Genomic DNA, 412,210 nt, shown 5'->3' with positions numbered 1-412,210 from the left:
TTTACAAACTTAAAAGAATTAAAACTACAATATCAAAATACAAGTCCTGTTAGATATCAGCCAACCTATACCTTAGCAAGTTTACCAGATGAGATAGGTAATATTACAAGCTTAGAAAAATTGTATTTAAATAATAATACATTAACAGCTTTACCAAGTACAATTACAAACTTATCAAACTTAGAATATTTTAATATTCAAAATAATAAAATTTCTGGAGTCCTAAATCTAGGTAATTCTGAAGTTTTAAAAGATTTTAGAGCAGATTATAATAATATTTCAGAATTAAAAATTGCGGTAGCTCCAACAATTTTTGGAACAAATACAAACGCTTCAGGAAACAGGTTACGTTTAAAAAGAAATGCTTTAGGATGTGTAGAAGTACCTAGTGATGAATTAGTTGCATGGAAACTATCTAATTACAATCAAGAAGGTGGTATTTTAGATAATGGAGTTGTATATTCAGATAACTGTAGTGCAGTAACTACAAACTCTATTCCAGATATAGAAAGAGAAGCATTAATAGCTTTTTATAACAATACAAAAGGAGCAAATTGGAAAAACGATTTAACTACATCATATAATGGAGTAACTTGGGTAAATGATATATTGAAGAAAAGAAATGTAGGTGCTTGGTATGGTGTTACAACTGCTATAATAAATGGACAAAAGCATGTAACAAAAATTGAGTTAAATTCAAACCAATTAGCAGGTAAAATACCATCAGAAATTAAAAATTTAACACAATTAAAAGAGCTTGAAGTAAATAGTAATGGAATATCTGAAATATCAAAAGATATAGGAGAATTAAATAATTTAGAACAACTAACTATGTCTAGTCAAATAATTAATAGTGAGTATGTTTTAAAAGAGATTCCTACAGAATTAAACAATATTACTTCTTTAAAGAGATTAGTGATAAATGGAAATATTATAGAAGGTAATTTAGATTTTTCTAATTTGGTTAATTTAGAATCTTTAAATGTTTCTTATAATCAAATTACAGGGTTAAAAATTGGAGTTTCTCCTAATGTTTTTGATGGTTCTAGAAACGTAGAAAGTAATTATTATAAAAACCATTCTTTATACAATACTTATTTAAATTGTATTGGTGTTCCTCAAAATACTATTTCAGATTGGGAGGCTACAGATTTTGCAATTAGGTATCCTAATATTGTTTGGGGGCAAGATTGTACTGCTTATAATAACGTTCCTTCAACAGAATTACAAGCATTAAAAGACATGTATAATAATTTAGAAGGAACAAATTGGACAAGCAATACAAATTGGGAGTCTGGATTAGCAAAAGTTGAAAATAATATACCTTATAATGTTACAAAATGGCATGGAGTTACAACAAAAATAGTAGATGGTGGAAAACACATTACTCAAATTAATTTAGGAAATAATAATTTAAAAGGTACTGTTTCTTCAAGTTTAGGAAATTTAAGTAAATTAGAAAGTCTTTATTTATCTTCAAATGATTTAACAGGAGTTTTACCATCAGAATTAAGTAACCTTTCTAGCTTAATAAGAGGTTATTTTCAAGATAATAGTTTGTCTGGAGATGTACCAGATTTTACGGGGATTACATCACTTAAAACATTATATATAAGTAATAATAGCTTTCAGTTTGGAGATTTTGAAGACGAATTCAATAACTATCAAAACCTAGAGAGTTTTTCATACAGTCCTCAATCTAAGGTAGGTGCTGAAGAAGAAAAAACTTTTGGCGATTCAGGTTTTACTTTAGAAGTTGATGTTAATGGAGCTAATAATGAATATCAGTGGTATAGATATGGAAGCCCAATAAATGGAGCAACTAATAAAACTTTAGAAATAACAAATGCAACAGCAGCAGATAATGGGTATTATTATTGTAAAGTAACAAATAAAATAGTATCAAATTTAATAATACAGTCAGAGAAGATTACAATGACTTATGATACTTCATTATCAGTTGAAGATGAAAATTTAGTAAATTCATTTAAATTATACCCTAATCCAGTTGAAGATGTAATTTTCATTAAGAAATCTTTAGATTCAAAAATTAATAAAATAGAGATATATAATCTTCTAGGTAAAAAAGTAAAAGTTATTAGAAATGTAAATAGTTCTATAAATGTAACTCAACTATCTAAAGGAGTTTATTTATTAAAAATAGACACTGATAAAGGGTTAGCAACAAAAAGAATTATAAAAAAGTAAGAGTCTTTAAATTTATAATAGTTTAACCGAGCATTATTAATAATGTTCGGTTATTTTTTAAATTACATAAATAGGGTGAAAACCCTTAAGTTTTAATAAATATGATTTTATATTTTTGAATTGTTAAATAATTAAAATTATTTGAATTAATTGCTATGATTACTTAACACATTTTTTTGATTTTTTGTTAGATTAAAAACCGGATGCTTTTTAAGCATCCGGTTTTTAAAATTTTATAATAAAAAATGTAAATTATTTTTCTGCTTGATTTTCCTTAGGTGGAAAAATTTTCATTGCTGGTTCTTTAAATACTTTCTTGTTTGCTATTTTCTTTTCAAAAGTTAATAACAAAGAAGGTAAAAGCAATAAGTTAGAAACCATGGCTAATAATAAAGTTATAGAAACTAAACCTCCTAATGCAATTGTACCTCCAAAACTAGAAAGAGTAAAGGTTAAAAAACCAAAGAATAATACTATAGATGTATAAAACATACTCACCCCAGTTTCACGCAATGCAGCATAAACAGATTGTTTTATTCGCCATTGATTTGCAATTAGCTCTTGTCTATATTTTGCTAAAAAATGTATGGTGTCATCAACAGAAATACCAAAAGCAATACTAAATACTAATATAGTAGATGGTTTAATTGGTATGCCTAAAAAGCCCATTAAACCTGCAGTAATTAATAGCGGTAAAATGTTTGGAATTAAAGAAATAAAAATCATTTGTGGCGATCTAAACATCCAAGCCATAAAAATTGCAATTAACAAAATTGCTAAAGATAAAGAGATAACTAAGTTTTTAATTAGATAATTTGTTCCTTTTATAAAAACTAAAGCCTTACCAGTTAAAGAAACATTATATTTTTCTGATGGAAATTCTTTAGTAATTACAGCTTTTAATCTTTCTTGAATTACATTCATTTTTTCAGTACCAATGTCTTTCATAAAAGTTGTTATTCTGGCATAACGACCTGTAGAATCTACAAAGTTTTTTAACATGCCAGCATCACTATTAGAGTTTTTTGTATAAGCAAATATGTAACTTTGTTCTTGACTAGTTGGTAATTGGTAATATTTGGGATTCCCTTTATAATATGCTTGTTTTGTATATTTTACTAGATTAGTAACAGAAACTGGTTTAGAAAGTTCAGGAAAAGTTTCTATAGCTTCATTTATTTTCTCCATCTTTTTAAGAGTAGATAATTTCATGACACCTTTTTCTTTTTTAGTATCAATTAAAAACTCTAAAGGCATTATACCTCCAAATTCAGATTCGAAGAACTTTATGTCTTTATAAAACTCTAAACTTTTTGGCATATCTTCAATAATACTACCAGAAACTTTAATTTGATAAACACCAATTATACCTCCAATTATTACAATAACAGTTGCAAAATAAATTGATATTCTTCTGTTTCTAACCATTTTCTCCATCCAGTCAACTACATTTTCAATCCACTTTTTTTCAAGATGATTTAAATGCTTTTTCTTTGGAAGTGGCATAAAACTATATAATATAGGAATTATTAGTAAAGCTAAAATAAAGATACTAATAATGTTAACTGAAGCTAAAATTCCGAATTCACGAAGTAAACTACTTTTTACAAAAACAAAGGTAGCAAAACCTGAAGCAGTAGTAATATTAGTCATTAAAGTAGCATTTCCAATTTTAGAAATTACACGTTGTAATGCTTTGGCTTGCTGACCATGTTTTTTTATTTCTTGTTGATATTTATTAATTAGAAAAACGGCATTTGGAACTCCAATTACAATAATTAATGGTGGTATTAAAGCAGATAAAACTGTAATTTCATATCTAAAAAGACCAATAAATCCAAAGGCCCAAATAACACCAATCATTACTACTAAAAGCGTTATAAAGGTTGCTCTAAAAGATCTAAAAAAGAAGAAGAAAATTAATGCAGTAATACCTAAAGCCCCTAAAACAAAGAGTAATATTTCATCTTGAATGTTTTGTGCATTTAAAGTTCTTATATAAGGCATTCCAGAAATTCTGATATCTACATCATTTTCTTTTTCAAAATTTTTAATTTCAGGGATTAACGTATCAAAAATAAAATCTCTACGTTTAGGAGTGTTAATAATTTCCTTTTTAATATATATGGCAGTCTGTAGTGTACCAGTTTCTTTATTAAAAAGTAAATTGTCGTAGAAAGGTAATTTTTCAAATAATTGCTTTTTAATCTCATTAACTTCTGCAGAAGTAGTTGGTTTTTTATCATATAAAGGTTCAAGAACAAATTTTCTCTTTTTTCTATCTGCTTTTAATTTTTGTACATCAGCTATAGAAAGTGTAAAATCTATTTCGTCTAAACTATCAAACCTTTTTACTAAATTATTCCAAGCATTAAATTTTTTGGGAGTAAAAACAGTAGAATCTTTAATACCTAAAATTACGAGGTTACCTTCTTCACCAAAAATTTTTAAAAACTGATTATATTGTAAGTTAGCTTCATGATCTTCTGGTAATAAGTTAGCTTCTGTATATGAGAATTTCATATACTTCATTTGTGATGCCAATAAACCTGTAATAATAGCAATACCAATTAAAACCAAATATCGGTTTCTTAAGATAATACCAGCGACTTTTGTCCAGAAATTCATTTAAAAAAATTTATGCAAAGGTAGTTAAATTGTAGAAGTGTTTTTAAACAAAAAAAGAGTGTTTAAAACACCCTTTTTTAAATATGATTGAGTAAAAATTATACTGTCATAATTTCTTTTTCTTTAACAGAAAGTTTTTCTTCAATAGTTTTAATATAACTATTTGTTAAGTCTTGAATGTCTGCTTCAGAGTTCTTTTTCATGTCATCAGAAATGTCTGTTTTCTTAATGTCATTGTTAGCTTCTTTACGTGCATTTCTAATTCCAACTTTAGCGTTTTCTGCTTCAGCTTTTGCTTGTTTAGCTAATCCTATTCTTCTTTCTTCTGTTAAAGGTGGTACATTAATCATAATAACGTCACCATTATTCATAGGGTTAAAACCTAAATTAGCTATTTGAATTGCCTTTTCAATTGCTTGTAACATACTTTTTTCCCAAGGCTGAATGCTAATAGTTCTAGCATCTGGAGTGTTAACATTTGCAACTTGACTTAAAGGAGTTTGAGCTCCATAATAATCTACCATTACATTAGATAACATAGATGGAGTAGCTTTACCAGCTCTAATAGTTCTTAACTCTTTAATTAAATGCTCTATAGCATTGTTCATTGCTTCTTTAGCAGAGTCTATAATAAATTCAATTTCTTCGTTCATCTTTAGTAAATTTTAAAAGATTCTAATTATTGATTATCAACAATAGTACCAATTTTTTCTCCTGAAACTAGTTTCAAAAGATTTCCATTTGTATTCATGTCAAATACTATAATTGGTAATTTATTTTCTTCACTTAATGTAAAAGCAGTCATATCCATTACTTTAAGACCTTTTTTAATTACGTCTTTAAATGTAATAGTTTCAAATTTAATAGCATCTTTATCTTTTTCTGGATCTACATTATAAATACCATCTACACGAGTTCCTTTTAAAATTGCATTAGCATCAATTTCTATTGCACGTAAAACTGCAGCAGTATCTGTAGTAAAATAAGGATTACCAGTTCCAGCACCAAAAATTACAACTCTTCCTTTTTCTAAATGTCTAATTGCTTTTCTTTTAATATAAGGTTCTGCAACTTCTTTTATTTCTAATGCTGTTTGTAAGCGTGTATGAACACCTTCATCTTCTAAAGCACTTTGTAGTGCAAGTCCATTAATACAAGTTGCTAACATACCCATGTGATCTCCTTGTACACGATCCATACCATTTGCAGCTCCAGCAACTCCTCTAAAAATATTTCCACCACCAATAACAATAGCAACTTCTATACCTTTTGCTACTACTTCTTTTATTTCTTTAGCATATTCTGATAAACGGTTTGGGTCAATTCCATATTGTCTATTGCCCATTAATGCCTCTCCACTTAATTTTAAAAGAATTCTTTTGTATTGCATAGTATGTTTTGATAAGTTTTGCAAAATTAAGTATTTTTTTTTGAGTTTCCTTTTTTTGGAAATAAAAAAACCTCGCAAAAGTGCGAGGTTTTTAATTTATAAGATATTAAGTGATTAACCTAAAGTAACTCTTTTAAAAGTACTTACAGCAACATCACCAAATGTAGCTACATATTGAGCAACATTTTTCTTTTCATCTTTAATAAAAGCTTGGTCTAAAAGACATTGCTCCATATCTAAAGTAGTATTGTCAGAAATGAATCTTTCCATTTTTCCAGGTAAAATTCTATCCCAGATTTTTTCTGGTTTTCCTTCAGCAGCTAATTGTGCTTTTGCATCTTCTTCAGCTTTAGCAATAACTTCTGGAGTTAATTGAGACATAGAAATAAATTGAGGAACATTTTTTAATGTTTTTCCTAATCTTCCTAACTCAATATTATCTTTTTCAATTACTGCAATTCTAGCTTCAGTTTCAGCAGCTACATAAGCAGGGTCAAAATCTTTGTAAGATAAAGTAGTTGCACCCATAGATGCTACTTGCATTGCTACATCTTTAGATAAAGTTTCAGCATTATCTACATTTGCAGATAAACCTACTAAAGCAGCAATTTTACCAATGTGAGTATAAGCACCAACATAAGCAGCTTCAACTTTTTCAAAAGCAGTAATGTCTAACTTTTCTCCAATTACACCAGTTTGTTCAACTAATTTATCTGCAACAGTCATTCCTCCAAAATCAGCAGCTAAAAATTCTTCTTTAGTGTTTGAGTTTAAAGCGATGTCTGCAAATTCACCAGCTAATGCAACGAATTTTTCGTTTTTACCAACAAAGTCAGTTTCACAAGCTAATACAATTGCAACACCTTCAGTTTTAGCATCGTTGATTCTTGTAACTGCAACACCTTCAGTAGATTCTCTGTCAGCTCTTTTTGCAGCAATTTTTTGACCTTTTTTACGTAAAATGTCAATTGCTTTATCAAAATCACCACCAGCTTCTACTAATGCCTTTTTACAGTCCATCATTCCAGCTCCTGTTGCTTCTCTTAATTTTTTAACATCTGCAGCACTTACTTTTACTGTTCCCATGTTACTTTATATTTTAAAAGTTATAATTATTTTGTTTCTTCTGTAGCTTTAGCTTCTTCCTTTTTAGGAGCTTCTTTAGCAACTTTTACTTTTTCTTTATCTGCTTTTCTGTCAGATAAACCTTCTGCAATTGCATCAGTAACAAAAGATAAAACTTTGTCAATAGACTTAGAAGCATCATCATTTGCTGGTATAACAAAATCTACTAATCTTGGATCAGAGTTTGTATCAACCATTGCAAAAATTGGGATATTAAGTTTTTGAGCTTCTGCTACTGCAATGTGCTCTTTTTTAATATCAACTACAAATAATGCACCTGGTAAACGAGTCATGTCAGAAATAGAACCTAAATTCTTTTCTAATTTTTCTCTTTGACGATTAATTTGTAATTTTTCTCTTTTAGATAATGCATCAAAAGATCCATCAGTCTTCATTCTATCAATCTGAGCCATTTTTTTAACAGCTTTTCTAATAGTAACAAAGTTAGTTAACATACCACCTGGCCATCTTTCTGTAATGAAAGGCATGTTTACTGCTTTTGCTTTATCAGCAACTATATCTTTTGCTTGTTTTTTTGTAGCTACAAATAAAATTTTACGTCCAGAGTTAGCAATCTTTTTTAAAGCTTCTGAAGTTTCTTCTATTTTAGCTGCAGTTTTATACAAATCAATGATGTGTACACCATTTCTTTCTGTATAAATATAAGGAGCCATGTTTGGGTTCCACTTTCTAGTTAAGTGACCAAAGTGTACTCCACTTTCTAATAATTCTTGAATGTTTACGTTTGCCATTTTTAAAATGTGTTTACTTTCTGTTTTGAAATCAATATATAAGTAGTCTTTTTAAGAGTCTTATATATTTAGATACTAAACTGTTTAATATTAATTATATGTAATAGTAACAGTTCTCGAAATATATAGCAGAATAAATTCTGTAATATATTAACGTTTCGAGAATTGGAATTTCTTACGTGCTTTCTTCTGACCAAATTTCTTACGTTCAACCATTCTAGGATCACGAGTTAATAAACCTTCTGGTTTTAAGATAGCTCTGTGCTCTTCGTTAATTGAAACTAAAGCTCTTGTAATTGCCAAACGAATTGCTTCTGCTTGACCAGTTACACCACCTCCGTAAACATTAACTTTGATATCATAAGACTCTAAGTTTTCTGTTAACATTAAAGGTTGTTGAACTTTATATTGTAACGTACCTGTAGAAAAGTAGTTTTTATAATCTTTATTGTTTACTGTAATGTTACCTTTTCCTTCAGAAAGATAAATACGAGCTACAGCAGTTTTTCTTCTACCAATTTTGTGAACTGTATCCATTATTTTAAATCGTTAAGGTTAATAGCTTTAGGTTCTTGACCTGCTTGTTTGTGCTCTGTACCTGCATATACATACAAGTTTCTGTATAAAGCGCTACCTAAAGTGTTTTTTGGTAACATTCCTTTTACTGCTTTTTCGATTAATCTTGTAGGATCTTTCTCAAACATTTCTGTTGCAGTTAACGATCTTTGTCCTCCTGGGTAACCTGTATGACGAATGTAAGATTTGTCTTTCCACTTGTTTCCAGATAAAACAATTTTTTCTGCGTTGATAATAACCACGTTATCTCCACAATCTACGTGAGGAGTAAAGTTTGGTTTGTATTTACCTCTAATTAGCTTTGCTACTTTAGAAGCTAGACGACCCAACGTTTGCCCGTCTGCATCAACTAAAACCCACTCCTTGTTTACGGTAGCGCTGTTTGCTGATACTGTTTTGTAACTTAATGTGTTCATAATTACACTATTAGTTTTTGTTTGTTAATAATAATTCTTTCCCTTTTAAAAGGAGTGCAAATGTACTTCTTTTTATTTGATTGACAAATAGTGATTTACAATTATTTTATAAAGCTTTTTAAAGTTAATTTTTTAGCATAAGAATTAACAAAACCTTAAGAAAATAGAAAGCTACTTTTGTATTGCCCAAAACTAACAATATGAAGTATTATTATTTTGTTTTAGCATTGCTTTTTAGTTCATTTTGCAGTGTTTATTCTCAAGAAATAACTAAAAGAATTTATACTACAAAAAAGTTAAAAGAAGTACCCGTTATTGATGGGGTAATAAACGAAAAAGCTTGGGATGTTGTTGGTTGGTCATCAGACTTTACTCAAAAAACTCCAGATGAAGGAAAGCCACCAACTCATCAAACAAAATTTAAAGTAATGTATGATGAAAAATATTTATACATTGCTATTGTTGCTCTAGATGACAACCCAGAGTTAATTCAACAAAGGTTAACCAGAAGAGATGGTTTTGCAGGAGATAGAGTTAATGTTATTATTGATAGTTATCATGATAAAAGAACTGCATTTGTTTTTACTACTACAGCTGCTGGAGTTAAAGGTGAAGAAATTGCAACTCAAAATGGAGATAATTGGGATGATAGTTGGAATCCAATATGGTATACAGATGCAAATGTAAATGATAAAGGTTGGGAAGCAGAAATGAAAATTCCCTTTAGCCAATTACGTTTTGGTAAAGCAAAAGAACAGATTTGGGGTTTTAACATTAATAGAACTATTTTTAGAAAACAAGAAAGATCTCTTTGGCAGAGAATTCCAAATTCGCAATCTGGATTTATTAGTGAAGCAGGAGAATTACATGGGCTAATAGATTTAAAATCTCAAAAACAATTAGAAATTCAACCTTTTACAGTTCTAAAATATGATAAATATCCTGCAGAAGCAGGAAATCCATTTAAAACAGGGAAAGATTTTAAGATAAATGGAGGTTTAGATGCAAAAATTGGAATTACAAATGACTTAACATTAGATTTAACAATTAATCCAGATTTTGGTCAGGTAGAAGCAGATCCTGGGGCAATAGCTCTAGATGGGTTTCAAATATTTTTTAGAGAACAAAGACCCTTTTTTGTAGAAAACAAAAATATTTTTGATTATAAATTTGCTAACGGTAGAGACAATCTTTTTTATAGTAGAAGAATTGGTAGAAATCCTCATAGAAGTGCAAATTTACAAACTGGCGAATTTGCAGATGAACCAGCAAATTCTACAATTTTAGGAGCTGCAAAGTTTTCTGGTAAAACACAAAATGGATGGTCAATAGGTGTTTTAGAAAGTGTTACAGCTAATGAATATGCAGAAATTAGACAAACTGATGGGGATACAAGAGAAGAAATTGTAGAACCGTTAACTAATTATTTTGTTGCTAGAGCTCAAAAGGATTTTAATGATAGGAATTCTTATGTTGGGGGTATTTTTACTGCAACCAACAGAAACTTAGATGGTAATTTTGAAGAATTACACAAAGCCGCTTATACAGGAGGAATAGATTTTAGACATAATTGGAATGATAGAAATTATTTTATAGATGGTAATATAATTGCTAGTAAAGTTATAGGTAGTAAAGAAGCAATAACTGCAACACAACAAACTTTACGACATAATTTTAATAGAGTAGATGCATCACATGTTAATGTAGATCCTGATAGAACATCTCTTACTGGAACTGGAGGTAGAATTGAGGCAGGAAAATCTGGTGGTGGAAATTGGAGATATAATGGAGGTTTTATATGGAGGTCTCCAGAGTTAGAATTGAACGATGTTGGTTTTTTACGACAAACTGATGAAATGATTCAGTTTTCAGGTATTAGATATTTATGGCAAGAACCTAAAGGAATTTATAGAGATATAAGAGCAAATTTTAATCAGTTTGCAACTTATGACTTTGATGGTAATTTTAATAGAATTCAATATGAATTAAGTGGAAATGTAAATTGGAAAAATAATTGGTGGACAGAAGTTGAATTAGGGCATAAACCAAGAATTTTTTCGAACTCTTTTTTACAAGGTGGACCTAGATGGAGGTTTTCTGCAGAAAATTATTTTGTTTTATTTTTTGGATCGGATAGAAGTAAAAAAATGAGTTTTACTTTAGGTTATGTTGGTTCTGCTGCAAAACAAAATAATTTTTCATTTCAAAGACATGTATTTAGAATGAATTATCAGCCTTTTGATGCATTAAGTGTTTCTTTAAGTACAGAATTTGAGAAAAATCCAAGTAAAACCCAATATGTAAATCAAGCAGATTATAATACTAAGACAAGATATATTTTAGGAGAAATAGATAATCAATCTTGGTCAACTACATTAAGGGTAAATTATAGTATTAATCCTAATATGTCTATTCAATTTTATGGACAACCTTTTATAGCAAGAGGAAGATATTCTAATTTTAATTATGTAAATAATGCTGTTTCTAAAGATTTATACTCAAGAGTTTCTTGGTATAACAACAATCAAATTTTAGAAAATAATGGGAATTATAATGTAGATGAAAATATTGACGGTGTTACAGACTATACTTTTGGTAAACCCGATTTTTCTTATGTGCAATTTAGAACTAATTTAGTTGCTAGGTGGGAATATATTCCTGGTTCTGAGTTGTTTTTTGTTTGGGCAAGAGGAGGAGCAAGGAGTGGAGATCCTAATAATTCTTTAACTAGAAGTTTTAGAAACCAAATATTAGATAAACCATTAGAAAATACATTTTTAATTAAAGCTACTTATAGGTTTGTTAGGTAGTAGATAATTAGCTTTAAAAAAAGTATTAATTATTTTAATACAAATACTTTTAACCCTTCATGATCAAAAGTAGAAAAATTCCCAGACTCAACTTTATTTCCAATATTAAGGTTTTCATCATAAGTTTTCCATTGATCTACGTTATTAAAATCTTTTAATGCATCTTTAAAAGAAATAAAAAGATGTTTTTCGTTTTCTATACTAAAGGCTCCAGAAGATATATAAACGTTTTGGTTTAAGGAACTTTTAACTTGATGACCTAAAAAAATTCTACCATGATTGTTTATAGTATTTGGGTTTTCATGACTAGACCAAGTTTCTTGATATTGAGAAATCCATTTAAAATCATCAAAAAAAGAATGATACCCAATAGAAGAACCACTTCTCATTATAAAATTATTAAGGGTTAAAAAGTTTACAATATTATTTATAGCTTCTGTTTTATTATTTGCTTTAAAATCTATCCAAAGAACATTAATAGGTTCTAAAATAGTTTTTCCTAAATGTTCAACATTTATCCAATTAGCTATTGAGTTTTCACTTTCATTTCTTGCATTAAACATCCATATGCCCATAGAAAAGTTTAGTTGGTCTTCTTTATCATTAAAAAAAAAATGATAATCTAAATTTAAAGGTGAAGTTCTTTTCTCAAAAGAAATTTTATTTTTAGAACAAGAAACAAATAAAAGTATAAAGATAGTATATGAAATTTTTTTAAAAGTCATTTTTGTTAAAACTTATTTCTCTAAAGATAATAAATTTGAAATAAAAAAAACCTCAACAATATGTTGAGGTTTCATAAAAAATATTTTATTTAAAACTATAATTTAACTCTCCATCCATAAGGATCATCAGCTTTATTAGTTTGAATATCTGTAATTGCTTTTTTAATTGTACTTGCAAAAGAATTTTCTAGTTCAGGTAAATCAAAGTCTGTTTCTTGAAAACCAAAACCAGCAATTGGAGAAATTACTGCTGCAGTTCCTGCTCCAAACATTTCTTTTAAACTACCACTTTGAGCTGCAGAAATAACTTCAGAAACAGAAATTTTTCTAACTTCAACATCAATATCCATGTCTTTGGCTATTTGAATTACACTTTTACGTGTAATACCGTCTAAAATTCTATCACTTGTAGGACTTGTTATTAAAGTGTCATTAATTCTAATGAAAATATTCATTGCTCCAGCTTCCTCAATATATTCGTGAGAATTATCATCTGTCCAAATAACTTGATTGTAACCTTTTTCAATAGCTAATTGAGTTGGGTAAAACTGAGCTGCGTAATTACCTCCAGCTTTAGCAAAACCAACACCACCATTTGCAGCACGTGCATACTTTTCTTCTATTAAAACTTTTACTTTTCCAGCAAAATAAGCTCCAGAAGGAGCAGTGCAAATAACTAATTTATAAGCATCAGCAGGAGAAGCATGAAAACCTAATCCAGAAGCAAACATAAAAGGTCTTATGTATAAAGAACTTCCTTCATTTGTTGGTATCCAAGCATTATCTACCTCTAATAACTTTTTTAAACCTTCCATAAAAACATCTTCAGGAATCTGAGGAATGACTAATCTTTCTGCAGATTTATTTAAACGTTTACAGTTGTCTAAAGGTCTAAATAATAAAGTGTTTCCTTCTTCATCTTTGTAGGCTTTCATTCCTTCAAAAATCGATTGTCCATAATGAAAAATCTTAGCAGCAGGATCTAAAGAAATAGGAGCGTATGGTTTAATAACTGGTGTTTGCCATTCTCCGTTTACAAAATCACATTCTAACATATGGTCAGAATATACGCTACCAAAAGGTAAGTTGTTAAAATCTACAGAGTCTATCCTCGATTTTTCTATACGTTGAATTTCTATATTAGATTTCATTTTAGTTAATTGAGTTAAAGAGCAAATGTACATAAATTATTCATCTGACAATAAAACAAATCATTGCTTTTGCTTTTAAAAAGATGTACTTTTGTTGTATTCACAATAAATTAAAAAATTATGAAATATTTGATAAAAATTTCTATGATTACCTTACTTATTTTTACGGCTTGTAAAGAATCTAAAAAAGCAGAAAAAGAAGTAGAGCAAATAAAACAAGAAGTTGTATATGATTCTTTTGGAGAAAAAATAACTTTAGACAATGCAATAACATCAGAAGAATTATTAACTAAGTTTAAAACAATGAAAGCTGGTGATACTATAAATGTAAAATTTGCTTCTAGTATAAAAGAAGTTTGTTCTAAAAAAGGATGTTGGATGAAGCTTCCTTTAAATGATGAAACAGAAACAATGGTACGTTTTAAAGACTATGGATTTTTTATGCCATTAGACTCTAAAGGAAGAGAAGTTGTTTTAAACGGTAAAGCTTTTATAAAAGAAACATCTGTAAAAGAGTTGCAACATTATGCAGAAGATGCAGGGAAATCTAAAGATGAAATAGCTAAAATTACTGAGCCAAAAGTAGAATTTACTTTTGAAGCAGATGGTGTTTTAATGAAGAAATAATGAAAAAAATAGCTATTTTATTTTTATTGATTTCAGTTTTTTCTTGTAAAAAAGAACAACCTAAAGAAATTATCATTGTAGAAAGTAAAAAAGTAAAGCAGTCAGAAATGGCTGCTTTAATGCTTAAAATGTATGATAAAAACTTAGAAAACAAAAAGCTTGTTTTAGAAGGTAAACAGCCAAAAGATTTTCCAAAAGAGTTTTTAAATATTCATACAGCTCAATTAACAGATCCTTCAGATAAAAAACCATCATTCAATGCTTTTTCAGACTTTTACTTAAATAGTTTTAAAAAAGTATATGAAACCTCTAAAGACTCTCTTGTTTTTAGGCATAACAATGCAATAAATAGTTGTATAGCTTGTCATGAAACTACTTGTGTTGGACCAATTCCTAGAATTAGAAAGTTATTAATTAAATAACCTATGAAAAGAGAAATTTTGATAACTTTAGATGGTTCTACAACCATTAATTTACCAGATTTAAACGAACAATATCATTCTAAAAATGGGTCAATTAAAGAATCTTATCATGTTTTTATAGAAAGTGGTCTAAAAAAAGTTTCTACAAACAATGTTTCTATTTTAGAAATTGGTTTTGGTACAGGTTTAAATTGTTTTATAACTTATTTAGAAGCAAAAAAAACAATTAATTATGTTGGTGTAGAAGCATATCCTGTTACAGAAGAAGAAGTAGGAAAAATGAATTTTATTTCTGTTTTAAATGCAGAAAAAGAGAAAGCAACTTTTAATGAAATTCACAATGTTTCTTGGGAGAAAAAGCATCAAATTTCAGAAGGATTTACATTAACAAAGAGGAAACAGTTTTTTGAAGATATTAATGATAGAGATGCGTTTAATTTAATATATTTTGATGCATTTGGAGCTAGAGTTCAACCTCAATTATGGACTGTAGAAATTTTTCAAACGATGTTTGATTCATTAAAAGAAAACGGTATTTTAGTAACTTACTCAGCCAAAGGAAGCGTAAGAAGAGCAATGCAAGAAGTAGGTTTTACTGTAGAGCGTTTACCTGGTCCTCCAGGAAAAAGAGAAATGTTAAGAGCTACAAAAATAACTAAGCAATAATTAGTTTTCAATTTGTCAGTTCGTGTAAATTAGTAGTGTAAAATCAAATTAACAATCCAACAATCTAATAAATATGGAATTCAAAAGAAAATTCGGAAGAAAAAAACAAACAAAACCAACAAAAGGACTTTTTTTGGTAATACTTTTAGCAGTTGTATTAATACTTTGGTTTAAAGCAGAAGATATAATGAATGCGTTATTTTAAAAACGAATTGCTAATTTTTTCAACAGCCTTAAAACCTCCACATATAACCAAATCAGAGTAACCAAAAATCCCCAAGTTGCTAACCATTCTTTGTCTTTAGGTGCTTTTCCTACATATCTGTCTATATAATCAAAATCTAATAATAAACTTAAAGAAGCAACAATAGCAGCTATAATATTAAAGCCAATTGCAACCCAAGAAGTTCCATAAATAAACGGAACTCTTATGTCAAAAAAAGACAAAATCCAAGTTATAATATAAATAGTAAAAATTGTAATAGATGCAGTAATTACAACAGCTCTAAACTTTTTTGTAACTACAATTATTTTGGTTAAAAATAAAAAGAGCATTACTAAAAAAGTAAGAATTGTTACACCAATAGCTTGCAAAGGCAACCCAGGAAAACGTTTATGAGCATAAGCACTAATTCCTCCTAAAAAGAAACCTTTAGCTAAAGCATAAATAGGTAATAAATATTTGGTAAGATTTTGTTTAAAAGAAATAACTAAGCTTATTACAATTGCAACAAACATACCAATGGTTGTGTACCATTTAACGTCTGTTCCTGCAAAGAAAATTTTCCAAGTGTAAGCAGCAGTTAATCCCACCAAACAAAGCATTGTTACAGATTTCAAAATAATGCCACTTAAAGACATTTTAGAAGTAGAATCTTTGCTATTATTCCAAAAGTAATTAGAAAAAGCTGGGTTAGATGTTTTTATACCAAGTAAACTCATAAGTCATTTTTTTAGAAGCTATTTCCTGCTTTTCGTACTCGCTTTTTTTCGTAAACTCAAAAAGAGCTCAAACAAATGCTTCAATCAGGGCTAAACTTTTTTGCTAGCTACTATACTTTGCTAAAATAGAAGTTATTTTTTAAAACTTCTACCTTTCCACTTGTACCTAAAAAATACCGATTTAAAAATAACATACAAACTAAAAAAAGGATACAAAAGACTCACTAAAATATACCATTTTAAAATTTTTATTTCATGGTTAAAAAATTGAAAAGTTGGTTTAAATAAGAATAAATCTACTATCATTTTTACAACCAAAAGAGTAAATAAAAATAATTTAGAATCAAGACTAAAAGCATAAAAAAAGGAGGCATTGGTTACTAAAACTAAGAGTCCAATTAACTTTGTATTTAAAGAATTAAAATTACTAGTTTTTGCAGCCCATCTTGTTCTTTGGTTAATCAAATCTCTCCAGCTATTTACAGGAAAAGTAGTAACAATAGCATCTTTAGACTTTAAATACAGTACACTGTTTTTATCTGCTTCAATAAATTTTTCGAACAGAAAAACATCATCTCCACTAGCCATGTTATTGTTCCCATCAAAACCATTTAATTTTATAAAATCTTCTTTTTTATAAGCAAGATTTGCACCATTACATAAAAAAGGAAAATTAATACCAAAACCACCAATAGTAGTTCCTTGCATGCTCATAAAATCGAACAACTGAAATTGTTTTAAAAAATTGTTTTCAGTTTTATAATTAACAGGTGCAACTACCATTTTAGGGTTGTTTTTTTGAATAAAGCTATCCAAAGAAATTAGCCAGTTTTTAGGTAAAATACAATCAGCATCTGTAGTAACAATCCAATTGTGTTTTGCTATTGAAATAGCAGTTGTAATTGCGTCTTTTTTTGGAGAATTAGATGTTCTTTTGTTTTTAATAATTCGAATTTTAGTTCGAGTGATTTCGTTTTTTAGCGTAATTGTATCAAGAGCTTTTTTAATAATTTCTATAGAATCATCAGTAGAATCATCATCAACTAAAATAAACTCAATTAATTCATTTGGATAATCTAATTCAGAAATAGATTTTAATAAATAAGGTAAGTTTTCAGCTTCATTTCTAAACGGAATAACAACAGAAAAAGAAGTAGTTTTTGTTTTTAAAATGTCAGTAAATTCTTCAACTTTATTAAATCCAGTTGTTAAAACAATTATCAAAATTGTATATAAAATAAAAATGATACTAATTGCCCAAATCATGATCTTAAATTGGGTTTAAAAATTAGTACAAAATAGCCTCCTATTATTGCAGGTAATACAAAATTTAAAACCCACATCATTGTAGTAATCGATAAAATTGTAAGCGGTTCAATTTTAAAAATAGAAAAAACCCAAATAGCAACAGATCCTTTTAAAACAACATCAAACAAAGAAAGCATTGGTACAATTGAAGCAATAAAATAAACAGATGTTATAGCAGAAATTGCATCTAAATAACCAATATTTAAATTAAATACTAAGGTTAAAAAGTAAAATTGATGAGAAAAAACAGCATACCTTAAAAATGACAAAAAAGCTACTTTAATGTTTAATTTTTTTGGGATTAGTTTTATAAAATTTCTAGCTTTTTCAAAAGTATAACCTTTATAATTAAACTTTTTAGCTCCATAAAAGAACGCAGAAATTATAAAAACTCCTAATAGTAAAAAACGTAAAATTCTAAAAAAATCGATTTCTACATTGTATTTTATAACAAAGAAACTAAAACCAATAATTCCAAAAAATAAGGTCATTAACATTTGATAAAAATTACCAACCAAGTTTACACCTAAAATTTGTTTTCTATATTTTTTATTAAAATACATTGCCTTAGCACCATATTCTCCAATTCTATTAGGTGTTATTAAAGAAGTAGTTAAAGAAGCTAAACTTTGAATTGCAGCAGATTTTAAGTTTGTTTTTAGGCTAAATGAAGCTAATTTACTCCATTTTAAAATTTCTAAAAACCAGTTTAAAATTGTGAAAATCAATAAAATTATGATGTTTTTAGGCGAAAAAACATTGTTTTCAATCAATTTTTGATAAAAATGAGAAAAACTTAGTTGCTCGTTTTCAATTAATTTGGTGTAAATAAAATAACCACACCCAATAACAATCGATAGTTTTATAATCAACCAAAAGAATTGTTTAGTTTTGTAAGAAAGCGAGTTGTACATTATTACAAAGAACGTTAAAATTCATGACAGAAAAAATCATTTTAGGAATTGACCCAGGAACAACCATTATGGGTTTTGGAATCATTAAAGTTGTTGGAAAAAAAATGGAATTTGTTCAAATGAATGAGTTAATGTTAAAAAAATACGATGATCATTACCTAAAATTGAAAATTATTTTTGAACGTACTATAGAACTTATAGATACTTATAATCCTGATGAAATTGCTTTAGAAGCGCCTTTTTTTGGAAAAAATGTACAATCTATGTTAAAGTTAGGTAGAGCACAAGGAGTTGCTATGGCTGCAGGTTTATCAAGAGAAATTCCGGTAACAGAATATGCACCTAGAAAAATTAAAATGGCAATAACAGGAAAAGGAACAGCAAGTAAGGAGCAAGTTGCAATGATGTTAAAATCGTTATTAAATTTAAAAACATTGCCTAAAAACTTAGATGCTACAGATGGTTTAGCAGCTGCAGTTTGTCATTTTTATAATTCTGGTAAAGTTGTTGGAGGAAAAAATTATACAGGTTGGGCTTCTTTCGTAAAGCAAAATGAGAAACGGGTTAAGAAATAAAATTTAGTTTTCAGTAACAGTAACAGTAACAGTAACAGTAGCAGTAGCAGTAGCAGTTTTATGTTGATGAATGAGATAAAGATATAATATATGAGTTTTACAGATTTATTAGCTTTTAAAAAATCATTTTCTTTAGCTATGAAGATTTTTGAAGTTTCAAAATCTTTTCCTAAAGAAGAAAAATATTCACTCACAGATCAAATAAGAAGATCTTCAAGAAGTGTTTCTGCTAATATTTCTGAAGCATATAGGAAAAGACAATATCCTAAACATTTTGCCAGTAAATTAAGCGATTCTGATGCTGAAAATTCTGAAACTTATACTTGGTTATTATTTGCCTTAAAATGTAATTATTTAGATAAAAACACTTTTGATAACTTAAGTAAAGAGAATGCTGAGGTTGGAAAACTAATAAATTTTATGATTAATAACCCAAGTAAATTTGGAGTCAAATAACTGCCAACTGAAACTGTAAACTGAAAACTATATTGTCAGGCATATATATACACATACCATTTTGTAAGCAAGCATGTTTTTATTGCGATTTTCATTTTTCTACTTCTTTAAAAAAGAAAGAGGATATGATTTCTTGTTTAATTAAAGAAATTGAAATCAGAAAAGACGAATTGCAAAATAAAACAGTAGAAACTATTTATTTTGGTGGTGGAACTCCTTCTGTTTTGTCTGTTGAGGAAATTAATTTATTGATAGATGCTGTTTATAAAAATCATACTGTAATTAAGAATCCAGAAATTACCTTAGAGGCAAATCCAGATGATTTATCAGAAGAGAAAATTATAGAGTTATCAAATTCACCAATTAACAGATTAAGTATTGGAATTCAATCTTTTTTTGAGAAAGATTTAATACTAATGAATCGTGCTCATAATGCATCAGAAGCAAAAAAATGTTTAGAAATTGCTACTCAATATTTCAACAATATTTCATTAGATTTAATTTACGGAATTCCAGATTGTACAAACAATGAATGGAGAGAAAACATTCAAATAGCATTGAGTTTTGGAATTCCTCATATTTCTAGTTACGCATTAACTGTCGAAGAAAAAACTGCTTTAGACACTTTAATTAAAAAAGGAAAAATTAAAAATGTAGATGATGAAAAAGCACAAGAACAATTTAATATTTTAATTGATGAATTAAATAAAGCAGGTTTTGTGCATTACGAATTATCTAACTTTAGTAAAGAAGGTTATTTTAGTAAAAATAATTCGTCTTACTGGTTAGGAAAATGGTATTTAGGTATTGGTCCTTCTGCACATTCTTTTAATGGAGTTCAAAGAAGTTGGAATATCAATAACAATTCTAAATACATTAAAGCTATTGGTCAAAATAAACTGCCAATAGAAAGAGAAACTTTAACCAAAAAAGATGCATACAATGAGTATGTGATGACTGGTTTAAGAACCATTTGGGGAGTCTCATTAGATAAAATTGAAAATGATTTTGGACTAAAATATAGAAATTATTTAGAGAAACAATCTCAAAAATATATCAATCAAAACTTATTGATATTAGAAAAAAACACATTAAAAACCACAAATAAAGGGAAGTTTTTGTCAGATGGAATTGCATCCGATTTATTTATGGTAAATTTGATTTAAAATTTTAATATATGAAGGCAATTGTTGAATACAATTCAAGGAAAATAGAAGTAGATATTTCTAATCCTATAGATATTTCTATTCCTATTGACATGTCTAAAGACAAAATAAATGCTTGGGGTGTAGAAGATCCTAAGATTGAAGTTGTTAAGTATGATGATTATGAAGTAAGTGTTGCAAATGGTGCAGTAGTTAATTTTAATGACATCACTTTTAATCCTCACTCTCATGTTACGCATACAGAATGTGTGGGGCATATTACCAAAGAAATGCACTCTGTAAATAAAAATTTAAAGTATTTTATTTTTTTAGCAGAGGTTGTAACCATTGCTCCATTATTTCATAATGGCGATTTTATAATAGGAGTAAAACAATTAAAAAATGCCTTAAAAAATAAGAAAAGAGATGCTATTGTAATACGTACTTTACCAAATTTAGAGGAAAAAAAGAGTATGAAATATTTTAATACGAATCCAACTTATTTATCAGAAAAAGCTGCTATTTATTTAAGAGAAAAAGGAATAAAACACTTGTTAGTTGATTTACCATCTGTAGATAAAGAAAAAGATGGAGGAAGACTTTTATCTCACAATGCTTTTTGGAATACAGATGGAGAAGTAAGAATGGATGCAACTATTACAGAATTTATATACGTACCAAATGAAGTAGAAGATGGAGAGTATTTATTAAATTTAATGATTGCTCCTTTTGAAAATGACGCTACACCAAGCAAACCTGTATTGTATGAAATTTTAAAATAGGTTTATGCATGAATTTAATATCAAGTTATTAAAAGTACTTGTATTATCTATAGTTTCATGGATGCTTTATTTTTTTATAATAAATTCAAATAAAGTAAATTCTATTTTAATAAAGATACAAAATAGTAATTCTAGTAAAGGTTTTGGGTTGTATTTAACAATAGAATTATTTAAATATTTTTTATTAATTTTTGGTGTTATTTCTTTTGGATTTGTTATTTATAAATCCTTTAAAAAATAATTATTACTATTTTTCTAAATAGCAAACTAATGCACATAGAACAACTTAGAGATTTTTGTATTGCAAAAAAAGGAGTTACAGAACATTTTCCTTTTGATGATGTTACTTTGGTTTTTAAGGTAATGAACAAAATGTTTTTACTTACAGGTTTAAACAATTGGGAAAAAGGAGAGCAAAAAATGAATGTAAAATGCGATCCAGACAAAGCTATAGAACTACGTGAAACATATGAAGGAGTTAATGCTGGTTGGCATATGAACAAACGTTTATGGAACACAGTAACTTTAAACACTAGTGATGTTTCTGATGATTTAGCAAGAGAACTTATAAACCATTCTTATGATATGGTTGTAAAAGGTTTAACAAAAAAACTACAAAAAGAGTTAGAAGAATTATAAACTTCTATAAGAAAGTGGTGTTGCTTTTTTAATCTCTTTAAACTGTCTGTTAAAGTTAGAAATGTTGTTAAAACCAGATTTAAAAGCTACTTCATTGATAGATAAATCTTTGTCAGAATTCAATAATTTACAAGCATTTTCAATTCTTATTTCTGTTAAAAAACGAATGTATGTTTTGTTGGTTCGTTTTTTAAAATATTTACAAAAAGCATTTTTGGTCATATTAGCTACACTTGCAATATCTTCTAAAGTTATTTTTTGATTTGAATTTTCTATAGTAAATTCAAAAACATTACGCATTCTTTTACCCTCTATATCAGAGTATTTTTTATGGTAAACAAACGAAGAAAGTGGTAAAGATTTAGCATTAGAAAAAACTTTTAATATTTCTAAAAACAAAATGAACCTTTCTAATTTAGAAGCATCTTTTAGTTTTAGAAAGTTTTTTATAATATCTTTTTTATGCGTTTTAATAACCAAACCTTGTAAAGCTTTAGATAAGAAATGTTTTATTTCTGTAAGCTCATTTAATTCAAAAAAAGAAGCTCCAAAAGAAGATTTAGAAAAAAATATACTCAACATTTTAGAGGTTTCTTCCGTATTTTTATCACTTTTAAAAGCATGAGGTAAATTGCTTCCAATAATAAAAATATCATTTTCAGAATAGCTAGAAATTTTATCACCTACTAATAAAGTTCCATTTCCTTTTTCAATAAAACTAATCTGAATTTCATCATGTTGATGTAATTTGTCATAAAAAACAACTTCAATATCTTCCTGATAAATTAAGGCGTTATTTTCTGGTTTCGGAATTTTAAATGGTAAAACTTTCATTTTATAAAGATCTATTTTAATCTAAAATTATTCAATAATACAAAATTATATTCTATTAAGGATAATATAATATCTAAAGTGAATAATTTAATCTTATTTTAGTATTTGTTAACTCTTTAATTTTACTTTCAATAAAAACAGAATTATGAGCATACAATGGGATGGTGTAATGCCAGCAGTGTTTACATGGTTAAAAGAGTCAAAATCTGGCTTACTTGAAATTGACTTTGATACAACTCAAAAACAGGCTGCAGGTATTTTAAAAGTTCAAGGTAAAGGTGGAAGCAGAATGAGTGGACTTGTTGGTTCTGGAACTTTGGGAGAAAATAGCTATCTAAGTACCAATCAACGTCTTTCTTTACTTAAATCTCTTTCTGAAGTTGCTAAAGAATACAATGTACCGTTAATTAGTGGAGCAGCAGCAGAAACTAAAGAAGAACTTGCCAAAATAGTAGAAGGACTTGCAACAGTTGGAGTTGATACAGTCATGGTTATGCCACCAAAAACCAAGGCAATTCCTTCTGAAAAAGAAATGTATGAGTATTATGCACTTTCAGAAACCACTGCAAAAGATGTAGGCGTAACAATTATGCCTTATAACAATCCTGATGCAGCTGGTTATCATGCGCTCTCAACAGATCTTCTTAAAAGACTTGCTGTTCTTCCTCAGGTAACTGCTCTAAAAATTTCGACTATAGATGTTTCAATAATTGAAACCTTATTGTTAGAGAATAAAGATTTAAAAATTTTGGCAGGAGTAGATACAGTCACTGTATATGCAGGACTTGCTGGAGCAAGTGGTGGTATTACAGGTGTTGGAACTATCTTTCCAAAAGCAAGTGTTACTATGCAAGAGTATGTTTTAAATGGAAAATGGGCTGAAGCAAACAAAATTTCTCAAGCTTTAAATTCATTATCATATTTAGATGCACAACCTTTGCTTATGGAATATCTAAAGCTTGCTATGGGAATTCATCATAATGATGTTGCTGGGGGGCTTCGTACTTTTGGTAAGAAATTAACGCAACAGCAAATTGATGATGTTCGTGCAAGATATATTCTGGCAAAAGAAAGGCTTGAAGTTCTGGACTTAATAGGTTAAGCCTTTCAATATTCAATAAAAGTAGTTTACAAACCAGTAAATTTGAAAAAAAACATTTAAAAAATAAGTAAATATGATTTCAGGAAAAAACTCTATTGGAAAGAAATTTTCAGCAAAAGGAACCATTACCTACACTACTTTCAATCCAGAATTGAATGAAGAAAATACAACTGTTTTTACAGAAGCAACTTCAAGCGAAATTAATGAAGCTGTGGCATTATCTTCTGAAGCATTTAAAGAATTTAGAGAAGTTTCTGGAGAAAGAAAAGCTGCTTTTTTAAATACAATTGCAGATGAAATTTTAGCTTTAGATAATTTATTGATTCAAACATATTGTTCAGAAACTGGTTTGCCAGAAGGAAGAGCAAAAGGAGAAAGAGCTAGAACTGTTGGGCAATTAAGAAGTTTTGCAAATTTAGTAGCAGAAGGTTCTTGGGTAGAAGCAACTATTGATGTTGCACAGCCAAATAGAGAACCTATGCCAAAACCTGACATCAGAAAAATGTTAATTCCTTTAGGACCAGTTGTTGTTTTTGGAGCAAGTAATTTTCCATTAGCATATTCAACAGCTGGAGGAGATACAGCAGCAGCATTAGCAGCTGGTTGTCCTGTAATTGTAAAATCCCACCCTATGCATGCAGGTACAGGAGAGTTAGTAGCATCTGCAATAATTATTGCAGCTCAAAAAACTGGTATGCCAAATGGTGTTTTTTCAAATTTAAATTCTAGTGGAATAGAGGTTGGTCAACAATTAGTTTCACATCCAGATGTAAAAGCAGTAGGGTTTACAGGAAGTATAAAAGGAGGAAGAGCTTTGTTAGATTTAGCTTCTAAAAGAGAAGAACCAATTCCTGTTTTTGCAGAAATGGGTAGTATAAACCCAGTAGTAATTTTACCAAAAGCGCTAGAAAATAGAAATGAAGCAATTGCAAAAATATATGCTAGTTCTATAACTTTAGGAACTGGTCAATTTTGTACAAATCCTGGTTTGTTATTGGGTGTAAAAAGTGATGCTTTATCTAGTTTTATAAATAATCTCTCACAAGAAATTATGGAAATGAATCCTTCTTGTATGTTGCATCCAAATATCAAAAACGGATATGTAAACAATAAAGAAAAAGTAATTTCTCAAGCAAATGTTTCTGTTACAGCTAATTTTACATCAGAAGTAGAAAACAATTATGCAGAACAAACAATTGTAAGTGTTTCTGGAGAAGAATTTTTAGCAAATCCAACCTTACATTTAGAAGTGTTTGGACCCTTTTCTATGGTTGTTCAGTGTAATAACCTATCAGAATTAGAAACTGTAATTTCTAAATTAGAAGGGCAGTTAACAGGTACAGTAATTTCTGACGATAATGAAGTTTCTGATTATCCAGCAATAATTGCTGCTCTACAAAATAGAGTAGGTCGTATTATTTTTAACGGAGTTCCTACAGGTGTTGAGGTTTGTGAATCTATGGTTCATGGAGGTCCTTATCCTGCATCTACAGATAGTAGATTTACTGCAGTAGGAATTAATTCTATTAAACGTTGGGTAAGGCCATTTAGTTATCAAGATTGGCCAAATAATTTGTTGCCAAAAGAGTTACAAGATGAAAATCCATTAGGTGTTTTTAGAATTAAAGACGGAATTAGATCAAAGTAAAATGAGTAAGCATACTTTTGTTTGTATAGATGCTCATACTTGTGGAAACCCAGTAAGAGTGATAAAAAATGGAGGTCCAAAATTGATTGGAAAATCAATGAGCGAAAAACGTCAACATTTTTTAAAAGAATATGATTGGATACGTAAAGGTTTAATGTTTGAACCAAGAGGTCATGATATGATGAGTGGTTCTATATTATATCCACCACACAATTCAGAAAACGACTTTGCTATTTTATTTATAGAAACTTCTGGATGTTTACCTATGTGTGGTCATGGCACAATTGGTACTATAACTATTGCTATTGAAGAAGGGTTAATTAGACCAAAAATCCCAGGAAAAATAAAAATGGAAGCTCCTGCAGGTTTGGTAGAAATAGTATATAAACAGACTAATAAAAAAGTAGATTGGGTAAAACTTACCAATGTTAAAAGCTATTTAGCTGCAGAAAATTTAACAATAGATTGTCCAGAATTAGGAGAAATTACTTTTGATGTTTCTTATGGTGGAAATTATTATGCAATTGTAGATCCTCAGAAAAATTTTAGTGGAATTCAAGATTTTACAGCCTCTAAAATCATACAATATTCGCAAGTAGTTAGAGATCGAATTAATGAAAAATATCCAAATTTATTTGTACATCCAGAAAACGATTCTATAAAAAATGTGAGTCATTTGTTATGGACAGGCACTCCTATAGATAAAACTTCTCATGGAAGAAATGCTGTTTTTTATGGAGATAAAGCAATAGATAGAAGCCCTTGTGGAACAGGAACCTCTGCAAGATTAGCACAATTATTTGCCAAAGGAAAATTAAAAGTGGGCGAAGAATTTATTCATGAAAGTTTTATTGGAAGTAAATTTGTTGGTTGTATAGAAAATGAAACTACCTTAGATGGTAAAATAGCAATTATACCAAGTATAAAAGGTTGGGCAAAAGTTTTTGGGCAGAATACAATTACAATAGATACCGAAGATGATCCTTATGCTTTTGGTTTTCAAGTAATCTAATAAATGAACACTCAAAAAAAGAATATTTTAGAAAATCATTGTTATACAGAACTTGTATATCAAAGAATTAATAAGAAGTTAAATACTAATTTATCAAATTTAAAAATAGAAGTTTTTCTTAAAAAAGTATTGTTTGAAACTGAAGCATCTCAATTTGAGAAAATTGGAAAGAATTTTTATGTTTCTAATACAAAACACAATATAAAAGTAACTGTAAATTCTAATACATATAGAATTATAACTGTAGATAAATTAGAAAAATAGTAAAGTTGAAATGGCAAAAAGTGTAATAATAATTGGTGGAGGAATTATAGGCTTATGTTCAGCTTATTATCTTCAAAAAGAAGGTCATAAGGTAACTGTTATTGATAAATCTGATTATTCTTCTGGAGCATCTTTTGTAAATGCAGGTTATATTACTCCTAGTCATATCATTCCATTAGCAGCACCAGGAATGATTAATAAAGGAATTAAGTGGATGTTTAATTCTGAAAGCCCATTTTACGTAAAACCAAGATTGGATTTAGATTTTTTAAAGTGGACGTGGTTGTTTAAAAGAGCCTCAACTCATAAAAAAGTTGAAAGTTCCATTAATATTATTAAAGATATTAATTTATTAAGCAGAGAATTATATGAAGAAATAAAAGCATCTAAAGACTTCGATTTTTTTTATCAACATAAAGGATTGTTGATGTGCTATCAAACAGAAAAAGCGGGTGAAGAAGAATGGAAGGTTGGTTTACGTGCAATAAAAGAAGGTTTAAAAGTTGAAAATTTATCAAAAGAACAAGTACAAAAACTAGAACCAAATTCAGGTATAAATATAAAAGGTGCAGTATATTATCATTCTGATGCACACATGACTCCAAATGAGTTTATGATGCAAATGAAAACTTATTTAAAAAAGAATGGTGTTAGCATTTTAAGCAATGAAGAAGTGTTAGAAATAACTGTTTCTAATGATAAAATATCAGAAATTAAAACCAACAACCTTCAAATTAAATCCGATGAGTTTGTAATAGCCACAGGTTCTTGGTCTCAACAATTGGTTAAGAAATTAAATGCCAAAATTCCTGTGCAAGCAGGTAAAGGTTATAGAATAAATGTAACTAAAGAAACAGGAATTAAAATACCATCAATTTTAATTGAAGCAAAAGTTGCAGTTACACCAATGAACGGATTTACACGTTTTGCAGGAACAATGGAAGTTGATAAAATAAATCATAAAGTAAACCCAGTTCGTGTAAATGCAATAGCAAAAGCTGCAGAAAAATATTATAACGGATTAAAAATAGAACAATCTGAAATTGATAATGCTGCTTGTGGTTTAAGACCATGTTCTCCTGATGGTTTACCTTATATTGGGCGTTTATCTAAAGTTAAAAACGTAACTGTAGCCACAGGTCATGCAATGATGGGGTGGAGTTTAGGTCCTGCAACTGGTAAATTGGTTTCAGAAATTATTTCTGATAAAAAGTATTCATTAAATATCTATCCTTTTTCTGTAGAAAGATTTTCTTAATTTTGAATAGATGGAAAAAAAAGAACTCAGAAAAATTTACAAACAAAAACGTAAAGAATTATCTTCAAAAGAAGTTGAAAATCTTCAAGAAAACATATATAAACAAGTTTTTGAACTCGATTTGTCTACTATAAAAACTGTCCATATTTTTCTGTCTATAGAAAGATTGTTTGAGTTAAATACAAACCCGATAATAGATTTTTTATTATTAAATAACAAACAAGTTGTAGTAAGTGTCAGTAATTTTGAAACAAACACCTTGAAGCATTTTTTGTTTGATAGAAAAACAAAATTAAAAGTAAGTTCTTTCGGAATTCCAGAACCAATAAACGGAAAAGAAATTGATGCTAAAGAAATAGACCTAGTTTTTGTACCTCTTTTAATTTCTGACGAAAAAAACTACAGAGTTGGTTATGGAAAAGGTTTTTATGATCGATTTTTAGCAGAATGTAGAACAGATGTAAAAACAATTGGATTAAATTTTTTTAAACCGATTAAAGAAATAACAGATTTAAATATGCATGATGTTGCATTAGATACTGTAATATCAGCTAATCATTAAATAAAAATTATGCGTTATAATAAAATTCCAAATTCATTATTTGTAAAAAATAGAGCAAATTTTATTGCTCAAATGAAACCGAATACTATTGCAATTTTAACATCAAATGATGTGAAACATACAAATGCAGATGATGTAATGGGTTTTGCTCAAAATAACGATTTGTTTTATTTATCAGGAATTGATCAAGAAGAAACAATATTGATTTTGTATCCTGATGCATTTAAAAAAGAAAATAGAGAAATACTATTTGTAAGAGAAACCAATGAGCATATTAAAATTTGGGATGGAGAAAAACTAACTAAAGAACAAGTTTCAGAAATTTCTGGAATAGATAGAGTAGAGTGGAATCAAGATTTTGAAATGACCTTGCAATACATGGCTTTTGAAGCTGATGGTCTTTATTTAGGACATAATGAACATCTAAAGCGTGTTACAATAGATCAAGAAACGCAACAAGATAGAATGATAAAATGGTGTAAAGAAAAATATCCTTTGCACGAATTTTATAGAGTAGCTAAAATTACTAGAGATTTACGTCCTGTAAAATCAGATGAAGAAATTGTTCAAATTCAGAAAGCTGCAGATATAAGTGTAGAAAGTTTTATACGAGTATTAAAAGCTTGTAAGCCAAATATAAAAGAATATGAATTAGAAGCAGAATTAACATATAACTTAATAAAATATGGAGCAACAAGAAACTCTTTTAAACCTATAGTTGCATCAGGTAAAAACTCATGTTCTTTACATTATAATACTAATGATGATACTTGTAATGATGGAGAATTAATATTGTTAGACTTTGGTGTTTGTTATGCAAATTACAATAGTGATACTACTCGTTGTTTACCCGTAAATGGAAAGTTTTCAGAAAGGCAAAAAGAGGTCTATAATGCAGTTTTACATTGCTTAAAAGAAGGAAGTAAGTTGTTGAAACCTGGTATTTTTCCTGCTGATTACGAAAAAGAAATGGCAACATTAGTTGAGGTTGAATTGATAAAATTAGGTTTATTAGATGCAAATGAAGTGGCAAATCAAAATCCTGAAAAACCTTTGTATAAAAAGTATTTTATGCACGGAACTGCACATTATATGGGTTTAGATGTTCATGATGTTGGTTTGTATTCAAGAAAAATGGAAAAAGGAATGGTATTTACTTGCGAACCTGGAATTTATATACCAGAAGAAGAAATTGGGTGTCGTTTAGAAAATGATTATTTAATTACTGAAGATGGAAATATTAATCTAACAGAAAAGATGCCAATTGAGATTAATGAAATTGAAGCATTAATGAATAATTAGTATTATATGAAAGGTATAGGAGGTTCAACAATTAAAAAAGAATTAGAAGCGATAAAACCAATTGCTCATTTAGTAAAACCAATTCAGAAAGAAGAATTTCAACATAGAATTAATAAAGCTTGTAAGTTAATGCAGCAACAAAATATACTTGTTCTGTATTTACATGCTGGCACAAACTTATTCTATTTTACAGGAATGAAATGGAATTCTAGCGAACGAATGGTTGGCGCTATTTTGTTTCCAAATGGTAAGCTAATTTATATTGCTCCAGAATTTGAAAAAGGAACAATTTTAGACTTTATGTTGATAAAAGGTGATGTTGTTTGTTGGGAAGAACATGAATCTCCTTATGAGTTATTTATTGCAATTTTGAATGAAAACGGAGTAACATCTGGAGTAATTTCTATGGATGAAGCCACTCCTTTTTTTATTTTCAATGGAATTCAGAAATCTACAAACTTATTTAGTTTTATTGATGCAAAACCAATTACTGCTGGTTGTAGAATGATAAAATCGGAAGCAGAAATAGCGATTATGCAGCATGCAATGAATATAACCTTAGAAGTTCAAAAAGCAGCAGCAAGAATTTTGTATGAGGGAATTTCTGTAAAAGAAGTTACTAATTTTATAAACGAAGCTCATAAAAAATATGGAGCAACTGCTGGCTCTTATTTTTGTATTGTTTTATTTGGAATAGATTCATCTTTTCCTCATGGAGTTAAATCTCCAAAAAATTTAGAAAAAAACGATGTGGTTTTAATTGATACTGGTTGTGTGGTTCATGATTACATTTCAGACATTACAAGAACATATGTTTTTGGTACAGCTAATGATGAACAAACAAGAATTTGGAATATCGAAAAACAAACACAACAAGCAGCTTTTGATGCAGCACAATTAGGAAATACTTGTGCAGATATAGATAATGCTTCTAGAATTGTTTTAGAATCTCATAATTTGGGGCCAGATTATAAATTACCAGGGTTGCCACATAGAACTGGTCATGGAATAGGTTTAGGAATTCATGAATGGCCATATATTGTTAAAAATGATTACACAGTTTTAGAACCTGGTATGACATTTAGTAATGAACCAATGATTTGTGTTCCAAATAAATTTGGAATAAGACATGAAGATCATATTTATATGACAAATCAAGGTCCAAAATGGTTTACAAACCCAATGTATTCTATTGATAACCCTTTTGGAGTATAATTTACCTAACTTTAGAAAATATTATTTAGAGTTTGGCGAAATTGTAAAAGAATATTTGTAAGTTTTATTTGCAGGAATAGTATACTCTTCATGAACCAATCTTCCCCAAGAAGTATCTCCTCCAACTCCCATTTGTTGTAAATCAATATTCCATTGAATTGTTTCTCCTAGTTTAATATCTGCCCCATGTTTTTTAGTAACTGGTACTAAACCAGAGGCAGATTTTCCTGCTTCTTCAGAATTAAAATCGATTTCTTTTTGTGTAAAAGGCCACACACTCGAATTTAATAATTGATTGCTTGTTACTTTTAAATGAATGTTTTCTGATGAAACTTGCATCCATCTAACATCTGTTTTATTTCCTGTTTCTTGTGGTCTAGAGTATCTATGAAATTGTTCATTTGTTTTTCCTGAATATATTCCAATTTTTTGTCCAGATTTACGGTCCCAATAACTTTCATTAGGTCCTTTACCATACCAAGAAACATTTTTAAAATTTTTAGATAAAGAAAGATACATACCTATTCTTGGTAAATTAGGTAAATCTTTTTTATTGGGTTTATAAGAATAATTTATTTTTAATTCACCTAATGAATTTAAAATGTAATTTACAATAACATTGGCTTCATTTTTAGGTAATTTATAGGCAACTTTAAAAGAAACACCATTAATTGTTTTAGTAGGCTTTGTAACTAAAGTAGATGTATAGTTATAACTTGCTTTTTGCCAATTTTTAGCCCAATTATCCATACCATTACCTAAATCATTGTCTGTTGGAGGTCTCCAGAAATTTGGTTTAATTGGCTTAGATATAATTTCTTGATGTTTATAGTACCAGTTTAAAATTTCTCCAGTTTTTTTATCAAGATGAATTAATGATTTATCATCATAAATTTCATGAACTGTGCTTTCTGCAATTTTTAAACCTTGTTTTAGATTAGGATTATCAATCTTGTTTTTCTTTTGAAGAATGAATTGTTCCCAAGCAATTTCATGACCTTTTGATAACATTTCAGTTTCTTTTTTTTGAACCAAATTAATTTCTAAAATATATTCATTTTCAGGGATAAATTTAGTTGGAATTTCAGGAAAATACATTTTAACTTTAGTTTGAGGTTTGATATTTAGAGCAATATCTTTTTTTAAATGATGCTCTTTACCATTAACTAAAAGTTTTAATTGAAGTGATTTATCATAAAAATTTGCAAAGAAATTTTTGTTTTCTATTTCTATAATACCGTTTTTTAAATAACTGAATTTAACTGGTTCATAAACTTTTTTAACCTCAGTTAAATGTGGGTGAGGATTTCTATAAGGGTCAACTAAACCATTATTTAAAAAATTTCCATCTGTTGGTAAATCTGGATGATAATCATGACCATAAGCTAAATAAGGTTTTCCATTTTTGTCTTTATATTCTAAACTTTGATCAACCCAATCCCAAATAAAACCACCTTGTAAATTGTTGTATTTTTCAATAATTTCCCAGTAATCTTGTAGGTTGCCAACAGAATTTCCCATAGCATGCGTATACTCAATCATGATAGAAGGTTTGTTAGATTTAGATTTTCCATGATTAATTAAGTATTCTGGTTTTGGATACATAGGACAATAAAGATCTGTATAATCTTCTTTTCCTGCGGGTTCATATTGTACTATTCTATTACTATCTTTTTCTTTTAACCATCTATAAGTAGTTTTAAAAATTTTACCAAATCCAGCTTCATTTCCTAAAGACCAAGAATAAATAGAAACATGATTTCTATCTCTATAATACATACGTTTTACACGCATTAAATGTGCAGGAAGCCAACTCATTTCATTTCCAATTTGTGTATTTTTATCTATAGCTAGAGGATGACTTTCAATATTGGCTTCATCAATAACATACAATCCATATTTATCACATAAATCTAACCAATAAGGATCATTTGGGTAATGTGAAGAACGAACAGCATTAATGTTATTTTGCTTCATTAATTGAATATCTTTTTTCATTGTTTCTTTAGTAACAACATGCCCTGTGTATGGATCTGTTTCATGCCTGTTTACCCCTCTTATATAAATTGGTTTTCCATTTATTAAAACTTGTGCATTTTTTATTTCTACACGTTTAAACCCAATTTTCTTTTTTATAAATTGATTTTTTAAAGAAATTTGTAAATCATATAAATTAGGTCTTTCTGCTGACCAAGATTTTATATTCATTATATTTTTATCTATTTTAAAATCAAATGTAGAATTTGCAGAAATGTTAATTTTTTTGGTTTCACTAAAACAATTTTCAAGATTAATTGTAATCTCTTTAGAAACTGGTTTATTCGTTTTATTTGAAATAGAAATTATTCCATTAAAAATTCCATTTTTATAAGAATTATCCAATGTGGTTTTAACGTGGAAATCGGAAATGTAAATACTAGGTCTTGAGTATAAGTAAACATCACGTTCAATTCCGCTCATTCTTAACATATCTTGACTCTCTAAATAACTTGCATCAGACCATCGAAACATTTGTAAGGCAATTAAGTTTTTGCCTTCTTTTAAATATTTGGTGATATTAAATTCTGCAGGGGTTTTACTTCCTTGAGAATAACCAACATAATTACCATTAATGTATACATACATTGCAGATTTAGAGGCTGCAAAATGGAGTATAATATTTTCAGACAGAAATTCTTTGGTTAAATTTATTTTTTTACGATAAGTACCAACAGGGTTGTAATCTTTAGGTACTTTAGGCCAATTTGTTTTAAAAGGATAACGTTCATCTAAATATATTGGTTTTCCAAAACCTTCAACTTCCCAATTTGCAGGAACAGGAATTGTTTTCCATTCAGAATCATCAAAATCTAAATTATGAAAAGTTGTAGGACGTTTTTTAGGATCCTTTACCCAATGAAAATTCCATTTTCCATTTAAATTAAAAAAGCGTTTCGAGTATTCTTTTTTATCAATATTAGAATTTTCAAAAGCAAAAAATGTAGCTCTTGGTACTAATTTGTTTTCCTCAAATATTTGATGATTATAATGGTTTTTTTGTACTGGAATTTTTTTTAAAACTTTCTTTTTACAACTAAAAAGAAAACAAAAAATTACAAAGTAAAATTGATTTAATTTCATTTTAAATATTTTGTAATTGCATAAAATCTTCATTTAATATTTTATGTAAATAGAAGATTAATTCTTCTGCATTTTCTTTTGTAAAAACTATAGGAGGTTTAATTTTTAAAACGTTGTTATCTGGTCCATCTGTACTCATTAAAATTCCATGGTTTTTCATCCTATTTGCTAAATAATCTGTTTGATTTGCTAAAGGTTTTAAGTTAGAATCTACCAATTCAATTCCTAAAAACAATCCTAGACCTCTTACTTCTCCAATAATTGGGAACTTTAAAGCAAGTTGCTTCAATTCAGATTTTAAAAACTCCCCAACTCTTAAAGCATTCTCTTGAAGTTTATCTCTTTTTACAGTTCGTAAAACTTCAGTAGCAATAGCACAAGAAACTGGGTTTCCGCCAAAGGTGTTAAAGTATTCCATTCCGTTTGCGAACTTATCTGCAACTTCTTGAGTACAAGCAACTGCAGCAACAGGATGCCCATTTCCTAAAGGTTTTCCAATAGTTACTATATCTGGAATAACATTATGCAATTGAAAGCCCCAGAAGGTTTTACCCATTCTACCAACACCAGTTTGTACTTCATCTGAAATACAAATTCCGCCAGCATTTCTAACCAATTTATAAACATCTGCTAAAAAGCCTTCAGGTAATTCTATTTGCCCTCCACAAGAAATTATTGGTTCTATAATAAAACCTCCAACATTTCTACCATTTTGTTGAATGTTCTCAATACATTTTTCTACTTCTTTTGCATAATCAGATGCTGTATTTTTTCCACGATATTTTCCTCTAAAACTATCTGGTAAAGGAAATATTTGAGTGTATTCTGGTACACCATGTCCACCTTTTCCATCAAATTTATAAGAAGAAATATCAATACACATATTAGAATTACCATGATAACCAAATTCACTTGCAATAATATCTTTTTGACCTGTTGTTGCTTTAACCATTCTTAAAGCCAATTCATTTGCTTCACTACCAGAATTTACAAAATGTAATACATTTAATTCTGGAGGTAATGTTTCTATGAGTTCTTTGGCTAATTCATTAATATTTTCATGTAAATATCTAGAGTTGGTATTAATCAAGGCCATTTGTTGCTGTCCTGCTTTTACAACATTGTAATTCTCATGCCCAACATGAGCTACATTGTTTACTGTATCTAAATATTTTCTTCCAAATTGATCCATCAAAAACTGTCCTGAACCACGAACCATTTTTATTGGAGTTTTATATTGTAAGCTTAAACCTTTTCCTAAATGTTGTTTTCTATAGTTTATGATTTCATCATTAGAAATGGCTGTGTTTTTTTCTAAAACTTCAGATTTGAAAAGTAAATTAGGATTAGGACAAACACTTTTCCAAACATTAATTTGATTGTGATAAGCAACACCAGGAAAATCATTTTTGTAGTCAAATAATGAAAGTAAAATTTGAAAATGTAAATGAGGAGTCCAATTTCCATTTCCTGGATAGTTTCCTAATTCAGCAATTTTTTGTCCTTTTAAAATAATGTCACCAATGTTATGTTTTAAAACACTTTCAATGGTGTTATGTCCATATAAAGTATAAAAGCAAAAATCTTTTTGTTGATGTTTTAAAATGATTAAACCTCCATATTCTTTATCGCCAAAATCATTAACAGCAATAACAACTTCACCATCTAAAAGTGCATGAACGGGTGTTTTTTGTGGTAACCAATAATCAATTCCTAAATGAATACTTCTACTTTCTTTACCGTAATTTCCAATTTTATCATAAGTAGTTGAGGTGTAAATTGCTCTTGGTTCTAAATATCCACCAGCAATAACTTTATTAGGAATTTCTTTTTGTAGTTGCTCAATTTTAAATTGAAATAAATCGAGATTATTAAAGTCTTGTTGGTGCCCAATCCATTTACTAGAAACGCTTAAATCTATGTGATGAATTTCGTTTTTATTAATTGTTGGAAATAAATCAGAAATTAAAAACTTGTTTTTTGAAGTCCAATTTTTAAACTTTTCTTCATTTGGATGTGCTACAAAACCACATGCAGTTCTAAAAGTGTATTCCGCAAAATCTGGATGAATTGTTTTCCATTTTTTTAAAACTTCCCAAGCAGGTTTTTCGCTTATTAATAAATATTCATTATTTGGTTCTTCAATTTTATTGATAGCCGATTTTGTGACAGAAATTACCAAACGCATTGCTATTGCATTATACAAATATTTCAATTCTATTTCTTGTAAAGGAAAACTAGCATTATATCCTTTTACAATCGGAATTGTAGCGTCTAAAACATCATAATGATTCATAATTGAATAGGCGCATGTTATTGCTAAATCATTAATAATTTGCGTGTAAATTGCATCTCCATAATCAATAGCAGCTATAACTGTTGGCTTAATGAGTTCTTTAGAAACAATAACATTATTGTCATTTGCATCATTATGTACAACAGATTTTCTTAAACAATCATAATCTGATTTTTGATTTTCAAATTGCTCTTGAAAGTATGTAATGATTTCTTTTTCTTCGGATGAAAAAAGAGAAAGATATTTTTTTGTCCAAAGAGATTGAGCAACATCCCAAACAAATTCTCTGTCAGCTTTTTTATGATTAAAACCTTGTAAAGCTGCAGTTAATTTTCCTGCTTCTATACCTAAACTATAACGTAAATTATTTAATTGAGGATTTACAGAACTCCATACTCTACCAGAAATCCACGTTAATAATCGTACATTTCTTGTGTTTTCAAAAGAATCTTTTATGGTAGAAATAGAGTTTCCATCTACATCCAAAATAACTTTTGGACTCATTATTTCATTTCCGTTTTTTGCAACAAATTGTAATAATCTTTGTTGAAAATCTAGATATTTCTCATCTTCATTTGGACGAGAAATTTTTAAAATATAACTTTCAGAAGTATTTGTTTTAATTCTGAAATTAAAATCTAATTCTCCAGGTAATTCAGAAGCAGTACCTTTGATTTTATAAGTATCAAATAGAATTTTTTCTGCTTGTTCAATAGATATTTTTATTTGATTATAATTCATTTAATCTTTTTGTAAAAGCATAATAATATGAGCAGCACTCCAACTAAAGTTATGTGCATTTAAACCTTTACCAGTTAAAGGATGATAATTTTCTCTAATAGATTTTCCTTTTCCTAATACTCCTTTAGCTCCTTTTAAAATCTGCATAGTAGCTTTATCAGCATCTTCATGAAAACCATAATTATGTAAACTTTTTACTCCAAAATAAGCTTGATCTAACCAATTTGGTCCTCGCCAATAACCTTTTAAAGGGTTAAATTTTTCGTGATCTGCGCTCATTGTTTGGAAAGGAACTTTGGTGTAGAATTTTTTAGGATTCATCATTTTATTTCTAATAGCAATTGCTTGTTCCTGGGTTGCTGCATTTGCCCAAAGAGCTGTCCAACCTTCACTTCCTTCACCTTTTATAAAAGTTTTTCCATCTAAAGAAGTATCATAAAACCAACCGTCTTTTTCATCGTAAAATTGAGATTGTATTTTAGTTTTTAAAATTTCTGCTTCATCAGATAATCTTTTTAAATCATTTTCAATATTCAATACTTTTGCTAGTTGAATTAAATATTTTTTTTCAGCATATAAATATGCATTTAAGTCTACAGATTCTTGATTAATTGAAAAAGCATTTTTACCATTTTTTAAAATTTTAGATTTGTCAAAACGAATGGCATTATCCATACCACTTTCCCATTTTGCAGCTATTAAACTTCCATCTGTAGACCCATACTCGCACAAACCATCTTTATCATGATCTCTTTTATTATACCAAAATTCATGATACAATTTTAATTTAGGATACATATGTTTTACAAAGTCTACATCTTTATCTTTTTCATAAATTTTAGCAACAGCCCATGCAGATAAAGGTGGTTTTGTATCTCTATAATTATGTCTTTCAATTAAAGTATCTCTATATACGCAATCAGCAACAAAACCATCTTTGTTTTGAAATTCAAACATTAATTTCATTTGTTTTTTTGCCAACTTTGTATTGTAAAAAGATAAACCAACTGCATGTTTCCAAGAATCCCAAGACCAAAAACCATTAAACCATTTGTAATGATAACTAGGAAACAACCCTTCGTGTTTTATTTCTCCTGCTGGAATTCTCCAATTATTTTGCAATGTTAAATTTACTTTTGCCAAAACTTCAGCATATTTTTCTTCAGAAAATTGTTCTTTTCTATTTTCAATTAAAGATTTTAATTCGTTGTTTTTTTCTGTTTTTCTTTTTTCTAAAACAGCATTAAAGGATAAGTTTTTAATTGATTTTTTTTCATCATTCCAAGAATATTCTGGGAATATAAATGTTTGAGATATTATGAACTCTTTAATTTCATTAGGTTGTAATTCTATTGAGATTGTTTTAGAAGTATATGTACTGTCTGTAGAATTTAAAAATACCTCGTTTGGAAAAATGATATAACCAATTGCTTCCGTTTTTATTGAATGTATTGTAAGTTGGTTTTTGTTAGAAGTAAAAGATAAACCATCAGCTAATACTTTTTCATTCTTAAAAGAATAATTAATGTTTTGTAAAGACTTGCTATTGTTTTTTAATGTAGATTTTATAATTACTGTATGACCAGAAGAATAGACGAGTTCTTGTTTAAATTCTATTTTATCAGATATAAAAACTTGTTCTAAATTACTGTTATAACTTTTTGTAATATGAGAATTCCATTGATTATTTTCTATAACAATATTTGTTAACGATGTACTGCTCCAAATTCCGTTTTGTTGGGTCATTAAAAAAGGACCAGAAAAACCAGTAAAATTTGCTAAAGAATCTGGAAAACTATAACCAAACCAAGCACCTTGATCTGAAAACATTAAACCAGATTTGTCAAATTTTGTTTTTGGAGTTACCTTATAATTCAGGATATTTTCACTGAGTTTTAAATAATTTGTTTTGGTGTTTTTTTGACAACTAAAAAACACTACAAAAGTTAAAAAGTAAATTAAGTTTCTCATTATCTTAAAATAAATCCATTTTTCATTGGGTCATTTGGGTCAATTACAAAAGTGTTCATTCCTGTTATATGAGCAGTCCCTTCTACTTGTGGAATTACAGCAGTAAAAGAGCCATAATCTTCTTCAGAAATTATAGATCCTTTAAAAACAGAATTGGTTATACTTTCAATAGTTATTGTTTCTCCATAATCTATTTCTTTTCTTGCTTTATGAATAGCTATTCTGCCAGAAACACCAGAACCTGTTGGGCATCTATCTACTTCTCCTTCAGCAAAAACACATACGTTTTTACTGTCATTTCCAGAAGATTGTTTCTGATTATCGATAAAAATGGTTCCATATAAAAAACTCAAATCCTTTTCAAAAGGATGCAAAATTTCTTTGTCTACTTCCATAACTGCATGCTTAATATCCATTCCTTTAGATATTAATGTTCTATATGATTCTGCATTTAAATCAAAATCAAAATTATTTTTAGCCAGATCTACATATGCATAAAAAGCGCCCCCATAAGCTAAATCATAAGTTACTTTCCCTAAACCATCTACTTCTACAGTTCTATCTAAACCAACAACAAAACTTGGTACACAATGAAAACGAACTCCAATAATTTTTCCGTTTTTTACTTTTGTAAAAGAAGTAATTCTACCACAAGGAGCATCAATTTTAAGAATATTGTCACCTTCTTTTACTTCAATCCAATTCATTTCAATAGCTAAAGTAGAAATAGCAATTATTGCATGTCCACACATAGTTGAATAACCTTCATTATGTAAAAAGATAATACCAAAATCACCCTCATCATCATTTGGAGGTAACAAAATACAACCATACATATCTGCATGTCCTCGAGGTTCAAACATTAAAGTAGTTCTTAAGTAGTCAAAATTCTCTTTACAAAATCTTCTATAATCTAAAACAGACTTACCTTTTAATTCTGGGAAACCTTCAACAATAACACGTAAAGGCTCACCACCAGTATGCATGTCTATTGTTTTTATTTGCAACCAATCTTTATTTGGTATAAAGTTAGAATTAGAAAGTATATTTTTATATGTTTTACTCATTTTTAAATTTATTATAGTAGTAATTTGCAGCAGCTAAATCTTCTAAAGCATGCCCTACAGATTTAAATAGCGTTATTTCATCTTTTGATTTTCTCCCTTGTTTTTTATTGGAACATAAATCAAATAAATCTGCTTTTATGTCTTCTTCTTTTAAGGTTCCATTTTGTAGAGGAATTACAATATCTCCACTTTCTTTTAATCCACCTTGATAAGTATCAATGTAAACAGAAGCTTTAGAAATAGTTTCATCATCTGCTTCTCTCATGTCTTTTTTATAAGCACCAACCAAATCTAAATGTTGCCCCTTTTTTAAATTTTTTCCTAAAACTAAAGGAGTTTTAGATAATGTAGCACAGGAAATAATATCGACTTCAGATATTTTTTCTTCAAAATTTTTAATAGGAATTACATTAAAATCTTCATTTTTTAACGATTCGCAAATTAGTTTTGCTTTGTCAAAATTTCGTCCCCAAATAAATACTTTTTTTATAGGTCTAACAGAAGTATGAGCTTTTATTAAATTGATTGATAAAGCACCTGTTCCAATCATTAATAATGACGAAGCATTTTCTTTGGATAAATATGAAGATGCTAATGCTGAAGCAGCAGCAGTTCTTTTTACTGTTAAACTTTTTGCTTCTAATATTGCTTTTATAGATCCTTTTATGGCATCAAAATAAATATAGGTTCCTTGAATTGATGGCATTTCAAATTGCCCATTTTCTGGACTAACAGTAACAATTTTTACACCTGCACTTTTACTGGGATTCCATGCTGGCATTAATAACAAAGTAGAATCTGCTTTTACATTCGGATTTGGGAAATCATGATGATGACGCATAGGAACAATTACTTCATCATTAGAAAAATGATGTTTAATTTCTGAAATTAACTCGTTAAAATTGGTGTTTTTTTCTATAAAATCAGCACTAATTTGTTCAATTTTATCCATTTGTTAAAAATAGGAAAAAGGCTCGAATCAATAACATTTTATCCTTTATTAGCGTAATATTACACAAGACTTGGTTAATATACTATTAATTTGAATGGTTTACATCGTTTAAATTTAGAAAATAAAATTTGAAAAAATATGAAGGCATTTAAAAGATTTACATTCTTGTTAATTGTAAGTATATCAGTAATTTCTTGTTCAACAAAAAAAGTAGAATTAAGTAAATTAACTTTTAAAGAACAGTTAAAAGTTTTGTTTCCAAAAGCAAAAATAGATTCCGTAAAAATTGCTGATCATTTTTTAAATGCATTTGAATTGACTTTGCAACAACCTTTAGACCATAATAATATTGAAGCAGGAACATTTGAACATCATATTTATATATCTCATTCAGACTATAAAAAGCCAACGGTTTTAATTACTGAAGGTTATAATGCAAGACATAGAACTTATGAGTTAAGTAAGATTTTAAAAGCAAATCAAGTAATGGTAGAATACAGGTTTTACGGTAAATCTAGACCAGATTCTATTCAATGGAAATATTTAAAAAATGATGCAGCTGTAGCGGATTATCATTCCATTGTTACTAAACTTAAAAGAATTTATAAAAGAAAATGGTTGTCTACAGGAATTAGTAAAGGAGGAGAAACAGTTATGATTTACAAGTCTAAATATCCAAACGATATTGATGTTGCTGTACCTTATGTTGCACCGTTAATAAATACTCAACAAGATATAAGAACTACTAATTTAATTAATTCAGTTGGTACCCCAGAATGCAGAGATAAAATTCAAAAATTTCAAAGATCTGTTTTAGAAAACAGAACAGTAATAATGGAATTGTTTAAAGATTATGCTTACAAAAAGAAAGTATCATTTACTGTAATGTCAATAGAAGAAGCATTAGAACATGCAGTTTTAGAATTTCCATTTTCATTTTGGCAATGGGGTAGTATATGTGATGAAATACCTGATGAAAAAGCAAGTTCAGAAGAAATATTTACCTATTTAAAACAAGTTTCTGGGTTTTATTTATTTAGCGATAAAGGGATTTATAATTATCTGCCTTCATTTTATCAGCACATGACAGAGTTAGGGTATTATGGTTACGATTTTACTCCTGTTAAAGATTTGTTACAACATGTAAAAACAACTTCTTTAGCTTCTTTTGGGCCTCAAAATATATCTTTAACTTACAATTCAAATTATATAAAAGAAGTAAGGAATTATATAGAAAATAAAGGTGATAACATCTTGTGTATTTACGGAGGTAATGATCCTTGGGGAGCTTGTGCACCAAATATCATACCCGAAGTTGATGCTTTAAAAATGGTTTTAAAAGGAGGACATCATGGAACAAGAATTAAACATTTTAATAAAGAAGATCAACAAAAAATATACAATAAACTGCAAAATTGGTTAGGCAAAGATGTAATTATTTATCCTATTGAATAAGGTGAATTCTTTGTAAATTTGTTTTTGAAACAGAAAGCAAATGATTGTACAAGGAAACATCGTAGACATACAAAACAAAAGAATTTTTAAAGGAGAAGTTGTTATAGAAAACAACAATATTTTAGAAATTCGAGAAGTAAATCACAACAAAGAAAATTACATTTTACCTGGTTTTGTAGACGCTCATATTCACATAGAAAGTTCTATGTTGGTTCCTTCTGAATTTGCTAAAATTGCTGTAAAACATGGTACAGTTGCCACAGTTTCTGATCCTCATGAAATTGCCAATGTTTTAGGTGTAAAAGGTGTTGATTTTATGATTGAAAACGGAAAAAAAGTTCCGTTAAAATTTAATTTTGGAGCACCTTCTTGTGTGCCAGCAACTTCTTTTGAAAGTGCAGGAGCAATTATTAATGCTGATGATATTAAAATAATGCTAGAAAATCCAGACATTAAATACTTGGCAGAAATGATGAATTATCCTGGTGTTTTATTTGATGATGCAGAGGTTTTAGCAAAAATTCAGCACGCAAAAAATAATAGCAAACCTATTGATGGTCATGCTCCAGGTTTAAGAGGAGATGATGTTACCAAATATATTTCTGCAGGTATTTCTACAGATCATGAATGTTTTACTTATGATGAAGCTTTAGAAAAATTGCAAAAAGGAATGAAAGTCATCATTAGAGAAGGTTCTGCAGCAAAAAACTTTGAAGCTTTAATTAGTTTATTACCAGAATATTTTGATAATATGATGTTTTGTTCAGATGATAAACATCCAGATGATTTGTTATTAGGTCATATCAATCAATTATGTGAAAGAGCAGTTGCTAAAGGAATTGACGTTTTTAAAGTACTACAAGCTGCTTGTATAAACCCTGTTAAACATTATAACTTAGATGTTGGTCTGTTGCAAAAAGGAGATTTTGCAGATTTTGTTGTGATTGATAATTTAGAAAATTTTAATGTTTTAGAAACGTATATAAATGGTGAAATAGTTGCTAAAAACGGCGAATCTTTTGTAAAACATGTAGACTTTGAAGTGTTGAATAATTTTGATACTGATAAAAAGAAAGTAGATGATTTTAGATTTGAATCTTCATCAGAAAAAATTAGAGTGATAGAAGCTTTAGATGGAGAATTGGTTACCAATCAAATTGAAGCAAATTCTTTAATTATTGATGGAAATTTAGTTTCAAATACAGCAACAGATGTTTTAAAAATGACAGTTGTAAATCGTTATCAAAATGATGAACCAGCCATTGCATTTATTAAAAATTTCGGATTGAAAGAAGGTGCCATTGCAAGTTCTGTTGGGCATGATTCTCATAATATTATTGCAGTAGGAGTTTCTGATGAAGCTATTTGTAAAGCTGTAAATTTAATCATAGAAAATAGAGGAGGAGTTTGTGCTGTTACAGAATCAAAAGAAAAAATTGTATCATTACCTGTTGCAGGAATCATGTCAGACAAACCTGCTGAAGAAATAGGAAAAGCTTATGCAGAATTAGATAAAATGGCAAAACAAATGGGTAGTAAATTAAGAGCTCCTTATATGAGTTTGTCTTTTATGGCGTTATTAGTAATTCCTTCTTTAAAACTATCTGACAAAGGTTTGTTTGATGGTAATTCATTTCAATTTACATCTTTAGAAATTTAAGTAATGGAAACAAAAATTGTTATAAAATATTGCCCTAAATGTAGATGGTTATTACGTTCTTCTTGGATGGCACAAGAATTATTAACCACTTTCGAAACCGAAATTAATGAACTTACATTGCAACCTTCATCAGTAGGTATTTTTAAAATTTATGTAAATGAAACATTAATTTGGTGCAGAAAAGAAAATGGTGGATTTCCAGAAATTAAACATTTAAAACAACTAGTAAGAGATAAAATTGCTCCTAACAAAGATTTAGGACATTCAGAAAAAAAGTAACTTTTTTTTAAAAAATATACTCAAAAACAGCATCTTCTTCATCATCAAAAATATTTTGATAACCTGTAAATTTAAAATCTAATTTCTTTAATAGTTTTTGAGAATTTTTATTTTCAGGAATCGTAAAAGCCAATACTTTTTCTTGGTTAAACTTGTTGCGTACATATTCTATAATCAATTTTGTAGCTTCAAAAGCATAACCTTTACCTCTACCTTTTGGTAAAAAACCATAACCAATATCTATAAAATTTACTTTTTCTCTTTGTAAAGCTGTAGAAGTACCAATAGCTTCATTGGTTTCTTTTAAGATTACTGTAAAAAATCCTAAACCACCCATTTTAGAATTTTCGAGTTGCATTTTTTTTAGATAAACTTCAGTTTCATCAACAGATTTTAAGTTTTTATCAGAGATAAAACGAATCCAATCAGGATCATTAAATAATTCAAAATAAAAAGGAGCATCACCTATGGTAAAATCTCTAATAATAAGTCTTTCACTTTCTAATTTCATTCGATAAAAATAAAGAGTTTTACTTTAAAAATGTACTTTTGTGATACAAAAATTATAATATGAGTTTACAACAAGATTTAGAAAACAGAAGTGGTAATCAATGCGAATTATGTGCTTCTACAAATAACTTATCAATTTACGAAGTAAAACCAAAATTAACTGGTGGAGGTGGAGTAGATGGTAGTTTATTAGCTTGTGAAACTTGTATAACTCAAGTAGAAAATCCAGAGGAAACAGATGCAAATCACTGGCGTTGTTTAAACGATTCTATGTGGTCTGAGCACAGAGCTGTAAAAGTAGTTGCTTGGAGAATGTTATCACGTTTAAGAAAAGAAGGTTGGCCACAAGATTTACTAGATATGATGTATTTAGAAGATGATGAATTACGTTTTGCTAAAGAATCTGGAGATCATTTAGACGAAAGCGAAAAAATTATTCACAGAGATGCAAATGGTGCAATTTTACAAGCAGGAGACTCTGTGGTTTTAATAAAAGATTTAAAAGTAAAGGGCTCTAGTATGGTTGCAAAACAAGGAACTGCAGTTCGTAGAATTTCTTTAGATCATGAAAATGCTAAATATATTGAAGGTAAAGTTGGTCCAACACAAATTGTAATTATTACAGATTACGTTAAAAAAATGGCTGAAAAGGAGTAATTATAGTTTGTTGTCATTTCGAAATGAGCTTTTTTAAGCGATTGAGAAATCTCAAAATAAGATTTCTCCATAAAGTCGAAATGACAATACAGTTTTAAATTTATTTGGGCGTTACCTTTCAGGTCGCGCTTTACACTATATCTTTTTTCTGAAAAAGAAAAAAGGATGCCGTTTCAATCGCTAACGCACAAGTTTGCCAACAAATAGATTACAACATTTTTTGTTGTTTACTATAAAAAGAATCGGCTTGTAATTTCATTAAATCTCGAGCCATTTTTTGTTTATAAGCATACAATTCTTCCTCTTCAGTAATATCATTATATACTTTTTTGTTAATGTTTATATCTGCTTTCAACATTTCTTCTCTTTGTTGAACTTGTTGTTGTACCCAAGTTTTTACAGCAGTTTCATTATCTTCTAATTTAAAGTCATATTCACCTTTTGGCGAAATTAATTTTGCAAAAATAGGTGATGTTTCTATAGCTAAAAACAATAGAAATATAAAGAACGATGGCAACCAAGGTAATTTACCAAGCGCATTAATTCTTGCCATTAAACCATCAAAATTTGAAATAATGGGTTGTGTTTTTGTTTCAGTTAATTTCTGATTGTTTTGTAAATCAGTAATAGCAAGTTCTTTGGCTTGTATTTTTGTAGCATTGTCTTTTTTTAACTGATTCAACTCAGCTAAAGCAGTATCGTGTTTTTCTCTTTTCTCTTTATAAACGGGGCCTTTACCCAACAGTTTTGTTCCTTTTCTACCTTCAGCTTCAGCAATATAAGTTTCATATAAAGCATTAGTTTTTGCTTCTTTGGTTGTAATTTCGGTTTTTAGAGCATCAATTTCATTATTTATTTTAGCAATTTCAGGAGTAAATTGTGCAGCAATTTGTGTTTTATTATCCAAAGTCATTTGGTTTTTTTCTGTTAATAAAACCTGATTGATTTCTTTCTCAAATAATTTTAATTCTAAAGGTTTAGAAATAACGATTGCAATAATAACAGCTAACAAAATTCTAGGAGATGCTTGTAAAAATTCTTTCCATTTATTGTCAGATTTTTTAATAGTAGAAACAATAAAACGATCTAAATTAAAAATTAATAATCCCCATATCAATCCAAAGAAAATAGCAGCATATAAGTTGTCAAATACAGTAAATAAAGCATAACTACCTGCAATAGTTGCCATAACTGCAGTGAAAAATACAGTTGCACCAATGCCTACGTATTTGTTTTGTTCTCCATCAGAACAATTATTTACAATTATTTTATCTACTCCAGAACAGGTTATAAAGAATTTTTTAAGCATTGGTTGTGTATTGGTATATAATACTAACGACTTTTTTTAGAATTTGTTACAAAAAAAGCCTCACATTGTGAGGCTTTTAACAAAATATGTTTTTAAAGTTAAAGCTTTTTAGTATTTATATAAATAGCACCAGAACCATCTTTATTCTTTTTAACATTCACAGATTTAATTTTATCTGGACTAATTTCTTTCATTTCTTTTTTACTAATTTCCTTACCATCTAAATAATATTTTACATTATTTGAGTTTTCTAATGTTGATTTATTTTGTGAGTTTTTAGTAGTATAAAGAAACTTTGTGTTTAGTTTTTTATGTTTTTCTTTTAGATCAATTTTAATACTGTCTATCCCTTTTTTTCCTTTAACAATATTAACAGAAGCTATTTCTTTTGGATCTAATACATCAAGTTCACTTTTAGAAATTAATTCTCTTTTTACATTTTTATTTATATAAGCTTTACTTTTTTTAACCTCTTTTGTAGGCTTAAATTTAATTTTTCTCTTTTTGTTTTTTGGAGGAGGAGGTACAGAAATTGTGTTTCCAGTTCTCTTTTTCCATGCTTTGTATTCCATTTTAGCTTTTAAAATTACTTCTTCAGAAGCATTTGGTGGTGGAGGTGGAGGAGGAATCAATAATTTATCTTCTCTTGATAACTCTGTTCTTAATTTGTAAAAAACTTTATTATTTTTCATTAATCTTACATAAGGATCATGAGGATGAACAGGTCTTTTTACTTTCTTTTTATCAGCTTTTGATAGTTTAAAAAATAAACCTCCTAATTTTGAATATAAGTCTGTTAATTCTTTTTGACGCTTTTCTGAACTCTTTATAAAATGTGGTTTTGCATTTCTCTTAGATTCGTAAGTTTTGTTTAGCTTTTTGTAGGTATCTAAATTATACTTCTGATCAATATTTTCAATCAAATTTTTAAATACTTTTTTATTATCATTAAGTTTTAGATTGTTTTTAGTAGTAGTTTGCGTTGAAGTTTTAAAAGAATTTTTATCTTCTTTGTTTTTTGCTTCAACTCTTTCTGCAAAGAGGAAAACAAATCCTGCTAATAACGGAATAATCGTTAGTTTTTTTAACAAGATTTTTGTGTGTGAACTTTGTTTAGTCATCATTAATAATCTTTTTTTAGTAAGTGAATAATTCAAATTACTGGCCAAGTAATATTCGTTTTTCCAAGCAGCTTTATTTAGTAATAAATGCTGGTATTGAAATGTATTTTTATGTTGATTGATTACAGTAGAATCTGCTAAAAATTCATGATTTAATTGTATTGCTTTTTTTAAGAAAATAAAAAGCGGATTTATCCAAAATACAATTTGTAAAACTTCAATGAGTAATACATCTAACGTATGTTTTTGTGTTACATGAGTTAATTCATGTGTAAATAATTCTTCCTCTATTTCTCCTTTTTTATATGCAGTTTTGTTTATGAAAATTGTTTTCCAAAAAGTGTGAGGAAGTATTTCATCATCAACCAAAACCAAAGTTGCATTTTTATGGTTTATTTTATCATTAATTCTTGTTTTTTGAATGATTTTGAATAAATTCATTCCAAAACGAATTAAAAAAAGTGCAGATATTAATAGATACACACCAGTTAACAATAGTGTATAATTAAAAGATTCTTGTATAACTATTGGAGAAATGTTATCATCTAAAACAGGTAAACTGTAATCTTGAACAGCTTCTAGCATTACTGTAGAAGATGGAACTGTAATTGTTGTTAATGGCACTAGAAATGAAAACAAAACGCTTCCTAAAAGGTAAAAACGATTAAAGTTGTGCATCTTTTCTTTTTCTAATATAAAATGATAAAAGAAAAGTAACAAAGCCAAACAACCTGTAGATTTTAATAAGTATATTATCATTTTTGTTGTTTTTTAATTTGACTATCAATAACTCTTTTTAAATCTTCTAATTCTTCTGTAGTAAGGTTGGTTTCTTTAGTAAAAAAAGATGCAAACTGACTTGCAGAATCATTAAAAAAGTTTTTAATCAACCCGTTTACATGATTCGAAAAATAATCTGTCTTTTTAATTATAGGAAAATATTCTCTAGATTTTCCAAACAATTTATAATCAATAAAACCTTTGTCTGAAATTCTTTTTAGCAAAGTTGCAACTGTTGTAGTTGCCGGTTTTGGCTCAGGAAAATCTTCTAATAATTCTTTTAAAAATGCTTTTTTACGTTTCCATAAATACTGCATTAATTGTTCTTCGGTTTTAGATAATTGCATATTATTTTTATTTTTACTCTACAAACATAGAACAAAAATTTTAATTCTACAAATGTAGAGTTAAAATTTATTCTTGTTTATTATCTTCGTTTTTTAAATTTATAATAATGAAAAAGATAATTTACCTTTTAGTAATCAGTTTATTCATTTCTTGTGCAAAGAAAGTTTTTAGTGAAAAATGGACTAAAAAAATTGCTCCAGAAGAATTTAGAGCACGTTTTGAAACAACACAAGGTAATTTTGATATTTATGCCAAAAGAAGTTGGTCTCCTAAAGGAGTTGATAGATTACATTCTTTAATAAAACACAATTATTATGTAGAAATGCCAATTTTTAGGGTTGTACCTAACTTTGTAGCTCAATTTGGTATCCATAAAGATTCATTAATTAATAAAGCTTGGAATAATTTTACTTTACAAGATGAACCTGTAATTGCCAAAAACGATTCTATGTCAATTTCTTTTGCAAGAGGAGGAGCCAATACAAGAACTACACAAATATTTATAAATCTTAAAAATAACAATCGTTTAGATACTTTAAATTATGGTGGAGCAAAAGGTTTTCCTGTAGTTGCAAAAGTTACCAAAGGATTTGAAAACGTATTAAAGTTTTATGATAAATATGGAGATAAATTAGGCTATAGACAAGATTCTATACAGAAATATGGAAACAGTTTTATTAAAAGAAAATATCCAGAAATAGATTTTATCCATAAAGCATATATCTTAAAATAAATTATTTTATTTTTTTCTGATATATATAAAAGTTAGGGTCAATACTAAATATTGAATTATTGTTTTTTAGTACTATTTTTTGCCAGTTTTCTGTTGGATAAATCCATTGAATCTTATTGTTAATTGTAACTTTTAAAGGCATTTTAAAATTAGAAACTACCTTGGTCCATCTATATTTTAATACATCTTTTTTAATTGTATACTCTAAAGTAGGAATTCTAATATCTCTTAAATATTGATTAAAAAAAGCACTTAAATCAATATTTGTTTCTTTGCATAAAAAATCTTCAATTTGTACTGTAGTAACTGTTTGATGATAAAACTCTTTGTTCATTTTTCTAAGAATTAATCGCCATTTTTCATCATTATCTATTAATTGTCTTAGTGTATGTAAAAAGTTTCCACCTTTGTTATACATATCTCCAGAACCTTCATTATTTACGTCATATTTTCCAATAATTGTTGTTTTGTTTCTAATTGATTTACGTAAACCAATTACATATTCTGAAGCAGCTTTTTTACCATAATAATAATCTAAAAATAAGCTTTCAGAATAATTTGTAAAGCTTTCATGAATCCACATGTCAGCAATATCTTTATTGGTAATATTATTAGCAAACCACTCATGTCCAGCTTCATGGATAATGATAAAATCGAATTTTAAACCCCAACCAGTTTTAGATAAATCTGTTCCTAAATACCCTTTTTTATATTGATTTCCATAAGTAACAGAACTTTGGTGTTCCATCCCTAAATAAGGAACTTCTACCAATTTAAAACCATCTTCGTAAAAAGGATATGGTCCAAACCAATGCTCAAAAGCTTTCATCATTTTAGGAGCATCTTTAAAATGTTCTTTAGCTTTTTCTACATTACCTTTAAGAACATAATAATCCATATCTAAATCTCCTTTTTCACCTTTATAAATTTCAGAAAAATGAGCATAATTACCAATATTTACATTTACTCCATAATTATTGATAGGATTGTTTACAAACCAATTGTAAGTTTTAGTTTTTCCATGATCTACAATACTTTCTAATTTTCCTTTAGAAACATCTGTTAAATGCGATGGCACTGTAACACTAATTCTCATATTTTCTACTTCATCATACATATGATCTTTACAAGGCCACCAAACACTTGCTCCTAAACCTTGGCAAGAAGTTGCTACAAAATGATTTCCGTTTTTATCTTTTTTCCATGAAAAACCTCCATCCCAAGGAGCATTTTTAGCTTCTTTTGGATAACCTTGATAATGCACAATAACAGTTTCTGTATTGCCAATTTTTTGGTTTTTTATCAGTTGAACAAAGTGTGCATTTCCATCATGAATTACTTTTAAATCTTTTCCATCTTGTGTAACTTTTGTAATTTTTAATGGAGATTGTAAATCAATTTGAAGCGATTTATATGGTTTTAAAACTTTGTATTTTATAGTGTTTTTACCAGAAATAAACTTTTTATCAGGATTTACTTCTATATCTAAATGATAATAGGTTAAATCCCACCAAATTCTTTCTGGGGTAATAGAACCTCTTAAAGTATCTTGTTTGGTAAAATTGTTTTTCTCACTCATTAATCCTTGAGAAAAAGAACTTAGAGCACATAAAGTAAGAGAGATAATAAAGATAAAACGATATTTCATAAAATATAATTTAGTAGAAAAATTCAGCTTTTTCAAAAGGAAAGAAAAAGCTGAATTGATACTTTATTTTAATTGAAAACCTTTTGCAGGTTTAGCGTTTAATAAATGTGTTACAAAATAATCCCATCTTTTACGAGTCATGTATTTTGTCATATCTCCATAACCATGTCTTTTGTTTGGAAACAAAATCATGTCGAAATCTTTATTAGCTTTAATCAAAGCTTCAACAACTAACATTGTATTTGATGGAGGTACATTATTATCCATAGAACCATGAGTAATTAAAAGTTTTCCTTTTAAATTTTTTGCAATTAATTGATTTGCTTGATTGTCATAATTGGTTGTACCATCTGCTTTTCCTTCCATATTTCCATCAACCAAAAGACCTTGCCATTTTTCTCCCCAATCAGCTTCGTAATTTCTATTGTCATGATTTCCTGCACCAGAAACAGCTACATCATAAAAATCTGGATAAGCAAAAACGGCTCTAGTAGAAGCAAAACCACCACCAGAATGTCCCCAAATACCAACTCTTTCAATATCCATTCCTTTATATCTGTTTGCTAATTGTTTGATAGCAGTAATATTGTCTGGCAAACCATTATCGCCCATATTTCCATAATAAGCATCATGAAAAGATTTAGATCGCATTGGAGTACCCATGGCATCTACAGCAACAACAACAAAACCTAATTCAGCAGCTGCTTGAAAATCTCTCCAAACAGGTCTAAAGCTATAATTACCAACAGAACCAGATTGTGGACCAGGATAAATATAGTTTAAAACAGGATATTTTTTACTTTCATCATAATGACTAGGTAAAAATAGTAAACCATAAATGTCTGTTTTTTCATCTCTAGCTTTTACAGTAAATTCAACAGGTTTTTGCCAGTTTTTAGCTTTTAATTCAGATATATCTGCAGTTTCTAAATCCATAATTTTTTCTCCCTTTCCATTTCTTAAAACAGAAATTGGAGCATTAGAAGTAGTAGAATAAATATCAACTAAAGCTGAGTAATCTTTAGAAAAAGTAACTTTATGAGTTCCTTTACTTGGTGTTAAGTTGATAAGGTTTGATCCATCAAAATTTATTTTGTAGTAATAGTTGTGATATGGATTTCCTTCTTCTTTTCCTCCTGCAGTAAAATAGATTTGTCTATTTTTTTCATCAATATTTTTTACTTGTTTTACAATCCAATCTCCAGATGTAATCTGATTTTTTAACTTTTTAGTTTTTAAATCATATAAATAAATATGGCCCCAATTTGTTTTTTCTGAATACCAAATAAATTCATTTGAATCAAATAAAACTTTCCAGTTCTCTGCATTAACACCAGATTCATAGTATGTTGCAACTTCTTCTTTATGAATAGATGTTACTTTTCCAGAAAATGCATCTGCAATTTGTAAATGAGCCACTTTATGATCTCTAGATCCAGAAACAAATGCAAATTTAGTTCCTTCTTTATTCCATTGAGCATCTAATAATTCATTACCCCAACTTGCAATATGATCTGTTGTAGAACCTCTTTGAAAATCTGCGTCCATTTTTAAACGAACCGTTTTTGGCTTGTTTCCTAAATGTATTATTACACGTTCTATTGTAAAGATTTTATCATCTCCAGGTAAAGGGTGTTTCCAAGCTTCTAATTTTGGATGACCAACATTGGTAGAAGTTAAATACATCATACCAACACCTCTTGCATCTTGTTGAAAAGTAGCAATTTTATCAGAATTAGGAGACCATTTAACAACAGCACCATCACTTTTAATCCAACCTGCATTATTAGTTGCATATCCATAATCCTGAATTCCATCAAAAGTAAGTTGAGTTTTTTTGTTGGTTTCTAAATTACGAACCCATAGGTTAAAATTGTCAATATAAGCAGCCAATTTACCATTAGGAGAAACAGTTTCATTTCTAGAAGCTTTTTTAAATTTTGACGCTTTTTTAGATAAGGTGTTTGTTTCTATTTGAAATGTAAAATTTTGACGATAAGTTCTAAACTCAAAACTTTTTAAATCATCAGCAAAAACAACATTATAAAGGGGTAAAGAATTTGCTTCTAGTTCTGTGTCTAATTCTTGAGATAAACTTTCTGCTAATTTTTCATGATTGAAAGCCAAATTTTTAGTTTTAGCTTCAACGTCTACTAAATAATATTTTTTTCCTTCTTTATTGGTAGTAGAATACACAAGTTTTTTATTGCCTATAAAATTACTTCCAGAAACTTGGTTATAAACTAATTTATATAAATCTCTGTCCATGTGTTTTGCTGCGGCTTCATATTCTGCAACTGTAAATTGTTTTTGTTCTTCTTTTGATGAACAAGAAATAATGAATGTACAAACGCAGGCAAGAGCGACTATTTTAAAGAAGGTAGTTTTCATATATAGTTTGATTTATTTAGATAGTTTAGTAAAATATTTATAAAAATATGGAATTGTTTCTATTCCTTTTAAGTAATTCCAAACTCCAAAATGTTCGTTAGGAGAGTGAATTGCATCAGAATCTAAACCAAAGCCCATTAAAATAGTTTTGCTTTTTAATTCTTGTTCAAATAAGGCAACAATAGGAATACTACCACCACTTCTTTGTGGTATAGGAGTTTTACCAAAACTTGTTTCATAAGCTTTACTTGCTGCTTTGTAACCAATATTATCAATTGGTGTTACATAACCTTGTCCTCCATGATGTGGTTTTACAACTACTTTTACAGATTTAGGAGCTATACTTTCAAAGTGATTTTTAAATAATTCTGTTATTTCTTTCCAATCTTGATTAGGAACTAAACGCATAGAAATTTTTGCAAAAGCTTTACTTGCAATTACAGTTTTTGCTCCTTCACCAGTATAACCTCCCCAAATTCCGTTTACATCTAAAGTTGGTCTAATAGAATTACGTTCGTTTGTAGAATAACCTTTTTCTCCATGAACATCATTAATTTTTAAAGCATTTTTATAATTTTCTAAAGAAAATGGTGCTTTTGCCATTTCCGCTCTTTCATTTTTTGATAATTCTTCTACTTTATCGTAAAAACCAGGTATTGTAATATGATTGTTTTCATCGTGTAAAGAAGCAATCATTTTGGTTAAAATATTAATAGGATTTGCAACAGCACCACCATATAAACCAGAGTGTAAATCTCTATTAGGACCTGTAACTTCTACCTCTACATAACTTAAACCACGTAAACCTGTTGTTATTGATGGAATGTCGTTTGCAATCATTCCTGTATCAGAAATTAGTATAACATCATTGGCTAATTTTTCTTTGTTTCTTGGTACAAACCAAGCTAAACTTTCTGAACCAACTTCTTCTTCACCTTCAATCATAAATTTTACATTACATGGTAAATTACCAGTTGATGTCATGTATTCTAAGGCTTTAACATGCATGTACATTTGTCCTTTGTCATCACAAGCACCTCTTGCAAAAATTGCTCCTTCAGGGTGAATCTCTGTTTTTTTAATTACAGGTTCAAATGGAGGAGAAGTCCATAAGTCAATAGGGTCTGCAGGTTGTACATCATAATGGCCATAAACTAAAACAGTTGGTAAGTTTTTGTCTATGATTTTTTCACCATAAATAATTGGATACCCAGGAGTTTCACATAGTTCTACTTTATCACAACCTGCTTTTTTTAAGCTATCTAAAACAAAATCTGCAGTTAATAATACATCTTTTTTGTAAGCAGAGTCTGCACTTATAGATGGAATTTTTAAAAGTTCAAAAAGTTCGTTGATAAATCGTGATTTATTGTTGTTTATGTAAGATTTTATAGTTTTCATTAATTATTTTTAAATTTCAATCAAAAATAAAAAATAATAATTAACTACTTTGTAATTTGCGATGTTTGTTTATATTTGCAGTCCAAATTGCAGGCGTGGTGGAATTGGTAGACACGCTAGACTTAGGATCTAGTGCCGCGAGGTGTGAGAGTTCGAGTCTCTCCGCCTGTACAAAAAAAGCTTCTCAATTTTTTGAGAAGCTTTTTATTTTTTAATAATTGTTTAATTCTACAAACAATCTTTTATCATTTTTACAGCTTGTTCTGCAGTTATATCTCTCTGTGGAGTTCCAAACATTTCATAACCAACCATAAATTTCTTTACAGAAGCACTTCTTAATAATGGAGGGTAAAAACTCATGTGCCAATGCCAATGTTTATTTTCATTACCATCTGTAGGTGCTTGATGAATTCCTGAAGAATATGGAAAAGATGTGTTAAAAATCTTATCATATGCTTTTGTTAATACAGCAATTGCTTCACCATATTGCAATGTTTCTTTTTCAGTCATTTCTAAAATATTAGAAATATGTCTTTTAGGTACTATCATAGCTTCAAAAGGCCAAATTGCCCAAAAAGGAACTAAAACTACAAAGCCTTCATTTTCAAAAATAATTCGCTCTTGTTTTTCTAATTCTTGTGCTAAATAATCACCTAATAAACTACTGTTATTCTTGTTGTAATAATTTAATTGTTGCGTATTTTTTTTATCAACTTCATTTGGTAATGATGATTGACTCCAAATTTGTCCATGAGGATGAGGATTGCTACATCCCATTACTGAACCTTTGTTTTCAAAAATCTGAACATAATTAATATCTGGATTTGCAGCTAATTCTGTGTATTCTTTTTGCCATGCAAAAACAACTTTTTGAATTTCTGAAGCAGACATATCTGCTAAACTTTTTGAATGATCTGGACTAAAACAGATTACTTTACAAATTCCAGTTTCACTTTGTGCTTTTAATAGCCCTTCGTTAACATTAAAAGTTGGTGAATCGTTTTGAAGTGCAGCAAAGTCGTTTGTAAAAACAAAAACATCTTTATAATCTGGGTTTACATCTCCGCTAATTCTAGTATTTCTAGCACATAAATAACAAGACTCATCATGAGTTGGTCTTTTTTCGTTATTTATTTCTTCATTTTGTCCTTGCCATGGTCTTTTAGCTCTATGTGGAGATACTAAAACCCATTCTCCTGTAAGAATATTAAATCGCTTGTGCGAATAATCTTGTAAGTTTGTATTACTCATTTTAAATTTCTTAATATTTTATTTTACAATATGTGTTCCTTCAGAAAGTTCAATAAAATATACTGAACATTCATTACCAAATTTATTTTTGTATGCTTTAGAAGCTGTTTCTGCAAAAGATTTTGCTTCTGTATTTGCTATTAAGTTAATGGTACAACCACCAAAACCACCACCCATCATTCTTGCTCCTAATATGTGTTTATTTTTTTTAGCTTGAGTAACTAAAAAATCTAGCTCATCACAACTTACCTTGTATTGGTCAGATAAACCTGCATGAGATTGATAGATTAAAGATCCTAATAACTCTAAATCGTTATTTTCTATTGCTTTAGCCGCTTTTATTGTTCTTGCGTTTTCTTGTATGATGTATAAAGCTTTCTGATAGTTAGATGGTGTAACTTTGTCTATTACAGTTTCTAAATCTGCTTCTGTTGCATCTCTTAATGCTTTAATGCCTAATAATTCTGAAATACTTTCACAAGCAGAACGTCTATCATTATAAGCACTATCTGATAAACTATGTTTAACATTAGTGTTTATCAACATTAATTGATGATCTTTAAAATCTATTTTATATGGTTTAGATTCTACTGTTCTACAATCTAAATGCAATGCATTGTCTTTTATACCAAACATACTTGCATATTGATCCATAATTCCGCAATTAACACCAACATAGTTATGTTCTGCTTTTTGAGAAATAAGGATCATTTCGTGTTTAGTTAAGCCTAAATCAAATAATTCATTTAATCCAAAAACAACACTATTTTCTAGAGCTGCAGAAGAAGACATACCTGCTCCTCCTGGTATATTACCTTTAAAAATGATGTTGAAATCTCCAATAATTTTATTTCTATTCTGTATTTCTGCAACAACACCAAAAACATAGTTTTCCCAACTACCTTCTTTAGATGGTTTTAGTTTGTCAAGCTCAAATTTAATTGTGCTATCTAAATCTAAAGCGATAGCTGTACAAGAACCAGAATCACTTTTTTGAACAGCAGCAGCAATTCCCTTATTTACAGCAGCAGGAAAAACAAAACCATCATTATAATCAGTATGTTCTCCAATAATATTGATTCTTCCAGGAGAAAAAATCAATAAAGGTTCTGTATTAAACTCTTTGATGAATGTCTCTTTTACATCCTTAATTAGTGTTGCACTCATTTTAGTATAGTTAATTGTTAATAATATTTATTTTCCATGTAATGGAATAATCTTCATTTGGTTTTAAAGATTGTAATCCTATATTGTTGTTAAAGCTATCAGAAACACCAGTTGTTGGTTCTATGGCTATTGTGTTTTTTCTTGGTGGAGTATAAGCTTGTAAGAAATTTTCTTCTACAGAAGATTCGAAATTTAGTTTATAAGTTGGCGTTATAAATTGAACTTTATCTGTGTTTAATACCCAACAATCATCTAATTGTTCGTCTTCTATATCTAAAGTAATTACAGAGTTTACTTCTTCAGTACCTGTTGTAATATTTCTATCTCCAATTATTAGTTTTTGCTTGCAATCTAAATTTATAGAGCTTTTATATAAATTATCACTAATAAAATATGGATGCCATCCTAGAGTAAATGGAAATGTTTTGTTATCAGTATTTTTTATATTAATAGATAAACTTAACATGTCATTTTTAAAAGTATACACTACTTGAATAAAATAGGTATATGGAAAACCTTTAGTTTTATTTGTTTCTTCGTATTCTAAAGTAATGCTTGCAGAATTTTTTAATTCTTCTGTCTTTATAACTTTAAAAGTTTTATTATAAACAAACCCATGTAGTGCGTTATTTTCTTCTTTTTGATTTGTTTCTAATTGAAAACTTTCATTATTAAAAGAATAAATTCCATCTTTAACTCTATTAGCAAAAGGAAATAAAATAGAGGATGCATATGTGGTTTCATAACTAAGAGGGTTTAAGTTTTGAATTATAGATTTGCCGTCTAAAGTTAATTCTTGCAAACTTGCTCCTTGGTCTAAATATATTTTTCCATAAACGTTACTTTCAGAATTTTTAATTTCTAAAATATTTGTTTGTTGATTATGTTTTATAGTATACACGATATAGTTAAATTGAGTTTCTAATTATTAATTTGTTTGGGTTTTCTATTTTCTTATTTTCTTTATTTAAAATCATTTTTGCTAAATTTTTACCCATTTCATTAAAGTCTGTTGTTATGGTTGTTATACCACCTTCTACAATTTCTTTTAATAAAGTGTCATTATAAGAAATAACACCAATATCATTAGCTAATGAAAAATTTTGCATTTTCATTTTTTTAATAATTTTCAATAAACTCTTATCATCAAGAAGAATATAAAGTTCATCTTTTTCTAATGAGTTATCCTCTATTTTTTTTAAAATTTCGTAAGGAATTAATTTTTCTTCACAAAATTTTGTAAACCCTTTTAAAATACCTTTTGGTTGTTTTAGTTCTGAAAAAACTAGCTTTAGTTTTTTGTATTTAGAAATATATTCTGAAGCATTATTTAAATTATTATAAATGGCTTTTTCAAAGTTTTGGTAAACAGAAGGAAAATCTTTTAAGTCTTTATGAATTTGATCTAAAATATAAACTTTGTCTTTAGGTAAAAGCTGAATTGTATGAATTGTATTTTGAAAATTAGCTGGCATAATTACATAACTATTATAATCGCCTGCATTGTCTCTAATTAATTTTTGAAAAATAGTTTCATTAAAATGATGAAAGTAGATATCTACTTCAATATTATGATTTAAATTTTCTAAAAAAGAGTTGTACAAATCTTCTTTAAATGAATTTAATTCATCAAATAGTAAAAATACTTTTTGATGTACATTAATGTTTTCACTAGAAACATAATATCCTTTACCAACTATAGATTGAATAATTCCTCTATTTTTTAATTCGTTAAAGGCAGTTAAAACTGTATCTCTAGAAAGTTGGTTTTTATCTTTTATAGTATTTATAGACGGAAGTTTATCACCTTTTTTAAGCTCACCTTTTTCAATAGCATTTTCTATAGTGCTAATAATTTGCTTATAAATTGGAATCCCTATTTTTTTTTTAACCTCTATCATTGTACCTACAAATATAAGTTAAAATTTACAAAAAACCTACCTAACCCTACCAGTTTGAAAAATATGTACTGAGAGGGACATACTTTTGGAACCTCAGATACATTTCTATATTTTATATGCATATATTTGATTAAAATTAATAAATAACTAAACAAATTAACGATTATGACAGCAGGTTTTGAAATGTGGGACTATATAGTCTTCATAGCTTATGCCATTTTAATTTTAGGTGTAGGATTATGGGTTTCTCGAGACAAAGAGGGGCATCAAAAGAATGCAGAAGATTACTTTTTGGCAAGTAAATCTCTACCTTGGTGGGCTATTGGTACGTCTTTAATTGCAGCAAATATTTCTGCAGAGCAATTTATTGGAATGTCTGGTTCTGGTTTTGCTTTGGGTATTGCAATTGCTTCTTATGAATGGATGGCAGCTTTAACATTAATAATAGTAGGTAAATATTTTTTACCAATCTTTATTGAAAAAGGCTTATATACAATACCTGAATTTGTTGAAAAACGTTTTTCAACAAACTTAAAAACTATTTTAGCTGTTTTTTGGTTAGGTCTTTATGTGTTTGTAAATCTTGCTTCAGTTTTATATTTAGGAGGTTTAGCAATAGAAACTATTATGGGTGTAGATATGATGTATGCCATAATAGGTCTTGCTTTATTTGCAGCAGCATATTCATTATATGGAGGTTTGTCTGCAGTTGCATGGACAGATGTAATACAAGTAGTGTTTTTAGTTTTAGGAGGTTTAGTAACTACTTATTTAGCTTTAAATACAGTTTCTGGTGGAGAAGGAATGTTAGCTGGTTTTTCTAAAGTAGTAGAAGCTGCTCCAGAGAAGTTTCATATGATTTTAGAAGAAACTAATGACAATTATGTAAACTTACCTGGTATCTGGGTGTTAGTTGGTGGTTTATGGGTTGCCAATTTATATTACTGGGGATTCAACCAATATATTATTCAAAGAACTTTAGCTGCAAAATCTTTAAAAGAATCTCAAAAAGGTATTTTATTAGCAGCATTTTTAAAACTAGTAATTCCGTTAATTGTTGTAATTCCTGGAATAGCTGCTTATGTAATGGTTAATGACCCATCTATTATGGCAAATTTAGGAGAAGTAGGTATGTTAAATATGCCTTCTGCAGAACAAGCTGATAAAGCTTACCCTTGGTTGTTACAGTTTTTACCAACAGGACTTAAAGGTGTTGCTTTTGCTGCTTTAGCTGCTGCAGTTGTTTCTTCTTTAGCTTCTATGTTAAATTCTACTTCTACTATTTTTACAATGGATATTTATAAACAATACATTAATAAAAATGCAGATGATAAAACTACTGTTAATGTAGGTAGAATTTCTGCTGCAGTTTCTTTATTGATTGCTGTTATTGTAGCTCCATTATTAGGGGGTATTGATCAAGCATTTCAATTTATACAAGAATATACAGGAATTGTGAGTCCAGGTATTTTAGCAGTTTTCTTATTAGGTTTATTCTGGAAAAAAACTACAAACAACGCTGCAATTTGGGGAGCTGTATTATCAATACCAATTGCATTAGCATTAAAATTTATTCCTATTCCAGTTTTCGAGCCTTGGATGCACCAAATGGGTATAACTACTTTATTAACAATTGTTATAATTGTTATAATGAGTAACATTCAAAATAAAGGAGCTGATGATCCTAAAGGAATTGAAATTTCTAAAGATTTATTTAAAACAACTCCGTTGTTTAATATTGGATCTATGATTGTATGTATATTACTTGCAGTTCTTTATTCTTTATTCTGGTAAAAAAACAACATTTATAAACAAAAAAACCTCCAATTTGGAGGTTTTTTTGTTTAGTATTATGTCATTATAATTTCTTTATAGTCTTCACTTTTTTCAGCATTATCAAAAAGGTGTTGTGCTTCTTTTGGAGGTGTTGTTAACTTTCTTTTTGTTAAATCAATCCAAGCTCCATAAACTTTTACAATTGCAGATAATTTACCAGCTTCGTTAAAAATTTGATGGGTAATTTTCCAGCGTTCATTGTTTTTAGATAAACCAGCTATTTTAAAATCTACAGTTATATTTTCTCCTAAATGAATTTCTTTTCTAAAAGAAGTTTCTTCTGTAAAAAGTATAGGTCCAATATTGTGTTTGGTAAAATCATTGATAGAGAAATTTTGATCTCTAAAATAACGTACTCTTAATTCTGCTGCATAATCATTGTATGCTGTGTGACGCATATGTCTGTTTGGGTCAAAATCTGCCCATTTTGTTGTAAAAGTTACTTTAAAACTCATTTTTTGGATATTTAAAAACCTGATAATAAAAAATATTATCAGGTTATAGTATTTTTAAAATTGTATTAAATTTTAGTGTTTAACTATTTTATTAGCAGAAGTTAATTTTAATTCGCTTAAAACATTTAGAGCTTCAAAAACATAAACATCTTTAGATAAATTTTTATGCCATGCAATTCTTTTGTCTGCTAAAGCAGTATCGTTTTTAAAAAGTAGTTGTTCGTATTTTGGTGATGTAAATATTAAATCTGATTTGTAATCGAAAACATATTTAAATTTTTCAGCATTTTTTTCTCGAACCTCATTTTCTTTTGCAAACATTTTATAATTTAAAGAATATGAAGTATCATCTTGATTTTCTTTTAACCATTTAGCATATTCATTAATTAATTTAAATTTAGAATCCGCTGCAATTCTTTGTTTACTATTAAAAATTACATCAGAAAAGTTTTCATAAGAATTTGTTTGAATATAATCTGCTTGCTTTACTTTATCCCAAATTAAAGCACCTTCTAAATCTCTTTCACCAAATTTCATATAACTATATCTACTTGGTATTGCAATATCAGAATATACTCCTTCAATTTGAGTAGAACCTCCATTAATTCTATAGAATTTTTGAATAGTCATTTTTAAGGCACCTAAGTTTTTATTGTATTTGGTAAATTGATTTATAGGTAAAACACTTTGTACAGTTCCTTTTCCATAAGTTTGATTTCCACCAATAATAACTGCTCTTTTATAATCTTGCATAGCAGCAGCAAATATTTCTGATGCAGATGCAGAAAATTCATTTACTAAAACTACTACAGCTCCATCCCATTGTATTTTTGGATCTATATCTTTTTTAACGATAGGATTTTCTCCTCTATATTTAATTTGAACAATAGGGCCTTGATTAATAAATAAACCACTAATTTCTATAGCTGTTTTTAAAGATCCACCTCCATTATTTCTTAAATCGACAATTAAACCAGAAACACCTTCGCTTTTTAAACGTTCAATTTCTTTTTCCATGTCTTTAGCAGAATCTCTATAGTTAGCTTCATTAAAGTTAATGTAGAATTTTGGTAAATCAATAATTCCGTATTTTTTACCATCTTTTTCTACAATACTAGATTTAACAAAAGTTTCTTCTAACTCTACTACATCTCTAATTATAGAAATTATTTTAGTAGAACCATCCATTTTTTTCTTAACAGTAAGTCTTACTTCTGTTCCTTTTTTTCCTTTTATAAATTTAATGGCATCATCTAAACGCATACCAACAATATCTAAAGGTTTTTTTCTTCCTTGAGCTACTTCTAAAATAATATCGCCAGCTTCTAATTCTCCTTGTTTCCAAGCAGGACCTCCAGAAACTAATTCAAACACATGCGTATAAATTCCTTTTTTTTGTAATCTAGCTCCAATACCTTCTAATTTTCCAGACATGTCTTGGTCAAATCTTTCTTTAATATTTGGTGCCATATAAGTTGTGTGAGGGTCAAATGCACCAACTACACTATTTAAAAAAGTAGAAAACCAATCTTCATGTTCTAACTCTTCAATTCTTACGTAAAGATCATCCATGTTTTTTAGAACCTCTAATCTTGCTTCTTTTTCTAGTTCTTTAAACTTTCTTTTTTTAAATTTTTTATCTTTTAAAATTGCAGCTTCTTGTTTTTCAATTTTATTTTGAATTCTAATTAATGTGCTTAATTTTAATTGTTTACGCCAATGATCTATAAGCTTGTTTTCGTTTTTGGCAAAAGGAATTTTATCATAATCTACATCAATTGTTTCTTTTTTATTAAAATTAAAAGGTTGTGCTAACAAGTCTCCATAATAAGATTTAGCATTTTTAATTTTACTTGTAAATCTTTCATATACTAAGTTGTAAAAAGTAACATCTTCATTTAATAATTGATTATCAATATCATATTTATATTGAGAAAAATCTTTGATGTCTTTTTGAGTAAAATACCTTTTATTAGGATCTAAACCGTTAATAAATTCATTAAAAACATATTCAGAAAAATCATCATTCATATGTTTTACAACAAAATGACTTCTAGTTAAAATATTTCTTAAAATATAAACTAAGATTTTATCTTTTTCTGGATCTGAATTGTTTATTGAATTTGTTGCTTGCGTTTGCACACTGCAAACAAGTATTAGAGATGCTAATATAAATGAGGTAATTTTTAATTTCGTCTTCATAAATCTTCTGTCGTGATTTTGTTTGTTTATTACAAGTTGTGCTTTGCTAAACTACTAAAATAATGCCAAATTTTTCTAATTACTGTTAGTGTTGTATTCTTTTAAAAAGAATTAAATGGTTTGTTTAGTATAAATTTTGGTTGTTAAACACAATGTTACGTAAAAAAGAGAAAAATTATTCTTTACAAAATGTTAAAAAGAAAACAGTTAAAATCAATTACATTTGTAATTAAAATTTAAAATATGCAAGACAAACCATTAATTTTAATTACTAATGATGATGGAATTACAGCTCCAGGATTAAGAGCTCTAATTAGAATAATGAATAAAATAGGAGAAGTTGTTGTTGTTGCACCTGATAGTCCACAAAGTGGAATGGGGCATGCAATTACAGTAGATAATGTTTTAACTTGTAATCCAATAACTATAGATGAAGGCCCACAATTAGAGTATACTTGTTCTGGTACACCTGCAGATTGTGTTAAAATGGCTGTGAATGAAATTTTAAATAGAAAACCAGATTTATGTGTTTCTGGTATTAATCATGGTTCTAATGCATCAATAAGCGTAATTTATTCAGGAACTATGAGTGCTGCTTTAGAAGCAGGAATTGAAGGTATACCTGCAATAGGATTTTCTTTGTTAGACTTTAAATGGCATGCAGATTTTAAACCAGCTGAAGAGTATATTAAAAGCATAACATTAAATGCTTTGTTAAATGGAATACCAGAAGGAATTGTTTTAAATGTAAATATTCCTAAATTAAAAAAGGAAGAAATAAAAGGTGTTAAAATTTGCAGACAAGCAAATGGATATTGGCGAGAAGATTTTGATAAACGTAAAAACCCTATGGGTAAAGAATATTATTGGCTTTCTGGCGAGTTTGTTAACAAAGACAAAGGTCAGGATACAGATATTTATGCTTTAGAAAATGGATATGTTTCTGTTGTACCAGTTCAGTTTGATATGACTGCACACCATATGATTCAAAAATTAAATTCTTGGGAACTGTAAAAAAACATATTTTAATTGGTGTTTTAGTTTCATTATTTGCCACTTTTGGAGGTGTGTTTATATATTTAGAATACATATCTAAGTTTGGTTTTTACGAAACTTTAGAGTTGATAAAAGAAGGGAAATTGTATGGAAAAGTATTGTCTTTGGCTGCAATACCAAATCTATTTGTATTCTTTATCTTTTTAAAAAAGAAACAAGACAATAAAGCTAAAGGGGTTTTATTAGCTACTATTTTAATAGCATTTACAACTCTAGTTTTAAAATTTTTCTAATATAGAAAACATGAAATATTATATTATTGCTGGTGAAGCTTCTGGAGATTTACATGGAGCAAATTTAATGAAGGAGTTGTGTAAAGAAGATACAAATGCCGACATTAGATTTTGGGGAGGAGATTTAATGAAAAATGTAGGAGGAACCTTAGTAAGTCATTATAAAGAAAGAGCATTTATGGGTTTTTTCGAAGTTTTAATGAATCTTTCTAAAGTATTAGGTTTTATAAAGTTTTGTAAAAAAGATATTTCTCAATTTAACCCAGATGTAATTATTTTTATTGATAATTCAGGGTTTAATTTACGTGTAGCAAAATGGGCTAAACAACAAGGTTTTAAAACAAATTATTACATTTCTCCACAAGTTTGGGCAAGTAGAGCAAGTAGAGTAAAAGATATTAAAAGAGATGTAGATACTATGTTTGTAATTCTTCCTTTTGAGAAAGAATTTTACAAAAAACAAGGTTATGATGTAAATTTTGTAGGTCATCCTTTAATTGATGGAATTGCTGATAGAAAACAAGTAGATGAAATAGCATTTAAAAAAGAATATAACTTATCAAACAAGCCTATTATAGCTTTGTTACCAGGAAGTAGAAAGCAAGAAATTACCAAAATGCTTTCTGTAATGTTGTCTTTAATTGATGATTTTTCTGATTATCAATTCGTAATTGCTGGAGCTCCAAGTCAAGATTTAAGTTTTTACAAAAATATTATAGGAAATAAAAAAGTAAGTTTTATAAATAATAAAACTTACGATTTATTAAGTATTTCTTATGCTGCTTTGGTTGCCTCTGGTACAGCAACTTTAGAAACAGCATTGTTTAAAGTACCACAAGTTGTTTGCTATAAAGGAGGAAATATTTCTTATCAAATAGCCAAAAGAATTATCACTTTAAAATTTATTTCTTTGGTAAATTTAATAATGGATAAAGAAGTGGTTAAAGAGTTAATTCAGAATGATTTTAATACAAAAAATTTAAAAACAGAATTAACTAAAATTTTAGATGAAGATTATAGAGAACAATTGTTTTTAGAGTATTTTGAGTTAGAATCTAAATTAGGAGGTAAAGGAGCTTCAGAAAAAGTTGCCAAACAAATTGTAAGCAAATTAAAATAGTATCAGTTTGAAAAAAATAGTGTTTTTAATGGTTGTTTTTTCTTTGGTGATGAGCTCTTGTTCATCATCTAAAACAGTTGTTAAAAATAAAAAGAAACCACCATTATCTAAAGTTGATAAAATTGTAGCTGAAGCCCTAAAATATAAAGGTGTTAGATATAGATTTGGTGGTACTACTAGAAGTGGAATGGATTGTTCTGGAATTGTATTTGTTGCTTTTGGAAGTGAAAAAGTTCACTTACCTAGAGTTTCTAGAGACATGGCTAAAAAAGGACAAAAAATTTCTTTAAATAAAGTTAAAAAAGGAGATTTATTATTTTTTAGAACTTCTAATAGAAGAAGAAGGATAAACCATGTTGGTTTGGTGGTTTCTAATATAAAAGGACACATTAGGTTTGTACACGCAACTTCATCTAAAGGAGTTATTGTTTCTTCTTTGTCAGAAAAATACTGGAAAAAAGCCTTTGTAAAAGCAACAAAAATCTTGTAATAAGCAATTAAAGTTTTTTTAGTAACTTTAACTTGCTATGAAAAGGTTATTTAATTATTTACCCTTGCACTTTGTTGTGCTTGGGATTCTTGGAATATGTTCTCAATTTTTTACTAATTTTTGGACTGTTAGTTTTCTAAAAACATTTTTAGTTTTAGGACTTCTATCAATTACTTTGTTTATTTTTAAAAACAAAGTTTTAAGAACTTTAATCGCATTTACCCTCTTCTTTTTACTTGGTGTTTCTTCTGTAGTAATAAATGATGATAGAAATTATGATTCTTTTTATGAAAATAATATACAAGACAACTCTAAAATTGTATTGCAAATTCATAAAGTTTTAAAACCAGGAAATTTCTATTTAAAATATGAAGCAAAAATTATTAATGTAGATACCGTAAAAACAAATGGTGTTATTCTTTTAAATGTTAAAAAAGATAGTGTTATAAATCCTTTTAAAGTAGATGAAAGACTACTTGTAAGTTCAGCAATTAAAGAGTTGATACCACCTTTAAATCCGCATCAATTTAATTATAAATCTTATTTAGAAAAACAAGGAATTTACCATCAATTATTTATTGATAAAAACCAATTTTTTAAATTAAATACGAAATCAAATACGCTATTTGGTTTGTCATCAAAATTTAGAAATCAGATTCAAAAATCGTTAAAGAAATATAATTTTAAGGATAATGAATTGGCAGTAATTAATGCTTTATTATTGGGGCAGAGACAAGATATTTCTAAAGAATTAATTACAGATTATCAAAGAGCTGGAGCTATTCATATTTTAGCAGTTTCTGGCTTACATGTAGGAATTATATTATTGATTTTATCGTTTATTTTTACACCATTAGAAAAATTAAAATATGGTAAATTTATAAAGACTGTAGTTATAGTTTTTCTTTTATGGATGTTTGCTTTTATTGCAGGACTTTCTGCTTCTGTGGTTAGAGCTGTTACAATGTTTACTTTTTTAGCAATAGGAATGTCTTTTAATAGAAAGAATGTTGTAGCGTTTTCGTTTGTAACTTCAATGTTTTTCTTGTTACTAATAAAACCTATGTTTTTGTTTGATGTTGGTTTTCAATTAAGTTATTTGGCTGTTTTTGGTATTTTATGGACCCAACCAAAAATTTATTCTATTTGGAAACCAAAAAATAAAATTATAGATTTCTTTTGGCAGTTATTTACTGTTTCAATTGCTGCCCAAACAGGTATTTTACCTTTAAGTATTTATTATTTTCAACAATTTCCTGGTTTGTTTTTAGCTTCTAATTTAGTAATTATTCCTTTTTTAGGAGCAATTTTAATAGGAGGTGTTTTGGTAATTGCTACTTCTTTAATAAATATACTTCCTCAGTTTTTAGCAGATTTTTATGGAACCATTATTTCTTTAATGAATGCCTTTGTTAGTTGGATATCACATCAAGAAGAATTTTTATTTAAAGAAATATTTATCTCATTTTTGATGATGATTTGTTGTTATATATTTATCATTTTAGGAGTTTATTTCTTAATTAAAAAATCGCCCCAAAAATTAGTATATTTTTTAATTTCTATATTAATATTACAGGGTGTTTTTATGGTAGAATTAAATCAAAATAAAACCAAAAATGAAATTATTGTTTTTCATAAAAGTAGATTTTCTGTAATAGGAAAAAGAATAGGAGAGCGATTACTTTTACAACATAATTTAGATAGTTTAAAGCTAAAAAAAGAAAACAGTATAAGTTCTTACAAAGTTTCAGAAGGAATTAATGAGGTAGCAGAAATAAATTTTAAAAACTATATTAAGTTTTATAACAAAGATATTTTACTAATAGATAGCCTAGGTATTTATAATGTTGTTAACTTAAACAGGCCAATAATTGTATTGCAATATTCACCTAAAATAAATCTTACAAGAATGATTAAAAAAATAAAACCATCTCAAATTATTGCAGATGGTTCTAATTATAAAAGTTATATTTTAAGATGGGAAAAAACGTGCTTAATTAATAAAATTCCTTTTTATTACACAGGTCAAAAAGGTGCTTTTATTATTAAAGAATAAATTTATAATTTACTTTCAAAAGTCTTTTCAAATTCTACCCAATTTTGGTTTTTATATTTTTCTTCAGAAAAATAAACCAATACTTTTTCCATTATAGTTTTGTCTAAATAACCTGGAATTCTGTCTAATATTTTTTCATCAACAGACATAAACAAAGTTGTAGGATAAGACATTTTTCCATTCATTAAAGTAGCTGGTAATTGGTGGTAACCACGTCTTCCTTCTTTCTGAAATTTAAAAGTATAGTTTTTATAAATGATATCTTTTTTTTCTTCACCATCAAGTTTTACGGCATAAAAATTTTTATTTATATAGTTAGAAATTGTTTTGTTAGTATAGGTGTTTAAATCCATTTTTTTACAGTAACCACACCAATCTGTGTAAACATCAATTAATATAGGTTTTGGGTTTTCTTTGTTTAAAGCAATAGCTTCTTCAAAAGACAACCATTTTACATTTTCTTGAGCATTTATAGAAAATAGAGTAAAAAATAGCGTTAAAATTAAAATTGATTTTTTCATAATAATAGAGTCGCAAAATATATGCCGAATTTACACTAAAAGAAGAAGAGAGCTTTAAAAATAAAACTCTCTTCTTTTAATAATATTATATAGAGGAGTTATTATTTTACTCCATGCATTAATTTTTTTAATAACGGATTTAGTACTATAGATACTAATCCTACAGCTACTGGTACAATAGTAAAAATTAAAAAGAATGTACTTAAAGAATATTCTTCTGTAATTTTATCAATCATTCCACCCATGGTTCCTGCAGCTTTTTGCCCTACAGCAATTGCTAAATACCAAATACCAAACATAAAACCAATCATTCTACCAGGTACAAGTTTACTTAAATATGATAAACCTACAGGAGAAATACAAAGTTCTCCCATTGTATGAAACAAGTAGGCAAATATTAAAAAGAACATACTAACAGAAGCTGTTTTTGCTCCTTGTTCTATTCCCATAGTTCCCATTACTAAAACACCAAAACCTAAACCTAAAAGAATAAGACCTAAACCATATTTCATTGCTGCACTTGGGTTGTATTTACTTTCCCACCATCTAGAAAATAAAGGAGCTAACGTAATTATAAAGAAAGAATTTAAAATACCAAACCAAGAAGCACCTACTTCTGTGGCATCTTTACTAAATTCTCTATTAACTTTCCAAACTACAATTCCCCAAAGAGTTACAAATGCCAATGCAAGAATAATGTTTGAAAAAGGTATTTTAGAATATGTTTTCTTAAATAATAAATATAAAACCCAAGTAATAATTGCTAAAGGACCAACAGTTAAAATTAAATCTATAATTTTAAATACCATTGCAGAAGATCCAGATAATGTTCTACCAGTATAATCTCTAGCAAAAATTGTCATAGATCCTAAAGATTGCTCAAAAGCAGCAAAGAAAAACACTGTAAAAATTCCAAAAACAGAAACAGCAATAATCTTATCTCTAACTACTTTTGTATATCTAGAAATTCTGGTAACAATTAAATATATAAATAAAACAAGAGCAGTAAGAATAGTTACGTTAGAACCTTCCATACTACCAACTTTAAAATCTAACATATTTACATCTCCAATTTTAGACATTGGGTCATTAAATAAGTATAAAACACCCCCAATTGAAGAAAGGATAATTAAAATTTTATCTAATCCTGTAAATGGATTTAGTTTTTCTTTTGTTTGATTTTCTTCAACAGGACTTGTTTCATTAATGTTTTGAGGGATTTCTACTTCATGAACTTTAGATGGTTTTTCTCCAATGCTACCAAATAAGTCTTTAGCTAACCAAAACTGTAACATTCCTAAGAACATAAAGATACCTGCAAGACCAAATCCCCATGACCAACCAATGTTTTCAGCTAAATAACCACACAACATCATTCCAAAAAAAGCACCAGCATTTACACCCATATAAAAGATAGTATAAGCTCCATCTTTTTTAGATTCTTTTCCTTTGTACATTTCAGAAATCATAGAAGTAACATTAGGTTTAAAAAAACCTGTACCAATTACTAATAATGCCAAACCTAAGTATAAAGAAAACTGTGTTTCAAATACCATTGAAGCATGACCTAACATCATAATAAAACAACCAATAACTACTGCCCATTTATAACCAGTAATTTTATCTGCAATCCAACCACCAACAATTGGAGTTAAATACAAAAGTGAAGCATAAGTACCAATTAATGCTAATGCATGTTCCCTAGGCCATTCCCAACCAGGGTTGTCACCTATTAAAGGTGCTGTTAAAAATAATACAAGTAAAATACGCATTCCATAAAATGAAAAACGCTCCCACATTTCTGTAAAAAATAATACGAACAATCCAGCTGGATGTCCGATAACTTTGTCTTTAAAAAGATTTTCTATGTCTCTGTTCATAAAAAGGGTTTAATAATTATATATAAATAAAAACCTCATAAATATTAATTTATGAGGTTTTTGATTTGTTTAGTGAACATTGCCCATTAATTTTTTCATTAAAGGGGAAAATAAAATAACAATTGCACCTGCTCCTAAAGAATACATTGCAATTAGTTCAAATCCATCTGTATAAATGCCTAAGGTTTCTAAACCACCAACATTTGCATCTGTACTTTCTACAGCTAATTGTTTAGATATAAAACCAACTATTTGAAAAGCAAATGCAGAAGATAAGAACCAAACACCCATCATAAAAGCAACTATGTTTTTTGGTGATAAATCTGTTATTTTAGATAAACCTACTGGAGACATAAATAATTCTCCAATAGAAATAATAAGATACATTACTAGTAAATAAGTAAAAGGAACCATTCCGTTTTCATCTGCACTAGCACCACTAATAGATAAAATATAGAAACTTGCCCCAGCTAATAATAGACCTAAACCAAATTTATATGGTGTTCTTGGGTTCATTTTATTTTTAGATAAATATCCCCATAATAAAGAGATAGGTATTGCTAGTATGATAATAAACATAGAGTTTAAAGCATTTGTTTGACTTGCTGTCATAATACCATCTAAAGCTACATTTCTTGATGCAAATAATGTAATTACACTACCTGATAATTCATGAAAACCCCAAAATAAAGTCATAAAAAAAGTAATTAATACAGCCATGATTAATTTTTTACGAGCAACTGAATCTAAACTATACATGATGTATATTAAATAAGCTAAAACAGCAAACCCGATAAATTTAAAAATACCGCTAACATAATTTTGTTGCCATGAAGAAAGTAAATAAGCAATTACTGGTACAAATAAAACAGCTATAATAGGGATTAAAGTTTTTTGAGGAATTCCTATAACTTTTTTCTCATAAATTTCAGTTGAAGGTGGCATACCTTTATCTCCAAAGACGTTCTTTTTAATTCCACTCCAAAAGAAAATTAATCCAGCCATCATTCCAATTCCTGCTAAACCAAAACCATAATGCCAACCATATTCAGCAGCTAACCAGCCACATAAAAGAGGAGCAACAAAACCACCAATATTAATTCCCATATAAAAAATGGTAAAACCAGAGTCTTTTCTAACATCTCCTTCTTTATACAAAGCACCTACAAAAGTTGAAATATTTGGTTTAAAAAAACCATTACCAACTACAATTAAAGCTAATGCAGTAAAGAATGCAATATCATGTTCTATAGCTAAAACAAAATGACCAACAGCCATTAAAATACCTCCTAAAAAAATAGAAGAACGCATTCCTAAGATTTTATCAGAAATTTGACCACCAATTACTGTAGAAGCGTATACTAAAGAACCATAAGAAGCATAAACTACAGCTGTAGCTGTATCTCTTTCAGAGATGGCTTTAAATATTTCTTGTACCATGTAAAGCGTTAGTAACGCTCTCATTCCATAGAAACTAAAACGTTCCCATAATTCTGCAAAAAATAAGTAGAACAATCCTTTTGGATGTCCAAACATTTGTGGTTCTTCTGAAGTTTTAATAGCAGTATTTGACATATATTTATCCTTTAATTTCTATTGATTTATCTGAATTCTTATTTAAATTTTCGTTGATGAAATTTGTCATTTTTGTATACAAATTTAAACGAGTATTTTTTCCTTTATAAATTCCATGAGTTCTATCTGGCACAATAAACATATCAAACTGTTTGTTGGCTTCAATTAAAGAATTTATCATTCTATAACTATTTTGAACATGCACATTGTCATCACCTGTACCATGAACTAATAAGTAATTTCCTTTTAATTTATCTGCGTAATTTACAGGAGAATTTTCGTCATAACCAGCAGGGTTTTCTTGTGGGGTTCTTAAAAAACGTTCTGTATAAACAGTGTCATAAAATCTCCAAGAAGTAACAGGAGCTACAGCAATTGCAGTTGTAAAAACATCACTTCCTTTTAATAAAGCATTAGTACTCATGTGTCCACCAAAAGACCAACCCCAAATTCCAATATTGTTTTCATCAATATAAGAACGAGTTGCTAATTTTTTTGCTGCTTCAATTTGATCTTCTGTTTCATATTTTACTAAGTTTAAATATGTAGATTTTTTAAAATCAGCGCCTTTAAAACCTGTTCCACGTCCATCTACACAAACTACAATCATCCCTTTTTGAGCTAACATATTATGCCAATAATCATTGCTACCATTCCATCTATTTCCAACTTGTTGAGAACCTGGACCAGAATATTGAAACATTAACATTGGGTATTTTTTGTTTTCATCAAAATTAGCAGGTTTAATCATCCACATATTTAAGTCGTTTCCATTAATGTTAATTGTAGAAAACTCTTTAGGACTCATTTTGTATTCAGCTAATTTTTCTTTTAAAGTAACATTGTCTTTAACCACTTTTATCATTGCTCCTTCACCAGTATAAAGTGAGTAAACAGGTGGAATTTCGGTAGAAGAATACGTATTTATAAAGTAATTTAAATTCTTACTAAAAGATGCACTGTTTTGTCCTTCTTCATTACTTAATAGTTTTTTGTTATGACCATCTAAACCAATAGAATATACGCCTCTGTTAATAGAACCGTTTTCTACAGATTGATAATAAATAGTTTTTTTACTATCATTATAACCATAATATCTTGTTACTTCCCAATTTCCTTTAGTAATTTGGTTGATTAATTTTCCACTAAAGTCATAATGATATATATGGTTGTATCCATCTTTTTCGCTAGTCCATATAAAACTATTGTCGTTTAAAAAAGTTAAGTTGTCATGAATGTCTACATAAGCTTTGTCTGTTTCGTTTAATAACAAAGTAGAACTGCTTCTTAAAGCAAAAACTTTATGTAGTTTTAAATTATTTTGATGACGATTTAAGGTTGTTGCAATTAAGATGTTTTTGTCATTAGACCATTTTATTCTTGGTATGTACTCATAATCACCTAAAGAAATTTTCTTACTGTTTTTAGCTAAAACATTATACATGTGTAATGTTACATCAGCATTTTTTTCTCCAGCTTTAGGGTATTTAAATACTAATTGATCTGGATAATTTTCTTTACCAACCATATCCATAGAAAAAGTAGGAACGTTAGTTTCATCAAATCTTAAATAAGCTAAATAAGTTCCTGTTTTATTCCATTCAAAAGCCCTAACAAAACCAAATTCTTCTTCATAAACCCAATCTGTAATTCCGTTAATTATAGAATTAAATTTTCCGTCTTTTGTAACTTGAGTAATTTTATTTGAAGCTACATTTTTAATAAAAAGATTGTTGTCTTTTGCGTAAGCTACGTTTTTATTGTCTGGCGAAAAAATAGGTTCTTGAATTTTATCTCCAATTTTAGTTAATTTTTTAGAAGCAATATCATAAGCATAAAAAGTTCCTTTAAAAGAACGTCTAAAAATCTTTTCAAAATTAGTTCCTAAAATTAGTTTAGTTTCATCATTATTAAAACTGTAAGAAGAAAAACCATCTAACCCATTTAATTCTTTACTGTTTACAATTGTTTCTACTTTTTCTAAAGTTTTATAGCTGTACTTATCTACAGTTGTAGATTTTGTTTCTTTATCATAATTTAAAACAGCATAAAAATCACCATTCATAGAATTAAGAGAATTCATTCTTTTGGCAGAAAAAGTTCCATCCCAAATTTTTTCGAGTGTAATTTCTTTGGATCCTGTTGTATAATTTGATGAGGTAGAAGTGTTTTCTTTGCAACTAATAAAAAAGATAAATGTTGCTAAAATGTAGATTTGTTTCATTCAGACTTAGTATTTAATAAAACTTTGCCAAGTTTACGGAAAAATCGGCAAAAACTTGTCTAAAAATAGAGAAATCTTGAATATATCATACTATTTTAACAGTTTCACTTATCTTTGTTCTAGATAGTTTTATACCCATATAAATGAGCAAACTTATTTCAGGATTTTCTAAGTTAACTAAAGATGAAAAAATTAGTTGGTTAACAGAAAATTACTTCCATAATAAAAAAGAAACTGTAAAAATTCTTACCCAATATTGGAATGAAGATAAAAACTTACAGAAACTTCATGATGATTTTATAGAAAATACAATTACCAATTTTTATTTGCCTTTTGGTATTGCTCCAAATTTTGTAATTAATGACAGAGCATATGTAATACCAATGGTTGTTGAAGAAAGTTCTGTAGTTGCAGCAGCTTCTTTAGTTGGAAAGTTTTGGAGTACTAGAGGCGGTTTTAAAACCAAAGTTATTGGTACTACAAAAATTGGTCAGGTTCATTTTATGTATGCAGGTACAAAAACTGAAATTGAAGAGTATTTTAATAAAAATAAAACTGAATTATTTGCTGCTACAGCTTCCATTACCAAAAATATGGAAAAACGTGGAGGTGGAATTTTAGATATAAAATTAGTAGACAAAACAGATAAGTTAGATAATTATTATCAACTACATGTAACCTTTGAAACAAAAGATTCAATGGGTGCAAATTTTATAAATTCTTGTTTAGAAGCTATTGCTAAAAAGTTTGAAAAAGAAGATATAGAAATTGTAATGAGCATACTTTCTAATTATGTTCCAGAATGTTTGGTAAGAGCAGAAGTTAGTTGTAAAATTGAAGAACTTGGTGGAGTAAACCCTCAAAAATTTGCAGAGAAATTTTATCAAGCTGTAAAGATTGCAGAAATAGAACCTTATAGAGCAGTTACACATAATAAAGGTATAATGAACGGAATTGATGCTGTTGTTTTAGCAACTGGTAATGATTTTAGAGCAATTGAAGCTGGTGCACATGCTTATGCTGCAAAATCTGGTGAATATGCTAGTTTATCTCATTGTTCTATAGATGATGGAATTTTTAAATTTTGGATTGAAATTCCGTTAGCTTTAGGTACTGTTGGAGGCTTAACTGCTTTACATCCTATGGCTAAAATGTCTTTAGAAATGTTACAAAAACCATCTGCAAGAACGTTAATGCAAATAATGGCAGCAGCAGGTTTAGCACAAAATTTTGCAGCATTAAGAGCTTTAACAACTAAAGGGATTCAGCATGGACACATGAAAATGCATTTGCAAAATATTTTAAATCAATTCAATGCAAATGATAAAGAAAAAGAAATTGTTACTGCATATTTTGAAAAAAGAACCGTTTCTCATTCTGCAGTTGTTGAAAAAATAAATTCATTAAGAGAACCAAAAATTAATTGGATAGATTTTACTGACAAAAACATTGTGAGATCAAAATTATCAAAGTTAAAAAGCGATACAAAACCTTTGTTTGGTAAAATGAATGGGCAACAAATGATTGAACATTTAAGCTTTTTATTGCAAATTTCTAATGGTAAAGTAAATGCAGATTATTTTGTTTCTGATGAAAAATCTGCCAGAAGAAAACCTTTTTTAAATACTGCAGGAGAATTGCAAGTTGGTTTTAAAGCGCCTATGTTATCTGAAGAACCTAATAAAGTAAAATTTGCAAATGTAGGTGAAGCAATGAATGATTTGTTTAACCAAATTGATGATTTCTATACTCATTTTAAAACAGCTACTTCAGAAAACCATCCGTTTTTTGGAGAATTAGATTATGAGTATTGGCAAAAATTTCATGTAAAACATTTTACACATCATTTTAAACAATTTGGGCTGGTATAATGAATTATTATTCTAATGGAAAATTATTGTTAACAGGAGAATATCTTGTTTTAGATGGAGCAAAAGCTTTGGCTGTTCCTACTAAATTTGGACAAGATTTAATTGTTGAAAAAATAAAAGAACCTGAGTTAATTTGGGGTAGTTTTACACATACAGGAGAATGTTGGTTTGAAGCAGTTTTTGATGTAAAAAAACTACGTTTAATAAGTTGTACCTATAATTCTGACAAAGAAGGAAGTGGAGAAGTAATTGCAGAAACTTTATTAGAAATTTTAAAAGAAGCTAAAAATTTAAATCCACATTTTTTAGAAGTAGAACATGGTTTTGTTGTTAAAACAGAATTGACTTTTCCAAGAAATTGGGGATTAGGAAGTTCATCTACATTAATAAATTCGATTGCTAGTTGGGCAAAAGTTGATGCTTTTAAGTTGCTATGGAATTCTTTTAAAGGAAGTGGTTATGATATTGCTTGTGCACAAAATGACACTCCAATTTTTTATCAAATAGAAAAAGATTTCTCGACTGCGCTCGAAATGACACCAATAGTTGAACAAGTAGGATTCAATCCAATTTTTAAAGAAAATTTATTTTTTTTATATCTAAATGAAAAGCAAGATTCTAAAGAAGGAATAGCAAAATTTAGAGAATCGAATCTTATTTTTGAGAAAGAAATCATAAGAATTTCAGAAATTTCTGATGAACTTTTAAAAGTTGATTCTTTAGAAGATTTTGAGAAATTAATTGTAGAACATGAGCAAATTATAAGCTCAATTATAAAATTAAAACCAGTTAAAGAAAAGTTGTTTCCAGATTATTTTGGTGTAATTAAAAGTTTAGGTGCTTGGGGTGGAGATTTTGTTTTAGTAACAGGAAATAAAGAAACACCTATGTATTTTAAGAACAAAGGATTTGAAACAATTCTACCTTATTCAGAAATGATTTTATAAACAAGTCATATCGAGTGAATTTATTGAAGAATGAAATAAATTTGTATCGAGATAATTAATTAATGAGTTCTCGATACAATTTTGAAAAAAATCAAAATTAATCGAACTGAAAATATCGAAAAAATGAGTAAAATAATAATAATTGGAGGAGGAGCAGCAGGTTATTTTACGGCCATTAATGCAAAAGAAAATAATCCAGAGTTAGACATTACAATATTAGAAAAAGGGAAAGAAGTTTTACAAAAAGTAAAAATTTCTGGAGGTGGAAGATGTAATGTTACGCATGCATGTTTTATTCCTAAAGAGTTAACAGAATTTTATCCAAGAGGAAAAAAAGAATTGTTGGGTCCTTTTCATCAATTTATGACAGGTGATACTTTTGAATGGTTTGAAGAAAGAGGAGTGCCCTTAAAAATTGAAGAAGATAATAGAGTTTTTCCAGAAGCAAATACGAGTCAAGCAATTATAGATTGTTTTCAAAATGCTGTTGATAAGTTAAATATTAAGGTGTTAACAAACTGTGGTGTAAATGAGGTTTATCAACAAGAAAATAAATGGATTGTAAACACTAAAAGTGAAGTTTTTAAAGCAGATAAAGTAATTGTTGCTGCAGGAAGTTCTAAAAAAGTATGGGAGTTGTGTAAAACATTAGATCATACAATTGTAGAACCTGTTCCGTCTTTATTTACTTTTAATATAAATGATAAAAGATTGGTAGATTTATTGGGGACTTCAGTACCTAATGCTACTGTAAAAATTGTAAACACAAAATTAGAAGCTTCAGGACCATTATTAATTACACATTGGGGAATGAGTGGACCTTCAGTTTTAAAACTTTCTGCATTTGGTGCAAGAGTTTTAGCGGATAAAAATTATCAGTATAATGTAGAGGTAAATTGGTTGTCTAGACCTACAGATAAAGTTTTAAATGTATTATTAAACTTAAAAAAGAAAGAACCTAGAAAAACCGTTATTTTAAAATCGCCTTTTTCAGAAGTTTCTAAAAGATTATGGGAGCGTTTTGTAATAGCTTCTGGTATAAAGCAAAATCAAAATTGGGCAGATTTAAAAAACATCCAAAAAGAAACTTTAGCAAATCAATTAACAAAAGGTATTTTTAATGCCAATGGTAGAACTACTTTTAAAGATGAGTTTGTAACTGCTGGAGGAATTGATTTAAAAGAAATTAATTTTAAACGTTTTGAAAGTAAAAAGCATAAAAACCTCTTTTTTGTAGGTGAAGTTTTAAATATTGATGCAGTAACTGGAGGTTTTAATTTTCAGAATGCATGGACAGGAGGCTATATTTGTGCGAAAGCAATTTCAGAATAACTAGATTAAGTAAAACTGTCAATTCGAGTGAATTTAAAAACGTAAGTTTTTAAATTTGTATCGAGAATAAGTTTTACGAAATGAAAATTCTCGATACAATTTCAATCAAAAAATCGAAATCACTAGAACTGACAAACTCATAACTAATCAAATCTAATTTATAATGGCAAGAACAGAATCAAACGAATTTGCAGTAGGAAAAAAAGCACCAGATTTTACATTAATAAATACTGTAGATGATAGTTTTGTTTCATTACAAGAAGCAAGAGGAGAAAAAGGAACTGTAATTATGTTTATATGTAATCATTGTCCGTTTGTAATTCATGTTAATTCAGCCTTAGTTAAAATGGCTAATGAGTATCAACAAAAAGGAATAAATTTTATTGCAATTAGTTCTAATGATGTTGCAAATTATCCACAAGATTCTCCAGAATTAATGCAAGAATTAGCAAAAACTGAAAATTTTCCTTTTCCATATTTGTATGATGAAACTCAAGAAGTAGCAAAAGCTTATGATGCTGCTTGTACACCAGATTTTTATGTTTTTGATACTGACTTAAAAGCTGTGTATCATGGGCAATTAGATGATTCTAGACCCGGAAATGGGAAACCAGTTACAGGAAAAGATTTAAGATTGTCTTTAGATTATTTATTAGAAAATAAATCTCCTATAGAAAACCCTAAACCTAGTTTGGGTTGTGGTATTAAATGGAAATAGATTGTTGTGATTCGCTAACGGTCTTGTACAAGATTTAGTTGCGTGTTTAAGTTATAAATTTAGTAAATAATTCCTGAGCAAAGAAAGTCCGTGAGGACTTTCGTAAATGTGCTCTTGCCAAGCAATTAATTTTGTACGTTGTTGGCATTTCGTATTTTATTTTTTCCGTTTGTAATGATTCTGTGTTATTTGGTTTAAATATCTTTTTGTTTCAATTAGTTCGAATTTCAGTTCGTTCGGAAGTTCTGTAAATAAGGAAGAGCCACCACCTAATAAAACCGGAATTGTGGTAAGTACCATTTCATCAATCAAATCCTCCTTTAAAAAACTTCTGATGGTTGTTCCTCCATCAATATATAATTTATGAAATCCATTTTTATGAATTTGGTCTAAAATTTCCGTCAAAGTTCCTTTGACTAAAAAAGCCTTTTCTTTATGGCTTTCAGGAATTTCATTTAATTTGTTACTCAAAACAAAAACTGGTTTGTTATATGGCCAAGGAACATCAAATCCGATAACAGTTTCGAATGTTGTTCGTCCCATAACCAGAGCATCAATTCCGTTGGTGAATTCCACATATCCCATATCATCATTGTCGGGATTTGGAATAGACTGTAGCCAATCAAGACCTCCATTTTTGTCTGAGATATAACCGTCTAAACTTGTTGCAATAAATACTTTGTTTTTATTATCCATAATTATCTTGTATAATTTAAAGGTGCAAAACTCTTATAATCTGCAATGAAAAAATTGTACAGAATTTACCTTTGAATTTTTTTTAAATGTTCTTTAGGGCTATAACCGCAAAATCCCTTAAAAATCTTTATAAAATGTGACTGGTCATAAAAACCTGATTGTAATCCTATTTCTGTCAAATTATAGGCTTTGTTATTTTCAATTAATTGGATAGTTTCATTAACTTTTTTTAGTTTAAAGTATTGATTTGGCGTTATTTTGTAATGCTTTTTAAATTTTTTAATAAAGTTTTTTTGAGAAATTTCAATTGATTGGTTAAAACTCTGCATAACTCCATTGTTTAAATCTTTCTTAGAAATAAACTGTTCATATTTTATTAAATCTTTATCCAATTGAATTTTACAGAAAATGTTTTCTAATTCCGATTCTAATTTTTTGAAATTAGGTGTATTACTTTCAAAAAGAAATTCATAAACTATTTCAGATAGGTATTCAAAATCTTTAGTACCTAATTTATCTAAAAGAAAACCAAAACAAAATGGCTTCAAAATTAATCCAGCAGAGTTGTATATTCCAGATATTTTTGTTTGAAATGGCTCTGTTTTTAAGCCTGAAATTATTTGATGTACATATTTATTTTTAAAACTTTCTACATTCTGACCATCAACATTAAATGTGTTTCCATAATTAAAAATAAGTTCTGTAAATAAAGCAGCATAATGATTGGATTCAATGTTTAATTCAGGTGCTTGACCAATCCAAATGAAATCTACAAATTGGTTTAGAGGTGCACTTGGTCTATATGTTTTTTCAGAAATCAAATTTAATTTTGAAGTTTTTCACTATATGAATGCCAACTTAAGACGATTATGATGTCCGTTTTAATGAGTTATAATCGGCGTTAGCCGAAGTTCTATTGTTTTTCGTTTAGAAACAAACTAAATTATTAAAGAAATGTTCTTTTATTTTTTCAACTCTTTTAAATGAATAGTTTGTATAGCTTTTGGTTCTATTGTTGTTGTATAGTTGTTACCTTTTACGTCCATAGAAACTTCAATAGATTCATTTTTATTATTATAAATTACTACAGCTAAAGAACCATCAGTGTTTTTTGCAGCAGTATAAATAAGTCCTTCTAATTCTTTGCTTTTTGAGTCAATTCTAACTGCATTTGGACGAATAAATTTACTAAAATGACTCAGTAAATAATAAAGAGGTGTATAAATAACTTCATCTGTTTCTGGGTTTATTAAAACAGGAGCACTATTAAAATTATCGTAAGGATTTGGCTTTCCTTCATTACTTAAAATCATACACCATTCTACATAACCTTGAGTTCCATGATTTACATCAGAAATAATATCATAAGCATAGGTTTCAAATGGGATAAATTTTCCTGCATAATCTGTACTTTCTCTCCAATATTGTCCTATTGGGTCTTGGGCATCAATATCAATACTAGATTCTGTATGAATAATGCCTTTATCTGGCCAATTTTGTTGCAATTTATCTAGTTCTTCTGCATAATAATTATTCTCTTTTAATTCTGAATTTGCATACCAATGAAAAGCAGTTCCCCAAGCGTATTTAGAAGCTTCAGTATCTTTATAAGTTGCATCTGCATAATTATTCATTACAGATTTGTTATGATCGTAAATAAGAATTTTAACTCCTTTATTTAAGTCATCAATATTCAAATGTCCGTCTTTTACAAATTGAGGACCTAAGTGATTTTTTAAGAAATCTCTACCTTGTTCAGGTGTAAATCCATTACTATCCCATCTTGCATCATGATTGTGTAAAGGCTCGTTTTGTGGCGTTATTGCCCAAATATTAATTCCTTGTTTTTGGTAAGCACTTACGTATTTTGATAAATATTTTGCCCAAACAGGATAGTATTTTGGAAGCAAACTACCATTTGTCATTTCTTTTGTTTCTCCAGTTTTCATCCATGAAGGAGGACTCCAAGGTGAAGCTATAATTTTAAAATCTGCACCATCTATTGTTGAGGCTTCTAAAATCATAGGTATCAAATCATAAGAAGGTTCTATAAGTTCGATGTTTTTTACTTGTTCATTTTCATCACCAGAAAAACCTTTTAAATCTTCATGAATACTAAAAGAATTTAGAGATTCATCTCCATCTTTTACATATGTATAATGATTGTTAGCATAATCGCTACTATTTATATGAGTTCTTGTTAAACTAAATCCTGCTCCTTTTGTTGGGTTAAATAAGTTGGTAAGTACTTCTTTACGAAGTTTTTTAGGTATTGTAGCTAAATTCCAAGCAGAAGATTCTGTAAATGAAGCACCAAAACCATAATATTTTTGAAATTCTTTTTGTGGATTAATTTCTAACTTTACCTTTTTTAGATTATTATTTGATCTATTTATAGAATCTAAATTGAGTATTTTTAAATTATCACCAGCATAAGAAGTTTGATAAACTTTAATAGCGTAAGCTTGTTTTTCTTTCTCTTCTTTACAGCCAATAAATAAGATAAAAATTGCTAAATATAGTAGGATTTGATTGTTAAGTTTGATGTTCATAATTGCTGCAAAATTTCTTAAAATTAGTATAGTATATCTAGTTTTAATTGTTGTTCTACTTTAATTTTTCCAGAATTTAATACTTTGTTATTTGTGTGATGATTGTTTTTTTCTCCCCATAAAAAAGCAATGTATTTAACTGAATTATTTTGAAATGTATTGTTAGAAATATCAACATTAACTATGCCCCTTGTTTTTAGTAATATGTTACTTTTCTCTTTATTTCCAGAGTTTCTAAAAGTACAATTTGTAACTTTTAATCTTCCTCCAATTGTAGATTCATCATAACCACCTCTATAATAATGAATCACATTTTTTTGGATGTTTGTAATTTCACAATTATGTAACGTAACCATATAAGCATTGTAATCTCCTTTTTGTTCAGAAGCTAAAACAATTCCGTTTTCACAGTTTTGTATTTTGGTGTTTTGAAAAGTAATATTATCAGCAAAAGAACCTTTGTGAGCTTGTATAACAGTAGAAAAACTTTGTAATGTTGAATTGTTTACAGATACATTATATGCTGCAGACATGTTTTCTTTTAAGGTTTCAAAAGCAATTTGATTTGTTGTGCTACTTAAATTTACACTTTCAAGAATTAAATTTCCATAAGGATGCATTTTAAACGCAGGAATATTTTTATCACCAGTAAAAACAATTTGAGCATTATTACTTGATTGAATAGTTATTTTTTTATCGATTTTAAGAGAAGAATTAATCGTGTAAACTTTCTCTGTTAAGTTGATGATATCACCATTTTTAGCATTTGTAATTTTAGTGTTTAAATCGTCATTTTTAGAAACATTGATTGTATTTGGTTTTACAATTGTTTTTTCTGATGAAAACCAATTTGGACCATATTTTTTGATGTCAATTTTAAATTTTTCTGCAGCTTTTATGTTTGTAATGGCACCAACATTATTTTTATTAGTTCTTAAGCTTCCAAAAAGGTCTGTTTTAATTTTATCAAAATCATAACCAATAAAAACATCATTAAAAATTTCAGATTGAGAAGCTTCAGGTACAAACAACCAATCATTTATTTGCTTCATTTTAATGTCTTGATTATTTAAAACGTTAAACTTTGTAAATGCAGTTCCGTTATTATCTAACAAGTTATTTTTAAATAAAATTCCATCCATATTATCATGATTGATAAACGGATTTTGATCTTCTTTATGATTGTAAATTAAATTATTTGCAATTACAGAACGAATTGGAGGTGCAGAACGAATTTCATATTTTGGTAAAACACCAGCACTGGCAACATTTTGACCAACACCAATTTGTATGGGCGATTTACAATCTACCCAAGTATTGTAAGCAACAACAACATCTGTAACTTGTTTATATCTATTAATTGGAGTCATATTTATACCATTCATAACCGCTAAAGGGCTTCTGAATTTTGAGCCATTTATTTTATAGAAATAGTTGTTTGTTATAAAATGACCTGTACTAACCAATCTAATTCCTCCATAAAAATCAGAATCATCATCACCAATAAAAAAATTACCATCTACAGTAGAAAAACTACCATGTCTTAAAACCAAAGAACCTTCGCATTTGTAAAAAATATTGTTTTTAAAGGTGTTAAAATTCGTTTTGTCTGATATAATTTCTACTTCACCATTACAAGCTTCAAAATAGTTGTCAGAAACATTTACAAAACCAGAACTCATAGAAGTTTTACTATCTCCAATACGAATGGTTTCTGCTCTTGGGCCACCTTTTCTAGGTCTTGGACCAAAGTAATTATTAACTATTTGATGATAATTACTAACGTTTTTATTTCCATTTTGAAAAACCCTAATTGTTTCTCCATCATTAGATTTTCCTTCAATATAACAATGGTCTAATTTGTTGTATTTACCATAAAATTCAATCCAATGATCGTTGGTTAATCTACTTGGTTTGGTAAAGTTTTTAATAATTGTATTTGTAATTCTAGTATGAAAAGCTGTAGAATCCTTACCAATTCTGTATCTAAGAATACTTATTTCTGGGCTATAACCATTTCTAAAAAACAATCCATCAACTACTAAATATTCTCCTCCTAAATGCAAATAAGATTTTCCTTCAAAAAATACGTTTCCAGAATTTTCTGCTTTTAAAATAATAGGATTTTCTTTAGTACCAATTCCGTAAAATTTAATTTGAGCGTCTTTATAAACTCCGTCTTTTAAAACAATTTCTGTTCCTGCTTTTATGTTTTTAAGAGCTTTGTTTAATTCTGATGTGTTTGTTACTATTAATGAGTTAATATTTGAATTATTCTTACAAGAAGTAATAAAGAAAAAAGTAAAAAGAAGTAAGGCAGTATTTAGGGTTTTAAAATAGATATTCATCTTTAAACGAGTTAGATGTTTATAATGGATGAAGGTACTATTTATTATTTAAGAAAGGAATTGTTTTTTAGTCATTAATACAGGTTTTTTCTTTTGATAAAATTCATATTCAAAAACGAATGTTGTTATTAATTTTTTATTTTGAAATTTTTTAATTTCCTTTAAAAGCCCATTTTTATTAACCAATTTCTCCACGATGAGGTTTTAAAGCATCTCTATAAACTTTCATATCTTTTTCATCAACAGTTATAAATGCAGCAAATAACATTGGGTTCTTTTCTTGAATATCAATTTCATGAAAAGCAAGATTTTCTATGGTTGCAAATTCTTTTAAGTGAATTGTATGATGTTTTGCTGTTTCTTGTGCATCTGGACCTCTAAAATCCCACAATAGTTTTATTTTTCTAGACATTTTTAAATATTTTACGGTTTACTGTCATTTCGACCTTGTGGAGAAATCTTAATGAGTTAAAAAATAACTTTAGAATTTTTAGACTTCAATTAATTTACTCAAAATGACAATTTTGCTTTTAATGATTGATAAAAATAAACATTTCACCCGTTTTAAAACTGATTTCTACAGTATTTTCTATGGCTTTATTTCTTGTACCAATTCTGTTTCCAAAAGTTAAATTTTCATTTTTTAATGAATATTGTAATCCTTTTGTAACTATGTTTTTAGCCTCAGGAAAAGGGACTAATGAAATTGTTTTGTCATCACAATTTAAGATTTCAGTTTTCTTATCAGCTAAAAAATATTGACTATAATCATCAAAAAAAGTAAGTTTTAATTTTTCTTTCCACTGAATAGCAGTGTGTAAGTTTCCTAAAAAATGATCGTGTTCTTTACCACTTGCTCCAAAAACATCAATGTTTTTAAAACCTTTGTCAAATAAAATTTGAAGCATTTTATCAAAATCTGTAAACTCTTGGTTTGGTGTGTGAATTACTTCAATATCTTTTGGTAAATCGTTTAAAGAATCAAAATCGCCACTAATAAAATGGGGAGTTATTTTTTTTTCTTTTAAATATTTATAAGCACCATCTGTTGCACAAATAACTTTGTAATTTGAAAGTTTAGGAAGATTTTTAGGGGGCTCTCCGTTTAAAAGTAAAAACACTTTTGATGTATTCATAAAAACAAAAATACCCATTTCAGAATAAATGAAATGGGTATTTTGTAATTGTTAGTAAGGTCTTTATTTTTCTTTTAAAATAAGACCTATAATACCTAGTCTTGCTATTAAAAAAGCAACCATTCCAAATGCAGGAGAAAGTAGCGCTATTTTTAAACCAGCTGCTAAAATTTTGTGAGAAATTCCTTCAGTTATAGAAATTGCATCAAAAGCACTAATTAAACCAATCATCATTCCTAAAAAACCCCATACTAAGGCAAAAAGGCTTATAGATTTTATAAGTTTTAAAGCTTTTCCATTAGCATCTCCTTTTAAAAATGCTTTTAAAATTAAAGTAATGCAAATTAGTAATGTAATTAAAATTGTGTACATAAATAATGGACCGCCATCACTTAAAAGATTTAAAGGTAATAATTTCATAATGAGTTTATTTTTAATGTTAATATACACCAAAAGTATTTTAAAGTTACTTTTGAAAATAAAAAAAACGATATCTTAAGAAAAGTAAACTGTAAACAACCAAATAATTACTGTTTTTAACAAAAATGACTTAATTTGGTAAACTAACCTTTGTTTTAAGAATTTCGTCGCAAATTTAAGTTAGATATTATATAAAGTTAGATATTGCTCTTTAATGAAAAATGTAAGTCCATTTATTAATTTTGTTTTACAAGCTGTTTTACACGTCTTTTTTTGGGTAGGTGTGTATTTTTTTTACACCTATTTTTTAGGCTATGGTAGTAACAATATTAAATATGTAAATTCATTTTCGGCATTTTTAATGCCAAGTACCATTATAGTTTGTTACGTTTTTTTATATTATTTAATTCCAAATTTTCTTCAAAAGAAAAAGTATTTCTATTTTATTTTATACAGTATTTATTCGTTTATAATTACAACTAGTTTTCTAATTTTATCTATACTTTATGGTTTTGTATTGTTAGAAAGTCCAGATAAAAACACAGTAATTCCGTTAACTAAAAGTTTACCCTTTATTGTTTTTGGAGTTTATATGGTTATTTTGTTTGTAATTGTAATTGGTTTAGTGGTTTATAATTATTTATCACAAATAAAAACAGAAGATTTAAAAAGCAAGTTTTTAGAAACCCAATTGCAATTAAAAGAGCAAGAATTAAAGTTTTTAAAGATGCAAATTCACCCTCATTTTTTGTTTAATTCTTTAAATACTATTTATGGTTTTGCTATTGCTAAAGCAGATGAAGCTCCAGAAATGATTTTAAAATTATCTAATTTATTAGACTATATTTTATATCAAGTAGAAAAACCAAAAGTGTTATTGTCTGAAGAATTAAATCATTTAGAAGATTATATTTCTTTAGAAAAAATGCGTTTTCACGATACTTTAAAAGTGAATTTTAAAAAAGATAAGTTAAATGAAGCTATTCAAATTCCGCCAATGTTATTAATTCCATTTGTAGAAAATAGTTTTAAACATGGAGTAATTATTGATGAGATTTTAAGTGTAAATATTAATCTTACAACAAAAAATAATTCTTTGTTTTTTGAAGTTGAAAATTCATCAACTTTAAAAGAAGAAAAGAATATTGGAATAGGATTAGAAAACATTAAAAAACGATTAGAAATGCTTTATCCAAACAAACATCAATTAGAAATATTAGAAAAAGAACATTCGTTTAAAGTACTTTTAAAAATTGAATTTTAAAAAATGAGTAAAATTAATTGTGTTATTGTTGATGATGAACCAGTTGCTAGAAAGATTTTAGAATCTTTTGTGGCTAAAATACCTAATTTAAACTTGGTGCAAAGTTGTAAAAATGCCATGGAAGCCTTTGACGTTGCAAATAAAAATAACATCGATTTGTTTTTCTTAGATATAAATATGCCAGATGTTTCTGGTTTGTCTTTAGCAAAAACTATCAATAAAAAATCTAAAATAATTTTTACAACTGCTTACAGAGAATATGCTGTAGATGGATTTGATTTACAGGCTGTAGATTATTTGCTAAAACCTATTGCTTTTGATCGTTTTTTACAAGCAATAAATAAATTTATAGAAACTAAGGTCGAAATAAATTTGCCTACAAAAAAAGAGGAAAGCATAGAAAAACCAAATTACATTTTTGTAAGATCTGAACGTAAAATGGTAAAAGTGGTTTTTGATGAAATTCTATATATAGAAAGTTTATCTGATTATATAAAAATTTATACAAACGAGCATATTTTGGTAACTAGAGAAACAATTTCTAATATAGAAATGAAGTTGCCTTCTCAACAATTTTTAAGAGTACATAGATCTTTTATTGTTAATTTAAATAAAACAGATTCATATACAAACGAGTTTGTAGAAATTGAGAAAAAAGCAATTCCTATTAGCAGAACTTATAAAGAAAATGTGCTAAAAAAGTTAACCGATATTTAGACGAAATAGTTTTATCTTTGAAGCAAATATTTAGACTTTGAATACATCAGAATTTATAGCAGCATCATCTAATAAATCAATTGAAAAAGCAAGTTTTACATGGCAAACACCAAGTAATATAGCATTGGTAAAATATTGGGGTAAAAGCAATCCTCAAATTCCAAAAAATGCTTCCATTAGTTTTACTTTAAACAATTGCCACACCATAACTACTATAGAATTTGAGCAAAAAGAAAAAACAGAAGAGGTAGAATTCGATTTGTTTTTTGAAGGAAAACAAAAAGATGCCTTTAAACCTAAAATTGCAGCATTCTTTACAAGAATAAAAGAATATTGTCCTTATATTTTTGAATATAAAATGACTATAAATTCAGAAAATTCATTTCCACACTCAAGTGGAATTGCATCTTCTGCAAGTGGTTTAAGTGCAATTGCAATGTGTTTAATGAGTTTAGAATCTGAATTAAATACAAGTTTATCTAAAGAATACATTAATAAAAAAGCTTCTTTTTTAGCAAGATTAGGATCTGGAAGTGCAAGTAGAAGCATAGAAGGACCATTAGTAGTTTGGGGAAATCACCCAGAAATTGAAGGAAGCTCAGATTTGTTTGGAGTTCAGTTTCCTTACAAAGTTCATTCGGTTTTTGAAAACTATCAAGATGCTATTTTGTTGGTAGATAAAGGCGAAAAACAAGTATCTAGCACAGTAGGTCATAATTTAATGCACAATCATCCTTATGCAGAAAATAGGTTTTTGCAAGCCAATGATAACTTGTCTAAAATATCAGAAATTCTTAAAAATGGAGATGTAAAATCATTTATAAACCTGGTAGAAAGCGAAGCTTTAACCTTGCATGCAATGATGCTTACAAGTAACCCTTATTTTATATTAATGAAACCAAATACCTTAGAAATTATTAATAGTATTTGGGAGTACAGAAATGAAAACAATAGCAATATCTGTTTTACCTTAGATGCAGGTGCAAATGTGCATGTTTTATATCCTGAAGCAGAAAAAGATACAGTTAATAATTTTATAGAAAACAAGCTTTCTAAGTACTGTCAAAAAAATCAGTATATTTGTGATACTGTGGGTTTTGGAGCTAAACAATTATAAGGTTCGCAGAAAATTATTAATAAATGAAAGTTCTATTACAGTTAGTTTCTTTAAGTTTTTTTCTATTTACAATGTCTGTTTCTTCTCAAGAAACTATTTGGTTAGATGCAGAATTAAAAGAAGTAAATCAATCAAATTCTATCTATTATAAAGTGTTTTCTAAAAACAAAAAAGAAGCAACTTATTTTTATAAAAGCGGTAAAGTTTTTAGAAAGTATAAATATAGAAATAGAAAACCAATAGGAGTTTTTTCTGAATATTATGAAACAGGAGAATTAAAAATTTCTGGGAAGTATGAAGATGGATTAGAAGAAGGAATTTGGAAAACATACTACAAAAACGGAAAAATTAAAGAAAGAGGAAAGTATAAAAACGGTGAAAAAGTGGGAATTTGGAAGGCGTTTTATAAGAATTTTTAAATCTTATTTTTAAAAGTTGTATTTTTGCATAACTATTTGAAAGAAAAATGAAAGGACCATTATTTTACGCTAAAATTCTTCTCTTTGGAGAGTATGGAATTATCAAAGATTCTAAAGGTTTAGCAATTCCGTTTAACGCATACAGAGGAGCTTTAAAAACTTCATCAGAATTATCTGGTACGCCTAAAGTTTCTAATGAAAATTTACAACGTTTTTTTCAGCATTTATCTACTTTAGATACCACTTTGGTTTCTTTTAATTTAAATGAATTAGAAAGAGATGTAAATAACGGAATGTATTTTGATTCTTCAATACCTCAAGGTTATGGAGTAGGTAGTTCTGGTGCTTTGGTTGCATCAATCTATGATAAATATGCTAATGATAAAATTACAGTTCTAGAAAACTTAACCAGAGAAAAATTATTAAAGCTTAAAGAGATATTTTCTTTAATGGAATCTTTTTTTCATGGTAAAAGTTCTGGTTTAGACCCTTTAAATAGTTATTTAAGTTTACCAATTTTAATTAATTCTAAAGACAATGTAGAGCCTGCAGGAATCCCTTCTCAAAAAGAAGGAAAAGGAGCTGTGTTCTTATTAGATTCTGAACAAATTGGAGAAACAGAGCCTATGGTAAACATCTTTATGAACAAGATGAAAAACGAAGGTTTTAGAAAAATGATTAGTGAAGAGTTTGCTACAACTACAGATGCCTGTATTGACGATTTTTTACATGGAAATGTAAAATCGTTATTTGGAAATGTAAAATCGTTATCAAAGTTAGTTTTAAAGAATTTTAAACCTATGATTCCTGATGCTTTTCATAAAGTATGGGAAAATGGAATTAAAACTAATGATTATTACTTAAAACTTTGTGGATCTGGTGGTGGAGGTTATATATTAGGCTTTACCGAAGATTATGAAAAGGCTCAAAAAAGCCTTGAGAATTATAAGCTAGAATTGGTTTATAGGTTCTAAGAATATGACTAGCTTTAAATTAAAAAGAATTATTTTTAAATTTTTTAGCTTACTTTCTGTTATAAGAGGTTATAACATTCTTGTTTTAGTTTTTGCTCAATATTTAGCTGCTATTTTTATTTTTTCACCTAAAAAATCTGCAAGAAACATTGTATTAGATGTAGACTTGTTTTTAATTGTTTTAGCAAGTGTTTGTGTAGTTGCTGCTGGGTATATAATTAATAATTTTTATGATGTTAAGGTTGATAAAATTAATAGGCCTCTAAAAGCAAATATTGATAATTACGTAAAACAATCTACTAAATTAACCTTGTATTTTGTTTTAAATGCTTTAGGTTTTCTCTTTGGGCTCTTAATTTCCGTAAAAGCAGCATTGTTTTTTTCAGTATATATTTTTGGTATTTGGTTTTATTCTCATAAGCTTAAAAAATACCCTTTAATAGGTTTAATAGTGGTAACAACTTTAACTTTGCTACCTTTTTTTGCCGTTTTTGTGTATTTTAAGAATTTTTCGAAAATTATTTTTGTGCACGCTATTTTCTTATTTTTAGTTTTAATGGTAAGAGAATTGTTAAAGGATTTACAAAATTTAAAAGGTGCAATAGTTAATGATTATGATTCTTTTCCTATTGTTTATGGAGAGAAAAGAACCAAGCAGTTTTCAATATTTTTATTACTATTAACTCTTATTCCTGTTATTATTTTATTCAATTATCCAGCAATAAGTTATATGAAATATTACTTTTATTTTGCGTTGATAGTACTTGTTTTTTTAGGAACTTATTTATGGAGTTCTACCAATACAAATCAATATAGATTAATGCATAATGTTTTGAAAGTGTTGCTTTTAATTGGTGTTTTTTCTTTAATTTTTATTGATACTTCTTTAATTGTAGAAAAAGTGATAGAGAGATTGAATTAAAGTTTTTTATGCCTATTTTTGCAAAAATTTTAAGTAATGAAATCAAATAGAAACTCGTCGAGAGGACGACAAGAAGGTAAAAAAAGTAGTCCTCTAAGTAGAAAAAGCAAACCTTTAGCTAGAAAAAGTACTAAAAAAACTTTTACTAAAATTAAAGAAACTCCAAAGTCTAACGAATCTTCAGGAATTCGTTTAAACAAATACATTGCAAATTCTGGTGTTTGTTCTCGTAGAGAAGCAGATACATATATAGAACATGGAAGTGTTGAGGTGAATGGAAAATTAGTAACTGAAATGGGTTACAAAGTTCAACCAGATGATGTTGTTCGTTTTGACGGAACTTCAATTTCTCCAGAACAAAAAAGATATATTTTACTGAATAAACCTAAGAATTACATAACTACAATGGATGATGATAGAGGTAGAAAAACAGTAATGGAATTAGTTGCAAATGCATCTAAAGAAAGAATTTATCCTGTTGGTAGGTTAGATAGAAATACAACTGGATTGTTGTTGTTTACAAACGATGGTGATTTGGCTAAAAAATTAACGCATCCTAAGCACAATGTACGTAAGTTATACCATGCTTCATTAGATAGAAAGTTAGATTTAAAAGATTTAGAAAAATTAAGAGGAGAGGTAATCATTGAAGGAAGAAAAGTATTTATTGATGCTGTTTCTTATGTAGATGGTCAGCCAAAAACGGAAGTTGGAATAGAAATTCATTCTGGAAGAAATAGAATTGTTCGTAAAATATTTGAACATGTAGGTTACAAAGTAAATAAACTTGATAGAGTAATTTTTGCTGAATTAACTAAGAAAAACTTACCAAGAGGAAGATGGAGAGAGTTAACTAATTTAGAGTTGGCAAATCTTCAGAAAATGCAATAAATAATAAAAATCCAGTTTTTAAACTGGATTTTTTTATGCTTAGAATTTAATTATCTTAGACAAGAAAATTTTAGTTTATGTTAGATAAAGAACTTCAACTTATTGATAAGTACACAAATCATTATAAAACTGTAAATCTAAAAGTTTCTGAATCTAGTGTTGGTTGGCATTTAGATCATTCCTTAAAAGTTATCAATTTAGTTAATGATACAATTAAAAAATCTAAAGAATCAGAATTTAAAAAAGAGTTTAGTGGCTTAAGTTTACTAACTTTTACATTTGGCTTTTTTCCTAGAGGAAAAGCAAGATCTCCAAAAAGAGTATTGCCTCCAGAGGTTATTTTAAAAGAGGACATAGAAAATCAATTAAAAATAGCCAAAGAACATTTAAAAAGTTTTGAGGCTTTAGATGATAATCAATTTTTTACTCATCCTTTATTTAAACAATTAAATAAAAGACAAACTCAAAAATTTTTAAAATTACACACCAATCATCACTTAAAAATTATAAAAGAAATTTTAAGGTAATTTTAGAGGTTTACTACTATAAAATCTAGAATTCTAGCTGCTAAATTTGCAGTATTAGTATCAACATCAAAAGTTGGATTTAGTTCTGCTATATCACAAGAAATTACCTTTTTACTTTTAAAAATGTGACTAAGAGTTTTAAAAACAAAATTAGGACTAAAACCTAATGGAGATGGAGCACTAACTCCTGTTGCATAAGCAGAAGAAAAGCCATCTAAATCTATTGTAACATACAAATAGTCTACTTTATTTATAAATGAATTTAGTTTGTTTTCTATATCAGAATTAAAAGAATCACATTCAAAACTATTTATAATATTAACGTTTTTATCATGAGCTATTTGAAACAATTCTTTGGTATTAGACTGTTGTTGAATTCCTAATACAAGATAATCGACATTATCATTTTCTGTTAAAATCTGGTTGAAAGGAGTCCCAGAATTGGCTTGTGTTTCAAGTGGTCTTAAATCAAAATGAGCATCAAAATTTATAATGCCAATTTTGTTTTTTTGTTTGCCTTTTAAAGCTTTTTTAATTCCATTAAAATTTGCGTAAGCAATATCATGACCACCACCAATTGCAATAGGAAAATTATTGTTTGATATTAATTTTTGAACGATTGCTGAAAGTCCTTTTTGACAATCTTCTAAGTTTTCATCCACACAAATAATATCTCCAAAATCTGTTATGTTTTTATTTTTAAAGTGAATTGGGAGTTTGCCTAACTTATTTCTAACAGATTTAGGTCCGTTTTTTGCACCTATTCTACCTTTATTTCTTCTTACTCCTTCATCACAAATATATCCAATAATTCCAATATTTGTTTCGCTATTAAATTGAATATCATCAATATGAGAAACTTTAATATCTTGATGCCAGTATTGGTTTTTTAATGCAGTTTTTCTTCCAGAAAAATTGTTTGCATCCCCTTTTGTATAGTTGATGTTTAAATCTTTTAAAATACTCATAAATTAAATGTATTTAATTTCTTCACCTTTTAAAAATACTGTTTCTATAATAGGATTTCCAAAAGAATATGGAATAAAATTGTAAGAACTGATTTCTTTAGTCAATATTAAGTTTGCTAATTTTCCTTTAGTAATAGAACCTGTTTTATTTTTAAGATTCATTGCATAAGCTCCATTAATTGTTGCTGCATTTATAGCTTCTTCTGGAGTCATTTTCATTTTTATGCAAGCTGTAGAAACTACAAAATTCATGTTTCCAGAAGGAGTGCTTCCTGGGTTGTAATCTGTTGCTAAAGCTAATGGTAAACCAGCGTTAATCATTTTTCTTGCAGGTGTATAAGGAATGCTTAAAAAATAAGAACAACTAGGCAATGCAACAGGCATAGTTTTGGTGTTTTTTAAAGCTGCTATATCTTCTGTTCTCATTTCTTCTAAATGATCTACAGATAAAGCATTGTGCTTAATACCAACTTGTACTCCATTAATTGCTGTAAATTGATTAACATGGATTTTACCTTTTAAATTATATTCTTTTCCAGCTTTTAATATTTTTTCAGTGTCTTCAATTGTAAAATATCCTGTTTCACAAAAGATGTCAATAAAATCGGCTAAGTTTTCTTCTTTTATAACAGGTAAAATATCATCAATTAGCATTTGTAAATAATCACTTTTGTTATTTTTATATTGATTAGGAACTGCATGAGCACCTAAAAAAGTTGCTTTTATTTCTATAGGATAATTCTCTTTTAATTTTTTAATGACTCTTAACATTTTAAGTTCAGAATCTTTTGTCAACCCATAACCCGATTTAATTTCTACTGCACCAGTTCCTAAATGTATAATTTCCTCTAAACGTTTTTTACTTTGATTGTAAAGCTCATTTTCTGAAGTTACTTGTAGTTTTTTGGCAGAATTAAGAATTCCACCACCTTTTTCTGCAATTTCTTTATAAGAAAGACCTTTAATTCTATCTACAAACTCATTTTCTCTATTACCAGCATAAACTATATGAGTATGAGAATCGCACCAAGAAGGGAGTATCATTTTACCTGTAGCATCAACAGTTTTATAAGTCGATTTAGGGCAATCTTTCATATCACCAAAGTCTGAAATCAACCCGTTTTCAACTAATAAAAAAGCATTTTTAATGGTTGGTAAAGTGTTCATTTCTTTGCCAGAAACAAAATCGATATTTTTTTCTCTAACTTGAATTAATTCTTTTATGTTTATAAAAAGTACATTCATTAAAATAAGTTATTTAGGTGTTTTTCTTCTACTAAGTTAGGCAATGTTACTTTAAGATTTGGTGTTCTTTCCATTTCTCTTTTAATAGCAAATATTGCTTCAGAATTTCTTGCCCAACTTCTTCTTGCAATTCCATTGTTTACATCGTAAAAAAGCATGTTTTCAATTTTTTCTTCTGCATCTTTTGTGCCATCTAATAACATTCCAAAACCGCCATTTGTAACTTCTCCCCAGCCAACTCCACCACCATTGTGAATAGAAACCCAACTTGCACCTCTAAAACTATCGCCAATAACATTATGAATTGCCATGTCTGCAGTAAATTTACTTCCATCATAAATGTTTGAAGTTTCTCTATAAGGAGAATCTGTACCACTAACATCATGATGATCTCTTCCTAAAATTACAGGTCCTATTTTACCTTTTTTAATAGCATTGTTAAAAGCTTTTGCAATGTTTATTCTTCCTTGGGCATCTGCATATAAAATTCTTGCTTGAGAACCAACTACCATTTTATTTGCTTTTGCATTTTTTATCCAAGTAATGTTGTCTTGCATTTGTAGTTTAATTTCTTCAGGAGAATTATCCATCAATTCTTGTAAAACTTCTGCTGCAATTTCATCGGTTTTATCTAAATCTTCAGAAGATCCTGAAGCACAAACCCATCTAAAAGGACCAAAACCATAATCAAAACACATGGGTCCTAAAATATCTTGAACATAAGAAGGATATTTAAAATCGATGTTATTATCTGCCATTACATCAGCTCCAGCTCTTGAAGATTCAAGTAAAAAAGCATTTCCATAATCAAAAAAGTAAGTTCCTTTTTTAGTGTGATTATTAATAGATTTTGCATGTCTTCTTAAAGATTCTTGTACTTTTTCTTTAAATGAACTTGGATTTTCTTTGATAAGAATATTTGATTCTTCAAAAGTTAATCCAATTGGATAATAACCACCAGTCCAAGGAATGTGTAAAGATGTTTGATCTGAACCAATATGAATAAAGATATTTTCTTCATCAAAACGTTCCCAAACTTCAACAACATTTCCAATGTATGCTATAGAAATAACTTCGTTGTTTTTTTGTGCTTCTTTAACTCTTGTAATTAATTCATCTATAGAATCAATAAGCAAATCTACCCAACCTTGTTGGTGTCTTTTAGTTGCTGCTTTAGGGTTTACTTCTGCAGCAATTGTAATGCAACCAGCAATATTACCCGCTTTTGGTTGAGCGCCACTCATGCCTCCTAAACCAGCAGTTAAAAATATTTTTCCTTTAGGAGATTCTTCCTTTTTTAATATTTTTCTAAATGCATTCATTACTGTAATTGTAGTTCCATGTACAATTCCTTGAGGGCCAATATACATAAATGATCCAGCTGTCATTTGTCCATATTGAGTTACACCTAATGCATTAAATTTTTCCCAATCGTTTGGTTTTGAGTAGTTAGGTATCATCATTCCATTTGTAACTACAACTCTAGGTGCATTTTTAGAAGATGGAAATAATCCCATTGGATGACCAGAATATAAATGCAATGTTTGTTCTTCTGTCATAGTTGCTAAATATTGCATTGTTAAAAGATATTGAGCCCAATTTTGAAAAACAGCACCATTACCACCATATGTAATTAATTCTTCTGGATGTTGAGCAACCTCTGGATTTAAATTGTTGCTAATCATTAACATAATTGCTGCAGCTTGCTGACTTTTTGCAGGATAATCTGAAATTGATTTTGCGTAAATATTGTAAGTTGGTTTAAATCTATACATGTAGATTCTGCCATATTCTATTAATTCTTGAGCAAACTCGTTTGCCAACTCTTGATGCCATTCTTTTGGAAAATAACGAAGAGCATTTTTTATAGCTAACTGCTTTTCTTCTTTAGATAATAGATCTACTCTTTTTGGGGCTCTATTTCCATTTTTTGGATATTCTTTTTTAACTGGAAGAATATCTGGAATTCCTTGTAGAATTTGTTCTTTAAAAGTCATAATTAAATTTATTTTACAATGAATTTTTTGTTTTTAACTAATGATATCATATTGTTTATATCATCTTTTAAAAGTCTATCATCTTCTAATTTATCAACTTTTTCTCTAATGATTTCATGATTTTTTTCGATAACTTTAGAAAAAGTATTCGGTCTTCTAAATTCTAAAGATTGAGCTGCATACATTAACTCAATGGCAAGAATTTTTTCTAAATTTTCTAAAATCTGATTGAATTTTCTCCCAGAAATACTTCCCATAGATACATGATCTTCTTGACCTAAAGAGGTTGGAATGCTATCTGCAGAAGGAGGGAAGCATAAAGATTTGTTTTCTGTAACTAAAGCAGCAGTTGTGTATTGAGGAATCATAAAACCAGAATTTAATCCGCCTTTAGCAGTTAATAATCTAGGTAATCCATATTTGCCTTCTAATAATAAAAAACATCGTCTGTCTGCAATGTTTCCTAATTCTGCAGCAGCAATAGAACAATAATCTAAAGCCATTGCTAATGGTTGTCCATGAAAATTACCTCCCGAAATTGCTTCTGTTTCACTTAAAACAATAGGATTGTCTGTTACAGAATTCATTTCAATTTCTGCTAATTCTAAAAGATGGTAATAAGCATTTCTAGAAGCGCCATGAACTTGAGGAATACATCTCATAGAATATGGGTCTTGAACACGTTCGCAATTTTCATGAGAAGTTATGTTTTGAGATTCTTTAAACAAATATTCCATTCTTTCTGCAACTTTAATATTTCCTTTAAAAGGTCTAATGCTATGCAGTTCTTTTTTAAAAGGAGAAGCACTCCCTTTGTAGCCCTCTATACTCATTGCACCAGAAACATCAGCCAAATCTAAAAGATATTCCATTTTTAGAAGTCCTGTTATGGTGTGTGCTAAAATAAATTGAGTACCATTTATCAACCCTAAACCTTCTTTAGCTCTTAATTCTAGTGGTTTTAAATGATGACTTTTTAAAACATCTTTTGCAGGTAAAATTTCATTTCCAACCCAAAAATCTCCTTCACCAATTAAAGGTAAAAAAAGATGAGAAAGTGGAGCTAGATCTCCTGAAGCACCTACAGAACCTTGTTTAGGAACTGTTGGTAATAAATCATTTTCTATAAAGTAAATTATTCTTTCAATTAATTTTAAACGAACACCTGAATAACCTTGGCAAAGTGCATGTACTTTACAAATCATCATGATTTTTGAAAGTTCTTTATCAATATTTTCACCAACTCCAACAGCGTGAGTAATTAATAAGTTTTTTTGAAGAAGATTTGTTTCTTCTGGTGAAATTTGAACATCGCATAATGGACCAAACCCTGTATTTATACCATAAACAACTTTATTGTTTTGTGTAATGGTATCAACTTTTTTTCTGCAAGAAATTATTTTTTCTTTAGCAATAGGGTCAATTTGTGCTTTTAATTTGCCATTGCTTATGTTTTTTACTTTATCTAAAGTAAGTTTATCTATTCCGTATTTAAACATTCTTTTATAATTGGTATTGAATCTTTACAAAGTTATAATTACTTTTGATGCTTTATAATACTGTTTAATTTATAAATTAATAACTATGAGTTATCAAATTGAATTAAGGCATATTCGTTATTTTTTAGCGGTTGCTGAAGAATTACATTTTAGAAAAGCAGCAGAAAAGTTATTTATTTCTCAACCTGGATTAAGTAGGCAGATTAAAATGTTTGAGGAAGAGTTAGGGGTTGTTTTGTTTGAAAGGCATAATAGAAAAGTAGTTTTAACTAAAGTAGGTGAGTATCTTAAAAATGAGTTTAGAATACAGTTAAAAACACTTTCTCATACCTTAGAAAATGCAAAATTATTACATAATGGAAAAAAAGGAGAATTAAAAATAGGTTATGTAGGTTCTGCAATGCAAGATGTTATTCCTAATTTATTATTGAACTTTGAGAAAAATCATCCAGATATATTGTTTGATTTAAAAGAGAATGATAATCAAAAACAAATTGCAGATTTATTATCTTTTTCTTCTGATATAGGATTTGTAAGATTAGAACGAGTTCCTAGAACTTTAGAGAAAAAAACCATACTAAAAGAAAATTTTTGTTTGGTTTTACCAGAGAAACACAAAATTAATTCAGAAAATTTTGAATCTTTAAAGCAATTTAAAGAAGAATCTTTTATTCTTTTCAACTCAAAATACAGTGCTTCCTATTATGAAAAAGTAATGCAAATATTTGATGATTGTAATTTTGCTCCAATTATTTCTCATAATACAATACACTCAAGCTCAATATTTAAATTGGTTGAACATAATTTTGGACTTTCAATAGTGCCAAAATCTCTTGCAAAAAAAAGAGGATACAAAATTAAGTTTATAGAGTTAAATTCAATTTCTCAAAAAACTACACTTTCAGTAATCTGGAATAAAAAAAATACAAACCCAATATTAAATGATGTTTTAGCGTTGTTGTAAAAAGAGATAAGTAAATATAGAGCACAAAAAAACCCAAACTAAAAGTTTGGGTTTTAAGTGGTACCTCCAGGAATCGAACCAGGGACACAAGGATTTTCAGTCCTTTGCTCTACCAACTGAGCTAAGGTACCATTGCCTTAGCGGATGCAAATATAATATGTTTTTTGATATCTACTAATTAAATCTTAAAAAAATGTGTTGTATTTTTGAAATTCTTTAAAATAAAAAGATGAATCTAATAATAGATGTAGGTAATACAAGAGTTAAGGCTGCTGTTTTTGAGAAAGATACAATTGTTGAGGTTGTTGTTTTTGAAAAAAGAAAAATTTTATCAGAAATAAAAAAAATTTTAAAAAAACATCAAATTGCAATCGGAATTATGTCAAATGTGGCTTCTATTTCTGAATTTAAGATAGAAAAATTAAAGAAATTACTTAATCTTAGAAGAGTATCATCAGCTACAAATGTGCCATTTTCTAATCTTTATAAAACGCCAAAAACTTTAGGAGTAGACAGAATTGCTTTGGTAGCAGGAGCCGTAATTCAATTTAAAAATAAAAATGTTTTAGTAATTGATGCTGGTACTTGTATAACTTTTGATTTTGTAAACTCTAAAGGCGAATATTTAGGAGGAGCAATTTCACCAGGTATAAATATGAGATTTAAGTCTTTAAATAAGTTTACTGCAAACTTACCTATGCTAGAGAAAAATGAAATAGAAGATTTTGTAGGAGGTAATACAAATGAAAGCATGAATTCTGGAGTTGTTAATGGCGTAATTCAAGAAATTGATGGAGTAATAAATCAATATAAAGAAAAATATACAGATTTAACAGTAGTTTTAACAGGTGGAGACACAAATTTCTTGTCAAAACAATTAAAAAGTAGCATATTTGCCAATCAAAATTTTCTCCTTCAAGGATTAAATGAAATATTGATATTTAACATAGACAAATGATTAGAAACATTTTATTAGTTTTTTTACTAATAACTTCTATTGCTGTTACAGCTCAAAGAACAAATTCATCACCTTATTCTTTTTTTGGAGCTGGTGAAGAATTTAACCCACTTACTGTAGAACAAAGTGCAATGGGAGGAATTGGAGTTGCTTTTAGCCATTACAAATATTTAAACTTTACAAATCCTGCAGCTTATGCAGATTTAAAATATACAACATATTCATTTGGTATGTTAAATAATAAGTTAACCATAGATAATGGAAACTCAAAACAATCTTCTAACTCTACAAGTTTAAGTTATTTTACATTGGCTTTTCCTTTAGGCTCTAAAGCAGGTGTTTCTGTTGGTATTCAGCCAGTGTCATCTGTTGGGTATTCATTATCTGATACTAAATTAGTTAATGGAGAAGCTACAGAAGTTACTCTTTATTCTGGTGAAGGTGGTGTAAGTAGAGTTTATGGTAGTTTAGGTTTAAAAATATTTAAAGGATTTTCTGTTGGTATAGAAGCAGGATATAGCTTTGGTAATGTAGAGAATAGTATTACAAATCAAATAGCAAATGTTTCTTTAGCTACAAAATATAAAGAGTCTACTTTAGTAAAAGGAGGTTCTGTAACTTTAGGAACCCAATACAAAAAAGAATTAAAAAATAAATTAATAGTTAGTGGTGGTGCTACTGTTAAATTAGGAAATGAATTAAATGTTACTGGAGATGATTATTTATATTCTTTAACATTTGCTAGTTCAGGAGCCGAATTTGCTAGAGATACAATTTCTCAAAATACTATTGATGGTAAATATAAATTTCCTATTAAAACAACTATTGGAGCAGGTTTAGGTAAATATGATAAATGGTATGTAGGTGTTGAGTATGAAAAGCAAGATGCTATAGAAGCATCAGGGTTTTTAAATACTACAAATGCTGCATATAAATATGGAGAATCTAATAGGTTTTCTTTAGGAGGATATTACCTTCCAAAAATAAACTCAATATCTAGTTATTGGGAAAGAGTAACTTATAGAGCTGGAATACGTTTTGAAAAATCAGGATTATCAGTAAATGGTTCAGGATTAAATACAAATTTTACTCCAGTTGACGACTTTGGCATGTCTTTTGGTCTAGGTTTACCAATGAAACAATTATCAACATTAAACTTAGGGTTTGAGTTTGGTAAAAGAGGAACAACAAATAACAACTTAATTCAAGAAAATTATTTTAACTTTAGATTAGGTTTATCATTAACAGATGTGAATTGGTTTCAAAAAAGAAAAATTGATTAACAAAAAACTAACAAAATGAAGAAAATTACGTTTTTATTAGCTGCAGTTTTATTATTTGCTTCAGCAAAAACAAATGCGCAAGAAGATGCGAAAAGAGAGTGTACAATGAAGTATAATCTTTTTAAAGGAGATTTCCAATCTAAAAAGTATGATGAGGCATATGCTAATTGGATATATTTAATGGATAACTGTAAAGATTTATCTGTAAATATCTATAAGTTTGGTTCTACATTAGCTGAAGATGTTAGAAAAGATCCTGTTTTAGCAAAAAGAGTATATGAGCAAAGGTTACAATTTTTCCCAACTAAAAATCCAGCTAAAGTTCATAGTGATTATGCAACATATTTGTCAAAAAACAAATTAGCTTCTGCAGATGAGATTTTTTCAATTTTAGAAAAAGGATATAATATTGATCCTACTAAAATGGGAGTTAAAAATTTATATGTTTATTTTCAAGGTGTAACAGATAGAAATAAAGATACAAATCCTCAAAAAGTATTTGATACTTATGATGATGTTTTAGAAAACGTAAATAAGAAATTAGAAGGGTATGCTAAGAAATTAGTTCCTTTATCAGATTCTACTAAAGTTTTAGATAAAAGACAAAAAAGTTTAAAAAGAGCTTATACTGTTAACTCTAAAGCATTAGGTACTGTAGAAAGTGGATTAGATAATATTATTTCTGAAATTGCAACTTGTGAAAGATTAGTTCCTCTTTATGAAAGAGATTTTGAAGCAAATAAATCTAACTCTGTTTGGTTAAGAAGAGCAGTATCTAGAATGTTTAAAAAAGGATGTCAAGATGAGCCAATGTATGAAACTTTAGCAAAAGCATATGCAGAAGCAGCTCCATCTCCAGATTCATATTCATTCTATGCAGGTATTTTAGAAAAGAATGGAGATACAAGTGGTGCTGTTGCAATGAGACAAAAAGCATTTGATTTAGAAACAGACCCATTAAAGAAAGCTAAGTATAAATTAAAATTTGCTCAGGCAGCTAAAAGTAGAGGTCAGTTAAGTAGAGCAAGAAGTTTAGCAAGAGAAGCTATTAGCTTTAACCCTAACTTTGGTAGAGCATACTTATTCATTGCAAACTTATATGCTTCTAAAAGTAGTATTAATGGTTGTGGTAAAAGCGAATTCGAAAAAAGAATGGTTTATGTTGCAGCTTTAAATAAAGCAAGAAGAGCAGCATCTGTAGATCCAAGTATTTCTGGTGTAGCAGGAAGATATATTAGAAGTTATAAAGGAAACGTACCAAGTAAAAAAGTAATTTTTACAGCAGGTGTTAATCCAGGAAGTAGCTATACAATTAAATGTTGGATTGGAGAAACTGTTAGAGTTCCTAATTAATATTTAGTGATTAGTTTTAAAAAAATATTACAAAAAAGCATTACTGTGTTAAGTATCACAGTAATGCTTTTTTCTTGTTCTAATAATACACAGGAAGTTAGAGATTTTTTAGCCTCAAAAAACTTACCTATAGGTTCTGCAAAAGATGCATTTCATGTATATAAAGATTCTGGTAGAATAACATCAAAGTTAATAACACCTTTATTATTAGATTTTAGTAATAGAAAGCAACACCCATATAACGAATTTCCAAAAGGAATAAAAATTATAAATTTTGAAGGAAAAGATTCTGTAACTATTACAGGTAATTTTGCCTTGTCTTATTCTAAAACATTGATTTCAGAAATAAAGGGTAATGTTGTGGTGCTAAATCATGCAGAACAATCTAGATTAGAAACAGAACAATTATTTTGGGACCAAAACACAAAGTATTTCTTTTCAGAAAAAGCATTTACTTTAAGTACTTTAAAAGATACAATTTATGGTATTGGTTTTGAATCTAAAGAAGATTTAAGCAAACATTTAGCCAAAAAAACAACTGGTAAATTAGAAACAACAGAAGAATAAATAAGATGAACAAACTTTGGAAATTTTTACAATATGGTTATTTAATAATTGCAGTAATTTGTTTAGTTGAAGGAATTGTAAGGTGGAATGAAGATAGAGAAAAAGCTTATTTATTTCTTGGTGCTTCGATTTTTATTACCTTAGTTTTTTTCTTTAAAAGACATTTTAGAAAAAAAGTAGAAAAACGAAATAATCAAAATAAATAGAACCTAAACTTCTTAATGGAAATTGAAGTTATTATAATCTTTATATCAATTCTCCTTTCCGCTTTTTTTTCGGGAATGGAAATTGCATTTGTTTCAGCAAATAAACTTCATATAGAGTTAGAGAAAAAAAGAGAAGGTTTTATACCAAAAATCTTAAATAAAATCACTCAAAAATCATCAAAATTTATTACCACAATGTTAGTAGGTAATAATATTTCTTTGGTAATTTATAGTTATTATATGGGTAGTTTTTTGGTAGGTGTTCTGCCATTAAAAAATTACAACGATTTTTCGGTACTACTTATACAAACAATTATTTCTACAATAATTATTTTAATAACAGCAGAGTTTTTACCAAAAGCTATTTTTAGAATTTATGCTAATGAAGTTTTAAAAATATTTGCTGTACCTGCCTATGTGTTTTATCTTTTGTTTCATTTCTTTTCAGAATTTATAACCCATATTTCAGATTTTTTCTTGCGTGTTTTTTTTAAAACTAATGCAGATGAAGAACAAACAGAATTTAGTAAAGAAGAATTAGGAAACTATATATCAGAACAATTAGAAACTGGTAATGATGATGATGTAGTAGATTCAGAAATTCAAATTTTTCAAAATGCTTTAGAATTTCAAAATGTAAAAGCAAGAGAAGTTATGGTTCCAAGAACCGAAATTGTTGCTGTAGAAATTCATGAAAAAGTTTCCAAATTAAAAAACATATTTATAGATGCAGGTTTGTCTAAAGTTCTTGTTTATAAAACCTCTTTAGACGATGTAATAGGCTATGTAAACGCTTTTGAATTGTTTAAAAAACCAAAAACAATCAAATCAATTTTATTGCCAGTAGAAATTGTTCCAGAATCTATGATGATTAATGATGTTTTAAACAGTTTAATGAAAAAACGTAAAAGTGTAGCTGTAGTTGTTGATGAGTATGGAGGCACATCTGGAATGATAACTGTAGAAGATATTGTAGAAGAATTATTTGGAGAAATAGAAGATGAACATGATACCCAAGTATTTTTAGAAAAAAAAGTATCAGAAAAAGAGTTTAATTTTTCTGCAAGATTAGAAGTAGATTATTTAAATGAAGAGTACGAATTAGAAATACCAAAATCTGAAGCTTATGAAACTTTAGGAGGTTTTATAATAGAGCATACAGAAAATATTCCTGAAGAAAATGAAGTAGTTGATATAGAGGGTTTTGAAATTAGAATCTTAAAAATGAGTAGTGCTAAAATTGAAGAAGTACACTTAAAAATTAAAGAAGAAGAAGATTAAAAGAAACCTATTCATTTTCAGTTAGTAAAATACACTTTCACTTACAGTTAATAAGTAAAAAATCGGTTGCAATATTAAAACCCAAATCGTATATTCGCCAACTGAAATTAAATAAATGACGTATGGCAGTTTTATCAAAAATTAGAGAACGTTCAATGTTCTTAATCATTATAATTGGTTTAGCACTTTTTGCTTTTGTATTAGATCCATCTACATTAGGTGATTTTTTTAACTCAAGTAAAGTTAACGAAATAGGTGAAATAAATGGAGAATCTATCTCAAGACAAGAATTTGCAGCAGAATTAGAAGCTTACAAGCAACAAGCTGGTAATAGAGTTTCTGAAATGCAAGCAAGTAAAACTGTTTGGGAAAACATTGTAAGAAAAAAAATATATCAAAACCAATTATCAGAAGCAGGTATTACTGTAGGTGAAGCAGATGTTTGGAACGAAGTAATAAACGCACCTTCTGTTAAAGATAGTCCTCAGTTTCAAAATGAAGCTGGTTTATTTGATGAAGGTAAATTCAAACAATTTTTAGCAGATACTAAAGAAAATGATAAAGGTATGTGGGCAGCTTGGTCTAACTACATGAATCAAATTAGAGACAATGCAGAAAGAAATACTTACAACAATTTAGTTGCTGCAGGTTTAGGTTCTTCTTTAAAAGAAGGAGAATTTCAGTATTTTTCTGATAACACAAAATTAAATTCTCAGTTTGTTTATATTCCTTATACTACAATTGCAGATAGTTTAATTACTGTTTCTAAATCTGAAATAGATGCTTACATAAAATCAAATGAAAATGATTTTAAAGTAGATGAATCTAGAGATCTATCTTATGTACAATTTAATATTGCACCTACTACAGATGATGAGAATAATATTAAAAACGAAGTTAACGGTTTAGTTGAAGATTTTAAATTAGCAACAAATGATGTTGAGTTTTTAAGCGAAAATGATTCTGATACAAATATAGACGCTAATTTTAAATTTGAAAACCAAGTTAGTAAAACTGTAGCTTCAGATATTTTTAAAGGAGCTAAAGGAGATGTTTTTGGACCCTATAAAGATCAAGGATTCTTTAAAATTTCTAAAATTACAGAAGTTTCTAAAATGCCAGATTCTGCAAAAGCAAGTCATATTTTAATTCCGTTTTTAGGAGCACAAAGAGTAGCACAAGATGTTACTAGAACAGAAGAAGAAGCTAAGAAATTAGCAGATAGTATTTTATCTGTTGTAAAAAGAAGAAAAAGTAAATTTGCAGATTTAGCAAAAGAATTTTCTTCAGATAGAGGTTCTGCAGATAAAGGTGGTTTTTATGATTGGTTTAACTATTCTAGAATGACTCCAGAATTTAGAGATTTTGTTTTTGAAGGAAAAACAGGTGATATAGATGTTGTTAAAACCCCTTTTGGATTTCATGTAATTAAAATTGATGGTCAAAAAAATAACCAAACTGTTGTGAAATTAGCTACTTACGGTAGAAAAATTATTGCTTCAGAAACTACTGAAAATGAAGTTTTTCAAAAAGCAGAGCAATTTGCTTTAGATACTTCTAAAGATAAAAAGTTCTTTGCAATTGCAAAAGAAAACAAATACGTTACAAGACCAGCAATTGGTTTAAAAGTTTTAGATGAAAATGTTCCTGGTTTAGGAAACCAAAGACAAATTGTTTCATGGGCTTTTAATAATAGTACTAAACCTGGAGACTTTAAACGTTTTGATTTAGAAGGTAGTCATGTTGTAGCATTTGTAACAGCTAAAACTGAAAAAGGATTAATGTCTGCTGCAAAAGCAACAAGTAGAGTTAAACCAATTTTAATTAAGCAAAAGAAAGCAAAATTAATTGCAGAAAAACTTAATGGAAGTACTTTACAAGATCTTGCAAAAGAAAATAATACTACTGTTAGAAACTCTAACAATGTTACTTTAAAAAGCCCAACTTTATCAGGAGCAGGTTCTGAGCCTAAAATTGTAGGAGCTATGTTTAATGCAGAATTAAATAAAGTTTATAAAAACATAGAAGGTAATAGAGGTGTGTATTCTTTTGTAGTAACAAAGAAAGATTTACCAACAGCTTTACCAAACTATGAAACTGCTAGAAAATCTATAGCTGATGCTAGAAAAAGAAAAACATATGCAATATATGAAGCTATTAAAAAAGCTTCTAAAATTGAAGATTCTAGAGCTAACTTATATGTAGGAAACTAATTTAAGTTTAAATAATAAATATTAAATCCGTTCAAGAAATTGAACGGATTTTTTTTGTTTTAAACATCTAGTTAATGTTTAAATTTAACTCAAAAAAAACCTTCTTGATTTTACTCAAAAAGGTTTTTAGTATTTATTTAAATAGGTTTTAACCATTCATAGAAATTAAAAACTCTTCATTATTCTTAGAGAACTTTATTCTTTCGTTAATAAATTCCATTGCTTCAATAGGATTCATATCTGCAAGGTATTTACGTAAAACCCACATTCTTTGTACGTTTTTATCTTCTAATAATAAATCATCACGTCTTGTAGAAGATTTAATTAAATCGATTGCAGGATAAATTCTTCTGTTAGAAATGTTTCTATCTAATTGAAGTTCCATATTACCAGTACCTTTAAATTCTTCAAAGATTACTTCATCCATTTTAGAACCTGTTTCTGTTAATGCTGTTGCAATAATAGTTAAAGAACCACCATTTTCAATGTTTCTAGCAGCTCCAAAGAAACGTTTTGGTTTGTGTAGTGCATTTGCATCAATACCACCAGAAAGTATCTTACCAGAAGCAGGAGCAACAGTGTTGTAAGCTCTAGCTAAACGTGTAATAGAATCTAAAAGAATAACAACATCATGTCCACATTCTACTAATCTTTTTGCTTTTTCTAAAACAATATTAGCAACTCGTACATGTTTATCTGCAGGCTCATCAAAAGTAGAAGCTACAACCTCACCTCTAACACTTCTTTGCATATCTGTAACTTCTTCTGGACGTTCATCAATTAATAAAACAATTTGATAAACTTCTGGATGATTTGTTGCAATTGCTTTAGCAACATCCTTTAATAACATGGTTTTACCAGTTTTAGGTTGCGCTACAATCATACCACGTTGTCCTTTTCCAATAGGAGAAAATAAATCTATAATTCTAGTAGATAAAGAACTTCCTTTTTCTGCTAAATTGAATTTTTCTTGCGGAAATAAAGGTGTAAGGTGTTCAAAAGAAACTCTATCTCTAACAATGTTAGGGTTTAATCCATTAATTTTTGAAACTCTTATTAAAGGGAAATACTTTTCACCTTCTTTTGGTGGGCGCACATTTCCTCTTACAGTATCTCCAGTTTTTAAACCAAATAATTTAATTTGAGATTGAGATACATAAATATCATCTGGAGAAGATAAATAGTTATAATCAGAAGAACGTAAAAATCCATAACCATCTGGCATCATTTCTAATACTCCTTCACTTTCAATAATTCCGTCAAATTCAAAATCAGGATCTCTATATCTATTGTTAGATTTATTACCTCTACTTACTTGAGGTTTTTTATCTCGATTTTGATTCTGATTTTTGTTTTTATTTTGTTGATTTTTATGCTGAGGCTTATTAGGCTGGTTTTTGTTTTGCTGAGGTTTATTCTGCTGAGGTTTGTTTGGTACGTTAGCAGTTTTTTCTTCAGTTTCTTTTTTTACTTCAACAGTTTCTTCAGTTGTATTTTCAGCTTTTTTAGGAGCTGTTTCTTTAGCCAAAGGTTTAGGTTGAGGTGTTTTTACCTGTTTAGGTTTTTCTACAGTTTTTTCTTCAGTAGTAACTTCTTTTTTAGCTTTAGTAGCTGTAGAAGTTTTTGAGACACGTTTTCTCTTTGGTTTTTCTGTTTTTGGTTTAGAATCTTTTTCTGAAGAAGAAGTTGTAATTTTTGTAGGGTTTGCTGCTTGGGTATCTAAAATTTGATACACTAAATCTAATTTTTTAAGTTGACTCGTCTTAGTAAGACCAATAGATTTTGCAATTACTTGTAAATCAGCAAGTGTTTTTGCTTTTAGTTCTGAGATTTCGAACATTCTTTATATGTTAAGTTAAAAGTAAATCTTATTAAATTGAATAAGACTAATTATAATTTTTTTGTTAGATTTTATATATTGTATATAGTACTATACAATTTTTCTGTGCGGTTATTATAATACAAATATATACAAATTTTTTAAGTTTTTGGTTTTCTTTTTAAAAAAGAAAGTTCTACTTTTGTATTCTTATTTTTTAAGATGATTCAGAGAATACAGAGTATTTATTTATTAATAGCAACAGCCATTTCTGGAGGTTTAATATTTGTATTTGATTTATGGAGCAATCTTAAAAATGAAATTTTTGCATTGGATTTATTTTCTAGAGAATCTATTCTTTTAAAGTTTATTCCTTTGTTATTTTTGCTTTCTGCAGCTGTATCTTTTTTAGATATATTTTTATTTAAAAATAGAAAGTTACAATTTGTAGTTGGGCGTTTAGTTATTTTGATTAATCTTTTTTTATTAGGATTATTGATTTATGTATCTCTAACTTTACCTGGAGAAGTTTCGATTTCGGAGAAAGGTATTGGGATGTTCTTACCAATTTTAGTTATTTTGCTTATTGTTTTAGCAAATAAAGCTATTAAAAAGGATGAAGATCTTGTAAAATCTGTAGATAGATTACGATAAACCTTAGATATTTATTTAGTGCGCGATAAAAAACCGAGAAATTATTCTCGGTTTTTTTTATTTAGACTCATTTTTAGTTATTAAAATTTTCATATCAGATTAATTTGTACTTTTATACGCCTAAATTTAATGAAAGCATATTTTTTAAAATATTAAAAATCAAATAATTATGATTTTCTTCTCACGGAAAACAGTGATGCTTCTCACGGAAAACAGTGAGATGAAAATTTCACTGAAAATGGGGATTGTGTAATCTTAATATCTCCTATAAATTTGTAAAGTAAAAATGAAAGAAAAGATATACGTTCACGTAGCTGATGATCATAAAATATTAATTGAAGGGATCATAGCTGTAATAAATACTGATAAAGATATAGAGATTAAAGGTTATTCTTTAACAGGACAAGAAGTAATTGATTGGTTTAGTCAAAAAGAAAATTCAGCTGATGTTTTAGTATTAGATATTACAATGCCAGTTTTAGATGGTTTTCAGGTTTTAAAACATTTTAAGAAAAAACGAATAGACCAAAAAGTAATAATATTATCTAGTTACGATGATGTTAAAATTGTTCAAGAAACTTTAAATCTTGGTTGTAAAGGATACATCTCTAAAAACAATGCAGGAGAGCATATAGTTAATGCTATAAAAGCTGTTGCTAATGGAGAACAATACTTTAGTAGTGATATACAAAGTGTTCTTTTAAAATCAATATCAGGACAAATGGTACCTCAAGGTGAGATGCCAGATAAGTTTTTATTAGATAGTTTAACAGAAAGAGAGTTAGATGTTCTTAAATTAATTACAAAAGAATATAGTACTATTGAAATGGCAGATTTAATGAATTTAAGTGTCAATACAATAGAAACATATAGAAAAAGTTTATTAAAAAAATTAAATGTAAAAAATGCAGTAGGTTTAGCAATGTATGCAGTAAAAAACAAAATAGTATAGTTCCTATCCCCAAAAAAATAACTAAAAGAGCTTTGGTTTATTCAAACCCGTCCCCTAAAAGCTTTTTAGTTTAAAGAAACACTATTTGTTGCATACATTGTAATCTACTTAAAACAATAAAATAAATATAATTTAACCCCGCCCCTAAATAACCCAAACAAAGTATTAAACACATTTCCCATTATGAAAAATTTTAACTTATTTGCATTAGTAGCGTCGTTAACTTTAGTATTCTCTTCTTGTTCAACAAACGAAACAATTTTACCAGAAGAACAATCTGTAGATTTATTAAAAACATATACAGTAAAAAGAGATGCAACAGGTGTATATTCTATAGACTATAACTTAAATAGTAATGCAACTTCAGAAAGTGTTCTTGATGATAACACCAACACTAAAAATATTTACTTATATTCGTCAGATAATCAATCTAGTAGAAAAGTAACTCAAGATTTAACAATAGATGGAACACAACTTAAAGTTGGTTTTATAGATACAAATACAGATAAATCTCATAATATTACAATTTCTGATGATAACCTTACAGTTGCAAGAAAAACAGATAATAAAAAATTAAAAGATTACAGTATTTCTAGTAATTTAGATGGTACATATACATTAGATTTTGCTGTTAATAACAAAGTTAAAGTTGATTTTGTATTTAATGAGGAAGCTAATATTTATGAAATTCATTTAGAAGAAGGAAAAGGAGGAGAAACAAATTTTTCTAGAGTTTTAGAAAAAGAAGCTGGAGAACCATTAAAGTTTGATTTTGTTAATCATATTTCTAATGTTCAGGCAAAAGGAACTTCTGAGGTGTTATTAATAAGAAAACCTCAAGGTATTATAATTTAATATAACAATATAGTTTTGAGATTAAACATTGCGTTAATAGTAGTTTTACTGTTATCAAATTATAAAATATATTCTAAAAGTAAAGGAGTTGCATTCAATGCAACTTCTTCTTTTATTGTACAAATTGATTCTTTTTCTACAAAATATCTTAACGCAAAAAAATTATATGAAAAAGAAGAATATAGTAGTTCTTTAAGATTGTCTTTATCTCTAATAGAAGGAAATAATACATTAAAAACAGAAGAAATAATTTTAGCAAATCAATTAATAGCTAAAATATTTTTTGCAACAAGAAACAATAGAAATGCTATTAAATATTATAAAAAAACACTTAATTATCTAAATAATTATTCAAAAGATAAAACTGCATTTGACAGCAAAAAAAATATTGACTTTAAATATAATGACATAATTGCTGAAAGCTATTTAGACCTAGGAAGTTCATATTATAGATTAAATAATATTAATGAATTAAAAAAAGATAAAGACAGCGCTTTACACTTTTATAATGAAGTAGATAATTTAAATGTTATTAATGATAATGTTTTTCAAGTAAAATCGAGAGCTTATACCAATTTATCTGTTATATATATGAATGATAGTCTTTATGATAAGGCTAAATATTATGCAAACAAAGCAATAAGTATTCATAAAAAACTTGGTAACAAAGTAAATCAAGCAGCTGCATTAGGAAATTTATCAAGTATAAATTTATCTGAAAGTAATTTTAAAGAAGCAAAAAGAATTTATTTTGAAGCTTTAGATTTAATTAGAAATGAAAAAAGTAATGAAGCTTTAATTGTTAGGGAAAAACTTTACTTTAACCTTGCTTACAATTTATATATTTTAAAAGATTATAAAGCTTATGATTATCAAGAGCTTTCTTATAGTTTAAAAGACACTCTGAGACAAAAAGAGTTTAAAGGCATTATTGATGAAATTAATGCTGAATACAACTTTAATGTTAAAAAAAACTTGTTACTAAAAGAAGAAGAAAATAAACGTCTTAAAGATCAAAGAATCTTTTGGGTAATAGGTATCGTTTCAATTATAATTATTCTGTCTTTATTGTTTTGGTTAAACTACTATAAATTAAAACAAAAAAATTTAGGACTTAAACTTTCTCAATCTCAATTAATTCAGAATCAAAATATTGAAAAAATAAGATCAGAATCTCAAGCAAGAATTTTAAATGCAACTATTGATGGTAAAGAATCTGAAAGAAAACAAATTGCAGAAACTTTACACGATAGTGTAAGTGCATTATTATCTTCTGCAAATCTTCACTTACAAGCTACAAGGAGTCAATTTAATGGTAAAACACCTATAGAAATAGATAAAACACAAGAAATTATTACAGAAGCTTCTCAAAAAATTAGAGATTTATCTCATACTTTGGTGTCATCAGTTTTACTAAAATTTGGTTTAGAATATGCAGTAAAAGATATAGCAGATAAATATTCTAACTCGCAAATAACTATAAATACAGAAATTGGAGAAACCAGAAGATATCATCAAAATTTTGAAATTAAAGTATATAATATTATTCAAGAGTTTGTAAATAATATTTTAAAACATAGTAATGCTAAAAGTGCTATGATAGAAATTGCAGAAATTGAAGGTAAATTATCTATTAAAATTGCTGATGATGGAATAGGTTTTGATAAAACTTTAATTACCAATAAAGATGGTTTAGGGTTAAATCAAATTGAAGCTAGAATTCAAATGATGCAGGGAGATTTCTTAATTGATTCTGTTAAAAATAACGGAACTGTAATCCATGTTTTACTACCTATTTTAGAAAAAGAAGAAATTAACCTCGTTTAGAAAGTTCTATAATTTCCATATTTTTAATCTCGCCATTATCTAATTCAAATCGTAACATAGTTCTTATTTTATGAAAACCATGATTGCCAGCAGCTCCTGGGTTTAAATGTAATAAATTAAGCTTTTTGTCATATTGAACTTTTAAAATATGAGAATGACCAGAAATAAATATTTTAGGCGGATTTAACTTTATTTCCTCTCTAATTCTCTGGTAATATTTATTAGGATAGCCACCAATATGTGTTATCCAAACCGATACTTTTTCTACTTCAAACTTGTTGTCTAAAGGAAACTCTGCTCTTGCATCAGCACCATCAATATTACCAAATACTGCACGTAAAGGTTTTAATTTTTTTAAAGTATCTGTAACTTCTAAATTACCAATATCACCAGCATGCCAAATTTCATCAGCTTGTTTTACAAACTTTAAAATTTGATTGTCAATAAAACCATGAGTGTCAGATAATAGTAAGATTTTCTTCATGTAAAGAAATAGTAAGAAAAGTTTAACGTCTCAATTATCTTCAAATGTAATCATAACAAAATAAATTCCGTAATTTTGAAGGCTACTAAAAACAAAATTTCTTGAGGTATTTTATAGAACTTTCTTATAATGGTAAAAACTATCATGGTTGGCAAATTCAACCAGATGTAATTTCTGTACAAGAAAAATTAAACAAAGCTGTAAGTACAATTTTTCAAGAAAAAATAGAAGTAGTTGGTGCAGGAAGAACAGATACAGGAGTTCATGCTTCACAAATGTTTGCTCATTTTGATATAGAAAAAGAACCCAAAGGAGATATACCACATAAGTTAAATTCTCTTTTACCACATGACATTGTTGTGTATGATTTTTTTTCTGTTGATAATGAAAAACATGCACGTTTTGATGCAAAAAGTAGAAGTTATGAATATAAAATATGGTTGGGTAGAAATCCTTTTTTATTAGATTTTTCTTGGCAAATTCATTCTCAGAATTTAGATTTAAATTTAATGAATGAAGCCGCAAAATTATTATTAGAATATACAGATTTTCAAACTTTTTCTAAAGTAAAAACAGATGTGTATACTTATAATTGTAATGTAACAGAAGCAGTTTGGAAACAAGTTGATAATGAATTGATTTTTTACATAACTGCAAATCGATTTTTAAGAAATATGGTTAGGGCCATTGTTGGTACTTTGGTAGATGTCGGTTTAGGAAAAATTTCTAAAGAAGATTTTAGAAAAATAATAGAAAGTAAAAACAGAAGTAATGCAGGTTTGTCTGTTCCAGCAAAAGGGTTATTTTTAACAAAAATAAAATATTAAATTTTGGCAGATAAAACAGGAAAAGCGTTCGATTTACAAATCTTTTTAAGATTGATGTCTTTTGCTAAACGTTATAAATTAAACTTTTTTATAGCTACTGCGTCTACGATATTATTAGCTATAGTAGCTCTTATAAACCCAATATTAATAAAAGAAACAGTAGATAAATATATTACAGAAAAAGATTCTCAAGGTCTTATAAATAATATTTTATTAATGTTTGGTATTGTACTTTTAGAAGTACTTCTTCGTTTTTCATTTATATATTTTGCAAACTGGGTTGGACAACACATTATTAGAGATATAAGAGCAAAAATATTTAGACATATATTACAGTTTAAAATGTCTTATTTTGATACTAATTCTGTAGGTAAATTAGTTACAAGGGTTGTTTCTGATATAGAAACCATTGCAGCTTTTTTTAGTAGTGGAGTATTTACAATTGTTAGTGATGTACTTCAAATGTTTGCAGTAGCAGCTCTTATGTTTTTTCTTAATTGGAAACTTGCTATTATAGCTTTAGCAGTGTTACCAATTTTAATCTATGCTACCAGAATTTTTCAACAAGCAATTAAAGCTACTTTTCAAGAAGTTAGAAATCAAGTAGCTAATTTAAATGGATTTGTACAAGAGAGAGTTACAGGAATGAAAATTGTGCAACTTTTTAATAGAGAAAGAATAGAGTATAAAAACTTTAAAGATATTAATGATAAACATAAAGAAGCATATATAAAAACCATTTGGTACTTTTCTATTTTCTTTCCAATTGCAGAAATATTATCGTCAATAGGTATTGGTTTAATAGTTTGGTTTGGAAGCAAACAAATTATAGGAGGTATTGTTGAAGGTCCAGGAACTGTAATGGCTTTTGTACAATTGGCACAAATGTTATTTAGACCTTTACGTCAAATTGCAGATAAGTTTAATCAATTACAAATGGGTATTGTTTCTGGAGAACGTGTTTTTAAAGTAATTGATACACAAAGTAGTATTGTAAAAAACGGAACTATTAAAGCAGAAAAACTAAAAGGAAATATTTCATTTAAAGATGTTAGATTTAGTTATGTAGAAAACGAAGAAGTTTTAAAAGGGATTTCTTTAGATGTAAAAAGCGGACAAACAATTGCTATTGTAGGTGCTACAGGAGCTGGAAAATCTACAATTATCAATTTAATAAATCGTTTTTATGAAATTGATAGTGGTACTATTTGTGTAGATGATATTTCTATAAATGAATATGATTTAGAAACTTTACGAAATCAGGTTGCAGTTGTTTTACAAGATGTTTTTTTATTTTCAGACTCAATTTTAAATAATATCACTTTAAAGAATCATAATATTTCTCTTGAAGAAGTTAAAGATGCTGCTAAACAAATTGGTATTCACAATTTTATAATGACACTTCCTGGAGATTATAATTATAATGTAAAAGAACGTGGAGCAATGCTTTCTTCTGGTCAAAGACAATTAATTGCTTTTCTTAGAGCTTATGTAAGTAAACCTAGCATTTTAATTTTAGACGAAGCAACTTCTTCTGTAGATTCTCATGCAGAACAAATGATTCAGTATGCAACAGAAACAATTACAAAAGGTAGAACTTCAATTGTAATTGCTCATAGATTAGCTACAATTAAACAAGCTGATAAAATTATTGTAATGGACAAAGGTTTAATTGTTGAGGAAGGAACTCATACCCAACTTCTAGAAAAAGAAAATGGTTATTACAAAAATTTATATGACAAACAATTTAGTGTAGATATAGCATCTTAAGCTAGTCTATTATTTATGTTGCTTTACCCTGTTATTGTGTTGGTTCATCTATTTTTAGCAAACGTGTAGCTATAAATTATAGTAAATTTACTACTCAATTTAAAAATCAAATCAACAAAATGAAAAAAATCGTATTAACAGTATTAGCAATTGGAACATTGGTTTTTACTTCTTGTAAATCAGAAAAAAAAGAAGTTAAAGACATTACTAAAGATGTAGAAAAAGTAGTTGTAGAAACTAAAAAAGAAGTTGTAGAAGAAACTAAAGAGGTAGTAGAAGAAGTAAAGAAAGGTTTAACTTCTGCACTAGAAGGAATTACTATTCCTAGTTTTTCTAACGAAGCAGTTTCTAAAAACTTATTAGAATACTCTCAATACGCAAAAAATTACATTGATGCTAAAGGAAACTTAGCTAAAATTACTGGTATGGCCTCAAAAGGTGCATCATTATTAAAGCAAGGAAAAGAATTAGCTTCTAAATTAGATGCAAGTGAGTTAACAAAATACAAAAGTGTTTTATCTCAAATTCAAGCAAAAATGGCACCTTCTAAATAAGTTGGTTCTATTGTATAAAAAAAGGTTCTCTATATAGAGAACCTTTTTTTATATCAAATCTTTTTTAAGTTTTTCATTAAGCTCATTATAATCTGAGTAAAGTTCAAAGCTTCCGTCTTTTATATAAGATATTTCTCCTGTTTCTTCAGAAACTAATAAACAAACAGCATCTGTTTTTTCTGATACTCCAATAGCTGCTCTGTGTCTTAATCCAAATCTTGCAGGAATTTTAGTGCTGTCAGAAATTGGTAAAACTACTCTAGTAGCTACAATAAAATTATCTCTTATAATTAATGCTCCATCATGTAAAGGACTGTTTTTATAAAAGATACTTTCTAAAATAGCTTCATTTACCAAAGCATTCATACTATCTCCAGTACTTATTAAAAAATCTAAGGCGTTTGTACGTTCAATAACTATTAAAGCTCCTGTTTTTGTTTTAGATAATTTTTTACAGGCTTCAAGAATTACTTCAGAATCTATTTCAGAACCTATTTCTGTTTGTAAAAATTTTAATTGTTTTAGAAAACTTCGTTTATTGGTAAAATTTGTAGTACCAATCATTAATAAGAATTTTCTTATTTCTTGCTGAAAAACAATGATTAAAGCCACAACACCACCACCTAAAAGGGTTCCTAAAATACCACTAAGCATTTCCATTTTTAAGGCTTCTGTAATTTTCCAAATAACAAAAACAATGGCAATACCAATAACAATATTTATGGCAACTGTACCTTTTAGTAATTTGTAAATGTAAAAGAGTAGTGTTGCCACTAATAGTATGTCTAAAACATCTAACAAAGAAAATTCAATAAAATCTAACATGTAAATTACCTGATTTTAGGCTAAAGTACTAATAAATTTGTTCATTTCAATATCAGTTATTTATTTCTGCATCAGATATTAATAATGGATATTTTTCTCGAATCAATTTTATTTTTTCTTGAATGTTTTTATCTTTTTTATTAGACTTTTTATATTCTTCTAATAGCGTTTCATAATTTTTGTTATATAGTTTTACTGATAATTTATTTCTTAAAAATGTATAAGAAGAATTTAAAATATCTAAGGTATTAATATAGGTTTCGTAATTTGTTAATCTATCTGTTTTTATAGAAATAATTGCTTTTGATGGATGATCTGAAGATGTTTTTAATTGCAATCCATTACACCAATCGCATTTTTTTTTGTTGATGTCTAAACCACCACCATTATCTATAAAATTAATGGCAATCTGTTTTAAATTTTTAAAAGGAATTGTATTTCCATCTACAAATAGAGCATTGTTTTTATTAATGTTTACTTCTAAAATATTACGTTCATTAATGTCTATTATTGGTGGAGTTTCTTGTTTTGGAGGTATTTTGCTTGATATTCCTGCATCTACACTCATAGTTGTAGTTACCAAGAAAAAGATTAATAATAAAAATGCAATGTCTGCCATAGAACCTGCATTAATTTCTGGTGATTCTTTTCTACTCATAATTTCTAGTTTTTAAAAGTTAATAAATGGTTGTAATGTTTCTTCGAGCATAATCGAGAAATCATTATTTTATTAAAGTTTAACTAGTTGAGTTTTTGGTGTTAACATAATTTTAACAAAAAGAGTGCCAAGAAAAATTAAGTACGTTATTATGAGGAAGAATGACGAAGTTATCTGAATGTTTAGAATTCTTAATTAAGAGATTGCTTCATTCTTCGCAATGACAGAAAGTTTGCAAACAAGTTTAGCCCTGATTGAAGTGGCATCCTTTTTAATTGTCAGTTCGAGTGAATTTGTGAAGAATGAACAAATTTGTATCGAGAACAAGATTAAAAAGATAAAATGGAAAGCAGGAAATAGCTTCTAAAAAGAAATTTGATTTACAATTTTTACAGCCTCAACTGCTTCTTTAACATCATGAACACGTAAAATATTTGCACCGTTTAATAAGGCAATTGTGTTTGCAGAAGTTGTTGCATTTAAGGCTTCTTGTGCAGAAATATCTAATGTTTTATATAACATAGATTTACGAGAAATTCCTGCTAATATTGGTGCATCTAAAGATTTAAAAAGACTTAGGTTTTTTAGAATCTCGAAATTATGATCGATAGTTTTTCCAAATCCAAAACCAACATCAATAATAATATCGTTTAATTTTAATTGATGTAATTTGTATATCTGTTCTGCAAAAAAAGATATAATTTCTTTAGTTACATTATTATATTCCGGGTTTTTTTGCATGTTTTGAGGCGTACCTAACATGTGCATTAAAATATAAGGTACTTGCAAGTTAGCAACAGTTTCAAACATTTTTTCGTCCATTTTTCCTCCAGAAATATCGTTTACAATTGCAGCTCCATTATTTATAGTTTCTTTAGCAATTTTACTTCTAAAAGTATCTACAGAAATTACAATTTTGGGAAAATTTTTAACTAATAAATTAATAACAGGAACTATTCTTTGCAATTCTTCTTCTTCAGAAATATGAGTTGCTCCAGGTCTAGAAGAATAAGCGCCAACATCTATAAAAGTTGCACCATCTTGCAACATTTTTTCTGTTTGAGAAAGTATGTCAGATTCGTTCTTGTATTTACCTCCGTCAAAAAAAGAATCTGGAGTAATATTTAAAATCCCCATTACTTTTGGAGAAGACAAATCTATTAATGTTTGGTTGCAATTTATTGTCATTTTAACGTACTACTTTGTTAATAATAGCTTCAACTTTTGGTGCTGTATAATTGTTCATTTTTTGCATTAAATTATCAACAGAATTTGCAACCAACAACATGTTTCTATTGGTTTGTTTTAAATAACCTTCTTCTACCATTTTGTCTAATTGCAATAAAACAGCATCAAAAAAACCATTAACATTTAAAAGACCTACAGGTTTTTGTTCTATGTGTAATTGGTTTAAAGTTAGGGCTTCAAAAAGTTCATCTAAAGTACCAAAACCACCAGGAAGTGTAATATAACCATCAATTAATTTGCTCATAATTACTTTTCGTTCGCTCATTTTTTTACAAACAATCATTTCTTCGACACCAGCATGAACAACTTCTTCTTTTTCTAATAATGTAGGAATTACTCCAATAACTTCTCCTTTATAAGAAAGAATTTCATCAGCAATTACCCCCATTAATCCTACTTTTCCTCCACCATAAACCATTCCTATCTGGTTGTTTGCAAAATAGTTCCCTAATTCTTTGGCAGCTTCCTTGTAAACAGGATTAAAGCCAATACTTGATCCACAAAAAACTGCAATTCTTTTCATTTGATAGTTGATAAATTCATGGTAAAAATAAATGAAATGCTTTGAAGATTTACTACATTTGGAAAAATACTTTTTTACAAAAATGCAAGATACCTCAAAACAATACGATGCTGTTATAGAAGAATGTAGAAGTTTATTCATTAAAAAAATGTCTGATTATGGATCTGCGTGGAGAATTTTACGTTTACCATCGTTAACAGATCAAATTTTTATAAAAGCCACAAGAATACGTCAGTTACAAGAAAATGAGGTTAGAAAAGTTGATGAAGGTGAAAAATCTGAGTTTATAGGAATCATCAATTATTCTATTATGGCGTTAATTCAGTTAGAAAATGGTGTGGTAGAAAACCCTGATTTAAATACAGAAGAAGCTACTGTTTTATATGACAAACATGCAAAAATAACCAAAGATTTAATGATGAATAAAAATCATGATTATGGAGAAGCTTGGAGAGATATGCGTGTTTCTAGTTTAACAGATTTAATTTTACAAAAATTATTGCGTGTTAAACAAATAGAAGACAATAAAGGAAAAACAATAGTTTCTGAAGGAATTGATGCGAATTACCAAGACATGATTAATTATGCTGTTTTTGCCATGATTCATTTGGGAGAATAAATTACAAAGTGTCAAAGTTTTGTCATTGAGAAAAATGAAGCAATCTCTACATTAAACTTGATAAATATTGTGATTTCATCATTTGAAAATATTCATTAGTAACAATTATCATCATAAATTATGAAAATATTAGTCCAACTTTCAAGAATAATTGTAGGAGCCTTATTCATTTTTTCGGGCTTTGTAAAATTGGTAGACCCAATAGGTTCTCAATACAAGTTTCAAGAATATTTTTCGGAATCGGTTTTAAATATGGAGTTTTTAATTCCTTATGCTTTAATTTTTTCAATCATTTTAATTGTTGCAGAAATTCTTTTAGGAGTAATGATTTTAATCGGTTACAAACCAAAAACTACAGTTTGGAGTTTGTTTATCTTAACCTTAGTTTTCTTGTTTTTAACTTGGTATTCTGCTTATTATAATAAAGTTACAGATTGTGGTTGTTTTGGTGATGCTGTAAAACTTTCTACTTGGGGAACTTTTTATAAGAACATAATTTTAATTGCTTTAATCATTATTTTGGTTATTGGAGTTAAATACATTAAACCAATTTTTGGAGGTAAAATTCCAAAATTAATAACATTAGTTTCTTTAGCAATATTTATGTTTATCGTTCAACATGTGCTAACTCATTTGCCAATTATCGATTTTAGAGCGTATGCTATTGGTAAAAATCTTGAAAAAGGAATGGAATTTCCAGAAGATGGAAGTATTCCTCCTGTTCATGATTTTATGTTAGAAGATGCACAATCAGATTTAGCACCAGAATTGTTAAAGAAAGAAAAAGTAATGTTGGTTATTATTTACAATCTTGATAAAGTTGATGAAAACGGATATCCAGCAATTAAAGAAATAACTGCAAAAGCAAAGAAAAAAGGATATACAGTTTATGGAGTTTCTGCTTCTTTTACTGACGATTTAATTCTAACAAATGAAAAGCATAATTTAGATTTAGAGTTTTTATTTTGTGATGAAACAACTTTAAAAACTATGATTAGAGCAAATCCTGGAGTTATGATTTTAAATAAAGGAACCGTAACTCAAAAGAAAAATTGGATTGATGTTGATGAAATAATACTCTAACAACTAGTTGTTTGTAAATAATTTGTAACTTTAAGCTATCAACCAAAACAAATCAAATATTATGAAATTTTTAAAATACCTTTTAGGTTTAGTAGTAGTACTAATAGTAGGTGTGCTTATTTTTGGAGCAATGCAACCAAGTGAATACGATGTTTCTCGTTCTAAAGTAATAAAAGCACCAATTTCTGCAGTTTATAATACAGTTAACGATTTAAAAACTTGGGAAAAATGGGGTCCTTGGCATGATGAAGATTCTACTATTGTAGTTTCTTATGGAGAAAAAACTGTTGGAGTAGGAGCTAGCGATTCTTGGACAAGTAAAGATGGTCCTGGAAGTATGAAAACAGTAAATGTAATTCCTAATAAATTAATAGAACAAAAAATGCAGTTTGGTGATGCTGACCCAAGTGATATAATTTGGCATTTTGAAGAAAAAGATGGAGGAACAAATATTACTTGGCAAATGAAAGAAACCAAAGCTCCATTTATGTTTAAATTAATTTCTGGTTTTATGGGAGGATGGGAAAATTTTTTCGGTCCAATGGAAGAAAAAGGATTGAATAATTTAGAAAAAGTAGTCTTAGAAGCTCAGAAATTAGCAAATTCGTTTAGAATAACACCAGTTGTAGTAAAAGATTTACCAGCTCAAAAATTTATAGGTTATTATCATAAAACAACTACAGATATGTCTAATATGACAGAACTTTTTCAAACTGATATGCCAAAGGCAGGAATGTATGCAATGAAAAATGGTTTAGAATATGGTGATTTTACTCCTGCTGCAGTTTATAACGTTTGGGATATGGAAAATAATATTGCTGAATTTTATATTGGTTTAATCTTAAAAAAAGATTTAAAACCTGGAGAAGGTATGTCTCTTGTAAATTTACCTAAAGGTGCAACTGCAACTGCTTCTAAATTTGGAAACTATGGAACAGGTGAAATGGAAATACACAATTCTTTATTGAAGTATGCAACAGATAATAAAAAAGAAATTGAGTATCCAATTTGGGAAGCTTATGTAAATGATCCTACAATGGTAAAACCACAAGATATTCAAACAGATTATTTTTACTCTTTAAAGTAGTAAAAATCAATATCAATTATAAAAGTCATTATTTAGGAATATTTATTCTTTGTAATGACTTTTTTTAGCTCTTTTATTTTCTATTTCTGTTAGTTTTAAACCTTTTTCATCTTTGTAAAATAGGTGTTTAGGGCTTCCTATAAATTGTGAAGAATAAATACCAGAATGTCCAGAAAATAAATAAGAAGTAGTACAAGCTAAAGCAATAAAAACTCCAGATTCTATTCCAAATAATTCAATTCCCATAATTGTACAAGCAATTGGAGTGTTTGTTGCACCTGCAAAAACAGCAACAAAACCCATACCTGCTAACAATGGCATTGGCATTGGAATAAACCATATTAGCACATTTCCTAAAGTAGCACCAATAAAAAATAACGGAGTAACTTCTCCTCCTTTAAAACCTGCACCTAAAGTAAAAGAAGTGAAAATTATTTTTAGTAAAAAATCATAAGAATTTAAATCGATATTAAAAGCATCTACAATGGTTGGTACACCAAGTCCAATGTATTTGGTAGTTCCCATTAAATAAACAACAATTGCTAAAATAACACCTCCAATAACGGGTCTTAAAGGTGGGTAATTAATATGTTTTTTAAATAAAGTTCCCCAAAAATGTGTAGATTTAGAAAATAACATACTTGCCAATCCAAAAATAATACCTGCCAATAAAGACCATAAAATGGTTGCTGGTGTTAATTCTGAAATAGTAGAAATGGTATAATGTGTGTGATGAGAAATATGCCAAACATCACAAAAATAATTAGCAAAAACAGCAGCTAAAAAACTAGGAATTATTGCGTCAAATTTAATTCTACCTATAACCATAACTTCTAAAGCAAAAATTGCTCCAGCTAAAGGTGTTCCAAAAACAGACGAAAAACCTGCACTAATACCAGCAACTAAAATTATTTTTCTATCTAAATTAGAAAGTTTAAAAAGTTTGGTAAACTGATCTGCAATAGCACCACCAATTTGTACTGCTGTACCCTCACGTCCTGCAGAACCACCAAATAAATGCGTTAAAATGGTTCCTATAAAAACTAAAGGAGCCATTTTAAAAGGAATTATTTTTTTAGGTTCATGGTATTCATCTACCAATAAATTATTTCCTTTAACAACACTTTTACCATATAAATGATAAGACAAACCAATAATAAAACCTGCAATTGGTAATAACCAAATAATCCATTTATTGGCTTCTCTATAATTTGTTGCCCATTCTAAAGACCATAAAAAAACAGCAGATGCACTTCCAGTAAAACCTCCAATTAGCAAACAGATGAAACTCCATTTTAAAAGAAAAAGCAAAGAAAAACTTTGCTCAAATGAAAGAAACAATCTTTTAATTTTATCCATAGTTTATGTTGTTAGGCAAAAATAAACAAATAATAGCAAAGACATAATTTATAATGAGTGTAGTATCTATTATTTTAGATGTTTATTTTTTTTGTAACTTGTTTTAAAATTTAATAAAAATGAATGAATTTGTTACTTATCAACCAGAAGAAAACTATGCAATTATTACCATTAAAAACGGTAAAGCAAATGCAATTTCTCATGAAGTTATTGATGGATTGAATTTGTGTTTAGATAAAGCAGTAGCAGAAAATAAAGTTGTAATCCTTACAGGTCAAGAAAGTGTTTTTTCTGCAGGTTTCGATTTAAAAGTGATGACAAAATCGCCAGAAACTGCTAAAGAATTGGTAACGAAAGGTTCTAACTTATCTTTAAAAATGTTGTCTTTTCCTCAACCAATAATTATTGCTTGTTCTGGTCATGCAATAGCAAAAGGCGCTTTTTTATTATTGTCTGCTGATTATAGAATTGGAGTAGAAGGCGATTTTAAAATTGGTTTAAATGAGGTAATGATTGGTATGACAATGCACAATGCAGGAATTACTATTGCAAAAGCTCGTTTATCAGAAGTGTATGTAAATAGAAGTGTTAATAATGCTGAAATTTACAATCCTAAAGATGCAGAAAAAGCTGGTTTTTTAGATTTAGTTGTGCCAGAAAATCATTTGTTACCTACAGCAATTAAAGTAGCAGGTATGTTTGCTAAACTACATAAAAAAGCACATGCTGCTACCAAACTAAAAGTTAGGCAACAGCATTTGCAAGAATTAGAAAAAGCAATCGCTTTAGATTTAAAAAGTGATATTTCTATCAATTCTTAATCTAACTGAATTAAATCGATAGCACTTTCGTTTACTTTTTTATTTAATTCTTTAACTCTTACTGAAAAGATAGTATTTAGTTTTTTTAACTCAACATCAATTTGTTTTGTGATTTCGTTTTTAAAATCGATGGCTTGTTGGGTTGGAGCATAAGTTCCTATTCTTGTTAAAGAGTTTAAATGTGCCAATTTATTATTTAATCTAATAGGAAAATTTAAAGGATCTTGTCCACTTTTAGATTTCGTTTGATATAAAGTTTCTTCAATTTTGGTCATATCTTTAACCAAAGCATCTGCATATTCTAACAATGTTTTATGCTTCTTTTTATCTTTAATAGATTTCTTTAACAAACCAACTTGAGTTCTAATTTTCTTCACATTATTTAATGCTTTATGAATCTCAGTCATCTTTTTATTGATTTCGTTAATAAAAGTAAATTGAGCTTTCATATCTGCTTCAGAAGTTTCAGAAACAGGATTTTTAATGATTTTAAATTCTTGTTTTAACTTGCTGTCATTTACAGCTAATTCAACTTTATAAGTTCCAGGTAAAGCCATTGGTCCGTTTAAAGAAGCCCACCAAAGAATCATACCTTTTACTTTTTCTGCTCCAGGATACATCATATTCCAATAAAAAATATTGTTTCCATCTTTTACTTTTAATGATGTTTCTTTTTTCTTTTTATCTGGTTTTGTAGAGTATTTTTTTATCAAATTATCATTGGCATCAAAAATTGATAAAGACACAATATCTTTTTCTCCTTTTTCTTTGATGAAATAATTAATGGCAACTCCACCTGGGTGATTTGTTCCTTGCGTTTTAGAAGTTCTTCCACGTCCACCACTTAAATTATAAGCGTCTTTAGGTTTGTATAAAACAACATCTTCTTTTAATGTAGATGGTTTAATTTGATGAAGAGGTGTTAAATCATCAATAATCCAAAGAGAACGCCCTTGAGTTGCAGCAATTAAATTGTCATCTTTAATAGCTAAATCTGTAATAGGTACAATAGGTAAGTTTTGTTTAAAAGTTTGCCAATTTTTACCATCATCAAAAGAAATGTACATTCCTCTTTCTGTACCAGCATATAACAAACCTTTTCTTTTAGGATCTGCTCTTAATGCTCTTGTAAAATCTTCATTAGCAATTCCATTAGTAATTTGTTTCCAAGATTTACCATAGTTTTCTGTTTTATATATGTATGGTTTATAATCTCCAGATTTGTATTTTGTACCTACTATATAAGCACCTCCTTTGTTAAATGGATCAACTTCTATACAATTAATCATCATCCATTCTGGCATTTTTTTAGGAGTCACATTTTTCCAGTTAGCTCCATTATCTTTAGAAAGATGCACCAAACCATCATCAGAACCTGTCCAAATTAATCCAGGTTCAAAAGCAGATTCTGTAGCAGCAAAAATAGTTCCATAATACTCAACTCCTGTATTATCTTTGGTAATTGGGCCACCAGAAGGACCTAATGTTTTAGGATCATTTCTTGTTAAATCTGGACTGATAACTTTCCAGCTTTGACCTTCATTTTCTGTTACATGTAAATGATTAGAAGCTGCATATAATTTCTTTTTATTATTAGGAGAAAAGAAGATTGGAAAATTCCATTGAAAACGATATTTAAAATCTTCAGCACCATGTCCCATTGGGTCATCTGGCCATACATTAATAGCGCGAGTTTCGTTTGTTTTATGGTTTTTTCTTGTTAATAATCCTCCATAAGATCCACCATAAACAATATCATTATTTAAAGGATCAACAGCAATGTGCGCACTTTCTCCACCTGCAGTAGATTCCCAATCAGATTCACTTATAAATCTACCAGAAGTTCTATGAGAAATTCTAATTGTAGAGTTATCTTGTTGTGCTGCTAAAATTCTATAAGGAAAATGATTATCTGTAGTAACTCTATAAAATTGCGATGTTGGTTGGTTGTACATTGTACTCCAATTTTCTCCAGCATCAAAAGATATTTGAGCTCCACCATCATCACCAATAATCATTCTTTGATTGTCTTTTGGAGCAATCCATAAATCATGATGATCTCCATGAGGTGCATTGTAAGTTTTGTATGTTTTACCACCATCTGTAGATTTGTGATAACGAACATTTAAAACATATAAAATATTTTCATCTTGTGTATCTGCATATAAACGTGAGTAATACCAAGCTCTTTGACGTAATTTTCTTTCAGAATTTATTAAACTCCAAGTTTTACCAGCATCTGTAGATTTGTAAATTCCTCCTTTTTTGTTTTCAATTAAAGCCCAAACAATATCAGAATTTACAGGAGAAACTGTAACTCCACTAATACCCCAAATTCCTTTTGGTAAACCTTTGTTTGTAGAAATATTTGTCCAAGTTTCTCCAGAATCTGTACTTTTAAAAATAGCAGAACCTTTACCTCCAGAAGATAAACTATATGGAGTTCTACGCACATCCCAAGTTGTAGCATATAATATTCTTGGATTGTTTGGATCTATAATTAAATCTACAGCTCCAGAATTTTCATCAGAAAATAATACTCTTTTCCAGGTTTCTCCACCATCAGTTGTTTTATAAACACCTCTTTCTTGGGTTGGTTTGTATAAATCTCCCATAACTGCTGCAAAAACTATATCAGAGTTTTTTGGGTGAATTCTCATTCTAGAAATGTGTCTAGAATTTTTTAATCCAATATGTTTCCACGTTTTTCCAGCATTTTCAGATTTCCAAACTCCATCACCAGAAGAAACATTTCCACGAACCGTTTTTTCTCCCATTCCAACATAAATTACATTATTGTCAGATTCTGCAACTGCAACTGCACCTACAGAACCTCCAAAAAATCCGTCAGAAATATTCTGCCAAGTGCTACCTGCATCTGTAGTTTTCCAAACACCACCACCAGTAGTTCCCATGTAAAAAAGATTCGATTTTGAAGAAACACCAGTAACAGCAGCACTTCTACCACCTCTAAAAGGACCAATATTCCTCCATTTTATTGCGCTAAAATATTCCTCAGAAACTTTGTTAGAATTTTTTTGTGCGTTAACTTTGGCGTTTGTTATAAAAAATAAGCTAATTGCCAGAAAAATAATTTTTTTCATGTGTAGTAAGTTTGGATTTTAAGACACTAAAAATAATGATTTTAAGTTAGTTTATAGATTTTAGGAAATGGATATATTGTTAAATGTTGTAGATAATAAAAAGATTAATGAGAATATTACAATCTCGGGTTCTAAAAGTGAATCTAATAGATTGTTAATACTTCAAAATTTATTTCCTGAAGTAACCATAGATAATTTATCTGATTCTGATGATTCTGTTCATATGCAACATGCACTTTCTACAAAAGATGAAGTTGTAAATATTGGTCATGCAGGTACAGCAATGCGTTTTTTAACTTCTTACTTTGCAGTAAAAGAAGGAAGAGAAACTGTTTTAACAGGTTCTGAAAGAATGCAAAACAGACCTATAGAAATTTTAGTGGATGCACTAAAAGATTTAGGAGCAAATATATCTTATGAGGATAAAGTTGGGTATCCACCAATTAGAATTAAAGGAACAACAATTACTAAAGATAAAGTTCAAATTAACGGTAATGTAAGCAGTCAGTACATATCTTCATTATTATTAATTGCTTCTAAATTAGAAAACGGTTTAGAAATAGAATTGATTGGTAAAATTACTTCTGTTCCTTACATTAATATGACATTGAGTTTATTAACTCAATTAGGAATAGAATCTAGTTTTGAAGGAAATATTATAAAGGTAAACCCTAAAAAAAATATTGATAAACAAACAGTTGTTGTAGAGTCTGATTGGTCTTCTGCAAGTTATTTTTATTCAATAATTGCTTTAGCAGATATTGGTTCAGAAATTACATTATCAGCCTATAAAGAAGAAAGTTTACAAGGAGATTCTTGTTTAGCAACTATTTACGAACATTTTGGAGTTACAACTACTTTTGGTAAAAATTCGATTACGTTAAAAAAAGTAAGAGCAACCAAAAAAGAAACTTTAGAAATCGACTTAAAAAATGCTCCAGATATTGCACAAACTATTGCTGTAACTTGTTTTGCAGAAGAAATAGCTTGTAATTTAACAGGTTTACATACTTTAAAAATTAAAGAAACAGACAGATTGGTTGCTTTGCATGATGAATTATCTAACTTAGGAGCAAATATTGCAGTTACAGATGTAAGTTTTCATTTAGAAGTTACTTCAAAAATAAATAAAAACATTGCCATTAAAACGTACAATGATCATAGAATGGCTATGGCATTTGCACCTTTAGCTTTTAAGGTACCTATTCAAATTTTAAATGCAGAAGTAGTTACAAAATCTTTCCAAAAATTTTGGGATGATATGCAACAAATTGGTATTAAAATAGATAAACTATAAATTATTTAGTCAAACACTTGACAACGCCTATTTCGATATCGTATATTTGCCGCTTTTACAAGCAAATACACATATGAAATTATCGCATTTTGAATTCGAATTACCAGAAGAATTACTAGCTCAATATCCAGCAGAACACAGAGATGAATCTCGTTTAATGGTATTGAATAGAAAAGAAGGTACAATAGAACACAAACTTTTTAAAGATGTTATAAATTACTTTGATGAAGGTGATGTTATGATGTTAAATAACACCAAGGTTTTTCCTGCAAGAATGTATGGAAACAAAGAAAAAACAGGTGCTAGAATAGAAGTTTTCTTGTTAAGAGAATTAAATGCAGAAAATAGATTGTGGGACGTTTTAGTAGATCCTGCAAGAAAGATTAGAATTGGTAATAAATTATTTTTTGGTGATGATGATAGTTTAGTAGCTGAGGTTATTGACAACACAACATCTAGAGGAAGAACTTTACGTTTCTTATTTGATGGTTCTTATGAAGAATTTAGAGCTAAATTATTAGAATTAGGAGAAACACCTTTACCTAAAGCTATTAATAGAGAAGTAGAAGAATTAGATGAAGAACGTTACCAAACTATTTATGCAAAGCATGAAGGAGCTGTAGCAGCACCAACAGCAGGTTTACACTTTTCTAAACACTTATTAAAACGTTTAGAAATTAAAGGAGTTGATTTTGCAGAAACAACTTTACATGTTGGTTTAGGAACATTTAGTCCTGTTGAGGTAGAAGATTTATCGAAACATAAAATGGATTCTGAACAAATTATTATCCCAGAAGCATCAGCAAATAAAATAAATAACGCAAAAAAAGAAAAAAGAAAAGTTTGTGCTGTAGGTACTACAGTAATGAGAACTATTGAATCTTCTGTTTCTTCTAAACAAGAATTAAATGCGTATGAAGGATGGACAAATAAATTTATTTTTCCTCCTTATGATTTTAGTATTGCTAATGCTATGATTACTAATTTTCATTCTCCAAAATCTACTTTAATGATGCAGGCAGCTGCATTTGCTGGGTACGATTTTTTAATGGAAGCGTATAAAGAAGCAATTAAAGAAGGATATAGATTTTCTACTTACGGAGATGCTATGTTAATATTATAATTCAATTTTTTATTGAAAACTTAAAACCTCGCAAGTTTCTTGTGAGGTTTTGTATTTTTGCACAAGATGGAACTAAAAAAGAAAGACATTAGAGCTTTAACCAAAGAACAATTAAGAGATTTTTTTGTAAATAATGGCGATAAAGCTTTTAGAGGAAATCAAGTTTATGAATGGCTTTGGAGCAAGTCTTTGCATACTTTTGAAGACATGACTAACATCTCTAAACAAACAAGAGAAATGTTAGAACAAAACTTTGTTATTAACCATATCAAAGTAGATTCTATGCAAAGAAGTAAAGATGGTACCATTAAAAATGGAATTAAATTGCATGATGGTTTGGTGGTAGAATCTGTTTTAATTCCTACAGAAAAAAGAACAACAGCTTGTGTTTCTAGTCAAGTTGGTTGTAGTTTAGATTGCAAGTTTTGTGCAACTGCACGTTTAAAAAGAATGCGTAATTTAAATCCAGATGAAATTTATGATCAAGTTGTAGTAATTGATAAACAAAGTCAATTATATCATAATCATAAATTAACAAATATTGTTTTTATGGGAATGGGAGAACCTCTTATGAACTATAAAAACGTATTAAAATCAATAGAAATGATTACATCACCAGAAGGTTTAGGGATGTCATCAAAAAGAATAACAGTATCAACTTCTGGAGTGCCAAAAATGATTAAAAAAATGGCTGATGAAGAAGTGAAATTTAATTTAGCTGTTTCTTTGCATTCTGCAATTGATGAAGTTAGAACATCAATTATGCCTTTTAATACTAACTTTCCTTTAAAAGATTTAAAAGAATCTTTAGAATATTGGTACGAAAAAACGAGTAGAGCAATTACTTATGAATATGTTGTTTGGGATGGAATTAATGATAGAAAAGAAGACATTAAAGCTTTAGTAGAATTTTGTAAATATGTACCATGTAAAGTTAATTTAATCGAATATAATCCTATAGATGATGGCCAATTTCAACAAGCAAGTTCATCTGCAATAAACAATTATATTTCTAACTTAGAAATGCACGATATTACTGTAAATGTAAGAAGGAGTAGAGGTAAAGATATAGATGCTGCTTGTGGTCAGCTAGCAAATAAATCTTAATACTATTCTTTTTTTAATGTTGCACTTTGTACAACAGAAATTGGAAATCCCAAAACTTCTGGAATATCTTTAGAGATACCACCAGTTGTAATTTTATTTTTTTTAGCAGAGTATAAGATTTCAAAATCTAATTCATTTTCAGAAAAAGAAATTCTAGAACTTAAAAAATTTCCTTGCACTTCAAAAAAACTATATAAAGTATTATTTGCAAAACGAGTTGGTAAAATAATTCCGTTATTTTCATCTACTTCATAAATACCTTTACTTTTATCTTTTACAATTAAGGTATAATTTCTTGGACTATTATTATACATTAAAACATAATTAAATTTGTGAGCAGAATCTGTTTTTTTAAGATGAAATTCCATAGGTATTTCTTGTTCTCCTTTAGATGAATTTATGACTAAAGTACCTTTATAAATACCCAGAGCATTTTCAGGAAAATCTATCGATTTTTTTTGTGAATAACCAGAAAAGAAAACCAAAGAGAAAAAACAGAAAATAAAAATATGTTTCATAAGAATTATTGTTTTATCAAATATAAACAATCATAAATTATTTCCTATTTTTGACGACTCATGAAACCAGTAGAACTTATAAAACTTCCTATAAAAAAAGAAATGGAACTCTTTGAAAAGAAATTCAAAGATTCTATGCTTTCTAAAGTTCCGCTTTTAAACAGAATTACCTATTATATTGTTCGTAGAAAAGGAAAACAAATGAGACCCATGTTTGTTTTTTTAGTTGCAAAAATGGTTTCTGATGGTGGTTTTGACGAAAGAACTTATAGAGGAGCTTCTGTTGTAGAATTGATTCATACTGCAACTTTGGTACATGATGATGTTGTAGATGAAAGCAATAGAAGAAGAGGCTTTTTTTCTGTGAATGCACTTTGGAAAAATAAAATTGCAGTTCTTGTTGGAGACTTTTTATTGTCTAAAGGATTGTTGTTATCTATTGATAATGAGGATTTTGATTTGTTAAAATTGATTTCTATTGCAGTTCGTGAAATGAGTGAAGGTGAATTGCTTCAAATAGAAAAGGCTCGTAAATTAGATATTACAGAAGAAGTTTATTTTGATATTATTCGTCAAAAAACAGCAACTCTTATTGCTGCTTGCTGTGGTATTGGAGCTGCATCTGTAGGTTCTAGTAACGATACCATACAACAAATGAGAAAATTTGGAGAATACATTGGTATTGCTTTTCAAATTAAAGACGATTTGTTTGATTATACTGATGATAAAATAGGGAAACCTACTGGTATTGATATTAAAGAGCAAAAAATGACTTTGCCTTTAATTTACACCTTAAATAATTGTTCTGCTAAAGAAAAAAATTGGTTGATAAATTCAATTAAGAAACATAACAAGAATAAAAAACGTGTAAAAGAAGTCATTACTTTTGTTAAAGATAATGGCGGAATTGAATATACAACTTCAATAATGCACGATTATAAAAATAGAGCTTTGGCTATTTTAGAAAATTATCCTAATTCTGAATATAAAAGTTCTTTAATAACAATGATAGATTACGTTGTAGAACGTAAAATTTAGTATTTTTGGTTACATAATTTTAAGAAGTTATAATAATTCAAATGCTATGAAAAAAATTACCTTACTTATTATTGTTTTCATTTTTTGTTTTTCTACAGTAAAAGCTCAAAGTGCTTATGATATTATTTTTACACAAAATCAAAATCAAGATTGCAGTTATTTTACCAACTATTTTAATTCTACTCCTAAAGAAATAGGTTATTCTATTCGAAGAGAGGGAGATAAATTATATTTTCAGGTAACAGATAAAGCTTGGGCAATTAAATTATTTAAAAAATCTGGAGATGGAATTGCAATAGATGTAGTTTCTAAATCTAGATATGCTTGTGATAAGGAATTAGAAAAGGTTCAAATAAAAGGAACAATTTTAAAACCTGTATACGCTCAGAAATTAATAAGAGGATTTAGACCTCATTTAAAAGATAGATACAGAACTTATGTTGGATCTGTACCAGAAGAACTAAAAGACGAAGAATTGGAGTTTAATATTCTATTCTTAAATAATAAAGTACTGTGTAGATATCAACAAATTTATAATTTAGAATCTTACCCTTGGGATTTGCTTGATATGGGAGTTTATTTAGATTCTCTTACTTATAAATCTAAAAAAATTACAAGTATCAATGATAAATTTGCAACAAAATACAAACAATTAAAATTTGTAATTCCGTTTCAAAAAAATAAATCAGAATATTTACCAAAAGATATTAAACCTCTTTATGATTCTTTAAAATTGACAGATTTTAATATAAAGAAGATTAGTATAAATGCATATTCATCTATAGAAGGAAGTGTAAAACGTAATTTAGAACTCCAAAAACAACGAGCAAATAGTATTGCAAAATCGATGCAATCTTTTCAAAAACCAGATATTACTACAGAAATTTCATCTTCAGAAAATTGGGTAGAGTTTTTAAATGATGTTTCTAAAAGTAAATACAAAAACTTGGTTGGTCTCTCAAAAAAAGAAGTAAAACAAAAAGTTGTTGGTGTAGTGTCTAAAGACTTAGAAAAATACCTAAAAAACCATAGAAAGGCTGTTATTACTTTAGATTTAGAAAGAAAAGATAAGTATAAAGATATGACAACTACTGTTTTAATTTCTACATTTAATAAACTTATTAAAGAAGAAAATGTAGAAGAAGCATTAATAGTACAAAACTCACTTTTCGAGAAAATTAAAGAAGAAAAATCACCAGAAAAGTTAAGAAAATTAAACGTACCAAAACAACTTAAGTTTGTGCCTGTTTTAAACAAAAACAGTATGTTTCAGTATTTATATAGTTTAGGATATTCTAAAATTGTGTACGATGAACTTAAAAAGTTAGAAAAATTAGATCCAAAAAATAAAAGAATTAAGTATAATTTAATTGTTGTAAAATTTATTATTTGGAAAAATAATTGGTCTCCTATTAAAAATGCAGATTTTAAAAATGAAATTTTAATTCTTAAAAAATATAAAATTGAACAAGCTTTAATTGATAGAATGTTGGTAAATTTTCATATTGTAAAAGCACAAAAAAATATGAGAGATAGACAATATGATGCAAAAGATGAATCTTTAGAATTTATAATTGATACTTATGAAAATTTTAATTTATCTAATTATGATTATTTAAGTTTGGCTCAATTTTTAACTTATTATTCAGATATAGATGATGCAATAGATTTACTAGATGATAAAGTAAGAACCATTACAATAGATGAAGACTTGTTGTTTTATTATTTAAATTTAACCATAACAGATAAATACAATGTTGCTTCTAAAAATTATAGAACAATGATGTTAAATGCCATTAATATTAATAAAGAAAGGTTTTGTAAGTTATTTAATCCTTCATCAGAAAAAGGAGTTACGTTTCAATTATTAGAAAATGAGTATTTAAGAAAAACCTATTGTGAAAACTGTAGTAAAGAGTAGTTTATAATTCTAATAACTCTTCTACAAATGCTCTTTTATTAGATAATCTTGGTATTTTATGCTGCCCACCAAGTTTGCCTTTTTTCTTTAACCAACTATAAAATAAGCCATCTTTGGCTACATGTATTTTTGGCATTGCTAAAGTTAAAGAGTTGTAACGTTTTGCTTCATAATCAGAATTGATAGACTTTAATGCGTTGTCTAAAATTTCAGTAAAATAATCCATATTATTCGGTTTTTTACTAAATTCTATAATCCACTCATGACCACCACTTTTTTTATCTTTCATAAAAATAGGACCTACAGTGTAATCAGTAATACTTGCATTTGTTTTATCACAAGTAAGTTTTAAAGCATCTTCTACATTTTCAATATTTAGTTCCTCACCAAAAACATTAATATAATGTTTGGTTCTTCCTGTAATTTTAATCCTATAAGGATCTAAAGAGGTAAAACGAATTGTATCTCCAATAGAATAACGCCATAAACCACTGTTTGTAGTAATTACTAAAGCATAATCTATTCCTTTTTTAACATCTGCTAAAGTTATTGTTTTAGAGTTTTCTCCTTTATAATCTGTCATCGGAATAAATTCATAGAAAATTCCGTAATCTAACATTAATAACAATTCTTTAGAGTTATTTCTATCTTGAATAGCAAAGAAACCTTCAGACGCATTATAGGTTTCATAATATTTAAACTCTTTTTTAGGAATCAGTTTTTTATACTGTTCTCTATATGGATTAAAGTTTACACCACCATGAAAATACACTTCTAAATTAGGCCAAACTTCTAAAATATTATTTTTTCCTGTTCTTTCTAACACACGATTTAATAACACCAGCATCCAACTTGGTACACCTACTAAACTGGTAATATCTTCATGAATAGTTTCATCAATAATAGCTTCCATTTTAGTTTCCCATTCTGCTAATAATGCAGTTTCTTGACTAGGAGCAGAGCTAAAATCTGCCCAAAAAGGTAAGTTTTCTGTAATAATTGCAGATAAATCTCCAAAATAAGAATTGTTGTCTTTGTAAATTTCAGAACTACCACCTAATTTTAAACCTTTACCAGTAAATAGCTGAGTATCTTCGTTATTATTAATGTACAAGCACAACATATCTTTACCAGCTTTCATGTGGCAATATTCTAAAGATTCCTCAGAAACAGGAATAAATTTACTTTTTGCATTGGTGGTTCCACTACTTTTTGCAAACCATTTTATGTCTGTTGGCCAAAATAAATTCTGTTCACCTTTTCTACACCTTTCAATTAAAGGCTCAAAAGTTTCGTATTTCTGAATAGGAACTTTATTAGTAAAATCTGCATGATTTTTAATAGACGAAAACTCTTTTTCTTTACCAAATTTTGTGTTTTTTGCAGTATTTAAGAGCTTTAAAAGTAGTTCGTTTTGTACATCAACAGGATATTTTAAAAACAATTCTATTTGATGTTTTCGTTTCTTTAAGAACCAAGAAATTATAGAATTGATAATTTGAAACGCCATAGAAATTCGTAAGTTTGTTTAGTTCGATTTTTAAAACGAATTAGATTTTTAAATCGCACAATAAAAATACTAAAATCTTTTATATGAACTATCAAGGAGTTTTAAAAAAAATGATGACTGAAAATGCTGATGAAATTCAGTATTATTTAGATATGAAAACCGATTTTTTAAACATCAATCAGTTGTTAAACAAAGAAATATCTATTTCTTTTGTTACTTATGAATGTTTAAATTGTGGCTTAGAAAAGAAAATTTATAGACAAGGTTTTTGTCAATCTTGTTTTTTTGAAACACCAAATGCTGGAGATTGGATTATGAGACCAGAGTTAAGTAAAGCACATTTAGGTATAGAAGACCGAGATTTAGCTTATGAAAAAGCAGCACAATTACAACCACATATTGTGTATTTAGCAAACTCAAGTAATATAAAAGTAGGTGTTACCAGAAAACAGCAAGTGCCAACACGTTGGATAGATCAAGGAGCACATGAAGCAATAGAAATTGTTGAGGTGCCAAATCGTTATTTAGCAGGAATTACAGAAGTTGCTCTTAAAAATCATGTAGCAGATAAAACCAATTGGCGTAAAATGCTAAAAAATGATATTGAAGATGCAAATTTGGTTGAGTGGCGAGATAAATTAAAAGAATTTATACCAGATGAAGCCAGAGAATATTTTATAGAAAATAATGCTGAAACACATTTAAATTTTCCTGTTGTTCAATATCCAGAAAAACCTAAAAGTTTAAATTTAATTAAAACACCAAATTATTCAGGAAAATTGGTTGGAATTAAAGGACAATACTTAATTTTTGAAGATCAAACTGTTTTTAATGTAAGAGCAAATGAAGGTTTGGTGGTTTCTTTAGAGGTTTAAATTGAACTAATGAAGGAAGTATTAAAAGTTGTTTTTTTTATTGAATGGTTTTTGATGATTGTCATAAATTCAATTATTTTTTATCAAAACATTTGGATTTATTATTCTCAAAATAAGAACAAATATAAATGGTTTCCATTTTTAAGTCCTTTTTCATTTGATTCATATGAATTATTGATTAGTTCTTTATTAACTTTCAATTGGAAGTTAGAAAATAAAAATATTAGATATAAGAAAAATGTAAATAAGTTATCAAAATTTTTAGGTTATTTATTTTTGATTATAATATTGACAGGAATAATATTTCTTTTACTTTAGATAAATTAATTATGAAAAACAATATTCTAAAAGTAGCATTAGCACAAATATCACCAGTTTGGTTAAACAAAGAAAAAACAATTGAAAAGATTGAGAAGTCAATTGTAGATGCAGCAAAAGAAAGTTGCGAACTCATTGTTTTTGGAGAAGCTTTGTTACCAGGTTATCCTTTTTGGTTAGCGTTAACAGAAGGTGCAAAATGGGATTTAAAAGTAAATAAAGAAATTCACGCTCATTATGTTCGTAATTCTATTACTATAGAAAAAGGTGAGTTAGATTCCATTTGTAAATTGGCAAAAGAAAACAAAATTGCTATTTATTTAGGAATTATGGAACGTGCACAAAATAGAGGTGGGCATAGTATTTATGCTTCTTTAGTGTACATAAATGAAGAAGGAATCATAAAATCTGTTCATAGAAAATTACAACCAACTTATGATGAACGTTTAACTTGGGCTCCTGGAGATGGAAATGGATTACAAGTTCATCCTTTAAAAGAGTTTACTGTTGGAGGTTTAAATTGTTGGGAAAATTGGATGCCTTTACCAAGAACAGCTTTGTATGGTTTAGGAGAAAATTTACACATTGCAGTTTGGCCTGGGAGCGATCATAATACAAAAGATATTACACGTTTTATTGCTAGAGAATCTCGTTCTTTTGTAATTTCTGTTTCTAGTTTAATGGCAAAATCAGATTTTAATGATAATGTTCCTCATGTAGAAAAAATACTAGAAGAATCACCAGAAATTTTAGCAAATGGAGGTTCTTGTATTGCTTCTCCAAATGGAGAATGGCTTGTAGAGCCTGTTTTGAATAAAGAAGGTTTAATTATAGAAACTTTAGATTTTAATAGAGTTTTAGAAGAAAGACAAAATTTTGATTGTGTTGGACATTATTCTAGGCCAGATGTAACTAAATTGCATGTAAATAGAGAAAGACAAAGCACAGTTTTTTATAAAGATTAAAATAAACGTATTTTCAAATAGAAAAAAACAAGAATAATGATAATAATAAAACCAGTTAGAGGTAAACATCCACAAATTCCAGAAGATTGTTACGTTGCAGAAAATGCAACAATTGTTGGCGAAGTTTCTCTAGGAAAAGAATGTAGTATTTGGTTTAATGCTGTAATTAGAGGAGATGTACATTATATAAAAATTGGAAATAAAGTAAACATACAAGATGGTGCTGTAATTCATGCAACGTATCAAAAATCTCCAACTACAATTGGTAATAACGTTTCTATAGGACATAATGCTATTGTACATGGTTGTACAATACATGATAACGTTTTGGTAGGTATGGGTGCAATTATTATGGATGATTGTGTAGTAGAATCTAACTCTATAATTGCAGCAGGAGCAGTAGTTACAAAGAATACAAAAATAGAAAGTGGAAGTATTTACGCTGGTGTACCTGCTAAAAAAGTGAAAGATATTTCTGAAGAATTAATTTCTGGAGAAATAGATAGAATAGCTAATAATTATTTAAAATATTCTAGTTGGTTTAAAGAATAATATTTGAGTATTTAATTATAAAACAAAAACCCGAACTCAATTAAGAATTCGGGCTTTTTAATTAATCAACCAAACTAATTATTTATTGTTTCTTCCTTTAGATCCTTTTTTACCTTTTGCTCCTTTTTTTCCTTTCATTTTCTTCATAGCCATTCTTTTTCTTCCTTTTTGCATTTTTTCAAACTTCTCAAATTGTTCTTTATTTAAGATGTTTTTCATTGTATTCTTCATTTTGATTTGTTTGTCTAACATTTTACTCTTCATTTCAAACATTTCATCAGAAGTAGGTCTTTTTTTATTTTCTCTGGCAGTTTTTCTTTTTTCCATAGCAGCTTTTCTTTCTGCCATATTTGCCATTATAATTGGTTTTATTTGCTTCTGTTGTTTTTCAGATAAATCTAAAGCCAATGTCATTTTTTTAACAGCTAAAGTAGTTTGTTGCTCTACTGTTAATTTTGGTCCTTTTTCTCCACGTCTTTTTTGAGCTTGTGTTGTAAATGTAAATGCAAATACTAATACTAAAATGCTTACTAAATTTTTCATATCTAAATATTTTTATGTTTTTATTTATACTTCTATGACTATGTAAAATTAAAAAGGTTTAATGTAAAATTTTGTTTAACAAGTCTTTAACATGTTTTTTGTTATAAAAATAAAAACTCGGTTTCAAAAAGAAACCGAGTTTTTTAATAAACTAATCAACCCAAAACTAGTTATCTTATAATTTTCTATTTTTCATTTTTTCTTTAGCTTTCTCTTTTCTTTTTTTAGCAATAGATTTAAATTTTGCTAACTGTTCTGCATCTAAAATTGCAGCCATTTTAGTATTCATTTCAGTTTCATTTGCTAACCTTTCACTTCTTAGTTTTTGTCTAACTTCTTTAGAAGGTTTTTGTCCAGATTCTTTTAAAGCCTTTCTTTTTTCATTCATTGCTTTTCTTTCTGCAAGTTGAGCAACTAATAATGGTTTTATTTTACTTTGTTGTGCTTCTGTTAAGTTTAAGCTTTTAGTCATTTTTTGTAACATCTTTTCAACAGATGCTTTTCCACCCTTTTTTTGTGCTTGTGTATTTAAAGTAAAAGCAAATACTAAAACTAATATTGTTATTATATTTCTCATTTAATTGTTATTGTGTTTTTATTTCAGTTCTTAGACCATTAAAAAATGAAAAGGTTTAAATTTGTTTTTTGTTTAACACCTTTTTAACAAAGTACAGATGAAAAGATTTTTGTTGTTAGTATTATTGTTGCCGTTATTTTCTGTGGCTCAAGACAGTATAAAAGTAGATATAAGTAACCCTCATGCTACAGTTTATACGCATTTGTATTTTTTACAAACAGATTCTTATGAGCCTATAAAAGCTGCTAAAACAATTTTGGGTTTGCCAGAAGAAAAAGCAATTGAAAAAGCAATAAAAATAAAACAGGTATTAGATGGTAAAGGTTTATATGTTGATGTAAATAGAATACCAACTAATACTAATTATAAAGATACTATTGGCTATTCTTCTTATTATAGATATGTATTGTTTCCACAAAGAATGCCTCAAATTTATGTAGAAAAAATTGGTGATAACTGGTATTATTCTTCAGAAACTATAGCTAAAATTGAAGGTTTATATAAAGAGGTATTTCCTTGGTATGTTCAAAAATTACAGAATATAATTCCAGTTTCTGGTCATAAAAAATTTCTTGGAATAGAATTGTGGCAGTTTGTAGCTTTATTATTAATGCTGGCTTTGTGCTTTTTTATCTTTCTAATTGTTAAAAGAATTGCTTTTTTCTTCCTTAGAAAAATTCAACATCAAATTACTAAAAACACCAATATAGAAGTTAATAAAGTGCTAAAAAAGTTAGCACATCCTATTAGCTTATTAATTACAGTTGCATTTGTAGACAAAGTTTTTCCATCGTTACAATTTGGTTTAGAGGTTAATACATGGGTTTTCTTAGCATTAAATATTGCTGTTACTGTTTTTTGGATTTATGTTTTCTTAAAACTAGTGCAAGTAATAATGCGTGTATATGCAGAATTTACAGAAAGAACTCATGGTAAACTAGATGACCAATTGGTGCCAATTTTGCATAGTTTCTTTACAGGTATTGTAATTGTTGTAGGTATTTTTAGATTGTTAATTCTTTTTGGGGTTGATGCTACAACAATGTTAGCAGGTGCAACAATTGGAGGTTTAGCATTTGCATTAGCATCTCAAGATACTGTTAAAAATTTGATTGGTACTATCATGATTTTTGTTGATAAACCTTTTCATATAGAAGATTGGATTGAGGCTGGAGAAGTTGTTGGTACTGTAGAAAAAGTTGGTTTTAGATCTACTCAAGTACGTGCTGCAGATACATCTGTATATCAAATACCAAACAGTAAATTGTCTGAATTGGTAATTAACAATAAAGGATTAAGATTGTTTAGACGTTACAACACCAATTTAGGATTACGTTATGACACACCTCCAGAATTAATTGAAGCTTTTGTTAAAGGTGTTAGAGAAATTGTAATTGCTCATCCAGAAACAAGATCAGATTCTTATAATGTAGAATTTACTGGTTTTGGTGATTCTGCTTTATTAATAATGGTAAATGTTTATTTTAAAAGTTTAGCTTGGGGTATAGAACAATCTTCTAAACACAGATTGCATATTGCCATTGTAAAATTAGCTAAAGAATTAGGTGTAGATTTTGCATTTCCATCTACAACTGTTACTATTGAACAGTTTCCAGAGAAAAAAGGATTTAGTTTAAAATACGATGTAAATCAAGAAAGAATTGATGCCGTAATTGATAAAGTGGTAAAAGAATTTTCTAAAGAAAAATTTGAAAAAGAGTAGGCTGTTTTTATCTTTTAGCTTCTTTTAAAATTTCTCTTACTGCAATGGTATAGTTTTTTACGCTTTTTGCTTTTTTAATTTTTTTGTAAGTCTTCTGTGGATTTTCAAAACTTTGAGAAAAGTATTCCCAAAAACCAAGCATTTTCATTCTAATAGGAGTAGGACCAGAAAGAGCAGCATCGTATTCTTTAAAAATACGATCATGGAATTCACTAAAAATATCGATTTTATTTTTAGGGTATTCAGTAGTATTGTTTTTAATCATACTTGGTAAAAAAGGATCTGCAATTAAACCTCTACCAATCATCCAATGATCTATAGAAGGAAAACGTTCTTGTAGTTCTTTAAAGGCTGCTACAGAAGTAATATCACCATTATAATACATTTTGTGTTTGGTGTTGTCTAAACATTTTTGAAAAGCACCTAAATCTGTTCCACCTTTGTAGAGTTGTTTTCCAATTCTTGCATGTATTGCAATGTTTTTAAGCGGATATTTATCTAAAATAGGTAAAGTATCTAAAATTTCTTCAGGATTTTCATAACCCATTCTCATTTTCATAGAAACTAAAACATCAGATTCGTTATGAACTCTATGAAGAATACTATCAATTTTTTTAGAATCATGTATTAAACCAGAACCCATTCCACGTTTTGTAACCATAGGATATGGGCAACCTAAATTCCAGTTTAATTCTTTATAACCTAACTCTCTAATGTATTTAGATACAAACAAAAATTCATCAACATCATTGGTTATAATTTGCGGAATTACTTCTAGCTCAGTATTATTTTCTAAAGCAATATCTCTTTTGTAAGAATTTTTAATTACCATTTTTCCGTTTAAACGAATGTATGGAGCATAAAAAGTATCTATGCCTCCAAAGAAATGATTGAATGCATTTCTGAATTTAAAATCTGTAAAACCTTGTAATGGTGAAGAAAGTAACGTGTGACTCATTTAAAATATTGAGTTGCAAATATAGAATAGTTTTTAAACTAAAAACAAAATTAAAATTAAGAGAAAATAAGTAATTGCAATAGTGTTTACAAGTAATAAAATAGGGTTTTTATGATGTTTCTTTTTAAGTACTATTACACTGGGTATGATAAATAAATGAGCCAAAAAAGTAAAAGGAAGAATTAAACTACCAAAACCAAAAGGGCCTCCAGTTGTAGAAATTATTATACATGTAATATAAATGAAATATAGATTACTTAACAGTATCAATATAGCCAGAGTTATGTTGAAGGTTTTAATCATTTTTAATTATCTAACCAAAATTTACCTCTTTTTTCTGCTTCTTTAATGGCTAAATTAATATCTTCAAAAATAAAATTTGGAATTGTATTACTTGTAGCTGGTGTTAAAAGAGAAACAATACCGTTTTTAGATTTTTCTGAAACTAAAACCAATATAGGAAAAGCAGGTTCTTCAGGTGTTTTATCAGCATCTTTTAAGGCTTCAATTTCTTGAAAAACTCTTAAAATTGAGTTTCCCCAATTGTATGTTAATTCTCTAAAATCTAAAATAACACAATCTGGATCAAAGTCTATTAAACCAGTAATTACTTTTTTAGAAATAAAAGTAGCATAATCTCTTCCTAAAGAACCATCAGGATACGTGCCTTTAAAAGAAGCAATTAAAACTTCAATATTATCCAATAATTTTTCTTGTGGAGAAAAATAATTACAACTAATATTTTCTGGATTAACAGATCTATTTTCTATAAGTGTGTATTTCATGTTTTTATTTAACTCAGGTTGATGTTTTTTTTAATTTGAAAATCTTTTATTTCAATAAGCTTTTCTTTTATAACCGAAAATTCGTCCATCATTTTAGCATCTAATAACCTTTTTTGTTCTTGAGCAAAAGGAGTAATATCTTCAATACTAACAATCCATTCTTTGGCAAATTTTTTCAAAATTTCTCCTTTTAAACCTAATTGAATTGCTTTTCTGGTGTGTTTGTTTCCATGAGGATCATGATCTGGATCCCATTGTAAACGAATTTCAGAATTATTTAATTTAGATTTCCAGTTTTCTTGAGTTTCATATAAATTTTCTTCAAATTTAGAATGAACAGCTTGCTTTAAAATTTCTTCAAACTTCACTTTTGGAATTGTAATAGCTAGTATTTTTTGTTGATGTTCTTTCATTGCCCAACCTGCTCTATACATCATCCATAGAAAATTAGGTTTTATCCATGTCATTCTAGAAAACTTATAATAATCGCCTCCAAAAACTTGATGTTTAATAGCATAATCTGCAATTTTTGGGTTAAAAGCTTGATAAACAATTATGTTTTTTCCTTCTTCTTGTCCAACTATATGATTACCAGTTTGGGGTAAATTAGATTCGTAATCTTTGTATTTTATAGTTTTTAAATTCATTTTGTCTAAAATAAAAAAAAACCTCATCAGTTAAGATGAGGTTTTATAATTTTTATTTCAATTTTTTAGATTACTTAGGGTCTAAAATTTTTGAAATTCTATCTACTACATCTTGTAGGTGGTAACGAGTTAAAGAGTTTCCTCTGTTAGAAGCAGCTCTTGCATCACGTTGTAAACGTTTTAATTCTCCTCTTGCTACAGATTTAATGTCAGATTGATTTACTGTAATTCCACTTTGTTTAAAGTATCCTCTGTTAGCAGCTCTTTGGTTTTTAGCCTTGTTTAATAGATAGTCTAATCTATCTAAATAAACTCTTTGTAAATTTCTTCTGTAAGTATCAATAGATTTTCCAGTATAAATTTCACTCCAAACACCTTTTCTTAAATCGCTCATCATACTAACTAAAGAGTATGCTTTGTTTCCATTAGCAGTTTCATTTTCAATCAAACGTGCCATTCTACCAGGATCTAACATGTTGTTTAAAGTTCTAGCCTGTAAAGCTCTAACTCTTTCTACAGAACCAGAAAACTCTGTTTTGCTAAAAATGTTTTTATCTAACATCCAAGTAGGTGTTTTAAATAAATTATCTACAACAAATTTTAAAGCTTCTTTTTGAGTTGCTTTATCTACATGTGTATAAACTGCTCCTTCTTGGTCTGTAGTTTTATAAAATTCATAAACACCACCAACATTTGCAGTTACATGCCCCATATATCTATTAAATTGACTTAAAACTTGTCCATACATTGTAGATAAGTTGTCATAGTTTTCACCTTTTTCAGAAGTCCATTTTTCTAAGTTTGGTAAAATTCTTTTTAAGTTTTTAATTCCGTACATAGAAGCTTTCATAGCATTGTCTCCTAAATCTTCAGTTTGAGAACTAGGATCTACAACACCACCAGCTTGTTGATGTCCAAATCTATACATTAAATCTCCTTCGTGTTTTAAAATCCAAGAGTCTAAAATTGGTTTTTCTTCTTTAGCAGTTTTCCCTAAAATTGGTCTATAACCCCAAGCAATTGCATATTTATCATAAACACCAATATTTGGCATTAATGCAACACCTTTATCTTCTGGTTGAGCTATATAATTAAAACGAGCATAATCCATAATTGATGGAGCTGTTCCATATTTTTTTGTAAAAGTTGCAGAACGTAAAGAATCTACTGGATATGCAGTAGAACTTCCCATATTATGTGGTAATCCTAAAGTATGACCTAACTCATGAGAAGACACAAACTTAATTAGTTCTCCCATAGTTTCTGTTTTAAAGTTATTGCTTCTAGCATCTGGATTTATAGCTGCTGTTTGTATAAAGAACCAATCGTGTAAAAGTGTCATTACATTATGATACCAATTGATATCTGATTCTAAAATTTCTCCAGATCTTGGATCACTAACATGAGGTCCGTTTGCATTTGGAATTGGAGAAGCTAAATAACGAATTACAGAATAACGAATGTCTTCTGGACTATAATCTGGATCTTCTTCTTTAGTTGGAGCTCTTTTTGCAATAATTGCATTTTTAAAACCTGCAGCTTCAAAAGCAACTTGCCAATCATTTACACCTTGTATAATGTATGGAACCCACTCTTCTGGAGTTGCTCTATCTACATAATACACAATTTGTTTTTTAGGCTCAACTAATTCACCTCTTTTAAATTTTTCGATATCTTCATCTTTAACTTCTAAACGATATCTATCTAAATAAGTTACAGTTTTGCTTTTTTGTGCATCTAAACCATAATCTACTTGACCTCTAGCAAACCATCCAACTCGTTCGTCAAAATAACGACGCTTCATAGGTACTTTAGGTAATAATACCATAGAGTTACTCATTTCTATAGTAATAGATCCTAAAGCTCTATTTGAAGGAGCTTTGTTTGCAAAATATGTTTTTACATGTCTTATTTCTATATTTTGAGGGTAACTACTTACTCTATCAATATAAGAACGAGTTTTATCCATTCTTGTAGCTTGATAAAATTTTCTGTAATAACTTGGTAACCCCAAAGGTTTTACATCTGTAGAAAATAATGTTGTTGCATCTATAACTGTTGCAGTAGAATCTTTACTGATAGCTTTTATAGGAAATGAAAATAAAATTGGTTCTAAATTAGAATTTACTACAGCTTCATGCACTGGTAAAACAGTATCAGCAACTACGTTATGTGAAACAACTCGTAAAAGGATGTTTTTATTTTTTCTTTCCCAACGTAAAACTTGAGTGTTGGTTTTTCCTCCACCAAATCCAATTCCGCTAGCAGTTTTAGCAATTCTGGTTACCATTAACATTTCTCTATTTATAAGAGAATCTGGTATTTCGAATAAATAAGAATTATCTTTTTGATGAACCTTAAATAAACCTTTATCAGTTTTGTGATCTTTAGTAACCACTTTACCATAAGGTTGCATAGCTCCTTTTTTAGGTTTAGGCTTTGGTTTTAGAGTTGTTTTTGTAACTTCTTTTTTCTTTTTTTTCCAAAACTGAGCATCAGTTTCAGTAGAAAAACCTAATACAAAAACAACTAGAAGTAATCTAGAAAGTATTTTTTTTGTCATAATAAATGTTTATTTGAATTGTCTTCGAAATTAAGCAAACCATAGTTGTTGGTTTCTTAAAGAAATGTTAAACAGACAATACTATTTTAACATAAAAAAGCATCCAAAAAATATTTTTGGATGCTTATATTAATACTACTTTTTCTTTTTTTTTAATTCATTCTATCTTTCCAAATTGCATGATATGCAGGATTTTCTTTTTCTCCTTTTTTTAGTTCATCTATGGCTAAATTAAAGGCATTCATAAATTCATCTCCTTTAATTATTTTATAAATAGCATCTTCTGGCCCACCAGTTAAACCATTGTATTTACCTGCTTCTTTTAATGATTTTGCTTTAGTAGAAAAATCCATTTCAAAATATTTTGCAGGTGTTTTGTAAGATACATTTGGTGCAAAAGCTACAATTTTTATAACAGGATTTAAACCTTCACTTTCTATATCAAAATCTAAATCTATGGTTACAGCAATTAATCCATCTAAATTTAATTGTTTAATAATTTTTTCGTTAGTATAATCTGCAGGAAACGTAGTTTTTATGTCTTTAATATAATCTAAAGCGCCAGTTCTTATTAATCTTTTTGTACCATATGCACCTTTTTCTATAAACGTTCCTGTAACAGTATCTAAAATTGGTTTCATTTCAGAATATGCTTTGGTGTTAGTAATATCATTTACAGACATAACATTTACACCTAAACTATTTAAATTGTTTTTAAACTTATCATATACTTTATTTACAAACGCTTGCCATGTATTATCTGTTAAACCTGGAAACCATTTTTTTACGGTTGTTTTTGTTGTTGTTATAGTTTTTGTTTGAAAACCATAAGATGTAGAAGTTGAGGTGGTTGTTTTCTTTTTGTATAAATTTCCTCTAACTACAAAAGATGAAATACCAATATTCTTCATTTTATCTAAAGGCGGATGTGTATAAGGATTACCTTTATTTAATTTAACATTATATTCTCCTTCAACCGTTTTAAATTTTGCTTTTGTATTGGTGTTTTTGTCTTTACTAAAAGAGTTTTTTATTAAATTTCCACCAGCAATATCACCTTTCACTAAAAAAGGAGTAAAATCTGAAAATGTTGCTACTTTTTGTATAACTCCTGCATCAGTATTATGGTTCATTTGGTGTTTTACCCTTGTTACAATTAAAGTGTTTTTCTTCACTAAAGGTAAAGGTGAGTTTTCAAAGTTTTTAAAAGATTCTTTAGGAATAACAATTGTATTTGTTGCTTTAGAAGGAAATAAATGTGTTTGAACTTTTAAACTCATAGCGCTTATAATCATTTCTACATAGAGTTTAGAATCTGGGTCTGCATCTCCATTTTTTAATTCGATAACTACATCTTTTGTTCCATCAATAATTATATCTCCTCCTTTTGAGATTCCGTTTACAGAAATAATTTCTAAAGCAGCTGCAGGTTCAATATTCACGTTTACTTTGCCACCATTTGAGCTAGTAACTTCTACTTTTTGAGTACCTCTTTTATCTGCAGAAAATCCTTGAAAATAAGTACCCATTCCTGCTTTTTCAAGTTTAGTTCCATTTAGTTTTACATCACCATCTGTATCTGTTAAACCAATACCTTCATAGTTTAAGAAAAATACAGAAACACCATCTCCACAAGTTTCCCAACCTGGAGTTTTTGTAGCAAAATCTAACTGACTTTTAGGAGGTAAACTAGAAGCATAAGAAATTGCTAATGCTACGTCTTTTAAGTTAGATTTTGGTTTGGCTTTAATAAGACTTCCTGTAACTTTAGAGATTAGTTTCATTGGTTTTAATTTACCAAATACGCTTTCTTTATGTATGTAACCACACTTATAGGCTTTTACTTCTTTTTTCTTTAAAAAAGATTGTGCATTTATTGATAAAAAAGCAAATAGCATTAATACTAAAATAAATTTATTTTTATTGGTTTTCATTTTTAGTTGTTTTTTAGGTTGTTAGTGATACAAAACTAAATGAGTTTCTTTTTTTTTGAAATAGGGCATTTGCCTTATTTTTTCATTATTTTTTTGGAGTATTGACCTAAGTTTGTACTAATTTGTAATAAATAAACACCAGGAGTTAGGTTAGAAATGTTTATGTTTTTAATAGCTGTTTTATTTGAGAATCTTTTAACTTCTTTACCAAAAAGAGAAAATACTTTAACAGATTGTATTTGTTGATTTTCAATTTTAAGATTTAAAATATTAGAAGTTGGATTTGGAAATATTTTGATATCTACTATAGAATTGTAATTATTTGTAGATAAGCTATTGTCTTGATTTGCTATATAGATAGAGCCAACTGTTCCTAAAACTAATTTATCATGAGAAGCTAAAATTTCGTTATATGGAACTCCTTTGTTACCACCATTAAAACCATAACCTGTAACAGTTTCAAGACCATCTGCAAAAGCTGTCCAAGTTAAACCATCATCTTCAGATTTTAACACAGTACCTCCTTGATAAGCATTGTCTTTATGTGCTCTGTATAAAACCCCTAAATTACCTTGTACAGGTTCATCCCATCTTTGATCAAAAGATATGTTTGGTTTTTTGGGACCAGTCCATTGTGTTAAATCAGTAGAAAAATAAAACCCTGTTTCAGGGAACGTTCCATTATTGGCAAAAGTCCACATACCTCCATTTCCTTTAAAAAACACGTTTTGGGCTACAGCAAGAGCAGTTCCTTTTGTCCATGTAACTGCATAATCATCAGAATAATAAGCTTCACCAGAAACAATTGCATAAATTCTTTTTAGGCCTTCATCAAACCACATGCTCATATCATTAATATTATCAAAAGGAGCATTAGGCATATGAGTAAAACTCATTCCATCTGAAGATTTATACAACCCGTTTAAATTACTTAAGCAGTAAATGTTATTATTATCATCTTCAAACATACTTTGTATATTCCATACACTGTTTACATCTGCAGTAACTTTTACCATAGAATCATCTGTTTCATTTTGAATATAAACTCCATTCCAAGTTCCACTTTTACTACTTGCTGTATATACTTTTCCGTTTTTTGCTACGTATGTGTTTCCTGCAAAAGCACCTTCTCCAGTTAATTGCTTCCAAGTTGTTCCATAATCATCTGTATAATGAGCATAACCATCTAAACAAGCAGAAATTCTTGTTCCGTTAAAAGAGATTCCTTTTGTATTTGAATAATCTAAACCATTTGTTTTTAATGATTGTGTATTGTTAGATAAATCTAATTCTACTATTGCATTTTCTTTAATATTTGTAGCAAATACTTTCCCTGTAGAAGTAATTACTACTTTTTCTGGAAAATTACCAGATTCGAATAAACTGCTCTTATTCGTAAAAGTAGTTCCACCATCAGAAGAATAAGAAAAAGACCAGGAACCATGTACAATAACAACATCATTATTGGCAACAATTTTATCTGCTCCATATAATTTACTTGAGTTAATTTTTGTCCAAGTAGCACCATCATCTGAAGATTTGTATAAATCTTTTGCATTACTAGAACCCCATAAAGCGTAAAAATTATTTTTCTCTCTATCTAAACTGATACTATTGTTTTTATTAGTATAGTTAATTGCACTACCCATTGCAGAAAAAGTTACTCCTTTATCTGTAGATTTATATAAATTTTTATCAGAACCTAAGTAAAAAATGTCATCGTTTTTCTTAACAAAAAGTTCTGCATTTACATTAGTTTTTACTAAAATGTTAGATACACTAGTATTATTACTAAATGTTGTACCATTATCTGTAGAAGATTTTAAATAAACTTTTGTATTCCATATAGTTGTGCCTTCTTTAACAATGCTAAATAATTTACCATCACTTGTTTCTGCCATTATTGTTGGGTTACCAACATTAGCATCATCTTGTTGATCTGAAGTTGAACCATTGTATTTAATAATTCCATCTCCAGTAACCCAAACATTTCCATTATTGGTTGTTAGTAGAATTCGATTTCCTTCCATACTTCTGTCTAATAATGTCCAATTACTAGCATTATCAGTACTTTTAAATACACCTTGAGATGTAAGTGCAATTAGGTTTCCATTAATATCTTCATATAAGTCATTAATTTTTTTTCCAGTTTCTGGCAAGTTCAATTTTGTCCAAGTTTGACCCTGTACTGAAATTGATACAATCGTTAACAAAATAAGTAGTAGTTTTTTCATAGTGAGTGGTTTAAATATAAAAACAGTACCCATTCTTGTTTGTTAATTCATCCTAAAAACAAATGCGAATTGGGTACTGTTTCAGTAAATATTTTATTTTTTTAGGATGTGATGAATTAACACTTCAAAAATAAAATGGATAAGAGTTTTATAAAATAGAGTGATGCACTTAAAAGACTACGTTGTTTAACGTATTTTTAAGAGGTAAGTCCGTTTTGAAAAGCAAAACGTATTAAAGAAGCCACGTTATTAACATCTAATTTTCTCATAATGTTAGTTCTATGAGTATCTACTGTTCTTGGGCTAATAAAAAGTTTTTCGCCAATTTGAATGTTGGTAAAGCCTTGAGAAATATACTTTAAAATTTCAGTTTCTCTTGTTGTAAGTTCATCTACTAATGGCGATTTTTTTTTGAATTGATGAGATGCAATTGTATCGTTAGAAAGTAATGCTTTTGTAACATCAGAATTAAAATACTCTTTGCCATTATAAATGTTTTTAATGGCCAGTAAAAGTTCATCACTTGGTATTGTTTTAAGCATATAACCTTTAACACCAAGATCTATTAAATTTTTAATAATAGAAGATTCTTGATACATAGAGAGCATTGCTATTTTTACATCTTTATAATCTTTGGCAATTATTTTTGCACATTCTATACCATCCATTATAGGCATATTTATGTCTAAAAGTGCAATATCTACCAAATGTTGTTCTATAAAATTAATAGCTTCAGCACCATTATTAACAACAGCCACAACTTGGTAATCTTCTAGATTATCAAAAGTGTTTTTTATTCCTTCTGCAATTAAAGGATGATCATCTGCAATTAGAATTCGAATTGGCATTATTGTAATGGAATTTTTATAGTTACTAAAGTACCACTTTTAGGACTTGGTTCAAAATTTACATTTCCATTTACCATATCTAATCTGCTGGTAATGTTTAACAAACCAATTCCTTTTTTATTTTTATCAGACGTAAAACCAACGCCATTATCTTCAACAATTAAAATAATAACATTATTTGCGTTAAATAATTGTACACTAACTTCTGTAGCTTTACTATGTTTAATGATGTTGTTAATGAGCTCTTGAACAATTCTGTAAATAGTTACTTCAATTTTTTGCGGCAGTCTTTCAGAAATATTAAAATGCTCTAAACTGTATTTAATTTTTGAATAAGCAAATCCGTTTTCTAATAAATCATTTAATGCCGATAAAATTCCGAGTTCTTTTAAAGCTCTTGGCATCATTTGATGAGAAATTGTTCTTAAATCTTGATTAGAAGCTTCTAAGCTTTGTAATAATTCTTGAGATTCTTTAGTTTCGAGTAGATTCATTTTAGATAAAATGTGTCTAGATTTTAAAATAACACTACCAATTTGTTGTACAACACCATCATGTAATTCTCTTGCAATTCTGCTTCTTTCATTTTCTTGTGCGTCAATTAAGGCTTTTAAACCTCTTTCTTTTTCTTTAACAACTGCCTCATTTTTTTCTTTTTCATATTTTTGAGTTAACTCTAATTCATGAACTTTTTTAACAAACTTTCTTTTAGAAAAGTAATAAACAATTTGGGTTACAGAGAGTACAATTAATAATAAAGTGAAAAACTTGAATAATTTGGTTTCATACCAAAAAGGTAAAACAGAAAATGTGTAAAAATCTGGAATAGATAAATTTCCTTGCTCGTTTTTTGCTCTTACTTTAAAAGTGTAGTTTCCATCATTTAGATTTGTATAAATTTTAAAAGGTTCTTTTGTGAAATCAGACCATTTTGTATCATAACCCTCTAAAAAGTATTGATATTTTGTTCCTTTTAAGTTGGTAAAATCTGTTGCACCTACTTCAAAACGAATATCTCTATGATTTGCCTCTAATTTGTTGTTTTTAGATTTGTTAAATTGATGTCCGCCAACTAAAAGACTATCATTTGAACCTAATATTTTTGAAATAAGAGCATTAAAAATAGTATCTTTTTTTGTGTTTACTTTTGATAAATCTAATCTTGCTAAACCATCTGAACCACCATACCAAACTACATTTTTATCAGGTTCGCTTAAAATTTCATAAGCTTGCATTTTACCAATATCTAAAAGAGGTTTTTCTAATAAATCATAAGTGCCTTTATTGTTTTTAATAGCTGCAGTTGCAATTTTATTTCTGAATGAATGCATCCAAACATTTTCGTTTTTATCAAAATTAAAAGCATAAATAAACTCATCTTTTCCACCTGCATATTTATTTCCAAAACGAGTTTCTGGAATAAAATTTTGAGAGATTTCATCAAATTTATACAATCCTTTATGAGTTGTATATAATACCTGATTATTATTAATATTGTAAACCAAATTATCTCTTAAAGAAGGCAGACCATCTTTTTCTAAAAATTGTTTGATTGTAATATTTTCAAAATTATCATTAAATGAAACTTTGTAAACTCCATCAGATACTGATGTTAACCAAAGATTTTTGTTTTTATCTTCTGCAACACCTCTTATTTCAGGAAGGTTTTTAATTGTTTTAGATGAAATAATATTGTTGTTTTTGTTTAGAAAAAGTATTTCACATCCATAAGCATGCCCCATGTATAAAACATTTGGATAATGAATAGATTTGTAAAATTTTCTAGGGCTAAAAGAGTTTATGAAAGATGACTTTCCGTTTTCAAAAGATTGGGTTTGGTTCATACCACCAAATAGGAATTTATTTCCTAAAGAAAAGTTTGCAAAGTTATCTATTTGATCATTAGGTAAATGTTTAAATTCAGGATAATGATTTTCGGTTAATAAATCTTCTTGAAAAATTTTATGCAATTTAAAAGTACCATTGCTAGCACCTATAAATATGTCGTTTTTATGGCTAGTAATTTCTTCTATAGTTCCAATTTTTGATTTGTTATGATGAAAAAAAGTAGTAGTTATAGGGTAATTTATTTTAGTGATTCCTTTATCACTACCAATCCATAAATTACCTTGATAATCTTGTTTTATTTTTTTAGAACTGTTGTTAGAAAGTCCTCCTTTTTCTGAAATTCTGTATAATGGATTAAAAGAATTATCTGTTATCAATATTCCTCCTTTTATAGTTGAAAAAGCAATTTTTTTATCACTTAAAACTCGAGCCGTAAATACCATTTTTTCTTTAAAAAAAGAGGAAGCTTTAATTTTTAAAGGAACTAGTTTATTGTTTTTTAAAGAAAAGATACCATCTCTTAATGTAACCACGTTAAGACTGTTATTTTTGGCTTTTACTATGGCTCTTATATCTGTTTTAATTGGTATTTCTGAAGAATCTAATAAAGTAAATTTATTCTTTGTTAAAGAATACAAACCTTTATTAGTGCTGATAAAAAGTTGGTTGTTATATTGAAATAAATTTTGAATATTTTCTGGAGCGTCTATAATTTCAATTACCTCATTTTTTAGTTTAATTATATTTTTATCGTTTCTAAAAAAAATATCATTTTCTATTAAAAAAATATCCCAAACATTGCCAATAACAAAATCTTTGGGTAGCTTATTAACTATCGATATAAAAATTGTTTCCCCATTTATGTTTTTGTCTAAATACCCAATGAAACTAGTTCCTCCTGTATATATTTTACCCTCCTTGTTTTTTGCAAAAGAAAGTGGAACTCCATCATTATTGGGTTTAAAACTTCTCCAACTTGTACCATTAAATTCTAAAAAGCCAACTGTGTTGGCAACATAAAGTACGCCTTTGTCATCTTGAATAAAATCAAAATTTTGAGCTTCACCATTGTAATCATTAGGTAAAAACTTGGTGGTTTTTGGTATGCCTAATTCAATAGAATTAGTAATGTTTTGCCCATAAATTTGGGAATACATTAAAAGAAAAAGAAACACCTTAAAATACGTTTTCATAAAATAAATAATACGTTTAACAAATTTTTTAGGGAATCTTAGTATTTACTAATGTACCATTTCTATAGTTTTTTTCAAAATTTACTGTTTAAACAGAACAATATATTTTTTTAATAAATAACAAAAAGCTTTATTTTTTGGTATTAAACTAGCACTTTTTTTTATTTAAGAAATACTTTTTTTGAGACTATACCTTGGTTTGTATGTATTTTTAAGATGTATATGGAAGAAGAAATATTCTTAGTGTCTATTATAATTTCTTTATTATTAATTTGATTAGAATATTTAATATGAATTGTTTTTTGTCCGATAATACTATATAATGAAACTTCTTTTATTGTATTTTGACGTAAGTTTTTAATAACTATATTTTTATGTTCACTTTGATACACAAAAAAGTTGGAATCAAAAATGTTGTTTTCTAACGATAGCGTTTCATTTTTAAAAGCAATATAAAAACGATTAGTGTAAATTCTGTTTTCTAAATTTAATTTAATAGGTTTATCTGTATTGTAATAAATATTATCAATAGCGTCAAAAATAAAAACATCTCTTGTAATGTTTTGTTTTTCATCTAACATTAAAAAGACATCATCAGCAGTATTAATTTTTAATGTAATAGGTACCAATAAATCATCAGATATTTGTTCTACACCAGCTATTACTAATTTATCACTATCTTTTTTAAATTTAAAATAAATATCAGATTCTTTAATTTCTGCCTTTTTACTATCAAAACCTATTTCTGTATCAAATGTTTTTCCTTCAGAAAAAGAAATACCTACTTGAGAATGAATATAAATTCCGTCAGTATTTTTTGCCTCAAAACCGATTTTTAAAATAGCATAATTTAAGTTGTCTTTTTGTTTTGCATTTGATTTAAAAAAATGAGAATCACCAGATTCTGTTTCAAAATATCGTTGATTATTTTTAAAATTTATTGTAGCTGCTAAACCTGAAGCTGTTTCTACAAAGAAACCTTGTGCAATAGGTATATATCTTCCTGGAGCTGTATAAGTACCTCCACCTAAACCTGCAGTACCATCTACATTTGCATCTGCAGCTGTACCCATTGTAGCATTTCTATAACTATAACCACCAATATAACCAGACTGATAATGCCCTTCATTACCTGTAGTAGATTCTTCGTTTTTGTGTTCCCAAAAATATATGGTTGCTAAATTAGAACTGTCTGAAAATAATTGGTTAGCATCTAAAGCAGAAGGATAAGGATTACCTAATAAACTTGTATTATCTGCGTCAACAGAAAAAGAAATATCACCATCATTTGGAGTTCCTACAAAAGTATAGTTTTGTGCTACACCAGGACTTTTTAATAAAAAACCTTCACCAGGATTAAAGGTTCCAGATTCTTGTTTTTGAGACCAAGAAGAACCATCACTTCCATTTAAATATCCATAAATCCAATAACTAGATAATGTTAAAGGACCTGTACTACCATCATAACCTGAAGTAAAAGTTAAATCTGGAGGTGTTGAAGTTGCAGAGGTAGCAGTTGTTCCGTCTTTCATAACTCCTTCTATTGTGTAATTAGATTCTGAAACTTCTTTTACAGGAGATGTCCAATAATTATATCTATAAACACTAGTTAAATCGCTATTTTGATCTACATACAAACTACCAGAACCAGTTATTTGTGAACTACCTGTATGAGTTTGAATTAATTGAGATGTGCCAATTAACCTTATATCTCCTTCATTATCAATTGCATTAGAAACCTGTAAACGTGTACCAGAATCTACTACTAAAACACCACCAGATTCTATTTCCACTTCTCTTACGTCTGCATTTTCGGTTAATGAAGGTGTACCATCTGCAGTACTTTTAACTAACAGTTTATAACAATCATCAGATGTGTTAGGTACATTAGAAGCACCTGCACCATTATAAGCAGTAGTTGCATCTAAAACAATAGTATCTACATATTCTATAGTAAAATAATCTCCATCTGTAAATGAAACTCCAGTTGCTGTATATGTACCAGAAGATAAAGTTAAATCATACGATGTTTTTGTTGCAAATGTTGATGAGTTACTTACTATTAATTTTAAATCATTACAACCAGAACCTGCATTTAAAGTTATATCAGATTCTTCTACAGCTATTGTAACTGTACCTAAATCATTTCTTTTACTTACTCTCCATTTTGTGTCTAATCTTTCTATATAATCTGTTGATGAAGATGAAGAAAAATCATAGGATGCACTAATTTGATCTTCTCCCCAAAATAAAAACTCATCATTATTTAAGTCAGAGGGTGTGTTGATTCTTATAATACCTGTTCCTTGAGAATCTACATGTAAAGAACCGTCTGAAGCCCTACCAATACCAGCAACATTAAAATCGAAATTACCACCTGTTGTATCTTCATCATAATAATCTTCTGAAGTTAAAGAGAAATTATATTTTGCAGATAAGTAGTTGTTTATAATTATTCTTTGTGCAGAATTTAGAACAGCATCAAACATAATTACTTCACCAATTTTACCATAAAATCTATAATTAGGTGTACTTTCATTTCTACCTGCTCCAACTCTAATTGGTTGAGTAGAATTAACAGTCATACTATGTGTACTTGTAGCATTTAATGTATTATTTATAAATAATCTTTTACCATTGGTTGTATTTTCATAAAACATGCTTTGAGCAGACCATGATCCTGTAGTAGATGTTGTAGAACCTGTTGTTTGCCAAGAACCAGAATTTCTACCTGTCCAAAAAGACCAATTGTTAGATGTTGGGTATGCATAAAGTATAAAACCTCTAGTTGGTGATCCAGAAGGATCATCTCTATTAGAAATTAGTGCTTTATGAGATCCATTAGAGCTAACATTACTTGTTGCAAATACACTAAATTCTGTAGGGTTTAGAGTTGCATCAAAAGATTTTTCAAAATAATCACTTGTACCATCAAAAGAATATGAATTATGCCCATTAACATCAGCTGTATTTAATGTAGCACCATTACCACCAGTAAAATCAAACCCATAACCAGATTGATCTGTCCAAGTAGTTCCAGAATTTACACCAATATCAGGATTTAACCATAACACTAAATTAGAACTACCATCTGTATTACCCACACCTCCAGGACCTAAATAAGTATTTGTAGAAGAGGGTAGTGTACCTGTAACTTTTACATTATCTATTGCCCACCACCAATCATAAGCACCTATATACGTAAAACGTATTTGAGCACTAGAATAACCGTTAGTTTCTGATGTTATATCTATTGTTTCTAGGTTTGATCCAGAGTAGTTTTCATCTCCAAGTTCTTTTCTAAAAACTTCTGTCCAAGAGGTTCCATCAAAAACTTCTACAACACAAGATTCTCCTCCATTATAATCTCTGTATTGATAGTCGAACTCTAATGTAATTGTTTCGTAAATTCCTGTTGAAAAAGAAGCTGTTTCTAGGGTAGCATCTTGACTATTACCACTTCCATAACCATCACTATCTAAAATAGCATAATTTCCCGAAAAATTTCCTGCAGTTATTCCTCTTGAAGTATTAAACTCCCAGATATCACCTGCTGGACTACTACCATTGTCAATATTATTCCAACCAGTAGGTAATCCACTAGTAAAATCTTCATCTATTAAAATTGTTTGCCCTGAAGTAAATATACTCCCAATAAGAAATATGGACATTAAAATTTTTCTCATTATTTCTAATATCTTGTCTCATAGTTTCTTAGAAAGATATATAGAAAATAACAAAAATTAAAACAAATTTGTATAAAACGAACTTTTGTGTGTATGAATTACAATAAAGTATAGTTAAATGGTATTGTTTAAAGTAAAATTAATAAGCTCTTTTATCATTACCCTCATAGAAATTGATAAAAGCTTGATTTACAACTCTCATTCCTCCTGGTGTAGGATAATTTCCTGTAAAATACCAATCTCCAAGGTTGTTTGGACAAGCTTTATGCAATCCTTCAATAGATTGATAAATAACTTCTACTTCAGCATTAATATCGTCTGTCTTTAACATTTCTGCAATTTTAGTAGAAATTTGTTCAGCTGTAAATGGGTTATAAATACCTTTTACATAGTTAATAATTTCTACATCAGACTTAGATTGTTGCTCTTTACATTTTTTGTAAACTTCATCAACAATATGATATTGGTTTGTATCTTTTAATAATTCTAAAGCAGCTTTAAAAGCAATAAAAGCATCTATTCTTGCCATGTCAATTCCATAACAATCTGGGTAACGAATTTGAGGAGCAGAAGAGACAACTACAATTTTTTTAGGACTTAATCTATCTAAAATTCTAATTATACTTTTCTTTAAAGTAGTACCTCTAACAATACTATCATCAATAATAACAAGGTTATCTGTAGGTTTTACAACACCATAAGTAATATCATAAACATGCTCTACTAGATCGTCTCTACTATTATCATCTGCAATAAAAGTTCTTAATTTAGCGTCTTTTATAGCAATTTTTTCAAAACGAGGTCTTTCAGATAAAATTTCTGTAACTTTTTCTGCAGATAATTGTTTTCCTCCTTTTAATATCTTTTCGGTTTTTTGCTCATTTAATAAATCTTCTGCAGCTTCAGTCATTCCATAAAAAGAAGTTTCGGCTGTATTAGGTATGTATGAAAAAACACTGTTTGAAATATCGCTATCTATAGATTTTAATATTTTAGGAAATACATATTTTCCTAAATTTTTACGTTCTTCATAAATAGAAGCATCACTTCCTCTAGAAAAGTAAATGCGTTCAAAAGAACAAGCTAAATTTTCTCTTGGTTCATTAACTTGTTTTATTGAAGTTAAACCATTTTTTTTGATAATTAAAGCATGACCTCTTTCTAATTCTTTAATTTTATCAATTTTTACATTGAAAACTGTTTGTATTACAGGTCTCTCTGATGCAACAACTACTACTTCTTCATCTTCATAAAAATAGGTTGGTCTAATTCCATTAGGATCTCTTAAAACAAATGCATCTCCATGACCTACTAAACCTGCCATTGCATAACCACCATCCCAATTTTTAGAAGAACGTTTAAGTACTTTTTTAAGATTTAAATTTTCTTCTATATAAGGAGAAGCGTTTCTTTTGTTAAATCCTTCTTTTTTAGCTTCTTGATATAATTTACCAACTTCATCTTCTAGGAAATGACCAATTTTTTCCATTACAGTAACAGTATCTGTAGCTTCTTTTGGATGTTGACCTAATTCGATTAATTCTTCTAACATTTGTTTAGAATTAGTCATATTAAAGTTTCCTGCAACAATTAAGTTTTTGTGTCTCCAATTACTTTGGCGTAAAAATGGGTGTACACTTTCTATACTATTTTTTCCAAAAGTTCCATATCTAACATGACCTAAAAACAAGTTTCCTATATATGGCATATTTTCTTCTTGCCATGCAACATCATCTTTCTTATCTGGATTTTGTTCTAAAACTCCATTTAAACGTTCGTTAATTTGAGCAAAAACATCTTGTATTGGTTGAGATTTGTTAGAACGTACTCTACTAATATACCTTGTACCTGGTTCTACATTAAACTTAACACTGGCAAAACCTGCACCATCTTGTCCACGATTGTGTTGTTTTTCCATTAATAAATACATTTTGTTAATTCCGTAGAAAGCAGATCCGTATTTATCTTTATAGAATTGTAAAGGTTTCTTTAATCTAACAAGTGCAATTCCACATTCATGTTTAATAGCATCACTCATTGTTGTAATAGTTTTTGTAGTTGTTGTTGTGTTGTTGTAATAAAAATCCGCAGTTTAAACCGCGGATTAAAATTAAGATATTTTTATATCAAATTGTGTTAATTCTTTAAAAGCCTCTAAACGAGTTGTTACTTCGTCTTTTGTAAGCTCTTCCATACGCTCTGTACCAAACTTTTCTACACAGAAAGAAGCAAGGTTAGAACCGTAAATAATTGCGTTTTTCATATTGTTAAAAGAAATGTCTTCAGTTTTTGCTAAATATCCACAAAAACCACCTGCAAATGTATCTCCTGCTCCAGTTGGATCAAAAACTTCTGCTAATGGTAATGCTGGTGCATAAAACATATTTCCTTCATTAAATAATAAAGCACCATGTTCTCCTTTTTTAATAACTACGTATTTAGGACCCATTTCATGAATTTTTTTAGCAGCATTAACTAAAGAATATTCACCTGATAATTGACGAGCTTCTTCATCATTAATAGTAATAACATCTACTCTTTTTAAAACAGTATGCAAATCATCTAATGCAATATCCATCCAAAAATTCATAGTATCTAAAACTACTAATTTTGGTCTTTTTATCATTTGATCTAAAACAGATGCTTGAGTTAAAGGATGTAAATTACCTAACATTACAATTTCTGCATCTTTTAAATTTTCAGGAACTACAGGAGTAAAAGTTTCTAAGACATTTAATTCTGTAATTAAAGTATCTCTAGAGTTCATATCATTATGATATTTACCACTCCAAAAAAAAGTTTTACCTTCTTTTACAACTTCAATTCCGTCAGTATTTATTCCTTTAGAATTCATCATTTCTAAATAAGAAGATGGAAAATCTCCACCAACTACAGAAACAACACCAGTTTTAACTCCAAATTGACTTGCTGCTAAACCTACATATGTACCAGAACCACCTAAAATTTTATCTGTTTTTCCAAACGGAGTTTCAATGGCATCAAATGCTACTGTACCAACTGCTAATAATTTGCTCATTTCTTAAATTTAATCAGTAATTTTGCAAATTAATGCAAAATAAAGTTTTTTATAAAGCGCAAAAATAAGTTTAAAAAATGACTATCAAAGAAATACAAGAAGAAATTATTGATGAGTTTTCTATGTTTGATGATTGGATGGAACGCTATGAATATATTATAGAGTTAGGGAAATCTTTGCCAATTATTAAAGAACAACATAAATTAGATGAAAATTTAATAAAAGGTTGTCAATCTAAAGTTTGGTTGTTTTCTGAATTAGAAAACGAAACAATAAAGTTTTCTGCAGATAGTGATGCTATTTTAACAAAAGGAATTGTGGCATTATTATTGCGTGTTTACTCAAATCAAAAACCGAGTGATATTTTAACTGCAAAGACAGATTTTATAGACGAAATTGGTTTAAAAGAACACTTATCACCAACAAGAGCAAATGGTTTGGTTTCTATGATTAAGCATATTAAAATGTATGCAATTGCACAACAAACAAAATTAAATAATTAAGATATTTAATAATGACAGATAAAGAATTAGAAGAAATAGGAGATAAAATTGTAAATGTTTTAAAAACAATTTACGATCCAGAAATACCAGTAGATATTTACGAATTAGGTTTAATATATGATGTTTTTGTTTCTGAAGAAAACAATGCTAAGATATTAATGACTTTAACTTCGCCAAATTGTCCTGTAGCAGAAACTTTACCAGTTGAGGTTGAAGATAAAGTTAAGACTTTAAAGGAAATTAATGAATGTGAAGTTGAAATTACATTCGATCCTACATGGACTCAAGATATGATGAGTGAAGAGGCAAAATTAGAATTAGGAATGTTATAAAATATATTTATGGCAGAAGAAATTGTAAATAGAGTAGCAAATAGTAAGCTTAAAACTTTCGATTTAGAAGAAATTTATCCCGAAGGAAAAAGAGTGCAATTTGATGTGAAAAATTGGCTTTTTCAAGAGTTAATTTTAAAAGAAAAAGATTTTAGAGATTCAGTTAAAAATCACGATTGGTCTCAATATAAAAATTCTTTTGTAGCTATTCATTGTTCTGTAGATGCAATTATACCTTCTTGGGCATTTATGTTAATTGCTTCTGAGTTAACACCTTTTGCTAACAAAGTAGTTATTGGTAATTTAGAATTGCTAGAAACCACTATTTATCAAGAACTATTAAATTTTGTCGATTTTAATGAATTTGCTAACGCACCCGTAATTATAAAAGGTTGTGCAAATAAACCCATACCAAATTCGGCTTATGCTTTTTTAATTGAAAAATTGCAACCTATAGCAAAATCAATCATGTTTGGAGAAGCATGTTCTACTGTTCCTTTGTATAAATCAAAAAAATAAATTTTTATTATGAAAAGAATCACCCTTATTTTTTTCATTTTCTTCACAACAATTTTTTTAGGCCAAGAGAAAAAGAAAAAAGATAGTATTCCTGTATGGAAAATTCATGGAAGATTTGCGTTTATATTCAATCAATCTTCATTTTCTAATTGGTCTTCTGGAGGAGAAAATACGGTTGCAGGAAATTTTAATGTAAACTACGATTTTAACTACAAAAAAAACAATGTAAACTGGGATAGTAGAATTATTACAGGTTATGGTATTAGTCATTTAAGCGAAAAAGGTTTTAGAAAAACTGATGACCGTTTTGAGTTCAACTCCTTACTAGGTATTAAAACTACAACCTATTGGTTTTTTTCATTTATAGGTAACTTTAAAACACAATACACAAAAGGTTATGATTATAAACAAGAACCCAAAACATTAGTTTCTGAGTTCCTATCTCCAGCTTATTTAACTTTTGGACCAGGTATGTTATGGAAAAAATCGGATAATTTAAACCTAAATATAGCACCTGCTACAGCAAGATTTACTTTTGTAAATGATTTTTTCTCAGGAAAATTTGGTGTTGAAGAAGGTAAAAACTCTGCTTTCAGTTTAGGTTTTAACCTATCTGGTTATTATAAATTTTACTTGATGGAAAACATTGAAATGGAAAATGTTTTAACCATGTATACAGATTATTTAGCAAATGTTGGTAATATAGATATAGATTATCAAACAAATATTCGTTTTAAAGTAAATAAACACATTAAAATGCAAATGACTTTTCATTCAATTATGGATGATAATGCCTCTAGTAGAGTTCAATTTAGACAACTCTTTGGCTTAGGTGTAAATTATAGTTTTCATGAAAAAGTGACTTATTAACAATTTTATTGTCTAATAAACAAAGTGCAAATTTGTACGATTAAAATTAAAACAAAAAAAATGAAAAAATTATCAATCTTATTTTTATTGGTATGTATTAGTGTTTCAGTAAATGCTCAAACTGCTGAAGAATTAAAAAAAGAAATAGCTCCTAAAAAAGCAAAAATTGCAAAATTACAAGGAGAAGTTAATGCTTTGCAAGCAAAAATAGATGCACTTCCAGGTTGGAGAAAAGGTGCTTTTGGTACAATAGGGGGTAACTTATCTGGTTTTAATAACTGGTATTCTAGAACAGCTCCAAATGCATCTGCAGGAAGTTTTGGTATTACTGTTAACGGTTTTGCAAACTTAATTGAAGAAGATTATTTCTGGAGAAACTCTGGAAGTATTAATTTAGGTTGGGTAAAATTAGACGATAAGGATAATCCAACAGATAGTGCAGATTTTGAAACGGCTACAGATGTATTTACTTTAACTTCTTTATATGGTAAAAGGTTAAATAAAAAATGGGCGCTTTCTGCTTTGGCAGAATACAGAACAACTTTAATAGACAACTTTAACAATCCAGGGTTTTTAGATTTTGGTGTAGGTTTTACATGGACACCTACAAGTAGGTTAGTTGTTGTTATGCATCCTGCAAACTATAATACAATTTTTAGCACAGGAAATACAGTTTTTACATCATCACCTGGAGCAAAAATAGTTGCAGATTATACTGCAAAGCATAACAATATTAGCGTAAAATCTAATTTTTCTATGTTTCAGAGTTATAAAGATGGAAATTTATCTAACTGGACTTGGACAAATTCTTTAGGATATAAAATATGGAAAGGTATTGGTTTAGGTTTTGAGTTTGGATTACGTGATAACCAACAAGAAGCTGCAAATTCTCAAGGAGTAGCTTTAACAGCTGCAGATAATAAGTTACAATCTTTTTGGTTGTTAGGTATGAATTATTCTTTTTAATAAATGTAAATAATTTTATTATAAAAACCTCGAGAAGAAATTCTTGAGGTTTTTTATTTTTGTATTTTCGAAAAAAAATAAACAGAATGACGCTATTAATTGTTTTTGCAACCATTTCTATATTCTTTTCATTTCTATGTTCTATTCTAGAAGCAGTTTTGTTAAGTATAACTCCAACTTTTATCAATTTAAAAAAGAGTGAAGGAGCTTCTTTTGCAACAGAACTAGAAAGTTTAAAAAAAGATGTTGATAAACCCTTAATTGCAATTTTAACAATAAATACTATTGCACATACTGTAGGTGCAATTTTAGTAGGTGTACAAGCAAAAGTTGCTTATGCAGAAATGTATGGTTCTGCTGCAAAAACTTTTTTTGGAGTTAGTATTACAGAAGATGTAATGGTTGGAGTTGTTTCTACAATAATGACAATTTTAATTTTAGTAGCTTCAGAAATAATACCAAAAACTATTGGTGCAACTTATTGGAAACAATTAGCTAGTTTTACTTCTACTGCTTTAAAAGTGATGATTTTTCCTTTAAAATGGACAGGTATACTATGGTTATTACAATTAACAACAAAACTAATTGGAGGTAAAGGTCATGGAAGTGTTTTAAGTAGAGAAGGATTTTTGGTAATGACAGAAATGGCTGAAAAAGATGGAGTTTTTAAGAAAAATGAAAGTAAGGTTATTAAAAATTTATTAGGTTTTAAAGAGATAAAAGTAAAAAATGTAATGACTCCTAGAACTGTATTAAAAACAGCAGATGAACAGCAATCTATACAATCTTTTTATGATGACCATAAAACGTTACGTTATTCTAGAATTCCTGTTTTTGCAGAAAATCCAGACAGTATATCTGGTTATTTCTTAAAAGATAATTTATTAGAAGCGATTATTAACGGTAAAGGAAATGAAACTTTGGCTACTATTAAAAGAGATATAATTATAACTAATAGAGATATTTCTATAGCAAATTTGTTTGATAAGCTAATTAAAGAAAAAGAACACATTGCATTGGTTGTAGATGAATATGGTTCTGTAAGTGGTTTGGTTTCTCAAGAAGATGTAATAGAAACCCTATTAGGTTTAGAAATTATGGACGAATCTGATAATATAGCAGATTTACAATCTTATGCTAGAAAATCTTGGGAGAGTAGAGCAAAAAGAATGGGAGTTATAGAAGATAAAAAAGAAGACTAACTACCAGCAAAAGGAGAACCAAAAATACCAACACTTAGTTCTGCCCAAATTAAAAATAGTATAACAATTATACCAACTATAATTAATGCTTTTTTTATTTTATTCTTCTCCTTTATATTCATAATACAAAAAGTCATTATAAGGAAAACGTTGAATATGAATTTTCTTTACTTCATCGTAAGTTTTATCTTTAAAACTTTCAAGGTTTTCTTTATTAATTGCAGATATAAAAATTGAAGCAACATCATTGTTACTCATCCAAGTTTTTTCCCAATCTTGTAATGTGTAATGTTCTTTCCCTTTTTCGGTAATTAAATCATCTTCATCAATAGTTTCATGAGAATAAGCATCAATTTTATTAAAAACCATTAAAGTAGGTTTGTCTGCACATTTAATATCTGCTAAAATGGTATTAACAGAAGCAATATGATCTTCAAAATTTGGATGTGAAATATCTACCACATGCAATAATAAATCTGCCTCTCTAACTTCATCTAAAGTAGATTTAAAAGACTCAACTAATTGCGTTGGTAATTTTCTAATAAACCCTACTGTATCAGTTAATAAAAACGGAATATTTTTAATAACAACCTTTCTTACAGTAGTATCTAGAGTTGCAAAAAGCTTGTTTTCGGCAAAAACATCACTTTTACTAATAACATTCATTAAGGTAGATTTACCTACGTTTGTATAACCAACTAAAGCAACTCTAACCATCTTTCCACGGTTTTTACGTTGCACAGCCATTTGTTTATCTATGGTTTTTAGTTTCTTTTTAAGAAGGGTAATTTTATCACGAATTATACGTCTATCTGTTTCAATTTCTGTTTCTCCAGGTCCACGCATACCAATACCTCCTTTTTGTTTATCAAGGTGAGTCCAAAGTCTTGTTAAACGTGGTAATAAATATTGACATTGAGCTAATTCTACTTGTGTTTTTGCAGAACTTGTTTGTGCTCTTTGAGCAAAAATATCTAAGATAAGATTGGTTCTATCTAAAATTTTACAATCTAATATTTTTTCTATGTTTCTTAATTGAGCAGGAGAAAGTTCGTCATCAAAAATTGCAGTACCAATATGGTTAGATTCTATATAATCTCTAACTTCTTCTAATTTACCAGCTCCTAAAAAAGTTTTAGGATTTGGTTTTTCCATTTTTTGAACAAAACGTTTTACAGCAACACCTCCAGCAGTTGTGGTTAAAAATTCTAGTTCATCTAAATATTCTGTAGATTGAATTTCATCTTGCTGTTGCGAAATTATTCCTATTAAAACAGCTTTCTCAGATTTTGCTTTACGTTCGTCTATCATAGAGTGCAAAAATACAAAGTTTTGCTTTGGTTTAAGGCAAAAAAAAACCTCAATATTTTAGAGGTTTTTAATTAATTCAAATTTAATTCAGTTACATTGTTTCTTCTTATAGCATTTTTTTATCAAATTTTAAACAATGCAAAAATAATTTTCAAATTGATAAAAAATGGAAATTAATGTTAACAAAACATATAATTTAGGTTATCTATAAGAAAGTTTTATTTTGTTATTTTTACGCAAAAAACAAATTTATGTTCTCATCTAAAAAGAGTAAAGATATTTTTACAATAGGATTTTATAATGTAGAAAACTTATTTGATACAGTAGATAATCCTAATACTTTTGATGATGATTTTACTACAGATGGAAAGAGGAATTGGAATCATAAACGTTATAATGATAAAATTAAAAAATTAGGTTCTGTAATTTCTCAATTAGGAAACGAAAAATCTTATCATGCACCTGCAATTGTTGGTTTGGTAGAAGTAGAAAATGCTAAAGTAGTAGAAGATTTAGCGAATTCTAAATATTTAAAAAAACATCATTATGATTTTGTTCATTATGATTCTCCAGATGATAGAGGTATAGATGTGGCACTTTTGTATAATAAGCAAATGTTTGAATTGTTGGGTTCAGAAAATTTTCCTTTGTATTTAGAAGATGAAGAAGGAGAGCGTGATTATACACGTGATGTTTTGGTTGTTTATGGAAATTTAAATGGAGAATTGGTTCATATTTTGGTAAATCATTGGCCATCTAGAAGAGAAGGAACAGAAGAATCTGAATACAAACGTATTGAAGCTGCAAAGTTAGCTAGAAGTATTGTAGAGGTTATACAAGCCAAAACTTATAATGCTAAAATTATGATTATGGGCGATTTTAATGACGACCCAACAAGTAAAAGTATAAAAGACTATTTAATAACTGAAGATTTTTACAACCCAATGGAATCTTTATTAGATAGAGATGAAATGGGCACTTTAACTTATGATGGTAAATGGAATTTGTTTGATCAAATAATAATTTCTAAAAACTTTTTTGAGAAAGAAGATGGCAAACATTATTTTAAACACGCTGAGGTTTTTAATAAAAAATGGCTTAAAATATTTAGAGGAAAATTAAAAGGAAGCCCTTTTAGAACTTATATTGGTCCTTGGTATCAAGGTGGTTTTTCAGACCATTTTCCTGTGTATTTGTATTTAAAAAAGGAAGATTAATCCTTTCCCATATTTTTAAAAGCGTTTTTCAGTTTTTCGTCATTAATAATATACTTCTTGTATTTTCCATCTCTATATCTGTAATAGATAAAGAAAGGCATAAATAAAAAAGAAAAGTAAAAAACACCTAAACCCATTACAATTTGTGCTTTTTCGTGTTCAGTATTTACTAAATAAATTCCTGTTATCATCCAAATTATAAAGACAACAAACATAATTTTTAACGCTAATTTCATATTGCAAAATTACAAAAGTTATATCTTTAAATTCTAATTTTCATCAAAATGAAATCAATTTTATTATTTTTGATTGGTTTGTGTTTATTAAATAAACCTCATATTCAAAAAACAAAAATGAATAAAAAAATTGTAATTGCACATAGAGGTGCTTCTGGTTATTTACCAGAACATACGTTAGAAGCCAAAGCAATGGCACATGCTATGAACCCTCAGTTTATTGAGCAAGATTTAGTGTTAAGTAAAGACAATGTGCCAATTGTAATACATGATATTTATTTAGACGATGTTACAGATGTAGCAAAAAAGTTTCCTAATAGAAAAAGAAAAGATAAGAGATATTATGTAATTGATTTTACTTTTAATGAGTTACAAACACTAAAAGTTACAGAACGATTTAATCCTAAAACAGGAAAACAAGTATATAAAAATCGTTATCCAATTTGGAAAGGAAATTTTAAGCTTCATTCTTTACAAGAAGAAATCGAATTAATTCAGGGCTTAAACGCATCAACAGGAAAAAACATAGGAATTTATCCAGAAATTAAAGACCCAGCTTTTCATCAAAAAGAAGGAAAAAAAATAACTGAAATTGTTTTGAAAATTTTGTCTAATTATGGTTACAATTCTAAAAAAGACAATTGTATTTTACAATGTTTTGATGTAAAAGAATTAGAAAGAATTCGTGTTGAATTAAAATCAGATTTATTTTTGGTGTATTTAACCGAATTTGAAAATGATGTTAAAAACCTAAGACATATTGCTACTTTTGCTGATGGAATAGGACCTTGGTACCAACAAATTTTAGATAAAAAAATTGAAGGTAAATGGCAGTTTACTTCATTAGTTTCAGATGCACATAAATTAGGTTTAAAAGTGCATCCTTATACATTTAGAGCAGATGCTTATGATGGTTTTTCTAGTTTTGAAGAAATGATGGAAACACTTTTTGTAGAAGTAAATATTGATGGAGCTTTTACAGATTTTCCAGATAAAGTTATTGCATTCTTAAATAACAAATAAGTATAAAAAAAGTATTCTAAAAAATTCTTATTTTATAAATAGTTGATGTATTTTTATAATACAATTCTATTTTATGAGTACACAACTATATGCAATCAAACATTTTAATAATTCGTTAGATCTATATTCTTCTAAAAAAAGATTAATTAGTTCTAAATGGTTTATGGAATTTGGCAAACAAGGTGCTGAGGTTTTTAATGTTGATGACAAAGTTATTTACTATATAACTAAGAAATTTGAATTTTGGAAATGGAAAATGGTGTATACCATTAAAGATGTTAATGGAAATGTGTCTGAATTAATTTCTAAAAATAATAAGAAAACTATTTTTTCTGTTGATTTAAAAGGAATTACTTACGAATTAAAAATTCATTTTAAAAAGAAAATTTCTATCTATAAAAACGCTTATAAAATTGCTGAGTTTGATGAATCTTTTATAGATAAAGAGTTTGAAGATTTAATAAAACTTCAATTATTAGATAAAAAGGATGTTGAAATTTCATTTTTATTATTTTCTTGTTTAAAAGTAGGTGAAGTAGAAACAACCTCTAAATCTGCTTTTGCAAGTCAAAAACAATTAGAACCAAATGACGATCCTTGGAGCTAGTTTTATACTCCTAAAATTTGAGGTAAAAATTGTAAAAACACAAATAGCATTGTAATTGCAATTGAAATAATTAAAGGAATCCAAATTTGTTTTTTCTTATAACTAAAATTTTTTCCTATATTTTTATTCCAATAATATTCTACTAATACTCCATAACCAATTAGATTAAAAATAATAGAAAGAAATAATATTTGAGGATATAAGTTTAATATTATGGTAATTAAAACTGTATAAGAAATTCCAAAAACGAGCACTTGCATTCTTGCTTTTTGTTTTTTTAGAACTTTTAGGTTACTCATTAATAAAATTGTACCAAATAAAGTTGAAAAAAAGATGGTAAAACCTTGAATACTTTTTTTAGAATACAAAAAAGGTTTTTCAAACTCCTCAAAGTTACTTTCGTTGTTGTTTATATTGCTTTCTTTAACAACTGTATCAGAAATTTCTTCTTCCTTTAAAGGATCTATATAAGGTTCTTCAGATTTTTCAATAAGATTTCTATCTTCTAATTCCCAAATAACAGCTTGTATTGCTTGTTCTGTGTATTTGCTTTTTTCTTTAAGAATTGTTTTTAACTCAGCATCCGTTTTTAAACGCATATTGTTAGTAAAACTATTTGTTCTCATATTATATTATTAAGAAGTAACTTCTACTAATTTATTTCTATATGCTGTTAGTAATTTAGATTTAGAAATAAAACCTTTATAAATTCCGTCTTTAACAACAGGTAAATTCCAAGCGCCACTTATTTTAAATTTATGCATTACTTTCTCTACAGAATCTGATTCATGAATAATCTCTGGAGCCGCTTTCATAAATGAGTTTATAGCTACACTTTTGTACATTTCTGTATCAAACATTACTGGCCTAATATCATCTAAAAGCACAATTCCTAAAAACTGTTTTTTGTCATTAAGTACAGGAAAAATATTTCTAGTAGATTTAGCAACTGCATTTTTTAGCATATCACCCAATAACATTTCTGGATGAACAGATTTAAAATTTGTTTCAATTAAACTGTCAATTTGCATCATCATCATTACATTTTTATCTTTATTATGTGTAATGAGTTCTCCTCTCTGAGCTAATTTATAAGTGTAAATTGAATTAGAAATAAAGTATTTAGTAATAGAGAAAGAAATGGCAGCAACTAACATTAAAGGCACAAATAAATCATAACCACCAGTAATTTCTGCTATTAAGAAAATTGCAGTAAGAGGTGCATGTAAAACACCTGCCATTAAGCCTGTCATACCAATTAATGTAAAGTTTGCTTCTGATACTTGAAAACCTAAACCAATGTTATTAATCACTTTTGCAAAAGCATTTCCTAAAGCACTTCCCATTACAAGTGTTGGAATAAAAATTCCTCCAACACCACCAGCAGCAAAGGTTGTACTCATTGCAATTGCCTTAAAAAATGTAATTAAAAGTAGTAAAAGAATTACAATCCAAATATTATTTGCGTCAAAAGAAAAAGGTGTGTTTCCAATAGCTGCAATATGATTTCCTTTTAGTAAATTATTAATTAATCCATAACCCTCACCATATAATGATGGCATTAAATAAAGGATAAGTGCAATTAGAATACTACCTAATATTAAACGCACAAATCGTTTTTTAAATTGATAAAAGAATTTTCTAATAGCAAAATAAATGAATGAGAAGTAAACAGAAACAATTCCTGTAAAGACTGCAAAAATTGCATAAAAACCAATTTCACTAATTTCAAATTTATCATTCAATTCAAAACCTAATAATACATCAGATCCTAAAAAAAGATAAGAAGTTACAATTGCTGCAACAGATGCTAATAATAAAGGTATAAGTGAAACAAATGCAATATCTAAACTAAAAACTTCTAGGGCAAAAACAATACCTGCAATAGGGGCTTTAAACATAGAAGACATTGCACCTGCAGTTGCACATCCTATTAAAAGCATTCTTGTTTTAGTGCTCATGTGAAACAGTTGTGAGGTGTAGGAAGCCAAAGCTGTACCAGCACTTACAGCAGGACCTTGCAAACCTACAGATCCACCAAAACCAACAGTTATAGGTGCAGTTAGTAATGATGCATACATGTTGTATTTTGGTATAATTCCTTTTTTCTTAGAAATGGCATAAAGCGTAGTAGAAATTCCATGGCCAATATGCTTTTTTAACCACGTTTTTTTAATAATTACTACAATTAATAATCCAATAATTGGAAAAATAAAATAAAGCGAATTCTTTGAGTTTTTTAAGAAATCTACAGATAAAAGTAATTGAATATAATGCGTTATGTTTTTTAATGTAACTGTTCCTAATCCTGCTAAAAAACCAACAAGAACACTTAGAATATATACAAACTGACGTTCAGAAATATGTCTATATCTCCAAATTAGTATCTTCTTAAATATCTTTTTACTTGATGGCATTTTGTTTTTTCTTAAAAGGATGTTGATAAAATATCTGTTCCTAAATAACCATTATCTTTATTATAATACCAAGCTCTTGTTTTTGGCATTTTAATTCCGTTTATAGTTTCCAAACCAGAAAGTAAAATGTATTCTCCACTATCTTTTGTTTTTTTAAAAAACTGATACACTTCCATAGCGTAAGTTTTTGGATCAAAATAAAAATACCAAGTATCTTTACCAACTTCTTTATTGTAAGAAACTTTTAATACTAAATAGTTTTTTCCTTTAAACTTTCTTTTTCCTACTTTTTGATGAATAATAGTTCCTTCATCCTTTAATTTCATTGGTAATCCATACAAATATGTATAATAGTTTTTATACAAATTTGCACGTTCAAAACTTAATTTATGTTCTTTTTTCTCTACTTCTGTAGGAGTTTTACCATTAAACTCAATTTTTGTATTCTTTTTAATAACAGTATATTCTGTTGTATTTATACCTCTTAATGCTTTTACATAAAAATATTCTTCTGGTAAGTTAATTTTAATTTCACTTTTTCTTGGAGTGTTTTTTGGTGTTTCCATAGTTACAAAAAGCTGCCCTTTAAAAGTTGACCAATTGTTGTTAGGATCGTGAAATTGAATAGCTTTTTTAAGTAATTCATCACCAGTTATTTCTTGAGAAAAAGATAAAAATGAATTACAAATAAAAAAAAGGAAGATAAATTTTTTCATAGTTTAAAAGTAATAAAAAATCCCGCTTTTGCGGGATTTTAAATTTTATTCTTTTTCTTGAATATTTAGTTTCAAGCTTAGTTCTGTTAGTTGCTCATCATCTATAAAAGCAGGAGCATCAATCATTACATCTCTACCAGAGTTGTTTTTTGGAAAAGCAATAAAGTCTCTAATTGTTTCTTGTCCGCCTAAAATAGCAACCAATCTATCCAATCCAAAAGCTAAACCACCATGAGGAGGTGCTCCATACTCAAAAGCATCCATTAAGAAACCAAATTGAGCCTTAGCTTCTTCTTCAGAAAAACCTAAATGCTTTAACATAGTTGCTTGTATTTTTTTATCGTGAATTCTAATAGAACCACCACCAATTTCGTTTCCGTTTAAAACTAAATCGTATGCATTTGCTTTTACAGCTCCTGGATCTGTGTCTAATAATTCTAACTGACCAGGTTTTGGAGATGTAAATGGATGGTGCATTGCATGGTAATGACCAGTTTCTTCATCTAGTTCTAATAAAGGGAAATCAATTACCCAAAGAGGAGCAAAAACTTTTGGGTCTCTTAAACCTAAACGTTCTGCTAATTCCATTCTTAAAGCAGACATTTGCGCTCTAACTTTGTTAGTATCACCAGATAAAACACATACTAAATCTCCAGGTTTTGCACCTGTAACTTCTGCCCATTTTGCTAAATCTTCTTGATCGTAGAATTTATCTACAGAAGATTTAAAAGAACCATCTTCGTTAACACGTGCATAAATCATACCTAAAGCACCAACTTGAGGACGTTTAACCCACTTAATTAAATTGTCTATTTCTTTTCTTGTGTATTTATTTCCACCAGGAACAGCAATACCAATTACCAATTCTGCAGCATTAAAAACACCAAAATCTTTATGTTGAGTAACTTCGTTTAACTCGCCAAACTCCATTCCAAAACGGATGTCTGGTTTGTCATTTCCATACAAACGCATAGCGTCATCAAACAACATTCTTGGAAACTTATCTACTTCTACACCATTTACTTCTTTTAATAAATGACGTGTTAATCCTTCAAAAATATTTAAAATATCTTCTTGTTGAACAAATGCCATTTCACAGTCTATTTGTGTAAATTCTGGTTGTCTGTCTGCACGTAAATCTTCGTCTCTAAAACATTTTACAATCTGAAAATATTTGTCCATTCCACCAACCATTAACAGTTGTTTGAAAGTTTGAGGAGATTGAGGTAAAGCATAAAACTGACCTTCATTCATTCTACTAGGAACCACAAAATCTCTAGCACCTTCTGGAGTAGATTTTATTAAATAAGGAGTTTCAACTTCTATAAATTCTTGGTCAGATAAATATTTTCTAACTTCCATTGCCACTTTATGACGGAAAATTAAACTGTCTTTTACAGGATTTCTACGGATATCTAAATATCTGTATTTCATTCTAATATCTTCTCCACCATCAGTTTCATCTTCAATAGTAAAAGGTGGAGTAACAGCTTCGTTTAAAATTTCTAATTTAGAAACCAAAACTTCTATTGCACCAGTTGCCATTTTAGAGTTTTTAGACTCACGTTCAATAACAGTACCAGATACTTGTATTACAAATTCTCTACCTAGAGATTTTGCTTTTTCCATCATTTCTTTTGGTGTACGCTCTTCATCAAAAATTAATTGGGTAATACCATATCTATCACGTAAATCTACCCAAACCATAAAACCTTTATTACGGCTTTTTTGTACCCAACCTGCTAAGGTTACTTCTGTATTTATATGCGATGCTTTTAACTCGCCACAAGAATGACTTCTATACATTTCCTTCTAAAATTTAAGCTGCAAAATTAAACAATTTCAATTGAATATTCATTTTTTGGGCGTTCATTTCTTTTTTTATGTGTTTTAACCACCTCATTTACGCTTTTTTCTCAAAGAAAAGTTGTAAAAATAGATAGCGCTTATCAAGTTTTAAAAAACACTCCAAATTCTATTAAAAAAGCAGACGACCTTATTGCTTTATACAAACAATCTATTAGACAAAAAGAGATAAATAAAGAGGTTATTGAAACAGCTTTAATAGTCTCTGAAAAAATATTTTATATAAAAGGAATTGGTATTTGTTATGATAGAAAAGGTTTAACAGCAAGGTATGAGCAAGATTATAGTAACTCTATTACAAATCATAAAAGAGGATTATCATTTTTAAAACAAACTACAGATACTTTATTAATTATAAAATGTTTAAATAATTTAGGAGTAACCTACAGAAAATTAAACCTAGAAAAAGAGGCTTTCGAAAATTATTTTAATGCATTAAAACTTTCAGAAAAAATAAAAAGTAAAAGAAGTATTTCTATTGCTTTAAATGGAATTGGAAATGTATTTATAGATACTAAGCAATATGACAAAGCTTTGTATTATTTAAGAAAGGGAATTTCAATAGAAAAAATAAGGAAAAACTTAAAAGGACAAGAGTATGGTTTTGCAAATTTAGGCGAAATATTTATTGAAAAACAAGTATACGATTCTGCTTACTTTTATATTAATAAAGCTTTAGATATTGCCATTAAACATCCAAGAAAAGAAGGTGTTGCAATAAAGTATACTTTATTTGGAAAGTTATATCAAAAACAAGGAGATTTTAAAAAATCTAACCAATATTTTTTAAAATCTATACCACAATTACAAAAGTTTAAAAATACACGTTATTTAAGTAAAAGTTATATAAATATTGGTATTAACAAGCTTTCTTTAAAACAGTTTAAAGAAGCAAAAATCTATATAAATCAAGGATTAGAAACTGCAAAACAAATCAACTCTAAAGAAAATATTTTATTGGGTTATGAAACTTTAACTAATTATTATTCAAAAACCAATCAGTTTAAAGAAGCTCTTTATGCACAAAATCTGGTTTTAGCTTTTAGAGATAGTATTTTAAATGAAGCTTCTCATAAGAGTTTTATAAGTACAGAAATAGGATATGAATCGTCTAAAAAAGATTTAAAAATTCAATCTTTAGCAAAAGAAAAAAAGAAAAGTGATGAACAAGCAAATTCAAATTTTTGGCTTTTTATTAGTAGTGTTATTATAGGTGTATTAGCAGTTATATTATTGTTGGTTTTTATGTTTTTATTAAAAAGGAATAATAATTTAGAATTGGACAAAAAAAATACTGAACTCCAAAACTATTTACTTCAAATTAAAAAGTTAAAGGTAAGTCATCAAAAAAACGATTCTTTTTCTAATAAAGAGCTTAAAGAATTTCAATTATCTAAAAGAGAAGTTGAGGTGTTAGAGTTAATTTCTAAAGGATATAGCAATGCACAAATTGCAGAAAAAATGTTTGTGTCTAACAATACAATTAAAACACATATTTCTCATATTTACAGTAAGTTAGATGTAAAAAATAGAGTGCAGGCTATCCAAAAAATATCTCAATAAAAACTTTCTTTTGTTTAAAATCACCCTTTAGGGTGATAGAAATCACCATTTCTTATGTGGTATTTTTTTGTTTCTAATTATAACTTTGAAGTAAAATCCAAAATTATATAAAAATGAAAAATTTAAAAAGAGTGCTTGTATTATTAATAACAGTAATGTTAATAAATGTATCATGTTCTAGTGATAATGACCAACAAGAGTTTTGTGAAAATTATACAGAAACAATTGAACAAGGAATACAAGATTACAGTAATGCTTATCAAGCATATTATCTAGATCCAACGACAGAAAAGTGTACCGCATTTAAACAAGAAATTCAAAATTTAAAAAATTCAATAGAAGGTTTTAAAGAATGTATTTCATCTTCAGATATGGCTGAGTATGATGAACTAATTGAAGAGCTAAATGAGCAACTAAATTTTGCTTGTAAATAGTTTTATTAACTAGGTGTAATTAATTATACATGACTCCTAATTTTATTCCTGTATTATAATTATTGGTATTTAGATTGCATTATTTTTCTTTAAAAAAAGTTTGTTTACTCTTTTTAAAGGTTAAATATGAAGGTCATACTTAGTTTTAATACAGGATTATTTTAACCTCAAAAATAATATTATGAAAAGATTATTACTCACATTTACGTTTTTAATAAGTGTAATAATAAGTTTTGCACAGACAACTAATATTCCAGATTTAAACTTTGAACATTATTTAGAAACGCATAGTAAAATAGACTTATCTCAGGTTTCAGTTGGAGATGAAAATAGTATGGGAAATGGTGTTGATGGAGATCATTTAGTTACTACAGCAAATATTAGCGCTAGAAAATCATTATATATAAGTAGACAAAATATTTCTGATTTAACAGGAATAGAAGATTTTACATCGTTAACAGATTTTTATTGTGCCTTTAATAATATTACAGTATTAAAATTACCTTCAGTTTCTGGTTTTGCAAATTTAGATATTGAAGGAAATAAAATAACAACTATTATTTTTCCTGATAGTGTAACTTCATTGGGTGAATTTACTTGTCAGAATAATGATATAACTAATATTAATTTAAATAATATTAGATATATCAATTATTTTATTGCCGATAATAATGAGCTAACATCTTTAGATTTATCGAATATAGATGTAGAAGGTTTAAATTGTTCTGGAAATCCAGATTTAGAAAATATCGATTTAAGAAATGGTGCAGATTATTCAGAAATTTATGAGTTTAGAGTAAAATACAGTCCAAAATTATCTTGTATTTATGTAGATAATGTAGCTTCAGTATCATCAATAATGAAAAATGGGGTAGATGCAGTTACAAATTTTGTAACTACAGTTGCAATGTGTAATTTATTATCAACACATACATATGTGCCAGATAATAATTTTGAACAAGCGTTAATTGATGAAGGTTTAGATAACGTTTTAGATGATTACGTGCTTACAACAAGCATAAATACAATTGGTTTTTTAGATGTTTCTAATAAAAATATTTCTGATTTAACTGGTATTGAAGATTTTGTAGGCTTAGAAACATTTATTTGTGAAAACAATCAGTTAGCAACGCTCGATCTTAGTAATAATCATATTTTAGAATTTGCTTGTAGTAATAACCAATTAACATCCTTAATATTAAATGCAGATGCAAGAGTGGTTTATTGTGATAATAACTTATTAACATCGTTAAACATACCAACAAGTTTAGCAAATTTAGATTGTAGTAATAATAATATAACATCATTAGATTTAAGTAGTACAACAGAATTAAGTATACTAAACGTTAGTAATAACAATCTAACATTTTTAGATTTTAGAAATGGTGAAAACGCACAAATAAGTAGTTCTTACGATTATAGAACTGGTTATGATTATAGTTTTGATGCAAGAAATAACCCAGATTTAACCTGTATTTTTGTGGATGGTGCAGCTTTTAGTACAACAAATTGGAAAAAAGTAGATGCGACTTCTCATTTTGTAGAAAATGAAGCAGCTTGTAATTCTTTATCAGTTTCAGAATTTTCAAATTCAACTTTTAAAATACTTTCAAATCCTGTAAAAGAAAATATCTTAATTTCTATTGATGAAAAAGTGAGTTATTTATTATCAAATACAAATGGAGAAGTCCTTAAAACTGGAATGTTAAAAGCAGGAAACAATACCATTAATGTTTCTAAATATGCTAAAGGAGTCTATTTTTTAAGAGTATATAACAATCAAAAGGCTACTACTATAAAAATAATAATTCATTAAAATTTATTCTTTTTTCATTTCTCAAGCTTACAAAAGATTTTCCCCCAATTCTTTTGTAAGTTTGTATTTATGAGTGTAATTAATATTCAAGAAAAATTTAAGTTATTTTCAGACCATTGGTCACCAAAAAAAATTGGCGAATTAAATGGTCAACAAATTTTATTAGCCAAATTAAAAGGAGAATTTGTTTTTCATAAACACGATAATGAAGACGAACTTTTTATGGTTATTAAAGGTACTTTAAATATTGAATTACGTAATAAAACCATTACTTTAAACCAAGGAGAATTTTATGTTGTACCCAAAGGAGTAGAGCATAAACCAATAGCAAAAGAAGAAGTACATGTTTTATTATTTGAACCTCTTTCTATAAAACATACAGGAGATATTATTGCAGATATAACTGTAGAAACGTACGAAAGCATTTAAAATTATGAGTAAATTATATTTAGTTCCTACTCCAATAGGTAATTTAGAAGATATCACTTTTAGAGCCATAAAAGTTTTAAAAGAAGTCGATTTTATTTTAGCTGAAGATACACGTACAAGTGGAAAACTTTTAAAGCATTTTGAAATTTCTACACAAATGCACAGTCATCATATGCATAATGAACACAAATCTGTAAAAGGTGTTGTACAAAGAATTCAAAATGGAGAAACATGTGCGTTAATATCAGATGCTGGTACACCTGCAATTTCAGATCCTGGTTTTCTATTAACCAGAGCTTGTGTAGAAAATAATATTGATGTAGAGTGTTTACCAGGTGCAACTGCTTTTGTACCTGCATTAGTAAATTCTGGTTTGCCAAATGATAAGTTTGTTTTTGAAGGTTTTTTGCCTGTTAAAAAAGGAAGACAAACTCGTTTTTTATTGTTAGCAGAAGAAAAAAGAACCATGATTTTTTATGAATCTCCACACAAATTGGTTAAAACTCTTGGGCATTTTATAGAATATTTTGGAGCAGACAGACAAGTTTCTGTGTCTAGAGAATTAACAAAAATGTTTGAAGAAACCATTAGAGGAACTGCAACAGAAGTGTTGGCTCATTATACAGCTAAACCACCAAAAGGTGAAATTGTGGTTATTGTTGAAGGGAAAAAGTAGGTAAACAAATTAGTCTTAAAGGCTATAAAAATCAGTGATATTTTGTTGAATGCGAATATCAACAAAGTAGTGTGAATAAGTAGCCGTATTTTTATAGCCTATTCGTATAAAAAACAAAAAATGATCATCCAAGAATTCAAAACCAAGTTAAAATCAAATCCAAAATCAATACTATTTGCAGAAACAATGCAGGTAATTGATGATAATTACAATTTTACTCCAACTACATTTACTAACGGAGCAATTAAAAATGAAGCAGGTACCAACTCTGGTTCTTGTAAGTTATTTGCTTTTGCGAAACTTCAAAAATTAACAAAAGAAGAAACATTATTTTGTTTTGGAGAACATTATCAATCTGTTTTAGAAGATGAAAATGGAGATTCTCATCAAAATATAAGAAACTTTATGAATTCTGGTTTCGTAAAGTTATCTTTTGAAGCAGAAGCTTTGGAATTAAAAAGTTAGCTTGTGATTTCGAAATGAGAGAAGAATGAACGATTGAGAAATCTCATATTTCACTCAGAAATTGACTATTTTTATAAAATGCAAAAGCTTTTATCAGAAATTAAAAAATGCACAATTTGCGAACCTCATTTAGATTTGGGTGCAAATCCTGTAGTTACTGGTCATAAAAATTCTAAAATTGCAATTATTGGTCAAGCTCCAGGAACAAAAGTGCATTCATCTGGAATTCCTTGGGATGATGCAAGTGGTAAACAACTTAGAATATGGCTTAATGTATCTGATGAAATCTTTTACGATGTAGAAAAATTTGCTATTGTACCAATGGGATTTTGTTATCCTGGTAAAGGTAAAAGCGGAGACAAACCACCTAGAAAAGAATGTGCTCCAAAATGGCATTTACAATTATTTGAAAAGATGCCTAATTTAGAGTTGATTATTTTAATAGGAATGTATGCTCAGGATTATTATTTAAAAGACAAAGCTAAAAGAACCCTAACAGAAACTGTAGATAATTATCCAGCTTACTTGCCAAAATATTTTACATTGCCTCATCCATCACCAAGAAATCGTTTTTGGTTAACTAAAAATCCTTGGTTTAAAAAAAATGTAATTCCTGAATTGCAGAAAAGAGTTTCAGAAATTTTGAAAAAATAATATGTCATTTCGAAATGAGAGAAGAAAGATTGAGAAATCTCTTTCAATATCATTAATAAGATTCCTCTTCCTTCGTAATTCGGAATGACATATTCATTACTGTTTTTTAGTACTTAGAACCATCGTGTTTTCCAACTTCAAAACCGTGTTTTCCTAAATATTGATTTCCAGAATCAATAGCATCTTCTTCTAAGGTTGTACCCATAGAATCATTCCATCTATTTAAATATCCAAAGAGAGAAATTACACCTAACATTTCTACTATTTCTCCTTCATCCCAATATTTATAAAGTTCGGTTTTAATTTCTGCATTTACTGCATTAGGAACCATAGAAGCAGCCAAAGAAAAGTCTAAAGCAGCTCTTTCTGCATCAGAAAAAGCAGGGTGAGTTTTATATTCCCAAATATTATCTAATTGCTCTTGTTCAGCTCCATAACGTTCAGCAGCTCTAATTGCATGCGCTTGACAATATCTACAACCAGTTGCATTACTAGAAACCCAAGCAATCATTCTTTTTAAAGCAGAAGTAACTTTTCCTTCATTAGCCATTACAGCTTTATTTAAATTGATAAATGCTTTAGAAATTGCGGGTCTACGTTGCATAGTTAATACAGAATTAGGACAAAACCCTAAAGTTTCATTAAAAAATTCTGCTAATTCTTTTGTTTCTAAATCGTGTTCTGCACCTAATGGTGTTACTAATGCCATATTTTTATGTTTAAATATTTTTTAAGAAATCTATTTTTATAACTTTACGATAAATATAATTCAAAAAATGGAAATTAAACTACATTCTTACAACTTAGAGTTAAAACATACTTTTACCATTTCTAGAGAATCTCACGATTTTCAACCTGCTATTATTGTAGAATTAATTTCTGAAGGAATTTCTGGTTTTGGAGAAGCAACTTCAAATCCATATTACAATATTACTGTAGATAATATGAAAGAAATTATTAAAGAAAATGAAGCTTTTATAAAATCTTTATCAAATGAAGAACCTTCTGTTTTTTGGGAAAAATTACAACCTATTTTTAAAGAAAATATGTTTGCATTATGTGCTTTAGATATGGCTTTTAATGATTTAAAAGCTCGTAAAAAAGGTAAGAAATTATATGAAGTTTGGAATTTAAATATCAATAACAATCCAATGACAGATTATACCATTGGAATTGATTCTATTGATAAAATGATTGCCAAAATGAAAGAACTTCCTTGGCCAATTTATAAGATTAAATTAGGTACTAAAAATGATATAGAAATTGTTACTGAATTAAGAAAACATACTGATGCTGTTTTTAGAATTGATGCTAATTGTGGGTGGACAGCAGATGAAGCAATTGAAAACTCATTTAAACTAAAAGAGTTAGGTGTAGAGTTTTTAGAACAACCTTTAAAAGCGAATGATATAGAAGGTGCTAAAAAATTATTTAAAGAATCTGCTTTACCAATAATTGCAGATGAAAGCTGTATTGTGGAAAGCGATGTAGAAAAATGTGTAGGATTGTTTCATGGAGTTAATGTAAAACTTACAAAATGTGGTGGACTTACTCCAGGAAAAAGAATGTTAGAAAAAGCTAAAGAACTAGGGTTAAAAACAATGGTAGGTTGTATGACAGAATCTTCTGTGGGTATTTCTGCAATTGCTCATTTATTACCTTTATTAAATTATGTAGATATGGATGGTGGCTTGCTATTAAAGAAAGATATTGCAACTGGTGTAGTAATTAAGAATGGTGTAATTTCTTATTCAGATAAAAACGGAATAGGGGCAACTTTACTTTAATATGCAGTTAAATCAAATTCCAAAAACTACTGTTAATATTAATGGTGAAAATCATTTGTACTTTAGTGGAACCTCTTATTTAGGAATGTCTAATTTATCAGAGTTTCACGAAATTATATTTAAAAATATTAAGAAGTGGGGGAGTTCTTTTGGTAGTTCTAGAAATGCAAACATTAAATTAGATGTTTATGAAAAAGCAGAAAGAACAATCTCTAAATTTTTAAAAAGAGAAGATTGTGTTGCTGTTTCTTCTGGAACATTAGCTGGTTTGTTAGCACTAAAAACATTAGAGAAAATTGGAACTTCTTTTTTTTACATGCCAAAAACACATCCTGCTATTTTACCCAAAAATGCTATTCCTGTTTTTGAAGAAAATAATTTAAATTCCTTACTATTAAATTCTAAAAAAGAAACAATTTGTATTGTTGTAGATGCAATTGCTACTTTAGAAACAGCTCCTTATAATTTTGATTTTTTAAAATTAATTTCAAATCAAAAAAAAGTTTACTTATTGGTTGATGAGTCTCATAGTCTTGGAGTTTTAGGAGAAAAAGGAAATGGAATTTCGGCATCAATAAATAATTCAAGTCATATAGAATTAATAGTTGTTTCTTCTTTAAATAAAGCTTTTAGTGTAAGTGGAGGTGTAATAGCAGGAAATAAAAATTTTATAAATTTAGTAAAAAAAGAATCACTTTTTATTGGTAGTGCTCCAATGAATCCTGCTTTTTTAGAAAGCTTTATAGATGCACAAGAATTATATCAAAATCAATTGAATAAATTAAAAGAAAATTGTAGTTACGTCTTTGATAAAATTAAAAATTTAGACAAATTACAAATTGATGAAAATTATCCAGTTTTTTTTGTTGATGATGAAAAGATTGCAGATAATTTACTCTCAAAAAACATTATAATAACTAGTTTTTATTACCCAACAATTATTAAGAAAGTAAATAGAATTGTTTTAAATGCAAATCATACCAAAGAACAATTAGATTTTTTATGTAAAAATTTACTTTCTAATTAAACCAATACTTCCTTTTTTTTCTATAAACCTTCCATTAATATCATTTAAAAGAATTCGATACCAATAGGTAGAAGAAGGTAAAAGTTTTCCTTGATACATTCCATCCCAACCTTGAGAAGTTGTGTTTAGTTGATATAATAAAACACCAAATCTATTGTAAATAGATACTTCAGCAATTGTAAATTGATTTGAAGTAAATCCATCAATTTTCCAAACATCATTTTTACCATCACCATTTGGAGTAAAAAATTTTGGAAAGGCTAAGATTGAAAATTGATAAGGTGTTGTACCACAACCATTTTTATCTTTCACAAATAATGTGTGTAGTCCTGTTTCTATTTTTTCAAAAAGTTTTGCTTCCTTGTAAACACCAAATTCGTCATCTAAAGCAAATTCATAATCTCCAGTTCCTAAATTATCACTAATAATTTGAATTGAGTTATTATCAGAATCATCAATTAAAACTACATCATCAATATTTATAGTAGCTATACTAGAGTTTTTAACTTCAATAAGTTTTTCTGCAGATTCACAACCAGCATCAGAAATAGCTTTTACAGTATAGTTTCCAGAAGTTAGAACTTCTTTAGAAAAAGTAGAACCAGCTATTTCAGTGTTTTCCTTTTTCCAAACATACGTGTAATTTCCTAAAGCATTTTCAGTTTCTAGGGTAACACTTCCAATGTCTTCACATAAATAATAAGTGCTTTTTACTAAGTCAAATTCAGGAATTGTACTATCTACAATAGCTTTTACTTCAGTTCTTGCTAAAGAAGAACAATTATTAACTACAGCTTCTACAAAATAAGACGTAGTTGTATTTAGAATTGGAGTTTCAAAATTATTTCCTGTAAAAATAGGTGTAATACTTGTGTTTGATGCATACCAATTTACACTTCCTTGAGAAGAGATTGCACTTAGATTAGCTTTTCCTGAACAAATTAAATCTTCAGAAATATTTGTTATAGTAGGCCTTTGGTTTACAGTAATGTTAATTGCAGTTCTTTTAGAAGTAGTACAACCATTTACAGACACAGCAGCATAATATGTTTTATTTGTAGTTAAAATTGGAGTTGTAAAATTATTACCTGTTGTTGCTAATGGAGTTCCTCCTGTTAAATTTTCGAACCACAAAATAGTTCCTTCATTTGCTGTTGCAGAAATTGTAACAGTTCCAGATTCACAGATGGTACCATTAGTTGTTGATTGTATTTCTGGAATATAAATTTTAGTACTAGCAACAATATTTAATTGAGGGTCTCCAGGAGCTCCATACTCTACAATATAACCTTGAGGGTAATAATCATTACCAGGAGGAACCCCACTAATATTGGGTAAATCATTCCATTTGCCAGGAACACCTAAATTAGGATGAGTTATATGTGCATAATGCTCATTTCCACCAAAATTATTAGGTTCACTTCCTGTTGTATGCCAATTAGCATATTCTCCAGCAGGAGAACTACCATTTCCTGATCCGTTCCAAAAAACTGTACCAGCTTCTGGTCCTGTTACCCATTTCCAAACACCTTCAGATTCTTCATCAGAACCACCAATCCAACCAGCTCCAGAAGCTTGTTCTCCAGCAAAATCTGCTTCTTCTTGGTTTGTTAATGTAGCTAAATAACCTTGTCTACCATAATAAGTTCTATTTTCGGCTGCAACTTTTGCATCTTTCCAAGTAATACCAGAAAGTGAAACAAATTCATAAAAATGATCTGTAGATGGTAAATAAAGAGCATCATCAACAGTTAATGAAAAGGATTTTTCTGAATTAATATTATTAGAAGTTGTTGTAAAAACGACATCTTTTACGGCATTTTCTAAATCTGTTAATAATATATTACTGTTTCCTAGAGAAGGAGAAAGAGTTAATTTTCCTTCTAATGTATTCCAGTTTGTAGAAATATTTGGATGAGAACCTGTTAATGATAATAGATCAAAATTTACTTGATAACCAGATGAAATTTGTATAAAAAAAGCATCTATTGTAGTATTGTCTGCATCAGTAATTGTAAAATCTGTTACAATATTTATAGAACTTCCAGGGCAAAATGCTTGATTGCCAATAGCTGTTAAAACAGGAGGTTCATCTGTTTGAGCAGAAAGAAAAGTAGGCATCATTAAAAATAAAGCCATTAAAAAACGATAAATTGAAAGTTGGTAATTGTACATTTGTTAAAATAACTTCTTATAGTTTCACTATTTTTGTAATTGATGGACAATTTACCATTTCAATTTTAAAAACACTATAACAAAAAGATCAAATATGGCTACAAATATTGTAAAAACCACTTGGAAAGAAAATATGCAATTCGAATCTGATAATCCTAGTGGATTAAATCTTTTTATGGATGCAGGCGAAGAGAGTGGAGGAAAAGGTGAAGGTTTTAGGCCAAAAGCATTAATGTTATCTTCTTTAGCAGGATGTTCTGGTTTAGATGTAGTTTCCTTATTAAAGAAAACTCGTGCAGAAGTAGCAGATTTTAAAATTGAAATTACTGCAGAATTAACAGATGAACACCCAAAATTTTATAACAAGGTAAAAGTAGATTATCATTTTTATGATGCAGAATTACAACCTAATAAAATTCAAAAAGCTGTAAACTTATCTGTAACTAAATACTGTGGTGTTATGGAAATGTTTCGTCAGTTTGCAGAAGTTGAAACTGAAATTTTCTTACACGAATTGTAAAATTTTGTAAATTCTTTTACATTTTTTGTACCTTAACTTCAAAAAGTAACTTGCTATGAGATGGACGTTAAAGTCAGCACCAGAAAAAGAAAAAGTACAAAAATTAGCAAAAGAACTTCAAATTAATTCAACAATAGCTTCAATTCTTTGTCAAAGAGGAATTGAAACTTTTGATGCTGCAAAAAAATTTTTTAGACCCAGTTTAGACGATATTCATGATCCTTTTTTACTAAAAGATATGAATTTGGCAGTTGATAGAATAGAAACTGCAATTTCAAATAACGAAAACATTTTAATTTATGGAGATTATGATGTAGATGGTACAACAGCTGTTTCTTTAGTGTCTTCTTATTTAAAAACTATTTATCCAAATGTAGCCACTTACATACCTGATAGGTATGCAGAAGGTTATGGTGTTTCTTATATGGGTATCGATTTTGCCCAAGACAATGATTTTTCTTTAATAATTGCATTAGATTGTGGTATAAAAGCTATTGACAAAGTAGCCTATGCTAAAGAAAAAAACATCGATTTTATTATTTGTGATCATCATAAACCAGGAGAGGAAATTCCGAAAGCAGTTGCAGTTTTAAATGCAAAAAGAGAAGATTGTAGCTATCCTTTTGATGAGCTTTGTGGTTGTGGAGTAGGTTTTAAATTGATACAAGCTTTAGGTGTTTCTAGAAACCAAACCATTGAAGATTTCTTACCATATTTAGATTTGGTAGCCACTGCAATTGCTGCAGATATTGTACCTATGAATGGTGAAAATAGAGTTTTGGCTTTTTATGGTTTGCAAGTTATCAACCAAAGTCCCAGAAATGGAATAAAAGCACTTATTCATCAATCTAAAAAAACTGAATTAACTATTACTGACGTAGTTTTTACAATTGCACCAAGAATTAATGCTGCAGGTAGAATGAAACATGGTAATTATGCAGTAGAACTCTTAACAGAAATGGATTTTGATTCAGCTATTGAATTTGCAGCTTCAATAGAAATTTTTAATGCAGATAGAAAAGATTTAGATAAGAAAATTACAGATGAGGCTTTAATACAGATAATTGATAATGAAGAAGAAAATAGGTTTACATCAGTTGTTTTTCAAGAAGATTGGCATAAAGGAGTCATAGGTATTGTTGCTTCTAGATTGATAGAAAAATATTACAGACCTACTTTAGTTTTTACAAAAAGTGGTGATAAATTAGCTGCATCTGCACGTTCTGTTAAAGGTTTTGATGTGTACAATGCTTTGCATGAATGTTCAGCATTTATAGAACAATTTGGTGGACATAAATATGCTGCTGGTTTAACTTTACTGACAGAGAATTATGAGAAGTTTAAACAAAAATTTGAAGAGGTTGTAAAAAATACCATAGATAAAGAATTGCTAATTCCTGAAGTATCTATAGATGCTGAGATAGATTTTTTAGAAGTTACACCTAAATTTTTTAGAATTATACAGCAAATGGCACCTTTTGGTCCACAAAATATGAGACCTGTTTTTAAAACAAGTTGTGTTAGAGATAATGGTTATGGTAAGCAAGTTGGTGCAGACAAAACACATTTAAAATTAAATGTTTTTCAAGGTGATAATAAACAAACTTTTAATTCTATTGGTTTTGGTTTAGGAGATAAAATTGAACATGTACAAAACGATTTTGATGTTGTTTATTCGTTAGATGAAAATGAGTGGAATGGAAGAAAATCGATTCAATTGTTGTTAAAGGATTTGAAGTAATTTCCTGTCATTGCGAGTTTACGAAGCAATCTTTTTTATTAAAGAAATTACTTCGTCATTTTTTCTCTTAATGATAAAAAAACTAAACATGCTGGTCAATCAAAATCATATTTCCATCTGGGTCTATAACTACAAAATTTGCAGGTCCAGTAGTAGTTTCATCTGTTTCTGTTTCTAGTTTTACTCCTTCACTTTTTAGGTGTTTCTGAATTGTTCTTACATCATTAAACTCTTCTATTTTGTTAGCGTTTTCATCCCAACCAGGGTTAAAAGTCATAATGTTGTTTTCAAACATTCCTTGAAACAAGCCAATTAATGCATTTCCATTTTTCATGATGAGGTAATTTTTTTCTATTTCTCCTGCAAAAACAGTGAAACCTAATTTTTGGTAAAATGCTTTTGATTTATGAATGTCTTTTACTGCTAAACTGTTAGAAAATGCACCTAATTTCATGTTGGTAGTTTTAAATTGATGTTTTAAAGTTAAGAAATTATTTTTGTTTTTGTTTTTTTCTGAAAGTTGACAAATAAGTTTAGCCCTGATTGAGCGGTTTGTTTGAGCTCTTTTTGAAGAATGAAAAAAAGCGAGAAGCGAAAGCAGGAAATAGCTTCATAATTTTTTAACCTATTTTTAAATAAAAAACCCACTCCTAAAATAGAAGTGGGAAAATTGCTATGAAAAAGAAATGATAAGAAATTCTTATCATATTACTTTAGACGTGAATTTTTTAAAAACCTTGCAAATTATTTTACAATTAATTTTCTAAAGACAATAAAACCATTCTTAATTCCATATAAGTAAATGATTTATCTACTTTTTCTTTGAGTTCTGTTAGGTTTTTAAATTCTACTTCTTCTATTTGATTGATGAGTTTTTTATACTTTTTTAGCGGAATTAATTCTAAAATATCTACATCTCCAGTTGGAATGTAACTTGCCAAATGACTTTCTATGGTACCTGTTGTTAAACTGCGTTCTTTGGCAATTTCTTTTATTGAAAGACCAGATTTAAAGAGTTCTAAAGTAATTTGTTTTGTAGGTTTTTTGTCTTCCTTTTTTTGTTCGTTAAATTTATTAATTCCGTTTTCTTTGCAATATTGTTCTATTACTTGTAAGATTTCTTCACCATATTTTTGAACACGAATTTTACCCATTCCTTTTACTTTTAGCATTTCTTTTTCAGAACGAGGTAAGGCATCACAAAGTGCGTACAAGGTTTCTTGTGTAAAAATTTGAAACGCAGGTATGTTTTCTGCAATTCTAATTTCATCACGTAATTCGCGTAATTTTAAAGCTAATAAAGGGTCTTTTCTGGTAGATAATTTCTTTTTCTTTTTTGGTTCTGTTTTTTGTAAAACAGCATTTGCTCTGGTTTGTAAATAAGATTTTACTTTAAAACCCTCTGTCATTTTATTTAAAGCAAAGGTTTTTTCTTCTAAGCGTTCTTGTAAAGTATCATATTGTTTAGAAAAATCTTTTTTTACTGTTTTATTATCTGAAGAAAAAGAAACTTTAGATAATGGTTGTACAATGTTTGTAATGGTTTGAGATAAAAAATAATCTACCGCTTTTGTAAAACGTTCTTGTATTTGAGAACTGTTTTCTGGGAGGATATTATCTTCAGAAATTTTATTTAACTGATTTTTAAATCCGTTAGAAACTTTCATTAAGGCAATAACTCCATCATCTTTTATGGTTTGTAAATGATCTATAACATCACCTTTTATACTTGTTTTATTTTTATAAAAAATGTCAATCATTCTAGAAGTTGGGTACAAAAGTGATTGAAAATCGAATAATTCTGCAATTAAATTTAGTTGAAATTCTTTTTCAGATTCGGTTAAAATACTTTCATCTGGATGATTTTCTTCTACACTTTCATTAAAAACACTTACAGTTTGGTCGTTAATAATTGCACTATTTGTAATGGGCGTTTTTAGAACCAAACCTTCTAAAGAAGTACATCTACTTAAAGCAACATAAGTTTGTCCGTGAGCAAATGACGCTTCTGCATCTATAATAGCTTTTTCAAAAGTTAAACCCTGACTTTTATGAATAGTAATTGCCCATGCTAATCTTAAAGGAATTTGCGAAAAAGAACCAATTACATCTTCTTTAATTTCTTTGGTTTCATCATTAATAGAATAATTTACATTGTCCCAATTTTCTCTTTCTGTAATGATTTCGTCAATTTCATTTGCACATTGTACAGTAACATTTTCTCTAGAAATATCTGTTACTATTCCTATTTTTCCGTTAAAATATCTTTTTTCTGGTGATGAGTCATTTTTGATAAACATTACTTGAGCGCCTACTTTTAATTCTAACTTTTCATCATTTGGAAATGCATTTTCATTGAATTTTCCAGAAACTTCTGCCTCAAAAAAGTAGCTTCTGTTTTTGAGTTTATTCAATTCAGAATCATTGATCAGATTCGCTCTTTTATTATGAGTAGTTAGTGTTATATAACCATCGTCTTTAGTAGGAGAGAAGGTAGGATTGTAACGTTTATTTAAAATTTTAGCAGAAGCATCAGACAAGTTATCGTTTCTTATTTCATTTAAAACAGTAATAAAATCTTCGTTTTTTTGACGATAAATATGTTTTAATTCTATTGAAACTACGTTTGCTTCTTGAAATGCTTTTGAACTGAAGAAGTACATGGTGTCATAGTAACTTCTTAGTAAACTCCATTCGTTAGGTTTTACAACTGGAGCCAATTGTTGTAAATCTCCAATCATTAAAACTTGTGCGCCACCAAAAACTTTGTTTCTATTTTTATAACGTCTCATTACTTGATCTATGCCATCTAACAAATCTGCACGAACCATAGAAATTTCGTCTATAATTACTAAATCTAACGATTTTATAATATCAATTTTAGTTTTAGAAAACTTACGTTGCTGATTTGTGTTTGCTATTTGATTTGGTAAAATAGGACCAAAAGGCATTTGAAAAAACGAGTGAATAGTAACACCTTTAGCATTAATTGCAGCTACACCTGTAGGTGCTACAATAACCATTCTTTTTAAGGATTCGTTTTTAATTTTATGTAAAAACGTAGTTTTACCTGTCCCTGCTTTTCCTGTAATAAACAGATTTCTATCTGTTTTATTTATAAAATTAAAGGCAAGTTCTAATTCAGGATTTTTTGGCATTTTACTTTTTAATGCAAGTTAAATAATTAAAAATTATTTGTCAGAAAATACAATAAATATATGATAGTTTTATATAAGTTCACAAACGTGTTTGAGTTATGGAAAGTTGCTACTTTTGAGCTCTATGATTTTCCAGAGGAAAATCAGAAGCAATGAACTATACACGTTGTAAGCCTTTGTTCGAACTATTACTTGAATTTATCCATTTCCGTAACCTAACCAATTCACTAGTAGTTGGTTAAAAGTAAAAATCACAAGAATTATTAATAAAACATAAGAATATTTAACAATCTGTTCTTTAATGGATGTTTTCACTATTCTGTCAAATTTAGTAAGAGTTTTAATTACTTTCATAATGTTCTCTTTGTTAATCCATAGAATTATAAGTAACATAATAAAATATATAATTGCGCTCGCTAATGCACCATATTCATCAAGAAAGAAAATGTCGAAAATAATTACATTAACCATTATTGGAATTAGTATAAAGGTTCCTATAAGTTTCATCTTATTAAAAAGAAGCATAATTGCACCTATAAATTCGGCTATTCCAATAAATAGCATATATCCATATGAACGCCCCATAAAAACCCAAGCTAAATCAAAATCAGGAATTTGGCTGATAGGCATTGTTTCTATTTCAGTAGGTATTAAATCAGGTGTGTAGAATTGGGCGCCAAAAACTTTTCCTAATCCATATGCAGTAAGAAAAAAGAAAACATAAAGGCGACAGACGACTTCAATAGTTTCTTTAAAATTTATTCTTTTCATAGTCTATTTGATTTAATTCATATTAGACATTTATGTGTCTATTCGTTAATATATCTATGAGACTACTTTTTTTAGGAAAAGGTTACAAGTGATAATGAAGGCTAACGTTAACACTAATAGTCATCTTTTCAATGTTTTATGTTCATATTTACAGATATTAAGCTAGAATTTCAACTAAGAAAACATCCGTTTAAATATGAATTTAAGAACGCAAAATTTTCTCCATTTTTCGTCCTTTAGCCAATTCATCAATTAGCTTTTCCATTTGTCTACATTTTTTATAGACTTCAAATTCAGCTTCAATTTCTTCAATTCTATAACCACAAACCACACCTTTAATCATATCTGCATTTGGGTGAATTGTAGCTTGTTTAAAAAACTCTCTATAGGTTACTTTATCTTCTATTAATGATTGTAGTTTTTCTTCATCAAAACCTGTAAACCATTCTAATACTGTATGGAATTCTTCTTTTGTTCTTCCATTTTTTTCTAATCTATTCCAATAAAGAGGATAAATAGATGCAAAAACCATATTAGCAACCTGCTCGTTCTTTTTGGTAGTAACTTTCATTTTTAAGAATTTAAATTTACCCTAAAGTTAGCATTTTTATTCATTTTCATAATCGTGTATAAATTTAATGTGCGGACTACTTGCCATTAAATTCGGATTTGTTCCTTCAATTCCTTCAGGAATTGGTTGATTACGTGTTTTGTAATAATTTACCCAACTCTGCATTGGTTTTCCGGTTTTATCATTAAATGTCATTGGATGCGTAAGAAATGGAATATCATTTTTTAGTAAGTTTTGAGATGAAAACATTTTATAAACTAATTCTGAACAATAATAAGAATTGTCATCCCATAAAAAAATAGCATCATAGGGTGTGTTAAGTCTTTCTATTCCATATGCTATAGCTTTAGATATGTAAGGTTGATAAATGCTATCTAATCTTGCAACTGTAGTTTGTGATTTGTTGTGTTTATTTTTATTTCTGTTTAAAAATTTTAATAAGGGAGTTTTGCAAATTCCTTCTTTGGGAATTGCTTCTATTACAAACCATTTTCCTTCATCTTTCATTGCAATTCCAATATGAGAATAGTTTTTAGACAATGATGTTGCTGTAACATCTTTAATTGCATTGTCTATTTCATCTGTTCCAGTATTTTGAAAAAGTAAATCTCCTTGTTTTAATTCAAAATTATTATTTGGGTTGTTGTTACAGCTAAATAAAATCAACGAGAATAGAAAGGTAAAAGTGTGTTTTAATGTTTTATACATGATAATTTCTTTTTTGTTATCCTTTTGATAATATTACTTTTAACTTAGAAAGCAAATTACGTGTTTTTATTAATATAGTTTTTAAAATGAAATTTGTTAGCAAACAAGTTTAGCCCTGATTGAAACGACATCCTTTTTTATTTTTCATAAAAAAGATATAGTGGAAAGCAGGTAATGGCTTCAAATAAAAAATCCTAAGCAAAAGCTCAGGATTTTAATATTTATATGGCAATATTGTTGCCTACATTTCTAATGCTTTTGTTGGGTTGTTATCCATTAATAACTCAACAGGATTTTCTAAAGCCTCTTTAACGGCTACTAAGAAACCAACAGATTCTCTACCATCTACAATTCTGTGATCGTAAGATAAAGCAACATACATAATTGGTTGAATTTTAACTTCACCATTAACAGCCATTGGTCTGTTTACAATATTATGCATTCCTAAAATTCCACTTTGTGGAGGGTTAACAATAGGAGTAGACAACATAGAACCAAATACACCACCATTGGTAATTGTAAAAGTTCCACCAGTCATTTCATCTACAGTTATTTGACCATCTCTAGCTCTTAAAGCTAAACGTTTTACTTCGCTTTCTACACCTCTAAAAGATAAGTTTTCTGCATTTCTAATAACAGGTACCATTAAACCTTTTGGTCCAGAAACTGCTATAGAAATATCTTGAAAATCGTGTTTTATTTGGAAATCTCCATCTATCATAGAGTTTACATCTGGATACAGTTTTAAAGCTCTTACAACAGCTAAAGTAAAGAAAGACATAAATCCTAAACCAACACCATGTTTTGCTTTAAAATCTTCTTTAAATTGAGAACGTAAGTCAAAAATTGGTTGCATGTTTACCTCATTAAAAGTAGTTAACATGGCAGTTTCATTTTTAACAGCTACTAAACGTTGTGCAACTTTTCTACGTAACATAGACATTTTCTTACGCTCAGTTCCTCTAGATCCGTTTGCAGGTTGAGAACCCATAGATGGTACAGCTTTTACAGCATCGTCTTTGGTAATTCTACCATCTTTACCTGTTCCTTTTACAGTAGAAGCATCAATACCTTTTTCTGCCAAAACTTTTTTAGCTGCAGGAGAAGCAGTTCCAGTTGCATAGGTATCTGCTTTTGGAGCAGCAACTTCAACTTTCTTTTCTTCTTTTGGCGCTTCTGTTTTAGCAGGAGCAGCACCTTCTGGTTTTGCAGCGTCCATATCAATTAAACAAACAACTGCACCAACTTCTACAGCATCACCTTCTTCAGCTTTTAAAGTAATTATTCCACTTTCTTCAGCAGGTAATTCTAAGGTTGCTTTGTCAGAATCCACTTCAGCAATTGGTTGATCTTTTTCTACATAATCTCCATCTTCAACTAACCAAGTTGCAATTTCTACTTCTGTAATCGATTCTCCTGGTGAAGGAACTTTCATTTCTAAAACACTCATGTTTCTTTATTTTTTGTTTAATCTGAAATTCTTTATTTTATTTGGGCGTTTAAACAGGCTTTCCACTATATCTTTTTTACTTTGTCCTCGATACAAAAATACTCAAACTGACAGTAAAAAAGGATGTCGTTTCAATCCTTAACGCATTTATTCGTTACTAAAAACACTATCAATAACTGCTTGATGTCTTTTCTTAAATCTTGTACTAGAACCTGCAGCAGGAACAGCATAATATTTACGAGAACGTACATTTAATTTCACTAAATCTAAACGCTCTAACATAAAACTCCAAGCACCCATGTTTCTAGGTTCTTCTTGTGCCCAAATGTATTCTGTAACATTTGGATATTTATCTATTACTTGTTGTAATTTTTCTAAATGTAATGGAAACAATTGCTCTATTCTAACCAAAGCAACATCTTCTCTTTTGTTTTCTTCTCTTTCTGCTAATAAATCATAATAGAATTTACCCATACAGAAAACTAATTTTTTAACTCCATTTGGGTTTAAAGTATCATCTATTACTTCTTGGAATTCTCCTGTTGCTAAATCTTCTATAGAATTTACTGCTTTAGGATGACGTAATAAACTTTTTGGAGTAAATACAATTAATGGTTTTCTATACTTACGTTTCATTTGTCTACGTAATAAGTGATAGAAATTGGCAGGAGTAGTACAGTTTGCAACTGTCATATTATCTACTGCACATAATTGTAAATAACGTTCTATTCTTGCAGATGAATGCTCAGAACCTTGTCCTTCATAACCATGAGGTAATAAAACTACAATTCCATTTTGCATTTTCCATTTATCTTCTGCAGCAGAAATATATTGGTCAAACATAATTTGTGCACCATTAGAGAAATCTCCAAATTGTGCTTCCCAAATTGTTAATGTGTTAGGATTTGCCATGGCATAACCATAATCAAAACCAAGAACACCATATTCAGATAATAACGAGTTGTAAATCGTCATTACTCCTTTATTGTTTGGATTTGTATTTAATAAGTTAATTCTTTCTTCAGAAACTTCATCACGTAAAATGGCATGTCTATGAGAAAAAGTTCCTCTTTCTACATCTTGCCCAGAAATACGAACATTATATCCTTCTTCCATTAAAGAACCATAAGCAAGGTTTTCTGCCATTCCCCAATCTAAAAGATTAGTTTCAAAAGCCATTTTTGATCTTCCTTTTAAAATTCTTTCTGCTTTTCTAACAAATTTTACATTTTCTGGAACAGTAGAAACAACTTTTGCAATATTCTTTAATTTTTCAATATCATATTTTGTGTCTTCAGCAAGTAACATTGTATCTAACTTCTGACGTTCAAAACCTTTCCAAGTAGATTCCATAAACTCTCTAACCTTAGAAGTTTCTACTTTTTTAGCTTCATCAAATTCAGTTTCAAGCATTTGTTTAAACTCAGAAGTAATTTCATTTAAAAAAGTACTATCTATAGAACCTTCTTGTAATAAAACTGAAGAATAAATTTCTTTTGGATTTTGATGTTTTGCTATAGCTTTGTATAATTTAGGCTGTGTAAAACGAGGTTCATCACCTTCATTATGACCGTATTTTCTATAACCTAATAAATCTATAAAAACATCAGATTGGAAACGCATTCTAAATTCTAAAGCCATTTCCATTGCATGACATACAGCTTCAGTATCATCTGCATTTACGTGTAAAACAGGAGATAAAGTTACTTTTGCTACATCTGTACAATAGGTACTAGAACGTGCATCTAAATAATTGGTTGTAAATCCAATTTGATTATTAACTACTATATGTATTGTTCCTCCAGTTTTATAACCATTTAATTTGGCCATTTGAGTAACCTCATAAGCAATACCTTGTCCTGCTATTGCAGCATCTCCATGAATAACAATAGGTAATATTTTACCTGAATCTCCATTGTATTTTCTATCTATTTTAGCTCTAGTAATACCTTCTGCAACAGAAGCAACCGTTTCTAAGTGAGAAGGATTTGGAACTAAGTTCATTTTAATTTCATTACCATCTCTATAGGTTTTACTTAATGTTAAACCTAAATGGTATTTAACATCACCATCTATACTTTCATCTTCAAAATCTTTTCCTTCAAATTCACTAAAAAGATCTCTAACAGGTTTTTTAAAGATATTTACTAATGTATTTAAACGACCTCTATGAGCCATACCTAATACACATTCTTTAACACCAAATTTTTCTGCAGCATCTCTAAGCATTACTGCTATACCTGGTATTAAAGTTTCACCACCTTCTAAAGAAAAACGTTTTTGACCAACATATTTAGTTTGTAAAAAACTTTCAAAAGTTACAGCCTGATTTAATTTACCTAAAATGTATTTTTTAGCCTCTGGTGTATAATTAGGGTGGTTATCATTTTGATTAATTCTATTTTGCCACCATTTTAATTTTTCTGGGCTTCGCATATACATATACTCTACACCAATAGAATCACAATAAATGCGTTTTAAATGCGTAATTATCTTAGATAATTTTACTTTTCCAAGTCCTAAAACTTCACCAGCAGAAAACTCTATATCTAAATCGTTTTCGTTTAAGCCGAAATTTTCGATATCTAAAGTAGGTTGATACTGTCTTCTATCTCTTACAGGATTTGTTTTTGTAAATAAATGTCCACGAGTTCTATATCCATTTATAAGATCAACTACTAAAAACTCTTTATGAACTTCTTCAGGAATTTCTAAAGAATCATCATCTTTTAAAGAATAATTTTCATTTGCTAAATCATACCCTTGAAAAAAGCTTCTCCAACTTGGTTCTATTGCATCTGGGTTCACCAAATATTTATCATATAAGTCAGCTATAAAGCCTGTATGTGCTGCGTTTAAAAACGAAAATTTATCCATAGTATTGTTTATGCTTTTTTAATAAGCTATCGAGATGAACAAAAATACGATATTTGTCATAAAACGTTATTTATTTGGCTAGTTTTATACAAAATTTTTTTTTTTGTTTTTTTTTAATATTTTTTCGAAAAGTGTTTGTGTATATTCTAAAAAGGTATATATTTGCACTCGCAAAACACAAATATTGTGATGCAAACTCCTCCTTAGCTCAGTTGGTTAGAGCATCTGACTGTTAATCAGAGGGTCCTTGGTTCGAGTCCAAGAGGGGGAGCAAAAAGCCTTATCATTTATGATAAGGCTTTTTTTATGCTTTAATATTTTTTATGAAAAATTAAAAGTGTTGACTTGTAAGTGTTTAGAATAAAAAAACCTCTTTGTAATATTACAAAGAGGTTTATAGTCCTAATTTATGTATTATTTATTAGATACCTAATGCTTGTCCACCACCAATTTGGATAGTTTCTGCAGTAATAAATGCAGCATCTTTACTAGCTAAGAAAGAAACAACAGAAGCTACTTCTTCAGGTTGTCCTAATCTACCTAACATAATGTTGTTAGCCCAAGAAGCAAAAACTTCTGGTTTTGTTGCTTTAATTTGAGCATGGAAAGGAGTATCAATAGTACCAGGAGATACTGCATTAACTCTAATTCCATATTCAGCTAAATCTTTAGCTAATGCTCTAGTAATTGCATGTACACCAGCTTTAGAAGTTCCATAAACTCCTGCACCAGGTCCACCAGCATTCCATCCAGCATTAGATGTATAGTTAATAATAGTTGGGTTTTCTCCTTTCTTTAAGAAAGGGATAGCAGCTCTTGAAGCAAAAAATACAGAATCAAGATTTAAAGCCATAACAAATCTATAAAATTCTGTTGTCATTTCTTCAAAACGAGATCTACCACCTAATCCTCCTGCATTGTTTACAAGAACATCAATTTTTCCATATTTTTCACCAATTGCAGTAATGTTAGAAGTTACAGCATCATCACTAGTAACATCAAAACCAATATATTCTGCAGTAATACCTTCAGCTTCTAGTTCTTCAACTCTTTTAGCTCCTTGATCATCTTCAATACCGTTTAAAACTACAGTATATCCATCTTGCCCTAATCTTTTTGCCACTTGGAATCCAATTCCACCAGTAGCACCTGTTATAACAGCTACTTTTTTACTCATTTTGTTGTTTATTTATTTTGTTGTTTTTATATTTTTATTAATCTTCTACAGATTTTATGTCTTTAGCAAAGTAATAGATTGCACCTACACCTAATGGTACAAAAATTGCAATTGCGATAAATATTGGTGTATAAGATACTTTTGCTACAATTGGTATAATGAAGTTCATTATAATTACTGAAAATACACCTACCATACCAGCAAGTCCAGCTAAAGAACCTACAGATTTACCACTGAAAAAGTCACTTGGCATTGTTTGTACATTACTAATTGCAAATTGGAAACCAAATAATACAAAGAATACAACAGCAACAAACACTTCTGCAGAATCAGCAAATAATACTGTTGCTATTAAACCAGCTAACATTATTATACCTCCAATTAAAATTGTAGTCTTTCTTCCTTTGTTAATTGAGTTTGTTTTAGCTATTATTTTTCCTGAAACATATCCTCCAGCAATACTACCAATTGCAGCACCTACATAAGGTACCCAAGCAAACATACCAACCTCTTTTACATTGAAACCATATACGTCAAATAAGTAAATTGGCATCCAACCTACAAATAACCACCAAATTGGCTCTAAGAAGAAACGTCCAATTACAACAGACCAAGATTCTTTGTAAGAAAGAATTTCTTTTAAAGTTTTTCCTTTTGTATCATCTGTTGCATTTTGATCTGCTAAACTTTGACCTTCAATTATATATTTTTGCTCTTCTTCTGTAATCCAAGGGTGTTTTTTTGGTCCTGCTTTGTTAATTAATAACCAAGGAATAATCCAAAAAATACCAAAAGAACCAACTACCATAAAAGTAGTTCTCCAACCAAAAGCAACGAATAAAGCTGCAATAAATGGTGGAGCAATTACAGAACCAATAGAGGCCCCTGCGTTAAATAATCCTTGTGCAATTGCACGTTCTTTAATAGGAAACCATTCTGCATTACTTTTTACACCCCCAGGCCAGTTACCTGCTTCAGATAAACCTAAAGTTGTTCTAAAAAATGCTAAAGAAAAGAAACCTCTAATTGTAGAGTGTAAAAATGAAGATAAACCCCATACCCCAATACTAATTACATAACCAACTCTTGTACCAACTTTGTCAAATAATTTTCCTGAGAAAAGTTGACCTAATGCATAGGCTACCATAAATATATTTAAAATGTAACTATAATGATCTTTAGTCAATTCTAATGATTGTGCTATTGAACCATCTACATTTTCATTACCCCACATTATGGCTAATGCACTTCTGTCAATATAGTTTATTACTGTGGCTAGAAATATAAGTCCAATAATAAACCACCTTAATCCTTTTACTTTCATTCTATTTGGTTTTAGATGTTTAATTTTACTTTTTAATTTGAATAATCAATTCTAAACATAAGATTTTATTTTAATATGTTTAAATAAATTGGTTTACCAAATTGGTTTACCAAAGATATGTTTTTTTCTGAAATAAATAGGTAGAATGTTAATATTTTATAAAAGCCTGTTAATAGGTTAGGTAGTTTTATATTAACACTGAATAAATTGTATTAATTTAAGGGAAGAAATATTGAAAATATTTCCATTTAAAAGACAAATAGTAAAAATATTATTAGGGAGGAGTTAAAAAGTAATAATTTTGAATAAATTACTTTAGAGGTTTTTGTTTTCAATTAAAAAACAAATGTATTAGTTACATCAATACTATATCAAGAGGGAATTTTAATTATTCTAAATTATAACAGTAATTGTATAATTCTTTAAAATGTTCTTTCATTTTTTGCTTAGCTACTTGTGGTTTTTTGTCTTTAATTGCATCAAATATTGCTTGGTGATCAAGTATTCCTCTCTTAGATAAACCAGCATCACAAACATGGTGTTTTTGAAAATTAGTAATAATTTCTGGAGTAATAATTAACATAAAAGTATTCATTGTACTATTACCACTAGCTTTAGCAATTGCTAAATGAAATAATAAATCTTCTTGTACAGCTTCTTCACCATTATTTACTTTTTCTTTATATGCTAAAAGAGCTTCTTCTAATTTTAGTAAATCATCTTCAGTTCTTCTTAAAGCGGCTAATCTAGCTGTTTTTAATTCTAATAAAATCCTAGTTTCTACTAAGTCTTTAAATTCAGGTTCATCTAATCTTAAAATATCTTCAATCATACCATTCATAGCTATAGCACCAATATTTGCTACAAATGTTCCACTTTGTGGAATAGATTTTAATAAACCGTAAAATTCTAATTTTTGAATAGATTCTCTAACATTACTTCTAGATACTTCAAACTTTTCAGATAACATTCTTTCTGAAGGTAGTTTGTCTCCTGGTTCTAAGTTTTTTAAGATAATAAGATCTCTAATTTTAGAGACGATATCTTTTTGAACGTCAGAATTTTCGGATTTAGTTAGTATCTCTAATTTCATGTTTTGTTAAATTATGTTAATTTTAATCGGCTAAGATAATTTTTTTTATTAATAGTTAATAACTTTAAAATTACACACATTATAATTGTTTAATTATAATGTGTGTAATTGTATAAAATCTATTTTAGAAACCTGGTGTTATGATGTCTATATTATCAAAAAACACTTCGTTACTACTATTAATTGCTTTTAGAGCTCTTACATAAATAACTGCTTTATTAGCAGAAGCTTTAAATGAAAAAGTAGTTGTAGTAAAATTATCTACAGTAGATGAAGATTTACTAGGATTATAATCGTTTGTAATTTGGAAGTATTTATCAACGTCTGCATGATTTACATCTGCATCAATATCATCTTCTGTAGTTATTTCTTTATTTAAAATAAATACATCAGTTGTAATACCCTCTGCTTCTGAACGAGATTGAATAGTAAATGTATATTCTACACCTGCTTCAACTTGTACTACTTGATATAATCTACGACTACTATTAGAAAGCTTAACACCTCTTGTTTTAGAACCGTTTACATAATTACCATCACTAGATGAACCAGGTTGCTCAGAACTACCATATTTTCCATCAATATATGCGTCTAAATCAGAATTATACCATCCATTAGGGTTATTTGTAGCATCAAATCTGTAAGGACTTATAATACCACCATTTAATGTGCTATTAGGAGTCATATCCCAAGAATCTGCATTGTCACTTGTATTTGACGAGTCTGATCCTGATCCGTGAATTTCACATGTTCCGTTTTGAACAATTACTTTAAAAGTTGGTTCTACACCACCAACAGGTACAGCTTTAGTGATACTTCTAGAAACACCTGCGTCATTTTTAGTTGTTAAAGTAACGTTATAAGTACCTCTTGTAGCATACGTATGTACAGGATTAACATCAGTAGATGAATTACCATCTCCAAAATCCCAGCTATGAGATACAGCTAATACAGAAGAATCTGTAAATGTTGCAGTTAAAGATGAAGTTTTAAATGTAAAATCTGGAACTGTAGATAGTACTAAACCTTCAATATTTTTTGAAACTGAAACTTTTACGCCTAAAAAATTAGTAGCAGTTAAAGTTGCTACAAAAGTATCTGCTGTTTTGTATGCATGTTTAGGATTAAAATTTGGGTCTTGAGTAGTGTCTACAGAATCCCAGTCTAAAGTATCTCCATCACCAAAATCCCATGTTAATTTATCAGCACCATCAGTTAAATTCTCGAAAGTTACTTCTGAATCAATTTTAGAGATGTTAAAATCAACTAAAATAGGAGAAACATTAGCAGAATCTACTGCTTGTAATCCATCTGAACTTTTTGTAGTTAATTTAACTTTATATAAACCACCTTTTGTATAAGTATAGTCTGGGTTTGCTTCTGTTGATGAATTTCCATCACCAAAATCCCAAAGATAAGATACAGCGTCTGTAGAATAACTTCTAAAAACAATAGACATGTTGTCATCTGCTTTAGTACTTGTTGTAAAAAGTGTACTTGGCTGAATGTTGTTTATATTTCCTGTTGGAGGAACATATTCTTCATATCCATTATCATAACATGATACTAGACCTAAAAATATGGTAGATAGTACAAGGATACTAGTACTTATTTTTTTAATTAATTTATAATTCATAATCTTAAATTTTAGAATCTATTTATTGTTTAACAATTATGTCAAAAGCATCTAATCTACCTTCAACTCCAGGAGAGTTTGTAAGTAAAATTATTACTGATTCATGATCTCCAGCTTCAAAAGTAATTGCATGTTTTTTGAAAACATCTTTAACTCTACCAACATTATTTTCTGTTCTAGTGGCAATAATGTTATCCGCTAATTTTGCTTCTGCAAGAGTAGTTGCATTAGGACTAATAATAGATACTGTTATGTCTCCATAAGCATCTACATTTAACGCACTAAAGTAAGATAATACATATTCTGCACCAGGAGTTACTTCTATTTCTTGATAACCAACTCTTGTTCCATCAGCAGGAAATTTAGCTGCTTGGTAACCATCAGGTAATATACCTAACTCAGATTTTGTGTTAATTTGAAATACACTTCCCCATTTAGAACTACTAGGAGCTCTCCAAGAATCTCTACCATCTCCAGTACCATCAAATAAAGTACCATCATCAAAACTAGGTTCTCCAATTTCTGGAACAGGAATTGTAGGTACTGCTTGAATTACAGTAACTAATTTTTCTGTATATGCAGATTTTCCAAGGTTATCTGTTACTGTTAAACCAACAGTATATGTACCAGGGTTTGGAAAAGAGAAGATTAACTCTCTGTCTTGAAAAGTTGCAGCGTCTAAATTTGCAATTTGAGTTTCTAAATCAGAAACATTTGAAGCAACTTCTTCAGTAACTTCAGATTTTGCAGTTTCTAATTGCACTTTTAAATCTGCAATTGTAGCTTCTAAAACTGCTACTTTAGCTGTATTAGATTCACAAGGAATTTTAAACTCTAGTTTAGCAATCTCTTTTTCTAACGCAACAACAGTGGCTAATTGAGCATCTATTGATTGTTGTAAGATTGGTAAATCTTTGTTTATTATTGTTACACCATCAGAAGGAGTAACAGACCAATCATATTGAGTTCCGTTTACAGCTAAGTTAGAACCAGCTTGAAAGTTAAACTCATATTTAGCCCATAATTCTACATCATTACAGTCAAACTCAGAAGAGCTTACGTCTGTTAAATTATAAAAAGGCGTTGGTGATGTAAAGTCTTCTAAATCTCCTACATCAGGTAAATCATCATTTACACAAGATGTTAGAGATACAATTATCCCCAACACAAGATATTTTAAGTTATACAAATATTTTTTCATAATTATTTGATTTTAGTATCCACTATTTTGTGAATAAAAATTAGGTAAATTGTCTATTTCTCTTTGAGGAAAAGGTAAGTATTTCTTTTCGCTAGTATAGTTTAAACTATTTTCAATTGAAAATTGTCTTAATACATTATCTGCTTCTCCAAAACGAATTAAATCATATAAACGTTGATTTTCATAAGCAAACTCAACTCTTCTTTCTTCTAATAAAGCTTGTTTAGTTAAAACAACTACTTCATCAAGACCTGCTCTTAATCTTACTTTATTATAAGCATCTATAGCTCTAGAATCTGTAGTAGAATCTCCACCTGCTAAAATTGCTTCTGAATACAATAATAGTACATCTGCATATCTTAAAACTATCCAGTCATTATCTCCAATTTCTCCATCTGTAGGAAATTTTGCAGTAAAAGTATCATTTGTAATATCTGCAGGATTATAAGATAAAGCTTTAATACTAGCATAAAATCTTACAGGTTGTAATAACGGATTCATTACATCTAAAAAGTCTAAAGTAGCAATGTTAACCCCATTAGAAGGACCTTGTAAAGTCATAGCAAAACTATGAGATTCAGAATCTGTTTCTACTTGATCATCTAAACCACTATCACTAGTAGCATAATTATCACTACTAACTAAATCATAAGCAATAGAAAATATAACTTCGTTATTACGTTCTAAACCTGGGTTATTAGACCAATCTCCATCTAAAGCTCCATCAGAAAAACTGTCAGAAATTTCATTTCCAAAAACATGACCAAAATCCATTACTAAGTTTGCATGATATTCTGCATCTGTTAATAAATCTATAGAAGAATCTAAAGGATCTGCATTAAATTCAAATTGCTTAGCATTAGATCTTTCTGTATAAATTAAGTTATAATTATAAGAAGCACTGTTTTCTACAACTGAAGCTAATAAAAGTTCTGCTTCTACATAATTAGGATTTGGTTGACTTAAATATGCTTTTGCAGCTAAACAAATAGCAGCACCTTTAGAAGGACGATAACTATTTACTTCTGCTCCATTTAAATAAGCAATTGAAGTTTTAAAATCGTTAATTATTTTTTCATAAACAACTTCTTCTGCTAATTGAGGATAGTTTAATGCTTCTTTAGTGGTTACATCTAAAACTTTATCTATATAAGGTATGTTTTGATATGCTCTTACTAAATTGAAATGACATAAAGCTCTCATAAAATATGCTTCTCCTACAGTGTATTGTTGATTTTTAGGAGCTAAAAATCTATTATCAATAATTGTATTAGCATGTTTAATTGCATGCATATTATTAGAATAATATGTAGCAACATCACCATTATTTGGGTCTACATTATAAGCACTAATTGCAGGAAAGTTTCCGTTTTCTGAATTAGCTCTTACATTGTCTGATCTTAATTCTGTTAATAAGAATTCGTTTGCTGGTACTTTTTGGTATGCATCTAAAATTCCGTTTGATAATGCTTTAAAACCATCATCTGTTTGTAACAACTCTTCTAATGAAAGTGCAGTTGGATTACTAAGGTCTAATTCTGACTCACAGCTTGTTAATAAAGCTAAGAAAGAAAAACCAACTATTATATTTTTATATATATTTTTCATAATTAATTAAAATTGAAAGTTAATTCCTGCAGAGATAGTTTTAACTACTGGACCATCTCCTCTTTGATAACCTGCTGTAAGAGGTGTATTTGCATTACTAGAAGTTTGACCTGCTGCTTCTGGGTTAAATCCTTCATATCCTTTAGCAGTAAAGAATAATAAGTTTTCTCCAGTTAAGTATAATCTTAATTTATCAAATTTATATTTTGATGTAATAGATTCTGGTAATGTATAACCTAAAGTTAAGTTTCTTAATGCAACAAAAGAAGCATCTTGAATATGATCATCTGTAAATCTTCTATGAACAGTTAAATCTCTATCAGGGAAATTAGACATTTCGTTTACTGCAGATTCACTAGCATAATAAAGTTGGTCTAAATCTGCAACTCTAACTTCTGCACCATGAGATCCTTGTAATTGGAAAGAGAAATCGAAATCATATAAAGTAAAGTCTGAATTGAAACCCCATTCAAAATCAGGATAAGGACTACCTAACTCAGTTCTATCATCATCATCAATTACACCATCGTTGTTTAAATCTTTTACATAAACATCTGCATAGTCATTGTTAAATCTATTAAAAGGATTATCTACCCATTCTAAAGGAATTTCTTTGTCATAAACCCATCCATAAAAAGATGTAATTGGTTGTCCAACTCTTGCAATAAACTCTGTAGGTCTTGTGTCTTGATCAATTCTAGAAATAATTTGTTCATTATTTCCTAAACTTTTAACTGTGTTTCTATTTAAAGAAAACTGTCCAGAAGCACTCCATCTAAAGTTTTCTTTAGACATAATTCTTGACGTTAATTCTAATTCTACACCTTCGTTTTGAACTTCACCAAGGTTTTGTAACCAGTTATCTGTACCATAAGTTGCAGAAGATGGAGCAAAAAGAAGTAAATCTTCACTTGTTCTAGTATAGTAATCTGCAGTTAAACTTACAATTCCTCTACCAAAAGTAATATCTACCCCAGGGTTAAATTCTATTAATTTTTCCCAACCTAAAGATTGATTAGCTAAAGTAATAGCTTTTACACCTGTATTTCCATTATAACTAATTGTACTAAAAGACTCTTCAAATCTGTAAAGAGATTCAAATACGTTATTTGAAATTTGGTTAGAACCAGAAATACCATAACTTGCTCTTACTTTTAAGAAAGAAATTAAGTTACTGTTAGATAAGAAATCTTCATTAGACATTACCCAACCAACAGATACTGCAGGAAAGAAACCAAATCTATTGTCAGATCCAAATCTAGTACTACCATCTGTACGTGCTGATAATTGTACTAAGTATTTTTCATCATAATTATAATCTAATCTACCAAAATAAGAAACTAATTTATCAGAACCATTATCTGTATAAGTTGTTCCTCCATCTGCAAGAGCTATGTTGTTATTAAAATCATTAGTATAACCAACAGCTTCTGTTTCTTGTCTGTAAAAATCTCTTTGAGTATACTCAAAACCTAATACAGTATTAAAGTTGTGTTTTTTATAGCTTTTATCATATTTAAGAATCGATTCAAATGCAAATTGATTTAATTCGTCTCTTCTTTCTAATCTATAAGCTTCTTGATCTCTATTTTCTTGACCATATAAATAATCTGCTTCATTACTCTTATTGTGTCTAAATACACCAGATACAGTTTGTCTAAAGTTAAGACCATCTGCTAATTTAAAATCAATATAAGAAGAAGCATTTAAACTTAATTTTCTCTTAGTTCTAGATCTTTCTAAAAAGTGAACTAAAGGATGTACATTTTTAGTAGTTGATAATGTTAAACCACCAGATGTTAAAGGACTAGCAACAGGAAGACCTGTTACTGGATCTCTAAGAATAGATCTTGGGTTATTTGGGTCTTTTGTAAATACGTGATCAAAAGCTCTAGAAAAACCATAACTACCAACACCTAAGTTTTCGAATAATTTACCAGCATCTGTAGAAGTACCAACTTCTGTAGAAAATTGAGTAACATATTTTAAATGCTCTTCATTTAAATATAATGGAACGTGACCTAATTGTCTTAATGGATCAGTAAATCTTGCAGGCAATTTATCTTGGTCATTGTAGTTTACACGTAAACTAGCACCATATTTAATTTTTTTGTTTTTTGATTTACTATCAACTTTAATTCTAGCATTGTATTTATTAAAGTTATCAGTTAAAGCAATACCTTCATCTTCAAGAAAACCTAAAGAAGCAGTATAACTTGTTAACTCTGTACCACCTCTTACAGCAAAAGAATGACTTTTAATAAAACCTCCATTAAATACTTCATCTTGTAAGTTTCTTTCTCCACCACCTAAAGAAGCAATAAATTCCATAGCTTCTAATTCTGCATAAGCTGTATCATAATCACTATTAATTCTATCATAATTTATACTAGTTGGAGAAATAGCATTAACAGTACCTTGTAAAGAATTTAATCTAGCTCTTTCTTGAGCAATTGTAGTGTTAAAGTTGTCATTATTTTCTGCATACTTATAACCCGTAAAAGTGTTGTAAGAAAATTGAGTTTTACCAGAGAAACCTTTTTTAAGAGTAACTAAGATTACACCATTTGCACCACGTGAACCATAAATTGCCACAGAAGAAGCATCTTTTAAAACACTAATAGACTTAATGTTATTGTTATCAATAGATGCTAAAATATCAGAATCTGTACCTAATACTACACCATCAACTACAATTAATGGAGAAGAAGAACCAGTTACAGAACCAGGACCTCTTAATGTAATTTTAGGGTCACCACCAGCTTCAGAAGACGTTACTTGTATTCTTAAACCTGCAACTCTACCTTTTAAAGCATCTTCTACACGAGCCACAGCTTGGTTTTGAAGATCTTCACCAGCTACTTTAGTTAATGCACTCGTTACGTTTTTCTGTTTTTGATTACCATAACCAACAACAACAATTTCGTCTAGAACATTAGAATCTTCTTCTAGTGCTACGTTAATTGTTTTTTGATTTGTAAAAGTTACGTTTTTGGTTTTAAAACCTAAATAAGAAAACTGGATTACATCTCCAGATTTTACTTTTAGTTTATAATTACCATCAAAATCAGTACTTGTTCCTTTTGTTGTACCTACAATCATAATGTTGGCACCTAAAATAGGTTCTCCATCAGCTATAGATGTAACATTTCCTTTTACTGTAACACTTTCTTGAGCATAATTAAAGGCACTAAAAAGAAGCATTGCAATAAATACTAACTTAATTTTTAAGTTCATTGTTATAGTTTTGAATTGTTTTAATTTTTTAATATTTTTTAAAAATATTATTATTCAATAACAATCAAACTTGATTGTTATTGAATAATCAACTGGTTAACCAGTCTGGTTTACCAAATATAGGTATATATTTTGGGAATTAAAAAAAAATGTTAATCATTTCATAAAATCCTAATAATAGGATAAAGTTATTTATAAACTTTTCTCTTATTATTTTTTGAAAATATATTGGGGGATATATTGAATAAAAAAATGAAATATTTTTAATTATGATTTGTCACCAAAATAAGCTGGTCCATCACCAGTTAAGAAATCTTCTCTTACAGGGCTAAAAGTGTCAATTAATTGTCCTTCTTCTAAACAAATTGCACTATGCAATAAATTTGGCTCAATATAAACTCCATCTCCAGCTTCTACAATTTGTTTTACTCCATCAATTTCAAATTCAAATTTACCAGAAACACAATATGTAGCTTGTGTGTGAAAATGTTGATGAGGAGATCCTAAAGCACCTTTTTCAAATTTAACACTTACCATCATTATTTGGTTATCGTAACCTAAGAACTTTCTTGATACTCCACCACCAAGTTCTTCCCATTCCATATCTTTTGCTATGACGTACTTTTCACTAACTCGTTTCATTTTTTTCGTTTTTTAAAATTAATTTAATTGTAATAATAAGAACCTACCCATTTGTAGTTCTTGTTGTTTATTTCTATTGAATGTTTACGCTCTTTAGAATTATCTTTATTAGAGATAATTAAAATTTTATTTTTATTGCTTTTTGTTAAAATATTAACGGCAGTATATGCTTCTGTGTCAAAAACTATTTCTAAGCTTTTAATATTAGAATAGGTGTTTAAAGCTAATTCTGATACATAGCTATAACTACCATGAGATTCTATTACAGAAGCAAAAGTTGTGTTTTGTGCAATTCTTCTTAAAATATAAGTAGGATCTTTTCTTAAATTATAATCAGGATCATTTGCTCCAATTCTACCCAAAATAATTTCATCTGAAGTATTTGTAGTTGATGTTAATGAGTAAAACTGTTTGTTATTCATCCAAGAAAAAACAATATTTTCTGAAGAAGGATTACCAGAAGCCTCTTTCCATAAATGCTGGTATCCATTCTTTTTTCCTAAACTATTTAATGTAGTATTAGATTTGTAATCTAAATTTGTAGTAATTATTTGACCTAAATAATAGTAAGGTAAATCGTATTGATTTTTCTTATTAGATTTTACTTTAAATAAATCTACAGTAAAAGGTTTTTCAAAATCAGCATCATTAATAATAGCAAATGTTCTAAGCATTTCTGTACCTGGATATGCATTTTTTTCTGAAGCACTTATAATTTGAACGTTCTTATCAGAATCATCATAAAAATGCAATACTGGATGATGTTTACTACCAATTTCATATTTACCTTTAAAGTGATTTTCACCATTTAAGGTAAGTGTGTTATGTGCTATTGTTTGTTTAGCCCAAGTTTTGTTTTCTTTTAAGTAGTTTCCACCACCTTTTTGTTCAATATTTACAAAACGAGATAAACCATAATCTTGTATTACTTCATTACCATCTTCATATAAAGAAAAAGATAATTTATCATAATGACCATGACTAGAACCTTGTGATGCATATTTGTAAACTAATTCTATACTTTCGTTTCTTAAAATTCCAACACCACCTTCTGTACCATCTTTACCATCAGATAAATTGATAGATTTTTTTTCAAAAGGTTTTTCTAAACCTTCTTTAATTCCTAATGCAATAGAAAAACCAGTATCATCTAAAACAACTCTATCTTGTTTTTTTGCAATACTTAATAATTCTGGATTTTTACCACCATAATGATAAGCAATATCTACTGCAGAAACTAAAGCAGCTGTATAATAAGACATACCTTTTTGACCATCATTTAATGGAAAAAAGTTTCCATTTGCATCTGTTAAATTAATTAGTGCATCTACAGCTTTTAATAAAACACCGTCTTTATATTCTAATATTTTTAATTCTGGTTTTACATTTTGTAATGCTTCAGCAAAAATTAAAAACGGATACATTGCATATCTTTGATAATAAGGACCTTCATTATAATATCCATCAGGAGAAAATGGTTCGTCTAAGTTTCCGTAAAAACCAAGTCTTTGACCTTTAACCTGAATTAATCCACCATCATTATCTTTCATTCCTTCTTTTAAATTGTCAACCTTTAAACCGTTTAAAGCTTTTTCTAATAAATCATCATTATCCATCACTAAAGCAATCATACCAACAGCAACATTACCCCAAGTACTGTGGTTGTGAACTCTATTAAAAAATTGAGGATTACCTTCAGAAATATAATTTGCAAAAGGAATAAATAAGTCTTTTTCTAAAATGTCTCTTTCTTCTTTACTTAAAAAGTCATAAATACAATCGTAAGCTTGTGCAGTATATACTAACCAATTTGAATCATTTAAACATTGCCAAAATAACTTACCTCTTGCATAAGATCTAGGTTTTGGATGAATTGGTAGAGTAGGGTACTGTTTAGCGTAAGCAAACAACATGTCTTTAACATATTGTGCATATTTATCATCATTTAAAATTTGATATAATACACCTGCTTTTTGAAGTAAAAAGAAGTTTTTTTTGTGAGTTTCGTGAGTATAACCTCCAGAATAATCTTTTGGAATAGGTACTTCAAAACCTTTTTCTATTTCAGCATCAATTTCTTTTTTAGTTGCAGCTAAAGTTTTATCAAAAATAGGAATGGTTCCTAAATTAGCTCTAATATCTTTTACACCTTGCTTTGTTAATATTAATTTTGGGTGAGAACTTTTTGCTGTATTAGTTTTACTATCTGTAGTCTTATTACAAGAAATTGTAACAGTTAATAACATTAAAAGTATTAATTTAAATGATATTCTTTTTTTTAATTTCATGCTAAATACTGTTGTTTTGAAGTGAATTTAAAATTGGTTAACCAGTTTGGTGTACCAAATATATGTCTATTTGTTATTTTTACAAAATATTAACATACAATTTAGTGATTTTGAGGACTAAAAGTGATTAATATCAGTTTTGTTATTCTAAAATTAAGATTTTGTAAAAATAAAAAGTAGAGATAAAAAAAAGTCCATTTAGTTAAAAATGGACTCTTTTTTTTAAGTAAATAATTCAAACTCTACTCAATAATAATCTTTCTTGAAGCTACAAGATCATTGCTCATAACTTTTAAAACATAAACACCTTTTGCAAGATTAGATACGTTTATAGTGTTGTTTTTTGTGTTTGCTGAAGAAACAACTTTTTTTCCAATTAAATTGTAAATTTCCATACCAGTAATTGTTTCGCTAGTAGAAACTGAAATAAAATCGTTTGCTGGGTTAGGGTATATGCTAATTTTAGAAGAAAAGATATCGTTTACAGAAGCAGTTGCTCCTAAATTAACTAACGATAGATTATCTACTCTAACCTCAGTATCTCCATTCATCCAACCTTTATCTTTACCTGAATCTCCATGAGATGTAGCATCATAAGGTCCTACAGCTCTAATAAAAATAGCTATACTAGTTTCTGAACCCGTGTTAAATGCTAATTGCGTCATTGAGTTTTTATCAGAATTTCCAGGAGGAGCTACAGTAGTTCTTGCAACATGGTTATTAACATTATCTGCTTCTGTTAAAGAAGCATATCCAAAACCATCTTGTTCTGCATCAGCTGCAGTTGCATAAGCAGGCGTATAACCATCTACATACGCACTTCCTTTTAAGATAATAACTTCTATATATTGGGTTGATGTTGTAGTTCCATCAGAATACCAATAATCTAAATCTAAAGTATAATCACTGTTTGCTTCTACAGCAATTTCTTGATAAATACCGTCTGACTCATGGTTGTCAAATTTTACAACATCATTACTGTCTTTTGTTGAAGACTCTGCTTGATCAGCAAGACTTTTGTTTATCCAGCCAGAACATGCACATGCTGACCCCGAATTTTTGTCAATTTTGTCAAAATTAGGATTTATAACTGTTGGTTGTGTTTGTGCAAATAAAGATGCACTTGCAACTAAAGCAATAAAAAGTAATGTTTTTTTCATAAGTAAAGATTTAAAATGTTAATAGTTAATTGGTTTACCAAATTGGTTTACCAAAAATACAAATAAAATTGAATAATAAAAATTTTATTATACTAAATTTAAATAAATGAAAGTTAGTTTGTTAAGTATTATTACAGAATACTTAGTTATATTGACTTTAAAGCAAAAAAAAACCTACAAAAATTAAATTTTGCAGGTTTGATTTTTTGTTAGTTGTGTTGTTAATACATTAACTTTTGTTTCAAATTTTCTTCAGTTTTAATTTTTCCTGAATTTAAAATTGTATTATTAGTCTCTGTATTGTTTTTTGCTCCCCAAAGTAAAGCAACCAATTTAACGCTGTTGTTTTTAAAGGTATTATCTTTTAAAGATACATTTACTATACCTCTATGGTTAATTAACAATCCATTTTTTTCAGCAGCTCCTGAGTTAGTAAATGTTGAGTTTTTTACTAATAAGTTACCACCAATTGTAGATTCATCATAACCACCTCTATAATAATCAATCACGTTTTGTTTAACGTTTGTAAACTGACAATTATCTATCGTTAAATATTCTGTATTATAATCTCCTCTGTCATTAGTTTCTTCAGACAATTCAATTCCGTTTTCACAATTAGAAATTGCCGTATTTGTAAAAGTAATTTCTTCAGAAAAAGATTGTTTATAAACTTTTAATGCATAGTTAAAATTGCTGATTTCTGAATCTATTACTTCTAAACCAAAATGATTAAACATATTCTCTTTTAAGCTAGCAAAAGCAAATTGAGTTTTTGTTCCTTTTAATGAAATGTTGTTTAAAGTTAATTTACCATAAGGATGTAAAGCTATTGCTGGTGTATTTGCAGCACCTGTATATAGAATTTCAGCTTTTCCTTTAGATTGAATAGTAATTGGTTTGTTAACTATTAAAGATTCTGATAATTTGTAAGAACCATCATTTAATTCAATTATATCTCCACTTGCTGCTTCTTTTAATTTTGAAATTAATTCTGAAACATTAGTAACTGAATGTGTTGTTGCTTCTTTAGGTTCTACAACATTAGAATACCAATCTGCACCATATTTAGTTTTGTCTAATAAATTTAAATTGATATTATCTGCACTTAAAATAGCTCCAATTTGATTTGAGTTTTTTCTAGGTTTTCCTAATAAATCGTTAGTAATAGTTTCAAAGTCGAAACCACTATATGTTTCTACATCTTTAAAACCAGATGTTGGTACAGAAATATTAGTTCCAATATCTGTTAACGTTAAATCTTTAGTAATTAAACCGTGAGCATTTTTAATTTCGACACCATTATTATCTATAATATTGCTAGCAAAAGTTACACCATCAGCTTTATCGTGTTCAATAATTGGACTTGCATCACCAACAGAATTATAAATAACATTGTTTACTACTTCTGTTCTTAAAGGTCTTGCAGATCTAATTTCTGATTTTGGCAAAACTGCTGCTTGTGCAATGTTTGTACCTACTCCAAATTGAAATGGAGAATCTGAATCTACAAAAGTATTGTAAGCAATTACAACATCTGTAACTTGGTTGTATCTGTTTAATGGTGATTTAGGAATACCATTCATAATAGCTAATGGACTTCTAAAGTTTTTACCTTTAATTTTGTAAAAAAGGTTGTTAGTTACCCAATGACCAGTGTTTATAATTCTAATACCACCAAATTGATCATTTACACCATCACCAATAAAATAATTTCCATCTACAGTTACATAGTTTCCATGTCTTGTAACTACAGAACCTTCACTTTTATAAAAGACATTATTTTTTATAATGTTAAAGTTTGTTTTACTTGAAATTATTTCAACTTCACCATTACATTCTTCAAATAAGTTATTTGCAATTGTTGTATTACTTGGAGACATAGATGTAAAACTACTTCCTAATTGTATAGTTTCTCCTCTTGCTCCACCTTTTCTTGGTCTTGGACCAAAATGATTGTTTACAATTTGATGATAGTTTCTAATACTTTGATTTCCTTTTAAATCTACTCTTACTGTTGGTCCTCCATTTGTTTTACCTGCTAAATATGAGTTTTCTAAAGTGTTGTGTTTACCATAAAATTGAACCCAAAGATTGTCTTTGTCTCTTTCTAAATTGTTAAAATCTAAGATTACACAATTTGAAACACTAGAGTGATTTGCAACATCTTTTTTACTTGTTCTAAAAGCAATTACATTTTGTGTTGGTGCATGCCCGTTTCTAAAAAATAGACCACTAACTTTTAAATAGTTTCCACTTATACTTAAGTTAGAAACGCCTTCAATAAATACTTTACCTGGAGTTTCTGCCTTTAAAATAATTGGTTCTTCTTTTGTACCTTCTCCTTTAAATGTAATTTTTGCGTCTGTGTAAGTTCCGTTTTTAATAACAATAACATCACCTGCTTTTGCTTTTTTTGTTGCTTCTACTAAAGCTGCAGTATCACTAACAAAAATTTCGTTTGTAACTTTTTGATTACAAGAAACTAATGTTAAAAATAAACTGATGATAAAAAATAAATTTTTCATAAAACGTTTTAAATGGATTAATGAGTTTTTTAAAATTGGTAAACCAATTTGGTTTACCAAATATATGTACTTAATTTGAGTTGATGAAATATTATATAAATTAATCTTTTTCTAAATTAGTATTAATCTAATAATAAACAGTTGGTTTTAAGAGTTATATTAAATAATGATAAAAATTTATTATTTAATATAGCATTTAAGAACTTTTATAATTTTTGTATCTTTTTTAAAAACTAAAAAATAGAGTCCTTTAGAAAATCCAGAAACATTCAACTTGTTTTTGTTTATTTTATTGGTAATTGAAATTTTTCTTCCAGTATTGTCATAAAATTCTATTAAATTAAAGTTTTTAGAATTCTCATTTTTAAATACAATTTCTTTAGAAGAGTTAGACATTAATAATATTCTTTCTGCCTTTGCTTTTAAAACATCAACAGAAACAATATCTTTTATTTCTTCAATGCTAAAATCTGCATATTTTAAAATTTCATCTTGTAAATCTTGTTTGTTTTTTAAACTTCTATAAATACCCCATTTTGGTCTAGCAAAATCAGCTCCATCTTGCCAGGTATCTAAAGGACTATTTTTGTAATTAAAAATAGTTTTTTTAGTTGCTACATTTTTTATTTCTATAGCATAACTACCTTTATTTCCGTAATTTATGATTTCAGTAACTTCAACCCATTTTCCTTTAAATAGATTTAAATCTACTTTATCTAAAGTTTTTTGACTTTTAGTTGAAGTGTATCTTAATTCTAATTTATCTGGTTTACCTTTTCTTAAAGTTAAAGAAATCATAGGTATTGATGCATAAGGTCCTCCAACTGCTTTAATTTGATGTATATGTGTAAAACTAGATGAAGGTTTAAAGTTTTTAGGTAATTTAAATTTCCATTTATATTCTACTGTTTCTCCAATATTAGCTTTTAAGTTTTCAGGAGAATCTTTATATGTTTTAATTTCATTTCGTTGTCTGTCAAATTTTTTACAACGATCATTATCAGGAGAAACATGAATGTGAAATAAAAAAACATCCTTTTTTAATTCCTTGTCATAAGCTTGTGTAATATGATTTCCAAAATCTGTATGATTACAATCGGGTGTTTCAATAACACTTCTATTAGGGTTTGCTAAAACTCCATTTATTAAACTGTAGGTATCAGTTTTTGCATCGGCCTTTAATACTGTTTGACCTAAAGCAAAATTAGATAAAAGTAATAAGTATAATAAAAGTGAAAATCTATTTTTCATACTGATGAGATTATTGTTTCAAGCCAATGTTTGCAATACCATTTTTCTCTTTTAATAATGGAGATTTTTTACTTGGAATAAATAGTTGTTTATCTTCCCATTTAGGACTTTTATAAAGAATATTTTCTTTTTTTGCGTTTTGACTTATTTTTATAAATCCGCTATTATGTATTAAACAATTAGAAATAATATTAGATCTACCTTTTAAACTTAAAGCAGTTTTAACTTTGTAACTATTTTCTATAATACTGTTTTTAATTGTTACTTTATGTATACCATCTGTTCTAATAATTTTTCCTTTTTCTTGATTGTAAACATTATTAAAAATAGAGTTTGTAATAATTAAATTTCCCCCAGGAATATCTGGAGAATGTGTTGTTCTAATATAATTAATCGCGTTTTCTTCAATGTCTAAAAATACAGTATTGTCTATTATAATATTGTTGGCATTAACAAAGCCCATGTTATCTTTATCATAAGATAAATTTAAACCTCTATAACTGTTAGAAAATCTAGAATTTTTAAAACTTAAAGTATCTGCAATTGTACCTTTGTAAGCTTTAAAAATACTACCACCATTTTTGTTTTTAAAATTTTGAAAAGTTACGTTTTCAGCATAGAAATTATATAAACCTTTTTCTTGTTCATCTGGAGATACTACTGCGTATTTTATTTCAGAGTTTTCTCCATCTATAATTACATCATTAATTTTTAACGTAATTCCTTCATTAATTCTAAAGAAGTAACTAAAAGATTTTTTTAAGTTTTTATTAGCAATAAGAATTGATGCTCCCCCTTTGTCTCCCTTTATGGTTATGTTTTTAGAAACTTTTATACTTTTTTCAAAAATATATTCTCCAGTTTTTAGATTTAACACAGAACCAGGAGATGCACTACTAATAGCTTTTCTTAAGTTTTCAATTCCTGGTTCTACTGTAATTTCTGATGCTTTTATAATTGGAGCAACAATTTTAGGTGTCCAACCTGGTCCTGCTCTTAATTTTAAGGCTTTTGGTAGTTTTTTAGAATCTAAATTAAATGCACCAGCATTAAAAGTTTGTCTAGGCGAATTAGTGATGTCTTTTTCGAAACTTTTACTGTTTTTATTTACAGATAGTAAATCATTATTATTTACTGTTGGAATTGGGAATGATCCTATTTTTTTCCAATCTATTTTGGTTGCAGCAAAACCTTTTAAGTTATTTGTGTTTGGTGAGTCTATATAGTTGTTGTTAAAAGTAATTCCACTAACATCATCAACAAAAATTATGTCTTCTCCTTTTTTTGTGTTGAAAATTAAATTGTTAGAAAAATTAGTAGTTAATGGAGTTAACGTTTTTTCATCATCTTTTCCTTCTCCAAATGAAATTGGACCAGAATTAATGATTGTATTGTTTTGAATATCTACATTTTTAACTTGATGATATCTGTTTAAAGGAGAATTTGGAACACCGTTCATAACTACAATTGGCCCTCTATAACCATCTCCAGTTAATCCAATTAAATAATTGTTTCTAACTATATGTCCTTGGTTTATAATTCTAATTCCACCAGTTTTAGAAACGCCATTTCCTAAAAAAACATTTCTTTCAACTAAAGCATTATTTCCATGTCTAAGAGTTAAAGTACCTTTACTTTCTATAAATAAATTGTCTCTAAAAATATTATCACAAGATTTATTAGAAACAATTTCTATTTCTCCATCACAATTAGCAAAAACATTTCTTTCTACTAACGTTTTAGAAGATTTCATAGAATTTGCACTTGTTCCAATTCTAATAGTTTCTCCTCCGTTTTTTCCTAAATCTGGTCTTGGGCCAAATATATTATTATCTATTCTATGATTGTTTTCTACGTGTTCTTCTCCTTTTAACCAAACTACAAGAGTAGTTCCTTCGCTAATTTTTCCTGTAAAATTATTGTGATCAACTCTGTTGTTTTTACCCCAAATATCTACCCAATGATCTTTATATTTTGTGTTTGTGTTAAAATATGAAATTGTAGAATTTGTTAATCTACAGTTATTTGCAAAAGTTTTAGAATCTTTTCTAAATTGAATAACAGATTTATATTCAGTGTCTCCATCTTTAAACCAAAGCCCACTAACAATAATATAATCACCATAAATATTTAAAGTAGAATTACCCGATATTATCACTTTACCAGGAGTTTCAGCTTTAATATTAATTGGGTTTCCATCTTCACCTTTTCCATAAGCATTTAACTTTACGTCTTTCCAAACACCATTTTTTAATATAATAACATCTCCTGCCTTAGCAACTTTTATAGCTTGGTTGTATTCGTTTATATTAGAAACCAAAACTTCTTGAGCAAATGTTTTTATGGATGTGATACATAATACTGCTATTAAAAGTAAAGTTATTTTTTTCATGATATTATGATATATTATTTAATGTGTATTATTATTTCAAAAAACGTACCAATTTTATTTTAATCAGTATATTTTTATTGACGTTATTAAACTGGTTAACCAGTTTGGTAAACCAAATATACGTATATTTATTAAGATATAAAAAAAGAAGATGTTTTTGGGTAGGTAAATAGGTGTAATTAAAAGAGTTGAAAAATAAAAAAAGCCTTTAGATTATTAAATCTAAAGGCTATAATTTATGTGTTTATTATTTTAAAGTTTAAAAGCTTGTTTTACTTTATTTACATAATCTAGTTTTTCCCAAGTAAACGTTTCAACTTCTTCAGAAACAGTTTCTCCCATTGGGTTTGTAAAAGTTACAGTTTTTACTTCTGGAGTTCTTCCCATATGTCCATATGCTGCTGTTTCAGAATAAATAGGAGATCTTAGTTTTAATCGTTGTTCTATAAAATAAGGACGCATATCAAAAATAGATTCTACAATTTTACTGATTTCTCCATCTGTTAAATCAACTGTAGAAGTTCCATAAGTATCTACATTAATACTCGTTGGTTTTGCAACACCAATTGCATAAGAAACTTGTACTAAAACTTCTTTACAAAGTCCTGCAGCAACTAAATTTTTAGCAATATGTCTTGTTGCATAAGCTCCAGATCTATCAACTTTACTAGGGTCTTTTCCTGAAAAAGCACCACCACCATGAGCTCCTTTACCTCCATAAGTATCAACAATAATTTTTCTTCCAGTTAAACCAGCATCTCCATGAGGTCCTCCAATTACAAAAATTCCTGTTGGATTTATATGATATGTAATTTCTGAAGTAAATAATTGTTGAAGATGAGCAGGTAATTTGGCAACTACTCTAGGAATTAAAATTTCTACAATATCTTTTTTAATTTTTGCAAGCATTACTTCTTCAGAAGCATCAAAATCATCATGTTGAGTAGAAATAACAATCGCATCAATTCTTTGAGGAACATTATCATCAGAATACTCAATAGTTACTTGGGATTTAGCATCTGGTCTTAAGTAAGAAATTTCGTTGTTTTCTCTTCTTAATTCTGCAAGTTCTATTAATAATCTGTGAGATAATTCTAATGCTAAAGGCATGTAGTTTTCTGTTTCATCAGTAGCGTAACCAAACATCATACCTTGGTCTCCTGCACCTTGATCTTCTGGTTTTGCTCTGTCAACTCCTTGGTTAATATCTGGAGATTGCTCATGAATTGCAGATAAAACTCCACAAGAATTACCATCAAACATATATTCTCCTTTTGTGTAACCAATTTTGTTAATTACATCTCTAGCAATTTTTTGTACATCTAAGTATGTTTTAGATTTTACTTCACCAGCTAATACAACTTGACCAGTAGTTACTAAAGTTTCACAAGCAACTTTACTAGATTTGTCGAAAGCTAAAAAATTATCAATTAAAGCATCAGATATTTGATCTGCAATCTTATCTGGGTGTCCTTCAGAAACGCTTTCTGAGGTAAATAAATATGACATAATAAATCTTCTTTTTAATTATTGAAAAATGAAAAGAGATTGCATTGGTCGCGAAAAGTAGTAGGAAATTACTGCTTTAGCATTTTTTTTATGAGGTTGCAATCAGTTCAAATTTTTCCTCTAAATTCTTTGCAAAGTTACACTATAAATCTAAATAACATAACTTTTTACAATAATATTTAATTATGATATCATCAATAAATAGCAACTTATAATTTCTAATTTATTTGATAAGTATTTAAAGGATGTTTTTAATAGGATTTTAATAATCTAAAAAAAATAAATTCATTTTTTCTTGGATTTTAAATTTTTCTGAACATATATTTGCATTCACAAAGTTCAATAACTTATTGAAATGTTATCAAGAAAGGTGGAGGGATTAGACCCGTTGAAGCCTTAGCAACCCTTTTCAAGAGGAAAAGAAGGTGCTAAATTCTACTTAATTTCAGATTCATTTATCAGAAATTGGATAGATAACCCAGAAACAAATACACATTCGTGTACTTGTATAATTCTTAATAACATTTTTCTAGTAAGTACATCAAAAATTTTGATGCATTTGACTTTTGGTTTAATTATTAACTAAAAATATAGAAAAATGAGCACACACAAATTAGCAACAAATGCATTACATGCAGGTCATGATGTAACTCAAAATGCAGGTACAAGAGCAGTTCCTATTTATCAAACATCTTCATATGTTTTTGATAATTCAGAGCATGCAGCAAATCTTTTTTCATTAAAAGAATTAGGATTTATTTATACACGTTTAAATAACCCAACAAATCAAATATTACAAGATCGTTTAGCAGCTGTAGAAGGTGGTATTGGAGCCGTTGTTTTTGCTTCTGGAACAGCAGCAATTTCTACAGGTTTGTTAACTTTATTAAAAGCAGGAGATCATATTGTTGCTTCTAGTAGTTTGTATGGTGGTACTTATAATTTATTAAGTGTTACTTTACCAAGATTCGGAATTACAACAACGTTTGTAGATGCTTCTAACCCAGATAATTTTGCAGATGCAGTTCAAGATAATACAAGGGCATTTTTTGTAGAGTCTTTAGGAAATCCGAAGTTAGATGTTTTAGATTTAGAAGCAATTGCAGCACATTCTAAAGCAGCAGAAGTTCCTTTTATTGTAGATAATACTGTAGCAACTCCAGCTTTATTAAACCCAATTAAACATGGGGCAAATATTGTAATTCACTCGTTAACAAAATATATTGGTGGTCAAGGAACTTCATTAGGAGGTGCAATTATAGATGCAGGAACTTTTAATTGGGCAAATGGAAAATTCCCAGAATTTACAGAACCTTCTGCTGGTTATCATGGTTTAAAATATCATGAAGCTTTAGGGGCAGCGTCTTATACTTTTAAATTAATTTTAGAAGGATTACGTGATTTTGGTGGTGCTTTAAGTCCTACTAATGCATTTAATATCATTCAAGGTTTAGAAACTTTACCTGTTAGAATTCAACAACATTCTAAAAATGCATTAGAATTAGCCAAATGGTTAGAAGCGCAAGAAGAAGTTGCTTGGGTAAATTATCCTGGTTTAGAAAGTAGTAAATACAAAGATTTGGCTGATAAATATTTACCAAATGGACAAAGTGGAATTGTAACTTTTGGACCAAAAGGTGGTTTTGAAGCAGCAAAAACAATAGCAGATAAAACAAAAGTATTTTCTTTATTAGCTAATATTGGAGATACGAAGTCATTAATTATTCATCCTTCTAGTACAACGCATCAACAATTAGATGAAAATCAGCAAGAAAGTGCTGGTGTTAGTCAAGATTTAATTAGATTGTCTGTTGGTATAGAAAATATAGAAGATTTAAAAGCAGATTTAAAAGCCGCTTTTTCAGAAATATAAATAAATGTCTCTTTGAGCGCAGTTGAAAGTTTTAAATAACTTTTCGTAAATTAAAAGTTCTCAACTGCGCTTTTAACAGACAAAAAATATTGTCAAAATTGAAAGATTTATTACAACATATTAAAATTAAAAATTTTACAACCGAGGTTGGTGTTTTAATTTCTGAACTAAATTTAAGTTATCAAGAATTTGGTCAAAAATTAGGAACTGCTCCTGTGGTTTTAATCAATCACGCATTAACTGGTAACTCAAATGTTGCAGGTGAAAAAGGTTGGTGGCAAGATATTGTTGGTAAAAATAAAGCTATCAATACAGATGTGTATACCATTTTATCCTTTAATATTCCTGGTAATGGTTTTGATGGATTTTTAATTGATAATTATAAAGATTTTATAGCCAGAGATATTGCAAGAATTTTTTTACAAGGATTGCAAGAATTAAAAATAGATAAATTATTTGCATTAATTGGAGGTTCTTTAGGTGGTGGAATTGCTTGGGAAATGATGGTTTTAAATAACAAATTAACGCAGCATTTTTTACCAATTGCAACCGATTGGAAATCTACAGATTGGTTAATTGCCAATTGTCAAATTCAAGAACAATTTTTGGTAAATTCTAGCAATCCAGTTCATGATGCAAGAATGCATGCAATGTTGTGCTATAGAACACCAGAGTCTTTTAAAGAGCGTTTTCATCGTTCTAAAAAAGAAGATTCAGATATTTTTGATGTAGAAAGTTGGTTGTTGCACCATGGTAAATCCTTGCAAGAACGCTATCAATTATCGTCTTATAAATTAATGAATCAATTATTAAAAACAATTGATGTAACAATAGGAGGTAAAAAATCAGATGAAATATTAGATAAAATTGAAGCTAATATTCATGTGATTGGTGTGGATTCAGATTTGTTTTTTACGGCTGAAGAAAATAGAGAAACACAGAAAAAAATAGCATTAACAAAAGATAATGTTACTTATAATGAAATAAATTCGGTTCATGGTCATGATGCATTTTTAATGGAATATGATCAATTACAAAAAATTATTGAACCAATTTTTAATAAAGATTACAGAGAAAAGAAGATGAAAGTTTTAAAGTTTGGAGGTAAATCTTTAGCCAATGGTAAAGGCTTAGAAAATGCTATAGAAATTATAGCAAGCAAATATAAAAGCGGTGAAAAAATTACTGTGGTTGCTTCTGCAAGAGGTAATTCTACCAACGAGTTAGAATCTATATTGCAAAATGCAGCAGCAAAAACTGCTTATAAATCAAAGTTTGAAGAGTTTAAAGAATATCAGCAAGAACCTAATAGAAAAGTAGATTTTTCTGAAGAATTTTCAAAATTAGAAACCATTTTTGAAGGAGTTTCTTTGTTGGGAGATTACAGTCAGAAAATTAAAGATGAAGTTTTAGCACAAGGAGAATTGTTATCAGTAAAACTGGTAGCAAGTTTGTTAGAAAAAGAAAACATTTCAGCTAATTCTGTAGATTCTCGTTCTTTAATTATTACCGATGAAAATTTTGGAAATGCGCAACCTATAACTGCAGTTTCTAAAGAAAATGTAGTTGCTTATTTTAAAAATAATAACAATTCTATAAATGTTGTAACAGGGTTTATTGCTTCAAATAAAAAGGGAGAAACCACAACTTTAGGAAGAAATGGTAGTAATTATACTGCAGCTTTATTAGCAAATTATTTAGATGCAGATGAGTTGCAAAATTATACACATGTAAGTGGAATTTACACTGCAAATCCAGATTTGGTTGCTGATGCTAAAAAAATTGAACAACTTTCTTATTCAGAAGCAAATGAATTGGCCAATTTTGGAGCAACTATTTTACATGCAAAAACCATTATTCCATTACTAGAGAAAAATATCAATCTTAGAATATTAAATACGTTTAATAAAGATGATAAAGGAACCTTAATTACATCAGAATCTTCAACAAAAGGAATTAAATCTATTTCTACAATAGATGATGTTGCGTTGTTAAATTTTGAAGGTAGAGGTTTACTTGGTAAAGTTGGTGTTGATGCAAGAATTTTTAAAGCTTTAAGTGATAAAAATATAAGTGTAAGTATTATTGCACAAGGTTCTTCTGAAAGAGGAATAGGGTTAATTATAGATGCAATTAATGCAGATGAAGCAGTAGCAGCTTTAGAAAAAGAGTTTGAAAATGACTTTTATGCTCAAGATGTAAATCAGATTTCTGTTGTAAACAATGTTTCAGTAATTTCTATAATAGGTCAAGATTTAAGCGAATTTCATCACCCATATAATGCCTTAATAAAAAACCAAATTATACCTGTTTTATTTAACAATACAGTTACAGGTAAAAATGTAAGTTTGGTTGTTAAAAAGAATGAGTTACATAAAGCAGTAAATGTAATTCATGGACAAGTATTTGGAGTTACAAAGAAAATTAATATTGCCATTTTTGGAAAAGGTTTAGTTGGAGGAACTTTAATAGATCAGATAATTGAAAACACACAATCTGTTTTAGAAAGAAGAAAATTACAACTAAATGTTTTTGCGGTAGCAAATTCTAAAAAAGTATTATTGAATAAAGATGGAGTTTCTAAAAATTGGAAACAAAATTTATTAGAAAATGGTGATGAAAATGCATCTGTTAATGATATCATTGCGTTTGCAAAAGAAAATCATTTCGAAAACTTAATTGCTGTAGATAATACTGCAAGTGTAAATTTTGTTGGTAATTATATTCAATTTATAGAAGCAGGTTTCGATTTAGTTTCATGTAATAAAATTGCAAATACCTTGTCTTTTGATTTTTATAAAGAAGTAAGAGCAAAATTAAAAGAATATAAAAAACAATATTTGTATGAAACTAATGTTGGTGCAGGTTTACCTTTAATTGATACCATTCGTTTATTACATGAGTCTGGAGAAAATATTACTAAAATTAGAGGTGTTTTTTCTGGAAGTTTAAGTTATTTATTTAATAATTTTTCTGTAAAAGATGCACCTTTTTCAGAAATATTAAAAGAAGCAATAGACAAAGGATTTACAGAGCCAGATCCAAGAGAAGATTTAGGAGGAAATGATGTTGCCAGAAAATTACTAATTTTGGCAAGAGAATTAGAGTTAGAAAATGAATTTGATGAGGTTGAAATTAAAAATTTAATTCCAGAAAATTTAAGAGATGGTTCTGTAGATGATTTCTTAGGGAAATTAGAATTATTGAATGATGAATATCAATCTATAAAAGAAAACCAAGAGCCAAATCATGTTTTACGTTATATTGGTGAATTAAGTGGAGATTTATCAAAAAATAAAGGAAAATTAGAAGTGAAATTAGTTTCCACAGAAGAAAGTACACCTTTAGGTTCTTTAAAAGGTTCTGATGCAATTTTTGAAATTTATACAGAATCTTATGGAGAACAACCCATTGTAATTCAAGGAGCAGGTGCAGGTGCAAGTGTAACTGCAAGAGGAGTTTTTGGAGACATATTAAGATTAGCAAAACATAACAACTAAAAAGGTTTTTAGTTTTTAGTTGTTGGTTATTAGTAAAAACCATCAACCAGAAACCATCAACCAAAAACCATAATAATGAGCAAACATTTCGAAACAGAAGCCATAAGAAGTCAAACTGAAAGAACACAGTTTTCTGAGCATTCTACACCTTTATATTTAACATCAAGTTTTGTGTTTGATGATGCAGAAGACATGCGTTCATCCTTCGCAGAAGAAAAAGAACGTAACTTATATAGTAGATTTACAAATCCTAATACAACAGAATTTGTAAATAAAGTTGTTGCTATGGAAGGTGCAGAAGCTGGTTATGCTTTTGCAACAGGAATGGCCGCTATTTTTTCTTCATTTGCAGCTTTATTAAGTGCAGGAGATCATATAGTTTCTTGTAGATCTGTTTTTGGTTCTACACATGGTATGTTTACCAATTATTTACCAAAATGGAATATTGAAACTTCTTATTTTAAGGTTGATGAGGTAGATTTGGTAGAAAGTTTAATTAAAGAAAATACCAAAGTCCTTTATATAGAAACTCCAACAAATCCAGCAGTAGATATTTTAGATTTAGATAGAATTGGTAAAATTGCAAAAAAACACAATCTTATTTTTATTGTAGATAATTGCTTTGCAACACCTTACATTCAGCAACCAATTACCTTTGGAGCAGATTTAGTAATTCATTCTGCTACAAAATTAATGGATGGTCAAGGAAGAGTTTTAGGTGGAGTTACAGTTGGTAGAGCAGATTTGTTAAGAGAAATCTATTTATTTGCTAGAAATACTGGTCCAGCAATGTCTCCTTTTAATGCTTGGGTATTGTCTAAAAGTTTAGAAACTTTATCATTAAGAGTAGAAAAACATTGCGAAAATGCATTAAAAGTCGCTGAGTTTTTAGAAGAAAATGAAAATGTAGAGTTGGTTAAATATCCTTTTCTAAAATCTCATCGTCAACATGAAGTTGCTAAAAACCAAATGAAATTGGGAGGAAACATTGTTGCCTTTGAAATTAAAGGAGGAATTGATGCTGGTAGAAAATTCTTAGACAAAATTAAAATGTGTTCTTTATCTGCCAATTTAGGAGATACCAGAACAATTGTAACACATCCATCATCTACAACTCATGGACGTTTATCGGAAGAAGATAGATTAGAAGTTGGTATTACAAATGGTTTGGTGCGTGTTTCTGTTGGTTTAGAAAATGCTAATGATATTATTGAAGATTTAAGTCAGGCTTTAAAAAAATAGTTTAATTTAACTATTGATTTTTCTTAGTGATATAGCTGTTGTACTGTTTTTAATTCTATAAATAATAATTTTATTTAAAAATACCGTAAATTGGTTAACCAATTTTGTATTTTTAAAAACTCAATTATTAAGTTATAAATTATCTTATGAAAAATGCCTACAAATTACTTTTTCTTAGTGTATTATTAATGTCTTTATCTGCCTGTGGTTCTAGCGAACCTGAAGTAGAGTTGACAGAAATTTTAGAGCTAACAAAAGTTAATGAGTTTTCTGCATATCAAGAAACACAAACTGTAAACATTACAGCAAATATGTATTGGTATACAGATGTTGAGGGAGATTGGATTTCAATTACACCAAGATATGGAACTAATAATGCAACTATAGAAATTACAGTAGCTAGAAACTCGGTTTATGAAAAACGAACAGGATCAATTACTGTAAATGGAGGAAATCTGTCAAAAACCTTAACAATTACACAAGCAGCTAGAGAAGAAAGTTCTGGAGATTTAGATCCAAATAAACCGCCTTCAGAAAATTTTGATTTATCTACATGGAAATTAAATACTCCAGAAAATAATGGAAGTGGTTTTTCTAAAACTATTTCTGTAAGTGAAATTAATAATGGTTACCAGAATAGTAAGTATTTTTATACAGCAGAAGATGGAGGTATGGTGTTTAAATGCCCAATTGATGGGTATAAAACTTCAGCAAATACAACTTACACTAGAGTAGAATTACGTGAAATGCTAAGAGGCACAGATACTAGTATAGGTACTCAAGGTGTAAATAAAAATAATTGGGTTTTTGGTACTTCTCCTACTTCAGATATTGCAGCAGCAGCTGGTTTTGATGGAGAAATGAATGCAACTCTTGCAGTAAATCATGTAACTACAACTGGTGACAGTAGTCATGTAGGTAGATTGATTATTGGTCAAATTCATGCTAATAATGATGAACCTATTCGTGTTTATTATAGAAAATTAAATGGAAATACTTTAGGTTCTATTTATTTTGCACATGAACCTACAGATGGTAATGGAGCTGAACAATGGTATGAAGTTATTGGGTCTAGAAGTAACACTGCATCAAATCCTACTGATGGAATTGCTCTTGATGAAAAATTTAGTTATTCAATTAAAGTAGTTGGTAATATTTTAACCTTCACTGTATCAAGAGAAGGAAAAGATGATGTTGTTAAAACTGTTGATATGACAAATAGTGGTTTTAATGTTGGTGGACAATACATGTATTTTAAAGCTGGTATTTATCAAGCAAATAAAACTGGAGATGCTGACGATTATGCACAGGTAACTTTTTATGCTCTTAACAAAAGTCATTCTACAAATTAATAAAAGATTTTAAATTAAAATTTCTATAGAAAGTTTATCCTACTTCTTTACTATGGTAATTGTATTTAATTGTGTAAATTTGTTTAATGCTATCTAAAAAAACAAAATACGGAATTAAGGCACTAACTTATCTAGCTAGACTAGAAGATAAAACTCCTGTACAAATAGCTACAATTTCTAAAAGTGAAAATATTTCATTAAAATTTTTAGAAAGTATACTCTTAACACTTAAAAAAAATGGTTTTTTAGCTTCAAAAAAAGGAAAAGGAGGAGGTTATTATTTATTAAAAGAACCAAACGAAATTCAAATGACAGATGTTATGAGAATTTTAGAAGGACCTATTTCTATGATACCATGTGTAAGTTTAAACTTTTATGAAAAATGCGAAGATTGTCCAGATGAGAATGCTTGTGCAGTTCATAAATTAATGGCAGAGGTTAGAGATAGTTCTTTGCAAATCTTCAGAAACACTACATTAGCAGACCTTTGTAATTGCTAGATTACTTTTTATTTTTCTACTTAATGATTAATATTAATTACTAAATCCTTTTAGTAGTTTATAATTCATAAAAATTATGCACTTTTTTTATTAATCTACTAAATCTATAGGGTTTAAGTAATTTTTAAGAAATATTCTCGACTTCGTATATAAATTTGATGTATGTTTGCATACCCTATTAAAGTAGTAGGGTAATTATTTGAATTAATTTTTTTTTATGATTTTAAACCAAATCATTTTTAGCAAAAAAACACAAAGTAAAGGTTTCGAAGAAGATAAGAAATCTGAAAAACCTTTACGTAGTGTTGTAAAAGCGTTAAGCTGGAGAGTTGTAGGAACAATAGATACATTAGTTGTTTCGTACATCTTAACAGGTGAAATTGCATTAGCAACATCTATTGCTTCTGTAGATTTTTTAACAAAATTAGTTTTATACTTTTTTCATGAAAGAATTTGGAACAAAATAAAATGGGGAAAATAATGAACCTAGATTTAGATAAAATAAACAAAGATTTAGAAGGTAAAAGTCCAGCAGAAATTATTGCTTGGGCTATTTCTTTAAGTAATAACCCAGTTATTACAACAAACTTCAGACCATATGAAGTAGCAATATTAAAAGCTGTAACAGATATACAAAAAGACATTAAAGTAATTTGGTGTGATACTGGTTATAATACAGTTCAAACCTATAAACATGCTGAAGAAATTATAGAAAAACTGAATTTAAATATTCAATTATATACTCCAAAACAAACTGCTGCACATAGAAATGTAGTTTTAGGAGTACCATCTATAGATGATCCAAAACATGTGCTTTTTACAGAGCAAGTAAAGTTAGAGCCTTTTGCAAGAGCAATGAAAGAGCATCAACCAGATGTTTGGTTTACAAACTTAAGAAAAGGACAAACAGCTTTTAGAAATAGTATAAATGTTGTTTCGCAAAGTAAAGATGGTATTATTAAAGTAAGTCCTTTTTATAATTATACAGATAAACAATTAGATGCTTATTTAGAAGAAGCAAATTTACCTAATGAGTTCACTTATTTCGATCCAACAAAAGTAGAAAGTAACCGCGAATGTGGTTTACATATTTAAAATATAAGACATGAGTCAGACAACAATACAAGTAGATGCTTTAGAAAGCGAAGCAATTTATATTTTTAGAGAAGTAGTAGCTCAGTTTGAAAAACCTGTGTTATTGTTTTCTGGAGGAAAAGACAGTATAACTTTAGTTCGTTTAGCGCAAAAAGCGTTTTACCCTGCTAAAATTCCTTTTCCTTTTATGCATATAGATACTGGTCATAACTTTCCAGAAACTATCGAGTTTAGAGATAGACTTGTAAAAGAATTGGGTGTTGAATTAATCGTAAGAAATGTTCAAGACAATATAGATTCAGGAAGAGTTAAAGAAGAAACTGGTAGATATGCAAGTAGAAATATGTTGCAAACAGAAACTTTATTAGATGCAATTGAAGAATTTGGTTTTGATGCATGTATTGGAGGAGCAAGAAGAGATGAAGAAAAAGCAAGAGCAAAAGAAAGAATTTTTTCTGTTAGAGATGATTTTGGGCAATGGGATGAAAAAAACCAACGTCCAGAAGTTTTTGATATGTTAAATGGTAAGATAGATTTAGGGCAAAATGTTCGTGTTTTTCCTATTTCTAACTGGACAGAATTAGATGTTTGGTCTTATATAGAGCAAGAAGCAATAGAAATTCCTTCAATCTATTTCGCTCATAAAAGAAAAGTTTTTGTTAGAGATGGAATGATTTGGTCTGCAGATGACGAAGTTGTTTATAGAGATAAAGAAGAAGTTGTAGAAGAAAGAATGGTTCGTTTTAGAACTGTTGGAGATATGAGTTGTACAGCTGCTGTATTATCTGAAGCAGTAGATATTGCAAAAGTGGTAGAAGAAATTAGAGATTCTTCCATATCAGAAAGAGGTGCAAGAATAGATGATAAACGTTCTGAAGCTGCAATGGAAAAAAGAAAACAACAAGGGTATTTCTAAAAATTAATTTTAAAAATTTTTAGTATTAAGCTTTTGGCAATAGCCTTTAGCTAAAATTAAAAAGATTACAAACTAAGCTAAAAGCCAAAGGCTAATAGCGAACAGCTAATAAGATGAAAGTATTAAAAATAGCAACAGCAGGTAGTGTAGATGATGGTAAAAGTACCTTAATTGGTCGTATTTTATACGATACAAAATCACTAACTGATGATAAATTAGAAGCCATAGAAGAAAAAAGTCGTCAAAGAGGATTTGATTATTTAGATTTTTCTTTAGCAACTGATGGATTAGTGGCAGAAAGAGAACAAGGAATTACAATTGATGTAGCACATATTTATTTTTCTACACCATCAAAAAGTTTCATTATTGCAGATACTCCAGGTCATATAGAATATACAAGAAATATGGTAACTGGTGCTTCTACTGCACAAGCATCTATTGTTTTAATTGATGCTAGAAACGGAGTTGTAGAACAAACGTATAGACACTTTTTTATCAATAATTTATTAAGAATTAAAGATGTAGTAATTGCAGTAAATAAAATGGATTTGGTAGATTTTTCTGAAGAAAAATTTAATGCAATTAAAGGTGAAATCGAATATTTAGCTAGTAAAAGTGGATATGAAAGTCAGAATTTAACATTCATTCCATTATCTGCTTTACAAGGTGATAATGTTGTTGATAAATCTGAAAACACTCCTTGGTATAAAGGAGAAACTTTAATGCATCATTTAGAAAGATTAGAGCCAGAAGATATTAATGAAGTATCTCAAACGCGTTTTCCTGTACAAACTGTAATTAGACCTAAAACAGAAGAATATCACGATTTTAGAGGTTATGCAGGTAAAATTTATGGAGGAGATTTATCTGTTGGAGATGAAGTAGCAATTTTACCATCGCAAACAAAGTCTAAAATTAAAGCGATTAACTTTTTTGATAAAGAGTTTAAAACAGCAAAAAGAGGTAGTTCTGTTACAATTACTTTAGAAGATAATGTAAATGTAAGTAGAGGAGATATGTTAGTAAAAGTATCTGAAGAACCAATTATAGCAAAACAATTAGAAGCTAAAATTTGTTGGATGGATAAAGAACCTTTGTTGGCTTCTCAAAAATATTATATTAAACATGGTGTAAATGATGCACAAGCAAAAATTACACAGTTAAATAGCATTATTAAAACAGATTTTTCTGGAGTAGAAGAGAATCCATCAGAATTAAAATTAAACCAAATTGGTGAGATTCAATTAAAGTTAAGCAAACCACTAGCTTTTGATTCTTACAAAGACAATAAATCAAATGGATCATTTATTTTAATTAATCCAAAAACAAATAATACAGTAGGAGTTGGTTTCATAAAATAAACCAATTCTCAACCAACAACACAACCACCACAACCAATATAATACCATGCAGAGTTTTAGAACAGAAATAGAAAATCCTGTTGTAGAAAAAGACATTATTGAATTAGCAGATAAAATTGCAGCATTCAATAATCTACAAATAGATGAAGAAAAATTTAGAAGCTTACGTTTAGCTAGAGGAGTTTACGGTCAACGTCAAGAAGGTGTACAAATGATTCGTATAAAACTTCCTTATGGTAAAGTAATGAGTAATCAATTACGTAGAATTTCTGAAGTTTCTGATGAATATTCTAGAGGAAGATTACACATTACAACACGTCAAGATATTCAAATTCATTATGTCGATTTAAATAGAACTCCAGAGTTATGGGCAGAATTAGAAAGAGATGATGTAACTTTAAGAGAAGCTTGTGGTAATGTGGTAAGAAACGTTACTGCATCAGAAACTGCAGGTATAGATGTAAACGAACCTTTTGATGTTTCTCCTTATGCAGATGCATTGTATAAGTTCTTTTTACGTAACCCAATTTGTCAAGAAATGGGACGTAAATTCAAAGTTTCTTTTTCATCTACAGATGAAGATACAGGTTTGTCTTATTTACACGATTTAGGATATATTGCTAAAATACAAGATGGTGTTAGAGGTTTTAAAGTAATGGTTGCAGGAGGGTTAGGATCTCAACCAAGACATGCAGAAACTTTATATGAGTTTTTACCTTCAGACAAAATAATTCCAGTAATGGAAGGTGTTTTAAGAATTTTTGATAGATATGGTGAGCGTAAAAGTAGAGCCAAAGCTAGAATGAAATTTTTATTAAAAGATATCGGTTTAGAGGCTTTTAGAGATTTAATAGAGCAAGAGCAAAAAGCAATAGAATTAAAAACTGTTGCAATTGATGCAGATGCATATGTACCATCAACTCCAGTTTCTGTTGAAGCACCGAAAGTTGAAATTAAAGATCAACAAGCATTTGATTTATGGAAATCAACTAATATTATTCCTCAAAAACAAGAAGGTTATGTTGCTATTGGTATTAAAGTTTTATTAGGAGATTTTTATACTGACAAAGCAAGATTGTTAGCAGATTTAGTAGATACTTATGCTGCTGGTGAAATTAGATTAACATTACGTCAGAATATTGTAATTCCTTTTGTAAAAGAAGACTTAGTTCCATTATTTTATCAAGAATTAGAAAAACTTGGTTTTGTAGAAGCAGGTTACAATAAAGCAGTAGATATTACAGCTTGTCCTGGTACAGATACTTGTAATTTAGGTATTGCAAGTAGTACAGGTATTTCTGTAGAATTAGAAAAAGTAATAGCAGCAGAATATCCTCAATATTTAAAAAACGAAGATCTTATTATTAAGATTAGTGGATGTATGAATGCTTGTGGGCAACATAATATGGCAAATATTGGTTTTCAAGGAATGACTGTTAGAACTCCAGACAAATTAGTTGCACCTGCTTTACAAGTTTTATTAGGTGGTGGAAATTTAGGAGATGGAAATGGGGTATTTGCAGACAAAGTTGTAAAAGTACCAAGTAAAAGAGGTCCTGAAGCTTTACGTAGAATATTAAATGATTTTGAAGCAAATTCAAACGGAAAACAATTTGTAGAGTATTACAAAGAAAAAGGAGAAAAATACTTTTATGATTTCTTAAACGATTTACAAGATGTATCTAATTTAACTCAAGAAGATTTTATTGATTGGGGAGAAACAGAAAAATACGTTAAAGAAATTGGTATTGGAGAATGTGCTGGTGTAGTTATAGATTTAATTGCTACGTTGTTTTTTGAAAGTGAAGAAAAGATAGATAATGCTAAAGAAGCTTTTAATAATGGAGTTTATTCAGGTTCTATTTATTATACATATCAATCTATTGTTAATTCAGCAAAAGCATCATTATTAGCAGAAAACAAGAAAACAAATACACATGCTGGTATTATTTCTCAATTCGATGAATTATTTGTTGCTACAGGAAAAATAGAATTATCAACTTCTTTTACTGATTTAATTTATCAAATTAATAAGTTTGCACCAACGAAAGAATTTGCAGAAAAATATATAAATGATGCTAACGAGTTTTTACAAAAAGTAAGAGCATACAGAGAAGCAGAAACTGCAATTGCTAATTAAACAATAAAAAATGAGTTTAAAAACACCAAAGTTAACAGTTGTTGGAGCTGGACCTGGAGATGTAGATTTAATCACGGTAAAAGCCATTAAGGTTTTAAGAGCTGCAGATGTGGTTTTGTTTGATGCTTTGGTAAATGAAGAATTGTTAGATTATATAAACCCAGATGCCGAACAAATTTTTGTAGGAAAACGAAGAGGTTGTTATAAATATCAACAAGAGCAAATAAACGAGTTAATTGTAGAAAGAGCAAAATCTAAAGGACATGTAGTTCGTTTAAAAGGTGGAGATCCTTTTATTTTTGGTAGAGGTGCAGAAGAAATGGAGTTTGCAGCAAATAACGGATTAGAAACAGCAGTTGTTCCTGGTATTTCATCATCATTAGCTGTTGCAGCTTATCAAAATATTCCATTAACAAAACGTGGTAGTGCAGAAAGTTTTTGGGTAATTACAGGTACAACAAAAGAGCATAAAATATCTAATGATATTGAATTGGCTGCAAAATCTAATGCAACTGTGGTTGTTTTAATGGGTATGAGTAAGTTGCCACAAATTGTAAAATTATTTCAAGCAGAAGGAAAAAATAATTTGCCAGTTGCAATTATTCAAAGAGGAACAACACCAAGAGAAAAAGTTGGTATTGGAACTGTTGATACTATAGAGAGTATTGTTGCAGAAAAAGATTTAAAAAACCCTGCAATTATTGTTTTAGGTGAAGTTGTAAAACATCGTCAAGCAATTCTAGATATACAAAATCAATTTGCAAATAGATTAAAAGATAAATAAATGGAGCAAAACGAATTATATCCTATTTTTTTAAAAACTAAACAATTAGAAATACTAATTGTTGGAGGAGGATTTGTTGCGCTAGAAAAATTATCTTTTTTATTAAAATCCAGTCCTAATTCTAAAGTAACAATGGTTGCTCCTTTTTTTAGAGACGAAACTTTAGAAAAAGTAAAAGGTTTTAATGTTCAATTAGTTCATGATGAATATAAAAATATTCATTTAAAAAATAAAGATATTGTAATTGCAACAACAGACAATGTTGAAGTAAATATACAAGTTTACAAAGATTGTAAAGAAAGAAATGTATTGGTAAATGTTGCTGATAATCCACCATATTGCGATTTTTATATGGGAGGTATTGTTACCAAAGGAAATGTAAAAATAGCCATTTCTACAAACGGTAAATCACCAACAACTGCCAAAAGATTACGTCAATTTTTCGAAGAAGTAATTCCGAATAATATAGACGATTTAGTAAAGAATTTAAATAAATATAGAGAAACCCTTAAAGGAGATTTTGAGGACAAAGTTGAAAAACTAAACGAGTTTACAAAAAGTTTAGTAGAAAATAAAAAATAGAAGTATAACTGTCATTTCGAGTGTTTTTTGAAGAATGAAAAAAATGTATCGAGAAATCTCAAATTGACAAATTTTAAATAAAATGATTACAACAGATATACTAATTATTGGAGCAGGACCAACAGGTTTATTCACAGTTTTTGAAGCTGGTTTATTAAAATTAAAATGCCATTTAATTGATGCATTGCCACAACCTGGTGGACAATGTTCAGAAATTTATCCAAAGAAACCAATTTATGATATTCCTGCATATCCAGAAATTTTAGCAGGAGATTTAACGCATAAATTAATGGAACAAATAAAACAATTTGAACCAGGTTTTACTTTAGGAGAAAGAGCAGATACTATAGACAAGCAAGGTGATGGTACGTTTATTGTAACAACAAATAAAGGAACAAAGCATCATGCTAAAGTTGTTGCAATTGCTGGTGGTTTAGGGTCTTTTGAACCAAGAAAACCATTAATTCCAAATATTGCAGATTTTGAAGATAAAGGTGTAGAGTATATAATTAAAGAACCAGAATTATACAGAGATAAAAAAGTAGTAATTTCTGGAGGAGGAGACTCTGCTTTAGATTGGGCAATTTTCTTATCAGATGTAGCTTCAGAAGTAACTTTAATTCATAGAAGAAATGAGTTTAGAGGAGCTTTAGATTCTGTAGAAAAAGCACAAGAATTAAAGAATTTAGGGAAAATTAATATCATAACTCCTGCAGAAGTAAAAGGTATAATAGGTACAGATAAAGTTACTGGTGTTGCTGTAGAGAAAAAAGGCGAAGACGCTTTTATAATAGATACAGATCACTTTATTCCTTTATTTGGTTTATCACCTAAATTAGGTCCAATTGCAAATTGGGGATTAGAAATAGAAAAAAATGCCATTAAAGTAAACAACGCTTTAGATTATCAAACAAATGTTCCAGGAATTTATGCAATTGGAGATGTAAATACATATCCAGGAAAATTAAAGTTAATTCTTTGTGGTTTCCACGAAGCTACTTTAATGTGTCAAAGTGCCTATAAAAGAATCTTTCCAGACAAGAAATATGTAATGAAATATACAACTGTTGGAGGTGTAGAAGGCTTTGATGGAACTAAAAAAGAAGCACCAAAAGCAGTAGTAAAGGCAATTCAGTAGTTTTTTAAGAAGCTATTTCCAGCTTTCAGCACTCGTTTTTTTGCTCCAAAAAGCAAAAAGAGCTCAAACAAATGCTTCAATCTGGGCTAAACTTGTCTGAAACTAATAGCTATTGCAATCAATTGCGAATTTAAACCTTAAAGGCTTTCTTGTTTATTTAAGAACAATCTAAGTGTAAATTTGTTAGGTTTGTATAAATTTGCAGACAGTATAAATAAAGAAAAATAGATAGATGCAAGACATCAATATTAAAATAACAGACAGAAATGGTGAAACACATGAAGTGGTAGCACCAACAGACATGGCAATGAATTTGATGGAAGTTGTTCGTTCTTACGAATTAGCAGAAGAAGGAACCATTGGTATTTGTGGTGGAATGGCTATGTGTGCTTCTTGTCAATGTTACGTTAAATCAGAACACGAATTACCAGAAATGTCAGATGATGAAGATGCTATGTTAGCAGAAGCATTTAATGTAGAAGATAATAGTAGATTAGGTTGTCAAATTCAAATGACACCTGAAATGGATGGGTTAGAAGTAGAATTAGCACCAGAAGTATAAAATGAAAGAAGTTGAACAAATTGTAACGTTAAAAAACTATAGCATGTGTTTAAGAGATGCAGTAAGTAGTTTTACTAGACAATTAATAAATAATTTGTTTGATGAAACCCATTTAAAACAAAGTGGGGCAAAAACAAAACTCGATTTTTTAAAAATTCTTGATAGATTATCAATTAAGAATGGAGAAGAATTATGGAGTGAGTTCGAAAGCTCTCATCTTTATATAAGACAAAGATTAGATTTAGATGCTTTGGCAGCAGAAAAAAATGATCCTGCAGCTAAAAGTTTAGAAGAAATATATTTAGCATATCCAGGTTTTTATGCTATTGCTGTTCATCGTTTAAGTCATCAATTGTTAAAACAAGAAATACCTGTATTACCAAGAATGATGAGTGAATTTGCTCATGGTGTAACAGGTACAGATATTCATCCAGGAGCAGAAATAGGAGATTCATTTTTTATAGATCATGCAACTGGTATTGTAATTGGAGAAACTACAGTTATTAAAAGTGATGTTCAAATTTTTCAAGGAGTTACTTTAGGAGGAATTCAAGTTAAAAAGAGTTTAGCATCAACAAAAAGACATCCAACCATAGAAAAAGGGGTTGTTATTTATGCAAATGCAACTATTTTAGGAGGAGATGTAGTAATAGGAGAAAAATCAGTTATTGGAGCCAATGTTTGTATAACAGAATCTATTCCTAAAAACTCTGTAGTTACAGTACAATCAGAAAATAATATTTTTCAAAAAAGAAATTAAAAAATATATGAAAACTAAAAGTATCATTGATTTTGTAGGAAATACACCACTTGTTGAAGCAAAAAATATTTTCAATAAAGAGGGTGTAACTTTATTATTAAAACTAGAAGGGAACAATCCTGGAGGAAGTGTTAAAGATAGAGCAGCCTATTATATGATTTCTGAAGCAATTAAAAGAAAAAATATAAGAAAAGGAGATACTTTAGTAGAAGCAACAAGTGGAAACACAGGTATTGCTTTAGCACTTATGGCAAAAGTTTTAGGTGTAAATATGGTAATTACAATGCCAGAAAACTCTACCATAGAAAGAGTAAAAACAATGCGTGCTTATGGTGCAGAAGTTATTTTAACACCTGCAGAAAATGGTATGGAAGGAGCTATTGATCATGCATTAAAATTAAAATATAAAAAAGGATATTTTCGTTTAAATCAGTTTGATAATTTCGACAACCCAAAAGCACATTATAATACTACTGGTCCAGAAATTTGGAAAGATACAGAAGGACAAGTAACTCATTTTGTTTCTGCCATGGGTACAACTGGAACTATAACAGGAGTTTCAGATTATTTAAAAGAACAAAACCAAGACATTACCATTATTGGAGCGCAACCTAAAGATGGTGCTAAGATACCTGGAATAAGAAAATGGCCAGAAGAATATTTACCTGCTATTTTTAAGCCAAAAAAAATTGACCAAGTTTTAGAAGTAAGTGAAGAAGAAGCAAGAGAAATGACAATAAGATTATCTAAAGAAGAAGGTATTTTTGCAGGTATGAGCAGTGGAGGTGCAGTTGCAACTGCTTTAAAGGTTGCCAATTCTATAGATAAAGGTGTTGTTGTAGCTATTATTTGCGATAGAGGAGACCGTTATTTATCATCAGATATCTACCAATAAATTATAAAAACAAAAAAAAAGTTCGTTAATTTGCAGCGAACTAGTTCATTATTTAATATTGTTATCAAGAAAGGTTGAGGGATTAGACCCAAGGAAACCTTGGCAACCCTTTACTTATAAAGAAGGTGCTAATTTCTACTGGAAGAAAAACAGAGAGATAACCGAAAGATTATTCACCCTTTTTCCTGATAACAAAAAAATTAATTTTCAGGAATGTCAAATATTTACAAAGCTTTAAAAGAAAGAATTTTAGTCTTAGATGGTGCTATGGGTACTATGCTACAAGCTTATAAATTCACAGAAGAAGATTTTAGAGGAGAACGCTTTAAAGACTATCCAACACCATTACAAGGTAACAACGATTTATTGTCAATAACACAGCCAGAAGCTATTAAAACCATTCATGGAAAATACTTTGAAGCTGGTGCAGATATTGTAGAAACCAATACTTTTTCTGGTACTACAATTGCAATGGCAGATTACCAAATGGAAGATTTAGTGTACGAGCTAAATTACCAATCTGCTAAAATTGCTAAAGAAGTTGCAGATGAATTTACTGCAAAAGAACCACATAAACCACGTTTTGTAGCAGGTTCTATAGGTCCAACAAATAGAACAGCAAGTATGTCTCCAGATGTAAACGACCCTGGTTATAGAGCTGTTACTTTTGATGAGTTAAGAATAGCATACAAGCAACAAATAGAAGCGTTAGTTGATGGAGGTGTAGATTTATTGCTAGTAGAAACAGTATTTGATACTTTAAATGCTAAAGCTGCCTTATTTGCAATTGAAGAAGTTAAACAAGAAAGAAATATTGAAATTCCAACAATGTTAAGTGGTACAATTACAGATGCTTCTGGTAGAACATTATCAGGGCAAACAGCTGAAGCATTTTTAATTTCTGTTTCACATATTCCTCTTTTATCTGTTGGATTTAATTGTGCTTTAGGAGCCAATTTATTACAACCTCATTTAGAAGCTATTGCAAATAAAACAGATTTTGCTATATCTGCACATCCAAATGCAGGTTTACCAAATGCTTTTGGTGAGTATGATGAAACTCCTGAAGAAATGGGAGAACAGATTGAAGAATATTTAAAGAAAAACTTAATCAATATTATAGGTGGATGTTGTGGAACATCACCAGCTCACATTAGTGTTATAGCTAATATTGCTGCTAAATATAAACCAAGACAAGCTGTCACCTTGAGCGCAGTAGAAAGGTCTCATTAAAATGATAGAAAGAAGATGAAGATAAAACAAACAAAATACATGAAATTGTCTGGTTTAGAGCCCTTAATTCTAAACGAAAATAGCAATTTTATAAATGTTGGAGAACGAACAAATGTTGCTGGTTCTCGTAAGTTTTTACGATTAATTAAAGAAGAAAAATTTGATGAAGCTTTAGATATTGCACGTCATCAAGTAGATGGTGGTGCACAAATTGTAGATATAAATATGGACGATGGTCTTCTTGATGGAAAAGAAGCAATGGTTCGTTTTTTAAACTTAATAGCTGCAGAACCAGATATTTGTAGAGTGCCAATGATGATTGATAGCTCTAAATGGGAAATTATTGAAGCAGGTTTACAAGTTGTGCAAGGTAAATGTGTTGTAAATTCAATATCTTTAAAAGAAGGAGAAGAGAAGTTTATAAGAGAAGCCCAATTAATAAAAAGATATGGAGCTGCTGTTATTGTAATGGCTTTTGATGAAGTAGGGCAAGCAGATAATTACGAACGTAGAATTGAAATTGCACAACGTTCTTATGATGTTTTAGTTAACAAAGTAGGTTTCCCATCAGAAGATATTATTTTCGATTTAAATATTTTTCCTGTAGCTACAGGAATGGAAGAACATAGAAAAAATGCTATAGATTTTATTGAAGCTACAAGATGGGTTAGAGAAAACCTAGAAAATGTTTCAGTTAGTGGAGGTGTAAGTAATGTATCTTTTTCTTTTAGAGGAAACAATACTGTACGTGAAGCAATGCACTCTGTATTTTTATATTATGCTATTCAAGCAGGTATGAATATGGGAATTGTAAATCCTGCAATGTTAGAGGTTTATGATGATATTCCTAAAGATTTATTAGAACACATAGAAGATGTTATTCTTGATAGAAGAGATGATGCAACTGAACGTTTATTAGACTTTGCAGAAACTGTAAAAGGAACTAAAAAAGAAAAAACGGTAGATTTATCTTGGAGGGAAAATCCTTTACAAGACAGAATTACACATGCTTTGGTTAAAGGAATTGATGCTTTTATTATTGAAGATGTAGAAGAAGCTAGACAAGAAGCAACTGCCCCAATAGAAGTTATTGAAGGAAATTTAATGGCGGGTATGAATGTAGTTGGAGATTTATTTGGTGCTGGTAAAATGTTCTTGCCACAGGTTGTAAAATCTGCAAGGGTAATGAAAAAAGCAGTGGCTTATTTAAATCCGTTTATAGAAGCAGAAAAAGGAGAAGAACAAAAAGCATTAGGTAAAATTTTAATGGCAACTGTAAAAGGTGATGTACATGATATTGGTAAAAATATAGTGTCTGTTGTTTTAGGTTGTAATAATTATGAAATTGTAGATTTAGGTGTAATGGTTCCACCTGAAAAAATTATTGAAGCTGCCAAAAAAGAAAATGTAGATGCTATTGGTTTAAGTGGTTTAATAACACCTTCTTTAGATGAAATGGTGTATTTAGCCAAAGAAATGGAAAATCAAAATTTTGATGTTCCATTATTAATTGGTGGCGCAACAACTTCTAAAGCACATACAGCAGTTAAAATTGATACACAATATAAAAATGCTGTAGTTCATGTAAACGATGCTTCTAGAGCTGTAACAGTTGTTGGTGATTTGTTAAATGAAAAAACATCACATGAATATGTTGCTAAATTAAAGAAAGATTATGATGAATTTAGAACTAAGTTTTTAAAACGTGGTAAAGAAAAATCATATATTTCTATTGATGAAGCTCGTAAACGTAAATATAAAATTGATTGGAAAACTTCTGAAATTGTAAAACCTAATGAAATAGGAATTCAGACGTTAGAACAATTAAGTTTAAAAGAATTAGTACCGTTTATAGATTGGAGTCCGTTTTTTAGAAGTTGGGATTTGCATGGTAAATTTCCAGCAATTTTAACAGACAAAGTTGTTGGTGAACAAGCAACTACAATGTATGAAGAAGCACAAGTAATGATTGAAGAAATTATTGCAAAACAATTGTTGAAACCTAAAGCAATCTTTGGTTTGTTTGAAGCTAATACAATTAATGAAGATGACATTTCTATTCAGAAAAAAGGAAAAGAAGTAGCTGTTTTTAGAACTTTACGTCAACAATTAAAGAAAAGAGAAGGTATTCCTAATATTGCATTATCAGATTTTGTAGCTCCTAAAGAAACAGGGAAAACAGATTATATGGGTGCTTTTTGTGTGGGTATTTTTGGAGCTCAAGAATTAGCAGATAGTTATAAAGCCAAAGAAGACGATTACAATGCAATTATGGCACAAGCTATTGCAGATCGTTTTGCAGAAGCTTTTGCAGAGTATTTACATAAGCAAATTAGAACTAAACATTGGGGTTATGCTTCAGATGAGGTTTTAACAAACGACGATTTAATTAAAGAAAGTTATAAAGGAATTCGTCCTGCTCCAGGTTATCCTGCATGTCCAGATCATTTAGAAAAAGAAACTATTTGGGATTTATTAGATGTAGAAAATCAAATAGGAGTTAAGCTTACAGAAAGTTTAGCAATGTGGCCAGCTGCTGCAGTTTCTGGATATTATTTTGCCAATAAAGAAGCCAAATATTTTGGTTTGGGTAAAATTACAGATGATCAAATTACTGATTATTCTATACGTAAAGGCATAACAAAAGAAAAGGCAAGAAAATGGTTGCATCCTAATATTGCAGATCAATAAAATATGGAGTTTATAGAATTACATTTAGGAAGTTATATTATTTCTCATGGTTATGGAAAAAGTAACAATGAGATAATAACGCATGTTCCTGCAAAGAATTTTGGTAAAAAATTAATAGCAGTTTCTAGAATTAAATCTTTAAGTGAAAAATATATTCTGACAGATTATGCAGATGGAAGATGGATTTATTGGGAATATAAAGAAGATTACGAAGATGTAAAAAAGCTACTAAGTAGGTAGCGTTAGCGATTGCAGTGACATCCTTTTTGGGTGTCAGTTCGAGTAAATTTGTGAAGAATGAACAAATTTGTATCGAGAACAAACCTAAAAAGATAAAACGAAAAGCGCGACCTGAAAGGAAACGCCCAAGAAATATAAAATGAAAGTAACAGATCATATTAAAAACGCAAACGGAAAAACTTTATTTTCTTTTGAAGTAATTCCGCCCAAGAAAGGGAAAAACATTCAAGATTTATACAATAATATAGATCCGTTAATGGAATTCAATCCACCTTTTATAGATGTAACAACATCTAGAGAAGAGTATGTTTATTTAGATAAAGGAAATGGTTTGTTAGATAAACGAATTACCAGAATGCGTCCAGGAACTGTTGGTATTTGTGCTTCTATAATGCATAAATATCAGGTAGATGCAATTCCGCATTTATTGTGTGGTGGTTTTACCAAAGAAGAAACAGAATACGTTTTGGTAGATTGTCATTATTTAGGATTAGACAATGTAATGGCTTTACGTGGAGATTCTATGAAAGACGAACCTTATTTTAAGCCTGTTAAAGGAGGAAATGCATTTGCAAGTGATTTGGTATCGCAAATTTCTGATTTAAATAGAGGGAAATATTTACATGATGATGTGCAAGTAGAACATTATTCTGACTTTTGTGTGGGTGTTGCAGGATATCCAGAAAAACATATGGAAGCTCCATCTTTAGTATCTGATTTAAGACGTTTAAAAGAAAAAGTAGATGCTGGTGCAGATTATGTGGTAACTCAAATGTTTTTTGACAATAATAAATATTTCGAGTTTGTAAAAGCAGCCAGAGAAATTGGTATTAATGTGCCTATTATTCCAGGTATTAAGCCTTTAGCAGTAAAAAGACATTTACAAATTTTGCCTCAAGTTTTTAAAATTGATTTGCCTCAAGATTTAATAGATGCTGTAGATAGTTGTAAAGATAATAAAGCCGTAAGACAAGTTGGTGTAGAGTTTGCAATACAACAATCTAAAGAGTTATTAGCTGCAGGAGTACCAGTTTTACATTATTATTCTATGGGTAAAAGTGATAACGTTCAGGCAATTGCATCTGAGTTGTTTTAGCATAAGAATAAAGAGTGTTTATAGATAAATAGTAAAAAGTAATTTTTTTGAATTAAAGAAAGTAAATAAATTGATTACTTTTGTATATCAAAATTAGAATAACAATTTAAAATATAAATAAAATGGCATTAGAAATTACAGATGCAAACTTTGACGAGGTAGTATTAAAATCTGACAAACCAGTATTAGTAGATTTTTGGGCAGCATGGTGTGGACCTTGTAGAATGGTTGGACCTATTGTTGATGAAATTCATGCAGAATACGAAGGTAAAGCTGTTGTAGGTAAAGTAGATGTAGATGCTAACCAAGAATTTGCAGCTAAATATGGTGTAAGAAACATACCAACTGTTTTAATATTTAAAAACGGAGAAGTTGTAGATAAGCAAGTAGGAGTTGCTCCTAAAAATGTTTACACAGGTAAAATAGATGCTGCTATATAAGTAGTGTTTACATTATAAATAAGATAAAGGTTTGGCTAACGTCAAACCTTTTTTTATTTTTAGAATCTAAATTTTGTTTATGAAAAATTACTCATTACTTATAGCTTGTTTTTTTATTTTAATTTCTTGTAAAAAAGAACAATCATTAAAATTAGAAAAAGGAATTTCATATGAATTGGCAAAATATAGAAAGCAACAAATTGCAGATGTAGTTTATAATTTACATTTTAAAATACCTCTACAAAAATCTGAACCAATTCCTTCTAAATTAAAAGTAAGTTTTACAGTAAATGATTTAGAAAACGATGTTTATTTAGATTTTAATGAAGAGGCAAGTAAATTGAAATCGGTAAAAATAAATGCAGAAAAATCTATTGTAAATCATCAAAAAGAACATGTAATTATAGATAAAACAAAGTTGGTTTTAGGTAGTAATACAGTTGAAATTTTATTTGATGCAGGAGAAAAATCATTAAATAGAAATGATGAGTTTTTATATACGTTATTAGTACCAGACAGAGCAAGTACATTATTTCCTTGTTTTGATCAACCTGATATTAAGGCTAATTATAATTTAAAAATAACTGTGCCTAAAGATTGGAAAGTACTAACAGGTGCTTTTGAAGATAATAGTTTTGAAACAAATGATTTTATAGAATATACTTTTGAGCCTTCAGATTTAATGAGCACATATTTGTTTTCTTTTGTAGCTGGTAAGTTTACAGAAAAAAACATGAATCCTGGTGCTTTTAACATGCGTTTTTTATTTAGAGAAAATAATAAAGAAAAAATAGAGGCAAGTGTAGATGAAGTTTTTAAAATTCATCAAAATTCTATTGATTTTTTAGAAGAATATACTGAGGTAGATTTTCCATTTGCTAAAATGGATTTTGCAGCATTACCTCCATTTCAATATGGAGGAATGGAGCATGTAGGCGCAATTCAATATAGACAATCTTCGTTGTTTTTAGATGAAAAAGCAACACAAAATAGAAAGTTAGGTAGAGCAAAATTAATTGCTCATGAAACTTCACACATGTGGTTTGGAGATTTAGTTACTATGAAATGGTTTAATGATGTTTGGATGAAAGAAGTGTTTGCCAATTTTATGGCAGATAAAATAATGAATCCAGTTTTTCCAGAGTTAAATCATGATTTAAATTTTATGATGACTCATTATCCAAGTGCTTATTCAGAAGACAGAACAAAAGGGACAAATGCAATTCGTCAAAATTTAGACAATTTAAAAAACGCAGGTTCTTTATATGGAAGAATTATTTACAATAAAGCACCTATTATGATGCGTCAATTAGAATATTTATTAGGCGAAGATTTTTTTAAAGAAGGTGTGCAAGAATATATACAAGCCTATGAGAATTCTAATGCAGATTGGAATGAATTGGTTTCTATTTTAGATAAAAAATCTCCAGAAGATATTATTGCTTGGAGTGATGTTTGGGTAAATTCTTCTGGAAGACCAATTTTTTATGAGGAGATAGAATACAATGAAAAAGGAAATGTAACAAAGTTTGTTTTACACCAAAAAGCAGAAAATGGTTCAGATAAAATTTGGACACAATCTTTTAAAATTAAGTTGATTGATAAAAGAGGTTATGAAAAAACTATTAACCTTAAAAATATGGGAAAATCTTTTGATATTTCTGATGCAGTAAAAGATTTTAAACCAGGTCAAATTTTATACAATTCAAACGGATTTGGTTATGGGGTTTTTCCTGTAAATAAAAAGGAAATAATAACTTATAAAGACATTAAAGATGAAGTTTCTAGAGCATATCAGTTTATAAATTTATATGAAAACATGCTTATTGGAAATGTTTCTCCTTTAGAAACATATAATGTTATGTTTGAAGCTATTTTACAAGAAAAAAATGAATTAATAGTAAACTATTTATCAGGAAGACTTCAAAATATTTTTTGGACTTTTTTAAATTCTGAAACTCAAGAAAAATTACAAGATAAAATTAATAGAGAATTAATTAATTTATTAGAGCAAGATTTACCTTCTAATATAAAAAGAACATTATTTAGATTGTACCAATCTGTAGCAATTTCTCAAAAAGGTAAAGAGAATTTATATTTAATTTGGAATAATGAGAAGGAAATTAATAATTTATATTTAAATGAAAACGATTTTTCTTCACTAGCTATGAAATTGGCAATTTTAAAGCATTCTAATACTCCTGAAATTTTAGAAAAGCAATTAACAAGAATTTCAAATCCAGATAGATTAGAGCGTTTTAAATGGTTATTACCATCTTTGTCTTCTAAAGAAAGTATAAGAGATGATTTTATGAAATCGCTCTTAAAAAAAGAAAACAGAGAAAAAGAATCTTGGGTACAAGCAGCTTTAAACAATATACATCATCCATTAAGGCATAAAACTTCAACTAAACATTTAAAATCTATTTTAAACAAACTAGAAGAAGTACAACTAACTGGAGATATTTTCTTTCCTAAAGGATGGTTAGCAAGTTCAATTGGTAATTATTCTTCAAAAGAAGCCAATGTAATTTTAAATCAATTTTTAGAAAACAATCCAAACTATAGTCCAATTTTATTAAAGAAGTTGTTACAAACTACAGATAATTTATCTAGAGCTCAAAAAATTAAATAACTATATGAATTTATCCGAAGTTAAATCCTCAGAAATCAAAAACCTAGATATACTTGCAAAACAAGTGGTAGAAGGTTTTATAACAGGTATGCACAAAAGCCCATTTCATGGTTTTTCTGTTGAGTTTTCTGAACATAAATTATACAACAAAGGAGAAAGTACACGTCATATAGATTGGAAATTATTTGCAAAAACAGAAAAATTATATACAAAAAAGTACGAAGAAGAAACCAATTTAAGATGTCATATCATAATTGATAATTCTGCATCAATGCATTATCCTATTGTAAAAAAACAAACAATTAATACTTTAAGTAAAGTAGGATACTCTGCAATTGCAGCTGCAGCATTAATGGAAATTTTAAAAAGACAAAGAGATGCTGTAGGTTTAAGTATTTATTCTGATACTTATGAGTATTATGCACCAGAAAAAGGAAGTGAACGTCATAGAAGTATGTTGTTACATCAATTAGAGCAATTGTTGGTTTCTACTTCTAAAGCACAAACCGAAACTTATAAATATTTACATGAAATAGCAGAAAAGGTACATAGACGATCATTAATTTTTTTGTTTACAGATATGTTTCAGGCAACAAAAGAAGAACAAGCTCTTTTTGAAGCTTTAAGGCATTTAAAATTTAACAAACATGAAGTAGTTTTATTTCATACATATGATGGTGAAACAGAATTCAATTTTAATTTTGATAATTCACCAAAAAATTTTGTTGACTTAGAAACAGGAAAAGAAATAAATGTTTACACAGAAAATATACAAGAAAAATACCAGGAATTGATAAGTAATTATTTTAATGAATTGAAAAATAAATGTTTACAATATAAAATAGATTATGTTCCTATAGATATTCGAAATGGGTATAATGAGGTGTTAACTTCATATTTAATAAGTAGAAAAAAAAATATGTAAATTTTTTCATTTTTTGTTTGCAAGTATTAAAATAGATGTTATATTTGCAACCGCTAAGAGCAACGGTCTGGTAGTTCAGCTGGTTAGAATACCTGCCTGTCACGCAGGGGGTCGCGGGTTCGAGTCCCGTCCAGACCGCAAAAAGCACTTCATTTATGAAGTGCTTTTTTTATGTTTAGTATTTACAGCTTAAATAAATTACAAAAAAAAGGTTCATTTAAAAATGAACCTTTTTTGTTTATGTTAAAGCTATAATTAAAAACCTTGAGCTATTTTGTCTAATTCATTACTATCTAGTATAGAAATATCTTTCCCTTTAAATTCAATAATTTTTTTCTTTTTCAGATCAGACAATAATCTAATTGCAGATTCTGTTGCAGTTCCAATTATATTAGCAATATCTTCTCTAGATAAGTGTACATCAATAGTGTTTTCTGCGTTTGTTCCAAATTTACTATGTAAATTTAATAACGTTTCAGCTAAACGTTGTTTAACTGTTTTTTGAGCCATATCTACAATAACATTATCAGCCTGTTTTAAGGTTTGAGCCATGTCTTTAAGAACGCTCATAGAAAAAGTAGGGTTTTTAGATAAGTCTTTTAGAATTTCTTCTTTGGGAATAAAACATACTTGCATATCATTTAAAGCAACAGCTTTTAGATTTGATGCTTCATCAGAAATTAAACTTCTTTCTCCTAATAAATCACCTTTAGTAACCAAACTAATAATTTGATTACGTCCGTTTTCGCTCATTTTAGAAACTTTGCAAATACCATCTTTAATACAAAAGACACCTTTTAGGCGCTCTCCTTCTTCAAAAAGAGCTTCTCCTTTCTTAATGGTTTTAGAAGTTTTACAATTAGACATCCTCACTAATTCCTCTCTGCTTAAGTGTTTTAGGGAATTAAATTGACGAATTATACATTGCTCACATTTACTCATAATACCATAAATATTGGAACTCAAAGATATTAAAAATGTGATAAATATCATATTTTAAAGTGTGATTCTTAATGTAAATTTGCTACAGGCAAAAGAGTAAATATGAAATCTACACAATGTTATCACTGTGGTGATTTTTGTGATGATAATTTAATAGAATTTGATACTAAAAATTTCTGTTGTAATGGTTGTAAAACTGTATATGAAATTTTTTCACAAAACGATTTAACTTGTTATTACGATTTTCAGGACAATCCTGGAGCAATCCCAAATGAAATTCAAGGAAAATTCGATTTTTTGGATAACAAGGAGATTGTAGGGAAATTATTGGATTTTAATGACGGTAATACACAGATTGTAACCCTATATATTCCTCATATACATTGTAGTTCTTGTATTTGGATTTTAGAAAACTTACATAAATTAAATCCTAAGGTTTCTTCTTCTCAAGTAGATTTTCCAAAGAAAAAAGTAAGAATTACTTACAATTCAGATTTAACATCTTTAAAAGAAATAGTGCTTTTAATGAGTTCTATTGGTTATGAACCTTATATAAGTTTAGAAGATTATGAGGGGGGTAAAAAAAGTGTGGATAGAAGTTTAATTTATAAACTTGGAATTGCAGGATTTGCTTTTGGAAATGTAATGTTTCTTTCTTTTCCAGAATATTTTCAAGTAGATGGTTTTTGGATAGAAAATTACAAAGGTATTTTTAGATGGTTAATGTTTTGCTTCTCTTTACCTGTTGTTTTTTATGCAGGAAGAGATTATTTTATATCGGCTTATAAAGGTTTACGTTCTAAATTATTAAATATAGATGTTCCTATAGCATTAGGTATTTCAGTTTTATTTATTAGAAGTTCTGTAGAAATAATTTTCGACTTAGGAACCGGTTTTTTTGATAGCTTAACAGGTTTGGTTTTCTTTTTGTTGTTAGGAAAGTTTTTTCAACAAAAAACATATGATTTTTTATCGTTTGAAAGAGATTATAAATCTTATTTCCCTATAGCTGTTACCAGAATTACAGGTGGAAATAAAGAAGAGAATGTACAGATTTATGAGGTAGAAAAAGGTGATAGATTATTGATAAGAAATCAAGAATTAATACCTGTAGATGGTATACTAATTAATGGAAATGCAGCTATAGATTATAGTTTTGTAACTGGTGAGGCAGAACCAGTGTCTAAAAAATCTGGAGATAAACTTTTTGCTGGAGGAAAACAACTTTCTGGAGTTTTGGAAATGGAAGTTTTGGCATCTGTATCACAAAGCTACTTAACTCAATTGTGGAGTAATGATGTGTTTAAAAAAGACAAGAAATCGCCATTTAAAACGATAACAGATAAGATTAGTAAAAACTTTACTATTGTAGTGTTGTTAATTGCTTTTGTGGCAACTTTTTATTGGTTATTTTTTGATGTTAGTATTGCTTTAAATGTTTTTACTTCTGTATTAATTATTGCATGTCCATGTGCAATTGCGTTGGCAGCTCCTTTTACTTTAGGTAATATGTTGCGCATTTTTGGAAAACAAAAATTCTATTTAAAAAATGCAACTGTTGTAGAGCAATTAGCTGAAATTGATACATTAATATTTGATAAAACAGGTACATTAACTACTCATAAAGAAAGTACTATTACTTATGATGGAGTAGCATTAAATCAATTAGAAAAAAGCATTTTAAAAAGTTCTTTAAGAGCATCAAACCACCCATTAAGTAGAACGTTGTATAATACTTTTAATGAAGTAGAAACAGTTGTTGTTTCTGATTTTGTTGAAGTTGTAGGTAAGGGAATAGAAGTTGAATATAAAGATGTAAAATTAAAGTTAGGATCTTCTAATTATGTAATTAATAATACAGATAAATCTACCCTAGATACTTCTGTTTATGTTAGTATTAATGGTGTTTATAAAGGTAAATTTACTTTTAAAAACTCATACAGAGAAGGAGTAAAAAAGATGTTTAATTCACTTAAAAAGGACTATAGTTTATCTGTTGTTTCTGGAGATAATGAAGGTGAAAAAGAATATTTACAACAAAAATTACCAGAAGAAACTCATTTGTTATTCAATCAAAAACCAGAAGATAAATTAGAGGTTGTTGCTAATTTACAGAAAGAAAACAAAAAAGTATGTATGATTGGAGATGGTTTAAATGACGCAGGTGCTTTGGCTCAAAGCAATGTTGGAATCGCTTTGTCAGAAAATATAAATGTGTTTTCTCCAGCATGTGATGGAATTTTAGATGCTTCAAAATTTAATAAAATTGAAGCTTATATTGGCGCTTCAAAGAAAGCAATACAAATTATAAAATACTGTTTTATACTTTCTTTATGTTATAATGTAGTAGGCTTGTATTTTGCGGTTACTGGGCAATTAATGCCAGTTATTGCAGCAATTTTAATGCCTTTAAGCTCTATAAGTATTGTAGTGTTTACTTCAATTTCAACCAATTTATTAGGAAATAAAATTAAATAAAATTATGAATGTTACCTCTTTTTTAGAAAATATTGAGTATAAAGATAATAAGCCAGCAGTTTCTATATTAATGGAAACTGATTTTTCAAAAGAAATAAGAATTGTTTTTAAAAAAGGACAAGTAATGAAAGATCATAAAGCTCCTTTTACAATTATTGTTCAGGTTATAAAAGGTAGTATAGATTTTGGTGTTAAAGAAGAATTGTTGTTACTTAATGAAGGAGATTTAATATCTTTAGAAGCTAACGTTTTGCATAATCTTAAAGCTAAAGAAGAGAGTGTAGTTAGATTAACTTTATCTAAGTTAGATTCAGTAAAAAGAGTTGAGAGTGTTTAATATATCACTTAAAAAAAATATATATTAAAAGAAGAAATAAGAATGTTTTGAAACATAAGTTTCAGTAAAAAGAAATAATTATGAGTGTACATATCGAAGCAAAAAAAGGAGAAATAGCAGAAACAGTTTTACTTCCAGGAGATCCTATGAGGGCAAAATGGATTGCAGATACTTTTTTAGAAAATGTTGTTTTGTATAATGATGTTAGAGGAATGTTAGGTTTTACAGGTACCTATAAAGGAAAGAAAATTTCTGTACAAGGAACAGGTATGGGAATCCCTTCAACATTAATTTATGCTACAGAATTAATTACAGAATATGGAGTAAAAAATCTTATTAGAGTTGGGTCTGCAGGTTCTTATCAAAAAGATGTAAAAATCAGAGATATTGTTTTAGCAATGGCAGCTTCTACAAATTCTGGTTTAAACACAATTCGTTTTAATGGAGCAGATTTTGCACCAACAGCTAGTTTTAAATTATTGCAAAAAGCTATAGAAGTAGCAAAAGAAAAAAATATTCCAATAAAAGCTGGTGGAATTTTAAGTTCTGATGAGTTTTATGCTGATGAGTTTGAAAGTTATCAAAAATGGGCAGATTATGGTGTGCTATGTGTAGAAATGGAAACATCTGGTTTGTATACAGTAGCAGCAAAACACAATGTAAATGCACTTGCTATATTAACAATTTCTGATAGTTTGGTTACTAAAGAAAGAACAACAGCAGATGAAAGAGAACAAACTTTTAAAGAAATGATTGAAATTGCTTTAGAACTAGCTTAATAGAAAAATGACAACATCTTTAGTACAAAAATATAATATTCCAGGACCAAGATATACAAGTTATCCAACTGTTCCTTATTGGAATAAAGAAGGAATTCAGAAACAAGATTGGATACAATCTTTTCAAACTTCCTTTAAAGAAAGTAATTCATCTGAAGGAATTAGTATTTACATTCATTTACCATTTTGCGAAAGTTTATGTACGTTTTGTGCTTGTCATAAACATATTACCAAAAGGCATGAAGTAGAAGAAGAATATATAGAAACCGTTTTAAAAGAATGGAAACTATATGTAGACTTAATAGATGAAACTCCGATAATTAAAGAATTACATTTAGGAGGAGGAACACCAACGTTTTTTTCAAAAGAAAACTTAGAGTATTTAATGGATGGTATTTTTTCGTTATCAAATAAACATCTAGAAGCAGAATTTAGTTTTGAAGGTCATCCTAATAACACAACAAAAGAACAATTACAAACATTGTTTAATTGTGGTTTTACAAGAGTAAGTTTTGGAGTACAAGATTATAATGAAAAAGTACAAGAAGCTATTCATAGAATTCAACCTTTTGAAGCTGTAGAACAGGTAACAAATTGGTCTAGAGAAATTGGGTATACATCTGTTAGTCACGATTTAATTTTTGGCTTACCATTTCAAACAAAAGAAAATGTAATTCATACAATTAATAAAACAAAAGAGTTACAACCAGACAGAATTTCGTTTTACAGTTATGCACATGTACCTTGGGTAAAAGGTGTTGGTCAAAGAGGTTTTAATGAAAACGATTTGCCAAAAAATGATGAAAAAAGAGAGCTTTACGAAATAGGTAAACAACTTTTTGCAGAATTAGGATATGTAGAAATTGGTATGGATCATTTTGCATTAAAAACCGATAGTTTATTTCAGGCAACTATTCATAAAACCTTGCATAGAAATTTTATGGGTTATACTGCAAATAAAACTCAATTAATGGTTGGTTTAGGGATGTCTGCAATTTCAGATTCATGGTATGCTTTTGCACAAAATGTAAAAACAGTAAAAGAATACCAGAAAATTGTTAATGAAGGAGAAATTCCAATTTTTAGAGGGCATTTATTATCAGAAGAAGATAGAGTTATTAGAAAACATATTTTAAACATCATGTGTCACTTTTCTACTTCTTGGGAAAATGAATCTATGAAAATAGATAATATAGAAATGCATTTGTCTTTATTAAAAGAAATGGAAGCAGATGGTTTAATTAAAATAAGCAAAAACTCTTTAATAGTGCCAGAAAAAGCAAGACCTTATGTAAGAAACATTTGTATGGCTTTTGATGTTCATTTATTAAAAAATAAACCCAAAACACAATTGTTTTCTATGACAATTTAAAAAAGTGAGTTTCTAAAAACATGATAAATGTCATATTTTAAGAAACTGACCAATAGTATTTTTGAGAAATTAATTATCAGGCAAGATATGAGCGTAATATACCTACTACTAACTATTAGTATAATAGTAGCAATCTTATTTTTTTTCGCATTTATATATTCTGTAAAGAGTGGTCAATATGATGATTCATATACACCTTCTGTACGAATGCTTTTTGATGATGAATTAATAACAGATAAACAAAAGAAATCAACTTTAGACTAAATTTAATATTATGGAAATGCAACAATTTTATTACGATAATAAGATCGTAAAAAAATTCATCTATGCCACTTTACTATGGGGAATTGTAGGATTCACTGTAGGATTGTTGTTGGCATTTATGTTTTTATTCCCAAATCTTACTGATGGGATTTCATGGCTTAGTTTTGGACGTTTAAGACCATTACATACCAATGCTGTGATTTTTGCCTTTGTTGGTAATGCAATTTATGCAGGTGTTTATTATTCACTTCAGCGATTGTTAAAAGCAAGAATGGCAAGTAACTTTTTAAGTAACTTCAATTTTTGGGGTTGGCAATTAATTATTGTTGCAGCAGCAATTACACTACCTTTAGGATATACATCTTCTAAAGAATATGCAGAATTAGAGTGGCCAATAGATATTGCTATTGCTCTTGTTTGGGTTGCATTTGGTGTAAATATGATTTGGACTATTTTACAAAGAAGACAACGTCATTTATATGTTGCAATTTGGTTCTATTTAGGAACTTTTGTAACTGTAGCTGTTCTTCATATTTTTAATAGTTTAGAATTACCTGTTTCTTTCTTAAAATCTTATTCTGTATACGCAGGTGTACAAGATGCCTTAGTACAATGGTGGTATGGACATAATGCAGTAGCATTTTTCTTAACTACACCTTTCTTAGGATTAATGTACTATTTTGTACCAAAAGCGGCAAACAGACCAGTTTATTCTTATAGGTTATCTATTGTTCACTTTTGGTCTCTAATATTTATTTATATCTGGGCAGGACCTCACCACTTATTATATACAGCATTACCAGAATGGGCTCAAAATTTAGGAGTTGCATTTTCTGTAATGTTAATTGCACCATCTTGGGGAGGTATGATTAATGGATTATTAACTTTACGTGGAGCTTGGGACAAAGTTAGAACAGACCCTGTTTTAAAATTCATGGTAGTTGCAATTACAGGTTATGGTATGGCAACTTTTGAAGGACCAATGTTATCTTTAAAAAATGTAAATGCAATTGCTCACTTTAGTGATTGGATTATTGCTCACGTTCACGTTGGTGCATTAGCTTGGAACGGATTCTTAACATTTGGTATGTTGTATTGGTTAATACCAAGAATGTTTAAAACAAAATTATACTCTACAGCATTAGCAAACTTTCACTTTTGGATTGGTACATTAGGTATTATTATGTATGCATTACCAATGTATGTAGCAGGTTTTGTACAAGCTTCTATGTGGAAACAATTTAATCCAGATGGGTCTTTAACTTACGGTAACTTCTTAGAAACTGTAAACGAAATTATACCTATGTATTGGATGCGTGCAATTGGAGGAACATTCTTTATTCTTGGAGCAATTGTAATGATTTATAATGTTGTTAGAACTGTTAGATCTGGTAGCGATGTTACAGATGAGTTAGCAGAAGCACCTGCATTAGCAAAAGTACCAACTTATAGAACTAAAGGAGAAGGTTATCATACTTGGTTAGAAAGAAAACCAATTAAATTAACAATTTATGCAACTGTTGCAATATTAATTGGAGGTATTGTTCAAATTATACCAACATTATTAATAGAATCTAATATACCTACAATTAGTAGTGTAAAACCATATACTCCTTTAGAGTTAGAAGGACGTGATATTTATATTAGAGAAGGTTGTGTTGGATGTCACTCTCAAATGATTAGACCTTTTAGAAGTGAGGTAGAACGTTATGGAGAATACTCTAAAGCAGGAGAATATGTTTACGATCATCCATTCTTATGGGGTTCTAAACGTACAGGTCCAGATTTACATAGAATTGGTCAGAAATATAATGATAGCTGGCACTTAAATCATATGTATGACCCACAAAGTACATCTCCAGGTTCTATTATGCCAGCATATAAATGGTTGGTAAGAAATGAACTTGATAAATCTGATACTGAAGCAAAAATGGAAGCAATGGTAACTCTTGGAGTTCCTTATACTGAAGCTGAAATAGCAAATGCTCAAAATCAGATGATAGAACAAGGAACAATTATTGAGCAAAATTTATATGCAGATCCAGATTTTGCAAAAAATTATGAAGCAGATAAAAAATATGCCAAAGAAAATGGTGAAGCTTTTGTTGAAATGAAAAACAGAGAGATTGTAGCGCTTATTGCTTATATCCAACGTTTAGGTACTGATATAAAAGTTAAAGACGAACAGAAAATCTCTAAAAAATAAGACTCATGTTAAAATTTGTAAAAAACCATATGGAAAGTATTACAGGTATAGAGATCTATCCTATGATATCATTAGTCATATTCTTTACTTTTTTTGTAGCCTTATTTTGGTGGGTTTCTACTGCAAAAAAAGATTATATAAACAAGGTAAGTAACTTACCATTTGAACAATAAAAACGAAATAAAATGAAAAAATATTTTCAATCTACAATATATGTAATCTTTGTTATTGTTACGTTTTTAGCACTAGCAAAGTCGTTCATGGTGTACGAAAACCCATTTGATATTTATGAGAATCCGTTAGTATGGTTAGCGCTTATAGGATTCATTATAGTGGTTGTTTTAAAAGAAATGGTAAATGTAATTGCTATTAATAAAGCAACAGAACTTCAAAATGAAAAATTAGGTATTGTTCCAGAAGAAAGTAATCTTTGGATTAAAAAATTAATAAAATCTTGGACAAAAGCTAAAGATATTGATGATGAAGAAGAAATTGTTTTAGATCATAATTATGATGGAATTAAAGAATTAGATAATACATTACCACCTTGGTGGGTGTATATGTTTTATGCTACAATTATTTTTGCAGTTGTTTATTTGGTAAGATTCCATGTATTAGATGGAGACAACCAAATAGTAGAATACGATAAAGCAGTAGCAGAAGCAAAAGCAGCATTAAAGAAATATAAATCTACAGCACCAGATTTAATTACTGCAGATAATGTTACTTTATTAACAGATGCTAAAGATTTAAGTAGGGGTAAAGCAGTGTTTAAATTAAACTGTGCATCTTGTCACTTAGAAGATGGTGGTGGTTCTATTGGTCCAAACTTAACAGATGAATTCTGGATCTTAGGAGGAGGAATTAAAAATGTGTTTACTACAATTTCTAATGGAGGTAGAGATGGTAAAGGTATGATTGCTTGGAACAAAACTTTAAAAGCTGCTGATATGGCTAAAGTTGCTAGTTATGTTATTTCTTTACAAGGAACAACACCAGCAAATGGTAAAGCTGCTCAAGGAGAAAAGTGGGTAGAAGAAGCCAAAGAAACCATAGTAGAAGAGTAGTTTAATTAGAAAATAAAAGGTTATGGAAACTCCCGAAAACGAAACATTTAGAGACAGTATTGGTACAATTGATAAGTCTGGTAAGCGTTCTTGGGTTTTTCCAAAAAAACCTAGTGGTAAATTTTATAACTATAGAAGTTATGTAAGTTACTTTTTGTTAATTTTCTTGCTATCTGCACCTTTTATAAAAATTAACGGAAACCAATTTTTACTTTTTAATGTTTTAGAACGTAAGTTTAATATTTTTGGTTTTCCTTTTTGGCCTCAAGATTTTCACCTTTTAGTAATTTCAATGATTATTGGAGTAGTATTTGTAATACTATTTACAGTAGTTTTTGGTAGAATTTTCTGTGGATGGATTTGTCCACAAACCATTTTTTTAGAAATGGTTTTTAGAAAAATTGAATACTGGATTGATGGAGATAGAGGTAAGCAAATACGTTTAAGTAAACAACCTTGGAATGCTGAAAAAATTAGAAAAAGACTTTTAAAATGGTTCATTTTCTTTATCATTTCTTTTATAATAGCCAATGTTTTTTTAGCATATTTAATAGGTGGAGATACTTTAATTAGTTACATAACTGGAGATCCTTTAGATAACATTAGTACTTTAATTTCATTATTAATATTTACGGGTGTTTTCTATTTTATTTTTGCGTGGTTTAGAGAACAAGTATGTATTATAGCTTGTCCTTATGGAAGACTTCAAGGAGTTTTATTAGATGATAAAACTGTAAACGTAGCTTATGATTATAAAAGAGGAGAAGGAGAAAAAGGAAGAGCTAAATTTAGAAAAAACGAAAACAGAGCAGAAGTAGGTAAAGGAGATTGTATAGATTGTAAACAATGTATCGTAGTTTGTCCTACTAACATAGATATTAGAAACGGTACTCAATTAGAATGTGTTAATTGTACTGCTTGTATTGATGAGTGTGATCATATGATGGAAAAAGTTGGTTTGCCAACTGGTTTAATCAGGTATGCTAGTGAAGATAATATAGCAAAAAACAATCCTTTTAAACTTACTGCAAGAATGAAAGGTTATTCTGCTGTTTTGTTTATTTTAGTAGGAATTTTAATAGGGATGCTTTTCTTAAGAAATGATGTAGAAGCTACTATTTTAAGATTACCAGGTCAACTATACCAACATAAAGAGAATAATATTATTAGTAATGTTTATACTTATAAAGTTATAAATAAAACAACTAAAGATATTAGTGATGTTAGTTATAAAATTTTATCTCATAAAGGTACTATTAAGTTAGTTTCAAATCACGATTTTATTGTACCTAAACAAGGTTTAGCAGAAGGTACACTATTTATAGAGCTTAATGCATCAGCTTTAAAGAAAGAAAAAGTTAAGTTAGAAATAGGTGTTTATAGTAAGGGTAAATTAATAGAAACAGCAATAACAAACTTCCTAGGACCAAGAAGTTATAAATAATAATCATTATGAAATTTAATTGGGGAACAGGAATTGTAGTTGCAATAATTGGGTTTATTAGCTTTATCATGTACTTTGTTATTACAATGAGTACAGATAATAACTATAGTCATGATTTGGTAACAGAACAATATTACCAAAAAGAACTAGAATACCAACAACAAATAGATGCAACTAAAAATGCAGCTAAACTAGAAGAAAATATTTCATTAAAGAAAACTAAAGAAGGTTTACAAGTATATTTTCCATCAGATTTTGATAAAAATGAAATTAAAGGAAAAATATTCCTATATAGACCATCTAATAAACAATTAGATTTTGAAATGCCAATTTCAATTTCTAATACATATTTGCTCGTGCCTGAGAAACGTTTGTTAGATGGTCGTTGGAATATTACTATTTCTTGGAACTATAAAAGTAAAGATTATTTATTTAAAAAAGAATTAAACCTTTAATGTTTCTTTCTGCTGTCGTTTTTGGATTATTAGGAAGCTTTCATTGTATTGGAATGTGTGGCCCAATAGCATTTATGTTGCCAATTGACAGGCAAAATTCTACAAAAGGTTTTTTCCAAATTTTAAGTTATCACTTAGGCAGATTATTAACCTATAGTTTAATTGGATTACTATTTGGTTTTTTAGGGAAAGGTTTTTATTTCTTCGGATTTCAACAACAATTATCTATAATTGTTGGTATAAGTATGATTTTAGTAATCTTATTTCCAAAACTATTTGCCAGAGTAAACTTATCTAAAAGTTTAAATAAAATTATTTTTAAAGTAAAAAATGCTTTAGGAAAAGAGCTTAAAAAGAAACGAAATGATACTTTTTTTACCATTGGTTTTTTAAACGGTTTTTTGCCTTGTGGTTTAGTATATATGGCTGTATTTGGGGCTTTAGCCACAACAAATGCATTTTCAGGTAGTTTGTATATGTTTTTGTTTGGTTTGGGTACAATACCATTAATGACTGCAGTAGTTTATTTAGGAAATTTTACCAAAGGAACATTTAGAAAAAAAATTCAGAAAGTAATACCAATTGTAGTTGTCTTAATTGGTGTATTATTTATTCTTAGAGGCTTAGGTTTGGGGATACCTTATGTATCACCAGAACCAGTTTTAGATCTTGTTACTAATAATAATGCATGTCATTAATAAACTACTATATATAAGAGGTTTATTTAATACAATAAATCATTAAATTTTAAGTTTTATTACAGTGTTAAATGTTTATAGAGTAAAGTATTTATAATTATAAAATCTATATATTTGAAGACTTTAAAATAATATCACTTTAATGAAGTTAAATTTGCTACGAATCTGTTTTTTATGTGTTTTATTTTTTTCTTTAAAAAATTACTCTCAAGAAACTTTACCTATATATCAAGATTACTTATCTGACAATGTTTATTTAGTACATCCTTCTGCAGCAGGTATTGGAAATTCTAGTAAACTACGTATGACTGCAAGACAACAATGGGCAGGTATACCCAATGCACCAGCTTTACAAACATTAAGTTTTCATACTAAATTTGGAGAGGAGTCTAAAGCAGGTTATGGATTTGTTTTGTTTAATGATAAAAACGGATTTCATTCACAAAAAGGATTACAAGGTACCTATTCTTACCACTTGCCATTAAGTTCAGGTCGTTTCTTTGAACAATTATCTTTTGGTTTGTCTTTTTCTTTTGTTCAAAATCAAGCAGATCAAAGAACTTTTGGTAATACAGATGTTGCAGCAATTATACAAAGTACAAGTTATTATAATGCAGATTTTAGTGTTGCTTATCACAGAGGTGGATTTTCTTCTTATTTTACAATAAAAAATTTATTATTAACGGCTAAAAATAATCTTAACGTACAAGAACCATTAGATTTAAGAAACTATATATTTTCTGCAGGATATTATTATGGAGAAGATAATTATATTCAGTTAGAACCTTCTATTATGGTTCAGTTAAGACAAAGTACAGGGCAAAAAATTGCTGATTTTAATTTAAAAGCTTATAAAACTTTTTCTAAAACACAAATTTGGGCAGTACTTTCATATAGAAAAAGTTTTGATACAAACTCAATAGATAATTCTCAATATATTTCTCCAATAATAGGATTAAATTTTAATAATTTAATGTTCTCTTATACGTATACTAAACAAATGAATGATATTGTTTTAACAAACACTGGTTTTCACCAAATTTCTGTAGGTATAAATTTATGGGAAAGAGTACAAAGAGGAGCAGCTTGTCCTAATATCAATTCTAATTTAGGTAGGTTTTAAAAATCTTTTTCAGTAATTTTTACAAATTTATTATCAGTTTTTGTAATTAACATTTCTAAAACTTTTTTATCCTGATTGATAAAGAAATTATGAAATACATTTTCTGCTTTTGAATTTATTAAATTATTTTTTTCTAAAATAGATTTTGTTTGTTTAGCAACAGCTTCACCAGAGTCTATAATTTGAATTTTATTTCCTACAATTTTTCTTATTTGAGGAATTAAATAAGGATAGTGTGTGCATCCTAAAACTAAACAATCTGCGTTTTGTTTTATCAAAGGAATAATGTATGAAGATAACAGATTTGTCATTTCATCCGAATTTAATTTCCCATTTTCTATTAGTTCTACCAAGCCCTTACCAATAATCTCTTTTCTAATTATTTTTTTATTGATAGTATTTGACGTTTTTTCAAATAGCTCACTATTTAAAGTACCTTTAGTAGCTAAAATACCAATAGTATTTGTTTTTGTTTGCAGTGCAGCAGGTTTAATAGCTGGTTCTATTCCAATAAAAGGAACCTTGTATTTTTCTCTTAAAACTTTAATAGCATTTGTAGTAGCAGTATTACAAGCAACAACAATTAATTTACAATTTTGATTGAGTAAAAACTCTGTATTTTTAATTGATAAATCTATAATAGATTCTTTTGTTTTATTGCCATAGGGAGCGTTTTTACTATCGGATAAATAAATTGTACTCTCTAAAGGTAAAAGTGCGTTAATTTCTTTCCAAATAGAAGTTCCTCCAACACCAGAGTCGAAAATACCAATAGGAAAATTGTTTTGTTTTACCATGTTTTGTAAAAATAAAAAAACCTACTGAAATTCAGTAGGTTTTAGTTTGTATAATTATTTAGGTTTAATTAAAATCCTAATTTAGCTTTTACTGCGTTAAATAAATCTTCTCCTTTTTTTACAAGTAATCCTTTCCCTACAGAAGAATCTAATACATATAAAACTCCTTTAGAAGCAGCTACATCTTCAATTGCTTTTTGAGCTTTTTCAATAATTGGTTGTAGTCCTTCATTTTGTCTTTTCTGCATATCTTGGTAAGCAAATCTTCTTGCTTGCTCTAATTTTGCAGCTTCACCTTGTAATTCTTTAGCTCTTTTATCGTTTGTAGCTTGTGTTTGAGTTTTAGACTCAGCAACATATTTTTTTTGTGTAGCTTCAATTTTCTTTTCCATACCTGTAATTTCATCCTGGTATGTTTTGCTTAATTTTTCCATGGTAACTTTTAAAGCTTTAGTTTGTGGCATTTCTGCAACTAGCTTTTCAAAGTTTATATGACCTACTTTTTGTGCATTTGCAACACCAGCCACCCCTAAAGTAAATACAGCAATTAATAGTAACGTTTTAAAATTTTTCATTCTTGTTTTGATTTAATTATTATTCTTGTCTTTTTTTGCTTGTTCTTTTTTCAATCTCAAGGCTTCTTTTTTCTCTCTTAAAAGCTTTCTTTTTTCTTCACGCTTTTTAAGTAACTCTGCTCTTTTTTCTGCTATTAATTTCTTTTTAGCTTCTGCTTCAGCCAATTTTTTTGCTTTAGCATCTTCTTTTTTATTTATAGCATCTTTTTGTTTTGTTGTTAATTCCTTTTTAGGAACAACCTTTTTTGTGTTCTTTAATTTAGCTTTTTTGTCTTTTAATCTTGTTCTATCTATAGTTGCTAAAACAAGGTCGCTAATATCGTATTTTTTATTTGAATATAGCATGACTAATTCACTAGATTTATCAAAAACAAAATCGTATTTTTTTCTCTTTGAAATACTTTGAATTGCATTGTAAACCTGATCTTGAATTGGCTTTACTAATTGCTTTCTAACAGAAAACATATCTCCATTAGGACCAAAGTATAAAGACTCTAATCTTCTTAACTCAACTTGCTTTAAAGTTATTTCTTCTTCTTTTTCTTCAATCAAGTCTTTTGTTAAAATAGCTTTTTCACTTGCTAAATCAGATTTTAATATTTCTATATGTCTTGCTTGTTCATCTAATTTTTTTCTCCATTTGGCAATTTTAGCATCAAGAGTATTTTGTGCTTCAAGATATTCTGGAACATTTTCTAGAATATACTCCATATCTATATAAGCAATAATTTGATTTCTTTGAGACCAAGAAATACTAACAGTAAATAAAAGAACGACTAATAAAAATATTTTTTTCATTTGTATAATGTATTTAGAAAAAACCGTGCCAAAAAACTTTTTCCTTACAAAGTTAGTGTTTTCTTAGAACTGTCTTCCAATAATAAAATGTGTTTGCCAACCAGATTTTACACTTTCTCCTGGTAATGGATCAAAACCATGAGCAAAGTCAATTCCTAATAAACCAAATGCAGGCATAAATATTCTTACACCAACTCCAGCTGAACGTTTTAAATCAAACGGATTAAATTGGTTAAAATTGTCATAAGAATTACCAGCTTCTAAGAACCCTAGTGTATAAATTGATGCAGAAGGAGAATCTGTAATAGAATATCTTAATTCTAATTGAAACTTATTATAAATAGATCCACCTTGAGCAGAAGATAATTGGTTGTTTTCATAACCTCTTAAACCAATAGTTTCTCTACCATCTAATTGAAATTGTGCAATTCCATCTCCTCCAACATAATATCTTTCAAATGGAGATAACCCTACTTCAGAATTATAGTAACCAAGGTAACCTAATTCTGCATTTGTCATTAAAACTAATTTATCAGTAAAAGATGTATACCATTTACCTTTGGCACTAAATTTATAGTATTCTAACCATTTATATTTATCAGCAAAAAAGTCATTTTTCTCAGTGTCAGTTAATCCACTTGGTTCAGAATAATCTTTTCCATTTACTAAAGAATAAGGAAAAGTTGCTTTTATACCTAAAGAAAACTCAGAACCATAAGTAGGGAAAATTAAACTTGGACCTGCAGAGTTTCTAGAAAGTGTTGCGTTATAAGATAGATTGTTTAAAGTACCATTGTTTAAAATAGCATCACCCACTCTAAAACCATAATCATTTAAATTAAAACTTTGGTAAGCTATTGTTTGAGATAATTGGAAATAATCATCTGGCCATTTTAAACGTTGCCCCAAACCAATAGAAGCTCCTAAAATTCCTAAACTTTTACTTTTATCAACATCATAAGTTGTGTAGTTTAACTGATATTGAGTAGATGAATAAATAGAGAATGATAAAGATTTTGGTTTTTTACCACCTAACCAAGGTTCTGTAAATGAAAAACTATAAGTACTATAAGTTCTACTTGTTTGTAGTCTTAATGCTAAAGTTTGACCATCTCCCATTGGTAATGGTTTGTACGCTTCTTTATTGAATATGTTTTTAATAGAAAAATTATTAAAAGATAAACCTAAAGTACCAATAAAAGAGCCACCACCATAACCACCTTGTAGTTCTATTTGGCTTCCACCTTTTTCTGCAACAGTAAAATCTATATCTGCAGTTTTGTTTTGATAATCTGGCACAACATCTGGAGAAACATTAGAATCAAAGAAACCTAATTGTCCTATTTCTCTAATAGATCTAATTATGGCACTTCTGCTAAATAAATCTCCTGGTTTTACACGTAGTTCTCTAAATAAAACATGATCGTTTGTTTTGTCATTACCAGAAACAGTTACTTTTTTAATACGTGCTTTTTCATCTTCTCTTACTCTAATTTCTACAGTAATAGAATCGTTTTTAACTTTTGTTTCTATTGCATCAACAGAAGAGAAAAGGAAACCATTGTCTTGGTATAGTGTAGAAATATCTTGAGATGTAGGTGTTCCATCTCCTTTTACACGTTCTTTTAAAACTGCACCATTATAAACATCTCCTTTTTCAATTTTTAAATATCTTTGAAGTTGTTCATCTGTATATTCTTTGTTTCCAACAAATAAGATTTCTGCAAATCTATATTGTCTACCTTCTTCTAATTCTAAATTAATATTTATTGTATTGTCATCATTCCAAGTAATTTTATCACTTAAAATACGAGCATCTCTATAACCTAATCTACTATATTTATCTAATATACTTTCTAAATCTTCTTGGTAATCTTCTTCAATATATTTAGAGCCTTTCCAGAAACGACCAATTAATTTTTCTTTGGTATTTTTCATAGCTTTTCTTAGTTTAGTACCAGAAAGCGCTTTATTACCTGTAAAAATAATGTCTTTGATTTTTATTTTTCTTCCTTTATAAATATGAATAGCCATATTAACAACGTTTGCATCAGCAGTATCTGTTTTTACATCTAAACTAACTTTAGTTTTTAAGAAACCTTTGTCTGTGTATTTTTTTGTGAAATAGTTTTTTGTGGTTACAATTAAGTTATCTGTAACCATAGCACCTACTTTTAATTCGGCATCTTTTTTTAATTCTTTTGCTTTACCTTTTTTAATTCCAGAAATTTTTACAGAGTTTAATTGTGGCAATTCTTGAACATCAAATTGAAGATAAACAGTATCTCCATCTAATTTAGCTAAGTAAACATCAACATTACTAAATTGTTTACTTTCGTAAAGTTTTTTTATAGCACTGGTAAGCTTATCTCCAGGAAGCTTAATAATTTGTCCATTTCTAAGTCCTGTAAAAACTCTTACAGTTTCTTCGCTAAACTTTTTTAACCCGGTTACAGAAATTCCTCCAAGAGTATATTCTTTACCAGTTTCAAAAGTTAGATTTTTAACAGTAGTAGTATCTTTTTTTACAATAGATAAACTGTCTTTAGTTGTTTGTGCTTTTGTGTTAAAAGTAGAAAATAATGCTGTTAGCATTATTAATGCAGAAAATAGTTTCATAAAAAATCTATTCTGTAATTTGTTCGCTTGTTTTTCCAAATCTTCGTTCTCTATTCTGGTAATCAATAATTGCATCATAAAAATGCTCTTCTCTAAAATCTGGCCAAAGTACATCTGTAAAATATAATTCGGCATATGCCAATTGCCATAATAAGAAATTACTAATGCGTTGTTCTCCACTAGTTCTTATCATTAAGTCAACGTCGGGCAAATTAAACGTATATAAATGATTATTTATAGTTTTTTCATCAATTTCTTTGATATTAAGCTCTTTATTAACAACTTTTTTAGATATGTTTTTAATAGTGTTAACAATTTCTTCTCTAGAACCATAACTTAAAGCTAAAGTTAAAGTTATTCTAGAATTATCTTTTGTTTGATTAATTACATCTGCTAAAGTATTTTGAGCTTTTTTTGGTAAACTTTCTATATTACCTATTGCATTAACTTTAACTTCATTTTTTTGAAAAGTTGGTAATTCTTTTTTTAGTGAAGATATAAGTAGTTGCATTAAACCTTCTACTTCTAATTTAGGTCTATTCCAATTTTCTGTAGAAAAAGCATAAAGTGTAATTGCTTCTACATTTATTTTTGCTGCAGCCTCAATAGATTCTCTTACAGCAGTTAATGCATTTCTATGGCCAAAAATTCTATTCATCCCTATACCTTTGGCCCAACGTCCATTACCATCCATAATAATGGCAACATGTTTAGGAGTTTTTTGTAAATCGATTTGTAGTTTTTTATCCATATTTTTTATAATCCTTTTGTATAGCAAGCAGGTCTACCAAATGTATAAATTACAGAAATTCCTGTAAACATATACCAATCATTTCCTGTTCCTTCTAAATTAATATTTGGAGATTTATTAGAAACATAATCTAAATCATCTTCAAAAGTATATCTAAATTTTGCTTCAAGAGCAAAAGCTAAAGTTCCATATAATTTTGATTTAAAACCTAATCCGAAAGGAAGAGCATATGATGTTTTATTTCCATATACAATTTGTCCAGAGGTATCATAAGACTGTACATTTGTATAGTTAAAACCAACCAGTTCTAAAAGAATATATGGTGTCCATGTTTTATCATCAGATGATAAATCATAGTCATAAAAATTATATTCTAAACCTAATGCTAACTCTTTAATATCGTTCGTAAAATTTAAAGCTCCAGTAGTTCTATTTTTTCTAAATGAAGTATCTGCATCTAAGTCATTACCAGAAATTGGTAAATAACTAAAAGTTGCTCTTAATGCAATTCTTGGATTCCAATTGTATTTGTAAAAAGCTGCACCAGCAGGTTTGTTTGGGTAAATGTATGTGTTTCTACCAATATCACCAACGTAGTTTGTGCCACCTAAAGATACACCCACTTCATGTATTTGCCCCATAATTAATGAGGTAAAACTTACAAATAAAAAAAATAAAATTCTATGTTTCATTCTAAAAAATAGCGAGCAAATATAGGGATTTCTAATTGCTTTATAAAGTTAATACTCAGTCTTTTTTGAATAACAACTTTTTTATGAAAATATTGTAAGTAACTTGTTAAAGATTGGTTTTGTTTCTAATGTCTTCTCCCCATAAAAGTTTACTTCTTAAGGTCTTTAAAAATGATTGATTTTTAGGTAAAATACTTTTTATAGTAAAGTTGTTCTTTTCTATAAATATCTTGGTGTCTTTGGGTACAGTAGTTACTCTAGAATCTAAAGAAATTAAATAACTTTTTTCTCTAGAATCTACTTCTAATTTAATTTTTGTTTCATCAGATATAACCATTGGTCTTGCATTTAAATTATGAGGAGCAATTGGTGTTATAACTATGTTTTTAGAATCTGGTAAAATTACAGGACCATTACAACTTAATGAATATCCTGTAGAACCTGTTGGGGTAGAAATAATTAAACCATCTGCCCAATAATTAGTAAGATATTCATCATTTAAAGAGGTTTTTACACCAATCATAGATGTTGTGTTTTTCTTAGCAACTGTAACTTCATTTAAAGCAAAATTAAGTTCAGAAAACTCTGGAGTTTTTGGTTCTGTTCTTACAGATAAAAGTGTTCTTTCTTGTATGGTATAATTACCATTAATTACAAGATTTAAACTCTCTTCTATTACATCTTTTGGTACAATTGCTAAAAAACCTAATCTTCCTGTATTTATTCCTAAAATGGGAATATTTAAATCTCTAATATGTGTTGCAGATCGTAAAAAAGTACCATCTCCACCAATGGTAAACATAATGTCAAAAGAATTATCTAAGTCGTTAAAACTTACAAATGATTTGTAACTATCTTTTAAAACTTTGTTTTCTATAAGTAAATTATAGAATTCATTTTCTATGTAGAAATCAATGTTATTTTTTTCTAAAACATCTAATAAAATTTTTATTTCTTTTTCAGAAGTAATAGCGTAAGATTGACCGTAAATTGCTGCTTTTTTCAAAATATTATTTTTTACTTATCACCTAAATTATAGGTTTACATTTCTAAGTATTTTTGTAAATATTCAGATCTGTTTTTTAAATCTTCTAAATATATATCATTCTCATGCATAGATATAATTTTATAATCATATCGTCTAAAAGTTTGCATGATTTCGTTTATTTCATCAGTAATTACTTTAATGGTAATTTGGGTTGTGTTTGCAGATTTTTCTGAAACATACAATCCTAACAATTTGCCTCCACTTGCTTCAATGATTTGAACAATTTCACTCATAGAATATTCATTTCTCATTTTTTCTATCACTAAAGTCTCACTTTCTTCAATCATAAATGGACTAGTAGAAAAAACATCTAAAATGTCTCTTAAATCAAAATAACCAATATAGTCGTTAAATTCGTTTAAAATAGGAATGATATTAGTGTCATTATCTGCAAAAATCTTTAGCAATTCTAAAACAGTTGCTTTTTCATCTGCAAAAAAAGAATTTAATAAATGAGCATAACTAGCCAATTCATCTTCTTTGTTTTCTATAGTTTGTATATCTTCTTCTGCAAAAGAACCTAGTAACTTATTGTTTTCTATTACTGGAAAATGAGTAATAGGATAATTTTTAAACACCTTTTGGGCATTTTTTACAGGTTCCGTTAAACGAATTGGTTTAATTTCTTCTAAAATGTAATCGTTCATATTCATGCTTTACGAATATAGGATAAATGATTTAATAAATTATCTTTGCCATCTAATTTTAGACCATGACAAAGTTAAGTGTAAATATTAATAAAATAGCAACTTTAAGAAATTCTAGAGGAGGAGATGTACCTAATCTTTTAAAAGTTGCAAAAGATATAGAAGAATTTGGTGCTCAAGGAATTACAATTCATCCAAGACCAGATGAAAGACATATTCGTTATCAAGATGCAAGAGATTTAAAAAATATTGTTACTACAGAATATAATATTGAAGGAAATCCTATTAAATCTTTTATGGATTTAGTATTAGAAGTTAAACCAACCCAGGTTACTTTAGTGCCAGATGCTGTTGATGCTATTACATCGAATGCTGGTTGGGATACTATTAAACATCAATCTTTTTTGCAAGAAGTAATTAAAGAGTTTCAAGAAAATAATATAAGAACGTCTATTTTTATTGATACAGATTTAAAATTAATTGAAGCTGCTGCAAAAACAGGGGCAGATAGAATAGAATTGTATACAGAAGATTTTGCAACTCAATTTGATTTAGGAAATAAAGAAATTGTAAAATCTTATGCAGATGCTGCTGTTTTAGCTCATGATTTAGGCTTGGGTATTAATGCAGGACATGATTTAAGTTTAGACAATATTAAATTCTTTAAACAGAATATTCCTAATTTGGCAGAAGTGTCTATAGGTCATGCTTTAATTGCAGAAAGTTTGTATTTAGGGCTAGAAAATGTTGTAAACATGTATTTACACAAACTACAATAAAATGGAAATTTTACATTCTACAATAAAAGGAGAAGGAAAACCATTGTTAATTTTACATGGTTATTTTGGAATGTCTGATAATTGGAAGTCATTAGGAAATCAGTTTGCTGAAGATTTTCAAGTTCATTTAATAGATCAAAGAAATCATGGACGTAGTTTTCATGAAGATGAATTTAATTATGAAGTTTTAGTTGAAGATTTATTTAACTATATTCAGTTTCATCAATTAGAAAAAGTTGAAATTATTGGTCATTCTATGGGAGGGAAAACTGCCATGTTGTTTGCAGTTACATATCCAGAATTGGTAGAAAAATTAATTGTAGTAGATATTTCTCCAAGAATGTATCAACCACATCATAATGCAATTTTAGCAGGTTTAAATTCGGTTGATTTTTCTATTGAAAATACAAGAACTTTAGTTGATAAAAAAATAGCCAAATTAATTCCAGATTTTGGTGTACGTCAGTTTTTATTAAAGAATGTTTTTTGGAAAGAAAAAGGACAATTAGCTTATCGTTTTAATTTAGAGTCTTTAACAGAAAACAATCCAGAAGTTGGTGAAGCGTTGCCACCTTTTACAGTTTTTGAAAAAGAAACCTTGTTTTTAAAAGGTGATAAATCTGATTATATTACAGAAAATGAAGAGCCAATTATAGAAGCTCATTTTCCAAATTCAAAAATCATAGAAATTAAAAATGCAGGTCATTGGTTACATGCAGAAAATCCGAAACAATTTTATAACGAAGTTTGCGATTTTTTAAAGTAGTATAAACTAATATGAAGAAAAAAATAGCCTTATCAATCACTTTTTTATTAGTTGTAAATTTTGTTTTTAGTCAAGATTCTAAGTATTCTTTAAATATAAATAAAGAGCGAAACTTATGGCAAGAATTTACGTATGATTTGGGTAATATTGCTGGAGGAATGGGGTATGCCTACTCTAGACCTTTGTATTGGAAAAAAGATCAATTTGCTAATTTTGGGTTAATAGCAGCAGGAACTGCAGCTCTATACACAATTGATGATAATGTAGATAATTGGGCAAATAATTGGAGAGGAGATGTGCCTCGTTGGTTAACAGATTATGGAAATGAATATGGAGGCCCAAATACAAATTTTAGATTAACAGGAGCTGTATATTTGGTTGGACTTTTTACCAAAAACCCCAAATTAAGAAGAACAGGTGTGTTGTTAATATCGTCTGCATCTGCAGCAGGATTATTGCAACAAGTTTCTAAAAGAATTATTGGTAGAGCAAGACCAAAAGCAAATGTTGGTAAAAATGTTTTTGATCCTTTGCATTTTGACAGAGTTTATAATTATGATTCTTTTCCTTCTGGCCATGTAATGTTAGGTTTTACAAATGCGTATGTTTTAGCGAAACATTTTGATAATCCTTGGATAAAAGCTGGTTTGTATACTGTAGGTTCAATTCCTGGTTTTGCAAGAATTGTAGATCGTTTTCATTGGTTGTCTGATGTTGTTTTTTCTACAGCATTAAGTATTTTTATTGTAGAAACTATTGATAGATATTTAGATAGAAAATACGATGAAAAATACAATGACAAACGAAAAAAGAAAAAAGTAGCTTGGGATTTTCAATTTACACCACAAAGTTTTGGTGTAGTTATGAATTTTTAGATTTTTCATCAATAAAAAATCTTAAAAACCAGTTTTGTAAGTATGTTTTTTACATTAACAAATAAACGAATGTATTTTAGAAATTATATCTTTGAAATGTAATTTTTTAATTATTTAAATAAATAAAATGAACATAGAAAACGCTCAAAAACAAGTTGATGATTGGATTAAAAATCATGGAGTTCGTTATTTTAATGAGCTAACAAATATGGCACAACTTACAGAAGAGGTAGGAGAGGTTGCACGAATTATTGCAAGACGTTATGGAGAACAAAGTGAAAAAGAATCTGATAAAAATAAAGATTTAGGAGAAGAATTAGCAGATGTTATGTTTGTGGTTTTATGTTTAGCAAACCAAACAGGTGTTAATTTACAAGACGCTTTTGAAAAGAAATTAGATATTAAAACAAAACGCGATCACGATCGTCATCACAATAATAAAAAATTAAAATAATGGCATTTCTAAATAAAATAAAACAACCTGAGTTTTGGTCTAACTTTGCAAAAGTAGCCATCCCTTTTTTTGTGATAGTTACAGTAATTTCTTTGCTAATAAATAGTTCTTCAGAAATATTTTCTGGAGATTTTGAAACGTTGAATAAGAATAATTTTTCTGACGGTAAATGGAAAAACTTTTTTGGGTTTAAAATTATCTTCAGTGTTTTTTATGGTTTATATATAACCAATAAAAAAATGAAGTAATATTCATTTTTAATGTTTCTTAAAAACTTTTATACCTGCTTTAATTTCTATATCTAAATGGTTTTTTCTAGGAGTTAATGGGCAAGAATATTTATCATTATAAGCACAATAAGGGTTGTATGTGTTATTAAAATTTAATGTTACAGTATTATCAGTTTTAATATCAGAAATCATTATATCCATATAACGTCCACCTCCATAAGATTCTCCTCCAGAAGTATTATCTGTAAAAGGTAAAAACAAATAATCTTTATATTTTTCGTCACGTAAATCATCTTGACTTTGGTAAATTGTTAATTGGCAATCTTTACCATTTAGAGTAAAATTTACCAAACCAAATTCTTTGTATAAAGGTTTCCTGTCTGTTGTAGTAGCCATTTCAAAAGTAGGAGCATTTTCTATTTTTGTAAAGTTTGCTTTTATTACAAAAGAAGAATCAATTTTAAAAAATTCTAATCCTTTAAAGTTTTTTAAATCTTTCTTTTTTAAAGGAGATTTAGAAGCGTCTTTATAACTTGCGTTTAACTCTTTTTGATAAGTTGTTTCTCCCATTATTTTACGTTTTCCTTGAGAGTTACAAGAAATTAAAGAAAAAATTAGAGTAGATAAAAGAAGTAGTTTTTTCATTGTTTAGTTAGGGTTAAAACCAGGAGTTATAGATTTTGGTTGATAGTTTTGCAATAATTTATTTGATAAATCTTCAAATTGATTGGTTTCTGAAAGTTGCTTTATTTTATTTGGATCAAAATTACCTTTTAAATAAATTACAGATGTTTTAGCTAAAGTAGAATTAAAAATGATTGCTTGTGTAACAACATCACCATTTTCTTTTACAGATATAATTTTTGTTTTATCAACAGTATTTGTTCTAAGTATATCTGTAAAATTATTAGCAGTTACTAAGTCCATTTCTTCAATTAAAGTATTTTGTTTGGTAGTAGAAATGTCATTAAATGTTATAAATTTAAAATCTTTTACATTGCCAAAAAGATTATTTATTTCTGGAGAAATGTTTGTTAACAAAGCCCTCATGAAATTTGGAACCTGAAAAGCAGTAACGCCTAAATCTCTTTTGTGGTCATTAAAAAAACTTTGAAAAGATTTTCCACTTCCACAAGAAATTAAAAAAATAAGACTTAAAATAACAATGTGTTTTTTATTCATAATAATTTATTTACATCTCAAAAATACAATTTTCAATTATTTTATGTAGATTTATCCCATCTTAAAAGAAATAAAATGTATCAAGTCTTAACATATATTACCAAGTTATCGTGTAAAACACGAGAAAATCGGTCTGTAAATATGTTTTGATAATATCAATATAAAATCAAACAATTATAAAAGTCCGACTTCAAAGTCGGACTTTTTTATTTTTATACAACAACTAATCATGATAAAACTATACAATAATTACATAAATACTTTTAGAGGTCTCTCTAAAGAAGTTTGGTGGTTATCTTTAATCACTTTTATAAACAGATCAGGAACAATGGTTATTCCTTTTCTATCACTTTACTTAACAAAAAGTTTAAATTTTTCGTTAACTGATGTTGGTTGGATTATGTCTTTTTTTGGTTTAGGTTCTGTAGTAGGAACTTGGATTGGAGGAAAATTAACTGATAAAATAGGTTATTACAAGGTAATGTATGTAAGCCTTTTGTTAACAGGTGTTTTATTTGTTGCACTACAATATGCAACTACTTTTTATGGTTTTTGTGCAGGTATATTTTTTGTTATGTTGGTTGCAGATTCTTTTAGACCAGCAATGTTTGTTGCCTTAAGTGCATACAGTAAGCCAGAAAACAAGACACGTTCTGTAACATTAATTCGTTTGGCAATTAATTTAGGTTTTTCTGCAGGACCAGCAATTGGTGGTTTAATAATTACTGGTATTGGTTATGAAGGTTTATTTTGGACAGATGGAATTACGTGTGTATTAGCAGCATTTTTATTGCTAAAAGTTTTGCATCCTAAAAAAGCTAAAGTACAAGATGAGGTAAAAGTAGAAAACCCTGTTTCTGCTTATGAAGACAAAGCATTTTGGATTTTCTTTATTGCCATGTTTATCTTCGGATTTGTATTCTTACAATACTTTTCTACAATGCCATTGTATTATAAAGACATCCATTTCTTATCAGAATTTGAAATAGGTTTGTTAATGGGCTTTAATGGGTTTTTTATATTTCTTTTAGAAATGCCTTTAATTAAATGGTTAGAAGACACTAAAAAATCTAAAGTAAAATTAATTACTCTTGGTTTGTTTTTAACTGCTTTAAGTTTTATCGTATTAAATTTAACTGGTTGGGTAGGTATTTTAATAATTGGAATGTTATTAATGACAATAGGAGAAATGATAGCATTTCCTTTTTCTAATGCTTTTGCAGTGGAAAGAGCAAAAAAAGGAAATCAAGGAGAATATATGGCTCTTTATAGTATTTCATTTTCATTGTCACATATTTTTAGTCATAATGTAGGTATGCAAATGGTTGATGAATTTGGTTTTGAATTTACTTGGTACACAACTACAATTTTTGCATTAGTTGGTGTTTTAATATTGATGTACCTTTTAAGAGTTCTAAAAAATGAAGAAGCATAAAAAAAATCCATCAAGTTCATTGATGGATTTTTTTAAAATTAAAAATGCTTTATTTCAATACAGTAAACTCAATTGAAGAATCTGTAAAAACTGTATGAGTTTGCGTTTTAAAGTCTTTTTCTTTGGCCTTATAGATATTGTCTACATACGTTTGCGGATTTAAATCTATTAAAGGAAACCAAGTGCTTTGTACTTGAATTTGTACTTTATGTCCTTTTTTAAAGGTGTGAAAAACGTCTTGTAATTTTATATTTACATCTGTTTTTTTGTTAGGAATAAAAGGTTCTGGTTTTTCAAAACTATTTCTAAATCTACCTCTTAAAACTTCGCTTCTCACCATTAAATGATAATTACTCATTTTTAAATGATCTTGTAATTTATCATTATTTTCTTTTGTGTCAGAAGGATGAACATCAACAACTTTAACAATCCAATCTGCAGCTGTACCAGTTGTAGCAACTTTTAATTTTGCTAAAATATCTCCAGCTAAAGTAAAGTCTTCTGTTAAAATATTTGTTTCAAAAACTAAAACATCTGGTCTTCTTGCAGCAAAACGTTGATCGTCTGTCATGTATTTTCTTGGAGTAAAAACAGTTTTAATGTCTTCAGAATATGGAACAGGACGTTTTATATCACTAATAAAACTAATTTTTGATGTTGATTTTTTTTCAGCAGTTAACTCTTGATTATCAGATAAAAACCAGTTTTCTTTCACTACTTTTTTTGGTGGCCAAGAATCATAAGATTTCCATTCTTTTTTACCAGAATCAAATACATAAGCTTCAGGTAAACCTGAGTTTTTATCACCTTTACCTTTTAAGAAATGGTTAAAGAATTTTGTTTCAATATTTTTTTGAAAATTTAAAGAAATAGAATCTCCAAAATAATAATTACCAACTGCGTTTCTTACTCCAGAACTTGCCCATCTACCATGATCCCAAGGTCCAAAAACTAAAGTGTTGTAATTGTCTTTTCCGTGTTTCTCTATTCCTTTATACGTTTCTAAAGGTCCGTATAAATCTTCAGCATCAAATTCTCCACCAACAATCATAGTTGCTACTGTACTTGGTACTTTGTTCATGTGTTGAATAATTCCTTTGCTTTTCCAAACTTCGTCATAATTAGGATGTTCTACAATTTCTTTCCAGAAAAAATCATCAATTTTATCTTTTGATGAAGTTGCATTTACATCTAACTTATCGTATTGAAAATATTCATTTAAGTTAGATAAAGGACCTTTGTCTAAGAAAAATTGATATTGATCTTTAGAGTTCATTTTAGGAAAAGAGTACCAAGCAGAATCTGTTGGAGTGTCTTTATAGGTTCCAAATAACGAAATTGCTCTAAAATAGCTTAATAAAAATGCACCATTATGATGAAAATCATCAAAGAAAAAATCTCCAATACAAGCTTGAGGAGAAGCTGCTTTTAAAGCAGGATGTGCATCTATAGCAGAAACTGTAGCATAATGACCAGGATATGATATTCCCCAAGTACCTACATTTCCATTGTTGTTTTCTACATTTTTAACCAACCAATCTATAGTGTCATACGTATCAGAAACTTCATCAGATTCATTTTCTTTTTTGTTTGGAATGTATGCGCGCATATTGTCATAAACACCTTCACTCATCCATCTTCCACGAACATCTTGATATACTACAATATTTCCTTCTTTCATTAAATGAACATTTGGTCCTATTTTGCTTTTCATTTTTCCTTCTCCATAAGGCCTAGAGCTATAAGGAGTTCTTTGCATTAAAATAGGGTATTCTTTACTTGTGTCTTTTGGTGAGTAGATTGTTGTATGTAATTTTACACCATCTCTCATAACAATATCCACTTCTTTTTTAGTGTAATTGTCTGCAACATAAGTATTTTTTTTAGGTGATTTTTCATCTGTTTTTTTATCGCAACTAACGATTAAAAAAACACTGAAAATAGCGAGAAGAATATATCTTTTCATTTGTAAAGTTGGTTTTTAAATTCAGGCTAAATCTACAAAACAAAAAAGAGTTTCAATTAAAATGAATTGTTAAAATGATTTTAGATATTTTTATGCTTGAATAAATTAAAGAAATGAGAAGTATATTATTAGTTTTATTAACAATTGCATTTGTTGGTTGTAAACCTAAAAAAGAAGAAGTAGTTAAAGAAGTTTCAGTAGAAAAAACATTTCCAAAATTAGAAAAAGACAGATATAATGTTGCTTTTTTAATTATGGATGGAACCTTTAATACAGAGTTAACAGCTCCTTTTGATATTTTTCAGCATACTATTTTTAGAGAAAATATAAAAGCAATGAATGTGTTTACGGTTGCAAATACAGATAAACACATTACTACTTTTGAAGGAATGAAAATTTTGCCAGATTATAATTATGTAAAAGATTCTTTACCAAAGATTGATATTTTGGTTGTTCCTTCTGCAGAACATCATTTAGATACAGATTTAGATGACAAAGCAATGATAGATTTTGTAAAACGCATTGATAAAGAAGCTAAATATGTAACTTCTCATTGTGATGGAGCATTTGTTTTGGCAAAAGCAGGATTGTTAAAAGGTAAAGTTTCCACTACTTTTCCTAGTGATATTGATAAAATGAGAATAATGTTTCCAGATTTAGATATCAGAAAAAAAGTGTTATTTGTACATGATGGAAAATACATTACATCTGCTGGAGGAGCAAAATCTTTTGAAGCTGCTTTGTATTTATGTGAGTTTTTATACGGAAAAGATGTTGCTAAATCTTTAGCAGGTGGTTTGGTTATTGATTGGAATGTAGATGAGGTACCTCATTTAATTGTTGAGTAATTATTGTCATTGTGTGTTTACGAAGCGATCTCAATTTTGTAAATAAATTAATGTTTTTATTTGAATCACTGAATACATATTGTCATTTCGACCTTGTGGAGAAATCTCAAAAAAAAAATTAATTATGATTTCTCAACTTCACTCTGTTTCGTTCGAAATGACATTCTAACTATTCAATATTCTTAGAGTTAGCAAATATGTTAAGATTTGATTAATTTTGTTTAGTGTTTTATTTGAATTGATGATGACCTATTGTCATTTCGACCTTGTGGAGAAATCTCACAAAAAAAATTATTAATTAAGATTTCTCAACTTCACTCTGTTTCGTTCGAAATGACATTCTAACTATTCAATCTTCTTAGAGTTAGCAAATATGTTAAGATCTGATTAATTCTATTTAGTGTTTTATTTGAATTGATGATGACCTATTGTCATTTCGACCTTGTGGAGAAATCTCACAAAAAAATATTAATTATGATTTCTCAACTGTACTCTGTTTCGTTCGAAATAACATTTAACCTTTTTATTATTTAATAGGTTTGCAAACAAGTTTAGCCCTGATTGAAACGACATCCTTTTTATTGTTAGTTCGAGCAAATTTGGGAAGAATGATCAAATTTGTATCGAGAACAAAATAAAAAGATATAGTGGAAAGCAGGAAATAGCTTCTAATCATTATAAAATAGATTTAAAGAATAAGTATTTTATTCAATTATAATTCTTGTATTTTTGCAAAATATGGAAGGCACGAATAAACATCAATTAACAGATTGGTTACCAACAACCAACAGAGAAGTAAAAATTCGAGGATGGGAAGAGTTAGATGTGATTCTTTTTAGTGGAGATGCTTATGTAGATCATCCATCTTTTGGACCTGCTGTAATTGGTAGAATTCTAGAAAGTTATGGTTTACGTGTTGCAATTGTGCCTCAACCTAGTGTAAATGATAATTTACAAGATTTTGAAAAATTAGGAAAACCTCGTTTGTTTTTTGCAGTAACTGGTGGATGCATGGATCCAATGGTTTCTAATTATACTGCAAGTAAAAGGCGTAGAGATAAAGATGCTTATACACCTAATGGTGATAAAGGTTTTAGACCAGATTATGCAACTTCTGTTTACTCTAAAATTTTAAAAGAAAAGTATCCTGAAGTGCCTGTTTTAATTGGTGGAATTGAAGCTTCTTTAAGACGTGTAACACATTATGATTATTGGTCTGATAAATTATTGCCAACCATTTTAGAAACTTCTAAAGCTGATATGTTGGTGTATGGAATGGGGGAGCAACCTTTACGTGAAATTGTAGAATTATTGCAAAAAGGGGTTCCGTTTTCGAGCTTAAAAAACATAAAACAAACTGCAATTTTTATCAATCAAAATGATGAAAAATTACCAGTTGTAAAAGATTGGGAAGATGTTGAGATTAATTCGCACGAAGCTTGTTTAGCAGATAAAAAAACATTTGCATCTAACTTTAAAGTTATTGAGCAAGAATCTAATAAATTAAAAGCACGTAGGGTTTTACAAGGAGTAGGAGAGAATACATTGGTGATTAATCCGCCTTTTCCTACAATGACAGAAAAGGAAATTGATGGTTCTTTTGATTTACCATATACTCGTTTGCCACACCCAAAATATAACAAACGTGGACCTATACCTGCGTTTGAAATGATAAAGTTTTCTATCAATATTCACAGAGGGTGTTTTGGTGGTTGTAGTTTTTGTACCATTTCTGCACATCAAGGAAAATTTATTGCAAGTAGAAGTCAAGAATCTGTTTTAAAAGAAGTTGATAAAGTGGCAAATATGCCAGATTTTAAAGGCTATTTGTCTGATATTGGTGGACCATCTGCAAACATGTATCAGATGAAAGGTAAAGTGCAAGAAATTTGTGATAAATGTGTTGCACCAAGTTGTATTTCGCCAGTGATTTGTTCTAATTTAGATACTTCTCATAAACCATTAACAGAATTGTATCAAGCAGTTGATAAGCATCCAAAAATTAAAAAATCTTTTATTGGTAGTGGTATTAGACATGATATGTTGGTGCCAGAATTCAATAAGAATGCAGATCCAAAAGAATTAGATGCGTACACAGAAGAAGTAATGACAAAACATGTTTCTGGTCGTTTAAAAGTGGCACCAGAGCATACTTCTGATCCAGTTTTAAAGTTGATGCGTAAACCATCTTTTAAATACTTTCATTTATTTAAAAAACGTTTTGATAAGATAAATATTAAGAGAAGATTGAACCTTCAATTAATTCCGTATTTTATTTCTAGTCACCCAGCAAGTGAAGTAGAAGATATGGCAAATTTAGCTGCAGAAACCAAAGATATGGGCTTTCAGTTAGAGCAAGTGCAAGGATTTACTCCAACTCCAATGACTGTTGCTACAGTTATTTATTATTCAGGATATCATCCTTATACATTAAAGCCAACAAAAACTCCGAAATCAAAAAGAGAAAGAGAAGATCAGCATCGTTTTTTCTTTTGGTATAAAAAGGAAAACAAAGATTGGATTAGAAATACTTTAAACAAAGTTGGCAGACAAGACTTATTAAAAGTATTGTTACCAGAAACTAATTCTTGGCAAAAGAATAAAAAAGCAAAAGCAGCAAAAAATACTTTTGATGATGCTGTTCCTTTTAATAGAAGAAAGAAAAAAGCAAGTAGAACTTCTTCTAAAAAGAGAAGGAGGTAGGTACTGTTGATTTTTTGAAGCTTTTTTCTGAAATTTTAGCAGAATTATGATTTAGGTTAAGATATTAACTTAACAATTAATCGTTTGTTTTTTACGTTTTTAACTTGTTCATTAAGTTGTTTAAGGTCATTGTATTTTTCCTTTGGTAATATTTCTTTTTTTATGATATAGTTAGATCTAAATTTTATTTGATTTTCTTTGCTTTGTTTTACTTCAAATAAATATTCACCATAATCATTTTTAAAATTAATATTTCCGTTTTCAAGTCCTAAAATTTTTATTTTACTTGGAAAATTTAAATAAAAAGTAAAATTATCAGAGTAACTATAATCTAAATAATAGTTAAGGTCTATGCTTTCAGTTTTGCTTTCTATTTGACTATGTTTTATTAGTTTGTCTATTGAAATGCTTACTAAACTATCATTTAAAAATAGAATAGAATTGTTTAGTTTTCCTAAACCTTTTGTTGAGTAAGAAAAAGGTTTTTTTGTTTTTATAGTTATACTCGTTAAAGAATCTATTTGTATTGCGTTTTCATTTCCTTCAAATTTAGATAAAGCATCATAAAAATTACTTGCTTCTTCATTTTTATTTAACATTGAATAAAATGAACGCAATTCTGTATATAATCCACCTGAAGCTTTAAACATATACTTTAATGTAGTTTTCTTTTCTTTAATATTAACTTGACCAGATATAATCTGATTTATATAATTAAAGTTAGGGTCCATTCCTGGAAGTTTAATAGCAGAAATATTAACAGTATCTGTTTTTGCAAACGTTAAATTTCTAGTAATAAATTTTACTTTTTTTGATTTTTTTTCTCTAAAAATAGGTTTTACTAATACTGCTTTAGTATTGTAAAGTCTTGTAGGGAGTTCATCAATTTGATATTTATATATATCTTCATGAGGGTATAAAAATTTTGCAAACCCATCTTTATTTTCATAAGCGAAAAAGATATGGTCAAATTCTCCTTTTCTAACATAATCAACATCAATTGTACCCAATAATCTACTTCTACCAAATACAGCCCAATATTCAATTTCTAAGTCTTCTAGTATTTGTCTATAAAACCTTCTAAGGCTAATTGGGTTAAATTTTTTCTCTTTAAGAAAATAACCACTGGCTTTAATTAATTCTTCACGGTTTATATCAACCATTTTAAAATTATTTAAAACTTCATTATAAAGTAGTTTAAATTTATAATATTTAGAGCTGTCTTTTGCTTGGTCTATTATTCTTCGTTTCCATCTTTTGTAATAGGTAGATCTATGATGGTCTATAGAAATAGGTTGTGTTAAAAAATTAAATTCTTGATTGTAAACATCATTCCAATTTCTTACTGTACTTTTTTTGTTTTCTAAAGTGTAATATAAATAAGGCAATTCACAAAGAGTACAATTGTGTTCGTTTTCAGTTAAACCTTTTAAGTTCTTAACAGAAAATTTTATTTGAACTAAAGTGTCATTTGTAACAACTTCTGGATCTGGAAAATTATTATATTGTTTATATCTAATAGCTAATTCTGATCCTGTTTTTATTGTATAATTAATTTTTTTACTAGGTGAGTTTAATTGTAAACTTACATAATCCATTAACTCTCCCTTTTCTAAAATTTCTGAATATGTATAAGATGTTTCAATGGTATCTCCAGGTTCTACTGCTGGTATAGGGTAGTTTATTGCACTAATCTTTTTACTTTTTGAATCTTTTTTAAAAACAAGATTGGAATCTAACTCTATAATTGAACCATCAGATTTTAAAGTTCTTATTTTAATTTTTTTGATATTATTACTCTCATATTCACTTAGTTTTAAGAAAGCAAATTTATCTACACCATTCGCATTATTTACAACTAACTTGTTGTTTACAGTAACTAGTCTTTTGTAATTTATCCATCTTTTGGTGTAAAAAACATCGGTGTTAGAATACAAATAATAAGCATCCGAATTTTTACAGATTTTTAAAAAAGGATCTTCATTATTATTTTTAAACGAAGAATTAAAACTGTAAAAAAGTAAACTAAAGATAATTATTATTAGACTATTTTTTTTGTTTTTGAAGAACAATAGGTTCATTTGTTATTTTTTTAAATGACTTTAAAATTTTATTTATTTTCTCTATATTTTCTTTATTTATAAAAAGATGATTGAAAATAAAATTATAACTACATTCAATTTCTATGTTAGAAATGAACTTTATTTTTAAATTTAGAGATATGTTTTTTCCTTTAAACGAGTGTTCTTTTGTTTTAAAGCGTTCTATAGGTTGGTCTAATTTTATTTTTACTTTTACTTTTTTGTAAAAAGGATTGTTAAGATAAGTTCCTTCAATTAAAGTTTCTCTATTTTCGGTTTCAATAATTCTTGGAAGAAAATCAATAAATAAGTATTTGTTTTGTCCGTCATTAAAAGTTTTACCACTAATAGAAATTTTTCCTTTTAAATTTAAATTTTCATCGCTTTTTATAGTAGAAATATCAGTTACAGATTGGTTGCCAAAAATTTCTTCATATAGATTTTTTTGAAAGTTATTAAAGTTTTTTTCGCTTTCACTTTTTTTGAACCTTTTTAAGAAATTGCCAGAAATACCTTTGTAATTAATGTTAAAATTACCTTTAATAAGAGATTTTTCACTGTTTAAATTTAAGTTGACATTGTAGGAAATTTCATTTTGTTTAGGAGTAAACTTATCTACATTATAAAATGTTCCTCCTTCAGAATTTATTATAAAAATAGTTCTGTCTTGTAAGCTTTGAACTGGTTGTTGTTCTATGTGAATAGGGTCAGTTGGGTCTAATAAAATTTTTTTATCTTTTAAATATGCAATACAAATAACATGATTAGCTGAACTTAAAGAAGGGAAATCACAATTGCTAATATGATTAAAAGTTGCAGCTAAAGCTACATTACTTTTAATGCCTTTGTAATTTAAAGCCTCAGATAAAAAATTTGAAAGATCTTTACAATCTCCTTGTTTATTAAGAAAAACTTCGTTTGCTGGAGTAGGAATAAACGCTCCCATTCCAACTTCTATAGCTACATATTTGAAATTTTTTTTAACATAATTATAAATAATATTCAAAATTTTATTTTGGTCATTTACATTAAAAGTTAATTCATCAATTTTTTTCTTAACAATATCATTTAATCCTTTTTTAGAAATCAAACTTTTAGTGTACCAATCGTTCATATATTTAGTAGGATTATCTTTATATGCAATGGGAGTTACTAAAGTTCTCATTAAAGGTGCTTTTATATTTTTGTAAATTCGAAAAAAAGATAACGGATCTGGTTCAATTTTTTTAGGAATTAAATTAATCTTCCAAACAGTTTCATTTATATTTTTTATAGAATCGAAATAAAAATTAGGTAAAGAATCTTTGTTTACGATATTGTGGGCAAAAGCAAATTTTTTAGGGACTTTAATCTGATATTTTAAAGAATCTACTGCATAGTAAGAAAAGAATTGTAGACTGGAAAAATACATTAACTCAGAACAAGTAATTGAGTAAGTTAGTTTTATGTCTTTATTAGGGGGTATTTGTATGGATTTTATTTTTTTACTACTTATGTAATCTAACTCAACATCATTTTCATAAATTTTTTTTAAAGGTATTTCTTTAAATTTTTTCCTTCTTTTTTCAAATATTTTAATGTTTGCGATATATTCTAATTTTGTGTCATAAAATATAGGGTAAAGTCTAGATACTTCACTTTTTTTAAAAATAATGGTAATTTCATTAACAAATGAATGGTCATCTAAAATTTTAATTTTTTCAAATTTTGATTTTACATCGATATTTTGAGAAATTCCATTGAGATAGGAAAAAATAAAAAACATCAATACTATAAAGTATAATGATTTTTTCATATTAAATATTAGCAATTTTGTTAGGGTATTCTTTTAATTGCAATATAAGAATTTTAAGTTTTTTTAGCTACGTTTAAAGAATGAAATAATATTCTTTTATTTCCTGATAGCAATCATCATATGAGGGCTAAAAGGCAGTAAATACTCATCATTTTCTGTGAGTTTTTGCAATGCTTTTAAAGTTTTAGATTTCTTTTTGTCTAACATATTCGCAAAATATTCGTTGTCTAACCATATCATACCTTCAACAGCAAAAAGATTGATGAATTTTAAGTTTTGTTCTAAAAACTCTTCTTTTAATTCTTGTGGTTTGTGATAATAAGCATCTGCCAATAAAAAAGGAAAATCTTTTGGAGCATTGTGAATTCCAGAAGTTAATTCTTCTTTGCACATTTCAAAAAAAGAATTAGCATGAATCATTCCGTTCATTAATCCTACCACTGTAGATGCAGTTGCATTTATGGCAAAACCTAAAATTATACCTCCTTTTTTTAAGACTCTTTTTGCTTCAATAATTGTTGCAATCCTATCTTCTTTTTTTTGCAAGTGATACAAAGGACCGTGTAAAATAACCAAATCAGCACTTTCGTTCTTAAAAGGTAACTTTTGAGCAATACCTTTAGTTACAGAAAAAGGATTCTTTAATTTTTGAGCTCTTTTTTCTGCAAGTTTAATATGTTTTAAAACAGGTTCTATTAAATGTACAGTATGATTTTTTTTTGCTAACCATTCAGCATATTTTCCAGTTCCTCCACCAACATCAATAATAGTAGAATTAGATTTAGAAATATGTTTTTCAATTAAATCTTTTATACGCTCAAATTCAAAAATCCCCATACCTTTTTCTAGACGAGTTTCCTCTGAAACTTTGTTGTAAAAATCGTTTAATTCTTTGCTTATTAGTTTTTTATTTTTCTCTTTCATTTCCAAGTCTATCCATTTTGCATCCGCAATTTCTACATGTATTTCCTCCCCAAAGTATTTCTTGCCAACCTTTTGGTTTTCTTATTTTAGGTTGTTCTTCATTACATTTTGGGCAATACTTTTTTTTAAAATTGACTTTAAATTTTAAGTGTTTAAAAATACTCATTAATTAAATTAACTTTTTAAGTATTTATTAAAAAAAGCAATAGTTCTTTCCCATGATAAATTTGCTGCAGCTTCATCAAACCTTGGAGTAGTATTGTTGTGGAAACCATGGTTTGCATTTGGATAAAAATGTGCTGTATGTGGTATTTTATTTGCTTTTAAAATTTTTTCATAAGCAGGCCAACCAGCATTTACTCTTTTGTCTAATTCTCCATACTGTAATAATAATGGTGCTTTAACTTTTGCAGCAAGTTCATCATTAGGTTGTCTTCCATAATAAGGAACTGCAGCACCTAAATCTGGCACTTGAACAGCCATCATGTTAGAAATCCATCCACCAAAACAAAAACCAACTACCCCAACTTTTCCATTACATTTTTTGTGTTTTTTAAGGTAGTTATAAGCAGCAATAAAATCTTCTAACATTTCCATTCTGTCTCTTTTCTTTTGCATTGCTCTACCATCATCATCATTTCCAGGATATCCTCCTAAAGGAGTTAATGCATCTGGAGCTAAACTTATAAAGCCTTCTATAGCAGTTCTTCTACCAACATCTTTTATATATGGGTTTAAACCTCTATTTTCATGTACTACAATTACTCCTGGTAGTTTCCCTTTTTTGTCTTTAGGAATTGACAGCAATCCATCAATTTTTTTTCCTCCTTTTGGAGAATCATAGGTTATCATTTTAGAATTTAACCTTGGGTCTTCTTCAGGTATAATTATAGAGTTTATATAATCTGGAGAAATAAAACTTAATAAAGCAGGCAGGGTTATTGCTCCAACAGCATATAAAGATAGTTTTTGTAAAAAGTCTTTACGTGTAATTTTATTGTGTGCATAATCATCATACAAATCAAATACTTCTTGACTAATGTCTTCTTTCTTTAGTGATGCCATAATAGTGTGTTTTAAAAAGTTAAATTATCATCACAAGATAGTTAAAAATGATGATTAATTTTTAGTTTTAAGATTCATACAATTGCATGAGTGTTAAAATTATTTATTATCCTTTTTAAATCCGTACAGATTTTGATGTATAAAGTCTTTTGGAAACTCTTCATCACCTTCAAAACCTAAATCAATTGTTCCACTATCTTCTGGAATGTAATTTGTTTTAAAAATATAATCCCATATGCTTAAGCTTATTCCATAATTCATTCCGTTTTTACCTTTTGGTAAAACATAGGCATGATGATATAAATGCATAACAGGATTGTTTAAAATGTATTTAAAAACACCATAAGTAATTTTAATATTTGCGTGATTAAAATGGCCAATTACTATGGTTATAAAATGAACAATAAAAGCTTGTTCTGGTTCAAAGCCACCTATTAACATTACACCAAAAGTTTTAAGGGGTTTGTATAAAATATTTTCCATCCAATGGTATCTTAAATGTGCTGCAAATCCCATTTCTTTAACACTGTGATGTACTTTGTGAAATCTCCATAATAAAGGGTAATTATGTAAAAGCACATGTGTAAACCATTGTACAAAATCTAAAGTGATGAAAAATACTAATAGTTGTAACCAAGGTTTCCACTCAGAAATATTAATAATAGCTAAACTTTTTGAGGTAATATTAAACTCTCCAAAAAATAAACCTAAAACTTTATAAACTCCACTAATTACAATAGAGAAAATAAAGAAGTTAAAAAACATATAAAAAGCATCCAACCAAAAGTCTTTTCTAAAAATAGCTTGATTTTTTCTCCAAGGAAATGCAATTTCTAATCCCCAAACAATAAGTGAAATAATAATTAATCCCCAAAAGTAATTTGTATAGTAAGGAACATCAAAAATTATAGATTTCCATGTCCAATCTAAAGTTCCGTTAAAAGCATTTTTAAAAGCATCTAAATAATTTTCCACTACAAGTAATTTAATATTATGTAAATATATTAATTACAAACTTTACAATCCTTTTTATCTTGAACTTCTCCCACTAAATTTCCTTCACTATTTAAAACAAAACCACAACAATCCATAAAACCTTGAGCAATTAATTTTCTTGCACGTTGAATTTGAGATTTTGTAGTTGGTAAACTTTGTTTTAATTGATTGGCTACTTCTTGTTGTTTTAATCCTTTTATATCTGATAAAAATAAAGGGTCTCTATATTTTTTAGGAAGACTTTTTAAAATTCCACGTAAACAATCTTTTTCTGTATGAATGGTTTCTGAAGTCTCTGTTTCGCTTTCAAAATTTGCAATTTCAAAAGTTTGATTTGTAGATTTCCAATAATCTAAAATGGAGTTTCTAGCAATAGTAAAACACCAAGATTTTAATTTATTTAAATCTTTTAAAGTGTGGAGTTTTGTGTGAATTTTAATAAAAGTATCCTGCAAAATATCATCAGCAATTGTATTATTTTTTACTTTGCTGATGATAAATCGTTTTAAATCTTCTGAATACGAAGTCCAAACTTGTTTAGTTGTCATTTTTAACAATTACAATTAGAACATGTACAGTTTTGGCAAGTACAATTTTTGCAATCTCCTGTGTTACAACCTACGCAATTACAAGTACAATTATTATTTTTCATGATATTGATTTTTAATATTCACTTAATAGACTTAAAGTTATTGAAAAAGATGCATTTTATATAAATTATTTTTAGAGAAAGTATATTCCTCCATTTTAATAGGTGTAAACACTTGATTTTCAGTATTTACTTTAAAAGTGTCAAATTGTAAATGTACATTTAGATAATTATAACTTTAAAAAATATTAAAAATGTCAGATGTAGTAAATCCTCAAGTAACAGATGCAGTAACTCAATCTAATGTAAAGGTGGTAGCAGAAGCACCAGCTATGGCAATGGGAAATGTGTATCAATCTTTAGCGCATTCTATTGGAATTTTAATGGAGAATGCAGTTAACCAACAACAGCAAGCTAATATATTATCTCAAGCAGTAACAACTCAATGTGTAACCACTATTTTAGCAACAAAAGATGCCAGAAACAAACAATAACTCAGGAAAAACTGTAAATAGCCAAATAATTGATGCTATTAAACAAGTTAATGGATTTTTAAAAGACAGTAGTTTTAGTTTAGATTCTATTTCTAACCAAATTACTACACAAGCTGCAAGTATTGCAATGATGAATATTGTGCAACAGCAACAACAATTACACACATTACAAAATGCAGTGACAGCTGCTGCTGCAAAAACGATGTTAAATTCTAGTCCTCAAGAGGCAATTCAGTTAATGAACGATGTAATTAAAGAAAACAATGTCACAAATTCTTTAAAAGATTTGAAGGGATTGATAGATGGTTTAAAGTCTACTGAAACAAAATAAACTTAGTTATTTAATTTTCAGTAATTATTGAAAGTTAAATAATTTATTGTATATTTGTACCATGGAATTAAATGAAGCAAAAAATAAATACATTCAAACTTGGGGAAGTTTAGCAACTTCTTGGGGTATAAATAAAACCATGGCTCAAGTACATGCTTTGTTGTTAGTTTCTACAAAACCTCTTTCTGCTGAAGACATTATGGAAACTTTAAAAATTTCTAGAGGAAATGTAAATATGAATGTTAGAGCTTTAATTGATTGGGGTATTGTTTCAAAAGAATTTGTAGTAGGTGAACGTAAAGAGTTTTTTGTTGCAGATAAAGATATTTGGGAATTGTTTAAACAAATTACCAAAGAACGAAAGAAAAGAGAAATAGAACCTGTTATAAAAGTTTTAGATGAATTACAAAAAGTTGACGATTCTACAGAAGAAGGTGAGCAATTTAAAAAAGTTTTAGGGGATTTATCTTTTGTAACAACAAAAGTAAATTCGATGTTAGAAAATGCAATTAAAGCTGATGAGCATTGGTTACTATCTAACTTTACAAAAATTATGAAAAAGTAAAAAAATTTGATTATAAACTTTCAATAATTTCTGAAAGTTTTAAGTGTTAATAGTAATGAATCTATTTAAATATCTAATTTCTTCAGTTTGGTTTGTAAACGGTTTTTACTGTAAAATTTTAAACCTAGTTCCAAGGCATCAAGAAATTGTTGAAAGAATTTTAGGTGAACAATATTCAAGAGAATTCACTTTTACAATAGGTGTATTAGAGATATTAATGATTGTATGGATTTTGAGCGGTTATAAAATTAGATTAAATGCTAAAGTTCAAATACTAATTATAATCACAATGAACTTAATTGAATTTTTTAGAGCAAAAGATTTGTTGCTTTTTGGAAATTTGAATTTAGTTTTTTCGATTTTTTTTTGCGCTCTAATTTATTATAAAGAATTCATTTTAAAACAAAGAAGTTATGCTTAAATCATTAAAAAATCATCCGTTTGCAGTAGAAGCCTTCTTTGAAAGTTCTATGGTATTTACTTTTGCAATACCAAAAGAGGAAGTAGAACCTTTAATCCCTAAATGTTTAACACTAGATACTTTGCAAGAAAAATGGGCTTTTATTGCAGTTGCAATGGTGCAAACGAAAGATTTGAAACCTAAAGGATTTCCGAATTTTATGGGCAATGATTTCTTTTTAATTGGTTATCGTGTTTTTGTGAGATATACAAATAGAAAAGGAAAAAGATTACGAGGTTTGTATATTCTGAAGTCAGAAACTGATAGCAAAAAAATGACTTTTAGAGGAAATATTTTTACTCATTATAATTATACTACTACAGATATAAATATAAATTCTGAAAAAGAAATTATAGAAATTTCTTCTAAAAAATCAAAATTTAATATTAAAGTAAATAAACTAGAAGAAGTTGAATTACCTATAAATTCACCATTTAATAATTGGAAAGAAGCTAGAAGATTTGCAGGGCCATTACCATTTACTTTTACTTATAATGATAAAACGAATGAGGTTTTAATTATTGAAGGAGTTCGTACAAATTGGAACCCAAATCCATTAAAAGTTGAAGATTATCATTTTGGCTTTATAAAAAAACTTGAATTAGATAATTGTGTTTTAGCTAATGCATTTGTTATTGAAAACGTTCCATACCAATGGAAAAAAGGAAGAATAGAATTATGGAAATAAAAAGAAAGAAGTTTCAAGGAGTTTTAAATATATTAAGTTTTAATAGGCATTTTTATGTGATTGGGCTTCTAGTTTTAATAATGATTATTTTTGTTTGTTCTACATTAGATGTATCAAAAAATCTTATTTGGATAATATCTGGAGCATTTTTTTATGGATTACTTATGCCTTTATTAGTGTCTGCTTATGTGTATGATTTCTCTGGATATTATAATTTTGTTTGGTTTAAAGAATTAGAAATTAATGATGGTTTAGAAACACAAATTGTAAATATAAATGCTGGTTTTGATGAAACAAGTTTTATCATAAAAAATAAATTTCCAAAGTCAACTTTAAATGTTTTTGATTTTTACAACTCAAAAAAACATACTGAACCTGCAATCATTAGAGCCAGAAAAGTAAGTGAGATTTATCCAAATACAGAACAGATTAAAACTAGTCAAATTCCTTTAAATGATAATTCTGCAGATGTTGTTTTTCTTTTATCAGCAGCTCACGAAATAAGAAGTAATAAAGAGAAAGTCACTTTTTTTAAAGAATGTAAAAGAGTTTGTAGAGAAAATGGTAAAGTAGTAATCGTAGAGCATTTAAGAGATATTCCAAGTTTCTTTGCGTTTTCTATTGGCTTTACGCATTTCTTTTCAAAATACATTTGGATAAAAGTTTTTAAAGAAGCTGGTTTTACTGAATTTTCTGAAAAGAAGTTCACACCATTTATGTCAATTTTTACTATCAAAAAATAGATGAATTATGATTTTACATATACAAATAATAGGTTTTATTTTAACACTTTTAGCATTTATTCATATTGGTTTTCCAAAGTATTTTAATTGGAAAGAAGAACAAGAGAACTTGAGTTTAATTAATAAACAAATGATGAGTGTGCATACATTTTTTATAGCTTTAGTTGTTTTCTTAATTGGTTTATTGTGCTTAACTTCTGCAAACGAATTGATAGAAACTAATTTAGGAAAGAAAATCTCTCTTGGATTAGGCATTTTTTGGTTTGTTAGATTAATTTTTCAATTATTTGTGTATTCTCCAAAACTATGGAAAGGGAAAAATTTTGAAACAATCATGCATATAATTTTCACTTTATTTTGGATTTATATGAGTACAGTATTTTTTATTATTTATTTCAATTAGCAACAAACCCCTTCAGATTTTCAAAACCTGAAGGGGTTAATTATTGACTTCTTTTATAAAGATGTTTGTTATTTAAAGTTTTAGGTATTTATCAAAAGCCATTGCCTTTTACATATTCCTTCTATATTGACCTCCAACTTTAAACAAAGCTTCAGTAATTTGTCCTAGAGAACAAACTTTAGTTGCTTCCATTAATTTATCAAATAAGTTTTCATTCTGAATTGCAGCTTCTTGTAAAATTGCAATTTGTTCAGCAACTTTAATTGGATTTGCTTTATTTAAACTTTCTTTGGTTTTAATTTGATTTTGTTTTTCATCTTCAGTTGCTCTAATTACTTCTGCTGGTTGTACTGTAGGTGAACCTTTAGAACTCAGAAAAGTATTTACACCTATAATTGGAAACTCTCCATTATGTTTTAATGTTTCGTAATATAAACTTTCTTCTTGTATTTTAGAGCGTTGATACATGGTTTCCATAGCTCCTAAAACACCACCTCTTTCTGTAATTCTATCAAATTCTTCTAAAACAGCAGTTTCAACTAAATCTGTTAATTCTTCAATAATAAAGGCTCCTTGAATTGGATTTTCATTCTTAGTTAAACCCAATTCTTTATTGATGATTAACTGAATTGCCATAGCTCTTCTTACAGACTCTTCTGTTGGAGTGGTAATAGCTTCATCATATGCATTTGTATGTAAAGAATTACAATTATCATTTATAGCATACAAAGCTTGAAGCGTAGTTCTAATATCATTAAAGTCTATTTCTTGAGCGTGTAAAGAACGTCCAGAAGTCTGAATGTGATATTTTAACATTTGTGCTCTTGGGTTTGCTCCATATTTATTTTTCATGGCTTTTGCCCAAATTTTACGAGCAACTCTACCAATTACAGAATATTCAGGGTCAATTCCGTTTGAAAAGAAAAACGATAAGTTTGGACCAAATTTATTAATATCCATTCCTCTGCTTAAATAATACTCAACATAAGTAAATCCGTTAGATAAAGTCAAGGCCAATTGTGTAATAGGGTTTGCTCCAGCCTCAGCAATATGATAACCAGAAATAGAAACCGAATAAAAGTTTCTTACTTGTTTTTCGATGAAGTATTCTTGAACATCTCCCATTAATCTCAATGCAAATTCAGTAGAAAATATACAGGTATTTTGTGCCTGATCTTCTTTAAGAATATCTGCTTGTACAGTTCCTCTAACTTGTGCTAAAGTGTCTTGTTTTATTTGTTGATAAACATCAGAAGGTAACACCAAATCACCAGTCAAACCCAATAAAAGTAAACCTAAACCATTATTTCCTTCAGGTAAATCGCCTTGATATGTTGGTCTTTCTAATCCTTTTGAATCGTAAATTTCTTTGAACTTCGCTTCAACATGTTTTTCAAGGTTATTTTCTTTAATATATTTCTCACAATTCTGATCTATGGCAGCATTCATAAAGAAACCTAATAACATTGGTGCAGGACCATTAATTGTCATAGAAACAGAAGTCATATGATGTGTTAAATCAAAACCAGAATACAGTTTTTTAGCATCGTCTAAACAACAAATAGAAACTCCTGCATTACCAATTTTACCATAAATATCGGGTCTTACATCTGGATCATTTCCATAAAGTGTAACAGAATCAAAAGCTGTAGATAAACGTTTTGCGTCCATTCCTAAACTTACGTAATGAAAACGTCTGTTGGTTCTTTCTGGTCCACCTTCTCCAGCAAACATTCTTGTTGGGTCTTCTCCAGTTCTTTTAAAAGGATACAAGCCAGCAGCAAAAGGGAATTCTCCAGGAACATTTTCTTGTAAATTCCAACGTAATAAATCTCCCCAAGCTTCGTATTTAGGTAAAGCTACTTTTGGTATTTGAGAGTGTGAAAGCGATTCAGAATGAGTTTCAATATTTATTTCTTTATCTCTAACCTTAAATGTATAAACCGGATTTTTATACTTGTTTACTTTTTCTTGCCAGTTTAAAATGATTTCCCAATTATGTGGGTTTAAGTTCATTTTTACTTTGTCAAATTGAGCAAAAAGTAATTTTAAAAAGTCTTTATCAATTTCAGTAACTTCTGAAGAAAGAATCTCATCTTCATTTAATCCTGTTTTTGTTAAAAAAGACTTCTCGACTGTGCTTGAAGTGACATTAGATACTGATAAAATAGTTTGAAAAATTCCATATAATTTTTGAGCAACTTTTACTTGTTCATCAACTTTTTGATTGTAATCTCTATTGTCATCAGCAATTTCAGATAAATAACGAACTCTTTTAGGTGGAATTACAAATATCTTTTCAGAAATTGCTGAGGTAATTTCCATTTTAGAAACTAAATCTGCATTGGTTTTCTCTACCAATTTATCCATAATACTTTTGTACAAAGTATTCATTCCTGGGTCGTTAAATTGAGAAGCGATTGTTCCGTAAACTGGTAAATCATCTTGATTGATATGCCACAAATTATTGTTACGCATATATTGTTTTTTTACATCTCTAACAGCATCTAAAGCACCTCTTTTGTCAAATTTATTAATGGCAACTAAATCAGCAAAATCTAGCATGTCAATTTTTTCTAATTGAGTAGCAGCACCAAATTCTGGCGTCATTACATATAAAGATGTATCTGAGTGTTCTATAATTTCTGTGTCAGATTGCCCAATACCAGAAGTTTCTAAAATAATTAAATCGAATTCTGCAGCCTTTAATACTTCTATAGCTTCATTTACATATTTAGAAAGAGCTAAGTTAGATTGACGAGTTGCTAAAGAACGCATGTAAACTCTAGGGTTATTAATTGCGTTCATTCTAATTCTATCACCTAAAAGTGCACCACCTGTTTTTCTTTTTGATGGGTCAACAGAAATTAAACCAACTGTTTTTTCTGGAAAATCGATTAAAAAACGACGTACTAATTCGTCAACTAACGAAGATTTTCCTGCTCCACCAGTTCCTGTAATTCCTAAAACCGGAATTTTTGAATATTTATTCTTTGTATGAATTTTCTCTAAAGTATCTTTTGCAACTTCAGGGAAGTTTTCTGCTGAAGATATTACTCTGGCAATTTTACCAGCTTCTTTATTGGTTAATTCGTTTATAGTTGTGTTTAGTGTATTACCAATTGCAAAATCAGAAGTTTGTACCAAATCATTTATCATTCCTTGTAAACCCAATTCTCTACCATCATCAGGAGAATATATGCGTGTAATTCCATAATCCATTAATTCTTTTATTTCTTCAGGTAGAATTACACCACCACCACCACCAAATATTTTAATATGTCCAGCACCTTTTTCTTTTAATAAATCATACATGTATTTAAAATACTCATTATGACCACCTTGATAAGATGTCATTGCAATAGCATTTACATCTTCTTGAATAGCACAATTTACAACCTCTTCTACAGATCTATCATGGCCTAAATGAATAACTTCAACACCTGTAGATTGTATAATTCTACGCATAATATTAATGGCAGCATCATGTCCATCAAAAAGAGAAGCAGCAGTTACAATTCTTACTTTATGTTTTGGTCTATATGATTTTTCTTGATTCATTCGTAATAAATGTTTTATTTTGGGCTTGCAATTTAGTAAATTAATAAAATAGTTACATATTTTTTATTTATTTAAAAATATTTTATAAAGCTAAAGTACTTTCTGTTTTTTAAATAAGTTGAGTTTTTTTCATTTTGATAAGCTTCTCTTTCAAAACTTAAATTAAGGTATGTAAGATAACTGTTTTTATAGATAAAGAATTTATAGATCCACTCTAATCCATAAATAATATAGAAAAATACAACTAATAATTCTTGTTGTTGTTTAAGATGTATGTTTTCATGATTGAGAAGTGTTTTGTTTTGCTTTAATTTTTTTGACCTTAAAAATATAAATGGATAGAGTGTAATTGCAATAAATCCTTTAGGAACAATATATTTTAAAATTAAAATCATGTAAAACACAAATTATGAGTATTCTAAATTAATTATTTTTGTCAATTAAATGGCATACTTATTGATGTTTTTGTAGGTATAAAAATCAGTTTATTATGAAAAAAAGTATTCTTTTATTGTTAAGTGTAGTGTTGTTTACTTCTTGTAGCTCTATAAAAGTTCTTACAGATTATGATTCTAAGGTAGATTTTACCAAGTATAAAACTTATGGTTTTTATAAGCCAGAAATTGATAAAGCTAAAATATCGGATTTAGATAAAAAACGAATTTTAAGAGCTATTGAAGCAGAATTATCTGCTTTAGGATTTACAAAATCTAAAAATCCAGATATGTTGGTAGGTATTTTTACAAAATCTAGAGAAAAAGTAAATATTTCTCAAAATAACGTTGGTTTTGGTTGGAATCCTTGGTTTGGTGGTATGAATAATAATATGAGTATAAATCAGCATACAGAAGGAACGCTTTTTATTGATTTTATTGATAAAGAAAAGAAAGAGTTAATTTGGCAAGGAATTGGAACAGGAGCTCTAAAGCTTCAAAATAGAGAAAAAAAAGAAGCAAGGATTAAAGAATTTGTAAAAGAGATAATTTCTAGGTTTCCTCCAGGAAAAGATAAATAAAAAGTTAAAGCGTTCTTAGGAGCGCTTTTTTTATGGAATAAAAACTATTTTTGCAATATGTATAATCAAAGAACTCCTTTAGAGGAAGATGATTTTTATTTAAACGAAAAAGGCTATAAAGTTTTTACAGAAAAATTTCACTTAAAAAGAGGATATTGTTGTAAAAGTGGTTGCAAACATTGCCCTTATGGGTATGATAAAAAAACAGATAGTTTTAAATAGTATGTGACTTTTAAGAGAAAACAGTTTCATAAGTATAGATAAATAATAAAAAATGATAAAAAGAATTTTAGTATTAGTAATTGCTCTTCAGTTTGTAGGATGTGCAGAATTACAAAAAGTGGTAAATCAGGTTACTGAGAGTGGTGTGTTAAGTCAAGAACAAATAGGTAATGGTTTAAAACAAGCTTTAGATAATGGAATTAAAAACCAGGTTTCTAAATTAACTGCAACAGATGGTTTTTATAAAAATGATTTGGTAAAAATTTTATTACCAGAAGAGTTACAAGCAGTAGATAAAGGTTTACGTAAAATAGGTTTAGGTAATTTAGCTGATGAAGGAATTAAAGTTTTAAATAGAGCTGCAGAAGATGCCGTTAAAACAGCAACTCCAATTTTTGTAAATGCAGTAAAAGATATGACTTTTACAGATGCTAAAAATATTTTATTAGGAGAGCAAAATGCTGCAACTTCTTATTTACAAGGAAAAACATCAGAAAGTTTATATGCTAGTTTTAGTCCTGTAATTAGTAACTCATTTAGTAAAGTTGGTGCAGATAAAGTGTGGAGTAACTTAATTACAAAATACAATTCTATTCCTTTTGTAAAGAAAGTAAATCCAGATTTAACTCAATATGTAACAGATCAAGCTTTAGCTGGTGTATTTACAATGATTGAAGTTGAAGAAAAAGGAATTAGAGAAAAAGTAGGATTAAGAAACACTGCTTTGTTGCAACAAGTATTTGCTTTACAGGATAAGAAATAAAGTTAAAAAATTAATATAAAAAAGAGGCTTTAATTAAAGCCTCTTTTTTTATTCTGCTATATTTTTATGAAGTGTTTTAAAATATTTGAAAGCTAATTTAAGTCTACTTCCATACCAAGAAAACATTTCTCCATCAACCAAAATAACTTTAGCCTTTTTTGTGATTTTTTCTACCTCAAAAATATGTTCTCCCTTAAAAGGATAAGGTTCAGAAGATAAAAATACAAAGTCAAGATTTCTATTAGCATCTATTTCATTTAATTGTACTTCTGGGTAACGTTCTTTGTTTTGATAAATATTTTCAAATTTATTTAGTTGTAATAAATGATTTATAAAAGTATTATTTCCAACTGCCATCCATGGATTTTTCCAAATAAAATATGTTACTTTTTTTACTTTTAAAGTTTTAGTAAAACGCCTAAAATCTTCTAATTTAGAATGGATTTCCTCTATTATTTCTGTAGCTTTATTTTCTTTAGAAAATAATAAACCATACTGTTTTATTAGATCTAAATTATCATCAATTGTATAAATGTCAGAAACGTGTGTAGGTGCAATTTTTTCACAAATTTCTACAATATCTTTACTGTTTTCTTCTTTGTTGCAGAGAATTATATCAGGTTTAAGATTTTTAATTTTATCAATATTGATGTTTTTTGTTCCTCCAACTACAGTTTTGGTTTGTTTTAAATGTTCTGGATGAATACAAAATTTTGTGATACCAATAATACAATCTTCTAATCCTAAATCTACTAAAAGTTCTGTTAAACTTGGAACAAGACAAATAATACGAATGGGAGTTTTTTTAAGAACTAAAACTCTTCCAATTTGATCTTGATATTCCATGAATAATTTAACCTAAAATTTCAGCCATTTCTTTCTGAAGTTCTTCTGCTTTTAAAGCAGCTTTTTTAGCATAATCAACATCTGTTGAAGCATATATAATTCCTCTAGAAGAATTAATTAGTAAACCAATATTTTCTGATAAACCATATTTGCAAACATCTTGTAAATTACCACCTTGTGCACCAACACCAGGAACTAATAAAAAAGAATTAGGAACAATCTTTCTAATTTCTTTAAAATATTCAGCCTTTGTTGCGCCTACAACATACATTAAATTATCAGCGTTTTTCCAATTTTTAGAAGTTTCTAAAACTTGTTTGTATAACTCTTTACCATCAACTTCTTTTGTTTGAAAATCGAAAGCACCTTCATTAGAAGTTAAGGCTAACATAATTGTGTGTTTGTTATCAAAAGCTAAAAAAGGCTCAACAGAATCTTTTCCCATATAAGGAGCAACTGTAACAGAATCAAAAGCTAAATCTTCAAAAAATGCTTTAGCATACATGGTAGAAGTGTTTCCAATATCTCCACGTTTAGCATCTGCAATTGTGTAGATTTCTGGGTAATTCTCATTCAAGTAATTAATAGTTTTTTCTAAAGATTTCCAACCTTTTAAACCATAAGCTTCATAAAAAGCAGTGTTTGGTTTATAAGCAACACATAAATGATTTGTTGCATCTATTATGGCTTTGTTAAATTCAAAAATAGGATCTTCTTCCTTTAAAAGATGAGGTGGAATTTTATTTAAATCTACATCTAAACCAATGCATAAAAATGATTTTTTCTTTTTAATTTGAGTAATAAGTTCTTGTGTTGTCATCTGTTTTGTAAAAGTTATGCAAAAGTAGTTATTTTTGTTTTTAAATATAGCTTTCAATTGTAAGTAAAAAGGCTAATTAATGACAAAGAATAAAAATAAATTTATGTTTAAAAAATTATCGTTCTTAGTTTTATTAATATTTATGAGTTGTAATTTTGAAACACCAACACAGTTTTCAGAATTAGCTTTAAACGAAAAGGTATATACCTTAAATGATACTCCTTATGCTTTTAAAGAGGTCTTAAATAAACATAAAGGGAAAAAAATATTTATAGATGTTTGGGCATCTTGGTGTAGAGATTGTTTAGAAGGGTTGCCAAAAGTAAAAGAATTACAAAAAGAAAACCCTGATGTTGTTTTTATGTTTTTATCTGTAGATGAAAGAATCAATTCATGGAAAAGAGGTGTAAAACGATATCAAATTAAAGGAGAACATTATAATTTGCCAAAAGGAATGAAGAATGGAGATTTGGTAGATTTCTTAAATTTAAGATGGATTCCTAGATATATAGTTATAGATGAGCAAGGTAAAATTTCTTTGTTTAAAGCCACAAACGCATCTGATAAAGATCTTGTAAATGCGTTAAAAAAATCTATATAAATCGTTTTAGTAACTATTTGATTTTCGTCATGTTTTTTGTTTTTTCATTTCTTAAATTTACATGAAAATTTAAATAGGGATAAAACCAATAACTTAGGTTATAAATTATAGAATTATGAGATCAAAAATAGTAGCAGGAAACTGGAAAATGAATAATGATAAGAAAGAAAGTAAAAAACTTATCAAAGAATTAAAAAAGGCATTAAAGAAAGAGAAATTAAAAAACACTCGAGTAATTGTTGCTCCTACTTTTGTAAATTTATCTTCTTCTGTAAAAGCTGCAAAAGATTCTAAAATAGAAGTTGTTGCTCAAAATATGCATCAAGCTAAAAATGGTGCTTATACAGGTGAAATTTCTGCAGATATGTTAAAAGCTATTGGTGTTGAAACTGTTATTTTAGGGCACTCAGAAAGAAGAACTTATTTTAATGAAACAGACGCTTCTTTAGCAGAAAAAGTAGATGCTATCATAGAAAATGACTTAGAAACAATCTTTTGTTTTGGAGAATTATTAGAAGATAGAAAATCTGAAAACCATTTTGCTGTTGTAGAAAGTCAGTTAAAAAATGCATTATTTCATTTAGAAGCTTCTGCTTGGAAAAGTATAGTTTTAGCTTATGAGCCAGTTTGGGCAATTGGTACAGGTGAAACTGCAAGTGCAGAACAAGCACAAGAAATGCATGCTTTTATTAGAGGTATTATAGCAAAACAATACAACCAAGAAGTTGCAGATGAAGTTTCTATATTATATGGAGGAAGTGTAAAACCTGCAAATGCAGAAGAAATATTTTCTAAACCAGATGTAGATGGTGGTTTAATTGGTGGAGCTGCTTTAAAAGTAGAAGATTTTATGGGAATTATTACTGCTATTTAAATAGAGTACTTTAAGATATTTACAATAAATTTGCATCGAGATTTAAAAATCTCGATGCATTTTTTTTTAGATTATTTTTATGGATAACATTTATATAGAATACAATTTTACAGTAACCCCAAAAGAACCTGCAACAGAAATTTTAATTGCAGAATTAGGTGGAGTTGGTTTTGAAAGCTTTGTAGAAAACGAAACAGGTGTAACTGCATACATTCAGAAGAATGATTGGAATGAAACAATTCTTACAGACATTTTTGTTTTAAATTCTGATGAATTTTCTATTGAATACAATCAAAATGAAGTTGCTCAAACAAATTGGAATGCAGAATGGGAAAAGAATTTTACACCAATTCAAGTAGATAATTTAGTAAGTATTCGTGCTCCTTTTCATGAAAACCCTAATTTAAAATACGATATAGTTATTGAACCAAAAATGAGTTTTGGTACAGGTCATCATGAAACAACTCACATGATGGTTCAGCATTTGTTAAAATTAGATTTAGCAAATAAAAAAGTTTTAGATATGGGTTGTGGTACTGGAATTTTAGCAATTTTTGCTGAAATGAAAGGTGCTAACCCAACAGATGCAATAGATATTGATAATTGGTGTTATGAAAACTCTGTAGAAAATGTTACTCGTAATAATTGTAAGAATATTTCTGTTTATGAAGGAGATTCATCTTTATTAATAAATAAAAAATACGATGTAATTATTGCCAACATCAATAGAAATATTTTGTTGATGGATATGAAAATTTATACAAATTGCCTTAATGAAAACGGAGTGTTGCTGTTAAGTGGTTTTTATCAAGAAGATATACCAATTATAGATGCTGAAGTTTCACAATATGGGTTAAAATTAGAAACTTATATTGAAAGAAATAATTGGGTTGCATTAAAATATATAAAAGAGTAAAAAATATTTTCTATTTTTATAGGATGAGTACAAAAGAAAAAAAACAAGAAGAAGTTGATGTTTTAGAACAAGAAGTTTTTCAACATGAAATAGTTTTGCATAATGATGATGTTAATACATTTGATCATGTTATAGAATCTTTAGTTACAGTTTGTGATCATAGTTTTGAACAAGCAGAACAATGTGCAACTTTGGTTCATTATAAAGGAAAATGTACTGTAAAGTCTGGAGAATTTAAAGATTTAGAACCAAGGTGTTCTAAATTGTTGCAATTAGGTCTTTCTGCAGAATTAGTATAATTATGGAAAATGTTTTTAAATATTACGAGTTCTCTGATTTTTTTATAGATAAATCTGAAGCTTTTTCTGGTAATGAAATTAGTTATACAGAACTTAATGAAACTCATTTCTTAATTTTTGAAAAAGAGAATTCAACTTATAATTTATACGTTTCAAGATTTAAACACAAAAAGGAAATTGGAATTAATTCACCAGAAATAGTAGAATTATTAGTTAAAAACTACAATAAGAGTATTCCTGCACATCGCTTAATGATTAAGCAATATCTACACTAAAGTGCAGTTCATCGAAAACTATTAAATAAAAGTTATAATTGTTTTTTATTTGTAGTGACTTATAAAGGGGTTATGGGTCATAGAAATAAGAACAAGGTGTATAAAAGGGTTTTAATAGTTTTAATTATTTTTTTGCTTCCTGCTTTAGGATATGGGCAAATTGTGCCTCCTCCAGCTCCACCACCTCCACCACCAGGTTTACCAATAGATGGTGTTTCTGGTTTATTGTTTTTAATAGGATTAATATACGGATCTAAAAAGATCATTAAAGATAGTAGTAGTTAGTTTTTATACTAAGTTTGGTTAGACAAAAAGGCCTTAAGCTATTGCTTAAGGTCTTTTTCATTATTGCAATTATATAAATAAAAAAAACTCATCTAATAATAGATGAGTTTTTGTGACCATGCTAGGATTCAAACCTAGAACCTCTTGAGCCGTAATCAAGTGCGCTATTCAGTTGCGCCACATGGCCGTAAGCGGGTGCAAATATAATAGCATTTTTTTAAATCAGAAAGACTATTGTAACTTTTTATGAATTTATTTCTTCTTTATAGCTATCTATAATTGGTTGAGCTTTTTTTAAATCGTTGTTTAGAACATATAATTGAACAGAATTTATAGGAACACCAAATCCAGCAAGTCTACCAGATTCAACACTGTCTAATACTTTGTAGTCAATTTTTGCTTCACTTAAAATTGTTTGAAGTCCTTTTATAATGATAGTTGTATCTGTTAATACTTTGGTATAATTGTCTTTCATGATTTTTCCTTTTTTTAATCTAGTGAATTTAATGTTACATAAGCTCTCCATCCAACTAAAGCAAGTTGAGCTTTTGATGCTTTAGAAATGTCCAATCCTTTTTTTGTAAAAGATGGTAAAATCAATTTGTTAATTTTTGCAAGAATTTTAAATACTTGTTTTTTCATTATATGATTAGTTATTTATCAAATTTAATGAAAATAAACAACTCAAGCTTCAATGAATGAGTTGCTTTTAGAATAGTGTGGTTTTTAAAAGGTAATTTTATTAAAACAGAATTTGAAAAATAATATCAGACATAGTTTCAATAAATTTAGTTAAAATAATAATCATAGTTTTTATAGGTATTTGGGTTAATAATATTGGGTTTTTTTTAATTGTTTTATCAATATATATGGATTGTGATATCGTTCCCAAATAAAAAAGTAGTTATTTGTCAAATTGATTTTTTATTTATAATCAATTTGATTAATATGGTTTTAATATGAAGTTAAATTTGCTTAATTTATGTTTTAAATTGTAATTAAAACAACTTATTAAGGCGTTAATGTGTAATGTGGTAAAGGAAAGTTTTTATAATAATTTAAAATCTAAAGGGATTTAAAACATTTTTTTTATCTGTTTTTATGCTTTTCATTTTTTCATTATAGTTGAAGTGATAAAAATGTATATTCGCAATAAATTATATTTCATGAATTTTTTATTAATTATAGGAGGCTTAATATTGTTGATTTTAGGCGGTAATTGGTTGTTAAAATCGGCTGTAGCTTTGTCTTTAAAATTAGATGTACCTAAAATTGTAATTGGTATGACTGTGGTTTCTTTTGCAACTTCTGCTCCAGAACTAATTGTAAGCATTAATGCAGCTTTAAGTGGTTCATCAGATTTAGCCTTAGGAAATGTAATTGGCTCTAATATTGCAAACCTTGGTTTGGTTTTAGGAATAACTTTATTGCTAGGAACTATGCATGTGCAAAAAAGTTTTTATAAAACTGATTGGCCTGTAATGATGATTGCTTCAATATTATTATATTTTTTCTTAAGTGGTGATAATGTTATTGCTAGAAATGAAGGTATTATCTTATTTTCTTTTTTGATAATATTTCTAATTTACCTTTTAAGATACCAAAAAACAGCAGTTTTAGATGAGTTACCAGAAGATGATGAACCTTTACCTTTATATAAGATTGTTTTATTTTTAGTAATTGGAGGTTTAGGTCTTTGGGGAGGATCAGAGTTACTAATAAAGGGAGCAACTTCTATGGCTTTAGAATATGGAGTAAGTGAGAGGGTAATAGGTGTTACAGTAGTTTCTATTGGTACAAGTGTGCCTGAGTTAGCAGCATCAATTATAGCGGTTTTAAAGAAAGAAAAAGCAATTTCTTTAGGGAATTTAATTGGATCTAATGTGTTTAATATATTAGCGGTATTAGGAATCACATCAATTATAACTCCTGTAGCTGTAAAAGATATTGGTATATTAGATAATGATATTTACTGGATGCTTGGAATTTCGTTTGTAGTATTACCTTTAGTATTTGTACCTAAAGGATATCGTTTAAATTGGAAAGATGGTATTGTATTATTAGCAGCTTACATTGCATTTATTTATTTTACAGTATAAGAGAGGTAATAATTTTATTGCATAAAAAAACGCTAACATATTTATGTTAGCGTTTTAATATTTATATAATACTTAAAGAATTATTTAATAGGCTTTACAGTCTTAATAATTCTAGCTGCAATTTTATATGGGTCACCATTAGAAGCTGGTCTTCTGTCTTCTAACCATCCTTTATATCCTTTTTCTACAGCGATAATTGGTATACGGATTGATGCTCCTCTATCAGAAACTCCCCAAGAGAAATCAGTAATAGCAGCAGTTTCATGTAATCCTGTTAAACGCTCATCGTTATATTCTCCATAAACTTCAATGTGTTCTTTAGTTACTGGTCTAAAAGCTTCACAGATTTCAGCATACTTTTCTTTAGAACCACATTCTCTTAAAATTGAGTTAGAGAAGTTAGCGTGCATTCCAGAACCATTCCAGTCTCCTTTAATTGGTTTTGGGTGATATTCAATATAGTAGTGGTGCTTTTCAGTTAATCTGTCTAATAAGTATCTAGCAATCCAAATTTCATCTCCTGCTTTTTTAGCTCCTTTAGCAAATAATTGGAATTCCCATTGTCCAGCAGCAACTTCTTGATTAATTCCTTCAAAGTTTAAACCAGCGTCAATACATAAATCAGCATGCTCTTCAACGATATCTCTTCCCCATGTGTTTTTACCACCAACAGAACAGTAGTACATTCCTTGTGGTCCAGGATATCCTCCAATAGGGAAACCTAAAGGTAATTGAGTTCTAGAGTCCATAATAAAATATTCTTGCTCAAACCCAAACCAGAAATCATTATCATCATCATCAATAGTAGCACGTCCATTAGATTCATGAGGTGTACCATCTGCATTGTAAACTTCAGTCATTACTAAATAACCATTAATTCTAGCAGGATCTGGGTAAATAGCAACTGGTTTTAATAAACAGTCTGAAGATCCACCTTCTGCTTGTTGAGTTGATGAACCATCAAAAGACCAATCTCCTAATTCTTCAATTGTTCCTTGAAAGTTTTCATGCTCTTCAACTTTAGTTTTGCTTCTTAGGTTTTGAGTCGGCTTGTAACCGTCTAACCATATGTACTCTAATTTAATTTTAGCCATAATATAAAAATTGTTAATGTGATGTTTCTGTTACAAATTTCAAATAAATTAGCTACATATCAAAAAAAAGAGGGGTAAAATATTAAAAATCAACTAAAAATAATTTTATCCCTAATTTTGAAAGGGTATATTTGTTTAATATTAAAAATAAGTAGAAAATATTAATAATATGTCAAGGATTAGATTCAATGCTTTGCAAGAAACACTTCATAGAAGCCCAATAAATGTGGTTCAAAATGAAAAAAGGTCATCTCTTTTTGGTAAAAATGTCTTTAACAAACATGCTATGCAACAGTATCTTACACGTTCAGCTTATGAAAGTGTAATGAATGCTATTGAGCATGGAACTAAAATAGATAGAAAAATTGCAGACCAAGTTGCAGTAAGTATGAAAGATTGGGCAATGTCTAAAGGAGCTACTCATTATACACATTGGTTTCAGCCACTTACAGGAGCAACTGCAGAAAAGCATGACGCTTTTTTTGAATCTATAAATGGTAGTTTAGCTATGGAGAAATTTGATGGAGAACAATTAGTGCAACAAGAACCAGATGCATCTAGTTTTCCACATGGAGGTATTAGAAATACATTTGAGGCAAGAGGTTATACTGCTTGGGATCCTACTTCTCCAGCATTTATTTATGAAACAACTTTATGTATACCAACAATTTTTGTAGCCTATACAGGTGAGGCTTTAGACAATAAAACACCTTTATTAAGGGCATTGCAAGCAATAGATGAGCATGCAACTGCGGTTTGTAAATATTTTGATAAAAATGCATCTAAAGTAAGTGCAACTTTAGGATGGGAGCAAGAATTTTTTTTGATTGATGATGCTTTGGCACTTTCTAGATCTGATTTACAATTAACAGGAAGAACTTTATTAGGGCATTCACCTGCTAAAGGAGAACAATTAGATGATCATTATTTTGGTACAATTCCTGCAAGAGCTATGAGTTTTATGCAAGATTTAGAACAAGAATGTATGTTGTTAGGAATTCCTGTTAAAACTAGACATAATGAAGTTGCTCCAAATCAATTTGAAGTTGCTCCAATTTTTGAAGAAGCCAATTTAGCAGTAGACCACAATACCTTATTAATGGATGTGATGCAAAAGGTTTCTCGAAGACATAAATTTAAAGTGTTATTTCATGAAAAACCATTTTCAGGAATAAATGGTTCTGGTAAACATAACAATTGGTCTTTATCTTCAGATAAAGGAATTAACTTGTTGAGTCCTGGTAAAACACCAATGAAAAATTTACAATTTCTTACTTTTTTTATCAATACTATTAAAGCAGTTCATACTTATGAGGAGTTATTACGTTCTTCTATTGCTTCTGCAAGCAATGAATATAGATTAGGAGCAAATGAAGCGCCTCCAGCAATAATATCTGTATTTATAGGTAAGCAATTATCTGCAGTTTTAGATGAGTTAGAAAACGTAACTAAAGGGAAACTTTCTCCACAAGAAAAAACAGATTTAAAACTTAATATTATTGGTAAAATTCCTGAAATATTATTAGATAATACAGATAGAAATAGAACTTCTCCTTTTGCTTTTACAGGAAATAAATTCGAGTTTAGAGCAGTTGGTTCTTGGGCTAATTGTGCAATACCTATGACTGTTTTAAATACAATAGTTGCTAAACAATTAAAAGAGTTTAAAATAGAAGTTGATGCATTAGTAGATGAAAAAGGTCTTAAGAAAGATGAAGCTGTCTTTAATATATTAAGAGAATATATTAAGGATTCTAAAGCAATTCGTTTTGATGGTGATAGTTATGGTGAAGCTTGGGAAAAGGAAGCTAAAAAAAGAGGTTTAAGTAATAATAAAACAACTCCAGATGCTTTAAAAGTAAAAATTACCAAAAGAATAGTTGATTTATTTGAAGAGTTAGAAGTAATGAATAGTGTTGAATTAAACGCTAGGTATGAAATAGATTTAGAAGCGTACACTAAAAGATTTCAAATAGAAAGTAGAGTTTTAGGAGATATTGCAAGAAACCAAGTAGTGCCAACAGCAATAATTTATCAAAACACGTTATTAGAAAATACTAAAAATTTAAAAGAAATTTTTGGAGGTGAATATAAAAATATAGCTAAAGAACAAATTGAATTAATTATGGTAATTTCTAATCATATAACTCAAATTAATGCTTTAGTAATTAAAATGGAGGAAGATAAATTAAAAGCAAAAAAACTAATTGGTCTTAAATTAGCAGAATATTATAGTAAAAAAATAAAACCTTATTTTGTAGATATTAGGTATCATTGTGATCAACTAGAAACAATGGTTGATGATAATTTATGGCCATTAACAAAATATAGAGAGTTACTGTTTACAAAGTAATCATAAAAACATCCTACTTTTCGGTAGGATTTTTTATGTAAAAGACTAAATTTGCATTTTACAACACAACAACATGAGTCAAGAAGTTTCTAAAAGATACGCACAAAGAGGTGTTTCTGCATCTAAAGAAGATGTACACAATGCTATTAAGAATATAGATAAAGGATTATTTCCAAAAGCATTTTGCAAAATTGTACCAGATTATTTAACAAACGATGATGATTATTGTTTAATAATGCATGCAGATGGTGCAGGTACAAAATCTTCTTTAGCTTACATGTATTGGAAAGAAACTGGAGACATTTCTGTTTGGAAAGGTATTGCTCAAGATGCTTTAATTATGAATATTGACGATTTATTATGTGTTGGTGCAACAGATAATATTATGTTATCTTCTACAATTGGTCGTAATAAAAGTAAAATTCCAGGAGAAGTTTTATCAGCTATTATTAACGGAACAGAAGAGTTAATAGAAGATTTAAAAGGATTTGGCGTTACCATACACTCAACAGGAGGAGAAACTGCAGATGTTGGAGACTTAGTACGTACAATTATTGTAGATTCTACAGTTACTGCACGTATGAAACGTAGTGATGTTGTAGATAATGCAAATATAAAAGCAGGTGATGTTATTGTAGGTTTAGAATCTTTTGGACAAGCAACTTATGAAACAGAATATAATGGAGGAATGGGGTCTAATGGATTAACTTCTGCAAGACATGATGTTTTTCATAAATATTTAGCAGAAAAATATCCTGAGAGTTTTGATGCTGCTGTACCTACAGATTTGGTATATTCTGGTAATACAAATTTGACTGATAAAGTTGAAAATTCACCTATAGATGCAGGTAAATTAGTGTTATCTCCAACAAGAACTTATGCCCCAATTATAAAAGAAATTTTAAATAATTTTTCTTCTGATAAAGTTCATGGAATGATTCATTGTTCTGGTGGTGCACAAACAAAAATTTTACATTTTGTAGATAATTTACACATTGTAAAAGACAATATGTTCCCAATTCCACCTTTATTTAAATTAATACAAGAACAATCTAAAACAGATTGGAAAGAAATGTATCAAGTATTTAACTGTGGTCATAGAATGGAAATTTATGTTTCTCCAGAAATAGCAGAAGACATTATTAAAATTTCTAAATCTTATAATGTAGATGCCAAAATTGTAGGTAGCGTAAAAGCTTCAGAAACTAAAAAACTGACTATTAAAAGTGAGTTTGGCGTTTTTGAATATTAAATTCTTTTTTCTTTTTTTAAAATTTATTTATTTGTTAACTTTTTTATGTTGATAAGTTTGTAGTTATTTGATATTTAGGGTTTTATGTTTTTTTACTGAAAACTTTATGACAATTATCATCTTTTTGCTTGTTCAATTTAGAGACATTTAGTTTTTCAAAAAACTAAAACTGTCTAAAAAACTATGAAACTTCAAACTGCTCTCTCACCTCAGAAAATTTATTCTAGAGATGAGGCTTTAAATGCTGCGTTAAACTATTTTAAAGGTGATGAATTGGCTGCTTCTGTATGGCTAAATAAATACGCTTTAAAAGATTCTTCAGATAATATTTATGAAAGCACTCCAGATGAAATGCATCAGAGAATTGCGTCAGAAATAGCAAGAGTAGAACAGAAATATAAAAACCCATTAACTAAAGAAGATATTTTTGAAGTAATTAAAAACTTTAAATACATTGTTCCTCAAGGAAGTCCAATGGCTGGAATTGGAAATCCTTTTCAAATAGCTTCTTTGTCTAATTGCTTTGTAATTGGTAATAATGGAGAATCTGATTCTTATGGTGGAATAATGAAAATAGACCAAGAACAAGTGCAGTTAATGAAACGAAGAGGAGGAGTTGGTCACGATTTATCTCACATTCGTCCTAAAGGATCACCAGTAAAAAATTCTGCTTTAACATCAACAGGAATTGTTCCTTTTATGGAGCGTTATTCAAATTCTACAAGAGAAGTTGCACAAGATGGTAGAAGAGGAGCTTTAATGTTGTCGGTTTCTATAAATCATCCAGATGCTGAAGATTTTATCGACGCCAAATTAGAACAAGGAAAAGTTACAGGTGCAAATGTTTCTGTTAGAATAGATGATGCTTTTATGAAAGCTGTAAAAGCAGATGGTAAATACACACAATTATATCCTACTTTTAGTAAAAAACCTCTGTACACTAAAGAAATAGAAGCAACTAAAATTTGGAAAAAAATAGTACACAATGCATGGAAATCTGCAGAACCAGGAATCTTGTTTTGGGATACTATAATTAATGAATCTGTGCCAGATTGTTATGCAGATTTAGGATATAAAACGGTTTCTACAAATCCTTGTGGAGAAATTCCTTTATGTCCTTATGATTCTTGTCGTTTATTGGCTATGAATTTATTTTCTTATGTAGAAAATCCATTTACAGAAAAAGCAGAATTTAATTTTGAATTATTCAAAAAACATATTGTAATTGCTCAAAGAATAATGGATGATATTATTGATTTAGAGTTAGAAAAAATAGATGGAATTTTAGCGAAGATTGATGCAGATCCTGAGCAAGATGATGTGAAAGCAACAGAGAAAAATTTGTGGTTAAATATTAGACAAAAAGCATACGAAGGAAGAAGAACAGGAATTGGTATTACTGCAGAAGGAGATATGTTAGCTGCATTAGGAATTCGTTATGGAAGTAAAGAAGGAAATGAATTTTCTACAGAAGTTCATAAAACTTTGGGTGTAGAAACCTATAGAGCTTCTGTAAATTTAGCAAAAGAAAGAGGTGCTTTTTCAATTTTTGATTCAGAAAGAGAAAAAGAAAATCCATTTATATTAAGATTAAAAGAAGCAGATAGTAAGTTGTATTACGAAATGTTAGAACATGGTCGTAGAAATATTGCTCTTTTAACAATAGCACCAACAGGAACCACAAGTTTAATGACTCAAACTTCATCTGGAATTGAGCCTGTGTTTATGCCTGTTTACAAACGTAGAAAAAAAGTAAATCCAAACGATAAAGATGTACGAGTAGATTTTGTTGATGAAGTTGGTGATTCTTGGGAAGAGTATGTAGTTTTTCATCATCGTTTTAAACAATGGATGGAAGTTAATAATATAGATTCTTCAAAGAATTTTACACAAGAAGAGTTAAATGAACTTGTTAAAAAATCGCCTTATTACAAAGCAACATCTAATGATATTAATTGGGTAAGTAAAGTTACTATGCAAGGTGCAATTCAAAAATGGGTAGATCACTCAATTAGTGTAACTGTAAATTTACCAAATGATGTTACAGAAGATTTAGTAGGTGAGTTGTATTTAAAAGCTTGGGAAGTAGGTTGTAAAGGAGTTACTGTTTATAGAGATGGTTCTAGATCTGGAGTGTTAATATCTACAGATGATAAAAAAGAAGAAACTGCTATAAGTTCTAATTTCCCTAAAAAAAGACCACTAGAGTTAGAGGCAGATGTAGTTCGTTTTCAAAATCAAAAAGAAAAATGGATTGCTTTTGTTGGTATTTTTGATAACAAACCTTATGAAATTTTTACAGGATTAGTAGATGATGAAGATGGAATTTTAATTCCACGTTCTGTAGAAAATGGGCTTATCATTAAAAGTAAAGATGAAAATGGTTCATCTCGTTACGATTTTCAATACAAAAATAAAAGAGGTTATAAAACTACTATTGAAGGATTGAGTCATAAGTTTAATCCTGAGTTTTGGAATTATGCCAAATTAATTTCTGGAACTTTAAGACATGGAATGCCTATTGATAAAGTTATAGAATTAATACAGAGTTTACAGTTAAATTCAGAATCTATAAATACTTGGAAAAATGGAGTGCAAAGAGCTCTAAAAAGGTATGTAGAAGATGGTACAAAAGCAAAAGGTCAAACTTGTGATAATTGCGATTCTACAGATTTAATTTATCAAGAAGGTTGTTTAACATGTCAAGAATGTGGATCTTCTAAATGTGGATAAAATATTTTAAGCGCTTAATTTTTTAAATAAAATTAGGCGTTTTTTATTTTATTAAAAATTGGTTAACCAATTTTTTTTTATCTCTATTTTTATACTTATTTTGCGTAAAATTAAATTGGTTAACCAATTTAATTGTTTTTTTATTGTAAATCCCTCAAAATAATTCATAAAAATGGTTACTCGTAATTTTCGCATTTTAATAGTTTACTGCTTTTTATCAACTTGTTTTAATGCAGTTTCTTTTGCTCAAAAGCCCGCAGATTTAATGAGTAATTGTAATCAGTGGAAAATTACTTATCCAAATGGAAGTGAAGTTAAAACATTATGTACTGAACCAAGTAATGAATATTTTTATGTAAATAATACAGGTAATGCTATAGTTTTTAGAGCACCAGTAAGAAGCGATAATGGAACAACACCAAACTCTAGTTATATACGTTCGGAATTAAGAGAACGTGAAACTGATGGATCTAAAGATATTTATTGGACTACAGAAGGTAAACATATGGTGTATGTAAAGCAAGCAATTACTCATTTACCAATAAATAAATCTCACTTAGTTGCAACTCAAATTCACGGAAATAAAGATGATGGTATAGATGATTCTATGGTGTTAAGATTAGAAGATTCTCATCTTTTTTTATCATTTAATGGAGGTAAGTTAAGAGAAGATTTAACTATTAAAACAAATTATATTTTAGGTACAAAACATGAAGTTATTTTTGTTGTAGAAGATGGTAAACATTATTGTTACTATTCTGAAGATGATAATTTATTAGCTGCCTATAATAGTGGAAATGCAGATGCTTATTTGGTAAAAGATGGAGAAAATGATTTTGTAATGGATTTAAATTATGATGAAACTTACTTTAAAATTGGAAACTATACTCAAAGTAATGCAGAAAAAGAAGGAGATGACACTGATGACCCAAATAATTACGGTGAAGTTTTAGTGTATGATTTTTCGGTAGTACATGATGAAGTAGCAGTTTCTGGTGTTTCTTTATCTCCAAGTACAGTTAATTTAACACAAAGTAGCGCTTATCAATTATCAGCAATAGTAACACCTTCTAATGCAACAAATAAAGGAGTAACATATAGTAGTTCTAATACTTCTGTTGCTACTGTTAATGAGACAGGAGTTGTAACGCCTATTTCTGTAGGAGAGGCAATAATTACAGTAACTACTAAAGAAGGAAGTTTTACAGATACAAGTGTAATTACAGTTATTGAAGATGCTTCAGGTCCAAATTTAGCTTTAAATAAATCAATAACAGGAACAGGTACACATCATTCTGATAATGCAGTAGAAAATTTAGTAGATGGATTAACATCTACAAGATGGTCAGTGTCTGGTTTTCCTCAATCAGCAATTATAGATTTAGGTAAAAAATATCCAGTAGAAAGAACAGAAGTAGTATGTTATTCAGATAGAGCCTATAAATATTCGATTTCTATTTCTGATACAGAAAATGGTACTTATACAGAAATTGTAGATAGATCTAACAATACAACAGAAGGTACAGAAGCAAGCCCTATTGTAGATGTGTTTTCTGGAGTTGAAGGTCAGTTTATAAAAATAACTGTTACAGGTGCAGAAGGTTATACAGGTTCTTGGGTTAGTTTGTTAGAATTAAGAGTTTTTGAAGCATCAACATTAAATATTGAGTCAAATATTTTAAATAATAACACAATAAGTTTATGGCCTAATCCAGTTAAAGAGAATTTAAAAATTAGTAATATTCAAGACTTTAATACTTTAAAAATATACGATCAATTAGGTAAGTTAATTGTGAGCAAATCGTTAAAAGATGAAAATATAGATGTTTCTAATTTAAAATCAGGTCTTTATATTTTTAGCTTTTCTAGTGGATTAGGAACAGTTAACAAGCGTGTCTTAAAAAAATAAAGTTTTTAAAATCTGCCATTTCTTCATGTTTTTTTATTTGGTATAGTTTTCGCATTCTATAAACTATATTAAAATAATCTATATGAAAACCTTTTTAAAAATCTTACTTACTGCAATAGCAGTAATAGTATTAGCTAATATTTTACCCGGAATTACAGTAGCTGGTTATACTTCTGCAATTATTGTAGCTGTTGTTATTTCGTTATTAAATATGTTTATACGTCCACTTATAATATTTTTTACATTACCAGCAACAATTGTAACTTTAGGTTTGTTTTTGTTTGTAATTAATGCATGTATCATTTTATTAGCAAGTAATTTGGTAAGTGGTTTTGCTGTATCTGGTTTCTTTGCAGCCCTATTATTCAGTGTTTTACTGTCAATTTTTAGGTCAGCTTTATTTTCTTTACTAAAAGAAGATAAGAAATCATTAAAATAACTGAAATAGAAGTATTTAAACATTTGTGCAATCAATTAAAATGATTAATTTTGCACTCGATTTTTTAAAGAATAAGAGAACACGAAATGAATATTACAAAAGAAAACATTGATGCGTTAAACGCAGTTGTAAAAGTAGATATCGTTGCTGATGACTATCAAGCAAAAGTAACAGAATTATTAACTGATTATCGTAAAAAGGCTGATGTACCTGGTTTTAGAAAAGGACATGTGCCAATGGGAATGATTAAAAAGCAGTATGGTAAATCTATAATGATAGATGAGGTTAACAAGCTTTTACAAGATTCTTTAAACAAATTTATAACTGAAGAAAAATTAGACATCTTAGGAAATCCTTTACCAAGAATTCAAGAAGATTTTAACTGGGATGCAGAAACTTTTTCTTTTGAGTTTGAGTTAGGTTTAGTACCAGAATTCGAAATAGATTTAAAAGGAAAAAACAAAGTAAAGCAATATAATATTGTTGCTACAGAAGAATTACTTGACGAAGAAGTTAAGAATATTCAAACTCGTTATGGAAAAATGAGTTCTTTAGATGAAGCTACAGAGCACTCTAATGTAACTGGTACTTTTGTAAACGAAGAAAATAATATCAACAAAAAATCTACTTTTTTAGTTAATGACCTTAAAGGGAAGAAAAACGAAAAGAAAGTAATAGGAGCAAAAGTTGGTGATGTAATTGAATTAGATACTAAGAAATTATTCGAAGACGATCATAAATTACAACACATTTTAGGTGTAGACCATGATGTAATTCATGATTTAGATATTAAAGTTTCTTTAACTGTAGAAGAAATTACAAAAACTGAACCTGCAGATTTAGATAAAGAATTATTTGATAAATTATTTGCAGATGGTTCTGTAAACTCTGTAACAGAATTAAGAGAAAAAATTAAAGAAGATGCAGAAAAGCAATTCTTACAACAAGGTGATCAACAATTATTAAATGCTGTAACAGAGCATTTAGTAGAAAATACTAAGTTTGATTTACCAGCAGATTTCTTAAAGAAATGGTTAGCAACAGCAGGAGAAAAAGCGTTAACAGCTGAAGAAGCTGCTGCAGAGTACGAAAAATCTGAAAAAGGTTTACGTTATCAATTAATCGAAGGTAAGATTATGAAAGATAATGATATCAAATTAGAGTATCAAGAATTGGTAGATTATGCTAAGGTATTTATCCGTCAACAAATGGCTCAGTTTGGTAACATGAATCCAGAAGAAAAAGAATTAGATGATATTGCTGGTAGAATCTTACAAAACCAAGAAGAAGCTCAAAAATTACAATCTCAATTAATCAGTCAAAAATTATTGACTTTTTACAAAGAGAACATGAAATTTAAATCAAAAGAGCTTTCTTACGAAGATTTTATAAAAGAAGTATACAAATAACAAATGTTAAGGTTATTGCGAGAAACGAAGCAACCTGTTTGTTAAAAAGAGATTATTTCAATTATTTTTCTTTCGTAAAGACCCAATATAAAAAACCTGAATTGTTAGATTCAGGTTTTTTTAGCGACTATATGTAACAAAATATTAAGAGAATAGTTCTTATATTTACAATATTAAACTTAAAACAGAATCACGAAAATGGATTACGGAAAAGAGTTCGAAAAATACGCAACAAAACATCATGGAATAAATAGTGCTTACTACAATAAAATTACTAGTAGTTTAACACCATATATTATGGAAGAACGTCAAATGAACATTACTCAAATGGATGTTTTTTCTCGTTTAATGATGGATAGAATTATTTTTTTAGGAACAGGAATTAACGATCAAGTAGCAAATGTTATTCAGGCGCAATTATTGTTTTTAGAAAGTGTAGATGCTAATAAAGATATTTCAATTTATATTAACTCTCCAGGAGGAGGTGTGTATGCAGGTTTAGGTATTTATGATACCATGCAGTTTATAAAGCCAGATGTTGCAACAATTTGTACAGGAATGGCTGCTTCTATGGGAGCTGTTTTAATGTGTGCAGGTCAAAAAGGAAAACGTTCTGCATTACCACATTCAAGAATTATGATTCACCAACCATTAGGTGGAGCACAAGGACAAGCGTCTGATATCGAAATTACTGCAAGAGAAATCTTAAAGTTAAAAGATGAATTGTATGCTATTATTGCAAACCATTCAGGACAAACAATAGAGAAAGTACACAACGATTCTGATAGAGATTATTGGATGAAAGCCGATGAAGCAAAAGCTTACGGTATGATTGATGAAGTTTTAGCAAGAAAATAAAAAACTAATTGCCAAAAGTAAAAAGCGGATTATAATGTCGAAAGAAGAAAACTTAGAGTGTTCGTTTTGCGGACGAAAGAAAGCAGAAACAGACTTGTTAATTGCAGGTATGGATGCTCATATTTGCGATAAATGTATTGAGCAAGCTCATGGTATTGTAGAAGAAGAAATTTCTGATGCAAAATCTAATAGTCTATCAAAAGATTTAATTCTAAAAAAACCAATTGAAATAAAAGACTTTTTAGATCAATATATCATTGGTCAAGATGAAACTAAAAGAGCAATGGCTGTGGCAGTTTACAATCATTACAAACGTCTTTTACAAGATAAAAATACAGAAGATGATGTAGAGATAGAAAAATCGAACATTGTTTTGGTAGGAGAAACAGGTACAGGTAAAACATTAGTTGCACGTACCATTGCAAGAATGTTAAATGTACCTTTTTCTATAGTAGATGCTACAGTTTTAACACAAGCAGGTTATGTTGGTGAAGATGTAGAAAGTATTTTAAGTAGACTTTTACAAGCTGCAGATTACGATGTAGAAAAAGCAGAAAGAGGTATTGTTTTTATTGATGAAATTGATAAAATTGCTCGTAAAGGAGACAATCCATCAATTACAAGAGATGTTTCTGGAGAAGGTGTACAACAAGCTTTATTAAAATTATTAGAAGGTTCTGTTGTAAATGTTGCGCCTAAAGGTGGAAGAAAACATCCAGAACAAAAATTTATTGAGGTAAACACAAAAGATATTTTATTTATTGCAGGAGGAGCATTTTCTGGAATAGATAGAATGATTAGCAAACGTTTAAATAGGCAAGCTGTTGGTTTTGGTGCTTCTTTAGAAGAAGATAAAATTGATGAAGAAAATTTATTGCAATATATAACTCCTATAGATTTAAAAGCATTTGGTTTAATACCAGAAATCATAGGTCGTTTGCCAGTTTTAAGCTACATGAATCCTTTAGATGCTAAAACATTAAGAGCAATTTTAACAGAACCTAAAAATTCAATAATTAAGCAATATGCAAAGTTATTTGGAATGGATGAAGTTGAATTTACAATTGAAGAAGAAGCGTTAAATTATATTGTAGACAAAGCTGTAGAGTATAAGTTAGGAGCAAGAGGATTACGTTCTTTGTGTGAAGCAATTTTTACAGACGCTATGTTTGATTTACCAAGTTCTGATCAAAAAGAATTTAATGTAACCAAAGAATATGCAGAGTCTAAATTAACAAATACAACTTTAAAGAAGTTAAAAGCAGCTTCTTAAAAATAATAAATCGTTTTAAACGAAATAAAACAAAAACCTCATTATGTATTTAATGAGGTTTTTTAATTTAGATACCTATTCTAATTCTTATATTTGTTTTCCTTTTTCAATATAACCAATTAATGATATCAAGAAGTTCTATAGACCGTATTTTCGAATCTGCAAGAGTAGAAGAAGTTATTGGTGAGTTTGTTCAACTTAAAAAAGCCGGGTCTAACTTTAAAGGATTGAGCCCTTTTACAGATGAAAAATCGCCATCATTTATGGTGTCTCCAGTAAAACAAATCTGGAAAGATTTTTCTACAGGTAAAGGTGGTAATGCAGTTTCTTTTTTAATGGAACATGAGCATTATTCATACCCAGAAGCTTTACGTTGGTTGGCTAAAAAGTACAATATAGAAATTGAAGAAACTGAGCAAACTTCAGAAGAAAAAGCTCAAATGAATGAAAGAGAAAGTATGTTTATGGTATCTAAATTTGCCAAAGACTATTTTCATGATATCATGCTGAATTCTAACAAAGGAAAAGCAATTGGTTTAAGTTATTTTAAAGAACGTGGTTTTAGAGAAGATACCATTAAAAAATTCGATTTAGGATATTGTATTGATGAATGGGATAATTTTACAAAAGCGGCTTTAGCTAAAGGATATGATTTAAAATATTTAGCTTCAACAGGATTAACAATTGTAAAAGAAAACAAACAATTTGATCGTTTTAAAGGACGTGTAATGTTTCCTATACATTCTATGTCTGGACGTATTTTAGGATTTGGAGGACGTATTTTAACTGCCGATAAAAAAGCTGCCAAATATTTAAATTCACCTGAGAGTGATATTTACCATAAGAGTAAAATTCTTTACGGAATTTATCAAGCTAAAAAAGAAATTGCGAAACAAGACAATTGTTTTTTAGTAGAAGGTTATACAGATGTTATTTCTTTTAACCAATCTGGAATAGAGAATGTTGTAGCTTCATCTGGTACAGCTTTAACATCAGATCAAATACGTTTGGTAAATAGATTAACAAAAAATATTACAGTTCTTTTTGATGGAGATGCAGCAGGAATAAGAGCTTCTATTCGTGGAATCGATTTGATTCTAGAACAAGGAATGAACGTAAAAGTTGTTCAGTTTCCAGAAGGTGAAGACCCAGATAGTTTTGCAAAAGCAAATTCTGATGCAGATTTAAAAAACTATTTAGAAGATTCTGCGCAAGATTTCATCAATTTTAAAGTATCACTTTTACTTAAAGATTCTAATAACGATCCAATTAAAAAAGCAGGAGTAATAAGAGATATTGTAACAAGTATTTCTAAAATTCCAGATGGAATTCAACGTGAAGTGTATGTGCAAGAATGCGCAAGAATCATGGATATTTCTGAACGTGTTTTGTTTAGTGAATTAGCTCAATTGTTAAAGAAAGGTATTCAAGATAAAAACAAAGCTACTAAGCAACAAAATAGATATCAGCAGCAACAAAATCAACCACCACAAGATCCAAACCAACCACCTCCAGAATATTTTATGGAAATGGAACAAGCTCAAATGGGGATAGTAAAAGGAGGTGTTGTTTCTTCAGAAAAAATAGATCAACTCTCTATTTTAGAAAAAGAAATTATTAAAAATTTAGTGCTTTATGGAAATGAAGAAGTAGATTTTGTTGAAGAAGTTACAAATGTAGATGAATATGGAAAAGAATCTGTTACTATAAGAAAATATACAAATTCTGTTTCTTCAGAAATCTATTTACATCTTCAAGAAGATGAAACAGAGTTTACAAATCCTCTTTTTCAAGAAATTTATACTGAAATGATTCATCAATTAAACCAGTCAGAAAAATTACAAATAGATAGTCTAATTAATCATAAAAACCCAGATATAAGAACAATAGTTACTTCAATTTTAATGGATGAAGAAAATCCTAATAAAAGGTTAAGTAATTGGGAAGGACAAAATATTGGAGTTAAAACTGCAGTTGAGGTTTTATCTAAAGCAATACCTGATGTAATTTTTAATTTGCGTAGAATTTTAATAGAAAGGCTGGTTAATGAGTTTTTACAAGAAGGAAAAGAGTATTCTACAGAAGAAAAAGAAGATATAATGAGTTATAATTCATTAAGAATTAGGTTGTCAGAAAAACTGAAAAGAGTAGTGTAATATTATTAAATTGTAAATTTGGGTGTTTTCCCCTATAGTGTAAAAAAGTTATTAATTAGTTTTTTTGTATATTGCACTCGCTAAAAGAGAAATCCTCATACTATGAAAAAAACATTACAATTATTAAAAATCTTACAATTGTTTCTTTTATTACCTTTTGAAATATCTAAAGGGTCTAAAAAAAGAGCCTATATGAAAATTAAGAAAATGCTTGTTGCAGCAAACTTACTGTAACAGTTTAAATTAAAAAATAAAAAAGCTTTAATCATTAGATTAAAGCTTTTTTATTTTTTAAATATTATTTAAAATTTGTTGGAATTTCACAAACAGGAATTGGTATCATTTTATGTTGATTAATTCTGTTTAATCTTGTGTAAATTTTAAAAACTTCTAATTCTCTTTCAGAAAAATCATTTTCAGTTTTACCTTCATCTTGCATTTTCATTGCCCACTCTAGCTCATCATAAGATGCACCAATTTGATCTTCATCAGTTCTACTATCTCCAAACAAACCATCTGTAGGTTGTGCAACTTGTATAGAATTTGGAACTTTTAAATAAGCAGCTAATTCATAAACTTCAGATTTCATTAAATCTGCAATCGGACTTAAATCTACACCTCCATCTCCATATTTAGTGTAAAATCCAACTCCAAAATCTTCTACTTTATTACCTGTTCCTGCAACTAAATAACCATTTATACCAGCTAAATAATATAAAGTTGTCATTCTTAACCTAGCTCTTGTATTTGCTAAAGACAAATCTACTTTGGTAGAAGATTCTGTTTCTGGAACAACATTTATAAAATCTTCGAAAGTAGAAGTTAAATTAACTCTTACATCTGATACATTATCAAAACGTTCTTTTAATTGTGAAATATGTTCTTGTGCCCTTGTTACTTGACTTTCTGCTTGGTGAATTGGCATTTCTACACATAAAGTAGGGAAACCAGTTTTTGCGCAAAGAGTAGAAGTTAAAGCAGAATCGATTCCTCCAGAAACCCCAACTACAAAGCCTTTTACTTTAGCATTTTCAGCATAATCCTTTAACCATTTTATAATGTGTTCTGCAACTTTTTCAGTTTTCATTGATAAACTATTTTAGTATTTTTATCGTTTTTATTTCTAATAGCAAGATACAAAGTTTATGAGATTTTTTATAATAGTTTTTTTTGTTTTATTTAGTTTCTTTTCTTGTAAGTTAGAGAGTAAACATACAATAGATGTTTCTAATATAAATGCAAATTTGTCTATAGATAGGTATGAAGTAGATTTTTACACTGCTTCTAAAGATAGTTTGAAAAACTTAAAAAATAAATATCCTTATTTATTTCCTAAAGAATTTACTGATAGTATAGCATTAGCTAAAATTAGTAATAAAGATGAACAAGAATTATTTTTAGAATCACAAAAAATATATAAAAATATTTCAAATTTAGAATCTCAACTTACTTCTCTATTTAAATATGTAAAATATTATAATCCCAAATTTAGGTCGCCAAAAGTTGTTACAATGCTATCTAATATAGATTATGAAAATAGAGTTATTTATGCAGATAGTTTACTATTTATTTCTTTAGATTCTTATTTAGGTTCTAAGCATAAATTTTATGCAGATTATCCAAAATATATCAAACAAAATAATACTGATAAAAATATTATTATAGATGTTGCAAATTCTATTATAAATAAACAATTGTTATCTATTTCTAATAGAAGCTTTATTAGTAAAATAATATATGAAGGAAAAAAAATGTATTTATTAGATATGTATGTTAATGGTATTTCTGATTCGATAAAGATTGGTTATTCAGAAGATAAAATGCAATGGGCTACCTTTAATGAAGAAGATATTTGGAAATATTTCATTGAAAGAAAATTATTATTTAGTACAGATACTAAATTAAATAAAAGGTTTATTGATAATGCTCCTTTTTCTAAGTTTTATTTAGAGAATGATAGTGATTCTCCAGGTAGAATAGGAGTGTGGTTAGGATGGCAAATAGTTAGATCTTTTATGCAAAATAATGATGTATCTTTGCAAGAATTATTAATAATTGACTCAGAAGAGTTATTCAATAAATCTAAATATAAGCCTAAAAAATAATGTCAGTAAAACATAACTCACAAATAAACTTTCAAGTTGGTTTAGACGAAAATAAAGTTCCAGAAGAAATTTCTTGGTCTGCTAAAGATGGAGGTATTAATAACGAAGCTTCTAAAGCTATAATGATTTCTGTTTGGGACCATAAGAAAAAAGATACTTTACGTATGGATTTATGGACAAAAGATATGCCTGTAGATGAAATGAAACAATTTTATCATCAAACATTAGTGTCTATGGCTGATACTTTTGAAAGAGCTACAGATGATCAAAAAATGAGTGCTACAATGCGTGATTTTTGCGATTACTTTGCAGAGAAATTAGAACTAAAAAAGTAAAATATTATTCTTTATCTTTTTTATGAATTCCCTTCTAAATTAATTTAGAAGGGAATTTTTTGTATTAAATTTAATAAATATATAGATAGAGCAAAAAAAAGAGACTACTTTTAAAAGTAGTCTCTTTTGCTTTATAACTATTAAAAAGGTTTTATTCTATTGAACCTGTTGGTTTAATTTCTACCCTTCTGTTTAATTGTCTTCCTCCTGCATTACTGTTAGAGAATTTAGGTCTAGATTCTCCATATCCTTTAGATTCTAATCTGTCAGATGGAATACCTTGTTTAACCATGTATTTTCTTACACTTGCAGCTCTTCTTTGAGATAAATATAAGTTATATCTATCACTGTTTCTATCATCTGTATGCCCTTCAATAACAAACTTAACATTAGGTACTTTTTTCATTAAGTTTATAATTTTATCAATTGTTGCAAAAGATATAGATTTAATTCTATCACTATTTGTATCAAAATAAATACTTGCAGCTAATAAACCAATTTGTTGGTTAATGTTATCTGGCTTAGCAGCTTCTTGTTTAGGACAACCTCTGTTTTCAACTACACCAGGAGTGTTAGGACATAAATCTTCTCCATCCATAATCCCATCTCCATCAGAATCTACGTTAAGAGGACATCCTTCGTTTGAAATAGGTCCGTATTTTAAAGGACATTTATCTTTATAGTCAGGTAATCCATCTTTGTCAGAATCTACAGCTTTACCATTACCATAAACCATTACACCTGCAGGTGTATTAGGTTCAATATCTAATTGATCCATTACACCATCCTTATCTGTATCAATAATTTTAAAATTATCACCTTTACCACCTTCATCACCCCAAATTGTAAAGATTTTCTTTTTACCTAATTTAACAGCTACACCAATACTAGAAACAAAAAATGTTTCCCAATCTTGTTTGTTAGATATTGCTGCATCTAAATGGTCTTCATAATTAAAATACATTCCTGTTCTAAACTCAAGATCTACTCTTTTGTTTATTCTTCTTTTTAAACCAAATTGAGCTGATAAATAAATTGAACTTGCTTGATTTACACTGTTTCTTGCTGGGTTTTTACCAAAGTCTACTAACGGGTTGTCAGCAGCTCCTGGAACAATTTCAAATAATTGAGAATCATATAAGTGGTAACCAACTCCAAAATAACCAGCAGCATGCCATTTACTTGCAGTAGTTTGATAAAGGTTTGTAAAACTGAAAATTAAATTTAATTCAGCTCCATATGCTTTACCTTCAAATCTCATATTATCTCTAATTACAGTATTTGGTACATACTCTAATTCGTATACGTTTGAGAAATATTGTGCTCCACCAGAAATTTTAGTAAAAGAAGCTTTTAATTCTAATCCTAATAATGGGTTAAACATTTTGTTTACATATCCATATAAACCAAAGTTCCAATAATTAGTGTCATCACTTGTGCCTAAAGAACGCATATCACCATGCATTATAAAGTTACTAAAACCACCACCTACAGCCCAACTATTGCTGTTTTCTAAATCAATTCTGTTTCCGTAAGTAATTTCGTCTGTAGTAAATTGGCTAAAGGAATTAGCTGCAAAGAATGTGCTAAAAAGAACAAATAAAAAAATTCTCCTCATTATCATATGATTTTTGTTTTATTATTTTTTGGGGGAACTCATTATTCCCGCAAAAGTATAATTTTTTTTTTAAAAACACTTTATTTTATTAATAATGTACTTGTAATCTTCATGATTATTTACAAAATCTATATCAGATACATCAATTACTAGCGTATTTAAATTTTTTTCGGTGTTTATAAAGTTTTTATAACCACTATGAATCTTTTTTAAATAAGAAGGTTCAATGTTTTGTTCATATTCTCTTCCTCTCTTTTTTATATTTTGTAAAAGTCGATCTGTATTTTGAAATAGATATATATATAAATCTGGTTTTGTAATTTCTTTATACATTAAATCGAACATTTTTCTATACAAAAGATACTCTTCTTGTTGTAATGTTACTTGTGCAAATATTAACGATTTAAAAATATAATAATCTGAAACAATAAAGTTTTTAAATAAGTCGAATTGGGCCAAATCATCGGTAAGTTGTTGATATCGATCTGCCAAAAAACTCATTTCTAATGGAAAAGCATACCTTTCTTTGTCTTTATAAAATTTTGGTAAAAAAGGATTTTCAGCAAAACGCTCTAAAACTATTTTAGCATTAAATTCATTAGAAATCATATTTGCTAAAGAGGTTTTACCAGCACCAATATTTCCTTCAATAGCTATATAGTTGTATTTTTCTGATAAAGGAATAGGTCTTATTAACTTTTCTGATGTTATGGCAATCTCTGAAGAGTCTAAACAGTTTTGCAAACAAATTGATATTTGTTTTTTCTCTATTGGGTGGATTGTTGTTTCAGCAATTTCAGACAAAGGAATTAATACAAATTTTCTTTGCAACATTTTTGGATGAGGAATCATTAGATTTTTAGAAAAAATAATTTCTTCATCAAACAATAATATATCTATGTCAATTAACCTGTTTTCATATCCTTCTTTAGATGTTCTAACTCTACCAATGTTTTTTTCAATACTTAAAAGTGTGTTTAATAAAGTTTCTGGATTTTGGTATGTAGTTACTTTTATACAAATATTATAAAAATCATTTCCATTAAAACCCCATGAAGGAGTTTTGTATATAGATGATATTTTAATAATAGAACCTATATTATTATCTATTAAATTTATAGCTTTTTGAAGGTTTTCAAGTTTGTTTCCTTGATTTGTACCTAAAGATAAATATGTTGTTTTTTGAATTTTCATTGAGAGAAACAAAGAAACAAAAAAGGATAAAAAAAACGTTTAAATTTTCTAGGGTTTTATTCACATAATTTAAGTCTTCAAAAAATGTTCTGAATTTTTATAATTAGCTACAATTTTAAAATTGTTTGTCAAAAGTATTTCCATTGAACTTAAATATATTTCCATCTACCATACCAAACCACAAATCACCTTTTTTATCTTCGAAAATTGAATATGCAAAATTATTAGTTAACCCATCTTTCTTTGTATAGTTGGTCATGTTTTTACCATCATACTTCCAGATTCCTGCATCTCTATCTCCAAACCAAATATTTCCTTTTAGATCTTCTTCTATTGCAAAAACATGTTCTAATGTACCAGGTTTAGATTTATCCCCTTTCCTAGAGCTTGTTGGATGAATTAAATTATTCTTTTCAGAAAAGTTTATTATTGTATCAGCATCTTTTAATAAAACACCAATTCCATTATTTCCAATCCAAAGTCTTCCTTTAGAATCCTCTAAAATGCTTCTTATATGAAGAGGTTCTGTATTAATATTAAGACCTAAAGTTTCATCATTTATGATAGAGAAATTAATACCATTGTAACCAAATACACCAGCATAAGTAGCAAACCAAATCATATTGTTTTTTCCTTTAGAAATATCGGTTATAAAATAGACATTGTTAGGATTTATAACTTTAGATTGTGGGAAAGCTAAATATTTTAAGTTTTGTCCATTATATTGATAAACTCCTTCTTTGTTTCCCGGATTAAACCAAAGATCGTTGTCTGTTTTTGTCCATATATTTTGTGAAAAATTATTTATTATAGGAATATTGTTTGTAATTCTAATTCCATCATAAGTACTTAAACCATGAGCAGTGTTAATCCAAATAATTCCATTTTTATCTTCTTGTATTGATCTGATTTGATTATCTGATAATCCTTCATTTACTGTAAAATATCTAAAACTATTTCCATCAAAAATTGCTACCCCTTCTTGTAAACTACCAAACCAATAAAATCCTTTACTATCTTGAAACATAGCACTAATTCCTGAAGTAAATTTTAGAGTAGTATTTTTAGGAATGTTTACATATTCTGGTTTACTAATTGTTTTTTCTGATGATTTATTTCCTACACAAGAAAAACTTAGTGTTAAAAATATTAGACAAATTAATATAGGTTTATAGTTCATTTCTAGTATTAAATGGAAGAATAAAGAGTACAGGTTTTTTATAAGTTATATTAATAAAATTTTGAAGTTTTTTATAGTAAACTAAAAAACAAACTTTTATATATGTTGTTGTAAGAGTTTTTATTCTTTTAAATCTTTATACATAATGTAAGTATCAACCAAACCAAGTTTAGAATGCTTAAATCCTTTAGGTGTTGTTCCAATTATTTTAAATCCGAATTTTTTCCATAATTCAATAGCTCCTATATTAGTACTTACCACAATATTAAATTGAATTCCTTCAAAATTATTTTCATTTGCTATTTTCAGTGAATGTTCACAGAGCTTCTTTCCAATTCCTTTTCCTTGAGCATTTGGATTTACCATATAACTACAATTTGCTATATGGTTTCCTAAATCAATTTGATTAGGTTTAATTATATATGTTCCGAGTATTTGTCCATTTTTTATAATCACATAAGTTTCCATATAATCAGCGAACCAATGCTTTTTAAAATCACTTTTTGGTGTGTTTGGATTGAAAACGTAAGTGTCTCCAGTTTCAATCACTTTTGAGAATATTTCCCAAATTTGGTCAATATCAGTTTCTGTTGCTTTTCTAATGTTCAATTGCTTTCGTTTTTTTAATACTAACAACTCATTTATATAATAATATCCTGTAAAAAAAATAGATATTATTATTTAAGTATAAATATAAAAGTGTTTTTTTTATTTTAAATGTACAAAAAAACCTATCAAGTTTTAAAACTCGATAGGTTTGATTTTATTTATAAAATAAGATTAAAATTAATCTTCTTTTTTCTCTTGTCTAGGTTTTCTGTCATCACGTCTGTTGTCACGTCCACGATTATCTCTACCTCTGTTATCTCTTCCACGATTATTATCTCTAGGTGGTCTTTCTACAAAACCTTCTGGTTTTGGTAAAATTGCTTTTCTAGAAACTTTTTCTTTACGTGTTCTTGGGTCTATTCCAAAATATTTAACATCTAAAACATCACCTAATTTTACAACGTCAGAAACATTGTTTGTACGTTCCCAAGCTAATTCACTTACGTGTAATAAAACTTCGTTTCCTGGAGCTTCTGTATATTCTACAACAGCGCCAAAGTCTAACATTTTAATTACTTTAACTTCGTAAACAGAACCTTTTTCTGGTTTAAAAAGCATAGATTCAATCTTAGCAATAACTGCTTCAATTCCTTCAGGCTTAGTACCTAAAATTTCAATTATACCTTCTTCAGTTACTGGGTCTTCTGTAATTACAATAGTAGTTTCAGTTTCTTTTTGTAATTCTTGAATATTTTTACCTCCAGGACCAATAAATGCACCAATTAATTCGTTAGGAATTCTACGGTTAATCATTTTTGGAGCATGTGCTTTAACTTCTGCATTTGGAGCTTCAATTGTATCTGTTAATTTAGATAAAATATGTAAACGACCATCTCTTGCTTGTTTTAAAGCATTCACTAAAATTTCGTAAGATAATCCTTTTACTTTAATGTCCATTTGACAAGCAGTAATACCATCTTCTGTACCAGTTACTTTAAAATCCATATCTCCTAAGTGATCCTCATCACCTAAAATATCAGATAAAACAGCATAACGTTCTCCATCAGAAATTAATCCCATTGCAATACCAGAAACAGGTTTCTTTAATTGAACACCAGCATCCATTAATGCCATTGTACCAGAACAAACAGTTGCCATAGAAGAAGAACCATTAGATTCTAATACTTCACTTACAACTCTTACTGTATAAGGGCAATCTGCAGGAATCATTCCTTTTAATGCTCTTTGTGCTAAATTTCCATGTCCAACTTCTCTACGAGATGTTCCTCTTAAAGGTCTTGCTTCTCCTGTACAAAAAGGAGGGAAGTTATAGTGTAAATAGAATGTTTCTTCACCTTCATAAGATGGCATATCTATTTGGTTAGCTTCTCTAGATGTACCTAAAGTTACTGTTGCTAATGCTTGCGTTTCTCCACGTGTAAAAATAGAAGAACCATGAGTAGATGGTAAGTAATCTACCTCACACCAAATTGGTCTAATATCTGTAGTTTTACGACCATCTAAACGTAAACCTTCTGCTAATGTTAATTCTCTAACTGCATTTTTTTGTGCTTTACTGAAATATTTTCCAATTAAACCACCAAAATCTTCTAATTCTTCTTCTGTAAAAGATGCAATAACTTCTTCTTTAACTTCAGAAAATGCTAAACCTCTTTCTGCTTTAGAAGTTCCTTTTTTAGCAATTTCATAACATTTATCGTAAGCTAAATCGTTTATTTTTTTAGCTAATTCTTCATCTTCTCTTTCTGGTTCGTACTCACGAGTTTCTTTTTTACCAAAAGCTTCTGCTAAACGAACTTGTGCAGCACATTGTACTTTAATAGCTTCATGAGCAAACTTAATTGCATCAGCCATTTCTTCTTCAGAAATTTCATCCATTTCTCCTTCAACCATCATTACAGAATCTGCAGAAGCTCCAATCATCATATCAATGTCAGATTTAGCTAATTGAGCTCTATTTGGGTTGATTATGAATTCTCCATCAACTCTAGCAACACGTGCTTCAGAAATTGGAGTTTCGAAAGGAATATCTGATAATTGTATAACTGTTGATGCAGCTAAACCTGCTAATGCATCTGGCATAACATCATCATCATGAGACATTAACTGAATCATAACTTGAGTTTCTGCGTGATAATCTTTTGGAAACAATGGACGTAAAACACGGTCTACTAAACGCATTGTTAATACTTCTCCATCACTTGGTCTTGCTTCTCTTTTAAAGAAACCTCCAGGATAACGTCCTGCAGCAGCAAATTTTTCTCTATAATCTACTGTTAGTGGTAAAAAATCAACGTCAGATTGTTTGTAGTTAGAAACTACAGTACATAATAACATTGCTTTTCCCATTTGAACAACAACTGAACCGTGTGCTTGTTTTGCTAATTTACCGGTTTCTAATGAAATGGTTCTTCCATCTCCAAGGTCTATTACCTCTCTAAATACTTTTGGAATCATAAATTTTAATTCTAAATTTTTTAATTTTTTTGTTGTTGTGTTGTTGTTTGTTGTTGCAATGGAAATTCAAAAATGCTGTTACTATTTTTGATTTTTTTATATAGATTCTGTTTGTTAGTCAGAACTAAAATACTTGTTTAAAATAAAAAAGAGGCACGTTTATAGAGCCTCTTTTCTGTAAGAATTATTTTCTAATTCCTAATTCTTTAATAATTGCACGGTATCTAGCAATATCAGTTTTCTTTAGATAATCTAATAAACTTCTACGCTTACCTACTAACATTACTAATGAACGCTCAGTGTTAAAATCTTTACGATTGTTTTTTAAGTGTCCTGTTAAGTGGTTAATTCTGTGTGTAAACAATGCAATTTGTCCTTCTGAAGAACCAGTATCATTTTTTCCTTTACCGTGTTTTTCGAAGATAGCTTCTTTAATTTCTTTTGTTAAATACATTCCAATATTATTTAAATGATTATTATGTATATCAATGATATTTTCATTGAAGCTGCAAATATATGATTATTTATTGAATAACTTTAATGATGTAGTATAAAAAAAGTCAGCAAATGCTGACTTTAAATTTATGATCTTACAGGTAAATTCTGTATTAAATCTATATATAAATTAACTTGTTTTTTTAAGTTTTTACGTTCATATATAGCATCTAAGAAACCATGTTCTAAAACAAATTCTGATTTTTGAAATCCTTCTGGTAAATCTTTACCAGTGGTATCTTTTACAACTCTTGGTCCTGCAAATGCAATTAATGCATTTGGTTCTGCAATATTAATATCGCCTAACATTGCATACGATGCTGTTGTACCACCAGTTGTTGGGTCTGTACATAAAGAAATGTAAGGTATTTTAACTTCTGCTAATTGAGCTAATTTAGATGAAGTTTTTACTAATTGCATTAAAGAAAGTGATGCTTCCATCATTCTTGCTCCACCAGATTTAGAAACCATTAAAAATGGAATCTTATTTTTTATTGAATAGTCTATTGCTCTAGCTATTTTTTCTCCAACTACAGATCCCATAGAACCTCCAATAAAAGCAAAATCCATAGCAGCAATAACTAAATCTTTTCCTAAAGATTTACCAACAGCTGTTCTAACAGCATCATTTAACTTTGTTTTTGCTTGAGCAGCTTTTAATCTGTCTGGGTATTTTTTTGTGTCTTCAAATTTTAAAGGGTCTTTAGAAGTTAATTTTTCATTTAACTCTTCAAATTTATTGTCATCAAAAAACAATTCGAAATATTCTTTAGATCCAATTCTTACATGGTAACCATCTTCTGGACTCACATATAAGTTTCTTTTTAATTCTTCTGTATCTATAATTTTTCCACTAGGAGTTTTATACCATAACCCTTTTGGAGTGTCTTTTTTATCTTCTGTAGAAGTTTGTATTCCTTTATCCGTTCTTTTAAACCAAGCCATACTAGTTAATTGTTTTAGTTTGTTTCTAAGTTTTTATTAAAAAATTTAGAATTACAAATGTAAAAGTTTTTTCTTTAAAGTATCGTTTTTGAGACTTAAAGTCATAAAAAAAGCACTTTGAGTTTAATCAAAGTGCTTTGAGATATCTTATTTAAAGATATTTTTTATAAAGTATCAACGTTGTTTAAATCTGCAAATGCTTGTTTTAAACGTGTTTTAAAAGTCTCTTCACCTTCACGTAACCATTTTCTTGGGTCATAGTGTTTTTTGTTAGGTTGGTCTGCTCCATCAGGATTACCAATTTGAGTAGCTAAATAGTCAGCTTTTCCTTGCATATAGTCTCTAATTCCTTCTGTAAAAGCAAATTGTAAATCTGTATCAATGTTCATTTTAATAACACCATAACCAATTGCTTCTCTAATTTCTTCTAAAGTAGAACCAGAACCACCATGGAATACGAAGTCTATATGATTTTCTTCAACACCATATTTCTTAGTAATAAATTCTTGAGAATTTTTTAAGATTTTTGGTGTTAATTTTACGTTTCCAGGTTTGTAAACACCATGAACGTTACCAAATGCAGCAGCAATTGTAAATTGAGGAGAAACTTTTAATAACTCTTCATAAGCATAAGCAACCTCTTCTGGTTGAGTGTATAGTTTAGAAACATCTACGTCAGAATTATCTACACCATCTTCTTCACCTCCAGTAATTCCTAATTCAATTTCTAAAGTCATACCCATTTTGCTCATACGAGCTAAATAAGTTTTACAAATTTCAATATTTTCTTCTAATGGTTCTTCAGATAAATCTATCATATGAGAACTATATAGAGGTTTACCAGTTTCTTCAAAATGTTTTTCTGAAGCGTCTAATAATCCGTCAATCCAAGGTAAAAGTTTTTTTGCACAGTGGTCTGTATGTAAAATTACAGGAACTCCATAAGCAACTGCTAATTCGTGAATATGCTTTGCACCAGCAATAGCACCAGCAATAGCTGCTTTTTGTCCTTCGTTTGATAATCCTTTACCTGCTTGAAATTGTGCACCACCATTTGAGAATTGAATAATTACAGGAGCATTTAAATCTCTTGCAGTTTCTAAAACTCCATTAATTGTGTTTGATCCAACTACGTTTACAGCTGGTAAAGCAAATCCTTTTTCTTTAGCAAGATTAAAAATATCTTGAACTTCTTTTCCAGTTGCAACACCTGGTTTTATATTATGACTCATGTTTGTTTTTTTTAATCATTTATTACTCATCAAAAGTACTAAAATTACGCCTTAAAATGTGAAAAAAAGAACGAAAACGTTATAGGCTATTTTAGTTTTAAAACGGGTAGTTAATTCCTATGTTATAAACAGCATTTGCAAAGTTGTAGTTTTTAAGCCATTTGTTGCCAGTTAAATAAGGTTCGTAAGTTTTAAAGCCAACATCAAAACGTAATATTAAAAAACTAAAATCTAGTCTTGCTCCAAAACCAGATCCTATTGCAATATCTTTTAAAGAAGAAAAGTTGTTAAATTTAGATTTTTCATCAACAAAACTAGAGCCAGTAATATCCCAAATATTACCTGCATCAATAAAAAGAGCTCCTTTTAGTTTACTAACTACATTAAATCTGTATTCTGCACTTGTTAAAAGTTTAAGACTACCTACATTAAACTCTAAACCTGTATTTCTGCTTCCAGGTCCTAACTCATAAGTTTGCCACGCTCTAATGTCATTTGAACCACCAGCAAAGTAACTTTTAGTAAAAGGAATGTCTGAATTATCATAAGGAATAATTGCACCTAAAAATGATCTAAAACCAAAAACTGAGTTTTCGCCAATGTCCCAAAATTTCTTGTATTCAATATCTGTTTTAAAGTATTGAGCCAAAGGGATTTTTGCAAATGTTTTTTTACCATTTGCACTCGTATTTTTCGAAATTAATCCTAAAATGTTTCCAGAATTTGCAACTCTTAACTTAAAGAAAGAAAAGTTATTGTCATCAAACTTTGTTTGACTATTATAAGTAAAAGAATAGGCTAAAACTGGTATTAAAAAATCGGATGTTACAATATTATACCTGTTTAAAATGTTTAAAGCAGTATTATATTCTTCTGAATTGGTGTTTTTAAAGTTGGCATCTTTAGAAACTGTATTCATAAATGATTTAGCTTCAGAAACTTGATTATTTAAGTCTGTAGAAAGGGGATAGTTTGTTGTAGTTCCATTAGCATCATCATAAGCTTTAGCAACGTTGTTTAAATTTGTAAATTCTGAACTGTAAATACTAAAGTAACTATTGATGTTTAAGTTTTGAATATACTGAGTATTTAAAACTTCTAATTGTATTGTTTTCTTTGTATTGTACTGCCACTTATAATCAGATAAAAAAGTAAATGTTTGTCTGTCTAAACCAATGTTTTTTTGAAAACTAGAACCAATAGAAAATAATGTTCTAGGAGACATTTCTTTAGGAACCAATTTGCTTAAACCAAAAGGAGCTACAAAACGAGGTATTTCTAAAGAAGCATCTGTACCAACCTCCCAACCAGGACCGCTATTAGATGTAAAATAGGAACCTAAAAAAGAGAGCTTTAATAATTCTGCACCTCTAAAAGCGTTTCTATTAGTAATTGAAAATTTTGCAGAAGAACCAATGTTTCTAATGTTAGAATGTGTTAATTCTGTTTCTAAACCTAAAGTGTATTTTTCTATAGGAGCTAAGAAAATATCCATTTTAAGTTCATTATCAGTACCAGAAATAGGTGTAAACTTAATATTGGTAGATTTAAAATTTTTAAGAGATTTTAAATGATTTCTTGTTAAGTTTCTTAAAGTGTCTTTATAAATAGAATTAGGTTTTAAGAATATAGATTGTGATAAATATTTTGGATTGTATTTTATTTTATCATGAGCTAAAAAATTGATTCCTTTATAATCTAAAGAGTCTAAATAAGGTTCTCCTTTTTTAGAAAATGAATAATCTGTAAACACATTTATTTTAGATATTTTTTGAACTTTAAATGGAGTATTTACATATTTTCCATTTTTGTCTACTAATCTACTACCTGAAATTAAAAAATCTACATTTGTTTTATAATCTGTTCTTGTAGAGTCTACATAAAAACCTAATGCAGATTCTGTAAAATGGTAAATTCCATTATTTCTGTATAATTTAAGTACTCTACTCGCTTCGTTTCTAAAAGTTTTGTCATTATACTGTTCTCCTGATTTTAAAAGTGAAGTGGTCTCAGATTTTTTGTAAATAGAGTCTAAAACTTTAGATTCTATTTTAAAGTTTATAGTGTCTAAAAGCGTAGGTTTTCCTTTTGTAACATGATACTCTACAGTTGCTTTCTTGTCTTTATATCTATTTATTTTTGAAGTAACTTTAGATTTAAAGTATCCTTGAGTTTTATAATAAGCCCACAAATTATCTTCAGTTCTTTTAACTTTTCTTGGATTTATAATTTCTGGCCCTTGGTAATTTAAAAACCAATTATTTAAACCTATAAAAGAATTAGCATATCCAATACTTTGTTTTTCAGAAAAAATAGATTTTATAAAGTTGTATGAATTAGGGTTTTTGTTACCCCATTCTTTGGCTGTTTTAGGTTTTTCGTGATTTCCAATATTGTGTAAATACAATGCAAAAGGTAAATCTAAAAATCTAGGATTGGGTTTTTGAAGTATGTATTTTTGAATATCACTACTTTTATTCCTTATACTATCAACAAAAATATAGTTTTGCGTAAGCATATGTTCATCTTCTGCAACATGTTTTGTAGAATTACATGAAACAAAAATGAGTACTAATAAAAGTGATAAAGAAAGTTTTTTCATTAATTTAGCAATACTATCAAAATCAAAAATAGTATTTTTCGACGGTTTATTTCTATTTACAAATCAATTAATGAGTATATCAAAAAATCAATTTAAATTAATAACAAGTTTATCGCAAAAAAAGTATAGACAAAAGCATAAATTATTTATTGCTGAAGGAGTTAAAGTTGTTCAAGAATTACTGAATTCTTCTTTTGATGTTGAAACGCTTTTTTGTACAGATGATTTTTCTTTAGATATTTCTGAAGAAAAAATAGTTAGAATTTCTGAAAACGATTTAAAAAAAGTTAGCAATTTAAAATCTCCTAACAAGGTGTTGGGTGTTTTTAAAATTCCAGAACAAAAAATATTGAAAAATAAAGGATTAATTATTGCTTTAGACGCAATAAATGATCCTGGAAATTTAGGAACAATTATTAGATTATGTGATTGGTTTGGTATAGATGATTTAATTTGTTCTAATGATACTGTAGATTGTTATAATCAAAAAGTAGTGCAAGCAAGTATGGGTTCTTTAACTAGGGTTTCTGTTCAATATTTAGATTTAAATAAATATTTGTCTGAAACAAATTTACCTACTTTTATTGCAGATATGGATGGTGATAATGTTTACAAAACCTCATTGCCAAATGAAGGGGTTTTAATTATGGGGAATGAAGCAAATGGAGTTTCTGATAAAATAAAAGAGTTGATAACAAATAAAATTTCTATACCAAGATTTGGTAATGTTCAAGAGACTGAAAGCCTTAATGTTGCAACTGCAACAGCAATTTTGTTGAGCGAGTTTAAAAGAGGTTAAAAACTAGATGAATAAATTTCTCAAGTTAACAGAAAAACTCTATTTAATTATATATCAATTTACAATACCTGCTGTCTTGTTTTTTACTTTTCTTTTGAAAGGAGCTTCTGGTCATAAAATTGTAATAACAAATGAAGAGATAGTATATACAATTATATTGTTGTTTTCATTTCTTTTTAGTGGTTTGTTTAAAGAAAAAGATAAATTTAGTGGTGCTTTTAAAAAAGTAATTCTTTATTCTTTATTGTTGTTTGCATTGCTTACTTTTTTAATGTCTATTTATTTTTTATACTTTACATTTACTTTCGATTATGGATTCACAGTTGAAGTGTTATTAATTTTCTTTGTTATACCTATAATATTTACATGGTGTAATTATTACTTAATAAAAAAGGTAATTCAGGAATTAAGAAAGTAAAATTTTTAAAGACTTTTAATAAAGTTTTAAAGGCGTTCTACTCAAAAGCAAATGTAAGGAAAACACCACGTGTTCCCATATAATTTACAGGAGCAGTCCATTGACTATTTACGTTGTCATCGTATTTTATTTCATTATTCATAGCAAATACTCCACGAATAGAAGGAGAAAATTTAAAAAAGTACAAGTAAATATCCATACCAATACCAACTTCATACATAAAGTTGCTTGTTTTCATTCTAAATTGTCCTGCAGAATTATCATCTTGATTGTCTTGATTGCTAGAAAAGTTATAATTATAAGAAACTCCTGCTAATAAAAACGGACGAATATTTTTGTATCTATCTGTACTAAATTTAAATAATAAAGGTACATGAAGATATGTAGAACTTACATCTCTAACACTATCTTTTGGAAGCGTTAAATGATTAAAATATATTTTTTTAGCATTGGTCATTAAACCTGGTTCTAACCTTAAATTTAAGTTTTTATGTAGTCTTAAATCTGCAATTAAACCAACATTAAAACCAGCAGTTGGAGAAACTGTAATATTTGCATTAGGAACATTTGCGTTTTCTCGTAAACTAAATTTAAAATCATTTTGATTTAATCCTAAATAAAAACCATAATGTATTTTTCTTTTATCGAAACTTGGTAAATATTCAACTCTATCTCTTTGTGCATAAAAAGCAATAGAAGTAAATAGAAAAAAACTAAAAAGTATAAATTTTTTACTCATCATTATTTACGTGCTGTATAAATTGTTGCAACTCCAAAAGTTACTGGAGTATCTTCAGTAGTTGTAAACCCATTTTTTTGTAAAATATTGTTGAAAGCTTCTCCAAATGGAAAAGAATTTGCAGATTCAGATAAGTATGAATAAGCAACTTTATCTTTAGAAAATAATTTACCAATAATAGGTAGAACAAAATTAGTGTATAGTTTGTATCCTTGTTTAAAAGGGAATTTAGTAGGGTTAGAAGTTTCTAAAATAACTAAAACTCCTGTAGGTTTTAAAACTCTTGCAATTTCTTTAATTCCTTTTGCTAAGTTTGCAAAGTTTCTAACACCAAAAGAAACTGTAATAGCATCAAAAGTATTATCATCAAAAGGCATTTCTTCAGAATCACCAACAATCATTTCTATTTTGTTAGATAAATTTGCTTTGGCAATTTTTTGTTTACCAACTTCTAACATTCCTTCAGAAATATCTAAACCAACAATTCTATCAGGATTTAAATTAGCCATCATTAAAGCTAAATCTCCTGTTCCTGTTGCAATGTCTAAAATTTGTTTTGGATTATTTTGACCAACAATCTTTACAACTTTTTTGCGCCATTTAACATCAATTCCTAAAGAGATTACTCTGTTTAAACCATCGTAATTTTCTGAAATGTTATCAAACATTTGAGCAACTTGTTCTTTTTTACCAAGTTTAGAATCTTTGTATGGATTTATTTTTTCTGCTGACATTTTCTTATCCGTTAATTGCTACAACTTCGTTAATTTGATTTGGTAACATTTCTTTTAATAAGCTTTCTATTCCGTTTTTTAAAGTTGCAGTAGAAGAAGGGCAACCACTACAAGCTCCTTGTAATACTACACTTACAATTTTATTGTCTGCATCATAAGAACGGAAAGCAATATTACCACCATCTCCAGCAACAGCAGGTTTAATGTATTCGTCTAAAATATCTACAATTTGTCCAGGAATTCCTTCTAGTTTTACCTGTGGTTCTTCAGTTTTATTAGCAGAAATGTTTCCTTCTTTATTAGGAAGTTCTTTAATAATTGTTTTTCCTGCGACTAAATATTCTCGAATAAAAGTTCTTACTTCTGCAAAAACATCATTCCATTCTACCATATCATATTTTGTAACAGAAATATAATTATCAGAAATAAATACTTCTTTTACAAACGGAAAATTAAAAATTGCTTGTGCTAATGGCGATGATTTGCTTGCTTCATCAATATTTTTATACTCTACATCTGTTTGTGTAAGAGATTTGTTACTTCCAAATTTCATTACTGATGGGTTAGGAGTAACTTCTGCATAAATTTCTATAGCTTCCTTTTTGCTAGAGTTTGTTTTTTCATTAACAACAATACCTCCGTTATTTAAAAAAGCTTCAATTTGTTCTTTAACTTCTTCTTGTACATCTGCCCACTCTAAAATATCAAAACGCTGTATTGCAATAAAGTTAGCTGTTATAAATATTTTTTTAACAAAAGGTAAATAGAATAATTGTTGTGCTAATGGAGCGTTTTTAGCTTCATCTATATTGTTATATTCATAACTACCACCATTAATTAAAATTTGATTTGTATTAAATTTTATAATAGTGTTGTTTGTTGTTTCTTGAATTGTAATTTTTACGTCTTTCATTTTACTAAAAATTGATGTGCAAAATTAAGGCAAAAAAGATAAACAGAATTGTTTTTAATATGTTAAATAAAAATTCCGCTTAAAGACAGTGTTTTACTGTTTAAGCGGAATTGAATTTTAAGTATTTTAAACTACAGATTTAAAGTAATTGTTGCTGTAATTGTTCTGTTATCTATATTTAAACTAGCTGGATCTACATTAAAACCTGAGTAGAAGTTATATAAACTAGTTTTATTATTGTTGCTGTAAGAAAAATCTAACTTAAAACTACCAAAGTTATATCCTGCACCAAAAGAGTGACCAATTAAGTTGTTTGCTTCTTCTGCCAAATTACTAGGGTCTTGTTCGTATTTATAACCACCTCTAATGCTAAATCTATCTAAACGCCATTCTGTACCAACATTAAAAGAGTGTGTGTTTCTTAATTCGTTTTGAAAAAATTGGTTTTCATCAGTAAAAACACCATTAGATAATTTCATGTTTTGATAATTTTTATTGATATAATCGAAACTTAATAAACCGCTTTTACCAAATATAAAAGCTGCACTTGCTGTTAATTTACTAGGAGTTTTTAATTTATATAATAATTCTTGAGTAGGGAAGTAACCACCAGAAGTATTATCATAAATTACATTATCATTACTAACTACAATTTCAGTGTCTCCGTAAAAACCATCATTATCTGTAATATTTGTTGATTCAACTATTTCTGAAAACCATGTAGGTGTTTGGTAAGCAACTCCAAATCTAAAATTTGGATGCGCTTTGTATATAAAACCTGCATTTGCAGAAAACCCAGTACCAGTAGTAAAGTTTTCTTGGTAGAAGTTTGCATCTAATTGGTTTCCATTACTATCACTATTAAATTCGGTTAACTGAGATTGTTGACTAAAATTTAAATCGTAAAAGTTTAAACCTAAACCTATATATAGTTTTCTTTGATGTACAGACGAAAAAGCAATATTTAATTCAGAAATTTCACCACCATAATTGTTAGAAAAACGTTGTTCGTCTGCGATGTTATAATCTAAAGTTGGTACATTGTTGTCTAAAGGAAATTCTCTAAAAGTAGCAACATTACTGTTTCCTTGAGCTAAAAAACTATTAGCAAAGTCTTTTGTTATTCTGTAGTTAAATCCGATAGCAAATTTATTCCAATCGTTATCATAAGCACTATCAAATACTAAAACTGCACCTGCATGAGAAAGGTTAAAAAACTGGTCTTGAGTTTTAAGTGAGTTTCCATAATAGTTAGAAGTAATATCTGAATTTCTAGAATTAATTGTTCCTGAAAAAGAACTGTTATTAAAAATTGCAATTCCTGCAGGATTAATGCTCATGGCAGAAACATCTCCACCTAATGCTCCAAATGCACCACCCATTGCTGTAAAACGAGCAGAACCATTTTCATCGTTTTCAGAAAATAAAACACCTAAATCTTGATAACCTAAAGATTGAGAATAAGACGTAATTGTAGCTGCGAATAAAATCGCAATAATTATATATTTTTTCATACTAATGTTTTTTTGTGAATGTTTTAAGAATTTACAACTGTTTTTTTAACCTCTTCTTCTAGATGATGAAGTAGATCTTTTGCTAGAAGAACTTCTAGTTGAAGTAGCGCTTCTATTTGATGAACTTCTAGTTGATGTATTTCTACTAGAAGTATTTCTTGAGCTATTAGAACTTCTTGAAGTAGATTTATAACTACTATTTCTGCTAGATGAATTGTTGTAACTTCTTCTTACGTTATTATTAGAAGTAGTGTTTCTACTTGAAGTACTTGTTGTTCTTCTAGATGTAGAAGTAACTGCTCTTCTTGGGCTTGTATTTGTATTTCTTTTAGTTGTGTTATACGAATTTCTATTTATAGAAGTGTAAGATCTTCTAGTTGTAGATGGGTTTGAAGATCTTCTTACAACCACAACTTGTCTGTTACTTCTTGGTGTATTATTTGTGTTTACACTTGCAATGTTTCTTCTACTACCAGAACTTCTTCTTGTAGAAGAACTACCTCTTGTGCTTCTTCTAGTTGAAGTACTAGAGCCTCTTCTTGTAGTTGTAGAACTTCTTCTAGTTGGTGTTGTTGTACTTGTTCTTCTTCTAGTTGTAGTTGTTTGGTTTCTATTTGCAGTAGTAGACCTTCTGCTAGTAGTTGTTCTGTTTCTAGAGTTATATGTGTTATTTCTTCTATAGGTAGTGTTGTTAGCAGTTCTTCTACCATAATTACTATTTCTATAATAACGGTTGTTGTATCTATTATTAAAATTTCTATATGGATTATAAAACCCGTAATAATTGTTGTAATAAAATGGAGAGTAAAAGTAAGGATTGTAAAAACCTATGTTCCAAGCATAATTATTGTGATAAGGGTGCCAATAAGGATTGTAATTCCATCTGTAACCTCTAAAATTCCAATTTCTATAACCCCAAGAATCATAGTATCCATAACCATAAAAATCATTCCAATATGGATTATTCATTAAATTAATGTTAACAACAACATCATTGTTTTCTCCTTGTCCCCAAGGTTGATTAGGGTTGTAGTTTAATGTTTCATCAATAGTTTCATCATCAACATAAATAGTGTCTATTGTATTGTAATCGTCAATATTTGTAAAAACATCATCTTTATTTATGTTGTTTAAACTATTGTATTTTTTTAAAAAATAATTTTCTTCATATTCGTCAAATTCTTCTTCATCAACAACTATTACTTTTTTCTTTTCTTTAATTGTAGTATTATCTCCATAAATACCATCATCATTAGTAGCATTTTGATATGTACCACAAGAAACAAATACTAAACTTGATACAAGTAGTATTAATAATTGATTTAAGTTGAAGTTTTTATATCGTAGTTTCATAATGAATATATTTAGATGAATACTTATTTTATTAAATAAATCTTGCTTAAAACTCTTTAAATTATAGTAATTTTGTATCGTTTTTGTAAAATAGATACGAATTTTTAACAAAATTTCACTTTAAAGGTAACAAGATTTGTGCCAAACTTTTGATTATGAGCAAACATTTAACAAAAAGAGCCGTCGATTATTCTAAATGGTATAATGAATTAGTAGTAAAAGCTGACTTAGCTGAGAATTCTGCTGTTAGAGGTTGTATGGTTATAAAACCCTATGGATTTGCAATTTGGGAAAAAATGCAAGCAGAATTAGATAGAATGTTTAAAGAAACAGGACATGAAAACGCTTATTTTCCTCTTTTTGTTCCTAAAAGCTTGTTTGAAGCTGAAGAAAAAAATGCAGAAGGTTTTGCTAAAGAATGTGCAGTAGTTACTCATTATAGATTGCAGAATGATCCTGATAATGAAGGGAAATTAAGAGTTGATCCTGAAGCTAAATTAGAAGAAGAATTAGTGGTAAGACCAACTTCTGAAGCAATAATTTGGAATACATATAAAGGGTGGATTGAATCTTATAGAGATTTGCCTTTATTAATAAACCAATGGGCAAATGTTGTTCGTTGGGAAATGCGTACTCGTTTGTTTTTACGTACTGCAGAATTTTTATGGCAAGAAGGGCACACTGCTCATTCAACAAAAGCAGAAGCAGTTGCAGAATCTAAACAAATGCAAGATGTGTATGCTGAATTTGCAGAAAATTTTATGGCTATGCCAGTTGTAAAAGGTGTAAAATCGGATAGTGAGCGTTTTGCAGGTGCAGAAGATACTTATACAATTGAAGCTTTGATGCAAGATGGAAAAGCCTTACAAGCAGGAACAAGTCATTTTTTAGGTCAAAACTTTGCAAAAGCTTTTGATGTTAAGTTTACTTCTAAAGAAGGAAAGCAAGAGTATGTTTGGGCTACTTCTTGGGGTGTTTCTACTAGATTAATTGGAGGGCTAATTATGACTCATTCAGATGATCATGGTTTAGTGTTGCCTCCAAAATTAGCGCCAATACAAGTAGTTATTGTACCAATTTATAAAGGAGAAGAACAATTAGAAGCAATTTCTGAAAAAATAGATGTAATTGTAAAAGAATTACGTAAAAAAGGAATTTCGGTAAAATTTGATACAAGAGATACCTATAGACCAGGAGCAAAATTTGCTGAATATGAATTAAAAGGGGTTCCTGTAAGAATTGCTATTGGTAAAAGAGATTTAGAAAATGGAACTTTAGAAATAGCTAGAAGAGATACTTTTGAAAAACAAACTATTAATCAAGTAGATTCTGTTTCTTTTATTGAAAACCTTTTAGAAGAAATTCAAGATAATTTGTTTTCTAAGGCTATTAATTTTAGAGAAGAGCATACTACAGTAGTAGATGATTTTAAAGAGTTTAAAAAGGCTATTAAAAATAAAGGAGGTTTTGTTTCTGCTCATTGGGATGGTACAGAAGAAACTGAAGATAGAATAAAAGAATATACAAAGGCAACTATTAGATGTATACCTAATGACGCTAAAGAAGAGTTAGGAGTCTGTGTTTTAACAGGTAAACCTTCAACAAAAAGAGTACTTTTTGCTAAGGCATATTAATTTTTTAAAAAAAAATTAATTTTTTTTAAAAAATTGTTGCAGAAGTTAAAAAACGTTGTATATTTGCACCCGCAATTGAGACATACTTTAGTTGTTATGGTCCGTTCGTCTAGGGGTTAGGACGCATGGTTTTCATCCATGTAACACGGGTTCGATTCCCGTACGGACTACAAAGTTTTAATTAAAAAAAACTAATAAATTAAGAATTATGGCAAATCATAAGTCAGCATTAAAAAGAATTAGAAGTAACGAATCTAAAAGATTACGTAACAAATATCAGCATAAAACTACACGTAATGCTGTTAGAGATTTACGTTCTTCTGAAGATAAGAAAGAAGCTGAAGGAAAATTAGGAAAAGTTATTTCTATGTTAGATAAGTTAGCTAAGAATAACATTATCCATAAAAACAAAGCAGCTAATTTAAAATCTAAATTAACTAAGCACGTTGCTGCGATGTAAGATTTTAAATTCTAAAAAAATTAAAAACTCTGAATGAAAATTCAGAGTTTTTTTTGTTTTAAACATTAATCTAAATAAGTGTTAAGAAGGTGTTTTATAAATAATAATGACACTTTGATAATAATCAGAGATTATTTTATAGAGTTGTTTAAAAGATAATGTATAAAATAATTTTACTACCAATCATAGTTTTTGTGGGCGTCTAATCTAATAAAGATAAAGAGTAATACTGTAAATCCCCAAAGAGAAGAACCGCCGTAACTAAAAAAGGGAAGAGGGATACCAACTGTTGGTAATAAGCCTATAACCATACCTATATTTACTATTACATGAAAGAATAGTATTGAAGCTACACCATAGCCATAAATTCTTCCAAATTTATTACTGTGAGTTTCAGAAAGGTAGATAATTCTGAATAACATCAACATAAAAAGTATGATTACAAAACTACTTCCAAGAAAACCCCATTCTTCACCAACAGTGCTAAAAATGTAATCTGTATGTTGTTCTGGCACAAAATCTCCTTTAGTAATATCTCCTTTTAAAAAACCTTTTCCTGTCCAACTACCAGAGCTAATTGTAAGCTCAGATTGATGAGAGTTATATCCAATGTTTTTAGTGTCTGTTTTAAGACCTAATAAAACTTCAAAACGATCTCTATGGTGTTGTTTAAAAACTTTATTATAAGTATAGTTTGTTCCAAAAATAAAAAGTGTTGTAACAACATATATTGCTAATACTTTGTGCCAATTAAATCTAATAAATCTCTTACCACCTCTATAAATTGCATATAAGAGGCCTATTGTAATTATAGTTAATAAGAAAGAAAGAATAGGTATGTAGCCAAAGAATATTGTTAAAATGAATATTAGAATAAGTAAAGAACCAAAGATGATATAGTTTAAAGTAAGACCTTCACGATTTAAAACAAAAAAGAATGCAAGGTAAATTAAAGCGGAACCAGCATCTGGTTGTAGAGTAATTAATACAGCAGGTGTAAAAATTATTATAAAAGCCTTTATTTGGTTTTTAATTAATTTTAAATTGTATTGTCTATCACTAAGTAATTTTGCTACAGCAAGGGCTGTAAACGCTTTTACAAACTCAGATGGTTGGAGTCCTAATACTCCAAAATTATACCAAGATCTTGCACCATTAATTTCTTTACCAAAAATAAATAACCCTACAAGAGATATTAAAGATAGTACATAAAAAATACTAGCAAACCTTTCGTAAAATTTAGAATTAAAAAAAAGAATGGTAATTATTAAAGGAAAAGTAAGAATTATAAATATTAATTGTTTTCCGTATTTGGTAGAAAAACTAAGTATATCAATAGATTCTTCGGTTTTAGATGCAGCATAAATATTCATCCAGCCAAAACCAACTAGAATAATGAATAAAAAAACTAAAATCCAATCGATATTGGCAAAAATATTATTTCGTTCCTGACGCAATTTCTTTAGGTTTTTGATTTAATTTAGCATAGATATCTTGCAAACTTAAGTTTAACATATTTTGTTCTCTATATTTATTTGCATTAGATATTTTTCCGTTTAAATATTTTTCAATTAATAAACTTGTAATAGGAGCAGCAATTGTAGATCCATAACCACCATTTTCTACAAATATTGCTAATGCAATTTTTGGGTTTTCTTTTGGAGCAAATGCTACCAAAATTGAGTGGTCTGGAAGTTGAACTTTATGTCCATCAATTCTAATAAAGTTTTCTGCTGTTCCAGTTTTTCCGCAAATTTCTATTCCTTTAACCTGACTCCATTTTCCTGTACCAGTTTTAAAAACTTCATGCATAGCTTCAATAACAGGAGTAAAATGTTTTTTATCTATAGTGGTTTGTTTTGCTTTTGTGTACTTAGGGTTTTCTATAGTTTTTTTGTTAACTTTTTTAAGAATATGAGGTGTGTAGAAAAATCCTTTGTTTGCAATTGCAGCTGTAAAATTAGCTAATTGAATTGGTGTTGTTAAAACTTCTCCTTGGCCAATAGCATTTGATATTGTTGTAGATCCATTCCAAGAATATTTATATCTTTTATCATAATATTTTCCATTAGGAATTAATCCAGGGCTACCTGCAGGTAAATCATAGCCTAAATAATTACCTAAACCAAAACTAGAAACGTGTCTGTGCCAATTATCTAAACCTTCTGAAGGTTTGTTGTTTTTTTCTACAATTCTTTTATATGTATTAGAAAAATAACTGTTACAAGATTTAGCTATTGCTGTTTTTAGTTTAATTGGTCTGCCAACAATTCCACAGTGACAACCCATAAAATCTGTAGATTTTTTTCCGTATTTATAACCATGATAACATTTAAAAGAACTTTGTTCATTAATTACGTTTTCTTGCAGACCAATCAATGCATTCATCATTTTAAAAGGAGATCCAGGTGCATATGCAGCTAATAAGCCTCTATCATAAGATGGTTTACTTATGGTGTCATTAAATAGTATTGTAGAATTTTTAGAACGTTTTCTACCAACTAACATATTAGGATCATAAGAAGGAGCTGTAACCAAAGCTAATATTTCTCCAGATGATGGTTCTATAGCAACAATACCACCTCTTTTTCCAGACATAAGTTTTTGAGCGTAAACTTGTAAGTCTATGTCTAAAGTTAAAGTTAAGTCTTTTCCGTTTTCAGGAAGTGTGTCGTATTTACCATTTAAATAAGAGCCAGTAACTTTATTTAGGTTGTTACGTTGTAGAAGTTTTTTTCCTTTTTTTCCTCTTAAATAATTTTCATACTCTCTTTCAATTCCGTCTTTTCCAATTAATTCTCCTGGTTGATAATATTTGTTTTTTTTAGCCAAAGTTTCATTTACTTCACCAATATAACCTAAAACATTAGCAGCTGCATTTATAGGATATTCTCTAATAATTCTTTTTTGGATAAAAAAACCTGTGTATTTGTGAAGTTTTTCTTGTAGAAAAGCAAAATCTTCTTTAGCTAATTGTTTTAAAAATACCGAAGGTAAATAAGAAGCATAATTTTTTGCTTTTTTTAATCTTTTTAAAAAATCGTTTTTATCAATTTTTAAAAGGTTACAAAACTCTAAAGTGTCTAGAGGTTGTACTTGATTTGGTTGCACCATAACATCGTAAGAAAGTTGATTGGCAACCAAAAGTTTTCCATTTCTATCATACACATAACCTCTTTCTGGATAATCATATTCGGTTTTTACTGCAGAGTTTTTTATAGGGTCGTAATTAGATCCTCTAATAATTTGTAGTTGAAAAAGTCTGCCAATAAAAATAATACCAATAATGGTTATTAAAAAATAGAGTAAAAAACTTCTTTTCATTATTCGCTTTTAGTAAAAATATAGTTTCCTAAGAAAAATAAAATCAATGTAAAAACACTAGAATATAACGTGTTTAAAAAAACCATTGATAAATTTTGAAAACTAAAATTAGCAAAAGAAAAATAGATAAGGTGATGAATTAATGTTAAAGTTACTACATAGTTAAAAACTTTTCCAAAAGATTCAGATTTTAATTTAAAGAAAGGGTAATCTGCAGGGATTTTTCTAAAATAAAGATTTACAAAGAATAGCCTGATGTAAGCTATAAAAAGAATAGAAAAAGCATGAATACCACCAGAATCTGAGAAAAAGTCAATTAAAAGACCTAATAAAAAACTAAAGAATAAAAAACGAAATCTACTTTCTTTTAACGGGTATAAAAAAACAAAAGATATGTATAAATACGGATTTATATAACCAAGAAAATTGATGTTGTTTAATATGATAACTTGAAGTATCAGTAAGAAAATAAAAAATAAAATTTGATTTATAGTTTTATTCATTCCTATTGTTTTCTAATGATAATATTTCTTCTTTGTGTAAGTTTTTAATCACTTTTACATAACCAAGGTTACTCATGTCATTAAATAATTTAACATCAACTTTATTATCTGCAGTGTTACCAGAATTAATTTTAGAGATTGTACCTATAGGAATTCCTTCAGGAAAAATAGTAGATTTACCACCAGTTTCAATTGTGTCTCCAATTTTTAATGGAGCTTGTCTTGGTATGTCATGTAATTGAACAGTGTTGTAATCGTTACTATCCCATTTTAAAGTTCCAAAATAAGAAGTGTTTCCTTTTATACGAGCGTTAATTCTACTATTTTTATTTAAAATAGATTGTACTCTAGTGTAATTGCTAGATGTGTTTTCTGTGATTCCTATAATTCCTAAACTGTTAATAACAGCCATTTCTTTGGTTATATTTTGATTTTCTCCTTTATTGATAGTTAAGAAATTAAAAACTTTAGAGTAGTTGTTGTTAATTATTTTAGCTTGTGTATAAATGTATTTTTGATGATACAAAGAGCTATCTATTACTGTAGAATCAATATCAAATCTTACAGAAATATTCTTTTCAATTAAATTTTTTAACTGTGTATTTTCTTCTGATAAAAGTAAGTTTTCAGATTTTAGATTTAAATATTCAGAAGAATTTGCAATGGTGTTAAATACGCCTCCTGTAATATTGTTGGCAGAATTTACAAATTTGCTTTTATGGAAATTAAGGTTATTAAATGTAAACGAAAGAGCAATAAACTCTAACAAAATAAAAAACAGAAAATATTTAAACTTCTGAAAAAAATAGATAATCTGTTGCATTGTTAGATTTTAAAACTATTATTTCATTAATACATTCTTATATTTTTTTAATTCTTTTAAAGCAATTCCAGTTCCACGAACTACAGCTCTTAATGGATCTTCTGCAACATAAACTGGTAAATCTGTTTTTCTAGACAAACGTTTGTCTAAACCTCTTAACATAGAGCCACCACCTGCTAAATAAATACCAGTATTATAAATGTCTGCAGCTAATTCTGGTGGAGTTTTAGATAAGGTTTCCATAACAGCATCTTCAATTCTTAAGATAGATTTATCTAATGCTTTTGCTATTTCTCTATAAGAAACTTGTACTTGTTTAGGTTTACCACTTAATAAGTCTCTTCCTTGAACCAACATTTCATCTGGTGGCGTTTCTAAATCTTCAGTTGCAGCCCCAATTTGAATTTTAATTTTTTCGGCAGTTGTTTCACCAACATGTAAGTTGTGTTGTGTACGCATGTAATACATAATATCACTTGTAAACAAATCACCAGCAACTTTTACAGATTGATCACAAACAATACCACCTAATGCAATTACAGCAATTTCTGTTGTACCACCACCTATATCAATAATCATGTTTCCTTTTGGCTCCATAATGTCTATACCAACACCAATTGCAGCAGCCATAGGTTCATAAATTAAATAGATTTCTTTTGCATTCATATGTTTTGCAGAATCACGAACAGCTCGTTTTTCTACCTCTGTAATTCCAGAAGGAATACAAATAACCATTCTTAATGCAGGAGGAAATAATTTCTTTTTGATTGATGGAATTTGCTTTACAAACTCTTTAATCATCTGTTCAGAAGCTTCAAAATCTGCAATTACTCCATCTTTTAAAGGACGAATGGTTTTGATATTTTCATGGGTTTTTCCTTGCATTAAATTAGCTTCTTTACCAATGGCAATTATGCTTCCAGAAATTCTGTTTCTTGCAACTATAGATGGACTATCAATAACCACTTTTCCATTGTGAATTATTAATGTATTTGCGGTTCCTAAATCAATCGCAATATCTTCCGTCATAAAATCGAAAAAACCCATAAAATATCTTTGTTGTTTTATTTTTGATGTATTCTTACAAACTTACTAAAATTCTGATTGTAAATTACATCTTATTTATTAATGTTTAAAATGTCTTGTACCAGTCATAACCATAGACAAATTGTTTTCATTACAATAGTCTATACTTAATTGATCTTTTATAGAACCTCCTGGTTGAATAACACTTTTTATACCAGCTTTATCTGCAATTTCTACACAATCAGGGAAAGGGAAAAATGCATCACTTGCCATAACAGAACCATTTAAATCAAAATCAAAAGAATTTGCTTTTTCAATAGCTTGGTTTAGTGCGTCAACTCTACTAGTTTGTCCTGTACCTCCTGCTAATAATTGCTTGTTTTTTACTAAAATAATTGTATTAGATTTTGTGTTTTTACACAACTTAGAAGCAAATAATAAATCATCTAACTCATTTTGAGTTGGTTTATTGTTTGTTACATAAGTTAAATCTTCTAATTTATCTGTAATACTGTCTTTGTCTTGAACTAAAGAACCATTTAAACAAGTTCTTACTGTAGTTGTTGGCAACTCAACATCTTTCTGAATTAAGATAATTCTGTTTTTCTTTCCTTTTAAAATAGATAATGCGTCTTCTGAAAAAGAAGGAGCAATTACTACTTCACAAAATAAAGAATGAATTTCTTCTGCAGTTTCTTTATCTATTTCTGTATTTGCAATTAAAATTCCACCAAAAGCAGAAACTGGATCTCCAGCTAAAGCATCTACATAAGCTTGTTTAATTGTATCTCTTTGAGCAAAACCACAAGCATTGTTGTGTTTTAAAATTGCAAAAGTTGGTGCTTCTCCTTTAAATTCTCCAATTAAATTTACAGCAGCATCTACATCTAATAAGTTATTGTAGCTTAATTCTTTACCATGAAGTTTATCAAACATAGCTTCTAAGTCACCAAAGAAATATCCTTTTTGATGTGGATTTTCTCCATAACGTAAAACTTTAGATGATTGCTCACTTGCTTTATAAACTACTTCATCTTCATTAAAATAATTAAAGATTGCAGTATCATAATGAGAAGAAATGTTAAAAGCTTTGGCAGCAAATTTCTTTCTTTGAGAAATTGTAGTTTCTCCATTATTTTCAGAAATAAGGTTTAAGAAACTATCATACTGATCCATAGAAGATACAATAAAAGTATCTTTAAAATTCTTAGCAGCTGCTCTTATTAAAGAGATTCCTCCTATGTCAATTTTTTCTACTATATCTTGTTCAGATGCTCCAGAAGCAACTGTTTTTTCAAACGGATATAAATCTACAATTACTAAATCTATTTGCGGAATATCAAATTCTGCTAATTCAGCAACATCACTTTCGTTATCTTGTCTGTTTAAAATACCTCCAAAAACTTTTGGGTGTAGCGTTTTAACTCTACCTCCAAGAATAGATGGGTAAGAAGTAACCTCGTCTACAGGGATCACGTTTATCCCTAAATCTTTAATAAACCTTTCTGTTCCTCCTGTAGAGTAAATGGTTACATTTAATTCATTTAATTTTTTCACAATTGGTTCTAAACCGTCTTTGTGAAATACCGAAATTAATGCGGATTTAATTGTTTTTGAAGTGCTCATTTAGTGTTGTCTTGTTAAGATTTGCAAATTTAATAAAAGCAAACTTAAAAAGACAACAAAAGATAATAACAAAACCATTAAATAGTTAATAACTATTCTACTTGAACTCTAGTTTTAAAATGTTCTACTAAAGTAGAGTAATCTCTAGGTGTTCTTTTGTCCTGTTTTTTTTCTAAAAACGGAAGCATCTTCAGCAATATGCTGTTCGATTGTTTTTTCATAATTAGGGGATTAAAAAGTTATTCAGCGTTTTCGATAAAATCGTTAAACCAAAAAATAAGTTTGTCTATAAAAGAAGGTTTACTTCTGTAAAGTTTAGGGATTTCGTTGTTAGGTACAACGTAGGTAGTTTCTTCTTTTTTTCTCATTACTTAGGGGATTAATGATTAATAGAATGGTTAAAAATGATTTTAATACACAACAAACATACTTAAAAATATATAGAAATACAATTTTTAGTGTAAAATTTCTGCTACTTTTTTGCAAATGTATTCTAAAAGTTGCTCGTCTTTATTTGTAAAAGTATTTGGAGTGTGAGAGTCTATATCTATTTGTCCAATGTTTTCATTGTTTACAAATATTGGAATTACAATTTCAGATTTAACCTTCCATCCACAAGAAATGTAATTATCTTGTTCAGAAACATCTTGTACAACAAAGTTTTCATTACTTATTGCAACTTGACCACAAATTCCTTTTCCAAAAGGAATAATAGTGTGTTCTGTTTCTTCACCTGTGTATTGTGCTAACTTTAGTTCGTTTTTGTCGCCATTTTTAAAATAAAAACCAACCCAATCATAGTAAGAAATTTCTTTTTCTAAATAATCACAAATAGCTTGTAATTTTTCTTCTTTACTATTGTTTGATGCAATTATAATATCTACCTGTTGTTGTAAAATATCTATATTCATTTTTGTATATTCGTTATATAAATAAGTGGCTAAAATAATTAAAAAACACTGTGAAAAAACATAAAAACATTATCATTTTTTTGATAAAATTTTTTGCAACCTATTTTTTGTTTGTTGCTCTTTATAATAACTATCTTAAAAATTCTCAACAAAAAGATGGTGATTATAAAGCTTCATCAATTACAACTGCTGTGGCAAATCAAACAGTTGATGTTCTTTCTGTATTTAATTATAATGTTAAAGCAGTTCAACATGATCAAGAAGTATCTGTAAAATTAATTATAGAAGGAGAATATACAGCAAGAGTTATAGAGGGTTGTAACTCTATAAGTTTAATAATTTTATTTGTTTCATTTATTGTTGCATTTGCAGGCTCTTTAAAAGCAACTTTGTTGTTTTCATTATTTGGTAGTGTATTTATCTATGTAGTTAATGTGTTAAGAATAGCATTTTTAACAGTTATGATTTATAAATTTCCAGACCAAATAGGTGTTTTACATGATTTAATTTTTCCGGCAATTATTTATGGTACAATATTTTTGCTTTGGGTTCTTTGGGTTAATAAATTTTCAAACTACAAACGATGAATAAATACATAAAAATATTACTAGCTTCTTTGTTGTTTATTCTGCTTTTTGTGGTAAGAAGTTTTGCTTCAGAATTATTTTATGACCCTTTAATTGAGTATTTTAAAAACGATTATCTTTATAAATATATTTATAATATTGATATTTGGCGACTTACAATAAATTTACTTTTTCGTTACACTTTAAACTCATTAATATCATTAGGTTTAATTTGGGTTTTGTTTGAAAGGAAAGATTATTTAAAGTTTTCTGGCTTCTTTTTAATGTTTGCTTTTATGATTTTAATAGTAATATTTGTACTATTACTAAGAGATGATTTTGAAAACGGATACTTGTTGCCATTTTACATTCGTAGGTTTATAATTCATCCAATTTTTTTACTTGTGCTTTTACCTGCTTTTTATTACCAAAAGTTGAGTAAAAGATAATTTAACAAAAATTTAAATTTACTTATTGTAAATTTGCATTTGTATTGAAACAATTAATTTCTAAAATATCGTCTGTATCACTAGCTCTTTTAGTGCTGTTTTCTACTTTGTCTTTTACAGTAGAAAAGCATTTTTGCGGAGAATTTTTAATGGATGTTTCTTTTACAGGTAATGCTGCAGATTGTGGTATGGAAATGGAAGCAAAGGCTTTAAAGAAAAAGAAAAACTGTTGTAAAGATGAGATTCATAATATTGAAGGTCAAGATGAATTACAACAAACTTCTTTAGAAGAATTTGATTTTGTTAAACAACAATTTTTAGTTGCTTTTTATGTTTCTTATAATGATTTGTTTATAGAAAATGAATCTCAAAAAACCTACTTTCAAGACTTATCACCACCCGATATTCCTAAAGATTATCAAGTGTTATATCAATCTTTTTTAATCTGATTTTTTTAATTATTCTTTTTTAACAAGGTTTCTTTTTTAAGAAACTTAATAGTGTAATTATTAAAGTCAAAATCAATGAAAAAAAACATATTAAGTAGTTTGTTGCTACTTATGCCATTTATCATTTTTTCTCAATCTAATTTAAGAGGAATGATTATGGATAAGAATAACCCTAAAGATAATTTAGGTGTAGAGGGAGCTTCTGTGCATTGGCTCAACACAAATATAAGTGCAATTACAAATAAAAAAGGATGGTTTTCTATACCTTATAAACCAGAATATAAAAAACTGATAGTAAATTTTGTAGGTTATAAAACCGATACAATTTTGGTGAGTAATTCATCAGAAATTCATCATTTTTTAACTTTAGAAAGTGAGTTAGATGGAGTAGTAGTAAAATCAAAAAAGAAGTCAATTTTTAGGTCTTCATTAACAACAGTAAATATGTTTACTGTAAATTCTGAAGAATTATTAAAAGCAGCATGCTGTAATTTGGCAGAAAGTTTTGAAACAAACCCTTCTATAGATGTCAGTTTTTCTGATGCGTTAACAGGTACAAAACAAATTCAAATGTTGGGTTTAACAAGTCCGTATTTGTTAATAACTCAAGAAAATATACCATCAATAAGAGGCGCTTCTCAGGTTTACGGAATGACTTTTACACCAGGAACTTGGGTAGAAAGTATTCAAATTACAAAAGGAGCAGGTTCTGTTGTAAATGGTTATGAAAGTATTTCTGGGCAAATAAATGCAGAATTAGTAAAACCATTTTCTGATAATAAATTCTTTTTAAATGCTTATTCTTCCTTAAATGGTAGGCTTGAATTAAATACTCATTTTAATAAAAAAGTTTCAGACAAATGGCATACAGGTTTGTATGTTCATGGAAATTATAGAGGTGAAAAATTTGATAATAACAATGATAGTTTTCTAGATAATCCTTTAGCAAATCAGATAAACCTAATGAATCGTTGGCAATTTACAGATGCAGAAAAAGGTTGGGTAAGTTTTATTAATCTTCGTTTTTTAAATGATGAAAAACAAACTGGACAATTAAACTTTATTCCAAAAAGTGATAAAGGAACAACAAATGCTTGGGGAAGTGAAATTGATACAAGGCGTTTTGATGCATCAGCAAAATTAGGTTATGTTTTTCCAGAAATGCCATTTCAAAGTTTAGGTTTTCAAATGGCATATAGCAATCATCAACAGAATTCTTATTTCGGATTAAAAGTGTATGATATTCAGCATGAAAGTGTGTATTCTAATTTAATATTTAATTCAATAATTGGTGATACCAGAAATAAATTTAAAACCGGAATTAGTTTTACCTATGATAAATTTGATGAGTTGGTAAATATTAATAACTATGATAGAAAAGAAAATTCTTTTGGTACTTTTTTTGAATACGCTTTTGATAATTTAAATAACTTTAGTTTTACAGCAGGATTAAGAGTTGATACACACAATTTGTTAGGAACATTTGTAACACCTCGTTTTCATTTAAGATACGTTCCTTGGGAAAACAGTGTGTTAAGAGCCTCTTTTGGAAGAGGAAAAAGAAGTGCTAATATATTTGCAGAAAATCAACAATTATTTGCAAGTTCTAGACAAATTAAAATTGATGATGTAGGAGGAAATATTTATGGTTTAAATCCTGAAATTGCATGGAATTACGGAGTTTCATTGATGCAGAAATTCAATTTATTTGATAAAAAAGGAGATGTTACTTTAGATTTTTATCAAACAGATTTTAAAAATCAAGTTATTGTAGATTGGGAAAATCCTCAAGAAATTTCATTTTATAATTTAAATGGTAAAAGTGTAGCAAATAGTTTTCAGGTTGAAGTAAATTATAATATTGCAAATCATTTTAATTTAAGAACTGCTTATAAATATTTTGATATTTCTACAGATTATAAAAGTGGAAATTTACAGAAACCAATTCAGCCCAAAAACAGATTTTTTGCAAACCTTTCTTATGAAACTCATAAAGAAGAAGGAGAGGAAAAGCAATGGAAATTTGATGTAACTTTTAATAGTATAAGTAAACAACGTTTGCCTAATACAGCAGTAAACCCTATTCAGTATCAATTACCAGAGTATTCAGAAGCTTATCAAATGTTAAATTCTCAAATTACAAGAGTTTTTTCTAATAAGTTTGAAGTATATGCAGGAGCAGAAAACATTACAAATGTTAAGCAAGAAACACCTATTTTAGCAAGTAATGATCCTTTTGGTTCAAACTTTGATAGTACTATTGTGTACTCACCAATTTTTGGAAGAGCAATGTATGTAGGTTTACGTTTTAAAATAAAATAAATCAATAGAAATAGTTTAAATAAAATAGATATAAAATGAAAAAAATAATATTCATATTCAGTTTATTTTTGATTGGTTTTTCAACACAATCACAAGAAGTAAAAAAGAAAAAAAACGCTAAAATAGCATTCGAAGTAGATGGTATTTGTGGCATGTGTAAAAAAAGAATAGAAACTGCAGCTTTAAAAACAAAAGGAGTAAAATTTGCTTTATGGAGTGTTAAAACACATCAATTAAATTTAATTATGGATGAACGTAAAACAGAGGTTTTAACAGTTCAACAAAACATTTTAAAAGTTGGTCATGATGTTTTTGATAAAGATGGTAAAAAAGTAGAAGCTACAAAAGAAGCCTATGATTCTGTGCATCCTTGTTGTAAATATAGAGATGATGAAATTGTTTTAGATCATCAAGGAGATTTAAAAAAGCAAAAGAAGAACGAAAAAAAATAGAATAAAACTTTTTTAATATAAAAATATTTAGATATTAATTACAGTATTTAAGATTTTTTTACAAACCAAAATTGTATTTCTACTCCTTGGTTTAAATCAATAATTTCATAGCTATAATTTGTGTTGAACTTTTTGTTAAAAAGTTTTATTCTATTTTGGGTTAAATTTAATCCTATAGAATCAGAATTTAAGAAATTGCTTTTTGAATTTAAAAAATTGTTTTTTCTTCCAACACCATTGTCAGTTATAGATAAATAAATCAATTTCCTTTCTTTTAAATGAAATTTGATGCTTAATTTTTTTACATTACTACTTGCAGCTAGACCATGCCAAATTGCATTTTCTACAAAAGGTTGTAAGATGATAGGAGGAAGTTGAGTTGGCTTAATTTCTTCTGTTATTTCATCAATATAAAATTCAATTTCATTGTTAAATCTATTGTTTTCAATTTCGGTATATAATTTTAAAATTTGTATTTCTTCATGTATTAACCAAGATTCAACTCTAGAACTTTTTAAAATCATTCTGATCAACTGAGCAAATCTATTAAGAAAATGTACTGCTTTAACAGTATTGTTTTCAATCATAAAATACTTTATAGAATTAAGTGCATTAAAAATAAAATGAGGATTCATTTGAGCACGTAAACCAGCTAATTTGGTTTCTGTAATTTCTGCTTCAAAATCTGACTTTAGCTGTATCATTTCATTCTTCTTGATAGCCTCATAGGTTTGCGCTAATTCTAGTGTTTTAGCTTGTAATTGTTCTTCTAAATCTAAATTCATTTTAGATTTTAGTTGTATTTTTTCTTTAGTTATTCTTAATACATCTTTTTGAATTAAACTTACTTTATGAGCTAATCCAAATCCAAAAGTTATTTGCTCAAATAAAACACCTATATAGAAAAAGATGATTGGTGTATTTAATATCCAGTACTCAGAAATTAATCGTTTAGTTTTGTATAAATAGTAGCTAAAATATAAAGACGATATTGATCCAACAATATAAACAGAAGAACCTAAAATGAGATAAAATTTTAATTTATCAGGAATTTTCCATATAACAAAAAAACCAATAATGGCAAATACTACAGTTGTAAAAGCAAAAAGATAATAAAAATAATATAGATAATGAGAATCATTATTAAGTATAGAAATAATATTTGATAAAAAAGTAAAAATCAATAGAATTACAACAAATTTTTGAATTATTTTTGTGAATTTAGGGAGGTGTTTTTTTGTGTTTAAAAATGAAATAAAAAACAAAAAATAAAATAAGTTATAAGCTATTTGTGTATTCCATCTATAATAAGGGTTTATCAATACAGATGGAACAATTTTATAAGGGTCTCTAATTAAGTTGCTTAAAAAAATTAACCAGCAAATTAAGGCATACCATAAAAAAGAATTTAGTTTAGTCTTAAAATAAAAAATTATACCATAACCTCCTAATAATAAGGATGAAGCAAATACCAAGTGCCAAAAAAACTGATATAACTGAAATTCCAATATAATTAAATTTTACTTAAAAACTCAATTCGTTTTGCTTTAGAAACTGGTACTTTTTTGTTGTTGCTTAAATGTACGTAATCATCTGCTTTAAAAAACTCTAACACATCTGTTAAGTTAACAATATAACTATTATGAACACGCATAAATAAACTTGTAGGTAGTAATTCTTCTATGTATTTTATCTTTTTTGAGATGAAAAGTTTTCTGCCATCACGCAAATAAATATGACAATAGTTTCCTTCACTTTTACAATGTATTATGTCTTTTGGATAAACATACACTATGCTTTTTGCCATTGGCAATGGAATTTTTTGAATGCGAGTAAATGTTTGTTGCTGTTTTTTTGATTGAATTTTATAACTAACTTTAAGCAAAACATTTTGTAAATCATTATCATTTATTGGTTTTAGTAAGTAATCAAGAACCTGTTCTTTTATTGCATTTATAGCATATTCATCAAAAGCTGTAACAAAAACAACTTCAAAATTTCGTAGTTTAAAATGTTGTAAAAAATCAAAACCATTTATGTTTGGCATAGAAATATCTAAGAAAACCAAATCAACTGAATTGTATTTTAAAAATTCAATAGCTTCAGTTGCTTTGGTAAATGTATTTACTATTTCTATTTTTTGACCTTGCTGATTTAGTTCCCATTCTAAACTTTTAATGGCATGCAATTCATCATCAATAATTATACATTGTAACATTTTAAATTGGTGTATATGCTAATTTAATAAATCAATTGTATAACACCACTAATTTTACCTTCTTCTTTTAATAACTTAGAAAATGTAGTAGCATCATTTTTCGAAATATAGTCCTGTTTTGCTTTATCATCCCAATCATCATAAAACATTTTTGCATTTCCGCTAAAATATAATTGAATGTTTTTTCTTGAAATTGCTAAAATGGTTAAACTACCACTAAATATTTTAACTTCATATTCCAGTTTATTTCCATAAGGAATAAAAAATGTGAGTTCGTAAAATGGTTGATTTTCATTAAACTTTGGTAATATCTTAGCATCTGAATTTCCTATTTTTCTTTCGGCAATTTTTGTTTTTTGATCAATAAGTTTTTGCAATTCAATCATTGCAGATTGATCACCTTTAACAACTCTTTGTGTTAACGTCTTAATTTTAATTTCTAAAGATTTTACATCGTTTCTTATTTGATTAGATGATTGTTTAGCACTTTTAAATTTTTTGGATTCAGATGCTTTTTTATATTGATTTCGTTGTGCTGTGTAAAACTCAAAATTACTTTTATGCATAAACAAAGTATCCTTTTCTTTTAATGGAATATTTTGTTTAACATTATGTAAAGATAATACCATTCGTAAACCTTCTTTAAATGTTGCTTCTGTATTGTATTGAAAAGCAGAAATTAAAAATTCTGAATTATTCTCGGTTTGTGCTAATTTTTCAAAACTAGAGCATTGATATGATTTTCCGTTAAAATTAAACTGAATTTTTTGCGTAAAGCATATGTTTATAAAACAAAAACTGATGATCGTTAAGACTGTTCTCATACTATTCTACAATTATTTTTTGAGATTTAAAACCCATATTAGTAGTAACTTTTAACACGTACAATCCTTTAGATAAAGTTTCAATATTTATTTGATTAGTTTGTTTTTCTTCTTTCAACAACTGTCCGTTTAACGTATAGATTTGTAATTTTTCTATTTGATAATTACTATTAATTGTTATTTTATTTTTTACGGGATTTGGAAAAATCATAACATTTAATACATTCTGTTTATCTATACTTAATGCACTTGTATTAACCTCTATAAGTTTTGTGTATTGGGGATTAGCAGCGAAAGCTGGTGAAACAAATCGTTCATAAAAATCTATTTTTTTAGTAAAAGTGTTTGTTTTATAATTATATTCAAATAAAACACCTGTGTTATTACTTCCTCCATAATAAGTCATTCCATAAAGGTTTCCATTACTTGCTAATAATAAAGTTCCTCTTGGTGAGCTACCATTTACTGTGCCATCAAAATCAATTTTCTTTGTATATGTATTTGTAGTTAGGTCAAATTCAAAAAGCGTACCTAAATCATTTACACCACCTTCTAGTGTTAATCCATACAACTTTCCATTATTTGCCTCTACTAAATCTCCATAAGGATGCTTGCCAGAGGTAGAATCAAAATTGAATTTTACTGTAAGCGTATTAAGACTAATATCATATTCAATAATAGCACCATCACTATTAGTAGCACCTATATTTGTCATTCCATATAATTTTCCGTTTGATGCTTCTATTAGACTACCACGAGCTCTACGTCCACTTGTAGCATCTAAATCTAGTTTTTTATTATAAGTATTTGTTGTAGGGTTAAATTCAAAAATTACTCCATAACCATTTTCTCCACCATCAAAAGTTAGTCCATACAAATTTCCATTAGATGTTTCCAACAGACTGCCATAAGGTTTACTTCCTGTACTATAATCAAAATCATGGAGCTTTGTAAAATTGTTAGTAGTTATATTGTATTCAAATATCACCCCTCTGCCATTTAAACCTCCTTTATTTGTAACTCCATAGAGATTACCATTATTAGCTTGAATTAAACTACCATAAGGAGTAGAACCTGTTGAGTTACTACTTACCGAATCGTAAAAATCATGAATTACTACATAATTATTTGTTGCAATATCAAATTCAAAAATAACCCCATCTTGAGTCTTTCCATAAGCTGCTGTCATACCATATAGTTTTCCGTTATTAGCTAACAGTAAACTTCCGTATGGCTGATTTCCTCCATCATCATTTAAAAACTGATGTAAATGTGTGAAATTTTCTCCATTTGAATCTGTTCTAAAAATAGTTCCTCTATCTATGTCACCTCCACCTCTTGAGAGACCGTAAAAAAAAGTGTTTTGTGAAACCGTAAACGAGCTAATAAAAAGTAGTAATTTTAATATAGTATTAGTTTTCATAATTAATTTTTTTCTTAAAAATAATTTGTTACTTAACAATTATAATTAAGAACTTTATAATTAATATGTTTGAGTGTATAAATTGAAGGTTTTAGTGTATTGATTAAAAACAAAAAAGAAATTATCATTTAAATCTTTTTTAACAACTGCAATTATGTTTACTGTAGATTCTGAAGAATTGTCAAAAGCAGCATGTTGTAATTTTACCGAAAGAATTGAAACAAACCCAACTATAGAAGGATAAACTGTTTTAGATCATGAAGGATGTTTAAAAAATAAAAGAAGAAGAACTATAATTTCATAAATAATTATATTCTAAAATAAAAAATCCGATAGAAATTCTATCGGATTTTTTTATTGAGATTTCTCCATAAAGTCGAAATGACAAGTATGTGAGAAAAATACTTTATCTGAAGCGATTCGCCATTACATCATTCCTGGCATTCCACCACCCATTGGAGGCATACCTGCAGCAGGAGCATCTTCTTTAATATCTATTAAAGCACACTCAGTAGTTAAAATCATTCCAGCAACAGAAGCAGCGTTTTCTAAAGCAACTCTTGTTACTTTTTTAGGATCAATAATTCCTGCATCTAACATGTTTACATATTGGTCAGATTTTGCATCATAACCAAAATCTTTTTTACCTTCTAAAACTTTGTTAATTACAACAGAACCTTCACCTCCAGCATTTTCTACAATAGTTCTTAAAGGAGCTTCAATTGCTTTGTTTACAATTTGCACACCAGTTGTTTCGTCTAAATTGTCTGTAGCTAATTTTTCTAAAACTTTTTTAGCTCTTACTAAAGCAACACCACCTCCAGCAACAATTCCTTCTTCAACTGCAGCTCTAGTTGCATGTAAAGCATCATCTACTCTGTCTTTCTTTTCTTTCATTTCTACTTCAGAAGCAGCACCAACATATAAAACAGCAACACCACCAGCTAATTTAGCTAAACGTTCTTGTAGTTTTTCTTTATCGTAATCAGAAGTTGTAGTTTCTATTTGAGATTTAATTTGACCAACTCTTGCTTTAATGGTATCTGCATCTCCAGATCCATTTACAATTGTTGTGTTGTCTTTATCTATAGTAATGCTTTCTGCAGTTCCTAATAAATCTAAAGTTGCGTTTTCTAAAGAAAATCCTCTTTCTTCAGAAATTACAGTTCCACCTGTTAAGATTGCGATGTCTTCTAACATTGCTTTTCTTCTGTCTCCAAAACCAGGAGCTTTTACAGCAGCAATTTTTAAACCACCTCTTAATTTGTTTACAACTAAAGTAGCTAATGCTTGTCCATCTACATCTTCAGCAATAATTAATAAAGGTCTTCCAGATTGTGAAACTGGTTCTAAAATTGGAAGAATTTCTTGTAAATTAGAAATCTTCTTATCGAATAATAAAACATAAGGATTTTCTAAATCTGCAATCATTTTATCTGCATCAGTAACAAAATAAGGAGATAAATATCCTCTATCAAATTGCATACCTTCTACAACATCAACATACGTATCAGTTCCTTTAGCTTCTTCTACAGTAATTACGCCTTCTTTACCAACTTTACTAAATGCAGTTGCAATTAAATCTCCAATTACAGAATCGTTATTTGCAGAAATAGAAGCTACTTGTTGAATTTTATCTGAAGAATTACCAACTTTTTGAGTTTGTTTTTCTAAATCAGTAACAATTGCAGTAACAGCTTTGTCTATTCCACGTTTTAAATCCATTGGATTTGCACCAGCAGCAACATTTTTTAATCCTTCTTTTACAATTGCTTGTGCTAATACAGTTGCAGTTGTAGTTCCATCTCCAGCTAAATCATTTGTTTTAGAAGCAACTTCTTTTACCATTTGAGCTCCCATGTTTTCAAGCTCATTTTCTAACTCAACTTCTTTTGCTACAGAAACACCATCTTTAGTTACAGTTGGTGCTCCAAAAGATTTAGAAATAATTACATTTCTTCCTTTAGGTCCTAATGTTACTTTTACAGCGTTTGCTAACGCATCAACTCCACGTTTTAAGCCATCTCTAGCTTCTATATCAAATTTTATGTCTTTTGCCATTTTGTTTTTTATTTAGCTTCTAGCTTCTAGCTCTAGGCTTTTAGCTAAAATAATTTGTTTTCACTTTTTTGTTTTTTACTAAAGGCAAATAGCCAAAAGCAAATAGCATTATTTAGATAATTGCTAAAATATCAGATTCACGCATCATTAAATAGTCTACACCATCTAATTTTAAATCAGTTCCTCCGTATTTACCATATAAAACAGTGTCACCAACTTTTACAGTTAAAGGTTCATCAACCTTACCATTTCCAATAGCAACAACAGTTCCTTTTTGAGGTTTTTCTTTTGCATTATCTGGTATGATTAATCCAGATGCTGTTTTAGTTTCTGCTGGAGCAGGTTCTACAAGAACTCTGTCTGCTAAAGGTTTAATGTTTAATCCCATTTTTATATATTTTTGATAATTAATTTATTGTTTACTTTCTGTTATTAGTCAGAAATTATGCCATTACATTAAAACTGACATTTTTTCTTTGTATGATTATTTAGCTATAGTTTACGCATAAAAAAATGCCAACGTGTCATTTTCGTTGGCATTTTTTTAAGTTTTATAACTAAAGGCTTATTTTAAGCTATCATTAGTTGCTGGAGTTGTATTTTCAACTGGAGTAGTTGTTTCTACACCTTCTAAAGTTTTGTTTAACTGAAAGTTGTTATCTCCACTTCTTGGAATTGCAAAATTTGCTAATAAAATTAATGCAAACATTGCTATTGCTAAAGTCCAAGTTGTTCTGTCTAAAAAGTTGTTTGTGTTTTGTACACCACCTAAAGATTGTGCTCCACCACCACCAAAAGAAGAAGATAATCCTCCACCTTTAGGGTTTTGTACCATAACAATTAAGATTAAAGCTACTGCTACAATCAAAATTAGAATTAAAAATGCTGTATAACTCATGATTTATTTTTTTGTAAAATTTGTATTCTTTTAATTTGGTCTGCAAAGAAACCACTTTTTTCTGGATATTTCAAACTTAAAATTCGATAAGCTTGTATAGCGTTTTCATACTTATTCTGTTCTAAATACACTTTGGCTAAAGTTTCTGTCATTAAAGAAGAATCTTGTTTGTTTTTAGTAACAGGAACAACCATCTTTTTATCCTTTGCTAAAGGTTTTATTTTGGGGTTGTTTTCTATGAATTTATCAATCAAAACTTCTTTTTTGATTGGTTTTTCTATTTGTTTTTCAACTTTTCTGTTGATAGGTTTTCTTGTAGATAGTTTTAACCATTCTCCAAAAGAATGACTTTCTGTAGATGAGAAAGAGATGGGTTTTCCAATTTCTAATTCTTCTTTTACAGTTTTGGTTTCTTTTGTTTCTATAGTGTTGTTAACTTCTTCAATTGGTTTTGTAGAAAGTTTTTTGTCTTTAGAATCAGAATTTTCATTTAAATTTTCTTCAGATATTTTATCTGAAATTTTTTGATGAATATCTTCTTCTTGTTTTTTAAAATCGTTAGATGTTATAAAATTGAATAAAACAGTTCTGTCTGTTGTATATGATGCAGTAACTTTTAATTCGTTATTATATTTAAAACTATCTTGATTTTTTAAGCCTTTTAAATAAAGTGCTCTAGCAGATTGAAAATAAGGAAACTCTTCTATAATAGATTTTAATTCAGCAGTTTCTAGTTGCTGAATATTTTGTTTTTGTGTTAATATGTCTGTAAATTTAGATGTTACCATTCTCCTACAGAGGCGTTAAAAATATCTTGAGTTAACCTGTCCATAATTTCATCTAAAGCTGCTTCTAAAACACTGCCTGTTAATTGAGAATTTGCACCAAAATCAGAATAAAAAGAAAATTGTTTTTCAAAGTCTTTTTTCTCATCTGTTTTGTTAACATATCTAACATTTACAGTAATTGTTAACCTGTTTTGTGCAGCAGTTTGGTTTGATGTAGCACTCATGGGTGTTACTCTATATCCTGTAATTTCTCCACTAAAATATAAATCGCCATTAGATTTTACAGTAGTTAAATTTGTTTGACGTGTAAATAAATCTAACAAGTCATTTGTAAAACGTTGGCTTAATGTAGGTTCTACTAAAGCAGCTTGATTTGGGAAAAAATCTACCTGCAAAGTTTTTGCATTTCCTGTGCTACCTCCTGTAAACGAGTATGCTCCACAAGCTATAAAAAATATTGTACTAGTTAAAAAAGTAGCTATTAATAGAATCCTTTTCATTGGGTTTATAAATCGTATTGTTTAATTTTTCGGTATAAAGTTCTTTCAGAAATTCCTAGTTCTTTAGCAGCAAGTTTACGTTTGTTGCTGTTTTTTTCTAAAGATTTTTTAATCATTTCTATTTCTTTGTCTTGTAAAGATAAAGATTCGTCTTCTTCTATTGTCTCAATAAAATCATAATCTTTTTCTTCAGAAGCATTTTGAGGAATATTTAAAACTTCAATATTGTTTTCTTGAGGAGTTTCTTTTGTTCCGTAAATTTTTTCTATTAGTTGATGGTGTTCTTCCTGAACTTCTTTTACGTTTCCGTTTTTCATTAAATCTAAAGTTAATTTCTTTAGATCGTTAATGTCATTACGCATATCAAATAAAATTTTATACATAATGTCTCTTTCAGTAGAAAAATCATTGTCTTTTTTACCACCAATTACTGCAGGTAAATTACCATTGTTATTAGGTAGGTATTGTTGTAATTTAGTGGCAGAAACTGTTCTTTCTTCTTCTATAACAGATATTTGTTCCGCTAAATTTTTTAATTGTCTAATGTTTCCTGGAAAACGATAGTTTGCTAAAATATTTACAGCATTATCATCTAACCTAATAGAAGGCATTCTGTATTTTTGAGCAAAATCTGCAGCAAATTTTCTAAATAATAAATGAATATCTTGATTACGTTCTCTTAAAGGAGGTAAATTAATTTCTACAGTACTAAGTCTGTAATATAAATCTTCTCTAAACTTTTCTTTTTCAATAGCTGCTTGCATATTAACGTTAGTTGCAGCAACAATTCTAACATTTGTTTTTTGAGTTTTTGAAGATCCTACTTTTATAAACTCTCCATTTTCTAAAACACGTAATAAACGTACTTGAGTAGTTAATGGCAATTCACCAACTTCATCTAAAAATATTGTACCACCATCTGCAACTTCAAAATATCCTTTTCTGTCTTGTGTAGCGCCTGTAAATGAACCTTTTTCATGACCAAACAATTCACTGTCAATAGTTCCTTCTGGAATTGCACCACAGTTTACAGCAATATATTTAGCGTGTTTTCTATGAGATAGAGAGTGTATAATTCTAGGTATGTTTTCTTTACCAACACCACTTTCTCCAGTAACAAGTACAGAAATATCTGTAGGAGCAACTCTAACTGCTTTTTCTAAAGCTCTGTTTAAATGAATATCGTTACCGATAATTCCAAAACGTTGTTTTAATGCTTGAATGTTTTCCATAGTTTTATTTCTCTAAATATTCAGATACTCCTTTTTCTTTGTTTTCATTTAACCATTGCCAATTCAGTTTTAAATGAATTTTATTGGTCTTAGTTAGCGTTATTTTTGCTGATGCTTTTCCTGCTTTTAATTCGTTTTTTGTTGTAACACATTGATACATCATTTGTAAAGTATCATTTTTTAGTGTTGCTATTATTTTACCATAAGTAATTGTTCCTCCAAAATATTCTGCAGTAACAATGTTTCCTTTTTGTTTATAATTAAAAACGGTTTCAGAATTTACTTTTCCATTAACTGAGTTTTCTAATAAGTAGAAAGTTTTATTATGGAAATTAAATTTACTCATCTTTAATTATTGTCAGAGTAACCAACTGCAGTTCCTTTTAAGGTTGCAGAGGTACAATCATCTATTTTTACGTTTACAAAATCTCCTAATTTATAGTGTTCTTTTGGAAATACAATTACAGTATTTTGGGTATTTCTACCTTTCCATTCATTTGGGTTTTTCTTAGAAGTACCTTCTATTAAAACTTCTTCAGTTTTTCCTAAATGTTGTTGCGTTCTATAAAGAGCATGCTTTTGTTGTAAATCTATAACCTCTGTTAAACGTCTCTTTTTAACATCAGCAGGCACATCATCGTCCATTTTTTTACCAGCTAAAGTTCCTGGTCTTTCAGAATAGGCAAACATAAAACCAAAATCGTATTTTACATATTCCATTAACTCTAAGGTATCTTTATGGTCTTGTTCTGTTTCTCCACAAAAACCTACAATCATATCTTGAGATAAAGCCATTTCTGGAATTATTTTGTAAATATTATCTACCAATTCCATATACTCTTCACGTGTATGTTGTCTGTTCATGGCTTTTAACATTGCATTACTACCACTTTGTACTGGTAAATGAATGTATTTACAAATATTTTTGTGCTTTGCCATGGTATGAATAACATCTAAACTCATGTCTTGAGGGTTAGATGTAGAAAAACGAAAACGAGTTTTTGGAAATTCTGTAGCACACATATCTAATAATTGCGAAAAATCTACAGCAGTTGCTTGTGCCATTTCAGAAGCTTTATTGAAATCTTTTTTCAATCCACCTCCATACCATAAAAAACTATCTACGTTTTGACCTAAAAGTGTAATTTCTTTAAAGTTTTGATTAACCATAGATTGAATTTCTTCTAAGATACTTTTTGGGTCACGACTTCTTTCACGTCCGCGAGTAAAAGGAACCACACAGAATGTACACATATTATCACAACCTCTAGTAATAGATACAAAAGCTGAAACTCCATTAGAGTTTAAACGAACAGGAGCAATGTCTGCATATGTTTCTTCTTTAGATAAAATTACGTTAACTGCATCTCTACCTTCATTTACTTCTTCTAAAAGATTAGGTAAATCTTTGTAAGCATCAGGTCCAACAACTAAATCAACTATTTTTTCTTCTTCTAAAAATTTTTCCTTTAAACGTTCAGCCATACAACCTAAAACGCCTACTTTCATTTTTTTATTAGATTCTCTTTTAACACGATTGTATTTTTGCAATCTCTTTCTAACAGTTGTTTCTGCTTTTTCTCTAATAGAACAGGTGTTAACTAAAACTAAATCTGCTTCTTCTAAAACTTGAGTAGTATTATAACCTTCTTTATCTAAAATAGAAGCTACAATTTCACTATCATTCATATTCATTTGACAGCCATAGCTTTCAATGAATAGTTTTTTAGAATTATCTTTTTTATTTTCGGTAACAAGAGCTTTACCTTGTATCTTTTCGTCTATGATTTTTTCTACGTGTTCCATCTTTCAATTTATCATTTGAAGGTGTGCAAAGATACAACCAAATTTGATTAAGTATGACATATTGGCAGAAAAATAATCCTATAATTCTGTTAATTCTTTATTGAAAATTGATGAAAAAATTTTTTTTCACAAAAAACTGACTACTTTTGCATTCCTAAAAAGTGCGTTTTTAAAAGCATTTTAGAGACAAAAGAAAGATAAATGGCAAAGAATTTAGTAATTGTAGAGTCACCAGCAAAAGCAAAAACCATCGAAAAATTTCTTGGAAAGGAGTTTCAAGTAGAATCTAGTTATGGTCATATTGCAGACTTACCATCCAAAGAATTGGGTATAAATGTAGAAGGAGATTTTAGTCCAAAGTATATAATTTCAGACGATAAAAAACCTGTTGTTAAGAAATTAAAAACATTAGCAAAAAAAGCAGAAACTGTTTGGTTAGCGAGTGATGAGGATCGTGAAGGAGAAGCAATTGCATGGCATTTAAAAGAACAATTAGATTTAAAAGAAGAAAATACAAAACGTATTGTTTTTCATGAAATTACTAAAAAAGCCATTTTAAAAGCAGTCGAAAATCCTAGAGATATAGACTATAATATGGTAAATGCTCAACAAGCACGTAGGGTTTTAGATAGATTGGTAGGGTATGAATTGTCTCCTGTTTTATGGCGTAAAGTAAAAGGAGGGTTGTCTGCAGGTAGAGTACAATCTGTTGCTGTTCGTTTAATTGTAGAGAGAGAAAGAAGTATATTAGATTTTAAAGCAGAAACACATTATAAAGTAGTTGCTCAGTTTTCTAATATAGAAGGAAAATCATTTAAAGCCACAATACCAAAGAATTTCGATTCTAAAAAAGAAGCAGAAGATTTCTTAAAATCGTGTGCAAATGCAGATTTTTCAATTGCTGATTTAACAAAAAAACCAGCTAAAAAATCGCCAGCAGCACCTTTTACAACATCAACTTTACAACAAGAAGCATCTAGGAAAATTGGTTTTCCTGTTGCTAAAACAATGCAAGTTGCACAACGTTTGTATGAAGCAGGTTTAATAACTTATATGAGAACAGATAGTGTTAACTTGTCTGTAGATGCTAGAAATGCTGCTGAAGAAGAAATTACAAATTATTACGGAAAAGAATATAGTAAACAACGTGTTTTTAAATCGAAAGCTAAAGGAGCTCAAGAAGCCCATGAAGCAATTAGACCTACAAACATGAAAATGCATACAATTGATACTGAATATGATCAGAATAGATTGTATGATTTAATTTGGAAAAGAACATTGGCTTCTCAAATGAGCGATGCTCAGTTAGAAAGAACAAACTTTAAAATAGAAAATAATAATAACGATAAAATCTTTACAGCCAATGGAGAGATGATAAAGTTTGAAGGTTTCTTAAAAGTTTATTTAGAAGGGAATGATAATGAAGATGAAGAGCAAGCAGGAATGTTACCAATTTTAAAAGTTGGTGAAGCATTAAACTATGCATTTATCAATGCAACACAAAGATTCACGAGTCCTCCATATAGATTTACGGAAGCATCTTTGGTAAAACAATTAGAAGAATTGGGTATTGGTAGACCATCTACATATGCACCTACAATTTCTACAGTTCAAAGAAGAGGTTATATAGAAAAAGGACAAAATGAAGGTGTAGAAAGAAATTATGAGCAAATGATTTTGTCTGATGGAACTGTAAAAAGTCAATCTTTAACAGAGAAAACAGGTTCAGATAAAAACAAATTAATACCTACAGATATAGGGAATATTGTAAATGATTTTTTAGTGGCAAATTTCTCTAATATTTTAGATTTCGGATTTACTGCTAAAGTAGAATCTTCTTTTGATGATATTTCTCATGGAGATGAAGATTGGATTGAAATGATTAAAGGTTTTTACAATAAGTTTCATGATATTGTAGAAGATGTAAAAGAAAATGCAGAAAGAGAAAGTGGTGAGCGTATTTTAGGGAAACATCCAGAAACAGGGAAAACTGTTTTAGTTCGTTTAGGAAAATTCGGACCAATAGCACAAATTGGGGCTCCAGAAGATGAAGAAAAAGTTTTTGCAAGTCTTAATAAAGATCAGCATTTAGGAACTATAACAATGGAAGAAGCATTAGAATTATTCTTGCTTCCAAAAACCTTAGGTAGTTACGAAGGTGAAGAAGTAATCGTTTCTAACGGACGTTTTGGACCTTATATTCGCTTTGGTTCTATGTTTGTTTCTCTAGCAAAAGGTGAAAATCCAATGGAAGTTGATATGCCTAGAGCAACAGAATTAATAGTTGCAAAACAAAAGGCAGATGCTCCTATTTATCATTATGAAGACTTGCCTGTACAAAAGGGAGTTGGACGTTTTGGGCCGTTTATTAAATGGAACTCAATGTTTATAAATGTTAACAAAAAGTATGATTTTGATAACCTTTCTGATGATGATATTATTGAGTTAATAGAAGTAAAAAAACAGAAAGAAATAGATAAAGTAATCCATAATTGGGAAGATGTTGGTATTAGAGTTGAAAAAGCAAGATGGGGTCGTTTTAATGTGTTAAAAGGTAAAATAAAGATAGAATTACCTAAAACAACTGCGATAGAAAAACTTTCTAAAGCAGAAGCTGTTAAGATGATTGAAGCTAAGACACCAAAGAAAAAAGCAACAAAAAGAAAAACAACTGCCAAAAAAAGGACAAAAAAGAAGTAGGGATTTCATATATTGCATTCCTATTAAAAAAAATTGATGAACCAAGACTTTTTAACCCCTGTAAAAGAATCGGTTGTAGCACATTTGGTGTTGCAGTCTAATTTGTGCTTGGGTAAAACTTTTAAAATACATACAGAGCAAGAAGGTTTTCCTGATTTAGAAGATGTTAAAATTGCAATACTAGGTGTTCAAGAAGATAGAAATTCTGAAAACAACTTTGGTTGTGGAGAGAACTTGCACTTTATCCGAAGAAAATTATACGAACTTTTTCCTGGAAATTGGGATACTCAAATAGCAGATTTAGGAAATGTTTTAAAAGGGAATTCAGTTTCAGATACTTATTTTGCAGTTTCAGAAATTATTTCGGCATTACTAAAAAAAGAGATCATTCCAATTATTATTGGTGGAGGTCAAGATATAACCTATGTTAATTATAGAGCTTATGACTCTTTAGAGCAAACTGTAAATATTGCAGCTGTAGATAGTCGTTTTGATTTAGGAAGTTTAGATGATGAACTTTCTTCACAATCATATTTAAGTAAAATAATTATGCAAGAGCCAAATAACTTGTTTAATTATAGTAATGTTGGTTATCAAACTTATTTTAACTCTCAAGAAGAAATTCAATTATTAGATAACTTGTTTTTTGATGCTCATAGATTGGGTAAAGCAAAACAATTAGAAAATATTGAACCAGTTTTTAGAAATGCAGATATTGTATCTATAGATTTAGGGTCTGTAAGACAAAGTGAAGCTCCTGCCAATAATAATGCTTCTCCAAATGGTTTTTATGGAGAAGAAATTTGCGCAATATCAAGATATGCAGGTTTAAGTGATAAAGTTACTTCATTTGGAATTTATGAATACAATTCTAAGTTAGATAACAATCATCAAACAGCACATTTAATAGCGCAAATGATATGGTATTTTATTGAAGGTGTTAATTTTAGAGTAAAAGATTATCCTTTTTCTGGAAAAGAAAATTATCAAAAATTTACAGTTTTATTAGAAGATGATGACCCATTAACTTTTTATAAAAGTAATAAATCTGGTAGATGGTGGATTGAGATAAAAATATTATCAGATAATAAATATAAAAGACATGCGTTAATACCATGTACATATAGTGATTACACTGACGCTACAAAGCAAATTATACCAGAAAAGTGGTATAAAGCTATGAGTAAATTGGTGTAATAAATATAATATTAGAATAAGAGAACGTTAAAATGCAATTTGAGTATTGTTTTTTAGCAAAAAAAATAATAGGTTTACGGACTTTTTAGTTAAGATATTTTATAATATGAAGAAAGCAGCAATATTTGCACTTTTAATAGCAGTTTTTTACAGTTGTGGCTCTAATGATAGAGGAGAATTAGTAGGAGTAAAGTCTAAGAAAAAATGGTTCTCAGAAAAACCATTTGGTACAACTTTAATTCCTGGAGGATCTTTTACAATGGGTAAGCAAGACCAAGATATAATTGGTACTATGAATGCTCCAACCAAAACAGTAACAGTTAGACCATATTATATGGATGAAACTGAAGTTACAAATAATGAGTACAAAGCATTTGTAAATTGGGTAAAAGATTCTATAGTGAGAACTAGATTAGGATATCAACAAGAATTTGCAGCTATGGTTGCAACTCCAAACCCTGATGGAACTCCATTGTCTGGTGGAATTCATGATTATGCTTTTGCTGTAGCAGATACTACAGAAGCAACAGCTTATCAAAAATACATGTACGAAAACTATTGGAGTTTAGGAGATGGTATAGATTCTATAAAACCTTTAAATAAAGAAAATGATTTAATTTGGAATCAAGAAGAATATCCTGATGCAGATTATGTAGAGGTTATGGATTCTTTATTTGTGCCAAGAGAAGAAGCAATAGATGGTGTAAGAACTTTTAATGTAAAGTTTTTAAAATATAGATACTCTTGGTTTGATAGAGATAATGCAGCAAGAAAAGGTGGAAACAGAAAAGATTTTGTTAAAACAGAAGTGTTAAATATTTATCCTGATACAACAGTTTGGGTTAAAGATTTTAATTATTCATATAATGATCCAATGCACCAAGATTATTTTTACCACCAATCTTATGGAGATTATCCAGTTGTGGGTGTAACTTGGGGACAAGCAAATGCTTTTTGTAACTGGAGAACAAAAATTAAAAATGATTACCTTAAAGGAAAGAAAAACGCAACATCAGTACCAGATTTTAGATTGCCTACAGAAGCAGAATGGGAATATGCTGCACGTGGAGGATTAGAATTTGCAACTTATCCTTGGGGTACAGGAAGTACAACTAGTGATAGAGGATGTTTTTTAGCAAACTTTAAACCAGTTAGAGGTAATTATGCAGTAGATGGCGCATTATATACTATGGAAGCAAAATCATTTAATGCAAATGATTATGGTTTATACAATATGGCTGGTAATGTTGCAGAATGGACAAACTCTGCTTATAACTTATCTTCATATCAAATGGCTTCAACTATGAATCCAAATGTAGAAGATAGAAAGAATAAAAGAAAAATAGTTAGAGGTGGATCTTGGAAAGATGTAGCATACTTTTTAGAAGTTGGTTCTAGAGATTATGAATATGCAGATACTGCAAGAAGTTACATTGGATTTAGAACTGTACAAAACTATATAGGTACTACTAACAAAAAATAATTAAGATAAAAAATTAAGAAAAAATATATTATGGCACAATCAAGAACTTATAAGAAAACAATGAACTTCTTCTACGGAATGGGAGCAGCAGTAGTAATTATTGGAGCATTATTTAAAATTCAACACATTACAATTGGTCCATTAACAGGAGGTTTAATGTTAACTATTGGTTTATTAGTAGAAGCGTTTATTTTTGCTATTTCTGCATTTGATACACCAGAAGATGATTTTGATTGGTCTAAAGTTTATCCAGAATTAGGAGAAGATAGTTTTACAGCTGAAAAGAAAGAAGAAGAAGTTGGAGCACAAGGCTTATTATCTCAAAAATTAGATAACTTATTGCAAGAAGCAAATATTGATGCTAGTTTAATGGAAAGTCTTGGTAACAGTATGAAAAATTTTCAAGGAGCTGCAGAAGGTTTGTCTGCTGCATCAGAATCTATTTCTTCTACAAATAAATATAATGAACAAGTTACTATGGCTGCAGTGCAAATGGAAACTTTAAACAATTTATATAAAGTACAAGTAGAAAATGCAAGTAAGCAATCAGAATTAAATGGTGCTGTTGTAGAAAATACTGAAAAATTAAAAGAACAAATGGAGTCTTTAGCAAAAAACTTATCTTCTTTAAACGGAGTTTATGGTGGTATGCTTTCTGCAATGTCTAAATAATAATTAGTTAAACTAATATGAATATTAACTTAAAAACTAATTAGAATGGCAGCAGGAAAAATGTCGGCAAGACAGAAAATGATAAACTTAATGTACTTAGTATTTATTGCAATGTTAGCTTTAAATATGAGTAAAGAAGTTTTATCTGCTTTCGGTTTTATGAATGAAAAGTTGACAGAAAACAACATCTCAACTACAGCAAAAAATAATGAAGCTTATGCAAATTTAGCAACTAAAGCTAATGAGCAAACTGAAAAATTTGGAGAATTAAACAAACAAGCAATTCAAATAAAAAGTTTATCTGATAATTTTTATACTTATTTAGATGAGTTAAAAGGTAAAATGACTGCTGATATTGATGATAAGCAAGATTACGAATCTATGGATAAAATGGAATTCTTAGATGAGTATTTTTTTAAAGGTGATAAATACACTGCTGAAGGTCAAGAATTCTTAGATAAAATAAATGGTTATAGAACAGATGTAACAAATGTTTTAGGAACAGATAGCAATTTTGCTTCACTTTTAACTAAAAGATTTTCTACTAATGAAGTAACTAATAGAGATGGTAAAACTATTAAATGGTTAGATTATAGATATAAAGGATTTCCTTTAATTGCATCTTTAACTAACTTAACACAAATGCAAGCTGATATTAAAAATACAGAAGCAGATATAGTTGCAGATTTATTAGGAGGTAAATTGGAAGAAGCATTATCATTAGACAATTATAAAGGAATTGTTTCGTTAGAAAAGAACGCATATTTTGCTGGTGAAAAAGTTACAGGTAAAATTGTTTTAGGACGTTATGATGCAACAATGGTTCCTGATAATGTAATTTTAAACGGTAAAGATTATAAAAACATTCAATCTGGGCAAGTTATTATAGATATGCCAGCAGGTAATGTAGGTAATCATGATATAAAAGGTAAAATTACTTTTACACAAAATGGAGAAGCAGTAGATGTACCATTTGAAAGTTCTTATTCTGTTATTCCAGAACCAAGTACAGCTGTAGTATCTGCAGATAAAATGAACGTAGTTTATAGAGGTTTAGACAATCCTATTTCAGTTTCATTACCTGGTGTAAGTGATAACAACTTAAGAGTTTCTGCTACAGGAGGTAAATTAACAGGTAGTAGAGGTAAATATAGTATTAGACCTGCAGCAGGAAATGTTGCAACTATTAATGTTAGTGCAAAATTAAGTAGTGGGAAAACTGTTAATTCTAAAGCAACTTTTAGAATTAAAGACATTCCTGCTGCAATGGGATCTGTAAGAGGTCAATATGGTACTGTAAGAATGCCAAAATCAGGTTTATCTAATGCTCCAATTGCAGCAGGATTACCAGATTTCGAATTCGATTTAAGTATTAAAGTTCAAAGCTTTAAAATTAAAGTACCAGGACAATTAACTATTTTAGTAAATGGTAGCAAATTAAGTGCTGCAGCTAAAAAGAAATTATCTAAAGCTAAAAGAGGAGATATTATTAACATTTATGGTATTAAAGCTACTGCAAATGGATATAACCTTAAAAAAGTATTACCAGTTAATATAGAATTAACAAACTAGAAGAAAAGAAGTAATTATGTTTAAAAATTGTTTAATATTATTTTTCGCTTTGATGCTAAGTGCTTCAATAAATGCGCAAGCAGGTTTATTGAACGCTAAAGATCCTTCTCAAATAGGAAAGAAAAGCAAACAGCAACTAGCAGCAGATAATGATGGTCCTATTCCTTACGGTTACGTAGATGATAGAGATGTATTATGGTCTAAAGTAGTTTGGGAATTTATAGATTTAAATCAGAAAATAAATTTACCATATTATTTTCCTATAGATACTACTAACATTTCTAATGATAGAAGATCTTTGTTTGATACTTTAATTAAAGGTATAAAACAAGGTAAAATAAAAGAAGCGTATTCAGATTCTTTCTTTACTTCTAAAATTACGCAAAATGAAATAGACTCTAGACTTTCTAGTATTAGAGAAGAAAACGGATATAGAGATACTGTAAGACTTCAAACGCAAGATGTAGAAGGTTACATGATTAAAGGAATGTGGTATTTTGATAAACGTCAAGGAGAATTAAAATACAGATTATTGGCTTTAGCACCAATGGGTAAAGATGTACAAACAATAGGAGTACAAGATATTGAAGACGAAAATTTATATGAATTATTTTGGATATTCTTTCCATCAGCAAGAGACGTTTTACACGATGCAAAAGTATTTAATCCTAAAAATGTATCGCAACCAATATCTTTTGATCACTTGTTAAACGCAAGAAGATTTAGTAGTACCATTGTTAGAGAAGAAAATATTTATGGTAATAGAGCTATTGCAGATTATGTAAGAGGTAATTCTTTATTCCAATTATTAGAAGCTAATAAAATTAAAGAAGGTATTAGAAACCGAGAAATGGATATGTGGAATTACTAATTCCTAACATTTTATAAAATATTAAAACGTTCCAATTTTTTTGGAACGTTTTTTTTTTGAAGCTATTTCCTGCTTTACGCACTCGCTTTTTTTCGTACCTCAAAAAGAGCTCAAACAAAGCTTCAATCAGGGCTATACTTATTTATAAACTATTAGAAAAATGATAAAGTACTCTCAAATTCACTTACTTTTGTAACATGAAAGTAGATTATATTATAGTTGGTTTAGGGTTAGCTGGTTTAGCTTTTGTAGAAGAATTAATTGCAGCAGAAAAAACATTTTTAGTTTTTGAAGACGACTCTCAAACTTCATCTTTAGTGGCTGGTGGAGTATACAATCCTGTAATATTAAAAAGATTTACTCCTGTTTGGAATGCTATAGAGCAACTTAAATTAGCACTTCCTTTTTATAAAAAATTAGAAGAAAAACTACAGATAAAAGTTGATGAAAAATTCATCACAAAAAAATCTTTTAAATCTATTGAAGATCAAAATAATTGGTTTGCTGCATTAGACAAACCAAAATTAGTAGATTATTTAGACCCAAAATTAGATACTCATAATTATCATGGAGTTTTAGCAGATTTCAACTTTGGAAACGTAAAACACACAGGTAGAATTGATACACAAAAATTAGTAGAAGCCTATAGAGATTATTTAAAAGGAAAAAACTTAATCCGTTTCGAAAACTTTAATTATGCAGATGTAGAATTAAAAGAAAACACAGTTAATTATCAAGACATAAACGCTTCTAAAATTGTTTTTTGCGAAGGTTTTGGAATAAAACAAAACCCGTTTTTTAATTATTTACCACTAAATGAAGCTAAAGGAGAATTGTTAACCATACATGCTCCAGAATTAAAAATAGACTTTTTACTAAAATCTACATTATTTGTATTGCCAATAGGCAATCATACTTATAAAGTAGGAGCTACTTTTAATTGGAAAGACAAAACCTCTATTCCATCTAAAGAAGGTAAAGAAGAGCTGATTGATAAATTAAAAAAGGTAATTAATGTAGATTATACAATTGTAAATCAAACTGCAGGAGTAAGACCTACTGTAAAAGATAGAAGACCATTGGTTGGTGTGCATCCAGAATATAAACAATTAGTGGTTTTAAACGGTTTAGGAACACGTGGAGTTATGATTGCTCCAACAGTTGCTAAAAACTTATACAAGCATCTAGAAAAAGGAGAAAATTTAGATGAAGAAATAAATATTACTCGGTTTTAGTTCCTTTTTTTAAACTATTTTTATCGTAAGCAACAAACATATTTATCCAAATAATTCTTGAAAGTCTCAAATTTACAGGAGCAAGAATTAATGATGCAATAATAATTGCAACAAAACTTTGAATAATAGTTAAGTCTAAAAATAATTTACAAACAATAAAAACGGCTACAAAAAGTGCAACTATAATTCCGTAATTTACATACATAGCCCCATAAAAGAAAGAAGGTTCCATCATATATTTTAAATCACATTTAGGGCAAGTGTCGTGTAATTTTGTAACCTTGCTAGGGTTAAAAGTAAAATTATGTTCATAGAAATCACCTTCATGACACCTAGGACATTTTGTATTAAAAATACTATACAACTTGCTTCCCTTTTTAAACATAATAAAATATAAATTTGTATACTTTTGCAAATATATAGTTTTCAACTTTTTTTTAAGTAACAATTATTACACAAGATGTTAAATGTACATAACTTAACAGTTTCTTTTATGGGAACTGATTTATTTTCAGGAATTACTTTTAAATTAAATAAAGGTGATAGAGTTGGTCTTATTGGTAAAAATGGGGCAGGTAAATCTACGCTATTAAAAGTGCTTTCTAAAGACATAGAAAGTAGTGGAGGTACAATGGCATTTGATAAAGATGTTCAAATAGGTTTTTTAAGACAAGATATAGATTTTGTTGAAGGACGTACAATTTTAGAAGAAGCGTATCAAGCTTTTGAAGAAATTAAAGAAATAGAATTAAAGCTCGATGAAATTAATGAGCAATTAGCAACCAGAACAGATTATGAAAGTGAAAGTTATACAGACTTAATTCATGATTTAACAGACAATACAGAACGTTATGAGTTGCTTGGTGGTTACAATTACCAAGGAGATACAGAAAAGATATTGCAAGGTTTAGGTTTTCAAAGAGAAGATTTTGACAAGCTAACTGATACTTTTTCTGGAGGATGGAGAATGCGTATTGAACTTGCAAAACTACTTCTTCAAAATAACGATATTTTATTATTGGATGAGCCTACCAATCACTTAGATATAGAATCTATTATATGGTTAGAAAATTTCTTAAAATCTTATGCAGGAGCAATTGTACTAGTTTCGCATGATAAAATGTTTTTAGATAATGTAACTAACAGAACTATAGAAATTTCTTTAGGTCAGATTTACGATTATAAAAAACCATATTCTCAATTCTTGTTATTAAGAGGAGAAATTAAAGAAAAGCAATTACAGGCTCAGAAAAATCAAGAAAAAGAAATTAGACAAAAACAGCTTTTAATTGATAAATTTAAAGCCAAGGCAAGTAAAGCTTCAATGGCACAATCTTTAATGAAACAACTAGATAAAGTTGAAAGAATTGAAGTAGATCAAGATGATAATGCTGCTATGAATGTGCGTTTTGCAATTTCTAGAGAACCTGGTAAAATTATTGTTGAAGCAGAAAATTTAAGTAAAAGTTATGGTGATAAACACGTTTTAGAAAACGTAGATTTATTAATAGAAAGAAATAGTAAAATTGCATTTGTGGGGCAAAATGGTCAAGGAAAATCTACTTTGGCAAAAATGATGGTAGGAGAAATTCCTTTTGAAGGAGATTTTAAATTGGGGCATAATGTAGAAATAGGATATTTTGCCCAAAACCAATCAGAACATTTACCACCAGAAAAAACAGTGCTTCAAATTATGGAAGATGCTGCAACAGATACTAACAGAATGCGAGTTAGAGATATGTTAGGAGCCTTTTTGTTTGGAGGAGATGCAGTAGACAAAAAAGCAAAAGTACTTTCTGGAGGAGAAAGAAATCGTTTAGCATTGTGTAAATTATTGTTGCAGCCATTTAATGTGTTAATAATGGATGAGCCAACAAACCACTTAGATATTGCCTCAAAAAACGTATTAAAAGAAGCTCTAAAACAGTTTAATGGTACCTTAATATTAGTTTCTCACGATAGAGATTTTTTACAAGGTTTAACAACAACAGTGTATGGTTTTAAAGATAAAGTAATTAAAGAATATTTGGGAGATATTGATTACTTCTTAGAACAACACAAAATAGAAAACCTTAGAGAAGCAGAAAAAAGAACAGTTGTTAAAGTTGATAAAACTTCTGATAAAAAAGAAGCTTATCAAATGTCTAGAGAACAAGAAAAGCAATTAAAAAAGTTAAAAAATAAACTGTCTAATATAGAAACTAAAATTGCAGATTTAGAAAAAGAAATTGAGAAAATTGATTTAGAATTGGCTCAAAATTATGATGAAGTTTCTGCAAGACCAAATTTCTTTGAAAAATACAAAGCTAAAAAAGCAAGCTTAGATACTTTAATGGAAGATTGGGAAACTGTAGAAGATCAAGTTTCTAATTTTAAGTTAAGTTAAAAATTTAGAATTAAAATAAATGAATGGAAATAGAAGTCTCTTTTATTTCCATTCTGTTTTTAGAACTGCATAGATAATATCATCTACCCATTCGTTATTTAAGAATAAGCTTTTCTTAAAATGTGCTTCTTTTCTTAAACCTAACCTTTCTACAAGTTTAATAGAATCTAAGTTTCTAGGATCTAAAGAAGTTATAATACGATGTTTATTTAGAGTGTTAAATAAATATGAAACCACTTCTTTTAAAGATAAAGATGCATAACCTTTACCATGATGTTTTTTTGCTAAAGTTATACCAAGTTCACACTGATTATCATCAATAAAATGAACACCAATATCTCCAATAATCTTTTTAGAAATATTATCTATAATAACTAATTGAAACCATGTTTCTGGAGTGTTAAATTCTTTTGGGTTTTTAGAAATAAAAGTTTCAATTTCTTTTTTAGATTCTGGCAACCAACCTTGATATTTGTTTGTTTCTGCATCAGATCTGTAAGAAAAAACTTCTTCAGCATCTTTTATATCAATAGGTCTAAGTGTTACTTTTTTTGTTGTAATCATTCTTTTTTTTAATCAATTTTTAATACTTATTGTTATTTCTACTTTTTTTGTTTTGCCTTATTAATTTAGCTAAGTTTTTACCTTGTTGTTTTTTTTCTGTTAAAGAAGATTCATAGTGCATTCTTTCTCTTTCCATTTTTTGAAAGTTAGCAAAAGTTTCTTCATTTATATCTCCATTTTCTAGGGCTTTTAAAATAGCACAACCTTTTTCATTAATATGATTACAATCACTAAACTTACAATCTGTAGAGATTTCTAAAATTTGTTCAAACGTCAATTCTATTCCTTCAGCATTATCAGTCATTCCAACTTCTCTCATTCCAGGGTTGTCAACTAAAATACCATTATTAAAAACAATGAGTTCTCTATGGCTGGTAACATGTTTTCCTCTGTCAATACTTTCACTAATTTCGCCAGTTTCCATTAAATTAGTTTCTGTTAAAGTATTAATTAAAGTAGATTTTCCTACACCAGAAGAACCTAAAAGACAATACGTTTTTCCTTTTAAAAATATAGATTTTAATTTTTCTAAACCTACTAAAGTGTGATTGCTTATAGGGTAAACTTCAACATTTTTTATTCTATTCTTAATAGTATTTAATAGTATGCTTAACTCGTTTTTGTTTATTAAATCAATTTTATTTAATACAATTATTGGAGTAATGTTAGAGGTGTTGCAAATAGTAATATAACGTTCTAATCGATTTATACTAAAATCTCTGTTTACAGATTGAACAATAATTCCAAAGTCTATATTAGTTGCAATAATTTGTGTCTCATTTAGTTTGCCAACAGCTTTTCTTTCCAATAAAGTTTTTCTTGGATAAACAGCATGAATTAAAGCCTTGTTTTCATCATATTGTGCTATTGCAACCCAATCACCAACAGCAGGTAAATCACTTCTATTTATAGCATTAAATCTTAAGTTTCCAATAAGTTCAGATTCTAATTCATTTGTGGCAGTTTTTACAATATATCTATCTTTATGTTCTAAAATAACTCTTCCTACACTAAATGATTCTAAGCTATTTTTTTCTTGATGCTTTTTTAAGTCGCTTGTAAAACCTAAGTCGTTTAACGTAATTGTTTTCATTTAATTAGTTTTCATTCTTAGTACTTTTTGGTTTGTACTTTCCATTATATATTCTTTAAAAACTTTAAAACCATACTTTTCATAAAAGGGTTTTCCAATTTTATTTTGGTAAAAAACTTCTACTTCTAAATTTTTATGAAATTGTTTCATATGATTTACCAAAGCAGTTCCTATTCCTTTAGCATGATGTTTAGGAGAAACAAATAAACCACCTATTTCGTTTTCTATCATAGAAATAAATCCAAGTATATTATTTGCTTCTACGTAAACCCAAGTATTAGAATTTGGTAAGTAAGTTTCTTTCATTGCTTGTTTTACCATTAATGTAAATTCTTCCGTTAAAAACGGATGAGCAATTCTTGATGATTGTTCCCAAATGTTAACTAAAGTAGGAATTTCGTTATCGTTATATTTTCTAATCATTATAGTTAGCGTATTTTTTTATTAATTCCTTTTTCATTTTTTTTAAAGGATAATTATTATAAGAAGATAGATAGCTTAGAGCAATTCCGTCAATTTCTGCAATAAAAATATAGCTTAATATTTCGCTTTTTTTAATTGATAATTGATTGAAAATACCTTTTATTGAGTTGAATAATATACTTGCTCTTAGTTTTATTTGTTCTTCTAAAATTTTGTTTGTTGTAGGATTAAACATCATATTTAAATTAAACTTAAATAAATGTTTTTCTTTTTCAATTTGACTAAATACAGAATCAATTAATTGTAACAATTGTTTTTTAGGATCTTTTGAAGGTTTAGAATTTTCATTCATTTCTATCATTTGATTTGTAGTTTGCGTAAATATTTCTATTAAAATTGCTTCTTTAGATTTAAAATGATGATATATCAATCCTTTAGAAACATTCGCTTCAATACAAATGTTAGCCATAGAAGTATTTTCAAATCCATTTTCAGCAAATAAAACTGTTGCTACTTCAATAACTTTATCTTTTTTAATACTCATTTTTTTAATTTAAAACCGACTGTTCGGTTTGTAAATGTAATCAAATAATTATTAATATTTATTTCTTAAAGAATATCTTTTTTACAATCTTATTTCTTCTTAGATAATGTTACGTTATTTGTTGGTTACCAAATTTTATCTGTTATTTTTGCGTTACTAAAACCCTACTATTGAGTAATACAAATAATTCATTTTTCGAAAGTGAAATAATCACTAAAAACCAACAAGTTTTTCTACCAATTTTAGAAGATAAAAAAGTTGAACTCTTTATTAAAAGAGAAGATTTAATTCACCCAGAAGTTTCAGGAAATAAGTTTAGAAAACTAAAATACAATATAGCTGAAGCCAAAAAACTAAAAAAGAAATCGTTACTAACATTTGGAGGTGCATTTTCTAATCATATTGCAGCAACAGCAGTTGCAGGAAAATTAACAGGCTTAAAAACCTTTGGTGTTATTAGAGGAGATGAATTAGGTTTAAATCTTAAAAAAACATTAGAAGAAAATGCAACTTTAAGAGAAGCTCATGAAAATGGAATGAAATTCCATTTTATTTCTAGAGAACTGTATAGACAAAAAACATCTTTTGGTTTTATTGAAAAAATGAAAAATAAATGGGGCGATTTTTATCTGGTTCCAGAAGGAGGAACTAACTGTTTAGCTGTAGAAGGTTGTGAAGAAATATTAACAGAAGAAGATGCTCAATTTGATTATGTTTGTTCTGCTGTTGGTACTGGAGGAACAATATCTGGTATTATAAAATCGTTAAAGAAACACCAAAAAGTATTAGGATTTCCTGCTTTAAAAGGTGGTTTTTTATCTGAAGAAATAAAGAAATATACTATTAGAAAAGACAATTGGAAATTACAAAAGAACTATCATTTTGGTGGTTATGCTAAATATAATGAAGAATTAATTACTTTTATAAATGATTTCTCATTAGAAACAGGAGTTTTATTAGACCCAATTTACACAGGTAAAATGCTTTTCGGAATTGTAGATTTAATAAAAAAAAATCACTTTGAAAAAGGAACTAAAATTTTAGCAGTTCATACAGGAGGTTTACAAGGAATTGATGGTTTTAATAAGATGTTAAGTAAGAAAGGAGAACAAATAATTAAAAGTTTATGAAGTTAAAAGTTGTTTTGTATTGTGTTAGTTTTTTTGTTTTAGCAAGTTGTGGTTCTAAAAGAAATGCAATTAAAACCAAAAAGAATCCTGGTGTTGTTTTAAATGAAGAAAAACCAATTAAACTTCCATCTGTAAACCAAAATGAAATTGTAAAGAAACTTAAAAAAAAGAATTCAAAATTAAGTCAATACAAATTAGCTTATATTAAAAAATATGCTCCAATTGCAGTAAATGAAATGCATAAAAGTAAAATTCCTGCTAGTATAACTTTAGCTCAAGGAATTTTAGAATCGGGTAGTGGTAGAAGTGAATTGGCTTCGAAATCTAACAATCATTTTGGTATAAAATGCCATACAAAATGGAAAGGCGAACGTGTTTATCATGATGATGATACTATTGGAGAATGTTTTAGAAAGTACCAATATGTAGAAACTTCTTATAAAGATCATTCAGAATTTTTAACAAAAAGAAAACGTTATGCATTTTTGTTTAATTATAAACCTAATGATTATAAGAAATGGGCTAGAGGGCTAAAAAAAGCTGGTTATGCTACAGATAAAAAGTATCCTAATAAATTAATTAAGATTATTGAAGATTATAAATTATATGAATTTGATAAGATTAAAAAGAAAAATTTTAAAGTAAAAAAAGAGAAAAATAAATACACTCCCAAAAAAACAAAACCAATTAAGGTTAAAGTTGTTTATTATACTGTTAAAAATGGAGATACCTTGTATTCTTTAGCCAAAAGATTTAATACCTCTGTTTCTAACCTAAAGAAATTGAATGGCTTAACAAGTAATGCGCTTTCTATAGGACAAAAATTATTGACCCAATAATTTATTTTATTATAAGTTTTAAAACATTTTCTACGCCAAAATTGTCATTACTATCTGTAGTATAATTTGCAATTTGTGTAATGTCTTTATGAGCATTTTGCATAGCAAAACTAAAATCTGCTTCTTGAAGCATTTCTATATCATTATGATAATCTCCAAAAGCTAAAGTTTCTTCTTTAGATATATTTAGAATTTTCTGTACTTCTTTTAACGCAAAACCTTTATTTGCTTTTTCATCTGAAAGATCTAACCAGTTTTTACCAGAAATTTTTACCAGCATTTCATTTTCAAACTCTTTTACAACAGGATAAATAAAATCTGCAGATGATACAGAATGATAGATTGCAATTTTTAAATAATCTTCTTTATCAGCAATTTCAGTTAAATCTTCAACTATCTGATAGCTATTGTAATACTCTTGAAAAAGTTTTATAAAACCTTCGTTTTTAGATTCTATAAACGCACCATTTTCTCCACACAAAACTATATGAGCATCTTTAATAGTTCTTAAAACAGGAATAATTGTTTTTATTTTTTTAGCAGAAATTGGTGTAGCAAGAATTAGATTTTCTTTTTTTTTAGCAATAGCGCCATTTTCTGCAATAACAAAAATATCATTTTTTATGCTAGACAATTTGTTAACAATACTGTTGTATTGTCTTCCACTAGCAGCACAAAAATGAATGTTTTGTTTTTTTAATTGATGAAATAATTCAAAGAATAAATCGCTTACTTCTCCTTTAGAGTTAAGTAAGGTTCCATCCATGTCAGAAACTATTAATTTTACTTTTGATAAATTCATAACTTCTGAAAATAGAAAAATTATAAGATTTTTTTAGTTGAATTCCTTTCTACTAAATCTGTTTTTACAACAATAGTTTCGGGTTTCTTTTTAACCTCAGATTTGTCTTCTAATCTATTAATAAGCATTTCTGCAGCAGTTGCTCCCATATCTTCTCCATGTTGACTAACAGTTGTCATTCTTGGACTAGAATGTCTTGCTAAAATTCCGTTAGAAAAAGAAATAACAGAAAAGTTTTCTGGTACTTTATGACCTTGTTTAATAGCAACTTTCATAGCTGCAATTGCAGAAGACTCATCTGTAGCAATAACACTATCTATTTTGTTGTTTTTTAAAATTGGTTCTAAAATAGACTCATAGTTTTTATAATCATCATCTATATTGATAATTAGATTTTTTTCTGCTTTTAAGTTATGATCTTCTAACCCTTTTAAGTAACCTAATTGTCTTCTTCTACCTATTTCTAAATTATTCATTGTAGAAATAAATGCAATATTTTTATGACCAGATTTTACCAAATAACTTACAGTACTTCTAGAACTATCAAAGTTATCTGTAACAACTTTATCACAATTTATATTATCTGCAACTCTATCAAACATTACAATTGGAGTTCCATTATCAATAACTTCTTGAAAATGTTTAAAATCTCCTTTAGAAACAGTTTCTTCTGCTAGAGATAAAATAAAACCATCTATACTGCCATTAGAAAGCATTTCTATGGTTTCTACTTCTTTGTCAAAAGATTCGTTAGAAATACAAGAAATAATTTTATAACCTCTTTCATTGGCAACTTTTTCCATTCCATTAAAAACTTGAGCAAAGAAATAGTTTAACATATTAGGAATAATAATACCTAATGTTTTTGTTTGTCTATTTTTTAAACTTAAAGCGTTAAAGTTGGGTTTGTAGTTGTTTGCTTTAGCATATTTCTGAATTTTTTCTTTAGTGCTTACACTAATTTCATAGCTGTCATTCAGAGCTTTAGATACTGTAGAAATAGAAACACTAAACTCTTTTGCAATGTCTTTTATGGTAAGTCTTTTCATTTTAATTCAAATATTAATGACTAAAATACAAAAATAGCTTAATTTTAGGGTTTAAAATTGATTATTTTACAATTTTATAATTTTTAGTTTTTCTTAGCTCATATATTAAGACTCCAAATACTATTAAATATTCTAGTGCAACAAATGCTAAATTTTCTTTCCATGGATTATTTGCATATGCCTGATAGCTAAAAACAATTGCAATTGTCCAAAATATTGGAAAACGATATTTAGTGAATATTGATAGAATTAAAGGAGTTGCTAAATACCAAGGATGAATTGTTGTTGCTGTAAAATAATAAAAACACAAGCCAAACAAAAAGGCAGTAATTAATTGTTTTAAAGAGTTGTTTTTTCTAAAGAATGTAATTATCATTAGAAATATGATAGTTAAAATAGGAGTTATTTTACCAATAATAGCAATCTCATTCCAACCTCTAAAAAGATATCCAATTTCTCTAAATATATAATAAAAGCTAGCATTAAACTCAAAATTACGAAACCATAAACCTACAGAGTTTGAATAATTAGCTATAAAGTTTGAAGAGTAAAAAGGAAGAAATAATATTATAATAGTACTTATTATTATAAGATAAAAAAGACTGATTTTTTTAATGCCTGCAAGCCAATTTTGTTCGTTTTTTACAAACCATTGTAAAAATAAAGGCAAAAACAAAAGTGGAATTAGTTTTACTGAAACTGAGCAAGCTAATAGTATTGCAGCCCAAATCCATTTATGTTGTTGTAGCTTGTATAAACTCCAAATTAAGAAAAACAACATTACAGGTTCAAAATGTAAGTTACCTGTCATTTCTATAATTATAAACGGATTTAAAGCGTACCAAAAAATATTTTTAACAGGTAAATTTAATTTCTCAAGTAATTTTTTTCCAAAATAAAGAATTCCAACATCAGCTAAAATTATTAGAATTCTTAAAACAATTACAGAACCAAAAATACTTTTACTTGCAAAAAGAGCTGCAATTAAAAAACAAAGTTGATTGATAGGAGGGTAATTTGTATAATGACTACCATTCATTTCTCCCATTCCAGAATATAAATTATTAGCATCAGAAATTGGAGAATTTCCTTGTTGAATAAATGTTTCTGGTAAAGATAAATAGGGGTTAAATCCCTCTAGAATCATTCTTCCATCCCAAATAAACCTATAAAAATCTTGTGATAAATTTGGTATAGCAAAAAGAAAAATTAGTCTAAAAAGAATTACTAAACCAATTAAGGTTGTTGTATTTATTGTTTTGCTTTTTATCAAAAAATAAGAGCATCCAAATAGAGAAAACCACAATAAAAGTAGTTTGGTAAATTCTGTTCTTTCTAAAAAGTAGGCAAATACAAAATAGAGTATTGTACTAATAGAAATTAGTAAAATATCTTTATGTTTTTTAAAAAAAGACATTAAGCTTTTGAAAAAATAGATTTAAAAAACACATAACTAAAACCTATAAAAAGCATAAAATGGAATGGAAACAAACCAAAATCTCCTCCTTGATTTCCAACTATAAAAGCACTATACATTCCAAACACAAAGTATAAAGCTAAAAGGCCTTCTAAAACTACATGAATAGATGGTTTTTTCTTAATGTATTTGTTGTTTTTCCAACCATCTTTTAAAGTACTTATATTAAATTTTGGTGTTCTAACAAATTCACTTTTTTTACCAAAATGACCTTCTAAAACAGCAATTGTATTGTGAAGAGAAAAACCCATTGCAATTGAAAAGAAAGTAAAAAATGAGCCAATATATTTTATAAATTTTATAAATCCACCTCCGTAAATATTTTTAAACATATACCAATAGCAAATAAAAAAGATAAGAGAACTAACTACAAAAAAGCTCATTACATAAAAGTAGATTTTTAGATGTGCGTATTCATTTTTAATGTATAACATTGGTATACTTAAAACAGCAACTAAAAAAATACAAGTAAACATAGAACTATTTAAAAGGTGTAATAAACTATGAATTTTAGTTTTAAAAGACACGTTTTTATTCTTTAATACACGTCTTGTCATTTTCTGAAAATTCTCAGCACCACCTTTATTCCATCTAAATTGTTGTGATCTTGCAGCACTAATTACAACAGGTAATTCAGCAGGAGTTTCTACATCTACTAAATATTTAAATTTCCAATTATTTAATTGAGCTCTGTAACTTAAATCTAAGTCTTCTGTTAGTGTGTCTCCTTCCCAATTACCTGCATCATAAATACAATCTTTTCTCCAAACACCTGCAGTACCATTAAAATTGATAAAATGCCCTTTGCTATTTCTACCCACTTGTTCTAAAGTAAAATGAGCATCTAATGCAAAAGCTTGAATTTTAGTTAATGTAGAGTAATTTCTATTAATGTGTCCCCATCTTGTTTGAACAACACCAATTTCTGGGTTTTTAAAATAAGGAACAGTTTTGTATAACCAATCTGATTTTGGTAAAAAATCTGCATCAAAAATAGCAATGAATTCACCTTTAGCAATTTCTAGTCCTTCCTTTAAAGCACCTGCTTTAAAACCTTGTCTGTTGGTTCTTCTAATATGCTGAATGTCTAATCCTGTTTTTTGAATATTAGCAATAAGTTTTGCTGTTATTTCTACAGATTCATCTGTAGAATCATCTAAAACCTGTATTTCTAATTTTTCTCTTGGATATTCTAATGTAGCAATGTTTTTAAGCAAACGTTCCATTACATACAATTCATTATAAACAGGTAATTGTATAGTAACAAATGGAATTTCTTTTGAATTAGAAAAATCGTATTTTTCTGAATCATCTACTTTTTTATTGGCTTTTAAATAATTAAAAAGTAAATTTAATTGCGCTAAAGCATACATAAAAATAAGCAATAACGATATTGAGTAAATGATAATTATAATGTATTCTAGAACCACTATTTAAAACTGTATTTAAAAATCCAACCTAATATTTTTATCCCTGCAAATATACTTCCTTTTACAGTACCAGACACTTTTGAAACACCAATTCTATTTCTATATTTCATAGGTATTTCTACATAACTTAATTTTTGTTTTAATGCCTTTAATTGCATTTCAACGGTCCATCCATAAGTTTTGTCTTCCATGTTTAAAGCTAAAAGTTTAGGATATTTTATTGCTCTAAAAGGACCTAAATCTGTAAATTTTGCCCCAAAAAACATCTTCATTAAAAAAGTAGCCAACCAATTTCCAAATATTTGTTGAGGTGTCATAGAGCCTTCTTCTCTTAGATTTTTTACACGTGCTCCAATAACAAAATCAATATCATCTTTTAAAATTGGTTCAATTAATTCAATTAATTGTTCTGGATAATCAGAGTAATCTCCATCTAAAAAAACAATTATATCTGGAATGTGATGAGGATCTAAGATTGCTTGATTTTCAATATATTCCATACCTTTTAAACAAGCATAACCATATCCTTTTCTGCTTTCTGTTAAAACAGTTGCTCCTGCTTTTTGAGCATTAATTTCTGTATTATCTGTAGAATTATTGCTTATAACAATAACTTCTTCAACAATATTTGGAATATCGTTTATTACGTTTGCAATAGAGTCTTGCTCATTATAAGCAGGTATAATTACTTTAATTAAGGGCTTTATCATTTTAAATCATTAAGACTATTTTCACTTTTAAAAGACGAAAAGTCTGTCCATTCTTTTATTTTTTTGCCATTTTTAAATTTAGAAGCTCTTATGAGCTTTCTTCTTTTGTAAATTAAGCAATATCCATTTTTTTGGTTGTTTTTTAGTTGACATTTATGGTTCACAAAACCATTATTATCATAAAATAACCACCAATTTGTTTTAATTCCTTTTTTAAAATGTCCTTCTTTTTCTTTGGATGAATCTTTGGCGTAAAAGTACCAATAATTCGTTTCTAAATTATCTAAAAAATGACCTTCTTTTTTTAAGTTTCCATTTTGATAATAAAATTTCCAATAAGCTGTTTTGTTATTGTTTATAGTCCAACCTTCTTTTTTAAGTTGTCCGTTTTTAAAATATTCTTTATGGTACTTTTTTTGACAAAAAGTAGCAAAACAAACAAATAAAAGAGAGAAACAAAATACTGTTTTTCTTAGCATTATTTTTTGTTTACTAAATCCATTAAATCAACATCATTACCTAATAATATTTCAGTAGGATTTATTCTACCTTTTTCAGGCCCGTTTTCTAATTTTAAAACTCCTCTTGGGCAAACTGCAGAACATATTCCACAACCAACACAACTAGATCTAACTATGTTTTCTCCTTTTTGAGCATAAGACCTTACATCAATTCCTTGTTCACAATAAGTAGAACAGTTTCCACAAGAAATACACTGACCTCCATTTGTAGTAATTCTAAATCTCGATTTAAAACGTTGTACCAACCCTAAATAAGCAGCTAAAGGACAACCAAATCTACACCAAACTCTGTTTCCAAAAATTGGATAAAATCCTGTTCCAATAACTCCTGCAAACCACGCACCAATTAAGAAACTATAGGTGTCTTTAATCCATTGAGATTTAATACCAATAAAAGATTCTGCTCCAGAAAAATAACAATATAAAGTAACAATTGTCATCACTAAAGAGAATACTAATACAGAGTGAATTAACCATCTTTCTAATTTCCAAGCATTCAAACTTTTGTTAGAATGTTGTCTGTAAGGGTCTCCTAAAGTTTCTGCTAAACCTCCACAACCACAAACCCAAGAACAGTACCATCTTTTTCCAAAGAAATAGACCATTACTGGTACAATTACTAGTGTTAAAATAACACCCCAAACAAGAATAAAGATTCCAATTCCTCCACTATTAGTTAAGCTTTCTAAATTCCATTCAAAGAAAAAATCGTAATCAAGTGGAAAAGCATTTTTAAAATCATATCCGGGCATATTTAGGCTTGTCATGATTTCTGGAATTAAAAAAGCAAATACTATTTGAAAAAATAAAACAGATGTTGTTCTTACAATTTGGTATTTATTATGTCTGTATTTAATATACATTCTTGCACCCATTACTAGCATAATTGTACAATACAAGAATCCGTATACAAACCATTGACTTGCATCTCCACCATTTAAAAAGTTGCTTATAGGATCTAAAATATAAGTCCAATTAACAACATAATCTGGCATAAAATACAATACTAAATAAAAGCTAACTAGATATATAAGAACTAACCAAGCAATCCAACCTCTGTTAGTGGCAGATTCTAAATAAACGCCATCGTTTTTAATACCAGGTTTTCCTAATAAAATTAAATTAGGGATGATAAACATTAGTGCTCCAATAATACCCAAACCAAAAGTTAAAAACCAAACTAAACCTGTATTTTTCTTAATAAAACCTTTACCTGCTTTTTTAGCTAAAGTATAGCTTAAAGTGTGTGGTTTTCCATAGATTTTATATTGATACTGTTCACCTTTTTTATCCCAGTTTTTTTCTGAATCATATTTTGCAATTAATTTGTCATAATGAGCATTAGATGTTTCATATGCATTTCTAACTCTGCTAGAAAATTCAAAAATGTTTAATCCTTCTTCTGTAACAATTGCTTTTTTTAGTTGCAACTTTATTACATCACTTTTATAACCTTTTTCAGTTACAAAAGCATCTAATTGAGCTTCTGTTAAACTAAAAGTACCTGTAAATATTGATGCTGTAAAAAATGATAATCCTATTAAAAAGATTACTAAACCTGTGTGTTTTATAAATTTCATAATCTTTTATGCTTTAGAAAAAATTCGTTTCCAGCTTTTCTTTTTTAGTTGAATATTAGTGTTGTTTTCAGAGTTAAATTTTGCTAAAATTTCAGCTTCATGTAATTTGTAAAACTCAGGATCAAAATTAGCATCAGCCAAATATTCTAACACATGTTCTATGTTTCTATCTTCAGTTAACCATTTGTCAAAAATTTCATGACGCATTCTAATTCCAAAAGTATTAATACCTAAAAACTTGTTAGAATCCTTATCAAAAGAAATGGTAATACATTTATTTTCTTTTGGATGTTGCCACTGAAAATAAGCTTCATTATCTTTTTTGCTTCTCTCACTAAATACCCAACCATAGGTTTGATATTCTATATCTAAAAATTTAGCAGAATTAAACCAATGACCAGGTTTGTAAGCAGTTTTGTTTCCACAAATAGTTTGTGCAACAGTTTCTCCCATCATTCTTCCTGTATACCAAACAGCTTCAATGTTTCTACGTTGACCAATGGCTTCATGTTGTTCTGCACAATCACCAATAGCGTAAATATCTTCTATATTTGTTTCTAAAAATCTATTCACTAAAACACCTCTTTTAGTTTCAATATTGCTTTCTTTTAAAAAGTTAATATTAGGTGTTACACCAGCAGTTAACCCTACAACATCACAAAATATTTCTTCACCAGTTTCTTCTATGATTACAGATTTTACACGTCCATTTTCATCAGATTTTATTTCTTTTAAATTGGTGCTTAAACGTAAATCTATATGATGTTCTTTAATGTGTTTATTAATCATTTCTGACTCTTGAGCAGGCAAAACTCCATTCCAAAAACTCTTTTCTCTAACCAAAAAAGTTACAGGAATTTTTCTGCTTCTTAACATTTCTGCCAATTCAATACCAATTAAACCACCACCAACAATTACAGCTCTTTTACAAGTTTCTTTATTAGGTGCATATTTTTCTAGATTTTCTAAATCTTGTTTATGATACAAACCCATAACTCCATCTAAATCTTGCCCTGGCCAACCAAATTTATTAGGCTTAGAACCTGTTGCAATAATCAGTTTGTCATAAGATAAATTTTCTCCATTGGTAAATTCTAAAACTTTATTTTGTGTATTTACTTTACCAACAAACCCTTCTTTTAAATCGATATTGTTTTTGCTCCAAAACCAATTTTCATAAGGTTGTGTATGTTCAAATTTCATGTGCCCCATGTATATATACATAAGAGCAGTTCTTGAAAAGAAGTATTTATTTTCAGCAGAAACTATAGTGATTTTATCTTCAGAATTTTTTCTAATATGTCTTGCTGCAGTAACACCCGAAATTCCATTTCCAATTATTACAATGTGTTTCATAGTTGATAGTTTGTTGCAAATTATGTCGAAGTTAAAGTTAAGAACTTAATTACTAATCTTAATTTAGAATTGTTATAAATAATAAAATTCAGAAAAAGTTGTAAGTTGTAAAGAATTGTTTAGACTGATGATGTATTAAAAATAAAATCCAACAAAATAATGAAACAAGCTATATCAAAAATTACTTTAACTTTTGTGTTAATATTAAGTTTAAATGCTTACAGTCAGGATAATACTGAAAACGATAAGAGTAATATTCAAACTTACACACCTTCTAAATTATTAGACAAAGGTCAATGGGATGTTAAGTTTTTTAACAATTTGTATACAGAAACAAAAGGAACATTTAATGGTGTAAAAGCAGATAAGCTAAGAGAAAATTATTTTACTTCTACTTTAGATATTTTTACAGGAATCTCTGATAATAATAGGTTAAATATTGGTTTATTGTTAGAGTATAGATCTAATACAAATGGTGGTCAAAGTGCTACTTCTGTTTTCAATTTTAATAGCGATGCAAATTCTAGAAACGGACTTTCATCATTTGCACCCGCTTTAAAATGGCAGCCTATAGAAAGTGTTGGTAATTTTTCTATTCAATCTGCATTTCATATTCCTATCATTTCAGAAGAATCAGATTCTAATGGTGTTTATTTAGACCAAACTGCATATACTTTTCAAAATAGATTTTTCTATGATTATACTTTTGATAGTGGAGATTGGCAATTGTTTACAGAGTTAAATACAGAGTATAATTTTGGAGATGATGCTAGTTTTGCTAACAAAACTTTTGTGTTAGCTCCAGGTGTTTTTATGAGTTATTTTCCGTCAGACAAATCTACAGTTTTAGGTTTTGTACAACACTTTCAACGTTTTGGAGATTTTACTCAAGATTTTACTTCTTTAGGGTTTGGAGGTAAATATCAATTAAACAGTACTTTAAACTTAGAAGTATTGTATAGTAAATTTGTTAGAGGTAATGATACAGGTTTAGGACAAAGTTTTAACATTGGTTTAAGAGCATTGTTTTAATAAAAAACTATTTTTAAAGGATTTATGAAAACAAATAAACTCCTTTTTTTATTGCTGATATGTTTTCAAGTATCCTGCAATAGTCAACAACAAAAAATAAACGGAATAAGTTTTGTTGCATCTGGTGTCCCTATAAATGAAACACATGCAACTCCAGTTGTAAAGGCACAAGGCAATTATGTTGCATTGATGCCTTTTGGTTTTATAAAAAAATTGTCATCTCCTAATGTAATTCATAACACAAAAAGGCAATGGTTTGGAGAAACTGAAGGAGGTTTAATTCAGTATGCAAAAGAATTTAGGAAAAATGACATTAAAATAATGGTGAAACCTCAAATTTGGGTTTGGAATGGAGAGTTTACTGGTTATATAGATATGGATTCTGAAGAAAATTGGAAGATTTTAGAAGATTCTTACAGGTCATTTATAATTACCTATGCTAAATCTGCTGAAAAATTAAACGCTGAAATTTTATGTATAGGAACTGAATTGGAAAAATTTGTAATGAAAAGGCCAAAATACTGGCAAAAATTAATCTTAGAAATTAAAAAAGTTTATTCAGGTAAATTAACATATGCAGCTAATTGGGATGAGTTTAAAAGAGTGCCTTTTTGGAGTGAGTTGGATTTTATAGGGGTTGATGCTTATTTTCCTTTAAGTGATAAAAAATCTCCTACAATTAAAGACCTAGAGTTAGGTTGGCAACCTCACAAAAAAGAAGTTTTAAGAATACAAAAACAATTTAATAAACCAATATTATTTACAGAATATGGTTATAGAAGTGTAGATTTTACAGGAAAAGAACCTTGGGATTCTAAAAGAATTGAAGGCAATGTAAATTTACAAGCTCAAGTAAACGGATTAAAAGCAATACATAATCAATTTTGGAAAGAAGAATGGTTTGCAGGAGGTTTTATTTGGAAATGGTTTCATGTTCATGATAAAGTAGGAGGTGATAATAACAATAGATTTACACCTCAAAATAAACCTGCAGAAAAGGTGTTAAGAGAATTGTATAAACATGACTAGAATTCGTTAAAATATGACGAATGTCCTATAAATTAACCAAATTAGAACTTAAATTTGTTTTATAACTTTTTAAATTACCAAAATGAAAAAAATAATTGTTCCTGTAGATTTTTCTCAACATTCTGAGTACGCATTAAAAACTGCAGCATTATTGGCAAATAAGCATAATGCAACAGTATATGCTTTACACATGCTTGATATACAAGAGGTTTCATTAACTGAAAGCCAAATTAATCAGCAAGAAAAAACAATGTATTTTTTAAAATTGGCAGAACAAAAATTTAAAGATTTTTTAGAAAAAGAATATTTAGAAGATGTAAATGTTGTACCTGTAATTAAGCATTATAAAGTTTTTAGTGAGGTTAATTCTATAGCAAAAGAAGTTGATGCAGATTTAATAATTATGGGTTCTCATGGAGCAACTGGTTTAAAAGAATTCTTTGTGGGTTCTAATACAGAAAAAGTTGTTAGAAATGTAGATTTACCAGTTTTGGTTATTAAAAATGAAATGACAAATGTAGATTTTGCAGATATTGTTGTAGCTACAGATTTTTCTGATGAAAGTGTACCTGCATTTAAAAAGATGTTAAAATCATTAGAGTTTTTAAATGCAAAAAAACATCTATTATATGTAAACTTGCCTAATGAAGATTTTAAAACAACTTCAGAAATGGAAACAATGGCAAATGACTTTTTAATTAAAGTAGAAGGTAATTCTCATAGATTAATTAATGTTAATTATGTTTGTGCTAGATCTATAGAAAATGGGATTCTTAATTTTTCTAATGCTCTAGGTGCAGATTTAATTTCTGTAATTACACATGGTAGAAAAGGATTATCTCATATTTTTGCAGGAAGTGTAGCAGAAGATTTAACAAATCATTCTACCTTGCCAATTATGACTTTAAAAATTTAAAAAATTACATGACTTTTAAAAAATACTTGATTGCGGTTTTTATTCCTTTTTTACTTTTTTCTTGTACAGAAGATAATGATGTAACAGTTCCAAGAAATTTACAAGAATATTTAGAAACAACGTCTGATAATGATTTTGGAGAAGTTATAGCCTGTGCTGCAAGTGTTAGTTCTAGTCTTTCTTATATTTTTTATTATCCTAAAGAAGGAGCATCAGATATAAGATATTATGAAGCAGATAGTTTAAATGTAGATTCGCAAGATTTTGCCAACTACAAAAGAAAAAATTTAGATATTTCTAATGTTTTTGGAGGGAAATTACAAAGGTTTTCTAGATCTAATACAGAAGAAAATTGGTGTTTGGTTACTTATATGTTAGATGGTAAATTACATAAATCTAATGTAATTAGGTTAAAAAACGCAACAAAACCTACTGGTTGGACAGATGTTGTAGATATAGCATATAAAAGTACTTTAGAGCCTAATTTTACATGGTCAGATTTTGGAATAACAGATAACAAAATTTATTTTGAAGTAATTTCTAAGAGTGAAGATGACACTTTTCTATCTGGTACATATACCAATAATAAGTTTTTTCAATATTATGACACTTCAAATGTTGTATTAGATATAAACGAATCTGTTACTCCAAAAACTTTAGTAGAAGACACAGAGTATCTTTTTACTATGATGGCTGTAAGTGAAGATAATTGGGTTAATTTAGTAATTCAAGAAACTTTTATCCCTAAAAATTTACAAGAGTATTTAGATGAAAACTCTTCTAAAACAATAAAAAGTTCGCTAGCTTTTGCAGCAAGTAGTAGCTCTTCTCAAAGTTTGTCTTATGTTTATTATTACCCTTTGGTAGGTGCTTCTGATATGAGATATTATGAAACAGATAATGTTTCTGTAGATGAAAATAATTTTTCTAATTATAGACGAAAAGATTTAACTGATGAAGCTGTTTACGGAGGAAAACTTAGAAGATATTCTAGGTCAGATGATGATACTGAAAGTTGGTGTATTGTAACGTATATAATTGATGAAGTATTATATAAGTCTGAACCAATTAAAATTAAAAATCAAACAAAAGCTACAGAATGGTTGTCTGATGTTACAATAGATGTTTCAGAAAGGTTAAAACCAAAATTTACTTGGACAGATGGTTCTATAAAAGAAAATGAACAATACTTACAGATATTTACAGACAGTGATAACGATTTTGTTTCTGGTACATTTACTACAGAAAAAACGTTTAAATATTACGATTCTTCAAATGTAACTGCTACCATTAATTTAGAAACTCCACCAGATTTAGTTTTAAATGAAGAATATAATTTTACAGTTTTTGGTTTAAGTTCAGATAATTGGGTAAATTTGGTAATTCAAGAATCATTTATTGCTGAGTAGTGAAATTTAAAAACAGTCTATTTTTACTTTTTTTTATTGTTTCTACTATTATTTTTTCTCAAGAAAAGGTAGTTTTAGATATTAAAATTAAAGGAGCCAAAAAGATAAAAAAGGCATTTATAACAAAGCTTTTAGAAACAAAGAAAGAATCGTCTTTAGATTCTCTTTCATTAGATAGAGATATTATTCTTTTAAAAAGATTGCCAGCAATTAGTCATGCATACTACCAAGTTTTTCATTCTCATAATAATTTTTATAACGTTTTTATAAATATTGAAGAGAATTTTACACTTATACCACAAGTAAATATTTGGACGACAACAAACAATCAGTTTTCTTATAAATTAGGTTTGTATGATTATAATTTTTTAGGAAGAAACATAACTTTTGGAGGGTTTTATCAAAACAATGGTTTTGATTCTTATGGAGTAAATTTTAAAGCCCCAAATTTGTTTTCTAAAAAATGGGGTTTGGCTCTCAATCATCAAAATTGGAAAAGTGAAGAACCTTTATATTTTGGAGATAAAACTGCAAATTATTTATATAACAATATTTCTTTTGAAGTTTTAGGTTTGTATCAAATAAACTTAAGGAATCAATTAAATTTTGGTGTAAATTTCTTTAATGAAAAATACCAATATTTATCTGGAGCAACAGACCCAGCAGTACCTCAAAACTTAGATTTAGATAAAAAACTTTTAAAACTAGTTTATACTTATGATGCTTTAGAATATTATTATCAATATATAAAAGGTTTTAAATCGGTTTTGTACACTCAGTTTGTAACATCTAACAATCCTTTTCAGAATGATTTTTATATTGCTTGGAATGATTTTTTCTATTACAAAAGAATAAAAGAAAAAGGTAATTGGGCAAACAGATTACGTTTTGGTTTGTCATCAAATGAGAAAACTCCATTTGCTCCATTTGCATTAGATAATAATGTAAACCTAAGAGGTGTGGGTATTATAGTTGATAGAGGTACAGGAAGTTTAGTTTGGAACACAGAATACAGACACACAGTTTTAGAAAATAAATGGTTAACTATACAATCAAATATATTTTCAGATATTGGTTCTTGGAGAAATCCTGGAGGAGAATTAAATGATTTTTTTGAAAGTAAAAACCTAATGGTTTATTCTGGATTAGGTTTGCGTTTTATGAGTAAAAAAATATACAATGCTACTTTTAGAATAGATTATGGTTTTAGGGTTTCTAACAACCATGGGCAATCTAAAGGCGGTTTGGTATTTGGTTTAGGTCAATATTTTTAAAGTTAATTTAATATTGGTTTCTTTTCTTTTTAAAAGAATACTTTAGTTTTGCATAAAAATAAATACAGATGAGAACTTTTGCAATTGGTGATATTCATGGAGGATTAAAAGCTTTAATTCAGGTTTTAAACAAACTAGAACTTAAAGATAAAGACAAGTTAATTTTCATGGGAGATTATGTAGATGGATGGAGTGAGTCTGCTCAGGTTGTTCAATTTTTAATTGAGTTGTCTCAAAAATTTGAATGTATTTTTATTAAAGGAAATCATGATGTTTGGTGTCAGAATTGGTTAAAAAATAATAAAGATGTTAATCCATCTTGGTACATTCATGGAGGTAAAGAAACAATGGAAAGTTATGAGACTTTTTCAGATGATGAAAAGAAACAGCATTTAATTTTCTTTGAAAACTTACCATTATATCATATTGATAACGAAAATAGGTTGTTTTTACATGCAGGTTTTACTTCTTTGCATGGAGTAACCAAAGAGAAACATCAAGAGTATTTTTATTTAGATAGATCTTTATGGGAAATGGCTTTAGCAATGAATAGAAACTTAAAAAGAAGTTCTATGTATTATCCAAAGAGATTAAATCTTTATAAAGAAATTTTTATAGGACATACACCAACTACAAATTATGAAAAGAATTTTCCTGTTAATATAGAAAACCTTTGGAATATTGATACAGGTGCTGCATTTACAGGAAGAGTTACTGCAATGAATGTTGTAACTAAAGAGTTTGTGCAAAGTGATAACTTACCTGGGTTATATCCAGATGAAAAAGGAAGAAATAAATAATAGATTCTTAATTATAAACATAAAAAAAGGTTTAAGAAACATGTTTCTTAAACCTTTTTTATTGAATTAGTTTTGCTTATTTTTTCTTTGGATGAACCAATTTCATTTCATCAATTAAATGAGTTGCACCTGCATATTTATCTACAATAAATAAAACATAACGTAAGTCTACCATAATATTTCTACAAATTTCTGGGTCGTAATTCATATCACTCATTGTTCCTTCCCAAACTCTATCAAAATTTAACCCAATTAAATTTCCTTCAGCATCAATTGCAGGACTTCCAGAGTTTCCACCTGTTGTATGGTTTGTTCCTAAAAAACAAACAGGAACTTTACCGTTTTTATCAGCATATTGTCCGTAATTTTTAGTTTTATGAAGCTCTCTTAATTTCTCTGGTACATCAAACTCATAATCTCCAGGTACATATTTTTCTATAACACCATCTAAATAACTTACAGGATTGTAATAAACAGCATCTCTAGGAGCATAACCTCTAACTTGTCCATAAGTTACTCTTAAAGTACTGTTTGCATCAGGAAAATAACGAGCATTAGGTAATGCTTCCATTAAAGCTTTCATGTATTTTTTTTGTAAAGCAACAATAGGCTCATTTTTTTTGCCAAACTCTGCATTAATTGCATTGTAAAATTCAGCAATCATTGGTTTTGCATATTTATATGCAGCATCATTATTTAAGTTTTTTAGTACTTTTTTAGCTTTACCATCAAACAATGCCAATGCTGAAGTTAAATTAGTAAATGCAGTATTGTTATAAATACTTGCGTCTGCATTTTTATTAAAAAAAGGCATTACATTTTTAAAAACACCTTTATCTACTTCAACATCATAATTTTTATGTATTCCTTTTAAAGTTCTTTCTATAGCAGCTTTAGCTTTGTTAAAACCTTTTTTGTCTTTTAATACTGCTTGCTCAAATTGATAAGCTCTAAAAGTCATTGTCATTAATTCATTAGTAACTAAAAAGACTTCTATAAAGTTTCTTCTTTTTATGTTAATTGGAGCAAAATCTTTATACAATCTATCGAACTCAGGTAAAATGTTTCCATATTTTTCTGTTAAGTTTTTTTCGGCCAAGGCTTTTGTAAAATCAGCTTCAAATTCTTGTCTTTTTTCTACAGCATTACTTTTTTGAATACCTAAATTTTCTCCAATCCATTTTTTCCAAGCATTTGCAATACGTGCTTGTTTAGAAGCATATTTAATTCTTACAGCATCACTCTCTTTCATTTTTGCATCAATAACTTTTAATGCAGCTTCTCTAATTGCAATGTTTGTAGGGTTGTATTCTTCTGTAATATGTTTTATGGCAACTGCTGGTAAATATTCATTTGTTCTTCCTGGAAAACCAAAAACCATTGTAAAATCTCCTTCTTCAACACCATCTAAAGAAATTGGTAAAAAGTGCTTTGGTGTATAAGGTTTGTTGTTTTTGCTATATTTTGCAGGACGATTATTTTCATCTGCATATATTCTAAACATCGAAAAATCTCCTGTATGTCTTGGAAAAACCCAATTATCTGTATCGCTTCCAAATTTACCAATACTTGTTGGTGGAGCACCAACTAAACGAATGTCTTCAAAACGTTCTGTAACAAATAAGTAATATTGATTTCCTTGGTAAAAAGATTTTACTTTAGTTTTTTGCCAAGATTCTTTAGCAACTGTTTTTTGTATAGCATTGCTGTTTTTTGTAATGATAGATTGTTTTTCTTTTTCAGTTAAAGCATCTGTAACACCCACAAAAACTTTATCAGTAACATCTTCAATTCTTACAATAAACTCAACATACAAACCTGGGTTTGGTAATTCTTCGTTTAAATTCATTGCCCAAAACCCATCTTTTAAATAATCGTTTTCTAATGAAGAATGTGATTGAATTTGCCCAAAACCACAATGGTGATTTGTTAAGATTAATCCTTTAGGAGAAATAATTTCTGTTGTACAACCTCCGTTAAAATGCCCAATAGCGTCTTTTAAGCTAGAATTGTTTACATCGTAAATGTCTTTTGCTGTTAATTTACTTCCTAAAGAAGTCATTTCTTGTTCGTTCATTCCTTCTAAAAGTGAAGGAATCCACATACCACCTTGTTGTGCTGAAACCTGAACAACAAAGAATAATAAAAGTATTTTTAAGTATTTCATTTTTGATAAAAATTAAGTGGTATAAAGATACACAAAGCATTAATTTTTACCTAAAATACAAGTAGTAGTTTTAACTAGATTACCTTAATTACCTCTTTAAAAAGTGTAATCATTTTTGGTTCTGCTTCACCTGCAATTGCAATGATTTCTGCAATGTCTACAGGTTGTAAGTTTTTAGGATCACATTCATCTGTTAATACAGAAATTGCAGCACAAGGTAAGTTTAATTGTTTAGCAACAATAACTTCTGGTACTGTACTCATACCAACTGCATCTGTTTCAAAAATTTGTAACATTCTATATTCTGCTCTAGTTTCTAGTTGAGGTCCTAAAACACTTGTGTAAACACCTTTGTGAAGTAAGATGTTTTGCTCTTTTGCAATTGTAGAAATTTTAGCATTCAATTCTTTAGAATATGGTTCTAACATATCAGCAAAAATATTACCAAACTTATTTGCTCCTTGAAAAGCTAATGGAGAAGTTCCTTGTAAATTAATGTGATCTTCAATCAGCATTAAATCTCCTTTTTTATAAGATAAGTTAATGGCGCCTGCAGCATTAGAAATTAGTAAGTTTTTAATTCCTAAACCATGTAATGTTCTAATTCCGTAAGTAACTTCCCAAGCATTGTAACCTTCATACAAATGAAAACGACCAGACATAACAATTACTTTTTTGCCAGATAATTCTCCGTAAATTAATTTACCAGAATGAAACTCTACAGTAGCCACAGGAAAGTTTGGAATATCTGCATAAGCAACTTCTTTTTCTATGGTTATTTCATCTACAAGTTTTCCTAAACCTGTTCCTAAAACAATCCCTATTTCTGGGTTTGTAATTCCTTTAGAGGTTAAAAATGCTATAGTTTGTTGTAATTGTTGTTGCTTGCTCATTTCTATGTTTTGTCAGTTAAAATTACTGAATGACTAATTTTTGTGTTTTCGATTTTCCATCAACATCAATTTTAACAATGTAAATACCTTTATTAAAATTAGAAACATCAATTCCTTTTTTAGAAATTTCAGATTGATGAAATACTTGTTTTCCTAAGACATTAAAAATACGAATTTCAATAGAATTCACATCGATATTTGAAACATGAATTTTATTTTTTGCAGGATTAGGAAAGATTGAAATTTTATCTATTAATAAGTTTTGAATATTTAAAACCGAACAATTATTAGGGTGAAAACTTGTAAAAGTACCTAAATCCCAAAAGTGATTGTATTCTAAACAATAAAAGAAAACTTTGTCAAATTTAGTAATGTCTTTTCCTTCTGGAATAGCAATAGTAAAAGTTTGTTGTCCATTTGCTTGTATTAAACCAAATTCTAAATGGTTTAAATTGGCAATTAAAGTAGTGGCTAAAACAGCATCTGAAACTCCATTAGATTCCACTAAATAAGCTCTAACATCTGGTCCAGGAGTTGTACTAAAATTACTGGCTAAATTAAGTGTAATTGTATTGTTTGTGTTTAGTGTTATTGAAACGTCTCCAGTAATATTGTATGAACTATCATCTGGATTGTTTCCAAAACCGTTTATGTTCTCAGAACATTGACTATTTGTGTGAATTGTAATAGCTAAAAAAAGGAAAGTAAGTAGTATTTTTTTCATGTAAATTATTTAGAATTTATAAACGTTGACATAATTTCTGGAATATCTATGATATCTTCATATACATCTATGTCGTTTTTAAATTCTAATAATTTCACTTTTTTATCTTTTAAATCTTCTAAAGTATCTTTTCTTACAGAATCTGTTCCCCAATTTTTATTTTTGAAGATGTTATGCTGTAAAGATTTCATTCCTAAAAGATAATAACCACCATCTTCTGCAGGACCTAAAACCACATCATTATTCTCTAATTTTTGAAAAGCAGTATTTATGTTTTCTGATGTTAAATCGTATAAATCGCTACCAATAATCATTACTTTTTGGTAACCAGCTTCAAATCCGTTTTTAAAAGCGTTTAACATTCTAATTCCTAAATCTTCTCCAACTTGTTGGTGTTTTTGAAAAATATTAGCATCCCAAATATCATTCTCTCTTATTTTTACAGAATAATAAACGGCTTTGTCAGCATTTACTTTTGATGCAACATTACAGGTTTTTTGAAGTAAAAATTTATAAATTTCTAAAGCAGTTTCGTTTCCAATAGTTTTAGCCAAACGTGTTTTTGCTTTTCCTAATTCTGGGTTTCTAGTAAAGACTAATAATAAGTTTTTATTCAAAATATATTTTTATTTGTCATTTCTCCACAAGGTCGAAATGACATTAGGTTTTTTTTATCACAATACAGATGATTGAAAGTGTGAATTTTTATAAAATTAATAAACCTTCTTTCCCTTCTTCAGCCACTTACTCCAATCTTTATTAAAAGTATGGACTTTTTCTGTGTTTTTTCCTAAAGTGTCAATAACCTGAAAGTTGTTGTTTTTCCATTCAAAAATACCTCCATATAAATTAAAAACATTGGTGTAGCCTTCTTTTATTAGTTTGTCTGCAACAATTTCAGAACGTATTCCTAAAGAACAATACACAACTATTTTTGCATTTTTATCTTTTGGAAGTTTGGCTATGGTATTATTGATGTTAAAATTATCATAGCCAACACAAATAGCATCTTTTAAATGACTAACTTTAAATTCTTTGGTTTCTCTAGCATCTAATAAAATAGCATTTGTTGTAGCTAAAGAATCAGCAGAAATATAAGGAACATTATTTTTATTGAATTTATTCAATAATTTGTCCAACTTCTTTTGACCAAAAGAAACAGAAGAAATTAAAAGGAAAAAGAGTACTGTTTTTTTCATACTTATTTAAAATCTTAGAATGTCATTTCAATTTTTTGGAGAAATCTAAACAACTAAAGATAATCACTAATCTAACAACATCCACCACCATCATAATGATAAGTAGATTCTGATATATAAATATCATCTCTACCCAAAGCAGCTAATTGACCCGCTGTTTTGTCGCAAATGGCAATTGGCTGATTTTTTAATAAAACATGACCTGCATTGTCATCAAAAAAGTCTTCATCACCAAAATAAATTGCCGCTTTTCCAGTAAAAATACAAGGTCCATCTGCAGGCATTGGATCTTTAATAGCTGCAACTTCAATAGATTCTATATATATTAATTCTTCAGTTGGGTAATTCTTCGGGTCTAAAATACGGTAAGGTTTTCTGGCTCTAATTTCAATCGTTCCAAAACCTGCATCTGTTAACGCTTTCACATAATCAGCAATCGATAAAGAACCACTTAAACATAGAGCTCGCAAACGTTCGTCATTACGTAATTCATCATTCATTGGTTGTTCACATGTAGGATCACTCATTACCAAACGTCCATGAGGTTTTAAAACTCTGTACATTTCAGCAATGGCTTTCTTTAAATCATCAGATTTAAAAATGTTGAATAAACAATTTTGAGCAGCAACATCAATAGAGTTACTTTCTACTGGTAAATCCATGGCATCACCTTTTCGTAAATCTACAAATTCAGATTTAAACCAATCATTTTGTTCTTCTGCTTCTATAAAGTTTTTACGAGAAGCTTCTAGCATTTCATCTACAACATCTAAACCAATTACTCCGCCTTTATTTCTGTTGAAATAGGCAAATTGTAACAATTCCATTCCACCTCCAACACCAACGTATAACATTTTTGGGTTGTTAGTTAAATCTCTAGCGTGCACAGTAGAACCACAACCATAGTTCATTTCTTGCATAATTCTAGGAATCTTTAATCCAGGTAATTCCCAAATAGGATTTGTAGTACAACATAAGCCAACATCTGGTGTTAAGGCTGCTTCTTTATACACATTGTGTGTAGTTTCTAAATAACTCATATTCTATTTCTTTGTTAAAGTGATACCACTTTAATTTTAATTAAGCAACAACACCTTGACAGCTACTTCCTGCACCAGCAGTACAACCATAACAATGTTGGTTGATGATGATGTTTCTGTCTTGTAAAATTTCTTCATTATAATCTGAAATGTGTTTTACCTTGGCGTTTACTTTTAAGTTTAACATTTGATTGAAATCACAATCATATAAATTTCCATCCCAACTTACAGAAAGTGTGTTTGTACACATTACATTTTCTACAGCTGCAGGATTGTAAGCTTCTACTAAAGAATACATATAATCTTCATAGTTTTCTGAAGCAATTAAATAATCTAAAAACCTACTAATAGGTAAATTTGTAATGGCAAATAAACTATTAAAACTGATATCAAAATCTGATTTTAAAGCTTTTTTAAAATCGTTTTCTAATGCCATTTGATCTCCTGGTAAAAATGCTCCTGAAGGATTATACACCAAATCTAATTTTAAATTAGAACCTTCCATTCCATAACCAACAGCATTTAATTCTTGTAAGGCTTTAATAGATTTGTCAAAAACTCCATCTCCACGTTGTTTGTCTGTTTTTCCACGTGTCCAATGTGGCATTGAAGAAACTACGTGCACATTGTGTTTTTTAAAGAATTCTGGTAAATCGTAGTATTTTTTATTAGCTCTAATAATAGTTAAGTTAGAACGAACAATAAAATCTTTAATTCCTGCTTTTGATGCTTCTTCTACAAACCATCTAAAATTTGGATTCATTTCTGGAGCTCCACCAGTTAAATCTAACGTATGTGCACCTGTATTTTTTATAACTTCTAAACATTGATTCATTGTTTCTAAAGTCATAATTTCTTTACGATCTGGTCCAGCATCTACATGACAATGTTCGCAAACTTGGTTGCACATATATCCTAAATTGATTTGTAAAATTTCTAACTTTTTAGGACGCAATGGAAACTGATTTGTTTCTTTAATTTTTGCTGCAAATGTTGGTAATTCTCCATCAGCAAAAATTCCGTTTGAAAGAATTTCTAATTGACGAGTAGTATTTGCAATATCGTTATTTCTAGCTTTTAGCGATTTCTTCATTCTTGTCTCCTCGAACGCAGTCGAGAGGTTTTAATTTATTATTTCGACATCCTTCGTAAACTCAGGATAAGCAATTCATAGAAAATTTCTGAAAAGAAATTCTGGTACTCTGCTTACATCTCAAGCTTATTCACTTTATTCATCATTTGTACTCCATGTACTAGAGTAGCTCCACTTTTTATGGCAGCACCTACATGAATAGCTTCCATCATTTCTTCTTTTGTAATTCCTCTTTGCAAACCATCTTTTGTATAAGCATCAATGCAATAAGGACATTGTTCTGTGTGTGCAACAGCCAAAGCAATTAAACTTTTTTCACGAGCAGATAATGCTCCTTCTTCAAATACTTTTCCATAATAATCAAAAAACTTGTTTCCAAGTTCTTCACTCCATTCTGTAATTTTGCCAAATTTTCTTAAATCAGCAGCGTCATAATAATTTTTAGACATTGTTTTTGTGTTATTTCAGATGAAAAATAAAAGTACTACTTTCCGTTTAAAGTCCAATCGTATTTTAGAAAACTAATTTTAGCTTTTTTACTGATTTCTGTATCTGAATATTTGTTTAAATATTCGATTAAAGAACTGTTTTTTGTGAAGTCATTTTTAAACCAATTAAAAATTTCTGATATCTGAATTTTCTTTTTTGATAATTTGTTTCTTGTTGTATCGTTAATGAATTCTTTCATTAATTGTTCTAATGAAGCTTCTATGTTTTCTTCTGTAAAAGCCATGTTTCCTAATTTAGGACAAGAACCAGAAGCACAATTTACCCCTACATGAATTCTTGGGTCGAACAATTTTTTACGTAAAATTTCGTGTTCAATATGATCTAAGGTATATGTTTTACCACCAACTTTAGCAAAAGGAATTTTCCAAGCAGTTTTTCCTTTTTGCTTGATGTCCATGATAGATTTTAAAGGATAATTCTCTAAAATTATTTTAATAGTATATGCATTGTATGCGTTGATCCAAAAAGCTCTTTGTTTGTTTGCTGACCAAGAATTTGCTGGAGTTGTTTTTTCTAAATAAGAAATAAAACTATCTAATTTTGTTTTATCTGTTTTAAAGGATTTGTAATCTACAATTCCGTTTTTTGTAACGTGTTTTTGCAACAACTCGTTAAAGATTGAAGTTTGAGCGTTTACTTGAGATAAAGTTAAAATTGTTACTAAAAGTATAAATGTTTTCTTCATTTTTTTTTAATTTCTAATTTTTTAGACGAAACCTTTTTTAAATGTTTACAAAAATTATTCTAAAATTTCTTCACCAGGTTTTAAGTTGAATTTTTTTCTAAAAAGAAACACAATTCCATATAGAATAGGCGTGTCTAATGCTGCAATTATTATTTTAAAAAGAAAACCGCTTATTAATAAACTTGTAAAAATATGCCAAGGAAGAATTTTAAAAGAACACAATAAAAAAACAACTGTAAAAGTATCTATAAATTGAGAGGCAAACGTTGAGAAATTATTACGTAACCATAAATGTTTACCATGGGTGAATTTTTTCCAGAAATGAAAAATTTTGATATCTATAAATTGCGCAAATAAATACGCCATCATAGATGCAAAAACAGCTAAAGGAGAAAGCCCAAATACTTGATGAAAGGTTTTATTATTTACAGGAGAATTGTTTATTGCTGGAGCAAAATCTGCTATTAAAATAATTAACATAGAGAAAAAAGATGCAAAAATTCCTGCTATAACCACTTGATTTGCTTTTTTCTTTCCATAAATTTCAGATAAAATATCTGTAATTAAAAAAGTAATTGGGTAAGGAAGAATTCCTACTGAAATTTCGAATCTATAAATACCAAAAGGTTCCCAATAAAAGAATTTTTGAAAAATTAAATTTGATGCAACTAGAGATGCAATAAATAATGCAGCAAGAATTAAATAAATGTTATCTGCTAATTGTTTGTCTTTAATTGTCATTAGGCTAAGTTAATAAATATTCTTTCAGTACAGGTAATCAATAAGTTTACAAACAAGTTTAGCCCCGATTGAAGCATTTGTTTGAGCTCTTTTTGTTTTTACAAAAAAGCGAGTGCGAAAAGCGGGATAAGCTTCCAATAAAAAAGAGTATTTTTGCAGCAACAAACAACAATTTAATTTTTTATGAAAGCATATATTTTTCCAGGTCAAGGAGCGCAATTTTCAGGAATGGGATTAGACTTGTACGAAAAGTCTGCGTTAGCGCAAGAATACTTTGAAAAAGCAAATGACATTTTAGGTTTCTCAATTACAGACATTATGTTTGA

At 28.5% G+C, this 412,210-nt stretch carries 371 protein-coding genes, 6 tRNA genes, 1 pseudogene and 2 riboswitches (1 of these 380 cut by a window edge); of the genes and pseudogenes, 193 read left to right on the top strand and 185 right to left on the bottom strand.

Annotated features, from left to right (window positions below):
- Window positions 1-2,208 (top strand): T9SS type A sorting domain-containing protein (locus MPF13_RS09750; RefSeq protein ID WP_249982316.1); only part of this gene is annotated, 2,208 nt, incomplete at its 5' end.
- Between the two features lie 252 nt (window positions 2,209-2,460).
- On the opposite strand, the gene MPF13_RS09745 is transcribed toward MPF13_RS09750, so the two are convergent.
- From MPF13_RS09745 to rplM, 7 genes are all read right to left on the bottom strand, one after another.
- Complete coding sequence (locus tag MPF13_RS09745) at window positions 2,461-4,836, bottom strand: efflux RND transporter permease subunit (RefSeq protein WP_249982315.1); 2,376 nt, start codon at window positions 4,834-4,836, stop codon at window positions 2,461-2,463.
- 98 nt (window positions 4,837-4,934) lie between these two features.
- Complete coding sequence (gene frr / locus MPF13_RS09740; protein WP_249982314.1) at window positions 4,935-5,489, bottom strand: ribosome recycling factor; 555 nt, start codon at window positions 5,487-5,489, stop codon at window positions 4,935-4,937.
- Window positions 5,490-5,515: 26 nt separating this feature from the next.
- On the bottom strand, window positions 5,516-6,226 hold the full coding sequence (gene pyrH, locus MPF13_RS09735; RefSeq protein WP_187482155.1) for a UMP kinase: 711 nt from the start codon (window positions 6,224-6,226) through the stop codon (window positions 5,516-5,518).
- 114 nt (window positions 6,227-6,340) lie between these two features.
- Window positions 6,341-7,312: a translation elongation factor Ts gene (gene tsf / locus MPF13_RS09730; RefSeq protein WP_187482156.1), complete on the bottom strand. Its 972-nt coding sequence runs from the start codon at window positions 7,310-7,312 to the stop codon at window positions 6,341-6,343.
- A gap of 26 nt (window positions 7,313-7,338) precedes the next feature.
- Window positions 7,339-8,103 (bottom strand): 30S ribosomal protein S2, encoded by a 765-nt coding sequence (rpsB, locus tag MPF13_RS09725; RefSeq protein ID WP_249982313.1) that lies wholly within the window; start codon window positions 8,101-8,103, stop codon window positions 7,339-7,341.
- 150 nt (window positions 8,104-8,253) lie between these two features.
- Window positions 8,254-8,640, bottom strand: coding sequence for a 30S ribosomal protein S9 (gene rpsI / locus MPF13_RS09720; protein ID WP_249982312.1), 387 nt, complete (start codon window positions 8,638-8,640; stop codon window positions 8,254-8,256).
- Window positions 8,640-9,095 (bottom strand): 50S ribosomal protein L13, encoded by a 456-nt coding sequence (rplM, locus tag MPF13_RS09715; protein WP_249982311.1) that lies wholly within the window; start codon window positions 9,093-9,095, stop codon window positions 8,640-8,642. The genes rpsI and rplM overlap by 1 nt, the downstream gene beginning before the upstream one ends.
- A gap of 200 nt (window positions 9,096-9,295) precedes the next feature.
- Between rplM and MPF13_RS09710 the strand changes: the two genes are divergently transcribed.
- Window positions 9,296-11,905, top strand: coding sequence for a DUF5916 domain-containing protein (locus tag MPF13_RS09710; RefSeq protein WP_249982310.1), 2,610 nt, complete (start codon window positions 9,296-9,298; stop codon window positions 11,903-11,905).
- Window positions 11,906-11,934: 29 nt separating this feature from the next.
- Here MPF13_RS09710 and MPF13_RS09705 read toward each other — a convergent pair whose 3' ends face one another.
- Together MPF13_RS09705 and MPF13_RS09700 are read right to left on the bottom strand one after the other, a co-directional pair.
- Window positions 11,935-12,630, bottom strand: a complete 696-nt coding sequence (locus tag MPF13_RS09705) for a hypothetical protein (RefSeq protein ID WP_249982309.1) — start codon at window positions 12,628-12,630, stop codon at window positions 11,935-11,937.
- A 95-nt stretch (window positions 12,631-12,725) separates the two neighbouring features.
- Window positions 12,726-13,781, bottom strand: coding sequence for a branched-chain amino acid aminotransferase (locus MPF13_RS09700; RefSeq protein WP_249982308.1), 1,056 nt, complete (start codon window positions 13,779-13,781; stop codon window positions 12,726-12,728).
- Window positions 13,782-13,901: 120 nt separating this feature from the next.
- On the opposite strand from MPF13_RS09700, the gene MPF13_RS09695 reads away from it, so the two are divergent.
- From MPF13_RS09695 to MPF13_RS15610, 4 genes are all read left to right on the top strand, one after another.
- On the top strand, window positions 13,902-14,408 hold the full coding sequence (locus MPF13_RS09695; protein ID WP_249982307.1) for a DUF4920 domain-containing protein: 507 nt from the start codon (window positions 13,902-13,904) through the stop codon (window positions 14,406-14,408).
- Window positions 14,408-14,830, top strand: coding sequence for a hypothetical protein (locus MPF13_RS09690; protein WP_249982306.1), 423 nt, complete (start codon window positions 14,408-14,410; stop codon window positions 14,828-14,830). Before MPF13_RS09695 ends, MPF13_RS09690 begins: the two co-directional genes overlap by 1 nt.
- Window positions 14,831-14,833: 3 nt before the next feature.
- Complete coding sequence (gene mnmC2, locus MPF13_RS09685; protein ID WP_249982305.1) at window positions 14,834-15,496, top strand: tRNA (5-methylaminomethyl-2-thiouridine)(34)-methyltransferase MnmC2; 663 nt, start codon at window positions 14,834-14,836, stop codon at window positions 15,494-15,496.
- Window positions 15,497-15,569: 73 nt separating this feature from the next.
- Complete coding sequence (locus MPF13_RS15610; protein ID WP_284041180.1) at window positions 15,570-15,701, top strand: hypothetical protein; 132 nt, start codon at window positions 15,570-15,572, stop codon at window positions 15,699-15,701.
- Here the strand turns inward: MPF13_RS15610 and MPF13_RS09680 are convergent.
- From MPF13_RS09680 to MPF13_RS09670, 3 genes are all read right to left on the bottom strand, one after another.
- Window positions 15,698-16,438: a Bax inhibitor-1/YccA family protein gene (locus MPF13_RS09680; RefSeq protein WP_249982304.1), complete on the bottom strand. Its 741-nt coding sequence runs from the start codon at window positions 16,436-16,438 to the stop codon at window positions 15,698-15,700. The two genes, MPF13_RS15610 and MPF13_RS09680, sit on opposite strands and share 4 nt — an antisense overlap.
- Window positions 16,439-16,570: 132 nt before the next feature.
- Window positions 16,571-17,704, bottom strand: a complete 1,134-nt coding sequence (locus MPF13_RS09675) for a glycosyltransferase family 2 protein (protein ID WP_249982303.1) — start codon at window positions 17,702-17,704, stop codon at window positions 16,571-16,573.
- Entirely contained in the window at window positions 17,701-18,618 is a 918-nt protein-coding gene (locus MPF13_RS09670; RefSeq protein ID WP_249982302.1) for a hypothetical protein, read from the bottom strand. Before MPF13_RS09670 ends, MPF13_RS09675 begins: the two co-directional genes overlap by 4 nt.
- 65 nt (window positions 18,619-18,683) lie before the next feature.
- Here MPF13_RS09670 and ruvC point away from each other — a divergent pair, with 65 nt between their 5' ends.
- From ruvC to MPF13_RS09645, 5 genes are all read left to right on the top strand, one after another.
- Window positions 18,684-19,235 carry a crossover junction endodeoxyribonuclease RuvC gene (gene ruvC / locus MPF13_RS09665; RefSeq protein ID WP_249982301.1) on the top strand — a complete coding sequence of 184 codons (552 nt, stop codon included), beginning with the start codon at window positions 18,684-18,686 and terminating at the stop codon, window positions 19,233-19,235.
- A 90-nt stretch (window positions 19,236-19,325) separates the two neighbouring features.
- Window positions 19,326-19,691, top strand: coding sequence for a four helix bundle protein (locus tag MPF13_RS09660; protein WP_249982300.1), 366 nt, complete (start codon window positions 19,326-19,328; stop codon window positions 19,689-19,691).
- A 32-nt stretch (window positions 19,692-19,723) separates the two neighbouring features.
- Window positions 19,724-20,857, top strand: a complete 1,134-nt coding sequence (gene hemW / locus MPF13_RS09655; RefSeq protein WP_249982299.1) for a radical SAM family heme chaperone HemW — start codon at window positions 19,724-19,726, stop codon at window positions 20,855-20,857.
- Between the two features lie 11 nt (window positions 20,858-20,868).
- Window positions 20,869-21,618, top strand: a complete 750-nt coding sequence (locus MPF13_RS09650) for a cyclase family protein (RefSeq protein WP_249982298.1) — start codon at window positions 20,869-20,871, stop codon at window positions 21,616-21,618.
- 270 nt (window positions 21,619-21,888) lie between these two features.
- The gene (locus MPF13_RS09645) at window positions 21,889-22,257 is read left to right on the top strand and encodes an MmcQ/YjbR family DNA-binding protein (RefSeq protein WP_249982297.1); all 369 of its coding nucleotides are present in this window, start codon (window positions 21,889-21,891) and stop codon (window positions 22,255-22,257) included.
- Here MPF13_RS09645 and MPF13_RS09640 read toward each other — a convergent pair.
- Complete coding sequence (locus MPF13_RS09640) at window positions 22,252-23,091, bottom strand: AraC family transcriptional regulator (RefSeq protein WP_249982296.1); 840 nt, start codon at window positions 23,089-23,091, stop codon at window positions 22,252-22,254. The genes MPF13_RS09645 and MPF13_RS09640 overlap by 6 nt on opposite strands.
- Before the next feature lie 145 nt (window positions 23,092-23,236).
- Here MPF13_RS09640 and MPF13_RS09635 point away from each other — a divergent pair, with 145 nt between their 5' ends.
- The 8 genes from MPF13_RS09635 to MPF13_RS09600 all read left to right on the top strand — a co-directional run bounded on the left by MPF13_RS09635 (window position 23,237) and on the right by MPF13_RS09600 (window position 31,454).
- Window positions 23,237-24,193, top strand: a complete 957-nt coding sequence (locus MPF13_RS09635) for a dihydrodipicolinate synthase family protein (RefSeq protein WP_249982295.1) — start codon at window positions 23,237-23,239, stop codon at window positions 24,191-24,193.
- A gap of 73 nt (window positions 24,194-24,266) precedes the next feature.
- Entirely contained in the window at window positions 24,267-25,841 is a 1,575-nt protein-coding gene (locus MPF13_RS09630) for an aldehyde dehydrogenase (NADP(+)) (protein WP_249982294.1), read from the top strand.
- 1 nt (window position 25,842) lies between these two features.
- On the top strand, window positions 25,843-26,853 hold the full coding sequence (locus MPF13_RS09625; protein ID WP_249982293.1) for a 4-hydroxyproline epimerase: 1,011 nt from the start codon (window positions 25,843-25,845) through the stop codon (window positions 26,851-26,853).
- Between the two features lie 3 nt (window positions 26,854-26,856).
- Window positions 26,857-27,117: a DUF3781 domain-containing protein gene (locus MPF13_RS09620; RefSeq protein WP_249982292.1), complete on the top strand. Its 261-nt coding sequence runs from the start codon at window positions 26,857-26,859 to the stop codon at window positions 27,115-27,117.
- Between the two features lie 10 nt (window positions 27,118-27,127).
- Window positions 27,128-28,375 (top strand): NAD(P)/FAD-dependent oxidoreductase, encoded by a 1,248-nt coding sequence (locus MPF13_RS09615; RefSeq protein ID WP_249982291.1) that lies wholly within the window; start codon window positions 27,128-27,130, stop codon window positions 28,373-28,375.
- Between the two features lie 10 nt (window positions 28,376-28,385).
- Window positions 28,386-28,937 carry a 5-formyltetrahydrofolate cyclo-ligase gene (locus tag MPF13_RS09610; RefSeq protein ID WP_249982290.1) on the top strand — a complete coding sequence of 184 codons (552 nt, stop codon included), beginning with the start codon at window positions 28,386-28,388 and terminating at the stop codon, window positions 28,935-28,937.
- 9 nt (window positions 28,938-28,946) lie between these two features.
- Window positions 28,947-30,239, top strand: a complete 1,293-nt coding sequence (locus MPF13_RS09605; RefSeq protein WP_249982289.1) for an aminopeptidase P N-terminal domain-containing protein — start codon at window positions 28,947-28,949, stop codon at window positions 30,237-30,239.
- A gap of 6 nt (window positions 30,240-30,245) precedes the next feature.
- Complete coding sequence (locus MPF13_RS09600; RefSeq protein WP_249982288.1) at window positions 30,246-31,454, top strand: M24 family metallopeptidase; 1,209 nt, start codon at window positions 30,246-30,248, stop codon at window positions 31,452-31,454.
- 21 nt (window positions 31,455-31,475) lie between these two features.
- On the opposite strand, the gene lacZ is transcribed toward MPF13_RS09600, so the two are convergent.
- The 5 genes from lacZ to lhpI all read right to left on the bottom strand — a co-directional run bounded on the left by lacZ (window position 31,476) and on the right by lhpI (window position 41,601).
- Window positions 31,476-34,574 (bottom strand): beta-galactosidase, LacZ type, encoded by a 3,099-nt coding sequence (gene lacZ, locus MPF13_RS09595; protein WP_249982287.1) that lies wholly within the window; start codon window positions 34,572-34,574, stop codon window positions 31,476-31,478.
- A gap of 1 nt (window position 34,575) precedes the next feature.
- Complete coding sequence (locus MPF13_RS09590) at window positions 34,576-37,611, bottom strand: aminotransferase class III-fold pyridoxal phosphate-dependent enzyme (protein ID WP_249982286.1); 3,036 nt, start codon at window positions 37,609-37,611, stop codon at window positions 34,576-34,578.
- Window positions 37,612-39,441, bottom strand: a complete 1,830-nt coding sequence (locus MPF13_RS09585) for an MGH1-like glycoside hydrolase domain-containing protein (RefSeq protein ID WP_249982285.1) — start codon at window positions 39,439-39,441, stop codon at window positions 37,612-37,614.
- A 140-nt stretch (window positions 39,442-39,581) separates the two neighbouring features.
- Entirely contained in the window at window positions 39,582-40,649 is a 1,068-nt protein-coding gene (locus tag MPF13_RS09580; RefSeq protein WP_249982284.1) for a proline racemase family protein, read from the bottom strand.
- On the bottom strand, window positions 40,642-41,601 hold the full coding sequence (gene lhpI / locus MPF13_RS09575; protein WP_249982283.1) for a bifunctional Delta(1)-pyrroline-2-carboxylate/Delta(1)-piperideine-2-carboxylate reductase: 960 nt from the start codon (window positions 41,599-41,601) through the stop codon (window positions 40,642-40,644). The genes MPF13_RS09580 and lhpI overlap by 8 nt, the downstream gene beginning before the upstream one ends.
- 138 nt (window positions 41,602-41,739) lie before the next feature.
- Here lhpI and MPF13_RS09570 point away from each other — a divergent pair, with 138 nt between their 5' ends.
- The 3 genes from MPF13_RS09570 to MPF13_RS09560 are packed head-to-tail and all read left to right on the top strand — an operon-like array spanning window position 41,740 to window position 44,995.
- Window positions 41,740-43,056: a S28 family serine protease gene (locus tag MPF13_RS09570; protein WP_249982282.1), complete on the top strand. Its 1,317-nt coding sequence runs from the start codon at window positions 41,740-41,742 to the stop codon at window positions 43,054-43,056.
- Between the two features lie 40 nt (window positions 43,057-43,096).
- Window positions 43,097-44,716 carry an adenine deaminase gene (ade, locus tag MPF13_RS09565; RefSeq protein WP_249982281.1) on the top strand — a complete coding sequence of 540 codons (1,620 nt, stop codon included), beginning with the start codon at window positions 43,097-43,099 and terminating at the stop codon, window positions 44,714-44,716.
- Between the two features lie 3 nt (window positions 44,717-44,719).
- Entirely contained in the window at window positions 44,720-44,995 is a 276-nt protein-coding gene (locus MPF13_RS09560) for an Rdx family protein (RefSeq protein WP_249982280.1), read from the top strand.
- 7 nt (window positions 44,996-45,002) lie between these two features.
- Here MPF13_RS09560 and MPF13_RS09555 read toward each other — a convergent pair whose 3' ends face one another.
- Window positions 45,003-45,506 (bottom strand): GNAT family N-acetyltransferase, encoded by a 504-nt coding sequence (locus MPF13_RS09555; RefSeq protein ID WP_249982279.1) that lies wholly within the window; start codon window positions 45,504-45,506, stop codon window positions 45,003-45,005.
- A gap of 59 nt (window positions 45,507-45,565) precedes the next feature.
- Between MPF13_RS09555 and MPF13_RS09550 the strand changes: the two genes are divergently transcribed.
- Window positions 45,566-46,162 (top strand): PhnA domain-containing protein, encoded by a 597-nt coding sequence (locus MPF13_RS09550; RefSeq protein WP_249982278.1) that lies wholly within the window; start codon window positions 45,566-45,568, stop codon window positions 46,160-46,162.
- A 208-nt stretch (window positions 46,163-46,370) separates the two neighbouring features.
- Here the strand turns inward: MPF13_RS09550 and MPF13_RS09545 are convergent, their stop codons facing one another.
- From MPF13_RS09545 to MPF13_RS09535, 3 genes are all read right to left on the bottom strand, one after another.
- On the bottom strand, window positions 46,371-47,471 hold the full coding sequence (locus MPF13_RS09545) for a DUF4407 domain-containing protein (protein WP_249982277.1): 1,101 nt from the start codon (window positions 47,469-47,471) through the stop codon (window positions 46,371-46,373).
- A 98-nt stretch (window positions 47,472-47,569) separates the two neighbouring features.
- Window positions 47,570-49,351: a M56 family metallopeptidase gene (locus tag MPF13_RS09540; RefSeq protein WP_249982276.1), complete on the bottom strand. Its 1,782-nt coding sequence runs from the start codon at window positions 49,349-49,351 to the stop codon at window positions 47,570-47,572.
- Window positions 49,348-49,719 carry a BlaI/MecI/CopY family transcriptional regulator gene (locus tag MPF13_RS09535; RefSeq protein ID WP_249982275.1) on the bottom strand — a complete coding sequence of 124 codons (372 nt, stop codon included), beginning with the start codon at window positions 49,717-49,719 and terminating at the stop codon, window positions 49,348-49,350. The genes MPF13_RS09540 and MPF13_RS09535 overlap by 4 nt, the downstream gene beginning before the upstream one ends.
- Before the next feature lie 107 nt (window positions 49,720-49,826).
- Here MPF13_RS09535 and MPF13_RS09530 point away from each other — a divergent pair, with 107 nt between their 5' ends.
- Window positions 49,827-50,453: a peptidylprolyl isomerase gene (locus MPF13_RS09530; RefSeq protein ID WP_249982274.1), complete on the top strand. Its 627-nt coding sequence runs from the start codon at window positions 49,827-49,829 to the stop codon at window positions 50,451-50,453.
- A 1-nt stretch (window position 50,454) separates the two neighbouring features.
- Here the strand turns inward: MPF13_RS09530 and MPF13_RS09525 are convergent, their stop codons facing one another.
- The 3 genes from MPF13_RS09525 to MPF13_RS09515 all read right to left on the bottom strand — a co-directional run bounded on the left by MPF13_RS09525 (window position 50,455) and on the right by MPF13_RS09515 (window position 55,893).
- A complete protein-coding gene (locus tag MPF13_RS09525) occupies window positions 50,455-52,101 on the bottom strand; it encodes a M1 family metallopeptidase (RefSeq protein ID WP_249982273.1) in 1,647 nt (548 codons plus the stop codon).
- Window positions 52,102-52,164: 63 nt separating this feature from the next.
- A complete protein-coding gene (locus MPF13_RS09520; RefSeq protein ID WP_249982272.1) occupies window positions 52,165-54,492 on the bottom strand; it encodes a S9 family peptidase in 2,328 nt (775 codons plus the stop codon).
- Window positions 54,493-54,504: 12 nt separating this feature from the next.
- Window positions 54,505-55,893 carry a dipeptidase gene (locus MPF13_RS09515; protein WP_249982271.1) on the bottom strand — a complete coding sequence of 463 codons (1,389 nt, stop codon included), beginning with the start codon at window positions 55,891-55,893 and terminating at the stop codon, window positions 54,505-54,507.
- Window positions 55,894-55,982: 89 nt separating this feature from the next.
- Here MPF13_RS09515 and MPF13_RS09510 point away from each other — a divergent pair.
- A tRNA-Leu gene (locus tag MPF13_RS09510) sits at window positions 55,983-56,064 on the top strand.
- A gap of 57 nt (window positions 56,065-56,121) precedes the next feature.
- Here the strand turns inward: MPF13_RS09510 and MPF13_RS09505 are convergent.
- Genes MPF13_RS09505 through MPF13_RS09490 form a run of 4 tightly spaced genes read right to left on the bottom strand, consistent with a single transcriptional unit; the run spans window position 56,122 to window position 60,212 of the window.
- Complete coding sequence (locus MPF13_RS09505) at window positions 56,122-57,144, bottom strand: UDP-glucose--hexose-1-phosphate uridylyltransferase (RefSeq protein ID WP_249982270.1); 1,023 nt, start codon at window positions 57,142-57,144, stop codon at window positions 56,122-56,124.
- An 18-nt stretch (window positions 57,145-57,162) separates the two neighbouring features.
- Window positions 57,163-58,311: a galactokinase gene (gene galK, locus MPF13_RS09500; RefSeq protein WP_249982269.1), complete on the bottom strand. Its 1,149-nt coding sequence runs from the start codon at window positions 58,309-58,311 to the stop codon at window positions 57,163-57,165.
- A 10-nt stretch (window positions 58,312-58,321) separates the two neighbouring features.
- Window positions 58,322-59,212: an aldose 1-epimerase gene (locus MPF13_RS09495; protein ID WP_249982268.1), complete on the bottom strand. Its 891-nt coding sequence runs from the start codon at window positions 59,210-59,212 to the stop codon at window positions 58,322-58,324.
- A gap of 7 nt (window positions 59,213-59,219) precedes the next feature.
- Window positions 59,220-60,212 carry a GntR family transcriptional regulator gene (locus tag MPF13_RS09490; protein ID WP_249982267.1) on the bottom strand — a complete coding sequence of 331 codons (993 nt, stop codon included), beginning with the start codon at window positions 60,210-60,212 and terminating at the stop codon, window positions 59,220-59,222.
- A gap of 165 nt (window positions 60,213-60,377) precedes the next feature.
- Here MPF13_RS09490 and MPF13_RS09485 point away from each other — a divergent pair, with 165 nt between their 5' ends.
- On the top strand, window positions 60,378-62,006 hold the full coding sequence (locus tag MPF13_RS09485; protein WP_249982266.1) for a sodium/sugar symporter: 1,629 nt from the start codon (window positions 60,378-60,380) through the stop codon (window positions 62,004-62,006).
- A gap of 56 nt (window positions 62,007-62,062) precedes the next feature.
- On the opposite strand, the gene MPF13_RS09480 is transcribed toward MPF13_RS09485, so the two are convergent.
- On the bottom strand, window positions 62,063-62,503 hold the full coding sequence (locus MPF13_RS09480) for an acyl-CoA thioesterase (protein ID WP_249982265.1): 441 nt from the start codon (window positions 62,501-62,503) through the stop codon (window positions 62,063-62,065).
- 72 nt (window positions 62,504-62,575) lie between these two features.
- Window positions 62,576-64,705, bottom strand: coding sequence for a carboxy terminal-processing peptidase (locus tag MPF13_RS09475; protein ID WP_249982264.1), 2,130 nt, complete (start codon window positions 64,703-64,705; stop codon window positions 62,576-62,578).
- A gap of 243 nt (window positions 64,706-64,948) precedes the next feature.
- On the opposite strand from MPF13_RS09475, the gene surE reads away from it, so the two are divergent.
- The 5 genes from surE to MPF13_RS09450 are packed head-to-tail and all read left to right on the top strand — an operon-like array spanning window position 64,949 to window position 69,660.
- Window positions 64,949-65,719 (top strand): 5'/3'-nucleotidase SurE, encoded by a 771-nt coding sequence (gene surE, locus MPF13_RS09470; protein ID WP_249982263.1) that lies wholly within the window; start codon window positions 64,949-64,951, stop codon window positions 65,717-65,719.
- Window positions 65,707-65,994, top strand: coding sequence for a hypothetical protein (locus MPF13_RS09465; RefSeq protein WP_249982262.1), 288 nt, complete (start codon window positions 65,707-65,709; stop codon window positions 65,992-65,994). The genes surE and MPF13_RS09465 overlap by 13 nt, the downstream gene beginning before the upstream one ends.
- 10 nt (window positions 65,995-66,004) lie before the next feature.
- Complete coding sequence (lpxB, locus tag MPF13_RS09460) at window positions 66,005-67,114, top strand: lipid-A-disaccharide synthase (protein WP_249982261.1); 1,110 nt, start codon at window positions 66,005-66,007, stop codon at window positions 67,112-67,114.
- 7 nt (window positions 67,115-67,121) lie between these two features.
- The gene (locus MPF13_RS09455) at window positions 67,122-67,604 is read left to right on the top strand and encodes a C40 family peptidase (protein WP_249982260.1); all 483 of its coding nucleotides are present in this window, start codon (window positions 67,122-67,124) and stop codon (window positions 67,602-67,604) included.
- 37 nt (window positions 67,605-67,641) lie between these two features.
- A complete protein-coding gene (locus tag MPF13_RS09450) occupies window positions 67,642-69,660 on the top strand; it encodes a ComEC/Rec2 family competence protein (RefSeq protein ID WP_249982259.1) in 2,019 nt (672 codons plus the stop codon).
- 2 nt (window positions 69,661-69,662) lie between these two features.
- Here the strand turns inward: MPF13_RS09450 and MPF13_RS09445 are convergent, their stop codons facing one another.
- The 4 genes from MPF13_RS09445 to MPF13_RS09430 form a co-directional block, all read right to left on the bottom strand.
- Window positions 69,663-70,181, bottom strand: coding sequence for a thioredoxin family protein (locus tag MPF13_RS09445; protein ID WP_249982258.1), 519 nt, complete (start codon window positions 70,179-70,181; stop codon window positions 69,663-69,665).
- Between the two features lie 101 nt (window positions 70,182-70,282).
- Window positions 70,283-72,061: a peptide MFS transporter gene (locus MPF13_RS09440; protein ID WP_249982257.1), complete on the bottom strand. Its 1,779-nt coding sequence runs from the start codon at window positions 72,059-72,061 to the stop codon at window positions 70,283-70,285.
- Window positions 72,062-72,130: 69 nt separating this feature from the next.
- A complete protein-coding gene (locus MPF13_RS09435; protein ID WP_249982256.1) occupies window positions 72,131-73,636 on the bottom strand; it encodes a peptide MFS transporter in 1,506 nt (501 codons plus the stop codon).
- Between the two features lie 4 nt (window positions 73,637-73,640).
- A complete protein-coding gene (locus MPF13_RS09430) occupies window positions 73,641-75,860 on the bottom strand; it encodes a S9 family peptidase (protein ID WP_249982255.1) in 2,220 nt (739 codons plus the stop codon).
- Window positions 75,861-76,003: 143 nt separating this feature from the next.
- Between MPF13_RS09430 and MPF13_RS09425 the strand changes: the two are divergent.
- The 5 genes and pseudogenes from MPF13_RS09425 to MPF13_RS09405 form a co-directional block, all read left to right on the top strand.
- A pseudogene (locus MPF13_RS09425) lies at window positions 76,004-77,272 on the top strand (hydroxymethylglutaryl-CoA reductase, degradative); the annotation flags it as partial.
- Window positions 77,273-77,365: 93 nt separating this feature from the next.
- Entirely contained in the window at window positions 77,366-77,731 is a 366-nt protein-coding gene (locus MPF13_RS15660) for a DUF1569 domain-containing protein (protein WP_349666028.1), read from the top strand.
- Window positions 77,731-78,678: a GYDIA family GHMP kinase gene (locus MPF13_RS09415; protein ID WP_249982254.1), complete on the top strand. Its 948-nt coding sequence runs from the start codon at window positions 77,731-77,733 to the stop codon at window positions 78,676-78,678. The genes MPF13_RS15660 and MPF13_RS09415 overlap by 1 nt, the downstream gene beginning before the upstream one ends.
- Window positions 78,679-78,801: 123 nt before the next feature.
- Complete coding sequence (locus MPF13_RS09410; protein ID WP_249982253.1) at window positions 78,802-80,010, top strand: BaiN/RdsA family NAD(P)/FAD-dependent oxidoreductase; 1,209 nt, start codon at window positions 78,802-78,804, stop codon at window positions 80,008-80,010.
- 163 nt (window positions 80,011-80,173) lie between these two features.
- Window positions 80,174-80,728 (top strand): thioredoxin family protein, encoded by a 555-nt coding sequence (locus tag MPF13_RS09405; RefSeq protein ID WP_249982252.1) that lies wholly within the window; start codon window positions 80,174-80,176, stop codon window positions 80,726-80,728.
- Between the two features lie 156 nt (window positions 80,729-80,884).
- On the opposite strand, the gene MPF13_RS09400 is transcribed toward MPF13_RS09405, so the two are convergent.
- From MPF13_RS09400 to MPF13_RS09370, 7 genes are all read right to left on the bottom strand, one after another.
- Complete coding sequence (locus MPF13_RS09400; RefSeq protein WP_249982251.1) at window positions 80,885-81,424, bottom strand: dihydrofolate reductase family protein; 540 nt, start codon at window positions 81,422-81,424, stop codon at window positions 80,885-80,887.
- 65 nt (window positions 81,425-81,489) lie between these two features.
- Window positions 81,490-82,245, bottom strand: a complete 756-nt coding sequence (locus MPF13_RS09395; protein WP_249982250.1) for a helix-turn-helix domain-containing protein — start codon at window positions 82,243-82,245, stop codon at window positions 81,490-81,492.
- Window positions 82,246-82,386: 141 nt separating this feature from the next.
- Window positions 82,387-83,976 (bottom strand): glycoside hydrolase family 30 protein, encoded by a 1,590-nt coding sequence (locus MPF13_RS09390; protein WP_249982249.1) that lies wholly within the window; start codon window positions 83,974-83,976, stop codon window positions 82,387-82,389.
- 23 nt (window positions 83,977-83,999) lie between these two features.
- Complete coding sequence (locus tag MPF13_RS09385; protein WP_249982248.1) at window positions 84,000-86,324, bottom strand: chondroitinase-B domain-containing protein; 2,325 nt, start codon at window positions 86,322-86,324, stop codon at window positions 84,000-84,002.
- Between the two features lie 178 nt (window positions 86,325-86,502).
- Window positions 86,503-86,736: a hypothetical protein gene (locus MPF13_RS09380; RefSeq protein WP_249982247.1), complete on the bottom strand. Its 234-nt coding sequence runs from the start codon at window positions 86,734-86,736 to the stop codon at window positions 86,503-86,505.
- 118 nt (window positions 86,737-86,854) lie between these two features.
- A complete protein-coding gene (locus MPF13_RS09375; RefSeq protein WP_249982328.1) occupies window positions 86,855-87,460 on the bottom strand; it encodes a thiamine diphosphokinase in 606 nt (201 codons plus the stop codon).
- A 63-nt stretch (window positions 87,461-87,523) separates the two neighbouring features.
- On the bottom strand, window positions 87,524-87,880 hold the full coding sequence (locus tag MPF13_RS09370) for a MotA/TolQ/ExbB proton channel family protein (protein WP_249982246.1): 357 nt from the start codon (window positions 87,878-87,880) through the stop codon (window positions 87,524-87,526).
- A 214-nt stretch (window positions 87,881-88,094) separates the two neighbouring features.
- Between MPF13_RS09370 and MPF13_RS09365 the strand changes: the two genes are divergently transcribed.
- The 8 genes from MPF13_RS09365 (at window position 88,095) to MPF13_RS09330 (ending at window position 94,711) form a co-directional block, all read left to right on the top strand.
- Entirely contained in the window at window positions 88,095-89,144 is a 1,050-nt protein-coding gene (locus MPF13_RS09365; protein WP_249982245.1) for a sensor histidine kinase, read from the top strand.
- A 3-nt stretch (window positions 89,145-89,147) separates the two neighbouring features.
- Window positions 89,148-89,861: a LytR/AlgR family response regulator transcription factor gene (locus tag MPF13_RS09360; RefSeq protein WP_249982244.1), complete on the top strand. Its 714-nt coding sequence runs from the start codon at window positions 89,148-89,150 to the stop codon at window positions 89,859-89,861.
- Between the two features lie 37 nt (window positions 89,862-89,898).
- A complete protein-coding gene (locus MPF13_RS09355; protein ID WP_249982243.1) occupies window positions 89,899-90,978 on the top strand; it encodes a diphosphomevalonate decarboxylase in 1,080 nt (359 codons plus the stop codon).
- A 23-nt stretch (window positions 90,979-91,001) separates the two neighbouring features.
- The gene (locus tag MPF13_RS09350) at window positions 91,002-91,397 is read left to right on the top strand and encodes a toxin-antitoxin system YwqK family antitoxin (RefSeq protein WP_249982242.1); all 396 of its coding nucleotides are present in this window, start codon (window positions 91,002-91,004) and stop codon (window positions 91,395-91,397) included.
- Between the two features lie 47 nt (window positions 91,398-91,444).
- On the top strand, window positions 91,445-92,371 hold the full coding sequence (locus MPF13_RS09345; protein WP_249982241.1) for a mevalonate kinase family protein: 927 nt from the start codon (window positions 91,445-91,447) through the stop codon (window positions 92,369-92,371).
- 4 nt (window positions 92,372-92,375) lie between these two features.
- Window positions 92,376-93,293, top strand: a complete 918-nt coding sequence (locus tag MPF13_RS09340; RefSeq protein WP_249982240.1) for a geranylgeranylglycerol-phosphate geranylgeranyltransferase — start codon at window positions 92,376-92,378, stop codon at window positions 93,291-93,293.
- A 36-nt stretch (window positions 93,294-93,329) separates the two neighbouring features.
- Entirely contained in the window at window positions 93,330-94,184 is an 855-nt protein-coding gene (locus MPF13_RS09335; RefSeq protein ID WP_249982239.1) for a pseudouridine synthase, read from the top strand.
- A 77-nt stretch (window positions 94,185-94,261) separates the two neighbouring features.
- Window positions 94,262-94,711: a DUF1569 domain-containing protein gene (locus MPF13_RS09330; protein ID WP_249982238.1), complete on the top strand. Its 450-nt coding sequence runs from the start codon at window positions 94,262-94,264 to the stop codon at window positions 94,709-94,711.
- A 2-nt stretch (window positions 94,712-94,713) separates the two neighbouring features.
- On the opposite strand, the gene hutG is transcribed toward MPF13_RS09330, so the two are convergent.
- From hutG to hutH, 4 genes are read right to left on the bottom strand one after another with little or no spacing between them, the layout of a single operon-like run.
- On the bottom strand, window positions 94,714-95,679 hold the full coding sequence (gene hutG / locus MPF13_RS09325; RefSeq protein WP_249982237.1) for a formimidoylglutamase: 966 nt from the start codon (window positions 95,677-95,679) through the stop codon (window positions 94,714-94,716).
- A 3-nt stretch (window positions 95,680-95,682) separates the two neighbouring features.
- Window positions 95,683-96,924: an imidazolonepropionase gene (gene hutI / locus MPF13_RS09320; RefSeq protein WP_249982236.1), complete on the bottom strand. Its 1,242-nt coding sequence runs from the start codon at window positions 96,922-96,924 to the stop codon at window positions 95,683-95,685.
- On the bottom strand, window positions 96,924-98,921 hold the full coding sequence (gene hutU / locus MPF13_RS09315; RefSeq protein ID WP_249982235.1) for a urocanate hydratase: 1,998 nt from the start codon (window positions 98,919-98,921) through the stop codon (window positions 96,924-96,926). Before hutU ends, hutI begins: the two co-directional genes overlap by 1 nt.
- Before the next feature lie 8 nt (window positions 98,922-98,929).
- Window positions 98,930-100,420 carry a histidine ammonia-lyase gene (gene hutH / locus MPF13_RS09310; RefSeq protein WP_249982233.1) on the bottom strand — a complete coding sequence of 497 codons (1,491 nt, stop codon included), beginning with the start codon at window positions 100,418-100,420 and terminating at the stop codon, window positions 98,930-98,932.
- Between the two features lie 85 nt (window positions 100,421-100,505).
- On the opposite strand from hutH, the gene MPF13_RS09305 reads away from it, so the two are divergent.
- On the top strand, window positions 100,506-101,384 hold the full coding sequence (locus MPF13_RS09305) for a LysR substrate-binding domain-containing protein (RefSeq protein WP_249982232.1): 879 nt from the start codon (window positions 100,506-100,508) through the stop codon (window positions 101,382-101,384).
- A gap of 58 nt (window positions 101,385-101,442) precedes the next feature.
- Here MPF13_RS09305 and MPF13_RS09300 read toward each other — a convergent pair.
- Window positions 101,443-101,515, bottom strand: a tRNA-Phe gene (locus MPF13_RS09300).
- A gap of 98 nt (window positions 101,516-101,613) precedes the next feature.
- Between MPF13_RS09300 and MPF13_RS09295 the strand changes: the two genes are divergently transcribed.
- From MPF13_RS09295 to MPF13_RS09265, 7 genes are all read left to right on the top strand, one after another.
- Window positions 101,614-102,342, top strand: coding sequence for a type III pantothenate kinase (locus tag MPF13_RS09295; protein ID WP_249982230.1), 729 nt, complete (start codon window positions 101,614-101,616; stop codon window positions 102,340-102,342).
- Window positions 102,339-103,625, top strand: coding sequence for a BamG family beta-barrel-assembly machinery protein (gene bamG, locus MPF13_RS09290; protein WP_249982229.1), 1,287 nt, complete (start codon window positions 102,339-102,341; stop codon window positions 103,623-103,625). Before MPF13_RS09295 ends, bamG begins: the two co-directional genes overlap by 4 nt.
- 15 nt (window positions 103,626-103,640) lie before the next feature.
- On the top strand, window positions 103,641-104,978 hold the full coding sequence (locus MPF13_RS09285) for a tetratricopeptide repeat protein (RefSeq protein ID WP_249982227.1): 1,338 nt from the start codon (window positions 103,641-103,643) through the stop codon (window positions 104,976-104,978).
- Between the two features lie 45 nt (window positions 104,979-105,023).
- Window positions 105,024-105,545: an LPS export ABC transporter periplasmic protein LptC gene (gene lptC, locus MPF13_RS09280; protein ID WP_249982226.1), complete on the top strand. Its 522-nt coding sequence runs from the start codon at window positions 105,024-105,026 to the stop codon at window positions 105,543-105,545.
- 5 nt (window positions 105,546-105,550) lie between these two features.
- Window positions 105,551-105,751 (top strand): hypothetical protein, encoded by a 201-nt coding sequence (locus tag MPF13_RS09275; RefSeq protein ID WP_249982225.1) that lies wholly within the window; start codon window positions 105,551-105,553, stop codon window positions 105,749-105,751.
- Window positions 105,752-105,766: 15 nt separating this feature from the next.
- Window positions 105,767-107,032 carry a hemolysin family protein gene (locus tag MPF13_RS09270; RefSeq protein ID WP_284041179.1) on the top strand — a complete coding sequence of 422 codons (1,266 nt, stop codon included), beginning with the start codon at window positions 105,767-105,769 and terminating at the stop codon, window positions 107,030-107,032.
- 122 nt (window positions 107,033-107,154) lie between these two features.
- Window positions 107,155-109,245 (top strand): peptidylprolyl isomerase, encoded by a 2,091-nt coding sequence (locus MPF13_RS09265; protein WP_249982222.1) that lies wholly within the window; start codon window positions 107,155-107,157, stop codon window positions 109,243-109,245.
- A 148-nt stretch (window positions 109,246-109,393) separates the two neighbouring features.
- On the opposite strand, the gene rho is transcribed toward MPF13_RS09265, so the two are convergent.
- Window positions 109,394-111,085, bottom strand: a complete 1,692-nt coding sequence (rho, locus tag MPF13_RS09260) for a transcription termination factor Rho (RefSeq protein WP_249982220.1) — start codon at window positions 111,083-111,085, stop codon at window positions 109,394-109,396.
- Between the two features lie 201 nt (window positions 111,086-111,286).
- On the opposite strand from rho, the gene MPF13_RS09255 reads away from it, so the two are divergent.
- The 4 genes from MPF13_RS09255 (at window position 111,287) to MPF13_RS09240 (ending at window position 115,352) form a co-directional block, all read left to right on the top strand.
- A complete protein-coding gene (locus MPF13_RS09255) occupies window positions 111,287-111,718 on the top strand; it encodes a DUF4293 domain-containing protein (RefSeq protein ID WP_249982219.1) in 432 nt (143 codons plus the stop codon).
- A gap of 286 nt (window positions 111,719-112,004) precedes the next feature.
- Complete coding sequence (locus tag MPF13_RS09250) at window positions 112,005-112,670, top strand: response regulator (protein WP_249982218.1); 666 nt, start codon at window positions 112,005-112,007, stop codon at window positions 112,668-112,670.
- A 183-nt stretch (window positions 112,671-112,853) separates the two neighbouring features.
- A complete protein-coding gene (locus MPF13_RS09245; protein WP_249982217.1) occupies window positions 112,854-113,525 on the top strand; it encodes a hypothetical protein in 672 nt (223 codons plus the stop codon).
- A gap of 15 nt (window positions 113,526-113,540) precedes the next feature.
- Window positions 113,541-115,352 carry a tetratricopeptide repeat-containing sensor histidine kinase gene (locus MPF13_RS09240; protein WP_249982216.1) on the top strand — a complete coding sequence of 604 codons (1,812 nt, stop codon included), beginning with the start codon at window positions 113,541-113,543 and terminating at the stop codon, window positions 115,350-115,352.
- On the opposite strand, the gene MPF13_RS09235 is transcribed toward MPF13_RS09240, so the two are convergent.
- The gene (locus MPF13_RS09235) at window positions 115,339-115,836 is read right to left on the bottom strand and encodes a metallophosphoesterase family protein (protein WP_249982215.1); all 498 of its coding nucleotides are present in this window, start codon (window positions 115,834-115,836) and stop codon (window positions 115,339-115,341) included. The genes MPF13_RS09240 and MPF13_RS09235 overlap by 14 nt on opposite strands.
- Before the next feature lie 101 nt (window positions 115,837-115,937).
- Between MPF13_RS09235 and truA the strand changes: the two genes are divergently transcribed.
- The 3 genes from truA to MPF13_RS09220 all read left to right on the top strand — a co-directional run bounded on the left by truA (window position 115,938) and on the right by MPF13_RS09220 (window position 118,987).
- On the top strand, window positions 115,938-116,663 hold the full coding sequence (gene truA, locus MPF13_RS09230) for a tRNA pseudouridine(38-40) synthase TruA (protein WP_249982214.1): 726 nt from the start codon (window positions 115,938-115,940) through the stop codon (window positions 116,661-116,663).
- Window positions 116,664-116,666: 3 nt separating this feature from the next.
- The gene (locus tag MPF13_RS09225) at window positions 116,667-118,433 is read left to right on the top strand and encodes an ABC transporter ATP-binding protein (RefSeq protein ID WP_249982213.1); all 1,767 of its coding nucleotides are present in this window, start codon (window positions 116,667-116,669) and stop codon (window positions 118,431-118,433) included.
- A 119-nt stretch (window positions 118,434-118,552) separates the two neighbouring features.
- Window positions 118,553-118,987, top strand: coding sequence for a hypothetical protein (locus MPF13_RS09220; protein ID WP_249982212.1), 435 nt, complete (start codon window positions 118,553-118,555; stop codon window positions 118,985-118,987).
- A gap of 48 nt (window positions 118,988-119,035) precedes the next feature.
- On the opposite strand, the gene cdaA is transcribed toward MPF13_RS09220, so the two are convergent.
- The 4 genes from cdaA to MPF13_RS09200 all read right to left on the bottom strand — a co-directional run bounded on the left by cdaA (window position 119,036) and on the right by MPF13_RS09200 (window position 122,241).
- Window positions 119,036-119,812: a diadenylate cyclase CdaA gene (gene cdaA / locus MPF13_RS09215; protein ID WP_249982211.1), complete on the bottom strand. Its 777-nt coding sequence runs from the start codon at window positions 119,810-119,812 to the stop codon at window positions 119,036-119,038.
- 52 nt (window positions 119,813-119,864) lie between these two features.
- A complete protein-coding gene (locus MPF13_RS09210) occupies window positions 119,865-120,470 on the bottom strand; it encodes an ExbD/TolR family protein (RefSeq protein ID WP_249982210.1) in 606 nt (201 codons plus the stop codon).
- 363 nt (window positions 120,471-120,833) lie between these two features.
- Window positions 120,834-121,658, bottom strand: coding sequence for a dihydropteroate synthase (gene folP / locus MPF13_RS09205; protein ID WP_249982208.1), 825 nt, complete (start codon window positions 121,656-121,658; stop codon window positions 120,834-120,836).
- Between the two features lies 1 nt (window position 121,659).
- On the bottom strand, window positions 121,660-122,241 hold the full coding sequence (locus tag MPF13_RS09200; RefSeq protein ID WP_249982207.1) for an LOG family protein: 582 nt from the start codon (window positions 122,239-122,241) through the stop codon (window positions 121,660-121,662).
- 82 nt (window positions 122,242-122,323) lie between these two features.
- Here MPF13_RS09200 and MPF13_RS09195 point away from each other — a divergent pair, with 82 nt between their 5' ends.
- From MPF13_RS09195 to MPF13_RS09185, 3 genes are all read left to right on the top strand, one after another.
- Entirely contained in the window at window positions 122,324-122,860 is a 537-nt protein-coding gene (locus MPF13_RS09195; RefSeq protein WP_249982206.1) for a DUF1599 domain-containing protein, read from the top strand.
- 120 nt (window positions 122,861-122,980) lie between these two features.
- Complete coding sequence (locus MPF13_RS09190; protein WP_249982205.1) at window positions 122,981-123,943, top strand: BT_3928 family protein; 963 nt, start codon at window positions 122,981-122,983, stop codon at window positions 123,941-123,943.
- 61 nt (window positions 123,944-124,004) lie between these two features.
- A complete protein-coding gene (locus tag MPF13_RS09185; protein WP_249982204.1) occupies window positions 124,005-125,030 on the top strand; it encodes an SRPBCC family protein in 1,026 nt (341 codons plus the stop codon).
- Between the two features lie 42 nt (window positions 125,031-125,072).
- Here MPF13_RS09185 and MPF13_RS09180 read toward each other — a convergent pair whose 3' ends face one another.
- A complete protein-coding gene (locus tag MPF13_RS09180) occupies window positions 125,073-126,389 on the bottom strand; it encodes a voltage-gated chloride channel family protein (protein ID WP_249982203.1) in 1,317 nt (438 codons plus the stop codon).
- A 119-nt stretch (window positions 126,390-126,508) separates the two neighbouring features.
- On the opposite strand from MPF13_RS09180, the gene MPF13_RS09175 reads away from it, so the two are divergent.
- Entirely contained in the window at window positions 126,509-127,210 is a 702-nt protein-coding gene (locus MPF13_RS09175; protein ID WP_249982202.1) for a crotonase/enoyl-CoA hydratase family protein, read from the top strand.
- Here MPF13_RS09175 and MPF13_RS09170 read toward each other — a convergent pair.
- Window positions 127,207-130,314: a VPS10 domain-containing protein gene (locus tag MPF13_RS09170; protein WP_249982201.1), complete on the bottom strand. Its 3,108-nt coding sequence runs from the start codon at window positions 130,312-130,314 to the stop codon at window positions 127,207-127,209. The two genes, MPF13_RS09175 and MPF13_RS09170, sit on opposite strands and share 4 nt — an antisense overlap.
- A gap of 67 nt (window positions 130,315-130,381) precedes the next feature.
- Between MPF13_RS09170 and MPF13_RS09165 the strand changes: the two genes are divergently transcribed.
- The 3 genes from MPF13_RS09165 to rlmN all read left to right on the top strand — a co-directional run bounded on the left by MPF13_RS09165 (window position 130,382) and on the right by rlmN (window position 133,841).
- On the top strand, window positions 130,382-131,611 hold the full coding sequence (locus MPF13_RS09165) for a 3-phosphoshikimate 1-carboxyvinyltransferase (RefSeq protein ID WP_249982200.1): 1,230 nt from the start codon (window positions 130,382-130,384) through the stop codon (window positions 131,609-131,611).
- A 73-nt stretch (window positions 131,612-131,684) separates the two neighbouring features.
- The gene (gene queA, locus MPF13_RS09160) at window positions 131,685-132,734 is read left to right on the top strand and encodes a tRNA preQ1(34) S-adenosylmethionine ribosyltransferase-isomerase QueA (protein WP_249982199.1); all 1,050 of its coding nucleotides are present in this window, start codon (window positions 131,685-131,687) and stop codon (window positions 132,732-132,734) included.
- Between the two features lie 66 nt (window positions 132,735-132,800).
- A complete protein-coding gene (gene rlmN, locus MPF13_RS09155) occupies window positions 132,801-133,841 on the top strand; it encodes a dual-specificity RNA methyltransferase RlmN (RefSeq protein WP_249982198.1) in 1,041 nt (346 codons plus the stop codon).
- Window positions 133,842-133,843: 2 nt separating this feature from the next.
- On the opposite strand, the gene MPF13_RS09150 is transcribed toward rlmN, so the two are convergent.
- A complete protein-coding gene (locus MPF13_RS09150) occupies window positions 133,844-134,359 on the bottom strand; it encodes a hypothetical protein (protein ID WP_249982197.1) in 516 nt (171 codons plus the stop codon).
- Window positions 134,360-134,419: 60 nt separating this feature from the next.
- Between MPF13_RS09150 and MPF13_RS09145 the strand changes: the two genes are divergently transcribed.
- Together MPF13_RS09145 and MPF13_RS09140 are read left to right on the top strand one after the other, a co-directional pair.
- Window positions 134,420-135,397, top strand: coding sequence for a polyprenyl synthetase family protein (locus tag MPF13_RS09145; RefSeq protein WP_249982196.1), 978 nt, complete (start codon window positions 134,420-134,422; stop codon window positions 135,395-135,397).
- Between the two features lie 46 nt (window positions 135,398-135,443).
- Window positions 135,444-137,318 (top strand): hypothetical protein, encoded by a 1,875-nt coding sequence (locus tag MPF13_RS09140; RefSeq protein ID WP_249982195.1) that lies wholly within the window; start codon window positions 135,444-135,446, stop codon window positions 137,316-137,318.
- 1 nt (window position 137,319) lies between these two features.
- On the opposite strand, the gene MPF13_RS09135 is transcribed toward MPF13_RS09140, so the two are convergent.
- A complete protein-coding gene (locus MPF13_RS09135; RefSeq protein WP_249982194.1) occupies window positions 137,320-138,828 on the bottom strand; it encodes a GH3 auxin-responsive promoter family protein in 1,509 nt (502 codons plus the stop codon).
- Between the two features lie 83 nt (window positions 138,829-138,911).
- Between MPF13_RS09135 and MPF13_RS09130 the strand changes: the two genes are divergently transcribed.
- From MPF13_RS09130 to MPF13_RS09120, 3 genes are all read left to right on the top strand, one after another.
- Window positions 138,912-139,703, top strand: coding sequence for a DUF2797 domain-containing protein (locus MPF13_RS09130; protein ID WP_249982193.1), 792 nt, complete (start codon window positions 138,912-138,914; stop codon window positions 139,701-139,703).
- 329 nt (window positions 139,704-140,032) lie between these two features.
- Window positions 140,033-140,986, top strand: a complete 954-nt coding sequence (locus MPF13_RS09125) for a carbon-nitrogen hydrolase family protein (protein ID WP_249982192.1) — start codon at window positions 140,033-140,035, stop codon at window positions 140,984-140,986.
- Window positions 140,987-141,022: 36 nt separating this feature from the next.
- Window positions 141,023-141,538: a gamma carbonic anhydrase family protein gene (locus tag MPF13_RS09120; protein ID WP_249982191.1), complete on the top strand. Its 516-nt coding sequence runs from the start codon at window positions 141,023-141,025 to the stop codon at window positions 141,536-141,538.
- Between the two features lie 78 nt (window positions 141,539-141,616).
- Here MPF13_RS09120 and MPF13_RS09115 read toward each other — a convergent pair whose 3' ends face one another.
- Together MPF13_RS09115 and MPF13_RS09110 are read right to left on the bottom strand one after the other, a co-directional pair.
- Window positions 141,617-142,081 (bottom strand): DUF4890 domain-containing protein, encoded by a 465-nt coding sequence (locus MPF13_RS09115; RefSeq protein ID WP_249982190.1) that lies wholly within the window; start codon window positions 142,079-142,081, stop codon window positions 141,617-141,619.
- Between the two features lie 175 nt (window positions 142,082-142,256).
- The gene (locus MPF13_RS09110; RefSeq protein WP_249982189.1) at window positions 142,257-142,658 is read right to left on the bottom strand and encodes a Spy/CpxP family protein refolding chaperone; all 402 of its coding nucleotides are present in this window, start codon (window positions 142,656-142,658) and stop codon (window positions 142,257-142,259) included.
- Between the two features lie 97 nt (window positions 142,659-142,755).
- Between MPF13_RS09110 and MPF13_RS09105 the strand changes: the two genes are divergently transcribed.
- Complete coding sequence (locus tag MPF13_RS09105; RefSeq protein ID WP_249982188.1) at window positions 142,756-144,381, top strand: mechanosensitive ion channel family protein; 1,626 nt, start codon at window positions 142,756-142,758, stop codon at window positions 144,379-144,381.
- A gap of 7 nt (window positions 144,382-144,388) precedes the next feature.
- On the opposite strand, the gene MPF13_RS09100 is transcribed toward MPF13_RS09105, so the two are convergent.
- From MPF13_RS09100 to MPF13_RS09050, 11 genes are all read right to left on the bottom strand, one after another.
- Entirely contained in the window at window positions 144,389-145,339 is a 951-nt protein-coding gene (locus MPF13_RS09100; RefSeq protein ID WP_249982187.1) for a tRNA-dihydrouridine synthase family protein, read from the bottom strand.
- Window positions 145,340-145,644: 305 nt separating this feature from the next.
- A complete protein-coding gene (locus tag MPF13_RS09095; protein ID WP_249982186.1) occupies window positions 145,645-146,124 on the bottom strand; it encodes a hypothetical protein in 480 nt (159 codons plus the stop codon).
- Between the two features lie 8 nt (window positions 146,125-146,132).
- The gene (locus tag MPF13_RS09090; RefSeq protein WP_249982185.1) at window positions 146,133-146,798 is read right to left on the bottom strand and encodes a DUF4291 domain-containing protein; all 666 of its coding nucleotides are present in this window, start codon (window positions 146,796-146,798) and stop codon (window positions 146,133-146,135) included.
- A 43-nt stretch (window positions 146,799-146,841) separates the two neighbouring features.
- Window positions 146,842-149,334, bottom strand: coding sequence for a zinc-dependent metalloprotease (locus MPF13_RS09085; protein ID WP_249982184.1), 2,493 nt, complete (start codon window positions 149,332-149,334; stop codon window positions 146,842-146,844).
- Between the two features lie 152 nt (window positions 149,335-149,486).
- Window positions 149,487-151,268, bottom strand: a complete 1,782-nt coding sequence (locus MPF13_RS09080; protein ID WP_249982183.1) for a hypothetical protein — start codon at window positions 151,266-151,268, stop codon at window positions 149,487-149,489.
- A 74-nt stretch (window positions 151,269-151,342) separates the two neighbouring features.
- Complete coding sequence (locus tag MPF13_RS09075) at window positions 151,343-153,502, bottom strand: T9SS type A sorting domain-containing protein (RefSeq protein WP_249982182.1); 2,160 nt, start codon at window positions 153,500-153,502, stop codon at window positions 151,343-151,345.
- A 197-nt stretch (window positions 153,503-153,699) separates the two neighbouring features.
- Window positions 153,700-154,350, bottom strand: coding sequence for a response regulator (locus MPF13_RS09070; RefSeq protein WP_249982181.1), 651 nt, complete (start codon window positions 154,348-154,350; stop codon window positions 153,700-153,702).
- Window positions 154,350-157,391 carry a sensor histidine kinase gene (locus MPF13_RS09065; RefSeq protein ID WP_249982180.1) on the bottom strand — a complete coding sequence of 1,014 codons (3,042 nt, stop codon included), beginning with the start codon at window positions 157,389-157,391 and terminating at the stop codon, window positions 154,350-154,352. The genes MPF13_RS09070 and MPF13_RS09065 overlap by 1 nt, the downstream gene beginning before the upstream one ends.
- Before the next feature lie 161 nt (window positions 157,392-157,552).
- Window positions 157,553-161,062 carry a T9SS type A sorting domain-containing protein gene (locus MPF13_RS09060; RefSeq protein ID WP_249982179.1) on the bottom strand — a complete coding sequence of 1,170 codons (3,510 nt, stop codon included), beginning with the start codon at window positions 161,060-161,062 and terminating at the stop codon, window positions 157,553-157,555.
- A 154-nt stretch (window positions 161,063-161,216) separates the two neighbouring features.
- Window positions 161,217-163,115, bottom strand: coding sequence for an amidophosphoribosyltransferase (locus MPF13_RS09055; protein WP_249982178.1), 1,899 nt, complete (start codon window positions 163,113-163,115; stop codon window positions 161,217-161,219).
- A 72-nt stretch (window positions 163,116-163,187) separates the two neighbouring features.
- Complete coding sequence (locus tag MPF13_RS09050; protein ID WP_249982177.1) at window positions 163,188-164,114, bottom strand: PfkB family carbohydrate kinase; 927 nt, start codon at window positions 164,112-164,114, stop codon at window positions 163,188-163,190.
- A 77-nt stretch (window positions 164,115-164,191) separates the two neighbouring features.
- Here MPF13_RS09050 and MPF13_RS09045 point away from each other — a divergent pair, with 77 nt between their 5' ends.
- The 6 genes from MPF13_RS09045 (at window position 164,192) to MPF13_RS09020 (ending at window position 168,506) form a co-directional block, all read left to right on the top strand.
- On the top strand, window positions 164,192-164,617 hold the full coding sequence (locus tag MPF13_RS09045) for a SufE family protein (protein ID WP_249982176.1): 426 nt from the start codon (window positions 164,192-164,194) through the stop codon (window positions 164,615-164,617).
- Window positions 164,618-164,628: 11 nt separating this feature from the next.
- Window positions 164,629-164,949, top strand: coding sequence for a DUF59 domain-containing protein (locus MPF13_RS09040; protein ID WP_249982175.1), 321 nt, complete (start codon window positions 164,629-164,631; stop codon window positions 164,947-164,949).
- Between the two features lie 9 nt (window positions 164,950-164,958).
- Window positions 164,959-165,468: a DUF2480 family protein gene (locus MPF13_RS09035; RefSeq protein ID WP_249982174.1), complete on the top strand. Its 510-nt coding sequence runs from the start codon at window positions 164,959-164,961 to the stop codon at window positions 165,466-165,468.
- 9 nt (window positions 165,469-165,477) lie between these two features.
- A complete protein-coding gene (locus MPF13_RS09030) occupies window positions 165,478-166,338 on the top strand; it encodes a DUF3078 domain-containing protein (protein ID WP_249982173.1) in 861 nt (286 codons plus the stop codon).
- Between the two features lie 60 nt (window positions 166,339-166,398).
- On the top strand, window positions 166,399-167,304 hold the full coding sequence (locus tag MPF13_RS09025; RefSeq protein ID WP_249982172.1) for a DUF3078 domain-containing protein: 906 nt from the start codon (window positions 166,399-166,401) through the stop codon (window positions 167,302-167,304).
- A gap of 86 nt (window positions 167,305-167,390) precedes the next feature.
- Window positions 167,391-168,506 (top strand): CNNM domain-containing protein, encoded by a 1,116-nt coding sequence (locus MPF13_RS09020; RefSeq protein ID WP_249982171.1) that lies wholly within the window; start codon window positions 167,391-167,393, stop codon window positions 168,504-168,506.
- Here the strand turns inward: MPF13_RS09020 and MPF13_RS15605 are convergent.
- Window positions 168,503-168,628, bottom strand: coding sequence for a hypothetical protein (locus tag MPF13_RS15605; protein ID WP_284041178.1), 126 nt, complete (start codon window positions 168,626-168,628; stop codon window positions 168,503-168,505). The genes MPF13_RS09020 and MPF13_RS15605 overlap by 4 nt on opposite strands.
- Window positions 168,606-169,817 (bottom strand): GTPase HflX, encoded by a 1,212-nt coding sequence (gene hflX / locus MPF13_RS09015; protein WP_249982170.1) that lies wholly within the window; start codon window positions 169,815-169,817, stop codon window positions 168,606-168,608. The genes MPF13_RS15605 and hflX overlap by 23 nt, the downstream gene beginning before the upstream one ends.
- 251 nt (window positions 169,818-170,068) lie before the next feature.
- Between hflX and MPF13_RS09010 the strand changes: the two genes are divergently transcribed.
- Window positions 170,069-171,034 carry an endonuclease/exonuclease/phosphatase family protein gene (locus MPF13_RS09010; protein ID WP_249982169.1) on the top strand — a complete coding sequence of 322 codons (966 nt, stop codon included), beginning with the start codon at window positions 170,069-170,071 and terminating at the stop codon, window positions 171,032-171,034.
- Here the strand turns inward: MPF13_RS09010 and MPF13_RS09005 are convergent.
- Window positions 171,031-171,270: a hypothetical protein gene (locus MPF13_RS09005; protein WP_249982168.1), complete on the bottom strand. Its 240-nt coding sequence runs from the start codon at window positions 171,268-171,270 to the stop codon at window positions 171,031-171,033. The genes MPF13_RS09010 and MPF13_RS09005 overlap by 4 nt on opposite strands.
- A 48-nt stretch (window positions 171,271-171,318) precedes the next feature.
- Here MPF13_RS09005 and glpQ point away from each other — a divergent pair, with 48 nt between their 5' ends.
- Both glpQ and MPF13_RS08995 read left to right on the top strand, forming a co-directional pair.
- Window positions 171,319-172,293 (top strand): glycerophosphodiester phosphodiesterase, encoded by a 975-nt coding sequence (gene glpQ / locus MPF13_RS09000; protein WP_249982167.1) that lies wholly within the window; start codon window positions 171,319-171,321, stop codon window positions 172,291-172,293.
- Window positions 172,294-172,366: 73 nt separating this feature from the next.
- Window positions 172,367-172,900, top strand: coding sequence for a hypothetical protein (locus MPF13_RS08995; RefSeq protein WP_249982166.1), 534 nt, complete (start codon window positions 172,367-172,369; stop codon window positions 172,898-172,900).
- Between the two features lie 2 nt (window positions 172,901-172,902).
- Here MPF13_RS08995 and MPF13_RS08990 read toward each other — a convergent pair whose 3' ends face one another.
- The 4 genes from MPF13_RS08990 to aspS are packed head-to-tail and all read right to left on the bottom strand — an operon-like array spanning window position 172,903 to window position 177,839.
- Complete coding sequence (locus tag MPF13_RS08990) at window positions 172,903-173,526, bottom strand: hypothetical protein (protein ID WP_249982165.1); 624 nt, start codon at window positions 173,524-173,526, stop codon at window positions 172,903-172,905.
- A 9-nt stretch (window positions 173,527-173,535) separates the two neighbouring features.
- Entirely contained in the window at window positions 173,536-175,317 is a 1,782-nt protein-coding gene (locus tag MPF13_RS08985; protein WP_249982164.1) for a chloride channel protein, read from the bottom strand.
- 11 nt (window positions 175,318-175,328) lie between these two features.
- Complete coding sequence (locus MPF13_RS08980) at window positions 175,329-176,033, bottom strand: DUF6503 family protein (RefSeq protein ID WP_249982163.1); 705 nt, start codon at window positions 176,031-176,033, stop codon at window positions 175,329-175,331.
- 45 nt (window positions 176,034-176,078) lie between these two features.
- Window positions 176,079-177,839 carry an aspartate--tRNA ligase gene (gene aspS, locus MPF13_RS08975; RefSeq protein ID WP_249982162.1) on the bottom strand — a complete coding sequence of 587 codons (1,761 nt, stop codon included), beginning with the start codon at window positions 177,837-177,839 and terminating at the stop codon, window positions 176,079-176,081.
- 594 nt (window positions 177,840-178,433) lie between these two features.
- Here aspS and MPF13_RS08970 point away from each other — a divergent pair.
- The 7 genes from MPF13_RS08970 to MPF13_RS08940 all read left to right on the top strand — a co-directional run bounded on the left by MPF13_RS08970 (window position 178,434) and on the right by MPF13_RS08940 (window position 183,936).
- On the top strand, window positions 178,434-179,462 hold the full coding sequence (locus MPF13_RS08970; RefSeq protein ID WP_249982161.1) for a LuxR C-terminal-related transcriptional regulator: 1,029 nt from the start codon (window positions 178,434-178,436) through the stop codon (window positions 179,460-179,462).
- 113 nt (window positions 179,463-179,575) lie between these two features.
- Entirely contained in the window at window positions 179,576-179,896 is a 321-nt protein-coding gene (locus MPF13_RS08965; protein WP_249982160.1) for a hypothetical protein, read from the top strand.
- Between the two features lie 181 nt (window positions 179,897-180,077).
- Entirely contained in the window at window positions 180,078-181,712 is a 1,635-nt protein-coding gene (locus tag MPF13_RS08960; RefSeq protein WP_249982159.1) for a T9SS type A sorting domain-containing protein, read from the top strand.
- 69 nt (window positions 181,713-181,781) lie between these two features.
- The gene (locus MPF13_RS08955) at window positions 181,782-182,141 is read left to right on the top strand and encodes a cupin domain-containing protein (RefSeq protein ID WP_249982158.1); all 360 of its coding nucleotides are present in this window, start codon (window positions 181,782-181,784) and stop codon (window positions 182,139-182,141) included.
- 4 nt (window positions 182,142-182,145) lie between these two features.
- Window positions 182,146-182,817, top strand: coding sequence for a 16S rRNA (cytidine(1402)-2'-O)-methyltransferase (gene rsmI, locus MPF13_RS08950; RefSeq protein WP_249982157.1), 672 nt, complete (start codon window positions 182,146-182,148; stop codon window positions 182,815-182,817).
- Window positions 182,818-182,937: 120 nt separating this feature from the next.
- Window positions 182,938-183,282 carry a HopJ type III effector protein gene (locus MPF13_RS08945; protein ID WP_249982156.1) on the top strand — a complete coding sequence of 115 codons (345 nt, stop codon included), beginning with the start codon at window positions 182,938-182,940 and terminating at the stop codon, window positions 183,280-183,282.
- A 78-nt stretch (window positions 183,283-183,360) separates the two neighbouring features.
- A complete protein-coding gene (locus tag MPF13_RS08940) occupies window positions 183,361-183,936 on the top strand; it encodes a uracil-DNA glycosylase family protein (protein ID WP_249982155.1) in 576 nt (191 codons plus the stop codon).
- Window positions 183,937-184,042: 106 nt separating this feature from the next.
- Here the strand turns inward: MPF13_RS08940 and MPF13_RS08935 are convergent, their stop codons facing one another.
- Window positions 184,043-184,645 carry a carboxymuconolactone decarboxylase family protein gene (locus MPF13_RS08935; RefSeq protein ID WP_249982154.1) on the bottom strand — a complete coding sequence of 201 codons (603 nt, stop codon included), beginning with the start codon at window positions 184,643-184,645 and terminating at the stop codon, window positions 184,043-184,045.
- 67 nt (window positions 184,646-184,712) lie between these two features.
- Between MPF13_RS08935 and MPF13_RS08930 the strand changes: the two genes are divergently transcribed.
- Window positions 184,713-185,723 carry a dipeptide epimerase gene (locus tag MPF13_RS08930; protein ID WP_249982153.1) on the top strand — a complete coding sequence of 337 codons (1,011 nt, stop codon included), beginning with the start codon at window positions 184,713-184,715 and terminating at the stop codon, window positions 185,721-185,723.
- Between the two features lies 1 nt (window position 185,724).
- Window positions 185,725-186,750, top strand: coding sequence for an aminotransferase class I/II-fold pyridoxal phosphate-dependent enzyme (locus MPF13_RS08925; protein ID WP_249982152.1), 1,026 nt, complete (start codon window positions 185,725-185,727; stop codon window positions 186,748-186,750).
- Here MPF13_RS08925 and MPF13_RS08920 read toward each other — a convergent pair.
- Complete coding sequence (locus tag MPF13_RS08920) at window positions 186,736-188,925, bottom strand: Ig-like domain-containing protein (RefSeq protein ID WP_249982151.1); 2,190 nt, start codon at window positions 188,923-188,925, stop codon at window positions 186,736-186,738. The genes MPF13_RS08925 and MPF13_RS08920 overlap by 15 nt on opposite strands.
- Window positions 188,926-189,019: 94 nt before the next feature.
- Between MPF13_RS08920 and MPF13_RS08915 the strand changes: the two genes are divergently transcribed.
- Together MPF13_RS08915 and recJ are read left to right on the top strand one after the other, a co-directional pair.
- A complete protein-coding gene (locus tag MPF13_RS08915; protein ID WP_249982150.1) occupies window positions 189,020-189,445 on the top strand; it encodes an OsmC family protein in 426 nt (141 codons plus the stop codon).
- 55 nt (window positions 189,446-189,500) lie between these two features.
- Window positions 189,501-191,186 (top strand): single-stranded-DNA-specific exonuclease RecJ, encoded by a 1,686-nt coding sequence (gene recJ / locus MPF13_RS08910; RefSeq protein WP_249982149.1) that lies wholly within the window; start codon window positions 189,501-189,503, stop codon window positions 191,184-191,186.
- 82 nt (window positions 191,187-191,268) lie between these two features.
- Here the strand turns inward: recJ and MPF13_RS08905 are convergent, their stop codons facing one another.
- From MPF13_RS08905 to MPF13_RS08875, 7 genes are all read right to left on the bottom strand, one after another.
- Window positions 191,269-191,640 (bottom strand): VOC family protein, encoded by a 372-nt coding sequence (locus MPF13_RS08905; RefSeq protein ID WP_249982148.1) that lies wholly within the window; start codon window positions 191,638-191,640, stop codon window positions 191,269-191,271.
- Window positions 191,641-191,941: 301 nt separating this feature from the next.
- Window positions 191,942-194,344 carry a helix-turn-helix domain-containing protein gene (locus MPF13_RS08900; RefSeq protein ID WP_249982147.1) on the bottom strand — a complete coding sequence of 801 codons (2,403 nt, stop codon included), beginning with the start codon at window positions 194,342-194,344 and terminating at the stop codon, window positions 191,942-191,944.
- Window positions 194,345-194,542: 198 nt separating this feature from the next.
- Entirely contained in the window at window positions 194,543-195,115 is a 573-nt protein-coding gene (locus MPF13_RS08895; protein ID WP_249982146.1) for a hypothetical protein, read from the bottom strand.
- 202 nt (window positions 195,116-195,317) lie between these two features.
- Window positions 195,318-195,686, bottom strand: a complete 369-nt coding sequence (locus tag MPF13_RS08890; RefSeq protein ID WP_249982145.1) for a DUF2200 domain-containing protein — start codon at window positions 195,684-195,686, stop codon at window positions 195,318-195,320.
- Between the two features lie 36 nt (window positions 195,687-195,722).
- Window positions 195,723-196,394: a YiiX/YebB-like N1pC/P60 family cysteine hydrolase gene (locus tag MPF13_RS08885; RefSeq protein WP_249982144.1), complete on the bottom strand. Its 672-nt coding sequence runs from the start codon at window positions 196,392-196,394 to the stop codon at window positions 195,723-195,725.
- A gap of 241 nt (window positions 196,395-196,635) precedes the next feature.
- A complete protein-coding gene (gene odhB / locus MPF13_RS08880; protein ID WP_249982143.1) occupies window positions 196,636-197,844 on the bottom strand; it encodes a 2-oxoglutarate dehydrogenase complex dihydrolipoyllysine-residue succinyltransferase in 1,209 nt (402 codons plus the stop codon).
- 147 nt (window positions 197,845-197,991) lie between these two features.
- Entirely contained in the window at window positions 197,992-200,721 is a 2,730-nt protein-coding gene (locus MPF13_RS08875; protein ID WP_249982142.1) for a 2-oxoglutarate dehydrogenase E1 component, read from the bottom strand.
- Between the two features lie 197 nt (window positions 200,722-200,918).
- Between MPF13_RS08875 and MPF13_RS08870 the strand changes: the two genes are divergently transcribed.
- Window positions 200,919-200,992, top strand: a tRNA-Asn gene (locus tag MPF13_RS08870).
- 150 nt (window positions 200,993-201,142) lie between these two features.
- Here the strand turns inward: MPF13_RS08870 and MPF13_RS08865 are convergent.
- The 14 genes from MPF13_RS08865 to metK all read right to left on the bottom strand — a co-directional run bounded on the left by MPF13_RS08865 (window position 201,143) and on the right by metK (window position 223,764).
- On the bottom strand, window positions 201,143-201,898 hold the full coding sequence (locus MPF13_RS08865) for an SDR family NAD(P)-dependent oxidoreductase (RefSeq protein ID WP_249982141.1): 756 nt from the start codon (window positions 201,896-201,898) through the stop codon (window positions 201,143-201,145).
- A 37-nt stretch (window positions 201,899-201,935) separates the two neighbouring features.
- Window positions 201,936-203,222: an MFS transporter gene (locus MPF13_RS08860; RefSeq protein WP_249982140.1), complete on the bottom strand. Its 1,287-nt coding sequence runs from the start codon at window positions 203,220-203,222 to the stop codon at window positions 201,936-201,938.
- 388 nt (window positions 203,223-203,610) lie between these two features.
- Window positions 203,611-204,315, bottom strand: a complete 705-nt coding sequence (locus MPF13_RS08855; RefSeq protein ID WP_249982139.1) for a FadR/GntR family transcriptional regulator — start codon at window positions 204,313-204,315, stop codon at window positions 203,611-203,613.
- 124 nt (window positions 204,316-204,439) lie between these two features.
- A complete protein-coding gene (locus MPF13_RS08850; protein WP_284041177.1) occupies window positions 204,440-205,951 on the bottom strand; it encodes a PKD domain-containing protein in 1,512 nt (503 codons plus the stop codon).
- Between the two features lie 22 nt (window positions 205,952-205,973).
- Window positions 205,974-207,152, bottom strand: coding sequence for a hypothetical protein (locus MPF13_RS08840; protein ID WP_249982138.1), 1,179 nt, complete (start codon window positions 207,150-207,152; stop codon window positions 205,974-205,976).
- A gap of 12 nt (window positions 207,153-207,164) precedes the next feature.
- Complete coding sequence (locus MPF13_RS08835) at window positions 207,165-208,760, bottom strand: RagB/SusD family nutrient uptake outer membrane protein (RefSeq protein ID WP_249982137.1); 1,596 nt, start codon at window positions 208,758-208,760, stop codon at window positions 207,165-207,167.
- Between the two features lie 6 nt (window positions 208,761-208,766).
- Window positions 208,767-211,997, bottom strand: coding sequence for a SusC/RagA family TonB-linked outer membrane protein (locus MPF13_RS08830; RefSeq protein WP_249982136.1), 3,231 nt, complete (start codon window positions 211,995-211,997; stop codon window positions 208,767-208,769).
- A gap of 267 nt (window positions 211,998-212,264) precedes the next feature.
- Entirely contained in the window at window positions 212,265-212,639 is a 375-nt protein-coding gene (locus MPF13_RS08825) for a cupin domain-containing protein (protein WP_249982135.1), read from the bottom strand.
- A gap of 23 nt (window positions 212,640-212,662) precedes the next feature.
- A complete protein-coding gene (locus MPF13_RS08820; protein ID WP_249982134.1) occupies window positions 212,663-214,927 on the bottom strand; it encodes an alginate lyase family protein in 2,265 nt (754 codons plus the stop codon).
- Between the two features lie 242 nt (window positions 214,928-215,169).
- A complete protein-coding gene (locus MPF13_RS08815; protein ID WP_249982133.1) occupies window positions 215,170-216,087 on the bottom strand; it encodes a T9SS type A sorting domain-containing protein in 918 nt (305 codons plus the stop codon).
- Between the two features lie 221 nt (window positions 216,088-216,308).
- Entirely contained in the window at window positions 216,309-218,612 is a 2,304-nt protein-coding gene (locus MPF13_RS08810) for a chondroitinase-B domain-containing protein (RefSeq protein WP_249982132.1), read from the bottom strand.
- A gap of 180 nt (window positions 218,613-218,792) precedes the next feature.
- A complete protein-coding gene (locus MPF13_RS08805; protein ID WP_249982130.1) occupies window positions 218,793-219,863 on the bottom strand; it encodes a heparin lyase I family protein in 1,071 nt (356 codons plus the stop codon).
- A 10-nt stretch (window positions 219,864-219,873) separates the two neighbouring features.
- Window positions 219,874-222,255, bottom strand: coding sequence for a polysaccharide lyase 6 family protein (locus MPF13_RS08800; RefSeq protein WP_249982128.1), 2,382 nt, complete (start codon window positions 222,253-222,255; stop codon window positions 219,874-219,876).
- Between the two features lie 252 nt (window positions 222,256-222,507).
- Window positions 222,508-223,764, bottom strand: coding sequence for a methionine adenosyltransferase (gene metK, locus MPF13_RS08795; RefSeq protein ID WP_249982126.1), 1,257 nt, complete (start codon window positions 223,762-223,764; stop codon window positions 222,508-222,510).
- Between the two features lie 355 nt (window positions 223,765-224,119).
- A riboswitch (SAM riboswitch) is annotated at window positions 224,120-224,244 on the top strand.
- Window positions 224,245-224,362: 118 nt separating this feature from the next.
- On the opposite strand from metK, the gene MPF13_RS08790 reads away from it, so the two are divergent.
- The 24 genes from MPF13_RS08790 (at window position 224,363) to MPF13_RS08675 (ending at window position 251,862) form a co-directional block, all read left to right on the top strand.
- Window positions 224,363-225,637 (top strand): O-acetylhomoserine aminocarboxypropyltransferase/cysteine synthase family protein, encoded by a 1,275-nt coding sequence (locus tag MPF13_RS08790; RefSeq protein ID WP_249982125.1) that lies wholly within the window; start codon window positions 224,363-224,365, stop codon window positions 225,635-225,637.
- Between the two features lie 98 nt (window positions 225,638-225,735).
- On the top strand, window positions 225,736-229,137 hold the full coding sequence (thrA, locus tag MPF13_RS08785) for a bifunctional aspartate kinase/homoserine dehydrogenase I (protein ID WP_249982123.1): 3,402 nt from the start codon (window positions 225,736-225,738) through the stop codon (window positions 229,135-229,137).
- 75 nt (window positions 229,138-229,212) lie between these two features.
- Window positions 229,213-230,379: a trans-sulfuration enzyme family protein gene (locus MPF13_RS08780; RefSeq protein WP_249982121.1), complete on the top strand. Its 1,167-nt coding sequence runs from the start codon at window positions 229,213-229,215 to the stop codon at window positions 230,377-230,379.
- Window positions 230,380-230,525: 146 nt separating this feature from the next.
- Window positions 230,526-231,731, top strand: a complete 1,206-nt coding sequence (locus tag MPF13_RS08775; protein ID WP_249982119.1) for a polysaccharide lyase family 7 protein — start codon at window positions 230,526-230,528, stop codon at window positions 231,729-231,731.
- Window positions 231,732-231,817: 86 nt separating this feature from the next.
- Entirely contained in the window at window positions 231,818-232,231 is a 414-nt protein-coding gene (locus MPF13_RS08770) for an RrF2 family transcriptional regulator (RefSeq protein WP_249982117.1), read from the top strand.
- 217 nt (window positions 232,232-232,448) lie between these two features.
- Window positions 232,449-232,712 carry a DUF2061 domain-containing protein gene (locus tag MPF13_RS08765; RefSeq protein ID WP_249982115.1) on the top strand — a complete coding sequence of 88 codons (264 nt, stop codon included), beginning with the start codon at window positions 232,449-232,451 and terminating at the stop codon, window positions 232,710-232,712.
- Entirely contained in the window at window positions 232,712-233,326 is a 615-nt protein-coding gene (locus MPF13_RS08760) for a phosphoadenosine phosphosulfate reductase domain-containing protein (protein ID WP_249982113.1), read from the top strand. Before MPF13_RS08765 ends, MPF13_RS08760 begins: the two co-directional genes overlap by 1 nt.
- A 10-nt stretch (window positions 233,327-233,336) precedes the next feature.
- Window positions 233,337-234,242 carry a sulfate adenylyltransferase subunit CysD gene (gene cysD, locus MPF13_RS08755; RefSeq protein ID WP_249982111.1) on the top strand — a complete coding sequence of 302 codons (906 nt, stop codon included), beginning with the start codon at window positions 233,337-233,339 and terminating at the stop codon, window positions 234,240-234,242.
- A 113-nt stretch (window positions 234,243-234,355) separates the two neighbouring features.
- Window positions 234,356-235,603, top strand: coding sequence for a sulfate adenylyltransferase subunit 1 (locus tag MPF13_RS08750; RefSeq protein WP_249982109.1), 1,248 nt, complete (start codon window positions 234,356-234,358; stop codon window positions 235,601-235,603).
- 46 nt (window positions 235,604-235,649) lie between these two features.
- Complete coding sequence (locus tag MPF13_RS08745; RefSeq protein WP_249982107.1) at window positions 235,650-237,743, top strand: ferredoxin-like domain-containing protein; 2,094 nt, start codon at window positions 235,650-235,652, stop codon at window positions 237,741-237,743.
- 10 nt (window positions 237,744-237,753) lie between these two features.
- Window positions 237,754-238,527, top strand: coding sequence for a uroporphyrinogen-III C-methyltransferase (gene cobA, locus MPF13_RS08740; protein ID WP_249982105.1), 774 nt, complete (start codon window positions 237,754-237,756; stop codon window positions 238,525-238,527).
- Window positions 238,528-239,109, top strand: coding sequence for a precorrin-2 dehydrogenase/sirohydrochlorin ferrochelatase family protein (locus MPF13_RS08735; protein WP_249982102.1), 582 nt, complete (start codon window positions 238,528-238,530; stop codon window positions 239,107-239,109). It abuts the gene before it with no gap.
- Window positions 239,110-239,191: 82 nt separating this feature from the next.
- Window positions 239,192-240,247 (top strand): NAD(P)/FAD-dependent oxidoreductase, encoded by a 1,056-nt coding sequence (locus MPF13_RS08730; RefSeq protein WP_249982101.1) that lies wholly within the window; start codon window positions 239,192-239,194, stop codon window positions 240,245-240,247.
- A gap of 232 nt (window positions 240,248-240,479) precedes the next feature.
- Complete coding sequence (locus tag MPF13_RS08725; RefSeq protein ID WP_249982099.1) at window positions 240,480-240,809, top strand: 2Fe-2S iron-sulfur cluster-binding protein; 330 nt, start codon at window positions 240,480-240,482, stop codon at window positions 240,807-240,809.
- Window position 240,810: 1 nt separating this feature from the next.
- Entirely contained in the window at window positions 240,811-241,569 is a 759-nt protein-coding gene (gene epsC, locus MPF13_RS08720; protein WP_249982097.1) for a serine O-acetyltransferase EpsC, read from the top strand.
- Between the two features lie 7 nt (window positions 241,570-241,576).
- Window positions 241,577-242,464 (top strand): cysteine synthase CysM, encoded by an 888-nt coding sequence (gene cysM / locus MPF13_RS08715; protein WP_249982095.1) that lies wholly within the window; start codon window positions 241,577-241,579, stop codon window positions 242,462-242,464.
- A 58-nt stretch (window positions 242,465-242,522) separates the two neighbouring features.
- Window positions 242,523-242,628, top strand: a riboswitch (SAM riboswitch).
- A gap of 49 nt (window positions 242,629-242,677) precedes the next feature.
- A complete protein-coding gene (locus MPF13_RS08710; RefSeq protein WP_249982093.1) occupies window positions 242,678-243,697 on the top strand; it encodes a homocysteine S-methyltransferase family protein in 1,020 nt (339 codons plus the stop codon).
- 15 nt (window positions 243,698-243,712) lie between these two features.
- Entirely contained in the window at window positions 243,713-246,388 is a 2,676-nt protein-coding gene (gene metH / locus MPF13_RS08705; protein WP_249982091.1) for a methionine synthase, read from the top strand.
- Between the two features lie 3 nt (window positions 246,389-246,391).
- On the top strand, window positions 246,392-246,628 hold the full coding sequence (locus tag MPF13_RS08700) for a hypothetical protein (protein ID WP_249982089.1): 237 nt from the start codon (window positions 246,392-246,394) through the stop codon (window positions 246,626-246,628).
- Between the two features lie 139 nt (window positions 246,629-246,767).
- On the top strand, window positions 246,768-247,724 hold the full coding sequence (gene metF, locus MPF13_RS08695; RefSeq protein ID WP_249982087.1) for a methylenetetrahydrofolate reductase [NAD(P)H]: 957 nt from the start codon (window positions 246,768-246,770) through the stop codon (window positions 247,722-247,724).
- A gap of 122 nt (window positions 247,725-247,846) precedes the next feature.
- Window positions 247,847-248,164 (top strand): thioredoxin, encoded by a 318-nt coding sequence (trxA, locus tag MPF13_RS08690; RefSeq protein ID WP_215993585.1) that lies wholly within the window; start codon window positions 247,847-247,849, stop codon window positions 248,162-248,164.
- Window positions 248,165-248,243: 79 nt separating this feature from the next.
- Complete coding sequence (locus MPF13_RS08685) at window positions 248,244-250,799, top strand: M1 family metallopeptidase (protein WP_249982086.1); 2,556 nt, start codon at window positions 248,244-248,246, stop codon at window positions 250,797-250,799.
- A gap of 4 nt (window positions 250,800-250,803) precedes the next feature.
- A complete protein-coding gene (locus tag MPF13_RS08680) occupies window positions 250,804-251,724 on the top strand; it encodes a DUF58 domain-containing protein (RefSeq protein ID WP_249982084.1) in 921 nt (306 codons plus the stop codon).
- A 64-nt stretch (window positions 251,725-251,788) separates the two neighbouring features.
- Window positions 251,789-251,862: transfer RNA gene (locus MPF13_RS08675), tRNA-Asp, on the top strand.
- A gap of 117 nt (window positions 251,863-251,979) precedes the next feature.
- Here MPF13_RS08675 and MPF13_RS08670 read toward each other — a convergent pair.
- Entirely contained in the window at window positions 251,980-252,591 is a 612-nt protein-coding gene (locus MPF13_RS08670) for a Crp/Fnr family transcriptional regulator (protein ID WP_349666027.1), read from the bottom strand.
- Window positions 252,592-252,768: 177 nt separating this feature from the next.
- Between MPF13_RS08670 and MPF13_RS08665 the strand changes: the two genes are divergently transcribed.
- The 12 genes from MPF13_RS08665 (at window position 252,769) to MPF13_RS08610 (ending at window position 264,889) form a co-directional block, all read left to right on the top strand.
- A complete protein-coding gene (locus tag MPF13_RS08665) occupies window positions 252,769-255,144 on the top strand; it encodes a heavy metal translocating P-type ATPase (RefSeq protein WP_249982080.1) in 2,376 nt (791 codons plus the stop codon).
- 4 nt (window positions 255,145-255,148) lie between these two features.
- Window positions 255,149-255,481: a cupin domain-containing protein gene (locus tag MPF13_RS08660; protein ID WP_249982078.1), complete on the top strand. Its 333-nt coding sequence runs from the start codon at window positions 255,149-255,151 to the stop codon at window positions 255,479-255,481.
- 80 nt (window positions 255,482-255,561) lie between these two features.
- A complete protein-coding gene (gene deoD, locus MPF13_RS08655) occupies window positions 255,562-256,260 on the top strand; it encodes a purine-nucleoside phosphorylase (protein WP_249982076.1) in 699 nt (232 codons plus the stop codon).
- Between the two features lie 7 nt (window positions 256,261-256,267).
- On the top strand, window positions 256,268-257,632 hold the full coding sequence (gene hemN, locus MPF13_RS08650) for an oxygen-independent coproporphyrinogen III oxidase (protein ID WP_249982074.1): 1,365 nt from the start codon (window positions 256,268-256,270) through the stop codon (window positions 257,630-257,632).
- A gap of 87 nt (window positions 257,633-257,719) precedes the next feature.
- Complete coding sequence (ccoS, locus tag MPF13_RS08645) at window positions 257,720-257,896, top strand: cbb3-type cytochrome oxidase assembly protein CcoS (protein WP_249982072.1); 177 nt, start codon at window positions 257,720-257,722, stop codon at window positions 257,894-257,896.
- A gap of 10 nt (window positions 257,897-257,906) precedes the next feature.
- Window positions 257,907-260,102, top strand: coding sequence for a cytochrome-c oxidase, cbb3-type subunit I (ccoN, locus tag MPF13_RS08640; protein ID WP_249982070.1), 2,196 nt, complete (start codon window positions 257,907-257,909; stop codon window positions 260,100-260,102).
- 5 nt (window positions 260,103-260,107) lie between these two features.
- Window positions 260,108-260,275, top strand: a complete 168-nt coding sequence (locus tag MPF13_RS08635) for a CcoQ/FixQ family Cbb3-type cytochrome c oxidase assembly chaperone (protein ID WP_249982069.1) — start codon at window positions 260,108-260,110, stop codon at window positions 260,273-260,275.
- Between the two features lie 12 nt (window positions 260,276-260,287).
- Window positions 260,288-261,169: a cbb3-type cytochrome c oxidase N-terminal domain-containing protein gene (locus tag MPF13_RS08630; protein ID WP_249982067.1), complete on the top strand. Its 882-nt coding sequence runs from the start codon at window positions 260,288-260,290 to the stop codon at window positions 261,167-261,169.
- A gap of 22 nt (window positions 261,170-261,191) precedes the next feature.
- The gene (gene ccoG, locus MPF13_RS08625; RefSeq protein ID WP_249982065.1) at window positions 261,192-262,613 is read left to right on the top strand and encodes a cytochrome c oxidase accessory protein CcoG; all 1,422 of its coding nucleotides are present in this window, start codon (window positions 261,192-261,194) and stop codon (window positions 262,611-262,613) included.
- Between the two features lie 8 nt (window positions 262,614-262,621).
- Entirely contained in the window at window positions 262,622-263,068 is a 447-nt protein-coding gene (locus tag MPF13_RS08620) for a FixH family protein (RefSeq protein ID WP_249982063.1), read from the top strand.
- A complete protein-coding gene (locus tag MPF13_RS08615; protein WP_249982062.1) occupies window positions 263,068-263,766 on the top strand; it encodes a sulfite exporter TauE/SafE family protein in 699 nt (232 codons plus the stop codon). The genes MPF13_RS08620 and MPF13_RS08615 overlap by 1 nt, the downstream gene beginning before the upstream one ends.
- Before the next feature lie 142 nt (window positions 263,767-263,908).
- On the top strand, window positions 263,909-264,889 hold the full coding sequence (locus tag MPF13_RS08610) for a PorP/SprF family type IX secretion system membrane protein (protein WP_249982060.1): 981 nt from the start codon (window positions 263,909-263,911) through the stop codon (window positions 264,887-264,889).
- Here MPF13_RS08610 and murI read toward each other — a convergent pair.
- The 8 genes from murI to MPF13_RS08570 all read right to left on the bottom strand — a co-directional run bounded on the left by murI (window position 264,886) and on the right by MPF13_RS08570 (window position 272,816).
- Window positions 264,886-265,686, bottom strand: coding sequence for a glutamate racemase (gene murI / locus MPF13_RS08605; protein ID WP_249982059.1), 801 nt, complete (start codon window positions 265,684-265,686; stop codon window positions 264,886-264,888). The genes MPF13_RS08610 and murI overlap by 4 nt on opposite strands.
- 68 nt (window positions 265,687-265,754) lie before the next feature.
- Window positions 265,755-266,261 carry an OmpH/Skp family outer membrane protein gene (locus MPF13_RS08600; protein WP_249982057.1) on the bottom strand — a complete coding sequence of 169 codons (507 nt, stop codon included), beginning with the start codon at window positions 266,259-266,261 and terminating at the stop codon, window positions 265,755-265,757.
- Window positions 266,262-266,273: 12 nt separating this feature from the next.
- The gene (locus MPF13_RS08595; protein WP_249982055.1) at window positions 266,274-267,059 is read right to left on the bottom strand and encodes an OmpH/Skp family outer membrane protein; all 786 of its coding nucleotides are present in this window, start codon (window positions 267,057-267,059) and stop codon (window positions 266,274-266,276) included.
- Between the two features lie 63 nt (window positions 267,060-267,122).
- Window positions 267,123-269,678, bottom strand: coding sequence for an outer membrane protein assembly factor BamA (gene bamA, locus MPF13_RS08590; RefSeq protein ID WP_249982053.1), 2,556 nt, complete (start codon window positions 269,676-269,678; stop codon window positions 267,123-267,125).
- A gap of 7 nt (window positions 269,679-269,685) precedes the next feature.
- Entirely contained in the window at window positions 269,686-270,429 is a 744-nt protein-coding gene (uppS, locus tag MPF13_RS08585) for an undecaprenyl pyrophosphate synthase (protein WP_249982052.1), read from the bottom strand.
- Window positions 270,430-270,434: 5 nt separating this feature from the next.
- Complete coding sequence (gene porG, locus MPF13_RS08580) at window positions 270,435-271,121, bottom strand: type IX secretion system protein PorG (protein WP_249982051.1); 687 nt, start codon at window positions 271,119-271,121, stop codon at window positions 270,435-270,437.
- A 106-nt stretch (window positions 271,122-271,227) separates the two neighbouring features.
- Entirely contained in the window at window positions 271,228-272,127 is a 900-nt protein-coding gene (locus MPF13_RS08575) for an NAD kinase (protein ID WP_249982049.1), read from the bottom strand.
- A gap of 35 nt (window positions 272,128-272,162) precedes the next feature.
- Window positions 272,163-272,816, bottom strand: coding sequence for a CBS domain-containing protein (locus MPF13_RS08570; RefSeq protein ID WP_249982047.1), 654 nt, complete (start codon window positions 272,814-272,816; stop codon window positions 272,163-272,165).
- Between the two features lie 65 nt (window positions 272,817-272,881).
- Between MPF13_RS08570 and MPF13_RS08565 the strand changes: the two genes are divergently transcribed.
- From MPF13_RS08565 to MPF13_RS08545, 5 genes are all read left to right on the top strand, one after another.
- On the top strand, window positions 272,882-273,595 hold the full coding sequence (locus MPF13_RS08565) for a pyridoxine 5'-phosphate synthase (protein WP_249982046.1): 714 nt from the start codon (window positions 272,882-272,884) through the stop codon (window positions 273,593-273,595).
- Between the two features lies 1 nt (window position 273,596).
- A complete protein-coding gene (locus MPF13_RS08560; protein WP_249982044.1) occupies window positions 273,597-274,361 on the top strand; it encodes an alpha/beta fold hydrolase in 765 nt (254 codons plus the stop codon).
- 11 nt (window positions 274,362-274,372) lie between these two features.
- A complete protein-coding gene (locus MPF13_RS08555; protein WP_249982042.1) occupies window positions 274,373-275,236 on the top strand; it encodes a phosphatase PAP2 family protein in 864 nt (287 codons plus the stop codon).
- 127 nt (window positions 275,237-275,363) lie between these two features.
- Entirely contained in the window at window positions 275,364-275,690 is a 327-nt protein-coding gene (locus MPF13_RS08550; protein ID WP_249982041.1) for a nucleotide pyrophosphohydrolase, read from the top strand.
- Window positions 275,690-275,938, top strand: coding sequence for a hypothetical protein (locus MPF13_RS08545; protein ID WP_249982040.1), 249 nt, complete (start codon window positions 275,690-275,692; stop codon window positions 275,936-275,938). Before MPF13_RS08550 ends, MPF13_RS08545 begins: the two co-directional genes overlap by 1 nt.
- Window positions 275,939-275,947: 9 nt before the next feature.
- Here the strand turns inward: MPF13_RS08545 and MPF13_RS08540 are convergent, their stop codons facing one another.
- Both MPF13_RS08540 and MPF13_RS08535 read right to left on the bottom strand, forming a co-directional pair.
- On the bottom strand, window positions 275,948-276,565 hold the full coding sequence (locus MPF13_RS08540; RefSeq protein WP_249982038.1) for a DUF1684 domain-containing protein: 618 nt from the start codon (window positions 276,563-276,565) through the stop codon (window positions 275,948-275,950).
- A gap of 3 nt (window positions 276,566-276,568) precedes the next feature.
- Window positions 276,569-277,102 carry a DUF4252 domain-containing protein gene (locus MPF13_RS08535; RefSeq protein WP_249982037.1) on the bottom strand — a complete coding sequence of 178 codons (534 nt, stop codon included), beginning with the start codon at window positions 277,100-277,102 and terminating at the stop codon, window positions 276,569-276,571.
- Window positions 277,103-277,331: 229 nt separating this feature from the next.
- On the opposite strand from MPF13_RS08535, the gene MPF13_RS08530 reads away from it, so the two are divergent.
- Window positions 277,332-278,537: an MDR family MFS transporter gene (locus MPF13_RS08530; RefSeq protein ID WP_249982036.1), complete on the top strand. Its 1,206-nt coding sequence runs from the start codon at window positions 277,332-277,334 to the stop codon at window positions 278,535-278,537.
- A 49-nt stretch (window positions 278,538-278,586) separates the two neighbouring features.
- Here MPF13_RS08530 and MPF13_RS08525 read toward each other — a convergent pair whose 3' ends face one another.
- Window positions 278,587-280,503: a CocE/NonD family hydrolase gene (locus MPF13_RS08525; protein WP_249982034.1), complete on the bottom strand. Its 1,917-nt coding sequence runs from the start codon at window positions 280,501-280,503 to the stop codon at window positions 278,587-278,589.
- Between the two features lie 113 nt (window positions 280,504-280,616).
- On the opposite strand from MPF13_RS08525, the gene MPF13_RS08520 reads away from it, so the two are divergent.
- Window positions 280,617-281,351, top strand: a complete 735-nt coding sequence (locus tag MPF13_RS08520) for a DJ-1/PfpI family protein (RefSeq protein ID WP_249982033.1) — start codon at window positions 280,617-280,619, stop codon at window positions 281,349-281,351.
- Between the two features lie 738 nt (window positions 281,352-282,089).
- A complete protein-coding gene (locus tag MPF13_RS08515) occupies window positions 282,090-284,054 on the top strand; it encodes a YgiQ family radical SAM protein (protein WP_249982032.1) in 1,965 nt (654 codons plus the stop codon).
- A gap of 56 nt (window positions 284,055-284,110) precedes the next feature.
- On the opposite strand, the gene MPF13_RS08510 is transcribed toward MPF13_RS08515, so the two are convergent.
- The 7 genes from MPF13_RS08510 to MPF13_RS08480 all read right to left on the bottom strand — a co-directional run bounded on the left by MPF13_RS08510 (window position 284,111) and on the right by MPF13_RS08480 (window position 291,463).
- Window positions 284,111-285,991, bottom strand: a complete 1,881-nt coding sequence (locus MPF13_RS08510) for a DUF3857 domain-containing protein (RefSeq protein WP_249982030.1) — start codon at window positions 285,989-285,991, stop codon at window positions 284,111-284,113.
- A gap of 109 nt (window positions 285,992-286,100) precedes the next feature.
- A complete protein-coding gene (locus tag MPF13_RS08505; protein ID WP_249982029.1) occupies window positions 286,101-287,930 on the bottom strand; it encodes a transglutaminase-like domain-containing protein in 1,830 nt (609 codons plus the stop codon).
- 96 nt (window positions 287,931-288,026) lie between these two features.
- On the bottom strand, window positions 288,027-288,854 hold the full coding sequence (locus MPF13_RS08500) for a class I SAM-dependent methyltransferase (RefSeq protein WP_249982028.1): 828 nt from the start codon (window positions 288,852-288,854) through the stop codon (window positions 288,027-288,029).
- The gene (locus MPF13_RS08495) at window positions 288,838-289,020 is read right to left on the bottom strand and encodes a hypothetical protein (protein ID WP_249982026.1); all 183 of its coding nucleotides are present in this window, start codon (window positions 289,018-289,020) and stop codon (window positions 288,838-288,840) included. Before MPF13_RS08495 ends, MPF13_RS08500 begins: the two co-directional genes overlap by 17 nt.
- A gap of 8 nt (window positions 289,021-289,028) precedes the next feature.
- The gene (locus MPF13_RS08490) at window positions 289,029-289,919 is read right to left on the bottom strand and encodes a dienelactone hydrolase family protein (RefSeq protein ID WP_249982024.1); all 891 of its coding nucleotides are present in this window, start codon (window positions 289,917-289,919) and stop codon (window positions 289,029-289,031) included.
- Window positions 289,920-290,018: 99 nt separating this feature from the next.
- Window positions 290,019-290,894 carry a sterol desaturase family protein gene (locus MPF13_RS08485; RefSeq protein ID WP_249982022.1) on the bottom strand — a complete coding sequence of 292 codons (876 nt, stop codon included), beginning with the start codon at window positions 290,892-290,894 and terminating at the stop codon, window positions 290,019-290,021.
- Window positions 290,895-290,923: 29 nt separating this feature from the next.
- Window positions 290,924-291,463: a sigma-70 family RNA polymerase sigma factor gene (locus tag MPF13_RS08480; RefSeq protein ID WP_249982020.1), complete on the bottom strand. Its 540-nt coding sequence runs from the start codon at window positions 291,461-291,463 to the stop codon at window positions 290,924-290,926.
- 295 nt (window positions 291,464-291,758) lie between these two features.
- On the opposite strand from MPF13_RS08480, the gene MPF13_RS08475 reads away from it, so the two are divergent.
- The 7 genes from MPF13_RS08475 to MPF13_RS08445 all read left to right on the top strand — a co-directional run bounded on the left by MPF13_RS08475 (window position 291,759) and on the right by MPF13_RS08445 (window position 295,188).
- A complete protein-coding gene (locus MPF13_RS08475; RefSeq protein WP_249982019.1) occupies window positions 291,759-291,998 on the top strand; it encodes a RebB family R body protein in 240 nt (79 codons plus the stop codon).
- Window positions 291,979-292,329: a hypothetical protein gene (locus MPF13_RS08470; RefSeq protein WP_249982017.1), complete on the top strand. Its 351-nt coding sequence runs from the start codon at window positions 291,979-291,981 to the stop codon at window positions 292,327-292,329. The genes MPF13_RS08475 and MPF13_RS08470 overlap by 20 nt, the downstream gene beginning before the upstream one ends.
- Window positions 292,330-292,390: 61 nt before the next feature.
- A complete protein-coding gene (locus MPF13_RS08465; RefSeq protein WP_249982015.1) occupies window positions 292,391-292,894 on the top strand; it encodes a GbsR/MarR family transcriptional regulator in 504 nt (167 codons plus the stop codon).
- Between the two features lie 55 nt (window positions 292,895-292,949).
- On the top strand, window positions 292,950-293,315 hold the full coding sequence (locus MPF13_RS08460; RefSeq protein ID WP_249982014.1) for a DoxX-like family protein: 366 nt from the start codon (window positions 292,950-292,952) through the stop codon (window positions 293,313-293,315).
- Window positions 293,308-294,042, top strand: coding sequence for a DUF2071 domain-containing protein (locus tag MPF13_RS08455; RefSeq protein WP_249982012.1), 735 nt, complete (start codon window positions 293,308-293,310; stop codon window positions 294,040-294,042). The genes MPF13_RS08460 and MPF13_RS08455 overlap by 8 nt, the downstream gene beginning before the upstream one ends.
- Window positions 294,033-294,785, top strand: a complete 753-nt coding sequence (locus MPF13_RS08450) for a class I SAM-dependent methyltransferase (RefSeq protein WP_249982010.1) — start codon at window positions 294,033-294,035, stop codon at window positions 294,783-294,785. The genes MPF13_RS08455 and MPF13_RS08450 overlap by 10 nt, the downstream gene beginning before the upstream one ends.
- A 7-nt stretch (window positions 294,786-294,792) precedes the next feature.
- Entirely contained in the window at window positions 294,793-295,188 is a 396-nt protein-coding gene (locus MPF13_RS08445; protein WP_249982008.1) for a hypothetical protein, read from the top strand.
- Between the two features lie 108 nt (window positions 295,189-295,296).
- Here MPF13_RS08445 and MPF13_RS08440 read toward each other — a convergent pair whose 3' ends face one another.
- The gene (locus tag MPF13_RS08440; protein WP_249982007.1) at window positions 295,297-298,749 is read right to left on the bottom strand and encodes a methylmalonyl-CoA mutase family protein; all 3,453 of its coding nucleotides are present in this window, start codon (window positions 298,747-298,749) and stop codon (window positions 295,297-295,299) included.
- 71 nt (window positions 298,750-298,820) lie between these two features.
- Entirely contained in the window at window positions 298,821-299,144 is a 324-nt protein-coding gene (locus MPF13_RS08435) for a hypothetical protein (RefSeq protein ID WP_249982005.1), read from the bottom strand.
- A gap of 95 nt (window positions 299,145-299,239) precedes the next feature.
- Here MPF13_RS08435 and MPF13_RS08430 point away from each other — a divergent pair, with 95 nt between their 5' ends.
- Genes MPF13_RS08430 through MPF13_RS08420 form a run of 3 tightly spaced genes read left to right on the top strand, consistent with a single transcriptional unit; the run spans window position 299,240 to window position 300,749 of the window.
- A complete protein-coding gene (locus MPF13_RS08430) occupies window positions 299,240-299,764 on the top strand; it encodes a DUF4136 domain-containing protein (RefSeq protein ID WP_249982003.1) in 525 nt (174 codons plus the stop codon).
- A 57-nt stretch (window positions 299,765-299,821) separates the two neighbouring features.
- Entirely contained in the window at window positions 299,822-299,986 is a 165-nt protein-coding gene (locus MPF13_RS08425; RefSeq protein ID WP_249982001.1) for a C1orf53 family protein, read from the top strand.
- Between the two features lie 52 nt (window positions 299,987-300,038).
- Window positions 300,039-300,749: a DUF4197 domain-containing protein gene (locus MPF13_RS08420; RefSeq protein ID WP_249981999.1), complete on the top strand. Its 711-nt coding sequence runs from the start codon at window positions 300,039-300,041 to the stop codon at window positions 300,747-300,749.
- Between the two features lie 48 nt (window positions 300,750-300,797).
- Here the strand turns inward: MPF13_RS08420 and MPF13_RS08415 are convergent, their stop codons facing one another.
- Together MPF13_RS08415 and pyrF are read right to left on the bottom strand one after the other, a co-directional pair.
- Window positions 300,798-301,595, bottom strand: coding sequence for an ABC transporter substrate-binding protein (locus tag MPF13_RS08415; RefSeq protein ID WP_249981997.1), 798 nt, complete (start codon window positions 301,593-301,595; stop codon window positions 300,798-300,800).
- A 7-nt stretch (window positions 301,596-301,602) separates the two neighbouring features.
- Window positions 301,603-302,415, bottom strand: a complete 813-nt coding sequence (pyrF, locus tag MPF13_RS08410; RefSeq protein WP_249981995.1) for an orotidine-5'-phosphate decarboxylase — start codon at window positions 302,413-302,415, stop codon at window positions 301,603-301,605.
- A gap of 79 nt (window positions 302,416-302,494) precedes the next feature.
- Here pyrF and MPF13_RS08405 point away from each other — a divergent pair, with 79 nt between their 5' ends.
- The 6 genes from MPF13_RS08405 (at window position 302,495) to MPF13_RS15690 (ending at window position 305,665) form a co-directional block, all read left to right on the top strand.
- Window positions 302,495-303,016 carry a TlpA family protein disulfide reductase gene (locus MPF13_RS08405; protein WP_249981994.1) on the top strand — a complete coding sequence of 174 codons (522 nt, stop codon included), beginning with the start codon at window positions 302,495-302,497 and terminating at the stop codon, window positions 303,014-303,016.
- A gap of 115 nt (window positions 303,017-303,131) precedes the next feature.
- Window positions 303,132-303,890, top strand: coding sequence for a triose-phosphate isomerase (tpiA, locus tag MPF13_RS08400; protein ID WP_249981993.1), 759 nt, complete (start codon window positions 303,132-303,134; stop codon window positions 303,888-303,890).
- A 79-nt stretch (window positions 303,891-303,969) separates the two neighbouring features.
- The gene (gene prmA / locus MPF13_RS08395) at window positions 303,970-304,806 is read left to right on the top strand and encodes a 50S ribosomal protein L11 methyltransferase (protein WP_249981991.1); all 837 of its coding nucleotides are present in this window, start codon (window positions 303,970-303,972) and stop codon (window positions 304,804-304,806) included.
- A gap of 23 nt (window positions 304,807-304,829) precedes the next feature.
- Complete coding sequence (locus MPF13_RS08390; RefSeq protein ID WP_249981989.1) at window positions 304,830-305,105, top strand: ATP-dependent Clp protease adaptor ClpS; 276 nt, start codon at window positions 304,830-304,832, stop codon at window positions 305,103-305,105.
- A gap of 2 nt (window positions 305,106-305,107) precedes the next feature.
- Window positions 305,108-305,380: a hypothetical protein gene (locus MPF13_RS08385; RefSeq protein WP_249981988.1), complete on the top strand. Its 273-nt coding sequence runs from the start codon at window positions 305,108-305,110 to the stop codon at window positions 305,378-305,380.
- A gap of 72 nt (window positions 305,381-305,452) precedes the next feature.
- On the top strand, window positions 305,453-305,665 hold the full coding sequence (locus MPF13_RS15690) for a PID-CTERM protein-sorting domain-containing protein (RefSeq protein ID WP_502924266.1): 213 nt from the start codon (window positions 305,453-305,455) through the stop codon (window positions 305,663-305,665).
- Window positions 305,666-305,778: 113 nt separating this feature from the next.
- On the opposite strand, the gene MPF13_RS08375 is transcribed toward MPF13_RS15690, so the two are convergent.
- The 3 genes from MPF13_RS08375 to MPF13_RS08365 form a co-directional block, all read right to left on the bottom strand.
- Window positions 305,779-305,852 (bottom strand) — tRNA-Arg (locus tag MPF13_RS08375).
- Between the two features lie 57 nt (window positions 305,853-305,909).
- Window positions 305,910-306,140, bottom strand: coding sequence for a DUF2007 domain-containing protein (locus tag MPF13_RS08370; RefSeq protein ID WP_249981984.1), 231 nt, complete (start codon window positions 306,138-306,140; stop codon window positions 305,910-305,912).
- Between the two features lie 14 nt (window positions 306,141-306,154).
- Window positions 306,155-306,307, bottom strand: coding sequence for an SsrA-binding protein (locus MPF13_RS08365; RefSeq protein WP_249981982.1), 153 nt, complete (start codon window positions 306,305-306,307; stop codon window positions 306,155-306,157).
- A 524-nt stretch (window positions 306,308-306,831) separates the two neighbouring features.
- Between MPF13_RS08365 and MPF13_RS08360 the strand changes: the two genes are divergently transcribed.
- Window positions 306,832-307,764: a calcium/sodium antiporter gene (locus MPF13_RS08360; RefSeq protein WP_249981981.1), complete on the top strand. Its 933-nt coding sequence runs from the start codon at window positions 306,832-306,834 to the stop codon at window positions 307,762-307,764.
- Between the two features lie 80 nt (window positions 307,765-307,844).
- Here the strand turns inward: MPF13_RS08360 and MPF13_RS08355 are convergent, their stop codons facing one another.
- On the bottom strand, window positions 307,845-308,858 hold the full coding sequence (locus tag MPF13_RS08355; protein WP_249981980.1) for a glutamine synthetase beta-grasp domain-containing protein: 1,014 nt from the start codon (window positions 308,856-308,858) through the stop codon (window positions 307,845-307,847).
- 169 nt (window positions 308,859-309,027) lie between these two features.
- On the opposite strand from MPF13_RS08355, the gene MPF13_RS08350 reads away from it, so the two are divergent.
- From MPF13_RS08350 to MPF13_RS15595, 10 genes are all read left to right on the top strand, one after another.
- Window positions 309,028-311,211, top strand: a complete 2,184-nt coding sequence (locus tag MPF13_RS08350; protein ID WP_249981978.1) for a glutamine synthetase III family protein — start codon at window positions 309,028-309,030, stop codon at window positions 311,209-311,211.
- Between the two features lie 73 nt (window positions 311,212-311,284).
- Window positions 311,285-312,463, top strand: coding sequence for an AIR synthase related protein (locus MPF13_RS08345; protein WP_249981976.1), 1,179 nt, complete (start codon window positions 311,285-311,287; stop codon window positions 312,461-312,463).
- A gap of 183 nt (window positions 312,464-312,646) precedes the next feature.
- Complete coding sequence (locus MPF13_RS08340; RefSeq protein WP_249981974.1) at window positions 312,647-315,196, top strand: adenosylcobalamin-dependent ribonucleoside-diphosphate reductase; 2,550 nt, start codon at window positions 312,647-312,649, stop codon at window positions 315,194-315,196.
- A gap of 265 nt (window positions 315,197-315,461) precedes the next feature.
- Window positions 315,462-317,105, top strand: coding sequence for a polysaccharide lyase family 7 protein (locus MPF13_RS15600; protein WP_284041173.1), 1,644 nt, complete (start codon window positions 315,462-315,464; stop codon window positions 317,103-317,105).
- An 82-nt stretch (window positions 317,106-317,187) separates the two neighbouring features.
- A complete protein-coding gene (locus MPF13_RS08325) occupies window positions 317,188-317,544 on the top strand; it encodes a phage holin family protein (protein ID WP_249981973.1) in 357 nt (118 codons plus the stop codon).
- 86 nt (window positions 317,545-317,630) lie between these two features.
- Complete coding sequence (tig, locus tag MPF13_RS08320; protein WP_249981971.1) at window positions 317,631-318,953, top strand: trigger factor; 1,323 nt, start codon at window positions 317,631-317,633, stop codon at window positions 318,951-318,953.
- A gap of 198 nt (window positions 318,954-319,151) precedes the next feature.
- A complete protein-coding gene (gene clpP, locus MPF13_RS08315) occupies window positions 319,152-319,811 on the top strand; it encodes an ATP-dependent Clp endopeptidase proteolytic subunit ClpP (protein WP_249981970.1) in 660 nt (219 codons plus the stop codon).
- Between the two features lie 34 nt (window positions 319,812-319,845).
- A complete protein-coding gene (clpX, locus tag MPF13_RS08310; protein ID WP_249981968.1) occupies window positions 319,846-321,084 on the top strand; it encodes an ATP-dependent Clp protease ATP-binding subunit ClpX in 1,239 nt (412 codons plus the stop codon).
- Between the two features lie 122 nt (window positions 321,085-321,206).
- Complete coding sequence (gene dnaG / locus MPF13_RS08305; RefSeq protein ID WP_249981967.1) at window positions 321,207-323,240, top strand: DNA primase; 2,034 nt, start codon at window positions 321,207-321,209, stop codon at window positions 323,238-323,240.
- Window positions 323,241-323,342: 102 nt separating this feature from the next.
- Window positions 323,343-323,474 carry a hypothetical protein gene (locus tag MPF13_RS15595; protein ID WP_284041172.1) on the top strand — a complete coding sequence of 44 codons (132 nt, stop codon included), beginning with the start codon at window positions 323,343-323,345 and terminating at the stop codon, window positions 323,472-323,474.
- Between the two features lie 64 nt (window positions 323,475-323,538).
- On the opposite strand, the gene nadE is transcribed toward MPF13_RS15595, so the two are convergent.
- Complete coding sequence (gene nadE, locus MPF13_RS08300; RefSeq protein WP_249981966.1) at window positions 323,539-324,327, bottom strand: NAD(+) synthase; 789 nt, start codon at window positions 324,325-324,327, stop codon at window positions 323,539-323,541.
- 58 nt (window positions 324,328-324,385) lie between these two features.
- On the opposite strand from nadE, the gene gldB reads away from it, so the two are divergent.
- Window positions 324,386-325,345: a gliding motility lipoprotein GldB gene (gene gldB / locus MPF13_RS08295; RefSeq protein ID WP_249981964.1), complete on the top strand. Its 960-nt coding sequence runs from the start codon at window positions 324,386-324,388 to the stop codon at window positions 325,343-325,345.
- Complete coding sequence (gldC, locus tag MPF13_RS08290) at window positions 325,345-325,680, top strand: gliding motility protein GldC (RefSeq protein WP_249981962.1); 336 nt, start codon at window positions 325,345-325,347, stop codon at window positions 325,678-325,680. The genes gldB and gldC overlap by 1 nt, the downstream gene beginning before the upstream one ends.
- Window positions 325,681-325,831: 151 nt before the next feature.
- Here the strand turns inward: gldC and MPF13_RS08285 are convergent, their stop codons facing one another.
- From MPF13_RS08285 to tamL, 9 genes are all read right to left on the bottom strand, one after another.
- Entirely contained in the window at window positions 325,832-327,298 is a 1,467-nt protein-coding gene (locus MPF13_RS08285) for an OmpA family protein (RefSeq protein ID WP_249981960.1), read from the bottom strand.
- Between the two features lie 69 nt (window positions 327,299-327,367).
- A complete protein-coding gene (folK, locus tag MPF13_RS08280) occupies window positions 327,368-328,492 on the bottom strand; it encodes a 2-amino-4-hydroxy-6-hydroxymethyldihydropteridine diphosphokinase (RefSeq protein WP_249981958.1) in 1,125 nt (374 codons plus the stop codon).
- Window positions 328,493-328,607: 115 nt separating this feature from the next.
- Complete coding sequence (locus tag MPF13_RS08275) at window positions 328,608-329,672, bottom strand: ligand-binding sensor domain-containing protein (RefSeq protein ID WP_249981956.1); 1,065 nt, start codon at window positions 329,670-329,672, stop codon at window positions 328,608-328,610.
- 120 nt (window positions 329,673-329,792) lie between these two features.
- Complete coding sequence (locus MPF13_RS08270) at window positions 329,793-330,281, bottom strand: GNAT family N-acetyltransferase (RefSeq protein WP_249981955.1); 489 nt, start codon at window positions 330,279-330,281, stop codon at window positions 329,793-329,795.
- 177 nt (window positions 330,282-330,458) lie between these two features.
- Window positions 330,459-332,699: a polyribonucleotide nucleotidyltransferase gene (locus tag MPF13_RS08265; RefSeq protein WP_249981953.1), complete on the bottom strand. Its 2,241-nt coding sequence runs from the start codon at window positions 332,697-332,699 to the stop codon at window positions 330,459-330,461.
- A 184-nt stretch (window positions 332,700-332,883) separates the two neighbouring features.
- A complete protein-coding gene (gene rpsO, locus MPF13_RS08260) occupies window positions 332,884-333,153 on the bottom strand; it encodes a 30S ribosomal protein S15 (protein ID WP_249981951.1) in 270 nt (89 codons plus the stop codon).
- A gap of 128 nt (window positions 333,154-333,281) precedes the next feature.
- The gene (accD, locus tag MPF13_RS08255; RefSeq protein ID WP_249981949.1) at window positions 333,282-334,139 is read right to left on the bottom strand and encodes an acetyl-CoA carboxylase, carboxyltransferase subunit beta; all 858 of its coding nucleotides are present in this window, start codon (window positions 334,137-334,139) and stop codon (window positions 333,282-333,284) included.
- Window positions 334,140-334,303: 164 nt separating this feature from the next.
- Entirely contained in the window at window positions 334,304-335,371 is a 1,068-nt protein-coding gene (gene fbaA, locus MPF13_RS08250) for a class II fructose-bisphosphate aldolase (protein WP_249981947.1), read from the bottom strand.
- A gap of 97 nt (window positions 335,372-335,468) precedes the next feature.
- Window positions 335,469-337,973, bottom strand: a complete 2,505-nt coding sequence (tamL, locus tag MPF13_RS08245) for a translocation and assembly module lipoprotein TamL (protein ID WP_249981945.1) — start codon at window positions 337,971-337,973, stop codon at window positions 335,469-335,471.
- 70 nt (window positions 337,974-338,043) lie between these two features.
- On the opposite strand from tamL, the gene MPF13_RS08240 reads away from it, so the two are divergent.
- Window positions 338,044-338,772 carry a TrmH family RNA methyltransferase gene (locus tag MPF13_RS08240; RefSeq protein WP_249981943.1) on the top strand — a complete coding sequence of 243 codons (729 nt, stop codon included), beginning with the start codon at window positions 338,044-338,046 and terminating at the stop codon, window positions 338,770-338,772.
- Between the two features lie 7 nt (window positions 338,773-338,779).
- Window positions 338,780-339,190, top strand: a complete 411-nt coding sequence (locus MPF13_RS08235) for a hypothetical protein (RefSeq protein ID WP_249981942.1) — start codon at window positions 338,780-338,782, stop codon at window positions 339,188-339,190.
- A gap of 37 nt (window positions 339,191-339,227) precedes the next feature.
- Here MPF13_RS08235 and porT read toward each other — a convergent pair whose 3' ends face one another.
- The 5 genes from porT to MPF13_RS08210 all read right to left on the bottom strand — a co-directional run bounded on the left by porT (window position 339,228) and on the right by MPF13_RS08210 (window position 344,443).
- Window positions 339,228-339,932, bottom strand: coding sequence for a type IX secretion/gliding motility protein PorT/SprT (gene porT / locus MPF13_RS08230; RefSeq protein WP_249981940.1), 705 nt, complete (start codon window positions 339,930-339,932; stop codon window positions 339,228-339,230).
- The gene (ubiE, locus tag MPF13_RS08225) at window positions 339,932-340,663 is read right to left on the bottom strand and encodes a bifunctional demethylmenaquinone methyltransferase/2-methoxy-6-polyprenyl-1,4-benzoquinol methylase UbiE (RefSeq protein WP_249981939.1); all 732 of its coding nucleotides are present in this window, start codon (window positions 340,661-340,663) and stop codon (window positions 339,932-339,934) included. Before ubiE ends, porT begins: the two co-directional genes overlap by 1 nt.
- A 4-nt stretch (window positions 340,664-340,667) precedes the next feature.
- Entirely contained in the window at window positions 340,668-341,576 is a 909-nt protein-coding gene (locus tag MPF13_RS08220; RefSeq protein WP_249981937.1) for a NifU family protein, read from the bottom strand.
- Between the two features lie 131 nt (window positions 341,577-341,707).
- Window positions 341,708-343,090: an OmpP1/FadL family transporter gene (locus MPF13_RS08215; RefSeq protein WP_249981936.1), complete on the bottom strand. Its 1,383-nt coding sequence runs from the start codon at window positions 343,088-343,090 to the stop codon at window positions 341,708-341,710.
- Between the two features lie 45 nt (window positions 343,091-343,135).
- Window positions 343,136-344,443, bottom strand: a complete 1,308-nt coding sequence (locus tag MPF13_RS08210) for a hypothetical protein (protein ID WP_249981934.1) — start codon at window positions 344,441-344,443, stop codon at window positions 343,136-343,138.
- 155 nt (window positions 344,444-344,598) lie between these two features.
- Here MPF13_RS08210 and proS point away from each other — a divergent pair, with 155 nt between their 5' ends.
- The 3 genes from proS to rpsT all read left to right on the top strand — a co-directional run bounded on the left by proS (window position 344,599) and on the right by rpsT (window position 346,537).
- Window positions 344,599-346,077, top strand: a complete 1,479-nt coding sequence (proS, locus tag MPF13_RS08205; RefSeq protein WP_249981933.1) for a proline--tRNA ligase — start codon at window positions 344,599-344,601, stop codon at window positions 346,075-346,077.
- Window positions 346,078-346,175: 98 nt separating this feature from the next.
- Window positions 346,176-346,247: transfer RNA gene (locus tag MPF13_RS08200), tRNA-Glu, on the top strand.
- Window positions 346,248-346,285: 38 nt separating this feature from the next.
- A complete protein-coding gene (gene rpsT / locus MPF13_RS08195) occupies window positions 346,286-346,537 on the top strand; it encodes a 30S ribosomal protein S20 (RefSeq protein WP_249981932.1) in 252 nt (83 codons plus the stop codon).
- Between the two features lie 176 nt (window positions 346,538-346,713).
- On the opposite strand, the gene rodA is transcribed toward rpsT, so the two are convergent.
- From rodA to MPF13_RS08160, 8 genes are all read right to left on the bottom strand, one after another.
- Window positions 346,714-347,994 (bottom strand): rod shape-determining protein RodA, encoded by a 1,281-nt coding sequence (gene rodA, locus MPF13_RS08190; RefSeq protein ID WP_249981930.1) that lies wholly within the window; start codon window positions 347,992-347,994, stop codon window positions 346,714-346,716.
- Complete coding sequence (gene mrdA, locus MPF13_RS08185) at window positions 347,975-349,861, bottom strand: penicillin-binding protein 2 (protein ID WP_249981929.1); 1,887 nt, start codon at window positions 349,859-349,861, stop codon at window positions 347,975-347,977. Before mrdA ends, rodA begins: the two co-directional genes overlap by 20 nt.
- Complete coding sequence (gene mreD, locus MPF13_RS08180; RefSeq protein ID WP_249981927.1) at window positions 349,861-350,364, bottom strand: rod shape-determining protein MreD; 504 nt, start codon at window positions 350,362-350,364, stop codon at window positions 349,861-349,863. Before mreD ends, mrdA begins: the two co-directional genes overlap by 1 nt.
- Window positions 350,357-351,187 (bottom strand): rod shape-determining protein MreC, encoded by an 831-nt coding sequence (gene mreC, locus MPF13_RS08175; RefSeq protein WP_249981926.1) that lies wholly within the window; start codon window positions 351,185-351,187, stop codon window positions 350,357-350,359. Before mreC ends, mreD begins: the two co-directional genes overlap by 8 nt.
- Window positions 351,188-351,205: 18 nt before the next feature.
- Window positions 351,206-352,234, bottom strand: coding sequence for a rod shape-determining protein (locus MPF13_RS08170; protein WP_249981924.1), 1,029 nt, complete (start codon window positions 352,232-352,234; stop codon window positions 351,206-351,208).
- A gap of 78 nt (window positions 352,235-352,312) precedes the next feature.
- Complete coding sequence (gene purH, locus MPF13_RS08165; RefSeq protein WP_249981923.1) at window positions 352,313-353,839, bottom strand: bifunctional phosphoribosylaminoimidazolecarboxamide formyltransferase/IMP cyclohydrolase; 1,527 nt, start codon at window positions 353,837-353,839, stop codon at window positions 352,313-352,315.
- Window positions 353,840-354,078: 239 nt separating this feature from the next.
- On the bottom strand, window positions 354,079-354,207 hold the full coding sequence (locus tag MPF13_RS15590; protein ID WP_284041168.1) for a hypothetical protein: 129 nt from the start codon (window positions 354,205-354,207) through the stop codon (window positions 354,079-354,081).
- A gap of 87 nt (window positions 354,208-354,294) precedes the next feature.
- A complete protein-coding gene (locus MPF13_RS08160; RefSeq protein ID WP_249981921.1) occupies window positions 354,295-354,750 on the bottom strand; it encodes an XrtF-associated fRMsr-like GAF protein in 456 nt (151 codons plus the stop codon).
- Between the two features lie 50 nt (window positions 354,751-354,800).
- On the opposite strand from MPF13_RS08160, the gene xrtF reads away from it, so the two are divergent.
- From xrtF to MPF13_RS08135, 5 genes are all read left to right on the top strand, one after another.
- Window positions 354,801-355,337 carry an exosortase family protein XrtF gene (gene xrtF / locus MPF13_RS08155; RefSeq protein ID WP_298879187.1) on the top strand — a complete coding sequence of 179 codons (537 nt, stop codon included), beginning with the start codon at window positions 354,801-354,803 and terminating at the stop codon, window positions 355,335-355,337.
- Complete coding sequence (locus MPF13_RS08150; RefSeq protein WP_249981918.1) at window positions 355,334-355,765, top strand: exosortase F system-associated membrane protein; 432 nt, start codon at window positions 355,334-355,336, stop codon at window positions 355,763-355,765. The genes xrtF and MPF13_RS08150 overlap by 4 nt, the downstream gene beginning before the upstream one ends.
- 44 nt (window positions 355,766-355,809) lie before the next feature.
- Complete coding sequence (locus MPF13_RS08145; protein ID WP_249981917.1) at window positions 355,810-356,214, top strand: HYC_CC_PP family protein; 405 nt, start codon at window positions 355,810-355,812, stop codon at window positions 356,212-356,214.
- 75 nt (window positions 356,215-356,289) lie between these two features.
- Complete coding sequence (locus MPF13_RS08140; protein WP_249981915.1) at window positions 356,290-358,536, top strand: TonB-dependent receptor; 2,247 nt, start codon at window positions 356,290-356,292, stop codon at window positions 358,534-358,536.
- Between the two features lie 35 nt (window positions 358,537-358,571).
- Entirely contained in the window at window positions 358,572-358,988 is a 417-nt protein-coding gene (locus tag MPF13_RS08135) for a heavy-metal-associated domain-containing protein (RefSeq protein WP_249981914.1), read from the top strand.
- A 47-nt stretch (window positions 358,989-359,035) separates the two neighbouring features.
- Here MPF13_RS08135 and MPF13_RS08130 read toward each other — a convergent pair whose 3' ends face one another.
- From MPF13_RS08130 to miaB, 12 genes are all read right to left on the bottom strand, one after another.
- Entirely contained in the window at window positions 359,036-360,496 is a 1,461-nt protein-coding gene (locus MPF13_RS08130; protein ID WP_249981912.1) for a histidine kinase, read from the bottom strand.
- Between the two features lie 5 nt (window positions 360,497-360,501).
- Window positions 360,502-361,206 (bottom strand): LytR/AlgR family response regulator transcription factor, encoded by a 705-nt coding sequence (locus MPF13_RS08125; protein ID WP_249981910.1) that lies wholly within the window; start codon window positions 361,204-361,206, stop codon window positions 360,502-360,504.
- Window positions 361,207-361,229: 23 nt separating this feature from the next.
- Window positions 361,230-362,030: a hypothetical protein gene (locus MPF13_RS08120; RefSeq protein WP_249981909.1), complete on the bottom strand. Its 801-nt coding sequence runs from the start codon at window positions 362,028-362,030 to the stop codon at window positions 361,230-361,232.
- Between the two features lies 1 nt (window position 362,031).
- Complete coding sequence (locus MPF13_RS08115; RefSeq protein ID WP_249981908.1) at window positions 362,032-363,453, bottom strand: choice-of-anchor tandem repeat GloVer-containing protein; 1,422 nt, start codon at window positions 363,451-363,453, stop codon at window positions 362,032-362,034.
- A gap of 426 nt (window positions 363,454-363,879) precedes the next feature.
- Window positions 363,880-365,514, bottom strand: a complete 1,635-nt coding sequence (gene groL, locus MPF13_RS08110) for a chaperonin GroEL (RefSeq protein WP_249981906.1) — start codon at window positions 365,512-365,514, stop codon at window positions 363,880-363,882.
- Window positions 365,515-365,626: 112 nt separating this feature from the next.
- Window positions 365,627-365,902, bottom strand: coding sequence for a co-chaperone GroES (locus MPF13_RS08105; protein ID WP_249981904.1), 276 nt, complete (start codon window positions 365,900-365,902; stop codon window positions 365,627-365,629).
- A gap of 177 nt (window positions 365,903-366,079) precedes the next feature.
- The gene (gene secG, locus MPF13_RS08100; RefSeq protein ID WP_249981902.1) at window positions 366,080-366,412 is read right to left on the bottom strand and encodes a preprotein translocase subunit SecG; all 333 of its coding nucleotides are present in this window, start codon (window positions 366,410-366,412) and stop codon (window positions 366,080-366,082) included.
- Entirely contained in the window at window positions 366,409-367,200 is a 792-nt protein-coding gene (locus MPF13_RS08095) for a DUF8458 domain-containing protein (protein ID WP_249981900.1), read from the bottom strand. Before MPF13_RS08095 ends, secG begins: the two co-directional genes overlap by 4 nt.
- Entirely contained in the window at window positions 367,194-367,700 is a 507-nt protein-coding gene (locus MPF13_RS08090) for an LptE family protein (protein WP_249981899.1), read from the bottom strand. Before MPF13_RS08090 ends, MPF13_RS08095 begins: the two co-directional genes overlap by 7 nt.
- Before the next feature lie 5 nt (window positions 367,701-367,705).
- Window positions 367,706-368,932 carry a sigma 54-interacting transcriptional regulator gene (locus tag MPF13_RS08085; protein WP_249981898.1) on the bottom strand — a complete coding sequence of 409 codons (1,227 nt, stop codon included), beginning with the start codon at window positions 368,930-368,932 and terminating at the stop codon, window positions 367,706-367,708.
- A 4-nt stretch (window positions 368,933-368,936) separates the two neighbouring features.
- On the bottom strand, window positions 368,937-369,278 hold the full coding sequence (locus MPF13_RS08080; RefSeq protein ID WP_249981896.1) for an avidin-fold protein: 342 nt from the start codon (window positions 369,276-369,278) through the stop codon (window positions 368,937-368,939).
- A 2-nt stretch (window positions 369,279-369,280) separates the two neighbouring features.
- Window positions 369,281-370,738 carry a tRNA (N6-isopentenyl adenosine(37)-C2)-methylthiotransferase MiaB gene (gene miaB, locus MPF13_RS08075; protein WP_249981894.1) on the bottom strand — a complete coding sequence of 486 codons (1,458 nt, stop codon included), beginning with the start codon at window positions 370,736-370,738 and terminating at the stop codon, window positions 369,281-369,283.
- A 201-nt stretch (window positions 370,739-370,939) separates the two neighbouring features.
- Between miaB and topA the strand changes: the two genes are divergently transcribed.
- The 7 genes from topA (at window position 370,940) to MPF13_RS08040 (ending at window position 380,468) form a co-directional block, all read left to right on the top strand.
- Complete coding sequence (topA, locus tag MPF13_RS08070) at window positions 370,940-373,438, top strand: type I DNA topoisomerase (protein WP_249981893.1); 2,499 nt, start codon at window positions 370,940-370,942, stop codon at window positions 373,436-373,438.
- 36 nt (window positions 373,439-373,474) lie between these two features.
- The gene (locus MPF13_RS08065) at window positions 373,475-374,635 is read left to right on the top strand and encodes a formimidoylglutamase (protein WP_249981892.1); all 1,161 of its coding nucleotides are present in this window, start codon (window positions 373,475-373,477) and stop codon (window positions 374,633-374,635) included.
- 106 nt (window positions 374,636-374,741) lie between these two features.
- Window positions 374,742-376,118 carry a T9SS ring complex lipoprotein PorK/GldK gene (porK, locus tag MPF13_RS08060; RefSeq protein WP_249981890.1) on the top strand — a complete coding sequence of 459 codons (1,377 nt, stop codon included), beginning with the start codon at window positions 374,742-374,744 and terminating at the stop codon, window positions 376,116-376,118.
- A gap of 30 nt (window positions 376,119-376,148) precedes the next feature.
- A complete protein-coding gene (porL, locus tag MPF13_RS08055; protein WP_249981888.1) occupies window positions 376,149-376,790 on the top strand; it encodes a type IX secretion system motor protein PorL/GldL in 642 nt (213 codons plus the stop codon).
- Window positions 376,791-376,835: 45 nt separating this feature from the next.
- Entirely contained in the window at window positions 376,836-378,362 is a 1,527-nt protein-coding gene (gene porM, locus MPF13_RS08050; protein WP_249981886.1) for a type IX secretion system motor protein PorM/GldM, read from the top strand.
- A 16-nt stretch (window positions 378,363-378,378) separates the two neighbouring features.
- Window positions 378,379-379,233, top strand: coding sequence for a type IX secretion system ring subunit PorN/GldN (gene porN / locus MPF13_RS08045; RefSeq protein WP_249981885.1), 855 nt, complete (start codon window positions 378,379-378,381; stop codon window positions 379,231-379,233).
- Between the two features lie 197 nt (window positions 379,234-379,430).
- Entirely contained in the window at window positions 379,431-380,468 is a 1,038-nt protein-coding gene (locus MPF13_RS08040; protein WP_249981884.1) for an NAD(P)/FAD-dependent oxidoreductase, read from the top strand.
- On the opposite strand, the gene MPF13_RS08035 is transcribed toward MPF13_RS08040, so the two are convergent.
- Entirely contained in the window at window positions 380,455-380,883 is a 429-nt protein-coding gene (locus MPF13_RS08035; protein WP_249981883.1) for a DUF983 domain-containing protein, read from the bottom strand. The genes MPF13_RS08040 and MPF13_RS08035 overlap by 14 nt on opposite strands.
- Before the next feature lie 45 nt (window positions 380,884-380,928).
- Here MPF13_RS08035 and MPF13_RS08030 point away from each other — a divergent pair, with 45 nt between their 5' ends.
- Window positions 380,929-382,854, top strand: a complete 1,926-nt coding sequence (locus MPF13_RS08030; RefSeq protein WP_249981882.1) for an ABC-F family ATP-binding cassette domain-containing protein — start codon at window positions 380,929-380,931, stop codon at window positions 382,852-382,854.
- Between the two features lie 42 nt (window positions 382,855-382,896).
- Here MPF13_RS08030 and MPF13_RS08025 read toward each other — a convergent pair whose 3' ends face one another.
- The 4 genes from MPF13_RS08025 to MPF13_RS08010 are packed head-to-tail and all read right to left on the bottom strand — an operon-like array spanning window position 382,897 to window position 385,478.
- Entirely contained in the window at window positions 382,897-383,418 is a 522-nt protein-coding gene (locus tag MPF13_RS08025) for a GNAT family N-acetyltransferase (protein ID WP_249981879.1), read from the bottom strand.
- Window positions 383,419-383,437: 19 nt separating this feature from the next.
- The gene (gene rsgA / locus MPF13_RS08020) at window positions 383,438-384,511 is read right to left on the bottom strand and encodes a ribosome small subunit-dependent GTPase A (RefSeq protein ID WP_249981878.1); all 1,074 of its coding nucleotides are present in this window, start codon (window positions 384,509-384,511) and stop codon (window positions 383,438-383,440) included.
- Complete coding sequence (locus MPF13_RS08015) at window positions 384,512-384,934, bottom strand: GNAT family N-acetyltransferase (RefSeq protein ID WP_249981876.1); 423 nt, start codon at window positions 384,932-384,934, stop codon at window positions 384,512-384,514.
- A complete protein-coding gene (locus tag MPF13_RS08010) occupies window positions 384,927-385,478 on the bottom strand; it encodes a TetR/AcrR family transcriptional regulator (RefSeq protein ID WP_249981875.1) in 552 nt (183 codons plus the stop codon). Before MPF13_RS08010 ends, MPF13_RS08015 begins: the two co-directional genes overlap by 8 nt.
- Before the next feature lie 170 nt (window positions 385,479-385,648).
- Between MPF13_RS08010 and MPF13_RS08005 the strand changes: the two genes are divergently transcribed.
- Together MPF13_RS08005 and MPF13_RS08000 are read left to right on the top strand one after the other, a co-directional pair.
- Entirely contained in the window at window positions 385,649-386,608 is a 960-nt protein-coding gene (locus MPF13_RS08005; protein WP_284041167.1) for a 1-aminocyclopropane-1-carboxylate deaminase/D-cysteine desulfhydrase, read from the top strand.
- Window positions 386,605-387,447 carry a glucosaminidase domain-containing protein gene (locus MPF13_RS08000; RefSeq protein WP_249981873.1) on the top strand — a complete coding sequence of 281 codons (843 nt, stop codon included), beginning with the start codon at window positions 386,605-386,607 and terminating at the stop codon, window positions 387,445-387,447. Before MPF13_RS08005 ends, MPF13_RS08000 begins: the two co-directional genes overlap by 4 nt.
- A 1-nt stretch (window position 387,448) precedes the next feature.
- On the opposite strand, the gene MPF13_RS07995 is transcribed toward MPF13_RS08000, so the two are convergent.
- The 8 genes from MPF13_RS07995 to MPF13_RS07960 form a co-directional block, all read right to left on the bottom strand.
- The gene (locus tag MPF13_RS07995; protein WP_249981872.1) at window positions 387,449-388,249 is read right to left on the bottom strand and encodes an HAD family hydrolase; all 801 of its coding nucleotides are present in this window, start codon (window positions 388,247-388,249) and stop codon (window positions 387,449-387,451) included.
- Between the two features lie 20 nt (window positions 388,250-388,269).
- Window positions 388,270-389,298: a LacI family DNA-binding transcriptional regulator gene (locus MPF13_RS07990; protein WP_249981870.1), complete on the bottom strand. Its 1,029-nt coding sequence runs from the start codon at window positions 389,296-389,298 to the stop codon at window positions 388,270-388,272.
- A gap of 61 nt (window positions 389,299-389,359) precedes the next feature.
- Window positions 389,360-390,715, bottom strand: coding sequence for an MptA/MptB family glycosyltransferase (locus tag MPF13_RS07985; protein WP_249981869.1), 1,356 nt, complete (start codon window positions 390,713-390,715; stop codon window positions 389,360-389,362).
- Complete coding sequence (locus MPF13_RS07980) at window positions 390,715-392,205, bottom strand: cellulose synthase family protein (RefSeq protein ID WP_249981868.1); 1,491 nt, start codon at window positions 392,203-392,205, stop codon at window positions 390,715-390,717. The genes MPF13_RS07985 and MPF13_RS07980 overlap by 1 nt, the downstream gene beginning before the upstream one ends.
- On the bottom strand, window positions 392,205-392,915 hold the full coding sequence (locus MPF13_RS07975) for a glycosyltransferase family 2 protein (protein ID WP_249981866.1): 711 nt from the start codon (window positions 392,913-392,915) through the stop codon (window positions 392,205-392,207). Before MPF13_RS07975 ends, MPF13_RS07980 begins: the two co-directional genes overlap by 1 nt.
- On the bottom strand, window positions 392,912-393,394 hold the full coding sequence (locus MPF13_RS07970) for a toxin-antitoxin system YwqK family antitoxin (RefSeq protein ID WP_249981865.1): 483 nt from the start codon (window positions 393,392-393,394) through the stop codon (window positions 392,912-392,914). The genes MPF13_RS07975 and MPF13_RS07970 overlap by 4 nt, the downstream gene beginning before the upstream one ends.
- Window positions 393,394-395,016 (bottom strand): 4Fe-4S binding protein, encoded by a 1,623-nt coding sequence (locus MPF13_RS07965; protein WP_249981863.1) that lies wholly within the window; start codon window positions 395,014-395,016, stop codon window positions 393,394-393,396. The genes MPF13_RS07970 and MPF13_RS07965 overlap by 1 nt, the downstream gene beginning before the upstream one ends.
- A gap of 6 nt (window positions 395,017-395,022) precedes the next feature.
- A complete protein-coding gene (locus MPF13_RS07960; RefSeq protein WP_249981861.1) occupies window positions 395,023-396,372 on the bottom strand; it encodes an NAD(P)/FAD-dependent oxidoreductase in 1,350 nt (449 codons plus the stop codon).
- Between the two features lie 159 nt (window positions 396,373-396,531).
- On the opposite strand from MPF13_RS07960, the gene MPF13_RS07955 reads away from it, so the two are divergent.
- From MPF13_RS07955 to MPF13_RS07930, 6 genes are all read left to right on the top strand, one after another.
- Window positions 396,532-397,404 (top strand): hypothetical protein, encoded by an 873-nt coding sequence (locus MPF13_RS07955; RefSeq protein WP_249981860.1) that lies wholly within the window; start codon window positions 396,532-396,534, stop codon window positions 397,402-397,404.
- Window positions 397,405-397,428: 24 nt separating this feature from the next.
- Window positions 397,429-398,433 (top strand): glycoside hydrolase family 113, encoded by a 1,005-nt coding sequence (locus tag MPF13_RS07950; RefSeq protein ID WP_249981858.1) that lies wholly within the window; start codon window positions 397,429-397,431, stop codon window positions 398,431-398,433.
- Window positions 398,434-398,515: 82 nt separating this feature from the next.
- Complete coding sequence (locus MPF13_RS07945) at window positions 398,516-399,349, top strand: universal stress protein (protein ID WP_249981857.1); 834 nt, start codon at window positions 398,516-398,518, stop codon at window positions 399,347-399,349.
- Window positions 399,350-399,357: 8 nt separating this feature from the next.
- Window positions 399,358-400,758: a hypothetical protein gene (locus tag MPF13_RS07940; RefSeq protein WP_249981855.1), complete on the top strand. Its 1,401-nt coding sequence runs from the start codon at window positions 399,358-399,360 to the stop codon at window positions 400,756-400,758.
- Window positions 400,758-402,032, top strand: a complete 1,275-nt coding sequence (locus MPF13_RS07935; protein ID WP_249981854.1) for a BamA/TamA family outer membrane protein — start codon at window positions 400,758-400,760, stop codon at window positions 402,030-402,032. Before MPF13_RS07940 ends, MPF13_RS07935 begins: the two co-directional genes overlap by 1 nt.
- 68 nt (window positions 402,033-402,100) lie before the next feature.
- Entirely contained in the window at window positions 402,101-402,832 is a 732-nt protein-coding gene (locus tag MPF13_RS07930) for a metallophosphoesterase family protein (RefSeq protein WP_249981852.1), read from the top strand.
- 76 nt (window positions 402,833-402,908) lie between these two features.
- Here the strand turns inward: MPF13_RS07930 and MPF13_RS07925 are convergent, their stop codons facing one another.
- The 10 genes from MPF13_RS07925 to MPF13_RS07880 all read right to left on the bottom strand — a co-directional run bounded on the left by MPF13_RS07925 (window position 402,909) and on the right by MPF13_RS07880 (window position 411,884).
- Window positions 402,909-404,999, bottom strand: coding sequence for a S46 family peptidase (locus tag MPF13_RS07925; protein WP_249981851.1), 2,091 nt, complete (start codon window positions 404,997-404,999; stop codon window positions 402,909-402,911).
- A gap of 74 nt (window positions 405,000-405,073) precedes the next feature.
- Complete coding sequence (locus tag MPF13_RS07920; protein ID WP_249981850.1) at window positions 405,074-405,892, bottom strand: purine-nucleoside phosphorylase; 819 nt, start codon at window positions 405,890-405,892, stop codon at window positions 405,074-405,076.
- Window positions 405,893-405,914: 22 nt separating this feature from the next.
- Complete coding sequence (locus tag MPF13_RS07915) at window positions 405,915-406,616, bottom strand: DM13 domain-containing protein (RefSeq protein WP_249981848.1); 702 nt, start codon at window positions 406,614-406,616, stop codon at window positions 405,915-405,917.
- A gap of 5 nt (window positions 406,617-406,621) precedes the next feature.
- The gene (locus tag MPF13_RS07910; protein WP_249981846.1) at window positions 406,622-407,233 is read right to left on the bottom strand and encodes a TIGR04282 family arsenosugar biosynthesis glycosyltransferase; all 612 of its coding nucleotides are present in this window, start codon (window positions 407,231-407,233) and stop codon (window positions 406,622-406,624) included.
- 96 nt (window positions 407,234-407,329) lie between these two features.
- Window positions 407,330-407,815: a rhodanese-like domain-containing protein gene (locus tag MPF13_RS07905; RefSeq protein WP_249981845.1), complete on the bottom strand. Its 486-nt coding sequence runs from the start codon at window positions 407,813-407,815 to the stop codon at window positions 407,330-407,332.
- Window positions 407,816-407,886: 71 nt separating this feature from the next.
- On the bottom strand, window positions 407,887-408,855 hold the full coding sequence (gene arsM / locus MPF13_RS07900; RefSeq protein WP_249981844.1) for an arsenosugar biosynthesis arsenite methyltransferase ArsM: 969 nt from the start codon (window positions 408,853-408,855) through the stop codon (window positions 407,887-407,889).
- A gap of 40 nt (window positions 408,856-408,895) precedes the next feature.
- Window positions 408,896-409,948 carry an arsenosugar biosynthesis radical SAM (seleno)protein ArsS gene (gene arsS / locus MPF13_RS07895; RefSeq protein ID WP_249981842.1) on the bottom strand — a complete coding sequence of 351 codons (1,053 nt, stop codon included), beginning with the start codon at window positions 409,946-409,948 and terminating at the stop codon, window positions 408,896-408,898.
- 113 nt (window positions 409,949-410,061) lie between these two features.
- Entirely contained in the window at window positions 410,062-410,397 is a 336-nt protein-coding gene (locus MPF13_RS07890; protein ID WP_249981840.1) for an arsenosugar biosynthesis-associated peroxidase-like protein, read from the bottom strand.
- A 35-nt stretch (window positions 410,398-410,432) separates the two neighbouring features.
- Entirely contained in the window at window positions 410,433-411,143 is a 711-nt protein-coding gene (locus tag MPF13_RS07885) for a DUF547 domain-containing protein (RefSeq protein WP_249981839.1), read from the bottom strand.
- Window positions 411,144-411,197: 54 nt separating this feature from the next.
- Window positions 411,198-411,884 carry a queuosine precursor transporter gene (locus tag MPF13_RS07880; protein ID WP_249981837.1) on the bottom strand — a complete coding sequence of 229 codons (687 nt, stop codon included), beginning with the start codon at window positions 411,882-411,884 and terminating at the stop codon, window positions 411,198-411,200.
- Window positions 411,885-412,067: 183 nt separating this feature from the next.
- Between MPF13_RS07880 and fabD the strand changes: the two genes are divergently transcribed.
- On the top strand, window positions 412,068-412,210 hold the start of the coding sequence (fabD, locus tag MPF13_RS07875; protein ID WP_249981836.1) for an ACP S-malonyltransferase. The gene runs 745 nt beyond the window's last position; 143 of the gene's 888 nt are visible here — the first part of the coding sequence; the start codon lies at window positions 412,068-412,070; its stop codon lies off the right edge, out of view.

The sequence above is a fragment of the Polaribacter sp. Z022 genome, assembly GCF_023555495.1.
GTDB lineage: Bacteria > Bacteroidota > Bacteroidia > Flavobacteriales > Flavobacteriaceae > Polaribacter.
Note: the sequence above shows the minus strand (reverse complement) of the source record. Positions and strands in the feature narration are given on the sequence as shown.

Coding starts and splice junctions, on each gene's coding strand:
- MPF13_RS09185 (WP_249982204.1), top strand. CDS start 124,005: ATGAAATTTTTAAAATACCTTTTAGGTTTAGTAGTAGTACTAATAGTA.
- MPF13_RS09115 (WP_249982190.1), bottom strand. CDS start 142,081: ATGAAAAATTTAGTAAGCATTTTAGTATTAGTATTTGCATTTACATTT.
- MPF13_RS09110 (WP_249982189.1), bottom strand. CDS start 142,658: ATGAGAAATATAATAACAATATTAGTTTTAGTATTTGCTTTTACTTTA.
- porK (WP_249981890.1), top strand. CDS start 374,742: ATGAAGAAAGCAGCAATATTTGCACTTTTAATAGCAGTTTTTTACAGT.
- MPF13_RS08490 (WP_249982024.1), bottom strand. CDS start 289,919: ATGGCATCACTAAAGAAAGAAGACATTAGTCAAGAAGTATTTGATTTG.
- MPF13_RS08505 (WP_249982029.1), bottom strand. CDS start 287,930: ATGAAAAAATCATTATACTTTATAGTATTGATGTTTTTTATTTTTTCC.
- ccoS (WP_249982072.1), top strand. CDS start 257,720: ATGAGCGTAATATACCTACTACTAACTATTAGTATAATAGTAGCAATC.
- MPF13_RS08800 (WP_249982128.1), bottom strand. CDS start 222,255: ATGAAAAAAATAACTTTACTTTTAATAGCAGTATTATGTATCACATCC.
- MPF13_RS08600 (WP_249982057.1), bottom strand. CDS start 266,261: ATGAAAAATTTTAAAACGTTACTATTAATTGCTGTATTTACTTTAGGG.
- MPF13_RS09445 (WP_249982258.1), bottom strand. CDS start 70,181: ATGAAAAAATCAATTTTAATTTTAACGCTATTTTTTACTCTATTTTCT.
- MPF13_RS08170 (WP_249981924.1), bottom strand. CDS start 352,234: ATGGGTTTTTTCGATTTTATGACGGAAGATATTGCGATTGATTTAGGA.
- MPF13_RS08420 (WP_249981999.1), top strand. CDS start 300,039: ATGATAAAAAGAATTTTAGTATTAGTAATTGCTCTTCAGTTTGTAGGA.
- MPF13_RS08985 (WP_249982164.1), bottom strand. CDS start 175,317: ATGCCATCAAGTAAAAAGATATTTAAGAAGATACTAATTTGGAGATAT.
- MPF13_RS09710 (WP_249982310.1), top strand. CDS start 9,296: ATGAAGTATTATTATTTTGTTTTAGCATTGCTTTTTAGTTCATTTTGC.
- MPF13_RS08670 (WP_349666027.1), bottom strand. CDS start 252,591: ATGTCTAATTGTAAAACTTCTAAAACCATTAAGAAAGGAGAAGCTCTT.
- mrdA (WP_249981929.1), bottom strand. CDS start 349,861: ATGAAAAGAAGTTTTTTACTCTATTTTTTAATAACCATTATTGGTATT.
- MPF13_RS09505 (WP_249982270.1), bottom strand. CDS start 57,144: ATGAGTAATACAAACTTACAAGATTATTCGCACAAGCGATTTAATATT.
- MPF13_RS09360 (WP_249982244.1), top strand. CDS start 89,148: ATGAGTAAAATTAATTGTGTTATTGTTGATGATGAACCAGTTGCTAGA.
- ccoN (WP_249982070.1), top strand. CDS start 257,907: ATGGAAATGCAACAATTTTATTACGATAATAAGATCGTAAAAAAATTC.
- MPF13_RS09615 (WP_249982291.1), top strand. CDS start 27,128: ATGGCAAAAAGTGTAATAATAATTGGTGGAGGAATTATAGGCTTATGT.
- MPF13_RS08000 (WP_249981873.1), top strand. CDS start 386,605: ATGAAGTTAAAAGTTGTTTTGTATTGTGTTAGTTTTTTTGTTTTAGCA.
- lpxB (WP_249982261.1), top strand. CDS start 66,005: ATGAAATATTATATTATTGCTGGTGAAGCTTCTGGAGATTTACATGGA.
- porG (WP_249982051.1), bottom strand. CDS start 271,121: ATGAAACATAGAATTTTATTTTTTTTATTTGTAAGTTTTACCTCATTA.
- MPF13_RS08945 (WP_249982156.1), top strand. CDS start 182,938: ATGATCATCCAAGAATTCAAAACCAAGTTAAAATCAAATCCAAAATCA.
- MPF13_RS08470 (WP_249982017.1), top strand. CDS start 291,979: ATGCCAGAAACAAACAATAACTCAGGAAAAACTGTAAATAGCCAAATA.
- MPF13_RS07990 (WP_249981870.1), bottom strand. CDS start 389,298: ATGAAAAGACTTACCATAAAAGACATTGCAAAAGAGTTTAGTGTTTCT.
- MPF13_RS08725 (WP_249982099.1), top strand. CDS start 240,480: ATGCAAGACATCAATATTAAAATAACAGACAGAAATGGTGAAACACAT.
- MPF13_RS08265 (WP_249981953.1), bottom strand. CDS start 332,699: ATGATTCCAAAAGTATTTAGAGAGGTAATAGACCTTGGAGATGGAAGA.
- MPF13_RS08125 (WP_249981910.1), bottom strand. CDS start 361,206: ATGTTACAATGTATAATTATTGATGATGAATTGCATGCCATTAAAAGT.
- MPF13_RS09520 (WP_249982272.1), bottom strand. CDS start 54,492: ATGAAAACTACCTTCTTTAAAATAGTCGCTCTTGCCTGCGTTTGTACA.
- MPF13_RS09020 (WP_249982171.1), top strand. CDS start 167,391: ATGACGCTATTAATTGTTTTTGCAACCATTTCTATATTCTTTTCATTT.
- MPF13_RS08820 (WP_249982134.1), bottom strand. CDS start 214,927: ATGAAATTAAAAAAAAGAATATCATTTAAATTAATACTTTTAATGTTA.
- MPF13_RS09555 (WP_249982279.1), bottom strand. CDS start 45,506: ATGAAATTAGAAAGTGAAAGACTTATTATTAGAGATTTTACCATAGGT.
- MPF13_RS09255 (WP_249982219.1), top strand. CDS start 111,287: ATGATTCAGAGAATACAGAGTATTTATTTATTAATAGCAACAGCCATT.
- MPF13_RS07880 (WP_249981837.1), bottom strand. CDS start 411,884: ATGACAATTAAAGACAAACAATTAGCAGATAACATTTATTTAATTCTT.
- MPF13_RS08360 (WP_249981981.1), top strand. CDS start 306,832: ATGAATTTTTTATTAATTATAGGAGGCTTAATATTGTTGATTTTAGGC.
- MPF13_RS07950 (WP_249981858.1), top strand. CDS start 397,429: ATGAAAACAAATAAACTCCTTTTTTTATTGCTGATATGTTTTCAAGTA.
- MPF13_RS09220 (WP_249982212.1), top strand. CDS start 118,553: ATGAAAAAAATCGTATTAACAGTATTAGCAATTGGAACATTGGTTTTT.
- MPF13_RS09400 (WP_249982251.1), bottom strand. CDS start 81,424: ATGGATAATAAAAACAAAGTATTTATTGCAACAAGTTTAGACGGTTAT.
- gldC (WP_249981962.1), top strand. CDS start 325,345: ATGTCAGTAAAACATAACTCACAAATAAACTTTCAAGTTGGTTTAGAC.
- MPF13_RS08595 (WP_249982055.1), bottom strand. CDS start 267,059: ATGAAAAAAATATTTTTATTAGTCGTTCTTTTATTTACTGTTAGTATT.
- secG (WP_249981902.1), bottom strand. CDS start 366,412: ATGAGTTATACAGCATTTTTAATTCTAATTTTGATTGTAGCAGTAGCT.
- dnaG (WP_249981967.1), top strand. CDS start 321,207: ATGATATCAAGAAGTTCTATAGACCGTATTTTCGAATCTGCAAGAGTA.
- MPF13_RS15590 (WP_284041168.1), bottom strand. CDS start 354,207: ATGAGAAAAAAAGAAGAAACTACCTACGTTGTACCTAACAACGAAATC.
- bamG (WP_249982229.1), top strand. CDS start 102,339: ATGATTAGAAACATTTTATTAGTTTTTTTACTAATAACTTCTATTGCT.
- MPF13_RS08620 (WP_249982063.1), top strand. CDS start 262,622: ATGAAATTTAATTGGGGAACAGGAATTGTAGTTGCAATAATTGGGTTT.
- MPF13_RS09270 (WP_284041179.1), top strand. CDS start 105,767: ATGGAAATTGAAGTTATTATAATCTTTATATCAATTCTCCTTTCCGCT.
- MPF13_RS09370 (WP_249982246.1), bottom strand. CDS start 87,880: ATGAAATTATTACCTTTAAATCTTTTAAGTGATGGCGGTCCATTATTT.
- hutI (WP_249982236.1), bottom strand. CDS start 96,924: ATGAATGTACTTTTTATAAACATAAAAGAATTAATTCAAGTTAGAGAA.
- trxA (WP_215993585.1), top strand. CDS start 247,847: ATGGCATTAGAAATTACAGATGCAAACTTTGACGAGGTAGTATTAAAA.
- MPF13_RS08010 (WP_249981875.1), bottom strand. CDS start 385,478: ATGAGTATTAAAAAAGATAAAGTTATTGAAGTAGCAACAGTTTTATTT.
- MPF13_RS09590 (WP_249982286.1), bottom strand. CDS start 37,611: ATGAATTATAATCAAATAAAAATATCTATTGAACAAGCAGAAAAAATT.
- odhB (WP_249982143.1), bottom strand. CDS start 197,844: ATGAGTGTTTTAGAAATGAAAGTTCCTTCACCAGGAGAATCGATTACA.
- MPF13_RS08150 (WP_249981918.1), top strand. CDS start 355,334: ATGAATAAATACATAAAAATATTACTAGCTTCTTTGTTGTTTATTCTG.
- MPF13_RS09385 (WP_249982248.1), bottom strand. CDS start 86,324: ATGAATATCTATTTTAAAACCCTAAATACTGCCTTACTTCTTTTTACT.
- surE (WP_249982263.1), top strand. CDS start 64,949: ATGCAAGACAAACCATTAATTTTAATTACTAATGATGATGGAATTACA.
- MPF13_RS09550 (WP_249982278.1), top strand. CDS start 45,566: ATGAGTTTACAACAAGATTTAGAAAACAGAAGTGGTAATCAATGCGAA.
- MPF13_RS08900 (WP_249982147.1), bottom strand. CDS start 194,344: ATGCCAAAAAATCCTGAATTAGAACTTGCCTTTAATTTTATAAATAAA.
- rpsT (WP_249981932.1), top strand. CDS start 346,286: ATGGCAAATCATAAGTCAGCATTAAAAAGAATTAGAAGTAACGAATCT.
- MPF13_RS08095 (WP_249981900.1), bottom strand. CDS start 367,200: ATGGTAACATCTAAATTTACAGACATATTAACACAAAAACAAAATATT.
- MPF13_RS09675 (WP_249982303.1), bottom strand. CDS start 17,704: ATGATTTGGGCAATTAGTATCATTTTTATTTTATATACAATTTTGATA.
- mnmC2 (WP_249982305.1), top strand. CDS start 14,834: ATGAAAAGAGAAATTTTGATAACTTTAGATGGTTCTACAACCATTAAT.
- MPF13_RS09695 (WP_249982307.1), top strand. CDS start 13,902: ATGAAATATTTGATAAAAATTTCTATGATTACCTTACTTATTTTTACG.
- MPF13_RS09475 (WP_249982264.1), bottom strand. CDS start 64,705: ATGAAGACGAAATTAAAAATTACCTCATTTATATTAGCATCTCTAATA.
- MPF13_RS08105 (WP_249981904.1), bottom strand. CDS start 365,902: ATGGGATTAAACATTAAACCTTTAGCAGACAGAGTTCTTGTAGAACCT.
- MPF13_RS08790 (WP_249982125.1), top strand. CDS start 224,363: ATGAGCACACACAAATTAGCAACAAATGCATTACATGCAGGTCATGAT.
- MPF13_RS09005 (WP_249982168.1), bottom strand. CDS start 171,270: ATGAAATTAGCGTTAAAAATTATGTTTGTTGTCTTTATAATTTGGATG.
- MPF13_RS09680 (WP_249982304.1), bottom strand. CDS start 16,438: ATGAGTTTACTTGGTATAAAAACATCTAACCCAGCTTTTTCTAATTAC.
- MPF13_RS08430 (WP_249982003.1), top strand. CDS start 299,240: ATGAAAAAAAGTATTCTTTTATTGTTAAGTGTAGTGTTGTTTACTTCT.
- MPF13_RS09585 (WP_249982285.1), bottom strand. CDS start 39,441: ATGTTTTCAGATCAAGGTGCTTGGTTTGGTTATAGTTTTCCAGATTCT.
- MPF13_RS08835 (WP_249982137.1), bottom strand. CDS start 208,760: ATGAAAAATATATATAAAAATATAATAGTTGGTTTTTCTTTCTTAGCT.
- MPF13_RS07925 (WP_249981851.1), bottom strand. CDS start 404,999: ATGAAATACTTAAAAATACTTTTATTATTCTTTGTTGTTCAGGTTTCA.
- MPF13_RS08860 (WP_249982140.1), bottom strand. CDS start 203,222: ATGAAAGTAAAAGGATTAAGGTGGTTTATTATTGGACTTATATTTCTA.
- MPF13_RS08415 (WP_249981997.1), bottom strand. CDS start 301,595: ATGGAATATCAAGATCAAATTGGAAGAGTTTTAGTTCTTAAAAAAACT.
- MPF13_RS09380 (WP_249982247.1), bottom strand. CDS start 86,736: ATGTCTAGAAAAATAAAACTATTGTGGGATTTTAGAGGTCCAGATGCA.
- MPF13_RS09705 (WP_249982309.1), bottom strand. CDS start 12,630: ATGACTTTTAAAAAAATTTCATATACTATCTTTATACTTTTATTTGTT.
- MPF13_RS09650 (WP_249982298.1), top strand. CDS start 20,869: ATGAAGGCAATTGTTGAATACAATTCAAGGAAAATAGAAGTAGATATT.
- MPF13_RS09135 (WP_249982194.1), bottom strand. CDS start 138,828: ATGGCGTTTCAAATTATCAATTCTATAATTTCTTGGTTCTTAAAGAAA.
- MPF13_RS09430 (WP_249982255.1), bottom strand. CDS start 75,860: ATGAAACAAATCTACATTTTAGCAACATTTATCTTTTTTATTAGTTGC.
- MPF13_RS08615 (WP_249982062.1), top strand. CDS start 263,068: ATGTTTCTTTCTGCTGTCGTTTTTGGATTATTAGGAAGCTTTCATTGT.
- MPF13_RS09600 (WP_249982288.1), top strand. CDS start 30,246: ATGAAAGGTATAGGAGGTTCAACAATTAAAAAAGAATTAGAAGCGATA.
- MPF13_RS09570 (WP_249982282.1), top strand. CDS start 41,740: ATGAAGGCATTTAAAAGATTTACATTCTTGTTAATTGTAAGTATATCA.
- MPF13_RS08545 (WP_249982040.1), top strand. CDS start 275,690: ATGGCATTTCTAAATAAAATAAAACAACCTGAGTTTTGGTCTAACTTT.
- MPF13_RS08665 (WP_249982080.1), top strand. CDS start 252,769: ATGAAATCTACACAATGTTATCACTGTGGTGATTTTTGTGATGATAAT.
- MPF13_RS09545 (WP_249982277.1), bottom strand. CDS start 47,471: ATGCTTAAAAAATTCTTTATAACCTGTTCTGGAGTAGATAAAATAATT.
- hutU (WP_249982235.1), bottom strand. CDS start 98,921: ATGACTTTTAAAGAACAAATTCTACAAGGAATTCCAGATATTCTTCCA.
- MPF13_RS08115 (WP_249981908.1), bottom strand. CDS start 363,453: ATGAAAACTAATACTATATTAAAATTACTACTTTTTATTAGCTCGTTT.
- porM (WP_249981886.1), top strand. CDS start 376,836: ATGGCAGCAGGAAAAATGTCGGCAAGACAGAAAATGATAAACTTAATG.
- MPF13_RS08540 (WP_249982038.1), bottom strand. CDS start 276,565: ATGAAAAAACTACTTCTTTTATCTACTCTAATTTTTTCTTTAATTTCT.
- MPF13_RS08560 (WP_249982044.1), top strand. CDS start 273,597: ATGGAAATTTTACATTCTACAATAAAAGGAGAAGGAAAACCATTGTTA.
- MPF13_RS09690 (WP_249982306.1), top strand. CDS start 14,408: ATGAAAAAAATAGCTATTTTATTTTTATTGATTTCAGTTTTTTCTTGT.
- MPF13_RS08220 (WP_249981937.1), bottom strand. CDS start 341,576: ATGAAAGACGTAAAAATTACAATTCAAGAAACAACAAACAACACTATT.
- uppS (WP_249982052.1), bottom strand. CDS start 270,429: ATGGATAAAAAACTACAAATCGATTTACAAAAAACTCCTAAACATGTT.
- MPF13_RS09375 (WP_249982328.1), bottom strand. CDS start 87,460: ATGAATACATCAAAAGTGTTTTTACTTTTAAACGGAGAGCCCCCTAAA.
- MPF13_RS09295 (WP_249982230.1), top strand. CDS start 101,614: ATGAATCTAATAATAGATGTAGGTAATACAAGAGTTAAGGCTGCTGTT.
- MPF13_RS08455 (WP_249982012.1), top strand. CDS start 293,308: ATGCTTAAATCATTAAAAAATCATCCGTTTGCAGTAGAAGCCTTCTTT.
- MPF13_RS15595 (WP_284041172.1), top strand. CDS start 323,343: ATGAAAAAAACATTACAATTATTAAAAATCTTACAATTGTTTCTTTTA.
- pyrF (WP_249981995.1), bottom strand. CDS start 302,415: ATGACAACACAAGAACTTATTACTCAAATTAAAAAGAAAAAATCATTT.
- recJ (WP_249982149.1), top strand. CDS start 189,501: ATGAGATGGACGTTAAAGTCAGCACCAGAAAAAGAAAAAGTACAAAAA.
- topA (WP_249981893.1), top strand. CDS start 370,940: ATGGCAAAGAATTTAGTAATTGTAGAGTCACCAGCAAAAGCAAAAACC.
- hutH (WP_249982233.1), bottom strand. CDS start 100,420: ATGTTTAAATACGGAATAGATAAACTTACTTTAGATAAAGTAAAAAAC.
- MPF13_RS07970 (WP_249981865.1), bottom strand. CDS start 393,394: ATGCTAAGAAAAACAGTATTTTGTTTCTCTCTTTTATTTGTTTGTTTT.
- MPF13_RS08085 (WP_249981898.1), bottom strand. CDS start 368,932: ATGGAAAACATTCAAGCATTAAAACAACGTTTTGGAATTATCGGTAAC.
- MPF13_RS08635 (WP_249982069.1), top strand. CDS start 260,108: ATGTTAAAATTTGTAAAAAACCATATGGAAAGTATTACAGGTATAGAG.
- MPF13_RS08865 (WP_249982141.1), bottom strand. CDS start 201,898: ATGAGTAAAAAAGTAGCTGTTATAACAGGTGCTACTGGTGGAATTGGA.
- MPF13_RS08925 (WP_249982152.1), top strand. CDS start 185,725: ATGCAGTTAAATCAAATTCCAAAAACTACTGTTAATATTAATGGTGAA.
- MPF13_RS08460 (WP_249982014.1), top strand. CDS start 292,950: ATGAATCTATTTAAATATCTAATTTCTTCAGTTTGGTTTGTAAACGGT.
- MPF13_RS09150 (WP_249982197.1), bottom strand. CDS start 134,359: ATGAAACATATTTTTATTTTCTGTTTTTTCTCTTTGGTTTTCTTTTCT.
- MPF13_RS08775 (WP_249982119.1), top strand. CDS start 230,526: ATGAAAAATGCCTACAAATTACTTTTTCTTAGTGTATTATTAATGTCT.
- MPF13_RS09090 (WP_249982185.1), bottom strand. CDS start 146,798: ATGAGGTTTTTTTTTATTTTAGACAAAATGAATTTAAAAACTATAAAA.
- epsC (WP_249982097.1), top strand. CDS start 240,811: ATGAAAGAAGTTGAACAAATTGTAACGTTAAAAAACTATAGCATGTGT.
- MPF13_RS08450 (WP_249982010.1), top strand. CDS start 294,033: ATGGAAATAAAAAGAAAGAAGTTTCAAGGAGTTTTAAATATATTAAGT.
- MPF13_RS15600 (WP_284041173.1), top strand. CDS start 315,462: ATGAGTAATTGTAATCAGTGGAAAATTACTTATCCAAATGGAAGTGAA.
- MPF13_RS08555 (WP_249982042.1), top strand. CDS start 274,373: ATGAAGAAAAAAATAGCCTTATCAATCACTTTTTTATTAGTTGTAAAT.
- MPF13_RS08390 (WP_249981989.1), top strand. CDS start 304,830: ATGAGTACAAAAGAAAAAAAACAAGAAGAAGTTGATGTTTTAGAACAA.
- MPF13_RS09340 (WP_249982240.1), top strand. CDS start 92,376: ATGACTAGCTTTAAATTAAAAAGAATTATTTTTAAATTTTTTAGCTTA.
- MPF13_RS08680 (WP_249982084.1), top strand. CDS start 250,804: ATGAATTTATCCGAAGTTAAATCCTCAGAAATCAAAAACCTAGATATA.
- MPF13_RS09410 (WP_249982253.1), top strand. CDS start 78,802: ATGAGTAAAATAATAATAATTGGAGGAGGAGCAGCAGGTTATTTTACG.
- MPF13_RS09250 (WP_249982218.1), top strand. CDS start 112,005: ATGAAAGAAAAGATATACGTTCACGTAGCTGATGATCATAAAATATTA.
- MPF13_RS08240 (WP_249981943.1), top strand. CDS start 338,044: ATGAGTATATCAAAAAATCAATTTAAATTAATAACAAGTTTATCGCAA.
- MPF13_RS08875 (WP_249982142.1), bottom strand. CDS start 200,721: ATGGATAAATTTTCGTTTTTAAACGCAGCACATACAGGCTTTATAGCT.
- MPF13_RS09610 (WP_249982290.1), top strand. CDS start 28,386: ATGGAAAAAAAAGAACTCAGAAAAATTTACAAACAAAAACGTAAAGAA.
- MPF13_RS09145 (WP_249982196.1), top strand. CDS start 134,420: ATGAAACCAGTAGAACTTATAAAACTTCCTATAAAAAAAGAAATGGAA.
- MPF13_RS09620 (WP_249982292.1), top strand. CDS start 26,857: ATGAACACTCAAAAAAAGAATATTTTAGAAAATCATTGTTATACAGAA.
- MPF13_RS15610 (WP_284041180.1), top strand. CDS start 15,570: ATGGAATTCAAAAGAAAATTCGGAAGAAAAAAACAAACAAAACCAACA.
- MPF13_RS09085 (WP_249982184.1), bottom strand. CDS start 149,334: ATGACAAAAAAAATACTTTCTAGATTACTTCTAGTTGTTTTTGTATTA.
- MPF13_RS08140 (WP_249981915.1), top strand. CDS start 356,290: ATGAAAAAAAACATATTAAGTAGTTTGTTGCTACTTATGCCATTTATC.
- MPF13_RS08325 (WP_249981973.1), top strand. CDS start 317,188: ATGAAAACCTTTTTAAAAATCTTACTTACTGCAATAGCAGTAATAGTA.
- MPF13_RS08830 (WP_249982136.1), bottom strand. CDS start 211,997: ATGAACTTAAAAATTAAGTTAGTATTTATTGCAATGCTTCTTTTTAGT.
- MPF13_RS09450 (WP_249982259.1), top strand. CDS start 67,642: ATGAAAAGGTTATTTAATTATTTACCCTTGCACTTTGTTGTGCTTGGG.
- MPF13_RS08905 (WP_249982148.1), bottom strand. CDS start 191,640: ATGAAATTAGGTGCATTTTCTAACAGTTTAGCAGTAAAAGACATTCAT.
- tamL (WP_249981945.1), bottom strand. CDS start 337,973: ATGAAAAAACTTTCTTTATCACTTTTATTAGTACTCATTTTTGTTTCA.
- rpsI (WP_249982312.1), bottom strand. CDS start 8,640: ATGGATACAGTTCACAAAATTGGTAGAAGAAAAACTGCTGTAGCTCGT.
- MPF13_RS09390 (WP_249982249.1), bottom strand. CDS start 83,976: ATGAACATCAAACTTAACAATCAAATCCTACTATATTTAGCAATTTTT.
- MPF13_RS09165 (WP_249982200.1), top strand. CDS start 130,382: ATGGATATATTGTTAAATGTTGTAGATAATAAAAAGATTAATGAGAAT.
- MPF13_RS09530 (WP_249982274.1), top strand. CDS start 49,827: ATGAAAAAGATAATTTACCTTTTAGTAATCAGTTTATTCATTTCTTGT.
- MPF13_RS09095 (WP_249982186.1), bottom strand. CDS start 146,124: ATGAAATACACACTTATAGAAAATAGATCTGTTAATCCAGAAAATATT.
- fbaA (WP_249981947.1), bottom strand. CDS start 335,371: ATGAGTCATAATATAAAACCAGGTGTTGCAACTGGAAAAGAAGTTCAA.
- MPF13_RS08750 (WP_249982109.1), top strand. CDS start 234,356: ATGAAAGTATTAAAAATAGCAACAGCAGGTAGTGTAGATGATGGTAAA.
- MPF13_RS09070 (WP_249982181.1), bottom strand. CDS start 154,350: ATGCCAATTCGAATTCTAATTGCAGATGATCATCCTTTAATTGCAGAA.
- MPF13_RS09125 (WP_249982192.1), top strand. CDS start 140,033: ATGAAAAACAATATTCTAAAAGTAGCATTAGCACAAATATCACCAGTT.
- folK (WP_249981958.1), bottom strand. CDS start 328,492: ATGAAAATTCAAAAAACAACATATTTATCTTTAGGTACAAATCAAGGA.
- MPF13_RS09305 (WP_249982232.1), top strand. CDS start 100,506: ATGAGTTATCAAATTGAATTAAGGCATATTCGTTATTTTTTAGCGGTT.
- MPF13_RS08160 (WP_249981921.1), bottom strand. CDS start 354,750: ATGAATATAGATATTTTACAACAACAGGTAGATATTATAATTGCATCA.
- MPF13_RS09285 (WP_249982227.1), top strand. CDS start 103,641: ATGAAGAAAATTACGTTTTTATTAGCTGCAGTTTTATTATTTGCTTCA.
- MPF13_RS09190 (WP_249982205.1), top strand. CDS start 122,981: ATGAAAATATTAGTCCAACTTTCAAGAATAATTGTAGGAGCCTTATTC.
- rpsB (WP_249982313.1), bottom strand. CDS start 8,103: ATGGCAAACGTAAACATTCAAGAATTATTAGAAAGTGGAGTACACTTT.
- MPF13_RS08370 (WP_249981984.1), bottom strand. CDS start 306,140: ATGAAAGACAATTATACCAAAGTATTAACAGATACAACTATCATTATA.
- MPF13_RS09035 (WP_249982174.1), top strand. CDS start 164,959: ATGGCAGAAGAAATTGTAAATAGAGTAGCAAATAGTAAGCTTAAAACT.
- MPF13_RS08805 (WP_249982130.1), bottom strand. CDS start 219,863: ATGAAAAATAGATTTTCACTTTTATTATACTTATTACTTTTATCTAAT.
- MPF13_RS15660 (WP_349666028.1), top strand. CDS start 77,366: ATGAATGGGCAACAAATGATTGAACATTTAAGCTTTTTATTGCAAATT.
- MPF13_RS09075 (WP_249982182.1), bottom strand. CDS start 153,502: ATGAAAAAACTACTACTTATTTTGTTAACGATTGTATCAATTTCAGTA.
- MPF13_RS08935 (WP_249982154.1), bottom strand. CDS start 184,645: ATGGCATTAGTAACACCATTAGGTGCAGAACACGATTTAGAAACAAAA.
- MPF13_RS07940 (WP_249981855.1), top strand. CDS start 399,358: ATGACTTTTAAAAAATACTTGATTGCGGTTTTTATTCCTTTTTTACTT.
- MPF13_RS09055 (WP_249982178.1), bottom strand. CDS start 163,115: ATGAGTGATGCTATTAAACATGAATGTGGAATTGCACTTGTTAGATTA.
- murI (WP_249982059.1), bottom strand. CDS start 265,686: ATGGTAAAACAAAACAATTTTCCTATTGGTATTTTCGACTCTGGTGTT.
- MPF13_RS09140 (WP_249982195.1), top strand. CDS start 135,444: ATGAAAAAAATTACCTTACTTATTATTGTTTTCATTTTTTGTTTTTCT.
- MPF13_RS07905 (WP_249981845.1), bottom strand. CDS start 407,815: ATGAAAAAAACAGTACTCTTTTTCCTTTTAATTTCTTCTGTTTCTTTT.
- MPF13_RS08440 (WP_249982007.1), bottom strand. CDS start 298,749: ATGAATCAAGAAAAATCATATAGACCAAAACATAAAGTAAGAATTGTA.
- MPF13_RS09330 (WP_249982238.1), top strand. CDS start 94,262: ATGTTAGATAAAGAACTTCAACTTATTGATAAGTACACAAATCATTAT.
- MPF13_RS09175 (WP_249982202.1), top strand. CDS start 126,509: ATGAATGAATTTGTTACTTATCAACCAGAAGAAAACTATGCAATTATT.
- MPF13_RS09405 (WP_249982252.1), top strand. CDS start 80,174: ATGGCAAGAACAGAATCAAACGAATTTGCAGTAGGAAAAAAAGCACCA.
- ccoG (WP_249982065.1), top strand. CDS start 261,192: ATGGAAACTCCCGAAAACGAAACATTTAGAGACAGTATTGGTACAATT.
- MPF13_RS15605 (WP_284041178.1), bottom strand. CDS start 168,628: ATGAATATAAAGGAGAAGAATAAAATAAAAAAAGCATTAATTATAGTT.
- MPF13_RS09700 (WP_249982308.1), bottom strand. CDS start 13,781: ATGAAATCTAATATAGAAATTCAACGTATAGAAAAATCGAGGATAGAC.
- MPF13_RS09060 (WP_249982179.1), bottom strand. CDS start 161,062: ATGTCCATATTTCTTATTGGGAGTATATTTACTTCAGGGCAAACAATT.
- queA (WP_249982199.1), top strand. CDS start 131,685: ATGAAATTATCGCATTTTGAATTCGAATTACCAGAAGAATTACTAGCT.
- MPF13_RS08040 (WP_249981884.1), top strand. CDS start 379,431: ATGAAAGTAGATTATATTATAGTTGGTTTAGGGTTAGCTGGTTTAGCT.
- MPF13_RS08080 (WP_249981896.1), bottom strand. CDS start 369,278: ATGAGTAAATTTAATTTCCATAATAAAACTTTCTACTTATTAGAAAAC.
- MPF13_RS08995 (WP_249982166.1), top strand. CDS start 172,367: ATGAGTACACAACTATATGCAATCAAACATTTTAATAATTCGTTAGAT.
- glpQ (WP_249982167.1), top strand. CDS start 171,319: ATGAAATCAATTTTATTATTTTTGATTGGTTTGTGTTTATTAAATAAA.
- clpX (WP_249981968.1), top strand. CDS start 319,846: ATGTCGAAAGAAGAAAACTTAGAGTGTTCGTTTTGCGGACGAAAGAAA.
- MPF13_RS09170 (WP_249982201.1), bottom strand. CDS start 130,314: ATGAAAAAAATTATTTTTCTGGCAATTAGCTTATTTTTTATAACAAAC.
- rlmN (WP_249982198.1), top strand. CDS start 132,801: ATGGAACTAAAAAAGAAAGACATTAGAGCTTTAACCAAAGAACAATTA.
- MPF13_RS09130 (WP_249982193.1), top strand. CDS start 138,912: ATGAACTATCAAGGAGTTTTAAAAAAAATGATGACTGAAAATGCTGAT.
- MPF13_RS08810 (WP_249982132.1), bottom strand. CDS start 218,612: ATGAAAAATTTATTTTTTATCATCAGTTTATTTTTAACATTAGTTTCT.
- clpP (WP_249981970.1), top strand. CDS start 319,152: ATGGATTACGGAAAAGAGTTCGAAAAATACGCAACAAAACATCATGGA.
- MPF13_RS08090 (WP_249981899.1), bottom strand. CDS start 367,700: ATGAAAAGGATTCTATTAATAGCTACTTTTTTAACTAGTACAATATTT.
- MPF13_RS08435 (WP_249982005.1), bottom strand. CDS start 299,144: ATGATTTTAATTTTAAAATATATTGTTCCTAAAGGATTTATTGCAATT.
- MPF13_RS08920 (WP_249982151.1), bottom strand. CDS start 188,925: ATGTACAATTACCAACTTTCAATTTATCGTTTTTTAATGGCTTTATTT.
- MPF13_RS08960 (WP_249982159.1), top strand. CDS start 180,078: ATGAAAAGATTATTACTCACATTTACGTTTTTAATAAGTGTAATAATA.
- MPF13_RS09540 (WP_249982276.1), bottom strand. CDS start 49,351: ATGATAATATACTTATTAAAATCTACAGGTTGTTTGGCTTTGTTACTT.
- rsgA (WP_249981878.1), bottom strand. CDS start 384,511: ATGAAAACAATTACGTTAAACGACTTAGGTTTTACAAGCGACTTAAAA.
- nadE (WP_249981966.1), bottom strand. CDS start 324,327: ATGAAAACTGAAAAAGTTGCAGAACACATTATAAAATGGTTAAAGGAT.
- galK (WP_249982269.1), bottom strand. CDS start 58,311: ATGAGTGCAACACTAATTAAGGATGTAAAAGAGACATTCATCAAAGAG.
- MPF13_RS09745 (WP_249982315.1), bottom strand. CDS start 4,836: ATGAATTTCTGGACAAAAGTCGCTGGTATTATCTTAAGAAACCGATAT.
- MPF13_RS09660 (WP_249982300.1), top strand. CDS start 19,326: ATGAGTTTTACAGATTTATTAGCTTTTAAAAAATCATTTTCTTTAGCT.
- MPF13_RS08840 (WP_249982138.1), bottom strand. CDS start 207,152: ATGAAAAAATATTTGTATAACTTAAAATATCTTGTGTTGGGGATAATT.
- MPF13_RS09195 (WP_249982206.1), top strand. CDS start 122,324: ATGCAAGATACCTCAAAACAATACGATGCTGTTATAGAAGAATGTAGA.
- MPF13_RS08385 (WP_249981988.1), top strand. CDS start 305,108: ATGGAAAATGTTTTTAAATATTACGAGTTCTCTGATTTTTTTATAGAT.
- MPF13_RS08135 (WP_249981914.1), top strand. CDS start 358,572: ATGAAAAAAATAATATTCATATTCAGTTTATTTTTGATTGGTTTTTCA.
- aspS (WP_249982162.1), bottom strand. CDS start 177,839: ATGTATAGAAGTCATTCTTGTGGCGAGTTAAAAGCATCGCATATAAAT.
- MPF13_RS08285 (WP_249981960.1), bottom strand. CDS start 327,298: ATGAGGAGAATTTTTTTATTTGTTCTTTTTAGCACATTCTTTGCAGCT.
- bamA (WP_249982053.1), bottom strand. CDS start 269,678: ATGAAACTATTTTCTGCATTAATAATGCTAACAGCATTATTTTCTACT.
- rplM (WP_249982311.1), bottom strand. CDS start 9,095: ATGAACACATTAAGTTACAAAACAGTATCAGCAAACAGCGCTACCGTA.
- MPF13_RS08475 (WP_249982019.1), top strand. CDS start 291,759: ATGTCAGATGTAGTAAATCCTCAAGTAACAGATGCAGTAACTCAATCT.
- MPF13_RS07955 (WP_249981860.1), top strand. CDS start 396,532: ATGAAACAAGCTATATCAAAAATTACTTTAACTTTTGTGTTAATATTA.
- MPF13_RS09010 (WP_249982169.1), top strand. CDS start 170,069: ATGTTCTCATCTAAAAAGAGTAAAGATATTTTTACAATAGGATTTTAT.
- MPF13_RS08535 (WP_249982037.1), bottom strand. CDS start 277,102: ATGAATAAAAAACACATTGTTATTTTAAGTCTTATTTTTTTAATTTCT.
- rsmI (WP_249982157.1), top strand. CDS start 182,146: ATGAGTAAATTATATTTAGTTCCTACTCCAATAGGTAATTTAGAAGAT.
- porN (WP_249981885.1), top strand. CDS start 378,379: ATGTTTAAAAATTGTTTAATATTATTTTTCGCTTTGATGCTAAGTGCT.
- MPF13_RS08235 (WP_249981942.1), top strand. CDS start 338,780: ATGAATAAATTTCTCAAGTTAACAGAAAAACTCTATTTAATTATATAT.
- MPF13_RS08550 (WP_249982041.1), top strand. CDS start 275,364: ATGAACATAGAAAACGCTCAAAAACAAGTTGATGATTGGATTAAAAAT.
- MPF13_RS08660 (WP_249982078.1), top strand. CDS start 255,149: ATGAATGTTACCTCTTTTTTAGAAAATATTGAGTATAAAGATAATAAG.
- MPF13_RS08610 (WP_249982060.1), top strand. CDS start 263,909: ATGAAGTTAAATTTGCTACGAATCTGTTTTTTATGTGTTTTATTTTTT.
- cysD (WP_249982111.1), top strand. CDS start 233,337: ATGAGTCAGACAACAATACAAGTAGATGCTTTAGAAAGCGAAGCAATT.
- hemN (WP_249982074.1), top strand. CDS start 256,268: ATGACAACATCTTTAGTACAAAAATATAATATTCCAGGACCAAGATAT.
- MPF13_RS08730 (WP_249982101.1), top strand. CDS start 239,192: ATGATTACAACAGATATACTAATTATTGGAGCAGGACCAACAGGTTTA.
- MPF13_RS08955 (WP_249982158.1), top strand. CDS start 181,782: ATGAGTGTAATTAATATTCAAGAAAAATTTAAGTTATTTTCAGACCAT.
- MPF13_RS09265 (WP_249982222.1), top strand. CDS start 107,155: ATGGCAGTTTTATCAAAAATTAGAGAACGTTCAATGTTCTTAATCATT.
- MPF13_RS09105 (WP_249982188.1), top strand. CDS start 142,756: ATGAAAAGATTTTTGTTGTTAGTATTATTGTTGCCGTTATTTTCTGTG.
- MPF13_RS08990 (WP_249982165.1), bottom strand. CDS start 173,526: ATGAGAACAAATAGTTTTACTAACAATATGCGTTTAAAAACGGATGCT.
- ade (WP_249982281.1), top strand. CDS start 43,097: ATGATTGTACAAGGAAACATCGTAGACATACAAAACAAAAGAATTTTT.
- metK (WP_249982126.1), bottom strand. CDS start 223,764: ATGTCATATTTATTTACCTCAGAAAGCGTTTCTGAAGGACACCCAGAT.
- arsS (WP_249981842.1), bottom strand. CDS start 409,948: ATGAAGAAATCGCTAAAAGCTAGAAATAACGATATTGCAAATACTACT.
- arsM (WP_249981844.1), bottom strand. CDS start 408,855: ATGAGTTATTTAGAAACTACACACAATGTGTATAAAGAAGCAGCCTTA.
- MPF13_RS09065 (WP_249982180.1), bottom strand. CDS start 157,391: ATGAAAACGTATTTTAAGGTGTTTCTTTTTCTTTTAATGTATTCCCAA.
- MPF13_RS07930 (WP_249981852.1), top strand. CDS start 402,101: ATGAGAACTTTTGCAATTGGTGATATTCATGGAGGATTAAAAGCTTTA.
- MPF13_RS09025 (WP_249982172.1), top strand. CDS start 166,399: ATGAAAAAATTATCAATCTTATTTTTATTGGTATGTATTAGTGTTTCA.
- MPF13_RS08355 (WP_249981980.1), bottom strand. CDS start 308,858: ATGGCTAAAATTAAATTAGAGTACATATGGTTAGACGGTTACAAGCCG.
- MPF13_RS09210 (WP_249982210.1), bottom strand. CDS start 120,470: ATGAGTAGAAAAGAATCACCAGAAATTAATGCAGGTTCTATGGCAGAC.
- MPF13_RS08710 (WP_249982093.1), top strand. CDS start 242,678: ATGTCAAATATTTACAAAGCTTTAAAAGAAAGAATTTTAGTCTTAGAT.
- metF (WP_249982087.1), top strand. CDS start 246,768: ATGAAAGTAACAGATCATATTAAAAACGCAAACGGAAAAACTTTATTT.
- MPF13_RS09435 (WP_249982256.1), bottom strand. CDS start 73,636: ATGTCAAATACTGCTATTAAAACTTCAGAAGAACCACAAATGTTTGGA.
- MPF13_RS09275 (WP_249982225.1), top strand. CDS start 105,551: ATGAACAAACTTTGGAAATTTTTACAATATGGTTATTTAATAATTGCA.
- MPF13_RS08210 (WP_249981934.1), bottom strand. CDS start 344,443: ATGAAACTACGATATAAAAACTTCAACTTAAATCAATTATTAATACTA.
- MPF13_RS08630 (WP_249982067.1), top strand. CDS start 260,288: ATGAAAAAATATTTTCAATCTACAATATATGTAATCTTTGTTATTGTT.
- tig (WP_249981971.1), top strand. CDS start 317,631: ATGAATATTACAAAAGAAAACATTGATGCGTTAAACGCAGTTGTAAAA.
- folP (WP_249982208.1), bottom strand. CDS start 121,658: ATGACAATAAATTGCAACCAAACATTAATAGATTTGTCTTCTCCAAAA.
- MPF13_RS08500 (WP_249982028.1), bottom strand. CDS start 288,854: ATGAAAGAGAAAAATAAAAAACTAATAAGCAAAGAATTAAACGATTTT.
- MPF13_RS09045 (WP_249982176.1), top strand. CDS start 164,192: ATGACTATCAAAGAAATACAAGAAGAAATTATTGATGAGTTTTCTATG.
- cobA (WP_249982105.1), top strand. CDS start 237,754: ATGAGTTTAAAAACACCAAAGTTAACAGTTGTTGGAGCTGGACCTGGA.
- MPF13_RS09640 (WP_249982296.1), bottom strand. CDS start 23,091: ATGAAAGTTTTACCATTTAAAATTCCGAAACCAGAAAATAACGCCTTA.
- MPF13_RS08940 (WP_249982155.1), top strand. CDS start 183,361: ATGCAAAAGCTTTTATCAGAAATTAAAAAATGCACAATTTGCGAACCT.
- MPF13_RS07965 (WP_249981863.1), bottom strand. CDS start 395,016: ATGAAATTTATAAAACACACAGGTTTAGTAATCTTTTTAATAGGATTA.
- MPF13_RS07985 (WP_249981869.1), bottom strand. CDS start 390,715: ATGTCTTTTTTTAAAAAACATAAAGATATTTTACTAATTTCTATTAGT.
- MPF13_RS09535 (WP_249982275.1), bottom strand. CDS start 49,719: ATGCAATTATCTAAAACCGAAGAACAATTAATGCAGTATTTATGGAAA.
- MPF13_RS07975 (WP_249981866.1), bottom strand. CDS start 392,915: ATGATAAAGCCCTTAATTAAAGTAATTATACCTGCTTATAATGAGCAA.
- MPF13_RS08685 (WP_249982086.1), top strand. CDS start 248,244: ATGAAAAATTACTCATTACTTATAGCTTGTTTTTTTATTTTAATTTCT.
- rho (WP_249982220.1), bottom strand. CDS start 111,085: ATGTTCGAAATCTCAGAACTAAAAGCAAAAACACTTGCTGATTTACAA.
- MPF13_RS09515 (WP_249982271.1), bottom strand. CDS start 55,893: ATGAAAACTATAAAATCTTACATAAACAACAATAAATCACGATTTATC.
- pyrH (WP_187482155.1), bottom strand. CDS start 6,226: ATGCAATACAAAAGAATTCTTTTAAAATTAAGTGGAGAGGCATTAATG.
- MPF13_RS08850 (WP_284041177.1), bottom strand. CDS start 205,951: ATGAATTATAAATTAATTAAAAAAATAAGTACTAGTATCCTTGTACTA.
- MPF13_RS08065 (WP_249981892.1), top strand. CDS start 373,475: ATGAACCAAGACTTTTTAACCCCTGTAAAAGAATCGGTTGTAGCACAT.
- porT (WP_249981940.1), bottom strand. CDS start 339,932: ATGATGAGTAAAAAATTTATACTTTTTAGTTTTTTTCTATTTACTTCT.
- MPF13_RS09100 (WP_249982187.1), bottom strand. CDS start 145,339: ATGAGTCACACGTTACTTTCTTCACCATTACAAGGTTTTACAGATTTT.
- MPF13_RS08515 (WP_249982032.1), top strand. CDS start 282,090: ATGGAAGGCACGAATAAACATCAATTAACAGATTGGTTACCAACAACC.
- MPF13_RS09030 (WP_249982173.1), top strand. CDS start 165,478: ATGAAAAGAATCACCCTTATTTTTTTCATTTTCTTCACAACAATTTTT.
- MPF13_RS08815 (WP_249982133.1), bottom strand. CDS start 216,087: ATGAAAAAAACATTACTTTTTATTGCTTTAGTTGCAAGTGCATCTTTA.
- MPF13_RS07960 (WP_249981861.1), bottom strand. CDS start 396,372: ATGAAACACATTGTAATAATTGGAAATGGAATTTCGGGTGTTACTGCA.
- MPF13_RS08825 (WP_249982135.1), bottom strand. CDS start 212,639: ATGAAACGAGTTAGTGAAAAGTACGTCATAGCAAAAGATATGGAATGG.
- MPF13_RS07915 (WP_249981848.1), bottom strand. CDS start 406,616: ATGAAAAAAATACTACTTACTTTCCTTTTTTTAGCTATTACAATTCAC.
- MPF13_RS09630 (WP_249982294.1), top strand. CDS start 24,267: ATGATTTCAGGAAAAAACTCTATTGGAAAGAAATTTTCAGCAAAAGGA.
- mreD (WP_249981927.1), bottom strand. CDS start 350,364: ATGAATAAAACTATAAATCAAATTTTATTTTTTATTTTCTTACTGATA.
- MPF13_RS09480 (WP_249982265.1), bottom strand. CDS start 62,503: ATGAGTTTTAAAGTAACTTTTACAACAAAATGGGCAGATTTTGACCCA.
- MPF13_RS09235 (WP_249982215.1), bottom strand. CDS start 115,836: ATGAAGAAAATCTTACTATTATCTGACACTCATGGTTTTATTGACAAT.
- MPF13_RS09580 (WP_249982284.1), bottom strand. CDS start 40,649: ATGAGTAAAACATATAAAAATATACTTTCTAATTCTAACTTTATACCA.
- hutG (WP_249982237.1), bottom strand. CDS start 95,679: ATGAGTATTTTAAAAGATTTAAACATCAACTATACAAAAGGGGATGCA.
- MPF13_RS08760 (WP_249982113.1), top strand. CDS start 232,712: ATGAACCTAGATTTAGATAAAATAAACAAAGATTTAGAAGGTAAAAGT.
- MPF13_RS08895 (WP_249982146.1), bottom strand. CDS start 195,115: ATGAAAAGAATAAATTTTAAAGAAACTATTGAAGTCGTCTGTCGCCTT.
- porL (WP_249981888.1), top strand. CDS start 376,149: ATGGCACAATCAAGAACTTATAAGAAAACAATGAACTTCTTCTACGGA.
- MPF13_RS08030 (WP_249981882.1), top strand. CDS start 380,929: ATGTTAAATGTACATAACTTAACAGTTTCTTTTATGGGAACTGATTTA.
- MPF13_RS08855 (WP_249982139.1), bottom strand. CDS start 204,315: ATGAAATTAGAGATACTAACTAAATCCGAAAATTCTGACGTTCAAAAA.
- MPF13_RS08340 (WP_249981974.1), top strand. CDS start 312,647: ATGAAACTTCAAACTGCTCTCTCACCTCAGAAAATTTATTCTAGAGAT.
- MPF13_RS07995 (WP_249981872.1), bottom strand. CDS start 388,249: ATGAATTTATCAAAAGTAAAATTAATAGTTTCTGACATGGATGGAACC.
- MPF13_RS09335 (WP_249982239.1), top strand. CDS start 93,330: ATGAAATCAAATAGAAACTCGTCGAGAGGACGACAAGAAGGTAAAAAA.
- MPF13_RS08425 (WP_249982001.1), top strand. CDS start 299,822: ATGTATAATCAAAGAACTCCTTTAGAGGAAGATGATTTTTATTTAAAC.
- cdaA (WP_249982211.1), bottom strand. CDS start 119,812: ATGTTAGATTTTATTGAATTTTCTTTGTTAGATGTTTTAGACATACTA.
- MPF13_RS09415 (WP_249982254.1), top strand. CDS start 77,731: ATGAATTATTATTCTAATGGAAAATTATTGTTAACAGGAGAATATCTT.
- MPF13_RS08025 (WP_249981879.1), bottom strand. CDS start 383,418: ATGATTACAACAAAAAAAGTAACACTTAGACCTATTGATATAAAAGAT.
- MPF13_RS09440 (WP_249982257.1), bottom strand. CDS start 72,061: ATGAACAGAGACATAGAAAATCTTTTTAAAGACAAAGTTATCGGACAT.
- MPF13_RS07945 (WP_249981857.1), top strand. CDS start 398,516: ATGAAAAAAATAATTGTTCCTGTAGATTTTTCTCAACATTCTGAGTAC.
- MPF13_RS08120 (WP_249981909.1), bottom strand. CDS start 362,030: ATGAGAACAGTCTTAACGATCATCAGTTTTTGTTTTATAAACATATGC.
- MPF13_RS09345 (WP_249982241.1), top strand. CDS start 91,445: ATGAAAGGACCATTATTTTACGCTAAAATTCTTCTCTTTGGAGAGTAT.
- MPF13_RS09350 (WP_249982242.1), top strand. CDS start 91,002: ATGAAAGTTCTATTACAGTTAGTTTCTTTAAGTTTTTTTCTATTTACA.
- ubiE (WP_249981939.1), bottom strand. CDS start 340,663: ATGTCAGCAGAAAAAATAAATCCATACAAAGATTCTAAACTTGGTAAA.
- tpiA (WP_249981993.1), top strand. CDS start 303,132: ATGAGATCAAAAATAGTAGCAGGAAACTGGAAAATGAATAATGATAAG.
- MPF13_RS08885 (WP_249982144.1), bottom strand. CDS start 196,394: ATGTATAAAACATTAAAACACACTTTTACCTTTCTATTCTCGTTGATT.
- MPF13_RS09560 (WP_249982280.1), top strand. CDS start 44,720: ATGGAAACAAAAATTGTTATAAAATATTGCCCTAAATGTAGATGGTTA.
- MPF13_RS08745 (WP_249982107.1), top strand. CDS start 235,650: ATGCAGAGTTTTAGAACAGAAATAGAAAATCCTGTTGTAGAAAAAGAC.
- MPF13_RS08700 (WP_249982089.1), top strand. CDS start 246,392: ATGGAGTTTATAGAATTACATTTAGGAAGTTATATTATTTCTCATGGT.
- MPF13_RS08965 (WP_249982160.1), top strand. CDS start 179,576: ATGAAAAATTTAAAAAGAGTGCTTGTATTATTAATAACAGTAATGTTA.
- MPF13_RS09040 (WP_249982175.1), top strand. CDS start 164,629: ATGACAGATAAAGAATTAGAAGAAATAGGAGATAAAATTGTAAATGTT.
- MPF13_RS08735 (WP_249982102.1), top strand. CDS start 238,528: ATGGAGCAAAACGAATTATATCCTATTTTTTTAAAAACTAAACAATTA.
- MPF13_RS09050 (WP_249982177.1), bottom strand. CDS start 164,114: ATGAGCAAATTATTAGCAGTTGGTACAGTAGCATTTGATGCCATTGAA.
- MPF13_RS09635 (WP_249982295.1), top strand. CDS start 23,237: ATGAGCATACAATGGGATGGTGTAATGCCAGCAGTGTTTACATGGTTA.
- MPF13_RS09200 (WP_249982207.1), bottom strand. CDS start 122,241: ATGAAAAGAATTGCAGTTTTTTGTGGATCAAGTATTGGCTTTAATCCT.
- ruvC (WP_249982301.1), top strand. CDS start 18,684: ATGACAGAAAAAATCATTTTAGGAATTGACCCAGGAACAACCATTATG.
- MPF13_RS09605 (WP_249982289.1), top strand. CDS start 28,947: ATGCGTTATAATAAAATTCCAAATTCATTATTTGTAAAAAATAGAGCA.
- MPF13_RS08365 (WP_249981982.1), bottom strand. CDS start 306,307: ATGAAAAAACAAGTATTTAAAATTCTTGCAAAAATTAACAAATTGATT.
- MPF13_RS08495 (WP_249982026.1), bottom strand. CDS start 289,020: ATGAGTATTTTTAAACACTTAAAATTTAAAGTCAATTTTAAAAAAAAG.
- MPF13_RS07890 (WP_249981840.1), bottom strand. CDS start 410,397: ATGTCTAAAAATTATTATGACGCTGCTGATTTAAGAAAATTTGGCAAA.
- MPF13_RS08565 (WP_249982046.1), top strand. CDS start 272,882: ATGACAAAGTTAAGTGTAAATATTAATAAAATAGCAACTTTAAGAAAT.
- MPF13_RS09120 (WP_249982191.1), top strand. CDS start 141,023: ATGATAATAATAAAACCAGTTAGAGGTAAACATCCACAAATTCCAGAA.
- MPF13_RS07920 (WP_249981850.1), bottom strand. CDS start 405,892: ATGAGCAAGCAACAACAATTACAACAAACTATAGCATTTTTAACCTCT.
- deoD (WP_249982076.1), top strand. CDS start 255,562: ATGAGTGTACATATCGAAGCAAAAAAAGGAGAAATAGCAGAAACAGTT.
- MPF13_RS09485 (WP_249982266.1), top strand. CDS start 60,378: ATGACAGCAGGTTTTGAAATGTGGGACTATATAGTCTTCATAGCTTAT.
- MPF13_RS08930 (WP_249982153.1), top strand. CDS start 184,713: ATGGAAATTAAACTACATTCTTACAACTTAGAGTTAAAACATACTTTT.
- MPF13_RS08890 (WP_249982145.1), bottom strand. CDS start 195,686: ATGAAAGTTACTACCAAAAAGAACGAGCAGGTTGCTAATATGGTTTTT.
- MPF13_RS08405 (WP_249981994.1), top strand. CDS start 302,495: ATGACAAAGAATAAAAATAAATTTATGTTTAAAAAATTATCGTTCTTA.
- MPF13_RS09525 (WP_249982273.1), bottom strand. CDS start 52,101: ATGAAATATCGTTTTATCTTTATTATCTCTCTTACTTTATGTGCTCTA.
- MPF13_RS08765 (WP_249982115.1), top strand. CDS start 232,449: ATGATTTTAAACCAAATCATTTTTAGCAAAAAAACACAAAGTAAAGGT.
- MPF13_RS08215 (WP_249981936.1), bottom strand. CDS start 343,090: ATGAAAAAATATATAATTATTGCGATTTTATTCGCAGCTACAATTACG.
- MPF13_RS07885 (WP_249981839.1), bottom strand. CDS start 411,143: ATGAAGAAAACATTTATACTTTTAGTAACAATTTTAACTTTATCTCAA.
- MPF13_RS08350 (WP_249981978.1), top strand. CDS start 309,028: ATGTCAAGGATTAGATTCAATGCTTTGCAAGAAACACTTCATAGAAGC.
- lacZ (WP_249982287.1), bottom strand. CDS start 34,574: ATGAAATTAAATCAATTTTACTTTGTAATTTTTTGTTTTCTTTTTAGT.
- miaB (WP_249981894.1), bottom strand. CDS start 370,738: ATGGAACACGTAGAAAAAATCATAGACGAAAAGATACAAGGTAAAGCT.
- MPF13_RS15690 (WP_502924266.1), top strand. CDS start 305,453: ATGGGTCATAGAAATAAGAACAAGGTGTATAAAAGGGTTTTAATAGTT.
- accD (WP_249981949.1), bottom strand. CDS start 334,139: ATGGCTTGGTTTAAAAGAACGGATAAAGGAATACAAACTTCTACAGAA.
- prmA (WP_249981991.1), top strand. CDS start 303,970: ATGGATAACATTTATATAGAATACAATTTTACAGTAACCCCAAAAGAA.
- tsf (WP_187482156.1), bottom strand. CDS start 7,312: ATGGGAACAGTAAAAGTAAGTGCTGCAGATGTTAAAAAATTAAGAGAA.
- groL (WP_249981906.1), bottom strand. CDS start 365,514: ATGGCAAAAGACATAAAATTTGATATAGAAGCTAGAGATGGCTTAAAA.
- MPF13_RS09245 (WP_249982217.1), top strand. CDS start 112,854: ATGAAAAATTTTAACTTATTTGCATTAGTAGCGTCGTTAACTTTAGTA.
- hflX (WP_249982170.1), bottom strand. CDS start 169,817: ATGATAGACGAACGTAAAGCAAAATCTGAGAAAGCTGTTTTAATAGGA.
- MPF13_RS09365 (WP_249982245.1), top strand. CDS start 88,095: ATGAAAAATGTAAGTCCATTTATTAATTTTGTTTTACAAGCTGTTTTA.
- lhpI (WP_249982283.1), bottom strand. CDS start 41,601: ATGGATAAAATTGAACAAATTAGTGCTGATTTTATAGAAAAAAACACC.
- MPF13_RS08770 (WP_249982117.1), top strand. CDS start 231,818: ATGCTATCTAAAAAAACAAAATACGGAATTAAGGCACTAACTTATCTA.
- MPF13_RS09180 (WP_249982203.1), bottom strand. CDS start 126,389: ATGGATAAAATTAAAAGATTGTTTCTTTCATTTGAGCAAAGTTTTTCT.
- proS (WP_249981933.1), top strand. CDS start 344,599: ATGAGCAAACATTTAACAAAAAGAGCCGTCGATTATTCTAAATGGTAT.
- cysM (WP_249982095.1), top strand. CDS start 241,577: ATGAAAACTAAAAGTATCATTGATTTTGTAGGAAATACACCACTTGTT.
- mreC (WP_249981926.1), bottom strand. CDS start 351,187: ATGCAACAGATTATCTATTTTTTTCAGAAGTTTAAATATTTTCTGTTT.
- MPF13_RS08520 (WP_249982033.1), top strand. CDS start 280,617: ATGAGAAGTATATTATTAGTTTTATTAACAATTGCATTTGTTGGTTGT.
- frr (WP_249982314.1), bottom strand. CDS start 5,489: ATGAACGAAGAAATTGAATTTATTATAGACTCTGCTAAAGAAGCAATG.
- MPF13_RS08345 (WP_249981976.1), top strand. CDS start 311,285: ATGAGTCAAGAAGTTTCTAAAAGATACGCACAAAGAGGTGTTTCTGCA.
- MPF13_RS09645 (WP_249982297.1), top strand. CDS start 21,889: ATGCACATAGAACAACTTAGAGATTTTTGTATTGCAAAAAAAGGAGTT.
- MPF13_RS09625 (WP_249982293.1), top strand. CDS start 25,843: ATGAGTAAGCATACTTTTGTTTGTATAGATGCTCATACTTGTGGAAAC.
- rpsO (WP_249981951.1), bottom strand. CDS start 333,153: ATGTATTTAACAAAAGAAATTAAAGAAGCTATCTTCGAAAAACACGGT.
- MPF13_RS08015 (WP_249981876.1), bottom strand. CDS start 384,934: ATGATTAGAAAATATAACGATAACGAAATTCCTACTTTAGTTAACATT.
- MPF13_RS08525 (WP_249982034.1), bottom strand. CDS start 280,503: ATGAAAAGATATATTCTTCTCGCTATTTTCAGTGTTTTTTTAATCGTT.
- MPF13_RS08570 (WP_249982047.1), bottom strand. CDS start 272,816: ATGAACGATTACATTTTAGAAGAAATTAAACCAATTCGTTTAACGGAA.
- MPF13_RS08465 (WP_249982015.1), top strand. CDS start 292,391: ATGGAATTAAATGAAGCAAAAAATAAATACATTCAAACTTGGGGAAGT.
- MPF13_RS08780 (WP_249982121.1), top strand. CDS start 229,213: ATGAGCAAACATTTCGAAACAGAAGCCATAAGAAGTCAAACTGAAAGA.
- purH (WP_249981923.1), bottom strand. CDS start 353,839: ATGAGCACTTCAAAAACAATTAAATCCGCATTAATTTCGGTATTTCAC.
- MPF13_RS08980 (WP_249982163.1), bottom strand. CDS start 176,033: ATGAAAAAATTTATCTTCCTTTTTTTTATTTGTAATTCATTTTTATCT.
- MPF13_RS08530 (WP_249982036.1), top strand. CDS start 277,332: ATGATAAAACTATACAATAATTACATAAATACTTTTAGAGGTCTCTCT.
- MPF13_RS09080 (WP_249982183.1), bottom strand. CDS start 151,268: ATGAAAACCAATAAAAATAAATTTATTTTAGTATTAATGCTATTTGCT.
- gldB (WP_249981964.1), top strand. CDS start 324,386: ATGAGATTTTTTATAATAGTTTTTTTTGTTTTATTTAGTTTCTTTTCT.
- MPF13_RS08445 (WP_249982008.1), top strand. CDS start 294,793: ATGATTTTACATATACAAATAATAGGTTTTATTTTAACACTTTTAGCA.
- MPF13_RS08480 (WP_249982020.1), bottom strand. CDS start 291,463: ATGACAACTAAACAAGTTTGGACTTCGTATTCAGAAGATTTAAAACGA.
- MPF13_RS08275 (WP_249981956.1), bottom strand. CDS start 329,672: ATGAACTATAAACCTATATTAATTTGTCTAATATTTTTAACACTAAGT.
- MPF13_RS09490 (WP_249982267.1), bottom strand. CDS start 60,212: ATGATAGAGGTTAAAAAAAAAATAGGGATTCCAATTTATAAGCAAATT.
- MPF13_RS08915 (WP_249982150.1), top strand. CDS start 189,020: ATGGCTACAAATATTGTAAAAACCACTTGGAAAGAAAATATGCAATTC.
- metH (WP_249982091.1), top strand. CDS start 243,713: ATGAAGATAAAACAAACAAAATACATGAAATTGTCTGGTTTAGAGCCC.